The following is a 461,373-nucleotide window of genomic DNA, read 5'->3' on the forward strand; positions in this document are numbered from 1 at the left end:
CGGAGCAGGTCTGGTTGGTCTTGGCCAGGAGGGCACAGAACGGATTTTCGTTGGGATCCGTGTGGTGCGGCAGGTCAAAGGCCTCGATGGGCCGCAGATTGATCGGCAAACCCGTCGTTTCGCGGAAGGCCTTCTCGTAATCCTTGTAAATCTCCGAATCGTGGAGCTGGCGGACCAGTTCCCGGCTTTGTCGGACATTGTCGGATGGGGTTACCACGGACGCACTCAAACGTCCTATCCGGCCATGTGCAAATAAGATATTACCCCACCGCACCGTCACCAGTGCGGCTAAGCAGGCCCAATAGCGGCGTTTCTAGCCCCGGCGGGCTTGGCGCCGGCTCACGGGGGGGACCACGAGGACTGGACAGGGTGCCTGCATGAGGACCCCATGGGTGGTACTGCCGACGAGCAGGTCATAAATCGCCCCGTGGCCGTGTGAGCCCATCACAATGTAGGCCGCCCGGGCCGAGACCGCCTTGGCCAGGATCGCCGCCACGGGTGCCCCGCTCCGCTGCACGGTCGTGGCGCGGACCCCGCGCTTGCCGCAATGCCGGTCCAGCGCCCGCAGGCTGCGCGCGGCGGTTTTGCCCGCCACCTCGGTGAGTTCGGTCAACTGGCCGGCGTCAAAGGCGTACACATCGCTCAGCATGACCGGCGGCGGGGGTACGACATGCATCAGGATCAACCGCCCATCCACCCGCCGCGCCAGCTCACAGGCCGCGTTGCACACCTGCACCGCCGCCGGGGAAAGATCGAGGGGTACCAGGATCGTCTTCATGCCCCCACTATACTCCCTTGGCCCGCGGATGCCGGGCGGATCTTGCGACGGTTTCCGCGCCGGTTGCGGGCGTTACAATCAGCCGGCGATGCGGGCCAGCGCCCGCGGGAACAGGACGTTGTTCTCCTTGTGCACATGGTGGTGCAGGTCGGCCTCGAGTTGGGCCAGCCCGGCGAGCATCGCGCGGTGCGTGTTGCAGGCGTCGGCGTCGGGCGCAAAGCCGTCGGTGAGCTCGCGCAGCCGCTCGAGCGCGCGGCCGGCGTCGGCATGCTCGGCCTCCATGCAAGCGATGGGCTCGGCAATGCTCGCGTGGAACCCGCCGCGCACCCCGGCGTCAATCTGCCGCACGAGGGGGAACAGCACGACCTCCTCCTTCTGCATATGGGCGAGCATGTCGCTCGCGAGGTCCTGCACCGTGGCGGCCAGCTCCGCGAGGCGCGCGTCGCGCCAGCCGTGCTTGGTGGCCACGCGGGCGGACATCTCCACCAGGCGCGGCAGCTCGGCCTTGAGGTAGCGGTGGTGGGACTGCTCGATGTGGTCGGCGAGCTGGCTGAGGGAAAGGGTGGCGGCGTTGACCTCGGCCGGGCCGGCGGCAAGCGCGGCGGTCGCCGCCTCCAGCAGGCCGATGACGGTCAGCACGGAAAGCCCGCGCGAGTCGCTGGCGGCGGCGAGGCTCTGCTTGCCGCCGCAGCAATAGTCGAGGCGCAGTTCTTCAAAGACGCGGGCGAGCGAGGGGCACGCGGCAACGAGGTCGCCGATGCGTGATTCCGGGGTGATGGCAGGCAGGGTCGTGGTGGGCATGGCGTCCACTCTACCCCGCCCCCGCCGTCCCGGCCTTGAGCTGGGTCAAGCATCCTTCGATCCGCTGGTTTGATTGGTGGGTCAGCGCGCTCGCGGCGGGTCGAAATACATCGGACGGCCTTGGGGTAGGAGCCTGCTTGCAGGCGAATCACGGCCTCAACCGCGGGTGCAGGCCCGGAATCGCCTGCAAGCAGGCTCCTACAGGCATACGCTGGGCCCCCGCCAACCTCTCCGCACCCTGAGCCCGACGGCCCTCAACCTTCGCCGAGGTTCCGGCGCAGCATGGCGACCAGGCGGGCGGGCTCGTGCACCGTGATGGTCTTGGCGGCGACCGTGATGAGGGCGCCGTCGCGCAGGCGCGCCAGGGTGCGGGACAGGGTCTCGCTGCTCGTGCCGAGCTCGGCGGCCAGCACCCGCTTGGTGCCCGGCAGCTGGATCACGCCGGCCCGGGCGCCGCGGTGGTGCTTCACCAGCCAGTTGAGCAGGCGGGATTCCACATCCTTCAGCGTGAGGTCGTCGAGGGCGCCGACCAACACCCGCAGGTGCGCGCTCATCGAGCCGAGCATGCGCAGCGCGAGGTCGGGGCGTCGGCCGATGAGCTCGAGGATCGGCGCCTTGGGGATGAGCAGGACCGCCGACGGCTCGACCGCGCGCGCATTGGCCGGGTAGCCCGTGGGCGCGGCCAAGGCGGCCTCGGCGAACGACTCGCCCATCCGGAAAACATGGATCACCTGCTCCTTGCCCGCCGCGCTGACCCGGTGCACGTTGATCGCCCCGGCCTGCACGACGTAGAAGCCGCGCGAGGCCTCGCCCTCGTGGAACAGGTAATCGTCCTTCGCCAGCCGCAGCACCTGGGTGAAGCCCGCGATGGCGGTCAGATCCTCGGGGGAAAGTCCGGTGAAGAGCTGGCAGCAACGCAACGAGCTGACCAAGCCGGTGAGCTTGAGTTCGACGGAGCGGGGTGCGGTCGGCATTGTTGGGAACCTGCCCGGCCTTCCCCGCCAAGTCGCGCTGAAAATGAGCCCCCATCCAAAGCAGGAGGGCCACAAATGGCGCAAAATACTTTCGCCCTGCAGAGGGTATCGCGCGAGTTTCCAAAGCGGCGGCCAGGATGACACTTGCTCCGGCCAATCGCCGCCATGCCATACCGAAGGGTCGTTTCCATCTCCGCGGCGAAGGTGGAGCCCGACCTTCAGCCGTCGCCAAGCCTAGGGCTGACAGGCCGGGCGGGCTTCGGGCGAACGCGGCCTCAATCAACCTGCCCGGAGGTCAGGTTCCACCAGTCAGATCTTCCGCCGGCGATCGCCCGTCTTGACCAGATAACGCCCGCTGCGGCATCAAGGCCCCCATGCAGGGCCATGAACTCCTCGCCACCCTCAACTCCCTGACCGCGCACCGGGCGGTCGCGGCCGTGCTGCGGCATGCCGCGCGGCACCCGATCATCGATCCCCGCGAACCGCTCGCGGCGGAGCTGACCGCGGAGGGTCTCCAGGACGCGGAAGCCTTCGGGGCGAGGATCACCGGCTTTGACCGGCTGCGGGTCTTCCACAGTCCCGTGAAGCGCTGCCAGCAGACCGCCGAGCGCATCGCCGCGGGCGCGGGCCGGGCCGGTCTGGCGGTCGAGCTCGTCGGCCCGCAACCGGAGCTGGGCGTCGCCTATATCCTCGACCAGGTCGAGACCGGGCGCCTGAGCGGCGTGCACGGCGAACATTTCGTGCGCCTGTGGTTCACCAACCAGGTGCCGGTCGCATTCATCGAGCGAGGGCCGGATGTGGCCCGGCGCAAACTGGCCTATTTGCAGTCACGTTTGCGCGATCCGTCTGATTCCGGCCGGCGGCTTGACCTGCACATTTCGCACGATTGGAACGTGATCATCCTGCGCGAGCTCCTGCTCGGCGTGCGCCACGAGGAGGCGGGCTGGGCCCCGTTCCTCGACGGCGTGGCCTTCACCCTCGAGGCGGAAAAGCTCCGCGCCTTCTATCGGGAGAGGAAAGCGGTGGTGCCGTGACTTAACCAACGAAGCCGGATGGTTTGCCCAATCCTGTAGCGGCGGTCTATGACCGCCGAAACGAGGGTGGCGCGGCGCCCGACGGCGGTCATAGACCGCCGCTACACCAAGCTTGGATTTGCTCCGTCCTTTGGGTCTCTGTGTCTTTGTGGTCAAGCGACAGGCTTGGCCGGCGGCGTCGCCTGCGTGATCAGGATGGTCAGGTCCTCGAGCGCGCGCACGGCGTGCGGCAGTTTCGGCGGCATATGCAGGAGATCTCCGGCGTTCATGACCTGCTTGCGATCGGGAAAGGTAAACTCACAGGCGCCGGCCAGCACCTGGACGAGGGCCCGGGCGGGCGTGGTGTGCTCCGACAGCTCCTGCCCCGCGGCGAAGCGGAACAGCGTGACGCGCAGGCCCGGCGCGGTGAGCACGGCCTGGCTGACGATGCCGTGGGCGACATTCTGCGCTGGCGCCTGCAGGGAGCAGACGGCGGCTTGATCGGGGGCGAGGAGGGCGGAGGAAGACATGGTGGGATGAGGGGGCGGTGTCCTCCACCCTACCCCATCCGCGCGGGCGGCGCCTTGATGCAGGTCATGGTTTGGGCGGATGGATCGTCTTCCCCGTCTTCCCCTGTAGGGTCGCTGCTTGCGGCGACCTCGTGGGCGAGGTCGGCGCAAGCGCCGACCCTACAAAGGCCGCCTTCCCCTGGAGCCGGGGTGCCCTCACCCCGGTGGCGGGCCATGGGCCGGTCGGAGACCGGCCCTACTTCAACGCCCCGGTGCCGGCGGCGGTGGCGGGCCTCGTGTCGCGGCCGACGGCGAGCTCGCCCTGGCGGGCATAGTCGATGGCCTCGGCGAGGATGCGCGCGGCCTCCTGCGGGGCGTGGAAACCCATGGAGTTCTCCGCGGAGATGAAGTCGAGGCGCCACTGCGCCTTGCGGTGCAGATCGCGCGCGGCCTTGAGCTGCTCATCGGTCGCGCCGGCCCGATTCGCGGCGGCGATGGCATCCAGCAGGCCGATGACGGCGGTCTCGCCCCGGTTGAGGAGCGCGACGTTGCGGTCCTGCACCTGCAGGGCGCGGGACTTGATCTCCTGCTCGGGGATGCGGTGACAGACCTGGCAGGACTGGGCGATGTTGAGGAGCGGCGAGCGGACATGGTGGTTGCTGACCTTGATCGCGCCCTCGCGCACGTAGGGCATGTGACAGTCGGCGCAGGAGACGCCGCTGCGGGCGTGGATGCCCTGGCTCCACAGCTCGAACTCGGGATGCTGGGCCTTGAGGATCGGCGCGCCGCTCTCGGTGTTCTTGAAATCCACGTGCTTCACCTCGTCGTAATAGGCCTCGATCTGCTCGACCTTGAGGCCCTTGTCCCACGGGTAGGTGACGAGCTTGCCCTCGCCCTTGAAGTAATACTCGACGTGGCATTGGGCGCAGACCATCGAGCGCATCTCCTGGCGCGTGGCGTCGGTGTTGGGCTCGTAGCGGCCCTCGCGGCCGTCGCGGCGCCAGCGCTCGATGCTGGGCAGGTGGGGCGTCGGGTAGTCGGAGTTGGCCAGCGCGCGGATGCCGTTGAGGAAACCGGGGCGGTTGACGCGGAGGCTCATCGTGTCGGCGTCGTGGCAGTCCACGCAGGACACGGGATGGGCCACGAGCTTGGTCGCCTCGGTGTAGGGCATGGCACAGACGACCTCGAAACCCTTCTGGATCTGCTCCTCCCAATGCTCCTTGCCCGCGGGCACGCCGGCCTTGATGCCCTCGCTGATGTAGGCGTTGAGCGTCGAGGCGTGGCACTGGAGGCAGGCGCCGGGCTGCTTGAAGTTCTTCACGCGCTCGGTCTCGCGCTGGTCGAGCAGCATGTAGGCGTGGCCGCGCTCCTCGCGGTAATCCACCCCGAAGGCGTAGCCGGCGAACAGGCGGCGCCACACCGGGTCCTCGTCGAGATGCTGGAAGGCTTCGCTGCCGCCGTGGTTCGTGCGCTCGGTGTCAACCGTGCGCTTGTAGCTGTCGTACTGGCGCGGGTAGTTCTTGCCCCAGACGGCGGGGTCCTCCGTCTGGTCGCTGACCTCGACGACGCGGAAGACGTCCTTGGTGGCCTCGGCCTTCCGGGTGACGACGTTCTGATAGAGCATCAGGATCAGGAAGGCGGCGCCGGCCGAGGCGGCGAGGAGGACGACGTAGACCCAGGTGGCGAGGCCGCGCTGGCGGGAGGCGGGGGAGGTATTCATGGCGGGAGGGGAGAGAATCGAGGTTAGTGCAGCACGGTTGAACGCGAAGATGGCCCGAACTTAGCCACACCCCGCACCGTTATCCTGGGCCGTGCGCAGGATCCAAGACCGGGGAAGTGGGCGGTGAGCTTGCTCACGCCACGAATACCTTGTTGTGCTCGTGGCGCCAGCCCCTCGACAGGCTCGGGGCCCTGAGCCTGTCGAACGGGCAAGCTGGCCGCCCACCCGCCGGATCCTTCGCACGGCCCAGGATGACGCGCGCGTTGGTGTGGTTCTGATTCGGGTGTCTTCGGGTTCATTCGTGGTTGTTGAATGAAAGAGTTACTTCAGCGGGCCGTGGCCGACCTCGCGGTGGCAGTGGAGGCAGTCGAGCATCTTCTGCGGGTCGCCCGGGTGGGTGTTGATGCCGTCCACGATCTGCTCGTGGCAGCCGACGCAGTTGGCCTGGAGCACGGCGACGTTGTGGCGGCGGATCATGATCGGCTCGTGAAAGTCCTGGAGCGTGAACCCCTTCGAGTGCCAGAAGCCGTTCTCCGCCTTGCTGAGGTATTTTGGGATGAAGCCGTGCGGGGTGTGGCAGTCGTTGCAGGTGGCGACGGTGTGGTGCGGGCCCTTCAGCCAGCCGTCGAACTGCTCGCGCATGATGTGGCAGTTCACGCAGGCGGTCGGGTCGTTGGAGAAATACGACAGCCCGTGCGCGTAGGTGAACGTGTAGGTGCCGAGGCCCGCGAACAGCCCCAGCGTGGCCGTGATGGCCAGCAGGAAGAGCGTGCGGGAGCGGGGCGTGGGCAACGTCATGGGACGCGGGGGTGCCGGGCAGCCTGACGCGGCGCCGGTCGCCGCCAAGCCTGCAGATCGGCCGTTGCCGTTATGTCACGCATCGTCATTCCTTCCAGAAATTCACGGCCCACGCGCCGTCGGCCCGTCGTTCCATGGTCGAGCCGAAGCCCTCGCTCTTGAGCAGCTCGATGAGGGGCGCGGGCATGAAGGGCGCGATGATCGTGACCCCCTGCCCCGCCCCGAGCCCGTCCACGCGGGCGCGGATGAGGGCGAAGGGTTCCTCGCCGCGCGCGAGCAGCGGCCGGACGTCGAAGGTTTTGAAATGGTGCGGTTTCATGGGCGCGAGGGAGGCGGAGGATCCAAGCCAACCCTACCGCCTTCCGGGATGCAACGCCTTGACGCAAGTCATGCCGCGGCCCGATTCGCGTTCAAGGCTCGAGTCGGTATCCCGTGGCGGAATCGAACGACAGCACCACCAGCTTTCCCTCCACGGCGAGGACTTCCCCGGTCCATTCCTGGCGGGGCGCGCCCGGGGCCGCGCCGCGCGCCACGCTGACGGCGATACGATGCCCCCCGGGGGCCAGCGGCACGCGCCATTCGCCCACGGAGGCCCCGTCGGACTTCACGCCTTTGGGCCGGTAAACCTGCTGCTGGACGAGACCGTCCACGTCCACGCTGACGACCACCACCGTGCGCCCGCGACCGGCGGGCGCGGTGGCCCGCATGTGGACCGGCCGGTCATCCTGCTCCGGGGCGGCTCCGCCCTGTTCCACCCGGCCGCCCAGGGCCCGGAAGGTAAAGATGAATTCCGCCCCCGCCGGGGCCGGATTGCGAAAAGGGGCGTCGCTTGCCGCCAGCAACGCGGCCAGCGCCACCGCCGTCAGGACGGTCGCCGCCAGCACCGCCCGGAGCCGGCCCCCGCCTGAACCGGCGCGACCGGTTGGCGTTCGCGCAGGCGTTGCGCGGCCGTCGTGAGCAGGTGCGACCGCAGCGGGTCAAAATTGACGTGGGCGGTCCTGCGCGGATCGGCGCGGTTGGGCCGGAAGGCCGGTTCGCGCGTACCGTCGAGGCGGGCGGGCATCCAGCGGTTGCCCTCGCGGGCGAAGGCCTCGGCCGACCCGCAGCCCACGATCAGGACCGCCGCCGCCCCCTTGCTGATGAGGCGCTCCAGCAGCTTGGGTTCGACCCAGCCCGAGCACGGGACGGGGCGCACCGCATAGCCCGGCAGGCGCCGGGCCCACGCCACGTGGTCAAACAACTCCCAGCCGCCGCCGGTCTGCGCGCAAACGAGCGCGAGCGCCGGCGGCGTACCGCGCTCCACGCCCGCGACCACGAGCCCCTCCAGTTCCCTCGCCACCTGCTGGGCGTCAAACCACGCCAGGCCGATGCCCTGTGTGTCGCAGGAACCCGCACAGATGCCGCAGCCCACGCAGCGGTCGGGATCGACCTGCGCCTGGGAGGGAAACGGCTTGCCGTCGGTGCGGGGCACCATGGTGATCGCGCCGAAGGGGCAATCGTGCGAGCAGAGCGTGCAGGCAAAACACCGGGAGACATTGACCGTGGCCTGGAAGACCGCGCGCGGCCGGCGCCGGGCCAGCCACGCCGGCACCGTGAGCAGCCCGGCCGCCGCCAGCGCGGTCGCCAGCCACAGCCCCCCGCCGGAGAGGCGCGCGGTGATCGCGAGCGGCCAGAGATACCACCAGTCCATGGTCAGCGCCACGGGCTTCACCGCCATCTGCGCCACCGGGGCGTTGGCCGCGGGATAGACCGCCGCGGCGAGCAGCACCGCGCCCGCGAGCCAGGCAATGAGCCGCCAGTCCGGCAGCCACTGCGCCCGGCTCAGGCGCGCCACATGCAGCACCAGCCCCGCCGCGACCCCCAGCGGCAGCGCCATGTGCAGGAAGAAGACGACGAAGAACAACAGCGATGGCACCGTCCGGTCCGAGGTGAACAGACGCTGCAGCGGCTCGCCGAAGACCGGCAGCACGTCGAGGACCTTCATCGTGTCCAGCGCCAGCAACTGGGCCCGCTGGTCCCAGACCAGCCAGTAGCCCGTCCAGCCGATGAACCAGACCAGGGCGATCAGCCCCAGACCGCTCACCCACGCAAGCCAGCGCGCGTCGGCGAACTTCCGCGCCAGCAGCGCACGCCCCGCATGCGCCAGCACCAGCAACATCGTGAGGTCCGAGGAGTAGCGGTGCACACTGCGCACGATGCCGCCAAGGGAACGCGGCCCGAGGTCGGCCAACGAGTGCCAGGCCGACTGCACGCTCGCCGAATACCAGACCAGCATCAGCACCCCGGAGAGCGTGGCCAGCAGCAGCATGACGTTGGCCGCGGGCCCGAGGTGGGCCAGCGGGTTCACTTCCCGCGGCAGCCATCGCTCAAGCAGCGTGTCGGTCCTCGTCAGCAACCCGTCACCCGCGGCGAGCACGCGGGCGCCGCGCACGGGCGGCGGTGGCGGCGAGGAACCCGGTGGTTGCGGCGAAGTCCCCACCGCATCGGCCAGGGCCTCGCAGTCCGGCTCAGGATGCGCGTGCCTGCTCATGCGCCCCTCCCTCCGGACGACCCGATCCCCAGGTAGTTCAACAGACTACTTGATGCCCGGGGACGGGACCGGTGTGGGCGGGAGGGGTTATTGGGCAGGAATGGGGGCATGGGATTCAAGCAGGAGTTGCCGCAGGCCGGCGCGGAGCCACGCCCGGTGGCGCGGATCCAGCGTGAAGCGGTAGGCGATCCGGCCGGAGCGGTCGACGAGCAGGAACAGGTTGGCGTGGTCGAGTACCCCGGTCTCGGGATTGCGGGTGACGGAGAACTGGAGCCGCTTCAACACGTCGCGCATCCCGGCGGGATCACGGCCGTTGACGTAGCGGAACTCCGGGTAGGTGAAGCCGCGGCCCTCCGCCATCGCGGCCATGATCTCGGTGGTCTCGTATTCCGGGTTCAGCGAGAGGGCGACGACGCGCAGGTCCGCGCGCTCGGCGGCAGTGAACTCAGTCAGCAGGGCCTGGACTTCCTTGAATATCTCCGGGCAAGTCGTGGAGCAGGCGGCATAGACGCCGGTGACCAGCACCACCTGCCCGCGCAGGTCAGCCAGGCGGAAGTCCATGCCGCGCTGGTCGAGCAGCGGCGCATCGGGCACGGCGAGGTTCACGCGGATGCGGGCGCCGGGGAACGGGGGCAGTTCCTGGGCGCGGGCCGCATCGAGCCGGGCGTAATAGACCAGCCCGGCCACGCAGATGGCGATCACACCAAACCCGGCCGCGGCGGCTCGGGTATGCGCGAGCCAGAGCCGCGGATCGCGGAGCGGCACGATGACCTGGCGCCACAGCACCACCGCCGCACCGACAATGAAGCAGGGCTCCAACATCATCACCGACACGGCCAGCCACGAGATGCCGCCGGTGCGCGGGTCGCCCCGGTAACACCAGAGTTGGAAGTCGCGCACAAAATCCCCCAGCAAGCCGCCCTCGGTCGGCCCGAAGATCGTCAGCAGCAGGAACCCCTCGTAGGCCGCCAGTGCCGTGAACAGGAACACCAGCAGGCCCGGCCCGGTGAGAAACCGCTCGCCGGGCGAGTCAACGTGGGCCGGCGCCGGGATGATGGCCGGCCCGGGTGCGTGGGTGGGGGTGAGCATGGGAGCGGGTGAATTTGTAGGGCGGGGTCTCCGAACCCCGCCTTCGTTCGATCGCGATATCTCGTTCGTGGCGGGGTTCGGAGACCCCGCCCTACCGTTCCGGCCTCAGCGCACCGGCCAGACGTCGGCCAGGGCCTTCCAGTTCGCGAAGTAATACACCGCGAAGCAGGCGAGGAAGAGGATGGTCAGGACGATGGTGCCCTTGGTGGCGTAATGGTCCTGGGCCAGCGAACCGGCCGCACTGCCCGCCAAGGCCGGCGGCGTGCCCCAGTCCGACATGGCTGTGCCCGCGCCGATCTTCCGGCCGAAGAACAGCGTGCCCACGCAGAGCAGCACGAAGGTGAGCAGGCCGAGGAAGGCGAGCACACCGCCGATGCCAAGCACGCCGAGCCAGAGATGCGCGGCGGGGCCGTAGATACCCTGCGCGTCGATATCCCAGCTGCGCCGCGAGACGCCCATGGAACCGGCAAACGACATGCCAAAGGACATCAGCGTGATGCCGAGACCGAACAGCCACGGCTGCCAGCGGGCGACCCCGCGCAGGATGAAATCGCGCTGGAAGATCAGCGGGATCACGTAGTAGGCCAGGCCCATGAAGGCCAGCGAGGTGCCGCCGACCACCGTGACATGAAAATGCCCGGGGATGCGCAGCGTGTTGTGCGCGATGATGTTGATCTGCTGCGTGCCGAGCGTGACCCCCGTGATGCCGCCGAGGAAACCGAAGATGATGACCGACAGGACGGTGGCGGAAAGCGCGGGATTTTTCCACGGGAGGGCGGTGACCCAGCCGAAGATGCCGCGCGTGTAGCCCTTCTCGCGCATGGCGATCTCGATGCCGGCCGGCACGGTGAAGCCGTGGATCATCGAGGCCAGCACGGCGAGATACATGGCGTAGGACGTGTTCCAAATCTTCCACGTGGCCCCGACGCCCGGGTCGACCAGCAGATGGTGGGCCGAGGCGAGGTTGATGAAGAGGATGTAGAGCACGAAGGCGGTGCGGCACACAGCCTCGTTGACCGGGCGTGCGCCCAGGATGACGTGCGAGAGCAGATACCACACGCTCACCATCGCGCAGACATTGACCTGCTGCGACTGGTGGCCGAGGCCCCACCAGATGAGGCGATACCAGGCCGGGTCGGGCTGGGGCGTCCAACCCATCGAATAGGTGAAGGTCGGGATCATCACGATGGCGCCATGGAGCAGCGTGACGACGGCGATGATGGCCGCGGCGGTGGCGCCAAAGGTGACGATCGGCACCGAGCCGGTATAGGCCTGGTCCCGCTTGGCCACGTAGAGCGTGGCAAAGAAGTTGAACACGCCGATGAGCGTGCCCACCGCGACGAGGATGATGCCGAGGTAGAACAGCGGGTGCGCCAGCAACGGCAGGTAGGAGGTCATCATCACGTCGGCCTGCCCCGCGAGGATGATGTAGTCCACCATCACGCCGCCGGTGAGCATCATGCCGAACGAGACCCACGCGACCTTCCTGGAAAAGAGCCGGGCGTTGAGCGGCGTGGTGCAGGCGAAGTAGAGGATGGCGACCTCGAAAAAGAGGATCCACAGGATCAGCATGTTGATGCCGTGGAAGGTGAGGATGCGGTAGAACCAGTCCGCCGGCAGAAGGTGCACGGTCTGCCAGCGGGTGAGGGCCAGCAGGAGCGCGGCGATGCCGCCGAGCAGGAGGAAGACGATGCCGACGACGGCATTGAGCTTGATGAAGCGCTGGGCGTCGAGGCAGACGCTCAGGCCGGTCGTGCCGCAGACGCGGCCGGGGACGCCGGGCGCGGTGAGCGCGTGGGAGGAGGAAGCAGGGGCGGTGGTCATGGCGGGGAGACGGTTACTCGACGAAGATTTTCCCGGTCATGGCATGGTGGCCGATGCCGCAGAATTCGTTGCAGACGATGGTGAACTCGCCCTTGGACGTCGGCGTGATGGTCAGCACGTGGTCGTAGCCGGGGAGAACCTGGAAGTTCATGTTGAGCGGCTGGAGCGAAAAGCCGTGCTGGAGGTCGAGCGCGGAGAGGTGCAGCCGGTAGGTCTCGCCCACGCGCAGGCGGAGGGCGGGCCACCACTGCCACATCCGGCCGGTGATGTAGGCGTCGCCGCCCGGGGGCGGCTCGGCGATGGGCAGCTCCGGCACGAGCGCGTTGGCCTCGACGGTGTTCCTGAACGTGCCGACGCGGTTGGCCTCGACGAACTTCTCCGTGCGGGCGAGGAAGTCGGCGGGCGTCACGGCATAGGCCTCGCCGGTGCTGTTCTGTTTGCCGCGGAAATGCCAGTAGGGCATCATCAGCGACATCACGAAGCACCAGAGAAGGGCAAGGCCGAGCCAAAGCTTCTCGTGGCCGGCCGGGGCATGGAACCAAGGGGTGGTAAGGGGACGCAGGCTCATAAAGGGGGACTCCGGTCAGGGCAGCAGCGCCGGTTTGGTGAGCATCAGTTCGATCCAGCCCCACGCGGTGTAGGACAGGAAGGGGATGAGGACGCCGAGCACGAGCAGCAGCCACGGGTTGTCGAGGAGCCGCTGCCACGGATGGATCTTGGGTTCGTTGTTCATGAATTCAGACGGGTTGGGGTGAGCGGTGCCGCCACGTGCCGATGCAGCGCAACATGACCGCGAGGAAAAGGAGGCCGCCGGCCACCGCCACGAGGCCGCCGAGGCCCATGACGCCGAGGCCGAGGTATTCGCCGACGGAGCGCACGTGCTGCTCCGCGCCGTATTGCTTGCGGCCGAGCCCGTAGGCTCCGGCGAGCGCGAAGCCGAGGCCGAAGACCGCCTGGCCGCAGCCGAAGCACAGGAGCTGGACCCGGCGCCAGCGCATCGCGGGCGGGGCCCCCGCCGACGTCGCGGCGCAGAAATCATAGGCGGCCGTCATCAGCGCCAGCGTCACCGCGCCGATGGCGCAGTGATAGTGACCGGGCACGAGCGTGCTGGAGCCGCGGATAAGCGAGCCGAGGATGAAGCCGAGCACGGTCAGCGTGGCACTGCCGGCCAGACCGACCAGGCGCCAGTTGCCGGCGGCGGCGCGCTGCGCCCAGTGCCGCCCCACGTGCCGGAGGCCGAGGCCCAGCACGATCAGGACGACCGGGAAGATCGTCCACCGCATCAACTGCGTCGCTGTCTCGGTGTAGGCCGGACGGGAGGTGCCGGCGAGCGCGAGCAACGGCAGCACGCCCTGCGGCAGCACGAGCGCGGCCAGCAGCCAGCGGATGGCCGCGGGTGAAATCACGGTGTGCCCCGACCAGCGGTGCAGAAGCATCAGCCAAAGCCCCAGCATCATCGCGACGTTGGCGACCTGCAGAACATGGCCCCCACCCCAGGCCAGCAGCTCGTAATAACCGATGGCCGGCAGGCCGGGCAGCGTCGTGCGCCAGGCGGCGATGAAGGTGGCAAGCGCCACCAGGTTGGCCAGCGCGGAGGCGCGGAGCGCGACGAGCGCATCATCGGGCAGGATGCGGGGGCACGCGGCCGGGGCCGCGAGGGCCCCGGCGAAAAACACCCCCGTGCCGGCGAACCAGCAGACGAGGCCGCCGATGAAGACCGGGTGATCGATCACCGGCACGTAATTGGCCAGGACCGGCTGGGCGCCGGGCATCACCGCGCCGGCGAGCAAGCCGATCACGCCGGCGAAGGCCAGCGCGCCGGCGACGACCTTGCCGACCCGCGGGATCGCCGCGCCCAGCGCGAGGGCGAGGAAGGTCGCGGCTCCGGCCTGGAACCAGACGACCATGGCGAGATCCACATGCACCACGAGCGCGCGCTTGAAGAAAAGCGGGTCGGTGAACAACCAGCCCATGAACGGCAGCCGACCCACGACAAGGGTCAAGGACAGCAGCCCGGCCAGCACGAGGCTGCCCACCGCCAGGAGAAACCAGAAACGCGCGCCCGTGGCCGCCAGCCGGGACCCGACGACGCGATCAGGCGGTTCGTTGGCGAGGGCGGGCGAAAACCCGGCAGGGACATGGACCGTGGGCATGGAAGGGGTTTACCCGAAATCGCGCCCGGCCGCCTTGATGCGAATCAAGGGACCGGAGCTTTGGGCGTCATTCTCCTTCGCGTTCCGGATGAGACGAACCCGCCACCTTGCCGGAGCCTGCTGGCGGACGATCCGGGACCGTCTCAACCGGCGAGCGCCGCGCATCGCCTGCAAGCAGGCTCCTCGCGCCAGCCCCCCCATCCCAGCTTGAACGCGACCAGGACTCATGGGCGGACGATGAGCTTGCCCTTCATCAACGCGGCGTGGCCGGGGAACGTGCAGAGGAAGGGATACTCGCCGGGTTGGGCAGGCACCGTGAATTCGATGGTATCGCTCTCGCCGCCGCCGAGGATCCGGGTGTGCGCCAACACGGCGGACTTATCGTCGGGGAGATAGTCGGGCATCCTCGCGGCGGCGGAAGCGGCGAAGGCGAGCACGGCCGCGTCGTCGCGGGGCGTGAGCAGGACCCAATTGTGCCCCATCGCCTGTTTGGGCATCCGGCCCAGGTTGGTGAGGGCGACGCGCAGCTTCTCGCCGGGCTGGGCGCGGATTTCCGTCAGGTTGAATTTCATCGTGTCATTCGCGGTGATCTCGATGGTCCGCACCCCGTCGGCGGGGGCCGCGCTGGGAGCGGGGGCTTCGGACTTGCCGCAGCCGGTGAACAGGAGGGAGGCGCCGGCGACGAGCGCCAGCAGAATTCGGGTTGGGTGGTTCATCGCCCGCAGCCTACCGGCGCGGACCGCCGGCCGCCTTGACGCGGGTCAAACCTCCGGCACTTCCGCGGGCATTGCGGGGCAGAGGCGGTCGAACAGACCGATCTCGCGGCGAGCCACCCGCCGCAACTGCTGGCAGAGCTCCCCGACGCTGGCGACCTTGTCCGTCGGGGTGAGCGCGGGGTCTTCGCTCTGGGCCCAGATCAGGGCCTCGAGCAGGGACTGCTCCAGCGCGGCGAAATAATAACGGAAGGGGTTGCCCTCGCTGCGACATTCGGGGCGTTCGCCGACCCGCTCAGGGCGCGCCCCGCGGCCGGGCTCCGGGGAGAGAACCTCGGCCAGCGTGTGGTCGAAGAGATAGACCAGCGTATCGGGCCGGGCCAGGGCGGTCGGCGCCTTTTCCAGACGCAGCAGCGCCTCCCAACGCGCCCGGATTTCCGGCCGCCGCCGCTCCAGGGCGTGCCGCAGTTCCGGTTTCATCGGGGCAGGTCAGCGGGCGGCGGCCAGGGCCCGCACCGTCTCGTCGAGCCCGCCCTGCAGGCCGGTGCGCTGGTGCACGACCTCGCCGGCGGGATTGAGGATCGTGATGAGATTCGAGTGGGCGAACATGCCGTCGGCCTCCTGCCGGTACTTCACGCCCAGCAGCGCGGCGAGTTCCCGGACCGCGCCGTCGTCGCCGTGCAGGAGCGTCCACGAGGCGTCGAGCTGGCGCTGGCCGCGGTAGAGGGCGAGCGCGGCCGGGGTGTCGCGCACGGTGTCGAAGGACACGAGCACGAACGCCGCCCGGTCCCGGATCGCCGCGGGGAGCTTCGCCCGGATGGCCTGCATGTCCGTGAGCAAAAGCGGGCACGCGTAGCCGCAGGAGGCGAAGAACATCGTGAGCACGACGGGCCGCCCGCGCAGCGCGCCGAGGGCGAACGGCTGGCCGCGGTCGTCGGTGAAGGTGGCGTCGAGCTGGTAGAGGGAGGCGGGGGAGAAATTTTGGATTTGTGAGTCTCGATTTTCGATTTCTGTCACTGAGCAGCACGCGTCTTTCTTCTCGGGTTCGGTCGGACAACACGCGGCCGATTTGGGTGCGGGCTCGGCGGCGCAGCAGGCGGCGGGTTTGTCTTCTTGTAGGAGCGTGCTGGCACGCGACGGGCTCAAGGCATCGCCTGCAAGCAGGCTCCTACAAATGGCCAGGGCCAGGCAGAGGGTGATTTTCGTTTTCATGGGAGGGATGACGCGCAGCGGAAGCCGAGCGAGGTCGTGGTATTGTTGGCCTGGAGGGAGGAGCGCAGGGCCGAGCGCATGAAGGCGGCGTAGTCGCTGGTGTCCTTCGCCCCGGCGGCGCCGGCGCCGCAGAAGAGGTCGCGCTCGAGGCCGGTGTCGGCGCGCGATTCCCCGGTGACCATGGCGGTGTTGAAGTCGTCCACCCACTCCCACACGAGGCCGTGCAGGCCGCGCACGCCGTGCAGCGTGGCCCGGGCGGTGGCGACGGACGGCAGGATGTCCGGCACGGGCCGGGCGAGCCAGGCGTAGAGGTCGCGGTTGAAGGCGGGTTCGTTTTTCCCCGCGGGCGTGGTGTAACCGGCCGCCGCCGCGAGTTCCCACTCGGCGGTGGTGGGCAGGCGCTTGCCGGCCCAGCGGGCGTAGGCGCGCGCGGCGAACCACGAGACCCGCACCACCGGGGCATCGGCCGGCGCCCGCGCGCCGGGCTCGAGGTCACCCGCCCAGTGCCCGAGGTAGGAGGCGTCGGCGAAGAGCGGGCTCACGGCGGAGCGGCGCCACTTCGGGACGGCGGTGACGAAGGCGAGGAAGTCGGCGTTGGTCACGGGCCGCTCGTCGAGCCGGAAGGCCGCCACGGGCACCGACTCCGGATCCTGGGTGGAACGTTGCACGGGCACGTAGGCTCCCGTCGGGATGGACTGCATCCCGACGGAAGCATCTACGGCTTCACACCTACCCGCCACCGCGCTGGCGAGCGCCAGGGCAATCCGTAAGCTGCGGGTGATGGAATTCATGAGGAGGGTTTGGTTGTAGGGCGGGGTCGCCGACGAAGGCTTGGCGGAGATGGCGAAGCAACCCCGCCGCGAACGTGATAGCGCGCTCGGACGAAGGCGGGGTTCGGCGACCCCGCCCTACAGTTTTTAATGCGCCTCGTTCTTCACGCGGCGGACGTCGTCCACGGTGTAGGGCTCGCCGGCGTTGCCCCAGCTGTTGGTGACGAAGGTGAGGACATCGGCGACCTGCTCGTCGGTGAGCGGCTGCGGCGGCATGGCGCTGTTGTAGGCCACGCCGTTGACGGTGACCGGCCCGGTGAGGCCCTTGAGCACGATGCGGATCGCGCGGTCGCGGTCGGCCTTGAGGAAGTCGGAACCGGCGAGCGGCGGGAAGACGTTGGCCATGCCCTTGCCGTCGGGCAGATGGCAGGCGAAGCAGCTCGCCATGTAGGTCTGCTTGCCGCGCTCGAACTGCACCTCCTTGGTGAGGCCGGCAATGGCGGGGTTGGCGCGCATCTCGGCGGCGATCTTTTCCTTGAGCTCGGCCTCGCGCTTGGAGGAATCGGTGCCGGCCTCGGCCTGCGAGCCGAAGTAGACGGCGTCGATCTCCTTGCCGGAGTAGATGACGCGGTCCTCGGGCCCGGAGGCCTTGAGCATGCCGAGGGCGCCCTTGTTGAAGGCGCGGCTCAGCGAGTGGTCCACGAGCACGTAGGTGCCGGGCACATCCAGCTTGAACTCGACGATGGCGGCGCCGCCGGACGGGATCATCGTGGTCTGCACGTGCTCCTGCACGTATCTCATGCCGCCCTCGGGCCAGACCTTGTCGAAGATCTCGCCGATGACGTGGAAGGACGACGTGAGGTTGGGGCCGCCGACGCCGAAGTAGATGCGCACGCGCTCGCCGACCGCGGCGGCGAGGGCCTTGTCGCCGACGAGGGAGCCGACGGCGCCGTTGAACAGGACGTAGGTCGGGTGCTCGTCGATGGACTTGGCCATGTCGAAGTTCTGCAGGCCGGGGGCGCCGAAGGTACCCTGGGTGTAGAACTCGCCCTGCATCACGTAGAATTCCTTGTCCACCGGCGGCAGGCCGTCCTTCGGCTCGACGAGGATCAGGCCGTACATGCCGTTGCCGATGTGCATGGGCACGGGGGCGGTGGCGCAGTGATAGACGTAGAGGCCGGGGTTGAGGGCCTTGAAGGTGAATTTCGAGCCGTGGCCGGGCGCGGTGAACGTGGACGCCGCGCCGCCGCCGGGCCCGGTCACGGCGTGCAGGTCGATGTTGTGCGGAAGTTTCGAGGAGGGGTGGTTGTTCAGCGTGAACTCGACGATGTCGCCCTCGCGGATGCGGATGAACGAGCCGGGCACGCTGCCGCCGTAGGTCCAGAAGGTGTACTCGGCGCCGTCGGCGATCTTCATGACCACCTCGCGCACCTCGAGGTTCACCACGACGCGGGCGTTGTGCTTGCGCGCGATCGGCGGCGGCACGTGCGGCGGGGAGGTGAGGATGGCCTGCTCGACGGGCAGGGCCTGGACGGCGGCCGGGAGGACGACCGGGCCCTGGACGCCGGTGGGGCCCTCGGAGGCAAAAGCGGAGGCGGTCAGGGTCAGACCAAGGAGGGCGGCGGGTAACACGTGGATTTTTTTCATGGCGGGTGGGATTCTGGGGGTAAGCTTACAAGAGAGGGCGGTGCGGTGCCTTGATGCGGATCAAGCCTTCCGGGATTGCGGGGTTCAGAGGGAAGGCCAGAGGCTGGAAATCATGACCACGTAAAGGAGGCCCAGTGCCGCCTCCATTTGCCCGATCCGGCGGGCCGGCCAGGCGGGGCGCCACGGACCGGTGAGCCACAGCGTCCGGGTGAACAACACGGCCCCGCACCCGGCGGCGACCGCCGGCGACAGCTTGGCCGTGACCAGCGCCACCAAGACCAGCAGCGCGACCCCGGCGGACCAGACGGACAGGCCGGCCCCGGCCGGTTCCCCCTTGGCGCTGCGCAGGCAGCTGCGGACCGTGAGAATGGCCGGGAGACTCCGGGCCGCCGCGACGGTCGCGAGGGCCAGCGCGACGGCCGGTCCCGCTCCGGCGAGCGTGGCGACGGCGGCGGGCACAAAGGCAAAGGCCGCGCAGCCCGCGAGCTCAGCCGCGGCGGCCCGGGAATTGTTCCGGCCGTCATACCAGACGAACAATCCGCCAAACGGAACCGCCAGCAGGAGTGGCCACAATGCCGGCCCTCCGCCAAGCACCCCCGCCTCGAACAGACCCGCGCCCGCCAGCGCGGTCCACATGAACAGCGTCTCGCGCGCGGTCACCCGGCGTGCACCGTTCACCGGGTCGAAGGCCGCCTTCAGGGGACGCCGTGCAAAAAAGCCCGCGAGCACCGCGGCCGCCAGCGCGCCGCCGGCCCAGGACGGCGCCACGAGCAAACCGAGCGCCAGCGGCTCAAGGGCCAGCGACCACGAGCCATGCTCCTTCGGCAAGAACACGGAGCTGGCCGGCCGGGCCGCGATCCCGGCGGGGATCGGTGGGGGAGCGGGGCTGATGTATCCAAGGGTGGCGTCCATGCCTCCAGTATCGGCCAATACCGCCCGGAACACCTTGATGCACATCAAGACCCGGCGCTTTCGCGGATCGGCCGTCCCTGTAGCGGCGGTCTATGACCGCCGGGCGAGAGCGCCATCCGACCCGTCGGCGGTCATAGACCGCCGCTACAGAAAACCGCCGAGCCGGCCTGCCGGACCGCCCAAGTTTCGGTTGGACAAAGCCCCGCCGGCTCCTTGAGTTGCGGGCATGTCATCGTCCGAGAAAAAGCCGTTCAATGTCGTCAGCCTGGTCATCGACCTGGTGCTCACCGGCATCGCCTTTGTGATCTTCTACTCGCTCGTGCACGTCCACGTGCCCTCCCATGATCCGGCGATGATCAAGCTCTGGGGCGGCCTGACCGCCGGCTGCATGGCCGGCGTGTTCTGGATCGCCTGGAACATGTTCAAGGTCGTCTTCAAGTTCCAGCGCGCCTCGCGGAAGTAAGCGGGGAGTCAGTTCGGTTCACCCACCAGCCCGGTCTTCACCGGGCTTTTTTATTATCCTGAGTTCCCCGTGACCATGGCCTCAGGCCGGTCCGCCGGTGATTCCCCACCGAGACCCCTGAGACCCGAAGCCAATTCCTGCCTCCGTGTCTTCGTGTCTCTGTAGTTCAACTCTTACCCTCACTCCTTCCCCACCCGCCGGCCGATGAAGGCCGAGACCCAGATCGAGAGCTCATAGAGCACGATCAGCGGGAGGGCGAAGAGGCACTGGTTGAGCGGGTCGGGCGTCGGCGTGACGATCGCGGCGATCACGAACATCACGATGATGGCGTGGCGCCGGTACGTGCGCAGCGTCTTCACCTCGATCAGGCCCATGTACACGGCCAGCACCACCAGCAGCGGGAACTCGAAGGCCGCGCCCATGCCGAGCGTCATCCACATCAGCAGGCTGTAATACTTGTCGGCCGTCCACATGATGGTGTAGCCGAGCAGCTCGTTGAGCTCAAAGGCCACGCGGATCGTGCTCGGCGTGAGCAGAAAATACCCGAAGGCCGCGCCGGCCAGGAACAGCAGGAAGGCCGCGAGCCCGGTCGGAACGATGACCCGCAGCTCCTTCTTCGTCAGGGCCGGGGCCACGAACTGCCCGAGAAAGAACAGCCAGAGCGGCAGGGACAGGATCACCCCGCCCATCAGACAGATGTTGATGATGACCGTGAACACGCCCATCGGGGTGTTGGTCACCAGGTCGGTCTTCATGGCGGGATACTCCGCCTGGATCTGCTCCAGCGGCCAGTTCAGCAGCACCGCGGCATCCTTCATCTGGTAGGCGATGAGCGTGACAAAGAGGGCGAAGACCACCGCACACTTGATCAGGGTGCCGCGCAGCTCCTCCAGGTGCCCGAGAAAACCCATGGGCTTGCCGCCGGCCACGGCCGGGGGGCTGCTCTCATCGTATTCATCCACTGGGGGTTGCTGGCTCAAGGAAGGACCTGACAAACACCTTTCCCCGCATCTCGCAACACCTGTGTTTGCCGTCGGATCGACCCCGGGCCCGGTCCGCGCCCCCCGGCGGATTTTGCTCGGTCCGGCCGCCTCCGCCGTTGACACCCCCCCGGCGGACCGCTCCGATGGCCGTTCCCCATTCTTTTCCACAACCATGGCCAAAAAAACCTCCGCCAAGAAGCCCGCCAAAAAAGCGGCCCCGTCCAAATCGAAACCCGCCGCCAAGGCCCTCAAATACGTCTACACGTGGGGCGCCGGCAAAGCTGATGGCAACGGCTCCATGAAAGCCCTGCTCGGCGGCAAGGGCGCCAACCTCGCCGAGATGACCCGCATCGGCCTGCCCGTGCCTCCCGGCTTCACCATCACCACGGAGGTCTGCACCTATTACTACGCCAACAAGCGCACCTACCCGGCCGCGCTCCAGGCCCAGATGGAGGCCGGCGTTGCCAACATGGAGAAGATCATGGGCACGAAGTTCGGCGCCACCAACGGCATGCCGCTCCTCGTCGCCGTCCGCTCGGGCGCCCGCGACTCGATGCCCGGCATGATGGACACCATCCTCAACCTCGGCCTCAACGACCAGACCGTCGTCGCCCTCGAGAATTCCACCAACAACCCCCGCTTCGCCTGGGATTGCTACCGCCGCTTCATCCAGATGTACGGCGACGTCGTCATGGGCGTCCAGAAGAAGGAAGGCGAGGACCACGAGCCGTTCGAGACGGTCATCGAGGGTTTCAAGCACGAGAAGTACCACGCCGACATCGAGGACTCCAAGCTCACCGCCGAGGACAACAAGGAGCTCGTCAAGCGCTTCAAGGCCCTCGTCGCCGAGCGCACGGGCAAGCAATTCCCGAACAGCCCCTGGGACCAGCTCCGCGGCGCCGCCGGTGCCGTGTTCGGTTCCTGGATGAACGACCGCGCCAAGGTTTACCGCGCCAAGTACAACATCCCCTCCGAGTGGGGCACCGCCGTCAACGTCCAGGCCATGGTGTTCGGCAACACCGGTGAGACCTCCGGCTCCGGCGTCGCCTTCACCCGCAACCCCGCCAACGGCGTCAACGAGTTCTACGGCGAGTTCCTCATCAACGCCCAGGGCGAGGACGTCGTCGCCGGCGTCCGCACCCCGGAGCCCGTCCTCGAGCTCAAGAAGCAGATGCCCAAGTCCTACGCCGAGCTGCTCAAGGTCCGCGCGACCCTCGAGAAGCACTTCAAGGATGTGCAGGACGTCGAGTTCACCATCCAGGACGGCAAGCTGTTCATGCTCCAGACCCGCAACGGCAAGCGCACCGCCGCCGCCGCGCTGAAGTTCTCCATCGATATGGTGAAGGAGAAGCTCATCGACTGGAAGACGGCCGTCATGCGCAACCCGGCCGACCAGCTGGAGCAGCTCCTCGCCCCGATCTTCGACCTCGCCGAGGTCAAGAAGGCCGCGGTCATCGCCACCGGCCTCCCCGCCGGCCCCGGCGCCGCCACCGGCAAGATCTACTTCAACGCCGAGCGTTCCGTCCAGGCCGCCGAGAAGGGCGAGAAGGTCCTCCTCGTCCGCGTCGAGACCTCCCCCGAGGATCTCCGCGGCATGATCGCCGCCGAGGGCATCCTCACCGCCCGCGGTGGTGTCTCCTCCCACGCGGCGCTCGTCGCCCGCCAGATGGGCAAGGTCTGCGTCTGCGGCGCCGCCGCCCTCCAGATCGACTACGACAAGAAGACGGTCACCGTCTCGGGTCACACCTACCACGAGGGCGACTTCCTCTCGATCGACGGCACCTCCGGCACCGTGTACGCGGGCCAGATCAAGACCGCCCCGTCCGAGATCATCGCCGGCCTCGTGAACAACGACGCCGCCGCCAAGGCCACCGAGAAGTTCAAGAGCTTCACCCAGCTCATGAAGTGGTGCGCCCAGGCCACCAAGCTCAGCGTCCGCACCAACGCCGACACCCCGGAGCAGGCGCGCATCGCCGTCGCCTTCGGCGCCGTCGGCATCGGCCTCACCCGCACGGAACACATGTTCTTCGAGGGCGACCGCATCGACGCCATGCGCGAGATGATCCTCGCCGACTCCCTCGGTGGCCGCGAGGCCGCCCTGGCCAAGCTCCTCCCCTACCAGCGCGAGGACTTCGTCGGGATCTTCAAAGCCCTCAAGGGCTTCCCGGCGACCATCCGCTTCCTCGATCCCCCGCTGCACGAGTTCCTGCCCCACTCCAAGGAGCAGCAGATGGACCTCGCCCGGAAGCTCAACATCCCGGTCGAGAAGATCATGCACCGCGTCCACGAGCTGCATGAGTTCAACCCGATGCTTGGCTTCCGCGGCTGCCGCCTTGGCATCAAGTTCCCGGAGATCACCGCGATGCAGGCCCGCGCCGTCATCGAGGCCGCCGTCGAGGCCAAGAAGCAGGGCTTCAAGGCCAACCCCGAGATCATGATCCCGCTGGTCGGCTTCAAGAAGGAGCTCGATCTGCAGGTCGCCGTGGTCCACGAGGTCGCCGCCAAGGTGTTCGCCGAGCAGAAGACCAAGGTCGCCTACTCCGTCGGCACCATGATCGAGGTCCCCCGCGGCGCGCTCACCGCCGACGAGATCGCCAAGACCGCCGAGTTCTTCAGCTTCGGCACCAACGATCTCACGCAGACCTGCCTCGGCATGTCCCGCGATGACTCCGGTTCCTTCCTCGCCCCCTACCAGGAGGCCGAGGTCTTCAAGAAGAACCCGTTCGCCTCGGTCGACCAGACCGGCGTCGGCCAGCTCATGAAGATCGCGATCGAGAAGGGCAACCAGACCCGCCCCGGCATCAAGCTCGGCATCTGCGGCGAGCACGGCGGCGACCCGGACTCCGTGAAGTTCTGTCACCAGATCGGCCTCACGTACGTGTCCTGCAGCCCGTATCGCGTCCCCGTGGCGCGCCTCGCGGCCGCCCAGGCCGCCATCGCCGACGCCAAGAAGTAAGCCCGTTCTTGTAGGAGCCTGCTTGCAGGCGATTCCTTTCAAGCCCCGGTCCTGACGGACCGGGGCTTTTTTATTTCGGCCCGGGAGCCACCCTGCATCCGGCCCTGTCGGGTGGGCGGCGAGCTTGCTCGCCACCCACGGCCTGGCAGCCCTGCTTCCGAAACCGGCTCGACGCCCTGCGCCGCGCCCCGTAGGCTGGCCGGTCATGAAACTCCGCCTCTTCCTCGCGGCGCTCGCCGCTTCCCTCACCCTTTTCTCCGCCGCCCCGGCCCAAGACGCCGCCCCGGCCCCCAGCCCGGCCCTGACCGAGCTCCAGGCCCTGGTCGAGAAGATCACCACCAAGCTGCGCGCCGGCAGCCGCACGGCCGAGGCCCTCGCGCCCGAGCTCGCCGAGTTCGACGGCCTCCGCGCCAAGTACACCGAGAAGAACGAGGACACCGCGCAGATCGCCATCATGCACGCCATGCTCTACGCGCAGGTGCTCAATGATGAGGACAAGGCCCGCACCCTCCTCGCCGCCCTTGTGGCCGACTACCCCGGCACGAAACCCGCCGAGATGGCCGCACGCGTGCTCGAGCAGATGAGCCCCGAGGCCCGCGCCGCCGCCGAGGCCGCCCAGGCCGAACGTGAGGCCAAGCTCAACGCCCTCGTCGGCCAGCCCGCCCCCGCCCTCACCTTCAAGTGGTCGTCCAAGGAAGGCCTCAAGACCCTCGCCGACCTCAAGGGCCAGGTCGTGGTCCTCGACTTCTGGGCCACCTGGTGCGGCCCCTGCATCTCCTCCTTCCCGCAGGTCCGCGAGCACGTCACCCACTTCGCGGGCGCGCCCGTCACCTTCCTCGGCGTCACCAGCATCCAGGGTTTCGTGGCCAACATGGGCCCGCGCATCGACACCAAGGGTGACGAGGCCAAGGAAATGGCGCTCATGACTGATTTCATGAAGGCCAAGGAAATGACCTGGGACGTGGTCATCAGCGACCAGGAGGTCTTCAACCCCGACTACGGCATCGAGGGCATCCCCTTCGTGGCGATCATCGCCCCGGACGGCACCGTGCGCCACACCGGCCTGCACCCCGGCGACCCGGAGTCCGATATCACCGCCAAGGTCGTGGCCCTGTTGAAGGAATTCAACCTCCCGCTGCCCGCGAAGTCCTGAGGGTGGAACCCGCGCTCCACGCGGGTTGACCGCCCCCGCTGCAAGCCCCGCTCCTCCCGGACCGGGGCTTTTTCTTTCGCGGTGGCGCCGACTGGCCCGGCGCAACCGAACGCCGATCCCGTCACACCCCGAGTTGCGCCTGCATCCGGGCGGTGCACTCCGGACAGATGGTGTGCGCCAGCCGTGGCAACGGCGTTGCCCGCAGCAAATCCGTCGACTGCACCGCCGCTTCCATGGAGTGCCAGAATCCGTCAGGCAGGAGCACCCGTTGGCACCAGCTGCACATGCCCAGCTCGCGTGCTTCATCCCGGGGGGCTTCACATTCCAACAAGCTGACCGACGGTCGGGCCTCCTCCGCCACCGGCACGGAGCTGAACTCCACTTCGCCGTCCGGCAGCAGGGCGATGCTCATGCGGAAGGTCCGCCGCTTCGTCGCCGTGTCGCAGCGGTAGAGGAAGTGCACTGGCCTTCCCGCTCTCACGTGGGACACCAGACAACTGTAGATTTCCCGCACCATGGCGTCGTGGACGAAATCCCACAGTTTCCGGCCCAGCACTCGCTCGGGGAGAAGTTCATCGGCCTTCTGCTCCTTCGCATGCATCATCCAGGTGAAATTCACGACGGTCAGGCAGTCGGCCGCATCAATGCGGTAGAGCAAAGCCGACCGGGGCAGCCCAGCCGTACCTGACGGACGCAGGACGGGGATCACCCCACCACAATACATTCCGTAGAACGCTAGGCAAGACCGGCCACGCTTCCAGCTTCTGCAGGCCAGGGTGGAGTGCGCCGCGATTCCTGAATCGCCCCCACGCTCGGGCCGGACCCCGGATCGTGCGCCCGTTTCGCCGCCGACACCGTCCGGCATAGGTAGAAACACGTAGCGAATGCGCTGACCCCAACTTCACACCTTTGGCCATCCCCGCACCCGCTTGCATGCTACCGGCTTGGTCGGAATGGTGCAGTCAATGGGGGATCAGCGCGCGGGCGCGCGTTACCGAGCGCCCACGGAAGGCCGGCTCCACCCCCGCACCCGCCCTCCCGCCTTCGGGTGAAGTCGAGTCCATTTCGTGGTTAAACCGGATCGCGTTAAAGCGTCCGCTCAAACCACGCCACCGTCAGTGCCCGCGCGCGCGCCGCGTGGCCGAGCTCGGGCTGGAACACATTGAAGATGTGGTCCGCCCCGCCGATCAGCACGGCCTCCGCGGGGGAGCCGGGCAGGACGGAGGCGGGCCGCGCGGCAAGGATCTTCATCAGCTCGTCCTCGCGGTGCGCCAGGTAATCGGCCGAACCCCGGACCGCGAGCAAGGCGCCGGGATACTTCGCCAGCGCCTCGTCGAAATTGAAACCGCGGAAACTCTCATAGAACTCGCGCTTGGTTGTGAGCGTTTTCCAGCCCGGGATCTCCTGCGTCGCCTCGCCGTCGCGCAACGCGCGTTGCGCCGTCTCGTCATTCGCCCACAACGCAAACAGATCGCCGCTCGGGGCCGACCACACGGCGATCGACTTGAACCAACCCGGGTGCCGCGCGCCGGTCACGACGGCCGTCGGCGCGCCGAGACTGAAGCCGAACGCCCCGACGCGCCCGGTCGCCACGCCGGCTTGCTGCAGCAGCCAGGCGTGGGCCGCGGCGGCATCCTCCAGCCGCGTGATGAAGGTGGACTCGATCTTCGTGCGGGCCTGATCGCCTTCGCCCCGAAAATTGATCCGCAACGAGGCGATGCCGCGTTCGGCCAGCCCCTGCGCCAGCAGCTTCAGGCTGCCGCCCGCATCGTCCATGTCCGAGGCCATGCCGTGAAACAGCAGCACCGTGCGCCCGTCCCACACGCCCTCGGGCGTGACCCAGGCGCCCCGCACTTCCGGTGCGATCTCGACGAAAGTCTCGCCGGCCCGCCCCACCAACCCGGTGAGCACCACCAGCAGCCCGATCCTGAACCAGTTCGAGATTGTCATGACCCTGCCATGCCGGATCCCACCCGGGCGGGCGAGGAAAACCCGCTCTCACGCTGACACCCGGCGTTCGTTTCACCTCGGACACCGCGACGTGAGGATTAGCCCGGCCGGATGACGACTCCATCGGTCTCGGCCGGCCGCATCGACGTCATCCGGGGCGCGGTGGCTTGCACGCGTTCGGCGGACTCCCGCAGTTGCCGTCCGACCCGCAGCACCACGAGGCACACGTTCTCCCGCACCACGCAATCATCCGTGCCCACCCAGCAGCCCCGTCGCTCCGCCTCCAACCACGCCTCGTCGCAGATGATCTGCCGGTTCGCCGGCAGTTGGATGAAAAGAATGGACGCAGACTGGCTCATGACGATCGGGGTACTTCGAGGGCGAACCCGGCCACTTTAACCCTTCCCAACCCGCGGCACACTGGGGTGTAGCCCTAAGGGCCGGGCGGGACCTTTGTCGCCAACCCGGGTCTGAACAGCACGAGCATGCAACTTCCACCCTACAAGGCCCCCCACCCCACCGGTCCGGCCCGGCGCCTCCCCGACACCCTCCACCTCCTGAAAATCCAACTGCGCGACTACGTGCCGTTGCTGGCCCTGCTCGCCGTCACCGTGCTCGCCGCCTCGGCCAAGGACGCCTCCTACGGCCCCGACGGCCGGCCGCTGCGCTGGATGCACGACTTCATGGGTTTCTTCCTGCTCGTCTTCGCGCTGCTGAAGCTCTTCGACCTGCCGGGCTTTGCCGACGGTTTCCAGAAATACGACCTGCTCGCCAAACACTCGCGCCGCTACGCGCTCGCCTATCCCTTCATCGAACTGGCGCTCGGTCTGGGCTACCTGTCGTTCTGGCGCCCGCCCACCGTCTACCTCGCCACCATGATCGTCCTCGGCTTCGGCGCGCTCGGCGTCATCACCGCCCTGGCACGGGGCCTCGACCTCAAGTGCGCGTGCATGGGCAGCGCCCTCAAGGTCCCGCTCTCGACCGTGGCGCTGGTCGAGGACATCGCCATGTTCGCGATGGCCGCCGGCCTTTGGCTGCGCCTGCACTAGGCGATGGCCCGCGTTGTAGCCGGGGTCGCTGACCCCGGTGATCGTGGCCTCACCGCGGCGCCCGCGCGCCCGCCTTGACCCCTGCCGTGCGAAGGGGGCCGTGGATTTCCTCGAGGTCAAACGGGATGCCCGACTCGCGCGGCTCGGTCGACGCCGAGAGCCAGGCCCGGGCGTGCAGTTCGCCCGCAAAGCGCCGGTGCAACAGCTTTCCCCCGAGCCGCATCGCGGCTTCCCAATACACGCTCATCCGTCCGGGCAGGGCCACCCGATAGAGCCGCGTGCCCCGCAAACCGGTCGACAGCCGCTGCCAGCCCGCCGGCAGACCCCCGCCGACACCGCTGCCGCCCGCCGCTTCCTCTCCTCCGTTCGCCGGCCGGCTGACAATGAAAGCCGCATCCAGCGTATCCTGGCGCAGCCGATAACCGCCGGCGAAAAACTCAGATGGGGCGGTGAGAAGGGGGGAAGCCATGACGCGGGAATCGTGCAATCCCCCTTATACCACTTCCGCATCCCCCGGCCTATAGGGTGCCCACCTACGTTACCCGTAATGTGAACAACTTTTTCCCGCCCGACGGTGTTTACCGCCGGTCCGGATGCTCGATCCACGGCAGATGCATCCGGCCCGTGCGCACCCGGAAGAATTCACGGCCACCCACCCGGGCCTTCTGGTATTGCTCGAAACGCACGGGATACGCGTAGGTAAACGCGGGCGCACCGGGGGTCATCGGTTCCAGGTGCAACACATACGTGGTCGAGCGTCCGCCCCGGCGCCGCCGGTGGGTGCGCTCCTCTTTCGCCGTTACCCGATACTCATGCACCGCCACGGGCGCCGCGTCGCGACTGCGGTTGTAATCATCCACAACCTGGATGCCGGACAACGGCAGGCCGATCAACAGGACCAAACCACATTCGGCCATCACGCGGCGTCCGCGGGAGGAACCGCGCAGCAGCCCCACCACCACCCCAAGAAGCGCGACGAACGCCCCGACCGCCACCCGCAGCCCGGGTTCGACCAGCGCCCACGGGTCAAAATACATCCGGCCGTGGCCCAGCGCGATCTCCCGGTGGAGCACCTCGACCAGTCCGGGTACACCGTACAAGGCGACCGACCACACCAGCGCCTCGACACCGATCGCCGTCCACAGGAAACGGTCGAAGCGGCGTGGCCCGGCCTCCCTCTCGGCCCGCCGGAGGACGCCGACGATGCGGTGGAGCGTCTGCAGGTCCTCGCGGGCGGCGTGCTCCAACTTGGCCGATTCGACCCAGAGGTGACGTCCATCACTGAAGATCCGCGCGGCATCCCGCGCCATGAGCGTGGAGACCGCCGTCCGGAACCCAGTGTCTTCCTCGAGCAATCGCTGCAACGTGGGATGATCACCCTCCACAAAGACCCGGCGGTCGAACGCCTCGTCGCCCGTCTCCACCTCCATGGTCAGCCCCATGGCCTTGAGGAAGCGGTCCACGCCGGACTCGGTTCGCAGCGAAAACACGAGCGTCGTCGGGCATTCGAGCCCCCAATAGAGTTTCACCAGCTCCTTGTGCCGGTTGCGACCCCGCCCGACGGTCTTGCTTTTCGTGAACAACACCTGCCGCGTATCGGCAAAAACCGAGGATTGCTCCACCCCTTGCCGCCGCCAAAGCAGGCGCGTCACGAAGACCACGGCGGCAAAGGCGAATCGGATCAGGACCCACATGGCGAGGCCGGCAACCTGCGGAAACGGCCGCGCCAGGGCAACCGGATTATCGCCGCCGCGCCCCGAGGGTCATTCCCAATTCCTCCTTCGTACTTCTTCCTTCTTACTTCTCCACGTCCCGGAACATCCAGCGCAGCATCTCCGGCAACAGCGCGCCGCCGTGCGAATCGTTGTGCGCGCCATCACCCCACTCGTGCCTCACGTCATAGCGCGGGCCCTCGAGCTTGCGGCGGTCCGCGCTGGTGTTGGCAAAGAGCAACGCGGCCAACATCTGCTGGTTTGCCAGGAACCAGCTGCCGTGCGGATTATCGAGGTCGTTCGAGCCATCCTGCAGGAAGATGCGGATGTTCTTCGGCGGGGTCTTGCGAATCAGCGTCGGGTAGAGGTCGCCGCCGGGGATCATGGGCTGGTTGCCGCGCGCCGGCTGAAATCCGATGGAGGTGTAGCTCCCGATCATGCTCAGGACCTTCCGAAACTGGTCGGGCCGCTCCCACGCCGTCGTCCACGCACAGATGGCACCGCTGCTCGTGCCGCCGATCACGCGCTTCTCCACGTCGTCACTGAGGTTGTAGGTCTTCTTCAGTTCCGGGATGAACTCCTCGGCGAGCATCCGGGCGTAGGCGTCGGTGAGCACATCGTACTCCTGGGCGCGGTTGTTCGGGTTGCTCATCGCGAGGTCATCGGGATAACGCTCACTCAGGTTGCCGGGCGTGATGAACAGGCCGATCATCACGGGAATCTCCTTCTTGTGGATGAGGTTTTCCATCACCTGGTCCACGCGCAGCGGTCCCTTGGGATTCAGCGCGCGCTGGCCGTCATGGAACACCAGCAACCCCGCCGGCTTCGCGGCGTCGTACTGCGCCGGCACATAGATCCAGTAGCGGCGCACCGTGCCGCGGATGATCTGGCTCTTCCATTCCAGCGGCCCGATCAGCTGGCCCTTGGGCACGCCCTCCTGCGGCAGCGAATCGGCGGTGAGCGGGTAGTCGCCCGGCTTCCGCGCGGGCGCCGCATCCTGGGCCAAAGCCAGGGAACCGAGGAACGAAAACAGGACACAGGTCAGGAGGTATTTCATGGGGTAAACGAGGGGGTGATTTGCGACAAAAGGCCTAGTCGGCACAAAACTACTCTTTGCGCTTTTTGGGCTTTTTGTGGCCAAACAGATTGGGGCCGGGGCGTGGGGTAGAAGCCATGACACGATTGCCGCGGTGGCCGCGACATCAAAGCGACAACTGCTCTCTTTGTAGAACGCCCCCTCACTCTGCCTGCCTGCCCCGCGTCCGCCCCATCGTCCACCACACCACCCCGCTGGCAAACGCACAGGCCGCCATCATCCCGGTCATCGGCCGCGCCGTGCCGTCGTGCAACCACCCCACCACCGCCCCGGCTCCCGCGCCGACGCCAAACTGGATCGTGCCCAGCAGCGCCGAGGCGCTGCCCGCCACCTCGCCGAAGGGCGCCATCACGATCGCCGCGATGTTGGGCGAGATCAATCCGCCCGCCGACAGATTCAGGAACAACAACACCAACAACAGCGGCAACCCACCCCACCCCGTCACCCCGGTGACCAGCAGGGCCAGGCCGACCAAGGCCAAACCCACCAGCGTCCCGTTCAGGATGGCCCGCAGCGCAAACCGCCGCAGCAGCAGACGGTTAAGCTGCGAGGCGAAGATGAGCGCCAGGCCCACAAAACCGAAGGCCAGCGCGTATTGTTTCGGACTGAGGCCGTGCAACTCGATCAGCACAAACGCCGAGCCCGCCAGGTAACAGAAGACCGCGCCGACCATGAAGCCCGCCACCAAGGCGGGGCCGATGAACCGCCGGTCACGCAACAGCCGGCCATACGTCCGGAACGCCTGGCCGATGCCCCCGGACGCGGGCGGCGTCCGCCGCGCGGTCTCAGGCAACGACCAGAAAACCGCCGCCGCGCAGGCGAGTCCGAGCCCGACGAGCATCCAGAAAATCCCCCGCCAGCCCGTCCAGTCGAGGAACAGCCCGCCAACCGAGGGCGCGAAGACCGGTGACACCGAGAGGATCACCATCAGCAGTGAGTACATCTTCGCCGAGTCCGTTTCGTTGAAATGATCCCGCACGACCGCCCGCGGCACCACCATGCTCGCCGCCGCCCCCAGCGCCATGACCAGCCGCCACGCCAGCAGCGCCGCCATCGACTCTGCCAACGCGCAGCCGACGCTCGCCAGCACGAAAAAAGCCAGGCCAACGAGCAGCGGTCCCCGCCGCCCCCAGCGGTCCACGATCGGGCCGAGGCAGGCCTGCCCCGCCGCCAGCCCAAGCAGGTAGATGGACAAGGTCTGCTGCACCGCACCCACATCCGTGCCCAGATCCAAGCCGATCGCCGGCAGGGCCGGCAGGTACATGTCGACCGCAAAGGGCCCGATCACCGTCAGCGCCCCGAGGATGAACACCAGTCCCCGGCCCGGTTGCCGCAGCGGCGGGACAGGCTGCGGAGCGGACGCGGAGGGATTGGTTTCGGCCATGAAGCGCCCCAAAGAGCAAGTCCGCGGCCAATTCGCAAACGGAACCACACGAACAGATGAATTAGAACCGCGAAGAACGCGGAGGAGCGAGAAGCCCCGACCAAACCCACCCTCCACCCCAGTTTGCCCTTCGCGAATCTTCGCGTCCTTCGCGGTTAATGCCTGGGTGACTTCAAACGCTCAATCGTAGGACTTGAGCAGCGCCTCGAGCTCGGTCTTTCGCGGCAGTAACTTCCGTTGATGATGGAACCAGCTCCAAATCAGCATGCCCACCACATAGGCGGGATAAATCACCAGTGCCGGGATCACGATCTCACGGCCGGCTTTGCCAACCTCCATCAGTTGGTAAACGATGATCGGTAGCATCAACACGCTGGTAACCAGCAGTCCCGCGATGAACTTGTAACGCGCGCGCTCCGCCCGGTTCTCGTCGAGCAATGCCGCCACACTCGCGCTGATCGATGCATCGCTGTGCGGGTGCCTGACGTGGTGCCGCCAGTGCAGTCGCACCATGAGCAGCCAGCCGATCCACGGCAGCGCGAAGAACGGGATGATCGCCCACTCCCGGGCCAGGTCCACGCGGTTCAGCGCCGGGTCGGACCAGATGACCTGAAGCACGACCTTGCCGGTCATGAACAGCAGCAGGCTGAGGATCAGCCCGAGAAAGATAAGATTGCCGCGGCGGCGGCGGCGCAGGTCGGCGACGAATTCCATTTTTTGTTTCTCCAGTTGGGCCGCAGGCGGCCGGTTGTGTGGCGAACGCCACGTGTTTTCGATGTCAGCGAAGTTCATGGGACATTTCCTCCATTGCGTCGGTCAGTTTCTGTTTCAGGCGGTTCAGCTTCACCCCGACGTTGCTTTCGGTGAGGCCGTGAATCTCCGCCATGCCGGCGTAACTGACGCCGTCGAGGTGGAGCAAGATGAGGGACCGGTCCACCGGCGGGAGCCGGCGGATCTGCGCGTAAAGCAGTTCGAGCGCCTCGCGTTCCCGGATCCCTGCGGCTGGCTCGGCGTGCGTGGCGCGCCAGGCATCGGCCTCGAATCGGTCCACCTGCCGGCGGTAGTTCCGCTCGGTGCGCTTCCAGGTCAGCGCGGTGTTGTGGGCCACCCGATAGATGAAGGTCGAGGGTTGCGCCCCGCCGCGGTAAGCCGGCACCGCCCGCCACACCGCGAGCAACAGCTCCTGCATCAGGTCGTGCCGGTCCGTCCCCTCGGCGAATCCGTTCACCACGTGGTGCAACACCGCCGCGTGTTCCGCCAGCCAGCGCTCAAAGAGGAGATGTTGTTCGGCGGCCTGCATGGGTGGTGCGCCCTGTTAGATGCCGCCCGCCGCGATTACTTACAGGCAATCGTGCTATTCGGGTCGAATCTCCCGCCCATCCTGCCAGCGCCACCCATGGTACAGGCCCAGCGCGATCACCATGGCGATGATCAGGAGGTCAAAGGCCGAGAGATACCGCAGGCCCGGCTGGCCGCCGCGCGTCAGCTTGACCAGCAAGGCGTGCCCAAAGACCGCGACGGCCGACACCGGCAGGGCCAGCCGGATCGACTTCAGTTTCAGTTGTTCGACGCGCTCGTCCTGTTCCTTTTCCCGGGAGAAGAAGACCACCATCAGGCAGGTGGCGACCATGACCGAGGCACCGGACCACCGGAAATCCGGGTTATACAGGCTGCCTGCGGCCGTGGTCGCGGCCAGGGTCAGGTAGAGATATTTGAGTGAGTGGTTTTCCATAAGAATCGGGGGTTGGGGGTGGCGACGCGTCAGCCGCGGTCGGTGAAGATGTCCTCAATCGGACACTTGAAGAGTTTCGCGATCTTGAAGGCCAGCGGCAGGCTCGGGTCGTATTTTTCGGTCTCGATCGCGTTGATCGTCTGGCGTGACACGGCCAACTTCTCGGCGAGGTCGCCCTGCGACCACTCGCGCGCAGCCCGGAGTTCCTTGAGGCGATTTTTCATGATGATTCAGCGATAGCGTCGCACTGACCATACCCAGCCGGCGCCGAGGGAAATCAACATCGCTTTCTCCCACACCCCGGGGGTCCAGGCGAAATCCGCCAGTATCCCACCCGAGCGTAACATGCCGGCGATAGTGAGCATGAGGAAGAGTACGAAGAAACCGGCCGCGGCCGCGTCGCTGACAATGCGCTGTTCAAGCTCATCGCGGCGGCCGCGTGTCGCAGAATGATAGCAGTACACGCCGTAGGCAAAAGGGAGCAACGGAGTCAGGGCGAGGGGGACCCTTAGCCAGCCCATGATATCGTAATGTCTGAGCATGCCCCGCGCGCCGACCGCACAGAACGCGTTTAGCAGCACACTCCACAAAAGAAACTTGAAGAAGGGTCGCATCTTTGGCGCGGGAACATCGGGGGTATTGGAGGCGGTGTGCATTCGCTCGATGTAAAGCATCCTTGTCATCTGTCAAGCATGCTTGTCATGCCGATTTGAACCACCCAGGCACGAAGACACAAAGAGTACCCGAACCCTTCGGGCCTTTGTGGTTACTTGGCTCGCTCAGATATGAGGCCCCATCCACCCCTGCGCCTTCAGCCACGCCGTCAGCTCCGCCGCCATCACCCGGTGGTCACGCACCCGCGGGTGCTGCTCCGTCCAATGCTGGAAAACGAAATGGCTGATCGCGGGGTCGGCGGCCTCGAGCTCCCCCACCGCCGCCGCCCACGCTGCGCGCAGTTCCGGGTTCGTCGCGCCGCCCGCCATGCCGCCGCGTAACAGGACGATGTGCGCCGCCGGATAAGCCGCGCGCACGGCCTTGATCAGCGCGACATAAGCTGTCGTGAACCCCGCCGGGAACGGCCGCCCGTTCGCCTGAGTGAAGGCCGCGTCGTTCTCGCCGAGGTTCACGCAAACGACCTCCGGCACCCACACGGATAGATCCGCACGGCGCGGATTGTCCCGCGGGTAGACCTTGTCCCACGCCTCGCCGGCCACCATCGGCACAAAACCCTCGCACAACCCCATCCCGCTCACCGCCATCGCCCGGTGATCCGCCCCGAACGCTTGCGAAGTGAGATAGCCGTAACTCAACGCGTGGTTGTGCGTCCGCCGGTCTTCCCACTGGTCCACGGCACCATCCTCGTTGTTGGCCCCGGCCGTGATCGAGTCTCCGATAAACTCCATGCGAAATCGGTACGCCCGCGGCTCCGGTGCCCAGGCCTGCGCACCGGCCGCCAATTCCACGCCGTGGAAGGCCACCTGCCCGGCGTCGGCTTCCGAGCGCTTGAGGAGTTCCAGCCGGTGCCTCCCCGTCCCGAGTCCGTGCGGGCAGACATACCGGCCGGCCGAACCCGCCACCACCTCGGTCACCCCGTCCACCGTAAGGTCAAAATAGCTCTGCCCCGTGGCCGTCCCGAAAACCACCGCCAGTACGGGGCCCTCAAAATCCACCCTAACCCGGCTCCCGGCCCAGATCAGGACCGGTTGCGACGGATTGGCACGGTCGAGGCGACCTTCGTACTGAAAGGCGGTGGCGGAGGCGGCAAGGGGGGTCATGGCAGGGGCGCCCAGGGCGCTGGCCGCGAAAAAACACATCCCAAGGCCCGGCAAGAGGTGTCGCAGCATCCCGGAGGCGTAGCGGCCCGGCCTCCTGCGGCAAGCTTCGGGTTATGCGGCCTTTATCGGGCTCAAGCCCCCCGTTCCCGGACCGATAAAGGGATGGTACCCTCTCTTCATCCGCATGGCCACCGCCGTCTCCACCATTTCCGACTCCCTCATCCAGGACTCCATCGTGCGCGCCGTCCGCAACGTCTGCGTGACCATGCTCAAGCAGGAGGCCGGGCTGGTGGAGAAATCCACCGTGACCGGCTACGACGGCTTCAAGGAAAAGCCCCATGTCTTCGGCAGCGTGGGGTTCGCCGGGGTGATCGACGGGATCGTGTACCTCTGCATCCCCGACGATTTCGCCCAGGACGCCGCCGCCCGCGTGCTGGGCATGAGCCTGGCCGAGGTCGAGATGACCGGCGACGAGGCCGTCAAGGACGTGGTCGGCGAGATCACCAACATGACCGTCGGCGGCTTCAAGAACGCCCTCTGCAACGTCGGCTTCCCCTGCAAGCTCACGCTCCCCACGATCGTGCGCGGCGACAGCCTCTCCGTGGCCGGCCTCAAGGGCGCCATCCGCCATGTCTTCCACTTCGACTGCTCCGGCCACCGCCTGATCGCGGACATACAACTACGGCAGGATTAACCCGATCTGCCCTCGGAATCAGCCATTCCTATCGCGCCGTAGCCTCGCGAAGGCGGATCGCGGACATCCAGTTACGCCAAGACTAGCCTGATCTGCCCGCGAACACCTCACCCCCTATCGCGCCGTAGCCTGGGCGAAGGCGGATCGCGGATATCCAACTGCGGCAGGACTGAGCGGAAGTAAGAATTAAGAAGTAAGAAGGAAGAAAACGAGCCCGCGCGGCCCCTTTCTTAATTCTTCCTTCTTCCTTCTTACTTCTTACTTCTTACTTCATTTTCTCCAGCTCTTCCCAGCGCGCAAACGCCGTGGAGTGCTCGCGCTCGACCGTCTCCAGACGCGCCTTCACCTCGGCGAACTTCGCCGCCTGCGCCTTGTAGAACGCCGGATCCGCGAGCTTCGCCGCCAGCTCCGTCTGCTCCTTTTCGAGCACTTCGATCTTCGCCGGCAGGGTCTCGAGTTCCTTCTGCTCCTTGCCCGTGAGCTTGCGCGTCGGCTTGGGGGGAACCTCGTCCAAACCCGCGCTCCGTGCGGGCTCCACCTTCGTCAACGCCAGCGCCCGCGCCGCCTGCTTCGCCTTGTCCTGCACCCAGTCCGTGTAACCACCGGCGTAGTCGCCGATGCGGCCGTCGCCTTCGAACACGAGCGTGCTCGTGACGACCTCGTCCAGAAATTCGCGATCATGGCTCACCAGCAGCAGCGTGCCCTGGAACTCCACCAGCAGGTCCTCCAACAGGTCCAGCGTCTCGGCGTCGAGATCGTTGGTCGGCTCGTCCAGCACCAGCACGTTGGCCGGCTTGGTGAAGAGGCGCGCGAGCAGGAGGCGGTTGCGCTCGCCGCCCGACAGCACCCGGGCCGGCGTGCGCGCGCGGGTCGGGTCGAACAGGAAGTCCTGCAGGTAGCTGATCACGGCCCGCGAGCGGCCGTCGATCGTGACCGTGGCGTTGCCGTTCGCGATGTTGTCGGCGACGGTCTTGTCGTCGTCGATCTGCGCGCGCAACTGGTCGAAATAGACGATCTCCATGTTGGTGCCGTGCTTCAGGCTGCCGCCGGTGGGCGTGAGTTGGCCCAACAGGAGCTTGATCAGGGTGGTCTTGCCCGCGCCGTTGGGCCCGAGGATGCCGATCTTCTCGCCGCGGCGGATGATGGTGGAGAAATCGCGGATCACCGGCGGGCCGCCGGCCGTGTAGGCGTAGCTGACGTTCTCCGCCTCGACGACCTTCACGCCGGAGCGCTCGGCCTCGGCCAGCTTGATCGTGGCGGTGCCGGTGCGGTCGCGGCGGGCGCGGGCCTGGGCGCGCATGTCCTTGAGCGCGTTGATGCGGGCCGTCGCGCGCGAGCGCTGGGCCTTCACGCCGCGGCGGATCCATTCCTCCTCCTGGGCGAGTTTCTTGTCGAACAACGCGCGCTGGCGCTCCTCGGCCTCCAGCACCTCCTGCTTGCGCACCAGGTACGTGTCGTAGTCACAGGCCCACCCGGCCAGCCGGCCGCGGTCGAGTTCCACGATGCGCGTGGAGATCCGGCGCAGGAAGGCGCGATCATGGGTGATGAAGAGCAGCGTCGGCTTCTTCTCGAGCAGGAACTCCTCCAGCCAGAGGATGGACTCGAGGTCGAGGTGGTTGGTCGGCTCGTCCAGCAACAGCAGGTCCGGCTGGCCGGCCAGCGCCCGCGCCAGCAACGCGCGGCGCTTGAGGCCGCCCGACAGCGCGGCAAAATCCTGCGTCGCGGGCAAACGGATCGCCGCAATCAGATCCTCCACGCGCACGTCGCGTTCCCAGTCCTCCTCATGATGGTCGTCGTTGGGTCGCAGGCCGCCGTAGACGATGTCATGAACCGTACCGGCGAGATCGGACGGGATTTCCTGCGTGAGCCGGCGGTAGACCGCGCCGGACGGACGGAACACATCCCCGGTGTCGGGCTTCATCTCGCCGACGATCACCTTCATGAGCGTCGATTTGCCCGCCCCGTTGCGCCCGATCAGACAGATGCGCTCGCCCGGATCGACCTGGAAGTTGACCTTTTCCAGGATGGCGGGACCGCCAAAGTGGAGGGTGACGTCGAGCAAAGTGAGGAGAGCAGCCATGGGAACGGGCCAACTTGGGCACCGCCCCCGCCGGGTGCAACCCTAAGCTCAGAGACAAAACCCAATACATTATTGGCCGCAAAAAGGCGCAGAATCCGTCAGTGGATTAAGCTCCCCAAGCGCCTATCAGCGCACGGAAGACTTTCGGGACCAAATAAAAGCATTATTGCGCCTTTTTGCGGCAATCCCGCTTGGTTCGTATCACCCCCGGCGCTCGCCCCGGATCATCGGCCGGTGGCGGGTGCCCTCCGGGGGACCGGAGGATCGTCAGGGCGCTGATCCGAGGGCGGCGATGGGGCGCGTCGTCGCAACCAGGTCGCAACGGCGTGGACGCGTCCCTTATCGACGCAAACCGGTCCGCGATTAAGCGTTGTTCGCCGCCACCGGCGGCCGCGGCCCGAGGATCTCCGCCACCAGCTTCAGCAGGCTCTGCGGGACAAAGGGCTTGGGCAGCACGCGGTCCGCCCCGAGCTGCTGCGCGGATTTCAGAAAATCGAGACCGATCTTCGAGGGGTTGCCCGACATCGCGATGATCCGCGGCCGGAACGGACTTTCCCGCAGCTTCATGATCAGCTCATAACCGTCCAACTGCGGCATCTGGATGTCGGTGACCACCACCGCGACGGCCCGGCGGTGCAGGATCTTCAGGGCGACTTCGCCGTCCGCGGCACTCTCCACCTGGTAGCCGCTGCGCCGCAGATACTCACTCATCACCGAGGCGATTTCCCGGTCATCATCCACGAACAATACGTCCAGGGGCGTGACGGGCAAGCCGGCGCGGCCGGCAGGGGCAGGGCTGAAATCCATGGTCGGCGGGACTGGGAACCACCGTGTTTCGCGCCGGGCGTTTCACCAGTGATAAAAGCGGCCGGGAGATTTTTTGCGTTTTTTTCCCATTCCCCCACCCTGTGGCCATGACCGCTCCCCGTCCCCTCGCCGCCGGTGTCCGCATCGGCCACGTCCACCTGAAGGTCGCCGACCTCGCCCGCGCGCTCGATTTCTACTGCGGCGTGCTGGGCTTCACCCTCACGCAGCGCTACGGCACGCAGGCGGCCTTCATCTCGGCCGGCGGCTACCACCACCACCTCGGGCTCAACACGTGGGAGAGCTTGGGCGGCCGGCCGCCGCCGCCCGGCAGCACCGGCCTGTTTCACACCGCCATCCTCTACCCCACCCGCGCGGACCTCGCGGACGCCCTGCGCCGGCTCGTCGCCGCGGGCGTGCCGCTTGACGGGGCCAGCGATCACGGTGTGAGCGAGGCCCTTTATCTGCGCGATCCGGATCAGAACGGCGTCGAGCTGTACTGGGACCGTCCGGAAAACGCCTGGCCCCGCACCCCCGCCGGGGAACTGGCCATGGTCACGGCGCCGTTGGACTTGGCCTCGCTGCTGGCGACCCGCGCCTGACCTCCGCCCCGACGAGTTGCCCGACGGTGGACAAAAATTCCGCCGGGGTGAAGGGCTTGCTCAGTGTCCGGGTCGCCCCGAGGGCAACGGCAACTTTCAGCATGCCCCCGATCCGGGCCGTGCTGCTGCCGGACATCGCCAACACCGGGGGTCGCATCGGCAGCCGGCGGATATGGTCCAGCAATTCCAAGCCGTCGCTGTCGGGCATGAAGATGTCGCTGATGACGAGCGCGAACGGCTCGCGCGCCAGCCGCTCGATGGCTTCACGCCCCTGCTTGGCCAGCGCGACTTCATAGTCGGAGCGCTGCAGGAGCTCCACGAGCGTCCGGGCGAGCATGGCATCATCTTCCACCAGGAGGATCCGGGACCGGACCATGGCGTCAGGCGGAGTCATCGGCGTGGCGGGAGTTTCCGGCCAGCGCCGGCGCGGGCTGGTCCGCAAAGAAATCGTTGGTCGTACTCCCGCGGCGGAAGACCGCCGGCGCCGGGCGCATGACCTCCGGCGCGGAGACCGCACCCGCGGCGCCGGCGCCATTGACGACCTGCAGCAGGTCGTTGACGCACCCGCGCAGGGTGACGGCCTGGGCGTTGAGCTCCTCCGCGGCGGCCGAGTTTTCCTCGGCGCCGGCGGCGTTGCCCTGGGTGACCTTGTCCATCTGGCCAACCGCGGCGTTGATCTGGACGATGCCCTCGCTCTGCTCCTGACAGGCGTGGGCGATGTCAGCCACGAGGCCGTCCAGCCGGCGGGTGCGCTCGACGATCCCGCCGAAGCCGGTCGCGACCTTGCCGCTGATGCCGACGCCGAGTTCGCTCATGCGCACGGCCTCGCTGATCGTGGCGGCGGTCTCCTTGGCGGCGCTGGCGCTGCGCTGCGCGAGGTTGCGCACCTCTTCGGCGACGACCGCGAAACCGGCCCCGGCCTCGCCGGCGCGCGCGGCCTCGACCGCCGCGTTAAGCGCGAGGATGTTCGTCTGGAACGCGATCTCGTCGATCGTCTTCACGATCTGCGCCACGCTCTTGCTGGTTTTCTGCAGGTCGGCCATGGCCGTGGCCATCTTCTCCATATCGGTGGTCCCGGCGTCCGCGGCCGCGCGGGTCTCCGCCGCCAGGGCCTTGGCCGTGGCCGCATGCTCGGCGTTGCGCTTCGTCATGCTGGAAAGTTCCACCAGGGAGGAACTGGTCTCCTCGAGGGAGGCCGCCTGCTCGCTGGCGCCGGCGGCGAGGCTCTGGCCCGCGCTGGACACCTGGCCGGAGGCGGCGGTGATCTCATCCGCGCCGGCCCCGAGCTGCTGGGCAATGTCGCGCACCGGGCGCGAAATCCCGCGGGCGATCCACCAGACGACGACCAACACCCCCGCGAGGACGAGCCCGCCCGTCAGCACGATCGTGTTGCGCAGCCGCCGGGCCGCGGCCAGCACCTCGCTCTCGCGCAGGGTGATGCTCACGGCCCACGGGGTGTCCGCCGTCCCGATCCGGACCGGCGCACCAAAACGGAAGGTGTTGTCATCGAGCGTGCGGGAAAAACTCTCGGTGGCGAAGGCCTCGCCCCGCTGCACGTGGCCAAGGAAGGGCTGCACCCAGGCGTCGGTGTCGACCATGGGCTTGCCCAGGCGCTCGCTCTTCGGGTGCGCCGCATAAAGGCCGCGGTTGGAGATCAGCGCGGCATAACCCGTCTCACCTACCTTCACCTGGGCGATCTCGGCCCCGAGCTTTTCGAGCGGCAGATCCACGCCGACCACGCCGGCGAAGGCCCCGTCGGGCCCCTGCACGGGGACGACCAGGCTGGTCATGAGCACGTCCTTCCCGGCGACTTTGTAGAGGTAGGGCTCGAGGATGGTTTCGCGGTTGGTGCGCTTGGCGATCAGGTAGTAATCGCCGGCCCCCTCGACGGTGTAATCCACCAGCGGCTCAACCTGGATCTGGCCGCTGCCGCGGTTCCAGTAGGAGATAAAGCGGCCGGTGCCGTCATGCCCGGGTTGGCCGGCGTGCTCGGCGTCGCGACCGTCAAAGGCGCCGGGCTCCCACAGGGTCCACACGCCGATGTAGTCCGCGTTCGCGGCGAGGCTGCCGCGCAGCATGGCATTGGCCTGCGCGCGAGACGGATGCCCCTCGGCGTGCAGACCTTCCAGGGCCTCGCCCAGCGTGCGGGCCGTGCCCAGCGCAAAGCCGAGCCGGTTCCCCATGTCCGCACCGATGCGGGCGGCGGTGGCCTGACTGAGGGCAAAGGCGTCCCGCCGCGCGCTCTGCACGACGCGCAGCGTGGTGAGGCTGATGAGCACGGTGAGCCCGGCGAAAACCGCCAGGCCGATCGAGACGAGCATGCGGGCATTGAGCCCGCGTTGGGTGATGAATTTCATGGTGGAGCGTGGAGGAAGGAAGGCGGCAACCCTCCCGGCAGGAAGGAACGGGCCCAAAGCAAAAGGCACAGGCGCACCGGGTCCCCGAGAGGACATGGTGTGACTGTGCCTTCGACTGACAGGCCCGTATGTCCTGCCGGAGAAAGCTGCCTGCAACCGGGTTGCGGGCCTGCTGTGCCCCCTAACGGCACATCCGCCCGGCGCTTGAGCAAAAATTTACCTCGCCCACCCCCACGCCTTGTTGTCGGGCGGGATTGCCAAATCCGGGCTCGCTTCAACCGCCTCGCCCCGACCGTCCCTTCAAATCCCGTCGCCCGATCCCGGTTCGCGTTCCAGCAGCTGCTCCAGCTGGCGGCGCAGGTCGGCAAGATCCTTGCTCTTGAAATTCTGCCGGGTGCGCTCAAGCACCTCCACGGTGCGCCGCAACGCCGCCACATGGTCCACCTCGCGCAACCGGCTCGAGGCCCGCCGGTCCAGCGATTGCGTGGCCCGCTCCAGGTCCGCCAGCAGCAGGATGGCCTGCCGCAGCGACACCCGGATGAAATCCTCCATCCGCCCGCCGCCGTCAACCGGCGCCTGCCGGGAAAGCTGCTCGATCTGCGCCAGCTCCCGCTCCCAGTCGCGCAACCGCTGCCGGCCCTCCCGGATCAGGACGAGATCCCGGTAATCCGCCACGGCCTGGTCCAGCACGCTGGTCATCTCGGCGAGATCGGGCGGCTTCGTGAGATACGCGGTGACCGGCAGCCGCACCGACCGGGCGGCGGTGTCCACCGACGGACGTCCGGTCAGCAGGATCACCGGCAGCCCGGGCACCGCCTGCACCGCCGCTTCTACCAGCTCGAGCGCCGTGTTGCCCGGCATGTGGATGTCGGAAATCAGCACGTCATACGGCGCGGCCCGGAGTTGTTGCAACGCATCCGCCGCCGACACGGCGCACTCGCAGGTGTACCCCAGCCGGCGCAACATCTCGGCCAGCCCCTCGCGCGCGGCCCGGTCGTCGTCCGCGAAAAGCACCCGGCCGCGATGAGGGAGAGGAGTCAGCATGTCAGGGATGGGGGGTGAGATCGAGGGCGCGCCGCACCGTGCGGGAAAGCTCGGCGATATCAATCGGTTTTTCCACCAACCCGTAGCCGGCTTCCGCCTCCGCCCCGTCCGGCGGGTTGGACCCGCTCATGCCGCTCATCAGCAGGACCGGCAGGTCCGGCCGGACGGTGCGGGCCAGCTGGATCAGCTCCGGTCCTGACAGGTGCGGCATCGTCCGGTCGGTCAGCAACAGGCTGAACTGCCCGGGTCGCGCCTGGACACAGGCCAGCGCCTCCCGGGGATCCTCGTAAATCTCCACGTGGTAGCCGATCCGCCGCAGCATGGCGCCGACGGCCTGGCCGATCGCTTCCTCGTCATCCACCAGCAGCACGGACTCGCCCTGCCCGGGCACCAGGCCCGCCACCGGCTCACGCACGGCGCTATCCGTCGCCGGAGCCGCGGGAAAATAAAGCTCAAACGTGGTGCCCTCCCCCGGTTGGCTTTGCACGAAGATGGCCCCGTCGTGGCTCTTCATGATGCCATGCACCATGGGCAGCCCGAGGCCGGTCCCCTCGCCCGGGCCCTTGGTCGTGAAAAAGGGTTCGAAGATCCGCGCCAGCACCGTGGCGTCCATGCCGTGTCCGGTGTCGGCAATCGTCAGCCGCGCGTGGGGTCCCGGCTGCAAGCCCGGCCGGGGGACACAGTCGGCCGGCTCCAGCCGGCACAGGGCCAGCCGCACGGTCAGCCGGCCGGGCCGGTCGCGCATGGCGTGGGCGGCATTGGTGCACAGGTTCATCACCACCTGGTGGACCTGGCCGGCATCGGCGAGCACGGGCGGCGCGTCGGGGGCCATGTCCTGACTGATCTCGATCGTCGCCGGCAACGAGGCGCGCAGCAGGCCCAGGGCCTCCCGGATGATCATCTGCAACGGCTGCCGCAACCGCTCATGCTGCTGCTGGCGGCTGAAGGTCAGGATCTGGCGCACCAGTTCTTTCGCGCGGTTGCTCGCCAGGCCGATCTCATCCAGCCGCCGGCGCAGGTCCGCCGGCTGGTCCAGATCCATCAGCGCCAGCTCCTGGTTGATGATGATGGCCGTGAGGATGTTGTTGAAATCGTGCGCGATGCCGCCGGCCAGGGTGCCCAGCGCCTCGAGCTTCTGGTTCTGCTGCAGTTGGGCCTCGAGCGACGCCTTCTGCGTCTCGGCCTGGCGCTGCTCCGTGATGTCGGTGATCGTGCTCAGCATGCACCGGACGCCGGCCAGCTCGATCGTCTCAAAGGAGCAGCGCGTGACCAACCGACCGCCATCCTTCCGGCGGAAATTGAGCTCCATGTCGCGCACGCGGCCCTCCTCCTGTAACCGGGCGAACAGGGCCTGCCGGTCCGCCAGGTTCTCCCAGATGCCGGTCTCCAGCGAGGATCGTCCGATGACATCCGCCCGGCTGTACCCGCTGACACGCTCGAAACCCAGGTTCACGTCGATGTAGCGCCCCGTGGCGATTTCCGAGATGATCAGCGGCTGCGGGCTGGACCGGAAGGCCTTGGCGAATTTCTCCTCCGACTCCCGCAGGGCCTGCTCCGCGGCCAGGCGGTCGGTGATGTCGCGCAGCACCGAGACGTTGTGCGGCCGCCCGTCGATCTCAATGCGCTCGGCCGAGAGCTCGCACCGGCGCTGGCGGCCGCCCTTCATCCCGATGATCACGGGATGGCCGCGCACGGAACCCTCGACCCGCAGCTGCTCGACAAAACCCTGGCGCTCCAGGCTCTCCGACCACAGGCCCAGCTCCAACGGCGTGCGGCCGATCACTGTCTCGCGCCGGCAGTCGAACAGCCGGAGGAAACCCTCGTTGACGTCGACGTAGCGCCCGGTGTCCAGCTCATGCACCGACATCGCATCCGGGCTGGCCCGGAAGATCCGGGCGAACTTCTCCTCCGACTCGCGCAGCGCCTGCTCGGCCCGCCGGCTCTCGGTAATGTCCCGCCCTTCGGGGATGATCGCCACCACCGCACCCTGCTCGTCGCGCACGGGCTTGAGGGAAAAATCCATGGTCAGCAGCCGCCCGTCCGCCGCCGGATGCGTGGTCTCGTAGCGCACAAATTCCCCGCGGGCCGCCCGGCCGATCGCCGCGCGCAGCCGCGCCTGCTCGGCCGGGTCGTGGCTCCACCAGGGGGTGTCCCAGAAATAATTCCCCACCACCTGCTCCTGCCTCACCCCCACCGCATCCAGCGAGGTCTGGTTGGCGCGCAGCAGCCGGCCCGCCGGGTCGAGCAGACCGATGAACTGGAAACTGTGGTCCAGGATGGCGCGCAACATCTGCTCGCTCCGGGCCCGCTCCTGCTCCGCCTGTTTCCAGGCGGTCACATCCTGCGAGGAATAGAGCACATGCGTGCAGGCGCCGGCCGCGTCCAGGATCGGCGTCAGGGTGGTGCGGCCATGGAACACCCCCGTCGGCGCCCGCGTGACCTCCTCGAATTCCAGCAGCTGCCCGCTCCGGATCACCTGCTCGTAACGCTCCCGCATCCGCCCAACCGTCTCGGCGTCAAAACCGAACTGCGCCTGCACGTCCGCGAAGCTGCGACCCTCAAAATCCTGCGCCGAGAGGGCATAGCCGGCGGCGCGGACGGTCTCGAGGTAGGGGCGGTTGACCGTGACCACCCGGATCAGGTCCGTCGCGTCCACCTCCGCCAGCAGCATCATGTCGCGCGCGCTGTTGAAGATCAGCTCGAGCTGGAGCTTTTGCGTCCGCAGGGCGGCCGTGGCAGTGGATGGCTTAGTGGCCATGGGGACAATGCCTGTCCGTTGCACCTCTCCGGGGAGGTGCCGACACGGGGACATGCGGTGGAAGATTCACGCAGCGTAGGCAGACCGGCCTGAAGCCACCCTGCCTATCGACCCCGGTCCGGGCAAGTTAACACTCAAAATCAGCCCGTATAAACGAAGGACGCCGGCCCGCTAAGCGGGCCGGCGTCCGGCACTGGCACACACGACAGCGGGGCAACCGGCCCCCGCCGCCAAATTCGGGCTCACTTGGGAGGATCAACCCCGCCCCGCTGGCGATCCCTTCGTTCTAAGGTGGATTTTTCCCCAGTTGGCGCGCCTTTGCCCCAAGGCGCGAGGGGTTGCTCCCTGGATGGCCCGCGCCCCTGCGGCCGGGCCTTGGGGTTCTTTTGCCTCATCCGTGTCCATGCGTGGTTGCACCGAATCGTTGCTCACCGCCCGCCGCCGAAATCAAATTCCTGCACCGCCGCGACGAGCACCGGCCGGCCGCGGCTGGTGGGGGGCGCGAACTTCCAGTCGCGCACCGCCCGCACGGCCTGTTCCATCAGGTAGGGATGGGTGCCGGCGGCGGGCTGCGCCGCGGCCATCCGCACGGCCCCGCGTTCATCGATGTAGAAGTGGACCTGCACCCGGCCGTGGACGCCCGCCTTCCCGGCGTCGAGGGCGTACCGCGGTGCGTCGCCCGCGAGGCGCTGCGGCGCGCGGTCGAGTTGGTTCGCGGGACAGAGCTGGCGCGAGGCGCTCAGATCGCCGGCATTCTCAAAACCGTCGAAGAAGAAGTGGTTGACCGCGTTCGACGTGATCACGGCCCCCTCGAGCGTGAAATCGATCCGCATCTCCGTCTGCACCGGCACGGGCAGGCCGTCGAGGCGCGCGGGCAGGAACTGCCACTCGCGCAGGGCGGCCAGGGCCGTCTCGGCAATCCGCGGATGCGTGTGGGCCAGCGGCAGCGCCTCCTGCACTTTGCCCTCGGGATCGATGCTGACGGCGACGACCGCGTAGCCGCGGGTGATGCCGGACATCTGCAGGGCGGCCGGGAACGGCGGCATGGCATTGTCGGGAGCCAACCGGGCGGACTCGAACTGAGCCAGGACCGGAACCGCGGGGACGAGCAGCGCGGCGAGCAGAAGTGCATGGGGAATTTTCATGGGAGGAGTGATTCGTCCCGCATAACCCCGCCCCCGCGCCATCCCTTCACAACCTCCTCCCCCGCCTCAATTCCCTTCCCGTGGGCCGCGAGCTTGCTCGCGCTCCGATTACCCAATCCTCTTCCGCCACAAAAAGTCACAAAAAATCGACAGCGTATGCAGCTCTCAACGCGCCTAACGGCGCGCGTATCAGCTCCACCCACCGGACCCTCGCTCTTCGTGTCCACCCCTGCATTGGTCCTCACTGACACACTCCGCGCTCGCCACCCCGCTTTGCGCCCGGCTCACTCGGCGGCCATGTCGCGCGTGCTCACCCTGCTCACGAACGCCTTCCCCGTCTGGGTCGTGGTCCTGGCCGCGCTCGCGTTGGTCGAACCCACGTGGTTCACTTGGTTCGGCGGCCCGTGGATCACCTGGGGCCTCGCCGTCATCATGCTGGGCATGGGGCTCACGCTGACCTTCGACGATTTCCGCAGTGTCACCCGCCTGCCCAAGGCCGTGGCCCTGGGCTTCGTCGCCCAATTCACGATCATGCCCTTCCTCGGCTGGAGCCTCGGCCGGCTCTTCGCCCTCGAGACCCCGTACGCCGTCGGCCTCATCCTCGTTGCCTGTTGCCCGGGTGGCACCGCCTCGAACGTCGTCACCTACCTGGCCCGGGCCAACGTCTGCCTCTCCGTCGTCATGACGATGTGCTCGACCTTTGCCGCCGTGGCGCTGACGCCCCTCCTCACCTCGTGGCTGGCCGGCGCGCTCGTCGAGGTGGATGCGTGGGGCATGTTCCGCTCCACCGTGCAGATCGTGATCGCGCCCGTCGTGATCGGCGTGCTCGTGAACCGCTTCGCCCCGCGCCTCGTGCAGCGCGTGCAGGTCGGCCTGCCGCTGGTGTCGGTCGTCGTCATCGCCCTGATCTGCGCCAGCATCATCGGCGGCAGCGCCGCCGCGGTGCAGGGTGCCGCGTGGCGGTTGCTCGGCGCGGTCTTCGGCCTCCATGCCGGCGGCTTCGCCCTCGGCTACCTCGCCGCGCGGGTGCTGCGCTTCGACCAGACCATCGCGCGCACCGTCTCCATCGAAGTCGGCATGCAGAACTCCGGCCTCGGCGTCGCCCTCGCCCGCAAGCATTTCGCCGACCCGCTGACCGCCGTCCCCTGCGCCATCTCGAGCGTCTTCCACTCCGTGATCGGCAGCATCCTCGCCGGCTGGTGGCGCTGGCGCAGCCGGAGCTGAGTCTCCCTGATGGGGTTGTTGGAGTCGGTGGCGGTTTTGCGCGCTTTGCGCCGTTTGGCGGCCAAAGGCATTGGCCGAATGAGGGCGAAGGGCTGCGGGAAATCGCCTGCAAGGAGGCTCCTACAACTGGCGTTCAGACCTGGCCATTGTACTGCAACCAATTGCCAGGCATAATTAAACACAACTAAGCCAGCGGGGACTCTCGCGCCGATCCACCCGCGCACTTCTTCCATCGTTAGTGCCTCCTTGGTCTGCCTCCTGCTTAGTTGGTGCATCCCTCATGGCCATTCACGTCGCGCTTAACCACCGGACCAGCTACAAATACGACCGCCCTGTCACCCTCGGGCCCCAAGTCATCCGGTTGCGCCCCGCCCCGCACTGCCGCACGCCCATCCTCAGCTACTCGCTGAAACTCAAGCCGGCCAAGGGCCACTTCCTCAACTGGCAGCAGGACGCCTTCGGCAACTACCTCGCCCGCGTCGTCTACCCGGAAAAGGTCACCGAGTTCTCCGTTGAGGTCGACGTTGTCGCCGAGATGTCGGTCTACAATCCCTTCGATTTCTTCCTCGAGCCCTACGCGGAAAAATTCCCGTTCACCTACGAGAAGAAACTCGCCACCGAGCTCGCCCCCTTCCTCCGCAAGAACGCCCGCAAGCCGAAGTTCGGCGCCTTCGTCGCCGGCATCGACCTCAAGCCCCAGCGCACGATCGATTTCCTCGTCGCCCTCAACAGCGCGGTCAACCGCCTCGTGAGCTACGTCATCCGCCTCGAGCCGGGCGTGCAGACCCCCGAGAAAACGCTCACCCTCGGCAGCGGCTCCTGCCGCGACTCCGCCTGGCTCCTCGTCAACGCCCTCCGCCACTGCGGCCTCGCGGCGCGCTTCGTCTCCGGCTACCTCATTCAGCTCAAGGCCGATCAGAAATCCCTCGACGGCCCCAGCGGCGCCGAAACCGACTTCACCGACCTCCACGCCTGGTGCGAGGTCTACCTCCCCGGCGCCGGCTGGATCGGCCTCGACCCGACGTCCGGCCTCCTCGCCGGCGAGGGCCACATTCCCCTCGCCTGCTCGCCCGAACCCTCCAGCGCCGCGGCCATCAGCGGCGGCGTGGACGAGTGCGAAACCGAGTTCGACTTCGCCATGGCCGTCACGCGCGTCCACGAGTCCCCGCGCGTCACCAAGCCCTACACCGAGGAACAGTGGACGAAGATCGAGGCCCTCGGCCACCAGATCGACGCCGAGCTCACCAAGAACGACGTGCGCCTCACCATGGGCGGCGAGCCGACGTTCATCTCCCTCGACGATCCCGACGGCCCCGAGTGGAACTTCGTCGCCGCCTCCCACCGCAAGCGCGTCCTCTCCGGCCAGCTCATCAAGCGCCTCCGCACCAAGTTCGCCCCCGGCGCCCTCCTCCACTACGGCCAGGGCAAGTGGTATCCCGGCGAACAGCTCCCGCGCTGGGCCCTCTCCGCCTACTGGCGCAAGGACGGCGTCCCGATCTGGCACGACGACTCGCTCATCGCCGACGAATCCAAGAACTACGGCCACGGCCCCAAGGAGGCCAAGGAACTCGCCTCCCGCCTCGCCCGCACGCTCGGCGTCAATCCCGCCCATCTCATTCCGGGTTACGAGGACGCCTTCTACTACACCTGGAAGGAGCGCCGCCTGCCCTCCAATGTCACGCCCGAGAAAACCAACCTCAAGGACAAGCTCGAGCGCGAACGCATCGCCCGCATTTTCCAGGAAGGCCTCGGCACCGTCGTCGGCTACGCCCTGCCCATCAAGCGCGCCACCGTGGGCAACCAGACGGGCTGGATGTCCGGCTCGTGGTTCCTGCGCGACGACGAGACGCTTTGGCTGATCCCCGGTGACTCGTGCATGGGCCTGCGCCTGCCGCTCGATTCCGTACCGTGGGTCGCCGACAAGGACTACCCTTGGAATTGGCAGCAGGATCCCTCCGCCACCCTCGGCGCCCTACCCAAGGAAACGCCCCACGACCGCCGCCGCCTCGCCGCGCTCCGCGCCGGCCAGCGCATCCTCAGCGGCGGCGGCGCGGCCCTGCCCGCCGGCTACGGCCCCGGCCAGCGCGCCCAGGATCCCGAAAATCTCCCGCCCCTGCCGCCCCCCAACCTCGACCCGAATCGCCGCCCGCAGCCGGGCGAGAGCGCGCCGTGGATCATCCGCACCGCTCTCTGCGTGCAGCCGCGCGACGGCCGCCTCCACGTCTTCATGCCGCCGGTCAGCACGACCGAGGATTACCTCGACCTGATCTCCGGCATCGAGGCCACTGTCACCGAGATGGGCGTGCCCGTCATCATCGAGGGCGAGACCCCGCCGAAGGACCCGCGCCTCAACAAGCTCGCCGTCACCCCCGACCCCGGCGTCATTGAGGTCAACATGCACCCGAGCAAGACTTGGGACGAACTCGTTGAGCGCACCACCGTGCTCTACGAAGAGGCGCGGCAGACGCGTCTTGGCACCGAGAAGTTCATGCTCGACGGCCGCCACTCCGGCACCGGCGGCGGCAACCACATCATCATCGGCGGCGAGACTCCCGGCGACTCGCCTGTCCTGCGCCGCCCCGACCTGCTGCGCTCGCTCCTCGCGTACTGGCAGAATCACCCGTCGCTCAGCTGGCTGTTCTCCGGCCTGTTCATCGGCCCGACCTCGCAGGCCCCGCGCATCGACGAAGCGCGCAACGACGCCCTCTACGAACTGGAGGTCGCGTTCAAGGAGATGGACCGCCAGCTCGGCACCTTCAACAGCGTGCCGCCGTGGATGGTCGACCGCCTCTTCCGCAACCTCCTCACCGACGCCACCGGCAACACCCACCGCAGCGAGTTCAGCATCGACAAGCTCTACGCCCCCGAGGGCCCGACCGGCCGCCTCGGTCTGGTCGAGATGCGCGCCTTCGAGATGCCGCCGCATGCCCGCATGAGCCTCGCCCAGCACCTCCTGCTGCGCGGCCTCGTGAACAAGTTCTGGAAGGAGCCGTACAAGAACGGCCTCGTCCGCTGGGGCACCGACATCCACGACCGCTGGATGCTGCCGCACTTCAACAAGACGGACTTCAACGAGGTCATCCGCGACCTGCGCCTCGACGGCCAGCCCTTCGAGGCCGGCTGGTTCGACCCCCACTTCGAGTTCCGTTTCCCGCGCGTCGGTGAGTTCAGTGTGCGCGACGTCAAGGTCGAGCTCCGCGCCGCCCTCGAGCCGTGGCATGTGCTCGGCGAGGAACCTGGCCCCGGCGGCACCGTGCGTTACGTCGACAGCTCCCTCGAGCGCCTGCAGGTCAAGGCCACCGGCCTCACCGGCGACCGCTTCGTGCTCACAGCCAACGGCCACCGCGTCCCGCTCCACCCGACCGGCGTCAACGGCGAGGGCGTGGCCGGCGTGCGTTACCGCGCCTGGCAGCCGCCCGAGTGCCTGCACCCCACGATTCCCTCGCATGCGCCCGTGGTGTTCGACCTCGTGGATACCTGGAACAAGCGCTCGCTCGGCGGCTGCACTTACTATGTCGCCCACCCCGGCGGCCGCAGCTACGAGACTTTCCCGGTGAACTCCTACGAGGCCGAGAGCCGCCGCCTCGCCCGCTTCCAGGGCATCGGCCACACCCCCGGCGGCATGCGCCCCGCGATCCCGGCATCCACCTCGCGCGAGTTGCCCTTCACCCTCGACCTGCGGAATCCGTAGGCCGGGGTTCTTTATAGGACCTATAGGCCCCATAAGCCCTATAGGACCTATAAGGTGCCAGCCCCACCACCCCACCCCGCGCTTGCCACCCCGCGCCGCTTCCGAAAGCTTTTGCCATGCCCGCGCCCGCCTCCAGCGCCCGTTCCGTCCTGCACGGTTATGCCCCCAAGGGCAGCCGGTACGACGAATGCGTTGATGCGGCCGGCCACCTGCGCCCGGCCTGGGCGCAGTTTTTCAGCCACCTCTCCGGCAACCCCACCGCCGCCCTCCAGGCCGCCCATGAGGCCGGCCACCGCGCCATCGTCGAGCAGGACGTGAACATGAACGTCTACCGCGGCGAACGCGCGGGCAGCCAGCTCTGGCCCCTCGACGTGCTCCCGCTGCTCATCGGCGCCGGCGAGTGGGAAACCCTCACCCGCGGCCTCCGCCAGCGCGCCCACCTCTTCAACGAACTGCTGCTCGATCTCTACGGCGACCAGAAGCTCCTCCGCGGCGGCCTCATCCCGCCCGCCGTGGCGATGCACAACCCGCACTTCCTCCGTCCCTGCGTCGGCCTCGGTCGCGGCTCGCCGACCTACCTCCACACCCTCGCCGTCGACGTCGCCCGCTCCTCCGACGGCCGCTGGTGGGTGATTGAGGACCGCCTCGACGCGCCCTCCGGCCTCGGCTACTCGCTGCAGAACCGCATCATCACGCGCCAGGCCCTGGCCGACGTCTTCCACCGCGCGCCCGTCCAGCGGCTCTACCGCTTCTTCCACGACTACCGCCAGTCCCTCGAGCACCTCGCCCCCCAGAGCGCCGACCCGCGCATCGTCCTCCTCTCGCCCGGCCCGGCCAACGAGACATACTTCGAGCAGGCCTACCTCTCCAGCTACCTCGGCTACACGCTGGTCGAGGGCGAGGACCTCACCACCCGCAACCGCAAGGTCTACCTCCGTACCGTCGGCGGCCTGCAGCAGGTCGACGTCGTGTTGCGCCGCCTCGACTCCGAGTTCTGCGACCCGCTCGAGCTCGACCCTCATTCCCTGCTCGGCGTCCCCGGCCTCATCCACGCCGCCCACCACCGCAACGTCGCGCTGGCCAACCAGCCCGGCTGCCGCGCCCTCGAGACCCCCGCGCTGCTGGGTTTCCTCGCACCGCTGTGCCGCCACGTCCTCGGCGAGGAACTGCAGCTCCCCAACGCCGCCACCTGGTGGTGCGGCCAGGACAAGCCCCGCGACTACGTCCTCAACCACCTCGCCGACCTCGTCGTCAAACCCACTTTCCGCACCCGCGACTCCGCCCCGCCCCGCTACGGCGCGTGGATGGGCAAGTCCGCCCGCGCCACGCTGGCCGACGAGATCCGCGCCAACCCCGCCGGCTGGTGCGCCCAGGAACGCGTCTTCCACAGCACCACCCCAGGCTGGCACGAGGGCGCCCTCCGCCCGATGCCGTTCATCACCCGCCTCTATGTTTCGTGGCACGACGGCGACTACACCGTGATGCCCGGCGGCCTCACCCGCTGCAACCCGCGCGGCGAGGACATGATCGTCTCCCTCCAGCAGGGCAGCGTGAGCAAGGACACCTGGATCCTCCACGAGGGCCTGCCGCACGACCCGCCGATTTTGCTCAGCCCGCGCCCGACGGAGACACTGCGCCACCCCGCGACCACCCCGAGCCGCACCGCCAACAACTTTTTCTGGCTCGGCCGCTACCTCGAGCGCGCCGGCGCCCTCGCCCGCCGCCTGGAAAAGATCGACGCTCTCCTCCACGACGAGATCGCCCTCCTCGACCCGGCCGTGCCCCGCGACACGCTCGCCCTCATCTTCCGCATGCAGGACCTGCCGGCGGCCGGCGACGGCCGCCCGCTCGACCAACTCGCGACCGCCGCCCGCCAGGCCGCCGACGACCCGAACCGGCCCTCCAGCCTCGCCGCCACCGTCGCCAACCTCGTGCGCCTGCTGGAGACCCTCAAGGTCCGCCTGCCCCACGAGGCCTGGCAGATGATCCGCCACCTGCGCCAGCGCCGCAAGGCGGGCGACACCGTCGCCTGCGCCTGGCTCCGGCAGCACCTCACGGCCCTTGAGGGCCTCACCCTCGAGTCCATGCCGCACGACACCGGCTGGCACTTCCTCCAGCTCGGCCGCCGCCTCGAGCGTTCCCGCCAACTGCTCGACCTGCTGCAGGCCCTGCTCCCCGTCGCCGCCGACAAGACCCCGACCGAGTTCCGCCTGCAGACCCTGCTGCACCTCGCCGACGCCCTCTTCACCTACCGTCACGCCTACCACGGCGCCGTGGACTCCGCGGCCGTCATCGACTGGCTGGTCGTCTCCCCCGACAACCCGCGCAGCCTCCGCTATCAGGCCGACGAGATCAACCGCCACCTCGGCGTCCTGCCCACCGATCTCGCCCCGCGCAGCGTCGCCGCCCTGCGCCTCCAGTCGATGCGCGTGCTCGGCCAGGTCCGCCTCAACGATGCCGCCCACCTCGCCGCCCACCCGGACGAGGCCCTGCAGCTCTTCCGCGAGCAACAGTCGCACCTCGCCACCGTGAGCGACGAGCTGAGCCACATCTACTTCTCCCACGCGGAGAGCCGGTGATGCCGACAAGCCACCCGCACGCCTGAAGGCCCCATGCCTGAATACCGCATCACGCACCAGACCGTCTACCAGCACGGCGCCCCGGCCGGCGCGGCCTGGCAGACGCTCCAGCTCCAGCCGCGGCAGGAGCCGGCGCAGGAGTGCCTCGACTTCCAGCTGGAGCTGCACCCCGCCGCGCCCGACCTCTCGACGCGCACGGACTTCTTCGGCAACACCCGGCACTTCTTCGCCGTGCGCGAGCCGCACCGCGAACTCTCGATCACCAGCCACGCCACGGTGCGCCGCGAGGCTCCCGCCCTGCCCCTGCCCGGCCTCAGCCCTTCGCTGAGCGAGACGCGCGACCGCACCCGCCAGTCCATCCAGTCCGGCGAGGGATTTCTGCTCGAGCAATACCTCTGCGCCACGCCGCAGGTGCCGTTGCTGCCCGCCACCGCGTCGCTGGCCGACGGCCTCGACCCGAACCTGCCCGTGCTGGCGTGGCTCGAGCAGTTGGGCCGGCGCTTCGATGAGGCCTTCACCTTCGATCCCACCGCGACCACCGTCAGCACCCCTCTCGCTGACGTTTGGGCGAGCAAGCGCGGCGTCTGCCAGGATTTCACGCACGTCCTGCTGAGCTGCCTGCGCCAGCACGGCCTGCCTGCGGCCTATGTCAGCGGTTACCTGCTGACCCAGCCGCCCCCCGGCCAGCCGCGCCTGCGCGGGGCCGACGCCATGCATGCGTGGGCCTCGATCCACGTGCCCGAGCTCGGCTGGGTGGACTACGATCCCACCAACACCTGCTTCGCCGCCGACGGCCACATCGTCGTCGCCCGCGGGCGCGACTACTCCGACGTCAGCCCCACGCACGGTTATTTCACCGGCAGCTATTCCCCGCGCCTCCGCGTCGCCGTGACGGTCGAGCCGGTGGCCTGATTTGCATGTTGTAGGGCGGCATCTCCGAATGCCGCCTCAAACGCGACATCATGATCGCACGAAGGCGGGATTTGGAAATCCCGCCCTACATCAATCGCTCACGCCACCGCCAGCTCCGGATGCAGCTGCGCTGGCAATTCCCGCAGGCCCGTCAGCAGCGCCTCGAACAACCTTTCATAATGCTCGTCCGTCAGGCCCGCGGTTTGCCGGCACGCGGCATGGACCAGCGCGCCGCCCTCGCCATCCGAGCGCACGCGCAGCGGGATCACGAGGCTCCAGCCCGAGACATGGCGCAGGCTGAGGTCGATCACGCCGGCGATGTCGTCGACCTTGGTCTCGACCGCCAGCTCGCCCAGCGCGGTGTAGGCCCACCAGCCCTCGCGGTGCAGCTCGACCCACTCGCACAGGCCGCCGGTCCAGGCGGGCAGGTTCTCGATGTCGGCCAGAAAATTGAATGCCGTCGCGCGCGGCGCGGCCAGGGTGAGGGTCAGGAGGCGGGTTTGCATGGGGGCGTTGGGTCAGGCCTTGCGGCGGTGGAAAATCAGGGAGTTGCCGTCTGGATCGGCCACGATCGCCATCTCGCAGACGCCGGTGTCCATCGGCTCAATGATGAACTTCACCCCGCCCGCGCGCAGCACTGTCATGGCGGCGGCGAAGTCCGCGACTTCAAACGCCAGCGCCGGGCCGTCGGGCGAGGGCTTCCACTTGTCGGCCGACATGTTGGAGATACCGAGCGTGCCGGCGCCGATGTCGTATTCGATCCACTGCTTGCCCTCGTGATCGAAGACCGTGGCGACCTGCAGTCCAAGCAGCCCCTCGTAGAAACCGCGGGCGCGCGACATGTCGGTGACGGGGTATCCGGTGTAAGCGATGGCGGTGATCTTCATCATGCCGCCATCCTACCACCCCGCCCTGACAGCCCTATGTCAGGAGCCGGAAACCAATCCCTTTTCCGCGGATTTCACGGATGCGACGGATCCAATTCCCCCAGCTCTTCATCCTGAGCAAAGCGAAGGATGACAGGTTGCTTGGATTGTATCCGCGTCCATCCGCGCCATCCGCGGAAACCTGCCTTGGCTCTTTTACCCGTGCTTCGCCGCCACTTTCTCCGCGGCGCTGCGGACCAGCGTCCGCAGCTTCTTCGGCGCCATCGCCTCGGCCCGGTCACCAAAGGACAGCAACCACTGCGCGGTCCACTCGAGGGAATAGGAATACAGCGTGAACTCCGCGCCGCCGTCGCGCTTCTCCTCCTCGATGAGGGTGGCGTAGCTTTCCCGCTGCGCCCGCTCCTGCGCGTGCTGGTGGAACCAGACGCGCACCGGCTCGGTGGCCCCGGCCCCGCGGTCGCGCTCCATGTGCTCCGCCAGCGAGAAATCATCGCGCGGCGTGAACACCACCGGCAGCAGCTCCAACCGCCGGATGCGGTCCACCCGGAAATGACGGATGCCCGTGCGGAGCCGGCACCACGCCACCAGGTACCACGCGCCGCCGTAAAACACCACGCCCAACGGCTCGACGTCGCGCTGCGTCTCCTCCTCCCGGTCGAGCCCGCGGTAGGCCATCCGCAGCACCCGCCGGAGGACGACGCCCTGCTGCACCGTCACCATCCAGCGCTGCCCGGCGATGTCGGGCGCGGCGCGCCCCACCCGGCCGCGCACGATCGTGCGGCTGACGAGCTTCGCCACATGGTCCTGCTTGTCGCGCGGCAACACCGCCCGGAGCTTGTCGAGCGCCGAAGCCATCGGGCCGTGCAGCGATGCGTCGGTAAACTGTTTCACCATCTCGCCGCCCACGAAGAGGGCCGAGGCCTCCTCGGCCGTGAACATGACGGGCGGCAGCTGGTAACCCTTCATCAGGCAGTACCCCACGCCGGCCTCGCCGCTGATCGGCACCCCGCCCTCGCCCAGGGCCGCGATGTCGCGGTAGATCGTGCGCTCGGTCACCTCGAAGTGCGCCGCCATCTCCGAGGCGCGCACGACCCGCCTGCCTTGCAGGAACAACACCATCGCCACGAGCCGGTCGGTCCGATTCATGTCGCCAGCACAAGCGGACACCCGGACCGCGGCGAGTTTTTCCTGCAAATTCCGGTAACCCCGACCCACCGGCCCCTGTCAGCAACCGGGATGAAACCCACCCCGCGCCTCCTCCGGGCCCGCCAGCGCGTGAACACCCTTGTGGCCGCGCTCCGCTCCGTGCCCCACGGCCGCTATGTGCTGGGTCTGGCGGCCCTGCTCGGGCTGGTACTGCTGGCCTCCGCGTGGGGTGCCCGGGCGACGGGTACCTGGTTGCTGGAAAACACCCCGGTCGCCCTGGGCCTCCTCTTCCTCTGGACCACCTACCGGCTCATGCCGCTCTCGCGGGTGAGCTACACCCTGGTCTTCCTATTCCTGGCCCTGCATGAAATCGGCGCACACTGGACCTACGCCCATGTCCCCTACGATGAGTGGTGGCACACCGTCTTTGCCACCACCCTGAACACCCAGCTGGGTTTCGAGCGCAACCACTTCGACCGGCTCGTGCATTTTTCCTACGGCCTCCTGATCGCCTATCCCATCCGCGAGATCTTCCTCCGGCTCGTCAAGGTGGACGGCTTCTGGGGCTACTTCCTGCCCCTGGACGTCACCCTCAGCACCTCGGCTTTCTACGAGCTCCTCGAGTGGATCACGGCCGCGGTCGTCGGCAGCGACGCCAGCAACGACTTCCTCGGCTCGCAGGGCGACATCTGGGACGCCCAGAAGGACATGGCCATGGCCGGCCTCGGGGCGGTGTTCGCCATGACCCTCAGCGCGCTCATCGCCTGGCGCTACGACCGCGACTTCGCGCGGGAGTTTGGCGAGAGCCTCAAGCTCAAGCGCACCGCCCCGCTCGGCGAGGAGGAGATCGCCCGCATCCAGCTGGGCCGGCCGCCGGATTAGCAACCCGCCTACTCGGTCCCATCATCCACGCTCCCACCGGGCCGGGCGCCGGGCTTTTGGTTGCACGCCGGGGCGACCCGGGTAGCGTGCCGCTCCACCCTCCCTCCGCCGTGAATCCCGTCCACGCCCCTGGTTCCCGAGCCTCGACCGCCCCCGGCGGTCGCCCCGTCTTCCACGTGCGCGGCCTCACCAAAATCTACGGCGAGGGCACCGCGCAGGTCCGGGCCCTGGACGGGGTCGACCTCGATCTGGCGGAGGGCGAGCTGGTCGTGCTGCTGGGCCCCTCCGGCTCGGGCAAGACCACCCTGCTCAACCAGCTCGGCGGCCTCGACATCCCGACGGCCGGCACCCTGCGTTACCGCGACACCGACCTCACCCACGCCAACGAGGAACAGCTCACGCTCTACCGCCGCCAGTCGGTCGGATTCATCTTCCAGTTCTACAATCTCATCCCGAGCCTCACCGCCCGCGAGAACGTCGGCCTGATCACCGAGATCGCGAGCAACCCGCTGGCCCCCGAGGCCGCGCTGGAGATGGTTGGCCTCGGCGCGCGCCTCGACCACTTCCCCGCCCAGCTCTCCGGCGGCGAACAGCAACGCGTGGCCATCGCCCGCGCCATCGCCAAGCGCCCCGAGGTGCTCCTCTGCGACGAACCCACCGGCGCCCTCGACGTGAAGACCGGCATCGTCGTCCTCGAGGCCCTCGAGCGCGCCAACCGCGAGCTCGGCACCCTCACCGTCATCATCACCCACAACGCCGTCATGGCCGACATGGCCGACCGCGTCATCCGCTTCATGGACGGCAAAGTCCTCTCAGAGCACCGCAACGCCACGCGCGCGGCCCCGGCCACGCTGCGCTGGTAGCCAACAATTATGAAGTAAGAATTAAGAAGGAAGAAACCAAACCACTCCGCAGTCCTATTTCTTACTTCCTCCTTCTTACTTCTTCCTTTCCCGTGCTTCCCCACCTCGACCGCAAGCTCCTCCGCGACCTCAAGCGCCTCAAGGGCCAGGTCGCCGCGGTCTCGATCGTGATGGCCTGCGGCCTGGCGATGATGATCACTACGCGCAGCCTCATCGCCTCCCTCGACGGCACGCGGGCCGATTACTACGAGAGCAACCGCTTCGCCGACGTCTTCGGCTCGGTCAAGCGCGCGCCCAACCACCTCGCCGCCCGCCTCGCCGCCCTGCCGGGGGTCGCCGGCGTGCAAACCGACATCGCCGGCCAGGTGACCCTCGACCTGCCCGGCGTCGACGAGCCCGCCAGCGGCCTCGTGCGCTCCCTCCCCGACTTCGGCGAACCCGAGCTCAACCGTCCCTACCTGCGTCGCGGCCGCTGGCTCTCGGCCGGCTCCCGCCGCGAGCTGCTCGTCGGCGAGGCCTTCGCCGAGGCGAACCAGCTGAACCCCGGCGACACCCTCGCCCTCATCATGAACGGCCGGCGCCAGGACTTCCGCGTCGCGGGCATCGTCCTCTCGCCCGAATACATCTTCGAGTCGCGCCCCGGCGCGGCCCTGCCCGACAACCGGACCTACGGCATTTTCTGGATGACCTACAAGGAGGTCGCCACCGCCTGGGACCTCTACGGCGCGTTCAATTCCTTCTCCCTGAAACTCGCCCCCGGGGCGGAGGTCGCCCCCGTGCTCGCCGCCGCCGATGAGCTGCTGAAACCCTACGGCGGCGCCGGCACCTACGGCCGCAAGGACCACCCCTCCCACATCCGCGTCACCGATGAGATCCGCGTGCTCACAACCCTCTCCATCGGGTTCCCCGCGATCTTCCTCGGCGTGGCCGCGTTCATGACCAACGCCGTGCTCTCGCGCCTCCTCGCCCTCCAGCGCGAACAGATCGCCATCCTCAAGGCCTTCGGGTTCAGCAACGGCCAGATCGTCGGTCATTATTTGAAATTCGCCGGCGTGATCGGGCTCGTGGGCATCGGGCTCGGCGGCTTGGGCGGCCTCCTCCTCGGCCGGTGGATGGTGCGGCTCTACGACCTCTTCTTCCGCTTCCCCGAGCTGGCCTTCCGCCTCGACCACCAGGCCGTCGTGCTGGCCTTCGGCGTCGGCCTGCTCGCCGTGGTGGCCGGCGTGCTCGGCTCCGTCCGCCGCGCCGCCCGCCTGCCCCCCGCCGAGGCCATGCGCCCCGAGCCCCCCGCCAGCTTCCGCCCCTCCTTCATCGAGCACCCCTCGCTCGCACGCCTGTTCTCCCACTCCTTCCGCATCGCCGTGCGCAATCTCGAGCGCCGGCCCGTGCAGGCGCTGTTCACCATCGCCGGCCTCGCCCTCGCCACCGCCCTCCTGATCCTGCCCAACACCCTCAAGGCCGGCATCGCCAACATCCTCGATTACCAGTGGGACCTCGTGCAGCGGCAGGACATCAACCTCGGTTTCTCCGAGCCCGCCGCAATCCGCACCCTCCACGAGCTGGAGCGCCTGCCCGGCGTGATGCACGTCGAGCCTGCGCGCTCCACCGCGGTCAAAATCCACTTCCAGGGCCGCGACCGCCAGATCGGCCTGCGCAGCCTCGACCCCGGCTCCGCCCACAGCCGGGCCGTCGACCACGACGGCCGCGAGATCACCCCGGGCACGGAAGGCCTCATCGTGTCCGCCAAGCTCGCCGAGGTGCTCGGCGCCCGCATCGGCGACGAACTCGTCCTCGAGGCCCTGATGGGCAAGCGCACCGTGCAGCCCGTGCGCCTCGCCGGCCTGGCCGACGACTTCACCGGCATCGCCGCCTACATGGACCGGCGGGCCATCAATCGCTTCATGGGCGAGGGCGACATCATCACCGGGGCCAGCTTCACCCTCGACATGGCCCGGCGCGCGGAATTCCTCGCCGCCGTCAAGGAGGTGCCGCGCATCAGCTGGATCGCGATCAAGGAAACCATGCGCGCCAGCTTCCGCCAGACCACCGCCCAGATGATGGGCATGCTCACCACGATGTATCTGGGCATGGCCGTGGTCGTGGCCTTCGGCGTGATCTACAACAACGCCCGCATTTCCCTCGCGGAGCGCGCCCGCGAGCTGGCCACGCTGCGGGTCATCGGCATGACCCAGCGCGAGGTCGGCGCCGTCATCGTGACCGAGCTCACCCTCCTCGCTCTCCTGGCCGTGCCCACCGGCCTATTGCTCGGTACCGGCATTGCCGCCGCCATCATCGCCTCCGTCAACACCGAGACCGTCCGCCTGCCGCTGGTGTTTACCCCCTACACCTACACCTTCGCCCTGATCGTCGTCGCCGCCGCCTCGACCGTCTCGGCGATGGTCGTCCTCCGCAAACTAAAGCACCTCGACCTCATCGGCGCCCTGAAGGCCCCGGAGTGAGCCCATGCGGAAACCGCTAATTGACGCTAATGAACGCTCATCCCTATCCTTCGCACCGCAGGCCGCTTCTTCCATTAGCGGGAATTAGCGTCAATTAGCGGTAACTGCCTTTCCTCATGGCCACTCCTTCCAAATCCAAACCCACCCGCTGGATTCCCTACATTCTCGGCGCCGGGCTAGTCGTCCTCATCGTCATCGGCCTGCGCCCGCAGCCCGTGACTGTCGAGACCGCCCGGGTCGTCACCGGGCCGCTGCGCGCCACCGTCAGCGAGGAGGGCAAGACCCGCATCAAGCAGCGTTACGTCGTCGCCGCGCCGGTGAGCGGCCAGCTCCGTCGCATCGCCTTCAAGCCCGGGGCCGAGGTCGAGGCCGGCGTCACCATCGTGGCCGTGATCGACCCGCTCCCGGCCTCGCCGCTCGACGAGCGCAACCGCGCCCTCGCGGAGGCCCGCCGCGACTCCACCGCCGCCGTGCTGGAACGAAGCCGCACCTCCCAAGAGCTCGCCCGCAAGGAGCTCGGCCGCATCGAGCAGATGTTCAACGCCGGCACCATTTCGCCGCAGGAACTCGAAAGCGCCAAGATGCGCGAGAACATCGCCGCCCGCGACGTCGCCTCCGCCGAGGGCGCCCTGAAACAGGTCGAGGCCGAGCTGGCCGTCACCGGCACCGCCGGCGCCTCCGCGTCCGCCCCGGTCGAGGTCCGCGCCAACGCCACCGGCCGCGTTCTGCATGTCTTCCAGGAAAGCGCCCGCGCCGTCATGCAGGGCACGCCCCTGCTGGAGATCGGCGACCCGTCCGACCTCGAGGTCATCGTCGAGATGCTCTCGCGCGACGGCGCCGCCATCGCCGCCGGCGCGCCGGTGGCGCTCGAGCAATGGGGCGGCCCCGCCGCGCTCGAGGGCCGCGTGCGCCTCGTCGAGCCCGCCGCCTTCACCAAGTATTCCGCCCTCGGCGTCGAGGAACAACGCGTGAACGTCGTCGTCGACATCACCAGCCCGCGCGAAACGTGGCGCTCGCTGGGCGACAACTTCCGCGTCGAGGCCCGCGTGATCACCTGGGAAAGCGACCGCGCCCTCAAGGTGCCGGTGTCCGGGATCTTCCGCTCCGGCCGCGACTGGGCCGCCTTCGTCGTGCGCGGCGGCGCCGCGAAACTCGTCCCCGTCCAGGCCGGCAAATCCAGCGGCGCCGAGATCCAGGTGACCGAGGGCCTCCAGGAAGGCGACGAGGTCATCCTCTACCCCGGCGACCGCATCAAGGACGGCCAGCGCGTGAAGCCCGCGAAGGTGTGACGGATCCGGGCTTTTCGCCACGGATCGCACGGAAAGGCACGGATGCCCCTGGAGCCGCGGCGACCCCGCCGCGGGGGATCTCCACCGGAGGAGCAAACCGTCCAAACCAGTTTAGCCGCAAAGAGGCACAAAAATTATCCGTCCTGCAAACTAAGTCCCCCGCGCGCCTGTAGGCGCCTTGTGAACTTCGCCCGCGGCCGGGCTATGCGACTTTTTGCGGCCAGCCCTGCCTTGGGCGTTGGATCAAATGGATCATCCGGATGAAACTGCAGGAAGCAGTCGCAGAAATCAGGGAGCCCGTCGTTCTGGCATTGTCGGGCGCCGGCCTTCGGTTATGACACGGGCATGATTATCCCCCCGTTGTCCCGTGGCGTCCTGCTGGCGGCGCTGTTCACCGCCGCCACCCTCCTCCCCGCCGCTGACCGCAGCCCCGTGCAGGATCGCGCCGACCGCTTCCTCGTCCTCGTCAACGCCTCCTACCAGGCCCTCTCCTACGTCGAGCAGGAGGCCCAGTGGGCCGCGTCCACCGACGTGAGCGACCTGCACGACGCGGCCTACGCCACCGCCAGTAAGGCCAGCGCCGCCTTCATGGGCAACCCCGCCCTCATCAGCGAGACCAAGGCCCTCCTCCTCCAGCGCCACGAGCTCGATGACCTCAGCGTGCGCCAGCTCGAGAAACTCCTGCTCCTCGCCGCCGAGCAGCCCATGACCAACCCGACGCTCACCCAGGCCCGCATCGAGGCCGAGACCAAGCAGGCCTCCACCCTCAACGGCTTCGAATTCCAGCTGAACGGAAAACCGGTCTCGGTGAACGAGATCGACAACCTCCTCCAGTCGAGCACCGACCTCGCCGAGCGCCAGGCCGTGTGGCTTGCCTCCAAGGAATCCGGCCGCGCCCTCAAGGACGGCCTCATCCAGCTCCGCGGCCTGCGCAACGGCGTGGCCCAGGAACTGGGTTACTCCGACTACTTCGCCCTTCAGGTCGCGAGCTACGGCATGACCACCGAGGAGATGGTCAAGCTGAACGACGGTTTCATGGAGGTGCTGCGTCCGCTCTACCTGCAGCTCCACACCTGGGCCAAATACAAGCTGGCCGAAAAATACGGCCAGCCCGTGCCGAAGCGCATCCCCGCGCACTGGATCGCCAACCGCTGGGGCCAGGAGTGGGACGGCCTCGCCGACGGCGCCGACCTCACCGCCTATTTCAAAAAATACACCCCCGAGTGGGTCGCGCGCTCCTCCGAGGAATTCTACGTCGGCCTCGGCTTCCCGGCGCTGCCGAAATCCTTCTGGGAAAAATCCGACCTCTACCCCGTGCCCGCCGGCTCGACCCGCAAGAAGAACACCCACGCCTCGGCCTGGCACCTCGACATCGGCACCGACCTCCGCTCGCTCCAAAGCATCGAGGCCAACCCGTGGTGGTTCACGACCAACCACCACGAATTCGGCCACATCTACTACTTCATGGCCTACACGCGTCCCGAGGTACCGGTGCTGCTGCGTGACGGCGCGAACCCGGCCTTCCATGAGGGCTTCGGCGAACTCACCGCGCTCGCGGCCGGCCAGGTGCCCTACCTGAAATCCCTCGGCGTGCTGCCGGCGGATTTCCAGGCCGACGAGACGGCCTTCCTCCTCGGCAACGCCCTCGCCCCCGGCATCCCCTTCATCTACTGGTCCTCCGGCGTGATGACCCACTGGGAAGCCGACATCTACGCGCACAACCTCCCCGCCGACCAGTGGAATGCCCGCTGGTGGCAATACGTCCGCGACTTCCAAGGCATCGAGCCGCCCGTCGAGCGCGGCGAGGAATGGTGCGACGCGGCGACCAAGACCCACATCAACGACACCCCCGCCTACTACTACACCTACGCCATCGCCCAGGTCTTCAAGCACCAACTCCACGACCACATCGCCCGCAAGATCCTCAAGCAGCCCCCGCAGAACTGCAATTACGCCGGCAACAAGGAAGTCGGCGACTTCCTGCGCGGCGTGATGGAGAAGGGCCAGACCGAGGACTGGCGCAAGGTCCTCAAGGAAGCCACCGGCGAGGATTTTAGCACCCGCGCCATGCTCGACTACTACGCCCCGCTGATGGACTGGCTCGTCGAACAAAACAAAGGCCGCCCGATCGGCTGGGAGTGATCCGGTAGGGGCGGTTGCCCCCAACCGCCCGGGCCAGTCATCTTGTAGGGGCGCACCAAGCGTGCGCCCTCGAACGCGTCATCACGGGCGTAGGGTGCACGCAAGGTGCGCCCCTACACCAATCAACTCCTCCCCCGCACCCGCCCCAGCGCCGCCGCGAGATCCACCGACTTGATCGGCTTGCCGAGATAATCATCCATGCCGGCCGCCAGACACTTCTCGCGGTCGCCCTCCATGGCGTTGGCCGTGAGCGCGATGATCCAGGGCATGGGCCGGCCCGCGATCGGCGTCGCCTTGATGCGGCCCGCCGCCTCCATGCCGTCCATCTCCGGCATCTGCACGTCCATCAGAATGACGTCGTAGGGCTGACGCTCCACCGCCTGCAACACCTCGAGGCCGTTCGCCGCGATGTCAGCACGGTAACCCAGCCGCGCGAGCATGTGCAGCGCAACCTTCTGGTTCACGGTGTTGTCCTCCGCGAGCAGGATGCGCCCCAACCCGGCCGCGGGCACGGCCACGGGAGCAGCCACGACTTCCACTGGCGCCTCGGGTTTCGCGTCGCTGATAATACCGGCCAAGGTGTCGAATAGCTGCGACGGCTTGACCGGCTTGGTGAGACAGGCCGCAAACAGCCCCTGATGCTCCTTCGGCTGCTGCCGCCCGATGGATGAGAATAGCACGAACGGAATTGTCCCGCACCCGGGCAAACCCCGGATCGCCAGTGCTAGCATGATGCCGTCCATGACCGGCATCTGCATGTCGAGGATCGCGAGGTCAAAGCGCTCGCCGCGCCGCAGGATCTCGAGCGCCGCCTCCGGCCCCTCGGCCAGCGTGGTCTGCAGGCCCCACTTGGCCGTGAGGCCGGCGAGGATGCGGCGGTTGGTGGAGTTGTCGTCCACGGCCAGCACGCGCCGCCCGCGCAACTGCACCTGCGCGGGCGCAACGAAGGGCCGGGCCTCCTTGTGCAGCCACTCCGCCCGCAGCGTGAAGAAGAAAGTCGAGCCGCGGCCGGGCTCGCTCTCGACCCACATGCGTCCTCCCATCAGTTCGGCCAGCCGCTTGCTGATGGCGAGGCCCAGGCCCGTGCCGCCGTATTTGCGCGTGGTCGAGGCGTCCACCTGCGTGAAGGAATTGAAGAGCCGCCCTTGCGCCTCAAGCGGAATGCCGATGCCCGTGTCGCGCACGGCAAACACCAGCTCGCGGCGCGGGTCCGGATCACCGGCCACCGGATCCGCCGGACGCACGCTCAGCTCCACCTCGCCGTGCTCGGTGAACTTCAGCGCGTTGCTGATCAGGTTGACGAGGATCTGCCGCAGGCGCGTGACATCGCCGCGCACCTCGGTCGGCACGCCGTCGGCCACGTCGTAAAGCAGGTCCAGCCCCTTCTCGCCCGCCTTGGCCGCGAGCAGGTTGAGCGCGCTCTCCAGGCACTCCCGGACATTGAAGGCCTCGTTCTCCAGGTCGAAGCGCCCGGCCTCGATCTTGGAGAAATCCAGAATGTCGTTGATCAGCGTGAGCAGGCTCTCGCCGCTGTAGCGGATGACCTCGGCAAACTCCTTCTGCTCGGACGTGAGCGGCGTGTCCATCAGCAGCGAGGTCATGCCGATCACGCCGTTCATCGGCGTGCGGATCTCGTGGCTCATCGTCGCGAGGAACTGACTCTTCGCCACGTTGGCCTGCTCGGCGCTCCGCCGGGCCTCCTGCAGTTCCGAGATGTCCGCCAGCACGCCGAACCACACCCGCACGCCGTCCGGCCGGCGGCCGACCGCCGACTGCGCATGGATCCACCGCGCACTGGCATCGGGCCGGACGATGCGGAAACTCAGCTCCCACGGCGCACTGTCCGCGATGGCCTTCTCCAGACTGTTGCGCACCGCACGCCGATCGTCGGGGTGCACGGTCATCAGCAGCACGGCGGAGCGCCGCAGCACCTCCCCCGGCTCCCGGCCGAACAGCGCTCGGTAGCCTGCACTCAAGAAGGAGAACCGGCGCGCGTGTTCCGGCGTGACCTCAAACTGAAAGATCACCCCCGGGGCCTGCGCAGTGAGATCCACGAGGCGCTGCTCGTTGTCCTTGGCCACCTGGGCAAGCCGGCGGGCCTCGGCCTCACTGGCGCGCAGTCCCTCTGTCATCTGGCCGGCGACCGCCAAGGCCCGGCCGCGAGCCGTCATGAGCACCCACACCAGCGCCGCCACCAGGATGCCGAGCACCGAGCCTCCGCCCGCGACGACCCAGGGGACCACGAGGTTGTTGCTGCTCGCGTCGAATTCCGGCGACGTGCTCGTCCATATAGTCCACCGGCGCCCAAGCACGTCGAGCACCCGCGCCTCATTGAAGGACCGCCCGGCGTAGTCATCCGGGCTCACCACCCGGCCCGCTTCGCCCAGCGTCAGGGCGCGGTCGGCGTCGTAGAGCAGCGCGCCCACCGTAGGCTTGTCCCCCTCGAACAGGTCGAAATCCAGCTGCACCGTCGCGGACTCGGTCATGTGCGCCATGAGCCGGTCGATCCGGATCGAGGCATACACCCATCCTTGGAGATGTTGCTCCCTCTCCGCCACCGTCCCGAGCGGGACACCCTTGGCATAGACCGGCAAAAAGAGCAGACACCCGGCGACCTCCCCGCCGTCATAGTTCAGGCGGATCCGGCGCGACAACTCCATCCGCCCGGAAGTCGCCGCCGACTCCGCCGCGGAGCGACGCGTCGTGCCGCTGGCAATATCGATGCCCAGCACGCTGGTGTTCAGCTCCTGCGGCTCAAACGCCACCACCACGTAGGCCCATTCATCCGTGCCGTTTTGGTGCACGCGGAATTCCGGTTCACCTTCCTGCCGGACCCTCGCCTCGAACCCCGCCAGCTGGCTGCGCTTCACCCGCTCGATATAGCCGAGCCCCAGCAACCCCTCGGTAAAGCTGCCCTGCAACGACCGGAAATAGTCCCGCCACTCGCTCGCGATCACCCGATCCGAGGCCGCCGGCAAGGCCCGCGCCCCATTCAGTAACTCCGATACCGTCGAAAACCGGCCCTGGATTGCCGAACCCAGCCGCTCCGTCTGGACCCTGAAGCGCCCCTCGTTCACCCGCAGCGCCTCCTGGTTCAACCGCCAGCCGGTAAAAGTCGACAACCCGACGCAAACCACCAACACCGTCCACGGCAGCAGTTTCTCCAGTCGGTTGGCAGGTGATTGATCCGCGCGCAAGCCCATCACTGGAGTACATTTAACCTCCCTCGTTAGGCGAATTCAATCATTAGCCTCTGATAGTTTTTTCCAACCATCACGCGGCATCGCCTTGCCGGTTTGCTTGCGACGTAGGACCCGACCTTGGCCGCTCCTCCGCTGATTCAGCGGTATCCCACCCCCATTAGACCGACAAATCCACTCTCAACCGGCCTAATGCCTCGGCTAATACGCAGGATTCGCAGACTGTTTGCTTTCCAACCCGTTCTTTACGAAACGCCCGCATAGGCACATAGTGAAAACAATCTACCCCCCTATGGTCAGCCCGAATACCCCCGCGGCGACTGACGCTTCTGCGTCGTCCGCCACCACCATCCCCGACGTTGTCATCCGCCTCGCCGGCAATTCGCAGGACGGCATCCAAGCCGTCGGCGGCTTCCTCGCCCGCCTCGCCGGGCGCTCCGACCAGGAGGTCATGACCTACATGACCATCCCGTCCACCATCTCCGGTGGTCCTTCCATCTTCCAGGTCCGCATGGGCTCCGGCGAGATCCTCTCGTCCGGCGACCGCGCCGACGTGCTCGTGGCCTTCTACCAGCACAGCTACGAAAACCACCGCTCCTCGCTCCGCCCGGGCGGCGTGCTCCTTTACGACAGCGACCACGTGGTCCCCAACCCCGACGACAAGGAGGTCACCGCCGTCGGCGTCCCGATGACCAGCGCCACGGTCGAGGCCGTCGGCGGCTCCTCCAAGGAGAAGGGCAAGAACATCTACGTGCTCGGCCTGATCGCCCGCATGTTCGACCTCGACGTGCCGAAGCTGACCCAGCTCATCCGCGAGCGCTTCACCGGCAAGAACGAGGACATCGTGCGCAATGCCCTCCTCGCCTTCGACGCCGGCTACGCCTACCCCGCCGAGAATCTCCGCTCCTGCCTCTACCGCCTCGAGAAATCCACCGCGCCCGGCGGCCGCCCCCAGGTGACCGGTGACGGCAACACCGTCCTCACCTACGGCCTCCTTGCCGCGGGTGTGCGCTACGGCGCCGGCTACCCCATCACCCCCTGGTCCTCCATCATGGAGACCCTCCGCACCGAGCTGCCGAAATACGGCGGGCTTTTCGTGCAGTGCGAGGACGAGATCGCCGCCGCCTCCACCGCCCTCGGTTTCGCCTACGCCGGCCACCTCTCCATCACCGGCAGCTCCGGCCCCGGACTCTCCCTCAAGATGGAGGCCCTCGGCTGGGCCACCATGGCCGAGATGCCGCTCATCGTCATCAACGTCCAGCGCGGCGGCCCCTCCACCGGCCTGCCCACCAACATCGAGCAGAGCGACCTCCTGCAGGCCATCTACGGCTCGCACGGCGATTGCCCGCGCGTCGTGCTCGCCCCGAAGAATGTCGAGGACTGCTTCCACATCGCTCTCGAGGCCGGCCGCATCGCCCGCGAATTCAGCACCCCGGTTATCATTCTCACCGACCAGGCCATCGCCACTCGCATCGAGGCCTTCGACGAGCCCGACCTGGCCAAGCTCATGGTCGAGGTGAAGCCCGACACCAGCACCCGTGACGCCGCCTTCAAGCCCTACCCGCTTGGCGGCATGACCCGCCACGCGCCCCCGGGCTCCGTGATGGCCTCCGGCAAATACCCGACGGTCACCGGCCTCGAGCACGACGAGCACGGTCACCCCACCGCGAGCCCGGCGTTGCACACCAAGATGACCGAGAAGCGCCGCGAGAAGATCAAGGCGGTCGCGAATTCCCTCCCCGCCCCCGAGCTGGTCGGCGATGAGTCGGGCGAGGTCCTGCTCATCGGCTGGGGCTGCACCTACGGCCCGATCCGCGAGGCCATGGGCCGCCTGCGTCACGCCGGCGTCAAGGCCGCCCACATGCAGATGCGCCACCTGCACCCGCTCGCCCCCGGCCTCGAGGCAACCTTCGCCCGCTACAAGCACGTCCTCGTGGTCGAGATCAACGACGAGGGCCTCTACGGCCACGGCCAGCTCGCCACGCTGCTCCGCGCGCTCACCTGCAACCCGGCGATCACCAGCATCACGAAGACCGACGGCCTCACCTACAAGGTTAGCGAGATCGTCGAGCGCGTCGCCCGGAAGATCGACCTGCCCGACAGCACCATCGGCATGCGCAAGCAGAGCATCCTCGCCGTCACCCCGCGCTGACCGCGCGATTTCAAATCTCGAATTTTAAATCTTTAATTCCCCGCCCCCATGTCCACCCCCGCCCCCGCCGCTCCCGTCGCCCCCGCCGCTGACGGCACCCGCGCCCCGCTGACCAAGAAGATCCTCACCGCCGACCACCCCACATGGTGCCCCGGCTGCGGCGATTTCGCCGTGCTCGCCTCCTTCTACAAGGTCCTCGAGAAACTGAACTACCCGCAGGAGAAGATCGTCACCTTCGCGGGCATCGGTTGCTCCTCGCGCTTCCCTTATTTCGTCAACACCCACGGCGGCCACTACATCCACGGCCGCGCCCTGCCCTTCGCCGCCGGCATCTCGCTCGGCCGCGACGACCTCCATGTCTTCGTCTTCGGCGGCGACGGCGACGGTTTCTCCATCGGCGGCAACCACCTCGTCCACACCGCGCGCAAGAACCCGCGCCTCACCTACGTCATCATGGACAATTCCGTCTATGGCCTGACGAAGAAGCAGACCTCCCCCACCTCCCCGATCGGCTTCAAGTCCAAGACGGACCCCTGGGGCGCGATGGACCAGCCCATCAACCCGATGCGCACGCTGCTCAACAGCGGCGCCACCTTCATCGCCCGCTCGCACGCCACGCAGGTCAACCACATGGTCGAGATGATGCTCAAGGCCGCGCAGCATGACGGCTTCTCCGTCGTCGAGATCCTGTCGGAGTGCGTCGAATTCTTCGAGGGCGCCTTCGACGGCGCCGTGCCCCGCAAGGGCGGTAGCTGGCAGGCCATCGAGCTGAAGAAGAATGACGGCACGCCGGAGGACGAACTCCGCCACGACCCGACCGACAAACTCGCCGCCATGAAGCTGGCCTCCGAGCCCTGGCCCGGGAAGTTCGGCATCTATTACGAGGACAAGGTGCGCCCCACCAAGAACGCCCTCGAGCAGAAGCTCATCGCCACCACCCGCGAGAAGACGAAGAACGCGACCGATCTCGAACTGCTTTCCAAGACGTTCGCGCGGATGCGCTGAGGCGAAACCCGCGTTTCAAGCGGGCTGGTTCGATTGTAGGGCGGGGTCGTCAACCGCGTCAGCCATAGCCTTGGCGACGGCTGAACCCCGCCTTCCTTCGTTTTGAGCATGGCCTGGCCAGCAACGCCCGGATTGTTAGCCGCAAAAGGCGCAAACATCCGTCCGCGAGTGCAGCGCACAAGGCGCCTATAGGCGTGCGGGAGAGCTGAGACGGCATGACAAAATGCCTTTTGCGCCTTTTCGCGGCCAACCTGCCTTGATGGCGAGCCCGGCCTCCGCCGGGCCGCTGTCCCCTCACGCCGCGTGCGGCGAGTGATCGTGCAGCGCGATCTTCTGCGGCGCGTTGGCGGTTTCCTCGGCCAGCGCGGCGCGCAGGGTCGCACCAATACGCAGGATGACCTGACATACGTTCTCGCGCACGGCCGGATCATCCGGCGGCACCGGGCAACCCCGGCGCTCCGACTCCAGCCAGGTCTCGTCGGCAATCACTTGCTGGATCACGGGCAGCTGGCGGAACATGACAGGGTCGTGCATGGAAGGGGGAAGCTGTCCCCTCTATCGGCACAGACTTGGCACAGATTAGTTCCCACCCAAGCCCGCCGTGTATTTTACAGTTCCGAGCGCGGCCGGGGTTGTTCGGCCCGCCAAGGGGCCACGGGCTGACCTTTTGGTTGGCCAGCCCCGGTCCCAACCGCTTGGCTGCCCCGGCATGTCGAAGGTCTATTTTTACTACTCGGCGATGAACGCCGGCAAATCGACGGTCCTGCTTCAGGCCAGCCACAACTACCACGAGCGCGGCATGCGCACGCTGTGCTTCATCCCGGCGATCGACACGCGCGCCGGCGCCGGGGTCATCAAGTCTCGCATCGGCCTCGAGGTGCAGGCCCTCCCCTTGCAGCCCGAGGAGAACCTCTTCGCCCACACCCAGGCCGCCCACGCCACCCAGCCCGTGGCCTGCGTGCTCATCGACGAGGCGCAGTTCCTCACGCGCCTCCAGGTCGAGCAGTGCACCGACATCGCCGACCAACTCCGCATCCCCGTACTCTGCTACGGCCTCCGCACGGATTTTCAGGCCCAGCTGTTTCCCGGCAGCGCCGCGCTGCTAGCCCTGGCCGACGATCTTATCGAGCTGAAGAACATCTGTCACTGCGGCCGCAAGGCCACGATGAACCTCCGCATCACGGCCGACGGCCACGGCGTGAAGGAAGGCGCCCAGGTGGAGATCGGCGGCAACGACCGCTACGTCGCGATGTGCCGCCGCCACTACAAGGAAGCCCTGGCCCGGGCGTGAGGGTGTCCGCGCGGCCTGCCTGATGTAGGGCGGAATTTCCAAATCCCGCCTTCGTTCAAACGCCCTGCCGCGGGCAAGGCGGGGTTCGGAGACCCCGCCCTACAACAGCACGGCATCGGGCGCCGGACCGAACATGACTGTCTTTACTCCTTCCAGACCACCTTGCGCATGTCCCCCTGCTCGAGGAAGGCCAGGTGCATGCCAAAGGCGTTGTGGAGGGTCTGCGGCACGTGGCCCTTGGCCGAGGCGCGCAGGTAGGCGCGCAGCGGCTCGCGGTACTCCGGGTGCACGCACTTCGCGATCATCAGCATGGCGCGTTCCTGCGGGGACTTGCCGCGCAGGTCGGCGACGCCGTGCTCCGTCACCACGATCTGCACGGAGTGCTCGCTGTGGTCCAGGTGGGTCACGAAGGGCACGATCGTGCTGATCTTGCCCCCCTTGGCCACGGAAGGACAGGTGTAGATCGAGACGTGGGCGTTGCGCGTGAAATCGCCGGAGCCGCCGATGCCGTTCATCAGGTCGCGCCCCATGACGTGCGTGCTGTTCACATTGCCGAAGAGATCGACCTCGATGGCGGTGTTGATGGTGATGAGGCCGAGCCGGCGGACGATTTCCGGGCTGTTGGAAATCTCCTGCGGCCGCAGCACGACGCGGGAGCGGAAGTACTCGAGGTTGGCGTAGAACTCCTTGAGCCGGGGCGGGCTGAGGGTCAGCGAACAGCTGCTGGCGAAGGCGCACTTGCCGGTCTGCAGCAGGTTGATGACGGAATCCTGCAGGACCTCCGTGTACATCATGAAGGGCGGGATCCCGGGATTGGCGCCGAGGGCGCCGATGACGGCATTGGCGATGTTGCCCACGCCGGATTGGAGCGGGAGGAACGAGGCCGGCAGGCGGCCGGCCTTGATCTCGCCCGCCAGGAACCCGGCGACATTTTCGCCGATCCGGTTGGTGACGTCGTCCGGCGCATCGAAGCCGCCGGACTCGTCGGGCAGGTTGGTCATCACGATGCCCGCGATCTTCTTCGGGTTCACCTTGATGAAGGAGGTGCCGATGCGGTCGGTCGGCGCATAGAGCGGGATTTCGCGGCGCCGCGGCGGATCGGCCGGCTCGTAGAGATCATGGAAACCCATCAGGTCGCCCGGGTGGTGGGCATTGAGCTCGATGAGGATCTTGTCCGCGACGCGGGCAAAGGTGTTGGCGCAACCCACGGCGGCGGAGAGCACGATCTCGCCCTGGGCCGTGACGTGGCTGGCTTCGAGGATGGCCCAGTCGACCTTGCCCAGCACGCCGCTGCGGACGGCCGGTTGGACGGCGGACAGGTGCAGGTCGAAGAAATGCGTTTTACCCTCGTTGATGGACTTCCGCAGCGTGGGGTCCGACTGGTAGGGCGTGCGCCAGGCGATGGCCTCGGCCTCAGCCAGGGCGCCGTCAAGCGACTTGCCGGTCGAGGCCCCGGTGATCACGCCGAGCTTGAAGGGCCGGCCAACCGCATGTTCGGCCTTGGCCTTGGCGGCGATGGCCAGCGGGATGACCTTGCAGGCGCCGGCCGCGGTGAAGCCACCGAAACCGATGGTCTGTTTATCTTGCACCAGGGCAGCAGCTTCCTCTGGTGTGAGCGTGGGAAAAGGATAGTGGATCATTAGGTTTTAAGGTGGCCGCCGGACGTGAAGGCAGCCGGTCCCCAGTCTGGCAAAGAACGCTCCCGGCGGCTGCGCACCCCTTGTCACACGTGGGGCGCATCTTGACTCCGCCGCATCCAGCCGGTCCGACCCCGGGGCAACCCATAGGAAGAACCCGCCAAGCCATGCACATTTTCAGGGCTTCGCCTCCCGCGCCCGATCTGCCATGCCAGAGGCTCCACGCTATGCCCTCCTCCTCCCCCGCTTGGTCCACCCGCGCGGTTTCGGCCGCCGAAGCCGTCTCTGTCATCTGCAGCGGCACGAATCTCTTCATCCACGGCGCCGCCGCGACCCCCACCCCGCTCGTCGAGGCCCTCGCCGCCCGCCACGACCTGGAGGGTGTCCGCCTCTGGCACCTGCACACCAACGGCCCCGCCCCCTTCGCCGAGCCCGGCCGCGAACGGGAATTCCGCTCCGTCTCCCTGTTCACCGGCTCGCCCCTGCGCGCCGCCGTCAAGGAGGGCCGCGCCGACTTCATCCCCATCTTCCTTTCCGACATCCCCGGCCTCTTCCTCTCCGGCCAGGTGAAGCTCGACGTCGCGCTCCTGCAGCTCTCCCCGCCCGACCACAACGGGCTTTGCTCGCTCGGCACGTCCTGTGACGCCGCCAAGGCCGCCTTCGAGTCCGCCCGCGTCGTCATCGCCGAGATCAACGCCGCCATGCCGCGCACGCATGGCAACAACGTCATCCCGCTCAGCGAGGTCGACGCCTTCATTGCCACCGACCGCCCCCTGCACGGCCACGGCGTCAGCGCCGAGTCCCCGGTCGAGGCCAGCATCGGCGAGATCATCGCCAATCTCGTCGAGGACGGCTCCACCCTCCAGATGGGCATCGGCGGCATCCCCGACGCCGCCCTGAGCCGCATGAAGCACAAGCATGACCTCGGCATCCACACCGAGATGTTCTCCGACCGCATCGTCGAACTGGTCGAGGCCGGCGCCATCACCAACCGCTTCAAGAAGGTCGGCCAGGGCCGCATCATCACCAGCTTCATCAACGGCACGCAGAAGCTCTTCGACTTCGTCCACGACAACCCCCTCGTCCACTTTTACCCCTGCGACTGGACCAACGACACCTCGGTCATCCGCAAGAACCCCAAGGTCGTCGCCATCAACTCCGCCATCCAGATCGACCTCACCGGCCAGGTCTGCGCCGACTCGATCGGCGACCGCATCTACTCCGGCATCGGTGGCCAGATGGATTTCATCCGCGGCGCGGCGCTTTCGCCCGGCGGCAAACCCATCATCGCGCTGCCCTCCCGCGCGATGGGCGGCCAGGTCTCGCGCATCGCCCCGCAGCTCACCCCCGGCGCCGGCGTCGTCACCACGCGCGGCCACGTCCACTGGGTCATCACCGAGTACGGCGCCGTCAACCTCCACGGCAAGACGCTGCGCGAACGCGGCGAGGCCCTGATTTCCATCGCGCACCCCGACTTCCGCGCCGAGCTGCGCCACGATCTGAACGTACGCCGGCATTTCACGCTGGCTTGAAGCGGCGAGGGCCGCGGGGAAGGCGGGCGACAACGGCGGACCCGGCACTGTGGCCTTGCGCCCATTCACGGCCCGACCATGGTACCGCTGACGTCCGGGCGGCGGGCCGGTCTCACCGGCAACCGCGTCCGCCCGGCCGCCTCCTACCCCGATGCCCCTGTCCGCCGGTCTCCACACCCGCCTCGTCCTCGGTCTCCATTGCACCCTCCTCGCGGCGAGTGCCGCGGCCGTGGTGCCGGTGCCGGCGACCATCACGCCCGAGCGGATCCCCGGCGCCAAGCCGCGCAACGTCGTCCTCATTCTCGTCGATGATCACCGTTACGATGCGATGAGTTTCCTCGGCCATCCCCTGGCCGAAACCCCGCACATCGACTCGCTGGCCCGCAATGGCGTGCACATTAAGAACGCGCTCGTTACGACCTCACTCTGTTCCCCCAGCCGCGCCTCCATCCTCACCGGGCTCTACACCTTTCGCCACCGCGTCATCGACAACAACCGCGCGATTCCGCCGGGCACCGTCTATTTCCCGCAGTACCTCCAGCAGGCGGGCTACGCGACGGCATTCTTCGGCAAGTGGCACATGGGCGGCGAGGGCGACCAGCCGCAACCCGGTTTCGATCGCTGGGTAAGCTTCCGCGGCCAGGGCGAATACCTGCCGCCCAAACCGGGCTACACGCTCAACGTCGACGGCCGCCGCGTGCCGCAAAAGGGCTACATCACCGACGAGCTCACCGACTACGCCGTCGATTTCATCCGCCAGCAGGACCCGGCCAAAAAGCCGTTCTTCATCTACCTCTCCCACAAGGCGGTCCACGCCAACTTCACCCCCGCCGCGCGCCACGCGGGGAAATTCGTGGACAAACCCTACCGCCGCCCGGCCTCGGAAGCCGACACGCCGGAAAATTACCACCTCAAGCCGCGTTGGCTGCATGACCAGCGCAACTCCTGGCACGGCGTCGACTTCCCCTACCACAGCGACCTCGACGTCGAACAATACTACAAGCGCTACTGCGAAACCCTGTGCGCCGTCGACGACAGCGTGGGCCGTATCGTCGCCGAGCTGAAGGCCAAGGGCATCCACGATGACACGCTGATCCTCTACATGGGCGACAACGGGTTCATGTTCGGCGAACATGGCCTGATCGACAAGCGCGTCGCCTACGAGCCCTCCATCCGCGTGCCGATGATCATGCAGTGTCCGTCCCTCTTCCCGGGCGGCCAGGCCATCGAGCATGTGGTGGCCAACCTGGATGTCGCCCCCACCGTGATGGAAGCGATGGGCCTCGTCCGTCCGCCCCACATGGACGGGCAGAGCTTCCTGCCCCTGGCCCAGGGGCGCCCGGTGCCTTGGCGGGAAAACTTCCTCTACGTCTACTATTGGGAGAAGAACTTCCCCCAGTCGCCAACCGTCTTTGCCCTGCGCGGCGAGCGCTACAAGTACATCACCTATTACGGCCTCTGGGACGCCGACGAGCTGTATGACCTGCAAGCGGACCCCGGCGAGCAGAAGAACCTCCTCTATGACCCCGCCCACCGCGCCACGGGGCAGGCGATGGAGCAGAAACTTTACGCGATGATGGACGAGCTCGGCGGCATGGAAATTCCCCTGAATCCCCCGCTCGGCGGCTCGCAGAACAAGCGCTTGCGCAGTCGCGAGGGCGCCCGCGGCGCCGATTTCCCTGCCCCGCTCGTCGTGGACGAGCCCACCAACTCCAGCGCCCGCTAACGCGGACCGGGAAAAGGAATGGTCACCGGGTGGGCCCGCTACGCCCGCCCTTGCCAACCGGCGGCCCTTGCGACTTTGTCGGACCCATGCCCCTCGCCACGAGCCTCCTGATCTTTCTCGGCACCTACACCCCCGCTGGCGGCGAAAGCCGCGGCATCTACTCGGTCCGCCTCGACCCCGTCAGCGGCCACCTCAGCGAGCCCGTGCTCGTGGCCGCGACCCCGAACCCGACCTTCCTCGCCTGGCATCCGGACGGCCGCACCCTCTACGCCCTGAGTGAAAGCGGCACCGTGGACGGCAAGGCCGGCGGCGCCCTCGCCGCCTTCCGCTACGACGCCGCCACCGGCTCGCTCAGCCCGCTCAACACCGAGGCCACCGGCGGCATCGGGCTCGCCCACGTCGCGGTGGATGCCTCCGGCCGCACCGCCGCCGTCATCAGCTACAACGGCGGCTACACCGCCGCCTTCCCGCTCCTCGCCGACGGCCGGCTCGGCGCCCGCACCAGCCTCATTCCCCACACCGGCCCGCTCGGCCCCCACGCGCAGCGCCAGGACAAACCCCACCCGCACTCGATCACCTATTCCCCCGACAATCGGTTCGTCTACGTCTGCGATCTCGGCCTCGACCGCGTGTTCCATTACCGCCTCGATCCCGCCGCCGCCACGCTGACGCCGGCCGGGACCACGGCCACCGCGCCCGGCGCTGGCCCGCGGCACAGTAAGTTCTCCGCCGACGGCCGCTTCCTCTACGTGATCAACGAGCTCAACGGCACCATCGGGGTCTTCGCCGCTGAGCCCGCGAGCGGGGCCCTCACGCCCGTGCAAGCGATCGGCACCCTGCCCGCGGATTTCACCGGCACGAGCATCTGCGCCGAGATCCGTCTCAGCCCCGACGGGCGCTTCGTCTACGGGTCAAACCGCGGACACGACAGCCTCGTCGTCTTCGCCCGCGATGCGGCGGCCGGCACCCTCACCCTTGTCGAGATCGTGCCCACCGGCGGCAAGCATCCCCGCAATTTCAACCTGTCCCCCGATGGCCGCTGGCTGGTCTGCGGCAACCGCGACAGCAACAACGTCACGGTCTTCGCGGTCAATCCCGCCTCCGGCCGCCTGACCCGCACCGCCCAGACGCTGTCCGCCCCACAGGCCGTCTGCGTGCTCTTCGCCCCCTGATTCATCGACGGTGGGCTTGCCCGGCGGCAACGAAGTGTCCTTGATGCTGCGCCGTGCCGTCCCCTTTGCCCGCTCCATCGCCGAAGCGCCGCATTCTCTGGTGGCTCCTGGCCGGCGGCGTGCTGGGGGCCCTGCTCGTCGTCACGCTCCTGTTGCTGCCCCCGGTGCAGACCTGGTTGCTGCGCCGGATCCTGGCCAACCAGCCTGAAACCAGCGTGGAATTCAGCCGCGTGGCCCTCGGTCCCGGCGGGGCCGAGGCGGCGGATGTGCGCCTGCGCCTCCCCAACCTGACGGTCGAGGCCCGCGCCCTGCGCCTCGCGATCTCGCCCTGGCAGCTGCTCTCCCGCCAGCGCCTCGCCATCGACGATCTCCAGGCGCGCCAGCTCACGATCCGCGCCTCCACCGGTCCCGCGGCCGCTTCCCCCGCCCCGTTCACGGGTCTGTTGGAAAGCCTGCAGGCGCCGCTCGCCTGGGCCTGCGGCAACGCCCAGGCCGACGGCACCCTCACCTTGGAGCAGGCCGGCGCCCCGCCGATTCGCGTGGCCTTCGCCCTCGAGGGCACCGACCTGGACATCACCCGCCCGGGCCGGGTGAAATTCAATTTCACCACCGCCGGCGATCTCGTCGCGGGATTCCAAGGGGAATGGACTTTCGCCGGCACCCTTGACTTCACGCCCGCGGCCGACGGCCGCATCGACCGGCTGGTCCTCGATGGCCGGCTGACCCCCGGCACCAGCCCGGACTGGCTGCTGCCCGCCGCGACGGTGCAAGTCACCCTGGCCCGCACCCCGACCGGCGAATCCTTCGAGGCCACGATGCAGCCGATGGACGCGCCCGCCGCCGATTTCACCGCCCGGGCCGACTTCACTCGCGCGGACGGCCTCATCACGGGCACCTGGTCCGCCCACGGCGGTTCGGCCCTGGTCGCGCACGTGATGAAGCGCACGGATCTGCCGGTCATTGAGACGGCGAGCCAAGGTGGCTTCTCGCTCAACCCCGCCACCGGCGCGGCCACCGCCACCGCCGAGGGCGAATTCCACGGCGAACAATGGGAACGGTTCATGCCCGAACTCGCCCAAATCGGCCGGCTGCTCGGCCGCCACTCGGCCGGGCTCACGCGCCGCGACGGCCAGTGGATCCTCGACCGCCTCGACGCCACCGCCCGCAGCGAGGGCTCGGCGGCCGCCTTCCGTCTCGGCCTCACCCGCCCTGTGACCCTGCCCCCGGGCGGAGACGGCAACGGCTCGCCCTGGGGCCTCCTGGCCATCGAACAACTGCCGCTCGGCTGGACCGCCCCGGTGCTCGGCGTGGGCCGGATCAAGGATGGTCTCGCCGCGGGCACCTGGACGGTCTCGTCGCCCGATGCCGGCACCCTGCGCTTCACGCCGGTCGGACCCTTGGCGTCGACCGCCTTCACGGTGGAAGACGCCACGCTCCCCGTATGGCCGCCGCTGACCCTGCAAGGCGAAGCCCACCTTGACCTGACCGCAACAACCGCGCGCCTGCGCATCGCGCCGGCCGCGCTCCTGACCGCCAAGGGCGATCGCGTGGAGGGTGAGATCGAATCGGTGGCCGATCTGGAGCGTTTCACTGCCACGCTGCAGGCGCACGGCACCGCCCGCCTGCCCACCTGGCTCGGCACCGCCCAGGCGCCGGTGCTCCACGGCCGGCTCACCGCCGACCTCCGCGAGTTCGATGCCACCGTGCAAAGCCTGCACGTCGCCGCCCGCGACGAAGACGGCACCGATGACACCTTCGTCCTCGAGACGCTCGCGCCGTTTGAGATCAACTACGAGCAGCCCGAGGCCATCCGGACCGCCGAGGGTGACCTGCTGCGTTTCTCCGCGCGGGGCCTGCGCCTCGACTGGGCCGCCTCGCTGCTGCCCGGACTCTCGCTCTCGGGGCGGCTCGCCGGCGGCGAATCCACGCTGCGTCGCGAGGGTTCCGGGTTGGTCATCACCCCGGGCCGGCCCTGGGAGGTGCGTGACCTGGCCGTCATCCAGGGTGGCGTGCCGCTGCTGCGCGCCCCGGTGTTCACCCTCGAGCCCGCCGGCCGCGTGCAGGTCGGCGCCGACTGGTTGCCGGGCGATTTCATCGGCACGGTGAAGCTGGGCGGCCACCTCGACGAGATCTTCCGCCTGCGCGACCCCGCCGGGCCTTTTAGCGCCGACGGCGCCGCAACCCTCCTCCGCCGCGACGGAAAACTGGAACTGCGCTCGTTCACCCTCGCCGCCCGGCGCGGCGACGGCTCGTCGCTGCTCGACCTCGAGACCCTGCGCCCCCTCGCCCTCGGGGCGACGGCGCAGGACAACGACATTGACCGCGCCGCCGACTCGCTGCGCCTGCGCACCGCCGCCGTGCCGCTCCCCTGGCTGCAGCCGCTGCTGCCCACCGGCACGATCCTCGAGGGCACGCTCGAACCGACGGAGTTCGCGGCAAAGATCGACCTACCCAACCTGTTCCTGAATCCCGCGCGGCCCCTCACGTTCAATGTGACCCGGCTGGCCGACACCACCGGCGGTTACCTGCGCAACGCCCGGATCGAGCTCTCACCCTCCGTCATCGTCATGGGCACGATCGCCTCGCTGGTGGTGGAGAACGGCCGGGTGCTGATCGATGGACACGAGGCCGGCAACGCCGGCCTGGCCTTCATGTATTTCACGAACAACCTGCAAATCCCCGTCTCCGCGTCGCTGAATGTCCGCGCCGATCTGGCGCTGGTCCGGGGCCAGCCGCTCGCCGCAACCCTCCCGCTGCCGGCCGCGGGCACGGCGCAGCTCATCCTCGACCACGACCTGGTCGGCGGCAAGGACCCCACGGCGACCTTCCTGCTCTTCGACGTGCCCGACCCGGCCGGCGGCGGCATGCTGCCGCGCTTCGGTTCCCGCGTGACGCTGCTCAAGTCCCAAGGCGAGCGCCACCGCGCCCGGTTTGACTTCCAGTACCAGACCGCGCCCGTCTGGAGCCAGTTCACCACCGAGTTCGACTACGGGATGACGCGGGGCAAGGCCGAGATCAACGCAACCCTCACCGGCGACTTCTTCGACGCCGGCCGGTTCATGCAGCTGCTCGCGGCCTGCACCCCGGCCGAGGTGGCGCCGGTGGCCACCAGCCCGGTCGCGACCGCCGCAGATGCGGCCGCCACCGTCGCTACGAACGCGCCCGCGGGTGCGTTCTGGCAGACGCTGCTCGGCCGGTTCGAGCTCAAGTTCGGCGCAGTGGCCTACGATGCGTACCGCGTCGAGGACCTCACCGGGGAATTCCGGATCACCGAGGACGCCCTGCAACTGAGCCAACTCGCCGGCCGAATGTTCGACGGCCGGTGGCAAGGCAACTTCCGCTTCGCCTACGACCCGGCGCAACCCGCGACTCCCTACGGTTTGACCGGTGGCTTCAGCATCCAGGATTTCTCCGCCGAGCGCATCGTGCAGACCGCCACGCCCACCGACTTCGGCTCCTTCTCCGGCCGCCTGCACTTTGACGCCACGATCGAGGCCCGGGGTGCTAACCCGCGGCAGCTGCTGGACGGGAGCACATCGGCCTTCTCCTTCCGCGGCGAGGGCGGCCGGCTACAGCTCAAGGTGCCGCAGGCCAATCTCGCCTCCGCCGCACTGCTGGTGGGCGGCGCCATCACGTTTTCCCCCGAACTGCGCGCGATCGGCCGTCTCGTGAAGCAGTTCTCCGACCTGCCCGTCGACCAGCTCTCCGCCCGGGGCCGGCGCGAGGCGGGCGGCGCGATCCTGCTCGATGACCTCCGCATCCACACCCCGCAGCTGCGGCTCTCGGCCCGGGGCACCGTCGCGGCCAACCCGGACCTCGACCTGGCCGCCCTGCCCTTCGAGCTGCCAGTGACGCTCGCCGTCCGCGACGAGATGGCCGTGCTGCTGAAGGGCATGAAGCTGATCGGCCCGAAACCCGACGCCGACGGTTTTTTCACCATGACGCGGCAGCCGGTCCTGCGCGGCACGCTGGGCGCCCCCGACACGACCGCGCTTTATGATCTCCTCGCCCAAGCGGCGTCGGGCTCCTCCGGCACCTTCGGTTTCCTGATGAGGAAAGTGCAGCAGGAAGCGGCCAAGGCGCAGGCGGATGGGAAAAAGCCGTAGATATCACGGTACTCTCCTAACTGTAGGGCGGGGTCTCCGACGGAGGTTTGGCAGAGAGGGCGAAGCAACGCCGCTTTTAAGCCGGCATACTGTCCGAATGAAGGCGGGATTCGGCGATCCCGCCCTACATCAGAACACCTTCTCGCCGCCCGGCCGCGGCGGTCGCAGGGTTTGGGCCACGTAATATACGGCCACGGGGAACGCGGCGCACAGCAGCACGAACCAGTCGCCATGCTGCGTGTAGAAACGCTGCTGCCCGCGCCAGCACCAAACTCAACCACGAAGCCGGCGCCGTGGACGGCGAACCAGCTGGCGCCAATCCGGGGCGGCTCCTTGCGCCGGATCAAGCCGCCCCGCCAGACTGGGCGTAGACCCGGTTGCGGCCCTGCGCCTTGGCCTGGTAGAGCGCCAGGTCGGCCTGTTTGAACAGCAGCTCAAGGGTTTGCCCGTGATGGTATTCACTGACGCCGAAACTGGCGGTCACCCGATTTGGGTAACGGTCGATACGAAATTGAGCATTGTCGAGCAACTGGCGGAGCCGCTCAGCCTGCTCGACCGCTTCGGCTTCACCGGTATTCGGCAACAGCACCAGGAACTCCTCGCCGCCCCAACGCGCCACCACGTCCTGCTCCCGCACCGCTGCCTGCAATGCGCGCGCCACCGCTTTCAGCACATCGTCACCAATGTCGTGGCCAAACTGATCGTTGATGCGTTTGAAGTGATCGATATCGACCAACACCAGCGCACAGGCACCTCCGGCCTGACCGATTCGCTCCAGATCATTCTGAACGAGCTGGGCCATTGCCCGCCGGTTGATGAGCTGGGTCAGGAAATCGGTGCGGGCGTTGTGCTCGAGTAATTGCGCCATGCGTTCGCGTTCGGCAATTTCGCCCTGCAATCGCTGATTGCTGGTCTGCAGCTCCGCCGTGCGCCGCGCTACCCTTTGCTCCAGCTCGCTATGGTGACGCTGGATCCGGCCCAGCATGTCGTCAAAGGTGGCGGTCAGCTGCGACAGCTCGTCACCGCTTCCGATCGGACTGAGCTCGTCGCCCTGCGCCATGGCGACGCAACGCCGATGCAGCGCGTAGATACGCTTCAAAAAGTTGCGCGACAACATCTGCGCAAAGAGCAGCGCCAGCAGGATCGACAATGCGAGCGAAAGAATGCCGGTGCGGCGCAGCTCATACAGCTTGTTTTCGACTTCATCGGCGCGCATATCGATGCCAATGGCATAGCGGCCGTTGCTGTCGGCGATCGGTCCGTAACCGGACATGAAGGTGCCCCATTTGTCATGAATCAGTTCGCGATCACAGCTCGAGGTCGTGAAGCCGTTCCGCAATGCCGGGGCGCTGACCTGGTAGATTTCGCCCGGCTGGGCCGGATCGTCCGGGTCTGAGTCGAGCACGAACTGAACTTTGTCGCCGGTGCGACGCAGCACGTAAATGTAGGCAATATCAGGGTTCGAGCCAACCAGTTCACGCAGCCGTGTAATCCCCTCACGGTAGGCGGGGTTGTCCTTGTCGGCGACCGTCAACAGCTGATCAAGCTCCGTTGGACTGAACGTGCGTGAGAGCAATCCGGTGCTGTACTGCAACCGCGCCTGCAGGCTGCCGAGCAAGGTGTCGATCGCGCTTTGGTAGAAGTAACTGCCGATGCTGCCAGACACCAGCACGACGGCAAGAAAGTGACTGAAGAACAGTTTTTGTCGGGTCGAGAATGTCATGCGCGGGTCTTTGTCGCAGCGCAGGAACGCCGCCGCAAGCCCGTAGGCCCCGGGCCTAAAACACTTTCTCGCCGCCCGGCCGCGGCGGCGGCGGCCGCAGCGTCAGAGCCACGTAATACGCGCCCACGGTAAACGCGGCGCACAGCAGCACGAACCAGTCGCCATGCTGCGTGTAGAAACTCTGCTGCCCGCGCCACGCGAGGTCGCGGTTGACGGTCACGGTCTGGCCGCCGCGGAAATAAACGCTGTCCGCCGCGCTGCGCAGCGTGGCCCGGATGGTGCCGTACTCGTCGATCCAGCCGCTCCAGCCGCCGTTGCCGACGCGGATGACCGGCCGGCGGTTCTCCACCGCCCGCAGCACCGAATGGGCCGCGTGCTGGTAGGCCGCGCCGCCCTCGCCGAACCAGGCGTTGTTCGTCAGCACAGCCAGCACCTCGGCGCCCGCCTGCACGCTCTCCCGCGCCAGGTTGGGGAAAATGTCCTCATAACAGATCAGCACGCCCACCGGCACCCGGCCGGTGGTGCCGGGCAGGGACAGCGGCGCGGCGGAAAGACCCGGCGTGAAATCACCGCCAATGGGGGCCACTTTCTCCAGCCAGCCGAGCACCGGGCGCAGCGGGATGTATTCCCCGAAGGGCACGAGCTTCCGCTTGGTGTAGTGTTTGGCGGATAACCCGCCGACCGGATCCACGACAAAGGCGCCGTTGTGCCAGCTGTCCGGGTCCTCGCCCGGCATGGCCGCGGCCACCGAGCCGAACAACAGCGGCTTGCCGGTCTTGCGCGTCACCTGCTGCAACCAGTCCTGCACGTTCGCATCCTGATACAGTGCCCACGGCGTGACCGCCTCGGGCCAGAGGATGAAGTCGGGCGCCCCGCGGTCGTTGGCGGCCACCGTTACCTCGTCCAGCGTCGCCAGCACGCTGCTCGCGAAAGCCTCGTCCCACTTCTGGGTCTGCGGGATGTAGGGCTGCACCAGCGCCACCTTGGCGAGCTTGACCCGCTGGCCGCCCATCAGGCCAGTGAGGAACGGAAACGAACCGCCGATGAGCAGGAGCAGCGCGACCATGAACTCCGGGCTGCGCTTCCGCAGGCCAGTCATGCCCTCGAAGAAAATCCGGTGGGCGTAGGCCGCCACGCCGAGGCCGAAAAACACCAGCAGGAAGGACACGCCCCAGGCGCCCGTGATCGAGGCACTCTGCAGCACGAGCGGACGCTGCCACTGGCTCGCGGCGAGCGGCAGCCATGGAAACCCGCCGAAGAGCACGCTGCGCAGCCACTCCAGCATGACCCACAGGCCCGCCAGACCCAGCAGCACGATCACCCGCACGACCACCGGATGCCCGGCCAGCCGCGGCACCGCCCACCACGCGGCCAGGAACCAGACCCCGACCAGCAGCCCGACAAAGGGCCCGAGCATGAAGAGGCCGGCCCACGTCACATGGTGGAGCCAACCGAGCAACACGGTCCAAGCCACCACCTGGGAACCCAGGGTGGCCCAGGCAAAGTGGCGGAACGACGGCCGGCGGTAGGCCCACAGCACCGCGGGCACGACCAGCGCATAGGCGGCCTCGCCGGCGTTGACGGGGGGAAACGCGACGACCGTGAACAACAGCGTGGACGCAAACACGGCTAGGCCCCACGCGAGTTGCGGGTACCGTTCCCACAGGGTCGGGCGCGGCGCGTACGGGTCGGACAGGTCGATCGGGGCGGTCATGGTCACAATTGCGGCAACACGGCCGGCAAGTCGGCGAGACTCGTGATCTGGCGGAAACGCGGCAGCGCCGCGGGGTCGATCTCCACGTGCTCGTGCTGCCAGGTGACGTGATAGGGCACGTGCACGCCGGCGCCGCCGAGCTGGAGCACGGGCAGGATGTCGGACTTGAGTGAGTTGCCTACCATCGCGAACTCGTCCAGCGCCACGCCGTGGCGGCGCAGCACGCGCTCGTAGGCGGGGCCGTCCTTTTCGCTCAGGATCTCGATCGCGTGGAAATGGGCGGCCAGGCCCGAGGCGGCTACCTTGCGTTCCTGGTGGTGCAGGTCGCCCTTGGTGATCAGCAGCAGGCGATAGTCCCGCGCCAGCGCGGGCACCACTGCGGCGACGCCCGCCAGCAACTCGACCGGATGCGCGAGCATCTCCCGTCCCGTGGCCAGGATCTCCTCGATCTCGCCGGCCGTGACCTGGCCGCGCGTCAGGGTGATGGCCGTCTCGACGCAGCTGAGGGTGTAGCCCTTCACGCCGTAGCCATAAAGGCCGAGGTTCTTCATCTCGGTGGCGAAGAGCACGCGGTCCACCTCGGCCCGCGGGTGGTATTTCGCCAGCAGGGCCCGGTAGCGCTCATGGGCCTGCTCGAAGATATCCTCGTTGCGCCAGAGGGTGTCGTCGGCGTCGAAACCGATGATGCGGATCATGGGCGGGATGGTTTGGACTGGGTTTTGTAGCGACGTACCTGGCGGACGCCCGCGGGCGCCGACGAGCGACGCCCCGACACCATGACGTTAAGCCCCGTGGCAGTTCTTGAATTTCTTGCCGGAGCCGCAGGGGCACGGGTCGTTGCGGCCGACCTTGGGGGTCTCGCGACGGATCGTGACGGCCGGCAGCGTGATCTCCGGCGCGGCGGCGGCAGGCGCCTCGCCCGCGGGGGCGGCCGACGCGGCGGCGGCGCCGAGCGCGGTGGGCGCGGCAGCCGGGCCCTGCATGCGCGCGGAGCGCGAGAGGATGGCGAAGAGGTTCTCGAAGGCGTCGCGGTTGGTCGCCGAGCGGAAGAGGCTCGTGCAGATCTGCAGGCGCACGTTGTTCATCAGCTCCTCGAAGAAGCGGAAGGCCTCGCCCTTGTACTCGGACAGCGGGTCCTTCTGGCCGTAGCTGCGCAGGCCGATGGAGCGGCGCAGCTCCTCCATCTCGGTCAGGTGCTCCTGCCAGTGGTGGTCGATGGCGTTGATGACAATGTAGCGCTCGAGGCCGCCCAGGGCGGCCTGGTCCTCGACGGATTCCTTGAGGGCGTAGGCCTTGCGGATGCGCTCCACGAGGGCCTTGAGGAGCGTCTCGAGGTCGCCGGTGAGCTCGTCGACCTTGGCGCTGACGGGAAAGTGCGAGTTGAGCCAGCCGACGAGGGCCTCGAGGTTCGTGGCGTTGGCATCGCCCTTGCCGCCGTAGTTGGCGGCCTCGAGGCGGCTCGCGATCTCCTCCTCGATCATCTCGAAGATGATGTCCTTCGGGCGGTCGCTGTGCAGGGCGGCGTTGCGGATGCCGTAGATGACCTCGCGCTGCTTGTTGAGCACGTCGTCGTACTGGAGCAGGCGCTTGCGGATCGAGAAGTTCTGCTGCTCGACCTTCTTCTGCGCGGACTCGATGGAGTAGTTGAGCCACTTGTGCTCAAGCTCCTCGCCCTCCTGCATGGAGCCCTCCATGATCTTGGAGGCCAGGTTGCCCTGGAGGAAGAGGCGCATGAGGTCGTCCTCGAGCGAGAGGAAGAACTTGGTCTGGCCGGGGTCGCCCTGGCGCGAGCAGCGGCCGCGCAGCTGGCGGTCGATGCGGCGGGACTCGTGGCGCTCCGTGCCGACGACGAACAGGCCGCCGAGCTCGCGGACGCCCTCGCCCAGCTTGATGTCGGTGCCGCGGCCCGCCATGTTGGTGGCGATGGTGACGGCGCCGCGCTGGCCGGCGCGGGTGACGATCTCGGCCTCCTGCTGGTGGAACTTCGCGTTGAGGACGGTGTGGATGACGTTCGCGCGCTTCAGCATGCGGCTGAGCACCTCGGATTGCTCGACGGTGACGGTGCCGACGAGCACGGGCTGGCCGCGGGCCTGCGCCTCCTGGATCTGCTTCACGACCGCGTTGTACTTGTCGCGGCGGGTCTTGAAGATCGAGTCGTTCAGGTCGACGCGGATGCCCGGCTTGTTGGTCGGGATCTGGGTGACGGCAAGGCGGTAGATCTCGTTGAACTCGGTGGCCTCGGTCTCGGCGGTGCCGGTCATGCCCGCGAGCTTCTCGTACATGCGGAAGTAATTCTGGATCGTGACCGTGGCGTAGGTGCGCGTCTCGCGCTCGATCGTGACGTTTTCCTTGGCCTCGACCGCCTGGTGCAGGCCGTCGGACCAGCGGCGGCCCGACATGATGCGGCCGGTGTTCTCGTCGACGATGACGACCTTGCCTTCCTGCACGACGTATTCGACGTCGCGCTCGTAGATGGAATAGGCGCGGAGCAGCTGGGAAAGGGCGTGGATGTCCTCGGACACGACCTCGTAGCGGTTCTGGGCATCGCGCTTGGCCTGTTCCTTTTCCTCGGGCGACTTCGTGGTGTCCTTCTCGATGTCGATGAACAGGCTCGCCAGGTCGGGCAGCACGAAGGCGTCGGGATCGTCGGGGCGGAGCTTCTTGCGGCCCACCTCGGTGAGGTCGGCCTGGTGGTTCTTCTCGTCGATGACGAAGAAGAGCTCCTCCTTGTACTTGTAGAGCTCGGTCTTGTTGAAGTCGCTGTGCATCTCGACGTCGGTCTTGTCGAGGAGCTTGCGCCACTCCGGGTTTTCCTGGAGGCGGAGGAGCTGCTTGTTCTTGGGCATGCCCAGCTTGACCTGGAGCAGCTTCATCGCGGCGATCTGGCGCTCGTCGGGGGTGAGGGCCGGCTTCTCGAGCAGGTCGGAGGCGTCCTTGACGAGGTGGTTGATGAGCTTGAGCTGGGCGGCGACGAGCTGCTCGACGCCGGGCTTGAGCCGGGTGAAGGGCTGCTCGCGCTCGATCGGGGCCGGGCCGGAGATGATCAGCGGCGTGCGCGCCTCGTCGACGAGGATGGAGTCGATCTCGTCCACGATGCAGTAGAAGTGGTCGCGCTGCACCTGGTTCTCCTTGCGCGTGGCCATGCCGTTGTCGCGGAGGTAGTCGAAGCCGAACTCGGAGGCGGTGCCGTAGGTGATGTCGCGGCCGTACATCTCGCGGCGCTGCTCGGAATGCATCTGCTGCTGGATGCAGCCCACGGAGATGCCGAGGAAGTTGTAGAGGTGCCCCATCCACTCGGAGTCGCGGCGGGCGAGGTAGTCGTTGACCGTGACGAGCTGGGTGTTCTTGCCGGTGAGGGCGTTGAGGTAGAGGGGCAGCGTCGCGACGAGGGTCTTGCCCTCGCCCGTGGCCATCTCGGCGATGCGACCCTCGTGCAGGGTCATGCCGCCGATCAGCTGGACGTCGAAATGCACCATTTCCCAGACAAGCTCGTGGTCGCACACCGTGAACGAGCGGCCGCACATGCGGCGGGCGGCGTTCTTCACCGCGGCAAAGGCCTCGGGCAGGATCTGATCGAGGGTCTCGCCACCCTTCACGCGGGCGCGAAACTCCTCGGTCTTGGCCCGGAGCTGCTCCTCGGTGAGCTGCTGGTATTGCTGCTCAAACTCGTTGATCCGAGCGACGATGGGGCGGCACTTCTCGATGTATTTCCGGTGATGCCTGCCGGCGAACTTCTTAAGGATGAAACTGAGCATGGATAGGGGTTGAGTGAAACCCTCCCGCTGGGCCTTGGCAAACGGCAAATCCACTCCCTCGAAATGCATAAATCTCTGGCCGGCAGCAGTTGTGAGAAATTTCCTCCCAGTTTGCATGAAGCCTGCTAATCAAAGGCCTACCCTCCATGTCCTCCAGCAAGCCCGCCTCCCCCGCCGCCGCCCTGCCCGAACCTTTCCGCAACTACGAAACCGGGAACTTTTACGACGAGATGCTGGGCCCCGACGGCCGCGTCCGGCCCCATTACCAGCATTTCCTCAAGCATTTCGGCGAAGTGGGCCCCGAGGACTTCGCCGCCAAGCGCAACGCGGTGGACCTCGCCTTCCTCCGCCAGGGTGTGACCTTCAACGTCTACGGCGACTCCCAGGGCACGGAGCGCATCTTCCCCTTCGACCTCGTGCCGCGCATCATCCCGGCCAGCGAGTGGGAGCACCTCGAGGCCGGCCTCGTCCAGCGCATCACCGCCCTCAATCTCTTCCTGCACGACATCTACCACGAGCAGAACATCATCAAGGACGGCACCATCCCCGCCCACTACGTGATGTCGGCCAAGCATTTCCGCCGCGAGTTCATGCACGTGAAGGTGCCGCGTGACATCTACATCCACATCTGCGGCACCGACATTATCCGCGACGACAAGGGCCAGTACCTCGTCCTCGAGGACAACGCCCGCTGCCCCTCCGGGGTCAGCTACGTGCTGGAAAACCGCCGCGCCCTGAAGCGCACCTTCCCGGAGATCTTCGAGTCGGGCGGCGTCCGCCCGGTGGAGAACTATTCGCAGGAGCTGCTCAAGGTCCTGCAGCACACCGCCCCCGCCGGCGTCGCCGAGCCCACCGTCGCCCTGCTCACGCCCGGGCCCTACAATTCCGCCTACTTCGAGCACACCTACCTCGCCCGCCAGATGGGCATCGAGATCGTCGAGGGCCGCGACCTCGTGGTCCGCGACCAGCACGTGTACATGCGCACCACCAAGGGCCTCCAGCCGGTGCACGTCATCTACCGCCGCATCGACGACGACTTCCTCGACCCGACCGTCTTCCGCCGCGACTCCGCCCTCGGTGTGCCCGGCCTCGTCAACGCCTACCGCGCCGGCAAGGTCTCCCTCGCCAATTCCATCGGCACCGGCGTCGCCGACGACAAGGTGATGTATTATTTCGTCCCCCGCATCATCAAGTACTACCTCGACCAGGACCCGATCCTGCCGAACGTGCCGACCTACCTCGCCAGCGAGGAGGCCGACAAGCAGTACATGATCGAGAACCTGGACAAGCTCGTGGTGAAGGCGGCCAACGAGGCCGGCGGCTACGGCATGCTCATGGGCCCGCACGCCACCCAGGCCGAGCGCGACGAATTCCGCACCCGCATCCTCGCCGACCCCCGCAACTACATCGGCCAGCCGATGATCTCCCTCTCCCGCCATCCCACCTACTGCGGAGAGGCCGAGGGCTTCGCCGGCCGCCACATCGACCTGCGCCCCTTCATCCTCTACGGCGAAAAGACCGTCATCATCCCCGGCGGCCTCACCCGCGTCGCCCTCCGCAAGGGCTCGCTCGTCGTCAATTCCTCGCAAGGCGGCGGCAGCAAGGAATCCTGGGTCCTCTACGGCAACCACTAAGCCCCCCCTTTCCTCCCATGCTTTCCCGTGTCGCCAATTCCCTTTACTGGATGAGCCGCTACATCGAGCGCGCCGAGAGCATCGCGCGCCTCGTGGACGTGAACCTCCAGATGCTGCTCGATTTCCGCAATCTCGACGACGCCACCCTCAACGCCCACTGGATGCCCATCGTCCAGAGCTCCGGCGACGAGGAGCTCTTCCGGAAACTCTACCCAAAGACCACCGGCCAGACCGTGACCGACTTCATGGTCTTCAACCCGGCCAACCCCAACTCGATCTATTCCTCGATCGGGCAGGCCCGCGAAAATGCCCGCATGGTGCGCGACCAGATCGCCGTCGAGCTCTGGGAGGAGATCAACCGCATCTACCTGTTCCTCAATTCGCCCCGCGCGAAGAAGGAATGGCGGGAGAGCCCCTCGGACTTCTTCCACACCATCCGCAACGCCTCGCTCCTGCTCCAGGGCCTGACCGACGCCACCATCGTCCGCAACGAGGGCTGGTTCTTCATCCAGGTCGGCCGCTACCTCGAGCGCGCCGACAAGACCTCGCGCATTCTCGACGTGCGCCACGCCTCCCTCCCCCCGCGCGGTGCCCCCGACGCCCCCAGCCAGACCGACGCCCTCGGCTGGTCGGCCGTGCTCCGCTCCTGCAGCGCCTGGGATGCCTACAAGGCGCTCTACGGCGCTGAGGTCCAGCCGGCGCTCGTGGCTGAGTTCCTCCTGCTCACCGACGATTTCCCCCGCTCCGTCCGCTTCTCCGTCCGCCACCTCAACACCGTCCTCCGCCGCATCTCCGGCGTCCACGAGGGCCGTTTCAGCAATGAGGCCGAGAAACTCGCCGGCCGCCTGCTCGCCGAGCTCCAGTTCAGCACGGCCGACGACATCTTCGAGGTCGGCCTGCACAACTACATCGACATCCTGCAGGGCAAGCTCAACGCCATTGGCGAGGCCCTCTTCCAGGCCTACATCTTCCAGCCCTTCCAAACCCCCGATGAGAACGAGCTCCGCCAACAGGAGGAGCAGCAACAACAGCAGACCGGCCCCGCCGCCGACCTGTCCTGAGCCCTCCGCCGGGCTCATTTTCTCACCCCGCATGCACCCCGCATGAAACTTCACGTCCTTCACCGCACCCGTTTCAAGTACGGCGCGAACGTCCACGAAAGCTTCAACGAGGCCCGGCTGCAGCCCGTCACGGCCGGCGCGCAGGTCTGCCACAGCTTTGTCCTCAAGGTCCTGCCGACCTCCCGGCTGTCGCACTACCTCGATTTCCACCTCAACTACGTCCATCTCTTCGAGGTCAACCAGCCCCACACCGACCTGATGGTCGAGGCCAACTCCGTCGTCACCACGGGCGACGAGGCCACCCTGCCCGCCGGGCTCACGCCCGCGCCCATGTCCCGGCTCGCCGAGTGCGCCCGCCTGGAGCGCTGCTACGATTTCCTCCAGTCCAGCACCTACGTCGAGGTCTCCGCCGAGCTCTGGCGCCTGGCGATTGATGCCACCGACGGGCAGACGGATGTCTGGCAGGCCGCCCAGGCGGTCATGCGCTACATCAACCGCGAATTCCGCTACCAGCCCGCCGTCACCCACGCCCACACGCACATGCGCGAGGTGCTCGAGAAGCGTGCCGGCGTCTGCCAGGATTTCGCCCATGTCATGCTCGGCCTCTGCCGCGCGCTCAAGATCCCCGCCCGCTACGTCAGCGGCTACCTCTACAACGGTCCCGCCGACCAGCTGAAGGGCGCCCAGGCCAGCCACGCGTGGGTCGAGGTCTACGTGCTCGGCCACGGCTGGTGCGGCCTCGACCCCACCAACAACCGGGCCGCCGACAGTCACTATGTGAAGGTCGCCACCGGCCGCGACTTCGCCGACGTCTCCCCGCTGAAAGGCACCTACCGCGGCACCGCCAAGCGCGAGCTGACCGTGGACGTGCTCGTCTCACGCCTTGAGGAATCGGAAGCGACGCCGGCCGGCGCCGTCGCCGAACACGGCGGGGTTTGATCCCCGCGCGCCGCAGCCGCGACGACGCAACCTGGCTGGGCCGGACTATTTCTGCTCGGTGGGCGCCGGCCGGACCACAGCGCTTGCCTTGGGTGGCGACGGAGGGCAGGCCGGACACATGGCATCGAGCGCGCCCATGTATTTGTCCATGCAGACCGGGCACAGGCCGTGCGAGAAATCCGCGTCAGTCCGCTCGGCGATGTAGACCTCCACCTGCTGCCAGTACCCCTTCTCGTCGCGGATCTTCTTGCAGGAGGCGCAAATCGGGAGGATCCCGCGCAGCGTGTGGATTTCATCCAAGGCCTTCTGCAGCCGGTCGGCCCGGTCACGGGCTATCTCGTACAGCCGGATGTTTTCGATGACCAGCGGGTCAACCGTGCCGGGCTTCAGCGGCTCCCGTTCCACCACCACGTACTGTGATTCGACGACGCCGTTCTTGTTATCAAAGGACTTTTTTAACAGCCGCATCGACTTGCCATGCTTGTCGGCCAGATAATAGAGGCAGAGATTGAGCGGGCAGGCGAGAAACGGATTGTCGCTGATCTCGTGCAATTCCCGATAGGCGTCCACGCCGTAAAGATCGTGCCAGATGTAGTTGCTGCCGGTCTCAGCGGCTTGGACCTCGAGTTTGCCGACGAAGCCATTCCGGACGAATAAGTCGGTCAGCTTGGCCAGGTCGGCCACCTCGCCGGTTTCGGTGAACGCGAATCCGTGGCGGTTGAGGTAATCGATGATTTCCTTTCCGACATCCCGAAGGATGGAAGCCTGGGCGAACGCGTCGTATTTCGTCAGAATCTTACCGTACGAGACCAGCAGTGCCTCATACAACCGCTGCGAGAAAAGAGGCATGGCATCCGCGCCCGCCCCGCCGGGGTTAGGATCGTTGGTTGGCATGCCAGAAATATAAACCATCGGCCCCCATCGCCTTCAATCGTTAAAGCCGTAACGCCGGCCGGTGCCATCGCCGAACACGGCGGGGTTTGAACCGAGCGCAATCCCAGCGCCGGGTGGAGCGCGTTGCCCTCAACGCGCTTCCGGCGCGTGGCTACTTGCCCGGGATAACGTCCGCGTATTTCGCCCAGTCCTTGACGAGCGCGTGCACCACCGGGCTGCCCGTGCGGTATGCCGCCTCCAGGGCGGGCATCATGCCCTGGTACTCGGCCACCATGCTGTCGGCCGCGGTCTGGCCCGTGGGCGGCATCGAGAAATTGCTGCCCGTGCGCAGGAAGAGCACGCGCTGGAAATCCACTTTCTTGAGCGCAGCGAGCCGCTCGAGCGCGTTCGCGATGCCGTGGTCCTCCATGTTCGACATCGCGCAACTGCCCTTGCCGCCGGTGTAGAGCCGCGTCCAGTCGTCGGCCCATTTTTGCAGGGCCGCCCCGTGCCAGTAACGGCAGGAGCCGAAGCTATCGCCGTAGAGCACGCTGGGCGCCGCCTGCGCCGCGGGAAATCCCACATAGAGCGCCCGGTGCGCCTGGGCCTCGAGGGTGTCGTGGAGCTCCACGTTCTTCGTGAGTTCATAGGCCCATTCGACCAGGGCGGGATTGAGCGTCCAGGCCATCGGCTTCGGCGCCCAGCCAGGAATAACCGGCGGGGTCAGCGGCGTCTTGTTGCCCAGCGCCATGATGCCATAGGGCCAGTCCGCCGGGGCCTCGCGAGTGTCGATCTCGTAGGCGATGTCGCCGTCGATGACGTGCCGCGCCCACGCCGCGCTGCCCTCGGTGGCGACGTGCGGGCTGACGCCGGCGATGCCGTTCACCAGCCAGTAGGACTGCGACAGGTCGAAGCGCGGATCGAAGCCGAGCGCCTGGATCTGCAGGCTGGCGCGCACGGTGGTGCCGGACACGACGCCGTAGACCCCTTGGTCATTGAAGTGCACCGGATGATCCAGCCCGGGCACGGTCATGGTCTGCGTGAGTTTCTCGCGCTCAGCCCACAGCTGGAATTCACCCGGCTTGTCGCCCATGCTCATCCCGTACTCGAACGTGACGACGACGATGACCTTGGGGCGGATCAATTCAGCGGCGGACAGGGAAGTCATGACCAAGAGGAGAAGCGGCAGCAGCCGGGACAGGCGTGGGAGGGAGGTGAGCATGGGAAAGGCGAGCAATCGTTATGCCAGCTGTAGGGCGGGATCTCCGAATCCCGCCTCGAACGCGCCACCAGGTTCGAACGCTGGCGGGGTTCGGAGACCCCGCCCTACAACACCCTCACACCTTCGTCTTGAAGTAGGCGATGGTCTTCTTGAGGCCCTCGGCGAGCGGGACCTTGGGTTCCCACTTGAGGTGTTTCTTGGCGAGCGTGATGTCGGGCCGGCGCTGCTTTGGGTCGTCGGCGGGCAACGGTTTGTGGACGATCTTGGATTTGCTCTTCGTCAGCTTCAGCACCTGCTCGGCCAGCTCGAGCATCGTGAACTCGCCGGGGTTGCCGATGTTCACCGGACCGACGGTCTCGGTCTGGTTCATCAGGCGCACGAAGCCCTCGAGCAGGTCGTCAACGTAGCAGAAGGAGCGCGTCTGCGAGCCGTCGCCGTAGACCGTGAGGTCAATCCCTTTGAGCGCCTGGACGATGAAATTGGAAACGACGCGGCCGTCGTTCGGGTGCATGCGCGGGCCGTAGGTGTTGAAGATGCGCACGACGCGGATATCCACCTTGTTCTCGCGGTGGTAGTCGAAGAAGAGCGTCTCGGCGCAGCGCTTGCCCTCGTCGTAGCAGGAGCGGCGGCCGATGGGGTTGACGTTGCCCCAGTAGCTTTCCGGCTGCGGGTGCACCGACGGGTCGCCGTACACCTCGGACGTCGAAGCCTGGAAGACGCGCGCCTTGACCCGCTTGGCGAGGCCGAGACAGTTGATCGCCCCCATCACCGAGGTCTTCGTGGTCTTGATCGGGTTGAACTGGTAGTGCGGGGGCGAGGCCGGGCAGGCGAGGTTGTAGATCTGGTCCACCTCATACTTGAATGGGTCGGTGACATCGTGCCGGACGAACTCGAACTTCGGGTGCTTCAGCAGGTGGGCGATGTTGGACTTCGAGCCGGTGAAAAGATTGTCGAGACAGATGATCTCGTGATCTTGGGCGAGCAGCTTGTCGCACAGGTGGCTGCCCAGAAAGCCGGCCCCGCCGGTGATGAGAATGCGCATGGGAGTGGTGGAAATGAGAGGGAAAGAGATAGCAAGCAGGCAAGGCTTGGCGAGCTTCCAATCGGGGCATCCCCGATGCGGGCCGGGGGTAAACCCCGAGGATTTGCTCTGGCCACCGCGGGGGTCCGGCCCAACCCTGCCCCACCGTATGTCGCCCTTGTCCGGCCGCGTGCCGACCGCCTACCCCCCGCTCGGGCCTGCCGTTTTGTTGGTGCTGGGCGTGCTCTTCCTCCAAGCCGCGGGCGGCGTGCTGATCATGCTGCTGGCCGCCTGGGCCGGCGGGGCGATGGCGGCCGGGACCAGCGCGTTGTACAACCCTTGGAGCCTGGCCGTGATCAACACGCTGGCCATCGGCCTCATCCTCGCCGCGGGCCTCCGGGGCACGGGTGAATCCTTCGCGCGGTTTCTGATCATCCGTCCCTTCGCCCCCGGGCAGGTGCCGGCGGTCCTGCTGACCGCCGCGGGCCTGGCGGTGGTGCTCGGGGAAACGGACAACCTGATCCTGGAACTCTTACAGGCGCTGGGCTGGACGGACGGATTCTCGCCGGATCTGATCGACCTGCCGGGCCAGCCCGTGGGCAGTTTTCTCCTGCTCGTGATCGTGGCGCCCCTCACGGAGGAATACTTTTTTCGCGGCCTGCTCCTCCGCGGGCTGCTCAGCCGGCACCGGGCGCCGGTGGCGATCGGCGTCACGGCGCTGCTGTTCGGCCTCGTCCACGCCAATCTCCGACAGCTCTTCCTCGGCGCGGTCATCGGAGCCGTCTTTGGCTGGTGGTACCTGCGCAGCCGGTCCCTCGGTCCCTGCCTGATCGGCCACGCGGTCTTCAACGCCCTGGCCTGGTTCGCCCTGCTGTTTCCGTCCGAATGGGTGCCGTTCACCCATAATCAACCGGGGACCCTCATCGCGCATCAGCCAGTCTGGTTCACAGTCAGCGGGATCCTCGCCGTCGGGCTCGGGCTGGCCTGGTTTGCCCGGTATCCGGCCAGCCCGCCGCCCGCCCCCCCTACTCCGGACGCAGAGCCACTCCCGCCGCTGTTGGCCCCGCCCCCGGCTCCCTCGGCCTAGCTGCAATCCGGGCCAAACGCCTTGCCTGCGACCACCGCGTTACCTTTCCTCCGTCCACGCATGACTCCCGCCAGCGCACCCCGGGCGCCCGACGCCCTCCTGATCGTCCTGGTCGTGCTGCTGGCCGCGATCGGCCTGACCTGGGTGGTGCCAGCCGGAGAATTCGAGCGCGGCCAGTCCGGCAGCCGGACCGTCGTCGTGCCCGGGACCTACCGGAGCGTCGAGGCGCAGCCCGTGTCCTGGCACGCGGTGTTCACCGCTCCCATGAAGGGCTTCAGCGACAAAGACGCCGCCCAGATCATCGGCTTCGTGCTGCTTATCGGCGGCGCCTTCGCCGTGATCAACGCGACCGGGGCGATCTCGGCGGGCATCCACCGGCTGGTGCGGCTCGCGGGCGATTCGCCGGGCCGGCGGCGGCTGATCATCCCGATGCTCATGATCGCGTTTTCCATCGGCGGAAACACCTTCGGCATGAGTGAGGAGGTGCTGGTTTTCATCCTGATCACGATTCCGCTGGCCCGGCGGCTGGGCTGGGATGCGATCGTGGGCACGGCGATTCCCTTCGTCGGCGCCGGTGTCGGTTTCGCCGGGGCGGCCTTCAACCCCTTCACCGTCGGCATCGCCCAGGGCATCAGTGAACTCCCCCTCTTCAGCGGCTGGCCGCTGCGGATGGCGCTGTGGGCGGTCCTGACCGCCGTCGCGATCCTCTACGTGATGCGCTACGCCGCCCGGATTGAGGGCCGCCCGCCCGCGCCCTCAGCCGGGGATGCCTCCGTGGTGGCGGAAGAGCCCTTGACCGCCCGGCGCGCCGGCGTGCTCGCGCTGCTGGGGGCCGGCATCCTCCTGCTGGTCTGGGGCGTGACCAAATGGGACTGGTACATCGTCGAGATCGCGGGCCTGTTTCTCGCCATCGGCATCGGCGCCGCCTTCGTGGGCGGGCTGGGCGCCAATCCGGCCGCGCAGGCCTTCGCCTCCGGCGCCCGCGACATGGTGACCGCCGTGGTGGTGATCGGGTTGAGCCGCAGCGTGCTGCTCGTCATGCAGGAAGGCCGCATCGTGGACACCCTCCTGCACGCCGCCAGCCAGGCCGTGGGCGGGCTGCCGGCCGTGCTCTCGGTGCAGGTTATGTTCGCCGTCCAGTTCGGCCTGAACTTCGTGGTGCCCAGCGGCAGCGGCCAGGCCGCGTTGACCATGCCCATCATGGCCCCGCTTTCCGACCTCCTGCACATCCCGCGCCAGGCCGCCGTGCTGGCCTTCCAACTCGGCGACGGGTTTTCCAACTTCGTGATGCCCACCAGCGGGGTGACCATGGGGGTGCTCAGCATCGCCCGGATCCCCTTTGGGACTTGGTTGCGCTGGGTCGGCTGGCTCCTCGTCTGGCTGGTCGCGATCGGCATGGCGTTCCTTGCGCTCGGGGTCACGGTCGTGCGCTGGTAAACCCCGTAACACCATGTCGCCCCCCTCCCACTCGCCGCGCCGGGAAGTCTGCGTGAAGCTCAGCGGCCGCCTGGGCAACCAGATGTTCCAGTACGCCACCGGCCTGGCGCTCGCCCGCCGGATCGGCGCCACGCTCACGCTGGATGGGGCCCCGCTGGACTCGCCGGCCAAATCCCGTGTTCAGATCATCCGGAGTTTCGCGCTGACGGAGCCCTGCTATCACTCGGGCACGAGCGTCGCCGAGCGCCTCAGCCGGTTCCTGGCGCGCTCGTGCGGCGTGCCACGACCACCCTTCCGCAAACACGGCCTGCCCATCGTCCATGAGACCGGCCTGGCGTACGATCCCACGGTTTTTGAACACAACGAGGGCTGCCACCTGATGGGCCGCTGGCAGTCGGCCCGCTATTTCGAGTCCGTGGATGGCGAGATCAGGAAAACCTTCGATCTCGGCCGGCATGCTGGCGCCGGCGTCCAGGCCCACGCGGAGTCGATCCGTCGCGAAGTCCTGCCGGTGGCGGTGCATCTGCGCCGCGGGGACTACGCCACGAACCCGCGCACCCTGAGCCGCTTCGGCCTGTGCACGCGGCCGTATTACGATGCCGCCCGCCGCCACCTCGAATCGGTTGCCCAGCCGTCGCACTATTTCGTTTTTTCCGACGACCCCGCGGCCGCGCAGGCGGAACTCGCGGGCTGGACCAACACCACCTTCCTGTCCGGCCACACCGCCGAGGAAGACCTGTGGCTGATCGGCCAATGCCGGCAGGCCATCATCTCCAACAGCACCTTCGCGTGGTGGGGTGGCTGGCTGATCCCCCCCTCGCCCGGGAAGATCATCGTCGCCCCGAAACAATGGTTCGCCGCGGCGATGCAACAGCGCAAATCACCCCGGGATATCTACTGCCCCGACTGGGTGCAGGTCTGAGCCGGGATGCTCCGCGGATAAAGGCCGACTCGATCCGCGTTCATCTGCGTCATCCGCGGAACAGCCTTGGTGCTGCGTATGCCATCACGGCAACTGATTCCTAGCCGGGCCATGGGCCCTCGCCATCGACGTTTCCTAGCTTGCCAGCCTCGGGCCAACGACGATTTTCAACCGCAACACCCATGAAGAAGGCCCTCAGCCGGATCCGCGGCATCCCCCAATACCTCGCTGACTTCGTCACCCTCCGCGGACAGGCCGGTCGCAGTAAGCACGTCTTCCCCTTCGGCACCTTCAAGCCCAAGCCCGGTGATCGCTACGGCCTGAATGGCGACACGGCCCGCGGCCAGTATTTCCACCAGGACTTCCTCGTCGCCCGCCGCATCTTCCTGAACAACCCCAAGCGCCACCTCGACGTCGGCTCACGCGTGGCCGGCTTCATCGCCCACGTCGCTTCCTACCGCGAGATCGAGGCCATCGACATCCGGCCGATGAACAAGGTGCTGCCGAACATCAAATTCCTGCAGGCCGACCTGATGGCCGACCTGCCCCCCGAGTTCATCGCGTGCTGCGACTCGCTGTCCTGCCTGCACACGATCGAGCACTTCGGCCTCGGCCGCTACGGGGACCCGGTGAACTTCGAGGGCCACCTGCTCGGCCTGGAGAACCTGCGCAAGATTCTCAAGCCCGGCGGCAAATTCTATTTCTCCACGCCGATCGGCCCGCAACGCATCGAGTTCAACGCCCACCGCGTGTTCAGCGTGGCCTACCTCGCCGACCTGCTGGAGCGGGATTACACCATCGACCATTTCTCCTACGTGGATGACCGGGGCGACCTGCACGAGGACGTCGGCCTCACCCCGGCCCTCCGCGCGAACAGCTGCGGCTGCCGCCGCGGGTGCGGCATCTTCGAGCTGACGAAGAAGTGAGTGGAGTTTGATGCCTGGCCAGGGCTGCAACACCTGTGGCCGTAACTTACTTCCGCTGCGCGGCCGCCTCGCCCGCCTCAAACCGCTCGACCCAGGCGCGGTGCCACGGGCCGAAATCGCCCGCCTCGATGTGCGCGCGGGCCTGAGCCATGAGGTCGAGGTAGAAATGCAAATTGTGCAGCGTGAGCAGCGTGCAGGCCAGGATCTCGTTGGCCATGACCAGATGCCGGAGGTAGGCGCGGGTGAATTTCCGACAGGTGTAATTGTCCAGGCCCTCGACGAGCGGCGCCGGATCCGCGCGGTAGCGCTCATTGCGCAGGTTGATCAAGCCGTCCGGCGTGAAGGCCGCGCCGTTGCGCGCCACGCGCGTCGGGTGCACGCAGTCGAACATGTCCACGCCCAGCGCGATCATCTTCAGGATCTGCGGCGGCGTGCCGAGGCCCATCGTGTAGCGCGGCTTGTCCGCCGGCATGAACGGCGTGGTGGCGCCCACCTGCTTCAACATCTCCGGCTCGGGCTCGCCTACGCTCACACCGCCGACGGCATAACCCGGGAAATCCAGCGCGGCGAGCGACTCGGCCGCCTCACGCCGCAGGTCGTCAAAGGTCGAGCCCTGGGCGATGGCGAAGACGTGATGGCCGCCCGCCAGGAACCCGTTGTCGGTGGCGATCTGCTTGCACTGCTGCGCCCAGCGGTAGCTGCGGTCCACCGCGTCGCGACACGCCTCGCGGGTGCACGGCCAGGGCGGGCACTCATCGATGACCATCGCGATGTCCGATCCCAGGTTCGCCTGGATCGTCATGACCTCGCGCGGACCGAGGAACAGCTTCGACCCGTCCAAGTGCGAGGAGAACGCGATGCCGTCGTCCCGGATGTCGCGGAGCTTGGCCAAGCTGAACACCTGAAACCCACCGCTGTCTGTCAGGATCGGGCCGTCCCACCCCATGAATTGATGCAATCCGCCCAAATCCCGCACCAATTCCGACCCCGGGCGCAGGTTGAGGTGATAGGTGTTGCCGAGGATGATCTGGGCGCCGGTCTCCTTGATCTGCGCGGGGGTCAGCGACTTGACTGTGCCTTGGGTGCCAACCGGCATGAAAATCGGGGTCTCGATCGGGCCGTGCAAGGTCTGCAAACGGCCTCGCCGGGCGGCGGTCCCTGTATCGGTCTTTAACAATTGAAAGTGGCTGCTCATCGCGTCGCCCACCCTGCCCGCAGACTTGACCGGCTGTCAATGGCCGGGTATGGTCACCAAAAGTGCTGCTAGTCATAGACAACTACGATTCCTTCACCTTCAATCTGGTCCAGTATTTCGGCCAGCTGGGGGTAAGCATGCAGGTTTTTCGCAATGACGAGCTCACGCCCGCCGCTGCCGAACGCCTGAACCCCGACCGTGTGCTCATCTCGCCGGGTCCCTGCACGCCGTCCGATGCCGGTGTAAGTCTCGACATCATAAAAACTTTCGCCGGCAAGAAGCCCGTGCTCGGCGTGTGCCTCGGTCACCAGGCCATCGGCCAGATCTTCGGCGGCAACGTCATCCGCGCCCCGCGCCAGATGCACGGCAAACTCTCGCCCATCACGCATACCGGCCGCGGTGTGTTCCAAGGACTGCCCTCCCCCTTCACGGCCACGCGCTACCATTCCCTGATCGTGGAGCGGGCCAGCCTGCCCGACTGCCTGGAGATCACGGCGGAATCCTCCGACGGCGAAATCATGGGCCTGCAGCATAAACAATTTTCCGTGCACGGGGTCCAATTCCACCCTGAATCCATCGCCACCGAAGGCGGGATGCAGATCCTGAAAAACTTCCTCACCCTCAACTGACCCCATGCGCTGCCCCAAATGCACCTCGATTGAGGACAAGGTGATCGACTCCCGCATCGCCCGCGACGGCAACTCCATCCGCCGCCGCCGCGAGTGCCTCGAGTGCGGCCACCGCTACACCACCAACGAGGAGTTCGTCCGCGACACCCTCGTCGTCGTCAAGCGAGACGGCCGCCAGGAACCCTTCCTCCGCGAAAAGCTCCTCGGCGCCATCCGCGCCGCCTGCCACAAGCGCCCCATCGACAACGAGCAGATCACCATGCTGGTCGAGGATGTGATCGACGCGGTCGAGGCCCGCTACGACACCCAGGTCCCCACCCAGGCCATCGGCGAGCACGTCATGCAGCGTCTGCGCAAGATGGACCAGGTGGCCTACGTCCGCTTCGCCTCCGTCTACAAGGAATTCCGCGACGTCTCCGAATTCGTCCACGAAATCAGCAGCCTTGCGCCGGGCGGCGCCGGTGCTACACCGAAGACCAAGAAATGACGCGCTCCCCGCAACTGCGCCGGCTGCACTTCCTCAACGCCCTCTTCGCCCCGCTCACCGGGCACGATCTCTACCTGGCGCAACAGATCGACGACGCCATCGCCACCACCCTCGGCGAGGCGGAACAGCGGACGCCATCCGACCCGGCCTTCATCGCCGCCACCGCCCGCCTGTTTGAGAAGCTGTGTTCCACCCAGCCCCAGCACGGCTTCTTCCACTGGGATGCCGGCGCGGACGACACCGGCGCCAGCCCGCTCTTCACGCGCGCTGGCCTGATGACCGGTCTGAAGCTGCTGGCGCCCTTCGCCGAGTCCACGCTGCTGGTCACGAATCTCCGCACCGCCCACTGCCCGCCCGAGCGCCGCTGGACGGGCCGCCGCCAGCGCGACTACGACGACTCGCTCGCCCTCATCCGCGACCTCGCCGCCGCCCGCACCCGCCGCAGCGCGAACCTGAACCTCCTGTTCCTGTAAACCACAGAGACACGGAGGGCACAGAGCAAACCGGTTTGGTCTCCGTGCCCTCCGTGTCTCTGTGGTTCAAATCCAGATCATGAAAACCCTTTTCCAGAAGATTATCGACCGGGAGATCCCGGCCAAGCTGGCGCATGAGGACGAGCACTGCATCGCCATCCATGACATCAGCCCGCAGGCGCCGGTCCATGTGCTGGTGATACCCAAAAATCTGATCCCCCGGGTCGGCGAAGCCACCCCGGCCAACCAGGCGACGCTTGGCCATCTGCTGCTTACGGCCGCCGCCCTGGCCCGGAAACTGGGGATCGCCGATACCGGCTACCGGCTCGTGATCAACAACGGCCGGGATGGCGGGGAGTCCGTGCCCCACCTCCACGTCCATCTCCTGGGCGGGCGGCCCCTGGGCTGGCCGCCGGGCTGAAACCCGGGGGAACATTCGCCGTCTCCTGCCGGTCTGAGCCCCAGACCTGTATTTCCATGAATAACCATCGTCATTTCACCGCCCTGAGCGCCGGGTCCGCCCTGCTCTTCGGCGCCTTCTTCAACACCGGTTGCCAGACCGACAGTTCCAACACCGAGCGCGGCGCTCTTGGCGGGGCTGTGGCCGGCGCCATCGTCGGCGGCATCATCGGTCACCAGTCCGGTGACCGCGACAAGGGCGCCGCCGCCGGCGCCGCCGCCGGCGCCATCATCGGTGGCGTCGCGGGCAACCGCGAGGACCGCCGGGTCTCCGAGATCCAATACGAGCGCCGCATCGCCGAGGAAGCCCTCGCCAAGGAGCGCGCCCAGGAGGATGCCCGCCGCCAGCGCATGATCGCCCAGGGCAAGACGGTCGAGGACCAGGAAATCCTCGCCGCCCGCCAGCGCGCCGAGGCCGCCGAGGCCGAGGTGGCCCGGCTCAAGGCCGAGGAGGCCGACGCCCTCAAGCGCGCCAAGCAGCTCGAGGAATTCCGCGCCCGCGAAGCCGCCGCCAAGGCTGAGGCTGAGCGCATTCGCAACGGCGAGTAAGAACACGGTCTTCCCCTTGGCCTTCAGTCCCGGTTCGCCGGGACTTTTTTGTGCCTGCCGGCATCCACCAACGCACCCGGATTGGTGAATGCTAGTTCGGTTATGCCGCAGGGTCGTCGCTTGCGCCGAGCCTACGGAAAACACCAACCGAATTAAAACGCCTGGAGTCAGCTCCTCGACTCGAAGGTCCCGTCGGCCCGCTTCACCACCAGCTTCTTCAACTCGAGCATCATCAGGGCGGCCGAAACCTCGGCCGAGCCCAAGCCGGTGGCCGCGATCAGCGCATCAATCCCCTGCGTTGCCCCGCCCGCGAGCGCGCCCAGTACGCGGCCTTCCTTCTCGTCCAGTTGCGGCAACAACAACTCCAGCACCCGGGGTTCCCCCGCGGTCTCGATCGCCTTCGGCCGCAGTCCGTCGAGGTAGCTCAGTTCGGAAAGGATGTCGTCCACGCCGGTGAGCAGGGTGGCCCCGTCGCGGATCAGTTGATGACAACCCCGGCTCGTCGCCTGGTCGATCCGGCCTGGCACGGCGAAGATCAACCGGCCCTGTTCGCCGGCAAAACGCGCCGTGATCATGGCCCCGCCCGACTCGTCGCTCTCCACGACCACCACCGCCTCGCTGATGCCGGACACGATCCGGTTGCGCATGGCGAAGGATTGGCGGTCGGCCTTTCGCCCAAAGGGAAATTCCGCGAGCACGGCCCCGGTCTCGGCGATCTGCCGATAGAGCCCGAGGTTTTCCGAGGGATAGATGATGTCGATCCCGGTGCCCAGCACCGCGGCCGTCTTGCCGCCGACGGATAACGCGCCTTCGTGGGCGGCAGTGTCGATGCCGCGCGCCAGCCCGCTCACGACGCAAAAGCCGAGGCGCGCCAGGTCGGCGCCGAGTTTCTTGGCGACCGACTGCCCATAGAGCGTGGTGCGCCGGCTGCCGACGATGGCGATGCAAGGTTGCTCAAACAGGTAAGGTCCCTTCCGATAGAGACCGATCGGGGGATCATGGATCTCCCGCAGCATTTTGGGATAACCCTCATCCCGCGTGGTGATGAACACCGCCCCGGCCTGTGCCAGACGCTCTTCCTCGCGCGGCAGGTCGAAATGGGTGCGCCAGGCAAGGATGGCCGCGCTCGTCTCCGGACCAACTCCGCGCACGGACTCGAGGCGGCGTTTGTCCGCGGTCAGGATTTCCCGCGGGTCGCCCCCAAACTCCGCCAGCAACCGGTTGAGCGTGATGGGGCCGATGTTGGGCAGGTCGTTCATCACCATGAACGCCTGCCGCTCGGTAAGGGTGTCTGCCATTTCAGGGATGGAGCGCCGGCCCGAGCTGCTCGAGGGTTTCCGATAGCTCTATGGCGACCTGGCCCCGGGCGCGAGCCAACAAATCAGCCGCCCGTCCGTGCCAGACCACCCCGCGGCACGCCGCCAGCAGCGGGTCCGCTGGCGACTGCGCCAGCAACCCGCCGATCAGACCGGCGAGGATATCCCCGCTCCCGCCCCGCGCCAGCACCGGGCCGCCGAAAGGGGAGTAGTAAGTAGGGCCGGTCTCAGACCCGCCCGAGTTACTCACGATGCGGGTCAAAGGCCCCTTGAGCACGGTGACCACATCTCCGCTGCCCGAGGCCGGTCGAAGACCGGCCCTACCCCCGATCCGCTCATATTCGCCTGCGTGGGGCGTGCAGACCACAGAGCGGCCTTGCGCAGCCGCCAGCACTTCCGGCCGCAAGGCATCGGCATCGAGCACCAAGGGAATGGCCGACATGCGCCCAATCGCCACCATGGTCTCGATCACCTCCGGCTCTGCACTCATGCCCGGACCCATCAGCATGGCGGTGGCGCGCGACTGGCGGGCCTGGATCAGGTCCACTGTTCCCCCGGCCAGGCCGCCGGCGGCGGTTTCCGGGCAACCCACCCACATGGCCTCGGGGTGGCGGGCCGCGTATTCCGGAGCCAGTCGCTCGGGCACGAAAGCCGTCACCAATCCCGCCCCACTGCGCAGCGCCGCGCGCACGGCCAGCACCACCGCGCCCGGATAGCTGCGCGAGCCACCCACGACGAGTAGATGGCCGAAGGTACGCTTGTCCGTCTGGGACGAACGCAAGGCCGCCAACGGGGCCAGTATATCCTGAGTCAGCACGTAGTCTGTAGCCGGGCTCGCTGACCCCGGACAACCGGGCCCACCGAGCTTGGCTACAGGGTCGAAGAACCCCAAATCCAGATACCGCAACCTGCCCACGGACGCGGCCGCCGCCGACAGCAAAACCGGCTGTTTGACGATGCCGGTGGCATAGGTGAAATCCGCCCGGAAAACCGTCGGAGCGTTCGTCTCGCCCACCCCGCTGGGCAGATCCACGGCAGCCCGGAACCGGATGGCCGGGTGCGCGTTCACCGCGTGGATGAGATCTGCCGTCGCGTCATCCATCGGCGGGCGGAATTGGAAACCGAAGATGCCGTCCAGGCAGAGGGCGTAACCCGGGGCGAGCAGGCCCGGAGCCCCTTTAGCCACCAAGCGCGTTGCAGCACGCGGGCCCACACTCGACCGCAAATCAGCCAGAGCCCGTGCCGCCAGCGGCCGCAGGGTTGTTTCGCCGAAGCAGAACACCACTTCGGCGGTGGCCGCCGGGATGGCGGTCAACAACGCCCGCGCCGCGAGCAAAGCATCGCCGCCATTGTGGCCCTTTCCCACCAGCACCAGGATCCGCGCGTCCGCAGGCAAGCCGCCGATCTCCTTGAAATCCTCGGTGATCGCCGCCGCGAGGGCGAGTCCCGCCCGTTGCATGGCTTGCCATTCGGCGGCCTCGTCCGGCAACCGGCCGGCCTCCCACGCCTTGGCCGCGGCGCAACTCAGGACCGGGTGGGATGGCACGCGATCCATGGCTGGCCTTCAGTGCCGGACCAGTGCCGCGACCGCCATCGCGTGGGTGTCGATGTGCGAGAGGGTCAGCATCACGTGGGTGGCGCCGACCTCCGCCAGCAGGGCCGTGGCCTTGGCGTCGAGGCGCACGAGCGGTTCGTGGCGGCTGCCGTGATAAACAGAAACCGAGGTCCACTCGAGGTGCTCGCCAATGCCGGTGGTGAAGCACTTGGCCACCGCCTCCTTGGCGGCCCAGCGGGCGGCGTAATGCTTGTGGGGAAACTTGAGGCCGTTGCAGTACGCCTGCTCCTCCTCGGTGAACACGCGCTTGAGGAACCGGTCCCCGTGGCGCTTGAGCACGCTGTGGATGCGCTCGGTCTCAATGAGATCACAGCCCAGACCAATCAGAATGCCACCGGGAGGAAGGGAGATCATGGGGAAGTAGCGAGCAGTGAGTAGCGGGTAGAGAGTAGAAAGGCAACCCGAGTGGAAGTAGCGTGATGCTCGCTACTCACTACCCGCTACTCGCTACTCCTCAAGCGTTCATCAGCGCCTTCATCGTGCGCACGGCCTCGGCGATGCCGGTGAAGAGGGCGCGGCTGATGATGCTGTGGCCGATGTTGAGCTCATGCAGGTGCGGGATGGTCCGGACCTCGGTGATGTTGATATAATTGATGCCATGGCCGGCATTGACGACCAGGCCGAGGGCGTGGCCCTGCTCGGCGCCCGCGACGAGGCGGGCGAGTTCGGGGCCGCGCCCGGGCAAGTGGTAGGCGTTGGCGTAGGCGCCGGTGTGCAGCTCAATCCACGGCGCCCGCAATTGCGCGGACATCGCAATCTGCTCCGGGTCGGGGTCGATGAAGAGGCTGGTCTTGATGCCGGCGGCGTTCATGGCGTCGGTGACGCGGGCAACCTTGTCCCGGTGCTTCACCACATCGAGACCGCCCTCGGTGGTGATCTCCTCGCGGCTTTCCGGCACGAGGCAGACCGAATGGGGCCGCAACCGCAGGGCCAGTTCGGTCATGGCCGGGGTGCAGGCCATCTCGAGGTTCAGCCGGGTGGAGTGGGATGCGGCCAGCAGGCGCACGTCCTCGTCCTGGATGTGACGCCGGTCCTCGCGCAGGTGGACGGTGATGCCGTCGGCGCCCGCCTGCTCGCACAGGCCGGCGAGGGCCACCGGGTCGGGCTCCACGAGGCCGCCAAAGCCGGCGTCCACCTGCCGGTAGCGGGCCTGCCGGAGGGTGGCAGCATGATCGATGTTTACGCCGAGGAGGAGCATGAGGGGAAGGTTGACCAACATGGGCCCGGTGCTTCTCCTTGGCAAAAGCGAAATGCCCTCCCCCGCCGCCACACCGCCCCGCAAAGAAAACCTGCTGCTGAACCTCGCCTGCACCGTGGCGGCCCCGGCGATCATCCTGTCGAAGCTGAGCGACCGCCTGGGCGCCCGGAACGCCCTGCTGGTGGCCCTCGCCTTCCCCCTGGCTTACGGGATCTACGACCTGATCAAGCGCCGGAATTTCAATTTCATCGCCGCACTGGGCTTCACCAGCACGCTGGCGACCGGCGGCCTGGGCCTGCTCCGGCTCGACCCGTTTTGGTTTGCCGTCAAGGAGGCGGCGGTGCCGACGCTCATCGGGCTGACCGTGCTGGTGTCGCAATGGACCAAGAAGCCCCTCGTCCGCACCATGATGTTCAACGACCAGGTGATCAACGTGCCCAAGGTGGAGGAGGCCCTCGACCGCCGTGACCAGCGACCCGCCTTTCGCGAACTGCTCAAAACCTCCAGTTGGCTCCTGGCCGGCTCCTTCGCGCTGAGCGCGGTGCTGAACTTCGTGCTGGCGCGGATCATCATCACGGCCATGCCGGAGACCCCGCTGTTCAACGAGCAGCTGGGCCGGCTGACCTGGGTGAGCTACATCGTGATCATGGTGCCCAGCATGGCGGTCATGATCTATGCCCTCTGGCGGCTGTTTAAGGGCCTGCAGGTGCTGACCGGCCTCACGCTCGACGAGATTCTGCACCAGCCGGCGGAAAAGAAGTAGGGCAATTGCCATTTAGATCGAAACCGTAGGGGCGGACCTTGAGTCCGCCCACGAACGAAGGTCGTGGTCAAGCCACGCCCCTACAGAAGACACAAGGAAGGTCGAACAGCGGAGATCGGTCCGCCAAAAGAAAAAGGACGGGATCAGTGATCCCGCCCTTGCGACAGTAAAACGTCGGCTCGACGCTCAGGTGCGTTTACCGATCAGCACGTAGTCGCGCTTGACGGGGCCGACGTAGACCTGGCGGGGACGGTAGATACGGCCCTTCGGGTTGGAGGCGACTTCCTTCCAGTTGGCGATCCAGCCGGGGGAACGGCCGATGGCGAACATGGTGGTGAAGAGCTCCGTCGGGATGCCGAGCGCGCGCATGATGATGCCCGAGTAGAAATCGACGTTGGGGTACAGCTTGCGGGCGAGGAAGTACTCGTCGTTCAGCGCCGAGTGCTCGAGGCGCTTGGCGATGTCGAGGAGCGGGTCGGTCTTGCCGAGCTTGTTGAGCACGACATCGCAGGCGTGGCCGATGATGCGGGCGCGGGGGTCGTAATTGCGGTAGACGGCGTGGCCGAAGCCCATGAGGCGGTTGCCCTTCGCGCCGGACTTGGCGGCGGCGATGAAGCGCGTGCCGTCGTCGCCCTCGTCGTGGATGGACTGGAGCATCTGCATCACGGCCGAGTTGGCGCCGCCGTGGAGCGGGCCGGAGAGCGCGCAGATACCGGCGGCCAGCGAGGTGAAGAGATTGGCGCCGCTGGAGCCGACCATGCGGACGGTCGACGTGCTGCAGTTCTGCTCGTGGTCGGCATGGAGCAGCAGGATGAGGTTGAGCGCGCGGGTGACCTCGGGGATCAGGGCGTATTCCTGATACGGCTCCGAGAACATCAGGTGCAGGAAATTGTCGCAGAACGGGATGTCCTTCGGGTAGTTGAAGGGCAGGCCGTGGCGGTAGCGGTAGATGCCGGCGACGATCGTGCGGATCTTCGAGATGGCCATGGCGGCCGTGAGGTCGAAGTTCGCGAGATCCTTCTCGAAATTATTGGTGGCGAGGTGCGGGTAATACGCCGCCATCGAGCTCACGATGGAGGTGAGCATGCCCATCGGCGGGGCCTCGCGCGGGAAACCCTCGAAGATGCGCAGCATCTGGGTGTCGATGGCTGCGTTCTGGCGCAGGAGCCGGCCAATGCTGAGGCGCTGCTTCTGGTTGGGGAGTTCGCCGTAGATGATGAGGTAGGCCGTCTCGACGAAATCGGACTGCTCGGCCAGCTGCTCGATGGGGTAACCGCGGTGGCGCAGGATGCCGTTGTCGCCGTCGAGGTAGGTGATCGCGCTCTCGCAGGAGCCGGTGTTGCCGTAGCCCTGGTCGTAGGCGATGTAGCCGGTGTCGGCCCGGAGCTTGCGCAGGTCGATGGCCTTCTCCCCTTCGGAGCCGGTGATGATGGGGTAGCTGATTTCCTTGCCGTCTAGTTTGATTTGGGCGTCGTTGGGCATACGGGGGTGGTAAAAACAGAGCAGAAAACGGGCCCATTGCAAAGCAAAGCAGCCGGCTCAAACCGCCGCGGGACAATCATTAGCCCGCCCCCTTGGTCCCGGTAGGAAATGTAACGCCCGGGCCGGGCCGTCCGGGTCAGTTGGTCTGCAGCGAGGGGACGCTGAAGGTGTCGGCGGCGAAGACCTCGTTGACCTTCACCTGCTCGAAAACGATGGCGGTCACGCTGCCGTTGGGCGCCTTGTTGATCACGCGCCGGGGAAAGCGGATGCCGTTCACGAACAGCTCCCCTTCCTCGCGGATCTCGCCGCCGTTCTCCGTCTCGGTCTTGACGAGCTGGCCGGTGGCCTTGTCGAAGGAGCGGATGAAGACGATGGCGGCGCCGTGGCGGAAGGTGAGCTGCACGCAGGCCCGGCCGTCGATCGTCGACTCACCCGTGACCGCGACCTCGCAACCGGGCATGTCCCGGATCGCGTAAAAGCTGAGATTCTCGAGCGTGTTCGCCCGCAGCCGTTTCACCTGCGTCGCGTCCAGCAAGGTGACCTGCCATTGGAGCGGGTTGGCGGGATTGGTGCGCTTTTGCCACGCATCGTAGCCATCCAGGGCCGTGGCCTCGATCACCTGCGGACCGCTGACCGTGATCTTCTGCTGGTAGGGTTTTTGAAAAATGATGTCCGTGGGCAGCTTCTTGCCGTCGGCCAGCTCCAGCGTGCCCGTGAAATGCACGCTTTTGACGGCATTCAGGGCCTGGTCACCGCCCAGGAAGGTCCGGGCCTTGGCAATCCAGGCATCCGCCGTCTGCGCGCCCAGGGGGGCGGTGGCAAACGCGAGCAGGCCGGCCAGGAGGGTGAGGTGACGGGTGTTCATACGGGGGTTAGGACCGCCAAATTTGGGGCGGGTGCCGGGGTTCGCAACGGCAATTTACTCCCATTCGATGGTCGCGGGGGGCTTGGAGCTGATATCGAGCACGACCCGGCTGACCCCACGGACCTCGTTGGTGATGCGGCTGGAGATCTTCTGCAGGATGTCGTGCGGGATCTTCGCCCAGTCGGCGGTCATGGCGTCGATGCTTTCCACGATCCGGAGGGCGATCACGTAGTCGTAGGTGCGCTCGTCGCCGAACACGCCCACGGTCTTGACCGGAAGGAACACGGCGAAGGACTGCCAGACCTTCCAGTAGTGGCCGGACTTCATCATCTCGTCCTGCAGGACGGCGTCGGCCTCGCGCAGGATCGCGAGCTTGTCGGCGGTGATGTCGCCCATCACGCGCACGCCCAGGCCGGGGCCGGGGAACGGCTGGCGCCAGACGACCTCGCGGGGCAGGCCGAGCGCGGCACCAACCTGGCGAACCTCGTCCTTGAAGAGCTCGCGAAGCGGCTCGATGAGCTTCAGCTTCATGCGCTCGGGCAGGCCGCCGACGTTATGGTGGGTCTTGATGAGCGAGGCGGGGTTGCCCTGGATGGAGACGGACTCGATGACATCCGGGTAGAGCGTCCCCTGCCCCAGGAACTGGGCGCCGCCGATGGAGCGGAGGGATTTCTCGAAGACCTCGACGAAGGTGCGGCCGATGATTTTCCGCTTGGTCTCGGGCTCGGAGACGCCCTTGAGTCGTTTGAGGAACAGCTTCGACGCATCCACCACTCGCAGGTCGATCTTGAAATTCCGCTTATACAGCGCCTCGACGTATTCGCGCTCGTCCTTGCGGAGGAGGCCGTTGTCCACGAAGACGCAGGTGAGCTGCTTGCCGATGGCCTTGTGCAGGAGGGCGGCGGCCACGGAGGAGTCCACGCCGCCGGAGAGGCCGAGGAGCACGCGGTCCTTCCCCACCTTGGCGCGGATGTCAGCCACGGCGTGGGCGATGAAATCCTTGGTGGTCCAATCCTGCTGCGCGCCGCAGACCTTCACGAGGAAGTTGCGGATCATGTCCACGCCGCGCTCGGTGTGGAAAACCTCGGGGTGAAACTGGATGCCGTAGAAACGGCGCTTCGGGTCCTCGATGCCCGAGAACGGCGAATTGTCCGAGACCGCGGTGGCAGTGAAGCCGGGCGGGAGCTTGGTCAGCTTGTCGCCGTGGGAATTCCAGATGCGCAGCTTCTTCGGCAGGCCGGCGAAGAGCTTGCCCGGCCGCTTGATCGTGAGCTGCCCGAGGCCGTATTCCCGGGCCTGGCTGAGGGCGACCTTGCCGCCGAGAAAGTAGCCCATGAGCTGCACGCCGTAGCAGATGCCCAGGACGGGCACGCCGAGCTTGAAAATCTCGGGATCGGGGTGCGGGGCGGTCTTGGCGTAGACGCTCTGGGGGCCACCCGAGAGGATGATGCCGACGACGCCATCCGCGCGGAGCTGGGCGGCCGGCGTGCTGAAGTGGTAGATCTTCGAGTAGACCTGACACTCGCGGATGCGGCGGGCGATGACTTGCGTCAGTTGCGAACCAAAATCGAGAACGGCGATGGTCTGTGCCATGCGAAGTTATGGGGCGCGGGGCGCGGGCGAATCAATCCGAAAGGCGGGATAGGGCCTTATCTTCTGTAGGGCGGGGTCGCCGAACCCCGCCTTCAGGTCCGATGTAGGGTCGGCGCTTGTGGCGACCCTACCCAAGCCGGCGGGATTCGGCGATCCCGCCCTACAGTTATGAAGCTAGAACTTCAGCCGCGTGTTCACGTGGCCGCACTTCGGGCAGGGAACGGGGTCGGCGCCCTTTTTCTCGGTGTAGAGGTGGTCGCAGCGGATGCAGTGGAAGGTGATCTTACGGCGTTCCGCGTCGTAAAACGCGCGGTCCCGGCGGTCGTAATAGACCCACAGAAAGCCGAAACCGCCCAGCACCAGGAGACCGTAAAGGATGACGTCGAGGGTGTAGCCAGGGGACATGGGAAGGCGAAGGAGGAGGGTCAGGCAAAGGCGGCCCGGCGCCAAGGGGAAATAAAAAACGCGCCGACCCGGAGGTCGGCGCGTGGAGAGTGGCCGGGAAGGTCGGACCGGGGTCCGACCCACCATCAGGCTTTCGGGGCCTCGGGAGCGGCTTCCGCGGCGGGAGCGGCGGCGGCCGGCTTGGCCTTCTTGGCGCCCTTCTTCTTGCCCTTGGACTTGGAGTAACCCGTGTCCTCGGCACCGACGAACTCGATCAGGGCCATCTCGGCGGCATCGCCGATGCGCTGCGGGCCGAGCTTGTAGATGCGGGTGTAGCCGCCGGTGCGCTTCTCGAACTGCTTCACCTTCTCGTTGAAGAGAATGGTGACGGCCGCCTCGTCGCGGATGTCGGTGAGGGCGATGCGGCGCAGGTGGATGGCGTCCTTCTTCTCGGTGGCGGCCGCGGCCTTCTTGGCCTTGGTGATGACCTTCTCGATGAAGGGACGGAGGGCCTTGGCCTTGGTCAGCGTGGTCTGGATGCGACCGTGGCGGATGAGGCTGGCGCCCATGTTGGAGAGCATCGCTTTGCGGTGCTCGCGGGTGACGCCGAGGGAGGCGTGGTGTTTATTGTGACGCATGGTGTTGTTTTAGATTTGGTCCCCGATCGGCAATCCGGTCGCAGCGTTGGGCGGCAGCGGACGGCGCGAGGACCTGGATTCAGTAGTGAGTAGTGAGTAGCGGGTAGCGAGTAGAAGAACAGCGGGCGGAGCGTGATGCTCCCTACCCGCTACTCGATGCTCGCTACTTCCGATTAGGCTTCCTTCTTCGTGTCGAGGAGGCGCTCGTCGAACTTCATGCCGAGGGACAGGCCGAGGGCTTCGAGCTTTTCCTTGATCTCGTTGAGGGACTTCTTGCCGAAGTTGCGGTACTTGAGCATCTCCTGCTCGGTCTTCATGGCGAGTTCGCCGACCGTGGTGATGTTCGCGTTGTTCAAGCAGTTCGCCGCGCGGACGGACAGCTCGATCTCGTTGACCGACATGTTGAGGAGCTTGCGGAGCTTGTTCTGCTCCTCGGAGACCTCGGCGGCGACGCTCTCGAACTCGTAGGCTTCCTGCGAGACGCGGTCGAACACGTCGAGGTGGTGCTTGAGGATCGAGGCGGACTGCTTGAGGGCGTCGTCCGGGGTGATGCGGCCGTCGGTCCAGACCTCGAGGACGAGCTTGTCGTAGTCGGTGATCTGGCCCACGCGGGTGTTCTCGACCGCGTAGCGGACGAGGCGAACCGGGGAGAAGAGGGAGTCGATCGGGATGACGCCGATGGCCTGCTCTTCCTTCTTGTTGTTCTCGCCGGGGCAGTAGCCGCGGCCGGTCTTGATCTCGATCTCGGCCTCGAAGGCCTGCTTCTTGTCGAGGGTGCAGATGACCTGGTCGGGGTTGACGATCTTGATGTTGGCGTCGGCCTGGATGTCGGCGGCGGTGACCGGGCCTTCCTTGTTCACCTTGAGGCTCAGGCGCACGGGCTCGCGCTTCTCGGAGACGATGAGGACCTTCTTGAGGTTGAGGACGATGTCGGTGACATCCTCGACCACGCCGTCGACGGACTGGAACTCGTGGTTCACGCCCTCGATCTTGATGGAGCTGATGGCGCTGCCCTCGATGGAGCTGAGGAGGATGCGGCGCAGGGAGTTGCCAATGGTGTGGCCATAACCGGCCTCAAAGGGCTCGGCGATGAACTTGGCGTAGGTGGACGTGGCGCCCTCCTCGATCTTGGTGAGCTTGGAGGGAATTTCGAATTTTCCGAGACGCTTGGGCATGGGATGGGAGATTTGAGTTGGAGAAGTGGGATGAAGCGACCGGCACAAACAGCTTAGAAGCGGGAATAGTACTCGACGATGAGCTGCTCGTTGATGGAGGGCTCCATCTCGTCGCGGGTGGGCAGGCGGGTGATGGTGCCCTTGAGGGCCTCATCGTTGCGCACGAGCCAGCCGGGGACCACGCGGGCGCGGTTCTCTTCGATCGCGCGGGTGGCGAGCTGGCGGGAGGAGTTGGAACCGCGGATCTCGACCTCGTCGCCCTGGACGACGTTGTAGCTCGAGATGTCGACCTTGCGGCCGTTGACGCGGACGTGGCCGTGGTTGACCAGCTGGCGGGCGGCGGCGCGGCTCTTGGCGAAACCCAGGAGGTAGACGACGCTGTCGAGACGGGTCTCGAGGAGCTGGAGGAAGCGCTCGCCGGTGACGCCGCGCTCGCGCTTGGCGATGGCGAACACGCGGCGGAACTGGCGCTCGAGGAGGCCGTAGATGAAGCGGAGCTTCTGCTTCTCGTTGAGGCCGACGGCGTACTCGGAGAGCTTGCGGCGCGATTTCGGGCCGTGCTGGCCGGGCGGGAAATTGCGGCGCTCAAGCACCTTGGCCGAGCCAACGATGTATTGGCCGAAGCGGCGACTGATGCGGGTGGTGGGTCCAGTGTAACGAGCCATGGTGGGATCCTAGATTTTAAATGGGTGGGAGGAGGGCTGAGGCGGGCTCAGACGCGACGCTTCTTGCGGGGGCGGCAGCCGTTGTGGGGCACCGGGGTGACGTCGATGATGGAGGAGATCTCGAGGCCGATGGCCTGAAGACCGCGGATGGCGGAGTCACGACCGAGGCCGGGACCGCTCACGCGGATCTGAACCTCCTTGAGGCCGTGGGCCATGGCGTTGCGGGCGGCGTCCTGGGCCACGACCTGGGCGGCGTAGGCGGTGGACTTGCGCGAGCCGCGGAAGTTGCACTTGCCGGCGGACGACCAGGAGATGACGTTGCCCTTCGCGTCCGTGATGGAGACGATGGTGTTGTTGAACGTCGCGGCGATGTTCGCGATGCCGGAGGTGATGTTCTTGGAACCCTTGGCCTTGCGGACCTTGATGGTCGCCAGTTCTTCCTTGAGGAGATCCTCGGCGGTGGCGGCCTTCGGCACGCCGCCCACGAGTTCAACGGGCTTCTCGGCGACGGGCGCGACGGCCTCGCCGTCAGCGGCCTTGGGGGCCTTCGGGGCCTTGGCGGGCTTGGCCTCGGCGGCCGGAGCGGCGGCGGCGCCTTCAGCGGCGGGGGCGGCCTTCTTGACCTTTTCCTTCTTGGGAGCGGATTTGTCTTCGGACATGTAAGTGTGGTTTTAAGATTAGACTTCCTTGGCCTTCGTGACGCCGACGGTCTTGCGCGGGCCCTTGCGGGTGCGGGCGTTGGTGCTGGTGCGCTGGCCGCGGACGGGCAGGCTGCGGCGGTGACGGATGCCGCGGTAGCAATTGATGGCCTGGAGGCGCTTCAGGTTGCTGGCGATGTCACGGCGGAGATCGCCCTCCACCACCCACTTGTTGTCGGTGATGATGTGGAGAATCTTGTTGAGCTGCTCCTCGGAGAGGTCCGAGGCGCGCATGTTGGCATCCAGACCGGCGGTCTCGATGATGAGATCAGCCCGGGCAGGGCCGATGCCGTAGATATACCGGAGGGAATATCCAATTTTCTTTTTGGCGGGGAGTTCGACGCCGAGGAGACGAGGCATGGTGTTGGTGGTTGAGAGTTAGTTGTTGAGAGTGAGGAAAGGGAAAAGTTCAGGTGGCGCGCGGGATCGTGAGGATCTCGGGGCCGGAATCAGTGGTGAGCACGGTGTGTTCGAAGTGGGCGGAGGGCGAACCGTCGGCGGTGACGACCGTCCAGCCGTCGGCGAGGGTGCGGACCCGGTAGCTGCCGAGGTTGACCATGGGCTCGATGGCGAGGGTCATGCCGGCCTTGATCTTCTCGCCGGAGTTCTTCCGGCCGAAGTTCGGGATCTGCGGTTCCTCGTGCATCTCGCGGCCGACCCCGTGGCCGACCATCTCGCGGACGACGCCGAAGCCGCGGGCCTCGACGAAGGTCTGGATGGCGTGGGAGATGTCGCCGATGCGGTTCCCGACCTGGGCCTGCCGGATGCCGATGGCGAGGGCTTCCTCGGTGGCGGCCAGCAGCTCGGCGGTGCGGGGGGCGATGGCGCCGACCGCGACCGTGGTGGCGTTGTCGCCGACGTAGCCGTCGTATTCGACGACCACGTCCAGGGCGATGACATCGCCGTCGCGCAGGATGCGCTTCAGGGAGCCGATGCCGTGGACCACCTCTTCATTGACCGAGAGGCAGGTGTAGGCGGGATAACGTCGGGAATGCAACTGGTAGCCGTGGCAGGCGCTGCGGGCGCCGAACGAGGCGATGAGATCGCGGCCGATTTGATCCAAGTCGTAGGTCGTGATACCGGGGCGAACCTGGGCCTTCAGCCGCGCCAGAACGGTGGCGGCGATGGCACAGGATTCACGCATCCGCTTGATGGCGTCCGAGTTTTTGATCGGGATCATCAGGCGGCGGCGTGGAGGGCCTCACAGAGGAGACCCTGGGTGCGGTAATGGGTGACGATGTCCGCCGGGGCGGCGGGGGCGACGAGGCAGGCGGTGAGAGTCTCATCGCGGGCCTCGAGCCATTCATCGAACACCAACGCTTGGAGCAGCGTAGCCGGGAAGCCTTCGAGAAGGAATCCCGCATCGGGTTTGCGCGCCCAGAACCATTTGCGCAGAAGCGCGAGATGGATCCGTTCCGGCACGGCGGAGCCGTGCGAGAGCGCCGACCCGGCCTGCTGGCCGAGGGGCGTGCGTCGCGAAATCTCCTGTTGCACAAGTAACGCAGGAGAGACGTGCTCAAGATTCAAAGAACGACCCGGGAGAACCAGCCCCGCGGGAAGCGGGGCGGATGGACCAAGGAGAAGGAACTTCGCTCGCGCCGGGGCGAGAGCGGAAAAGGCGCTGGAGTGTTCAGCCCCTATCACTGAAGTAAAGTATTAAAGAGCCCACTGGCGGAAGGCCCAGGCGGCCAGACCGATCAGTAGCATAACCACCATAAAGGCAGTAATTTGCAGCACAGCCTTGTCGCTGGCGGCTTCGCCCAGCTGGACGCTGGCGGAGGCGCTGCGACCGCGAATGCGACCTTTTTTGAGGAAGCCGTCGTAGTGGCGCTGGAGGAGGAAGGTCTCGATCTGACGCATCGTGTCGAGGATGACGCCCACGGTGATCAGCATGCCGGTGCCGCCGAAGAAGTAGGCGATGCGGGAAGGCACCTTCAGTTCGAACAGCAGCAGGTCGGGGATGATGGCGATGATCGTGAGGAAGATGGCGCCGGCGAGGGTCAGGCGCGTCATGATGAAGTCGAGGAAGCCGGCCGTCGGCTCACCGGGACGCACGCCGGGGATGTAGCCGCCGTACTTCTTCAGGTCGTCGGCGATCTGGATCGGCTTGAACATGACGGAGACCCAGAAATAGCTGAAGAACAGGATGAGGAGGGTCATGCCGATGTAGTAGATCGGATGGCCGCGGAGCAGGTCGTTGGAGAACTCGACGAGGAACTTGATGTTAAACGCCGCGCCGGCCTGCGACATGATCTGCTGCGGGAACAGGAGGATGGCGCTGGCGAAGATCACGGGCATGACGCCCGAGTAGTTGACCTTGAGCGGCAGGAAGGAGCTCTGGCCGCCGTAGACCTTCTGGCCGACGACGCGCTTGGCGTACTGGACCGGGATCTTGCGCTGGCCCTGGGTGACGGCAATGATGCCGACCGTGACGATGATGAACAGGGCGAGCATCATGACGCCCTCGATGGCGCCGAGCTTGGCCACGCCGACGGGGGCGAAGAACAGCTGGTAGGTGGCGACGGCCGCGCCGGGGATGTCCTGGAGGATGCCGACGGTGATGAGCAGGGAGACACCATTGCCGATGCCGCGCTGGGTGATCTGCTCACCGAGCCACATGAGGAGCATGGTGCCCGCGGTCATGAAGATCGTGGACTGGACCATGAACCAGAATTTGCTGACGACGACGATCTGGCCGTAGGTGTTGATGTCGTAGCCGGGGAAGAGGCGCGCGGGATTCTCGAGCGCCATGATCAGCAGCACGCCCTGGATGAGACAGATGAGGACCGTCGCATAGCGGGTGTATTGCGTGAGCTTCTGGCGGCCGACATCGCCCTCCTGCTGGAGGCGGCTGAGAGCCGGCACGACGGCGGTCATCAGCTGGAAGATGATGGACGCGCTGATGTAGGGCATGATGCCCAGGGCGCAGACGGCGCCCTTCACGAGCGCGCCGCCGGTGAACATGTTGTAGAGCCCCACGAGGCCGCCGCCGCCGCCGGCCGTCTGGTCGGCGAAGAACCGCGTGAGTGGCGCGGGGTCGATGCCCGGCAGCGGGATGTGAGCCCCGACGCGAGCCACGAAGAGCAGACCCAGGGTGTAGAGGATCCGCGAGCGGAGCTCGGGGATCTTCATGGAGTTCGTGAAGGCGGAAAACATGAGGAGGGAGACGGGGAGGGTTGCGGGTGGCGGGCCCGGGGGCCCCCTGCCCTGCTTAGGCGACGGTCGCCGAGCCGCCGGCCTTCTCGAGCTTGGCCTTGGCGGAACCGGTGAACTTGTGGGCCGTGACCTTGAGCGCGCGGCTGATTTCGCCGTCGCCGAGGACCTTGAGCAGCTTGACGCCCGGGCGGATGAGGCCGGCGGTGGCGAGCACCTCGGCGTTCACCTCGGTGATCTTGGCGTCGAGGCGGGCGAGGTCGCCCACGTTCACGACGGCGTAGCTGGTGCGGTACTCGTAGTTGTTGAAGCCGCGGTGCGGGAGCTTGCGGTAAAGGGGCATCTGGCCGCCTTCGAAGCCGGGGCGGATGGAGCCGCCGGAGCGGGCCGTCTGGCCCTTGCCACCCTTGCCGGAGGTCTTGCCGTGGCCGCTGCCTTCGCCGCAGCCGACGCGCTTCTTACGGTGCACCGCACCCTTGACGTTAACGAGATTGTGGAGACGCATTTTCTTGATTCCTAATTTGGTCGCCGCGCCCGCGGAGGCGGGCACGACTCGGATTTATAATAAGGGGGATGATCAGGCGCGGAGCGCCTTGAAGTCTTCCTCGAGGCGCAGCTTGCGCAGGCCGTTGAGGGTCGCGTGCACGACGGCGATGTGGTTCTTGGAACCCATCGACTTCGTGAGCACGTTGTGGACGCCGGCCGCCTCGAGGACGGCGCGGACGCCGCCGCCGGCGATGAGGCCGGTACCGTTGGAGGCGGGGCGGAGGAACACCTTGCCGCCGTCGAACTCGCCGAGGACCTCGTGCGGGATGGTGGTGCCCTTGAGCTTCACGGAGACCATGCGCTTCTTGGCGGACTCGGTGGACTTCTTGATGGCGTCGGGGACCTCGTTGGCCTTGCCGTAGCCGATGCCCACGCTGCCCTTGCCGTCGCCGACGACGGACAGGGCGGAGAAGCTGAAGCGACGACCGCCCTTCACGACCTTGGCGCAGCGGTTGATGAAGACGACCTTCTCGAACATGCCGGGCTCGCCCGAATCATTGCCGGGGCCGGAAAAAGACCTGTTATTGTTTGCCATGGGAGGTGATTAGAATTGAAGACCGCCTTCGCGCGCGGCGTCGGCAAAGGTTTTGACGCGCCCGTGGAACAGGCGGCCGTTGCGATCGAAGACGACGGCGGTGATGCCGGCGGCCTTGGCCTTGGCGGCAAAGGCGACACCGAGCGTCTTGGCGCCGGAGACGTTGCCCTTCGCGCCGCCCTTCTTCACCTCGGGATCGAGGGTGGAGAGGAACACGAGGGTCGCGCCGGCGTCGTCGTTGACGGCCTGGGCGTAGATGTGCTTGCCGGAGAACTTGACGCTGAGGCGCGGGCGAACGGCGGTGCCGGTCACCTTCTTGCGGATGCGCCATTTGCGCTTCTGGAGGAGCTGGGCCTTGTAAACAGTTTTCATGGTTATGGTCTCGGTTAGGCGACGGTCTTGCCTTCCTTGCGACGGACGCGCTCGGCGTGCTCGCCGACGATACGGACACCCTTGCCCTTGTAGGGCTCCGGCGGGTAGTAGGCGCGGATCTCGGAAGTCACCTGACCGACGAGCTGCTTGTCCACGCCCTCGATCTTGAGCTTGGTCTGGTCGGTGACCGTGACCTTGATGCCCGCGGGGATGGTGTGGAGGATGGGATGGGAATAGCCGAGGGCCAGGTCGAGCTTGTCGCCCTTGAGCGCGGCCTTGAAGCCGACGCCCTGGATCTCGAGCTCCTTGAGGTAGCCGACGCTCACGCCCTTGACCATGCCGGCGATCACGGAGCGAACCGTGCCGTACATGGCCTTGGAAAAGCGGGTGTCCTCGGTCTTGGTGACGACGATGGCCTTGTCCTTCTGCTCAATCTTGACGACGGGCGCGAAGGTCTTGGAGACCTTGCCCTTGGGGCCTTCGACGGACACGGTGGTGCCGTTGATGGCGACCTTGACCTTGTCGGGAATCTGAACGGGTTGTTTGCCGATTCTGCTCATGGTGGTGGTGTCCTGGTTACCAGACGGTGCAGACGAGTTCACCGCCGAGTTTCTGGCGGCGGGCGTCCTGGTCCTTCATGAGACCCTTGGAGGTGGAAATGATGGAGATACCGAGGCCGTTGAGGACGCGGGGGATCTCGGAATAGCCGGAGTAGAGGCGGCGGCCGGGGGTGGAGGTGCGCTTGATGCCGGTGATGACCGGGGCGCTGTCCACGTACTTCATCGTAACGATGACGGTCTTGTGGCCGCGCTCGTCGGCGCCGGTGGCGACGTCACGGACGAAGCCCTCGTTCTTGAGGATGTGGGCGAGGCTCTCCTTGAGCTTCGAGTGCGGGGAAACGCACTGGGCGAGACCGGCCTTCGACGCATTGCGAAGGTGGGTCAGGAAATCACTGATCGGGTCTGTCATGGCTGGATGTGGTGGAGGTTGCCCGTCGGATCATATCCGACTTCCGGCGGGAAAGGGAAATTACCAGGAGGACTTGGTCACGCCCGGGATCTTGCCGGCGAGCGCGAGCTCGCGGAGCGTGATGCGGGAGACGCCGAAGCGGCGGTGGAAGCCGCGCGGGCGGCCGCTGAGCGAGCAGCGGTTGCGGATGCGGACCTTGGAGGAATTGCGGGGGAGCTTCGCGAGCTTCTTCTGGGCGGCGAAGAATTCCTCGTCGGTGGTGGCCGGGTTGGCGAGGATGGCCTTCAGCTCGGCGCGCTTGGCGGCGTGCTTCTCGACGAGGCGGATGCGCTTCTTGTTACGTTCGATGGCGGAAGTTTTCGGCATGGTCGGAAGGAGTTAGGCGGCGGAAGACTTGGCGGGAGTGGCGGGCACCGGGTCGGTGCGACGGAAGGGCATGCCGAGGAGCTTCAGGAGCTCGCGGGCCTCGTCGTCGGTCTCGGCGGAGGTCACGAAGGTGATGTCCAGGCCCATGGAGCGCTTGTTGTTCTCGACGACGATCTCGGGGAAGATGGTGAAGTCGGTGATGCCGATGGTGTAGTTGCCCTGACCGTCGAGCTTGTTGGGCACGCCGCGGAAATCGCGGATGGTCGGGAGGGCGACGGCCAGCAGGCGCATCAGGAAGTGCCACATGGCCTCGCCGCGGAGGGTGACGTGGCAGCCGGTGACCTGGTTGGGCTTCAGCTTGAAGTTGGCGATGGCGCGCTTGGTGCGGTTGAGCACGGGCTTCTGGCCGGCGATGAGGCCGATGTCGCGCGCGGTGTCGGCGATCTGGTTCTTGTCGGCCTCGGCGCCGATGCCGGTGTTGAGGACGATCTTCGTCAGCTTCGGGACCTGGTGCTTGTTCTTGTAGCCACGCGAGGTGACCAAGGCCGGGGCGACGGTCTCGTGGTAGAATTTCTGGAGGGGGGTGAGTTGTTTGCTCATGGTGCGAACCGGATTTCCGACCCGGATGCTTTAGGTTGGTGAGGAGTGCTTAGGCCTTGGCGGCGGCCGGGGCGACCTTGGCGCGCTTGGTCTGGTCGTAGCGGGACTGGAGCATGAGGTTGGACACGTGGACCGTGCCCTCGCGCTCGGCGATCTTGCCCTGCGGGTTTTCCTGGGACTTCTTGAGGTGGCGCTTGATCATGGCCACGCCCTCGACGACGGCGCGGTTCTTGGCGGCGCGGACCTCGAGGACCTTGCCCGACTTGCCCTTGTGGGCGCCGGCGATGACAACGACCTGGTCGTTGCGTTTGATGTGGAATTTCTGGGCCATGTTAGAGGACCTCCGGGGCGAGCGAGATGATCTTGGTGTAGTTCTTGGCGCGGAGCTCGCGGGCGACAGGTCCGAAGATGCGGGTGCCCTTCGGGTTGCCATCCTCGCCAATGATGACGACGGCGTTGGAGTCGAAACGGAGGTAGCTGCCGTCCGGGCGGCGCAGGGCCGCCTTGGTGCGGACGATGACGGCCTTGACGACCTCGCCCTTCTTGACGGTGGCGTCGGTGCTGCTCTCCTTGATGTTGATGGTGATGATATCACCGACGTGGGCGTAGCGGGAGGGGTGGCCGATCTTGCCGATCATGGACGCGCGGCGCGCGCCCGTGTTGTCGGCAATATCGAGGATGGAACGCATCTGGATCATGGTGGTATCTCCGGGGGCCGGGTTAGGCCTTGTTGGCCTTGGTGGTCTTGGTCGGGACAGCCTCGGCGACGTCCTTCTCGGACACGGCGACGAGATCAAGGCCGACGGCGGCCTCGATGACGCGGATGACGCGCCAGCGCTTGAGGCGGCTGATGGGGCGGGTCTCCATGACCTCGATCTTGTCCCCGAGCTTGGCCTCGTTCTTCTCGTCGTGGACGTGAAGGACGGTCTTGCGGTTGATGACCTTGTGGTAGAGCGGGTGCGGCGTCTTGTAGGGGACGGTGACCTTGACGGACTTGTCGCCCATCTTGGAGGTGACGAAGCCGATGACGGTCTTGCGGGCGTTGTGGCGGACGTGAGTGGACATGGGATTGTGCGGTTAGCGCCGGCGGCCTCAGGCGGCCTTCGTCGTTTTCTTCTGCTTGAGGATGGTCTCCAGGCGGGCGATGTCCTTGCGGTACTCGCGGAGGAGATGGGGCTTCTCGACCTGGCCGGAATTCTTGCGCAGGCGGAGCTGGAGGAGGAGCTCGCGGGTCTCGCGGAGCTTGGTGGTGATCTCGGCGGGAGCGAGTTCGCGGATTTCTTTGGAAGTCATGTTCGTCGGTCTCCTGAGGGTTAGACGGCGGCGCCTTCGCGCACGATGAAGCGGCAGCGGAAGGGGAGCTTGGCGTCGGCGAGGCGGAAGGCCTCCTTGGCGATGCTGTGGGGGACGCCGGCGAGTTCGAAGAGCACGGCGCCAGGCTTGATGACGGCGACGTAGAACTCGACCGGGCCCTTGCCCTGGCCCATGCGCACCTCGGCGGGCTTCTTGGTCACGGGCTTGTGCGGGAAGATGCGGATCCAGAGCTTGCCCTTGCGCTTGAGGTGGCGGGCGATGGTGACGCGGGCGGCCTCGATCTGCTGGCCGGTCATGGGGCCGCGGGAGAGCGACTGGAGGCCGAATTCGCCGAAGGCGAGAGTGTTGCCGCGCTTGGCATTGCCAGCGCGGGAGCCTTTCATCGACTTGCGGTATTTGGTGCGGGCGGGAGCTAGAGCCATGGGAAAAGGGCCTGAGGGTTAAGCTGCAGGCGAAATGGTGTCTGAGTTAGTTGGATTCGTCTTTCTTGCAGATCCAGCACTTGACGCCGATCTTGCCCCAGAGGGTCTGGGCCTCGGCGAAGCCGTAATCGATGTTCTCGCGCAGGGTGTGGAGGGGAATGCGGCCCTGGCGCTGCCACTCGCGGCGGGCGATGTCGGTGCCGCCGAGACGGCCGGAGCACTGGATCTTGATGCCGTCGATGCCAAGGGACATGGCGGTCTGGATGGACTTCTTGATGGCGCGGCGGAAGGCGATGCGGCGCTCGAGCTGGAGCGCGACGCTCTCGGCGACGAGCTGGGCCTCGATCTCGGGCTTCTTGACCTCCTGGATGTCGAGGAGGACCTCCTTGCCGGTGAGCTTGCCGAGGGCGACCTTCATGTTCTCGACCTCCTGGCCCTTCTTGCCGATGACGATGCCGGGGCGGGCGGTGAAGATCTTGACGCGCACGCGGTTGCCGGCGCGCTCGATGAAGATGCGCGGCACGGAGGCCTGCTTGAGCTTCTCCATCAGCATGGAGCGGATGATCTGGTCCTCATGGAGGAGCTTGGCGAAATCCTTCTTGCGCGCGAACCAGCGTGACTGCCAGTTGCGGCGGACGGCGAGGCGGAAGCCTGTGGGGTTGGTCTTTTGTCCCATGGAAGTGGTTAGTTGGATTTGCCGTCGGTGAGGACGATGCGGAGGTGCGACATGCGCTTGACGCGCGGCTTGGCGGAGCCCTTGGCGCCGGCCTTGAAACGCTTCAGGACGGGGCCGGGTTCGACGAGGGCGCGGTGCACGGTGAGGGTGCTGGCCACGAGGCTGTTGTTGTTCTCCGCGTTGGCCACGGCGCTCTTAAGCGTCTTGGCCAGCAGGCGCGCGGACTTGCGCGGGATGAGCGTGAGAAAGTCGATGGCCTCGGGGACGGGGCGGCCCTGGATCTGGTTCGCGATTTCGCGGACCTTGCGCGGGGACATGCGCGCATTGCGGGTGAGAGCTTGGATTTCCATGGTAGTATTCCGGTTGGGCGGTGGCCTCAGATTTCCTTGCGGGTCATGCCGCCGTGCGCCTTGAAGATGCGGGTCGGGGCGAACTCGCCGAGCTTGTGCCCGACCATGTTCTCCGTGACGTAGACGGCGATGTGCGCCTTGCCGTTGTGAACGCTGATGGTGTGGCCCACGAACTCGGGCGTGATGGTGGAGCGACGGGACCAGGTCTGGATGGGCTTGCGGGCGCCACCGGCCTTGGCCGCCTTCTGGATTTTTTCCAGGAGGTGGTAGTCGACGAAGAAACCTTTCTTGATGGAACGTGCCATGGTGCGGGGTCGTTGAGATTACTTCTTGCCGCGCGGCGGACGGCCGTTGGCGCGAACGAGGATGAAGTTGCTGGAGAGCTTGGTGCGCTTGCGCGTCGGGAAGCCCTTGGCGAGCTGGCCCCACGGGGACACGAGGTGCTGGCGACCGCCGCCGCCCTTGGACTTGCCCTGACCGCCACCGTTGGGGTGGTCGACCGGGTTCATGGCGACGCCGCGGACGCGGGGGCGCTTGCCGAGCCAGCGATTGCGGCCGGCCTTGCCGAGGGAGCGTTTGCTGTGGTCGGCGTTGGAAACCTCGCCGATGGTGGCGCGGCACTGGGCGTTGACCAGGCGGGTCTCGCCGGAGGACATGCGGATCTGGGCGTAGCCGTTTTCGATGGCCACGAGCTCGACGGAGGTGCCGGCGGAGCGGGCGATCTGGGCGCCGCGGCCGGGCAGCAGCTCGACGGCGTGCAGCTTGGTGGCGGGCGGGATCACGGAGAGCGGGAACGAATTGCCGGGACGGAAGTCGTTCGTGTCGGTCTTCATCGCGTTGTAGACGGTGTCACCGGCCTTGAGCCCCGCGGGCGCGAGGACATAGGTCTTGGTGCCGTCGGCATAGGCGAGGAGCGCGAGCAGGGCCGTGCGATTGGGATCGTACTCGATCGACTGCACCTTGGCGGGCATGTCGAGCTTGGCGCGCTTGAAGTCGATGATGCGGTAGAGCTTCTTGTGCCCGCCGCCGCGACGGCGGGAGGTGATGCGACCGTAGGTGTTGCGGCCGCCGGTCTTGCTCTTCGACTCGACGAGGGAGCGCTCCGGGCGGTTCTTGGACAGGCCGGCCGGGCGGTTCAGGGTGGTGAACCGGAGGGACGCGGTGTGGGGACGGAAGGATTTGAGGGCCATGGTGGTGGTGTCTCCGGGTGGCTCAGGAAGTGAGCTCGATCTTGTCGCCCTGCTTGAGGGTAACGATGGCGCGCTTGCTGTCGGACTTCGTGATCGGACGGCCGGCGCGGGACTTCTTCGGCTTGCCCTTGCGATTCTGGATGTTCACGCGGGTGACGGTGACCTTGAAGGTCTGCTCGACGGCCTCGCGCACGGTGAATTTCGTGGCGGAGGGGAACACCTCGAAGGTGTACTGCCCGAAGTTCGAGGAGAGCTTGTTGGACTTTTCCGTCAGGCGGATGGTTTTGAGGACTTTATCGGCGCTAATCATGACTGGCCTCCATTGGTGCGGGCGATGATCGTCTCGAGGGCCTTGCTGGACACGACGATCTTGGCGTACTGCACGAGATCGAGGGTGTTGAGCTTGGAGGCTTCCTGGAGGGTGACACGGGCGAGGTTGCGCGCGGCGCGGCTGGCCTCGGTGGTGAAGGGAGCGTCGACGATGAGCACCTTGCCCTTGGGGGCGATGCGGCCGAGGACGGTGTTGATGGCCTTGGTCTTGTTGGCCTTGGCGGTGAACGTCTCGATGACGGCGACGTCACCGGCGGTGGCGCGGTCGAAGAGGGCGCGGTTGAAGGCGAGGGCCTTGACCTTGCCGTTGATCTTCTTGGAGAAGTCGCGGGGCTTGGGGCCGAAGACGACGCCGCCGCCGGACCACAGGGGGGAGCGGGAGGAACCGGCGCGGGCGCGGCCCGTGCCCTTCTGGTTCCACGGCTTTTTGCCGCCGCCGCGCACTTCGCCGCGGGTCTTGGTGGAACGCGTGCCCTGGCGGGCGTTGGCCCGGTGAGCAACGACGACTTCCTTGACGGCCTGCAGGCCCTTGGACCCTTCAAAGGTCGGCAGGGCGAACTCCTGTTCGGAGCTCTTCGAGGCATCGGATGTGAAAACGGTAAGTTTCATTTTGATCGGTCTCCGTTTGGTTAGGCTTTCTTGGCCTTCTTGCCCGCCCGGATGATGACATCGTCGCCGTTGGCGCCAGGAATGGAGCCGTTGACGAGGATGAGGTTCTTGTCGGCGATGATCTTCACGACGCGCAGGTTCTGCACGGTGCGGAACAGGCTGCCCATGTGGCCGGGCATGCGCTGGTTCTTCCAGGTGCGGCCGGGCGTCTGGCGCATGCCGATGGAGCCGATGCGGCGGTGGAACATGGAGCCGTGGGCGGCGGGGCCGCCGCCGACGCGGAAGCGCTTGACGACGCCCTGGAAGCCCTTGCCCTTCGACACGCCGAGCACGTCGATGACCTGGCCTTCGGTGAAGGCGGCCACCGTGATGACGTCGCCGGCCTTGCCGGTGAACGCCTCGGTGAGGCGGACCTCGTTCAGCACGCGGGGCGTGCTGCCGAGACCGGCCTTCTTGGCGTGATTGGTCTCGGCCTTGGAGGCGTTCTTCGCCTTCTGGGCACCGAAACCGAGCTGCACGGCATTGTAGCCGTCGGACTCGATGGTCTTGACTTGAACGACCGGGCACGGGCCGGCTTCAACCACGGTGACCGGGACCAGGACGTTTTGAGCGTCGTAGACCTGGGTCATGCCGATTTTTTTTCCTAATAGTGTAGCGATCATGGGCTAAGTGGTAGGTGGCGGGTGAGCGCCGTTTGTTTAGACCTACTTTAGCAAGGGCCGGGGTGAGCCGGCTGGCTTGGCTAAGATGGTGTGGGTTGGGAAATTTTAAACGTTGATGGTAATATCGACGCCGGACGGAAGGTTGAGCTTCTTGAGTTCGTCGACGGTCTGGGCGGTGGGCTCCAGGATGTCGATGAGGCGCTTGTGCGTGCGGGATTCGAACTGCTCCATGGACTTCTTGTCGACGTGCGGGGAGCGGTTGACCGAAAGCTTCACGATGTGGGTGGGCAGCGGGATGGGACCCGAGACGCGGGCGCCGGAGCGCTTGGCGGTTTCCACGATTTCCGAGGCGGACTGGTCGATGACGCGATAGTCGAAGCCCTGGAGTTTGATGCGAATGCGTTGGCCTTTCATGGCGGGATAAAGAACGGAGGTTAAAGTTAGGTACGGGCGGGGCCCTTGGCGTTGGTCTCGACAATCTTCGCAAGCTGCGAGTTCGGAACCTGCGCGAAGTGGGACGGAGTGATGGACGCGCTGGCGCGGCCCTTCGAAAGCGAGCGGATGTCGGTGACGTAGCCGAACAGGAGCTCGAGCGGGACGTGCGCCGAGATGATGCACGCGCCGGTCTTGTTCTCCATGCCCTGGATCTGGCCGCGGCGGCGGTTGATGTCACCCATCAGGTCGCCCTGATATTCCTCGGGGGTGGTGACCTCGACGCCCATGATGGGCTCGAGCAGGATCGGGCCGGCCTGCTTCATCGCTTCCTTGAAGGCGAAGATGCCGGCCATCTTGAAGGCCATTTCGGACGAGTCGACCTCGTGGAAGGAGCCGTCAGTGATGCGGATGATGGCATCGACCACGGGGAAGCCGGCGATGACGCCGTTGTTGGCGCCCTCGAGCAGGCCGTCGGTGGCGGGCTTGATGAATTCCTTCGGGATGGAGCCGCCGACGGTCTCGTTGATGACCTCGACGCCCTTGCCCTTCTCGTTGGGTTCCATCTTGACGACGACGTGGCCGTACTGGCCCTTGCCGCCGGACTGACGGATGAACTTGCCCTCGCCCTCGGCCGCCTTGGTGATGGTCTCACGGTAGGCGATCTGGGGCTTGCCGGAAGTGGCCTCGACCTTGAACTCGCGCTTCATGCGGTCGATGATGATCTCGAGGTGCAGCTCGCCCATGCCGGCGAGGATGGTCTGACCCGTGTCCTGGTCGGTCTTGACGCGCAGGGTCGGATCCTCGGCCACGAGGCGCTGGAGCGCCACGCCGAGCTTTTCCTGGTCGCCCTTGGAGTTCGGCTCGATGGACATCGAGATGACGGGCTCGGGGAAGGACGGCGGCTCGAGACGGATGTCGAAATCCTCGTCGCACAGGGTGTCGCCGGTGATGACTTCCTTGATGCCGACGACGGCGCAGATGTCACCCGCGTAGGCGACCTCGATTTCCTCGCGCTCGATGGCGCGCATGAGGACGAGGCGGGAGACGCGCTCGCTGCGGCGGGTGCGGGGATTGTAGAGGGACATGCCGCGCGGCAGCTGGCCGGTGTAGACGCGGAAGAACACGAGGCGGCCCACGAAGGGATCGTTCCAGAGCTTGAACGCGAGACCGGCCATCTTGGCCTTGTCGTCGACGACGGCCTCGACGACCTTGCCGTCGCTGTCCTGGCCCTGCATGGGGGGGACGTCGATGGGGCTCGGGAGGTAGTTGACGACGCAGTCGAGCAGGCGCTGGACACCCTTCTTCTTGAAGGCGGAGCCCGGGATGACGCCGGTGAACTGGAGGGAGATGGTGGCCTTGCGGACGCCGAGCATCAGCTCTTCGACGCTGATCTCCTCGCCGTTGAGGTACTTCTCGGCGATGACGTCATCAAAGTCGCACACGGCCTCGATGAGCTTCTCGCGGTATTCCTTGGCCTGGGCGGCCATCTCCGCGGGGATCGGCATCGTCTTGGGCTTCATGCCCAGCTGGTCGGCCGGATCCTCCTCGAAGGAGTAGGCGACGTTCTGCACGAGATCGACGAGACCGGAGAAGTTCTCCTCCTTGCCGATCGGGATGAAGATGGGATGGGCGTTGGCCTTGAGCTTCTCGCGCATCTCGGAGACGGCGCGGAAGAAGTCGGCGCCGGTGCGGTCCATCTTGTTGATGAACGCCACGCGCGGCACCTTGTACTTGTTGGCCTGGCGCCAGACGGTCTCGGACTGGGGCTGCACGCCGGCGACGGCGCAGAACACGGCGACGGCGCCGTCGAGCACGCGGAGCGAGCGCTCGACCTCGGCGGTGAAGTCCACGTGACCGGGGGTGTCGATGATATTGATGCGCTGCTTAATGCCCTTCCAGGGACCCCAGGAAGCGTTCCAGGCGCAGGAAATGGCGGCGGCGGTGATCGTGATGCCGCGCTCGCGCTCCTGCTCCATCCAGTCGGTGACGGTGGAGCCCTCGTGCACCTCGCCCATCTTGTGGACGGCGCCGGAGTAGAAGAGGATGCGCTCGGTCGTGGTCGTCTTGCCGGCGTCGATGTGCGCGGCAATACCGATGTTACGCGTCCATTCCAGCGGGAACGGACGGTCCTTCGAGTTGACCGACGAGGTTTTCGCCTTGTCGGTGACGACAGTGATCTTGATGGGAGAAGCGACGGACATGATCGGGTGATTCCTTACCAGCGGAGATGGGCGAAGGCGCGGTTGGCCTGGGCCATCTTGTGCATTTCTTCCTTCTTCTTCACCACGGAGCCGGTGTTGTTGTAGGCGTCCACGATCTCGGCGGCGATGGCCTCGCGCATCGGGATGCCCTTGCGGCCGTTGGCGGCGTCGACAATCCAGCGGAGGGCCAGGGATTCCTGGCGCTCAAAGGTGATTTCCACGGGAACCTGGTAGGTGGCGCCACCGACGCGGCGGCTCTTGACCTCCAGCTTCGGGCGGGCGTTTTCCATCGCGCCCATCAGCAGGTCGACCGGGTCGCCCTTCTGGAGCTTCTCGCTCACCTTCTCGAAGGCACCGTAGACGATGCGCTCGGCGAGCGTGCGCTTGCCGCTCTTCATGATGACGTTGATCAGGTGGGTCACCAGGGCGCTGTTATAGCGGACATCCGGGACGGTGGGGCGATGAGTGGCTCTGCGGCGACGTGACATGGTGGCGGAAAAAGAACGGGTTTACTTGGCGGCCTTCGGGCGCTTGACGCCGTATTTGGAACGGGAACGACGGCGCTTCTCGACACCGGTGGCGTCGAGGGTGCCGCGGACAATGTGGTAACGCACGCCGGGGAGATCCTTCACGCGGCCACCGCGCACGAGCACAATGGAGTGCTCCTGGAGGTTGTGGCCCTCGTCGGGGATATAGGAGATGACCTCGGTGCCGTTCGTGAGGCGGACCTTCGCGACTTTGCGGATGGCCGAGTTCGGCTTTTTCGGCGTGCGGGTCATGACCTGCACACAAACGCCGCGGCGGAAGGGATTACCCTGCAACGCCGGAGCCTTGGACTTCGCAACGACTTTGCGGCGTCCTTTTCTCACGAGTTGGTTGATGGTTGGCATGTGTTTGGATGAAAGGTTGGGAAAAGTGGAAAAGGCGCGGAACCTACCGGAGCAAGGGCCCCCGGCAAGAACTATTTCGCGCTTTATGGGAAACACGACTTCAGGCGGGGGATTCCCACTCGAAATCGCGGCGTCTCAGGTGCCTCTACAGTTTGGCTGCAGTGGCTGTAAGTGACGATAGGGAGGGTCAGAAAAGCAGGGGGCCTGACCCTACTTCAAGAGTTAAATCGAAAAAACAGCGGAAAAGTTATTCACAAGGGCTGAAACTGGCCTGGCGGAGGCCTACTCCCCTGCCCTGTCGGCCGCCACACGCGGGTCGAGTGACGCGACCCGGGAGCCTGCATGGAACCAAATTGCGGCTGGGGCCCGAACCGTGGACAAAAAGAACGCCCGACCCCAGAGGGGCCGGGCGAGAAGACATCCGGAGCAAGGCTCAACAGACATCTTTTTGGCGGGAGGACCTGCAGAATCCCCATTCTCCTCTCAAAAACAACGTCAATTTTTGCTTTAGCCGGGGGCGGCGACGGCCTAAACAAACGCCCGCGGCCCGGCCTGCTCAGGCGTGACTTCCGCCCCCCACCCTGTCTACCTCCCCATCCATGCGTTCGCTGAGGTCCATCGGTATTTCCGAAGAAAAATTCCAGCCCTGGCTGCGCCGGGAGATACTGCAGGCGCTAAAATGGGGGGCGGGCCTCCTCCTCGGTGGCTTGGCGCTGGCCGGGGGGCTGACTGCGGTTTCCCCAAGCTTTGCCGGCACCTGGACCACGTTTAACTATCAACTCTCCAGTGTGGCGCTGGACCAGCACCCGGTCGCCCTGGTGCGGACCTTCGCCGCCCGCCTGCGCGAGAGCGAGTATGGGTGGGCCCCACTGGGACTGGGTGCCCCCTTTAACATCACCGAGGCCCGCCAGCGCCTGAAGAGCGACTTCCCCGAGGTCGCGAGCGTGGTGGACGGCGTGCCCCAGGTCCCCCGCGCCCTGAGTCTGAAACGGGCCAATCCCGCCCGTTACGAACAACGTCTGGCCGAGTACGTGGCCCGTCATCAGCGGATCGAATCCGTGCGCTTCACCAGCCTGTACGACCGGGACGACCTGTTCTCCCCGCCCAACGCCAATGTGAAGCTCGGGTTGTTCGCGACCAAGGTTTTTGGCCTGCTGGATGCCCTGCTTTACACGCTCAGCACGATTGTCGGCGGCGGGCTCCCCGGGGTATTGCTCTTTGGCACGGTCCTGAGCCTCTCCGCCCCGGCCCTCTGGCGCTCCCGGCGTCCGGCGCGGATCTGGCTCAAGCTGCTCGCGTGGCCCACCCTCGCCAGCGCCCTCATTTGGGGGGCAATTTTCTTCATGGCGGTGGCCTCGGCGATGCTCGGCGGGTTCACACCTAACACGTCGGCCGTGACGCTGCTGGCCACCCTGCCCCTGCTCTTTACCCTGGCCAAGGCCCCGTTGCATCTGGCGGAGACTCTTGTTACCCCGGCCAAAAAATGGGACGGCATCGATCGGCGCAAACCGCGTCCGCCCGAGGCGCCCCCGGGCATGACAACGCCGCCGATTGGCGGGGCTTAAGAGCGAGGGCACCCACGTCACCCGCAAGGGGCCGGGCCGGGCGATTCCTCCCCGGCGTTCCTCGCGCTTTCACCGACCGGCCGCGCCCCTCGGCAGAGGCGCAAAAAAAGCCGCCCGGTCTTGCGACCAGGCGGCTTGAAAGGTGTGGAGTTCCGTCGGCTTAGCTCGCCTCGGCCGTGGCCTTGGGGGCCTCGTCCATCGGGATCTCGCCGCCGAGGGGCAGCGTGACCTTGAGCTTCTTGTAGGCCGGGAGTCCGGTGCCCGCAGGGATCAGGTGACCCATGATGACGTTTTCCTTGAAGCCCTTGAGCGTATCGACCTTGCCCAGCGTCGAGGCGTCGGTGAGGACGCGGGTCGTCTCCTGGAAGGAGGCGGCCGAGATGAAGCTCTCGGTCTCGAGCGAGGCCTTGGTGATGCCCAGCAGGATCGGCTCGGCCTCGGCCGGCTTGCCGCCGGCGGTCTCCATGCGCTTGTTTTCGCGCAGGAAGGCGATGCGGTCGATCTGCTCGCCCCAGAACCACTCGGTGTCACCCGGATCGCTGATGCGGACCTTGCGGAGCATCTGGCGGATGATGACCTCGATGTGCTTGTCGTTGATCGACACGCCCTGGAGACGATAGACTTCCTGCACCTGGCCGATGAGGAACTCATACAGCGCGGTCGGCCCGAGGATTTCCAGAATCTCATGCGGATCGGCGGAGCCTTCCGTGAGATGCTGGCCCTTGTGGACGACGTCGCCGGCCTGCACGATGATGTGCTTGCCGTGCGGGATGAGGTGTTCCTCTTCCGCGCCGGACTCTTCCTGGCGGACGACGAGCTTGCGCTTGCCGCGGATGGAGCCCTCGAAGGAGACGACACCCTCGATGCGGGCCATCTCGGCGGCTTCCTTCGGGCGGCGGGCTTCGAAAAGCTCGGCCACGCGGGGGAGACCACCGGTGATGTCCTTGGTGACGGACGCCTGACGCGGGGTCTTGGCGAGCAGCGCACCGGGCTGGATGATGTCACCCTCGGCGACCGCGACCTGCGCGCCCGTCGGGATGGAGTAAGCGGCGACCGGCTTGCCGTGATCGTCGCGAACTTCGATCTGCGGGTTGAGGTCTTCCTTGTGCTCGATGACCACGGTCGCGATGCGGCCGGTGGATTCGTCGAGCTCGCGCTTCACGGTCACACCCGGGATCATGTCCTTGAAGTGGAGCGTGCCGGCCTTCTCGGAGAGGACCGGGATGTTGTACGGATCCCACTGGGCGATGGTCTGGCCCTTGGTGACCTTGTCGGCGTCGGAGACGGAGAGGAAGGTGCCGACCACGATCGGGTAGGACTCCAGCTCGCGGTCGTTGTCGTCGAGGATCTGCAGCGAACCGGTCTTGTTGAGGACGATGTTGAAGCCCTCGGCGGTCTGCACGAGACGGAGGCCGCGGTATTTGACGATACCGGAATTGCGGACCTTGATCTCGGGGTTCTTCGAGCCGGCGGAAGCGACGCCACCGATGTGGAAGGTACGCATGGTGAGCTGCGTGCCGGGCTCGCCGATGGACTGGGCGGCGATGATGCCGACGGAGTCACCGATCTTCGCGACCTTGTTGGTGGCGGGATTGATGCCGTAGGACTTCGCGTCGATGCCGTGCTCGCTGGTGGAGGTGAGCGGCGAGAGCACCTTGATGCGCTCGATGCCGGAGTCGTCGATCCGCTTGCCCAGCTCCTCGGTGATGAGTTCGCCGGCGCCGACGATGGTCTTCGTCGGGTTGAGGGGATCGTAGACGTCGTCGGCCGAGAACCGGCCCACGATGCGTTCCGCGAGGGAGACCAGCATGGTTTCGCCTTCGAAGATCGCCTTCTTCCAGATGCCGTCGCGGGTGCCGCAGTCTTCCTCGGTGATGACCACGTCCATGGCCACGTCGCACAGCTTGCGCGTCATGTAGCCGGCGTCGGCGGTCTTGAGGGCGGTGTCGGCGAGACCCTTGCGGGCGCCGTGGGTCGAGATGAAGTACTCGAGCACCGTGAGGCCCTCGCGGAAGGAGGACAGGATGGGGCGCTCGATGATCTCGCCGGAGGGCTTGGCCATGAGGCCGCGGAGACCGCACAGCTGGCGAACCTGCTGCTTGTTACCGCGGGCGCCGGAATCCATCATGATGTAAACCGGATTCACCTCGGTGCGGCCGTCGTTGTTCTCGAGCTTGGCGAAGACCGCCTTGGCGATGCGGTCGGTGGCGCCGGTCCAGATGTCGATGATCTTGTTGTAGCGCTCGCCGGAGGTGATGATGCCCTTCTTGTACTGGGACTCGACCTCGTCGACCTTCTTGCGTGCGTCGGCCACGATCTCCTTCTTGTTCTCGGGGATGATCATGTCGTCGATACCGATAGAGATACCGGCCTGCATGGCGGTCTGGAAGCCCAGCTCCTTCAGCTTGTCGAGGGTCTCGACCGTGACGCGGTCACCCGCCACCTTGTAGGTGTTGAGGATGAGGTCGCCCAGCTTGCCCTTCGGCACCGGGAAGTTGATGAAACCGAGACCGGCGGGCCAGATCTGGTTGAAGATCACGCGGCCGACGGTGGTGAGAAGCACCTTGCGCTCCTTGTTGCCGTAGACGGTGTCCTTGCCGAAATCGGGGTTCGGGACGTGGATCCAATCGTGCACCTTGAGGGCGCCGTCCATCTTGACGTACTGGACTTCCTGGAGGCCGGAGAGCAGCGGCACGCGGACGCCCTTGGCGGGCTTGGCGCGCGGCTCGACGGACAGGTAGTAGGCGCCGAGGACGATGTCCTGCGACGGCGTGAGGATCGGCTTGCCGGAGGACGGCGAGAAGATGTTGTTCGTGGACATCATCAGGAGTTTGCACTCCAGGATGGCCTCGAGGGACAGCGGCACGTGGACGGCCATCTGGTCACCGTCGAAGTCCGCGTTGTAGGCGGTACAGACGAGGGGGTGGACGCGGATGGAGGAACCCTCGATGAGCACGGGCTCGAAAGCCTGGATCGAGAGACGGTGCAGGGTCGGCGCGCGGTTGAGCAGCACCGGGTGGCCCTTGGTGACCTCCTCGAGGATGTCCCAGACTTCCGGGGACTTCTTCTCGATCATCTTGCGGGCACCGCGGACGGTGTGCACGAAGCCGAGTTCCTTGAGGCGGCGGATGATGAACGGCTCGAAGAGCACGAGCGCCATCTTCTTGGGCAGACCGCACTGGTTGAGCTTGAGCTCGGGACCGATGACGATGACGGAGCGGCCGGAGTAGTCGACGCGCTTGCCGAGCAAGTTCTGGCGGAAGCGGCCCTGCTTGCCCTTGAGCATGTCGGAGAGCGACTTCAGGGCGCGATTGCCGGCGCCCGTGACGGGGCGGCCGTGGCGGCCGTTGTCGAACAGAGCGTCGACGGCCTCCTGGAGCATGCGCTTTTCGTTGTGGATGATGACGTCGGGCGTCTTCAGCTGCATCAGGTTCCGCAGACGGTTGTTGCGGTTGATGACGCGGCGATAGAGATCGTTGAGGTCGGAGGTCGCGAAGCGGCCACCCTCGAGCGGGACGAGGGGGCGCAGGTCCGGCGGGATGACCGGGAGGACTTCCATGACCATCCACTCGGGACGGGACTTGGAGCTGATGAAACCGCCGATGACCTTGAGACGCTTCGAGAGCTTCTTCTTGATCTGCTTCGAGCGGGTGGCGCGCATCGTCTCGTGGAGCTCGGCGACGACGGCCTCCATGTCGATCTGGGTGAGCACGTCGCGGACGGCCTCGGCGCCCATCTTGGCGGTGAAGGCATCGGCGCCGTACTCATCGACGGCCTGCTGGTACTCGGTCTCGGTGAGGAGCTGCTTGAGCTCGAGCGGCGTCTTGCCCGCGTTGGTCACCATGTAGTTCTCGTAGTAGATGACGCGCTCGAGCGAACGGGCGGTCATGTCGAGCAGGAGGCCAAGGCGGCTCGGCATGCTCTTGAGGAACCAGATGTGGGCGACGGGGACGGCGAGCTCGATATGGCCCATGCGCTCGCGACGGACGCGGGCGATGGTCACCTCGACGCCGCAGCGATCGCACACGACATCCTTGTACTTGATGCGCTTGTACTTGCCGCAAGCGCACTCGTAGTCACGCACCGGGCCGAAGATCTTTTGACAGAAAAGACCACCCGGCTCGGGCTTGAAGGTGCGGTAGTTGATGGTCTCGGGGTTCTTGACCTCACCCTTGGACCAGGCGCGGATGGTTTCCGGCGCGGCGACGGTGATCGAAACGTTGTCGAACTGATTCTCGTCCGAACCGAGGACGGAACGGACTTCTTCGCGGGCGTGTTCGGTGCTCATTATGATTGTGCTCCCAGTATTGTGTTAAGTGTTAGCGGGTGCCCGTGCCACCGAGGGCCTCGCCCAGCGCGGTGCGCTTGGCGAGTTTGATGTCGAGACCGAGGGCCTGCATTTCCTTGACCAGGACGTTGAACGATTCCGGCGTGCCGGCGCTCAGCGTGTTGTCGCCCTTGACGAGCGACTCGTAGATCTTGGTGCGGCCGTTGACGTCGTCGGACTTGACCGTGAGGAGCTCCTGCAGCGTGTGCGCCGCGCCGTAGGCCTCGAGCGCCCAGACCTCCATCTCGCCGAAGCGCTGGCCGCCGTACTGGGCCTTGCCGCCCAGCGGCTGCTGGGTGACGAGGGAGTAAGGACCGACCGCGCGGGCGTGGATCTTGTGCGACACGAGATGGTTCAGCTTCATCATGTAGATGTAGCCGACGACGACCTCCTGATCGAGTTTCTCGCCGGTGCGACCGTCGAAGAGCGAGGACTTGCCGGTGGAAGGCAGCTTGGCCTCCTTGAGGTAGCCGCGCACCTTGCTCTCGGGGATGCCGTCGAACACGGGGGTGGCCACCTTGATGCCGAGCTTTTTGCAAGCCCAGCCGAGGTGGGTCTCGAGCACCTGACCCACGTTCATGCGCGAAGGCACGCCGAGGGGGTTGAGACAGATTTCGATCGGGGTGCCGTCGGGCAGGAAGGGCATGTCCTCTTCCGGCACGATCTTGGCGACGACGCCCTTGTTACCGTGGCGGCCGGCCATCTTGTCACCGACCTCGAGCTTCTGCTTTGTGGCGATGTAGACCTTGACCTGCTTGATGACGCCGGGACCGCCGTCCTCGCCGGTCTCGATGCTGGCGATCTTGCGTTCGCGGTCGCCTTCCAACTCGTCGAACTTCGACTGGAAGGAGGCGATGATCTCCATGATCTTGATGCGGACCGGGGAGGGATCGATCTCGATGTGCTTCGCGACGGCCGCGAGCTTGCGCAGGAGCGTCTTCGTGATCTTGCGGTTGGCCGGGATGATGATTTCGCCGGACTGGCCGTTGATGACGTCGAGGGGGATCTTCTCGCCGAGGAGGATGTTGGAGAGCGCCTCGGTCAGCTGCTCGCGCAGCTTGTCCATTTGCGTCTTATAATCTTCCTGGATCTGCTTCACCTGGCGGCGGCGGTCGGACGGGGACATGCGGTCGCGCTCCGCGTCGAGGCGGCTGGTCGAGACCTTCACGTCCATGATGATGCCGTTCACACCGGAGGGAACGATGAGGGAGGTGTCCTTCACGTCGGCGGCCTTCTCGCCGAAGATGGCGCGAAGGAGCTTCTCTTCGGGAGCGAGCTCGGTCTCGGACTTCGGGGTGATCTTGCCGACGAGGATGTCGCCGGGCTTCACCTCGGCACCGACGCGGATGACGCCGTTGTGGTCGAGGTTCTTGAGGGCTTCCTCGCCGATGTTCGGGATGTCGCGGGTGATCTCCTCAGGCCCGAGCTTCGTGTCACGCGCGGTGACCTCGAATTCCTGGACGTGGATGGAGGTGAAGATGTCTTCCTTCAGCACCTTTTCGGAGATGAGGATGGCGTCTTCGAAGTTGTAGCCGTTCCACGGCATGAAGCCGACGAGCACGTTGCGGCCGAGTGCGAGCTCGCCGTGGTCGGTCGAGGGACCGTCCGCGATGCACTCGCCCTTCTTGACCTTCTGGCCCTTCTTGACGATCGGGCGCTGGGAGAAGCAGGTGCCGGCGTTCGAGCGCATGAACTTGCGGAGTTCATACACGAAGACGTGGTCCTTCGGGTTGTGCTTCGGGTGGCGGGGCAGCTCGCCGTCCTTGGTGACGATGATCTGCTTGGCGTCGACGGAGGCGACGATGCCGGGTTCCTCGGCGATGACGACGGTCTTGGAGTCGCTCGCGAGACGGGCCTCGAGGCCGGTGCCGACGAACGGCGCCTCGGTCTGGAGGAGCGGCACGCCCTGGCGTTGCATGTTCGAGCCCATCAGCGCGCGGTTGGCGTCGTCGTGCTCAAGGAACGGGATCAAGCCGGCGGCGACGGACACCACCTGCTTGGGGGAGACGTCCATCAGGTCGACCTCGTCGGCGGCGACTTCGAGGAAGTTGCCGGAGTTACGGGCGGTGACCTTGCCGATGAAGTTACCCTTGTCATCGACCTCGGCGTTGGCCTGGGCGATGGTCTTGCCTTCCTCCTGGTCGGCGGTGAGGTAGACGACCTTGTCGGTGACGCGGCCCTTCTCCTTCTCGACGACCCGGTAGGGCGCCTCGATGAAGCCGAACTCGTTCACGCGGGCATAGGTGGACAGGGAATTGATGAGGCCGATGTTCGGACCTTCCGGGGTCTCGATCGGGCAGATGCGGCCGTAGTGCGACGGGTGCACGTCGCGGACTTCGAAGCCGGCGCGCTCGCGGTTGAGGCCGCCCGGTCCAAGGGCCGACAGGCGGCGCTTGTGGGTGAGCTCGGCGAGCGGGTTGATCTGGTCCATGAACTGCGACAGCTGGGAGCGCGCGAAGAAATCGCGGATCACGGTCGTCAGGGCCTTCGGGTTGATCAGCTTCTGGGGCGTGATCGAGTCGACGCTCTGGTCATAGAGGGTCATGCGCTCGCGAACGAGACGCTCCGTGCGGCTGAGGCCGACGCGGCACTGGTTGGCGAGGAGCTCGCCCACGGTGCGGACGCGGCGGGAACCGAGGTGATCGATATCGTCGACGATGCCGTCGCTCTTCTTGAGGCGGACGAGATACTTGGTGGCGGCGACGACGTCGGCGCTCTCGAGGATGCGGTTTTCCAGGTCGATCTTGAGGTCGAGCTTCTGGTTGATCTTGTAGCGGCCGACGCGGCCGAGGTCGTAGCGCTTGGGATCGAAGAAGAGGCGCTTGAGCAGGGCCTTGGCGTTCGCCGTGGTCGGGGGCTCGCCCGGACGCAGCTTCTTGTAGATTTCCTTGAGGGCCTCCTCCTCGTTGCGGGTCGGGTCCTTCTTGAGCGCGCGGATGATGGCGCCCTCGTCGCTGGTGGTGTCGATGACGCGCATCGACTTGATGTCGTGCTTCTCGAAGGTGCGGATGATGGCCTTGGTGAGCGGCTCGTAGGCGCGCGCGAGGACCACGCCCTTCTGGGCGTCGATCACGTCGTCGACCAGCACGAGGGTGGAGACGTTTTCGAGGTCGAGCGCCTTGCTGACCTTGAGGTCCTGAAGCTCGTAGAAGAGGCCGAGGATGTCCACGTCCTGGCTGAAGCCGATGGAGCGGAGGAGGGTCGTGATGAGGAATTTGCGGCGGCGGCGGCGGCGGTCGAGGTAGACGTAGAGGAGGTCGTTATTGTCGAACTGGACCTCGAGCCAGGTGCCGCGGTCGGGGATGATGCGGAAGGAGTGCAGCAGCTTGCCGTTCGGGTGGGTGGCCACCTCGAAGCAGATGCCGGGCGAACGGTGGAGCTGGGAGACGACGACGCGCTCGGCGCCGTTGATGATGAACGAGCCGCGCTCGGTGACCATGGGGATGTCGCCCATGAAGATCTCCTCGTCCTTGATGAAGTCTTCCTCGCGGAGGCGGAGCTTCACGTAGAGCGGAACGGCGTAGGTGGTGCCCTCGCGGAGGCACTCGATCTCGGAGCTCTTGGGCTCGCCGATCGTGTAGGAAACGTACTCGAGCGTCAGGCGCTCGTCGTAGGAATTGATCGGGAACACCTCACGGAAGACGGCCTCGAGGCCGTAGGGCTTGCGCTGCTTCTCAGGCGTATCCTTCTGGAGATACTCGAGGTAGGAGCTGATCTGCAGCTCGATGAGGTTCGGCGGCTGGATGACTTCGCGGAGTTTGCCGAAGTTAATGCGTTCGGTGTGAGTGCGGTCGGCCATGGAATTTCCCGTGTAGATGTGAACTGAAAAAAGGAGCGGAACTCACTCGCCGACGCCAAGACTGCGGCGCGGCAAGGTAGCAAAACGGCGCCCGGACGCGGGGTCCTGGGACGCGGAAAGAACAAAAGAACGAAAGCCGAAAGACAGGCCGCGGTTGGACGCGGCCTGTCTCGTAGAATCGAGCGGGTTGAAGCGGGTAAACGCCAAGCGGTTACTTGAGCTCCACCTTGGCGCCGGCGGCCTCGAGCTTCTTCTTGATGTCCTCGGCCTCGGCCTTGTTGACGCCTTCCTTGACGGGCTTCGGCGCGCCTTCCACCAGGTCCTTGGCTTCCTTGAGGCCCAGGCCGGTGATGGCGCGGACTTCCTTGATGGCGCCGATCTTGTTCGCGCCGGCCTCGACGAGGACGACGGTGAACTCGGTCTTCTCCTCGGCGGCGGCCGCGGGGGCGGCACCGGCGGCGGGGCCGGCGGCGACAGCCGCGGCGGCGGAAACGCCCCACTTCGCCTCGAGATCCTTCACGAGGGTGGCGAGTTCGAGGATCGGCTGGGCGGACAGCCATTCAATGACTTGGTCTTTGGTGATGTTGCTCATGGTATGTTCTCCTGAAGCGGCTAGCGGTCTCGAATGAGACGCGTTTAAGGGACGTATCCCCTAGCCTCTTCCTTGGATAGTTGCTTCCGGCCGGAGCCGGAAAATTTGGGTTGGATGGGTTAGGCGGCCGGAGCAGCGGGCTGCTCCTTCTTGACCTTGGCGTCGAGGACGCGGACGAAGGCGGCACCCTGCATGGTGAGGAGGCCGAGGAACATCGAGCGCAGCGCGTCGAAGGAAGGCAGATCGGCGAGCTTCGCCAGATCGGCGGCCGTCATCAGCTTCTTGTCGAGCACGCCGACCTTGACCTCGAGTTTCTGCTTTTCCTCGATGAACTTTTTCAGGGTCTTGGCGACGCCGGCGGGGTTCTTGCCGCCGACCACGACGGCCGTCTGGCCGGAGAGGGAGCCCTCGAGGTCGGGCAGGCCCATGGCCTTGGCCGCGACGCGGAAGGAGCTGTTCTTCACGACGTGGAACTCGGCCTTCTCGGGGGCCAGGCGCTTGCGCAGCTCGGCCGCGTCGGCGACGGTGAGTTTCGTGAAATTGGTCAGGATGACGTAGTCGGACTTCTTGAGGTGCCCGCTGACTTCATCGATCAGGTATTGTTTTTCTGCTCTCATGGTGCGGGGCTCCTTAGAATTTGTTGAACTCGGTGGACGCCAGCTTGACGCCGGGGCTCATGGACGAGGAGAGCGTGACGCTCTTGATGTAGTGGCCCTTGAACGCGGCCGGCTTGGCCTTGCCGATGGCCTCGAGGACCGCGGCGACGTTCTCGGAGATCTGGGCGGTGGTGAAGGAGCGCTTGCCGACGCCGACGCCGATGTTGGCGGTCTTGTCGACCTTGAACTCCACGCGGCCGGCCTTGACGGCCTTGATGCCGGCGGGGATGTCGTCGGTGACGGTGCCGGACTTCGGGTTGGGCATGAGGCCCTTGGGACCGAGGACGCGGGCGAGGGTGCGGACCTGCTTCATGGCCTCGGTGGTCGCGATCGCGACGTCGAAGTCGAGCCAGCCGGCGTTGATCTTGGTCATCAGCTCGGCGAGGCCGGCGTGATCGGCACCGGCGGCGAGGGCCTTGTCGGCATCGTCGGTGAAGACGATGACGCGGACCTTCTTGCCGGAACCGTTGGGCAGCGGCGTGGTGCCGCGGACCATCTGGTCGCCCTGGGCGGGATCAACCCCGAGGCGGAAGGACAGCTCGATGGTCTCATCGAACTTGGCCTTGGGGAACTTGGCGAGGATCTCCACCGCTTCGTTCAGGGGATACTCCTTGGTGAGGTCAGCGGCCTTGGCGGCGCTGTTGTAGCGTTTGCTGTGTTTGACGGGCATGTTGGACTCCTTGCGGTGCGAACGTCCGTGAGGACTCCCGCGGTGAGTTGCTGGGCTGGGTGAAAATTAGTCGACGACTTCGATGCCCATGTTGCGGGCGGTGCCGGCGATCATGCGGATGGCGGCCTCTTCGCTGTTGGCGTTGAGGTCGGCCTTCTTGAGTTTGATGATCTCGAGGATCTGCTTCTTCGTGACCTTGCCGACCTTGTCCATGTTGGGCTTGGCGGAACCGGAGGCGATGCCGGCGGCCTTCTTCAGGAGGACGGAAGCCGGGGGCGACTTCAGGATGAAGGTGAAGGATTTGTCGCTGTAGACGGTGATCACGACCGGGATGATCATGCCGTTCTGGTCCTTGGTCTTCGCGTTGAACTCCTTGCAGAAGCCCATGATGTTGACGCCTTGGGCGCCGAGGGCGGGACCGACCGGGGGCGCCGGATTGGCGGCACCGGCGGGGAGCTGGAGACGGACGTAACCTTGAATTTTCTTGGCCATGGTAAGGGAGGGTGGACTGGTTGGTGGTGAGGGCGGCTGGATCAGCTTTCAGAGGCGCGCTGGACCTGCCAGTATTCGAGTTCGACGGGCGTAAACCGACCGAAAATGGAGACGGAAATCTTGAGCTTGCCACGGGCGGGGTCGACCTCGTCGACGCGGCCGGTGAGGTTGGCGAAGGCGCCGTCCGTGATCTTGAGCTCCTCGCCCACCTCGAAGGTGACCTTGGGCACTTCCTTGCCGGTGGCGGCCTCGACGCGGGCCTTGATCTCGTCGATCTCGTTCTGCCGGAGCGCGGCGGGATGATCGCCGCCGACAAAGCCGATGACGCCCGAGGCGTCCTTCACGAAGTAGAAGGGCTTGATCATGACCTTCTTTTCCTCGTCGTAGAGGCACATGTTGATGAACACGTAGCCCGGGTAGAGCTTGCGCACCTTGGTGGACTTCTTGCCGTTCTTGACCTCGGAAACGATCTCGGTCGGCAGGAGCACCTCGTGCACCTGGTCGTCGAGCTCCTCGGCCTTCTTGAACTTCTCGATGTAGTTCTTCACCTTGTTCTCCTGGCCGGAGAGCGTGTGCAGGGCGAACCACTGGGCATTGGAAGTCTGGGTGGACATCGGGAACGAAGGGAAGGTTAACGGCTGACCCACTCAGTGACGGCGTTCACGACATTCAGCAGCGCGAAGTCGCTGACGCTCGTGAACAGGCCGAGCAGAAGGCACGCGACGATCACGACGATGGTCGAATCCTTGAGTTCGGACTTGGTCGGCCAGCTGGCTTTCTGCAACTCGCCAACGAGTTCGCTGAAGAAGAGGCGGGCGGAGCGGAAGGGATTGGCCATGTGATTTGTCGGGCGAAGGTGGCAGGGGCGGAGGGAATCGAACCCCCAACCAACGGTTTTGGAGACCGCTACTCTACCAATTGAGCTACACCCCTGTGGTTATTTCTTTTAGACGACACAGCCGGGACCCCCAAAGGGAGCCCCGGCAGCGTCGGTCTGAAGCTGGTTGAGGACGCTTATTCGGTGATCTCGGTGACACGACCGGCACCGATGGTGCGGCCGCCTTCCCGGATCGCGAACTTCTGGAGTTTCTCCATCGCGATGGGGGCGATGAGCTCGATGTCCACGGCGATGTTGTCGCCGGGCATGATCATCTCGACACCCTTCGGGAGGTTGACGACGCCCGTCACGTCCGTCGTGCGGAAGTAGAACTGGGGGCGGTAACCGTTGAAGAACGGCGTGTGGCGGCCACCCTCGTCCTTGGAGAGGACGTAGATTTCGGCCTTGGCCTTCTTGTGCGGGAGAATGGACTTCGGGGCGGCGATGACCTGGCCGCGCTCGATGCCTTCCTTGTCGATACCGCGGAGCAGGATGCCGACGTTGTCGCCCGCCTGGCCCTGATCGAGGAGCTTGCGGAACATCTCGATGCCGGTGACGACGGTGGTCGTCGTGTCCTTGAGGCCGACGATCTCAACGTTTTCGTTGAGCTTGACGATGCCACGCTCGATACGGCCCGTCGCGACGGTGCCGCGGCCGGTGATCGAGAAGACGTCCTCGACGGACATCAGGAAGGGCTTGTCGAGCTCGCGAGCGGGCTCGGCGATCTCGGAATCAAGGGCCTCCATGAGGGCCTGGATGGCGGCCTCGCCCTCCGGCTTGCCCTCGAGGGCGGCCGTGGCGGAACCGCGGATGATCTTGGCGGCCTTGCCGTCAAACTGGTACTTGGTGAGGAGATCGCGGATTTCCTCTTCGACGAGCTCGAGGAGGTCCGGGTCGTCGATGAGGTCGACCTTGTTAAGGAAGACGACCAGCTTCGGCACGCCGACCTGGCGGGCCAGGAGGATGTGCTCGCGGGTCTGGGGCATCGGGCCGTCAGCGGCGGAGACCACGAGGATGCCACCGTCCATCTGGGCGGCGCCGGTGATCATGTTCTTGACGAAGTCGGCGTGGCCGGGGCAGTCGACGTGCGCGTAGTGGCGCTTGTCGGACTCGTACTCCACGTGGGCGACCGAGATCGTGACGATCTTGGAGGCGTCACGGACGGTGCCACCCTTGGCGATGTCGGCGTAGGTCTTGACCTCGGCCAGACCCTTGCGGGCCTGGACGGCGAGAATCGAGGTGGTCAGCGTGGTCTTGCCGTGATCGACGTGACCGATCGTGCCGACGTTGACGTGCGGCTTCTTGCGTTCGAATGTTCCTTTAGCCATGTGGAGTAGTGGTTTTGGTTAGGTATTGAAGTGGTTGATCTTGATTAACGTCGGAGATCACCGACGTCGCCCTGGAGCCCAGAACCGGATTCGAACCGGCGACCTCGTCCTTACCAAGAACGTGCTCTACCAACTGAGCTATCTGGGCAGACCAAGTCACTGGCAAAAAACAAAGAGAACGACGAAGAAACGATTCCGGAAAAGGACCGTCAACTAGATTTTGTGCGAATTGGCAGATTTCTATGCCCCCACCACCACGCGATACCGTCCGGGAGGCAGTCTTTCGCCCAAATGGTAAGACCGGACCAGGTAATTCCGGAAAAAGCCATCCACCTCATCCCACCCCGAACCACCGGTCAGAATGAGGTCACCAATCAAACCGGCATTGCCTACCACCACGAGAAATTCCACAGGGGCGTAATCCGAGCGCGGTGGCTGAATTCCTGTAAGTGATTGTAAAAGAATAGCTTTACCACTTTTCAATTCACGTATCTCGAGAAATCCAGACCGGACAGCCAGCGTGGACTGCGGCCGGTCTATCTGGCCCATGCCGGCAAATGGCGCCTCATTCCCCTGCACCAGGACATCCGCCAGCTTCTCCGGTACCGGCGCCAGCTCCAAACCGTAGGGCGCGATGGCCTGCTCGCTGACGGTCAGTTTGGGATCAAAGCTCCCAAAAACCTCCCCGGGCAGTCTTTGGCGCGCCTGACTGAGTGGGGTTTGGCCATAATTCCACTGGGTCGGGAAAAACAACGGCGTCGGATCGAGCAGTTCCGCCCGCTCCTGCAATATGCGATCGTCACTGGTGGTGCCCGCGCCCGCCAACTGCACGAAGGGCGACGCCGTCGTCGCACGCACGGGCGGCGGGACCGGCTTGCTCTGCAGCCACCAGCCCCAGGCCCCCACCCCAGCCAAACCCGTGATGAGGCCGACCCATACCCGCCGCTTGATGCTGAACCGGGACTGCGTCATCGCGGCAGCCCCCTCAACGGGGAGCGGTCACAGGGGTCTGCTCAGCGGCGAGGAGCACATTGGCAAAGCCTACGGCCCGCGCCATCTCGCACAGGTCCAGAATGGCCTGCATGGAAACCTGCGCATCGGATCGCACGAGCATCACCGCCCCCGGGTGCTTCTCCGCATAAGCGGCCATGTGCGTCCGCAATTCCTTCAGATCGTACATGCCACCCTCGAACAGGATCACCTTGTCGCGGCGGTAACTCACCACCACCGAAGCCGGGCCCGCCCCGGCCTCGGCCCCGCTGATCTGGGGCAGCGCCAGCGTGCCTTCGTTGCCGAGCCCGACCGCCAGCCCGGGCGCCAGCACGAAGCGGGAGCCGAGCAGGCCGAAAAACAGCGCGATCAGCCCCACGTTCACCCACGCAAAAAAATCCAGGTCGCGCGGCGCCGGACTGAGTCGCGACTGCAGCTCCAGCGGTTGCGTGATCATGGCGCCCGCCCCCCGTCCTTGCGGTGATCGAGGGAGAGATACCGCAGCAGTTCGTTCCCGACCCATTCCATGTCCTGCACCAGGGCCCGGACGCGGCCCGCCAGAAAATGCCGCCCCAAATGGGCGGGGATCGCCACCACCAACCCCGCCGCGGCGGTGAGCAAGGCCTCCCACATGCCGCCAGCCAGCGCCTGCGGGGTAGCGTAGCTTCCGCCTTGGTTAAAGTACCAGAAGGTCTGGATCATGCCGAGCAGCGTGCCCAACAGGCCGAGGAGCGGGGCGATCTGCGCGATCGCTGCGAGCGAACTGATCCGCCTTTCCAGCACCGGCAGCTCGGCCAGCGCCGCTTCCTGCACGGCAAAGCGCATCGCCGGCTCGTCGTCCTGGGCATGGCGCAGGCCGGCCTTCACCAGCTTGGCCACGGGGCCGGGCGTTTCCTCGCACAGCGTGAGCGCCTCCATCAGTCGGTCCTTCTGCAGGAGATTCTTGATGCCGTTGAGGAATTCCGTCGAGCGGATCTGCCCGCGGTGCAGGAAGAGCGCACGCTCCACGAACACCACGAGCGCGGTCACCCCGAGCGCCACCAGCAGCCACATCACCGGGCCGCCGCGGACAAACACACTGTAACTGAAGGCTGTCATGCGAGTGCGCGCATCATGCGAGGGCGCTTCCGGTCGTCCATGCCAAAGCTCATGGCCCCGTCCCTCCGGTCGCCCGGAAACGGGCCAGCTTGGCCTGCGCCATCGCGGCGCCGCCCAGCTTGTTGTCCACGACCAGCTGGTAGGCGCGCTGCGCCTCGTCGAGCCGCCCCGCCTCCTCATGGATCTGCGCCAGCTCGATCAGGGACTTCGACAGCCAGTAGCGCCCCTTGGCCCCGAGCGTCGCGGCGGCGGTGGGCTCCAGCAGAAAGCCTTGCACCACCCCCCAGAACACGGTCTGCGCCCGGTCCGGCTGGCCGCGTTTGGCCAAGGCATAACCCCACTTGAAACCCGCCTCCATCCGCAGGTCCGGCGGCGCCGAGGGCAGGTCGCGCAACCGCTCGTAGATGGCCACGGCGCTCGCATGGTTCGAGACGTTGTTCGCCCCCTGGGCCAGCAGGCTGTCGGCCAGCGCCAGCTGGGCCAGCAATTCATCGGGGTGGCCCGCGTAATTGTTCAGCAGATATTCGTAGACAAGGCGCGCATTCGGAAAATCGTTCAGCTTGCGGAACAGGTCGCCCTGTTTCAGCCGGGCTTGGAAGACCAGGTCATCCGTGGGATAGCTCGTGATCAGCCGCTCCAACAGTTTGCTGGCTTCCTCGAGCTGTCGGTTCAGCCCCTGGCGCTCGAGGATCAGCGCCGCCTGGTAGAGCGCGAGCGGCGCGTACTCGCTTTTGGCGTAATCCTTCGTGTCGACGAAATCGATCAGCACACGCTGGGCGGCCGCCAGATCGCCCCGCTCCGAGAGGTGCCCGGCCTGCACCAGGTAGGAATACTGCGCGGCCAGAGTGTCCCGGAAATCCGCGCGCAGTCCGTCCAGCACCGCGAGTCCCTCCGGATCGCGGCCCAGGGTCAGCAGCGCCTGGGCCTTCAGCAACCGGGTGGTGCTGGTCACGTTGTCACGCAGGGCGACCTCCAGCCCGGTGGCCGACTGCAACGCCGTCAGCAACTCGTCGGTCAGGCGCAACGCCGTCTCGGCCTCGAGGTTGTCGTACGCGAGCCGCGCGCGGAGCCACTGCAACCGGATGCGCAGCTCCGGCGGCACGCCTTCCGCCCCGGTCGCCAGCAGACGTTCCACCCGGGCATAGGCGGCCGGCGCCTGGCCGCGCACTTGCATTTCCCGCACCAGGTTCCACTCGGCCTGCCAGCGGCTCACCGCGTCGAAGGCCGGCTCCGCCGCGGCTTCGTCCAGCTGGCTGGCGGCGGCTTCGAGCCGGTCGGCGCGGATCTCCGCCAGCACGCGCTGGAAGATCAGGATGCCCGCGGGCGCGGCCAGCGGCGCCTCCCGCAGCGCCGCGTCATAGGCGTCGGCCGCATTGCGATAATCCTCGGCGCGGAAAAACGCCTCCGCCAGCAACACCGCCAGCTCGGCGCGCTCCCGGCCCGGCGGCAACACCGCGCGCAGTTGCGCAATCACGTCGGCCGCCGTGCGATAGCGTTTCAGGTCCCACGCCACCGCCAGCCGCACGCCCAGCGCCTGGGCCTTCAGCGTCGTGGCGGGATAATTCTCCAGCAACCGCCGCGCGTCGTCCTCGGCGGGCGTGTATTCCTTGTCCTCCAGCGCCGACTGCGCGCGCACCAGCAGCAGGTCCTCGATGATCGGGCTGGTCGGGAGGGCGGCGATGCGCTCGCTCAGGTCGCGGCGCAGCTGCTCGCGCTCCGCCGGCGTCTTCGCGCCGCGGACCAGCAATTGCAGCGCCAGCCGGCGCGTCTCGGGCCGCTGCGCGTCGCGCAGCAGTTGGCGGAAGGCGTTCCGGCCCTCCTCGCTGCCCTCCCCAGCGATCAGGCCGAGCATGAGGCGCAGCTGGTCCCCGGCGTCGCGTTCGGTGGCGGGCAGCACGTTGAGCTGGCGCTTGAGCTCGGCTTGCGCCTCAGCCGAACGGCCCAGTTCCGCGAGAGCGGCCGCATAGGTCCGCACCGCCGTGTAGCCGGTGCGCGTGCCTTGAAAACGTTCCATGTTGCCGCGCAGCGTCGCCAGCTGCGCCTCGTTGGCCTGGCCCGAACCCAGGCGCGCCTGCTCCTGGCCCAGCACGAAACGGGCGCGCTGCAGGTCCGACACCGCGGCGCTGACCGCCTGCGCATAGAGGCCGTTCGCGCGCACGATGTCTCCCTCGGCATCGGTCACACTCGCTTCCAGGAAATACCACCAGCCGCGATCGGCCGCCGGCAGCTCTTCCACCTTGCCCGCGGCCAGCGCGGCGCGGGCCTGGGCCGGGCGGCGCGTCGTGATGGCCAGCAGCCCCACGCGCAACTGGTAGGCGCTGTTGAAGGGACCCGGGTAGGCTTGCAACACCTCGGCCGCCGGCGCGAGTTCCCCCGCGTCCAGCAGGGCCGTGACCAACGCCAGCATCACCCGCGGCCGGGTTTCGGCCGGCAGGCCCGGATCCGCGAGCAACTCGCGATAAAGAACTGTCGCCGTGGCGGGAAAGCCGGACTGCAAGGCCCGGTCCGCCCGGTTCTCCGTCACGATCCAGCCGCCCGGCACCGTTTGCGCGGCCACGCTCGCCGTCACCAGCGGACTCGTATCCGCCACCTGGGCCGTGAGCCGGCCGGCGGACAGGACCAGCGACAGGAAAATAAGGGTGCGCACCGGCATCATCATGAAGCACCTCATCGTGCGTCCGCTCCCACCCGCTGGCAAGCGCCGCCTGCTCCAAAGTTGCCGGAGCCGTGTAAGAGGAAATTACTCGCACCATTCTCGGCCTTGCGTCAGAAAAACCGCCGTTCGGTTCAACCCATCCCTCCTCCATGAGTATCGTCCTCATCCTGCTTGTTGTCCTCGGTGGCACCGCCCTGCTTGTCGGTTTCTGGCTGATCGGCGCCTACAACGGCCTCGTCACCCTTCGCAACCGCTTCAAAAACGCCTTCGCCCAGATCGATGTGCAGCTGAAGCGCCGCTATGATCTGATCCCGAACCTCGTCGAGGTTGCCAAGGGCTACCTGAAGCACGAGAGCGGCACGCTCGAGGCCGTCATCGCCGCCCGCAACACCGCCTATGCCGCCTCCAAGGCCGCCGCCGCCAACCCGGCCGATGCCACCGCCATGCAGGGCCTGCTCGCCGCCGAGTCCGGTTTGGGCGGCGCGCTCTCCCGCCTGATGGTCGTCTCCGAGGCCTACCCCGACCTCAAGGCCAACCAGAACATGATGCAGCTCACCGAGGAGATGACCTCGACCGAGAACAAGATCTCCTTCGCCCGCCAAGCCTACAACGACGCCGTCACCAGCTACAACACGAAGCGCGAACTCTTCCCCACCAGCCTGATCGCCGGGATCTTCAACTTTGCCGAGGCCGCCCTCTTCCAGATCGAGAACGCCACCGAGCGCGAGGCGCCGAAGGTGAAGTTCACCTGAGCAGCCGGCCTCGGCCGCGCAGCGTTACATGAAGTGGGAATACAAGACCATCAAGCTCCGGGCCACCGGCTTCATCGGCGGAAAACTCGATGAGGTCCAGTTTGACCGCATGATGAACGATCTCGGCCTGCAGGGATGGGAACTGACCGCCGCCTTCGACACCAACGAAGCCTATGGCAACACCCGGGACGTGGTAGCCATCTTCAAACGGCCCATGGGCTGAGCTGTCGAAAAGCCGGCACGTAACCCGGTTCCTCTTGTTCATGGAAATTCCCCACCACCCTCTGCCCGTCGCCGCCGGCGAGCGGGCTTGAGCCCGAACATGGACTTCTTTGAAGCCCAGGACCGCGCCCGCCGCCGCTCTAAGCGGCTCGTCCTCCTGTTCGCCCTCGCGCTGCTCGGCACCATCTTCGCCAGCTACGCGGCCGCCCTCGGGGTCATCAACCTCTCGGGCCGGGCCCAGGCGGCGCAACGGGAATACCAGCGCAATGGGCCCGCCGCCCGCTGGCCCACGGGCGGATTCCCGCACCCGTGGTGGGACCTGCGGCTCTTTCTCGCCGTCGCCGGCGGCACGCTCGGGGTGGTGGGCGTGGCCTCACTCTACAAGTGGTCTCAGATGCGCCACGGCGGTGCCGCCGTGGCCGAGATGGTCGGCGGCCGTGCCGTGGCCCCCACCTCCACCGACCTGCGCGAACGCCGCCTCCTCAACGTCGTCGAGGAAATGGCCATCGCCTCGGGCATCCCGATGCCCGCCGTGTATATCCTCGATGACGAACCCGGCCTCAACGCCTTCGCCGCCGGCCTCACCACGGCCGACGCCGCCGTCGCCGTCACGCGCGGCACGCTCGACAAGCTCACCCGCGACGAGCTGCAGGGGGTCATCGCGCACGAATTCAGCCACATCCTCAACGGTGACATGCGGCTCAACGTCCGCATCACCGCCATCATCTTTGGCATCCTCGTCATCGGCCTGCTCGGCCGCGGCATCCTCAGCGGCCTGTTCCGGGGCCGCGTGCGCACGGGCGGCGGCGACAAGAACAAGGGCGGCGGGCTCGCGCTGCTCCTCGCGGTCGGTCTGGCTCTGCTGATCATCGGCTACATCGGCTACTTCTTCGGCCGCCTGATCCAAGCCGCCGTCTCGCGGCAGCGCGAATTTCTCGCCGACGCCTCCGCGGTGCAGTTCACCCGCAACCCGCTCGGCCTCGGCGGCGCCCTCAAGAAGATCGGCGGCTACGCGCTCGGCGGCACGATGCTCAACAACCACGCCGGCGAGATCGGCCACTTCTTCATCGCGCAGGCTTTCCGCTCGAACTTCGGCGGCCTGTGGGCCACCCACCCGCCCCTCGATGAGCGCATCCGCGCCGTCGAACCCGGCTGGGACGGCCAGCTGTTCGACCCGCCCGCGGTCGTGGACATCCAGCGCGAATCCTTCGCCACCGCGGGTTTCGGCGGCGGCACCCGCTACTCAGCCGAGGAAACGCTGCAACGCATCCACGAAGCCCCGGTGGAACTGCCCCCGCCGGCGCCGACCCAGCGCATCGCCTTTCAACCCGCCAAGGCCGTGGCCGACATCGGCTCGCTCACCGACGCCCATTTCCGCCACGCCGTCCTCCTCCTTGAGAACATCCCCGCGCGGCTGCGCGACGCCGTGCGTGATCCGGCCGCGGCCCAGATCGTCGTCTACGGCTTGCTGCTCAACGGCGACAAGGCCGCGCGCGATACCCAGCAGGCCCTCGTCGCGCAACACGCGGGCCCGGCGGCGGCCACCCAGCTCGCCGGCTACCGCTCGGCCCTGAGCGTGCTCGATCCCGCCGCGCGTCTGCCACTCCTTCAGCTCGCCCTGCCCGCGCTGCGCTCGCTGGATGCCGCGGGCCTCGACCGGTTTGCCACGGTGCTCGACGAACTGGTCCACGCCGACGCCCAGGTCACCCCCTTCGAATACGCCCTGCAGAAAATGCTGCTCAGCCAGCTCCGGCTCGCGCAAGCCCCGAGCCAGTCCGTGCAGTTCGACTCCTTCCCGGCGGTCGCGCGTGAGATCGCCGTCGTGCTCTCCGCCCTGGCCCATTTTTCCCCCACGGCCTCCGCCGCCGCGTTTGCGGCCGGCGCCACCCAGCTGCCGCTGCTCGCGGGCCGGCTCACCCTGCTGGAACCGGCCGCCTGCGGCCTCGAGCAAGTCGACGCCGCGCTGGACAAACTCGCCGTCTGCTCCCTCCCGATCAAAAAACGCCTCGTCGTCGCCGCGGCCCATGTCATCGGCAGCGACGGCACGATCAGCGCCGAGGAGGGCGAACTCTACCGCGCGCTCGCCGCCACCCTCGACCTGCCGATGCCGCACCTCGGTGCGGCCGCCTGAGCGGGCTCAGTGCTTGATCTGGTTGATCACGACCGCCAGCACCAGCGAACCCACGATCAGGCCGCGCGCCCAGGCCTTCCGCTTCGCCTCGTCCGGCACGATGCGATCCTCGCGCTTCGCGAGCGCCATGAAAAAAAATCCCGGTACCACCAGCACGTAAAGCCAGTGCACCCCCAGCCAGGTCAGCAGCCGGCCGAATTCCTCCGACAACGGCCAGCCCAGCACGAAGGTGGCGAACAGCAGCGCGAAGGTGACGCTGTTGCCCTTGAACCCCCGCCAGAGCCAGGAAATCGCGAACGGATTGTCCATTCGCCAGTGGAGCAAAACCGCCCCGCGCTTGCAAGCCGCCCGCAGTCTCGCACCCTCGGCCGGGTGACCCTCGCCGAAAAACAGCAGCAGATGATCGAGGACCTCGCCCTGATCGAGGACCCGCAGGAACGCCTCTCCGCCATCGTGGACCGCGCCCGGAAACGTCCCGCGCTGCCGGAGGCCGAACGCACCGAGGCCCACCGCGTCCAGGGCTGTATCTCGCAGGCCTGGGTCGTGGGCGAGATGCGCGACGGCACCTGCCACTTCCGCTCCGACGCCGATTCCCCGCTCGTGCGCGGCCTCCTGGCCCTGCTGTGCGATTTCTACAGCGCGGCCGCGCCGGCCGACGTGGCCGCCACCGAGCCCGAGCTTTTCGAGAAACTGGGCCTCGCCCGCAACCTCACCCCCACGCGCCTCAACGGCCTGCGCAGCGTGCGCGCCCGGATCCGCGACTACGCCGCCGCCCAGGGGCGTTGACCGATCCTACTCCCCGCATACCCAGTCCGGCCAGGTCGCCTGTGCGTAGGCCCGCACGCTGTCGATCGCGGCCTGCACCAACGGCGACGGCTCGCCCCGCCACAACGCGCCCATCGTCACGGGCGCAAAGCCCGCGAGGGGCAGGAGGCGCACCTCGCGCGACTTCGCCTTGGGGTTCACCAACACATTGAGGCCGATGCCATCGCCATTGGCCACATACCGGGTCACGAGATCGAGCGAGGTCACCTCGATGACGTTGCGCCAAGTGACCCCCCGCTTCTGCAGCGTGGCGAAAAAGTCCCTGGTGATGCCCGTGCTCGCCGGCAGGCAGATCAGTGGCTCGGTGATCTTCTTCCGGGCCCACAGCTCCGCGGCCGACTTGAGCGGCGACTTCAGCGGCACCTGCAACATCAGCGGCACGCTGGCGAATCGTGTCTGCTTCAGCCCCGCCGGGGCCTTGGCATAGACCGGCGCGAACACCACGTCGGCGTGGCCGTTGCGCAGCCACGTCTCGGCCTCCGCCTGGAAGCCGAGGGTGCGCAGGCTGAGTTTCAACTTCGGGAAACGCGTGCGGAGCCGCCGCATCACACCGGGCAGATGGTCGCGCAGGACCATCTCGGCCCCGCCGATCCGCAGTTCGGGACCCGCCGCCTCCTGCAGCTCCGCCGCCAGCGGGGCCAGGCCCTCGAAGAACGGCTGCACGTGGTCGAAGAGCCGCTCGCCCGCCGCCGTTAGCCGGAACGGGCTCCGCTCAAACAGCCGCACCCCCAGGTCCTTCTCCAGCTTGCCCACCTGGCCGCTGACTGCCGGCTGCTGGATGCCATACGGGATCTTCCGCACCGCCGCACTGATGCCGCCATGCTTCGCCACGTAGTAGAACAGCTCGAGGTGATGGACGTTCATGCCGGGCCCGAGGAAGCCCGGAACCCCGGCGCCGCGCCACATCAAAAAAACCGATGCCCCGCATCAGACTTATCAACTCACGCCCCGGCCGGCCTTCGGTTATTCTCACGGCGCTCCGGTTCAAACCGGGGCCACTCAACCCGAAATCCCATGCACCTCCTTCTCCAAATCCTGCTGGTCGCCGCACAGGTTGTCCTGATCGTCGGCCTCGCCGACTTCGTCGCCGGTCTCGTCCATTGGGCCGAAGACGCCTACTTCACCGAGGAAACCCCGGTGATCGGCCCGCACGTCATCGTGCCCAACATCGTGCATCATCACCTGCCGCGCTATTTCACGCGCCTGTCGTGGTGGGAAAGCTCCCGCCTGCTGGTGCTGGCCGGCCTGGTCCTCCTCGCGCTCGCCTGGCCGCTCGGCCTCGTCACGTGGCAGCTCCTGCTGTTCATCGCCGTCAGCGTGAACGCCAATGAAATCCACAAGATGGCCCACCGCACCCGCGCCGAGAACGGCTGGTTCATCTCGAAATTGCAGGACTGGCGCATCCTGCAGACCGCCCGCCATCACGGTTTGCACCATGCCGACCCGAAGAACACCTACTACTGCCCCGTCACCAACTTCGTAAACCCCCTGCTTGAGCGCATCGAGTTCTGGCCGCGCCTGGAGGCGTTCATCGCCCTCCGCACCGGCGTCACCCACCGCCATGACACCGCCGTGCGCGGCCAGGGTCCCGGCCCGGCCTGGCTGGAACAATTTCGTCCCCAGCCCGCGGCGCGCCCCTGTGGCCGGACCTGCCCCAACTGCCCGTGCGGCCAAACTCCGGCCGTCAACGAGCGCAGGGCGGCTTGAGTGACTCAAGTCGCCCTGGCTACACACCTGCATCCGACTGCTATGGACCCAAATATCGCGGCCCCTGGCCGGCATCGTCTTCCGCCGGGTACTCATCCAGCTGGCCGAAAATCACGGGATCACTCGCCTCGAGGAAGCGCCGGCCATGCTCGTAATCCCACAGCCAGCACGAGCCGTCGTGGCTGTCGTTGACGAGCATGAACTCCGGCTCCCCGCCCTCGGTGGCGCTGGCGATGTTGAACCGGCGGTCCGTGATCTTCTCCACGGTGTGCCGCAGGCGCCGCAGCAGCTCCGCGTCATCGACGAGCACGGTCCACAGGCCGGCGACCACCACCGCCCGTTGCCCCGTGTAATAGTAACCAAAGAAACGCGGCACCTTGAAGCGGCCGGAGATCCCCAGCCGACGGGCGTGATCCTCCACCGCTTCGATGAATTTGATCCGCCACGCCATATCGCGGGGCAGGCGTAGTTCGGGTATGTCGATGATCATGTTGTCCGTCATGGACGGTGTTCCTTCCGTGGTTTCCACCTCTAACGGCCACTTTCCGCTCCAACTTGAGGCCGATTGCTGCCACCTTGCCCCCGTTCCCGTGCTCCCACTCTACGACGCCCACCAGCATTTCCATTTCGACCCGCTGCCCCCCCACCGGGCCGCCTTGCTGGCCGATCTGCAGGCCGTGGGTCTCCGCCGCGCCGTCGTCAACGCCACCAACGAGGAGGAATGGCCCGTCGTCGCCGCCCTCGCCCGCACCCACGCCTGCCTCCTCCCCAGCCACGGCATCCACCCCTGGGACTGCGGCCAGCGTTCCCCCCACTGGCTCACCGGCCTGCGCGCCGCCCTGCTCGCTGACCCCTCCGCCGGGGTCGGCGAGATCGGCCTGGACCGCTGGATCATCGACGGCGTGCGCCCTGACGACCCCCGCATCGCCGGCCTGCGGGTCGCGCCCCTGGACGAACAGGCCGAGGTCTGCGCCGCCCAACTGACCCTCGCCGCCGAACTCAACCGCGCCGCCTCGATCCACTGCGTGCAGGCCTATGGCGCCCTGCTTGACCTGCTCCGGCAGACCCCCCGGCCCGCCCGCGGCTTTCTCCTACACGGCTACGGCGGGCCGGCGGAAATGGTCCGGAGCTTCGCCGATCTCGGCGCCTATTTCTCCTTCAACATCGAGCTGCTCCAGCCCCGCCTCGCCGCCCGGCTGGAGAACTTCCGGACCATCCCGGCCGACCGCCTGCTCGTCGAGACCGACGCCCCCACCAAGCCGCCCCCGCCCGAACTCAACCGCTTCCCCCTCCCCGGTGGCGACGGCACCGAGCTGAACCACCCGGCCAATATCCGCGTGGCGTACGAGCAACTCGCCACCCTGCGCGGCATGCCCCTCGAGACCCTGGCGACCCTGGTGGAAACCAACTTCCACCAACTGTTTCTGTAAGGATCGGGGTCCGGCTTTCACCCCGTACCGGCTCGACTGCGCGTAATTTGCCATTTGCTGCCCCCGACGCACTCCCGCCTTCCCTCCGCGCCCACCCGGGCGGATGATCGCCCCACGTCAGCCTAGCTTCCACTGCAAGGCCGTCGTCATCTGTATGACCATGGCAAATCCAACGATCATCCAAGGCGGCATGGGCGTCGGCGTCTCCGGCTGGCGCCTCGCCCGCGCGGTCGCCCAAACCGGCCAACTCGGCGTCGTCTCCGGCACCGCCCTGCCCCTCGTGCTCGCCCGGCAACTCCAGCTCGGTGACCCCGACGGCGACCTCGCCCGCGTGCTCGCCCACTTCCCCCGGCCCGACCTCGTCGACCGCATCTGGTCCGCCTACCATGTCCCCGGCGGCAAACCCACCGACGCCCCCTTCAAGGCCATCCCGATGCCCGGCCTGCGACCCAGCGAGGCCTACCTCGATCTGGCCGTCCTCTCCGCCTTCGCCGAGGTCAGCCTCGCCAAGGAAGGCCATGACGGCCGCGTGGGCATCAATCTCCTGGAAAAGATCCAGTTCCCCACCCTCCCCACCCTCCTCGGCGCCATGCTCGCCGGCGTGGACTATGTGCTGATGGGCGCCGGCATCCCGCGGACCATCCCCGGCGTCCTCGACGCCCTCGCCCGCGGGGAACCGGCGGAACTCAAGATCGACATCGCCGACGCGACCGACGCCAACGACGGCCTCACCCGTTTCGACCCCCGTCCCTACCTCGGCAACCCGCCGTGCACGCTCTTGCGCCCGCAGTTCCTTGCCATCATTTCCTCGGCCACCCTCGCCCTCACCCTCGCCCGCAAGTCCAACGGCCGGGTCGACGGCTTCATCGTGGAAGGCCCGCTCGCCGGGGGCCACAACGCCCCGCCCCGCGGGCCGATGGTGCTGAGCGCGAGCGGCGAACCCGTCTACGGTCCGCGCGACGTCCCCGAACTCCCCAAGATCCGCGACCTCGGGCTCCCCTTCTGGCTCGCCGGCTCGGTCGCCCAGCCGGACAAGCTCGCCGAGGCCCGCGCCGCCGGCGCGGCCGGCATCCAGGTCGGCACCGCCTTCGCGTTCTGCGCGGAATCCGGCCTGCTCCCCGACCTCAAGCGCCGCGTTTGCGAACTCAGCCGCACGATCGGCGCCCTCCGCGTCCGCACCGACCCGCTCGCCTCGCCCACCGGTTTCCCGTTCAAGGTCCTCCAGCTGCTCGGCACCCTTTCGGAAGAGACCCGCGTCTTCGCCCGCCAGCGCATCTGCGATCTCGGCTACCTCCGCCAGGCCTACCAGCGCCCCGACGGCACCATCGGCTACCGCTGCGCCAGCGAGCCGGTCGAGGACTACGTCCGCAAGGGCGGCACAATCGAGGACACCAAGGGCCGGCTCTGTCTCTGCAACGGTCTCATGGCCAACATCGGCCTCGGCCAGCTCCGGCCCGAGGGCCCGGAGGACGCCCTGATCACCGCCGGTGACGATGTTGCGCATCTCGCGCGTTTCCTCCCCGAGGGCGCCGACTCCTACCACGCCGCCGACGTCATCCGCTGGCTGCTCGGCACCCCCGCGACCGCGTAAGGCCGGTCTCTGACCGGCCCGGATTGTCGCGCCACTTGGTCCAGTCCCAGACTGGACCTACCCACCCGCCACCCGCCGCACCACCTCGCCGGCGGCCGCAAACCCGAACGCCGCGGTCACGAACACCGCCGTGCCGAATCCCGACGCGCAATCCAGCCGCAGGTTCGAGCCCGCCTCCGGTTCGCTCGCACACGTGCCATCCGCCCACGGAAACACCGGCCGCTCCTGCGATGAAACGCAGGGGATGCCATAGTCATTCCCCTCGCCTTTCGCGAAGCCGTGGTCGCGCCGCAGTTTCCGCCGCACCATCTTCAGCAGATCGTCGCCATGCGCGCCCCCCAGGTCACCGACGCGGATGCGCGTTGCGTCGCGCTTGCCGCCCGCCCCGCCGACGGTGACGACGCGCTGCCCGCGCTTGCCGCACTCGGCGAGCACGTGCGCCTTGTTGGTCACCGCATCAATGCAGTCAACCACCCACGCGTACCGGGATTCCAGCAACCGGGGCGCCGACTCCACCGTGAAAAATTCCGCGACCGCCGTCACGCGGCACGCCGGGTTGATGAGCCGCACGCGCTCGGCCAGCGCCGTGACCTTCGGCCGCCCGATGTTGCCGTCCAAGGCCGGCAGCTGCCGGTTCACGTTGGTCACGCACACATCGTCCAAATCGATCAGGGTGATCGCCCCGATGCCGGATCGCGCCAAGCCCTCGACCACCCACGAGCCCACCCCGCCCACGCCGATCACGGCCACATGCGCCGCCTGCAGCCGCGGCAGGGCCGCCGTGCCATAAAGCCGGCCCAGCCCACCGAACCGCTGCAGATAATCTTCGGTTAATTCCATTTCCTGTAGCGGCGGTCTATGACCGCCGAACCCCTCGCTCGTCAATCCCCGGCCTAATCCGGGTCCGGCCCGTGCATTCCGCGCCGATTGCTGCGCGTATCTTGTCCCCGGACCGGTAATAAGTGGCCGGACCGGCGCGTCCGTGCGATGAATTCCTCTGTGCCGGCGCCATCCCCCGACGCCGGCCCGGCGCCCCTGGGGCGCCCACCCCCCGAAGCGATCCTCTACCCCGATGAAAAACTATCGACATGGCAAACGCGGCGTGGACCTGTTGCACGACCCCCTCCTCAACAAGGGCACCGCCTTCTCCGACCACGAGCGCACGGTCCTCGGCCTGCGCGGCCTCCTGCCCCCCCGCATCCACACCCAGGCGGAACAGGTCACCCGGGTGCTCGGCAGCCTCCGCCGTAAGACTTCGGACCTCGAGAAATACATCTACCTCATCGCCCTCCAGGAGCGGAACGAGGCCCTCTTCTACCGCGTCGTCACCGACCACCTCGACGAGATGATGCCCATCATCTACACTCCGACGGTCGGCCAGGCCTGCCAGCGCTGGGGCCATATCTTCCGCCGCTCGCGCGGGCTCTACATCACCGCGGCCGACCGCGGCCGGATCATGACCCTCCTCCGCAACTGGCCCTACTCCGATGTGCGCATGATCGTCGCAACCGACGGCGAGCGCATCCTCGGCCTCGGTGACCTCGGCGCCAACGGCATGGGCATCCCCGTGGGCAAACTCTCGCTCTACACCGCCTGCGCCGGCATCCACCCCGCCCAGTGCCTGCCCATCATGCTCGATGTCGGCACCAACACCCAGAGCCTGCTGGACGACCCGCTCTACATCGGCACCCCGCAAAAGCGCCTCCGCGGACCCGAATACGACGACCTCGTCGAGGAACTCGTCCGCGCCGTGCAACAGATGTACCCGGCGGCCTGCTTCCAGTTCGAGGACTTCGGCAACGCCAACGCCTTCGCCCTGCTCCAGCGTTACCAGGACCGCATCTGCTGCTTCAACGACGACATCCAGGGCACCGCGAGCGTCACGCTCGCCGGGCTCTACTCCGCCGCCCGCCTCTCCGGCGTCCGGCTGGCCGACCTGCGCATCCTCTTCTACGGCGCGGGCGAGGCCGGCATCGGCATCGGCGACCTGATCGTCGAGGCCCTCGCCGCCGAGGGCGTCGGCGAGGCCGCCGCCCGCCGCCAATGCTGGTTCTTCGACTCCAAGGGCCTCGTCGTCCGGTCCCGCACCGACCTCGTGGCGCACAAGCAGCGCTTCGCCCACGACCATGCCCCCGCCACCGACCTCACGGCCGCGATCACCGAGCTCAAGCCCCACGCCCTCATCGGCGTCTCCGGCATGGCCGGCGCCTTCACCGAGCCCGCGGTCCGGGCCATGGCCGCCCTCAACCCGCGCCCGATCATCTTCGCCCTCTCCAACCCGACCTCCAAATCCGAGTGCACCGCGGAGCAGGCTTACACTTGGACCAACGGCGCCGCGATCTACGCCAGCGGCAGCCCGTTCGCCCCGGTCACCCTGGACGGACGCACGCATGTCCCCGGCCAGGGCAACAACGCCTACATCTTCCCGGGCGTCGGCCTCGGCGTGATCGCCAGCCAGGCCACCCGCGTCACCGACGAAATGTTCCTCAGTGCCGCCCGCACGCTCGCCAGTCTCGCCACGGATCGCGACCTGGCCCAGGGCCGGGTGTATCCCGAACTGGCGCGCATCCGCGAGGTCTCCTCCGCCATCGCCCTCGCCGTGGCCGGGATCGCCTTCGACCGCGGCCTCACGCGCCAGATGCGCCCCGCCGACCTCCCCGCCCTCATCAAGGCGCACATGTATCAACCCGACTACGAGGAATACATCTGAGCCACGTTCCCCGCCGGCACTACCTGATCCCGTTGATCGCGGCGATGGCCGCGCGCTCCCGCTCGGCCCAATCCCCGCGGATCAACGTATAAGGCAGGCCGCGCCTCTCCAGCGCCCCGCGCCACACCCGCATCGCCTTCTCCCGGTCCGCCGGGTCGGGAAAACACCGCTGCGGGTCGGGCGCAAAGGGCACGTCGATGTCGAGCAGCAGGTAGTGTGCATACTGCCGGCACCGCTGCTCCGCCCCGCGCCTGACCTCCTCCGGCGTCGTGCCGTACAGCAAATCGCTCCACAGCATGGTGGTCAGCGCATCCGTGTCGCAAATCACCCGCGGCGGCCGTTGCCCTTCGGCGGCCTGGCCCAGGACGTTCCGTACCGCCTCGTCCTCCCGCCGCCACTGCTCGCGGGCCACCGGCAGCATGTCCTCCAGCGTCAACACCCCCTGCACGTCGCAGCGCTCCCGGGCATATTCGGCCACGAGCGGTGCGCCAAAATACGCCGCCAGCCGCGCGGCCAGCTCGGTCTTGCCCGTGGATTCGGGCCCGTAAACGGCGATGCGTTGCACGCGGATTGGGATTTCAGTTTCCATGGGTGGTGCGTCGGTCTAGGTCGGGCCGGTCGCGGCCGGGCCTCCGGCGGCCCGCCGCCACTCCCGCCAGCCCCAGAGGGCCATCGCCCAGAAGATCACATACAGCCCGGCCGTCAGCCGCAGGTCCTTCGCCCAATACACTCCGATCGCCACCGTGTTGACGCCCAGCCACAGCGCCCAGTTCTCCAGCTTCTTGCGTGCCTGCAGGCCCTGCGCGATCAGGCTGAACACCAGGATGCCCGCATCCCAATACGGCAACGCCGCATCGGTGGTGCGGTGCATGTAGGCGCCCCAGCCGGCGGTCGCCACGGCCCCGAGCCCGAGCCCGCTCAGCATGCCCGCGGCACTCAACCGCGTCACCGGCAGGGAGGGCGGCGCCGCGACCTCGCCGCGTTGGTCCGATGCCGGCGAGTTTGCCCGCGCGCCATCGCCTCTGACCCAATGCCACCACCCGTAGCCCTGGATCACAAAAAAACAGCCCTGCAGGATCACGTCAGAGTAGAGCTTCGCCCCGTAAAACACCCAGGCATACACCGCCACTTGCACCAGCCCGACCGGCCAGCCCCAGATGTTCTGGCGGATCATCAGCGCCACGCCAATCACCCCCAGCACCGTGCCGATGATTTCCGCGGGGCTCATGGATGATGGGTTGGGCGCATTGATTTGGAGGAGCCTGCTTGCAGGCGATCACGACGCAGCCTGCGGGTTAGCCCCTCGCCTGCAAGCCGGCTCCTGCCTCAGACCGACGCCGGCCCTGCCAGCCAGGCCTCCATCGCCTCGCGCGTGATGGCATAGCCGGCGGCGCAACGCGGACACTGCACCTGAATGACCTCCTCCTCGCCAAAGAGCCCGTCCAGGCCGCCCCGGGCGACGGGCGCCAGTGCGGCGAGGATCTTGCGTTGGTTGCACCCGCAGTTCCACCGGTAGAGCCGGTGCTCGATCCGCGTCAGGGTCTCCGTCCCCGCCAGGGCGTTCAGCCCGGCAAGGTCGACCGACCGCAACCACGCCTCGTCGCAATCGGGCAACGCCAGCAACAAGGCATGCCGGTCATCCCCGCGGTCAAAAAATCGTGCCGGCCGCTGCTCGCTCGTCGCATAGAAGGTCTCGGCCGCGCGAACGAGGTCGGTGCCCTCGAAGTTCACCACGCTGCGCCGCTTCTCGGCGCCCCGCCCGGGCATCACCTCGCTGTAGAACACGTTCGCCGGCGCCTCGCGCACGTTCTCGGTGAACAGGCGGCCCGTCACCGTGCAGTCCTCGTTGTCGCCGGCCAGAAACAGATTCAGTCGCGGTTCCTGCAGCCCCACCGTCCAGGCCAGGTGCTCGTTGCGCGGCCGGGCCGCACAATGGAGCGTGAACACCGCCAGCGCCTGCCGCAGCAGGGCGTCGTGAGCGGGCTCCGGCCGCAACCGGTGATCCGCCTGGTGCAGGAAATAATCCACCAGCAGCGGGCCGGTGTCGGCCTGCACGAGCATGACGTTGCGGTGGCGGACGAAATCCGTCGTCACCACCGCACCGCACGGTTCCTGGGTCTGGTCATCGGGCATGCGGTCAGTGTAGCCAAAACCACGGGAAGTCGAGCGGGCAGCCGGGACCAAGCTGCGGCCTTACGCCCCCATCAGGAAATCCCGCCCTTCACGGTAGCCCCGCTGGGTGAGGGCTGCCCGGGTCGTTTCGCGCGCCCCCCGTTTCCCCACGTAACCCAGCACGAAGATCGACCCAGGCGGCGGCAGCGCCTCCGGCCCGATCACCGGCACGCCGCCCACCCGGTTCCCCGTCTTGCGTGGATCAATATCCACGTAGCCCACAATCCTGACCCCGTGCTCCGTAAGCATTGCCGCGCGCTTCCGGGTCGGCCGCCCGGCGCCCCAGATCCAGACCTCCGGATCCGGGCCCCGGAGTCGCCCCACCTCCCGCGCCACATACCCGGCCTTCACCCGGAAAAACGCCTCCGGGCCGTAACGCGGATCCGTGCGCGACAAGCGTCCGGCCGGATCGTGCCACGTGAGCAACTCGCGCGGGACCTTCGCCATCGCCACCCCAGCCTCCAGCCAGCGCAACCAAAGCTCATAATCCTCGGGCCAATCCCCGTCCCGATACCCGCCGTGTCGTTCCACCACCTCGCGCCGGAACATGACGCTCGGATGCGCCAGCGGCGATTCCACGAACCGGTTCAGCGCGATCTGGTCCGGCGTCACCAACCCGTTCTGCCAGTCCACATGATGCGCATACCCGGCCTGGACCGACCGGTCGCCGCCGTAACCCACCCGGCAGGCCACCAACCCGATCGTCGGATGGTCCGCCAGAAAAGCCGTCTGCACCGCAAGGCGCTCGGGGTGACACTCATCATCCGCATCCATCCGCGCGATAAACCGGCCCCGGGCCGCTGCGAGGCCTGCATTGAGGGCCGCCACGATGCCTTGCGCCGGTTGTTCGATCAGCCGCAACCGCGGCTCGGCCCGGGCCGCCGCCCGCAGCCACGCCCGCGTGCCGTCGGTCGACCCGTCGTCCACCACCACCAGCTCCCAGTCCGTCCATGTCTGCGCCTGCACGGATGCCACCGCGCGGGCGATGGTCGTGACCGCATTGCGCACGGGCAGGAGGACGGAGAGGGCGCTCACGGGACTAGGAAAAGCCCTGAGGCCCCCGGGAGAAAGTCATTTTCCACGATTGCGTTGCCGGGAAAAATCTTACGAAGTCGGCCATATGTCAGACCGTATCTCGACCAAACCCGTCGTTGAGGAGGAATTCTCCCTGCCCCTGTTCCTGGCCGTCGTCGCCGCGTCCTTCTCGGGCGTGCTGGGCCTCGTCTGGTGGCTGGCCCCCGCGCCGGTCTGGGCCGCCCAGACCCAGTCCGCCTGGTGGCAGTACCTTGCGCTGTTTCTCGGCATCTCGATGTTCAACTGCTTCATGGAGTTCTTCTTCCACCGCTACGTCCTGCACAAGCCGGTGCTCCCGTTCCTCAGCTACTTCTACCGCCAGCACACCCACCACCACAGCCTCACGCGCATCACGCGTCGCCGCACGCCCGGCGGCCTCGACGTCAACTTCGTCGAAAACTACTACCCGATCGTGAAGGAGGAGCAAAAGGAGGCCTCGTTCTTCCCCTGGTACACCTACCTCGCGTTCGCCGCCTGCATGACGCCTTTCCTGGTCGTGCTACAGTGGTTCGTGCCTTCCCTTCCCTGGTTCGTCGCCGGTTATAGCGCCATCGCCTCGTCCCTGCTGATCTACGAGCTCTTCCACGCCATCGAGCACTGGTCCTTTGAGCGCTGGGCCCCGCTCATCGAGCACCCGACGTTTGGCGCGTTCTGGCGCAAGGTCTACAGCTTCCACCTCCGCCACCACGCCGTCATCGACTGTAACGAGGCGATCTCCGGCTTCTTCATCATGCCTGTCGCGGACTGGGTCTTCGGCACCTGCATCATCCCCGGCGTGCTCTACAAGCACGGCCAGACCGTGGCCGAGGAGAAGGAATTCCTCAGCCCGAAGCCCGTCGCCCTCATCCGCTGGCTCGACCGCCTGACCGACGGCCTGGTCAAGGCCCGCCGCCAGCGCGCCCAGGGCGCGGCCTGAAGCTCACGCCATCGTCCGTTTCCCTGTCGGGGCGCACCTCGTGTGCGCCCTTTCCGTTGCTGGAGGGCCCGCGTCCCTGCGGACCGGACCTCACTTCCCGATCACGCCCTTCTTGAGCAGCTTTGACACCTTCGGCTTGATCACGAACGTGCAATAGCCCTGCGAGGGGTTGTTCTTGAAATAGTCCTGGTGGTACTTCTCCGCGGGATAGAACAACGGCAGCGGGCTGATCTCCGTGACGATCGGGTCGTCGAACAATTTCTGCGCCGCCGCCTTGCCCGCCTCCGCGGCCACCCGCTGCTCCTCGTTGTGCGTGAAGATCACCGAGCGGTACTGCGTGCCTTCGTCCGCCCCCTGCCGGTTCAGCGTGGTCGGATCGTGCGCCTCGAAGAACACCTCGACGAGCTTCTCGTAGCTCACGTCGTGCGGCCAGTACTCCACCCGGATGACCTCGGCATGGCCCGTCCGGCCGGTGCAGATTTCCTCATAGGTCGGGTTGGCCTTCGTGCCGCCCGCGTAGCCGCTGACCACGGCCTTCACGCCCGGCAGCAGCTCGAACACCGCCTCCGTGCACCAGAAGCAGCCGCCCCCGAAGGTGGCGAACTCGGTTTTCAACGCAGGTTTGGTTTCGGCCGTGGCAGTCATGACAAGGGAGAGAAAGAGGAGGGATAGAAAAGGGCGCACGTGCATGGACGTGGGAGCAGGTAAGCCCGATTTTATTCCAGCGCAAGGCACCAAGCCATTCTCCGCGGATGGCGCGGATCAATTCCGGATAAAACCCATCCGCGTCAATCCGCGCCATCCGCGGAGAATTCCGTCCCTTGTCTTTTCGCGGCAGAATAATTTGCTCAGCCCATGGACGATCCCCGTCTCGACAAATGGCTCTGGTGCGTGCGGGTCTACAAGACCCGCCCCGAGGCCACGGCCGCCTGCCGCGCCGGCAAGGTCTTCCTCGGCGAGCTCGAGGCCAAGCCCGGCCGCGATCTCCACGTGGGCGAGGTCGTCACCGTCCGTCTCGGCGCCCTCACCCGCACCCTGCAGGTCGTCGCCCACCCCAAGTCGCGCGTCGCCGCCAAACTGTTGCCGGCCTTCATGGCCGACCTCACGCCGCCCGCCGAGTACGAGCGCGCCAAACAGGCCGGCATCGAGCACCTCCTCGCCCGCCAACGCGGCGAGGGCCGCCCCACCAAAAAGGACCGCCGCGACATGGGCCGGCTCTTCGGCTACGAGTGACGGGAGGGCAAAAAAGGTAGCCGCGTTTGAACGCAGTGAAAGCGTGGCCGCCTACCGTGTCAGCTTGCGGTACTTGATCCGATGCGGCTGATCCGCGTCCTTTGCCTCGGTTTCGCCTAGCGAGAACCGCGGACAAACACCGGGCGGCCAGCAGGCCGCAACGGTGTTCCCCGTAAGCCGCGCCTGAGGACTTACCGCGTCAGCTTTCGATACTTAATCCGGTGGGGCTGGTCCGCGTCCTTCCCCTTCCGCTTCTTGAAATCCTCGAGATAAGACGAGTAGTTACCCGCGAACCAGTGCACGTAGCTGTCGCCCTCGAAGGCCATGATGTGCGTCGCCGTGCGGTCCAGGAACCAGCGGTCGTGCGAGATGATCACGGCGCAGCCCGCGAAGGTCTCGAGCGCCTCTTCCAACGCGCGGATTGAATTCACGTCCAGGTCGTTCGTCGGTTCGTCCAGCAGGAGCAGGTTCGCCTCGCTCTTGAGCACGCGCGCCAGCAGCACGCGGTTGCGCTCACCGCCGGAAAGCACGCCGACCTTCTTCGACTGGTCCGCGCCGGTGAAGCCGAACTGCGCGCAGTACGCGCGGCTGTTCACCGACCGCTTGCCCAGCTGCATGATCTCCTGCCCGCCGCTGATGACCTCCCAGATCGTCTTGTCCCCCTCCAGTGAGTCGCGGGACTGCTCGACGTAGGCGGTCTTCACGGTGTCCCCCATCTTGAAGGTGCCCGCGTCCGGCTGCTCCAGGCCGGTGATCAGCTTGAACAGCGTCGTCTTGCCCGCGCCGTTCGGCCCGATGATGCCTACGATGCCGCCGGGCGGCAGCGAGAACTCCAGCTTGTCGTAAAGCAGTTTGTCGCCGTAGGCCTTGGCCACTTGCTGCGCCTGCACGACCAGGTTGCCCAGGCGCGGCCCGGGCGGGATGATGATTTCGAATTTCTTCTCCTGCTCCGCCACGTCCTGCTTGAGCATGGCCTCGTAGGCGCTGATGCGCGCCTGCGATTTCGCCACCCGCGCCTTCGCGCTCTGCCGGATCCACTCCAGCTCGCGCGCCATCGCTTTCTGGCGCTTGCTCTCCGTGCGCTCGGCCACGCTCGCCATCGCCTGCTTCTGCTCCAGCCACGACGAATAGTTGCCCTTGAACGGCAGGCCGTGCCCGTGGTCCAGTTCGAGGATCCAGCCGGCGACGTTGTCGAGGAAGTAGCGGTCGTGCGTCACCGCGATCACGGTGCCCTCGTAACGCGAGAGGTGCTGCTCCAGCCAGTTGACCGAATCGGCGTCCAAATGATTGGTCGGCTCGTCGAGCAGCAGGATCGAGGGTTTCTGCAACAGCAGCCGCGCCAGCGCCACGCGGCGGCGCTCGCCGCCGGACAGCGTGTCCACGATCGCCTCGCCGGGCGGACACCGCAGCGCGTCCATCGCCTGCTCCACCATCGGGGCCACGTCCCACGCGCCCAGGTGCTCGATCTTCTCCTGCAGCTTCGCCTGCTTCTCGCTGATGGCGTCGCGCGCAGCGTCATCCGCCGCCTCGGACAGCTCGTCCCAGCTGGCGTCGTACGCCGCCGTCAAATCGGTGAGGTGCTTCACGCCCTCCTCGACGCAGGCGCGCACCGTGGCGCCGGCGGTGAGCTGCGGTTCCTGCGGCAGGAAACCCACCGGGTAACCCGGCTCGAAATGCACGCGCCCGTCGATCTCGGTGTCGATGCCCGCGAGGATGCGCATGAGCGAGGACTTGCCGGAGCCGTTCAGGCCGAGCACGCCGATCTTGGCGCCGTAGTAGAACGACAGGGAGATGTCGCGGAGGATTTCCTTGCGCTCGATCTTCTTCGAGACGCCGAGCATCGAGAAAATGATCTTGGGGGCTTCGGGCTGGGCCATGAGGCGTCAAAAAGGCATATCCCCCGGCCAAGGCAAGCGCGGCGCGGAAACCCCGGGGCAAAAAAAGAACGCCGGGCGCGGGCCCGGCGTTCTGTGGAGCGAACCGTAATTCGCTCAGAACTCGTAGCGCACGCCCGCGGCGTACAGCCAGGGATCGAGCCGGGCCTCGGTCAGACGGGCCGCGCCGGCATACACGCCCGAGCGGATGTAAGCGCGCTTCAGGTCGAGGTTGAAGGACCAGCGCTCGTCGAGCTTCCAGTCCACACCCGCCTGCAAAGCCAGGCCGGTGCTGTTGTTTTCCAGACGCAGGGGCACGCCGGCCACGACGAGCCGGTCATCCCAGATCAGCGTGAAATTCACGCCCGCCGCCACGTAGGGACGGATCGCCGCACCCGGCAGGGCCCGGTATTGGAACAGCAGCGTGGGGGGTAGGTGCTTGAAGGAACCGAGCCGGCCGACGCCGGCGAGCGAGACGGAGTGTTCCTGGGGGATGGTCAACACCAGCTCGGCGGAGAGCGTGTCGGTGAAGGCATAGGCGACGTCGATCTCAGGAATCAGCTTGTCGCTGACCGACACGGCGTTCGGGGCGAAGGCGATGCCGAGGGCGGAGAAGGCGTCGGACTTGTCGACGGTCTCGAGGTAGGTGGCCCGGAGGCGGACCGACCACGGGCTGGCCGCCGGCAGGGCGGTCGTGGCGACCAGGAGGAGCAGACAGGGCAGGACTTTACGGAGGGTTTTGTTCATGGGTAGGGTTGCGCCGCGTTGGAAAAATGCCAACGGAGACACAGCCTAGCCTAACCGGCGGCCGGCGGCCGGGCTCGGCATCCCTTGACCAGCCCTACGCGGGAATTGAACGATCTTAAACCTCGTGCAGCCGCAGCGGCACCGGGTCAATGACCTTGGCCTTGGGCAACTGCTCGGCGAGCTGGGTCTTGAACCAGTCGCGCGCATCCGGGTCGCCGTGCGTCAGCACGATGCTCCGGGCCTTGGTCTGCACCGCAAACTCCAGCAGCTCGCCGCGCTCGGCGTGCCCGCTCAGTTCGAACCGGTCGACGCGCGCCTTCACCTTGGTCCGCACATCCAGCGCATCGAAGGCAAAGGTCGCGCCGGGCTTGGTCGCCAGCAGCTTGCCACCCGGGGTGTCCGGATCGCAGTAGCCCACGAAACCGATCGTGTTGCGCGCGTGCCCGAGCAGGCCCGAGGCCAGCGCGTAGCTCGGCGTCTTCTCGACCAGCATGCCGGAACTGACGATATAAAGGCCCTTCTGCGCCGGCTCCTGGCCGGGCATGATCTTCTTCGGCAGCTTGCGCAGGCCGAGATCCTTCAGGATGCGCATGTCGAACTGCACGTCCTTGGTCTTGCGCGAGACCTCATCAAAGAGCTCCGACAGGCCGATGCCCAGGCCGCCCGCGTAGATCGGGCACTCGATGAGCCGGCCGAAGCGGCGGGCGTCATGGAAGACCGCCAGCAGCTCCTGCATGCGCCCGAGAGCGAACACCGGCAGCAGGAACGAGCCGCCCTTGGCGATCGTGTCGTTGATCGAGTCGATCAGGCGGGCGATCTCGTGCACCCGCTCCTTGCCGTAGGCGCGCTCGGTCATGCCGCGCGTCGTCTCGATGATCAGCGTGTCGAAATGACCGATCGGGAAATGCGCCCCCTTCAGCGTGCGCAGGTGCTCGAACAACACGTCGCCCGTCAGGAAAATCTTCCGCATGCCGTGGTGGATCTCGACCGCCGTCGCCCCGGCCACGTGGCCCGAGGGATGGAACATCAGCTCGATCTCGCCGCGCTTGCCCTTGATCTTTTTGACCTTCTTGAAGGGCAGGCCCACGAACCGCTTGGTCAGGCCCTCGATCTCCTTGTGCGTGAACAGCGGGTAGCCGGGGACCCCGTCCTCCTCCTTCTGCTTCTGCATCACGTTGGCGGAATTGTGCAGCATCTTCTCGATCAGCATGCGGCTCGACTGCGTGAGTAGCACCGGGGTCTTCGGGTGCTGGCGCATCACCACCGGCAGGCCGCCGATATGGTCGAGGTGACAGTGCGTGATGATGATGAGGTCCAATTCGATGTCGCGGAGCAGCGAGAGGTCCGGCAGGGCGCCGACCCCCGGGGTCTTGGGGTTGAGCCCGCAATCCACGAGGATGTTCAGATCACCGATCATCAGAAGGAGGGAATTGGCGCCGATACCGCCTTGGCGGTTGAGATCGATGAGTTTCATTTGTGTAAGGGATCAGGGAGACGCCCCCCGCCCCCTCTAGCAAGCCCGGGTTTCGGGGCTCGGGGTGGCGGGATTTCCAAAGCCGGCCGGCCCGGCGCCCGACGCGGGATGTCCGGGCCCCTCACCGCCCACCCGGCTCGTCCGGCACCTTCGTGGCCTCCACGTCGATCACCTCACCAGCCGGCATCCGCGTCCGCCGACCCGAGGCCGCGGCCGGACCCGAGCGCACCGGCCGGGGTTTGCCCCGGAATAACTGCGTCACCCAACCCAGCAGACCCGCGAAAATCACGACGGCGGCGGTGAAAGCCACCGCGAGCATCGCGAAGAGGGCGACGAATCCGGCAAACAGCAGGCGCAGCAAGGGCATGGTCGGAAGACTCGCACACCTGCCGCGAAGTTGCACGGAAGATTCACCGCCCGGCCCCCGGCCGTCTCCCCTCGGCGGTTCCCGCCCCACCCCCGAGTCCAGCCTTGCCAACCATCCTCTCCTGCAGAGGATTCCGCCACTCCCCGGCATGAACAACGAGACCCTCTGGCTCATCCGCCTCGGCCTGAACGCGAAGTTGTTCACCCGCGACCAGGCCCTCGCCACCCTCCGGGCCGCCGGCCGCGACGCCGACCTCGTCACCTATGCCCAGCGGCTGATCGACGACGGGATCGTCAGCGACGTCGAGAAACTCGAGGAGCTCGCCGGCAACGCCGCCGCCCGCGCCGGGGTCGGCCCGCCCGAACCCAATCCCCTGCTCGCAGACCAGGACGACCACGCTGATGCCCCGGCGCCGACAGGCAATGCCGGGACCAAGGCCAAAGCCACCGCCGGCGACGGCCCCGCCCCCCAGTTTCCCTTTGATCGCATCGGTACGATGGACGACACCGCCCTCGCCGCCGCCCTGCGCAAGCTTCTCATCGATGCCGGTCTCTACGGCGCGAGCGACCTCCATCTCTCCGCCGGCTCCAAGCCCTTCGTCCGCCGCCTGCGCGCCCTCTCCCCCATCACCGAGCACATCCTCACCGACGAGGAATCCCTCCGCCTCAACACCGTCCTCCTCGCCGAGCACCAGAAGAATATCTTCCTCGAGCGCCGCGACTACGACCTCGCCCTCGCGCTCGACGCCGAGCACCGCTACCGCGTCAACCTGATGTTCCACAAGTGGGGCCCCTCCGGCTCCTACCGCATGGTGCCCGCCGGCGTCCCCAAGCTCGACGAGCTCGGCCTGCGCAACCTCGACGCCATCCGCAAGCTCCTCTCCTACCACAACGGCCTCATCCTCATCACGGGCCCTGTCGGCGCCGGCAAGACCACCACCCTCGCCGCCATGGTCGCCGAGCTCAACGAGCAGCGCGAGGACCACATCATCACCGTCGAGGACCCGATCGAGGTCGTCCAGCTCCCCAAGGGCTGCAACGTCACCCAGCGCGAGGTCGGCCCGCACACCAAGTCCTTCTTCTCCGCGCTCAAGGGCGCCCTCCGCGAGGACCCCGATGTCATCGTCATCGGCGAGCTCCGCGATCTCGAGACCATCGAGATGGCCATCAGCGCCTCCGAGACCGGTCACCTCGTGATCGGCACCATGCACACGAGCGACGCCTCCACCACGCTCAACCGCCTCCTCGACGTCTTCCCCCCCGCGCAGCAGACCCAGATCCGCGCCTCCGTCGCCGAGTCCCTCCGCGGCGTCGTCTGCCAGCGCCTCCTCCCCTCCACCGAAGGCGGGCTCGTGGTCGCCTGCGAGATCATGGTCTCCAACACCGCCATCCAGGCCCTCATCCGCGAGGGCAAGACCTCCGGCCTCCGCAACACCATGGAGACCGGCGTCAAGGAGGGCATGTGCATCATGGAAAACGTCGTCCTCGAGCTCTACCAGCAGCGCAAGATCACGAAGGAGACCGCCCTCAACAACATCAGCACCCGCAACGTCCGCGCCAAGGTCACCTGACCCGCGCGACCGCCGCCTTCGTCCCCTGTCCTCCGCCCTCTGACCATGGCCGCCATCGACTCCCTCCTCCGCACGATGCTTGAGAAAGGCGGTTCCGACCTGCACCTCACCGTCGGCCTGCCCCCGAAGTCCCGCATCTCCGGCTCGCTCCAGGTCATCCGCGAGGGCGCGGTCACAGCCAAGGAAATGGAAGCACTCCTCAAGGAGATCACCCCCGAGAAACGGTGGCATGAATTTCTCGAGAAGAAGGACCTCGACCTCGCCCACGAGGTGGAGGGCCTCGCCCGCTTCCGCGCCAACTTCCTCTACAACCACTGGGGTCAGGCCGCCGTCATGCGCCAGATCCCGGCGAAGATCCTCTCCTTCAGCACGCTCAACCTCCCCGAGGCGCTGAAGAAGCTCTGCCACCTTGACCAGGGCCTCGTCGTCGTCACCGGCCCCACCGGCTCCGGCAAGTCGACCACGCTCGCGGCGATGATCGACTACATCAACGACAACCTCGCCCGCCACATCATCACGATCGAGGACCCCATCGAGTTCGTCCACCCCTGCAAGAAGTCGACCATCGTCCACCGTGAGGTCGGCGAGCACACCGAGACCTTCGGCGCCGCGCTCAAGGGCGCCATGCGCCACGACCCCGACATCCTCCTCCTCGGCGAAATGCGCGAGATGGAAACCATCAAGCTCGCCCTCTCCTGTGCCTCGATGGGCATGCTCGTCTTCGGTACGCTGCACACCAACAACGCCCCGAAGACCGTCGACCGCATCATCAACACCTTCCCCGCCGAGGAACAGAACCAGGTGCGCGTCATGCTCGCCGGCTGCCTCGCCGGCGTCGTCGCCCAGCTCCTCTGCAAGAAAGTGCCCAAGGGCCGCGTCGCCGTGCACGAGATTTTGCTCCAGCACGAGGCGCTCCCCAACACCATCCGCTCCGGCCAGATCGCCAACATCCGCGGCATCATCGAGAGCGGCAAGGAGGAGGGCATGATCACGATGGACAACAGCCTCATGGCCCGCGTGAAGGACGGCACCGTCGAGCCGAAGGAAGCCTACATGAAGGGCAGCAACAAGGCCCTCTTCGCCCCGCTCCTCAAGCCCGGCGACCTCGACGGCGGCCACTAGCCCGGCGCCGCGCCGGGCATCTCAAATCTCAAATGTGAGATTTCAAATCGCCTGGGTGGAACCCGGCCTCCGGATGGGTTGGCCTATCTGGAGGGCCCACGTCCCTGTGGGCCGCGATTAACTCGCCGGTCGCGTCGCCAATTCCAGGCCGCGCAGGTAATCCAGCGCTTCATCCCGGCTCACCCCGCACATGTCTTCCCTCGGCTGAAGCCCGACGCACACCGCCGGCCGCTCCGGCCGCCCGAAGAGCGCACACCGCATGTCCGGCAGCAACTGCACGCACGGGATCCCCGCCGGCTTCCCGTGCGGCATGCCGGGGATCGGCGAGGTGATCGAGGGCGCGATACAACACGCGCCACAGCCGGTACGGCAGTCCATGCCGGAGTATTAACCATGGATATCACGGATCGCCACCGATAAATTCCTTCTGTGTCCATCCGCGCCATCAGTGATAAAAATACTCCGGCTGTATTCCGCTTCTGTGCCTTGGGTGGCCAACTCCCTCCTGTGTCTTTCCCGATTTCCATGGTAGCTTCCTGACCATGAATCCCCACCGCCCGAAAGCGCGGCCTGCCCTCCCACCCCGGACCCCGGCGGCATGAAACCGGCACTTCTGTCCGCGGTCATCCTCCTGCTCGCCGGCCTTCCCGGGCTGGCCACCGAACCGGATCTGTTGCCGGACCGCGCACGGGTGTCCAATCCGCACGACCCGCTGATCCTTCCCCCGGTCGTGGTGACCGGCGACTTCCCCACCAAGGGCTGGCTCTACGCGCGCAGCGGCCGCACGGAAATCCTCAGCCAGCTCCGGGCGCGGGAAACGCGGGACCTCCTCGACGATTTCCTCGTCTTCCAGGATTTCGTGCACGCGCACTTCCCCGAGGCGGCCCTGCCGGCCGACCAACCCGTGACCGTGGTCCTCTGCGAAAACACCAAGACTTTCCGGCTGTTCGGCGGTGAAGCGGACCGCACCTCCAGCGCCCGGTCGGGAACTCGTCCGGTCATCCTCATCGACGCCGCCGAAGCGCGCCACGTCGAGCGCTCCCTCCGCCGCCGCTCCGTCGCCCTCGCCTTCGAACGGTCGCCCCTCGGCCGTTACCCCCTCTGGCGCCAATACGGTACCCGCGAGATCCTCGCCCGCGTCGTCATCGGACGCCAGCGCCTCGAACTCGGCCTTTCCCACGCCCATTCCTTCGGCCCCCAACGCGGCCCGGACCTCGCCAGACTGCTGGCCCTCACTCCGGCCGCGCTGGCCGCCGCCGAGCGCAACGGCGAGCCCGTCCTCGACGCCTACCACCACGCCACGCTCTTCATGCACATGTGCCTCTTCGGCTCCACCCGGCCGTACCGCGACCTGCGTGACCCCTACCAAACCTTTATCCGTCGCCTGGAAACAGAACCCCTCTCGGAGGAACTGTTCCGCGCGTGCTTCGGCCGGGACTTCGCCGAAATGAACACCCTGCTCCAAACCTACAGCACCGGTGGCGCGAAAGTGAAATTCGAATCCCGCCACTACCGCTTCCCGCCGGGCCCACCGCTTGAAATCCGCCCGGCCCGAGCCGCCGATCTCTCAAGCCTCTTCGCGTCCACCCACGCTCGGCCGCAGACAGGCCCCGCCAGCGAAGCGATCCCGCCCTGACGAGTGCCTGAGCCAGTGGCATTCCACTTCACTCCGTGACCTCGCGCCCTTCCTTTCCCCGCGCCATCCGTCTTCATCCGCTTTATCCGCAGCAAAAGTTTAGCTGATCGAATGTAGGGTCGGACCTTGGTCCGACCTCGAGCGCGAAGCTTGAGCGACCACCGCCCACCTCACTCCGACACCGGCATCACCTGCCGCACCTCGACCGAGCCGCCGTCGGCCAAGCCGGGACAATCCCGGGCGATCGCCTCCGCCTCGACCAGGCTGGCCGCGCGGATCACCATGTAACCGCCGATGACTTCCTTCGCCTCGGCGTAAGGACCGTCCGTGACCGCCACCACCGGCGCCCCGCGCAACACGCGGCCCGGTGTCGGTTCGAGCGGTTCGCCCGCCACGTACTGGCCCTTGGCCCGCATGGCGGCGACCCAGTCGAGCCAGCGCTGAAAGGACTGCTGCATCTGGTCGGGCGCCAGCTCGGGCGGGCTGAGCGGCTCGCGGAAAAGGAACATGTAGTTGGGAACGGTAGCTGAGGTGCTCATGGTGGGATGGATGTGGGGAAGTTTGGGTGCTGCGGGATACGAGGTTCAGCCCGGGGACAGGAGACGCAACCGCCCGCGGGCAGACCGGCGTGGGAAATGTTTGGCGGAGTGGCGGCGGCTCATGGCTTGAAGGCTCATCCCTACAACGAGCGAGCTGGCTCGTTCCGGACACTTTGCGTGATTTTTCCGACAGAATCCAGCCGGAGCGTGACCCGCACTTCCTGCAGGCAAACCAATCAGGCGACGTGCCCTGGCTCTGTCTCACTCCGCCCCGCCTCATTTCCGTCGCGGCTCACCGCTGCGCTTGCTCCCCCGGCGACCGCCTTCCATCTTTCGCCCCGCATGAGCGACTCCGTCCCCGCCAGCATGGCCCCGACCCGGCTGGAGCAATTCCTCCACGCCAAGATCCCCCTCACCGCCGCCATGGGCATCCGCGTGATCCAGACCGGCCCGGAACTCCTCATCCTCGAGGCCCCGCTCGCCCCCAATATCAACCACCTCGGCACGGTCTTCGGCGGCGCCCTCCACACCCTGCCCACCCTCGCCTGCTACGCCGCGCTCTGGACCCTCCTCGTCGAGGGCGGCCTCGACGGCCACGTCGTCGTGAAAGAAAGCCACGCCCACTACCGCGCCCCCGTGCGCGGCACCTTTCGCGCCACCTGCGCCCGCCCCTCCCCGGAACTCACCGCGACGTTCTTCGACGAACTCCGCCGCTTCAAGAAAGCCCGCATGGATTTGCACTCCGTTGTCCCGGGCGCATCCGGCAAACCCGCCGTCGAGTTCTCCGGCAGCTTCGTCGCTGTGGTCTGAGCGCTTGGGAGGATGCCGGCGCCACGACCTGACAGCCGTGGTGCGGGTCCGTGCCCGCCGCGAAGTCTCCGCGGCTTCACTCACCCCCAACCCGGCTCTTCCCCTTCAATCCAGGTTTGCACCCCGCACCCCACTGAGAGCATCATGCGTCCATCGGAGTCATTATGAATACCCCCCTACCCCACCTCCCGACCGGGCTACCGCGCTCCCCCCGCGCCCTGCCCCGTTACAGCCTCGCGCTCCTGACCTTCGCCGCCGCCTGTTTCGTCTGGGCCCCGGCCCGCGCTTCCGTGCCCACGGTGACGGGCACCTACGAGAGCGAGGGCTCGATCGTCGAAACCGATTCCGACTACTCCGGCCCGGTCTCCCTGCGCGCCCTGTTCGGCCTCAATCTGGACCTCGCCGCCGGCTCCATCGAGCACGCCGCGATCACCCGCGTGGAAATCGAGCAACGCGACCGCACCTTCACCGTCCGCACCAAGGACGCCCGCGGCGCTACCGAATGGTCCGGCACCTGGGAACGCAACGGCGGCTACGAGCCCACCCCCGATGGCGTGAAAATTCTCCTCCGCCACGCCCGCTTCGGTGACGACTTCTTCATGTTCATCCTCTCGCCCCTGAAGGACGGAGAGGTCCTACTCGTCGACGTGCAACGCATCCAGGCCGGCAAGTTCGGCCCGACCGGCAAGCCGGTGGGCAAGTTCCTGTTTCTGCGCGCGACCACGGGCGGTTAAGCCCGCGGCGTAAAACAACCAGGGCCAAGATCCCCGGCCGTGGGATACTTGGTCCTTGAGCCTTGGAACTTGTTAGTTGAGCGAAGCGCCCCGCGCTTCCGCTCAAATGTGCTTCGAGTCCGCCTCGTCCTTCTTCACGTAACCGCTGTCCTGCCGCTGGTGGTTCACGGCGTTCTTCTTGAGATAGGCCTGGTAAACATCATCCGGCGTCATGCCGAGGGTCTGCGCCAGCGACACCAGAAAGTGGAAAAGGTCCACGACCTCGACCTTCGCGTTCTGCTCGTCGAACTTCTGGTATTTGGCCCACCATTTCCACGGCACGCTGTCGATCAGCTCAGCCGTTTCCTGCTGCATGGCCCGCGTATAATTGAGGATCCACTTGGCTTTTTCCTCGTCGGTCGGCGGGGGCAATTCCACTCCAATGCGCTTATTCAGCGCATCTTGCATACGGAAGATCTCCTCGAGTTTGTCCATGGCCGGGGAGCTTGGGAGCCCCCTTTCCCTCTGGCAAGCCCCGCGCCGGGGAAAAATAACGTTGCCCTCCCAGAGGGGGTGGGCGACGTTGTCCGCGTTATTGCCGCCGTCTGCCCCGAGCGAAATCGAAGGGCCGAGCACGTTACCACGAGCTCCGGCTGGCATCCCATACCGCGCCGCCCAATGGGCAGGCGCTTTCACAACCAACAACATAGACATGTCCTCCACAGAATCGTCCGGTGCTCCTGCCGAAGCCACCGCGACCACCCCGGCGCCCGACGCCGCTTTCCCGACCTTCGGCACCACCCGCGGCTCCGGCCTGGCCCGCGGGAAGGCTAAGCGTCCCAGCACCCCGGCCGCCTCCGCGTCCACCCCCGCCAGCGACTACAAGCCCACGGCCATCGAAGTCGTCACTGCCCCCCGCGAGTATACCAACCCGTTCGCCCCGGTGGAAACACCGGTGGCTGCAGCCGCTCCCGCGGCTCCCGTCATCCCGACCCCCGCGCCCGTCGCTTACGTCGCCCCCGCCGTCGCTGCTCCCGCCCCCGTGGCGGAAGTCGCCCCGGCCGCCATCGACGAGACGCCCGCCGAACTCAACATCCTGCCCCCCGCCGAGCAGAAAACCTCGACCGCCCAGACTTGGGAGAGCGAAGGTTTCCGCCCCGCCCGCGAACGCGCCGAGCGTCCGCGTCGTGAGGAGCAGCCGCGCGCCGAGCGCGCCGAGGCCCCGGCCGACGAACCCGTCGACATCGACTCGATCCCGCCCCAGTTCCTCTACGTGCGCCCCGGCGTGACGTTCGTGCCCACGCCCCGTAACTGGGGTGGCGCTCCCCGCGAGCGCCGCGAGCGTGACGAGTCCGCCCCGCGCAGCGCCGAGTCGCCCCGCGCGACCACGGCGCCTTCCGCCGAGGCCCCCGCCAAGTCCGGCGGCTTCCTCGGCTGGCTCAAGGGCCTCTTCGGCGGCTCCCCCGCCAGCGAGCCCGTCACCGCCGGCCCTTCCGCCGGTGGTGAACTTCGTCGCGACGGCGGCGAACAGCGTCGTCACCGTGGCGGCCGCAATCGCGGCGGCCCGGGCGGCGGTGAAGGTGGCGGCCAGCGCCGCAACCGCGGCGGCCGCGGCCGCAGCGGTGGTGGTGGCGGCGGCGGTGGCTACCGGGGCGAACGCTCCGAGGGCACCCGCTCCAGCGGCAGCCTCTGAGCTCACCCTCCTGACCTGATCAAGGCGCCCCTCACCGGGCGCCTTTTTTTGTTCGCGGCTCCCCCGCGCTTTGAGGAGCCTGCTTGCCAGCGGCCTCCCGCGCCGACAAGCAGACACCACCCTTTAAGCGACATGGCCGATCTCATCATCCACGGCGGTAAACCCCTCAGCGGCACCATCACGCCGTCAGGCAACAAGAACTCCGTCCTGCCCATCCTCTGCGCGACGCTCCTGACCGACGCCCGGGTCACGCTCCGCAACGTGCCGCTGATCACCGACGTCGAGAAACTCGTCGCCTTCTTCACCGAGCAGGGCTCCGCCGTCACCTGGGACCGCGCCGCCGGCACCATGACGCTCGACCACTCGACGTTCGACGCCCGCCGCCTCAACGGCGAACTGCCCGCCGGCATGCGCTCCGCCGTCCTCCTCTTCGCGCCGCTCCTGCAGCGCATGAAGAAATTCGCGCTCCCCGCCAACGCCAAGGGCTGCTCCCTCGGCATCCGCGAGCTCGATCCCCACCTCGAGATTTTGGAAAAACTCGGCGCCAAGGTCGCCACGCACCGCGATGACCTGACCCTCACGCTGAAGGGCCGCTTCCAGGGCGCGCGCCACTGGCCCGACTACATGTCGGTCACCGCCACCGAGAACTTCGTCATGGCCGCCGTCCTCGCCGAGGGCCAGTCCGTCCTCCTCAACGCCGCCAGCGAGCCCCACGTGCAGGATATGTGCGCCGTCCTCGCCGCCATGGGCGCCAAGATCGCCGGCCTCGGCACCAGCCAGCTCACCGTCACCGGCGTGGCGAAACTCAAGGGCGGCACGTTCACGATCAACTCCGACCACCACGAGATCGTCACCTTCCTCGCCCTCGGCGCCATCACCGGCGGCGAGATCCGCGTCAAAAATTCCCTCCCGCATCACTTCGACCTCATCACCCGCTCCTTCGCGAAGCTCGGCGTGAAGATCGAGCACGACGGCGACACCGCCATCGTCCGCAAACGGCAGAAGCTCGTCGTCGAGGAGCCCTTCACCTCCAACCTCCTCCCCAAGATCGAGGCCGCGCCCTGGCCCTATTTTCCCGTCGACCTCCTCCCCTGCATGATCGCCCTCGGCGTCCGCTCGGAAGGGGCGGTCATGTTCTGGAACAAGGTCTACGAGGGCGGCTTCACCTGGATGTCGGAGCTCGCCAAGTTCGGCGCTCATGTCGTCGTCAGCGACCCGCACCGCATCACCGTCTTCGGCGCCAAGCCCCTCCGCCCGTCCACCGTCGAGGCCCCCTACATCATTCGCGCCGCCGTCGCCCTCTACATGGTCGCCGCCAGCATCCCGGGCAAATCCGTGGTGAAGAACGCCGACACCATCAAGCGCGCCCACCCCAACTTCGTCGAAAACCTCCGCTCCCTCGGCGCCGACGTGGAGTGGAAATGATTCGTGTGAACCACAAAGACCCAGAGGCACAAAGAGTCCGTCTGCCTCGACCCTTTGTGTCTTCGTGCCTTTGTGGTTAAAAATCTGATTCATGCCTTCTCCTGAAAAATCCGCCAAGGGCACCGACTTCCTCACCACGGCCCTGACCGCCCCGGTCTCCCCCGCCGAGGCCGCCCTGCGTCCGCTCTCCTTCGCCGACTTCGCCGGCCAGCCCAAGACCGTCGAGCGCCTCCAGGTCATGGTCGGCGCCGCCAAGCGCCGCGGCGAGGCCCTCAACCACATCCTCCTCTCCGGCCCGCCAGGCCTCGGCAAGACCACCCTCGCCTTCATCCTCGGCCACGAGCTCGGCCGCAACGTCCGCGTCACCTCCGGCCCCGTCATCGAGAAGGCCGGCGACCTCGCCGGCCTGCTCACCAACCTCGAGGAGGGCGACATCCTCTTCATCGACGAGATCCACCGCATCCCCAAGACCGTCGAGGAATACCTCTATAGCGCGATGGAGGACTTCCGCCTCGACATCATGATCGACCAGGGCCCCAACGCCCGCAGCGTGCGCCTCTCCATCCCGCGCTTCACCCTCATCGGCGCCACCACCCGCTCCGGCCTGCTCACCGCGCCCCTCCGCTCCCGCTTCACCCTCAACACCCGCCTCGACTACTACGAGCGCGCCACGCTCGAGGGCATTGTCACCCGCAGCTGCGGCCTGCTGCAGGTCGACCTCGACGCCGGCGGCGCCCGCGAGATCGCCAGCCGCGCCCGCGGCACGCCCCGCATCGCCAACAACCTCGTCAACTTCTGCCGCGACTACGCCTCCGAGAAGGCCAAGGGCCGTATCACCCAGCCCGTCGCCGCCGCCGCCCTCGAACTCCTCGAGATCGACGCCGCCGGCCTCGACGAGATGGACAAGCGCGTCCTCCGCCTCATGGCCGAGCACTACGCGGGCGGCCCCGTCGGCCTCGGCACCATCGCCATTGCCGTCGGCGAGGAGGCCGAGACCCTCGAGGAAGTCCACGAGCCCTTCCTCATCCAGGAAGGCTACCTCGCCCGCACCGCCCAGGGCCGCATCCTCACCGCCAAGGGCTACGGCGCCATCGGCCTCAAGGCCGCCACCGGTAACCAACAGGACTTGCTGTAGTCCGGCTCGGATTCTCGCGCTCCTGGTGCTTCTTGCGGCCAATCCTCCGGGTTTCCCCATGAAGCGCTCCGCCCTCAACCAGATTTGCCGCGAAGCCCAGGCCTGTTTCACGCGGCATCATTGGGCGCTGCCCCCGAGCCCCCACTGGGACGTGACCGACTTCGGCCTCGGCGACTTCGACCGTTACGGCCTGGTGCTCGTGAATCTCGCGACCGAACCCGAATACTGCGAGAAGCTCATGTATGCGCGCCGCGGCCAGACCACGCCCTGCCACACCCATGCCCGCAAGAAAGAGGACATCATCTGCCGCCACGGCGAACTCGGCCTGCGGCTGTGGCCGGCCCGCCCCGATACCACCCAGGCCCAGCCCGTCACCTTCGCCGTGCCTCTCAACGGCGTTCCCCTATCCGTCCGCGGCGGTGAATTGTTTCCCCTCGCCGCCGGCTCGCGGGTGACGCTCGTGCCCGGCGTGTGGCACGAATTCGCGCCGCTCAGCGACGACTGCATCATCGGCGAGGTGTCGACCGCCAACGACGACCAGCACGACAACTTCTTCCTCAACCCCGCCGTCGGCCGTTTTCCTCGCCTCGAGGAGGACGAGCCCGCTCTTATCCGCCTGCTTTCCGAATCATGAATCCGCTCCGCCTGCTGCTTTGCCTTCTGCTCACCGTCGGTTGCGCGCTGCGCGCCACACAAATTCGCCTCCACACCGACCTCGGCGTGATCGAGGCCGAGCTCGACGCCGCCCACGCCCCGGCCACCGTCGCCAACTTCCTGAAATACGTCGACGCCGGCCGCTACACCGGCGGGGTTTTCCACCGCACGGTCACGCTCCAGCCCGACAACCAGCCGAACAACACAGTGAAGATCGAGGTCATCCAAGGCGGCGTGAATCCGGAATATTCTGAAAAAGACTGGCCCGCCCTCGCCCTCGAGCGCACCCGCGACACCGGCCTCTCTCACCTCGACGGCACCCTCTCCATGGCCCGCGCCGGCCCCGACACCGCCACCTCGGATTTCTTCATCTGCGTCGGCGCCCAGCCCGAGCTCGACTTCGGCGGCAAACGCAACCCCGATGGCCAGGGCTTCGCCGCCTTCGGCCGCGTCACGCAAGGCATGGACATCGTGAAGAAAATCCAGACAGCCCCCGCCGACGGCCAGAAACTCACTCCCCCGGTCAAAATCTTGAAGATCGAGCGTCTGCCCTGATTCCGATCCACCACCCGAATCTCCCGAAGGTCGTTTCGATTTGCCTGAAGGGGAACCCGGCCTCCTGACGGGTTGTTCGAGCCATCCCCTTACCTGCCCCTCAGCTCGAAGATCGTCACCTCCGGCCGCACGTTGAACCGCACCCGCGTCAGATGCCCGAGCCCGCGGTTGATATAAAGCTTCCGGCCTCCGCTCAGCGCAAACTCCCCCGCCGTGTACCGGCGGTTCTTCACCGGCAACAGCGGGGGCGGCAGAAACGGCGGGCGACACTGCCCGCCGTGCGTATGCCCCGCCAGGATCCACCCGGAAAATCCGTCCCAACCGGATTGATCGCACGCATCGGGATTGTGGCACAACACCAGCGCAGGCGCGTTCGCTCCGGTCAGCCAGTCCCCGCCATGCGCGCGCCCCGCCCACAAGTCATCCATCCCGCCGATGCGCAAGCCCTGCACCGCGACCGCCGTGTTGCGCAGGACCACGACGCCCACCTCCGCCAGGATTAGCGCGACGGCGTCGGCCACCTCCCCCTCTCGCCACGCCGCTCCGTAATCGTGGTTCCCCAGCACCGCCACCGTGCCACTTCGGCCCCGCGGCAACCGGTCAGCCAGCCGCCGGAACTGCTCCAGCGTCCGCGGGCCCGCATACGAGATGAAGTCCCCCGTGTACGCCACCAGGTCCGGCCGCAGCCGCGCCACCGTCGCAAACACCCTCACCAGGTAATCATCCGATACCCGGTCCCCCACATGCAGGTCGCTCAACTGGAGCAGCGTGCGCCCGGCCCACGCCAGCGGCAGGCCGCGTATCGGCATCTGCCGGCGGACATACTCCTCCCACGTCGGTTCGATCCGCCACGAGTAGAGCCCGGCCAGCGCGGGCACCGCCAGCAGGCCGCAGAATTGCCGACGCGTGATCACGCCGGCTGCAGTAGCCTATTCGAACTCGTGCGCGCTCGGTTCATGGGCCGGTCTTGACCCCCGCTTCCTGTGCGAACCAATCCACGTGGCGGGTGAAGAACATCACCGCCGCCATCACGACAAACAGCGCGGCCGTCCCTGCGAGCAGCGCATAATCCTCCATGCGCAACACCACATAGAGCACCCCGTGCTCCGCCGCGAGCAGTGCCGCGATCGAGCCCGCCCGGGCGTAGCTGTGCAGGATCGAAACGCTGTACCCCACGATGAGCAGCGACGACGCCACCGCCGCCCCGATATAAGCCAGCCCCGGCGTCAGCACCTCGCCGAGGGCCAGCAGCGCCAGGTAGAACAGGCACAGCGCGCCGCCCACCAGCCCGTAGTGGACCGCGTGCAGCCTCAGCCCGGCCAGAGTCTCGAATAGGAAAAATGCCGCGAACACCAGCGTCAGCACCAGCACGCTGTGCTTCAACGACCGCTCCACCATCCGGTAACCCTCCGCCGCCGCCACGGCCGGCGTCGGGATCCGCGCCGCTTCTGCCGGCGCGTCCGCCAGCTCGGCCCGCTGCCGCGTGTGCGCCGCTTCCCGGTTGCCGCTGCGCTCTTGCCTGAGCCCGTTGATCAGGGCCAACGGCACGTGGAGCACGAGCACCAGCACGGCGATGAAGAGCAGTTTCAGGGTGACGGTATGCCGGCGACGCGGGGTCGGCGGCGGAATCAGGGGCGGCAGGGTGTTTTCCATGCCCCCACCCTGCCAGACTCCCGTGAAGTCCGTGTGAAGGCCCGATGAATTCGGGGCTAAATCCCCCAGATCAAGCCGGGTGAAGCGCCTTGCCCCCAAGGCGCTGGCCCGGGGCATTTCCCCGCCGGCCTTGCCTCAGTTCAGATCCTTGTCCTGCCAGTATTTCGTGCCTTGCAGCGTCGCCTGCAGGGCGAGGCCGTTCTTCGTGATCTGATAAACCTCCACGCCCTCGACAATATTTCCGGCTCCGGCGGCGGCGCCGCCTTTCTCGCCGGACTTGGCGGCGGCGTCCGCCTGGCCGCTGAAATCCCAGCCCTTCTCCACGAAGGCCGTGAGCTTCGCCTTGTCGTTGAACACAAACACCGCGCGAAAATCCTTCACGCCCAGCCCGATCCCGATGCCGGCCGACCCCATCTTCATGAAGGTCTCCGTATCCTTGATCCGGCCCTTTGCCACCACCACGCCATGCCCTCCGGCGAAACTGGCGAACACGAGGTTCACCCCGACATTCGAAAACACCGCATAGCCGGCCGCTTTCTTGATCTTCGCCTTGGTCCCGGGATTCAGCGCGTACAGCTCCTTGAGGACCTCGTCCCGGGTCTCCCGGATCTTGGCCCGCTGCTCGTCGGGCGAGTCTTTCGCGATCGCCAAGGGACCGGAGATCAGGAGTCCACACAGCAACCCGACACGAAGGAGGAAAGGCAGGAGCGTTTTCATGGGAGTGCCGCCCAGTTTGCGCGCCGGGCCCCGCGCGGCAATCCACAAACCGGCGCCGGTTCAGGCCGCCGGCAATTCCAGGCTCGCCCGAGCCCCACCCTCCGGCCGGTTCTCGAGCCCGGCCTCGCCGCCATGCAGGTGCGCGATCTCCCGGACCAGGGCCAGCCCGAGGCCGGTGCTCTTCCGTTCGGTTCCCGGACGCGGCAGCGAGTAGAAACGCTCGAACACCCGCGCCTGCGCAAAATCCGGCACCCCGGGCCCCTGGTCCTCGACCGTGAACAACACCCGGCCCGCCTCGCCGCGCGCCGCCAGCGTCACGGCGCCGCCGGACGGGGAAAAATCGAGCGCGTTCTGCAACAGGTTCACCAGCGCCTCCCGCAACAACACGGCCTCACCGCGCACCTGGGCCCCCTCGCCCCCGTGCACCGACACGCGGATCCCCCGGGGCTCCCCCGCCGACCGCACCGTGTCCGCCGCCGCCCGCATGAGCCCCTCGACCGGCAGCATTTCCACCTGGCGCAGCTGCTTGCGTGCCTCAAGCGAGGACAGTTCCAGCAGGCGATCGATGATCCGCTGGATGCGGGCGGACTCCGTGCGAATGTTGGCCAGAAATTTCTGCCGCTGCTCGACCGGCATCGTTTCATCCAGCAATTCGGCGGCGCCCCGGATGGCGGACAACGGCGCCTTCACCTCGTGTGCCAGCGTCTGCGTGTACCGCTCGACATGCTGCCGCCCCTCCAGCGCCTCGCGCATCTCCTCGAAAGCCCGGCCCAGTTCGGCGATCTCCCGCGCCCGCGAAACGGGCGGGGCCGCGGGCCGGCCGTCGCGCACGCGGTGTGCGTAATCGGTCAGTTTTTCCAGGGACCGGGTCAGCCGCGCGGCAATCCACCACCCCAGCACCACCATCACCCCCGCGATCGCCCCGATCAACGCGACGAGCCGCCAGCGCGCCGCGCGCACGCCCTCCTCCACGGCCGCGAGCGGCCGGCCGACCCCGACCCACCCCAGATGCTCTCCTGCCGCCAGCACCCGCGCCACCACCCGGAGTTCCCCCTCGACCACCGCGACGTTCGAAACCGTGTAACCTTCGGAGGCGTTGTAGCCACCGCCGCGCATCGGCCACTGGTAGACTTGGTTCAGATCCTTGTCCGCGGAGTCGAAGATCACCTTTCCCTCCCGGTCGCAGGCAAACACCCGCAGCAGGTCCGTCTGCTTCGGGAGGGTCGCGAGTTTCGCCGTCCAGTCCTCCCCATCCGTCGCCGGCGCGGCAAATGCTGCCATGTAGGCCGCCGTGTCACCGAGCGTGCGGCGCATCGACTCGACATAGCGCAGCCGCACATCCCGCAACACCAACCCCGTTACCGCCACAAGCCCGAGCGCCGAGGCGCCCACATACACGACGAAGATGGCCGTGCGGATTCTCATTGCTCCCGCAGCGCGTAGCCCAGCCCGCGGTGCGTCACGATCGGATCCGCCTCCGGCGCCACCTCCCGCAGCTTGGCGCGGAGGGTCTTGATGTGCGCATCCACCGTGCGATCCAGGGCGGAGCCCGGGTCGTCCCACGCCGCGACCATCAGCTGGTCGCGGCTGAAGACCCGGCCGGGCGCGGCGAGCAACGCGCCCAGCAGCCGGTATTCGTTGCGCGTGAGGTCGAGCGCCTGCCCGTGAAAACTAATGCGGCACCGGCCCTCGTCATGGGACCAGCCCGTCGCCGCCGCGGCCACCGGCGGCGCGGCCCCGCTCGTACCCGCGCGGCGCAGGATCGCCCGCACCCGCGCCGTCAGCTCCCGCGGGCTGAAGGGTTTCGCCAGGTAATCATCCGCCCCCAGCTCCAGGCCCACGATGCGGTCAACCTCGTTGCTCCGCGCGGTCAGAAAAATGATTGGCGGTGCCCCCTGCTTCTGCAGCTCCCGGCACACGTCGAAGCCGCTCATGTCCGGCAGCCCCACATCGAGCACCACCAGCGCCACCGGCTGCTGCCGCACCCACGTCAGCGCCTCCCGCCCGCTGGTTTTCCAAATCGGGTGGAAACCCTCCGTCTGCAGTGCATAGACGATGGTCTCGGCGATCGCCGCCTCATCCTCCACCACGAGCACGGTCTGACGGGTTGCGGACATGTCCCTTGCTTGTGCCGGGCGCCCCCGGCGCTGACAAGCCGGCTCTGCACCCGATCCGTCGCGCCGCCCGCCGGCCCGCTCAGCTCGTCACGGCCACGAGGTCCAGTTCCGGCTCCCGCTCCATCACGGTCTGCCACGCTCCGGCCAGTTGCCAGAGCGGGCGAATTTCATTCAGAAAGAGCGCGTGCAATCCCACGGCCACCTGCACCGGGCCCATGCACTTAAGCCACAGGGCCTGCGTGCTGTCGCCCGTCAGACCGTTGGGCGCAAAGACCTGCGGCCAAAGCTCCGGCAACAAAAACAGGGTCACTCCCAGCAGCAGGAAGGCGAAGGCGTTGGCGGTGTTCATGCCCCCCATGGACCCGGTGTTCCCCGCCGGGTGCCGGTCCCGGTTTTTTATTTCAGCAAGCGGGGCCCGCCGCGGAACATTCCCCGCTCGTTGTCACCGACCGGCCTCGGGGTTTATACGTCCCCGCGTTGGGGACGGAGCACGATCTCCTCCAGCACCGTGCGGCGGCTGAGCCGGTGGGCGTCGACGATCGCCTGCGCGATGTCCTCGGCCGGCATGATGCGTTCCGGCTTCACGCCGCTCTGCGCCCAAGAGGGCGACCACGTCGCCCCCGGGTGCACGCAACACACGCGGATGCCCTGCTCCTTGGTCTCCGCCCGCAACACCTGGGCCAGGCCCGTGACGCCAAACTTCGCCGCGCAATAGGCCGCCGCATTCGGGTAGGCCCCGAGCCCGGCGATCGAGCTCATGAAGAAGATATCGCCCTGCCGGCGCTGCACCATCACCGGCAGGAATGCCTGCGTCACCAGAAACGCACTGCGCAAATTCACCGCGATCATGCGGTCAAACGCCTCCAGCGTCGTCTCCGCAAAGGGCGCCATGGCAAACGCCCCGGCGTTGTTGACCAGCACATCCACCGCCTTGAACCGGCGCCGGACCGCGGCGGCCATGAGGGTGACCGACGCCTCGTTGCTGACATCACACTCGAAGGCCTCGGCCTTGGCGCCCGCTTTCTGACAGGCCTGCGCCACGCGCTGCAGGTTCTTCACGTTCCGCGCCACCAGCACCAGCCGCACCCCGCGGATTTGCCGGGCAAAGGCCAGGGCCACGGCCTCACCGATTCCCTGTGAAGCACCACTAATAAGCACGATGGGAGCACGCATAGGGGTACCTTCCGATTTCACGCCAATAGTTCGAGTGAAATCTTTCCCTCCCAGCCAGTTCCCTTACCCGGGTGGACTCCGGAAGGCATACCATCAGGCGCCGCTACCAGGGGCCAATCAGCTGAGATGCCTCAAGCGCGGTGTCCGGAAGCCGATACCTGACCTATGCCCCCTTCGCGTTTACATTATTTTACCGGTATCCTTGGCCTGCTCGGTTTGATGGCGCTGCCCCTGCGGGCGGCTCCCACGGTCGAAGAGCGTCTGGCCGCCCTCGAGGACAAACTCGCCGCCCTCAGCGCCGAAAATTCGAGCCTGCGCGAAAAACTGGCGGCCAAGCCCGGCGCCCTGCCCGTCACCATCGCCGGCAAGGAAACCAAGCTGGCCCTCGGCGGCTTCCTCCACCTCAACGCCGAGAGCGGCGACGCCCCCGACAGCCGCTATGCCGGCATCCACGAGCGCTTTCTCGTCCGCCGCGCCCGCCTGAATCTCAAGGGCAGCTTCGGCTCGGACTGGAGTTTCAAGCTCGAGTCCGACTTCGGCGCCAACACCACCGGCACCACCAGCGCCTACCGCGCCCAACTCACCGATGTCTATGTCGATTGGACGCCCAACCCTGCCGCGCAGGTCCGCGTCGGCCAGTTCAAGACGCCCTTCGGCTGGGAGCAGCTGATGCCCGACACCCAGAATCCCTTCGCCGAACGCCCGCTCGCCAACGACCGCCTCACCCTCAGCCGCCAAATCGGTGCCGCTCTGTCCGGCACTCTCGCCGGCGGCCGCGCCGACTACTCCGTGGGCGCCTTCAATGGCAACGGCGTCAACAACGCCGGCAACGACAACAATGCCTTCCTGACCGTCGCCCGCGTCTCCGCCAAGGCCTGGACCGGCAAGATCCACGAGCAGGCCGCCACGTGGTCGGTCGGCGCCAATGCCTTCACCACCCGCGACACCGGCACCTTCACCGGTCGCCGCGAAGGCTTCGGGCTCGACACCCAGTTCAACGCCGGTCCCGCCATCCTCCGCGCCGAGTGGCTCACCTCCACCTCCGACCCGGCCGCCGCCGCCGCTACCGAGGCCGACGGCTGGTATCTCACCGCGCTCTACGATCTCACCAAGACCTGGCAGTTCGCCGCCCGGTACGAGACGTACGACGCGAACACCGCGACGGCCCGCAACGAGACTGATACCCTCGTGCTCGGCGTCAACCACCGCATCCGGGGCAACGACCTCGTCCTCACCCTCAACTACCTCGCCGGCAACGCCGACCTCGGCGGCAACGACGACCGCCTGATCGCCCGCCTGCAGGTGGTGTTCTGATCCCCGCCTCCTCCTCTCCCCATGAAATCCTTTTCCCGCCTCCTCCCGCTCTGCACCCTGCTCACCCTCCCGCTCGCCGCCGCGGAACTCCCGGCCCGCGTCCCCGAACTCGCGCAGGGCGAAATCTCCGCCCTCGCGGCCGATCCGGTCATCGTCAGCGCGGTGACCGCCCAAAACGACCGCGGCGCCACCCTCGCCGATGTCACCGCCGCCGACAAGGTCTGGCTGGCCACCCCGGGGACCGCCGACTTCATGAAGCTCGTCATCGACTCGCCGGCCGGTGAACACCTGCGCACCTGGCGCAAGTCCCGTCCCTATGTGTCGGAGATCATCGTCATGGACCGGCTCGGCGCCAACGTCGCCATCACGGAAAAGACCTCCGACTACTGGCAGGGGGACGAGCCCAAATTCTCCGCGTCCTTCAAGGACGCCGGCCTCGTCTTCATCGACCGCATGAAATTCGACGACAGCACCCAGACCTACTCCGTCCAGGTCTCTGTTCCCGTCCGCGACCCCGCCGGCACGCTTATCGGCGTGCTCTGCTGCGGCCTCGACCTCGAGCACCTCTGAAGCATCCCGCCCCCATGGCCCAGCTTTCCGTCAGTACCAAGCTCATCACCGGCTTCAGCGTGCTCGTGCTCCTCGTGGCGGTCACCGGCTTCGTCGGCTATCGCGCCGGCGCCGGCATCAACACGCACCTGATCAAGGCCAGCGACCACACGCTGCCCTCGGTTTCCCTCCTCCTCGAGGCCGACCGCGACCTGCACCAGGCCCTCGTGGCCGAGCGCACGATGATCTTCGTCAACCCCGAGTCTGACCAGTTCAAGAGCCTCCTGCAGGACCACGCGGACAACATCAAGCAGGCCACCACCCGCTGGGAGAAATTCAAGGCCGTCAACCGCCTGCCCGCCGCCGCCCGCGCCATCGAGGCCGACTATGAGACGAAGATCGCCGCCTGGATCGCCACCACCGAGCGCATCCGCGAGGCCCGTCGCGCCAACACCCCCGAGGGGCGGCGCGAAGCCATCGATCTCGCCAACACCACCGCCGTCGCCCAGTTCAACTCCGCCCGGGAGTGCATCAACCAGCTCACCGAGCTGCTCGCCGCCTCCTCCGCGGCCGATCAGGCTCTCGCCGCCGCCACTCACCGGCGCGCCACCTGGGGCAGCCTCGGCGTCACCGCGCTCAGCGTCGCCGTCGGCGCCGGCCTCACCTGGTTCGTCGGCATCCGCCTCGCCCGCACGCTTCGGACTGTCGTCCAGACCCTCTCCGTCAACGCCGGCGAAACCTCGTCGGCCGCCGGCCAGATCAGCAACTCCAGCCAGCAGCTCGCGTCGGGCGCCAGCACCCAGGCCGCCTCCCTCGAGGAAATCAGCGCCTCGCTCACCGAGGTCTCCAGCATGGTCCAGCGCAACGCCGAACACACGGGCAAGGCGCGCACCCTCACCCAGCAGACCCGCCAGGCCGCCGACCACGGCAGCGAGGAGATGCGCCACATGGCCGAGGCCGTGCAGGCGATCGACGGCTCCAGCCGCAACATCAGCGCCATCATCAAGACCATCGACGAAATCGCCTTCCAGACCAACATCCTCGCCCTCAACGCCGCCGTCGAGGCCGCCCGCGCCGGCGAGGCCGGCGCCGGCTTCAGCGTCGTCGCCGAGGAGGTCCGCGCCCTCGCCCACCGCAGCGCCGCCGCCGCCAAGGAGACCGCCGAGAAGATCGAAGACTCCCTCGCGAAGAGCCGCCACGGGGTCGAGCTCAGCGCCCGCGTCGCCACCTCCCTCGAGGAGATCAACACCCGCGCCCGCGAGGTCGACGGCGTCGTGCAGGAGATCGCCAGCGCCTCCCAGCAGCAGTCCCAGGGTATCAGCCAGATCACCAGCGCCGTCGCCGGCATGGACCGCATCACCCAGACCAACGCCGCCACGGCCGAGGAATCCGCCGCCGCCGCCGAGGAACTGAACGCCCAGACCCACTGCCTCCACGACGCCATCAACCAGCTCAACCAGCTCGTCGGCGCCGACCTCGCCGCCGCGGACCACTGCACGATCCGCCCCACCCCCCGCACCCGCCACGCCGAGCCGCACCTGGCCGCCGTTTCCTGACAACTTCCCGCGGATGACCGCGGATGGGGCAATCCGGTAGGCGCGGGCCCCGTTCCCGGCCCGCTCAAATTTCGTTCGGAGCTAAGATCGTCCCTCTATCCGCGTTGCTCCGCGCCATCCGCGGAGAGTTCCGCTTCTTTCAGCAGACCAACATGCCGAAATCCATGAAGTCCGCGCTGAAGCCGCCCTTCACGCCCTTGCAGATCACGCTCACGGCGTCGTGCGAGTGCAGCGACTCCAGGTGCGAGCAGGCGATCCGGAAATCGGCGATCCGCTTGTCGCGGTCGAACTCCCGGTAGAGCAGCCGCGCGGCATCCTCCACGAATTTCAGGTAGGCCCCGTTGAGCTCGGCAAAGGCCTGCTCGTCCTCCCGCTTCACCATGACCTGCGTCTCGGTCTGCAGCGCCTTGAGGCAGAGGGCATGCACGTCCTCGATCCAGATCTTCTTTCCGTCCACCTCCTCCAGCGTGATGCGGGCCTTGCTCCGCTGCGAATGCGGCACGCCGTAGGCCCCGCGCTTGGCGCGGGCGTGTTCGGTGAGTTCGGCCGAGCAGGGGCAGGCCGACGAATACACAAAGTCAAAGTGGATGAACCGGCGGTAACGCCCGTCGCGGGTCATCACGCCCTCGAACGCCACGGTGTAGAACTGGTAGCCTTCCAGCCCCGTGCGCAGGCTCGTCCGCACCATCGGGTACGAGAAGGCGATCTTCAGCCGCGCGTCCTTCGTCTCCACCTTGCGCAGGTAACCCTTCAGGATCTTGCCCATCCACTCGCCGGTGGTGACGCCATTCTTGTGCTCGTAGAACGTCCGCATGATGCGGCTCATGTTGATGCCCTTGAGCTCCGCCTCGAGCGACACCGTGCCGGTGACGCTGGTCTCCAGTGTGAGAGTCTTGCCGGCCTTGGTGCGGTACTTCAGCGGCAGCTTGAAATTGTGGATGCCCACCTGCTGGATCGGCACGTTCGCCCCTTGGATCGCCTCATGGGCGACATCCATCATGTCGGGCAGCGTGGCCCGGTAGGCGGGGCTGGATTTGAACTTACGGTCGTAGCCCCGCTGGACGAGCGGCGGCTGCCCGCAGTCCGAGCGGTGGAGATACATCTGTTTCATGGGCGATCGTTTTTGGTTGGGGCGGGTGACGTAACCGCCCGGAAATCAGTGGTGGGCCGGGCCGAAGAACTCGGCGAAGTTGCGGGGCGTCTCGTACAGCCGCACGCAGTGCAGCCGGGCCGGCAGGTGGATGCGGGGCGCGATCTCGTGCCAGAACGCGATCACCAGGTTCTCCGTCGAGGGGATGATCCCGCGCAGAAAGTCGACCTCGTCGTTCAGGTTGCGGTGGTCGCACTTGTCCACCACCGCCGTGTGCAGGACCTTCTTCAGCCGGGCCAGATCCATAATGTACCCGGTGACCGGATCAGGCTGGCCCTTCAACGTCACCTCCAGCACATAGTTGTGGCCGTGCCAGTGCGGGTTGGTGCACATGCCGTATTGCTTCTGGTTCCAGGCGAGGCTCTTGGTGGGATTGTACAGCCGGTGCGCGGAGTTGAAATGCACCTGCCGCGTAATAAACACCGTGCCGGCCAGGGCCCGCACGGAAGGTTCGCGGCTTTTTTGAGGGGAGGACTTCTTCGGCATGGAGGGTTCATCGAAGCGAGATTGCGGCTTGCGTCAACCCCCGGCCGCGCCGCTCAATCCGCCGCGATGGCCCTGCGTTTCCGCATCCTGGGCAGCGGCAGCTCCGGCAACGCCGCCCTCCTCTCCTCCGACGACACCCGCGTGCTCGTGGACGCGGGCTTTTCCGCCCGCAAACTCGGCGAACTCCTCGCCGCGGCCGACGAATCATGGTCGCGCATCGACGCCATCTTCCTCACCCACGAGCACGGCGATCACGCGGCCGCCCTCGGCGGGCTGGCCCGCCACCCCCACATCAAGGTCTTCGCCAACCGCCGCACCGCCGAGACCCTCCAGGCCGGCCTCAAGCACCGCATCAACTGGCAGCTCTTCGAGACGGGCAGCGCCTTCCGCTTCCGCGACTTCGAGGTGCAAAGCTTCACCGTGCCCCACGACGCCCAGGACCCCGTCGGCTTCCTCATCGCCCACGGCCACGACGACCTCCTCTCCCCCCGCCGCCGCCTCGCCTGGCTCACCGACCTCGGCCACGCCCCCGCCAGCGTCCGCGAGCACATCCGCGAGGCCGATGTCCTCGTCGTCGAGGCCAACCACTGCTCCACCATGCTCCAGGCCGACACCAAGCGCCCCTGGTCCACCAAGCAGCGCATCAGCGGCCGCCACGGCCACCTCTCCAACGCCGCCGCCCGCGAACTGCTCGAGAGCACCACCGGCGCCCGCTGGCGCCACGTCTTCCTCACCCACCTCAGCCGCGACTGCAATTCCCTGGCCGCCGTCGAGGCCGCCTGCGGCGCCGTCCTCACCGCCCGCCAATGCGGCTTCTCCGTCGTTGCCCCCGGCGGCGGAACCCCTTTCTTTGAGTTCTGACCATGCCGCTCCCTTCCTACCGCCGCACCAAGATCATCGCCACCCTCGGGCCCGCCACCGAGAGCGAACCCGCCCTCACCCGCCTGATCGAGTGCGGCGTCGATGTCATCCGCCTCAACATGGCGCACGCCAAGCACGACTGGACGCGCACCGTCATCCGCCGCATCCGCGCCATTTCCAAGAAAGTCGGCCGCGAAGTGGCTATCATGATGGATATCAAGGGCCCGGAGATCCGGACCGGCGACGTCGACGTGCCGATCGAGCTGCGCCCCGGCGAGATTTTTGACTTTACCGTCAAACCCGGCGCCGAACGCGACAACTCCGAGGAAATCCGCTCCGTCGACGTCAACTACCAGAACCTCGTCAACGACATCAAGGTCGGCGACATCGTCCTCGTCGACAACGGCATCATCCGCCTCGAGGTCCGCCAGAAATACGACGCCCACATCCGCTGCTGCGTCCTCACCCCCGGCTCCCTCACCTCCCGCCGCCACATCAACCTGCCGGGCGTCCGCGTCAACCTCCCCTCCTTCACCGAAAAGGACCGCGGCGACACCCTCGTCGGCCTGGAAGAGGGCATCGACTTCGTCGCCCTCTCCTTCGTCCGCGAGGCCGCCGACATCGTCCAGCTCCGCGGCTTCCTCAAGCAGCAGAATTCCACCGCCCGCATCGTCGCCAAGATCGAGGACCAGCAAGCCATCTCCAACCTCGACGAGATCATCCGCGCCACCGACGTCCTGATGGTCGCCCGCGGCGACCTCGGCATCGAGGTTCCCTTTGAGGACCTCCCCATCATCCAGCACCGCGCCGTCCGCACCTGCCTCTCCGTCGGCCGCCCCGTCATCGTCGCCACCCACATGCTGGAATCGATGATCAGCCAACCGGTCCCCACCCGCGCCGAGATCACCGACGTCGCCAACGCCGTCTACGAGCAGGCCGACTGCGTCATGCTCTCCGGCGAGACCACCATCGGTAAATACCCCTTCGAGTGCATCCGCGTGATGGACTCCATCGCCCGCCGCGTGGAGGAGGAACTCGCCGCCGACTTCCCCGAACCCGCCGTGTTCATCGAGCCCCGCATGAAGTTCATGCGCGCCGCCGTCGTCATGGCCAACGAGTTCCCCGGCTCACGCATCGTCATCTTCACCCGCCGCGGCCTGAGCGCCGCCGGCCTCGCCGCCCACCGCCCCGCCCGCGCCCCGATCCTCGCCCTCACCGACAATGTCGCCGCGGTCCGCCAGCTCCGCATCGTCCGCTCGGTCGAGCCCTACCTCATCGGGCCCTTCGGCGATCCCGAGAAGACCCTCACCCGCGCCCTCGACATGCTCCGCGACGCCGGCCGCGTGAAGGCCGGCGACAAGCTCGTGATCATTTCCGACGTCCTCGCCGAAAACGGCGACCGGGTGGACAGCATCCAGATGCGCTCGGTCAGCTGAGCCCCCGCCAGGCTGTAGGGCGGGATCCCCTGCCCCGAGTCCGTCGCAGGGGCCGAATCCCGCCGCGGGCGCGGCATCGGCTGGAGGAACCGTGAGAACGCCCCTCCCACGCTCCACCCCGCCTCCGTGCGGCTCGTCGCGCATTTTTATCCACTCGCCCTGTAACCTTTGCAGGCCACCCCCGGTTAAGCCACATCGACGCCCCTCCGGCGCCCGCATGCCCATTTCTTCCCGCCTCCTCCTCTGCACCCTCCTGCTCGGCGCCCGTCTCGCGGCCGCTCCCTTTCTGGAGGTCCGTCCCGCCGACGCCCCCCCGGTCATCGACGGCGTGATCACCCCGGGCGAATGGGCCATGGCCACGCCCACCGATGCCTTCCGCCAGGTCGAGCCGGTCGAAGACGGCGCGGTGACCGAACGCACTGAGTTCTGGGTCACCTACGACCGACACCACCTCTACGTCGCGATCCGCTGCCACGACACCGGCGGCCGCGCCGGCGTCCGCGCCTACTCCATGCAGCGCGACCAGGACAACGGCTCTGACGATCTCGTCCGCATCGTCCTCGACACCTTCCACCGGCAGAGCGACGGGTATTACTTCGCCCTCACCGCCGCGGGCGGCCGCCACGACGGCTTGGTCCAGAACAAGGAGGAGGCCAACGACCAATGGGACGCCCTCTGGCACGGCCGCACCAGCATCGACGACGGCGGCTGGAGCGCCGAGTTCGCCATCCCGTTCAAGTCCCTCTCCTTCGACGCGGCCAACGACACCTGGGGCTTCAACGTCGCCCGCGCCGTCCGCCGCAAGCAGGAGGTCATGCGCTGGAGCGGCATCGTGCGCAACAAACCCACCGTCTCCCTCCCCCTGCTCGGCGAACTCCGCGGCCTTCGCGGCCTGGAGCAGGGCCGCGGTCTCGACCTCAAGCCCTTCGCCAGCGCCACCACCCGCCACGACCCGCGACCCGGGACGAAGCGCACCGAGTTCAAGCCCGGCCTCGACCTCGTCTGGAATGTCACGCCCTCCCTCGCCGCCACCCTCACCGTGAACACCGACTTCGCCGACGCCGAGGTGGACGAGCGCCAGGTCAACCTCGGGCGCTTCCCCCTCTTCTTCCCGGAGAAACGCGGCTTCTTCACCCAGGACGCCTCGCTCTTCACCTTCGCCGGCATCCGCCAGGATCCCCTGCCCTTCTTCTCCCGCCGCATCGGCCTGGCCGGGGACGGCACCAAGGTCGATGTGCTCGGCGGCCTCAAGCTCACCGGCCGCGCCGGTCCGTGGACGCTCGGCCTCCTCGATGTGCAGATCGACGAACACGCCGGGGTGGATTCCCGCAACCTGCTCGCCGGCCGCGTCGCCCGCCAGGTCGGCGCCGAATCGAGCGCGGGCCTGATCTTCACGCACGGCGATCCACGCGGGGGCGACAACACCCTTGTCGGGACCGATTTCAACTACGTCAATAACCAGCTGCCAGGCGGCAAGTCGGTCACGATCCGCACCGCCCTGCAGGCCACCGACTCCGATCTCGCGGGCGGTCAGGGCACCGCCGCCACCTTGTCGGTCGACTACCCCAACGAGCCCTTCGGCTACTACGCCTCCCTCAGCCGCATCAGCGACCGCTACGATCCCGCCCTCGGCTTCGTCTCCCGGACCGGCACGGGCAATCTGTTCTTCTCCCCCTACTATGTTTTCCGCCGCCCCGCCGGCTGGATCCGCCAGACCCAGCTCTTCCTCGAGACCGAGCGCACGACCACGCTCGGCGCCGACCTGCTCGACAGCGGCACCTGGCTGGGCGTCTACTCCGAAAACGAGCACGGCGACTACGCCAACCTCTGGTTCAACGAATCCCGCGAGACCTACGACGCCCCCTTCGCCATCCGGCCCGGCATCGTGATCCCGACCGGCGTGCACCGCTGGCACCAGGGCCAGTTCCAAATCGGCACGGCCCGCAACCGCCCCGTCGATGTCTTCCTGCGCTGGCGCCACGGCGGCTTTCTCACCGGCCAAGCCGATGACTACCAGGTCAACCTCGGCTGGCGCCCCAGCTCCCGCCTGCAATTCAGCCTGCGCCAGACCTACCGGGACATCCGCCTGCCTTCGGGTGACTTTGTCGTCCGCACCGGCTCGGCCCGCGTCTCCTACACCTTCACCCCCGACCTGCAGCTCAGCCTGCTCGGCCAGTTCGACAACATCTCCGATTCCCTCGGCGTGAATTTCCGGATCAAGTGGACACCCCAGCCCGGCAACGACCTCTACCTCGTCGTCAACCAGGGCTACGACACCACCGAGGACCACTTCCGCCCCACCGGCAACGAAACCTCCCTCAAGGGCGCCTGGACCTACCGGTTCTAAAACGCGGCGCTTTCGCTCACCGGCCCCCGCCCCATGCTCGGGCGCTTCAGCCCGCGATGACCGATCGCGATCAGCATCCCTGGGCGGCACGCGGTAGCCTGAATGCGCCCGGCCTTGGGATTTGTCGGCGTCGCGTTTGCTTGCCGCGGCTTCTACAGCTTCTTTGGTGAAGGGGACGGACCCACCCTCCCCCTCGCCATGAGCTCCCTCTTCCTCGAACTCCTCATCATCTTTGTCCTCCTCCTGGCCAACGGCGTGTTTTCCATGGCCGAGATCGCGATCGTGTCCGCCCGCAAGAACCGCCTCCGCCAGCTCGCGGACCATGGCGACCCTGCCGCCCTGCGCGCCCTGCAACTGGCCGAGTCCCCCAACACCTTCCTCGCCACCGTCCAGATCGGCATCACCCTGGTCGGGGTCCTGGCCGCGGCCTTCGGCGGTGCCGCCCTCGGCGATAAACTCGCGGTTCCGCTGGCCCAGATCGCCTGGCTCGCGCCCTACGCGGACCAGCTCGCCCTCGGCCTCGTCGTCGTGGTGCTGACCTACTTCACCCTGGTCATCGGCGAACTCGTGCCCAAACGCATCGGCCTCGGCCACCCGGAAGGCGTCGCCCGCGCCCTCGCCGGCCCGATGTATTTTCTCTCCCGCCTCGGCTCGCCCCTCGTGAGTCTGCTCGGCACGTCCACCGACGCCCTGCTCGCCCTCTGCCGCATCAAGCCCGAACCCGAGGTCAAGGTCACCGAGGAAGACGTCCGCCTGCTCGTCCGCGAGGGCATGCGCGTCGGCGTGTTTCACGCCCAGGAGCCCGCCATGATTGAAAGCGTCATGGCCTTCGACCGCCTGCCCGTCCACGACCTGATGACCCCTCGCGCCAAGATCATCTGGATCAACGCCCATGATTCCCACGAAACCATCTGGCATCGCATCGTCGTCAGCGCCCACACGACCTTTCCTGTCTACGAGGACCGGCGCGACAACGTGATCGGCACCGTCACCGTGAAGGCCATCTACGCCAACCTCGCCGCCGGGGTCCCGGTCAACGTGCGCGACCTCATCACCCCCGCCCTCGTCGTCCCCGCGTCCCAACCTGTCTCCTCCCTGCTCGAGAAATTCAAGGCCACCGGCAAACATGTCGCCCTCGTCAGCGACGAGTTCGGAGCCATCGCGGGCCTGGTCACCCTGCACGACATCATGGAGGCCATCGTCGGCGAGCTACCCTCGCCGGAGGACCGCCTGAAACCCAAGGCCGTGCGCCGCGACGACGGCTCCTGGCTCGTGGACGGCCTGATCGCGGCCGAAGACTTTGTCCAGGCCGTGACCGACTTCCCGCTGCCACCCGCCGCCCAGCGTGACTACCAGACCCTCGCCGGTTTCATCGTCAAACACCTCGGCCACGTGCCCGCCGAGGGCGAGACTTTCCAACTCCACGGCTACACGGTCGAGATCATCGACATGGACGGCCTCCGCGTGGACAAGGTGCTGCTCCTGCCCTTGAGAAATCCGCCGACGCCCGGACCGGCCTAGTCGCCCGTCCGCGCAAACCGAGGCACGCGCCGACCGCCGACCTCGACCATCTCGACGAACATCGCCGCCGGTCGCACAAACATCCCGCCGCCGCCATACAGCGCCTCATAGACCACCATCCACTCGTTGGTCTCCGTGTGCAGGGCCAGCCCCGTCACCCGGTAGGGGTTGTCCTTGTAGTGGCGATAAAGGCCGGGCCGGGGCTCGGTCGGTTGGGGCGGGGCGTCACGCATGCCCCCAAACAGCGCATTCTCCCGGACGTCCGCAAGTCCGGACCCAACCATCCGGGTGGAGCGACTTGCCCCCAAGGCGCTGGTTCGGGCCGTCGAAGGAAACGAGATCCTCCGTCCGCCTCCCCCGCGCGCCCGGCCCCGGTTTGCGTATTAACGCGTATGGCGTGTTTCGGCCTGCTCCGCTAGAGTGATGAGTCCGCCCAGCCCATGATCGTCTGCTGCCTCATTCTCGCCCTGCTCTGCCTTATCGTCGGCACCGACCAACCGCCGGCGCCCACCGGGCAGCCCGTAGCCGAGGCGAAGCCCGTCCGTCGCCCCTAGGCCGTTCCCGGTCCGCGCCTCGAAAAGCGCCCGCCCCCCGCCGGCGGAGCGCCGGGTTGCAATCCGCGTTTCGTCAGCTTTGCTCTCCCTCCCCGCTTGCCGCGCCGTAGCCTCGGCGTAGGCGGGTCCTTCCGATGTCCCTCCCCCCCATCCCCGTCACCGTCCTCACCGGCTTCCTCGGCGCCGGCAAAACCACCCTGCTCAACCGCATCCTCACCGAGCAGCACGGCAAAAAGATCGCCGTCATCGAGAACGAGTTCGGCGAGGTCGGCGTGGACAACCAGCTCGTCATTCAGTCCGACGAGGAGATCTTCGAGATGAACAACGGCTGCATCTGCTGCACCGTCCGCGGCGACCTCCTCCGCATCCTCGGCCGGCTCATGAAGCGCAAGGACCGCCTCGACGCCATTCTCATCGAGACCACCGGCCTGGCCAACCCCGCCCCCGTCGCCCAGACGTTCTTCACCGATCCGGAGATGAAGGAACAGTTCGCCCTCGACGCCATCGTCACGCTCGTCGACGCCAAGCACATCCTCCTCCACCTCGACGACTCCCCCGAGGCCATGAAGCAGATCGGCTTCGCCGATGTCATCATCCTCAACAAGACCGACCTCGTCGCCCCCGCCGAGCTCGACGCGCTGGAAAAACGCCTCCGCTTGGTCAACGCCGTCGCCAAGATCCACCGCACGAAGAACGCCGAACTCCCGATCGACAAGGTGCTCAACGTCGGCGGCTTCAACCTCGAGCGTGCCGTCGACGTCGACCCGCAGTTCCTCGAGATGGAATATCCCTTTGAATGGGCCGGTGCCTACGAGCTGCCTGCCGGGGATTACGAATTGGAAATCGGCCACGCCCACGGGGACCACCACCACGGCCATGATCACGGACACGACCACGATCACGAGTGCGGCCCCGACTGCGGCCACAACCACAACGAACTCGATGTGGTGGTCATGCCGCTGAAGAGCCTCGCCGAGAAGGATCTCGCCGCCTGCATCAACGCCACCGTCCTCCTCTTCTCCGACTGGGAGAAGATCGTCCTCCCCGGCGAGACCATCACCGCCGGCGCCACCCTCCACCGCCTGAAACTCAAGGACGAGCACGGCAAGTTCAAGGTCACCCTCCCCGCCACCGGCCGCTACCTTCTCTTCACGGGTCACGACGTGCCGACGCACCTGCGGGACGCCACGGGCTCCGTCGTGCGCTACGGCTGGGACAAAACCTTCCGCCACGAGCATTCACACGACGAGGCCGTCTCCTCCGTCGGCATCAGCGTCGCGGGCGAGCTCGACGGCAAGAAACTCAACGAGTGGATCAGCGAGCTCCTCAAGACCAAGGGCGGCGACATCTTCCGCATGAAGGGCGTGCTCGTCGTCAAGGGCACGAAGAAGCGCCTCGTCTTCCAGGGCGTACACATGCTCTTCGACGCCAAGTTCGACCGCGAGTGGAAGGACGGCGAGAACCGCACCAACACCCTCGTCTTCATCGGCAAGAACCTCGACCGCGCCGCCCTCACCGAGGGTTTCAAAGCCTGCCTGGCCTGAGCCTGTCGATGGCCCTGACCTGAGCCCGTCAAAGGTTCTAGCCTGAGCTCGTCGATGGTCCTGACCTGAGCCTGTCGAAAGTCCTGGCCTGAGCTGATCAGGTGGAACCTGCCCTTCACTCAGCCCGCCCCCTCGGCTTTGTTTTGACCAGTCGCACCGGCGCATGCAGCCTGACCGGCGTTCTTCGTCGTCGGCCCCTTTCGTTTCACCCCACCCCATGAACCGCCGCACCTTCGTCTCCTCCGCCCTCGCCGCCACCGGCGCCGCACTCTTGGCCGGCTCCTCGCGCCTCGCCGCCCAGGCCTTCGCGCCCAAGGGTAATCCCCGCTTCCGCCTCGGCTACGGCCCGCACCCGGGCATGTTCTCGACCTCCGCCCCCGGCGGCGTCCTCGACGAGATCAAGTTCGCCGCCGACCAGGGCTTCACTGCCTGGGAGGACAACGGCATCTCCGGCCGCCCCGCCGCCGAACAGGAGGCGATCGGCTCCCTGCTGCGCGACCGCCAGATGCAGATGGGCGTGTTCGTAGCCCATGCGAGTTTCGACGAACCAACCTTCGCCGTGGCCAAGCCGGCCTACCGCGAACAGGTCCTCGCCAGCATCCGGAACGCCGTCGAGGTCGCCGGCCGCTGCGGCGCGAAATGGTTCACCGTCGTGCCCGGCTCCGTCGACCAACAATCGGACAAGACCGAACGCTGGAACCGCTACGGCGGCCCCCGCCTCGCCGAGGGTTACCAGACGGCCAATGTCATCGCCCTGCTGCGCGAGTGTTCCGCCCTCCTCGAACCCCACGGGCTCATCATGGTCCTCGAGCCGCTCAACTGGTATCGCGACCACGGCGGGGTCTTCCTCCAGAAATCCGACCAGGCCTACGCGCTCTGCAAGGCCGTCAACAGCCCGTCGTGCAAGATCCTCTTCGATATCTACCACCAGCAGATCACCGAGGGAAACCTGATTCCCAACATCGACCGCTGCTGGGACGAGATCGCCTACTTCCAGGCCGGCGACAACCCCGGCCGCAAGGAACCCGGCACTGGCGAGATCAATTACCGCAACGTTTTCCGTCACCTCCACCGCCGGGGCTTCACCGGCGTCGTCGGCATGGAACACGGCAACTCCCTCCCCGGCGCCGACGGCGAGACCGCTGTCATCCGCGCCTATCGCGACGCGGATGCATTCTGACGCCCGCCCAGCGGGCGAGCAGTTGGTAGTTGGTAATCAGTAATTGGGCCCAAGGCAGAGAGACCCCGGCCTCTCCTCCTAAATACCAATTACTAACTACCGGGTACTCCTCAAAGTCCTTTGAGGTATGCCACCACGTCCGCCACCCCCTGGGCGTCCAGCCCGAGCTGCTCGCCGTTGAGCATCAGCGAGCGGTTCAGGCGCTGCTTCCTCTCCACGCGGTCGGCCGGGATCAGTTGCGTGACCCCACCCATGCTCATGACCACGAGCGGATCGCTGTCGGACACCACCATGCCCTGCACCACCTTGCCGTCCTTGAGGGTCACCGCCGTACCCTCGTAACCATGGGCGATGTCACCCGACGGGTTCACGATGGCGCCGATCACGACCTCGGTCGTCTGGAACTTGGCGAACGACGTGATATTCGGACCGTAATCCACGCCTTGCTCGCCGATACGGTGACACAGGTAACAGGCCACCACCCGGGCCGCCCCGCGCGACGCATCGCCGACCAGCGCCGCGATCTCTGCCACCGACGGCAATTGGCTCGGCTCGGGCACGGGCACGACACTCTCGGTGACCACCACCGTCGCCGGATCATACAGACCGCGGGCCTTCAGCTCCGCGTCGAGACCGTGGCCGGCCCAACGCGTGTTCTTGTAATTCAGCAGCCACCAGAATGCCTGTCGCTGCACGAGCCCGTCACCCTTCTGGGCGAGATCCACCAGGGCCATGGCCGCTTCCTTCGATGACATGAAACCCAGCGCCGTGACGGCCGCGAGGCGGTCCTTCTCCATCAGGGAGGCTGCCGCCGCCCGCGCGGCAAACTGCGGCGCGGCCGCCGCCGGTGTGAGCCGCCAGAGCAATCCCGTGTAGGCCGGCGTCCATTGGAGCGGGTCGACGCCCGCGTGCGCGGCCAGCATCGCGGCGGCGATTTCCGTTACCTTGCCGGTGCAGCCGATGCCCCACGCTTCAAGATAGGTGCGGTCGGAGCCATCGTAACCCTTGGCCAGCGCCAGCAGGATGTCCCGGGCGGCGGCCAGCGGCACGTCACGCATCGCCACGGCCACCTCGCGGCGAACCACCGGTGAAGGATCCGCGGCCAGCGTCGCGGCGTGCACCAAGACCCGGTGATCCTGACGGCGCAGCGCCCGGAACGCCGTCAGCCGGGTCGCCGCATCGGCGTGGCCCAGCAATGCCTCGACCTGCGCGAGGCCGTCGGCCCCGAGCTCGGCCAGCAGCCAGATGGCGCGGGCCCGGATATAGGGATTGGTCTCCTGCAGCAATGAGGCCACCGGCCCGATGGCCGCGGCCCCCTGCGCCTTCAGGGCGTTGAAGCCAAGCGCGCGCACGTTCACCGCCGGGCTGCGCAGCGCCGTGAGCTGCCCCGCCGTCGTGGCGAGGTCGAACGTCGGCACGACGGATTTGAAACCCTTCGGCGCCACGCGGTAGATCGCCCCGGCGGTCAGGTTGTCGAAATCCTGGTGCCCGCCCACGCGCGGGTCGAACCAGTCGGCAATGTAAACGGCCCCGTCCGGCCCGACCATCACATCCGACGGACGGAAGAAGGTGTTGATCTCGCTGCTGGTCTTGCCCCGCAGGGCATCGGTGCCGGCCAGATCCTGCCCGGGATTGCTCGTGGCGAAATGCATGCGCTCCAGCTTGAAGCCCGCGCCGGCCGCCTGCGGCTTGTAACCGAAGATCGTGTTGCGCGCCGCCTCGGCGCTCAGGAGCAGGCCGCGCCACTCGGGCCCGAACGCATCACCCTCGTAGAACGCGATGCCGGTCGGCGCCCCCGCGCCATAGACATCGCCCGAGGGCATCACGCCCGGGTCTTCCTGGCGCCACTCCGCGGTCGGAATGTCCTGGCCCGGCCGGCGGTCGGCATTCCACATGCGCTTGCCGTCCTTGGAGAAGAATCCGGCGTTGCCGTACTCGAGCACAAAGGAGGTGCGGCTCGCCGGCGGGTCGTCGTTGTCATTCTGAAACACGTCGCCATAGGAGGTGACGGTCTGCTCGTAGCTGTTGCGGTAATTGTAGCCGATGATCTCGGTGCCCGTGGCGTCCGGCTTCATGCGGACGGTAAAGCCGCCGACATAGACGTGACCGTCGTCGCTCTTGGCGCCGGCGAGCTGGGTGGGCTTCCAGCTGTAGATCTGCGGCGCGGCCTTGCCCCAGGTGGGCTCGTAGGAACTGCCGACGCGGAAGGTCTTGCCCGCGCGGTCGGTGAAATGCGCGCTGTTGTTGCCCTGCGAAAAATACCAGCGGCCGTCCGGACCGACCGTCACGGAGTGGAGCGAGTGGTCGTGGTTGCGGCCGTTGAAGCCGGTGAGCAGCACCTCGCGCTTGTCGATGGCGGCATCCCAGCGCGCATTGCGGTCCACGTCGGTGTAGACGATCAGGTCGGGGGCGTTGGAGACAATGATGCGGTTGTCGATCACCGCGATGCCCAACGGGGCGCCGAGCGCCGGCTCCTGGATGAACACATGGCTGGAGTCGGCCGTGCCGTCGCCGTCGGTGTCCTCCAGCACCACGATGCGGTCGCCGGCCTTGTCCCGGTCGTCGTGACTGCGGTAGTTCACGCCCTCGGTCACCCAGATGCGGCCCCGGTAGTCCACGTCCATGTTCGTCGGGTTCCGCAGCTGCGGCGCCTGGGCCCACAGCGTGATTTCAAACCCCTCCGGCACCGCGAACCCCGCGACCGGCACGAGCGCGGGCGCCGGCGGGGTCTCGGCGCCGGGCGCCACCGCTTGGGCGCAAAGCGCAACGGGCAGCAACGAAAACAGGATCAGGGCAACAAGCGGACGCGTGGACAGGGGCATGACGCAGGGGGATCGGGGTTGTCGGGCGGACAGAACCAAACCAGCAAAGTGTCGCCCCCGGTCGAGGCAAGGCCGGCGTTGTGCAAATACCACCATCGTAATGGACATTCTTGGCCCGCCGCCGGGATTTTCTGCTCTACTCACTCCCCGCTACCCGCTACTCGCTACAGGGTATGAATTTTGCCAAGCACTGGGCCGCGACTCTCGACGACTACGCCATCGACCTCGCCTGGTCCCCCGACGGCACGCTCCTGGCCGCCGCCTCCGCCGCCGGCGGCATCACCCTCTTTGACGCCGCCACCGGCGCCGTGCGACACCAGCTCCCTGGCCACGCCGATGGCGCTAACTGCCTCGCCTGGTCACCCGCCCCAGCCCCCACCTCCCTGCTCGCCACCGGCGGCCAGGACGGCTGCGTGCGCTTCTGGGACGCACTCACCGGCCGCCAGACCGCCGAGGTGAAAATCGGCCCCGCCTGGGTCGAACACCTGTGCTGGTTCCCTGTGGGCAGCCCGCTCGCGGGCGCTGCATCGGACGCGGGCCAGCCCGCGTCCGCCCCCCGCCTCTTCGCCGCCGCCGGCAAAAAACTTGTCGCCCTCCATCCGGACGGCTCCAGCGCCCACGCCTTCCCCGACGCGCCGAAGACCATCTCCGCCCTGTCGGTCTCTCCGTCCTCCGTCCTCGCCGCCGCCTACTTCGGCGGGGTCTGCACCTGGGACGCGACCACGTTCACCGCCTGCAAGGAATTCCCTTACGGCAACGCCATCTACGCGCTCACCTGGTCGCCCGACAGCCGCTGGCTCGTCGCCGGCTGCCACGACAACGCCGTCCACCTCTGGGCCCCGGCCGAAGCCGACCTCGAGTTGCACATGAGCGGCTATGAGACCCGCCTCAAGGAACTCTCCTTCAGCCACGATTCGAAGTGGCTCGCCACCGGCGGCGGCCGCGACGCCTGCGTCTGGGATTGCGCCGGCGCCGGCCCCGAAGGCCGCGAGCCGCTGCTCCTGCCCCATGACGCCCGCGTCTGCGCCGTGGCCTTTCAACACGCCCATAGCCTCCTCGCCACCGGCTCGGCCAACGGCCAGTTCACCCTCTGGATGCCCTCGCGCAAGAACCCGCTGGTCGCCGAGGTGACCATGCCTTCCTCCGCGACGAAATTCGCCTGGCGCGCCGACGACGCCGGCCTCGCCGTCGGCACGGAGAAAGGCCAGGTCTTCGTGTTCAAGACCACCTGAGCCACGCCCTCCGATAAAAGCTCGCTCCGAACCCGCAGCGCGGAGCTATTCCAGCTTGCACGGCCACCCCTGCCTGTCAGTGGTTGGGCGGGCCAGTCGCCAGTATTAATCACCCTGCGATCATGTCTTCACGTCTCTCCGCCCGACCGGCCGACGACCACCGCCGGCGCCTCCCCGCGCCGCCCACATCGACGCTGTTTTCCCTGTGAGCCTCACGCCGCCATCCCCGGTCCCCGGCCGCACCCCGCCCGACGATACCCCCGCCCTCCTCGCGGCCATCGTCAACTCGGCCGAGGACGCCATCATCGGCAAGTCGCTCGACGGGATGGTGACGTACTGGAACCGCGGCGCGGAGCGAATCTTCGGCTACACCGCCGCCGAGATGCTCGGCCGGCCCATCACCGAGCTCTTTCCCGTCGACCGGTTCAATGAGGAAAGCCTCATCCTCACCCGCATCCGCGCCGGCGAGACCGTCCGTCATTTTGAAACCATCCGCCGGCGGAAGGACGGCACCCTGATCGACATCTCCGCCACCATCTCCCCGATCCGCGCCGCCGACGGTCGCATCGTGGGCGCCTCCAAGATCGCCCGCGACATCACCGAGCACCGGCGCAACGAGACCCGGATCGAGAACCTCGCCACCAATCTCGACCGCATCTACCGGCAGGTGCCGGGGGTGATCTACCAGTTCATGCTCCGGCCTGACGGCACGGCCTGCATGCCTTTCGCCAGCGAGGGCGCGCGCCAGGTTTTTGAAGTCGCGCCGGACGACCTCCGCGAGAGCGTCACCGCCCTGTTCGACAAGATCATCCCCGAGGACCTCGTGGTGCTCAACGCCGACATCCAGGCATCCGCCCGCACCCTCTCGCCCCACCACCACGAGTTCCGGATCCGCCGCGCCAGCGGCGCCATCGCCTGGCTCCGCGGCGACTCCATGCCCGAGCGGCTTCCGGACGGCAGTGTCGTCTGGCACGGCTTCGTCAGCGACATCACCGCGACCCGCCTGCTCGAGAACAAGCTGGTCGAGAGCGCCAAGCTCGAGAGCCTCGGCGTGCTTGCCGGCGGCATCGCCCACGACTTCAACAACCTGCTCACCGGCATCCTCGGCAACGCCTCCCTTGCCCGCCAGGAACTGCCCCCCTCCTCCCTCGGCCAGCCCATGCTCGACCAGATCGAGACCGCCGCCCGCCGCGCCGCCGACCTCTGCAAGCAGATGCTCGCCTACTCCGGCAAGGGCCGCTTCGTCGTCCAGAACCTCGACCTCAACAAGCTCATCGAGGACACCACCCACCTGCTCCAGATCTCCATCGCGAAGAACTGCGTCCTGCGCTTCAACCTCGCCCGCAGCCTCCCGGTGATCAAGGCCGACGCCACCCAGCTGCGCCAGGTCATCATGAACCTGGTCATCAACGGCTCGGAGGCGATCGGCAGCCGCAGCGGCGTGCTCGCCCTCTCCACCGGCATCGCCCGGGTCGACGACGAATACATCAAGGGCTTCCGGCCCGACGCCTCCCCGCCGCTCGGCGACTACGTCTTCATCGAGGTCAGCGACAACGGCTGCGGCATGGACACCGCCACCCTCGCCAAGATCTTCGATCCCTTCTTCACCACAAAATTCACCGGCCGCGGCCTCGGCCTCGCCGCCGTGCTTGGCATCGTCCGCGGCCACAAGGGCGGCCTGAAGGTCTACTCCGAGCCCGGCAAGGGCACCACGTTCAAGCTCTTCTTCCCCGTCTCCACCGGCCGGGCGCAGGACAGCGCCACACCCTTCGCCGATACCGCGCCCTTCCAGGGCTCCGGCGTCGTGCTCGTGGTCGATGATGAGGAGACGGTCCGCACCGTCGCCGCCCGCATGATGGAGCGCCTCGGTTTCACCGTCGTGACGGCCGTCGATGGCCGCGACGGCATGGAAAAATTCCGCGCCGAGCCCGGTCGCTTCACCCTCGTCCTGCTCGATCTCACCATGCCCCACCTCGACGGCGAGGAGACCTTCCGCCAGATGCGCATCCTCAATCCCGGGGTCCGCGTCATCCTCACCAGCGGTTTCAACCAGCAGGAAGCCGTCAATCGCTTCATCGGCAAGGGCCTCGCCGGCTTCATCCAGAAACCCTTCGAGCTCGCCAGCCTCGTCCAGGTCATCCGCAGCGTGCTCCCCCACAACTGAGGTCCGGCCGGCACGGCCAATGCTGGATTGCACCGGTAAGCCCGCCCGGCTTTACCCGACTGCGCATGCCGCCCGAACCTCCGCCTTTGCCTCCGTCCCCCTCGGTCTTCCTGAGCTACGCCTCAGCCGACCGGGCCGTGGCGCGCGCCCTGCGCGACACCCTCGCTGCGGCCGGTCTCGATGTCTGGCTCGACGAGGAGGAACTCGCCGGGGGCGAGGCCTGGGACGCCAAGATCCGCCACCAGATCCGCACCTGCACCTATTTCATGCCGGTCATCTCCGCCACGACGGAGCAACGCCGCGAGGGCTACTTCCGCCGCGAATGGCGCCTGGCCGTCGAGCGCACCCTCGACCAGGCGGACGATGTCCTCTTCCTGGTGCCCGTCGTAATCGACGACACCCCCGACCATGGCGCGCGGGTGCCGGAACGCTTCCTGTCCGTCCAATGGCTGCGCGCCCCCGGCGGCACGGCCACGCCGGCCCTGCGCGAACTGGCCGCCCGCCTGGCCACCGGCGAGACCCACACTCCCGCGGCCGCCGGCCGACCCGCGGTCGCGGCACCGGCCCCCGCTCCGGCCCGCGAGAACCGCCGCCGCGGCACCCCGCCGCCGCTCCCCCGCTTCCCCGCCTACCCGCAGCCCGGCCAGCAAAACCGCTTTGTGTACGATGTCTTGCTCTGGGCCGGTCACCTGATCCACGCCCTCTGGCTCCGCTTGCCGCGCGTCCTCCAGCTCTTCGGCGCCGCCCTGCTCATCATCAAGCTCATCGGCTGGATCTTCTCGGATCCCAGCCCGGCCGAAGAGTCCCCGGCCCAGGACCAACCCACCGCCGCCACCTCGCCCGCCGCCACCACCCCTCGCATGGAGCCGGTGACCCTCGACCGCACCGAGGCCGCCCTCAAAAACCTGGTCGGCGCCGCCGCCCACACCTTCCAAATCGGCCGGCCGCTGGCGGTCATCAGCTTCGGCGGTGACGACCCCGCCGCCCAACGGTACGCCGCCGCCGTCTTCGACGCCACCTACGACCCCTTGCGTGAGCCCGCCCCGGACCAGGTCGCGCTCAGCCCTCTGCCGCTGGAGCCAGACGAGGACGCGGACGATGCCCTCGCCCGCGGCACCCAGCTGCACAGCCGCTTCCTGCTCACCGGCGTGGCCCGCCGGCCGTCGGCCGAGGGCGCCGTCGTCTTCACCGCCAGCCTCTACGCCGTGGAAACCCGGAGCGTGTTGTGGACGGAAAACTTCGATGCCAGCAAGGTCGACGCCCCGACGGCCGCCGCGCAACTGGTCGCCGCCGTCCGCCGCCACACCGCGCCGCCCGCCGACCCGGCGCCGCTCGCTGCAAACACGCCGCTGCCGGGCTCGCCCCCGGCACCGTAAAAAAATCAGACTGCGCCCGGGCGCCTGCTCCCGTGGCCCCGACCGCTCCCCGCCAACTCCTCTCGCCCGCGCGGGTGCACATAAGATCGGTTGCGGTGCCTAACAGCGCGGGCGATGACCATCGGACCACGCATTTTTTGTTTTGCTTCAACCAGCGGGATGGGGAGTGTGCCGCCGTGCGCCGCACGCTTTCCACGACCGCCCTCCTCCTCGCCTGGCTCTGTGCCAACGGCGCGGCCTGGAACGTCGTGCAGGTCGTCGCTTGGGCCAAGATGTTCTCCGAATACTCCCAGGTCATGCCGGTGGCCGACGCCCTCGAGCTGACTTTCGACGGCAGCGCGCCCTGCGACCTCTGCACCCTCGCCCAGAGCGGGCAGGATGGCGCCCGCTCGCAACTGCCGGCCGACGCCGCGCTCGGCGGCGGCACCGAGAAAATCCTTCTGATCGCCGACTGGTCGCCCGCCCCCGTGCTGGTCGCCCCTGAATTTTCCTGGCCGGGCCTCGTCGCCGAGGCCGGCCTGATTCGCCCCGAGTCGGTCCCCGTCCCGCCCCCGCGCGCCTGACGCCCCGGCGTTGGTTCGGATGTGGGAGGGGCTTTATGCCCCGACATGATCGCGGCCTGGCCCGCTCCCGCCCTGATTGACGCCCTCCCCCGTGGCGCGCCGTCCGCGCCGCGTTGCCCTGATCCACGCCCTCGTCGGGCCGCGTCCGTGCGCACGCCTCAACGCGCACACCCACCCATTCCCATGCATTTCCGCACCTTCCTCACCGTATCCACCCTGGCCTCCGCCACGCTCCTGCGTGCGCAGACGGCCACCGCCACCGTCGAGCTCGACAAGCTCGAGATCAACGCCGGCAAGGAGGCCGTCTTCTCCCTGCCCCTCGACTCCGCCCCGGCCTCCGGCTCCCGCCTCGGCCTCGCCAACCGCGACCTCCCCGTCTCCGTCTCCGTCATCACCCAGGAGGTCATGCAACTCCGCGGCCTCCGCACCGCCGTCGAGGCCGTCGAGGCCGCCGTCGGCATGACCGGCGGCACCCAATTCGGCTCCATCCCCACCTACTCCACCCGCGGCTTCGGCTCCAACAGCGTCAGCGTCATGCGCGACGGCATCCGCCAGAACACCGCGTCACAATCCTCCCGCACCGTCGACTCCTTCCTCCTCGATCGCGTCGAGGTCCTCAAGGGCCCTGCCTCCCTCATGTTCGGCGAGGGCGCCGTCGGCGGCGCCGTCAACTACCTCTCCAAGGCCCCCTCCCCCGTCGCCCGCGGCGAGGCCTTCGTCAGCGCCGGCTCCTGGGACAGCTACCGGCTCGGCCTCGGCTGGGGCGGCCCGCTCCCGCTCGGGACCAAGGAGCACCCCGTCACCGCCCGCGTCGACTACAGCCACAACGAGACCGCGGGCTACGTCGACCGCAACGCCCAACGCTACGACGCCGTCGCCGGCGCCCTCGCCTGGCAGGCCACCGACCGCCTCAAGCTCTCCTTCAACACCACCCTGCTCAAGGACTGGAACGAAAGCTACTATGGCAACCCCGTCGTCTACGACGGCGTGATCAACACCACGATCCCGGGCAATACCAACGTCGAGGTCCGCACCTTCAACAACGCCACCGACCGCATGGTGAACCCGCGCGTCGTCGCCGCCGCCCGCACCACCAACTACAACATCCTCGATAACTACGCCAAAACCGAGAACACCTTCTCCCGCCTGCGCGCCGAGCTCCGCCTCACCCCCGACCTCGAGCTCCGCAACGAGGCCTACGTCGCCACCCAGCTCCTCAAGTGGCGCAACCTCGAGACCAACACCTGGAATCCGGTCACGAAACTCGTCGCCCGCTCCTCCTTCCTGCACATCTACCGCGACGACGTGCTCGCCGGCAACCGCCTCGACCTTATCCACCGCGGCACGATCGCCGGCCGCCCCAACCGCCTCATCGTCGGCGGCTTCTTCGAGCGCAACGACCTCACCCGCGGCGGCACGCCCTTCGGCCTGCCCACCACCGCCAGCAGCGTCAGCCTGCTCAATCCCGCCGAAACCTCCGGCCCGGGCGACCCGGATTATTTCATGAAGACCTCCAAGGTCCTCATCGAGACCGCCGCCTTCTACGTGGAAAACGCCCTCGACCTGACCAACTCGGTTAAGCTTATCGCCGGCCTGCGCCACGATAGCATCGATCTGCGGCGCGATACCCTCGTCACCCCGGCCAACCCGACCTTCGCGCGCTATCGCAAAAGCTATTCCCCGCTGACCGGCCGCGCCGGCGTCGTGTGGTCCGCCACCAAGGCCGTCAACCTTTACGCCAGCTACAGCCGCGCCGCCGAGCCCACCACCCAACTCGTCAGCTTCACCGCCACGTCCAACGACTTCGCCCTCCAGACCGGCCGCCAGTTCGAGGTCGGCGCCAAGGGCTCCCTCGCAGACGGCAAGGTCGACTTCACCCTCGCCCTCTTCGACATCGAGAAGAACAACATCCTCGCCTCCACCCTCGACCCCGTCACCGGCCTGCGCGTCAGCCAGCAAATCGGCGCCCAGAATTCCCGCGGTGTCGAACTCGCCGCCGGCTTCTCCCCCGCCGACGGCTGGCGCCTCGAGGGCAACGTCGCCTGGACCGACGCCTGGTACGGCAAGTTCGCCGAGAACCTCGGCACCGGCGTGATCTCCCGCACCGGCAACACCCCGTCCAACGTCCCCGAGTGGGTGGCCAGCGCCTTCGTCGTGAAACGCTTCCCCGGCGGCTTCGCCCTCAACGGCGGCGTGCGCTATGTCAGCGACCGCTTCGCCAACAACAACAACTCCGTCATCGCCGAGGGCTACGTCACCGTCGACGCCGGCGCCAGCTACACCTGGCACGACGTCACTTTCACCCTGCGCGGCCGCAACCTCCTCGACGAGGAATACCAGCCCGTCGCCGGCACCACGATGTGGCGCCTCGCCGACCCGCGTAACCTCGAGCTCAGCGCCCGCTACACGTTCTGAGCCCCCGCCGCCCGCCGCCCGATGAACTTCGACTTGGAGCCACTCCTGCAAAATGGGACTGCCCGTGGATCCCATTCATGGTGCGGGGGTGGCTCCTTCCGCTGATGCACCCGCCGGCCCCGCTCTCTGCCGCCCTCCCACCGCTGCTGGCCACTGCCGTTCTCCTCCTGGCTACTGCCAGCAGCTGGCGGGCCCGGCGCGTCTGGGTCGAGTCGGTCGGGCTAGCGGCCGGCGTGGCCGGCCTTGCGCTGGCCCTGGCCGGCCTGCCTCGCCCCGTCTCCGCTTCCCTCCTGCCGTCCGCCAGCCTCCTCCTGATCTGGGTTGTGTTCGCCGCCAGCGAATGGCGCTTCGCCCCCGACCTGGGACAGACCGGCTTCAGCTGGACCTTCCAAGCCGCCCTCCGCCCGACTCTCGGCACCGGCATCGGCGCGACGCCCGGCTTCCTCGCGCTCCTGTTTTGGCATGACAACCCCTGGCTGCCGCTGCTGCAGCCGCTGGCCCTTGTCTCCGGCCTGCTCGCCGCCCACCGGCTCGATCTGGCTTTCCACCAACTCACCTGCTCCACCCCGGTCCGCCGCCCGTCCGATGACGACGAAAGCGACGGCCCGAACCTTCCTCTGCCCGAAAACACCCACGTATGAACCTCCCCCCACGTCTCCTCACTCTCGCCCTGTCCCTTCTCACGCTCGCCCTGACCGGCTGCGGTCCGGCGGAAAAAACCACCGTCGCGTCGACGGCGGCTCCCGCTTCTGCGGCGCCGGGGGCCCCGGCTGCTCCCGCCGCGGCCCCCGCCCCGGCAACCGAGGCCGAGCTCGCCGCCGGCAAGGCCGTCTACCAGCGCGTTTGCATCGTCTGCCACATGGCCGACGGCAAGGGCGTGCCCGCCGCCTTCCCCCCGCTCAACGGCTCGGAGGTCATCGCCGGCGATCCCGACCGTCTCATCCGCATCGTCCTCCACGGTCTGCAGGGCCCGATCGAGGTCGCGGGCAAGACCTTCAACTCGGTCATGCCACCCCAGGGCCCGATCCTGAAGGACCATGAGATCGCCAAGGTCCTCACCTACGTCCGCCACACCTGGGGCAACGGTGCCTCCCCCGTTTCAGACCAGGCCGTCACCACGGTCCGCAAAAATGTCCAGCGCCCCACCCCGTGGACCTGGGCCGAACTCAACCAGAAGTAACCTTTACCACCACGTACCATGCAACTCCCCCGCCCCGTCATCGTCGCCCTGCTGGCCCTCGCGCCGGCCGCCCTCTCCGCCCAGACCGCCGCCCCTGCCACCGGCCCGGTCCTCAAGCTCGAACCTTACTCCGTCACCGGCTCCCGGCCAGATGACCTCTCCTCCCTCGCCGACAAGACCGGCGTGGACCCCCGGCTCGCCGCCCAGTCCTTCGCCGTCGTGCCCCGCGCCGTCCTCGACGACCAAAAGGTCCTCACCCTCGCCGAGGCCACCCGCAACGTCTCCGGCACCGCCACCGACTTCGGGTTCAACGGCAGCAGCGCTCCCCTCCTCATCCTCCGCGGCTTCCAGACCACCTCCATGACCGCGATGGGCATGATGTCCGGCATGTCGAGCTACTACCTCAACGGCACCAAGGTCCAGGGCATCCCGGTCAACATGGCCAACGTCGAGAGCGTCCAGGTCGTCAAGGGCCCCGACTCCGTCCTCTTCGGCCGCGGCGAGCCCGGCGGCCTCGTCAACGTCGTCTCCCGCCCCGTTAGCGAGACCACCCGCTTCAGCCTCGAAGGCACCGCCGCCGATACCGGCGCCTACCGCGTCATCGCCGAGGGCAGCGGCCCGCTCGGCACCGGCCGCGCCCTCTTCGGCCGCCTCGCCGCCTCGACCACCCGCGTCGAGAGCGACCGCGACTTCGTCGTCGAAAACATCCTCGGCCTCAGCGCCGGCGCCGTGTGGGCGCCCGACGCGAAAACGCGCGTCAGCCTCACCGTCGACCGCGTCGAGCAGGAATACCGCAACGACTATGGCGTGCCCGCCCTTGGCAACCGTCCGGCCAACCTGCCCGACTCGCGCCAGTTCAACGACGCCCCCGAGCTGTCCACCATCGACACCACCTCCGCCCTCCTCGAGTTCCGCCGCCAGCTCAACGACGCCTGGTCGCTCAAAGCCCGCGCGCTCACCCTCGAAGCCGACACCCACGAGATGGACATTTCCCCATGGCGTTCTGACCTAACGACCGGCGAGGACCGCATCGCCGTCGCCAACGAGCTCGCCCGCTACTACTATTACATCCGCCCCGACGGCCGCTACCGCCTCGACCAGTTCACCCTCGACCTCACCGGCAAGTTCGAGACCGGATCCCTCGGCCACACCCTTCTCGCCGGCTTCGACACCTACTACGGCCGCAAGACCGGCACGACTTACTTCCAGCAGCTCAACTCGGTCAACATCTTCAACCCCGACTTCAGCCAGACGCCCCGCTTCGACCCGGCGATGGCCATGCCGGTGGAATACGACGACCATAACCGCTGGACCAGCGTATACGTCAACGACCAGGTCGCCCTCGGCCACGGGGTGCACCTCGTCGGCGCCCTGCGCTACGACCGGACCAGCGCGATCTTCGCCGCGCCCGGCACGCAGGCGAACAAGGAATCCTTCGTCACGCCGCGCGCCGGCCTCGTCTGGGAGGTCCGTCCGGGCCACGTGCTCTTCGCCCAATACCAGGACGCCGTCGCCGCCAACAACGGCCGCAACGTCGACGGCACCCCGCTCGACGCCGAGACGGCCCGCCAGGTCGAGGCCGGCTGGCGCTACACCGCGCCCGACCAGCGCCTCACCACGACCCTCTCGGTCTACGAGCTGACCAAGAGCAACCGCACCGACTACTCGCTCTACCCGGTCACCATCCAGACCATCGGCGAGGCCCGCTCGCGCGGCGTCGAGTGGGACTTCCTCGGCCGCGTCACCGACGAGCTCTCCGTCATCGCCTCCGCCGCCTACACCGAGGCGGAAGTCACGAAGGATCCGTTCTACCAGGGTACCCGCCTGGCCAACGTGCCGCGCACCTCCGGCAGCCTCTGGACCCGCTACCAGCTCGCCGGCGGGTGGGCCGTCGGCGCCGGCGTCTTCGCCCAGGGCCAGCGCCAGGGCGACCAGGCCAACACCTTCCAGCTCCCCGGCTATGCCCGCACCGACGCGATGCTCTCCTACGACTTCACCGCCGGCATCGCCCGCGTCACCCTCCAGCTCAACGTGGACAACGTCCTCGACCGCCGCTTCTACACCGGCAGCCACCAGTTCGTGAAGGACTGGATCGCCCCCGGCAAGCCGCGCACGTTCACGTTCAGCGCGCGCGTCGAATATTAACCGGATCCACCCATGAAATCCCGGCCTGCTGTTCGGCTCCTGCTTCCCATCGTCGCCTGGCTGGCGCTGGCCGGTCTTGTTGCTTCCGCCGCGCCTTCCCCCGACGCTGACGCCGTGCCGGATGCCCGGCTCACCGCCCCACTCGCGGTCCCCGCGAACGGTGAAATCCGCGTCGCTTTCCTCCTCTCGCCCGGAGCGGAAGTGGTCGATTTCGCCGGCCCATGGGGGGTGTTCGAATACGTGTTTGTCGGCCAGGATTACCGGAGACCCTTCAAGCTCTACACCGTCGCCGCGGCGAAGGAGCCGGTCACCGTCTCAGGCGGCCTGACCGTGATGCCCAACCACGCCTTCGCCGACGCTCCCGCGCCCGATGTCATCGTGGTACCGGCCATAGACCTGGAAAAGCTCGCCCCCTCCGCGCTCGAGTGGTTGCGCGCGGCGCAAGCAGACACCGCTGTCACGATGTCTGTTTGCAACGGGTCCCTTGTTCTCGGCCAGGCTGGCCTGCTCGACGGCAAAACCGCCACCGCCCACCATGGCGGCTATACCACCCTGCGCGCGGAGTTCCCGAAGGTGAACGTGGTCCGCGGCGTCCGTTACGTCGAGGATGGCAAGATCGCCACCGCCGGCGGCCTGACTTCGGGCGTCGATCTCGCCCTGCGCGTGGTCGAACGCTACTACGGCCGAGAGGCGACGCTGCAAACCGCGCGGTATCTCGAATACCAAGGCACTGGCTGGATGCATCCGCAGAGCAATGCCGAATTCGCCCGGAAGCCCGCTCAAGTTCCAGGATATTCGCTCTGCCCGGTCTGCGAAATGGGAGTCAGTGAAACAACCGCGCTGAAGACCGAATTTGAAAGGAAGACCCACTACTTCTGTAGCCAGTGGTGCCAAGATCACTTCGCGGCGAATCCCCAACGCTACCTCGACGCGAATTGAGCCCCGCCCTCTGCCGCCATTCACCCCATGAACTCCTGGAAATTCTCCCTCAAGCAGACGGCCGTCACCGTCTACATTTTCTTCCTCATCATTGCGCTCGGCTACGCCGTCGGCTTCGCCGCCCACGGCCAGATGCTGGTCAAGATCGCGCTGCCGCTCGGCCTCGCCGTCATCCTCGCCGTGTTCTGGCTCGGCCGCACTGCCGAGCTGCTGGCCTGGGCCGGTCTCACCACCTGGTTGGGCATGACCTACGCCCACACCGGCCCGCCGGTCGAGATCGCCGTGTTTTTCGGCTACGTCGCTTGCGCCGCCCTCGGCGTCTTCCGCTCGCCGTGGTTCCTTGCCATTCCGTGGCTGGCTCACATCGGGTGGGACTTTCTGCCGCGCTCCCTGCCCAAGATGTATGAGGAACTGCCCCACGCCTGCGCCCTCTTCGACGGCCCGATCGGCCTCTACCTCGCCTGGGGCGCCTGGCGGCGCCGCTGGCCGCAACTTTCGCCCACGCCAAATCCGCAACCGACAACCGATCCGCATCCATGAAAACGTCCGCCCGTGTCCTCCTGGCGCTGCTGGCCCAAGCCTCCACCGCTCTCCTCGCCCAAACCACCGCCCCGGCCCCCGCCGCGGGCGAATCCGACCCGATCCGGCTCGAGCCAGTGGTTATCACCGCGGCCCAGACCCAACAGCCGCTCGTCATCACCGCCGACCCGAAGGCCCCCGCCCAGCCCGTGCCCGCCCACGACGGCGCGGACGTCCTCAAGAACATCCCGGGCTTCGCCGTCATCCGCAAGGGCGGCACCGACGGCGACCCCGTCCTCCGCGGCCTCGCCGGCTCCCGCCTCGGCATCCAGGTCGACGGCGAGTGCATCTTCGGCGGCTGCGGCTCCCGCATGGACCCGCCCACCGCCTACGTCTTCCCCACGGCCTACGACCGCATCACCGTCATCAAGGGCCCGCAGACCGTCCTCCACGGACCGGGCAACACCGCCGGCGTCGTGCTTTTCGAGCGCGACCTGCGCCGCCTCGACCAGCCGTATAACGGCTTCCTGGCCTCCGCCACCGCCGCCAGCTTCGGCCGCGTCGACGGCGTCGTGGATGCCCGCAGCGGCACCGCCACCGTGCAGGCCCGCGCCACCGGCACCTTCACCCGCGCCGACGATTACGAGGACGGCGCGGGCCGCGCCGTGCACTCCGCCTACGAACGTTGGAGCACCAACGCCACCCTCGCCTGGACCCCCGACGCCCACACCGTCGTCGAGTTCACCGGCGCCCGCAGCGACGGCGAGGCCGCCTACGCCGACCGCATGATGGACGGTGTCCTCTTCGACCGCACCAACTATGCCGTCCAGGTCCGGCGCGAGAACCTCTCGTCCCTCGTCACCCGCGCCGAGGCCCGCTGGTTCCACAACTACGTGGACCACGTGATGGACAACTACACCCTGCGCCCCTTCGTCGCCTCCATGATGATGCCCGGCCGGTCCGTCTCGAACCCCGATCGCCTCACCACCGGCGGCCTCGCCCAGCTCACGCTCGCCCCGGCCGCCGCCGTCACCGTCACCGCCGGCCTCGACACCCAGCGCAACGTGCACGCCCTCCGCTCCACCATGAACCAAGGCATGATGCCCTACGAAGCCCGGGCCCGGGTGCGCGACGCGAAATTCACCCAGGCCGGCGCCTTTGCCGAGGGCAACTGGCTCGCCGCCCCGGGCCACCGCGTCATCGCCGGCGCACGTCTCGACCGCTGGGAGGCCCAGGATCCCCGCGCCACGGTCGCGCTTTCCATGATGAGCACCGCCGCCAACCCCAGCGCCGGGCGCACCCGCACCTCCGACCTGGCCAGCGGCTTCGCGCGCTACGAGCACGACCTCGACGGCGGGACCCCGGTCACACTCTACGCCGGCCTCGGCCGCGTGCAGCGCTTCCCCGACTACTGGGAACTGATCAAGAACGAGAGCGCCGCCACCGTCTCCGCCTTCGGCACCAAGCCCGAGACTACGACCCAGTTCGACGCCGGCGCGCTCTACCGCGCGGGTCCGGTCGAGTTCTCCCTCTCGGTCTTCGCCGCGGACCTCGCCGACTACATCCTCGTGCAGAGCAACGTCGCCAAACCCTCCGGCATGATGGGCAGCCGGATGGCCGTCATCACCCGCAACATCGACGCCTCCACCTTCGGCGGTGAGGCCGCGCTCGCCTGGCGCTTCGCCGAACACTGGAAGGCCGACGCCTCGCTCGCCTACGTGCGCGGCGAGAACGACACCGACTCCCGCCCCCTCGCGCAGCTGCCGCCGCTTGAGGGCCGCCTCGCTCTCGCCTACGCCACGACGGACTGGTCGGCCGGCGGCCTCGTCCGGCTCGTGTCCGCCCAGGACCGCGTCGCCGTCAACCAGGGCAACATCGTCGGCCAGGACATCGGCCGCTCGTCCGGCTTCGCCATCCTCTCCCTCAACGCCAGCCGCCGCTTCGGCCAGCACTTCCGCCTCTCCGCCGGAATCGACAATCTCCTCGACCGGACGTATGCTGAACATATCAGCCGCGCCGGCGGCATGGTGTCCGGCTTCATCCAGACCACCCGCGTCAACGAACCCGGCCGCACCCTGTGGCTGAAGCTCGATGCGTCCTACTAAACCACCCTTCCCATGAAATCATCCCTCCGCCTCCTCCTCGCGCTGCTTGCCCTCCCGGCCGCGACGCTCTGGGCCAACGAAAAAACCGACGCCCCGTCCAAGAACTGCGGCTGCGCCTGCTGCAAGGGCAAGGCCACCTGCTGCTGTAACGAGGAAACGTCCGCTGAACCCGCCCCACCCGACCAGGCGAAGCGGTACCCCCTCAAGGGCGTGATCATGGACATCCTCGCCGACCAGACCGCCCTCCTCGTCAAACACGAGGCGATCCCCGGCTACATGAAGGCCATGACGATGCTGCTCAAGGTCGACGCCGCCACCCTCGCCGCCGCCACCAAGGGCCAGGCCATCACCGCCACCCTCGTCGAGCGCGCGGACGGTTTCTGGCTCGAGGACGTCCAGTCGGCCAAGTAACCCTCGCATGCGCCCGCTGCTCCTCGTCCTCGCTCTCACGCTGGCCGGCTGTTCCCGCCAGGAACCGCCGGCCGCGCCCGCCCCCGCCGGCCCGAAGGAATACGCCCTGACCGGCGAGGTCGTGGCGCTCACCCCGGAGCGCAACGCCATCATCGCGAAGCATGACGAGATCCCGGGTTACATGCCACCGATGACGATGGAGTTCATCGTCGAGGCGCCGGAACGCGCGAAGCTCGCCGAGGGCACGCGCTTCCGCGCCCGGCTGGTCGACGACGACTCGGGCACCTTGCGCCTGCTCGACGTCGTGCCGCTCGACCCGGTCAAGGAGGCCGCCGTGGCCGCCGCCGCCAACCAACTGCGGCAGGACACCTCCATGCGCGGCAACTCCGCCTACCGCGAGATCGGCGAAACCGTGCCGTCGTTCACCCTGTACGACCAGTACGGCGAGATTTTCTCCCCCAGCCGCGTCCGCGGAAAATGGGTCGTGATGAACTTCATCTACACCCGCTGCCCCATCGCCACGATGTGCCCCGCCGCCACCGCCCGCATGTATGACCTGCAACGAACCGCCCGCGAGCAGGGCCGCGACGACTTGGAGCTGATCTCCGTCACCCTCGATCCGGCCTACGACACGCCCCCCGTGCTGAAGAGCTACGCCGAAACCCGCGGCCTCGACGGAAGAAATTTCCACCTCCTCACCGGTCCCGAGGGCGCCGTGCGCGACCTGCTCGTCCAATTCGGCGTCATCGTCGAGCCCGGCGAAAATTTCCTGAAACACACCCTCGCCACGCTCCTTATCAACCCGCAGGGCAAGATCGTACACCGCGTGGACGGCACCTCCTGGAAACCGCAGGTCTTCCTCGACCGGTTGCCCGCGGTGAAACCCGCCCCCGCCGTCACGCCGCTCACCTCCGCCGTGCCCGCCGACTCCGGCGAGTCGAGCCTCGTCCGCGGCCCCGACGGCACGGTCTACCTGACCTATTCCGGCGCTGGGCGCTTGACCGAGGAGCGCGGCCTCTGGCTCGCCACCCTCGCCCCCGGGGCCGCCGCGTGGACCGCGCCGCGTCTCATCACGAGCACCCCGCTGCTCATGGAAAATTGGGCCGACTTCGCCACGCTCACCGTGGCGACCGACGGCACGCTCTGGGCCCAATGGTACCAGCGCCCGTCCGGCGACGAGCCCCGCGGCTACGATGGCTGGTTCGCCCGCTCGACCGACGGCGGTGATTCCTGGTCCGACCCCGCCCCGCTCGGCCACGAGTTCGTCAGCCTCGCCCCGCTCTCCGGCGGCCGCGTCCTCGCCGTGTGGCTCGAAAGCACCCGCGTGCGCGACCCAAACGCCCCGCGCGTGAAACGCGATCCCAACGCCCCGCGTCCGGCCCCGGACCCGAACGCCCCCTACGCGCCCTCGATGCGCCTGAAATCCCGCCTCCTCGCCCCCGACGGCGCCGCCCTCCAGGAGTGGATCGTGGACCCCGACGTCTGCACCTGCTGCCAGACCACCCTCGCCTCCCTTCCCGACGACCACGTCCTCGTCTCCTACCGCGGCCACCTGCCCGACGAGACCCGCGACAACCAGCTCGCCCGCTTCGATGGCACCGCCTGGGACACTCCCCGCACCCTGCACGACGACGGCTGGAAGATCCCCGCCTGCCCCGTCAACGGCCCCGCCGCCGATGCCCTGCACGAGCATACCGCCGTGGCGTGGTTCACCGCTGCGGAGGGTGTGGCGAGGGTGCAGGCCAAACTCTCCCCCGACGGCGGTCGCACCTTCGGCCCCGCCCTGCCCATCGACCTCGGCCGCCCCATCGGGCGGCTCGACCTCGTGTCCCTCGCCGACGGCTCGTCCGTCATTTCCTGGCTCGAGGCCCGGAGCGAGAACAACGCCGCCGGCCTCTACGTGCGCCGCCTCTTCCCCGACGGCCGGCTCTCCGCCCCCCTGCAGGTCGCCGCCACCAGCGCCGTCCGCGCCAGCGGCTTTCCACGCCTGGCCGCCCAACCGGGCGACCACTTGCCCGTGGTCATCAGCTGGACCGACGCCACCCCCTCCGACCCGGCCGACCCGAAATCGCCGGCCGCGACGCGCGTCCTCACCGCCCGCTTCGACGCCGCGCGCCTGGCCAAGGCCGCGCCCACCGCCGCCGTGCCCGGCTCCGTCCGGCCGATCGCCGTCGTGCGCGGCCAGAACCTCGAACTCCTCGAGGTTTGCGCCGTGCCGGAAATCGGCCACTGATTGCCCCATCATGTTGCCCCGCGTTGCCCGCTTCCTCCTGCTCACCTGCCCGGTCCTGCTCGCCGCTCACGAATGCTGGCTCCAGCCCTCACGTTTTGACCCCGTCCCCGGTCAGGAGCTGGGGCTGCGCCTGAATGTCGGCATGAATTTCCAAGGCGAGGCGCGGCCTTTCAACCCGCAGCGTGCCGCGCGCCTGGCCTACTACTCTGCCGCCGGTGCCGCCGACTGGACCGGAAAGACCTCGGGCCAGACCGAACTGGATTTCTCGCTCCCCACTCCCGGCACCCACGTCCTCGCCCTCGATAGCGGCGCGAACCTCATCACCCTCGAGGCGGAAAAATTCAACGCCTACCTCAAGGAGGAAGGCCTCACCTCGGTTCTCGCCCAGCGCGAGCAGGCCGGGGAGACCAACACGCCCGGCAAGGAACGCTACATCCGCCATATCAAGACCCTCCTGCAGGCCGGCGGCCGCAGTGACGACACCTGGCAGATACGCACCGGCCAGCGCCTTGAACTCGTGCCGCTCAACAACCCGGCGACCGTGCACCCCGGCGGCACGCAGCGCGTCCAATTGCTCTTCGCCGGCCAGCCGCTCGCCGACAACCTCGTCCGCGCCTGGCACCGGGCCGGCGACAAGCTAACGGTGATCGACGTTCGCACGAGCGCCTCCGGTGAAGCCGCCTTCACCTTGCCCGCCGCCGGAGCGTGGATGCTGAGTACGGTGCACATGGCCCGTGTCACCGGCGACGCGCAGGCCGACTGGGAAAGCCTCTGGGGCAACCTCACCTTCGCGATCACCGAGCCCGCACCCGCCCACCCGGTGAAGGGCGTGATCATGGGCATCATGACGGAGAAGACTGCGCTGCTCGTGAAGCACGAGGAGGTCCCTGGCGTGATGCGCGCCATGACGATGATGTTCAAGGTCGACCCCGCCGTGCTGACGCGCGTGAAACGCACCGACGCGATTCGCGGCAAGATGCAACGCCGCCCCGACGGCTGGTGGCTCCTCGACGTCGAGGTCCTCCCCCCGGCGAAATAACCCGACTCCCTCCCCGCCGTGTACCGTCATGCACAAGTAACCTAATGGGTTACTCGTGCATCGGGCGCCGGACCGGCGGGTGACTCCGGTGCCTTGCTTCCCAGCGGCGGAGAATTTCAGTGCCATCATGCCCCGCCTGTTTGTTGCCCTTATCCCTCCCGCAACCGTGCGGTCCGAACTGGCGGCCGCCGCCACGCCGCTCGCGGGCGTGCGCTGGACGCCGGCCGCGAACCTCCATCTGACGATGCGCTTCATCGGCGAAACCGACGACGCGCACATGGAACGCTATGCCGCTGCGCTCGCGCGCGTCCGGGTGGAGTCGTTCCTCCTGCCCGTCGGGGGCGTAGGCGTCTTCCCGTCGCGCGGTCCCGCCAAGGTGCTCTGGGCCGGCGCGGGCTCCGGTCACACCCGGCTCTACCAGCTCCGCAAGCAGGTGGATGAGGCACTGCTCACGGTCGATACCGGGCTCACGCTGCCGGGTTTCCACCCGCACTTCACCCTCGGCCGGATCGGGGAGGGCTCCGACCGCAAGGAACTCACGCGCTTCCTGGAAAAGCAGGCCGACTTCGAGGCCCCACCGTTCCGCGTCGCGGAATTCCACCTGCTGGCCAGCGAGCTGAGCGCCGGGCGCCCGCCAACTTATCGCCCGGTGGAATCGTTTCCATTGGCCTGACCCGGTGGAGGGCCCGCGTCCCGGCGGGCCGGCTCGCAGAGACGCGAGCCCTCCTCATCGCCCCCTTTCGTTACAAAGAAAGGCGTGCAGCGGACGACAGGCTTCATTTGCTGGACCCCATGCCGCCCCGTCCGTCCGTGCTGGAAATCTTCCTGGTCGCATTGCGACTCGGCTGCACGTCGTTCGGCGGACCGGTGGCGCACCTGGCATTTTTCCGCAAGGAATACGTGGAGAAACGCCGCTGGCTCGACGAGGTCCACTACGCCGACCTCGTGGCGCTCTGCCAGTTCCTGCCCGGACCCGCCAGCAGCCAGACCAGCTTCGGCATCGGCTACCTGCAGCGAGGCCTCGCGGGCGGTCTGGCGGCGTGGCTCGGGTTCACGCTGCCCTCGGCACTGCTGATGATCGCCTTCGCCCTCGGCGTCACGGCTCTCGGCGACCTCGGTGCCGCCGGCTGGCTGAAGGGACTGAAGGCCGCGGCGGTGGCGGTGGTGGCCCAGGCGGTGTGGGCCATGAGCAAGACGCTCTGCCCCGACTGGCCGCGCCGCGTCCTGACCCTGGCCGCCGCGGCCCTGCTGCTTTGGCTCCCCTTCGCCTGGAGCCAGATCGCGGTGATCGGGGCGGGGGCCATCGCGGGGCTGGCCTTTCTGCGCAATCCCGCCGCCCATCGCGAAAACGCGGAAGAGCGGAAACACGGAAAATCCGATTCCGCGCTTCCGTCCTTCCGCGTATCCGCGATTTGCCTCGTTCTTTTCTTCGGGCTGCTGCTCGGACTGCCGGTGCTGGCCGGCCTGTCCAACCGTCCCGCCCTCGACCTCTTCGACCGCTTCTATCGCGCCGGCTCGCTCGTCTTCGGTGGCGGCCATGTGGTGCTGCCGTTGCTGGAACGCGAGGTGGTGGCGCCCGGCTGGGTGACGCCGAACCAGTTCCTCGCCGGCTACGGCGCAGCTCAGGCCGTGCCCGGCCCGCTCTTCTCGCTCGCGGCCTATCTCGGCGCGGTGACGACCCACGGACCGGGCGGAATCTCCGGCGGATGCTGGGCGCTGCTGGCGGTTTTTTTGCCGGCTCTGCTGCTGGTGGCGGGCGCGCTGCCCTTCTGGCAAACCCTGCGCGGCCGGCCGGCGGCGCAGGCCGCGATGCGCGGCGCCAACGCCGCGGTCGTGGGCGTGCTGCTCGCCGCGCTCATCCACCCGGTCGGCACGCTGGGGTTGGTCGACGCCCGCAGCACCGCGCTCGCCGTGGCCACCTTCGTCCTCCTGCAACGGACGCGCGTGCCGGTCTGGGCCGTGATCGGCGGCGCCGCCTTGGCGGGCGCCGCCTTCATGTAGGGGCACCGCTGACCCCGTTCGACAAGCTCAGGGCCCCCGAGGGGCGGCGACCTCACCCGCGCGGGCGGCAGCGAGGGCTAACCCTGCGGTCCGATCCCCATCGAACCCGTAAGACGCGCCTTGTGCTTGGCAGGACCACTTCGCCCCCCATTGTCGCGGCTGCTACCCCTGATGTCTGAAGCCTCCGTCCACGCGGCTGCGCCCATTCCCAGCCTCCTGATCGCCGTCACCGGCGGACCGGGGGCCAGCAAGACCAGTGTTCTCGCGGAGCTGGCCGCGGGTCAGCTGGCCCGCGGGCTCCGCGTCGAGGGCATCCTGGCCCTCGCCGGCCGCCGCCGCCAGCCCGGCCAGGGCGCCGAGGAATACTGGCTCCGCCTGATCGGCACCGACCAGGAACTGAGCTGGGCGATCCGCGACGAATCGCTCATTCCGCCGTACTACTTCGAGCCCGAGACCGAGCGGAAGCTCCATGCCTGGGCGGAGCGGCTCGCGGCCCTGCCGCCCACCCCGCTCTTGATTCTCGACGAATTTGGCAAACTCGAGCTCATGGGCCGCGGGCTCCTGCCCGTGTGGAAAAAACTGGCCGGGGCCCGGCCGCAAATCGTGGTGATCGCGCTGCGCGCGGATCTCGTCAGGCCGATCGAGGACCTGCTGGGCCGGAAATTCGACCTGTGCCTCGCCGCGGCCGCACCCGACACCCTGCCGCGCCTGCTGCGCACGACCGAGGACTTCGGCGAGTGGACGCGGCTCGGCCTGGTCGGCGGCGCGGCCGGCGGCCTCGAGATGACCGTGGGCGCGATGCTCCATGCGGCCCGGATCCCCGCCCGCGGCCTGGTGATGAGCAGCCTGCAGGGGGCGATGATGACCTTCGCCGGCTTCGGCCTGACGCAACCGGGCCGCGTGATCTGGGTCCCGTTCATCTCCGCCGGCCTGAAGGCGCTCTCGCCGGCCGGCAGCCGCGTGCGACCCATGATCGCGATCTGTGCCCAGGGTCTGCTCTATGGCGGGACCGTGCAGCTGCTGGGCTGGAATGCTCTCGCCGTGACGCTCGGCGGCGCGCTGATCGGCGCGTGGTCCGCCCTGCAGGGCTTGCTCCTCCAATACCTTTTTCTTGGTGAGGAACTCATCCGCGCCTACGACTCCACCGTGCTATGGCTGGCCGGCGAGTGGGGCGTGACCGCCCCGAGTCTGCCCTGGGTCATGGGTGCATGGGCGGGCTTGTGCGCCCTCTGCGCCGGTGGGGTCGCCGCCACCGCCTGGAAACTGCGCGCTCCGCCCGCGGCGCTGCGCCGGATCATCGAACGCGAGAAGGCCGGAGCCGCCGCCGGCACCCGCCGCGTGGGCGGGCGCTGGCGCGAATTCACCCACTGGCAGTTCTGGCTGCCGTTGCTGCTGGTCAGCGGCATTCTGCTCGCTGCCGGACGCTCCTGGGAAAGCATCGCCTGGCTGGCGCTGCGCTTCGTCGCCGTGGGGTTCCTGCTGATGACGCTGGTCTCGTGTCTGCGCCCGGCCCGCTGGGCGGACTACCTGCGCAAGCTGGGCTGGTGGGGCCCGGCGCTCGCGCTGGGTGGCGCTTTGCGCCGGCGCGAGGCGCCCAAGGAATAGGATCCGGCCGGCGCGGAACGCGCGGGGCTATTCTCAGCGCCAGCTCAGGATCAGGCTCGTCAGGTAGGTGGTGTCGAGCTTCTCGGTGTTGCCCTTCGGCCGGCTCAGGTACTCGTTGGTCATGCCGACCTTGAGTTTCCACAGCGCCGCGGTGAGGGGCAGCTCCAGACTCGCTTCGTGCCGCAGGCGGTAATTGGAGAACTCCTCGAAGGCCGGCGTGTAGGTCAGCGTGCTGTTGAGCCGCGCCTTCTCGAAGCTGTACGTGCTGAGGAAAGCCAGGTCCAGGCCGGGTGAGTCGAAATCGGCATTGGACGCGTATTGCTCATACAGGTAGCTCGCGCCAAAACGGAACTGCAGGTCGAGCGGCCCCTTCCGCACGAGCTTGCGGCTGAAGCCGAAGGCCGTGTTCGAGCGCAGGTCGATCGACCGGATCTGGTCCTTCTCCAGCGAGGTCCGCACGTACCAGCCGTAGTCCGGGGAGAAAAACACCGAGTAATCCACCCCGCCAAAGTCGCGGTCCGCGGTGGTCACGCCGCGGTCATTGGCCCGCTCGGCGGCGAGGGACAGGATCAGGCGGTCCCGGGAACTGGCGAGCGTGGCCTTGAAGCCGAAGGCGGCGTTGAATTTCTCGCGCACGCCGGTGCGGCCGGACGCGGCGACGGAGGCCTCGAAGGACCACTTGCGCCGGGCCTTCTCCGCCATCTCACGCGACAACCGCCCGGCGGGGCTCTCCGCGCCCTGCCGCCACGCCGCTGCAATGTCCGCCGGAGTGGCCGGGGTGCCGTCCAGCCGGGCGAGGGCGGTGGTGCCGTCGGCGCGGTTGATGTTCAGCGGCTCCTCCGTGGCCAGCGCCGTCACCTCCGCCTGGGCGATCGTGATGACCCCGGCAAACCGGGTCTCCACCTTGAGCTTGCCCCCTTCGATCGAGACCAACCGGCCTTGGACGACCGACCCGTCCGCCAGCTCGACCCGGTCCGCCCGGCCCGCCGGCGCGAGGCCCATGAGAAGGAACAGGGCGGCCAGGACGGAAGGAACGGTAGGCTTCATGTCGAAGGATAAGAAAGTCTGCATGGTGGTCATATCAACCCGAATTCCTTCGTTTCGTTCCCTCGGGCAGGCACAAAAAAAGCAGGGCCCGTCGGGGCCCCGCTGCAAGGGTGTGGTCCGCGGACCGATTATTTCCAGTTCAGGATCAGGCTCGTGAAGTAGAGCGTATCGAGCCGCTCCACGCCGGGCTGCGGGATGCTGGTGTAATCGTTGATGATGCCCGTGCGCAGCTTCCACAGCGAGGCCGTGAGCGGCAGCTCGTAGGTCGTCTCGTGGCGCAGGCGGTAGTTGGCAAAATCCTTGAAGGTCGGGGTGTAGCTCAGCGAGTTGTTCATCAGGCCGTTCTCGAACTTGTAGCTGTGGATGAACGCCACATCGAGACCGGGGGAGTCAAACTTGGACCCGTTCGCGTAGGTCTCGTACAGGTAGCTCAAACCGAAGCGCAGCTCGAGATCCTGCTGCTCCTTCTTGATCAGCTTGCGGCCCAGACCGAAAGCCGTGGAGGAGCGGAGGTCGAGGGCCTTGATGGAGTCCTTCTCGACGGAGGTGCGGGCGTACCAGACGTTCGACGCGGAGAAGAACGACGAATAATCGGCGCCGGCCAGCTGGCGATTGGCCGTCTCGACCCCGTTGTCCTCGGCCTTCTCGGCCTGGATCACGAAGATCAGCTTGTCCTGGGCGCTCTCCAGGGTGGCCTTCAGGCCCACAGCGCCGGCGAACTTCTCGCTGGCCCCCGTGCGGCCGTTGATCGCGACCGCGGCCTCGTAGGCCCACTTGCGCTGCGCCTTGGCCACCTCTTCCTTGAGCAGGCGGGTCTCCGGGCTGTCCGCACCGGGGCGCCAGAGCGCCGCGACCGTGGCGGTGCCGGCGCTCATCTGGCCGTCATTGGCCACAACGGCGATGCCCGCGTCGGCGGCCTGCACCGTGCCGAGCACCGTGCTGCCCCCGGCAAGCTGGACGTGCACGGCCTCGGTGGTCGTGAAGGTCCGGATCTTCTGCTGCGCGATGACGATCGTGCCGGCGAAATCAGTTTCGACGTTGAACTTGCCGGCCTCGGCCGAGACCACCTTGCCCAGGACGACGGAGCCGTCGACGAGCTCGATACGGTCGGCGCAAGCGGTGCCCACCAGAAGGACACCGGTCAGGAGGCCGATAAGTTTACGGAATGATGATGTGTGCATAGGATCAGCCATTCAACGGGGGTCAGGGCCGGCTTCAATCTGAAATCTGCACCCGCGGGGAGGGCGGCGGCTTCCGGGTTGCGGTTTCGTCCCGATTTTACAGGCTGACCCGATGCCGACCCGCGCCTGGTTCCCCACCCTGATTTATCACCAACCCCTGCTGTCCGCGGGGCTCGACCGGTTCAACACCGCCCTGGCCGACGAATGCCGCAGCCTGCGGGACTACGATGCCGCGGGCCGGCGCTGGTCGGAAAAAAATTACCCGGGCGGCTACACCTCCTACGCCTCCCTCAATCAGTTGCACAAGTTCTCCTCCACCTTCGCCGGGCTGGAACGCAAGCTCACCGCCCACGTGCGGAAGTACGCCGCCCAACTCGACATGGACCTGCGCGGCCGGACCGTGGCGATGACCGATTTCTGGGTGAACATCATGCCGGAACATGCCGCGCACAGCCTGCACCTGCACCCGTTGTCGTTCATCAGCGGCACCTACTATGTGGCCACCCCGCGCGGTTGCCCCGGCTTGAAGTTCGAGGATCCGCGCCTGAGCCGGTTCATGGCCGCGCCCCCCAAGACCGCCACCGCGCGGCCCGCCAACCGGCCGCACATCACCTATCCGGCCAAAGCCGGCCACGTCATTCTCTTCGAAAGCTGGTTGCGGCACGAGGTCGCCGCGAACCGCACCTCCGCGGAACGCATTAGCGTCAGTTTCAACTACAACTGGAGCTGACCAGGGTCAGGGCCCGAAACCACCGAGATCCTCGATCTCGTCCGAGGGAAAAACCAGCAACCCCTGGGCTCCGCGGCCGAAGGAACAACGCAGCATCGCCCGCGCGACCGCCTCCGTCCGGATCGCACGGTAGGGCCGGAACCGGCCCACCAACAGCGGCTCGGCCAGCCACAGGACCGCGGCCAGCACCTTTTCCCCAAGACGAAATTCACGCCGCCGGGCGAGCAGCAGGCTCGGCTGGAAAATCGCCAGCGTGTCAAAACCCAGCACCGCCAGCGCCGCCTCGGTCTCCCCCTTCACCCGGAGGTAGAAGTTCCGCGACGCCGGATCCGCCCCGAGCGCCGTGACCACGAAAAACCGCCGCGCGCCCTGCCGCTGCGCCGCCCACGCGAAGGCCAGCACGGCCGCGTGATCGACGGCGCGAAACGCCTCGCGCGAACCCGCCTGCCGGATCGTCGTACCCAGGCAGCAAAACGCGTCCTCCCCCCGCCAGTCCTCCAGGACCCCCTCGAGGGCGGCGAAATCCGCCGACACCTGCACCAGCTTCGGGTGGGTCACCGCCAGCGGGCGCCGCCCGAGCGAGACGACGCGGTCATATTCCGGCGCGGCGAGCAGCTGGTCCAGCAGCCGGCGACCAACCTGGCCGCTGGCCCCGGCGATAAAGGCAGTGGGCATGGCGCCACCATGACGCCTCCGCGTCTTCCCGAAAGCGGGAAATCCGGTCAAGGGTTACAAAGAGCCAGCGGGTCGCAGCGTTGCCCGGCCCCGCCGACCGGCTACGCTGGTGACATGGAAAAGCGGGCCACCTCCCTCGCGATCGACGGGCGTCCGCCCCTGGCCGGCGACCGCCTCCTCCTCCATCTCGCCGGCGCGGAGTTCACCTCCCTGGCCGATCCGACGGACCGCTACCTCGCCCTGCTGGCTTGGTGCGCGCAGGTTGACGCCACCGACTTCGCCGACTTCATCGCCCACCAGGAAAGCGGGCGCCGTTACCTCGCCTGGAGCCGCGACGAGATCAACGAGGCCCGCGCCCGCAACCAGGCCCGCCCGATCGCCGGCACGCCTTTCTGGGCCGTGATGACGATCGACGATTCCACCCGGCGGCACTTCGTGTGCCGCCTGCTCGAGTACATCGGCTGCCACGACGAGACGGTGTCCGCCGCCTGCCACGCCCTGGGTTTCGCTACGCCGGGCACACCTCGCTTTCGCCTGCTGAGCGCGTAAGCGCCGTTCGGGCACGGAGGGGTTCTATCAGGATTCACCGCCGAGCATATCCGCTTGCCCGCATGGCTGAATGTTGGTTTGTTGGGAGCCGAACGGGCCGCCAGACAGTCAATCTTATCCCCATCTCGATGAATACCCTTCGTTGCGGTTCGTATGCTTTGTGCCTGCTCATCCACGTAAACCTGTCCGCTCAGTGGAGCGCGACCGTGTTGAACCCTGAGGGGACTAACTTCTCCTCCGCCAACGGGGTCAATGCCGGATACCAGGCAGGTTATATCACCGTGGAGGGCGCCAATCATGCCGCGATCTGGACCGGGACCGCCGGGTCGGTGGTGGATATCCATCCCACGAGCGGCGCCATCCTCTCATATGTGAATGCCGTCAGCTCAAACCAACAGGGCGGATCCATCAATGCCACCACGGGGCCTTCAGTCCAGGCCTCGCTTTGGTCCGGCACCGCGGGTAGTCATGTCAGCCTCAGCCCGGCAGGATATGACGGATGGTCCATAGTGCGTGCGATGAGCGAAACGCAGCAAGGCGGCTACGTTTCCTATGCTGCCAGCCTGGGATTTCAGTACGCCGCACTTTGGACAGGCACCGCAGGCAGTTTTGTGAATCTTCACCCGGGAGACATCTACACCACCGGTTCGTCCGTCTACGCCATGTCCTCCTCCCAGCAGGCGGGCATCGGCCGGGTGAGCGGTGGTTGGCGCCGCGCCGTTCTGTGGTCAGGGAGCGCGGAGAGCGTGGTGTATCTACACGCCTCCGGCCCGACATCCCTGGCAGAGTCCGGCGTCTATGCCATGACCGATTCGGCCCAGGGTGGCTTTGTGAATCTTACTGGTGGTGACTCGCAAAACCACGCGGCGATCTGGTTTGGCGATCCCGACAGCCGGGTCGACCTGCACCCAACCGGGGCTACCCGATCAGAAATTCTTGCGATGGCTGGCGGTTTCCAAGCGGGCTTTGTGGACAATCAAGCCGCGGTCTGGACTGGCAGCGAAGCGAGCTACCTGAATCTGCACAGTTACGTGACCTCCCTCCTGGGTTCGGATTTCACCCAATCCAGTATCAAAGGGGCCTATCTTGACGCCGGCACCCTTAATCTCGTGGGATCCGCCTCGGATCCCACACACTCGCTGACTTATGCCATGCTGTGGACGATGGCGATCCCGGAGCCCTCGACTTATGGCCTCGCCATCGGGCTGGTAACCCTGGGCCTGGTCCTGTGGCGCAAGCGGCACGGGCCAGCAGCTCAGGGGCGCGGAAATTGATTTGAGGGTGGCCGTGGGGTGCGCTCCACTTCCCCCGTGAGCGAGCCAATCCCCCCGCCCGAGGCCAAGCGTCGCGACTTCCGAAATTTCTTCCAGTCGGTCGGCTACGCCCTGGAGGGATTCCGCGCCGCGCTCAAGCACGAGCCCTCGTTCCGCGAGGACCTGCTCTTCATGGCGGTCCTCACCCCGCTGGCCGTCATTCTGCCGGTCAACGCCGTCTCCACGGCAGTGATGATCTTCTCACTCTTCCTCATCGTCATCGCCGAGCTGCTGAACTCAGCCATCGAGTGGACGATCGACGATATCTCCCTCGCCAAGCGCCCGTTCGCCAAGCGCGCCAAGGACATGGGCAGCGCGGCGGTCTTCCTCGCCTACATCAACTGCATCGTGGTGTGGGGCGTTATTCTCTACTCCAACTGGAATCGCATCGCGACCCTCGAGTTCCTGAAGTGGCCGCCGCCATTCCTGCCCTAACGCCCATGAAATCGCTCGTCCTTGCCGCGGCGCTCCTCGCGACCTGCCCGGGCGGGGCGGCCGACCTGCCCGATCCCCTGCCCGCCATGGAGACCCGTCCCTACAAACACGTGGCCGGCCGCGATCTGTCGGTCGATATCTTCCGGCCCGGTCCCGCCCACCCCGCGGCCGGGCGGCCCGCCATCGCCTTCTTCCACGGCGGGGGCTGGGTCTTCGGCCAGCCGGCCGAGTTCCACGCCGCCTGCCGGCGCTATGCCCGCCTGGGCTTCGTCACCTTCGCCTTCTCCTACCGCCTGTCGATCAAGCCGGACGGCACCTATCCCCATCCCGACATCACCCTCGTCGAGTCGGTCAAGGACGCCCGCTCTGCCGTCCGCTGGCTCCGGACCAACGCCGCGGACCTCGGCATCGACCCGGCCCGGATCGTCGTCGCCGGCCAGTCCGCCGGCGGCGAACTCGCCTGGGCCACCGCGCTATGCGACGCCGTCAACGAGGCCACGGACGATCCCGCCGTCAGCCCGCGGCCCGACGCCCTGCTGCTGTATTCGAGCAACTACAACACCATGGAGGTCTGGGCCGACCTGATCATGGACCGGCGCCGCGCGGAAATCTGGTCCGTCTCGCCCTACCACAACCTGAAAGCCGGCCTGCCGCCCGCCCTGGCGTTTCACGGGACCAAGGACTCGCAGGTCCCTTATTTCAGCGTGCAGCTCTTCGCCACCAGGACGCGCGAGCTCGGCAACGCCTTCGAACTGGTGACCTTTGAAGGGCGCGACCACTACCTAGGGGAAGGCCACGCGGAATACGCCCGGTATTTCGATGACGCGATCCTGGAACGGACCGATGCGTTCCTGCGGCAGCTCGGCTTCATGCCCGGGCCCCGCTGATCGCCCCGCCTACCGCATCCGCCCGAAGAACCACGCGGCAATCCCGATCATCGCGAGGTTGGGCATGGCCGCCGCCCAAACCGGCTCGACCAGCCCCTTGCCGCCGAGGATCGTGGCGAGGCTGCTGAGCAGGTAATAGACGAAAAACAGGCCGATCGACTTCGACACCCCGACCGCCGGACTCACGCGCACCCCCGAAACCGCGAAGGGCACCGCGATCGCGATCACGATGAGCGGCCCCAGCGTCGAAAACATCACGCTGTAGTAACGCACCTCGTAGCGCAGGACCTTGGGGTTGTGCTCGGCGTGGAAATAATCCGTGATGCGCTGGAGCTCGTTGAAGGAGAGGTCCTGCGGCCGGCGGTCGATCAGCAGCATCAGCGCGGGGTCTTCCCGGAAGTGCGGCACCGTCTTCTCGGCAAAGGACACCGAGCGCAGCAGCTCCCCCAGCTCCGGGTCGAACCACAGTTCCCGTCCGTCGCGAAAGGTCCAGGCGCGCTGCCCGGCATCATAGGTGGCCTCGCGGGCCATCAGGCGCGTCTTCTCGCGGCGTTGCGGATCGAGCTCCGACACGGTCACGCCGAAGGATTTGCCCGAGTAGCGGCTGTAGCGGTTGATGAACCACATGCGGTTCTGCGGCCGGTTGTCGAACGCCACGCTGGAGACGAGCCCGAGGGTATCGCCGCCCTTCTGCTCCGCCTCGGCCCGGAACTCGAAGCGCTCGAGCAGGCTGCGCGAGGTCTCCACCGACCAGGGCACGACGCTGGAATTGAGCAGGAGCGATACGCCGCAAAAAAACAGCCCGGCCAGCCAAAGCGAGCGCGTGGTGGCGAAGATGTTGAGCCCGGCGGCGCGGATGGCGGTCAGCTCATTGTTGCGGTGCAGCTTGCCCAGCACGAACAGCAGCGACAACAGCATCGAGAGCGGCAGCACCAGCGTCAGGTAGCTGGGCATGAGGGTGGCAAAATAAAGCAGGATGTCGCCCGCCCCGGCCCCGACGTCGATCAATTCGCGCAGTTTGTCCGACAGCGCCGTGATCAGCAGCAGGCCGATCGTGGCCGCCAGCAGCAGCCCGAGCATTTTCAGCCATTCGGCGAGGAGGTAGCGGTCCAGGAGTTTCAACGTCGGCCTCAGACAACCGATCCGCCCCCGGGTGGCAAAGCCGAATCCGTCGCTCGTCGCCGGGAATCGCACGGCGGCCAGTTGGGGTTTGCACGAGGGGCGGTTTCCCCTTTCATCCGCGCATGGTAAAAACCCAAGAAGCCTGGAGTTCTCGTCTGGGCGTGATTCTGGCCGTGGCCGGCAGCGCGGTCGGCCTCGGCAACTTCCTCCGCTTTCCCGGCCTGGCCGCCCAGTATGGCGGGGCCTCGTTCATGATCGCCTACTTCATCTCGCTGGTGCTGCTCGGCATCCCGATCGGCTGGGCGGAATGGACGATGGGCCGCAAGGGTGGCATCGCCGGCTACCACTCCTCCCCCGGCATCTTCCACGCCATCGTCAAGCACCCGTGCGGCAAATACCTCGGCCTGCTCGGCTTCATCATCCCCGTCATGGTCTATATGTACTACGTGTACATCGAGGCCTGGTGCCTGGGCTACGCCCTGAACGCCGCCACCGGCGTCCTCAGCCAGCCCGGCATGAACTACAGCTCGTTCTTCGCCACCTTCACCGGGGCGGGCCAGGACGGCGCCTCGATTCATTTCGGCCTGCATGACGTCGGCATCTTCGTCGTCATTGTCTACGCCCTGAATTTCTTCTTCATCTACCGCGGCATCTCCAAGGGCGTGGAATTCGTCTGCAAATGGGGCATGCCCGTGCTGATCGTGATCGCCCTCATCATCCTCGCGCGCGTGCTCACGCTCGGCACCCCCGATCCCGCGAAACCCGACCAGAATGTGCTCAACGGCCTCGGCTTCATGTGGAACCCCAAGGAGATCGTCAGCGGACTCAAGAACCCCCAGCTCTGGCTCGCCGCCGCCGGCCAGATCTTCTTCTCCCTCTCCGTCGGCTTCGGCGCCATCATCACCTACGCCAGCTACCTGAAGAAAAAAGACGACGTCGTGCTCAGCGGTCTCACCGCCGCCTCGGCCAACGAGTTCTGCGAGGTCGCTCTCGGCGGGCTCATCACCGTCCCCGCCGCCTTCGTCTTCCTCGGCGCGGCCGGCATCGTCGGCATGGGGACCTTCGGCCTCGGGTTCAACGTCTTGCCCCACGTCTTCGCCCAGATGGCCTTCGGCCAGTTCTTCGCCACCATCTTCTACCTGCTGCTCTTCCTCGCGGCCATCACCAGCTCCCTCTCGATGCTCCAGCCCGGCATTGCCTTCTTCGAGGAGGGCCTCGGCCTGGGCCGCAAATCCGCGATGGGCGTCCTCGGCCTCCTCACCGCCCTCGGCACCGCCCTGGTGTGGTGGTTCTCCAAGGACCTCAAGGCCCTCGACACAATCGATTTTTGGATCGGCACCGTCGGCATCTTCATCTGCGGCACCATCCTGATCATCGTCTTCGGCTGGGTCATCGGCATCGACGAGGGCGTGGCCGAGGCCCACCAGGGCGCCGAGATGCGCATCCCGGCCTTCTACAAGCCGGTCATGAAATACATCACGCCGCTCTACCTGCTGGCCATCTTCGTGATGTTCATCCTCGCGAATGTCTTCGGCTGGAACTTCACCTTCGGCGCCGGGGCGGAATTCAAGCCCACCGGCTACATCACCGACCTCGTCGGCGAAAATCCCAGTGCCCCGGCCCGCATCGCCTTCGGCTTTATCATCATCACCATCATCTTCGTCACCCTGCTCGTCGCCCAAGCCGGCAAACGCTGGGAAGCGGCGGACAAGAACAAACTCGGAGGCACCAAGTCATGACCACCGGCGGCTGGCTCACCATGATCTTCTCGGTCGGTTTCGTCACCGTCCTCTTCGTCTATTGCGTCTGGCGCGTCCTCACCGGCCACCAGCCCGACCACGATCTCGGCCACATCGAGCCCGTGCACGACGACCAGGTGGACGAACGCTGACCCCGGGGTCACCCATTCTCCCGCTTGATTTTTCCGGGAGCCCGCTACAATGGCGGGCTCTTTTCATTTTCCAACCACCCTCCCTCCTCCTCCCATGTCCACCACCCCCGCTCCGCAGAAGTTCGAGTTCCAGGCTGAGATCAAGCAGCTCCTCGATATCGTCATCCATTCGCTCTACACCGAGAAGGAAATCTTCGTCCGCGAGCTCGTCTCCAACGCCTCCGATGCCCTCGAGAAACTCCGCCACCTCCAGCTGACCGAGAAGGACATCCAGGACGGCGACGCCCCGCTCGAGATCACGATCTCCACCGACGAAACCGCCAAGACCATCACGATCCAGGACTCCGGCCTCGGCATGACCCGCGCCGAGCTGATCGAGAACCTCGGCACCATCGCCCACTCCGGCTCCAAGCAGTTCCTCAAGGCCCTCGGCGAGGGCGGTGCCAAGAATTCCAGCCTCATCGGCCAGTTCGGCGTCGGTTTCTACTCCGCCTTCATGGTCGCCAAGTCCGTCAAGGTCTACAGCCGCTCCTGGCGCACGGCCGAGCCCGGCCACGTCTGGACCAGCGACGGCTCCGGCTCCTACGAGGTCGAGGAGGCCGCCGACCTCCGCCGCGGCAGCAAGATCGTCGTCGAGCTCAAGGACGAGTGCGACGAGTTCGCCAAGGACTGGCGCATCAAGGAAATCCTCACCCGCTACAGCGCCTTCGTCGGTTTCCCCGTCACCCTCAACGCCAAGAAGTTCGAGACCGTCCAGGCTCTCTGGCTCCGCTCCAAGAACGAGATCAAGGACGAGGAATACACCGAGTTCTACAAGTTCCAGGCCAACGCCCACGACGCCCCGCGCTACCGCCTGCACTTCTCCGCCGACGCCCCGCTGGCGATCAACGCCCTTGTCTTCGTCCCGCAGGACAACACCGAGAAGCTCGGCTTCGCCCGCCTCGAGCCCTCTGTGGCCCTTTACTGCCGCAAGGTCCTGATCGACGCCGCACCGAAGAACCTCCTGCCCGAGTGGCTCCGCTTCATGAAGGGCGTGATCGACAGCGAGGACCTCCCGCTGAACATCTCGCGCGAGACCATGCAGGACAAGGCCCTGCTCGACAAACTCGGCAAGGTCATCACCAAGAAATTCCTGAAGCTGCTCGAGGACGAGGCCGGCGCGCGCGCCGACACCTACAACGAGTTCTACCAGGAATTCGGCATCTTCCTGAAGGAGGGCGCCGCCCTCGACTTCACCCACAAGGACCAGATCGTGAAGCTCCTCCGCTTCGAATCCTCCCTGACCGAGCCGGGCAAGACCACCTCGCTGGCCGACTACGTGTCGCGCATGAAGGACGGCCAGAAGGAAATCTATTTCCTCATCGCGCCCAACCGCGCCGCCATCGAGTCCGGCCCCTACCTCGAGGGCTTCAAGGCCCGCAACCTCGAGGTGCTCTTCTGCCACGAGCCGGTGGACGAGTACGTCTTCAACAACGTCCGCGAATTCGACGGCAAGAAGTTCCTCGCCGCCGACCACGCCGACGTGAAGCTCGACGACGTCCCGCAGACCGGCGAGGCCCTCTCCGAGGCCGACGCCAAGGATCTCGCGAAATGGCTCCAGGACACGCTCGGCACCCAGGTCGCCGAGGTGAAGACGTCCGACCGCCTCGTCGGCTCCCCCGCCCTCGCGACCAACGCCGACAAATTCATGACCGCCCAGATGCGCCGCATGATGAAGGCCATGAAGAAGGACGGCGGCCCCGACGAGCCGGTGAAGGTCAACCTCGAGATCAACCCGCGCCACGCCGTGATCAAGAAACTCGCCGCCCTGCGCACGACCGACGCCGACAAGGCCGAGCTCATCGCTGAGCAACTCCTCGACAACTCCCTCATCACCGCGGGCCTGATGGAAGATCCCTCCCGGATGATCGCGCGCCTGAACAAACTCCTCGAGAGCGTCTGAGCCGTCACACCCTGCCAAGGATCGGTAGGCCCCGCCTGCCATGGAACCTGCCCCGACCAAGCCTGCGTTTCCCCTCGCCCTGCCGGCGCCCAGCACGGCTGTGACCGTTCTCAGCCAGGATCTGCTGCAGGCCGCCATCACCGGGTCGCGCCAAAGTCCTCGCCGCCGAATCATCCTACCCCTGCACCAGGCGGCGGGCGACAGCCTCCACCGGATGCTGAATGCGATCCAACCGCGCAGCTACATCCCGCCCCACCGCCACCTCAACCCGCCCAAGGCGGAGAGCATTGTCGTGCTGCGGGGCGCCATCCTCTACCTGACCTTCACCGCGGCGGGCGCCGTCGAACAAACGCACCGGCTGGGCGCGGACCTGCCCACGTTCGGTGTGGATATCCAACCGGGCGTCTACCACACCTTCCTCGCCCTGGCCGAGGACACCGTGCTGTTTGAGGTCAAACCCGGGCCCTACGAGAAAGCTTCCGACAAGGACTTCGCCCCCTGGGCTCCGGCGGAAGCGAGCGCCGAGGCGGAAGCCTATCTGGATCAGCTCTACCGGTTCTGCGGGAAAAAGGATTAAGCCCCCCGCCGCCGCCACGCGACCAGCCCCAACGCCGCCAGGCCGGCAAACATGGCGTAGGTCGCGGGCTCGGGGATGGCGTTGGTGGTGATCCAGTCACCCGTGGAGGCAACCGTGACCCCGGCCAGGGGAGTATTTCCGAGATCCACGACCTCGTTGATGCCGAGCCAGTGCAGGTTGAAGGTCGACGCGGCCGACAACGCCTCGGTCATGCCGCGCGGCTGCACCAAACTTTCGGCCCGGCCGGTGATGGTCAGGGTGAAGGCGCTGCCGAACGTGAAAGGGATCGAGAGATCATAGACCTGGAAGTTGGCACTCCCGCTCAACTCGCTCACATCGCCCGCCACAATATCCAGTCGGCTCACCCCGCCCACCTGACCCTCATCACCGAACAGGTAATTGGGACTGGCGGCAAGACTCCACGACACGTTGACCGGCTGGGCCCCGGTGAAGGTCGAGCTGACCGAGCCGGGCAGGCTCAGGCTGCCGCCCGCCTGAAACTGCGCGTGCAACCGCCCCTGCGTCCCCGCCAGCCCGGCGGCCGTGACGAGGATCGAATCCGTCCAGACGGCGCGCGCCATGGCGTGAGTCGTGACCTCATCGCCATCGCCTCCCATCGGATCAGCGGCGGAGGAGGCAAACAGCTGCATCACGCCAAACGTGGATGTGGCCTGCGCCTGACCATAAGCCGTTGACACATTGGCCGTGCCCGCGGCGCTGGAGGGCCCGTAATTCTGATCGGCCACCGTGTACAAGGCCGGGACATACGTCGACGTCTCCAGGGTCAGCGTGACCTGGGCCGTCGCCGGTCGCGCCGCGGCGAGCGCCAGCATCAGGCTCGCGGAGAAACGCAGGACACCGGAAACGAACGGTCTGTTGTTCATGAGGTTTTCTTCCGGCGCCACAGCGCCAGACCCAACGCCGCCAGACCGGCCAGCCCGGCATAGGTCGACGGCTCCGGGATCGGCGCCATGTCCGTGACGGAAATCACGCCGGTGGTGGCCAGCAGGCTGGTGTCCCAAAACAATCCGGGCGTGAGGGTCGGGGTATCAAAATACTGGAAGGTGACGCTGCCGGTGTTGCCCCAATCGAGCAGGTTGAAGCTGTCCCCCGCACCGGGCATGAAGCCGTTGATCAAAGCCAGACGGATGGTACCTTCGCTGCCAAAGGTCCCACCAAGATTGATGGCATCGTATTCGGTGCCGCGGACCAGGCCGCCAAGGTCGAACCTCAGCGACCCGGTGAGGCCCAGGGTGAGATTCCCACTCACGCTGACCAAGGCCAGGCTGTCTCCCGGCTCGAAGGTGCCATCAACGTTCAGGTCGCCCGTGACGTCGCCACTACCCGTGAGGGTCCCCGCCAGGCCGATCGCCACTGAACCGGTCCCCAGCGCGCCAGAACCCGAGATGCGCAGGGTGCCCGTATCGATGCGCGTGCCACCCGTGAAGGTGTTGGGCGTCCCGATGGCCAGCACGCCCGCCCCGTCCTTCGCCAGGGTGCCGCCCCCGCTGATCAGCCCGGCCAGGGTCAGGGTCGTCGCCCCGTTGGTCACGTCGATGGTGCCCGCCCCGCCTTCCAGCTGGATCGTGCGGGTGACCGTGGCCGTGCCGCCGGTGTAACGCAGCGCGCCGTCCACCGGTCCTTCCGACTGATAACCCAGCGCAATGCCCGTGCCGGCCCCGAGCGGGCCGGCCACGCCGTCCGCGTTGATCACCGCCACCGTCACGCCCTCGCCGCCCGTGGTGATGCGGCCCGTGAATGTGTTGGCCCCGGCCAGCGTGGCGCCGTCGACAAACAGGTCGCGCGGCCCGTCGGCCTCGGTGATTACGCCGTTCACCGTCAGGGTGGAGTTTTGGCTGCGGTTGGCGCCGTAGAGATAGCCCGTGGTCTCGAGCCGGATCCCGCCGTTGAACACCACCGTCCGCCCCTCCGCCGACTGCATGCCGAGGTCGAAATACCCGCCGCGCATGATGAAATCCTCGTTGCTGACGAGGCTGGCCACGGCCGTGACCCGGCCGCCCTCGAGGACTGTCTCGTTGCCCGTGCCGGTGGCGCCGAGCGCCTGGTCGTGGCTGATCTCGATGTCGCCGGTGCTGACCCGGGTCTGCCCGGTGTAGGTGTTGGCGGCACCCAGGTGCAGCGTGCCGCTCCCGGTCTTCCAGAGGCCGGCACTGCCGGCGAGTTCGGTGTTCAGGGTGAACCGGCTCTGGCTCCCCTCGGTGTTGACAAAGGCTTGGCCCGTGAAGGTCAGGGTCTCAGTCCCCGCCGGGGTCACGGTCACGTTCGCGTTGTTGGACAGGATCGCACCCTCGAGCGAGAGGCTGTCCGTGAGCGTGATCGCGGCGCTCGCGCTGGAACTGGTCTGGAAATGGGCGATGGCGCCGTTGGTCCAGGTGCCGCGGTTGTTGCCCGCCGGATCGGTCGCCCAGACTCCGGCGCTCGTGCTCCAGTCGGCCGCGCCCAGCTCCAGCCCCGCCCCAGCCCCGGCATCGAGATAGAGGAACGGCGCGATCGGGGTGAGCAGGAAGGCGCGCGTCTGGCCGCCGGTCGTGGTGCCATAACCGACAATCTGCCCGTTGTCCGAGATGCCCATGGCCTCGTTCAGGTAGTCGAAGCCCGCGGCCGAAATGTCGGTCAGCGAATTCAGCAGCTTGTAGCCACCGAGGTTGCTGTCGTAGAGGTAGGCCTGCGGGGTGTAGTAGGCGTCGAAGTAGCCGATAGCGCCGACGACCAGGTTGCCGTTGTTGATGTCGCGCGCGGTACTGCCCCCCACGTAGCTGTTGAACAGGTAGTCGATCGCCGGGCCGCTGGCGGGGTTGGCGGTGCCGAACAACGCCGAATAGGTGGCGCCGAAGCCGGGCTGGGAGTTGGTGCCGGCGACCCGGCCGGCATCGTTCACCCGCAGGAAGTCGAACGCCGAGTTGTTGCCGGTCGGCCAGTAGTTGTAGAGCGTGCCGCCGATGACGGCGAACTGCGAGCCGGTGTAGGGCGAGAATACCCCCGGCGGATCATAATACTTGCCGCCGCCGACCACGGTGCCGCTGTTGTTGATGCCGGTGCCGAAGTAACTGTCCTCCGGCGCATGCTTGGGCAGCAAGGTCAGGCTGCCGCCAGTCTGGAGGTAGGCCGAATTGCCCGCGGCGCCGGTGATCTGGCCGGCGTTGTTGATTGCATAAGCGTTGTTCGTCCCCGCCAGCACGCTGAGGGAGCCGCCCGAGTAGAGAAACCCGAGGCTGCCGGCCTCCGACACGTCCGATCCGTAACCCACGATCTGGCCGGAGGCGTTAATGTCGGTGGCCTGGCTGTAGGCGCCCCCCGGTGTGCCCAGGTTGGTCAGGCCATTGGCCACGGTGAACACAAAGGCCTGGTAACTGCCGTTGCCCGTCACATCCGAGTAACCAACAACCTGGCCGGCGTCATTCACGGCCGTGGCCCGGCTGTTGGTCCCGCCCAGCGTGCCGACCTGGGTGGTCGTGTAGAGCATCTGCGCCCGTAGCATGCCGGGGCCGAAGACCAGCGTGAGCAGGAGCGAGATGTACCCTAAGCGGTAATTTTTCATAGGCGGTGCGTGGAATCACCGCGCGCATGACGCGCGTGGTTACTGCAAGTTATTGACTCCGCGGGGAGGAATTTCCGAAAAAGATGCCCGATGCCCTCATCGCCGCCGGATCCGACTCCCGCACCCGCCGGCGGTCCCGGCCACCAGCCCGGGGTTTTTGTCACGACGGATTGGAGCATCATCCTGGATGCGGCGACCGACGGATCGCGCAAAAGGCTGGCGTTGGAAAAGTTATGCCGCAGCTACTGGCGACCGGTCTACACCTTCATCCGCCGCCTCGGCCACGATGGGGAGTCGGCCAAGGACCTGACCCAGGCCTTTTTCGCCCACCTGCTGGAAAACGATTTTTTTGCCACCGCCGACCGCGAGCGCGGGCGCTTCCGCGGCTACCTCCGCCAGACCTGCCGGCATTTCCTCAGCAATGACTGGCAGAAACGCACCGCGGAGAAACGCGGCGGCGGCCAGGCCGCCATCCCTTGGGAAAACCTGACCGCGGCCGAAGAGCAACAATTCGCCTCGCCGGCGGATCCCAGCATGGAATTCGACCGCCAGTGGGCGATCACGCTGCTGCGCCATGCGCTTGAGCACCTTGAGGCCGAGTCCGTGCACGCCGGGGAGCAGCGCACGTTCGAACTGCTCCGACCCTACCTCACGCTGCGCCCCGAGCCCGGTGACTACGCCCGCCTCGCGGCCAGCCTCGGTGTCTCGCGCGGCTCGGTGCCCGTGCTGGTCCACCGCCTCAGCCGCCGCTATCAGGAACTGATCCGCGCCCAGGTCGCTGCGACCGTCGCCGACCGCACCGAGATCGACGATGAGCTGCGCTACTGCCTGAAGGCGCTGGGCTGACCACATTCGTCGAAAGCGGCGCGGGAATTTCCACTATCCCTGTAGTTGCCCCGGATCACGATGGCCACCTGCCCCACCTGCTCGCTCCACTACGATGCCGCCGCCACCGGCGGGCCTTGCCCGCGCTGTGCGCTGGCCGGGGCGCTCACCGCCGCCAATCCGGCCGGGACCGCAGACTACGAGTTCTTGGGCGAGCTGGGCCGCGGCGGCATGGGCGTGGTCTCGCTGGTCCGCCAGCGCAGCCTCGACCGCCTCGTGGCTCTCAAGGTCATCGCCGCCACCGGCGATGCCACCGGCCCCGCCCGCCTGCTGCGCGAGGCCCGCGCCGCCGCCGCCATCACTCACCCCCACGTCGTGGCCGTGCACGAGGTCGGTCAGGGCGAGTCAGGCGCCTTTATCGCCATGGAATATTGCGAGGGGGGCGACCTGCGCGCCCGGCTCAAGCAGGGTCCGCTCGCCCCGCGCGCCGCCGCCACCCTGGGCCTCAAGCTCGCGGCCGCCGTCGCCCGGGCCCACGCCCTCGGCGTCCTCCACCGCGACCTCAAGCCCTCGAACGTGCTGCTCACCGGCACCGGCGAACCCAAGCTCTGCGACTTCGGCCTCAGCGGCTCCGTCGCTGGCACCGCCTCGGAGCACACCCGCACCGGGATCCTGGCCGGCTCGCCCTCCTACCTCGCCCCGGAAGTGCTGTCTGGTGCCGATCCCACCCCCGCCCTCGACCTCTACGGCCTCGGGGCGATCCTCTATGAATCCGTGACCGGCCGGCCGCCTTTCACCGGCGACTCGCCCGCCGCCGTCCTCGCCCAAATCGGCACCACCGAGCCGGTGGCCCCGCGTCGGCTGAGCCCCGCCGTGCCGGCCGACCTCGAGACCATCATCCTCACCTGCCTCGCGAAGGACCCCGCCGCCCGCTACGCCAGCGCCCACGCCCTGTGGGCGGACTTGGAAAATTTCCTCGCCGGCCGGCCCATCCACGCCCGGCCGCCCTCGCCCGCCGGCCGCCTCGGGCGCTGGGCGCGGCGCAACCCCGCCCTGGCCGCCGCCCTCGCCATCATCGCCACCGGGACCGTCGCCGCGACCACGCTGCTCGTCGAGCGCAACCACCAGCTCCACGCGGCGCTCGCCCGCTCGGAAATCGCCGAGGCCGATGCCCGCCTCGCCCTCCGCGACTCGCTTTTCGCCCAAGCCCGGGGCGTCCGCCAAAGCGGCCGCACCGGTCAGCGTCATGAAGCTCTCCGCCTGCTCCGCGCTTCCGCCGCGCTCGCCGGACCCACCGCCGCGATCCGCGCGGAGGCGCTGGCCGCCCTGGCACTCGATGACTGGCAGTGGGGGAAACCCCAGGCCGTGCCGCACCTGCGTTTCAGCCAGCTGGTTGGCTTCGACTCGGCCCTGGAGCACGCCGCCGTGCCCGCCGCAGACGGCACGACCATCGAGGTCCGGCGCATGCGCGACGGTCAGGTGCTGCGCCACCTGCAAACCGCCTCCGCCAGCCGCGTCCGTGAAACCCGTTACGCCCCCTCCGATGCCTGGATCCTCGCCGAATCCGAGGACGGCACCCAGGCTGTCTGGGCTGCCGGCGCAACGGTGCCGCACTGGATCCACCAGCCCGCCGGGATCCAATACGTGGGACTCGATTTCGCCTCCGACGACAGCGGCTGGTGGTACACCACTACCGGCAACCAGCTCATGTGGTGCGACGCCCGCACCGGGACCGGGCATCCGGTCGGCGACCCGGGCACCACCATCTACGGCATCAAACCCTCGCCCGATGGCACCCGGCTCGCCGTGCTGCGCGATGATGGCTTGGAGCTGTGGCAGCTGCGCGATCGGCAGCTGCTCTGGCGGATCGACGGCGACGTCGGCTCGGCGGCCCCGGCCTGGACGCCAGACGGCCACCATCTGATCACGGAAGCTTACAACGGCTCGCCCCAGATCGCGGTCTGGGACGCAGCCGACAAGCGGCAGGTCCTGACCCTGCGGCCGGGCAACATGCGGGCCAGCCGCTTCGCCATGCTGCCGGATGGCCGGCGGCTGCTGTCGCTGGATACGGATTCGGTCCTGCGACTCTGGGACATCACCGCCGGCCGCGAATTGCTGCGCGGGCAGGCCGGCCCCCACGGCCTGCGGCTCAGCGCCGATGGGCGGCAGGCCGCCGGATCCTCCTCATTCCAACAGCTTGCCCGCCTGGATCTGGCCCCCCTCGACGTCGTACAACCCCTGGGGTTTGCCCTGGGCCAAAACTCTGGCCTCTGGCGGCAAGCCGCCGTCAGCCCCGATGGACGCTGGCTCGTCGGACAAAGCACCACCTTCCTTCGCGCCTACGATCTGCCGCAGCATCGGGAAACGGCGCGATACCGGTATGCCGCCGGCAAGACCAAGGCCCTGGCCTTCCTGCCCGATGGCGGGCTGCTCTACAGTTCGCCCACCCTTGGCATCCGCCGCACCCGGCTGGTGGACACCCCCGCCGGGCCGGGGTGGGAGGATCACGCGGAACTCGCCGCGCCCGGCCTCGCCCAGCTGCAGTCTATCGACCGCGCGGGCCGGCACTGGCTCATCGACCGGCCGGATACCAACGGCGTATGGCTCTGGCCAGACGGTGATGCCACCCGCGCGACCGCCCTCGGTTCCGCCGATTCCACCATCATCCAACGCCTCAGCGCGGATGGCCGCTGGGCCGCCCTGCTGACGACCCTCCCCGCAACCGAAGCCCGGCTGTATGCCCTGCCCGGCGGCGAACGGCAGGCCGCCCTGCCGGTCAGCGGCGCCACGCTGGCGGAGTTTTCCCCCGACGGCGAATGGCTCGTGCTGGGCACCGCCGAGGGGTTTTCGATCCACCGCACAAGTGCCCCGACCCAACCCGCGCATCAGTTCAAATGCCCGGTGCCCGGCGCCCTCTATGGCTACAGCACGTTTTCGCCCGATGGCCGCCGCTTCGCTTACATGCACGAGTTGAGCGCCGTGGCTTTCGCTCAGCCCGGCGAATGGCAGCCGGATCTCATTCTCACCCTGCCTCACGAGGTCCAGCGCACGGCCTGGGCCTGGGCGCCCGATGGCGAGACCCTGTATATTCTATCCGGCCGCAACGAGGGCTACGCACTGCGCCCCGCCGCCGCCGCCGCCGCGCTCGACCAGCTCGGCTTCACGCCGCCTACCCCCTGACGTCGCGCGACCGTCACTTATCACTTGCGACAGCGCCGACGGATTTTACACCTTCCCCATGCCGATCTCATCGATCTCTCCGCGCGGCCTGGTCTTCACTTTCACCCTGTTGGCCGCGGCGCTCGCCCCTGCCGCCGACCTGGCCACCACCACGCAACGGGTGCAGGCCCACACGACTTTTCTCGCCGACGACCTGCTCGAAGGCCGCGGCACGGGCACGCGCGGTTACGACCTCGCGGCCCGCTACGTCGCCAGCCAGTTCGCGCGCCTCGGCCTCGAACCGGGCGCGGACGGCGGCCAGTACCTGCAGCCGATGAAATTCCGCGAGGCGACGCACCAGATCGAGGCCGGGCGCCTGGTCGTCCGCCATAACGGCGCGGAAGATGCCCTGACCCCGATCAATGACATGGTCGTCACCGCCGGCTTCAGCCGGACCGCCGACACCATCACCGCCCCCGCCGTGTTCGTCGGCTACGGCGTGCACGCACCGGAACTCGGCTACGATGACTACGCCGGCGTCGATCTCACGGGCAAGATCGCGGTCGTGCTCAGTGGCGCGCCGAAACAGTTCCCGAGCACCCAGCGCGCCCACCATTCCTCCAGTAGCCAGAAGCGCGAGCTCGCCGAGCAACACGGCGCGATCGGCATGGTCGCGATCATGACCCCGGCCGACGAGGCCCGCTACCCCTGGGCCGTCGTGACGGCCCAGTCCCGGTTCCCCTCCATGCGCCTGCTCGATGCCGCGGGCAACCCCGTCAACGACTTCCCCGCCTTGCGTGTCTCCGGCACCACCAGCCGTGCGGCCGCGGCCCGCCTCTTCGTCGGCAGCGGCCGCACCACCGAGGAGGTCTTTGCCCGCGCAGAAGCCGACGAGGCCCAGAACTTCCCGCTCAACGTCGAGCTGACCCTCGCGGGGGCCAACACCCAGCGCGAGGTCGTGTCGGCCAACGTGCTCGGCTGGCTGCCCGGCACGGATCCCGCGCTGGCCGACCAGCCGCTGGTCGTCACCGGCCACCTCGATCACCTCGGCATCGGCACGGCGATCAACGGCGACAGCATCTACAACGGGGCGATCGACAACGCCGTCGGCATCGCCCTGATCCTCGCCGCGGCCGAGGAAATCGCCGCCGGCCCGCGGCCGGCCCGCCCGGTCCTCTTCGCCGCCCTTACCGGCGAGGAAAAGGGGTTGCTAGGCGCCTTCCACCTCGCGGCCAATCCGCCGGCCCGCGTCCGGCGCTTTGCGGCCAATCTCAACGTGGACATGCCCTTGTTTCCCGTCCCCGTGCGCAGCCTCATCGCCTGGGGCGCCGAACACACCACCCTGGGTGCGCTCGCCGCCACCCGCGCCACCCAGGCGGGGTTCACCGTCACGCCCGACCCCATGCCCGCGGAAACCATTTTCGTGCGCAGCGACCAATATGCCTTCGTGAAAATCGGCGTGCCCGCCCTCTACCTGAGCAGCGGCCAGCAGGCGGTCGACCCGGCGGTGGATCTCGCCGGGCTCTGGCGCAAACACCTGCAGGAGCGCTACCACAAGCCCTCCGACGATCTGAACCAGCCCATCGACTGGCCCTCCGCCGGCGCCTTCGGGCTCCTGGTGGCTGACCTGATGAGGGACATCGCCAACGCGCCCCAGGCCCCGGCCTGGCTGCCCGGCGACTTCTTCGGCGGACTTTACGGAACGAAAAAGTGAAGGGCGGCCGCGCTTAGCGGCTGCTCACCTTTATCGGCGAAGTTTCACCCGCCACTGCCGGGTAGTCCGGTTGGAACGTAAACACGTGCCGGACGAAAAGGACCGCCACGACGGCAACGATGGCTGCGATGATGAAAGCCACCGCGGCCGGTCCGGCGCTACCGCTTGATCCCCACGTAGTCGAGGTAAGCCGCCTGCGAGCGCGCCCGCCCGAGGAACTTCTCGACCGATTCGGCCACCTCGCGGGTGTTGCCCGCGGCGTAGATCTCGTCACGCAGGCGGTGCCCGACCGTCTCGTCGAAGAATCCACCGGGGGCCGCCCTGAAGATGCTGGCCATGTCGATGGCCATGACCTTCGACCAGAGATAGCCATAGTAGCCCGCATCGTAGCCGGCGAGATGGCCGAAATTCGCGACGAACGCGGTGTCCGCCGCCGGCTCCAGGTAAACGCGGGCCGCTACCGCGTCACTCAACGCCACGACATCGGCGGTCCACGCGTCATCGACGCTGAGCGTGTGCAGGCCGAGATCGATCAGGCCGAGGGAAAGCTGGCGGCGGGTCGCGAACCCTTCCGTTGCCTCGCGGGCCCGCACCATCGCCGCGATGGTCTCGGCCGGGATTTTATTCGCGGGGTCGCGATAGTCGGCGGCGAAGGTGTCGAGCACGGCCTTGTCCCACACCCAGTTTTCCAGCATCTGCGAGGGCGCCTCGACGAAGTCGCGCGGCACGCCCGAGTAGGTCTGGCTCTGGTACCGGGCGCGGCCGAGCAGGTTGTGCAGGACGTGGCCGAACTCGTGGAAGAGCGTCGTGACGTTGCCGTGCGAGAGCAGCGACGGCCGGTCGGCCGAGGGCGGCGGGAAATTGCAGAGCAGCACCGACACCGGCAGCTCGTAGCGCCCGTCGGACAGGTAACGGGCTGTCTTTTGCCGGAAATGCGCGAAGTGGTTGTATTTCCCCTCGCGCGGAAACATATCGAGGTAGAACGCGCCCTGCGGCTCGCCGGTGGTCGCGTCCGCGACGACATAAAGCTGCACGCCCGGTGCCCAGACGTAGGGCGCGCCCACCTCGGTGAACTTCAAGCCGAAGATGCGCTCGTAGATGGCCAGCATGCCCTGCAGCGTCGCCTCATAGGGGAAGAAGACCTTCAGCGACTCGGTGTCCACCGCATAGCGCTCCTTCAACAGCCGGTTGGTGTAGAAGCTCACGTCCCACGGGTCGAGTTTCGCTTCCGCCAGCCCGGTGTGCGCCGCCTTGAGTTCGCGCAGGGTTTCCTTCTCGGCATCGAACTTGGGCTGCAGGCCCGCCGTGAGTTCCTCCTCGAACTTCAGGGCGGTCGCGGCGTTACCCGACATGCGGGTCTCGGTGCGGAAGTCAGCCCAGTTAGCGTAGCCGAGGCGCTGGGCGATCTCGGCGCGCAGGGCGACGAGTTTGGCGAGCACCGGGATGTTCTTCTCCCGTGCGAGGCGGCTGCGCGCCAGGTGGACGGCACGGCGCGTCTCCGGGTTCGCGGCATTCTCGGCGATGGCCACGGTGTGGAAGGTGATCTGCGGCTGCACGCGGTAACGTCCGTCGGCCTGCCTCACGCCGGGGCTGTCGAGGAAGGTCTGCGGCACGCCCGCGAGCTCCTCCGCCGAGAAATCAAGCGGGGCGCGCGCCTGGTTGATGTTGAGCGAGAATTGCTGCTCCAACTCGCCCAGCCGCTTGCGCAGCTGCTCGACGCGGGTGCGCTCCACCGGCGGCAAAGCCAGGCCGGCGCGGCGGTAATCGCGCAGGGTATGGTCCATCAGCCGCTGCTGCTGCGCATCGAGCGCGGGCTTGGTGTCGGCCACGGCCTTGAGCGCGAGGTAGATGTCTTCGCGGTATTCGAGGGCGATGCCCCAGTTCTCGAGGCTGACTTCGGCCGCGCGGGCGGCGTCACGCAGGGCGGCATCGGGATTTGACTCGGCGATGGTCGAGATCTGGTTGGCGCAGGTCGCCACCGCGCTGGTGATGGTGTCCGCCGCCGCGAAGGTGCTGGCAAAGGTGGCCCGGGCTGGATCCTGCGCCACGAGCTTCGCAAAGGCGGCGTCCGCCTCCCGGATCGCGGCCTCGGTACGGGCCTTGATGGCGTCGGCCGTCAGCGGATAATCAGGCAGGCTCAGGATGTGGCCGGCCTTGGCGGCCCGCGCTTGGAAGTCGGCGAGCGGGGCGGGAGCGGCGAAAGCGACCGGAGGAGTAATGGCGGCCAGCAGCAGGGAGGACAGGAGCAAACGGAATGGAGTCGTCATACGATGATCGATCTCGCTTATGACCTGACCCCACCGAACAGCCAGCCCCGAAACCGCGCCCTCAGGCGGCCATTTCCTTCAGTTCCCGCTCCAGGACGGCTTGCAGCCGCTTCGCCGACACGCGCAGCCGGAGCACGGTGCGCAAGAATCCGCGGTTATGCGGGTGGTAGTGATACTCGATCGCCTCGTTGCGGTACTCCTTCCATACTCGCAGGTCGCCCACGCACCGCACAAATTCGTAATCGGGCGAGGTGTACGCGCGATTCATGCCCAGCAACCAATAGAACGGCCGGGCCTGCCAATGCAGGCTGCGGTGGACGAGCTCATGCTCGAAGGCGTGGGTGGAAATCCCGCGGCGCTCGCAATACAGTTCGCGAAAAGTTTTCATGGCCCGATCACGTGGAGGAGCAGACACCCTGCCATTTTGCCCAATCTGTTGGCAAGAATGGAGAATGGGCCGCCCTCATGCCGGGTTTTGCATCAATGCGGCCCGCGGAAAAAAGCTCGAACGGCGGAAGGATCTTGCGCGGCATCGCAAGTGGCGGAGGGGGAGGGATTCGAACCCCCGGGACCTTGCGGCCCACCTGATTTCGAGTCAGGCGCGATCGACCACTCTGCCACCCCTCCGGAACAAGAGGGGCGAACGTAGGCCCCCGCCCCCAAAACGGAAGCCGAAATTTTCACCGGCACCCGCGTAAAAATCAGACGTTCTCGTCCTCGGTGGCATCCAGCGGGCGCCGGTTGGCCGGCAGGTGCTGCGGGAAGAAGCTGTAATAAAGCATCAACTGCCAACTCCGGGAGGACCGGTAGAGCAACATCGGCACGACCAGCGAGCCGCCGATGGCCAGACCCACGGCCAGCCGGCCACCCAGCCACCCGGCATACCAGGCGAGCAACACCGGGATCAGAAATCCCACCAGGGTGACTCCATAGTTGAGCGACATCGCGCCGAGAAAAAAGCCGTCGTCCTTCTCGAATTTCAACCGACAGTCCGGACACTCGCGGTTGAGCTCGAACAACGTGCCCGCCTTGAAGAGCTGCCGCCCGCCGCAATTGGGGCAGCGGTGGGTGAGCCCGCGGGTGATGATCAGGCCGTGCGTGACTTTCATGGAGGCAGGTTAGCGCCTCGGCCGGAAAGCGAAAGCCTGCTCTGGAACTTAGACCGATATCCCATAGGCCCTATAAGTCCTATAGGCCCCATAAAAAAGGCGCCCCGTTGCCGGGGCGCCTGAAGGTGATGATGCCGTCGTCGCCTTAGGCGCCGAGCTGGAAGCGGACAAACCGGCGGATCGAGATGTTCTCGCCGAGCTTGCCGACCTTCTCGGACAGGATGTCCTTGATGGTCTTCTTGCCTTCGGGATCCTTCACGAACGGCTGGTCGAGCAGGCAGACCTGCGAGTAGTACTTCTCGAGCTTGCCCTCGACGATCTTCTGCACGGCGGCCGGCGGCTTGCCCGCCATCTGCGCCGTGGCGATTTCACGCTCCTTGGCCAGATCGGCCTCGGGCACGTCCTCGCGGCGCACCACGGTGGGGGCGGCGGCGGCGATCTGCAGGCTCACGTCCTGGCAGAGCGCCTTGAAGTCATCGTTGCGGGCCACGAAGTCGGTCTCGCAGTTGATCTCGACGAGCACGCCGACCTTGCCGCCGACGTGGATGTAGGAATGGACGAGTCCTTCCTTGGTCGCACGGCTGGCGAGCTTGTCGATCTTGTTGCCCAGCTTCTTGCGGAGGATCGTGGTGGCCTCCTCAATGTTGCCCTGGGCCTCATCGAGGGCCTTCTTGACGTCGAGCAGACCGGCTCCGGTTTTCTCCCGGAGCTCGCTGATCATGGAGGTGGTGACAGTAGCCATAGTGGGTGATGCTTCGGCGATCAGACCTCGTCGGTGGTGACGGCGGCCTTGTTGGCGCCGCTGGTGCGGGCCGGGCGCTTCTTGGCGACGGGCTTCTCCTCCACGACGTCCTTCAGGCCGGCGGGGATGACCACCTTGTCGAGGTCAACTTCGCCGGTGGCGCTGGCCGCGGCGGTCTCGGCCGGGGTGGCGCGGCGGGTCTCGCGGTGGGCGAGGCCGGCCTGGATGGCGGCGACGATCGTCTCGATGATGATGCGCACCGACTTGGCGGCGTCATCGTTGCCCGGGATCGGGTGCGTGAGCTGGGTCGGGTCGGAATTCGTGTCCACCAGGCCGATGGAGGGGATGCCGACGCGCTTGGCCTCGGCCACCGCGATCTCCTCGTAGTTGGTGTCGATCACGAACATCGCGCGCGGCAGGGCGGTGAGGCCGATGATGCCGTCGAAATTGCGGGTCATGCGGGCCATCTCGCGGCGGATGGCGGACTCCTCCTTGGAGGAGAACTTGCCGAGCTCGCCGCTGGCATCCATCGCCTGGTACTTCTTGTACTTGGCGAGGGACTTCTTGATGGTCTCGAAATTGGTGAGCGTGCCGCCCATCCAGCGGGTGGTGACGTAGGGCATGCCGGTCGCGGCGGCGGCCTCGCGGATCATCTCCTGGGCCTGGCGCTTCGTGCCGACCAGCAGGATGTCGTCACCGTGGGCGACGAGGTTCTCGACGAACACGCAGGCTTTTTCCAGCGCGGCGTGCGTCTTCTCGAGGTCGATGATGGAAATGCCCTGACGGTGGTCGAAGATGTAGGGCTTGGAGCGCGGATTCCAACGCTTGGTCTGGTGACCGAGGTGGACGCCGGCATCGAGGAGGTCTTTGGGAGTTACGTTCATGTGGATCTATGTCGTGACGAGACACAGGTCGGCCAACTGGGCCGCCTTGCGATCGTTACTGTCGTTTAGGTTGATGGATTAAGGTACAGGAAGGGCTGAAAACAGAGATAGGCCGGGCCCTTGGCAAGGCGATTCTCGGGGGCCGGGCGCCGGCTGGCTAAATGGCATGCCGACTGGCATTTAGACTGTCCTAGACCGTGTAATGGTTTGACGCGACGCGGCCCAACCGGTGAATTCCCGCTGGTCCCCGGCTCCTACCCCCATGTTATCGCCCCTGCGCACTCTCTTCCGTTTCCAAGAAAGCGGCCTGCTGCTGGTCATTGTGGCGCTGGGCGTGTTGCTCACGGCCTTCAGCGGCACGGTCCGCACCCCCGTTTTCGAACTCGGCCCCGATGGCGCCCGGCAGCGGGTCTTCACCACCAATGACGCCGGCGAACGCCTGCCGGCCTTCATCGAGAAAAACAAGTTCCTCAACGCCCAGAACCTCGCCCAGCTCGCCAAGGACACCAGCTTCATCGCCATCATGGCGGTCGGCATGTCCATCGTGATCATCGCCGGCGGCATCGACCTCTCCGTCGGTTCCATCTACGCCCTCGCCTCGGTCCTCGGCGCCCTCGCCTTCCAGCACTTCGGCCCCACCGGCGCGGCGGCCGGCACCGCCCCTTGGCTGGCCGTCTCCCTCGGGGCCCTCGCCTGCGTGGGCACCGCCTCGGCCTGCGGCCTGATCAATGGCAGCCTCATCGTCGCCCTGCGCGTCCACCCCTTCATCATTACCCTCGGGGCCATGGCCATCCTCCGTGGCATCGCCTTCGTCGTTACCAAGGGCCAGTCGGTCGGCGGATTTCCGCCCCTCTTCCGCGAGATGGTCCGCTGGGAAACCGCCGGCGGCCTCAGTCTCGTGCCCCTCGGCGTCATGATCGTGGTGCTCATCCTCGGCTGGATCTTCCTCTCCCGCCTCGCCGCCGGCCGCCGCGTGTACGCCGTCGGCGGCAACGAGCTCGCCTCCCGCTTCAGCGGCATCCGCGTCGAACGCGTGAAGCTCGGGGTCTACCTGCTCTCCGGCCTCACCGCCGGCATCGCCGCCCTCATCGCCCTCGGCTACTATGGCAGCGCCAGCTCGGGTGACGGCCAGGGCTACGAGCTCAATGTCATCGCCGCCGCCGTCGTCGGCGGCGCCAGCCTCACCGGCGGCCGCGGCACCGCCCTCGGCGCCGTGCTCGGGGCGCTCATCATCCAGATGATCTCCAGCGGCATCGTCATCCTCGGCATCGACCAGAACTACAGCCAGATCATCATCGGCACCGTCGTCATCGCCGCCGTGGTCCTCGACAACTTCAACACCTGGCTCGCCAAGCGCCGCCTCACCGCCAAGGCCGGGTGATCTTAACCGCGAAGGACGTAAATTCACGCCCAGGATCCGAACCCAGCCCGCCGCGCCCTGTCCCCCTTTCTGCTTCGCACTCCTTCGCCCCCTTCGCCGTTAACCTCCCCACCCTCTTCCACAACCCCCCATACCTCATGAAACGCCTGCTCCTCCTCACCGCCTCCCTGGCCCTCGCCCTCACCGGCAGCGCCGCCCCCCGCGAACTCGTGATCGGCCTCGTCGCCAAGTCCCAGGGCAACCCCGTCTTCCAGGCCGCCCGCGTCGGCGCCGAGGACGCCGCCAAGGAACTCAGCGCCAAGCACAAGATGAACATCCGCATCGACTGGCGCACCCCCAACGAGGAGGACGCCCAGAAGCAGGCCGAGGCCATCGAGCAACTCGTGCTCGCCGGCGCCGAGGGTATCGCCGTCTCCTGCTCCGACGCCAACAAGCTCACCGACGCCATCAACCGCGCCGTCGACAACGGCGTCCCCGTCGCGACTTTCGACTCCGACGCCCCCGCCTCCAAGCGCTTCGTCACCTACGGGGTCGATGACATCGATTGCGGCCGGCAGACCATGGAGGAACTCGCCAAGGTCATGGGCGGCAAGGGCATCATCGCCGTCCTCGCCGGCAACCAGAACGCCCCCAACCTCCAGCAGCGCGTGCAGGGCGTCCGCGAGGTCGCCGCCAAGTTCCCCGGCATCACCATCCGCGACGTCTACTACCACAAGGAAACCCCGCAGGACGCCGCCGCCAAGGTCGAGCAGGTCATGCAAGCCAACCCCGACATCACCGGCTGGGCCATGATCGGCGGCTGGCCGCTCTTCACCGAGAACGCCCTGAAATGGCAGCCCGGCACCGTGCAGTGCGTCTCCGTCGACGCCCTCCCCGCGCAGCTCGCCTACATCCGCAGCGGCCACGTCCCCGTCCTCCTCGCCCAGCAGTGCTACGCCTGGGGCCACCGCTCCGTCGAGCTCCTCATCGAGAAGATCGTCGAGAAGAAGAATCCCCCCGCCGTGAAGGAGGTCAGCGCCCTGATCCCCGTCACCAAGGACACCGTCGACGAATTCGCCAAGAACTGGACCAAGTGGCTGCCGAACTGATTTCCGAAGTAGCGAGTAGCGAGCATCGAGGAGTGAGCATTACGCTGCGCTGACTCTTCTGCTCGCTCCTCACTACCCGCTACTCGCTCCTTCCTCCGTGCCCTTCCTCGAATTCAGCGGGATTACCAAGCGCTTCCCCGGCGTGCTCGCGCTCGACGGGGTCGGCTTCACCGTGGAAAAGGGCACCTGCCACGCCCTCATCGGCGAGAACGGCGCGGGCAAGAGCACGCTCGGCAAGATCCTCGCCGGCGTGCACACCGCCGACGGCGGCGAGATCCGTCTCGACGGCCGCGCCATCGCCCCGACCGACCCGCTCGACGCCCGCGGGCTCGGCATCGCGATGGTGCACCAGGAACTCGCGTTCTGCCCCAACCTGAGCGTCGCCGAGAACCTCTGCCTCGGCGACCTGCCCCGCCGCGCCGGCTTCGTGCAGCGCGGCGAGCTCCGCGCCCGCGCCGCGGCCATGCTCGCCACCATCGGCGCCGACATCGACCCCGCCGCCATCATCGGCACCCTCTCCACCGGCCGCGAACAGCTCGTGCAGATCGCCGCCGCCGTCGGCACCGGCGCCAAGGTCATCGTCATGGACGAGCCCACCAGCTCCCTCTCCGCCGCCGAGACCGCCGACCTCTTCAAGCTCGTGCGCGACCTGAAAGCCCGCGGCATCACGCTCATCTACGTCTCCCACCGTATTGAGGAACTCTTTGCCCTCTGTGACAACATCACCGTCCTGCGCGACGGCAAACACGTCGCCACCGAGAAGATCGCTGAAACCACCCCGCACCGCGTCGTCACCCAGATGATCGGCCGCGAGCTGCTCATCGCCACGCCGAATCACCTCGCCCGCGAACCCGGCGCCGAGCGCCTGCGCGTGGAGTCCCTTTCCTCCCCCGGACAATTTTCAGATATCAACCTCACCGTCCGCGCGGGCGAGATCGTCGGCCTCGCCGGCATCGTCGGCGCCGGCCGCAGCGAGACGGTGCAGGCCATCATGGGCCTCGACCCCGCGGCCACCGGTACGATCACCGTCGATGGCAAGCTCCTCCGCCCCGGCTCGATCGACGCCGCGCTCGCCGTCGGCGTCGGCCTCGTGCCCGAGGACCGCAAGCGCCAGGGCCTCGTGCTCGGCCTCAACTGCCGCGAGAACACCGCCCTCGCCACCCTGCCCGCCCTGTCGCGCTTCGGCTGGGTCAACCGCGGCGCCGAGCACACGCTCACCCAGCGCTACAGCCAGCGCCTGCGGGTGAAGGCTCCTTCCCTCGAATCCATCACCGCCGGCCTCAGCGGCGGCAACCAGCAGAAGATCGCCCTCGCGAAGTGGCTGGCCCGCTCCTGCGACGTCCTCCTGATCGACGAGCCCACGCGCGGCGTCGATGTCGGCGCCAAGGCCGAGATCTACCAGCTCCTCGACGAACTCGCCTGCGAGGGCAAGGCCCTGCTCGTCGTCTCCTCCGAGCTGCCCGAGCTCATCGGCCTCTGCCGCCGCATCCTCGTGATGCGCAACGGCAGCCTCGCCGGCGAAGTCGCCCGCGCCGACTTCAGCGAAGCCGCCCTCATGCGCCTGATGGCCGGCGTCGCCGCCGCCTGATTTCCTGCTCCTCGCCATGTCTTCCCTCCCGTCCATCACCTCTGCCCCCTTCGGCCCGCTCGCCGATGGTCGCGCCACCACGCTCTACACGCTCGTCAACGCCCGCGGGGCGCGCGCCGACATCACCGACTACGGCGCCATCGTCGTGCGCCTGTTCATGCCGGATCGCGCCGGCCGGCTGGACGACATCGTGCTGGGCTACAATTCCGTGACGGACTATGTCCGCAGCAGCCCCTACTTCGGCGCCATCGTCGGCCGCTTCGGCAACCGCATCGCCCACGGCCGCTTCACCCTCGATGGCCAGACCTACCCGCTCGCCACCAACAACACCCCCGGCAACCTGCCCTGCCATCTTCACGGCGGCAACGTTGGCTTCGACAAGGTGCTCTGGTCCGCCACCCCCGCCGTCGTCGACGGCGCCCCCACCCTCACGCTGCAGTACCGCAGCCCCGACGGCGAGGAAGGCTACCCGGGCAACCTCGACGTCACGGCCGTCTACACGCTCGGCCATGACAACTCGCTGCGCGTCGACTACCGGGCCACGACCGACCGCGCCACCCCGGTCAACCTCACGCAGCACTCCTATTTCAATCTCCAGGGCGAAGGCCGCGGCGACATCCTCGATCACCAGCTCCAACTCCACGCGAGCCACGTCACGCCGGTCAACGCCGGCCTGATCCCCACCGGCCGGATCGCCCCCGTCGCCGGCACCCCGTTTGATTTCACCACCCCGCAGCGCATCGGCGATCGCGTGGACGCGCCGGACGAGCAGCTGCAATTCGCCGGCGGCTACGACCACAACTGGGTCCTCGACAGCCAATCCGGCCAGCTCGCCCTCGCTGCCACCGCCTCGGAACCCACCTCCGGCCGCACGATGCAGGTCTGGACGCAGGAGCCCGGCGTCCAGTTCTACGGCGGCAACTTTCTCGACGGCTCCGCCGTCGGCAAAAGCGGCCAGCCCTACGGTCGGCGCTCCGGCTTCTGCCTCGAGACGCAGCATTACCCCGACTCGCCCAACCAGCCCGCCTTCCCCAGCACGATCCTGCGTCCCGGCCAGACGTACCGGACGAGCACCGTCTTCAAATTCTCGGCCCGTTGAGACCGGGACCCGCCGTGAAAATGGCCGCTTGACAGTGTCCGTCCCGGTTCGCACGTTGGCCCTCCCCTTGTTGCAGGGTGGAGCAGCCTGGTAGCTCGTCAGGCTCATAACCTGAAGGTCGTTGGTTCAAATCCAACCCCTGCACCCAATTTATCCCTCGTGACCGCAAGGTCGCGGGGGATTGTTGTTTTAACGGGTTGGAACGGCGGACCCACCAATCATGGCCCCGGCCCGGCCGTGGGGGTGATTTCACCCGCCCAAACGAAAGGCCCGCAGATTGCTCCGCGGGCCTCACGTTTTCATGCCGCCCCGTGGCGCCGGACCGATGGAGCTTCCACGCAAACCCTCGGCCCGCGCCACGAGACGGATGAAATTGTTGAACTGCCGTCCCGCGGCACCGGCATCGGATGGGCTTCCACGCAAACCGCCCGAACCGTGCCGCAGGGCGGCAGAAATGGTTTTATTCGCGCCAGAGTTGCATGCTCCTTAGGTAGTTGCCCCGCTCGTAGGCCTCGGGGTCGGCGCACCGCTTCAGGCTGAGCGCGCCGCGCATCTTGGTGACGGAATCGTACTCATGCTCCTCCATCCACTGGCGGAGGCCGGCGAGCAACCGGGCGAATTCGCCCGGGCCGTGCCGCAGGAGGGCCGCGACGGTCTGCACGGTGTCGGCGCCGGCGAGGATCGCCTTCACCACATCGTCGGACCGCTGCACCCCGCCGCTGCAGGAAAGGTTCAGCTTCACCTGGTCGCGCAACAGGCCCAGCCAGCGCAGGCGCAGGCGCAGGTCCTCGGCGGTCGACAGGTCGAGATGCGGCCGGACCTCGAGGGTCTCGGTGTCGATCTCAGGCTGGAAAAACCGGTTGAACAGCACGAGGCCGTCCACCTTCTCCTTCTCCAGCCCGCCGGCGAGATGCGCGACCGAGGTGTAGAAGGAGGAGAGTTTCACCGCGATGGGGATGCGGACGTTGCTGCGGACGGCGCGCACGATGTCCATGAGGCGCTGTTCCAAGTCGGGCCCGCTGACGCTCATCTGCGTCGCGAGGAAGTACGTGTTGAGCTCGATCGCGTCGGCGCCGGCCTGTTCCATCAGCTTCGCGTAGTCGGTCCACGAGCCGGGTTGGTTGCCGTTGAGCGAGGCGATGACCGGCAGTCCGGTCACGCGCTTGATGCAGCCGAGCCGCTCGAGATACTCGTCCGGGCCCAGGCGGTAGTCGCCGGTCTCGGGGAACATCGTCGTGGCCTCGGCGAAGCTGTCCTGCCAGCGGCCCAGGTGGCGGTCAAAGGCCACCGCGTTGCCCTCCAGCTGCTCTGCGTAGAGCGAGTGCATCACGATGGCGGGCGCGCCGGCATCCTGCAGCCGGCGCACGCTGTCCATGTTGTCCACCAGCGGCGAGGCGCCGGGGAGGAGCGGGTTGGCCAGCTTGAGCCCGAGATAGGTGGTCGTCAGGTTCATGCGGCGGGCGTTGAGGGTTTGGCGGCGGGCGGCACCACGGCGGCCGGAGTCGCGGGTGGTGTCGGGGGTGCAGCCCCCTCACCGGCGAGATGCTGGTAGTGGGCGAAGCGGCGCGTGACCGCCTCCTGTGCGCGGCCGGCGAGTTCGCGGGCGCGCTCGGGGTCGGACTGGTGCAGCGCCTGGAAGCGGAGCTCGTTGCGCGTGTAGGTGCTCAGCGGGTGCTTCGGCGGCGCGGAATCGAGGACGGTGACCGGCTTGCCCTCGGCGGCCCGCGAGGGGTTGTGCCGGAAGAGCGGCCAGCAGCCGGTCTCGACGGCCAGCTTCTGCTGGTCGAGGCCGTTGGCCATCGAGTACCCGTGCGCGATGCAGTGCGAGTAGGCGATGATCAGCGAGGGGCCGGGGTGCGCCTCGGCCTCGATAAAGGCCTGGACGGTCTGGCTGTCCTTCGCACCGAAGGCGACGCGGGCGACATAAACCCCGCCGTAGCTGGCGGCGATCAGGGCCAGGTCCTTCTTCTCGGTGTCCTTGCCCGCGGCGCTGAACTTGGCGATGGCGCCGAGCGGGGTGGACTTCGAGCGCTGGCCACCGGTGTTGGAGTACACCTCCGTGTCGAGCACGAGGATGTTCACCTTGCGGCCGCTCGCCAGGACGTGGTCGAGGCCGCCGAAGCCGATGTCGTAGGCCCAGCCGTCCCCGCCGACGATCCACACGGATTTCCGGACGAGGTAGGCGGCGAGCTGCGCCAGCAGGCGGGCGCGGCTGTCGTTGATCGTGGCGAGCGCGGCCTCGAGGTCCACGAGCAGGCCTCGAGCGACGGCGATGCCGGTCTCCTTGGACTGGTCGGCGGCCTTCAGGCCCGCGACGACGGCGGGGGGCAGCGACGGCGCGAGTTCGTCAAGCAAGCGCCAGGCCTGGGCGACGAGCTGGTCGACGCCGGCGCGCATGCCGAGGCCGTATTCGGCGTTGTCCTCGAAGAGCGAGTTGGACCAGGCCGGGCCGCGACCCTGCGCGTTGACGCTGTAGGGGGTCGTCGGGAGGTTGCCGCCGTAGATGGAGGAGCAGCCGGTGGCGTTGGCGATGTAGAGCCGGTCGCCGTAAAGCTGGGTGAGCAGCTTCAGGTAGGGCGTCTCGCCGCAGCCGGCGCAGGCGCCGGAGAACTCGATGAGCGGCTCGCGGAACTGCGTGCCCTTCACGGTATCCTGCAGCAGTGCGGCCGGGGCCGGCGGCAGCTTCAGGAAGAAGTCGAAGTTGTCGCGTTCGGCGTCGCGGATCGGCGCGGCCGGGGCCATCATCAGGGCCTTGCGGCCGAGGTCGGACTTGTCGCGTGCCGGGCAGACCTTGGCGCAGAGCGTGCAGCCGGTGCAGTCCTCGCCCGCCACCTGGATGGTGTAGGCGTAGCCGGGCAAGTCGTTCGAGCGGAGTTTCGCGTGCTTGTAGGTCGCGGGCGCGCTCGCCATGTCGGCGATCGGGCATACACCGGCCCGGATCGCCGCATGGGGACACACCAAGACACACTTGTTACACTGGATGCAAAGGTCCGCGTCCCACACCGGCAGCTCCTGCGCGATGCCGCGCTTCTCCCAGCGGGCCGTGGCCACCGGCCAGGTGCCGTTGGGCGGGAAGGCGCTGACGGGCAGGCTGTCGCCGTCGCCGGCCAGCATGACGGCCGTGACGCGTTGGACAAAATCAGGGGCGCCAGCGGGCACGATGGGCGGGCGGCCGAGGGTGGCCGTGACCGCCGCGGGGATCGCGATCCGGTGCAGGGAGGCCAGCGCGGCGTCGACCGCGGCCTCGTTCTTGGCCACGACCGCCTCGCCCTTGCGGCCGTAGGTCTTGCGGATGGCGTACTTGATGGCGGCGATGGCCTCGTCCCGCGGCAGGACGCCGGAGAGGGCGAAGAAACAGGTCTGCATCACCGTGTTGATCTGCCCGCCCATGCCGGCGGCGCGGGCCACGGCGTAGGCGTCGATCGAGTGGAGCTCGAGCTTGAGCGCGATCACCTTCTCCTGCACCTCGCGCGGGAGGCGATCCCAGACCTTGTCCGGCGGGGTGGCCACGTTGAGCAGCAGGGTGGCGCCGGGCGCGGCCTGCTTGAGCACGTCGAGTTTCTCGATGAAGGGGAAGTGGTGCACCGCGACGAATTCGGCGCGGTCAATCAGGTAGGGCGCGCGGATCGCACCGGGGCCGAAGCGTAGGTGCGAGACGGTCATGGCGCCGCTCTTCTTCGAATCATAGACGAAGTAGCCCTGGGCGTTGAGCGCGGTGCCCTCGCCGATGATCTTGATGGAATTCTTGTTCGCCCCGACGGTGCCGTCGGCGCCGAGCCCGTAGAAGACCGCGCGGCGCGTGCCGGCGGGCTCGATGTCGATCTCGGCCCCGTAGGTCAGCGAGAGACGGGTGACATCGTCGTTGATGCCGACGGTGAAGCGGCGCCGCGGGTTCTCCACCTTCAGCTCGTCGAACACCGCGCGGACCATCGCCGGCGTGAATTCCTTCGAGCCCAGGCCATAGCGGCCGCCGATCAGGGTGATGTCGGTGCGGCCGGCCTCGAGGAGCGCGGTCGCGACGTCGAGATGCAGCGGCTCGGCGAGCGCACCCGGTTCCTTGGTGCGGTCGAGCACGGCGATGCGGCGCACGGTGCGCGGCAGCGCGGCCAGCAGGGCGGTGGCATCGAAGGGCCGGTAGAGCCGCACGCGCAGCACGCCGGTGCGGCGGCCGTGGGTGTTGAGCCAGGCGGCGGTCTCGGCGGCGGTCTCGCCGCCGGAGCCCATGACGATGATCACCTGCTCGGCCTCGGGGTGGCCCTCGTAGTCGAACAGCTTGTAGGCGCGGCCGGTGCGCACGGCGAACTCGTCGAAGAGGTCCTGCACCGTCGCGGCCACGCGGTCATGGAAGGGGTTGCAGGCCTCTCGGGCCTGGAAGAACACGTCGGGATTCTGCGCCGTGCCGCGGATCGAGGGACGATCGGGGGTGAGCGCGTTCTCGCGGAACGCCGCGATGTGCCGCTCATCCAGGAGCGCGCGCAGGTCGTCGTCCGAGAGCAGCGCGATCTTGCCCACCTCATGCGAGGTGCGGAAGCCGTCGAAGAAATGGATGAAAGGCACGCGGGTCGCCAGGGTCGCGGCGTGCGTGATCAGGGCGAAGTCCTGCGCCTCCTGCACCGAGCCGGAGCAGAGCATGGCACAGCCGGTCCCGCGGCAGGCCATCACGTCGGAATGGTCGCCGAAGATCGAGAGCGCATGCGTGGCCAGCGCGCGGGCCGTGACATGTAGGGCGAAGGGGTGCAGTTCACCCGCGATCTTGTACAGATTCGGGATCATCAGCAGGAGGCCCTGCGACGCGGTGAACGAGCTGGCGAGCGCGCCCGATTGCAGCGCGCCGTGGAGCGCGCCGGCGGCGCCGCCCTCCGACTGCATTTCCACCACTTCGGGCACATGGCCCCAGAGGTTGGTTTTGTGCTTTGCGGCCCACTCATCGACCCACTCGCCCATGGGCGAGGACGGGGTGATGGGATAGATCGCAAACAGCTCGCTTAGACGGTAAGCCACGGACGCGACGGCTTCGTTCGCATCAAGCGTGGCAGTGGTGACGGGGCGTGGACTGATCACCCGGTCAGCATAGCGGAGATGCGGGCGCTTGCCCCCGCAGCAGTTGCCGAGAGCCATGCATATCTTGGCTGATCCCGCGGCCCGGCCCTGCATTGACCCGATCCGCATTAGCTGTCTGCGTATCCGCCTGCCCCCCATCCCCATGCCCCAACGCCTGCTTTGCCTGCTCCTGCTCGTGACGGCCCTGCGCGCCGCCGACACCCCGATCAGCCCCGTCCCTTCGCCCGCCGATTTCCGCGTGGCCACCATCCAGGTGCGCATCGCACCCGATCACCGCGATTGGACCTACCGGCTGGGTGAACCGGCCAAGTTCCGCATCATGGTCACCGCGGACAACACCCCGGTGGACCAGGCCACGGTCACCTACTCGGTTGGGCCGGAAATGATGCCGGTGGCCACGCAGACCGCCCTGGTGCCGCTCGACGGTCTGGTGGTGGACGGCGGCACCCTGCACACGGGCGGCTTCATCCGCTGCAAGGCCTCGGTGGAGTTCGCCGGCCGCACCTACCAGGGCGTAGGCACGGCCGCCTTCGCGCCGGAGACCATCCGGCCCGTGCAAACCGACCCGGCCGACTTCGATGCCTTCTGGCAGAAGGGCAAGGACGAGCTCGCGCAGATCCCGGTCGAGGCCAAGGTGACGCTCCTGCCCGACGCCTGCACCGACACCGTGAACGTGTATCACGTCGGCATCCGCACCGTGGGCCGTTCCTGGGCGGCCGCCGGCCGCGTCTACGGCATCCTCACCGAGCCGAAGGCCCCGGGTCGCTACCCGGCCGTCCTGATGGTGCCCGGCGCCGGGGTGCGCCCTTACCCCGGCAACACCGACCTGGCCGCCCGCGGCGTGATCGTGCTCGAGATCGGCATCCACGGCCTGCCCGTCAACCTCGCTAAGGAAGTCTACGACCAGCTGCACGCCGGCGCCTTGAACGGCTACCAGACTTTCAACCTCGATGACCGCGACACTTACTACTATCGCCGGGTCTACCTGAATTGCATCCGCGCCAATGATTTTCTGGTCGCGCGCCCGATGTGGAACGGCCGGGACCTCCTCGTGACCGGCGCCAGCCAGGGCGGCCTGCTCTCCATCGTGACCGCCGCGCTCGACCCGCGCGTCACGGGCCTGGCCGCGATCCATCCCGCGCTCTGCGACGTCGCCGGCCCGCTCCACGGCCGCGCCGGCGGCTGGCCCCACCCCTTCAAACCGGCGGACGACGGCACGCCCTCGGCCCTGGCCACGCCGGCCAAGATCGCCACGCTCACCTACTACGACGCGGTGAACTTCGCCCGCCGCCTGAAGGTGCCCGGCTTCTACATCTGGGGCTACAACGATGAGGTCTGCCCGCCGACCTCCACGTTCGCCGCCTATAACATCATCACCGCGCCCAAGACCCTCGCTGTCCAGCCGGAGCAGGCCCACACCTACCCGGCGGAACAGGGGGAGGCGGTCAACCGCTGGCTGCTGCGCACGCTGAAGTTAAACTAAACCCCTCCCCCGTCCGAGTCTCAATTTCGCAACAAGGATTCTCATTACCTTGCGGCAGGCCCGCCGCTAAGATGACGATTCCCGGTCTTCAACCGCCTCCCCTACCCCCGTCCTCCTGATGTCCTTCTCCACCGATTTCACCTGGGGCGCCGCCGCCGCCGCCTACCAAATTGAAGGCGCCGTCGCCGAAGACGGCCGCGCGCCCTCCATTTGGGACATCCACACCCACCAGCCCGGCCGCATCTTCGAAGGTCACACCGGTGACACCGCGTGCGACCACTACCATCGGTATGCGGAGGATGTCGCCCTCCTGAAGAATCTCGGCGTCAAGGCCTACCGCCTGTCCATCGCCTGGCCCCGCGTCATCCCGCAGGGCACCGGCAAGCCGAACCCCAAGGGCCTGGCCTTCTACGACAAGCTCTTCGACGAACTCCTCGCCGCCGGCATCACGCCCTGGGTCACGCTCTTCCACTGGGACCTGCCCAACGCGCTCCAACGCCGCGGCGGTTTCTCGAACCGCGACATGGTCGAGTGGTTCGGCGACTACGCCGCCCTCATGGCGGATCGCTACGGCGACCGGGTGAAGAACTGGATCACCTTCAACGAGCCGCCCTGCACCGTCGGCCTCGGCTTGCTCGACGGCGTCTTCGCCCCTGGTTACAAGCTCCCGCACAGCGAGTGCCTGCTCGCCGCCCACCACCTGCTGATGGCCCACGGCCGCGGCGTCCAGGCCCTCCGCGCCGGCTGCGACGGCAAGATCAAGGTCTCGATCGCCCACACCGCCCGCGAACGCATCCCCGCCACCGGCAGCAAGCGCGACATCGAGGCCGCCCGCCGCGACTACTTCGCCAGCACCAACCGCGACATGTGGAACCTCTCCTGGTGGGCCGACCCCATCATGTTCGGGCGCTACCCCGAGGACGGCCTCAAGGCCTTCGGCGCCGAGGTGCCCGAGATCCGCACCGGTGACATGAAGCTGATCTCCCAGAAGGTCGACCTGCTCAGCTACAATTGCTACACCGGCAACCGCTACCGCGCCGCCGCGGGCGGCACGACCGAAAAGGTCCCCGACAGCTGGGGCATCGGCAACCCCCGCGGCACGCTCCCGTGGCTGCAGGTCGCCCCCGACGCCCTCTACTGGGCCGCCAAGTTCCAGACCGAGCGTTACGGCCTGCCGATCGCCTTTTCGGAAAACGGTTTTTGCAACACCGACTTCGTCCACCTCGACGGCAAGGTGCACGACTCGCAACGCATCGACTTCCTCAGCCGCTACCTCGCGGGCCTCAAGCGCGCCGCCGCCGAGGGCGTGCCGGTCGCCGGCTACTTCTACTGGTCCATCCTCGACAACTTCGAGTGGTGCGAGGGCTACAAGGACCGCTTCGGCCTCATCCACGTCGACTACCAGACCCAGAAACGCACGCCCAAGGATTCCTACTACTGGTACCGCGACGTCATCCGCCGCAACGGCGCCACCCTCTGACGGCCCACCCGCCACTTTCCCCCGCCTCCCCGTCCATGAAACTGAAGATCCACGCCCCCGCGCTTCCGAACATCCCCTGGCAGCCCCGCCCGAAGGGCAACACCGACCTGCTCTGGCGTTACAGCAAGAACCCCGTCGTCGGCCGCCGCCCGCTCCCGCACGTCACCGGCATCTACAACAGCGCCGTCGTTCCGTGGAAGAAGGGCTTCATCGGCGTGTTCCGCACCGAGGGCATGTCCCGCGTCCCGCACCTGCACGTCGGCCGCAGCCCCGACGGCCTCAAGTTCACCTTCGAGCCCAAACCGATCGTCCTCACGAACGCCGACCCCGAGGTCACCCGCTTCGAATACGCCTACGACCCGCGCGTGACGCTCATCGACGGCGTCTACTACGTCACCTGGTGCAACGGCTACCACGGTCCGACCATCGGCATCGCCAAGACCACGGACTTCGTGAACTTCGAGCAGGTCGAGAACGCCTTCCTGCCCTACAACCGCAACGGCGTGCTCTTCCCCCGCAAGGTCAACGGCAAGTACCTCATGCTCAGCCGGCCCTCCGACACCGGCCACACGCCCTTCGGCGACATCTTCACCAGCGAGAGCCCCGACCTCGTCCACTGGGGCAAACACCGCCACGTCCTCGGCAAGGGTTGGCCCTGGTTCCAGGGCACGAAGATCGGCGCCGGTCCTTCGCCCATCGAGACCAGCGAGGGCTGGCTGCTCATCTATCACGCCGTCACGGGCACCTGCAACGGCTTCGTCTACTCCATCAGCGCCATGCTGCTCGACCTCGACCAGCCGTGGAAGGTCATCGCGTCGGCCAACCAGGCCCTGCTCTGCCCCGAGGCGGAGTATGAGCTCTCCGGTTTCGTCCCCGGCGTGTGTTTCCCGGTCGGTGCCCTCTGCGACGCCGCCACCGGCCGCCTGGCGCTCTATTATGGCGCCGCCGACACCTTCACCGCGCTCTGCTTCGGCAACGTCGAGGACATCGTCCGGTTCGTGAAGGAAAATCCCCTCCAGAAATGAGCCCCGGGGCGGTCATCACGACCGCCCTTTGTTTTATGCCGCCGAGGAGAATCTCCACCCCAGGTTCGCCCACGTGGGAGGGACTTTGTATCCCGACCAGCACCACGCTGCGTTCACGCCCCGTCGCGGCGTAAAGCCGCTCCCACCCTCCCCTTTCTGGCCGACGCCCCGTGTCCACCCTCTCCCTCGCCTCCGCCCGCTGGCAGTTCCGCGATGCGACAGAGCAAACGCCCTGGCGCGCCGCCACCGTGCCGGGCTGCGTGCACACCGACCTGCGCCGGCACCGGCTGATCCCCGACCCGTTCTGGGGCACCAATGAGCTGGAGCTCCAGTGGATCGAGGAGCATGACTGGGAATACCGCACGACCTTCCGCGTTTCCGCCGCCCTGCTCGCCGAGGAAAATCTCGACCTCGTGGCCGACGGTCTCGACACCGTCGCCACCGTACGCCTCAACGGCCGCCTCGTCGCCCGCACGGAGAACATGTTCCTCGGCCACCGCTGGGCCGTGCGCCCGCTGCTCCGGCCCGGCGCCAACGAGCTCGTGATCCGTTTCGGCAGCGCGATGAAATACATCCGCACGCACCGGCCCGCGCACACCCCGCGCGAGTTCAACGATCCCGTCGGCCGCAGCCAGGTCATCCGCAAGCAACCCTGCCAGTTCGGCTGGGACTGGGGCCCGCGTCTCGTCACCGCCGGCATCTGGCGTGACCTCCGCCTGGAGGCCTGGAGCGGCAACCGCCTGGAAACCGTCCGCATCACGCAAAAGCACCGCAAGGACGGCAGCGTGCTCCTGACCTTCGAGCCCGAGCTGGCCCGGAAGGAAGCAAAGATCGACATCCTCGGCACCGTTTCGCTCAACGGCAAAGTCGTCAGCCAAATCGCCAATCTTAAATCTCTCGTCGTCAATCCTGCCCTTTGGTGGCCCAACGGCCACGGCGCCCAGCCGCTTTACCAGATCGAACTTGCGGTCACCGACCGTCACGGCGGGCTCATCGGTCGTTGGTCGAAACGGATCGGCCTGCGCACGCTCGTCCTCGACCGCCACCCCGACGCGGCCGGCGAGACCTTCCAGTTCGTGGTCAATGGCCGCGCGATCTTCGCCAAGGGTGCGAACTGGATCCCCGCCCACAGCTTCGTCGCCGGCCTGACCCGGGCCGACTATGCCCGCGACCTCACCAGCGCTGCCGCGGCCCACATGAACATGCTGCGCGTCTGGGGCGGCGGCATCTACGAGAGCACGGATTTCTACGACCTCTGCGACGAGCTCGGCCTCATGATCTGGCAGGACTTCATGTTCTCCTGTTCGATCTACCCGGGCGACGCCGCGTTCCGGGCCAGCGTGCGGGCCGAGGCGGTCCACCAGGTGAAGCGCCTGCGCCACCACGCCTGCCTCGCGCTCTGGTGCGGCAACAACGAGATTGCCCAGCTCAACACTTACGGCGGCGGGATCAACAAGGGCGACCTGATCGATCAGCCGAAGCTGCGTCGCGACTACGAGGCCATCTTCCACCAGCTCCTGCCCGCCGCGGTCGCGGCGCACGACGGCGTCACGGCCTACTGGCCCTCCTCCCAATGGCGCAACACCTTCGCGGACTCGGTTTCCAAAACCGCGACGCACCCGGCCGGTGAACAGCGCGGCGACACCCACTACTGGGATGTCTGGCACGCCCGCCACCCGGTGAAGGACTACGAGAAATGGCGATTCCGCTTCTGCTCGGAATTCGGCATGCAGAGCTACTGCTCCCCCGCCACCACGGCCACGTTTACGCCCCCGGACCGCCGCAACGTCTTCGGCCCACTGATGGAGAACCACCAGAAGAATCGCGCCGGCAACCAGATCATCCTCGATTACGTCTCGCGCCGCTACCGTTTCCCCAAGTCGCAGGAGGCGCTCATCTACCTCTCCCAGCTCAACCAGGCCCATTGCATGCAGGTCGGCGTCGAGCACTACCGCCGCCACATGCCGCACTGCATGGGCGCGCTCTACTGGCAGCTCAACGACTGCTGGCCCGTCGCCTCGTGGAGCTCGCTCGAGTTCACCGGCCGCTGGAAGGCCCTGCACCACGCCGCCCGCCGCTTCTTCGCCCCGGCCCTGGTCAGCGCCCACGTGCCCGGCGACGAGGACACGATCATCGGCAACTACCGCACCACGACCGTCGACGCGGTCCATCTCCACACCGTCTACGACGCCCCCGCGCCGGCCCGCGGCGAACTCCGCTGGGAACTCTTCCACCTCGACGAGCACATCATCACCCGCGGGCGGAAGAAAGTCATCCTGCGCCCAGGCGAGAGCGTCCGCCAGCAGACCCTGCGCTTCGGCAAACTCATGGCGGCGCACGGCCGCGACAACCTCCACCTGCGCATCGCCCTCGTCATCGGCCGCCGCCGCGTGAGCGAGGAGACGGTGTTCTTCGCCCCGCCCCGTTTCCTCAATCTGCAGCGGCCCAAAACCAAGGTTGCGATCCGCGCCGTGGGCCCGGCGGCCTTCGATCTCACGTTCCGCACCTCGGCCTTCCAACACCGCTTCGCCTTCGACCTGCCCGGACTGGCGCACCGCAGCGACGACAACTGGTTCGAGCTCTACCCCGACGAGCCCAAGACCGTGCGGGTCTTGTGCAATCAACCGCAATCCTTGGCGCGCGTGCGAAAAAGCCTCGTGCACCAATCACTGGTCGACAGCTACTAGCCGGACCTTCCGCCCAACCCATGAAACCATCCCCGGCCCCTGACGCCACCGCCCCTGAAGATCGCGTGCCCCTCAAGACCAAGGTCTCCTACGGCCTGGGCGGCTCCGTGGACATGTGGGGCCACTGGCTCTACCCCAATCTGGCCTACCCGGTCTTCAACATCTTCCTCGGGCTCTCGCCCCAGCTCGTGGGCACGGCGCTGATGCTGATCCGGCTCGTGGACGCGCTCTCCGACCCGCTCTTCGGCTGGCTCTCGGACAACGCGCGCACCCGCTACGGCCGGCGCCGGCCGTTCATCCTCGTCGGCGGCATCTGCTCGGCGGTCGGGCTGCCGCTGCTGTTCTTCATCCCGGCGGACTGGCGCGGCGACATTGTCTTCTGGTGGATGCTGGGCACCAGCCTGCTGTTCATCCCCTTCGTCAGCTGCTTCAACATGCCCTACCAGAGCCTCGGCAACGAGCTCACGCCGGACTACCACGAACGCACCAGCGTGATGGCCGTGAAAGGCATGATCCAAAAGATCTTCGAGGTCGCGTTCTTCGTCGGCCTGCCGTTCACCAACCTCGCGATGTTCACGATGGCCGACGGCAAGCAGAACGTCCTCTTCGGCGTCCAGGTTTTCTGCGCCGGCCTCGGCGTGCTGATGCTCTTCAACACGCTGATGGTGTTCTTCAACGTCAAGGAGCGCTACTACGCCGGCGTCGCCGCCCGGAAGCAGGAGAAGGTCGGCTTCAAGGAATCCATCTACGAGACCATGAAGTGTCGGCCCTTCCGGCTGAAGATGTTCGCCGTGCTCAGTTTTTCGCTCGGGACGAGCATGATCGGCTCCCTCGGCTACTACGCCACGCTCTACTACGTCGCCGGCGGCGACACCAAGTCCGGCAACAACTGGAACGGCCTGATGGGCCTCTCCTACATGCTCGGCGGCTTCGTCGGTGCCCCGGCCCTCGCCTGGGTGTGCCGCCGGCTGGGCAAGAAGCCCACCGTGCTCTTCATCTGCGGCCTCGGCTCCGCAATCTACGGCGCGACCTGGTTCCTCTACACGCCGTCCCTGCCGTGGCTGCAGGTCTTTGCCTCCGCCTCGATCGCGTTCACCGCCGCCGGCTACTACATGATGGATCAGACCATCGGCGCCGACATCATGGACTACGACGAGCTCAACACCGGCAAGCGCCGCGAGGGCGCCTTCTCCGCCTGCGGTTCCTGGATGAGCAAGGCGGGCAACGCTTTTGGCTACTTCATCTCGGGCCAGGTGCTCGGTCTCACGGGTTTCGCCGCCGACAAGGCCGTGCAGAGCCCCGAGACGATCTTCTGGATCCGCGCCATGCTCGCCGGCATCCCCATCCTCGGCCTGATTTTGGTCGCAATCTTCATGGCGCAGTATCCGCTCACGCAGCAGAAGATGGCCGAGATCCGCGCGCAGCTCGAGGCCCGCCGCGGCAAGGTCTGAACGCTTTCGTCCCCCTACCCCCCGTCCCCATGACCCAGAATCAAGAAACCAAACTTCCGTTCCGCGAGATGCTCGCCTTTGGCTGCGGCGATTTCGCCTCCGTCCTCTACTGGCAGACGTTCATGCGTTACCTGCCGTATTATTACACCGAGGTCTTTGGCATCACCGCGGGCGCCCTGGCCACGATGCTGCTCATCAGCCGCATCTGGGACGGCGTGAACGACCCCATCATCGGCATGCTGGCCGACCGCACGGAGTCCCGCTGGGGCAAGTTCCGGCCCTTCATCCTCTTCGGCTGCGTGCCGTTCGCCATCTTCGGCGTGCTCACCTTCACCACCCCCGATCTCGGCATGACGGGCAAGCTCATCTGGGCCTACCTCACCTACAACGGCCTCATGATGCTCTACACCACGGTCAACATCCCCTACACCGCGCTGATGGGCGTGATGACCAGCAACCCCGTCGAGCGCACGCGCCTCTCCTCGATCAAGTTCGTCTTCGCCTTCTCCGCCGGCATGGTGATCTCCGCCACGCTCCTGCCCATGGTCTCGGCCCTCGGCGGTGACCTCAACCCCCAGCGCGGCTGGCAGCTGGCCTTCGCCGTGGTCGGCATCGCCGCCATCGGCTTCTTCCTCATCACGGTCTTCGGCACCAAGGAGCGCATCAAGCCCGCCCCCGAGGCCAACACCTCCGTGGTCCGCGACCTGAAGTTCCTCGTCACCAACAATGCCTGGGTGCTGCTCCTCTGCACCACCCTGACCTGGATCCTCTTCATCGCCCTGCGCAGCTCGGTCTCGGCCCACTACTTCAAATACTACCTGTACAACGGCTCGCCGGAGACGCCGCTGCCCTTCCTCGGCCGGGAATTCACCCTCGATGTGCTGCTCTCGTCCTTCAACACCCTCGGCCAGGCCGCCTCGGTGGGCGGCGTGCTGATGGTCAGCGTCATCGCCTCCCGCTTCCCCAAGAAGGGCCTCTTCATCAGCCTCTTCGTGCTGCAGATCGTGAACTATGTCGCCTTCTACTTCCTGCAGCCGGGCCAGCTCGGGGCCATCTTCATCCTCGAGATCGTGGGCAGCTTCTTCGGTGCCCCGCTGCCCGTCCTGATGTGGGCCATGTACGCCGACACCGCCGACTACGGCGAGTGGAAGAGCGGCCGCCGCACCACCGCACTGGTGTTCTCCGCCTCGACCATGAGCCAGAAATTCGGCTGGGCCCTCGCGGCGTTCCTCGCCTTCCAGCTCCTCCAGTTTGTCGGCTTCCAGGCCAACGTCATCCCCTCCGACGCCGTCAAGGGCAGCCTCGTCAGCCTGATGAGCATCTACCCCGCCCTGCTCGGCGTGGTCTCGATCGTGATCTTCCTGTTCTATCCGCTCACGGAAAAGCGGATGATCGAGATCAACACCGAACTTAGCGCCCGCCGCCAGAAAGCCGGCCCCGCCCCGGCCTGATCCGGCCCGCGCCCGGCGCGCCGCGCCGGTTCCCTCAGGCCGCCCGACCGGGCGGCCTTTTTTTGCCACCGCAAGACTGCACGACATGATGCTGGCGTCGCCGCTCCACGCGGGCTTGCGCCGCATGGCGGCGAAGCTAGCGTGCGCCTCATGCGGCCGCAGGTGCTCCTGATTTTCCAGACCCGTTTCGAAGAGTGCACCGCCATGCTCAAGGGCATCGCGCACTTCGAGCGCAGCCACCAGCTCTGGATCGGTTTTCTCGACGACGAGGCCCGCGCCGAGCAGGACCCGCAGTGGTTGCGCAGCAAGCGCTGGGACGGTGTGATCAGCCGCCACACCACCGCCGGGCTCGCGCAGATGTGCGCCGAGCTGAAGCTCCCGCTCGTCGACCTCAACGACTCTGAGCCGTTTGCCGGCGTGCCGAAGATCCGGCCCGATAACGTCGGTCTCGGCCATCTCGGCGCCGAGCACTTCATCGAGCGCGGCTACCAGCACTTCGGCTTCGCCGGCTTCGCCAACAACGGCTGGTCGCGCGAACGCCGCGACGGCTTCACCGAGGCCCTGCGCCTCGCCGGCAAGACCTGCGATGTGTTCGACGTCAACTACCCCGGGGACTACACGCCGTTCTGGGACACCCAGCAGATCGACGCCCTGGTCCGCTGGCTCACCGGGCTGCCCCGGCCGGTGGGCATCATGGCGTGCAATGATATGCGCGCCCAGCAGGTCATCAGCGCCGCCCACGCCTGCGACATCCTCGTGCCGGAAGAGGTCGCCGTGCTCGGCGCCAACAACGAGCCCATCCGCTGCGAACTCGCCTACCCGCCGCTTTCCAGCGTCAGCCCCAACGCCTTTCAGTCCGGCTACAAGGCCGCCGAGGTCCTCGCCGGGTTGATGAACCAGCAGCCCCCCGACTCCTTTGACCTGCGGATCGAGCCCGTCGGCGTCGCCGTTCGTCCCTCCACCGATGTGCTGGCCATCGACGATCGCAGCGTGACGACCGCCCTGAGTTATATCCGGCAAAAGGCCTGCAGCGGCCTGAGCGTCGACACAGTTGTAAAAATCGCCCACGCCTCTCGCAGCCAGCTGGAGAAGAAATTCCGCCGTTATCTCGGCCGTTCCCCCCAGGCCGAAATTCGCCGGGTCCAAGTCGCCAAAATCAAACAGCTGCTCATGGAGACCGACTACCCCTTGAAGAGAATCGCGGATATGACTGGCTTTGAACATGTTGAATACATGTCCGTCGTTTTCAAGCGCCTCACGGGCGACTCGCCCGGCGGTTTTCGCAAGCGGACCCAGATCAATCGCGGCTAATTTCCGGTCTTCCCGGGGTCCGTCCCGCGGTCAGGGGGTATTTTGGAGAATTTTGAACGTGGGAATATGTCTTAATATCGCGGCAACGAATCTCATTTGAAGTACGCGCAAGCCCCGGTATAGTCCTCCCGCTGCAATGCTGTGTCCTAATGGCCTGCAGTGACGGTTATTATTAACCGTGTTTCACCCCTAACCCAAAATATGACCATGAATCGCCTGACCGTGCGGTCACGTGCCCTTGTTGGCGCGTCCGCACTTTGTCTTGCTACCGTGTTGCGCCTTAACGCGCAAACTACTGCCCCCACACAGGGCCAAAACCCCGCGGAGCTCGAAGAAACCCTCGTGCTCTCCCCGTTCGTGGTGGACGCGTCGGAAGACGCCGACAGCTACGCCGCCAAGAGCACCCTGGCCGGCACGCGCGTGCGTACCGAGCTCAAGGACGTCGCGTCCGCGATCTCCGTCGTCACGAAGCAGTTCATGCGTGACACCGGTGCGACCGACAGCGCCTCCCTGCTGCAGTACACGACGAACACCGAAGTCGGTGGTCTCGGCGGTAACTTCTCCGGCAACGCCGGCGGCCTGCAGTTCAACGAGGACAGCTCCCTCCGCCGCCCGAACACCAACACCCGCGTGCGCGGTTTGGATTCGGCCGACAACACCCGCGACTATTTCCTGACGGAAATTCCGTGGGACGGCTACAACGTCGACCGCGTCGACCTGCAGCGCGGACCCAACTCCATCCTGTTCGGCGTCGGCAGCCCGGCCGGTATCATCAATACCTCGGTCAACAGCGCGACGTTCAAGAACAAGAACTCGTTCGAGAACCGCATCGACAAGTTCGGCTCCATGCGTTTCACGGCCGACTTCAACTACGTGCTCCTGCCGAATGAGCTGGCCGTCCGCGTGGCCGCCCTCGACGACAAGAGCCAGTACCGCCAGGAACCGGCCTACAACCACGACAAGCGCGTCTTCGGCGCCATTCGTTACACGCCGCAGCTGTTCGGCGAAGGTGCCAACACCTCGATCCGCGCCAACTTCGAGAGCGGCAAGGTCAACGCCAACCGCCCCCGCACGCTGCCCCCGGTCGACTCCATCACGCCGTGGTTCTACACCGGCACGGACGGCCAGGGCAACCTGATGCTCAACAAGTTCACCTACGATGCGAGCAAGGTCAACCCGGGCAACGCCCCCTTCAACCGCGACAATCGCGGCGCCTATCCCTTCGCCTACCTGAACAACGGTGCGGTCGGCCGCCAGTTCTGGACCAGCATCGTGGGCTTCTATGGCAACAACGAGGACTCCAATGCCACCTTCATCATGCAGCCGGGTGGCGGCTCCGGCCGCAACGGCATCGGGCCGAACGGTCAGCCTGACCTCGGCATCGGTGGTCTCCCCAGCGCCCGCGCCGTGGGTATCACCAGCTTCTCCAGCTACATGATCGCCTCCGGCCTCCCCGGCGGCGCGAACTATGCCGACCGCTCCCTGAGCGACCCGACGATCTTCGACTTCTACAACAACCTGATCGACGGTAACAACAAGTTCGAGTGGCAGAACTGGAACTCGGGCAATGTCGCCATCGCCCAGACCTTCCTCAACGACCGCGTCGGCTTCGAGGCGGTCCTCGACTACCAGCGCTACAAGGACGGCGCCCGCGTCTTCCTCGGCAACTCCGACACGTACAAGATCGGCATCGACCTGATGTCGCACTTCCATGACGGCACCGCGAACCCCAACGTGGGCCGCGCGTATGTCGCCAACTCCACGGAGCGCGCCAACAACATGGCCGACATCGAGCGCGACGGTCTGCGCTTCACCGGTTACGCGGAACTCCGCGCCGATGACTTCCTCGATAAGTCCTCCAAGCTCGCGAAGATCCTCGGCCGCCACGTCCTCACCGGCCTGGTTAGCCAGGACGAGAAGCGCGTGTTCGACCGCAGCTGGGCGACCTCGGCCGCCACCGCTGACTACACGGCGTTCACGGGTGAGAGCAACAACCTCAGCTCCCACTTCCGCTCGTACGACTTCGTCTCCTACATCAGCGAAACCAGCCTCGCCAGCCGCACGTCGGCTTCGGGCGCCTTCCTGAGCCGGGTGAACAACATCGTCCGCGCCCCCAACCAGGCCCTCGTCCGCGTGTTCGACAACCACTGGGCCCGTTCCACGACGCCCGGCGACGCGAACTACGTCGATCCGGCCGCTGCCTACTCCTGGTGGGGCCTCAACTCCCAGCTGCCCTTCATGCCCGCCAACAACGGCCTGATCAGCACCGGCACCCAGTCCGAGAACCCCGCCAACTACGTCGGCTGGCGCAACATGGTGGTGGACATGCTCGACGCCGACAACGGCGACATCGACGCCCTCACCACCGGTTCCAACCGCTCGCTCGGCATCAACCGCTCCCAGGGTCTCACCTGGCAGGGTTACATGTTCGGCGATGTCCTCGTCCCGGTCTTCGGCTGGCGCAAGGATCGCATCGAGAACTCGAACTACAGCGGCACCCCCGACGCCCTCGGCGTCGTGAGCACCGACTTCAACATCCCGGAATCCCGCAAGAACTTCGCCACCGGCGAGAGCAAGAGCTGGGGCGCCGTCCTGCACGTGCCGGCCAAGTGGACCTCGTTCCTCCCGGCCAGCACGACCGTCAGCGGTTTCTTCAATCGTTCCGAGAACTTCAAGGCTGACGCCATCCGTGGCGACGTCTTCGGCAACGCCATCCCGAACCCCCTCGGCAAGACCAAGGAATACGGCGTGGTGATCAGCACCCTCGACGACAAGCTGACCCTCAAGGTCACGAAGTATGAGACCACCGTCGCCAATGCCACCCTGCCGGGCAGCAATCCCCTCGGCCAGAACAGCTACTTCCTGTGGGCGGTCCCCGTCTGGGGCACGGCCTTCGTGACGAACGCTGACCAGGGCATCAAGGGCAACAACGACAACAACTCGTGGGCCTGGAACTACGCGGCGAACGATGACTCCGCCGCCCCGCAGTTCCGTAATCCTGACCAGTCCCTCAACCAGGCCTGGCAGAACCACCCCAGCACGATCCGCGAGAAGGCGGCCATCGATGCCTGGCGCCAGCTGCCCCTCGAGCAGAGCTTCTTCGGCGCCTACGGTGGCGAAGTGGCCCTGATCAACGTCGAAGCCATGCGCGCCGGCAACTGGCCCGCGGCCGACCCGATCTGGCAGCAGAAGTTCGACAACCAGCCGGGCCCCGGCGGCACCGGCTTCGGCACGGGCACGTTCACCGTCGACACCGTCTCCAAGGGTTACGAGATCGAGCTGCTCGCGCAGCCCACCAAGAACTGGAATGTCTCCGTCAACGCCTCCAAGACCTTCGCCTCCCGCGCCGCCCTGGCGCCGACGATCGTCACGCTGATGGAAGAGATGACCACGTTCCTCGCGGGTCCCGCCGGTGACATCCGCCTCTGGGGCGGTGGCGCCTCCAACGCCCTGCGCCTCCAGTGGCAGAACAACATCGTGAATCCGTACAACACGTTCAAGTCGCAGGAAGGCAGCAATGCCCCTGAGATCGCTCCCTGGCGCTTCAACGCCGTCACCACCTACAACTTCAGCGAAGGTCGCCTGAAGGGTTCGTGGATCGGTGGTGCGTACCGCTGGGAAGACAAGCGCGTGCTGGGCTACCAGTTCGACCCCACCATCGGCAACACCGGTGGCGCCCTCGACATCACCAAGCCCTGGAAGAGCGACACGGATGCTCACCTCGACATGTGGATCGGTCACTCCCGCAAGATCTCCGAAAAGATCAACTGGCGCGTGCAGCTCAACCTGCGCAGCGTCGGCGAGAGCACCGGCCTGGTCCCGGTCAGCTTGAATCCGGACGGCACCGTCGCCTTCTCCCGCATTCAGGAAGGTATGGTCTGGCAGCTGACCAACACCTTCGAGTTCTAAGCCGGGTTTCAAACCCTGCTAGTTCTGGACACTTCAGTCCGGCGGCCCAAAGCCGCCGGACTTTTTCTTGCCCAAATCCCAGCCGGCACCGCCGCAGTTCATGCCGATAGCCCCCACCACGTGGAGCCGGGGTCGCTGACCCTGGACAACGTCAACCCGCGCCCGCTCCCCGACCAGATTCACCGACGCCGCCCACAGCTCGCGGCCCTTGCCAATGCCATGGTGAAGCGCCTTGCCCCAAGGCGCTCGATCGAAGCGCCCCGCCGCAACGCGCCGGCCTCTTTCATCTTGAAGAGCTGCTCGCGAGCACGACCGCACGCGCTCGCGCGGCGGAGCTGCCAGATCGCCTGCGAGCCAGCACCTTCATTACCACCAGTCAGTGCGCGGCTCTTGCCGGCCCTTTATACCAGCGTCCCGGCGCTTTTTGACCTTTGGGCTATTCGAAGTTGTAGGGCGGGGTCGCCGAACCCCGCCTCGGTGCGATCACTTTGCCGCGTGCGAGGCGGGGTTCGGCGACCCCGCCCTACACTCCGAAATCTTGGGCCGTTTGGTATTACTTCCGCCCCTGGTTCCGAAACGCCAGCGTGCTCCCGTGATTCCGGCTCACTAGGAAATCCGGCCAGCCATCCCGATCAAGATCCAGCACCACGACGGCCTTCGCCTCGCCCGGCACCACCAGACCGCTCTCCACCGGAGCCACGGCTTGAAAACCCCCGCGACCATCGCCGCGTAACAGCTGGCTGAGCCCGCCGTCGAAACGCCCCACCACCGGCGTGGGCGCATGGGAATTTTGCACGGCATAAAGGTCGGCGTGACCGTCACGATCAAAGTCTCCGGTCACGCTTGCGGTCAGCGGCGCAAGCTGGGCGACCCGCGGCAGCGCCTCGAAACGGTAGCGCCCGTCCGGCTGGCTCAGGAACACGCCGCTCCGCAATTCCGTCGCCGCGAAGCGCTGCGCCTGCGCCAGCTTCGGCTCCCCCACGATCTCGCCCAGCGTGGCCCGGGCGTAGAAGTCATTCCGCGGATAACGCTGCAGGATCGACGGAATCGCCGCCCCCAGGTCCCGGCGGGTGCGCCGCGGATAGACTTTGCCCCCCTCGTAATACGCCTCGATCAGGAGCGGGCCGGAGCCCTCGCGGAATACGCCGTTATATAACAGGGTCGGCGCCTCGGCGGACGCGTGATACGGCGTGTTCAGGCCGACGTTGCCCGCGACGAAATCCGGCCGGCCATCCCCGTTGAAATCGGCCGCCGCCAGCGACTGCCACCAGCCCGTGCCGGCCGCGGCAAACCCCGCCGCCTCCGTCCGGTCCTCCAAACCCCGACCCTGCCGGTTGTGGAAGTATTTCACGTGACCCCATTCCAGCGTCAGCAACAGATCCGGCCACTCATCGCCATCCACATCACTCCAGAGCGCCGCCGTCACCAGGCCCACCTCCCCCAGTCCCGGCGCGAGCTCGGCCGTGACATCGACAAAGCCGCCCGCCCGGTTGGCGAGCAGGACGCTGCGCGGGGTGTCCGGGTATTGGTTGGGCACCAGCCGCGCGCCGAGGAAAAGATCCGGGCGGCCGTCGCGGTCAAAATCCGCCGCTCCCGCCGCGCCGGCGCTCATCGACAATGTCGGCATGACTCCGGGGCCGGCCGGCTGCAGGCCGCTGCCGGAATTCATCAGCAACCGCGGTTGGTAATCCGCGGCTCCCGCCGGCTGGCTGTTGCCCCCCTTGGTGATCAACAAATCGTTCCGCCCGTCGCCATCCGCATCGAAAATCAGGACCGGGCCGTCATTGACCGTGCCGCCGGTCAGCGTCGGCGGCAGCTTCAATTCCGCATACGGACCCGCCGCCGTGCCGAACAGGATCCGGGTCTCGTCGCGCGTCGTGCCCCCCATCAGAATGTCGTCCTGACCGTCGCCGTTGACGTCGCCCACCGCCAGCGCGGGTCCCCGGCGGTTGAACCGGAGCGGCAGCAGCCGCTGCTGCGCGATCTCATCGATCGAGTCTTCGCGCGCGGTCCAGGCCAGATTGCTCGCGCGGCTCACCTCCGCGAATTGCGCCACCGGCGGCGCGGCCGGCTCCATCCGGGGCGCCGCCCCAGCGGGCTCGGTGAGGGTGTATCGCTGGTCGGCCGCCAGGTTCTCGAACACCTGCCGGTGCCCACTCGGCCAGGTGACTTCCACCCGTTTCGCCACCGCGTCCGCGCCGAGCCCGAAATGCACCACCGGCTCGCTGGTGGACATGTAGCCGCGCGCCAGCACGAGCTGCCGGACTTGCCCGCCCGCGGCGCTTTCCACCCGCACCGTGGCGCCAACCCCCAGCCGATTCGAGGTCGTGCCCCGCAAGCCGAGGACCAGGCGGTGGCCGTCCGGCGCATCATTGCGCAGGACCGTCGGCCCGGCCTCGAAGTTGGTATAAACCAGATCGAGGTCACCGTCGCCATCCAGGTCACCGAAGGCCGTGCCAAAACTCACGCCCCGCTGATCCAGCCCCCACGCCGCCGCGACCGGCTCGAACCGCAGGTCGCCGAGATTGCGATACGCCAGGTTGGCCTCCTTCAACACCGGACCGCTGCGGGCGATGCGGATGCGCTCCACCGCGCTCTCCGCCGTCATCATCTTGGTCAACAGATCCGTGTTGTGGATCTCGCGGTGCATGCCGTTGGTGATGTGGACGTCCAGCCGGCCGTCATTGTCGAGATCCTCGAACCGCACCGACCAGGTCCAATCCGTGGCCGCCAGGCCGGTGAGGTGGGCCGCCTCCTGCATGCGGCCCGTGCCGGTGTTCAGGTACAGGGCGTTCCGCAGGTAGTTGGGCGCCGCCGGGTCATCATCCCGCGGATCCCGGGTCCGCGCCCGGGTGTCCGCCATCGTCCGCTGGTCCTTCTGGTGCGTGCTCGCCGCCATGTCGGCGACGAGGAAATCGATCCGGCCGTCGTTGTTCAGGTCGCCCTGGTCCGCGCCCATCGAGGAGTAGGTCGTGTGCGGTACGACCTGGTCGATCACGTTCGTGAACGTGCCGTCGCGATTGTTCCGGTACAGGAAGTCAGGCACCGCAAAATCGTTCGCCACGTACAGATCCGGCCAGCCGTCGTGGTCGTAGTCCCACCACGTGGCGGAATTTCCCTGCGTTTCCAGCCGGCTCATCCCGGCCGCATCGGTCACGTTGCGGAAGGTGCCATCGCCGTTGTTGCGGAACAGGTAGTCCCGCTGCCCGCCGGGGCTCCGCGAATTGTCGAGGAGGTTGGTGAGCAGGTAGACATCGAGCCAGCCGTCGCGGTCATAATCGCAGAACGCCGCCATGGTGGTGGCATCGCTCACCGCCAAGCCGTGGGCGGCGGCGGCTTCCTTGAAGGTCCCGTCGCCCTGGTTGACGTAGAGGAGGTTCGGCGCGCCGAAGCGGCAGACGTAGATATCGAGCCACCCATCATTGTTGATGTCGGCCATGGCCGCGCCCTGTTTCCAGGCCCCGCTCGCCTCACCCGGGTCGCCCACCCCGGCCCGTACGGTCACGTCTTCAAATTTGAATCCGCCCAGATTCCGGAACAACCGGGCACTCTCAATCTTGCTCACCACGAAGACATCCGGCCGGCCGTCCTGGTCGACGTCGCCGATCGCCACGCCACACCCGATCGCCCCGATCTCAAACTCGTGGTAAAGCTCGTTCCACATCCGCGGATCGCCATAGGCGTTCGCGGTCACCAACCCGGTCTGCTCGGGCGCCAGCGCCGTGAACATCGTGGGGCCGGCCGGAGCCGAGCGCCCTGCCAGGGGCCGGGCCTCGATCCCGCCGGGCTGCGCCCCTGCGGCTGGCGCGAGCCCCAGGCTCAAGGCCAGCAGACCCCACCGGTAAAGCGGGTGGCGGCGGAGGGATCGCCCCACCCAGTGGAAGGCATGCACGACGCTCGAAATCATCGGTCTCCAGTGGACAATTCTCCCTCGGCGGAGTCAAGGGAACGGGGCCCGCGGCCGCCTAATTCCGGGCTTTGCTTTGGAGGTGTTTCCGCGTGTCATTCCGGCTTGTCCGCCACCCCCGTTTTCCTCTCCCCATGAGCCCCTTTTTTCCGCCCTCCGCCCGTGTCTGGCTGGGGGCGTTGCTGGTGGCGCTCGGCTTCACGATCTGGGTCGATGCCCGTCGCATCGAGCGCCTCGACCACATCGCGGCCCTCACCCGCAGCGAAGCCGTGCCCAGCCCGGCTTCCCCCACCGGTTACACCGGCCAACTCCGGGAATGGGTGCTGCCCGATCACGAGGGTCGGAGCTCTGAGTGGATCACCCAGGCCCAGCACCTGCTCGCGGGTGGCGATTGGCGCGTGCGCCACGTCACCGCGGAGAACGCCCCCCACGGCCGCCCGAGCCATGCAACCGCGCCCTACCGCGCGTGGCTCGCGCTCGTGGCCCGGGGCCACCAGCTTCTGACCGGCCAGCCAGCCGGCATCGCGGTGGAACGCGCCGCCCGCTATGCCGACCCGCTGCTGCACCTGCTGTTGCTCACCGGGGTCACCTTGTTCGCCGCCCGCCATTTTGGCCCGGGACCGGCTGTCGTCGCGGCCCTCGCCGGGGCCACCCTGTTTCCCTTCGCCGCCTCGTTCGCGCCCGGCGTGCCCGACGATTCCTCGCTGGGTCTGCTCTGCGCCGTGGGGTCGTTGCTGCCCTTGATCGCGGGACTGTGTGCCACCGCGCGGGTGGCCTCGACCCCGCGTGGCTTTGCGGTGGCCGGCGTTTTCGGCGGACTCGGCTGCTGGATCAATCCCGCGGCGCAGATCCCGCTCCTGCTCGGCCTCGCCGGCGGCGCCCTCCTCGCCGCCTGGCTGCGGCGGACGGGCGCACCGTTGGCCCCGCTCCCCTGGCGGATCTGGTCGATCAGCGGCGCGATCACGGTGCTGCTCGCCAGCTTGATCGAATTTTTCCCGGATCATCTCGGCGCCTGGGAAATGCGCGCCGTCCACCCGCTCTACGGCCTGGCCTGGCTCGGCGGGGGCGAGCTCCTCGCCCGCGCCTCGCGCTGGATCGAAGGCGGACGCGCGTCATGGCACCCGCGCGAGCTCGGCCCCGCCGTCCTGGCGCTGGCCGCCTTGCTCAGTGTGCCGGGCGTGATGATCATCACCGGCAACCCCGGCTTCCTCGCCGCCGACCTGCTCTCCTTGCGCCTGACGCGGCTGCCGGACGCGCCGCTCGCCGCCAACCTCGACGCCTGGCTGCGGGAGGACGGATTCAACGCCGCCCTGTTCGCGACGTTGGCCCCGCTGCTGGTGACCGTCGCGGCGCTCGCGCTGGTGGCGCGACGCGGCCCCGGATCCAACCCGCGTCCGGCGCTGGCCGTTCTGCTGGGCGCGGGATTGGTCACGTTCGCCCTGGCCACCCTGCAGCTCAAGTCGTGGGCCTTGTTCGATGTCACGGTGCTGGCGTTGCTGCTCCCCTTGGTCGCCAGCGCGGCCGGGCTCAGCCGCGGGCTTCGCCTGATCGGGTCCGCCCTGCTTCTGGCCGTCTGCCTGTCCGGGGCCTGGCAACTCCTCCCGCCACGCCACGCCGCCACCGACAACAGTCTCACCGTGGCCGAGGCCCTCGGCCTCGCTGAGCGGGATCTCGCGCACTGGCTCGCGCAGCGGCGCCCGGCGCCGGAACCGGTGGTCGTCCTCGCCCCGCCGAACCTGACCACCACCCTGAACTATTATGGCAACCTCCAAGGCCTGGGCACGTTGTCGTGGGAAAACCAGACCGGCTTGGATTTCGCCGTCCGCATCGCGATCTCCACCTCGCGCGCCGAGACCATCGCCCTGCTGCGCCAGCGCGGCGTGACCCACATCGTGCTGCCTTCCTGGGACCTGTTCTTCGATCCGTACCTGCAGGCCGCCTCGATTCAGACCGGGGAACTGTTCTACCGGAGCCTGAACCGTTGGGCGCTGCCGCCGTGGCTCCGGCCGGTGCCCTACCAGCTGCCGGCCATCCCGGGATTTGAAAAGCAATACGTCCGGATCTTTGCGGTCGGGGAGGACCAGGAGGCTCCTGTCGCGGCCAGCCGCGTGACCGAGTACTTCATCGAGCAGGGCGAGTGGGACAACGCCCGGGCCTCGCACCAGACCCTGCTCAAGTATCCCGCGGACTTCGGCGTCCTCGTGGCCCGCGCGCGGCTTTGGGCCGCGCTCAACGACGCCGCCAATTTCACGCCCGTGTTCGAACCGCTGCTGCAACGCCTGGCCGCCGGGGCTGATCGCTACCTCCCCTGGGACCGGCGCGTCAGCCTCGCGCTGGTGTTGGCCCGCGGCAACCAGCTGCCGCTGGCCCGCGTGCAGGCGGAACGCTGCCTCGCGGAAATCAGCGAGGATCACCTGCGGACCCTCCCCACGAATGTGCTCTACCAGCTCCTTTATCTGAACCGGAGCTTCGGCCTGGAAATCGCCGATCCCCGCCTGCGCGCGCTCGCGCTGGAACTCCTGCCCGCCAAGCTGCGGGCCGGTCTCTGACCGCGGCGAGGCCGTGTTGCCTTCTCCCCTTGCCACCCTTTCCGCCCCCGCGAAAATCCGCCCGACCCGCATGAGCCCGCCTGCCTCTTCCTCCGCCCGCGCTTGGCTGGCCGTGCCCTTGCTGGCTTTCGGGTTTTTGCTCTGGACGCAGTCGGCCCACCGGGCGCGCGTGGTTCATGTCACCCAAGCCGTCCCCAGCGAGGCCGTGGTCCAGGCGGCCTCACCGACCGGCTATGCCGGCGGCATCCGGAATCTGGTCCTGCCGGAACAGAACCAGGACAGTGCGCACTGGATCGCCCAAACCCAACAGATGCTCGCAACGGGCGAGGGCCGCATCCGGCGGATTGACTACGAAAACGCTCCGTTCGGCCGCGAGGTGGCCGCGGCCTCACCCTACCGGTGGTGGCTCGGGCTCGTCGCTCGCTTCGACCGCTCGTTCTCCGACCGGCCGGCCGGGCAGGCAGTCGAATACGCCGCCCTGCTGGCCGATCCGTGGTGGCATCTGCTGCTGCTCGTCGCGGCCACGGGTTTCACGGGCTGGCGCTTCGGCCTCCGCGCCGCCACTCTGGTCTCCCTCGGGCTCGCGTTTCTCTTTCCGCTGGCCGCAGGGTTTCCCCCGGGCCTGCCTGGTGACCAGGGTCTCGCCCTCACCTGCTCCCTCGCGGGTGGGTTGATTCTCCTCGCCGGCCTCCGCCCGACGCCGGGCGCCGCCCGCTGGTTCTTCGCGGCAGGCGTCGCGGGCGGTTGCGGCCTTTGGGTGAGCGTGAGCGAAACCGTGCCGGTCATTTTGGGCCTCGCCGGCGGAGCGGTACTCGCGGCCTGGTTCACCCGGCGCGATCCCGGGGCGGCGCCCTTGCCGGGTCACTGGCTCGCGTGGTCGCTGGGCGGCGCCACCAGCAGCCTGCTGTTCTACCTCATCGAATATGCCCCGGACCATCTTGGGTCGTGGCAGCTCCGCTCCAACCATCCGCTCTACAGCCTGGCGTGGATCGGGCTGGGCATCGCGGTCTTTTTGGTCACGGGCTGGCTGCGCGGCGAAATCATCCCGGGGCGGGCCCGACTCGCGGGTGCGATTGGCGTCGCCGTCGCCGCCCTCGCCTCCCTGCCCTGGCAGATGCTCCGTGCCTCCGACCCTGGCTTCCTCGCCGTGGAGGCCTGGACCTTCCGCCTCACGCGCCTCCCGGGAAGCCCGGAGGCCGGCAGCATCTGGGCCTGGCTGAGCCGCGACGGCTTCTCAGCGGCCTCGGCAGCCACGCTGCTGCCCATGCTGCTCGTCCTCCCCGCGCTCTGGCTGCTCCGACGCCCGGACACAAACACCGCCGCCCGCGCCATCCTCGCCGTGACCCTCGGGCCGGTCTTGGTGGGACTGGGTTTCGCCGCCGCGCATCTCGGCCGGTGGAGCAATGTCGACGTCCTGCTCCTCACGCTGTTGGTGGCCGTCACCGTGGTCGTGGGCAACGCCACCCGGTCCCCGCTCACCCCCGGCCGTTGGCTTGCGGTGGTGGTACTGCTCCTCGCGCCCGGGGCCATCCCCCTCTGGCCTCCGACCAAGGCCCCGGCCGATGTCCCGCTCAACGAGGTCGAGGTCTCCGGCCTGATCGCGCGCGATCTCGCGCACTGGCTCGCCAAGCATGTCCCGTCCGGCCAGGCCGTCGTGCTGGCCCCGCCCAACGAGACCGTCGCGTTGCATTATTACGGCGGCTTGCGCGGGATCGCGACCCTCTCCTGGGAAAATCAGGCCGGGATCACCGCCGCCGTCCGCCTCTTCAGCGCCTCCAGCCCGCAGGAAGCCCTGGCCCTGGTCCAGAACCGCGGGGTGACTCACCTCGTCCTCCCGTCCTGGGATCGTACCCTCGACGAATTTGTCCGCCTCGGCGGCGGCCCCGCGGATCAGGCCTTCCTCGGCAGCCTCCGCCGGTGGGCGCAGCCCGGCTGGCTGCGCCCGGTCGCCTACCGGCTGCCCGCCGTGCCCGGGTACGAGGACCAGTCCGTGACGATCTTTGCCGTGGTCGAGGAACAGGAGGAGGTCGTCGCCCTCAGCCGGCTCGCCGAATACTTCGTGGAAATGGGCCGGCTCGACCTGGCCGCGCAGGTCAGCATGACGCTGCAAAAAATCCCCGCGGACCTCGGCGCCGGCATCGCCTGCGCCCACGTGGCCATGGCCCGGCGCGACGGCGCCGCCGTGAACGCGGCCCTTGCCCGCATCCTGCCCCAGTTGACCGCCGGGGCGGACCGCTGGCTGCCGTGGGACCAGCGCGTGAGTCTCGCCGTGGTGCTCGCCACCGGTGGTCACGCGGACCTCGCGCGCGGGCAGGTGCAACGCTGCCTCACGGACGCGGATGAGACCCGGCTGCGCTCCGCCTCGACCGGCGCCCTGTACCGGCTCGTGGTCCTCGCCCGACGGTTTGGTTTGTCCTTCCCGGATCCCCGGCTCCGCGCCACCGCCCTCGAACTCCTGCCACCCGAAACGCGGGCGCAACTCTAGGCACCAGGCCGGTCACCCGATGCGTATTTGCCTTTGCCTCCCGACTAGCTTGGCTCGGCGTGGTTGTTTGCGTCCCCTTTCGCCCGTGCTCCCTTCCCCTGTATCCCTCTCTCCCGCCCGGCGGGCCAACCTGCTGATAGCGCTCGCCAGCGCCCTGCTCGCCGGCTGCGGTCCCGCCCCGGCCCCTGCCCCGGCACGCCCCGCCGGCCAGGTTCCGGTCGTCGTCGATACCGCGCGCTTCACCAAGGAATCCATCGGCCTGCCCTTTGAGGGCAAACCCTGGATCTCCCATGTCGTCATCGCCGATCTCGACCGCGACGGCCGCAACGATGTCCTCGCCTGCGACGACAAGCTCAACGGCATCGTGTGGCTCCGCCAGGCCGCGCCCGGAAAATTCACCGAGTCCACGCTCATGGCCGGCCTGCCCTCGCCCGTCCACGTCGAGGCGGTGGACATGGACGGTGACCGCGACCTCGACCTGCTGGTGTCGTGCATGGGCGAGGTCTTCCCCAACAACGACAAGATCGGCTCCGTCGTCATCCTCGAGAACGACGGCGCGCAGCAGTTCACCAAGCACGTCATCGCCGACCGCATCGCCCGGGTGACGGACATCCGCGCCGGCGACTTCGACGGCGATGGCCGCCTCGACCTCGCGGTCGGCCAGTTCGGCTACGACCAGGGCGAGATCCGTTGGATGCGCAACCTCGGGAACTGGCAGTTCGAGAGCAAGATCCTCCTCAACCTCTCCGGCACCATCAACGTCTGCGTGGCCGACCTGAACGGCGACCGCACCCTCGACATCGTCGCGCTCGTCTCGCAGCAGTGGGAGGAAATCCACCTCTTCGAGAACGACGGGAAGGGCAACTTCACCGGCAAGATCATCTTCGGCTCCACCAACGAGGACTACGGCAGCAGCGGTCTCACCCTCGGCGACCTCAACCGCGACGGCCGCCCCGACCTGGTCTACACCAATGGCGACGGCTTCGCCTACGCCGATCCCGGCAAGCGCCCGTGGCACGGGGTGCAATGGCTCGAGAATGTCGGCAACGGCAACTTCCGCTACCACCGCATCGCGGATCTCCCGGGCGCCTACGCCCCGGTCGTGGTCGACCTCGAGGGCCGGGGCGTCATGGACATCGTCTGCACCAGCGGCTTCAACGATTGGCAGAACCCGGCGTCCGTCGCCCTGGTCGCCTTCCGCAATGACGGCCAGATGAACTTCACGATGCACGTGCTGGCCCACGCCCCGATCCAGCTCATCACCTGCGCCGCCGGCGATCTCGACGGCACGGGTCGGACTTCGATCGTGACCGCAGGTTTCTACTCGTACCCGCCCTTCGACCGCATGGACCGCTTCACGCTCTGGCGGCCGGCGGCCCGGCCCTGACCCATGCGACGTGGTCCCCGGTTTCTGCTCCTCGCCCTCGTGGCCCTGCTCGGCCTCGCTGCCTGGTTGGGCTACGGCCTCTGGCACCGGCACCGGATCGTGGCGCAGCACCTGCCCGCGACTCCTACCCTGGCCGGTGCCCCCGCGACGTTGAGCGATCAGATCGGCGACGCCACGCTGCAGGCCCGCCACTGGCGCCACGCGCCCCGCGGCCTCGCGCAGCTCAGCCGGTTGTACCACGCGAACGGTTTCTACCCGGAGGCGCTCCAGTGCTACCAGGGACTCAGCGCGCTCGAGCCGCGCAACGCCCGCTGGCCGCACCTCACCGCCAGCATCATCACCAACTACGGCCGCATGGACGAGGCGCTGCCGCTCCGCCGGCAGGCGGTGGCCCTGGCCCCCGACTACCTTCCCGCCCACCTCCGTCTCGGCGACGTCCTCCTGAAAGGCAACCAGGCCACCGAGGCCTCCGCCGCCTACGCCGAGGCCCTGCGCCGCGCTCCCGGCAATCCCTTCGCGCTGCTCGGCCTGGCCCGCTGCGATCTCGCCGCCGGCGACTGGTCCCGGGCCCGCACGCGCCTCCAGGAGGCCGTCGCGCGCAACCCGGACTTTATCGGGGCGCTCTCGCTGCTGGTCACCGTCAGCGAACATTTCGGCGATCGCGCCACCGCTGACGCCCTCCGCCTCACGATCGGCCGCCGGGAGTTCAGCGACCTGCCCGACCCGTGGGTCGATGAGCTCACCGAGGTCTGCTTCGACGCCTATCGCCTCAGCGTCGCCGCCGCCGTGGCCAACGCGGCCGGGGACCGCGCCACAGCCCTCGCGCTACTCGAGCGGGCCATCATCCTCGCGCCTCAGGCCAGCACCTATCACCGCCAGGCCGGCCAGCTGCGGCTGGACGAGAACAATTTCGCCGCCGCCCGCGACCACCTGGAAAAGGCCGTGGCGCTCAACCCCACCGACTCCGACGCCTGGCTGCGCCTGATGGATGCGTATCGCGGCATGGGCCAGACCCAGCCCGCCGTGCGCGCGATGCTCACCGGCCTGACCCACTGTCCGCAATCGCCCAGCCTGCACCTGGAACACGCCCGCTGGCTCCGCGCCAACAACCGCCTGGACGAGGCCATCGCCGAGTTTCGCGTCAGCCACCTCCTGCGGCCGAGCGAGGCCTCGACCTTGGTCGAGCTCGCCACGAGTTATGTCACCGCCGGCCGCACCGCCGAGGCCGTGGTGACGCTGAACCAGGCCCTCGAGCGGCAGCCCGACCACCCGATCGCCCTCGCCACGCTGGCCTTGCTCGCGGTGAACAGCCGCGATGAACCCGAAGCGCTGCGCCTCTGGGCCTTGATCCGCCTGCAGCCCAAGACCCCGCCGGCGGTGGTGAGCCGCCTGCAGCAGACCTTCTCGGCCCAGTTCGGGCGCCCGTTGCCTTAGCCCGCGAGGATCTGGTCCACCCGGGTGATCTCGGCCGCGGTGAGCGGCGGGAATTTCAGGCCCGCGTGGATGTCATCGATCTGCGCCACCTTGCTGGCCCCGATCAGGACTGTGGTGATTTCCGGACGGCGCAGCAGCCAGAGCACGGCGAATTGAGCGAGCGTGGCGCCGCGCTGCTGTGCGACTTCGTGCAACCCGCGGATCTTCGCGAGCACCGCCGGGGTGATCGCGCCGGCCTTGAGGAAACCCGTGGGCCGGCCCGCGCGCGAATCCTCGGGAATGCCCTGGAGGTAGCGGTTCGTGAGCAGCCCTTGCGCGAGCGGGGAAAAGGGAATGCACCCCGCGCCGACCTCGGTCAGCGCCGGCAGGAGCTCCGGCTCCACCCAGCGGTTGAACATGTTGTAGACCGGCTGGTGGATCAGCAGCGGCACCCCGAGGCTGCGCAGGATCGCCGCCGCGGCGCGCGTCTGCACGGCGTTGTAGTTGGACACACCGGCGTAGAGGGCGCGGCCGGACTTCACGGCATCGGCCAGCGCGGTCATCGACTCCTCCAGCGGGGTCTCGGGATCGGGCCGGTGGTGATAAAAAATATCCACGTAGGGAATCCCCATCCGCTGCAGGCTCTGGTCCAGCGAGGCCAGGATGTACTTGCGCGAACCCCAGTCCCCGTAGGGCCCCGCCCACATGCCGTAGCCGGCCTTGGTGGAAATGATCAGCTCGTCGCGATGCGCGGCGAAATCCTGCCGCAGCAGGCGGCCGAAATTCTCCTCCGCCGAGCCCGGGGGCGGGCCGTAGTTGTTGGCCAGGTCGAAGTGCGTGATGCCGAGGTCAAAGGCGCGGCGCAGCAGGGCGCGCTGGTTTTCCAGCACGTCGACGCCGCCGAAATTGTGCCACAGGCCCAGCGAGAGCCGGGGCAGTTTGAGACCGCTGCGCCCGCAGCGGGCGTAGGCGATGGATTCGTATCGTTGCTCAGCGGGCAGGTAGGAGCTCATGGGGAGAGGGAAAGTGCGTTCCTTCAGGTCCGGCGCTTGCGGAGGCTGGCCCCGGACACTTCGAGGACCGGACGGTCCGGGGCCGGAATCGGGCAGCTCGCGCCGTTGTGCCACGTGCCTTCGACATAGGTCGTGGTCGGGATCTCGGGCACGCCGTATTTGTTATGCTGCAACTGCCCGGCGAGAATCTCCACCGCCAGGGCACCCACCGTCGTGTGGTTCTGTTTCACGCCGGCCGTCTTGCCGGAGAAATCGTCGAGGAACACATCCACGAAGGCCACGTCCCGCGGGACGGACAACCCCATCTTCTTGAGCAGGGGCAGCACGAACGACGCCTTGCTGATGATGACCTCGGGCTGGTATTTCTCGTACCACTCGGCGAAGGCCTCGGGTTCGGGCATCACCTCGGACTTGCTCTCGTTCAGCCAGCGCTCGACCGGTTCCGGCTCGGGAAAGAGATGGGCCGGCATGCGCTCCCGGGCGCCCAAGACCTGCTGCTCGCACAGGTAGCCCGCGGTCCAGAGGTGGTCCACGCCGTGGTCCCAGCCGCGGTGCATCACGAAACCGATCCGGCGGTAGCCCGCGCCGATCACCTTCTGCATGGCCAGGCGCGCGATGTCGCACTGGTTGTTGGTCACGTTGTGCAGCGCCGGCTGGTGCGGGAAGTAGTCGATCTTCACCGCGCTGAAATTCTCCCACTTGAACTGCAGGGCGTCGCCCATCTCGCGGCCGTGCGAGGCGATGATCAGGCCGTTGATGCCGCGCGAATACAGGATCTGGCCGAGGCGCTCCTGGCTCATGCCCTCCTCGCGCATCCAGAAATGCTCGAGGATGTACCCCAGCTCCTTCGCCTTCGCCAGGGCGCCCTCGTAGAAATCCGGGTGCGCCGTCACGTTCTTCCAGCCCCAGCGCGTCGCCCAGTTCGTCACGTAGGCCAGCGTCGGCGTGTTGCGCCGCTCGATCACGCCGCCGCGGTACGCCACCAGCGCGCGCAGCAGCGGGTCGGGCGTGTAGCCCATCTCCTGCGCCAGCGCCTGGATGCGCTGCCGCGTCGGCTCGGGCAGACGGGGGTGGTTGCGCATGGCCAACGACACGGTCGTGACATGGACTCCCGCCTTCTTGGCAATATCGGACAGCGTGACGCGGCGTTCACTCATAGGGGTAGCGCGTTACCAAAGCCATGTGCGGCCATTCGACAAGTCTATTGTTAGTATGGGTCACCCCTTGGAGCGGAATAACCCATCCCCGAAACTCGCTCTTGCTACCCCCAGAGACGGTCACTGACTTGGTGATCCCCGTCTCCCCTGTCCCATGAAATCACTGAACACTCACTTCCCGAAGATCGGCAAAATCGCCTACGAAGGCCCGCGTTCCGCGAACGCCCTTTCCTTCAAGCACTACAATCCCGCCGAGGTCGTCGACGGCAAGACGATGAAGGAGCACATGCGCTTCTCCATCGCCTACTGGCACGCCTTCCGCGGCGTCGGCTCCGATCCGTTCGGTCCCGGCACCATCGTCCGCCCGTGGGAGTCCGGCAAGGACCCGGTGTCCGTCGCCAAGGTGCGCCTCGACGCCGCCTTCGAGTTCTTCCAGAAGATCGAGTCCCCGTTCTGGTGCTGGCATGACCGCGACATCGCGCCCGAGGGCAAGTCGCTCGCCGAGTCCAACAAGCACCTCGACAAGATCGTCGCCCACGCCAAGGGCCTGCAGAAGGCCACCGGCGTCAAGCTCCTCTGGGGCACGGCCAACCTCTTCAGCAACCCGCGCTTCATGTGCGGCGCCTCGACCAACCCCGACGCCCACGTCTTCGCCTACGCCGCCGCGCAGGTGAAGAAGGCCATGGAGTGCACCGTCGAGCTCGGCGGCGAAAACTACGTGTTCTGGGGCGGCCGCGAGGGCTACGAGACCCTCCTCAACACCAACCTCAAGCGCGAGCAGGACCACCTCGCCCGCTTCCTGCACCTGGCCGTCGATTACGCCAAGCAGATCGGCTTCAAGGGCCAGTTCCTCATCGAGCCCAAGCCGAAGGAGCCCACCAAGCACCAGTACGACTTCGACGTCGCCTCCGGCATCGCCTTCCTCCGTACCTACGGTCTGGAGAAGTACTTCAAGTTCAACATCGAGACCAACCACGCCACCCTCGCCGGCCACACCTTCCAGCACGAGATCGAGGTGGCCGCCGCCGCCGGCGCCCTCGGCTCGATCGACGCCAACTGCGGCGACCAGCTCCTGGGCTGGGACACCGACCAGTTCAACACCGACGTGCGCGAGCTCACCCTCGCCATGATCTCCATCCTCAAGGCCGGCGGCCTCGGCTCCGGCGGCTTCAACTTCGACGCCAAGCTCCGCCGCCCCTCGATCGACGTGGACGACCTCTTCCACGCCCACATCGGCGGCATGGACGCCTACGCCCTCGCCTTCAAGATCGCCCGTCGCATCCTCGCCGAGGGCAAGTTCGAGTCGTTCGTGGCCGACCGCTACAGCTCCTTCGACTCCGGCTACGGCAAGGACATCGAGACGGGCAAGGCCACCTTCAAGTCCCTCGAGAAACTCGTCCTCACCAAGCTCGGCGAGCCCACCCCCAAGTCCGGCAAGCAGGAGTACCTCGAGAACCTCCTCATGCAGTACCTTCACGGCTGAGCGCCGGCGCCGGGGTGGCCCGCGCGGCCGCCCCGGGTTGGCCGCGCGGATTCCTGAGATTTACCCCACCCCTGATGAACAGCCCGCAAGCGCCGGTGGCGGAAAGCTATCACGCGCAGCATTCCCCGTTCGGCGCCTTCGCCAGTTTCACCGCCGGCCTGGTCGACGCCCCGGGCGGCTTCGGCCAGTCCCTCCGCCGCGCCGCCAACCAGAACCTCTACGTCGGCTTCCGGAAGTCCGCCGGTCAGGACTGGCAGCTCCTGCCCTTCCTGACCCCGCCCAAGTCCCAGGAAACCGCCTTCACCGGCGACGACACCATCGTCCAGCCCCCGCGCGGTTTCCAATCGCTCCGCCCGGAGAACTACCGGCGCACCCTCGGCTGGGCTAGCGACACCTGGCGCGCCGATGACACCCGCTTCGGCTTTTCCCTGCTCTCCCCCTTCGGCCCGATGGCCGACCCGGCGAAGCTGAAAAAAGCCGCCGCCCGTTTCCACCTCGCGCCGGCCATCACCGGCTGGATCGAGTATGACAACCGCACCGGCACCACGCCGGTCGAACTCATCTTCGGCGTGGGCAACGGCGAGGACACCCTGCGCCCGCTCGGCGACGCGCACCCGGCCCTCGCCGGTTTCGCCGGCGGCGGCCGCTTCGGCTACGCCACGAAGTCCGCCCGCGATGTCGCCGTCCGCCAGGGCTTCGACGTCCTGAACCCCCGCTTCCGCGACTATCACGGCCTGCACGTCATCGCCGGTGAGACCGGCCTCGTCTTCACCGTGCCCGCCGGGCGCAAGAAACGCTTCCCGCTCGTCCTCGGCTTCTATGCCGCCGGTCCTGTCACCAGCGGGATCGACACGACCTACGCCTACACCCGCTGGTTCGACGGCCTGGAGGATGTCCTGGTCCACGGCCTCGCCGGGTACCGCGCCTACGAAAAGCTCGCCGCCCAACGCGACCGCGAGTTGGCCCGCAGCCGCCTCGACGCCGACCAGCAGTTCCTCCTCGCCCAGGCCACGCACAGCTACCTCGGCAGCAGCCAGCTGCTCTGGCACAAGAACCAGCCGCTCTGGGTCGTCAACGAGGGCGAATACCGGATGATCAACACCTTTGATCTCACGGTGGACCACCTCTTCTTCGAGCTGGCCTGGCATCCCTGGGCGGTGCGCAACACCCTCGACCTCTTCGTCCGCCGCTACAGCTACCGCGACCAGCACGGCCTCTCCTTCACCCACGACATGGGCGTGAACGACTATTTCACCCCCGCCGGCCGCTCCAGCTACGAGTGCGACGGCCTCGAGGGCTGCTTCTCGCACATGACCATGGAGCAGCTGCTCAACTGGGTCCTCTGCGCCACCACCTACGCCGCCCACACCGGCGACCGCGCCTGGCTCCGCGCCAACCAAAAGACCCTGCTCGCCTGCGCCACCAGCCTCCGGAACCGCGACCACCCCGACCCGGCGCAACGCGACGGCCTCCTCAAGCACGACACCGCCCGCGTCGGTGCCGGCGCCGAGATCACGACCTACGACAGCCTCGACGTCAGCCTCGGCCAGGCCCGCAACAATCTCTACCTCGCCGTCAAAACCCTCGGCGCCTGGGTCCTGCTCGAGCGCGCCTTCGCCGACCTCGGCCTGAAAAAGGACGCCGCCGCGGCCACCGCCACCGCTGATCTCCTCGCGCGCACGCTCACGACGAAGTTCGAGGCCGACACCGGCTTCTTCCCCGCCGTATTCGAAAAGGACAATCGCTCGCGCATCCTCCCCGCCGTCGAGGGCTTCGTCTACCCGCTCTTCCTCGGCTACACCGACGCCACCGACCCGGCGGGCCGCTTCGCCCCGCTCTTCGGCCAGCTCCGCCAGCACATCGGCCAGGCCCTGCGTCCCGGGGTCTGCCTCGATGCCGCCTCCGGCGGCTGGAAGATGAGCAGCACGAGCACCAACACCTGGTTCTCCAAGATCGCGATCGCCCAACACGTGGTTCGCCAGCTCTTCCCCGAGGTCATGAACGCCGCCGCCCGCGCCGGCGACCGCGTGCACGCCGACTGGCAGCGCACCCCCGGCTGCGGCCTTGATGCCATGTGCGACCAGATCCGCAGCGACAGCGGCGTCGCCTGCGGCAGCCGCTATTATCCCCGCGGTGTCACTGCCTGCCTCTGGCTCCTCGAGTAACTTCTTTCCCGGATCCGCCCCACCCCCCATCCCCATGAGCGTCCCCGCCCAACCCAACCACAAACTCTCCTTCATCGAGAAGGCCGGCTTCAGCGCCGGTGATGCCGCCGCGAACTTCGTGTTCATGTCGATGGTGCTCTTTCAAACGAGCTTCTACACCGACGTCTTCGGCCTCTCCGCCAGCGCCGCCGCCGCCATCCTGCTGTGGCCCCGCCTCTGGGACGCCGCCTTTGATCCCATCATGGGCATCATCGCCGACCGCACCAACACCCGCTGGGGCAAGTTCCGCCCCTGGGTGCTCTGGACCTCCCTGCCCTGGGCCGTGGTCATGATCCTGGCCTATTCCACCCCGGATGGCTGGAGCATGGGCGCCATGATCGCCTACGCCGGCATCACGAACACCATCCTGATGACGCTCTACTCGATGAACAACATGCCGTACTCCGCCCTCGGCGGCGTCATGACGGCCGATCTCAACGAGCGCACCAAACTCAACTCGTACCGCTTCGTCTCCGCCAACATTGCGCAGTTCATCGTCGGCGGCCTCACGCTCCCGCTGGTCGCCAAATTCGCCGCCGGCCACGACAAGCAGTACGGCTGGCAGATGACCATGACGATCTGGGCCGTCCTCTGCTTCATCCTCTTCCTTGTCACCTTCTTCACCACCAAGGAACGCATCCAGCCCGTCGTCGCGACCCAGTCCTCCCCCAAGCAGGACTTCCTCGACCTGCTGAAAAACAAGCCCTGGATCGCCCTGTTCATCTACACGGGCTTCCACTTCGCGATGCTCACGTTCCGCGGCGGCGCCCACTACAATTATTACCATCACTACGCCGACAAGGGCGCGATGTTCGACTGGGTCGCCATGCTCGGCCTCACGACGCCGGAAATGGGCTCCACCGGCAGCCTCGCCGACTGGCTGGGTTATGTGGTCCACGGCACCCGCGAGACCGCCACCAATTCCGCCGACGTCTTCAACAGCATCGTCAACATGCTCGGTACCGGCACCACCATCGTCTTCATCATGCTATCCGCGGGCCTGTCCGGGAAATTCGGCCGCAAGAACGTCGCCCTCGTCTGCTTCTCGCTCGCCGCCCTGAACGCTTTCGCGATGTACCTGCTGCCCCCCGACGGCACCTGGGGCATGGTCATCCTCGCCATGACCGGCTCCGTGGTCTACGCCCCGACCTGCGCCATCATGTGGGCGATGTACGCCGACGCCGCCGACTTCTCCGAGTGGCAGACCGGCCGCCGTTTCACCGGCATGGTATTTGCGACCATCGGCTTCTCCCTGAAGTCCGGCCTCGCCCTCGGCTCCGCCTGCTTGCTCTGGATCCTCGCCGGCTTCTGGGGTTATGAAACCAGCAACCCCACCGCACCCAACGCCATCGCCGGCTTCCGCGCCTGCTCCAGCATCGTCGTCGGCCTCCTGTTCGTGGGCTGCGTGGTCTCCGTCGCGTTCTGCGGCCTGAACAAGAGCACCACCCTGCAGATGTCCGCCGAACTGGCCGAACGCCGCCGCAAGGCCGGCCAGGCCACCTGACCCGGCCGCGGGCTCACCCCGCTTCCCATGACTATCCTCCGCCTGCTGCCCGTCCTCCTCGGTCTGGCGGTGGTGGGTTGCGCCACGACCCAACCCGCCTCCGCCCGCAACCTCTTCGCCGACCTCCTCGGCCAGGACGAGGCGGCGCTCGACGCGAAGCTGGACGCCGCCTGGCGGCACTTCTTCGCCGGGGATGAAGGCAGCCAGAGGCTCTATTATCCCGTCGGCGACGACCTCGCCTATATCGCCGACACTGGCAACCAAGACGTCCGCTCCGAGGGCATGTCCTACGGCATGATGATCGCCGTGCAGCTCGACAAAAAGGCGGAGTTCGACCGGCTCTGGCGCTGGGCGAACAAATTCATGCGCCACGCCGACGGCCCCCGCACGGGCTACTTCGCCTGGCAATGCCGCTTCGACGGCACCGTCATCGATCCCGGCTCGGCCAGCGACGGCGAGGCCTGGTTTGCGACCGCCCTCTTTTTCGCCTCCCACCGCTGGGGCGACGGCGAGGGCCTGCTCAACTACGGCGCCGAGGCCCGCCGCCTGCTCCGTGACATGCGGCACAAACCCGCCGCCGGCGGAATCACCCCGATCTTCCACGCCACCGAAAAACAGATCGTCTTCGCCCCGACCGATTTTGCCTACCGGTTCACCGATCCTTCCTATCACCTGCCCGCCTTCTACGAACTCTGGCCCGTTGGGACACCGCCCCCGCCGACCGCGTGTTCTGGGCCGAGGCCGCGACCGTGAGCCGCGCCTTTTTCCCGCGCGCCGCCCACCCGCAGACTGGGCTCATGCCCGAATACTCGCAGTTCGACGGCACCCCCTACACCGGCCTGGAATTCGGCCCCGGCAAAAACGACTTCCGTTTCGACGCCTGGCGCACCCTCGCCAACGTCGCCGTCGACCACGCCTGGTGGCGCGCCGACCCCTGGCAGGTGGAACAGTCCAACCGCGTGCTCCGCTTCCTCGGCGACCACCTGCCCGCCGTGCCCAACCAATTCACCCTCGATGGCCGGCCCCTGTCCACCGACACCTCCCCCGGCCTCATCGCCATGGCCGCCGTCGCCGGCCACGCCGCCGACCCCGCCCTCGCCCGGACCTTCGTCCGCCAGCTCTGGGACCTCCCGCCCCCCGCCGGCCGTTGGCGTTATTACGACGGCTTGTTATATTTCCTCGGCCTTCTCCAGACCGGCGGACGTTTCCACGTCCACGCGCCGGTGTCGCCGTAATCTTTCTCGTTCTCTTAATCTTTCTCTCAATCCCTTCCGAGACACCGCGAGAACGAGAAGGATTACGATAAAGAGAACGATTTAGTATCCAGCAACGCCCCAGCCCATGAAACGCCTCCTCTTTTTCTTAATTCTTAATTCCTCCTTCTTCCTTTCCGGCGTGGCTGCCACGCCGGAGCCCGCCGGCGCCGCCGCCACCGGCCAGTACCGCAACCTCTTCAAGGAATACCTCGGCAAGTCTGATGCCGAGATCGCCGCCCGCGTTCAGGGCGCCTGGCAACAGCTCTTTGCCGGCGACCCCAACGCGGAGGCGCTGTATTACCCCGTCCCCGGCGGCATGGCCTACGTGCCCGACATCAACAACCACGACGTCCGCTCCGAGGGTCTTTCCTACGGCATGATGATCGCCGTGCAGATGGACCAACGGGAGCATTTCAACGCCCTCTGGAAATTCGCCCGCCACTACATGTATTACGATGCCGGCCCGCTGCGCGGCTACTTCGCCTGGCACACCGCCTACGACGGTCGCCGCCTCAGCGCCGGCCCCGCCCCCGATGGCGAGGCCTGGTTCGTCATGGCCCTCTTCTTCGCCTCGCACCGCTGGGGCGACGGCGAGGGCATCTTCGCCTACTCCACCGAGGCCCAGGCCCTCCTCCGCACGATGCTCCACAAGGACCAGGAACCCGGCCGCGGCGCCATCACGCCGATGTTCGACCGGGTCGAGAAACAGATCGTGTTCACCCCCCACCCCCCCGGCAGCACCTTCACCGATCCATCCTACCACCTGCCCGCTTTCACCGCGCTCTGGGCGCGCTGGGCCGCCGATCCCGCCGACCGCGCCTTCCTTGCCGAGGTCACGCAGGTCAGCCGCGGACTCTTCAAGAAAGCGGCCCACCCGCGAACCGGCCTGATGCCCGATTACTCCGCCTTCGACGGCTCACCCCGCACCATGCCGTGGGGTAACCACGATGAATTCCGCTACGACGCCTGGCGCACCCTCGGCAACCCCGCCCTCGACTGGTCCTGGTGGCAGGCCGACCCCTGGCAGGTGGAGCAGTCCAACCGCGTCCTCACCTTCCTCGCCTCCCACGGCGCCCAGCTCCCGGATCGTTTCAAGATCGACGGCACGCCCGTCTCCACCGACTACAACACCGAGGGCCTGATGGCCCAGGCCGCGGTCGCCGCCCTCGCCGCCGACCGCCCCATCGGCCAGCCATGGGTCCAGTATCTCTGGGACATGCCCATGCCCAAGGGCCGCCAGCGCTACTACGACGGCCTCCTCACGATGCTCGCCCTCCTCCAAGTCAGCGGCAACTACCGCATCTACGGCCCGGTGAATCCCTAAAACCATAGGCCCTATACGCCCCATGAAATCCCTCGGCCTTTTCTTCCTTCTTACTTCTTCCTTCTTACTTTCCTCCGCCCTCCGCGCGGACGACGGCTACCGCCTCTGGCTGCGCTACGATCCGATCGCCGACGCCTCCCTGCGCACCGCCTACGCCGGGGCCTTCTCCGAGATCGTCATCCCGGAAAACGCCCGCCCCCCCGTCACCTCCGCCCGCGACGAACTCGTCACCGGCCTCCGCGGCCTGCTCGGCGTCGACCTACCGGTCGTGACGAAAGCCACGCGCGACCACGCCCTGATCCTCGGCACGCCGCGCGACCCGTGGATCGCCTCCGTCATCAGCGAGGCAGACCTCCGCACCGCCAGCGTCGAGGGCTACATCGTCCGCCGCGTCGCCCATGAAGGCGGCCACCGCACGCTCATCGTCGCCAACCGCGAAGCCGGACTCCTTTACGGTGCCTTCGCCCTGCTGCGCCACCTCCAGACCCACGAACCCCTCGACGGACTGAACTTGATTAGCGCGCCCAAGATCCAGCGCCGCCTGCTGAACCACTGGGACGACCTCAACCGCCACGTCGAGCGCGGCTACGCCGGCTTCTCCCTCTGGGAATGGTTCTACCTCCCCGAGATCCGCGACCCGCGCTACCGCGACTACGCCCGCGCCCTCGCCTCCCTCGGCCTCAACGGCACCGTCCTCACCAACGTCAACGCCAACGCCCAGATCCTCACCGCCCCCTACCTCGCCAAGGTCGCGGCCCTCGCCCAGGAATTCCGTCCCTGGGGCGTGCGGATCTACCTCACCGCCCGCTTCAGCGCCCCGATCGAGATCGGCGGCCTCCCGACCGCCGACCCGCTCGACCCCGCCGTCGCCGCCTGGTGGCAGGCCAAGGTCGCCGAGATCTACCGCGCCATCCCCGACTTCGGCGGCTTCCTCGTGAAGGCCAACTCCGAGGGCCAGCCCGGCCCGCAGGACTACGGCCGCACCCACGCCGACGGCGCCAATATGCTCGCCGACGCCGTCCAGCCCTTCAACGGCATCGTGATGTGGCGCGCCTTCGTCTACTCGCCGGACAACAACGACGACCGCGTGAAGCAGGCCGTCAGCGAGTTCGGCCCGCTCGACGGGAAATTCCGCCAGAACGTCATCGTCCAGATCAAGAACGGCCCGCTCGATTTCATGCCGCGCGAGCCCTTCTCCCCGCTGTTCGGCGCCATGCCGAACACCCGCCTCGCCGCCGAGCTCCAGATCACCCAGGAATACCTCGGCCAGTCCATCGACCTCGCCTACCTCGCGCCGCTGTGGAAGGAGGTCCTCGACACCGACACCTACGCCCGCCGTGAGCCTGTCGAATCGGCGAATGGCAAAGGCACCACGATCGCCTCCATCGTGGACGGCAGCGCCAAGCTCCAGCACCCGTCCGTCATCGCCGGCGTCGCCAACACCGGCACCGACCGCAACTGGACCGGCCACCTCCTCGCCCAGTCCAACTGGTACGCCTTCGGCCGCCTCGCCTGGGATCATCAACTCTCGTCCGAACAGATTGCCGACGAGTGGACGCGCCAGACCTTCGGCCACGACGCCACCGTCGTCGCCACCATCAATAAAATGCTTCTCGGTTCGCGCGAGACCGTGGTGAATTACTCGATGCCGCTCGGCCTCACCCACATCATGGCCGAGGGCCACCACTACGGCCCCGGCCCCTGGGTGGACAAACTCGGCCGCGCCGACTGGACCTCGGTCTATTACCACCGCGCTGACGAAAAAGGCCTCGGCTTCGACCGCACCGCCACCGGCTCCAACGCTCTCGCGCAATACGCCCCCGAGTGGCAGAAACTCTGGGGCGACCCGGCGACCTGTCCCGAGAACCTCCTCCTTTGGTTCCATCACGTGTCATGGGATCACCCGATGAAGTCCGGCCGCCCGCTCTGGGACGAACTCTGCCTTCGCTACCAACAGGGCGTGGACGAGGTGCGCACCCTCCAGCGCGACTGGGCCTCCCTCCAGGGCAAGATCGATGCCGAACGCTTCACCCACGTCCAACAGCGCCTCGCCCGCCAGAAAAAGGAAGCCGTCAACTGGCGCGACGCCTGCCTGCTCTACTTCCAGCAGTTCTCGAAGCGCCCGTTCCCCGCCGGGGTCGAGCCCGCGGCGCACCCCCTCGAACACTACCAGCAGATCCTCCGCAACATGCCGGGCCACCGGTAGTTTTTAGCTAGGCCCTATACGCCCGATAGGGCCCATAAGGCCTATAATAAACCCCCACCCTTCCCATGAAACTCCTGCTCCTCCCCACCCTCATGCTCGCCGCGGCCGCCTTCGCCGCCGAGCCCGTCGCCTTCGAGTCGTTCACCTACACCGGCCGCGACACGATCTTCGAGACTCCGCTGCCCGCGGGCCACTACCGCAATCCCATCCTCGCCGGCTACTACCCCGACCCGAGCATCTGCCGCGTCGGCGAGGATTACTACCTCATCAACTCCTCGTTCGCCCACTTTCCCGGCATCCCGGTTTTCCACAGCAAGGATATGGTGAATTGGAAACAGCTCGGCCACGTCATCGACCGCCCGACCCAGCTCAACTACGACAACCTCGGCATCACCCGCGGCATCTTCGCCCCGGCCATCAGCCACCACGACGGCACGTTCTACGTGATCTGCACGATGGTGGATTCCGGCGGCAACTTCATCATGACCGCGTCGGACCCCGCCGGCCCCTGGTCCGATCCGATCTGGCTGGAATTCGACGGCATCGACCCGTCCATCTTCTTCGACGACGACGGCCGCGCCTGGATCGTGAACAACGGCAACCCGCCCGAGAACAAGCCGCTCTACTCCGGCCACCGCGCCATCTGGGTCCAGGAATTCGACTTCAAGAACAAGAAGATGATCGGACCCCGCAGCATCATCGTGAACGGCGGCGTGGATCTTTCCACCAAGCCGGTCTGGATCGAGGGTCCGCATATCTACAAGCGCAACGGCTGGTACTACCTCTGCTGCGCCGAGGGCGGCACATCCAACCACCACTCTCAGGTCATCCTGCGCAGCCAGGCCCCCACTGGTCCCTTTGTCCCGTGGGACAAGAATCCCATCCTCACCCAGCGCAACCTCGACAACAACGCGCCGCATGCCGTCACCTGCACCGGTCACGCCGACCTCGAGATCGGGCCCGACGGAAACTGGTGGTCGATCTTCCTCGCCTGCCGCCCCTACGCGCCGGATCGCTGGGCCACCGGCCGCGAAACGTTCCTGCTCCCGGTCACCTGGACCGAGGACGGCTGGCCCCTGATCCTGCCCCCGGGCGAACGCGTGCCGTATATCGTGAAGGCCCCCGTCCCCACTGCCCCGATCGCCCAGGCTCCGCTCAGCGGCAATTTCACCTGGACCGACGAGTTCGACCAAGCCGCCCTCTCCCCGTTCTGGATCATGATCCGCACGCCGAAGGAAACCTGGTGGAAACTCGCCGACGGCAAACTGAACCTTATCCCGCGCGCCGACCGCCTATCCGGCAAGGGCAACCCGTCCTTCTATGGCCGCCGCCTGCAGCACTCAAAATTCGACGCCACCACGAAGCTGGCCATTCCCGCCACCGCCGGCACCTCCGCCGGTCTCGCCATCAGCCAGCGCGAACAAAACACCTACACCTTCGCCGTCCAACGCGGCCAAGGCGGCCTGAGTGTCTTCGTCGAGGTCCAGAACGGACCCAAGCCCCAGACCCTCATCACCGGCCTGCTCCCCGCCGACGCGAAGGAAATCGAGCTCCGCATCACCGGCGAGGAAAAGACCCTCACCTTCTCCTACGCCCTCAACGGCGTGTGGAAGGAATTCCTCCCGAAGGCCGACTCCTACCCCATCAGCGTCCAAGCCGCCGGCGGCGGCGGCCACTTCACCGGCGCCCTCATCGGCCCCTTCGCCCGCGCGGAGTAATACCAGCCTCGGCTGGCGAGGCCTTGTTGTAGGGCGGGGTCTCCGAACCCCGCCTCGGACGCGGCAATGTGATCGAACGAAGGCGGGGTTCGGAGACCCCGCCCTACAGTCCGGAAGCTTGGGGCATTAGAAGCCATTTACGGTTCTGTGTAGGGGCGTGCCTTGTGCACGCCCGATCGGCCGCTTTGCAATGCAGGGCGTGGTCAAGCCACGCCCCTACACTCCTGGAGTGGCGGTGCCCCACTCGCTTCACCTGCCTTTCTTGTCGCACTCGCACCCGCCCGCCTCGAACAACCCCAGGTCAATCGATCCGGCGATAATCTTGTATCCCTCCGCCGACAAATGCAGGTGATCCCCGCCGTCCGTCGCGGCGGATAACCTCGCCGGATTCGCCGGATCGCGCGCCACGGCATCAAAGTCGATCACGGCATCAAAGCGTCCACCGGTGCGGATCCACGCGTTCACGGTCTGCCGCGCCGCCTCGCGCTCCGGGACATCATACATCGTGAATCCGCCCAACGGCATGATCGTGGCCCCATAGACCTTGAGGCCATGGTCATGCGCCCGGGTGATCATCTGGTCGTAGGCGGCAATCAAGTCCTGCGCGGTCTGCGCGGCATTTTCCGGTGCCGCCGTGCCGAGATCGTTCACTCCCTCAAGGATGACCAGCCACTTCACCCCGGGTTGGGCGAGGACGTCGCGGTCAAAGCGGCGCAGCGCACTCACCCCCAGGCCGTCCCGCAACACCCGGCCGCCACCCACCCCGTGGTTGAGCACCGCGACCTGCGCCGTGGCCGGATTCGCCCGCAGGCGCTGCGAAAGGATGTCGGGCCAGCGGTCGTTGCCATTCGTCGTCGAGCCACGGCCGTCGGTGATAGAATCCCCCAGGATCGCCACCGCCGCAGCCGGCTGGGACGTCAACACGTCGATACTGGCAACGAAATACCAGTGGTCCGTCCGCACGGCGTCGGACAGGTCCTCCGCCCCGGGCGCCACCTGGCCATAAGCGAAATACGAGGTCGTGCGCGAACCGGGATGTCCCGTGACATCGCTGGGCGCGCCCTTCGTCACCAACGTGATCGCCAGATCCGCCATTGGCGCGAGCGGCGCGTCCACCGGATCGGAAATCACATTGGCCCCGGGCGGCAGCGTCACGGCCGTCGCCCCGCGAAACGTCAGCGCCCGGCTCGTCCCCGCCTGAATCTTGGCGTCTGCGAAGCCGTCGGCCAGCGCCACGTGGACGGACTCGAACGTGACCGGCCCATTGCCAAATTCATTGGAGAAGCGCACGCGGAACTGCTCCCCGCCGATGGACACCCGCAGTTTCTGGCGCACCGTGGCCTCGGCAAAGCCCGGTGCCGGCGGCAGGTTGTGCGGCTCCGTGAGCTGCTGGCTGGTGGCCCAGGTCGCCACCCAGCGTCCCGAAGTTTCGCCAGCTTGGACCAGCGCCGACGCGAGCAGGCAGCCCGTGATGATCAGGAATCGTTTCATGAGGAGGGATAAGGTGACCGTGCCCCGGCGGAGGAACCGCCGATTCACTCTTGTTGGGATAGTCGCATCGGTTAATTTGACCACCGCAACCCCATTCATACATGAGAACCACGCTCCTCACCCTGCTTCTGTCCCTCACCGTCCTGACCGGCCTGCGCGCCCAGGATCTTTCCGCCGACGATCGCGCCGCCGGCCTCGCCTACCTCGAGAAAACCCGCGCCGGCGTCTACGCCGCCGCTGCGGGCCTGTCCGAGGCCCAGCTGACTTTCAAAGCCGCCCCCGACAAGTGGTCGGTGGCCCAGGTGCTGGAACACATCGCTTCCGCCGAGGACATGCTCCTGGGTATGGTCACGGAACAGGCGCTGAAGGCCCCGCCCCGGAGCGACGGTGAGGACGTGAAAGCCATCGACGCCCTGATCCTCACCGCGATCCCCGACCGCAGCCAGAAACGCTCGGCCCCGGAGCCGCTGATTCCCTCCAACCGCTACGGTTCGTCCGCGGAGGCCCTCAAGCACTTCGGCGAAAGCCGCACCAAGACCCTCGCCCTGATGGCGGACGTGCCGGACCTCCGGGGCCACGCCATGGACAGCCCCCTCGGCAAGAAACTCGACCCCTACCAGTGGCTCCTCTTCATCTCCGCCCACACCGAGCGCCACACGAAGCAGATGCTCGAGGTGAAGGCCGACCCGGGGTTTCCGAAGCAGTAAGTTCAGCCTGTAGGGCGGGGTCGCCGAACCCCGCCTGCTTGTGTAGGGTCGCCGCTTGCGGCGAGCTCGCGGCTGAGGTCGGCGCAAGCGCCGACCCTACATCGAATCTCAAGGCGGGATTCGGAGATCCCGCCCTACACTCAATCCTCTCTTACGCCGGGCCCGAACCTCACGCCTTGGCCGCCAGGCGCAGCGCCCCATAACCCGCCCGCTCGGGCCGCGTGAGCAGGGCATCCGCGGCAGCGTCGTTCACGAAACGGCCGGCCCCGGCATCCCACGTCAGCGGGCGGGCCGTCTTCATCGCGATCCAGCTGAGGATGCACGCCGTGTTGCTGTGGTGCGCCATGGCGGCGGGCGACAGCGGCTTGGCGCGCGACTGGACGCACTCCAGCCAGTTCTTGTGGTGCGACAGGCTCTCGGGGAACTTCACCGTCACTCCCTCGGGATCCAGCAGCTTCGGGTCGCTGGCGGCGAGCCAGTGCAGCTTTCCCGGGGTGTTGCTCTTCGGGTCGCTGGCCGTCGCCCCCTCGTCGCGGGCCACGAAGATCCAGCCCTCGTCACCGATGAATTTGATACCGTTCTGCAACTCGTCGGACACGCGCATCCGCACGCCGCCGGGGTATGTCAGCTGGACGTTGTATTTGCCGTGTACATTCCAGATCGCATTCGTCGGAAACTCACCCGTGCCCTCGAGTTGGAGCGGCCCACCGTATTCCTGATCCAGGCCCCAGTGGGCCACGTCGAAGTGGTGCGAACCCCACCCCGTGATCATGCCGAGGCAATACGCCTCGTGGCGCAGCCAACCCGGGCGCGATCCGATGTCGAGGGCGCCCTCGGCGTTGAGTCGTTGGGAATGTACGCGTTGCTCGGTGTAATAAACCTCGGGCGTCGGCCCGAGCCAGCGGTCGTAGTTGAGGTGTTCCGGCACCGGCTGGGGCGGGTCGTCGCGTCGGGTCGGGTCGATGGGCAGGCCGATTTCGACCGCCGTGATGCGGCCGACCCGCCCGCTGCGCACGAATTCACAAGCCCGCCGGAACTGCTGGTGCGGTCCCCACGACCGCTGCTGACTGCCGATCTGCATGATGCAGCCGCTCCGGGCCACGGCATCCCGCAACACCACACTCTCGGCGTAGGTCATGGTGAACGGTTTCTGCAGGTAGATATCCTTGCCCGCTCGGACGGCCCGGAGCGCCACCTCGGCGTGCTGGTGGTCGGGCAGGCTGAGGACCACGGCGTCGATATCCTTCCGGGCGAGCAGTTCCTGGTAATCGGCATACGCCGCGACCTCCGGCGCCATCCGGGTGCCGCCCTGATAAAACCGCTGCACCCACGCCTGACCGTGCGCGAGGCGTTTGGTGTCGAGGTCGCAGACCGCCACGACGTCGGCCAGGCCCGACTTGAGCACTCCGGGCAGGTCATGCCCGAGGGCGATGCGCCCGCACCCGATCTGGCCCACGCGGATCCGGTTGCTCGGCGCGGCCGCCCCGAACAGCCGGGACGGCACGATCAGCGGAGCCGTGAACAGGGCGGCGGCCCCGGCGGCGGTGCGGACAAACTGACGGCGGGAGACGGGGGAGGTTTTCATGGGGTAAACGTATTTTGTAGGGTCGGTGCTCGCGCCGACCCTAAAAGGGGGAAGTGGAGATTAGCATCACCCCGATCTTAGTATCTTCCACGTCCGCCCCTGCGGACAGTTCACTTGATATTGTCCGTGTTGCTCACGAAGGCCACGCGCGTGCTGTCGGGGGACCAGGAAGGCACGTTGATCGTGCCCTGGCCACCGAAGACGTAGGCGATGACGCGCGGCTTGCCGCCCTCGATGGGCATGAGGCGCAGGTAACAGTGCTTGTAGTAGGGGTGATCCGCCGGCGCCACATCCTGGCCATAGGAAATGAAGGCAATCCACTTGCCGTCGGGCGAGATGTGCGGGAACCAGTTGTTGAACTCGTCGTTCGTCACCTGCTCCTGGCCGGAACCATCGGGCCGCATGCGCCAGAGCTGCATCAGGCCGGTGCGGGTGGAATTGAAATAGATCCACCGGCCGTCTGGCGTAAACTCCGGGCCGTCGCTCAGGCCGGTCGAGTTCGTGAGCCGGATCTCCTCACCGCCCTCGGCGGGAATCTTGTAGATGTCGTACTTGTCGCTGGTCGCGTCCGGCGTCTCCTTGCGGCCGCCGGTGTAGACCAGCCACTTGGCGTCGGGAGACCAGCCGTGGAAATAGGACGGGGACTTGGGCGTGACCCGCACCGGCGCGCCGCCAGTGGCCGGCAGCTTGTAGATGACCGAGCGACCGCCATCGGCCGGCGTGTGGATGCTCACGCCGAGCATCTTGCCGTCGAAGGTCAGCACATGGTCGTTGTTGTTGCGGCCGATGGTGCCGGTGTCGAGCGGGCCGATCTGCTTCGTGACCAGATCGAAGGTCTGGAGCTGGCCCTTGTCGGCTCCGGGGCCGCTGACGTTGACGATGAGGGTCCGGCCGTCGGGCTTCCAATTAGGCGCCTCGAATTGCACGGGCGAGCTGTGCACGACCTCGAGCTTGCCGGTGTGGACGTTGAGGATCTCGAGATGGGCGCCGATGTAGTCGCGGTAGGGCTGGTAGCCGGCCTTTGGCGGCTGGATGATGCGCACATCCTTGAAGATGATCTCCTCCTTCACCTTTGCGTCGTGTGAGCAAAGGAACAGGCCGACCAAAGCCTCCTCGCCGAGGTCAAGGCCCGTGAGGGTCTGCGACACGAACGGCTCGCCATAGCGGGCCGAGGAAAAGATCCAGGTGTCGCCGCGGCGCTCGAGCTGGACGACATCGCCGCCGGTGAGCGGCAGCACGACCTGCTCGGTGATGGCACCGGCGGTGCGGCGGTATTGCAGCGAGGTGAGGCCGTCACCGCCGTGGACGCAGGCGTCTACGTAGGCCGAGTCGGCGTCGAGGCTCTTCCGCGCGATCCAGCCGGCCTTGCGGTGCGGGTCCACGCCCTGCCCGACCCACTCGAGGCGGGCGCGGACGATGAAGTCACCCTTCAGCTTGTTCCAGGCGAACTGGTGCTGGTCAGTCGTGCCCCACATATTGATACCGGCGGCGCTCATGCGGTAGTGCTGGATCGAGGGGTCGTAGGTGGTGGCACCGGCGATGGCGGGCGCGCCGACGTCAGCGGATTCCGCAAATTGACCGACCGGCGAGCCGGCGGACAGATTGAGACCAAGGACGAGCAAGCCGGCCAGCAGGCCGGTGAGACGGGGTAATTTCATGTCGGGGGGGTTGGGGTAAAAGCACCGGGAACCAGGACTAAATACCACCCGCGGACCGTTTGCCAACGTTATGGCACGGTTTTTTCCTTCCACCCCCGCCGACAGATTACAGGTCAGAATCCCATGCTGACGCCGCCGTCGACAGGCATGATCGTGCCGGTGATGAACTTGGCGGCCGGGGATGCGATGTAGACCGCGGCCCAGCCCACATCGGACGGTTCACCCAGCCGGGCCATGGGCGTGCGGCTCACGATCTTGGTCTTGCGGCCCGGGTCGCCCTCGAAGGCCTTGCGCGACATCGCGGTATCGATCCAGCCCGGGGCGATGGCGTTCACACGCACCCCATGCGGGGAGAGCTCCGTGGCCATGGTGCGGATCATGCCCATCATCGCCGACTTGGCCGCGGCGTAGGCCACCACGAGCGGGATGCCAAACAACGAGGCCATTGAGGCCATGAAGATAATGTTGCCCTGCTTGCGCTCGATCATGCCCGGGAGCACCGCCCGGGAGAGGGCGTGGGCCCCGAAAATATGCGTGCTCATAACCTCCTGCAGTTCCTCCGGGGTGGTGTCGACGGCCGGCTTCTTGAGGTGCTTGCCCGCGTTGTTGACCAAGCAGGTGATGGGACCGTGCTCCTGCGTGATCCGCGCGATCAAGGCCGGGGCCTGGTCGTATTTGGTGATGTCGTGGACCGCATACGACGCCCGCTCCCCCAGCCCCTGCACGGCGGCGGCGAGCTCCGCCTCGCGGCGGCCGACGAGGACGACGCGCGCCCCGGCCGCATGCATGGCCTGCGCCACGGCGAGACCAATGCCGGTGCCACCCCCGGTGATGAGGACGTGCTCGCCGGCCAGCGAGAATGCTTCGGGAAAATTCAGGGATTTGGATGGAGGCATAAAATCAGGCTTTCACCACGGATGGGGACAGAGGGGAAACCAAGGCCGCCCTGTCCGTCATCCTGAACACCGTGAAGGATCCCGCCGCATGCGCGCCCGCGGGCGCGACACTGGACCCTTCGCTCCGCTCAGGCTGCCTGGAATCGAATCTAATCTCCGGGTACATCCGCGTAATCCGTGGTTAAAACAGGTTTGGTCAATGCGACCGATTGAAACCGTCCACAACCTGCCGGATTGCCCGCGTATGGTCCGGCGTGCTGCCGCAGCAGGAGCCGATGATGCCGACACCGATGTCGAGCACTTCGGGGACGTCCTTGGCCATGTCGGCCGGGAGTTGCTTGTAGACGGCCTTGAGGTTCTCGAGCACGGGCAAGCCGGCGTTGGGCTGCACCATGACGGGCAGGCCGCAGGCCTCCCGGTAAAGGCGGCCGACCATCGCGGCACCCTTCATGTCCATGCCGGTCCCGCAGTTGAGCGCCACGATGTGCGCGCCGCGCTCCGCCACGAACTCGGCGGCCTGCTCCGGGGAGATGCCCATCATCGTCTTGTAGAAGGTGCCGTCCAGGGACAGGTCGTAGGCCAGCGAGGCGATGATGCAGGGGGCCTTCGCCGCCCGGGCGGCATCGATGGCCAGGCCCAGTTCCTCGAGCCCGGTCTGGGTCTCGATGATGAGCGCATCCGCCCCGGCCTGCACGAGCGCGACCGCCTGCTCTTCCAGCGCGGCGCGGGCCTCGGCCTCGGACAACTCGCCGTAGGGCTCGAGCAACGCGCCGAGCGGACCGATGTCGCCCAGGACATAACCCGGGCGGCCGCCGAAGGCCTCGCGCGTGATCCGCACGGCCGCGGCGTTGAGCGCCGCCAGCTCGGCCTCGTGGCCATGACGGCGCAGCATGATCCGGCTGCCGCCGAAGGTGTTCGTGATGATGCAATCGGCCCCGGCATCGGCATAACGACGCTGGATGGCGAGCACGCGATCGGGATGCGTGAGGTTCCAGGCCTCGCCGCAGGCGCCCGATTCGAGGCCGGCGAGCATGAGTTGCGTGCCCATGGCCCCGTCGCACACGAGGCGGCGGGTGGTGAGGGCTTCAAGGAGCGGGGGTTGGTTCATGGGGTAAGGCCTTCGGGGTTGGGCGCGTGGTGAGGTGCGTGACAGGCAGGGCAGGCTCAGTTCGGGCGGTCGAGTTCGAGCGCGAGGGCCCGGGCCACTTCATCCGGGCTGCCGGGGCGGGTCTGCTCCTCGCCCCACTTGAGCTCGGCGGTGTAGGCGTCGCCGGAGGTCAACCCCAGCTTCTGCGCCTCGCGGTCGATGCGCTCGGCGAACTTGACGGGCAGGTCCTGCTTCACCTCGCCGAAGTCGTCCCACACCTTCACGGCGGACGGCAGATCGCGCCAATAGAGGATCTGGTAATGCACGAGGTTGCCGGGCGGGCGCTCGGCGGCCACGGCCACGGCCTTCACCCCGGCACGCCCGGCGGGCACCGGGGCGGCCCCCTTGCCCACCAAATAGAGGAACAGGTCCACGGCGTTCGAAGCGTCGGATCCGTAGCCGTCGGCGCCGATCTCGTCGGCGAACATCTGGCTGATCGGCGCGCCGCCGATCGCCATCTTGATGTGGTCATAGCCCGGCTGGTCGAAGCCGTCGACGACGGTCTTCATGTAGGTCATCGTGGTCGTGAGCAGCGCGCTCATCCCGATGATGTCGGGTTTGAACTCGTCCGCGGCGGCCTTGAATTTCTCCACGCTCTGGTCCACGCCGATGTCCTTCACCTCGAAGCCGGCGCCCTCGGCCATCATGCACACCAGGTTCTTGCCGATGTCATGCAGGTCGCCGCGCACGGTGCCCATGAGCAGGCGGCCGACGGAACTGTCGACCGCGCCCTTGGCACTGAGCAGCGGCTTGAGCACGCCCATGCCGGCCTTCATCGCGCGGGCGGCGATGAGGACCTCGGGGACGTAGAGGATGTTGTGTTTGAAATCCTCGCCGACGACGCTCATCCCGGCGATGAGGCCGTCCGACAGGATCTCCTGCGCGGTGCGGCCCTCGGCGAGGGCGGCCTGGGTCAGCTGCTCGACCTCCTTGGCTTTGCCCTCGTAGATGCACTGGTTCATCAAGGCGTAGTCTGGCATGGGGGAAATGGGGTTCGGAGAGGGTTAGGTGGTGGGCGGCGAGCTTGCTCGCGCAGGGAGGGTGGCGTCTGCAAGCAGACCGCCCACGGGGTACATAGGTTCAGGCGCTGCCGAAGTGGGCCTTGTTGAATTCGTCGAGCGCGGCCTTCATCGCCACGATGTTCTCGCGGGGCATGCCGGGACTGGTGCCACCGCCGACAGAGAGCACAAGGCCCTTGCCGTTGTTGGCGCCCTTCTCGAGCACGTCAAGCGTCGCGGCGCGGACCTCCGCAGGGGTGCCGCGGACGCCGACCTCGAGGGGATTGACGTTGCCCATGAGACAGATCCGGTCACCGACCCGCGCCTTCACGTCGGCGATGTCGGTCTGCTTGCCCCAGTTGAGCATGTTGAATCCGCAATCAGGCAGGTGCTCGAGGCAGGCCTCGATCGAGGCGTCGTTATGGTACAGCTTCACCCAATCCTTCGGGAACGCGTCGCAGATGCGCTTCAGGTAGGGGTGGCAGAACTCCTGGTAGTGGTCCTCGTTCACGAAGCCGACGATGTCATCGAGCAGAAAGATGCCCTCGACCGTCGGGCCCATGACTTTCACCTGCGCCTTGAGCCAGTCGATGATCAGGCGCGTGCAGAGGTCGAGGAGCTTGTGGGCCCACTCGGGCTTCTCGACCAGGTCGATCATGAAGTCGCTGGTGTTGCGGGCGAAGCCGGCGGTGCACATCGGGCCGCGGGCCGTGGCCATCGTGAAGATCTCGCCGGTGTCGAGCACCTGCTGGCGCTGCATACGCAGGCGGTGGAGCGTCATGGCCATGAAGGCGTCAGCCTCCACCTCGTACTCGGGCAGCTTGTCCACGTCCTCGATGTTGAAGAGCATGTGGTACTCGCTCGGCGTGTTGTCCTGCCAGAACTTGATCTTCGAGCCGAGGACGGACGGCTCGGCCGCCATGCCGTACTCAAGCCAGTAGCCGGGGACAAAGATGATGTCGGGAAACTCCGCGTGAATCTTCCGGTGCGACTCGAACCACACCTGCGGGTCGAGGAAGAAGTCCATGTGCTTCACGCCGACGTAACCGGGGATCCAGGGGCTGTCGATGATCATGGCCATCGGCACCTTGTTCAGTTTTTCCATGCGCGCGGCGCGTTTGAAGATATCCCATTGGGCGGGTGTCATGAGGAAGGGGAAGTTGAGGGTTTAAGTTTGGGTTCTGGGGCTGGGGTTCTTGCTACTTGAAAATTGGCACGCGTTACCTCGCGCCCTCACGGCGCAATCAGGATTTCCGTGTCGGTCACCTGCAGTTGCACCCCGGCGGCCGTGGCGGCCTCGGCGAGACAGGCCTGCAGCATGACCACCGGGTCCGGGCTCACCTGCAGCCGGCGCAGCAGGCCGTCGCCCTTCTTGGCCAGACCGACCTTGAGCGTGACCTTCAGGCCGCGGCGCTTGCAGGTGACGCGGGTGCCGTCGGGCAGCGCGGCGTTCATCGGCTTGATGAAGGCGTCGACGTAATGCACGCCGACACCGGACTTGTCCGGGAAGACGGTGGGCAGCTTGGCGGCGGCAGTCGGGGCGAGGTCGCAGAGTTTGATCATGAGCGGGACGGGTAAGGGGTTAGGCCACGGGCTGGGGTACGCGTGCCTGGGACAGCGCAAAATGGATTGCCTCAAGGGCCAGGCCCCACTTGTGCGCGCGGCTCGCCGCGGCGCAGTGACAGCCGGCGGGCGCGGGCTCCCGGGCCCAGCCGAAGACGGCCTCAAGCGGCTGGCCCTGCAGCGGGCACTCGGCGGCGATCACGCGAAGGTGGTCGGCCCCGTCGGCCAGGTAGGAACAAGTGAGCGAGTGCCCCTCATCCTCCGGGGCCGGGGTGCAGGCCGCTTCGAGAATGACCGGCTGCTCCCCCGCCCCACTGAGCCGCAGGTGGTAGTCGAAGGCCAGCGGTTGATTCGAACAGGTGGTGCCGTCGAACCGGAAGCGTGCCGCAAGCGTGCCGTCCGGTTGCGGGATGAGGTGGACGCGCTCGGCGGCCCATTTGCGCAGAGCCCGGGCGTTGACCGTGTAGCGGATAGTCGCTCGGCCAGGCTCCGACTGGCCCAGGGTCCGGTTGGAGACCAGAGCTGCGTGCTGCCGATACGGCGCCCGCCGGTAACGACACGGGGAGAACGAACATCCCTCGCACGGGGTGGCCAGTGCGGCCGGCCGCCCTGCGGCCACCGGGGCGAGCCCGAATACCGCCAGCATGGATTTTTTCGGATTCAACATCCCGCTGGAGAGCACCTGCAGCGGACCGGGCAGCGGGTGCCCGAGGCCTTGGGTGAGGAGATCAAAGAGCCGGTTCTGCTCAGCCACGTCCCACCCCGCATAACCCGGGCTGTAATGGGGCACGGCCATCAAGCCGTCGTGGCCGGCCGCGTCACACAGGCGGCCGCTCGTGCGGGCGATGAGGTCCTCGACGACGGCCGAGCCGTAGGTCTCGAGGAAGAAATACTCATCGGGCTTGCCCTCCTGCCAGAGCTGCCGCGCCTGCGTCTCGCATTCTGCGCCGGCACTCACGGCGACCAGGACGGCCCCGACGGCCCCGTGCGCCCGGAGATGGTCGAGCAGGCGGGCCGAGGGAAATTCCACCCCGTCGAGTTGCAGGGTAGCGCCGGCGGATTGGAGTTCCACCCGGCGATGATAAGTCCAGGGCCGGCCGTGCCGCGCATACCAATCACGCGCCCCCGCCATGAGGTCGCGCACCCGCCCGTCCGGTTCGTGGCTGGGCGGATACCCGAGCAGCCGCCGGAATTCGGCATCCTGCACCTGATAGTCGGGTTGGGCGTCGTGGGTTTCCATGGCTTCAGCTTTCGGCCACCGGGGTGCCGCCCACCGGGGCGAACTGGCAACCCTCCACGAAATAATCGAAGAAGCCCGGGTGCGTCTCGAGGCGGCAGTGCTGCACCCGTGAGACGAGCGCCTCCAGCTCGGCGCGCTTCGCCCGGGAAAGCAGCGCGATGCAGGCTCCCTCGACGGACGCGTTGCCCACCTGCACGATCTTGTCCGCGGGCAGATTCGGGATGAGCCCGATGCGCTTTGACGATTCCAGGTTCAGGTGCCGGCCGAAACCGCCGGCGAGGTAGAACACGTCGAGCTGCGGGTAATCGATGCCGTATTCGGCGAAGGCGATCTGCAGGCCGGCCACGTTCGCGCCTTTGGCCTGGGCGAGCACGTTCACATCGCTCTCGTTGAAGGTCACGGGCCGGTCGCCGTCGCTCGCGACCACAAAATCCTGGCCGGCTTCCTCAAAACGCCCGAGCTCGTTCATGCGGCCGGTGCGCCGCAACTCGCTGAGCAGGTCCACGAGGCCGGAGCCGCAGAGCCCCTCGGCCGGGACGTCGCCGATCACGCCGGTTTCCACGCGGCCGTCGTCATGGAGTCGCACCTTCTCGATCGCCCCCGGCAGGCCGGGCATGCCGCAGGTGATCTGGCCGCCCTCGAAGGCGGGGCCGGCCGGGCAGGAGGCGGCGAGGACCTTGTGCCGGTTGCCGACGATGAGCTCGGTGTTGGTGCCGATATCCATCACCGCGACAACGCGCTCCTCATGAGCCAGGTCGATGGCGAGCATGCAGGCGGCCGCATCGGCGCCGACGTGCCCGCTGATGATCGGCAGACCCAGCACGCGGGCCTGCGGGTGGATCGGCAGGCCGAGCCGGCGGGCCGTGTCGGTGAGCGTGGTGGTCGTGCGGGTGCCCGCCGCGATCTCGAGCTCGGTCAGCGACTGGTAGGGACTCTGGCCGATCGAGTGAACGGAGAGCCGGAAAAAAAGGTCCCGCATCGTCGAGTTGCCGGCGAGGACGACCTCATAGATCGAGCGCGGATCGACGGGGAACTCCGTGATGGCCCGGCTGAGGTAGCCGGTGAGCGTGCGCTGCAGCGTCTTGGTGCGGTCCTCCGTGTCGTATTGGATGCGCGCCATCACGTCGGAACCACCGAAACGCTGGGGATTTTCAAACGAGGAATCGGCGATGACCTCGCCGGTCTCGAGATTCAGCAGCCGGATCACGATCGTCGTCGTGCCGAGGTCGATGGCGAGGCCATGCAGCGGGCCGGTGCCCCGGTCGATCTCGACGCCGTCGAGCAGGATGCGCTCGCCGTCGCGCGTGACGGCGGGATCAAGCTGCCAGGTGCGCGGCCCGGTGGGCAGGGCGAAGGCGTGTTTCTCGATCTTCATCGTGCCCCGGCGCATGGTGGCGCAACGCACGGTCCCGGCCTCGGCGGCGATCCGGGTGCAGCACGAGAGACGGAAGTTGCCCTTGAGGTGCTTCTCCTCCGGGCCGGGCGGCGAGAGGCGGTCCATGCCCGCGGTCACCTCGACGACGCACTCCTTGCACTTGCCCTGTTTTTTGCAGGAGGTGGGCACCGGGATGCCGAGGCGCTCGCCGCAGGCGAACAACGTCTCGCCCGGCGCAGCCGGGGCGACGAGGCCATTGAAATGCAACTCGACGCTCATGGAGTCGGTTGTAGGGCGGGGTCGCCGACGGAGGCTTGGCGGAGATGGCGAAGCAACCCCGCCTTTGTGCGAGCATGATATCGCGTACGAGGCGGGGTTCGGCGACCCCGCCCTACAACAAATCCTGCACAACCCCACCTCACCGCTTCCCCTCCAGCGCCATGATCCCGGCCTTCATGAAACCCAGGGCGTAGGCCATGCCCGCGTGCCAGGGGGCGGCGCAGCTCATCTGCGGCGCGTGGTCGGGAATGATCACGCCCGCGAATCCGTTCTTCTTCAGAATCGCGAGCACGCGCAGCACGTCGACCTCGCCGTCGTCGATGAAGGTCTCCTTGTAGTGTGGGACCTTGTCCCGGACGTTGCGCAGGTGCACGTAACCGAGCCGGTTTTGCCGGGCGTATTGGTCGACCACGTCGTAGATGTCGCCCTCCGTCATCTCGGCGAGCGAGCCGACGCAAAACTCAAGCTGGTTGGCCGGGCTCGGGTTGAGGTCGATGACCTTCTGGTAGAGCGACGGCTGGTAGACGAGTCGCGGCTGGCCGCGGATGAAGGGCAGCGGCGGGTCGTCGGGATGCAGGGCCAGGCGCACGCCGGCTTCCTCGGCCACGGGCAACACCTCATCGAGAAATCGCTGCAGCCGGGACCAGAGCTGCGCGTGAGTCGCGGACGGAATCGTGCCGGTCTCGCGTCCCGGCGCGGTGGGATCGACGACCATGTTCCAGACGAGACCGTTGGGCATGGGCAGATCGTACGGACCTTCCATGCCGACGGAGGGCGCGTCGCCGCGCGCGTAGTTGCCCTTGGTGCGGCCGGCCACGCCCGCGATGGAAAAATTGTAGCCCATGATCGGGATACCGGCGCGACCCATCCGGCGCAGGATCGTCTTCACGTTCTCGATGTGCTGCGTGCGTTTCGGACCATCGAGCAGGATGTCGCCCCAGTGCGCGGGGTCGAAATTCTCGATCGCCTCCAGCGTGAGCCCGGCGGCCTCGACGCGCTGGCGCAACTCCGTGAGTTCCTCTTGGGTCCAGAGTTGGTCGGGGTCGCCCGCTTGGCCCCAGCCCCAGTCGGTGCCGAGCGGCTGGTCGTCGGTCGCCGAGTGTCCCGCCCCACCCCGGAAATAGTCCACGAGATGCGCGATGATGTGGGTGGCGCCGGCCTGCTTCGCAAAGGCGAAGTTCTCCGGCGTGAGCATGTGGCGGTAAAGGCCGAGACCGAGCTTCATGGGGGTAGGCGGGGCAGCCTACCGGCGCCCCCACCCCAAGCGACCCCGCCTTTGGTCAACGGTTGATTCGCGCTAACGCTTCCTAAGCGAGGCTCCCTCAATCCATTTGCTCTCAACCATTTCCGTTCGTGGATTGACCGGAATACCCAGGTCGCGGTTGGCGATGCGGGCGGCGAGCAATTCCACCGCCCACGAGCCCATCACCTGCTGGTTTTGCTGCAGCCCGGCGAAGCCCGACCCCTCCACTTCGTGACTCAGCACCACGACCCCGAGACTCTTGGGAATGCTGATCTGCAACCGCTTCAACACGGCCCGGAACCGGGCGATCATATCAGGCAGGTGGACAAACACGATGACGTCGGGCCGGTGGTCGACCAGCCAGCGCGTCAGGGCCGGCTCCTCAACCTCGCGCAGGCGCAACATCGGCAGCGCGGCATCGGCCCCCAGCCGGTGCTCACACCAGGCGAGGTAAGCCCCGGAGTGCGCATAGGCGCTGCGGGTGTCCTCGTTCATTCCCAAGACGAGGCCGGGGCGGCGGTAGCCCAGGGCGTGCACGCGATTGAGGGCGTGCAGGGTGTCGTTGTAGAAATGGCTCGTCACCCGGTGGAGCGGGGTGCGGATGCTCAGGCCGACGGTGACGACCGCCTGCCCGCCCAGTTCGTCGGGAAACTCCTCGTCGAAATCGGGACTGCCGAAACACAGTAACCCGTCGACTCCCCGGGTCTCCAAGATGGCGGAGAAGCGCCGGTTGGTCATGCCCGGCGCCCGCAACCAGAATGGCTCGAGCCGGTAGCCCAGCTCGCGCGCGCGCCGCAGCATGCCGTCGTGGATGGCGGCCAGATGCTTGGACTGCTCCCACGGCCGGGCGCTGTCGTAGAACGAAATCACGCCGAAACAGGCAAGTTGGCGCACATCCCGCGGCTTCCGCAGGTGGCGCATCAGGTCGACGATCCGCGCGTCGGGTTCGTAATGAAGCTCGCGGGCCAGCGCCAGCACGCGCGCCTTCGTCGCGGCCGAGATGCGCGGGCTGTCGCGCAACGCCAGCGAGACCGCCGAGGGCGACACCCCGGCCAGTTTCGCGATGTGGCGGACGTTCATGGGTTCAACAGTTAACCTCGGTGGCGCGCGGGGCGAGCGGGAAGCACGGACGGAACCGGCCGGTTCAGTGACCCGCGGGCCGCAGCAGCCGGTTGGCCCAGGCGAGGAAGTGGCTCATATTGGAGCGGTCCTCGTGGCCGCCGTCGTGCTGGCGCCAGGCCAGCTCGCCGTCGAGCAAGCCGGTGTTGACCGGCGGCATCCGCGCGGCGCGGTAATCCTCGGTCACCCCCAGATCCTTCGCGCCAAGCAGCCGGTACGCGGGCCCGGCGGCCACCGTGGCCATGTAGCTGCCCGGCTGGTCGAGCCACAGGGCGTCACCCCGTTCCGGGATGCCATAGCTGACGAAGGCCGGACGCGGCGCACACAGCGCGAGCAACTGATGCGACTCGACCGGAATGTCGTTCGCTGTCTTCGCCCCAAACGTGGATTCAGCCGCGGCATATTTCAGGAAATTGCCCGCCATCCAGTGGTAGGCGCCGGAGCTGGCCAGATTCTCCACCGACTCGCCGAAGTCACGGCGATGTGGTTTCATCCCGCCCTCGCCCGAGGAGCCGATCAGCACGACCGCGAAGCGCGGCTCCAGCGCCATCGCGACGAGCGCGGCCTTGCCGTAGCGGGAAACGCCCTCGATGCCGACGCGCTTGGCGTCCACCGCGGGCAGGGTCTCCAGGTAGTCGAGCGCACGCGATGCGCCCCAGGCCCAGGCCCGCAACGCGCCCCATTGCTCGGGCGTGCGCCGCTGGCCCTGGTTCACCAAACCGATGATGCCAGCCGTGAGGCCGGCACCATGGTCGGCCTGGATGCTCGTGGGGCTGAGCCAGACGTACCCCCAGCCGGCGGCGATGAGCTGGTCGGGGGACGGCGGGACGGGCGGTTCGTACATCCCCGGGAAACTGAAACCCGGCTCATCCGGCATGCTGCCGGAACCGAACATGATCAGCATCGGCACCGGGCCGCGCGCCTCGGCGGGCAGCACCACGGCCATCTTGATGGCCACGGCGACGTCGGGATGAGCAGTATTGTCCACTCGCCCGATCACCTGCTGCGCCACCACCGGACGGCCACCCACGGCGGTTTCGACCGTGCGAGCCACTTCCCATTTAACGCCCGGCATCTGGGTCGGCACGCGTCCGACGATTTCCCGTTCCAGATCCTCGACGATCTCCGGACGGCGCTCGCGCCACCACTGTTCCGCGGTGGTGATCTTGGCACCGTCCTTGAGCGTCAGCAGTTCCGGCCAGTCCGGGTACGGGTTGGCCCGGGCCTCGTCATAATTGGGCGGCGTGGTCGAGCCGGGGTTGGGATTGCGGCCGGGCCGCAGCTGCGTGATCCCGAGCTGGCGGAGCATGTCGGCATGATCCTCCTGCGTCAGCCGGCCAAGACGCGCACGCTCCTCCGGGCTCACTTGCCAGAACGGCACCGGCTGGCCGGCACGCGGGCTCTCGGGCGGGCCGAGGTGGCTCGGACGGACCCCCGGCGCCGGGCGCGGGCCGCGGGCCGGTGCAGTCGCGGGCACCGGCGCCGTGTCGATGACGATGCGCTCGAGCACGACCCCGGGCGTGACGAGCCAGAACTTGAGGGTGTGTTTTCCGGGGACCGCGAGCCGGTGCGTGGTCGCGACGCGGCGCACGCTGTCGGCCACCGCGGCCTCCCAATTGGACTGGGGCGCCCAGGTGCCGACCTTCACGACCTGCGGCGGCTCGTCGTCGATCGAGATACCGTAACGCAAGCCCTCGCCCGATTGGAAATCCAGCGAGGGAGCCAGGTGGACCTCGACCTTGATCTCGCCGGCCGAGAACGTGTGCAGGTCATACTCGAGGCGGGGCGAGTTGCCGCTGGGCACAACCGCGGGTTGCGTCACCGGCATCGTGGTGACTCCGCCGAGGGTGCGACCGAAGCCCGGCAACACCTTCCATTGCGTGTCCCCGGTCTGAATGAACCGGTCATAGTGCGGGGCATCGATGGCGAGGTGCCGGTCCTGCTCGACGAAGCCGGCCACCTCGCCGGTGGGCCGGTGCACGGGCAGCTGCACGGCAAAGCTGCCGGCTGCGCCGGCATCGATCGTGACGGTGGCCGTTGCGCGCCCGGCGGGCACCGCCGCCCAGTCGGCGCCGAGCTCCAGGCGCACCGAGCGGTCGGTCACCCGTCCGCCGGTGGCGGAGAGCTTCACCCACGGCTGGTCGGCCGTGACCGTGAAATCGAAAGGTGCCGCGCCGCGGTTGAAGACTTCCACCCAGCGGGTCGCGGCCGGCGCCAGCGCGAGGAGCTCCGGCAACACCGGACGCGGCGCACCGTAGACCGGCCAACCGAATTCCGCGCCCTCGATGGCTGCGCCAAGCGAGGCACCGGCACGGGGCAATACCTCATGCACCGCGGGCATGACCTCCATCTCGGGCGACTGCCAGTACGTGTAGCCAAACTTAATCTGACTCGCCATATGGTTCCACTTGCCGCCACCCAGCTGGTGATACTGATCCGCGAGCGCGCGGTCGGCGGCGAACAACTCGCGCGCGCGGGCCGCGTGGACGTTGGCGTCGGTGCGCCCCTGGCGGGCGTGCAGCCGGTTGAGGCCGGTCGCGACATAAAGCTCGTGCACCCCGGCGCCGGCCTGGACGGGATAAAGCACGAGTTGGAAGAAGGCGTCGTGATACTCCGGCGCGAGGGCGGCCCGAACCTTCTCCGCGCGGGCCACGAGATCTTGCCACTCGGCCAGCACGCGCTCGGCCTCGCGGTGGTTGGTCAGGCTGTAGGTGTCGGGCGTCAGCAACTCGGGCGTGCGGCGGCGGTTGAGCTTCGAATAGCCGTTGATCAGGGCCGCGATCTCGGTCGCATGCTTCGCGCCGAACTCGCGCTCCGCCCACTGGCGGGAATAGTCGGAAAGTTTCTCGTAGGGCCAGCGGGCCGGATCCCACGCGTAGCGGAGGAAGAACTCGAGGGGGAACTCCATCGGCTTGAGGTCGCCGACGTTGACGATCCAGATGCGGTTGGCCTCGAGCTGCCACGCGAGGTGCATCTGCTCCCAGACCTTGGTGATAGGCGTGACGTTGGTCCACTTGTAGTTCCGCGGCCCGCCGACGTAGTCGAAGTGATAGTAGACGCCCGCGCCGCCTTTCCGCTTCCGCTCCTCCGGTGTGGGCAGACGGCGGATATTGCCCCAGTTGTCATCGCACCACAGCAGGATGACGTCGTCGGGCACGCGCATGCCGGCCTCGTAATAATCCTGCACCTCCTTGTAGAGGGCCCAGAGCTGCGGGGTCTGCTCCGCCGGTTTGCCGGAGACTTCGGCAATGATCTGGCGTTGGTCGGCGACGATGCGTTCGAGGAGGTGGGTGTTGGTCTCCGCGGTCATGGCCTCGTCGCCGTCGCCCCGCATGCCGAGGGAGTGGATGCTCTCGTAATCCTTCACGCGCTCGACGCCGCCACGCCAGAAGTCACGGAGCACGGCGTCGTTGCTCGTGTAATTCCATGCCCCTTTCCCATATTTGCCCCACTCGGCGTGGGCGCGCATCAGCGGCTCGTGGTGCGAGGTGCCCATGACGATGCCATACTCGTCAGCGAGGCGCGGGTTGGCCGGGTCGTCATCGTTGAAGGCCCGCGGCAGCCACATGGCCGGCCAGAGGTAGTTGGCGCGCAGACGCAGCATGAGCTCGAACAGGCGCGTATAAAAGGTGTGGTCGAATTTCCCGAATTTCTCATGCACCCAGCCGGTGAGCGCTGGCGCCTCGTCGTTGAGGAAGAGGCCGCGGTATTGGACCACCGGGCTATCGACCACCGTGCGACCGGGGGCGAGGAAGAGCTCCGCGCTTTTTTTCACCGGGACATCGGCCCACCAATACCAGGGGGACACGCCGATCTGCTCGGAAATCTCGTAGATGCCGTAGATGGTGCCCCGCTTGTCGCTGCCGGCGATGACCAGCGCGCGCTCGACGCCGGGAAAGGGCTGTTCGACGGTCTCGATCACAAAGGCCTCCCATTTTCCCCGGATGGCGGTGACATCCAGTTTCCCGGCGGCCACCAGCCCGTCGATCAGGCTGCTCCGCCCCACGGTGCCGATGAGCACGGCGACGGACGCCGCCCCGGGCTGGCCGGATTGGAGTTCCGGTTTCCGGCCGGTCACGCGCTCGATGTCCGCTTGCAAGTCGCCTGCCGCCCGTCGGACACCCGGCCAGTCCTCCTCCGCCGCATAGAGCGAAGCGGTCCGGTCCCCGCGACCAAGGCTAGCGCCCCGGGCGTGGCGGCGGTCGCCCGCAGGGGACGGTCACCGGGGGCGGCCCGCAAGGCCAGGGACCCAACCGACAACAGGAGAAACAGGAGCGCTTTCAGGATGGATCTGCTCATGGGAAAAGGACCAAGGGGTGGACGCGGCCGGCGCCCGCGGGGAAAGGCGGGCCGTCAACCGCGACCATCCGGGAAGCGAGCGGGAAGGCAATCCCCCGGCAAACTTTGTCGCGCTAAGATAAGACCGCCCACCCGGCTCGGGCGCAAAAAAACCTGCCACCGGTGAGGATGGCAGGTTTTAAGAAAGAGTCCCTAACCCAAGGAACTTTCCCCTATGCCCTGAGCAAAAACGATGCGGGCGGTCTGAGGCAAAACGCCCTGTAGTCTAACAGTAGCGTAACGGCCCCGGGCCGGAGGTTTTTACTCCGCGCGCCAATCGCCCCGCGTGATAGGTGCCATTAGCCCGGGTGTCATTGCGTCCGCATTCTTCCCGCCGGTCACGGACCGGTTTGCCTTTGACCGGAATCAGGTCCATTTCCTTCCGACCTTTCGCGATGCTTGCCCCGCTCCACCCCCTGCCCGGCCGTCCCCTCGGCTTTGATGCGGCCATTTCACCGCGCCGGTGGGTGTCCCTGTTGGGCGCCGGCCTGCTGCTCGCCGCCGGGTGCGCCCGGCAGGAACCGCCGGCGACGACCGCTGCCCCGGCCCCGGTGCTGCCCGGAATCCGCGATGACTCGACGCGTTTCACCGCGCAATCCGTCGGCGGGGCCATCGGCCGGCCGCCATGGATCGCCCACGTGCTCTCGGTCGACCTCGACCAAGACCGCCGCACCGATCTGCTGTTTTGCGAGGCCCAGGACAACGAGGTCCGCTGGCTGCGCCAGACGGCCCCCGGCGTCTTCGAGGAAAAGCTGCTCGCCGGGGGTCTCAAGGCCCCGGTCCACGTCGAGACCGCCGACATGGACGGCGACGGCGACCTCGACGTGCTGGTCGCCAGCATGGGCGCGGTGTTTCCCAACAACGACCTCATCGGCACCATCTACATCCTGGAAAATGACGGCCGCCAGAATTTCACCCCGCACGCGGTCTTGGAGAACACGACCCGCGCCGTGGACGTGCGCGCCGCGGACCTCAACGGCGACGGCCGCCTCGACCTGGTGCTCGGCCAGTTCGGCTACGACCAGGGCGAGATCGCGTGGCTGGAACGCACCGGCCCCTGGGAATTCAAGCGCCACGTCCTGCTCGAGCTCTCCGGCGCGATCAACGTCGTCGTCGCCGACTTCAACGGCGACTCCCTCCCCGATATCGTGGCCCAGATCTCGCAGCAGTGGGAGGAAATCCATCTCTTCGAAAACCAGGGCGGCGGCCGCTTCACCGCGCGCCGGCTCTGGGGTTCCACCAACGAGGACTACGGCAGCAGCGGCCTGACCGTGGCGGACATGAACCGCGACGGCCGGCCCGACATCGTCTTCACCAACGGCGACGGCTTCGGCCCGGCCGCCACGCCCGGGCCGCGCCCGTGGCATGGCGTGCAATGGCTCGAAAACACGGGCGGCGGCTCCTACCGCTACCACCGCATCGCCTCCCTCCCGGGCGCCTACGGGCCGCAGGTCGCGGACGTCGATGCGGACGGCGAGCCGGACATCGTCGTCACGACGGCCTATGCCGACTGGAACAACAAGAACCGGAATGTCATCACGTTGATGTGGTATCGGAATGACGGCCGCGCCCGCTTTGAACCGCACCTGATCGCCCGCACCCCGAAGGACCAGATCACAGTCGCCACGGGGGATTTTGACGGCAGCGGCCGGGTGTCCCTCGCGACCGGCGGCTTTTATATCTATCCGCCCTACGACGCCATGAGCCGCATCACGGTCTGGCGGCAGCAGCCCAAGCCATGAACCAGCGCCGACTCTTCGTGATCCTCGCGGTGGTCGCCGGTGCCCTCCTCCTGGGTGGGGCAGCCTGGGCGTGGCAGGCCGGAGGCACCCAGCGCGCCGTCGCCGCCGCCCTCCCCGCCCCGCCGGACCTCACTGCCGCCCCCGCCGCGGTGCGTGATCGCATCCTCGCCGCCGACGCACGGGCCCGCGGCCGGTTCACCGCGGGGGCGGGTCTGCGCGAATTGAGTCGGCTCTACCACGCCAACGGCTATCCCGACGAGGCACTCCGCTGCTACTTCGGGCTGCGGCAGCTCGAACCCACCGAGGCCCGCTGGTACCATCTCGCGGCGCTCCTCACCGCCGGCTACGGCGAGCTCGAGCCGGCCGTGGAACTGTGGCGCCGCGCAACCACCCTCGACCCGACCTATGCGCCCGCCTGGCTGCGCCTCGGCGAGACCACCTTCAAGGCCAACCAACCGGCCGAGGCCGAGGCCGCCTTCAATGCCGCGCTGCGTCAGGCGCCGGATGATGCCTACGCGCTCTTCGGGCTCGCGCGCCTCGACTTCGAGGCCGGCCGCTGGGAACCCGCGCGGCAGAAACTCGAGACCGTCGTGAGCCGGACCAATTACACCCTCGGCTATGATCTCATCGTCAGCCTCTACGAACGGCTCGGCCAGGCCGACCGGGCCAAGGCGATCCGCGCCAGCGCCAAGGCCTCCGGCGCCTACCGCGATCCGGCCGACCCGTGGGTTGACGCCCTCATCGAGGACTGCTTCGAGCCCTACCGGCTCGGCATCGCCGCCGGCAACCTTGCCCGCAGCGGCGATCCCGCCGGCGCCGTCCGGCTGCTCCGCCGCGCCGTCGAGGTCACGCCGGACGATGTGTCCGCGATCTTCCAGCTCGGCACCCTGCTCATCCAGCAGCGTGACATCCCCGGGGCCATCGAACAGCTGCGCCGCTGCACGGAATTGTCGCCGGACTTCTCCGACGGGTGGGCCAACCTGAGCGCGCTGCAGGCCAGCATCGGCGAGACCGCTGCCGCCGCCCGCACCCTGGCGGAAGGCCTTCGCCAATGCCCGGACTCGCCGGGCCTCCACCTCCAGTTGGCGCGCAACCTCCAGCAGGCCGGCCGCATCGCCGAGGCCATCCCGGAGTTCCAGACCTCGATCCGCCTGCGCCCCAACGAACCCGAGGCCTACCTCGAACTCGGCAACCTGCTCATCCGACAGGGCCGCAACGCCGAGGGCCTGGCCGTGGTCGAGCAGGCCCTGGTGGCCGAACCCGGCAACCCGATGGCGCTGAGCATCCTCGCCTTCAGTGCCATCCACTCCGGGGACGAGGCCGAGGCCCGGCGCCGGCTGGCCACCGTGCGGGAGCAACCGCGCGTGCCGGCGGCCCAGACCGCGCAGCTCAACAACGCGTTCCGCGAGAAGTTCGGCCGCGCGCCCTGAACCCGCTCAGCGCCGCGTGCGCAACGCGACGAAGATCACCTGCATGGGCCGTTGGGTCGTCCAGTCCCCCTGCAAATGCCAGCGCACCACCTGGGTCCAGTCCATCTGCGAATCCCGGCCGGGCTCGATGCCATTGAGTTGAAATTTCTCGCGCCGGGCGCGCAGCCAGACGGGCTGACCCGGCACGAGCTGATCCACCGGCACCCGGGCGCTGACCTGTGTGCCATCGGCATCGTTCAGGGCGATCGTGATCTCCGGGACCTCGTTGCCCGGCAGGGTCCCGAGCGCCACCTCGACAAATACCACCCCACTCAGATCCATCGCCGGCACGATTTCGCGGCCCAAGCCGCCGTTGCCCTGGGCCCCCTTGCCCCCGAGGATGGCGTGGCCACTCGCGGTGACAGTGTATTTACCCTCCCACGTGGAATAGGAAAAGAGGCCCGGCAGTTCCGCCCGCAAATCCACCATCATCTTCGTGCCCCCGCCTCCCGCCGGAGGCAGGGGTGCATCCTCGGCCCGGAGGAAGGCAGTTGCGGACAACAGTAGCAGACACAGGGATAAACCGGATTTTTTCATAGAAAGGGGCAGAAAGGTTTTAGCCGGCTCATCGCGGATGGACCAGGGTGTGCATGATACCGCCATTCGGCTCGATCGCGTGCGTGGAACTCGTGCCATCAGACCAGGTGACGGTGAAGGCACGTGCGGGCGTGGCGCTGGGATAGCTGAAGAACACAGCCGGGGAAGACTGGGAGTAGTAGCCGGAACCGGCGGTGATCGCGGCCGTGCGGGTCGAGCCGTCGGCGAGGGTGAGCGTTACCGTTGCGCCGATCGCCGTCGGATTGCCCGCCGGGCCCTGCAGCACCACGCGCAGCGGTTGCTGGCCGGCGACTCCCCGGTGCAGGAAAGCCAGCGCAGACTCGTCATTGCGGCTGGCGACCAGGTCCGGCCAGCCGTCGGCATTGCGATCAGTCACGACCAGCGCCTTCGCGTCGCCGGGCACCAGCAGACCGCTCGTTTGCGGATCGAGCGCCCGGAAGCCGCCGCGGCCGTCACCGGCCAGCAGCAGACCCACCCCGCCACTGAAGCGTCCGAGCGAGGGCGCCGGTGCGTGGGAGTTTTGCACCAATGCAAGATCCACGTGGCCATCGCCGGTAACATCGAGTGCCACCATGCCCTGTACCGGGGCGAGTTGGACTTCCCACGGCAAAGCCACGAAGCGATGCGGGCCGACCGGTTGGCTCAGATAGAGCCCGCTGCGCAGCTCCGTCGCGTCGAAGCGCCGGGCCTTGGCCAGGCGCTCGGCGCCGAGGACCTCGGTCAGCGTAGCCTTCGCGTAGTCGTTATGCCGGGGGAAGCGGCGCAGCAGGCCCGCGACGCGCGGCCCGAGCTCATTGCGGGTGCGACGTGGATAGAGCTGGTTGTTCTCCTGCACCGCCTCGATGACCTGCGGCGGACCGCCGTCCCCGAAGCGACCGTGGAAGAGATAGGCCGGACCTTCGCGGTAGGGTGTGTTCAATCCCGCGTTGCCCACCGCGTAGTCGGGCCGGCCATCGCCGTTGAAATCGGCGGCGACGATCGAAGCCCAAAAGCCAGAGGCAGAAAAACCCTGCGCGGCACTGCGATCAGTAAATCCCAGACCTTGCTCGTTGTGGAGGTAAACGACCGGGCCCCACTCGGTGGCGAGCAAGAGATCCGGCCAGCCGTCGGCGTCGAGATCGCTGAAGCTTGCCGAGGTGATCAGGCCCAGTTCGCCGTTCTGGGGCAGGGGCATCTCGGAGAAGCGTCCACCGTCGTTGCGCAGGAGCACGCTGCGGGGCGGGAGCGGGTATTTGCCCGGCAGCACGCGGGCGCCGAGGAAGACGTCGAGGTCCCCATCGCGATCGAAGTCGGCCGCGGTGACGGCTCCGGTGCTCTGCGGCAGGGCCGGCAACGGCGCGGACGTGAAGCCCGTGGCGGTGCCGAGGTGCAGCTTCGGCTGATAGTCGGCCCCCATCGGCCGGCTCGTGCCCGCCTTGGTTTGCAGCAAATCAGGCAGGCCGTCGCCGTTGGCTTCGAAGACAAGCAGGGGGCCGTCATCCAAGGCGTCGGCGAGCGCGAAGCCTGTGAGGGGATCCTTCGTCGTACCGCCAAGCAGGAGCTGTTCGCGGCCGTCCTTCGGTAATACCGCGAGGGCGGGTCCGCGCCGGTCAAAGCGGAACGGCAGCAGCGCCTGCGGGTTGCTGTCGGTCTCGGGTTGCTCGCGCGCCTGCAACTCGAGCGTCTGCGCGGTGAAGAGCGCGGACGGTTGAACCGGGGCTTCCGGCCGGGCCGGGCCCGCCGGTTCCGTAATCGTGAGTTTTTGGTCCGCGCTGAGGTTCGTGAAACGCTGCCGGTGGCCGCTGGGCCACTCGACCGTGAGCGTTTTGATGACCTCATCTTTCCCCAAACCAAAGTGCAGCACCGGCTCGCTCGTCGAGAGGTAACCGCGCGCCAGCACCAACGTGCGCACCTGCCGGCCCAACGCACTCTCGACTCGCACCGTCGCGCCCACGCCAAAGCGGTTTGAGGTGGTGCCCCGCAACGCCACCACCAACCGGTGCCCCGTGTCGCTGTCGTTGCGCAACACCGTCGGCCCCGCCTCGTAGTTGCCGTACACCAGGTCCAGGTCCCCGTCCCCGTCAAAGTCTCCCGTCGCCGACCCAAAACTCACTCCCACCTGCCCCAGCCCCCACGCCACCCCCACCTCCTCAAACGCCAAGCCACCTTGGTTCCGGTACGCCAGGTTCCGCTCCGCAAACACCGGCGCCGCTTTTTCGAGGCGCATCCCCGCCTCCAGACTCTCGCTCGCCGAGATATCCTGCACCAAGTCGGCGTTATGCAACTCACGCACCATGCCGTTGGTGACATGCAGGTCGAGTCGACCGTCGTTGTCGAAATCCTCGAATCGCGGCGACCAGGTCCAGTCCGTGCCGGCCATTCCCGCCAGCCAGGCCCCTTCGCGCAGCCGGGCGGTGCCGGTACCGAGGTAGAGCATGCTGCGCATGTACTGAAAAACACCCGGCGGATGCACGGCCGTGTCCAGCATGGCGCGGATCTTCGCCGTGCCGCGCTGGTCCTTCTCGCGCGTGCTCGTGGCCATGTCCGCGACCAGCAGGTCGGCCCGGCCATCGTTGTCCACGTCACCCAGGTCGGCGCCCATCGAGGAATGCGGGGTCTGGTCGACCGCCCGGCCGATGACGTCGGTGAAGGTGCCGTCGCGGTTGTTGCGGTAGAGAAAATCCGGCACGGCGTAGTCGTTGGCGACATAGAGATCCGGCCACCCATCCTCATCGTGATCCCACCACGTTGCCGAGTGCCCCGCCGTTTCGCCTCCGGCCATGCCCGCCGTCATCGTGACATTCTCGAAGGTGCCGTCGCCGCGATTGCGGAACAGGTAGTCCGGCTGGCCTTGCGGCGCCTTGACCGTGTCGAGCAGGTTCGTCTGCACATACACGTCGAGGTCGCCATCGCGGTCGTAGTCGCAGAAGGCGGCCTGCCCGCTCGCATCCACGACCGCCAGCCCGCGCGCCGCCGCTTCCTCGCGGAAGGTGCCGTCCCCGCGATTCATGAACAACAGGTTCGGTACGCCAAAACGGGAGAGATACAGGTCCAGCCGGCCGTCATTATCGACGTCGGCAAACGCCGCGCCTTGCGTCCAACCCGCTGGCTTGCCCGGCTCGCTGATCCCGGCCTGCACCGTCACCTCCTCAAACTTCCAGCCGCCCAGGTTGCGGAACAGCCGGCTCGCCTCCGTCTTGCTTACCACAAACAGGTCCACGCGGCCGTCCCCGTCAAAATCCCCCACCGCCACCCCCGTGCCCATCGCGCCGAATTTGAATTCCTGGAATTTCTCCTTCCACATCCGCGGGTCGGCGTAGCGGTTTTCCGCCACGATGCCGGTCTGGGCCGCGGGCATCGTCGCAAACAAAGTCGCCCCGCGTGGCGCACTCCGCACCGCCAGCGGCTCGGCCACCACGCCGGTGCTGGGCAGGGCCCACGGGGCGAGGCCAAACCAGCCGAGGATCAGGCCGCTGAATCGCAAGATGCGCCGCGCTCTGCCACCGGACCGGTCGCAGATTGGCCCTACCCCGGACGTACACTTATCTGAAAGATCAGCGCGTGGCATGATTGAGTACGACCGTGCCCGTCGCATCGGCCGATAACGGATGGGCCGAGGTCGCGCCATCGGGCCAGGTGATGGTGATGGAGCGCGGCGGCGTGGCGGCGGGAAAACTGAAGAACACCGCCGGGGTGGACTGGGAGTAGTAGCCGGAGCCGGCCGAGACCATGGCCGTGCGGGTCGACCCGTCGGCAAGGATGAGCGTTACATTGGCGCCGATCGCCGACGGGTTGCCCGCCGGACCTTGCAACGCCACCCGCAGCGGGCGATGCCCGTCGAGCCCACGATGCACAAATGCCAGCGCGGACTCGTCGTTGCGGCTGGCGACCAGGTCCGGCCAGCCGTCGGCATTGCGATCAGTCACAACCAGCGCCTTCGCGTCGCCGGGCACCAGCAGACCGCTTGTCTGCGGATCGAGCGCCCGGAAGCCGCCGCGGCCGTCGCCGGCCAACATCACGCCTACCCCGCCGCTGAAGCGTCCGAGCGAGGAAGCCGGCGCGTGGGAGTTTTGCACGAGCGCAAGATCCACGTGGCCATCGCCGGTAACATCAAGGGCGACCATGCCCTGCACGGGGGCGAGCTGGACTTCCCACGGCAAAGCCACGAAGCGGTGCGGGCCGACCGGCTGGCTGAGGTAGACGCCGCTGCGCAGCTCCGTCGCGTCGAAGCGCCGCGCCTTGGCCAGGCGCTCGGCGCCGAGGACCTCCGTGAGGGTAGCTTTCGCGTAATCGTTTTGCCGCGGGAAACGGCGCAGCAGGCCGGCGACACGGGGACCGAGTTCATTCCTAGTGCGACGCGGGTAGAGCTGGGTGTTTTCCTCCATTGCCTCGATCACCTGTGGCGGGCCACCGTCCCCGAAACGGCCGTGGAAGAGGATGGCCGGGCCGTCGCGATACGCTGTGTTCAATCCTGCGTTGCCCACCGCGTAGTCGGAGCGGCCGTCGCCGTTAAAGTCGCCGGCGACGATCGACGACCAGAAGCCCGTCGCGGCAAAACCCTGCGCGACCGAGCGATCAGTGAAGCCTTGGCCTTGCTCGTTGTGGAGGTAAACGACCGGGCCCCACTCGGTGGCGAGCAAGAGATCCGGCCAGCCATCGGCGTCGAGATCGCTCCAGACCGCGGAGGTGATCAGGCCCAGTTCCCCGTTCTGGGGCAGCGGCATCTCGGTGAATCGCCCGCCGTCGTTGCGCAGGAGCACGCTGCGGGGCGAAAGCGGGTATTTGCCCGGCAGCACGCGGGCGCCGAGGAAGACGTCGAGGTCCCCATCGCGATCGAAGTCGGCCGCGGTGACGGCTCCGGTGCTTTGCGGCAGGGCCGGCAACGGCGCGGACGTGAAGCCCGTGGCGGTGCCGAGGTGCAGCTTCGGCTGATAGTCGGCCCCTATCGGCCGGCTCGTGCCCGCCTTGGTTTGCAGCAAATCAGGCAGGCCGTCGCCGTTGGCTTCGAAGACAAGCAGGGGGCCGTCATCCAAGGCGTCCGCGAGCGCGAAGCCCGTGAGCGGATCCTTCGTCGTACCGCCAAGCAGGAGCTGTTCGCGGCCGTCCTTCGGTAATACCGCAAGGGCGGGTCCGCGCCGGTCAAAGCGGAACGGCAGCAAGGCCTGCGGGTTGCTGTCGGTCTCGGGCTGTTCGCGCGTGACCAGGTCGAGCGTCTGCGCGGTGAACAGCGCGGACGGTTGAAGTGCGGCTTCCGGCCGGGCCGGGCCCGCCGGTTCCGTGATCGTGAGTTTTTGGTCCGCGCTGAGGTTCGTGAAACGCTGCCGGTGCCCGCTGGGCCACTCGACCGTGAGCGTTTTGATGATCTCGTCTTTACCCAAACCAAAGTGCAGCACCGGCTCGCTCGTCGAGAGGTAACCGCGCGCCAGCACCAAGGTGCGAACTTGCCGGCCCAGCGTGCTCTCCACCCGCACCGTCGCGCCCACGCCAAAGCGGTTTGAGGTGGTGCCCTGCAACGCCACCACCAACCGGTGGCCCGTGTCGCTGTCGTTGCGCAACACCGTCGGTCCGGCTTCGTAGTTGCCGTACACCAAGTCCAGGTCCCCGTCCCCGTCAAAGTCTCCCGTCGCCGACCCAAAGCTCACTCCCACCTGCCCCAGCCCCCACGCCACCCCCACCTCCTCAAACGCCAAGCCACCTTGGTTCCGGTACGCCAGGTTCCGCTCGGCAAACACCGGCGCCGCCTGCATCGCCCGGCGGGAGTCGGCGGGATTTTCCAGCGCCATGAGGCGCTCGAGCAAATCCGCGTTGTGATACTCGCGGATCATGCCGTTCGTCAGGTGCAGGTCGACGCGGCCGTCGAGGTCGAAGTCCTCCCAGCGCGGCGACCAGGTCCAGTCCGTGGCGGCCATGCCCGCCTGCAGCGCCCCCTCGCGGAACCGCGCCCCGCCGGTGTTCAAGTAGAGCGCGCTATGCATCAGCGGCGGCGCGATCACGGGGTCGTCCGTCTGATCCTGCGTGCGGGCCCGCGACCCGGCCATGCCCCGCTGGTCTTTTTCGCGGGTGCTCGCCGCCATATCCGCCACCAGCAGGTCCAGCCGGCCGTCATTGTCCACGTCGCCGAGGTCGGAACCCATGGAGTAGTAGGGCGTGCGCGGCACGACGCGGTTGATGACGTTGGCGAAAGTGCCGTCGCGGTTGTTGTGATAAAGGACGTCGGGCGAGGCGTAATCGTTGGCCACATAAAGGTCCGGCCAGCCGTCGCCATCGTAGTCCCACCACACGGCCGAGTGACCCATTGCTTCGCCCGCGATGCCCGCGGTCACGGTCACGTCATCGAAGGTGCCGTCGCCGCGATTGCGGAACAGGAAGTCCTTCTGCCCGCCCGGCGCCTTGACGGCATCGAACAGGTTGGTCTGCACAAAGACATCCAGGTCCCCGTCGCGATCATAGTCGCCGAAGGCCGCCATGCCGCTGGCGTCCACCACCGCCAGACCGCGCGCCGCCGCTTCCTCGCGGAAGGTGCCGTCCCCGCGATTCATGAACAACTGGTTGGGCACGCCGAATCGGCAGAGGTAGAGATCGAGCCGGCCGTCGTTGTCCACGTCGGCAAACGCCGCGCCCTGCGTCCAACCCGCCGGCTTGCCCGGCTCGCTGATCCCGGCTTGCACCGTCACCTCCTCAAACTTCCAGCCGCCCAGGTTCCGGAACAGCCGGCTCGCCTCCGTCTTGCTCACCACAAACAGGTCCACGCGGCCGTCCCCGTCAAAATCCCCCACCGCCACCCCCGTGCCCATCGCGCCGTAGACCAACTCCTGATAATGGTCGGTCCACATGAGCGGGTCGGCGTAGCGGTTCTCGGCCACGATGCCGGTCTGGGCCGCGGGCATCGTCGCAAACAAAGTCGCCCCGCGCGGTGCACTCCGCGCCGCCAGCGGCTCCGCCACCAGCGCCTCCGCCCCCGACGCGGGTAGCGCGACCAGCGCCAGCACCGCAAGCACCGCCAGGGCCCGACCGGGTTGGGTCAGACAAGATGAGGAAGCCGGGGACCGGGGGCGGGCGGGAAGGGCGGGCTGCAACGCCGGAAATGAGACTGGTGGAACCGCCGTTGGTCAAGGCAGGCCCGAGTGGATTAACCGCACTTGCCAGCCTCGCCGGGTTGGGCGTATTTTCCGCCGTTTCATACCCCGACCGATGAACCGATTTTTCCGCCCCCCTTCACTCGCTTGGCTGGCTTTGGTGGTGATGGCAGCGGCTTCGATCCTCCTGATGAGCAGTCGGCGCATCCGGGTGATTGAGCAGACCAGCAGGCAGGCTCCGACCGCCGCGGCGGATGCCACGACTTCCACCGGCTACGTGCACGGTACCCGGGGGCTGCTGCTCCCGGTGGGTAGCAGCACGAGCCAGCCCTGGATCATGGATGTCCAACAGATGCTCGCGACGGGCACCTGGCGCGCCGCCCCGGCCGCCTACGACAACGCGCCCGAGGGCCGGCCCGCCCACGGCGCCGCCCCGTACCGATGGTGGCTCCGGCTGGGCGCCGGCTGGTCCGGCGCATCCGGCGGCATGGCGGTCGAGCGCGCGGCCTTGCAGGCCGATCCCACCCTGCATGCCCTGCTCTGCCTCGGGGCGGGCCTGTTCGTGGCCTGGCGCTTCGGCGTCGTGGCGGGCGGTTTCGTCGCGCTCGGCATCGCCGCCCTGTTGGCCCACGCGCAGGTTTTTTCTCCCGGCCAGCCCAACGACCACGGGCTGTTTCTCGCCGCCAATCTCGTTGGGCTGCTCCTCTTGCTCGCCGGCTGCCAACCCGCGCAAACCCGCACGGCCCGGCTCTGGCTGGCGGCGGCCGGAGCCGCGGGTGGCTTGGGCCTGTGGCTCGATGCCGGCAGCCAGCTTGCCGTCCTGGGTGCCTGGGCGGTGGGTGCCGTGGCGGCGACCTGGTCCACCTCACCGGCGGCGCAGGTGACCTTGCCTTGGCGCCACTGGGCGGCGGGCGGGGCGGCGGTGGCTGTGACCGGCTGGTTGATTGAGGGCCGGCCGGGCGGGGTTGCCGGCCTGACGCTCGATGCGAATCATCCTTGGCTGGCGCTCGCCTGGTTCGGCGCCGCAGAGGTCCTCATGCGCCTGCAGGCCTGGCGGCGCGGCGCGGCGCGGCGGGCGGACTGGATCGCGCTCGCGGCCGGCGCCCTGCTGCTGGTGGCGCCGCTGGCCTGGGTCTTTTTCCGGGGGGCGCCGGCGGGATCAATCTCGGCCCGGACCACCCGGCACTGGTGGGACGCGGCGGCCTGATCGGTTGGTTCCGCTCCGGTGGGGTCAGCCTCGGCCTGGTGGCCGCCTTGCTGCCGGTTCTGCTGATCCCGGCTGCGTGGGTCCTGCTGACCCGCCACCCGGCCTGGCGCCCGGCCCTCGCGTTCGCTCTCGGCAGCCTGGCCGTGTTGCTGGCGCTCGGCACGTGGCAGCTGCGCTGGTGGGGTCTGGTCGATGTCACGTTGCTCGGTGTGCTCGCCGGGGTGGCGGCCGCCGCGCCCGGCGGTTTCGCCGGCCTCGGCTGGCGCAGCGGATTGGTGGTGCTGCTCCTGCCCGGGCTGGTGGCGGCCTGGCCCCAGGTAAACGCGGATGCCGCGCTCGCCCCCGCCGAGGCCCGCGCCCTGGTCGAGCGCGACCTCGCGCAGTGGCTGGCGGCGCGCAGCGAACCCGGTGCAATCGCCCTGGCCCCGCCCGCCCTCTCCGGCGCGTTGTGCTATTACGGCGGCCTGCGGGTCGTGGCGTCGCCCTATCCCGGCAATGAGGACGGTCTCGCGCTCGCCGCCCGCATCGCCGGCACCGCCTCGGTCGACGAGGTGCAGGCCCTCTTCCAGCGCCGCGGCATCCAATACATCGTGATCCCGTCCTGGGACGATGCGCTGGACCGGCTGGCCCAGGCTGGGGCGGAGAAACCTGAGCGCTCGTTCGCAGTCTTGCTGCGCCAGTGGTTGCCGCCGCGCTGGCTGCGCCCCGTCGCCTACCAGCTGCCGGTGATCCCGGGCCTCGAGCGGGATTCGCTCGCCGTGTTCGAGGTCGTCGAGCCGCAGGAAAACGCCGTCGCGCTCAGCCGGTTGGCGGAATATTTCGTGGAAACCGGCCGGCTGGACCTCGCGGCGGCAGTCGGTGATTCCCTCGAGCAAGCCTTCGCCGCCGATGCCGGGGCGATGATCGCGCGCGCCCAGGTCGCCCTGGCCCGCGGGGAAACCCGCACGCTCGCCCGCATCATGCCGGAACTGCTGCCGGCGATCGCCGACGGCCGCGACGAGGACCTGCCCTGGGAACGCCGGGCCAACCTCGCCATCGTCCTGGCGCAGACCAAGCATTCCGCACCGGCCCGCGCGCAGGTCGAGTTCTGCCTCACGGAGGCCGACGCGGAACGCCTGCGCTCCCTCGGCCCGGTCACGCTTTACCGCCTGCTGACCCTCGCCCGCGCCTTCCGCGTGGATTTTTCCGATCCGGCCCTGCGGGCCCAGGCGCTCGCCCTGCTGCCGGAGGAATTCCAGGCGCAATTGCAGCGCTAGCCCCGCGACCGATGAACTCCACCGTGTCCAAAGGGTTGCTCGGGGCCGCCGTGCTGCTGCTCGGCGGCGGGGCGCTCTGGCTGGCCAAACGCCAGCTGGAACAACCCCCGGCACGGGTGGCGGTGCTTCCGGCCAAAGCGACGCCTTTCCCGCCGCTCGCCTACGATCCAACGTCGATCGGGAGCCCAGTCGGCCCGGATGACCGGCCGATCGTCACCAACCTGCAGATTGCGGATCTCGATCAGGACGCCCTGCCGGACGTCATTTACAGCGAAGCCCGCCACAACACCGTGCGCTGGATCCGCCAATACCCCCGCGGCGTGTTCACCGAGCAGGTCATCGCCGCCGATCTGCCCGCGCCCGCCAATGTCTGGGCGGCCGACGTGCAGGGCAGCGGACGGCTCGACGTGCTCGTCGCCTGCATGGGCCAGATCATGCCGAACAACGACCGCATCGGCTCCGTCGTAATTCTCGAGAATCTCGACAACCGCACCTTTCGCCCGCACTCGGTCCTCGAAAACACCGCCCGCGTGACTGACGTCCGCGCCGCTAACCTCGCCGGGCACACCGACGGGCGGCTCGACCTGGTCGTCGGCCAGTTCGGCTACGCCCAGGGCGAGACCCGCTGGATGCGCAACCTCGGTGGCTGGCAATTTGAGAGCCAGGTGGTCAACCGCCAGTCCGGCACGGTGCACACCCCCGTGGCGGATTTCGACGGCGACAGCCGCCCGGATTTTGCCGCGCTCGTCTCCCAGGAATGGGAGGAGATCCACCTCTTCCGGCAAGCGGTCCCCGGGGGCGAGTTCAAGGACGAGCTCGCCTGGGGCTCGACCAACGAGGACTACGGCAGCAGCGGCCTCGCCACAGCGGACGTCAATCGCGACGGCCGGCCCGATCTTATCTACACCAACGGCGACGGCTTCGACTACGCCGTGCGGGGGCATCGGCCGTGGCACGGCCTGCAGTGGTTGGAAAATACGGGCCAGGGCAGCTTTCGTTATCACCGCGTCGGCGACCTGCCCGGCGCCTACGCGCCCTGCGCCGCCGACCTGAACGGTGACGGCTTCACCGACCTCGTCGCCGTGAGCGGTTTCGCGGATTGGGACAAACCGTCGGCCGTCGCACTGATGGCGTGGCTGAATGACGGCCAGCAAGGTTTCACCCCCGTGCCGCTGGCCTCCAGCCCGATCAAGCTCATGACCGCCGCCGTCGGCGACCTCGACGGCGACGGGGTGCCGGAGATCGTGACCGGCGCGCTCCACGCGTTCCCGCCCTACGAGAAGCTGAGCAACATCACGCTCTGGCGCCGCCGGTGAGCAAGTCCTCCCCCCCCTCTGCCGCCCCTCGTCCGCCCGCCCGGCGTTTCGCCCCGATGGTAGGCGCGGTCCTCTTGCTCGTCGCGCTCGGCGGCGCCGGCGGATACTTGTGGCAGCGCGCGGCCCGGAACGCGCGCGTGCGAGCCGACCTGCCCGCCCTCCCCGCCACCGGGACCAACGCCACGCTGCGGGACCTGCTGGCACAGGCGCGAGCCGCGGCCGAGACCGGCCGGCTCGAGGCCGTGGCCGAACTCGGCCGCCTCTGCCACGCCAATGAGTTCCGTCCCGAGGCCGAGGCCTGCTGGCGGCTGCTCATCCGGGAACAACCCGGCGAGGCCCGCTGGCACTACTACCTGGCCGACCTGCGGCGCATGGCGGGCGATCAGGCGGAAACGGAGGCGGCACTCGAGCGCACCGTGGCCGCCGACGGCACCGCCGCCACCGCCTGGCTGCAACTCGCCGAGATGAAGTTCAAGAGCGGGCGCCCCGACGCGGCCGAGACCGCCTACCGGCGCCGCCTGGCCCTCCTGCCCGGCGATCCTTACGCGGAACTGGGCCTGGCCCGCATCGCCCAGCTGCGCGGGCAGGCAGACGACACGTCGCGCCGGCTGGAGCTCATCCTGGCGCAACACCCGAAGTTCTCCGCCGCGCACAACCTCTACGCGGAGCTGCAATCCGCCGCCGGCCGGGAGGATCTCGCCGATCTGCACCGCTGGCTCGGCCGGGAGGCGGGCCGGTTTCGCGAAGCCGAAGACCCGTGGCTCGAGGATCTGAATGAGCGCTGCTACGATCCGCGACGCCTGTGCCATCTCGGCGTCATCGCCTACCAAACCAATCATGGCGACCGCGGCCGCGCCCGCTTTGAGCGGGCCCTCGCCCTGGCGCCCAGCGATCCCTTGCCCTACGAGATGCTCGGCTCATTGCTGCTGGAACTCGGATCCGCCGAAGCCGCGCGCGCGCTCCTCGCCGACGGCATCGCGCGCGCGGAGCGCACGGCACCCTCGCCGCAGCACTACCTGCGGCTCAGCGAGGCCTGCCGCACGCTCCAGCAACCTGAGCCGGCGCGCCAGGCGCTGGTGGACGGCCTGCGCCGTCATCCCGATTCACCCGAACTCCTCCACGCCCGGGGCAACCAGCTGAAAGCCGACGGCCAGACCGCCGAGGCCGCCGCCGCCTATCGCCGGGCCCTGGAGCTGAACCCGGCCTTTGTGGAGGCCGACTTCGCCCTCGCCCTGCTGCTCTTGGAAACCGGCCGCCCCGCCGAGGCCGTGGCGGCCCTGGACCACGCCCTCAGCATGCAGCCGACCTTCCCCAAGGCCCGGCTGCTGCTCGCCCGCCTGGAGATGGAGGTTGGCCGCTTCGACGCTGCCGGCCACCACCTGCTGCCGCTGCTCAAGGCCAATCCCGGTTCCCCCGAGATCCGCCAGATAGTCGCGAGCTGGCGCCTGCAGGCCGGCCGCGCCGCCGAAAAATCCGACCCGGCGGCGGCCGAGCAACATTACCGCGCCGGCCTCGCCCTCGTCCCGGACCAAGCCGACCTGAACGCCGGCCTCGGCGTGCGGTTGCTCGTTACCGACCGCGTGCCCGAGGCCGTGCCCCTGCTGGAGACGTTTTACCGGCTGCAGCCAGCCAACCCGCAGGCCGCGCTCTTCCTCGGCCAGGCTTACGCCCGCAGCGGCCGGATGCCGGATGCCCGTCGCGTGCTGGCGGCCGGGCTGGACCAGGCCGAGCGGGCCGGCCAGACGGCCACCGCCCGCAATTTCCGCGAAATCCTCTCCATGCTGCCGCGCTGAGCCGGACGAATTCAGCCCGCAGAGAAGGTGGAACCCGGCCTCCGGACGGGTTGCTCAGGTCCACCTCACGGCGCGGCCACATCCAACCGGGCACCGGGCAACTCGGTCAGCGCCTGCTCGGAGATCGTGCCGTCGGGCCAGCGGACGGTGAGCCGGCGCGGCGGATTGCCCTGGCTCCAGCCGAAGAAAGCGCCGGTATCGCTCTGACTGTAATAACCTCCGCCGGCTGAGATCTCCGCGAATTGCGTGGTGCCGTCGGTCAGTGCCAGCTGGAGGCGGGCGCCGATGGCGGTCGCGTTGCCCGGCCGGCCGCGCAGTCGCACTTGGAAGGAATGCCGGCCTGGGATCCCTTCGTTGCGCCAGGCCAGGGTCGTGGCGTTGTTCCGGCTCAAGAGGAAATCCGGCCAACCGTCGGCGTCGAGATCGAGCACGACCAGGGCCTTGGCATCGCCCGGCACGACCAGACCGCTCTGGGCCGGTTCCACGGCGGTGAAGGTGCCGCGACCGTCGCCGCGCAGCAACTGGCTGAGGCCGCCATCAAACCGGCCGACCCCCGGATTCGGGGCAAAGGAGTTCTGCACGGCATAGAGGTCCGCGAGGCCATCGCCGTCAAAGTCGCCGGCCACCATGCCTTGGATCGGCGCAATCTGGGCGATGCGGGGGAGCGGGCTGAAGCGATAGCTGCCACCCGGCTGGCTCAGGAAGACACCGCTTTGGAGCTCGGTGGCCGCGAAGCGCCGCGCGGCGGCCAGCCGGTCGGCGCCGAGCAAGTCGGGCAGCGTGGCCCGGGCATAGGGATCGTTGCGCGGGAAACGCTGCAGAATGGCCGGAATCTGGCCGCCGAGTTCCTTCCGGGTGCGCCGGGGGTAAAGCTTGTCGCCCTCCTGATAGGCCTCGACGAGTTGAAGGGCGTTTCCGCCCTTGAAATTACCCAGGAAAATCAGCGCGGGCGGCTGGGTGAGGGTGTTGAGACCGGTGTTGCCGGCGGCGTAATCGAGCCGGCCGTCGCCGTTGAAATCGGCCGCGGCCAGGGAGGTCCACGCGCCGTCACCGGCGGCAGCGAAACCCGCGGCGGCAGACTGGTCCGAGAAGCCCCGGCCCGCGTCATTGCGGAAGTAACGCACCCCACCCCACTCCAGTGCCAGGAGGAGGTCCACCCAGCCGTCGCCGTCGACATCGCTCCACAGGGCGGACCGGACCAGGCCGGCCTCGCGCAGGGCCGGGGCCAGGGTATCGGTCACATCCTCGAAACGGCCGCCGGTGTTGCGCAGGAGGGCGCTGCGCGGTGGCTGCGGGTAGCGGCCCGGCAGCACGCGGCCCCCGAGAAACACATCGAGGCGGCCGTCCCGGTCGAAATCCGCGGCGACCGCGGCACCGACGCTGAGCGGCAGCGTCGGCAAGGCGTCGGGCACCGGGGTGAACCCGGCGCCGCTGTTGTGATGGAGCACCGGCTGAAAATAGGGCGAGTTCGCCGCACGGTTGACCCCCGCCTTGGTCTGGAGCAAGTCAGGCAAACCGTCGCCGTCGGCATCCAGCAGCAGGAGCGGGCCGTCGTCGACCGGCGAGGCCGGCAGATTGCCCGCAGTGGCGAAACGTTCGGCGGCTCGCAGCACGATCTGCGCAGGGCTTCGGCCCGTGCCCCCCAAGACCAGGTCGGTCTGGCCATCCTGGTTGAGGTCACCCAGCGCCAGCGCGGGCCCGAGCCGGTCGAAGCGGACGGGGACCAAGGGCTGGCTTTCCTGGTCGAAGCTTTCCTCTGCCTTCAGGTCAAGACCGGTGGCGGCCTTGACCGCAGTGAACTGGGTCGGGGATGCGACCGGTGGCGCGGCGGGCCGCGCCAGTCCGGCCGGCTCCGTGATCGTGAGCTTCCGCTCGGCGCGGATATCGGTGAAGCGCTGCGTGTGGCCGCTCGGCCACTCGACCGTCAGGCGGGTGATGATCGTCTCCTCGCCCAGGCCGAAGTGGAGGATGGGTTCGCTGGAGGAGAGGTAACCGCGGGCCAGGGTGAGGGTGCGCACCTGCGAGCCGGTCGCGGTCTCGATCCGGACGGTGCCACCGACGCCGTAGCGGTTGGAAACCGTCCCCCGCAGCGCGATCACCAGCCGGTGGCCGGTCGGGCTGTCGTTGCGCAGCACCGTGGGGTGGTCCTCATGGTTGGCGTAGATCACATCCAGATCGCCGTCGCCGTCGAAGTCGCCGTAGGCCGCGCCGAAGCTCACCCCCGTCTGGTTCAAGCCCCACGCCGCGCCGACCTCCTCGAAGCGGAGGTCGCCCAGGTTGCGGTAGGCGAGATTGGCTTCCGCCAGCTTGGGACTGCCGCGCATCAGGCCCACGCGCTCGGGGAAGGTCTCGGCCATCACCATGCGGTCGAGCAAGTCGACATTCTGGTATTCGCGGATCATGCCGTTGGTCACGTGCAGGTCGACGCGGCCGTCGTTGTCGAGGTCCTCGAACCGGACCGACCAGGTCCAGTCCGTCGCGTCGAGCCCGGCCAGGTGCGCGGCCTCGAGGACGCGGCCCGTCCCGGTGTTGAGAAAAAGCGTGTTGCGCGAGGTTTGCAGCGCTTCCCCGGCCGCCGGTTCCGGCGTGCCGGTCTTCAGGGTCCGCGAGTAGGCCATGCCACGGTGATCCTTCTCGTGGCTGGTCGCGGCCATGTCCGCCACCAACAGGTCGGGCCGGCCGTCGTTGTTGAGGTCGCCCTGGTCCGCGCCCATCGAGGAATACGGCATGACGGGCACCACGCGGTGGATGACGTCGGTGAAGGTGCCGTCGCGGTTGTTGCGGTAAAGCTTGTCCGGCGCGGTGAAATCGTTGGCGACGTAGAGGTCGGGCCAGCCGTCGCCGTCGTGGTCCCACACGGCGGTGCCGTGCGCGAGGTTTTCGTCGGTGATGCCGGCGCGGACCGTGACGTCCTCGAAGGTGCCGTCGCCGCGATTATGGAACAGATAATCGCGCTGCCCGTTCGGGGCCTTGACCGTGTCGAGCAGGTTGGTCTGCACATAGACATCGAGCCAGCCGTCGCGATCGTAGTCGAAGAAGGTCCCGAGACCGCTCGCATCCGTCACCGCCAGGCCGCGGCGCTGCGCCTCCTCCTGGAAGGTGCCGTCGCCGCGGCTGATGTAGAGGAGGTTCGGCGCGGCGAAGCGGCAGACGTAGAGGTCGAGCCAGCCGTCGTTGTTCACATCGGCCCACGCGGCGCCTTGCGTCCACTCGGGCCGGTCGGTCCGGAGCAGGTCCGCGGGCGCAGCCAAGCCCGCCGTGACGGTGACGTCGGCGAATTTCCAGTCGCCCAGATTGCGGAAAAGCCGGCCGGGACCGGTCTTGCTGACGACGAAGACATCCGGTCGGCCATCCCGGTCAAAATCGGCGACGGCGACGCCGGTGCCGAGCGAGCCGTTCATCAACTCGGTGTAGTGTTTGCCCCACATCTGGGGATCACCGTAGTGATTCATGGCCTTGATACCGGTTGCTTCGGGCGACAGCGCCGTGAACAGGGTCCGGCCGGCCGGAGCCGAGCGTGCGGCGAACGGAGCTTCACTGAGCCCGGGATCGGCGGCCCGTAGGACCGTGATGAGCGCCGATAAACCGATCAGCGCGACCGCCCCGTGCAGGCCGGCCAAGCGCGGCCCGCGGCAGACTACAGATTTTTTCCAGGCGGGCTGCGCGGTGGCCATCGGCGGTGGGGAAAAGGCAGGGCGAACGGGAGAAAGGGGTGGGCGGGAACCTAGGAAGCCGGGTGCGGTGGTTGCTCGGCAAGACCATAGTTTTATCCATTGCCGGGCGGCCTCGTCGAATCCGGTCCGGCCACCTCTCGTGGCCAGAGTCATTGCGGCCGGGGCAAAAAAAAGCGCCTCTCCCGAGGGAGAGGCGCGAAGTGCTAAATCAGGTCGGATCGCTTAGAACCGGAAGTTGTTCGACAGCGACCAGTACTGACGGGGCGCGATGCGATAACCGGCCGGCGAACCATCAGGCTGGACCGTGATCGGGATCAGGCTGTTGCCCTTGCCGACGCTGCGGACGTTGAGCTGGATGCGCCAGTCAACCTTGTTGAACAGCTTGCGGCCATAACCCACCCAGAGATCCACATCGGTCTCGGCCGGCCCCTTGTAGGGGTTGGCGATGTCGAAGTTGATCTTGGACGGATTGGTGGGATTCGGGATCGGAGCATAACCGATCACGACGTCGCTCTGCCAGCGCAGGGCGCCACCGACGTTCACGCCCTTCAAACGACCCTCGGAGAAGTCGTAGTTCGAGATGGCGTTGACGCGCCACTCGCGCATTTCCGGCACGTTGGTGCCTTCCTGCAGCGCGCGGGCGGCATACTCGGAGCCGACGTTCTGGTTCCACTGGAACAGGGCGGTCTCGTTGCCGGCGCCACCCCACCAGATGCGGAGATCACCACCCGGACGGAAGGTCGCGCCGTTGATGTCGGTCGCGGTCTTGTTCAGGAAGGTGTCGTACGCAGCGACGAACTCGGCGAGGTTGGCACCACCGATGTTCTTGCGGCTGGCGAAGGTCTTGCTCGCATTGAGCGTCAGACGCCAGTTGCGGGTCGGCTGGGCATTGAACTCAACCTCGTAACCCTCGGAGAAGCTGTCCTCCGTGAGCGCGAAGCCGGTCGGCGTGGTGTTGGAAACCATGCCGGTGCGGGTCGCCGGATTGATGCCCCAGGCGGCATACATCTTCTTGGCGATCGGGTCCTGCTGCCAGGCGCGCCAGGCGGCGATGGACGCGGCCTCGCGGTCGGGCGCATCGGTCCAGTTGGCGCGGGAGTAGGTCGGGTCGGTGCTGATACCGGCGGAGTCACCGAAGCCGGTCCAGTTGTACTCGAAGACGTTGACCCAGTCACCGGACCAGGCCTGCGAGGCACCGAGGAACCACGTGCCGCCGAGGCCGGAGCTGCTGGCGTCGGTGACGGCGGTCTCGTACTTGTTGACCTTCAGGGAGTACTTGCCGTCCTTGGTCTCGAGCAGGATGCCGAGATCCTTCGTGGTACCGGCGGGCAGCGGGATCTCCTGATTGTAGATGTCAACGCGACCGGCGAAGGGCTGGAAGTTCTCGGCCTTGTTGTAGAAGAACGAGACACGGACCGGGAGCTTCTCGGCGAGGTTCTTGACCACCGGGAGTTCATCCAAGTGGGCCACGATCGAGTAGCTGCGGGAGGTGCCGTCGAGTTCGTTCCACTTGGCAGCGTCGAGGCTGTAGTTCGAACCCCACTTCAGGTAAGCCATCGCGTTGCCCGGGGCCGACGCATTGATGCCGCTGGCGTTCTGCGAGTATTCCGCGGAACCGGCGGTGTCTTCACGATAGCCATAGGTACCAACGAGGCCGCCGTTGAACAGGTGGGCCTGCCACACGAAGGCCTTGGACTCAGTCTTGTTACGACGGAGACGGGCGCTGTTGGTGAGGAGGTCGCGGTTCTGCTGCGAGGTCTCGGAGTCCGTGATCGTGAACGGCTTGTTGGACCAGCCGACGTAGTTGGCGTGGTTCTCCGACTGCGTGCTGTTGCGGTTCGTGCTGCCGACCGGGTAGTACTGGTTCTCGAAGAAGGCACCCGGGTCGACGCCCGGAGCGTTCCAGGTCGAGTCGAAGAAGCGGATCGTGCCGCTCGTCGCATTGTTCAGGTTCTGGAGGCGGGGCAGGTAGGCACCGGAGGCCGTGGAGGCACCGGCGAGCGAGCCGCCGAGGTAGATCACGCGGTTGACCGCGAAACCGTTGTCGGTGAAACGGATGCCGTTACCGCCATCGAACAGGGTCCGATAGCCGTCGTCGAGCACCGCATAACGCTGCCAGCTGCGATCCTCGCGCTCGAGGGTGTCTTCGGCATACAGACCGGTGAAGGTGTGGCGGCCGAGGAAGTTGGCGATCATGCTGTCCGAAGACTTCTTGGTGAAGTCGTGGGTGAAGAAGGCCGTCGCCCGCATGGATTCACGGGAGGACTCGTAGCTGCGATTGCCGCCCTGACCGCTGTCGGTCACGAAGGGGCGACCGACGTTCGGGTTGGGCGTACCGTTCTGGAACGGGATGCCGTCCTTGCCGGCGGCGGTGCCGTCGGAGTAGACGCTCATGATGTCGATGTAGATGGCCTGGCGTTCGCCATCGAGCAGGGCCAGCTGACCGTTGTCGTAATTCTGCTGGTTATAAACCACCTCGAAGCCGAACTTGTCGTCCATGAAGGTCTGGGCGATGGAGGCCGAGAAGGAGTCGAAGCCGGACCACTCCGACTTGTTCGGGCCGTCCAGGAGGTTGTTGTAGAAGTCGAACACGCTGGCGTCGGCCAGCTGGATGTTCTTGTAGATACCGAACTCCGAGTAGGGCAGGCCGGCCGCGCGAGCGAAGCTCGAGGCGGTGGCGATGCCAACCGGGCGGTGGAAGGCGGATTCGCCCACGCCGCCGTCGACGCCGCCGGAGGAGTTGAGGCCGCGGGTCTCGCGGGTCTCCCAGATCCAGTAGCTCGGGGTGCCGCCGTCGGTGGCGAAGAACGCGTTCGGGCCGCCGAACTGCTGGCCGTAGTTACCGAGCCAGGGCTGGTAGTAGGGGCTCAGCTGGCCGGAGTTGGCGCCGCCGTTGATCTTCTGACGGGCCTGGCCGTGGTTGTCGCGGCCGGAGTTGTCATCCATCACGACGTGCGGGTTGAACGTCTGCTTGTTCAGGTTCTGGATGACGCGGAGGTCGCCCTTCGAAACGTTGCGGACCACGCCCGTGGCCGGGTCGCGGATGCGGCCGTTCTCAATGAACGTGCCGTTGGTGCTGCCGGTCTTGAACCACGGCGTGATGAGATCGAGCGGGGGCAGCGTGCGGGGACGGTTGCTGCTGATGTCACCCTTCTCGAAGCTGGCCTTCACGATGGTGCGGGCCGAACCCTTGCGCAGGAACTTGGGTTCCCAGCGGACGGCGCCCATGTAGCGCTTGTCGTCTTCAAAGGCCGGATCCTGCTGGAATTTTTCCTGCTCGTTGACCGCCATCAGGCGGACCGCCAGCTCATCCTTGAGGATGACCCGGTTGAAGTCCACGGTGACGCGGGCGCTGCCGTACTGGTCGGTCTGGAAGCCGACCTCGTTGGCGTTGCGGTAGGAGGCCTGCTTGAGGCCGACGTTGATGATACCGGCCGGCGAGCCCTGGCCGAACAGGATGGAGTTCGGTCCGCGCTGCAGGTCGACGCGATCAACGTTGAACCCGTCCCACGGAATGTCGGACAGGAAGTAATCACGGGTGTTGTCCGCGGCCGCCAGACCGCGCACGCGCGTGTTCTGGTTGGGATTCACGAAGCGGGAGGACTCGTCGAGGAACGAACCGTCGCCGGTGCCGGCGAAGTTACCCGAGAGATTGCCGACTTCCGTGCCGACGGTGTACTGCAGCAACGATTCGTTGCTGGTCGCACCGATGTCACGGAGGAACTGGCTGTTGATGACCGTGACCGCGTTGCCGATGTCGCGCAGTTCCGTGTTCAAACGGTTGCCGGCGAGGGTGGTGGCGGTGGAGTAGCCGGTGTCATCATCAGCTGAGACTTCGAACGGTGAGAGCACCAGCACATCTTCTTCAGATGCCTGGGCCACCGGTTGTGCTGTCGTCTGTGCAAATCCCCACGTGGAGGAAAGCACGATGGTGCCGAGCATGGATAGCCCGCACCGCAGTGTGCGATTCTTGGTGTTCATACGAGGTAACGAGGTAAGGTTCGGGGTGTAGTGACCTGGGGAGGTCGAGAACCTAGGGTGCGACACGACAAACGAACAGGGGGGTGGTTACAAAGACACGCTTAGTCTAACTGTAGCGCGATTTCGGGATAGCCTCCCCCCGGGGGTACGGGGTTAATTTATTTCCCCCACCCTACACCGGATCCGGCATTCTGCATCCTCAAACTTACTCCCCATGTCCCTTTTCATCGGCATCGACAGCGGCACCCAGAGCACCAAGGCGGTCGTCCTCGACCTCACCACCGGCAAAATCATCGCCGAGGCCCGCGCGCCGCACACGCTCATCGCCGGCCTGCCCGCCGGCCACATGGAGCAGCACCCGCAGGAATGGACCGCGGCCCTCGACTCCGTGATCCAGCAGGTCGCCGCCCGGATCGACGGCTCCCGCGTGCGCGGGATCGGCGTCTCCGGCCAACAGCACGGCTTCGTGCCCCTCGACGCCCAGGGCGCGGTCATCCGCCCCGCCAAACTCTGGTGCGACACCAGCACCATCCAGGAATGCGCGATTCTCACGAAGAAGCTCGGGGGCACCAAGGCGGCGATCCGCACCGCCGGCCTTGCCTTTCTCCCCGGCTTCACCGCCCCGAAGATCCTCTGGCTGAAGCGCCATGAGCCCACGAATTACAAGCGCCTGCGCCACGTCCTGCTCCCGCACGACTACCTGAATTACCACCTCACCGGGAACTACTTCATGGAGCATGGCGACGCCTCGGGCACCGCACTCATGGATGTGCGCCGCCGCACCTGGTCGCAGCCCGTGATCAAGGCCATCGACAAAAATCTGGCCGACTGGCTGCCCCCGCTCTCCGCCTCGCACCAGTCCGCCGGCACGCTCCGCCCCGCCCTCGCCCAGCAATACGGCTTCTCGTCGGATGTCATCGTGAGCGCCGGCGGCGGTGACAACATGATGGGCGCCATCGGCACCGGCAACGTCGCCCCGGGCGTCGTCTCCGCCAGCCTCGGCACCAGCGGCACGATCTACGCCTACAGCGCGAAGCCCGTGGTCGACCCCGCCGGCGAGATCGCCGCCTTCTGCTCGTCGACCGGCGGCTGGCTGCCCCTGCTCTGCACGATGAACGTCACCCTCGTGACCGAGCAGTTCCGCGCCCTCTTCAACTGGGACCACGCCCAGCTCGAGCAGGCGGTCAGCAGCGCCCCCGCCGGCGCCGGCGGGCTCGCCCTCCTCCCCTACTTCACCGGCGAACGCACCCCCAACCTGCCGACCGCCACGGGCGTGTTTACCGGACTGAGCCTCGCCACGCTGAACCCCGGCCACCTCGCCCGCGCTGCCATGGAGGGCGTGACCATGAACATGAATTATGGCCTCCGCCGCCTCACCGCCCTCGGCATCAAGCCGAAGGAGATCCGCGTGACCGGCGGTGGCTCCCGCTCCGCCTACTGGCGCCAGATGATGGCCGACATCTTCGGCGTGCCCGTCGTGGCCATGGTTGAGGACGAGGGTGCCGCCCTCGGCGGCGCCCTGCAGGCCGCCTGGTGCGAGGCTCTCGCCCAGGGCAAGAAGGCCAAGCTCACCGACTTCACCACCGGCATCGTCGCCCTCAACGAGGCGACCCGCTGCGTGCCCGACGCCAAGCGCAAGGCTCTCTACCGCAAGCTGCAGGACCGCCACGACGCCCTCAGCCGGGATCTGCGCCCCCTGTTTCAGTAAAACGCCAGGTCGAGAAAAGAGGGTTGATTCGCGGTACCGGACCCGCAACCTTCGCCCCTCGTCTTGGACGCTTAGCTCAGTTGGTTAGAGCACCTGCTTCACACGCAGGGGGTCACTGGTTCGAGTCCAGTAGCGTCCACCAGCCTTCGCTCTTCGAGCTACGGCTCGGCGAGCCAGCCGGGGAAGACGTGAACTTGATTGGTGTCCCCGCAGCGCTTGGCGAAGGCTGCCGCGCCGCAGCCCGTAGGGCGTAGGCGGGCACATCACTGCCCCCCCAACAAACAGCGCCTGCCAACCCAGCCTTCGCTCTGCGAGCTACGGCTCGGCAAGCCAGCCGGGGAAGACGTCGATTTAACAACGCATCTGCGCTGCGATACGCTGGGGGAAGGCTGCCGCCGCGGACGCGAGGCCCTCAGGGCTTCACCACCTTCACCGCCCGCCGGCGCGGAAACAGCGTGGTGCAGATCCCGCAGACCGTGCCATCGCAGCCGCGCGCCGTGCAGTGCTCGCGGCCGTAGAAGATGATCCGCAGGTGCAGCGCGTTCCAGTGCGCCTCGGGAAAACATTTTTTCAGGTCGCGCTCCGTCTGCTCGACGCTGCGGCCTGAGCTCAGCTTCCAGCGCTGCGCCAGGCGGTGGATGTGCGTGTCCACCGGAAAGGCTGGCACGCCCCACACCTGGCTCATGACGACCGACGCCGTTTTGTGCCCCACCCCGGGCAGCGCCTCCAGTTCCGCGAAGGTCCGCGGCACCGCCCCACCGTGCCGCTCCACCAGCAGCCGTGAGAGCCCGTGGACGGCCCGCGCCTTCTGCGGCGACAACCCGCACGGCCGGATCACCGCCTGGATCTCCGGCACCGGCACCTTGGCCATGGCGGCCGGATGGTCCGCCAGGGCCCAGAGGTGCGGCGTCACTTCGTTCACGCGCTTGTCCGTGCACTGGGCCGAGAGAACCACGGCCACCAGCAGCGTGTACGGATCCCGGTGATCGAGCGGGATCGGCGTCGCCGGGTAAAGCTCCGCCAGCCGGCGATCGACGTAAGCGGCGCGCTCGGCCCGCGTCATTTCCGAGCGCCGGCCAGCAGCGCGTCGAGCAGCGGCTGGTCGGGTTGCCAGGTCGTCTGCTTCGGCCCGTGCCACTCGTAGACGCCGAAGTCGCCCTTGTACTCCCAGTTGGCCCAGGCCATGCCGCTGGCCTCCATCACCCCGACGATGTCGCGGTAGTAAGCCAGCCGGTCGGCGCGCGGCACGGTCGGCAGGCAGCCGAACTCGCCGCAATAAAGCTGCAAACCCAGCTCCCGCGCCCGGCGAATGGCCGGTTCAAATTCCTGGGCGAGGCGGGCCGGACCCCAGTCATCGCGGGCCGTCGCGATCAAATCGGTGAACTCCCCCTGCTTGTTCATGGCCTGAAGCACCGCGAACTGCTCCGGCGTCACCACCGGGCCGGGGTACTGCACGGGACCGGTGTAGGCCTTCGTCGGCACCCACGCGGCCGTGTAGTGGGTGAACAGGAACGGGGAATACGTGTGCGTGCTGAGGATGATGTTCCGGTCCCCGGCTGGCACCTGGAGGAAGGGCAGGGTCGACGGGATCTGCCAGCGGTTGGAACCGATGATGAGCACCCGGTCCGGCTCGAGCGCGCGGATCGCCGCGTGCGCGGCCGCCACGAGGCGGTTCCAGTCCTGATGATCGTCCGCCACGGGCTCGTTCATGATCTCATAGGCCACCGCGCTGACTGGCTGGTCGCGCAGCTGCGCCGAGAGCTGGCGCCAGAGCCCAAGGAAGGCCGCCTGCGCCTTGGGGTCGGTGAACAGCGTGTTATGTCCGCCCTCGTTGGCCGCGTTGAAATGGTGCGTGCGGACTGTGTGCAGGTCCACGATCACGCGCAGGTGTTGCGCCCGGGCCCAGCCGATCGCCTGGCGCATCAGCGCGAAGGCCTCGGCGTTCTGCGTCCCGTCCTCGTGCCACAGCTCCTTCTCGTCAATCGGCAGCCGCACGTGGTCGAAACCCGCCTGCGCAATGAAGCGGAAATCCGCCTCCGTGATCCACTGCGACCGGGGCTGCCAGCCGAAATCCTGCGACAGCCAGTGGCTGAGATTCGTGCCCCGGCGGATGACAAAGCCGGCGGGATTGGCGGGAACGGCGGGATTGGCGGGAACGGCGGGGATCGCAGGGGCGGCGGGGGCGAGGGCCGGCAACAGGGCCAGCACGACCAGACACAAGGATGACAAGCCAGGGGTTAGCTTCATGGCGGCAGGCTACCCGCTTCCGACAGCAACGCAACGGTGGAGCCCTCCACCGGCCGGCGCGACGACGGGTATAACCGGACAAACCAAGGCCAAGAACCCCGGGTAATGGGCGCGTTGCGGGACAAAACTCAGTTGCGCGACCACCGCCCCCGCCTAAGGTCCGCCCATGGTTCCGACCCGCGATCTGCTCGCTCCCCTTGACACCTTTGAACGCCGCCACACCGGCTCCGCCGCCGCCGAGGTCGCCGCCATGCTGCAGGCCATCGGCCAACCTTCCGTCGCGGCCCTGGCCGACGCCGCCGTGCCGGCCGACATCCGCCTGCCCCGCCCCCTGAACCTGCCCGCCGCGAGCGGAGAATCCGCCGCCCTCGCCGAGCTGCGCAGCATCGCCGGGCTGAACCAAGTCTACCGCAGCTTCATCGGCCAGGGCTACTACGACTGCGCCACCCCGGGCGTCATCCAGCGCACCATCCTCGAGAACCCCGGCTGGTACACCGCCTACACCCCCTACCAGGCCGAGATCTCCCAAGGCCGCCTCGAGGCGCTGCTCAACTTCCAGACCGTCGTCACCGACCTCACCGGCATGCAGATCGCCAACGCCTCGATGCTCGACGAGGGCACCGCCGCCGCCGAGGCCATGATGCTCGCCCACCGCGTCAAGCTCGGCGACAGCCACGAGGCCTCCGTCTTCTTCGTCTCCGACCGCTGCCACCCGCAGACGATCGATATCGTCCGCACCCGTGCCCAGCCGCTCGGCGTCACCGTGGTGACCGGCGACCACCGCACCTACACCTTCGCCGGCCGCGTCTTCGGCGTACTCGTGCAGTACCCCGACACCACCGGTAGCATCCACGACTTCGCGGCCTTCTTCGAGCAGGCCCACGCCGCCGGTGCGCTCTGCGTCGTCGCCACCGACCTGCTCGCCCTCACCCTGCTCCGCGCCCCCGGCGAGTTCGGGGCCGACGTCGCCGTCGGCTCCGCCCAGCGCTTCGGCGTGCCCATGGGTTTCGGCGGGCCCCACGCCGGCTTCCTCGCCACCAAGGACGAGTTCAAGCGCCAGATGCCGGGCCGCCTCGTCGGCGTCTCCAAGGACGTCCACGGCAACCCCGCCATGCGCCTCGCCCTCGGCACCCGCGAGCAACACATCCGCCGCGACAAGGCCACGTCCAACATCTGTACCGCCCAGGTCCTGCTCGCCGTCATGGCCTCCATGTACGCCGTGTACCACGGACCGGAAGGACTGAAGCGCATCGCGGAGCGCACCCGCCGCCTCACCTCGCTGCTCGCCACCGCCCTCCGGTCCGCCGGCGCCACGATCAACGCCGAGCCGGTCTTCGACACCCTCACCGTCGGCAACGTCGCCGCCGTCCGCGTCCATGCCGCCGCCGCCGCCAAGCGCATCAACCTGCGCGTGGTCGACGACTACACCGTCGCCCTCTCGCTCGACGAGGTCACCACCCTCGAGGAGGTGCAGACGCTCCTCGCCTGCTTCAGCGAGTCCGCGGCGCTGGATCTGTCCTCCGACCTCCGTCCTCTGTCCGCGGAATTCGGGCGGAGCACACCGTTCCTGACCGCCAGCGTCTTCAACCGCTACCACACCGAGCACGAGATGCTCCGTTACATCAAGCGGCTCGAGGCGAAGGACCTGTCGCTCTGCCACTCGATGATCTCCCTCGGCTCGTGCACGATGAAGCTGAACGCCACGAGCGAGATGCTGCCCGTCACCTGGGCCGAGTTCGGCAAACTCCATCCCTTCGCCCCCGCCGAGCAGACCCGCGGCTACGCCCGCCTCTTTGCCGATCTCGAGACCTGGCTGTCCGAGATCACCGGCTTCGCCGCCGTCTCCCTCCAGCCGAACGCCGGCTCGCAGGGCGAATACGCCGGCCTGCTGGTCATCCGCGCCTACCACCAGTCGCGCGGCGAGGGCCACCGCCACATCTGCCTCATCCCGACCTCCGCCCACGGCACCAACCCGGCCAGCGCCGCGATGTGCAACTTCAAGGTCGTCCCCGTCGCCTGCGACGCCCGCGGCAACATCGACGTCGCCGACCTCAAGGCCAAGGCCGCCGAGCACAGCGCCAATCTCGCCGCCCTCATGGTCACCTATCCGTCCACCCACGGCGTGTTCGAGACGGCCATCCGCGAGATCTGCGCCACGATCCACGCCCACGGCGGCCAGGTCTACATGGACGGCGCCAACATGAACGCCCAGGTCGGCCTCACCTCCCCCGGCCACATCGGCGCCGACGTCTGCCACCTGAACCTGCACAAGACCTTCTGCATCCCCCACGGCGGCGGCGGCCCCGGCATGGGCCCGATCGGCGTGGCCCCGCAGCTCGTGCCGTTCCTCCCGGGACACCCGGTCGTACCCACCCGGGCGGCCTCGCCAATTTCAGATTTGAAATCCCAGATTGGCGCCGTCTCCGCGGCGCCGTTCGGCTCCGCCTCCATCCTCGTCATCTCCTGGATGTACATCCGCATGATGGGCCCCGACGGCCTGACCCGCGCCACCCAGTTCGCGCTGCTCAACGCCAACTACGTCGCCCAGCGCCTGGAGAAATACTTCCCCGTCCTCTACCGCGGCGGCCACGGCCTCGTGGCCCACGAGTGCATCCTCGAGTTCCGCCCGTGGAAGAAGCACGGCCTCGAGGTCGAGGACGTCGCCAAGCGCCTGATGGATTACGGCTACCACGCGCCCACGATGTCCTTCCCCGTCCCCGGCACGCTCATGATCGAGCCGACCGAGAGCGAGACCAAGGCCGAGCTCGACCGTTTCTGCGACGCCCTGATCAGCATCCACGGCGAGATGGCGGCCGTCGCCAGCGGCGAGAGCGACAAGCTCAACAACCCTCTCAAGCACGCCCCGCACACCGCCGCCGCCGTCTGCGCCACCGACTGGCCGCACCCGTATTCACGCGAGACCGCCGCCTTCCCCGACGCGCCCACGCGCGCCGCGAAGTTCTGGCCCGCCGTCGGCCGCGTCGACAACGTCTACGGCGACCGCAACCTCGTGTGTTCCTGCGTCGGCATGGAGGCCTACGCGGAAGCCCCCAAGGCCTGAACCGGGCCGCGCGGAGCGTTTGTCCAGGACATGCACCGGGTCCACCTTGCCGCCGTGCCCGAGGTCGAGCAGCGCTCGCCCGGCGGCAAATTCCAATCCTGGTGCCGGAACCTCTCGCTGGCGCTGGGCGGTTTGCGCCACGCCGGCACCTGGGGCGGCGGCCATCCCTTCGACCTGCAGATCCGCCGCATCCCGCCCGGCGCGTCGGTCTGCCCGTTTCACGCTCACTTCGCGCAGTGGGAACTGTTCGTCGTCCTGCGCGGCACCGCCACCGTCCGCGCCGGTCCCGAGACCCACACCGCGGCCGCGGGTGAAGTCTTCATCCACCCGCCCGGCGAGCCGCACCAGCTGGGCAACCCCGGTCCGGAAGATCTCGAGGTGCTGATCATCACCGACAACCCGCCGTGGGACGCCTTTCACTATCCCGACTCGAACAAGTGGGGTCTGCGTCCACTCGGGAAATATTTCCGCCTCACCGAGACCGACTATTTCGACGGCGAGGAAGCGCCGACACCGGACGCCCCGCCCTATCAGCCGGTGCCCGCGCCCCCCGGCCCGGCGCTGGCGCCCTTCGCCTCCCGCAAGCTCCACCCCGATGCGTTGCCGTGGGTCCCGTGGGCCTCGCCGATGGGCAAATTCCGCGGCACCGGCAAGTCGCTCTCGATCGCGCTCGGGGCCCAGCCCAACACGCCCACCGGTCTCGGCGGCCACCCCTTCGACCTCGAGCTTGGCAAACTTGCGCCGGGTGAATGCGGCTGTCCGTTCCATGTCCACGCCGCGCAATGGGAGTGTTTTCTTTTCCTGAGCGGCGCCGGTACCGTGCGCACCGCGGCGGGCCTCACCCCCGTGGGCGCCGGCGATGTCGTGCTGCATCCCCCGGGCGAGGCCCACCAGCTCACCAACACCGGGACCTCGGACCTGCTTTATTACCTCGTGGCCGACAATCCGCCGCTCGACATCTGCCATTACCCCGACTCCGGCAAATGGAACCACTCGTCGCCGCGGAAAATCTTCCGGGCCACGGACGCGGAATACTGGGACGGCGAGGAGTGAGCCCACTAGCCAGCTGAAGCCACGGCGCCCTCGCCGTGGATCCCAGGATCCGCGGCGGCCGGTCGCACCCGGCGGGCTGCCCCGCGGCCCGGGTCAGCCGGCGCTGGTCCGACGGGCGGCACGGTAGAGCAGCCCGATCCCGCCGGCGAAGAGCAGCACCCCGATCCATTTCGCCGGGTGTTCGAAATCCGGGCCGACGACGGCCAGCGGCGCATCGCTGCCGGTGAGCGCAACCACGCCGGCAAACGCCACCCCGAGCAGGCTCTCGCCCACGATCAGGCCGGTCGCGGCGAGGACGCCCATCCGCTTGGCGAATTCGGGACTCGCCTGCCGGTCCGCCCAGCGGTCGTAGAGCCAGCCGAGCAGCGCCCCGATGGGGATGAGGAGCGTCAGCGCCATCGGCAGGTAAATGCCCATGCCCACGCACAGCGGCGGCAGGCGCAGCTTCCGGCCCGCCCGCAGCGCCTCGTCGACCCCGATGAGGGCCACACCGAGCACCGCGCCCCAGCCGATCAGGCTCCACTGGATGTCGCCACCGAGGACCCCCTTGGCCAGCGACGAGATGAGCGCGGCCTGCGGGGCGGCGAGGGCGTTGTCCCCCGCCCCGGGCGCCCCGGCAAAACCGAAGGCCTTGTTGAGCAGGTCCAGCACGGGCGGGATCACGAGCGAACCGAAGATCACGCCGTAGATCAGCGCGAGCTGCTGCCGCCAGGGCGTCGCCCCGACGAGCTGGCCGGTCTTCAGGTCCTGCAGGTTGTCGTTGGAGATCGTGGCGATGGAAAAAACGATGCCGGTGGTGAACAGCGCGTAGGCCACCAGGGCCTTCGTCTGCTCGGGGTCGCCGCCGTGCCCGTACACCAGGACCAGCAGCACCGAGGCGCCGAGGACGGCGAGGATGCCGACGCCGGACACCGGGCTGTTCGAGGCGCCGATCAGGCCGGCCATGTAACCGCACACGCAGGCGATGATGGCGCCGATGACGACGACATAGACCAGGCTCCCGATGATCGTGGGCCCGATGCCCGCCGCGAGCACCGTGCCCGAGCTGAAATACCAGAGCAGGCCCGCAATGGGCAGGAGGAGCGCCACGATGGTGCCGCCCACGATGCCGATGGGGATATCGCGCTCGGTCAACGGCAGCTCCGTGCCGGCCTGGCGGGCCTGCGAAGCCGCCAACGCCGCCCGGATGCCCTTGATGATCGGACCGATGATCCGGAAGAGGCTCCACAGCGCCGCGACCGCGATGACGCCCGCGCCGATGAAGCGCACCTCGCTGCGGAAGGTCGCGTTCACGACCCCCGCGACGTTATCCCCCACCTCGCCCCAGGTGAGCAGCGGCACCAAGCCGGCCCAGGCGATCAGCATGCCGACAAACATCGCGACGCCGACCGACACCCCCACGAGGTGGCCAACGCCGATGAGGGCCATGGCCAGGCTGGTCGAGGCCGCGGTCGCCCCGGCCCCGACTCGGAAGGGCACGGCCAGGGCCTCGGCCGCCACCTTAAGGTAGGTGAGCAGCTGGTAACCCGCCGCGACGAGCGAGCCGACCACGATCATCCGCAGACCCTTGGCATTCTCCGCCGAGCCCGCGGAGGAACCGAAGCCGACCTTCAGCACCTCGCCCGCGGCGACGCCCTCGGGATAAGGCAGGTCGGAACCCGTCACCAGCGCGCGCCGCAATGGCACGGAAAACATGACCCCCAGGATGCCGCCGAGCGCGCAGACCGCCGCCGTCACCCAATAAGGAAAACCCTGCCACCAGCCGACCATCACCAGACCGGGGAGCACGAAGATGATGGCGGACAGCGTGCCCGCCGCGGAGGCGATCGTCTGGACGATGTTGTTCTCGAGGATGTTCGAGTTCCCGAGCAGCCGCAGCAACGCCATCGAGATGACCGCCGCCGGGATCGAGGTGGCGAAGGTCAGGCCGACCTTCAACCCGAGATACACATTGGCGGCAGTGAACAGCAGCGTGATGACGCCGCCCAGGATGACGCTCCGGACCGTGAGCTCGCGCAGACCTTGGGGATTTTGCATGGCCCGAACTTGGGCTGGGCACGCCGGGGCATCAAGCCCGGGATGAGATGAGCTCAACCGGTCTCATCCCGTGGCGCCGATTCCACCCGGACGGCCCTCGTCGGCCCAATCGCCTGGTCCGCCTCAGCGCCGGGGCGCCAGCAGCTTCTCCTTCGCAACAAAGTACAGGAAGCCGCACAGCAGCGCGTACGGGATCAGCGACAGCAGGTCCGCGTGCGGGCCGTTGTAGAAGGGATTGTGCTCCGTCGCCCACCGGCCCACCGCGGCGTCGAATTCCTCCGTCACGCCGGCCAGAAAGGCGATGATGATGCCGGCGATGGCGCCACCCGCGATGTAGCCCGAGGCCAGCAACACGCCCGGGCTCTTGTCGCACTCGGCGTTGAAGGTCTCCGGGTCCATGCCGGCGTACACCGGCTTGCGCTTCATCCAGCGGTCCACCAGCAGGCGGATCATGCCACCGACAAAGATCGGCAGCGACGAAGAGAGCGGCAGATACACGCCGACCGCAAAGGCCAGCGCGGGCACGAACGACATCTGCATCGTGACCGTGATCATGGCCCCGAAGAGCACGAGCGCCCAGGGCAGCTGTTGGTCGAGGATGCCCTTGATGATGTAGGAGACGAGTGTCGCCTTCGGGGCGTCGAACTTGCGCACCGTGGTGCCGTCGGGCCGCGTCGTGTGCGTGCCGTTGATGCCGGGATCCACCAGCCAGACGGCAGCACCCTGGTCGTTGACCAGGTACTTGCCCGCCGGGCCGCCCACTTCGTCGGTCTTGTGCCAGCTGTAATAGCTCCCCGCGTCATCCCGCGCCTGCGGGCCGTGGAGCGACTCGCGCTTCTCGAGCCGGGTCACATCAGTCTGGAGCCCCGCGGGTGCGACCTCCGCCACCGGCACGTAGACCACCGCCGAGTCGTTCAAGCGCATCAGGATCGGCCCGAGCAGCAGGGCCGAGGACAGGGCGCCGATCAGAATGGAATATTGCTGCAGCTTCGGCGTCGCCCCGATGAGGAACCCCGTCTTCAGGTCCTGCGAGGTGGTGCCGCCGTTCGAGGACGCGATGCAGACGATGCCGCCGATCGACAGCGCCATCACGTAGTACGTCCCGCCCGTCCAGCCGACGACGAGGAAGATCAGGCAGGTGAACAGCAGCGTCGCCACCGTCATGCCCGAGATGGGGTTGGAGGTGGAGCCGATCTCGCCGGTCAGGCGCGAGGACACCGTCACGAACAAAAATCCGAAGGCCACGATGAGCAGCGCCCCGAGGAAATTCATGTGCAGCGAGGGCGCGAGCATGATGCCCGCCATCAGCACAAGGATGCCGATGCCGACGAACTTGAGGGACAGGTCCCGGTCCGTGCGCGGGGTCTGCTCCTCCGACTTCGCCGCCCCGCCGCGGGCTAGACCGATGTCGTGCATGCCGCCCTTGAGGCCGTGCCAGATGGTCGGCATCGCCTGCACCAGGCTGATCAGGCCACCGGCCGCGACGCAACCGGCGCCGATGTAAAGGATGTAGGCGCCGCGGATCGCGCTCGGCCCCATCTCGGAAATCGGGATCGTGCCGGGGGCCAGCGGTCCGAGCAGGCCCTCGCCGAAGAACTTGATGAGCGGGATCAGCACCAGGTACGACAACACGCCACCGGCCGCCATCAGGCCGCCGATGTAGGGCCCGATGATGTAGCCGACGCCGACCAGCTCCGGCGACACCTCGGCGCTGACGGAACCCGACTTGAGCGGGGCGCCGAAGACTTTCTCCGGCGCGTCCTTCCAGCCCTTGAAGGCGATGTTCAGGGTCTTGTAGACCAGCCCGATGCCGAAGCCCGTGAAGATCACGCGGGCGCCGGGCGACTTGCCCAAGCCGGCCGCCTCGGCGGCGGCCATCTCGGCCTTGGCCGAGGGCGAGGCCGCGGCGCGCGACACCTCGTCCACGCCGGCCTTGAGCACCGCCGCACAGGCCGTGCCCTCGGGGTATTTCAACACGCCGTGCTCCTTCACGATCAGGGCACGGCGCAACGGGATCATCATCAGGATGCCCAGCAACCCGCCAAGGACCGCCACCAGCATCACGCGCGTCAGCTCCAGGTCGAAGCCGAGGATCAAAATCGCCGGCATCGTCACGCCCACGCCGAACGCGATGGATTCGCCCGCCGAGCCGCCGGTCTGCGTGATGTTGTTCTCCAGGATCGTGGCGTCGCGGCCGCCGGCCTTCGACCAGGCGCGGAACAGCGCGAGGGAAATGACCGCCACCGGGATCGAGGCGCTCACCGTGATGCCGACCTTCAGCACCAGGTAGAGCGACGAGGCGCCGAAGATGATGCCCAGCAGCGCCCCGGTCAGGACGGCGCGGAAGGTGAATTCAGGAATCTTGGCCGAGTCCGGGATGAACGGCTCGAATTTGGAGGAGGGCTCGGCGGGCATCAGGTGGTGTTTCGCGCACGCTAGCCCGCCGTATGACACGGGGGCAACCGCGAATCCGTAATTGTGAACTGCCCCTTATGTTTGGTGGGCGGTGAGCTTGCTCACGCCACGAACCAGCCGCCGCTCCTCAGCGCTTGCGCGCCTTCGCCTTCAGCTGCGCGTTGCGCTGGGCGATGCGCTGCTTGATCAGCCAGTACAGCATCTCCATGCGCGGCACGGCGGCGCCGACGGACTTCGCCCGGCGCACGGGCTCACCCCAGATCTCCTCGATCTCCAGGTCACGGCCCTCCTCAAAATCGATCAGGCTGGACGGCCGGTAAGCGGCCATCTTGGCGGTGCGCTCGAATTGCAGGTCCACGAACGAACGCGGGATCTCATGGCCGAACTTGGCGGCGGCCTCGACCACCTCCTCCATGATGCGCCGCGCCAGCAGGCGCAGGCCCTCGTCGGCCAGCAGCACGTCGGTCGTCACGCCGGCCACGATCGCCAGGCCGTTGAAGGGCACGTTCCAGACCAGCTTGTGCCAGCGCTGGAGTTCCAGATTGTCCTGCGCGGTGCATTTCACGCCGGCCCGCCGCCACAACGCCGCGACCGCGTGGGTCCGCTCGCCGGCGGGCTTGCCGAACTTGCCGATCGTCATCAGCCCGGGAAAGGAACAGGCCACCACGCCGGGCGCCGTGCGCACGCAGCCGATGTAGCAGATCGCGCCGATCACGCGGTCGGGGCCGGCGACTTCCGCCACCGGTTCCTCCACGCCAAGGCCGTTCTGCAGGGTCAGCACGACCGTGTCGGGCTTGAGCAGCGGCGGCAGCACCTGCCGCAGCGCCTCGTTGGCCGTCGCCTTGGTGGCAATAATCACCAAATCGCACGGCCCGATCTCGGCACTGCTGCCGTAGATGTGCACCTTCCGCGCCGTGATGCGCTCCGTCGGCGTTTTCACCTTCAGACCCTGCGCCGTGAGGGCGGCCCGGCCGCTACGGGCGAGAATATGGACATCCTCGCCGGCCTTCACCAGGCGCGCGCCGTAATAGCAGCCGAGGGCTCCGGCGCCGATGATCGCAATGCGGGGGGTTTCGGGGAAAGAGGCGCTCACAACACCTCAGTCGTCACAAAGATAGCGCGAAAATACAACCCCGCAGTCGCCCGTCGCCCCGGGCGAAAACGCTTTCTTCTTCACAGCCGCGATTCACACGATCGTCACGCCGCCTTTTCGCCGTACCCGGACGTCTTTTACATCCCTGGGACCTCGGCCCTCATGTTCGCCACCAGGGGAAAATCAGGTCCTTCACCCGCCGCCCGCCGAGGAGTAGTCCCTACCCCGGGCAGTAGTCAGCTCACTTGTAGACAGTATTTTATGAAATACCCACTCACCCCTCATTAGCCCGTTTCATCCGGCGCCTCCCGCTAGGCAGCAGGGTGCCGCAGAGGCGGATTCGCCCCGCGCCGCACTCATCCCCAGACTGTTCACAGTTGCCGGCCACCCCGGTTTTCCGAGGGAAGGCCAACACCCGCTGACAAGTTATTCACAGCCCCTTTGCCGGGCTAAAGCGGCATGTTGTCCGTGAGCCGCACCTCGTCGACCCAGTAGGAGACCGCCATCAGGCACTGGCCGGTCACAATCTCGCGCACCGGCTCCATCGTGCGCGGGTCGACCACGGAGATATAAATGACGCGCAACCGGCGTTTCTGGCCGATGATGTGCGTGGCCTCGGCCACGAGGCGGTCGGAGATTTTCACCCCGGAATCGACCATCTCCTTGGCCTTGCGCAGCGCCCGGACGACCGCGAGCGCCTCCTCGCGTTGCGTCGGGGTCAGGTAATTGTTGCGGGCGCTCACCGCCAGGCCGTCGGCGTCGCGCACCAACGGACCCGTCATGATCGCCAGCGGCAGCAGGAGGTCGGCCGCCGCTTTCTTGACCACGGCCAGTTGCTGCACGTCCTTTTCGCCCAGCACCAGGAGGTCGGGTTGGATGATATTCAGGAACTTCAGCCAGCAGGTGAGCGTGCCGCGGAACAGCGCCGCCCGCGTCACCCCGCAGAGGGGTTTGCTGACCGCTTCCTCCTGCACCGAGGTGGAAAAGCCCTTGGGAAACATCTCCTCGGCCGTCGGCGTGAACAGGATCTCGACGCCCTCCTTCTCCGCCAGCATCCCGTCGGCCGCCGGCGTGCGGGGATATTTCTGGTAATCCTCGCTCGGCCCGAACTGCAGCGGGTTCACGAAGGTCGACACGACCACGGCCGCCCCTTCCGCCCGCGCCAGGCGGATCAGGCTGGCATGCCCGGCATGCAGGGCCCCCGAGGTGGGAATGAACGCGATTTTGCGCCCCGCCGCGCGCAGCGCCAGCGCGGCCTCGCGCATGGCGGTGATGGATTCGATTTTCTGCATGGGGGAACGGACTTGAATAACCCGACCCCGTTCCCTTTATCAAGCCTCCTCGTCCCGGCCCGCCGGGACGAGCCGCGCCGAAGTTCCGCATCCCGCGGAACGTAGGCGGGGTCCCGCACCTCTCCCCCGTCACTTTCAGACTCATCCTCCCCTCTTCCACCATGATCCGCCTCAACGAAAACTACTCGAAGCTCAAGGCCAGCTACCTCTTTGCCGACATCGCCAAGCGCGTGAACGCCTATGTCGCCGCCCACCCGGACAAGCCCGTCATCCGCCTTGGCATCGGCGACGTCACCGAGCCCCTCCCGCCCGTGTGCGTCGAGGCCCTCCACGCCGCCACCGATGAGATGGCCAACCGCGCCACCTTCAAGGGTTACGGCCCCGAGCAGGGTTACGCCTTCCTCCGCGAGGCCATCGCCCAGCACGACTACGCCGCCCGCGGCTGCGAGATCTCGGCCGACGAGATTTTCATCTCCGACGGCTCGAAGTGCGACTGCGGCAACATCCAGGAAATCTTCGCCACCGACGTCCGCCTCGCGATCCCCGATCCCGTCTACCCGGTCTACGTCGACACCAACGTCATGGCCGGCCGCACCGGCGCCAATGTCGATGGCCGTTACCAGGGCATCACCTACCTCGATTGCACCCCGGCCAATGGCTACGTGCCCGCCATCCCCGGCGTGGCCACGGACCTGATCTACCTCTGCTTCCCCAACAATCCCACCGGCGCTGTCGCCACCCGCGAGCAGCTCGCCGCCTGGGTCGCCTACGCCAAGGCGAACAAGGCGATCATCCTCTTCGACTCCGCCTACGAGGCCTACATCCGCGACCCGCAGATCCCGCGCTCGATCTTTGAGATCCCCGGCGCGCGCGAGGTCGCCATCGAGTTCCGCAGCTTCTCCAAGACCGCCGGCTTCACCGGCACCCGCTGCGCCTACACCGTCGTCCCGAAGAGCCTCATGGCCTACGACGCCGCCGGCGCCGCCCACCCGGTCCACGCCCTCTGGAACCGCCGCCACACGACGAAGTTCAACGGCGTCGCCTACCCGATCCAGAAGGCCGCCGCCGCCATCTACACCCCGGCCGGCAAGCAGCAGACGGGCGACCTCATCAACTTCTACCTGGCCAACGCCAAGCTCATCCGCGAGGCCATGACCAAGCTCGGCTTCACCTGCATCGGTGGCGACAACGCCCCCTACATCTGGGTGAACACCGGCCGTGACTCCTGGGAGTTCTTCGACCTGTTGCTGAACAAAGCGCAAGTCGTCTGCACCCCCGGCGCCGGCTTCGGCAAGTGCGGCGAGGGCCATGTCCGCATCAGCGCCTTCAATTCCCGCGCCAACGTCGAGACCGCCCTCGCCCGCATCGCCGCCGCGCTGAAGTAAGCCCTTTCCTTGTCGGAGCGCCTGGGTCAGGCCGAGGCGCTCGCTTATCGACCCGAGCAAATCGAGCCCTTTCCCGGGCCTGACTCACTCGGCGCTCCGTCGGATGTTCAGGTGAAAGTGGTCGTAGCGATCGCTCCGACCATGCTCTTTCATTTTCAAAATTATCGGACGATTCCGTCGATCCACCGGCGCCAGCTCAATCGCGGCCTCCATCCCCAACGCTTCGGCAGTTCCATCAAACAGCCCGACCGCGACCAACTGGGACTTCGGTACGGAGTCAATTCCTGCACCCGGTGAATTGCTTCCTCCGATCATGGCGAAAAGACCGCTGATGTTCCGCCTTCCCAATCCCTCGAGCAATGTCTGCGGAAATATCAGCGCTGAAAGCCGTCCTCCCAAAAACTTCATGCGAAAGTCAAAGTCGCCGCTGGATCCGTCGGGGCCGTTTACCCGGCGGTAACGCAGCACCGCATTTTCCGCATCAATCACCTCCGGGTAGATGCCGATCGCATTTAAGTCCTCCAACGAGAGAAGGGGCTCGCGAAAGAGCAATGCTCCCTCCGCCGTTTCATCCCAAGCCGTGAATTTGGAAATGGCCCGCATCTGACCTCGAAAGGCGAGGAACGTGGTCCAGTTGCATGCGGTCAGCAGGCTGACGCTCACCGCAATCAACGCGAACGGTCGGCAAGGTTGTCTCATTTTTTTCGGGACGCAGGCGACCGTTGGAAGCGGTCGCCTGCGGGTTTTCTAGACAGTCACCGTCGTTTTTGAACTGCCGTCGGCATTCTCTTCACGCGTGCACTGGAATCCCGGCGCGATGGTCAATCCCACCAGCGCCACCAAGAAGGCCAAAATCATGGCCTTCGACCGCGTACTGCTTTTTTCCGTGTTCATGCTACCCTCTTTGGTTGTGGTTGATTGCGTCTCGAAGGCTTTGAATACCCCCGGGCGAACAGAAAAATCAGGCTGCGTCTTGGGGCTGAAGGAAACGCTCGGGATTACGTAAATTTACGTACCGCGTTTCGCCCATTCCGGCCAGCGGTCTCCCCCTTCATGCACGCCGTTCGACCACGGCTCCGCGGGCTCATACCGGAAATCCACGAACCCCTTCTTCATCGCCCAGCGCATCAGTTCCTCCCGGCTGTGCAGTCCCAGCTTCTCCAGGATGTGCTGGTGATGCGTGCGCACCGTGGCCGGCGTGATCCGCGTGTACTGTGCGATCCGGTCGTGCGACCAGCCGAACCCGAAATACGGCATCAGCTCGGTCTCGCGGTCGGACAGGATTTTCGAGAAATGCCCCGGCTCCTGCCGGGCCGCCGCCACCGCCGCCAGCACCTCGCCGGAAAAGTAGGCCCGGCCCGCCGCCAATTCCCGCAGCGCATGCACCAGCTCGATCCCCCGCGCGGACGACTTCAGCAGGCAACCCTGCACGCGGCTGTGCAACATCCGGCTCGCGGCCGTCTCCGTCAGGTTGCCGCTCACCATCAAAATCCGGCAGGCCTCCGTGGTCGCCGCCAGCTCCATCGCCACGGTGAAGCCACTCATGTCCGGCAGCCCCAGGTCGATGATGGCCAGGTCCGGCCGGAATTTCAGCGCGCAATCCAAGCCCTCCGCGCCCGTGGTGGCCCGCAGGATCGTCGTCCCCGCCGGCATGATCAGCTCCACTTGCGCCACGAGAAAATCCAGTAACAGGGTGTCGTCATCAATGCACAGGATCATGGGCGGCGGCATCACGGCCCCAGCCTAGCCGGTCCCGCGGCCCTGTGACCTCCCGCGACAGCCTATTTTCAGGGTTACGTGATTCCGCAGACGCGAGCCCGACCTGACCGGAATGAGGTCATCTCCTCGCGCGCGAGGTAACCCTGCCCTCGGCCAAAAGGCCAGCTAAGCCCCCGGGATCACCGCCGGGGCCGTGTCGTGCACCCAGAAGCGCGAGACCACTTGGTGGTCCTTCTTCAATTCGTAGCCCCACTCCGTGTCCTTGATCTTGATCTCGACCACACGGCCGGGCGCCGTGCTCAGCTCGGGCTGGTTCACCGCATCCTGCCACTCCCGCAGGGCTTCCATGCGGGCGGTGTCAAAGGCGGCCTCCACGTCGGCAAATTCGCCGCAGCGCCGGACTTCCTGGGTCAGCCGTCCGTCGGACGTCTGCTTGAGCACAAAGCGCAAAACCGAAAAGCCGGATTTCTTCATGAGTTGTGGGTTTCCCCTCTTGAGCCGGAACCGTGCCACGCCCCTACCCCGGGAGAAAGGAAATTCCGCGTCCGGCGCGAGATTCTGCCGGCCCGGGCTGCCGCCGACCGAACGCCGTCAGGCGCCGGCCCCGGTTTCGGGGCCTTTTACTTCGCCGTGGCCGCGGCGGCGATGGCTTCCGCCAGGTCGTCGGCCGCCTGCCGCAGCAACCCAACCAGCGCCCCGGTGTCGCCCCCAGACCAGACCCGCCGCTCCGCCGTGAACTCGCCCGGCCGCGGCTCGCCCCCCGGCGGGGTGATCGCGTAGGTCGCCACCAGCTGCACGGTGTTGCCGGCCGACCGCACCAGCTCGAACCGCTGGATCTGAACCGTCACGGTCCCGCCGCCGGCAATCTGCCGCAGGCGGCTGCGCAACACCTGCGTGAGCGCCTCGTCCACCGGCTCGGCCCAGCGGATGTCGTCCAGGTAAATCACTTCGTTCTCCGACACCCGCACCGCCATGCTGCGGTTGCGCAGGTGCCCGGCCAGCCGCACCGGCCGCACCCCCAGGGACTCGGGCACCGGCGTACCCGCCGGGATCCCGCTCAAGGTGAAATACCGCGTCGTGTCCGCCTGCGGCTCGGGCAGCAGGCTGCAGCCGGACGTGAAACCGAGGACGGAGGACAAAAGACCGAGGACGGCGAGGCGGGGATTCATTTTCGGTGTGGTAAGGGTTTCGCGGGATTGTCGCGCCGAAGCCTTGGGCGCCGGCGGATCGTTACTCCGATTTCTTCTTCTTGCCCACGAGCAGCGAGCTGGGGTTGCGTTCCAGGGCGTTGGCGAGGGTCTCGAGGGCGCCGGCGGCGTCGGCCACCTGCCGGAGCGCGGTGGTCAGCTCGTCGCCCACGTCACCCTGCCGCTGCACGAAGCGCCGGGTCGTGGCCGCGGTGGACTCCAGGGTCTTCAGGGCGGTCTGCGCCGCCGCCAGGGTCTGCTTCAACTCGTCGCTCACCGGGCCGACCTGCGTGTCGATCCGCTCGATCGCCGCCTTCGTGGCGGCCAGGGTCTCGTTGAGCTGGGCGAAGGCCTGCTGCGCGGCGGGCGATTCCACGAAGGCCGTGACGGAATCCGCCGCCCGGCCCACCTTGTCGGCCAGGCCCTTCACGTCGGCCTCGCCGACTTTCTGGTTGGCCGTGGTCAGGAGGGTCTTGGCCTCGCGGGAAATGCCGGCGAAATCCACCTTCTTCAGGTCCGCCAGGATCTCACTCAGGCTCTCCTGGTATTCGGAAATGGCCGAGGGCATGGCCGGGATAACGACATACCGGGCCGGCGCCCGGAGCTTGGGCGGGGGGTAAAGGGCGGGGTCCTCGAAATCCAGCTCCACGAACAGCAGGCCCGTGGCGAGGCCCAGCACGCCGAGCTGCGCCCGCAGACCGTCGTCCACCATCTGCTGGATGTCGGCCTCGCCGGCGATCTTCAGGTCGGCGCCCTTCTCGTCGGTGATGACGTTGCGGTTGAGCTCGCACACGACGACCACGACGGAGTGCTTCACCACGTCGTCGTAATGCACCGCCAGGTCCACCACCCGGCCCACCCGCACGCCGCGCAGCTTCACCGGCGAGCCGAGGTCGAGGCCGTGGATGGACTCGTCGAAATAGACCGTGAAGCGGTGCGGCTTGCTGAACAGGCTCATGCCGCCAAACGACAGGAGCGCGATCAGGCCGAGCGCGAACGCCCCGAGCACAAATACACCGACGGCGGCTGGACTGACCTTGGTCTTCACGGGAAGGAGGGGTTAAACGTTATGGCGGGAAATGGACAGGATTTTCAAACGGCCGGCGTGCCGGGCACGCGCACGCGGTCCCGCCGGAGCAGGAACTCCGTGACCCGGGGGTCGCGGCTGGACTCGGCCAGGGTGGCCGGCGCGCCCTCGGCGATGATGCCCTGGGCACCGCGATCGAGCATGATCACCCGGTCGGCGATGCCGAAGATCGACGCCAGCTCGTGCGAGACGACGACCAACGTCGTGCCGAAACTGTCGCGCACCTGCAGCACCAGCTCGTCCAGCTTGCGCGAGGTGATCGGGTCGAGCCCGGCCGAGGGCTCGTCGAGGAACACGATGTCCGGGTCGAGCGCCAGCGCCCGGGCCAGGCCGGCGCGCTTCCGCATGCCGCCGCTGATCTCGGCGGGGTAATAGTCCTCAAAGCCCGTGAGCCCCACCTGCGCCAGTTTGAGGCAGGTCAGCTCCGCGATCTCACGGGGCGACAGCGCCGTGTGTTCCTCCATGGGCAGCGCCACGTTCTGCCGCAGGGTCAGCGAACTCCAGAGGGCGCCGCCCTGGTAGAGCACGCCGAAGGTCTTGAGCAGCGTCCGCCGGGTCGAGAGGTCCGAGGCGGTGAAGGATTTGCCGAAGAACTTCACGTCCCCCGCCCGCGGGGCATGCAGGCCGACCAGGTTGCGCAGGAGCGTGCTCTTGCCGCAGCCGCTGCCGCCGATGATGAAGAACACCTCGCCGCGCTTCACCGTGAAATTGACGTCCTTCAGCACGGTCTGCCCGTCGTAGCCGCACTCGAGGCCGGTCACCTCGATCACGGAATTGGAGTTATCGGGCATGGTTGGCCTTGTTGTAGGGCGGGGTCGCCGAACCCCGCCGGTTTGCCGGCCGCATCAGGGGAAACACCCGATCCGGCGTTCCAACGCTCGCGTCACCCCTCGGATAATTGATTGCGCACCTCATGCTTCAGAGTCCGAGAATGTCGAAGACCACGGCGAACAGCGCGTTGGCCACGATGATTAGCAAAATGGAGGTGACCACCGCCGAGGTCGCGGCCCGGCCCACGCCGGCGGCGCTGCGCTCCGCCTCCATGCCACGCAGGCAGCCCGACAAACCGATGATCAGACCGAAGGTGCCGCCCTTCGCCACGCCCACGAACAGGTCCGAGAAGTCGACGATCGTCAGCATCTCCACCCAGTAGGCCGCCGGGGGGATCGACAGCACGGAGCTGGCCACCGCCATGCCGCCGACGATGCCCAGGGCGTTGGCGTAGAGGGTCAGCAGCGGCATCATGACGGCGAGCGCCAGCAACCGGGGCAGGACCAGGAAATCGATCGCGGGGATGCCCAGCGTCTCCAGGGCGTCGATCTCCTCGTTGGCCTTCATGTTGCCCAGCGTCGCCGCGTAGGCCGCGCCGGTGCGCCCGGCCAGCACCACGCCGGTCATGAGCGCGCCCATCTCCCGCACCATCGACAGGCCGACCAGGTCCGCCACATAGATGTCCCCGCCGTACTGGCGCAGGACGAGCGCGCCGATGTAGGCCAGGGTCACGCCCACGAGAAAGCTCACCAGGCTCACGATCGGCAGGGCCATCGCGCCGCATTGCTGCATCTCCTCCACGAAATCCGCCCAGCGGAAACGCCGCGGGGCCTTGAACACCCGCCCGATGCCGATGACGCACTCGCCGAAGAAATGGGTGAAGGACCGCGCCTTGTGCCAGGCGTCGAAGGTGGCGTCGCCCACCGCGGTGAAGAAGTTCTCCGACCGGTCGAAGGGCACGCTCGTCTCGTGCGAGACCGTCATCTGCCGCAGCAGCAGGTGCACGCGCTCCGGCAGTGCCGCGGTGTTGCAAAACGCGCCCGTGACCCGGCACCACTGCTGCACCTCGAAGACAAACAGCAGCAGCGCGCTATCCCAGTGCCCCAGCCCCGCGGCCTCCAGCACCACCTGCTTGGGCATCCGCCCGGCCAGCAGGGCCGTCCAACCCGGACGCGGCCCGGCAATGGACCAGTCGCCCGCAATCGCCACCTTGAGCGCCGTCCCCTCAAGGACGGCATCGGCACGGGCGGCGGTCTGGAGCAAAGCAGGCATGGACGGGATCAGTGTGTGCGCCATCGCCGGTCGCGCCAGACTGATTTTCCCGTACCCTTATCGGGGCTTTCTCCGACCTTCAGGGGCCGCGAAGCTACCCCCGCGGCTTGCGCAACACCGCCAGCTTGGTCTCGACCAGCTCGTAACCGATCCCGTGCTGCGCACAAAATTCCTCCACCGCCTGCCGTGAGCCGTCATAGACGTGGTCCGCCTGGCAGTCATCGACCACCACCAGACCGCCCGGGGCGAGCCGGGGCCAGAGCTTCGCCAGCCCGGCGACCGTCGGCAGGTAAAGGTCCACGTCGAGCAGGGCGAAACACAGGCGGGTGTCCGCGGGAAAATCAAAATCCTGGACGGCCGCCGCGTGGGTGCGGACCCGCGTGATGCCGTTGGCCCGCAGGTTGGCCTCGAACCAGGCCCGCGAGTTGACGGTGAACTTGTCCAGCGCGCGCCGTTCCTCCCGGCCGGACTTGCCCCGCACCGCCTGCTCGTGGGTGACATCGGCCGCCACGAATCCCCCGAAGGTGTCGATCGCCCAGTAACGCTTGGCCGGGGCGATGGCGTCGAGGTGCCGGTTCAGGAACACCGTCGTGTAACCCCGGTAGCAACCGATCTCGCAGAAATCCCCGTCCGCCGCCGCCGCCTCGGTGGCCAGCAGCGTCAGCCGGGCGAGCTGCCCGGGCGTGAAGGCGTACCGGTACTTGTAGAGCAGGTAGGACCGCAGCGGCGACCAGAACAGCGCCCGCTTCACCAGCCCGTCGAGCAGGATCTCCCAACGCGAGTTCGTCATGACCGGCCGTCCGATTTTCCCGGCCAGGGGGCCTGCGTGGCTGGCCGCGCGCGGGCCCGGTCCACCTGCAGCCGCAGGGCGTGCAGGGACACGAAGATGTCGCGCAGGAAATCCACCAGCGAGGCCGTGAGCAGCAGGATGCTCGCGGCGAACAGCGCGAGGATGACACCCTTCATCGACCAGCCGAACAAGGCGGCCCCGAAGAGCGCCACCACCTGCAGGCAGGACAGGAGCATGCTCAGCCCGTTGGAGGTCACCGCCCGGCGGATCAGCAGCGCCCGGCTCCACATGATGTCGAGCTGGCTCTCGAGGTGCTTCCGCTCGGCCGCATCGGCGGCCGGCATCAGCTCGGCCACCACCCGCGTGCGGTCCACGATGCGGGCCATGCGGTTGGTGAGCGTGATCATGAGCGCGCCCATGCCCGAGATCAGGATGACCGGCGTGATCGCCAGCTGGATGATCGGCAGGAGGGAGTTGAGCGATTCCATGGTCCCGACAGGTTTGCGGTTCCCCGCCGCCAGCGCAACCCTGAGCTCAAAGGCCGGCCAACCGGTTTAAAAATGCCTTTGGTCCGACGCCTTTTTGCCAAGGGATGCAATGGCTTTTGCCTCGCCCGCCGGCGGTGGCCCACGCGATGCTTGTGACCCTGTCATGCTCCCCGCTTGCGCCCTCTTTGACCTCGACGGTACCCTGATCGACCACTTCCGGGCGATCCACCGCTGCCACACGCACGCGATGACCACCCTCGGCCTGCCCCCCCCGACCATGGCCCAGGTGCGTGCGGCCGTCGGCGGCGGCGTCGAACTGGCCGCCGAACGCCTGGTCGGGCGCGAACTCAAGGCGGCCGCGCTGGCCGTCTACCGGCCCTATTGGGACGCCACGATGCTCCAGGATGTCGATCTCCTGCCCGGCGTCCTCGAGCTGCTCCGCGCCCTCCGGCAACACGGCACCCGCACCGCCGTCTTCACCAACAAACACGGCCCCTCCTCCCGCCTGACCTGTGACCACCTCGGCATCACGCCCCTGCTCGACGGGAATTTCGGCGCCACCGACACTCCCTGGCTGAAACCCGATCCCGCCTGGACCCGGCAAGTGCTGGCCCAGCTCGGCGCCCAGCCCGGCACGACCTTGCTGGTCGGCGACTCCCCCTTCGACGTCCAGACCGCCCAACACGCCGGCCTGGCCTTCATCGGCGTCACGACCGGCACGCACGACGCCGCGGAACTCCGCGCCGCCGGCGCCACCCGCGTCTGCGCCAACCTGCCCGAGGTCGCCCGCGAACTCGGGCTGTAGGTGGAGCGCGTTGCCCCAACGCGCTGCTGGTCCTCCTCTCCGCCACAGCTACCGCCCTAAGGGCAGTGCATTCCACCTCACGCCGCACACCCCAGCGCCACCGCCAGCGCGGCCGGCAGCGCCTGCACATAAAGGATCTTCCGTCCGACTGTGGCCGCACCGAAGATTCCCGCGATGATCACGCAGCCCAGGAAGAACAACCGGATCGCATAACCGTCCGCGCCGAGCGAAAGCCCCCATGCCAGCCCTGCCGCGAGAAACCCGTTGTACAGCCCCTGGTTCGCCGCGAGCGCCTTCGTCGCCTGCGCCTTTTCCTCCGTCAGCTTGAACACGCGGCGCCCGTACGGCTTCGTCCACAGGAACATCTCGAGCACCAGGAAATAGACGTGCAGCAGGGCGACGAGGCCCGTGACGATGAGTGCGGCGGTTTGCATAAAGTCAGGCGGGCCGCCGCGCCACCAGCAGGTTGGCCGTCATCTCCTGAACGGCCTTGCCGTCCTGGTTGAGGGTGCGGCACGACAGCCGCAGCTGCCCGAACGCCGCGCGCACCGGATGCGGCTCGAGTCCGGCCACCTCCATCACGACGCGGAGGCGATCCCCCGGCTTGACCGGGCGGGGCCAGCGCAACCCCTCGATTCCCTGGCCGATCACCCCGCCGTCGAGCCCCATCTCGCCGCGCACCATCAACCCCATGCTGACCGCCGCCGTGTGCCAGCCGCTGGCGACGAGCTGGCCGAAGAGCGTCCCCTTCGCGGCCTCGGCATCCGTGTGAAACGGCTGCGGATCGTATTGCCGGCCGAACGCGATGATCTCCTCCGCCGTCACGGTGTGCTCCGCCGTATTAAATTTCTCCCCGACCTTCAGATCTTCGAAATGCAGCATGGCGTTCAGGGTTGGAAGGCCAGCGCATGCAGCCCCGCGCCGAGCATGAACAGACAGATGAACGCCGCGTTCGTCCCCTTCGACGCCGTGCGCCAGAAGAGCGGTTGCAGGATCGCCCGCAGCACCCAGAGCGCCGCCAACCCGGCCACCAGCAGGCGTCCCAGCGGCGTGCTCGTGAGCTCCGCCGCATTCAACACCTGCACCGCCGCCATCAAGAGCAGGAAGGCCATCAGCATGAGGTTCAGCACCTGCATGACACCGCGGTTCACCGGGTGCAACTTGGGCAGCTCCTCCGACCACCGAAACATCCGCCAGAAGCCCAGGTGAAACAAGGCCAGCGCCACGTTGTACCCCGCCGCCGCATAGACCCAGACCTGCGTTTTCATCGCGGGAACCTGCCGGGCTCCGCCGCTCCGGTCAACCCGTCCTGCACCGCCCGGCCCGGCCCCCTTTGGACCGACCACCTGTTTTTTTGTGATTTTTGCCTGCCAGCCATAGGCTCGGCGACGGCTGGTGCGGGGCTGGCCACGTTCCGCGCTTCCCTTCCCCCCATCCGTGCTTATCCGTTTTATCCGTGGCCGCTCCCTCCTCCACCGTCTCCCTGACCGGCGTCCTCGAGCGCATCATCTTCTTCAACGAGGAGAACCACTACACCATCGCGGAGTTGAAACCCGACGGCGTGAAGGGGGCTGATGCCACCGTCACCATCACCGGCCCGCTCCCCGGCGTCCAATGCGGCGAGACGCTCCAGCTCACCGGCGAATGGACCAAGCACGCCCAGCACGGCGCCCAGTTCAAGGTCGCCACTTTCCAGAGCGAACTCCCCTCCTCCGTCTACGGCATCCGCAAATACCTCGGCAGCGGCCTCGTTCCCGGCATCGGCAAGGTCTACGCCAACAAGATCGTCGACGCCTTCGGCACCGACACCTTCCGCATCCTCAGCGAGGAATCCGGCAAGCTCCGCAAGGTCGAGGGCATCGGCAAGGTCCGCGCCACCTCCATCAAGAAGGCCTGGGACGAGCAGAAAACCCTGCGCGAGGTCCACATCTTCCTCCAGACCTACGGCGTCACCACTTCGCAGTGCGTGCGCATCGTCAAGAAATGGGACGCCACCGCCCAAAAGATCATCCAGGCCGAGCCCTACAAGCTCGCCCGCGAGATCGACGGCATTGGTTTCAAGACCGCCGACCGCCTCGCCATCAACCTCGGTTTCGCCAACGACGCCCCGCCCCGCCTCGACGCGGGCCTGATCTACGCGCTCCAGACCCTCGAGGAAGAGGGCCACACCGCCTACCCCCGCGGCGAACTCGTCACCTACACCGCCAACCTCCTCGAAACCTCCTCCGACCGCATCGAGGCCCGCATCGACGCGCTGATCAAAGCCAAGGATTTGGTGCAGCATCTGCCCGCTGTAGCCGGGGTCGCTGACCCCGGACCGGGCTCACCGAGCCCGGCTACAAAAAACGCCGCCTTCCTCCAACTCCCCCACAACGACCGCTTCGAACGCAAGATCGCCGAGGTCGTGCATCGCCTCACCGCCGTCAACTCCGGCCTGCCGGCCATCAAGATCGACGCCGCCGTGAAATGGGCGCAGGACAAGGCCGGCTTCGAATTCCACCCGCTGCAATCCACGGCTATCTCCCACGCCCTCGCGCACAAGGCCACGATCCTCACCGGCGGACCCGGCACCGGCAAAACCACGATCCTGCGCGCCCTCGTCGATATCCTGAAGGCCAAGAAGGTGCGGGTCACCCTCGCCGCCCCCACCGGCCGCGCGGCCCAGCGCCTCGCCGAGACCACCGGCGGTTTCGCCTCCACGATCCACCGCCTGCTCGCCTTCGATCCGGCGCGCGGCGGCTTCCTGCACAACGAGTCCAAGCCCCTCGCCACCGACTTCCTCATCGTCGACGAGTCCTCGATGCTCGACACGCGCCTCGCCGCCGCGCTGCTCCAGGCCGTGCCCGTCCGCGCCCACCTCCTCCTCGTCGGCGACATCGACCAGCTCCCCAGCGTCGGCGCCGGCAACGTGCTCAAGGACCTGATCGCCATTGGAGGCGGGGTGCCCTCACCCCGCGAGGCCTCCCTCCCGCGGGGTGAGGGCACCCCGCCTCCATTAATTCCCGTCACGCGCCTCCAATTCGTCTACCGCCAGGGCAAGGAGAGCGCCATCGTCACGACCGCCCACGCCATCAACGAGGGCGTCAACTCCCCGCCCCCCGTCGTCAGCGAGGTCGCCAAGGCCCAGGCCTGGAGCGACCTCAACTTCATCGCCGCCTCCAGCGCCGAGGACTGCCTCGCCAAGGTCATCGAGCTGTGCACGACCTTCATCCCGCAGCATTTCAAGTGGTTCAATCCGATCACCGACGTGCAGGTCCTCGCCCCGATGCACAAGGGCGTGGCCGGCGTGGCCAACCTCAACACGCAGCTCCAAGCCGCCCTCAATCCCGCGGCCCCGGTCGCCCGTCCTTCCTACGGCCGGTCCGCGGGGAGCGAGACCCGCGCCGCGACGGGCATCAAGACGATCAGCGGCGAGTACCGCGCCGGCGACAAGGTCATCCAGCTGCGCAACAACTACGACAAAAACCTCTTCAACGGCGACATCGGCACCGTGGTCAGCGTCGACCTGGCCAAGGGCACGCTCCTCGCCGACTTCGACGGCGAGCGTCACGTCTTCGAGCGCGGCGAGCTTGGCGACACCGCCCTCGCCTACGCCATCAGCATCCACAAGTCCCAGGGCAGTGAGTACCCCGTCGTCATCATCCCGCTGCTCAAGGGCCATTTCATGATGCTGCAGCGCAACCTGGTCTACACGGCGATCACGCGCGGCCGGAAGAAGGTCTTCGTGGTCGGCGAACCCGCCGCCTACGGCATGGCCGTGCGCAATGCGGAGTCGAAGACCCGCTGCACGCACCTGCGCGAGAAGATCATGGGGGCCGCTTCATAGAGCGGAGACCTTGCAGCCGTAGGCCAATCGACAAACGCTTCGGCCTACGCGAGTGGCCTCCTCCGGATGTAACATTCCGCCGTGTTAGCCGCATATTAAGTGTTTGTGCATCCAATGTCTGGTGCTAATCGTATCAACGACTTACAAACTATCGGCGCTTCTCCCACCGCATCCACCCACCTGTTTCATTCGCACCAGAACGCATTCCACGCATGCGCCACATGGTCACTTATTCAGCATGCATCCCATTCGTTTCGCGGCGCTCAGCGGTCTGGTCATAGCTGTCCTCGCGGCGGCTGAAACTTCCCCGGGCCCCGCGCAGGTAGTCTCGGTGGAAAACGGCACCGACCCGACCAAATTGCTGCACACGCTTGAGGCGAAGTACGAATACATCGACCTGAACCGGGGCGTCAGCAGCGGTACGCTGCGCATAAACTTCACCCAGCCGCTGGGCCCGAGGCACAGCTACAAGCTGCGCTATCAGGTGCCGGTCGCCACCCTGGGTGGCCAAGGCAACTCCAGCCACGGGATCGGGGATGCCTCCCTGCAACTGGGCCATGTCTTCGGCCTGACCAAGGCCGGCGGTTATGTGGCGATGGGCGAAATGATCTTCGACACCGCGTCCCGGCGCGAACTCGGCACCGGTCAGAACGTCTTCAAAGGTACCTTGATCATGGCCCGCTTCCTCCCCGGCGGCATCTTTGCCCCGGCCATCGTCCAGAGCAACCGCCTCTGGGGCGACGCCCTGCGCGCCAAGGTCAACGCCACCACCTTTGATTTCTACTACGTGCCTAAGTTCGCCGATCCCCGGAACCTGGTGACGTTCGATCCGGCGCTGAATGTCGATTGGCAGGCCAACAAGGAATACCTCAGCCTGGCGGTCACCTACGGTCGCGTGGTCGGAAAGGCGTTTGGCGGCAATGCGATCCTCTTCGTCAAGCCCACGGTTTTCGCCGGGCGCGACCGCCCCGGCTCCTGGGGCCTCGAGGCCGGCTACAAGCTAGTCGGGTTTTGACCCGCCGCTTGCTTTCACTTTCTTCCCTCCACCCAGCCATGAACAAATCCCCCCTGCTCGGACTCACCGTGCTGTTATTCAGTGCCGTGGCCCACGCCACCACCGCGCCCGTTCCCTCCATCAACCGGACGGTGCTCCCCATCGCCCCGGAACCAAACCAAAGCGTGGTGGGCCTGCGCTCCAAGGACTCCAAGGGGGTGTTCCCGCGCCCGGTCACCGCTCCGGCAGGGGCCCCGAACGTGTTCCTGATCATGCTCGACGACGTGGGCTTCGGCGCCTCCAGCAGCTTCGGCGGGGCCATCAGCACGCCCAACATCCAAAAGCTGGCCGACAACGGGCTGCGCTATAACCGCTTTCACACCACCGCGGTCTGCAGCCCGACGCGCGCGGCGCTGATCACCGGGCGCAACCACCACACGGCGCACACCGGCGTCGTGATGGAAATGGCCACGGGCTACGATGGCTACAACAGCCTGGTCGGAAAAGACATGGCCACCATCGGCGAGATGCTGAAACTCAATGGCTACAACACGGCCTGGTTCGGCAAGAACCACAACGTGGCGGACTGGGAGTCCACCCAGGCGGGCCCCTTCGACCGCTGGCCCACCGGCATGGGCTTCGAGAAATTCTACGGCTTCCTCGGCGGCGTGGCGAACAACTGGCGGCCCGCGCTCTATGACGGCACGACGCCGATCGAGCCCCATGTCGGCAAACCCAACTACAACCTGGACTATGACCTGGCCGACCAGGCGATCAGCTGGATCCAGATGCAGAAAACCGTGGCGCCCGAGAAACCCTTTCTCTGCTACATCGCCCCGGGCGCCATCCATGCCCCGCAGCATGCGACGCCGGAGTGGATCGCCAAGTACAAGGGCAAGTTTGACCAGGGCTGGGATAAGCTGCGCGAGGAAACCTTCGCCCGCCAGAAACAGATGGGCATCATCCCGGCCGATGCCAAGCTGACGCCGCGGCCGCCTGAGATGCCGAGCTGGGATTCGATGAGCGACCGGCAGAAGCGGGTGATGGCGCGCATGATGGAAGTCGCCGCCGGCCAGCTTTCCCAGGTGGACTACAACATCGGCCGCGTGCTCCAGGCCATCGACGATCTCGGCCAGACCGAAAACACGCTGGTAATCTTCATCATTGGTGACAACGGCGGCAGCGGCGAAGGCACCCTCCAGGGCGTCTTCAACGACATGAACATCGTTTCCCAGAGCACCGAGACCCTCGATTATCTCGAGAAGAACATGGACGACATGGGCGGCTGGAAGTCCTCGAATCTCTACGGTGTGCCCTGGGCCTGGGCGACCAACACCCCGTTCCAGTGGACCAAACAGGTGGCCAGCCACTTCGGCGGCACGCGCAACGGCTTGGTCATTTCCTGGCCGAAGGGCATCAAGGCCCGGGGCGAGATCCGCTCGCAGTTCTCCCATGTCATCGACATTGTCCCCACGATTCTGGAGGCGGCCGGTCTGCCCCAGCCGACCTCGGTGAATGGCACGGACCAGCACCCGATCGAGGGCACCAGCATGGTTTACACCTTCGACAACGCCAAGGCAGAGGACCGCCGCAAGACCCAGTATTTTGAGATCTTCGGCAACTCGGGCATCTACCACGACGGCTGGTTTGCGGGCACCCACCCGTTCCGGCTGCCGTGGAGCGGCGTCGGCACCGACGTCGATGTGCTCACGACCAAGTGGGAGCTCTACCACATCGACCAGGACTTCTCCCAGGCGGAGAACCTGGCTGAACAAATGCCGGAAAAGCTGCGCGAGATGCAGGTGCGGTTTTATGCCGAAGCCGCCAAGTATAACGTGCTGCCGATCCAGACTTCGGCGGCCGAGCGTTTCGGCGAAGGCATCCGCCCCAGCATGACCGGCGACCGCAAGACTTTCTCCTACATGGCGGGCCTGAAGCGCATCCCTGAGGGCACGGCGCCACCGATCAAGAACCGCTCGTGGAGCATCACCACCGACGTCACCCTGAAGGGCAACGAGTCGGGGGTAATCGCCACCCAGGGCGGCATCCTGGCTGGGTACGCTTTCTACTTCGAACAAGGCAAACCGGTGTTCAGCTACAGCTTCACCAATGGTGAACGGTGGCGCTTCATCTCCCCGGATCCGCTCCCCGCGGGGAAGCACAAGCTGGTCATGAGCTTCACCTACGACGGTGGCGGCATGGGCAAGGGTGGCAAGGTAGCCATCACGGCCGATGGCAAGGTGGTCGCAGAGGGCCATATCGGCAGGACCGTACCCTTCCGCTTCTCGACGGAAGAGACCTTGGACATCGGCGAAGACACCGGCACGCCGGTGGACTTGTCCTACGACGTCCCGGCTCGCTTCACCGGCGAACTCGGCAAGGTCGTCTTTGACCTGCAGTAAACGCGGCGAACTGGGCGGGATCCACGTTCCGACCAGCTGCACCACCGCCGTATGTTCCCCCCTCCCACCCACTGCAGGACCCTTGGCCTGACAGTGGGTGTTTTGCTTATCGCCGGCGGCTGCAGTCGGCCGGCGGTCCGTCCGGCGACGGTGGCGTCTGCGGTGGCCCAGACCTCGGCTTCCTGTCGCGAATGCCACGCCGAAATCTTCCAAGCCTGGTCGACCACCGACCATGCCCTGGCCAACCGGCCGGTGGATCCGCCGGCGGATGCCGCCGCCTTCGCGTCGTTTCACCCGCCTGCGGGCGTGGGCCCGGGCACGGCACCCGAGTTCATCCTGGGCCACAAGCCGCTTTGGCAGCCGTTGCTGCCGGCCCCGGGCGGACGCTGGCAGCCGCACGAACTGGCCTACGATCCGGTGAAGCACGAATGGTTCAACGTCTTCGGCCCGGAGAACCGGCAGGCCGGGGAGTGGGGCCATTGGACCGGACGCGGGATGAACTGGAATTCCATGTGCGCCCAATGCCACATGACGGGCTATCGCAAGAACTACACCGCGGCCACCGACAGCTACCGCTCCACCTGGGTCGAGCACGGCGTGGGGTGCATCCAGTGCCACGGCCCGACTCTGGGCGACCACGGCCAGGGACCCAAGCGAACGGGGCCGGCCCAGCCGCAACCGCCATTCTTCGGCGACCGCCAGAAGATGATGCAGACCTGTGCTCCCTGCCACGCGCGCAACCAGCTTCTGACCGACCAATTCCAGCCGGGGGACGACTACGCCCAACACCACCGCATGGTGCTGCCGGTGGATCCGGCCACCTATTACCCCGACGGCCAGCAGCGCGACGAGGTCTTCAACTGGACCTCCGTGCAACTCAGCCGCATGGCCCACGCCGGCGTGACGTGCCTCGACTGCCACGATCCGCACACCAACCGGACCATCCTGCCGGTGCAGGACAACCAGCTCTGCCTGCAATGCCACGCCGCGCCCGGGCGCGTCCAACCGAACGGCACCAAGGCGATCGCTATCGACCCCACCGCGCATTCGCACCACGCCGCCGGCAGCACCGGCAACTCCTGCGTCGCCTGCCACATGCCGACAACCCGTTACATGCAGCGCGCTGCGCGCCATGATCACGGCTGGCTCAAGCCCGATCCGCTGCTGACGCAGGAACTCGGCATTCCCAATGCCTGCAGCACGTGCCACACGGACCAGACCCTGGAATGGAACATCGCCAAGGCCGATGAATGGTATGGCGACAAGCTGAACTCGCGGCAACGGGCCCGGGCCCGGGCCGTGGCCGGGGCCCAATCGGTCCGGCCCGGCGCCGCCCGGGCGCTGCACGCGTTGCTCCGGTTTGAGGATATTCCGGCTTGGCGGGCCACCTACCTTTCCCTCCTGGTCGATCTGCCGGAGCGTGGTGACCACGACGGCCAGGCGGCCGCGCTGCAATCCAGCCGGGCCGCCGACCCGCTCGAGCGCGCGGCCGCCGTGCGCCTGCTGGCCACCCTCCCTGGCACCGCCGAGCAGGTGCGACCCCTCCTGCAGGATCCGGTCCGCCTGGTGCGGCTCGACGCCGCCTGGGCCTTGTCGCCGGAACTCGCCCCCGATGCCCCGGCCCGGCGGGAACTGGACGCCCACCTGGCCCTGGATCTCGACCAGCCGCTCGGGCGTTATCGGCTCGGTACCGATTGGGCGGACCGCGGCCAGCGCGCCGAGGCCGGGAAGGAAATCTCGCTCGCGATCCAGTGGGATCCCTATTCGGCGGGTTTTCACGACGCGCTCGGCCTGCTCCTCTCCGCCGACGGCAAAACCGCGGAAGCGGCCGCCCGCATCCAGCGCGCCGCGGAACTGGCGGCGACCGACGGCGCCCAGGCGATGCGCGCCGGCCTGGCGTGGGCGGAGGCCGGCCAGCCGGACCGGGCCGCCGGATGGCTGGAACAGGCTGTGAACCGGGAACCGCAGCTGGACCAGGCGTGGTACAACCTGGGGCTCTTGCTCGCCAGCCAGGAGAAACTCCCCGAGGCAACCGAGGCGCTGGCCCGGGCGGAAAAGCTCCAGCCCCAATCCGCCGACTACGCTTTTGCCCAGGCCACCGTGCTCGCCCGGCGCGGGGATCGCGCCGGAGCGCGGAACGCCGCGCTGCGCGCGCTGCAGCTGGATCCGCAGCACCGGGAGGCCGCCGGTTTGCTGCGGGCAACCGAATCACGAGACCCCGCCACTCCCTTGCCATGACAATCCACCTCCCCCGCACCGTCCTCGTGGTCCTGACCCTGGGTTTTTTGCCTTGCGCTACCGACGCCCGGGCGGCGCCGGCCCAGCTCACGCAGGCGCTGCAGTCCCCAGCCGGGCCGGTGGTCGCCGGCACGATGCTGGAGATCGACCTGCTCATCACCAACAGCGGCAGCAGTCCGGCCACCGTGGACACCCCCGCGCGGCTGCCCTTGGTGGCGGCCACACCGCTCGGCGCGCGGGCCTTCGCGCTCACCCGCGCCGCCGCTGAGTCAGGAGCCGTGATGGTCCCGGCCGGCGGCTTTGCCCGGATGCGCTACGCGATGCTGGTGCCGCTCCAAGCCAAAGGCCTGGGCATCCTCGCCGCGGAAGACGACACTTACGGCCGGATCGCGGTCGAGGTGCTGCCGGCCCCCGATCTTTCGTCCCCCGCGCCGGCACCCGCCGCGCCGGCCATCGCGCAGGCCCCCGGTGACGCGGTCACACCCGCGGCCATCACCAAGCGCCGGCCATTGGGCGTGCTCCCGTACGAGCCGGTTTATTTTTCCCTGGGTTTCCACAAGATCGTGAACGCCCGGTTTCAGCTGAGCCTGAAATTCCGGCCCTTCGGCCCCCCGGACGAAGGGATCGACCTGCCCGGGTCCTTCCTCGGGAACCTCTATGGCGGTTTCACCCAGACTTCGCTCTGGGACCTCGAGTCCGACTCGAAGCCCTTCTACGACACGAGCTACAAGCCGACTCTGCTCTATCAGCGCCACGACACCGGCCGGACCCTGTTTGGCGCCCGGCTGGGCTACGCCGCCGGCATCGAGCACGAATCCAACGGCCAGGGCGGGACGGCCAGCCGCAGCATGAACCTGCTGGTGTTCCGGCCGACCCTGCAGTGGGCCCTGGCCGACGGCTGGACGGCGGTGTTCTCGCCCAAGCTCTACGCCTACATCGAGAAATCCGAGGACCAGGATCTCCCCGACTATCGCGGTTACGGCGACTACCTCTTCTATGTGGAGAACCCTGACTCCTGGAAACTGGCGACGACCGTCCGGCTCGGCAGCTCCGGCCGCGGCAGCATCCTGGTGGATGGCTCGTATCCGCTGCGCCGGATCCTCGGCGATCACCCGCCGACGGGGTGGGCCCAGGGCTTCATTCACCTGCAGTATTTCAACGGCTACACGGAGTCCCTCCGCACCTACAACCTGCACACGCCCTGGCAACTCCGCCTGGGCTACATGCTGATCCGCTGAACCCGCCGCCGGTGGACAGTTTTCCCGTTCTTCCTCTCCCCGCCCAACCATGAACCTCACCCAGCCAACCGCCCTCGGCCGGATCCTGCTCGGATTCTGCCTTTTCGCCGCCGCTTCGCTCAGCCAGGCCAAAGATTCGCCCGACGAACAGCGGGCCAAAATTCACCAAACAAAAGACGAAGTGCTCGCTGAACTCTACAAGCTGAATCCCGGCGCCGAGGCCAAGATCAAGCAGTCGGTGGGCTACGCCGTGTTCTCCAATGTCGGCGTCAATCTGGTGCTGGCCAGCTTTGCCGGCGGCCATGGAATCGTGGTGCAGAAGGGTCTGCTCAAGGATACCGAGACCTACATGAAAATGGGCTCGGCGGGCCTCGGGATCGGTCTCGGCGTAAAGGATTTTCGCGCCGTGTTTGTCTTCAATGACAAGGACAAGTTGCAGGCCTTTTTGGAGCAGGGCTGGGATTTCAGCGCCCAGGCCGATGCCGCGGCCCAATCCGGGGAAAAGGGTGGCTCGGCCGCCGGCGCCGGCAACCTGGCGGAGGGCGTCGAGGTGTTCCAGATCACGAAGAACGGTCTGGCGCTGCAGGCCACCCTGCAGGGCACGAAATACTGGCAGGACAAGGACCTGAACTGATCTTCACCCATGAAACCCATGTACGACCGGTTTGCCTCTGCCTTTGGTTCATGGGCCCGGTCCGGCATACTGGCTGGCGCCTGCCTCGTCATGCCGTTGCTGGCCGCGGCCGAAAAGCCGCCCGGAGCGGCGCCGGTCGCACCAGGATTTTTGGACCGGTTCCAGCAGGGCTTCGCCCACACGCTGGACCAATCGTCGCGCTGGGTGGACGGCCTGTTCGGCGAGGAACGTTACACCAATGCAGGCAAGGGCGCGAACGGTCAGCTGCAGGTGCGCACCCTCTGGCAGGAATATCAGGGCATCCGGGTGCGCACCCAACTCCGGGCCAACCTGCCGCTGGCGCAACTCAGCCACCGGCTCAACGCTTTCATCGGGAAGGGCGGCACGGATGACATCGTGCAGGACAAGAACCAGAGCCCCACGGGATCGTCGGACCCCAAGGATAACTCCTGGTTGGTCGGATTGGGCTACACCCCGCCTTGGTCCCATGCCCAGCGCGTCACGCTCCAAGCGGGGGCGATCCTGCGCTGGCCGCCCGATGCCTATGTCCGGGCCAACTACCACTACCAACACGCCTTCGCCCCCGGCCAGACCGTGACCTTCAGCGAAAGCGTCTTCTGGAAGGAGAGCGAACAGTTCGGCTGCTCCAGCTCGCTCGACTTCGCCTGGCAGTTGCGGGATGACCTCGTGTTACGTTTTCCCAACTGGGCGAAGATTTCGGACGCCACCTCGGGTGTGCAATACGACTCCCGGGCCCACCTCTACCAGAAGCTCGGCAACCACCGGGCCCTCCTGTATGGCGTCGGCCTGCAGGGCGACACCCGGGATGCTGTCCCGGTCCGGCAATATGGCGCCTACGTGGTGTATCGGCAGCGCATGTTTCGGGACTGGCTCACGGGGGAGCTGATCGCCGGCGCCACCATGCTGCGCGAGAACGGCTGGAGCCGGAGAAAACTATCCACGATCGTCGGCGTGGGTTTCGAAATGGCTTTCGAGGAAAAACACGACGCGACCGGTTCGGTCTTGTCCGACCGCCTCTTGCGCTCGCCGCAGTAACGCTGCCCCTAAGCCCGTCCGGAAAATTCGTTACATGGCCTCCGCTTCATCGTTATGACCCACGACCAAATCTCCCTGTTCATCATCGCCGGCATTCTCCTCGTCGGTCTGCTCGGCGAGTGGCTCTTTGCGCGCACCGGTGTCCCCGATGCGGTCTGGCTCATCGCCGTCGGGGCCGTCCTGGGGCCGGTGGCCGGCCTCGTGCAGGCCGCGGAGCTGCAGCTCGTCGCGCCGCTGCTGGGCGCGCTGACGATCATCATCGTCCTGTTTCATGGCGGGCTGGGCCTGCCGCTCGACCAGCTGGTCACCCACGCCTGGAAGGCCTCGAAGCTGGCCGTGCTGACCTTCCTCGGGTCGGTGGGCGGCGTCGCGCTGCTCATCCTCGGCCTCGTCCGCGGCGGCGTGCTCCCGGCGGAGTGGACCTGGCAACTCGCCGTGCTGACCGGCCTGATCCTGGGCGGATCCAGCTCGGTGGTGGTCATGGCCACCCTCGGTTTTGCCAAGGTGGAGAATGCCGTGGCCCAACCGCTCAACGTGGAATCTGCCCTCACGGATGTGCTGGTGGTCGTGTGCACGGGTGTGATGGTGGACCTGCTCCTCGCCGGCCATGTTTCGGCCACCGCCCCCCTGCTCAGCGTCAGCCGGAGCTTCGGGGTGGGCCTCCTCGGCGGGACGCTCTGCGGTCTGCTCCTCGTGCTATTCATCCAGCCGCTGATGCGCAGCCGCCACGCGTACATCTTCCTGCTCGCCATCATGCTTGGCCTCTACGCTGCAACGAGCCACTTTGGTGGCAGTCCCGCGCTCGCCGTGCTGGCGGCAGCGGTGACCCTGGGCAACGCCACGATGGTGCTGCGATTGCTCGGCCTGAGCACGGGCGAGCGCAAGCTGGAGTTGAGCAACACGTCGATGCGTCTGTCGGACTTTGCCCTCTTCATCGTGAAGTCGCTGTTTTTCACCTTCATCGGGGCCAGCCTGCCGCTGGCTCCGGGTCCGCTGGCCCTGGGAGCCGCGCTGGGGCTGGTACTGCTTCTCGTGCGCTGGCCCGCCGCCCGGCTCGCCCTAGCCGATGCGAATCTTTCCGCCGCCCAAAGGAACGTGGCCTGGGTCGCGCTGCCGCGGGGTCTGGCGGCGGGCGTCATGGCGCTCACCCCGGTCGCGGCGGGCATCCCCCACGCCGACTTGCTGCCCGCGCCCATCTTTGCCGCCATCGTGGCGACCATCCTGATCTTCGCCGTGGGCTTCCCCCTCGCCCGGCGGCAAGGCGCCTGAGAAATCACGCCCCGCACCTTTCCTCTGCTTTCGTGCCCACCACCCGCCACCTCCTCCTGCTTTTCCCGCTCGCGTTGGGCCTGGTCCGCGCCGATCCGCGCACGGACGCCGTCCAGCTGGCCCGGGTGGGCGACTTTGGCCGCGCCCTGCCGGTCCTCGAGCAACTGGCCGCCGGTGGCGATGCCACCGCCCAGGCCGACCTCGTAGCCGTCTACACCTGGGCCGGCCGGCCCGCGGACGCCCTCGCGGCCTGGTCCGCGCTGCCACCGGACGCTCGTCCGGGCTGGGTGCAGACGGACGTGGCGCGCGCCCTGGCGGACTTGGGCGGGGGCCTGGGGGCCCGCGCTGTGGCCGGGGCCGGCGATCCCGCGCTCGACGCGGCGGCCGGCGCCTCGCTGACCCGCCTCACGACCGTCGGGGACCGCGACCCGGCGCAGCGTTTCGCAACCGCCGACCGCGCCCTCGCCGACCTCGGCCGTCAGCTGGTCGCCGCCCGCGCCCGGCCGGAACCCGACGGTGGCATCATCCGCCGCCTGACCCTCGACCGCTGGGTTGCCCTGCGCGCCCGCGTCCGCATGGCGGAGATCGCCGCCGAGTTTTCCCGCTGGCCCGAGCCCGCGACAGCGCTGCCGCCGTACGCGCTCGCCGCCGTCGGCGACGCCCTGCTCTACCTCGAAAAGCCGGAGCAGGCGCGCGAACTTTACCGGGAGGCCCGGCGCCGCGACCCGGACAACCTCGAGCTGGCCCAGTCCCTCTTCTACGCCGAGGTCGAGTGCGAGGACTTCGCCGCCGCCTACGCCTTGGTCGACGCCCTCGACGCGGCCCAGCCCGCGGGCTTCACCTACACGACCGAAGCCGCCCCCCGCGACAACCCCGACAAGCTCGGCCTCGCCGTCACCGCCGCCCTGGCCCGCTACTACGCCGACGAGTTGGCCTCAGCCTGGCGGCGGATCGAACCGCTGGCTCGCGCCGCGCCCGGCAACGGGTATGTGCGCCGCGAATCCGCCGCGGTCATGGCCGCCCGCGGCTGGCCCCGCCGCGCCCTCACCGAGCTCGCCCGCGTCGAGACCCTCGATCCCGGCGAAACCGCCACGCACCTCGCCCGCACTGAGCTGCTCTTTGCCACGCGCCAGTACGCCGCGACCGACGACGCAATCACAGCCCTCGGCGCCGCGTACCCTGAGAATAAGGCCGTGCAGCGCCTGCTCCGCAACCGGGAGCTGCTGGGCCGCCCGGAATTTTATCTGAGCTACGAGCACGAAAACGGCGGCGGCCCTGACCTCAGCGGCGGCTCGTGGGGGGCCCAGGCGGAACTCTGGGCCCCGCCCCTCGCCCACGAGTGGCGGCTGATGGCCGGCTACACGGCCGCGCAGGCCGCCATCCCGGAGGGCGAGGTGGATCTCGCCGTGCCCGTCGCGGGCCTCGAATGGCGCCGCGGCTTCGTCGACTTGCTGGCGCAGGCCGGCCGGCTGGAATCCACGCGCGACTCGACCCACGCCCGGCTGCGTGGCCGCTGGCAGGCGACCGACACCTGGTCGGCCGAGGTGACCGCCGCCGCCCACACCCCGGACCTGCCGTTGCGGGCCCTGCATTACGGGCTCACGGCTGACTCCCTGGCCGCCTCGCTCGGCTGGGCCCCGCACGAGAGCCGCCGGCTGACTGTGGGCGGACAGGCGACCCGGTTTTCCAGCGGCAACCGCCGCACCGAGGGTTCGGCCACTTGGCGCGAGCGCCTTTATGAGCGGCCGCACCTGGACCTCGACCTGCTGCTGGACGCCTCCGTGCAAACCAACTCCCGCTCGGGCGAACCGTATTACGCCCCGGCCCGGGCCTGGGACGGCGGCGTCGGTCTGGAGGCCAACCATGTCATCCACCGCCGCTACCGCACCGCCTGGGTTCAGGAGGCTTCGCTGCACCTCGGCCGCCGCGCCGAGCGCGGCTTCGGCGCCGGCACCGGGTGGAGCGCGGGCTACGGACTCCGCCGCGATTTCTCGGACGCGCTGGCCGGCCACGTAACCATTACCACCGGCTCGGCGCGCTATGACGGCGCCAACGAGCGGTTCACCCGCTGGGAACTCTCCCTCCATGGCCGCTTTTAACCTTCTCCGCCGCGCCGGTGCCGGCCTGATCATCGCGCTCCTCCTGGGCGCGGCCGTCCAGGCCGGCCAGCCCTTCACCGTCCTGTGTTACCACGATGTCGAGGACGAGGGCAGCCGCCAGGCGGCCGACACCATCACGGTGCGCCGGCTGGTGGAGCACTTCGAGTGGCTGAAGGCCGAGGGCTACGCCGTGGTCAGCGTCGAGGATGTGCTCGCCGCCCGCGCCGGCGTCCGTCCGCTGCCGCCCCGCGCCGTGCTGCTGACCTTCGACGACGGCTACGCCAGCTTCGCCACGCGGGTGCTGCCGCTGCTCGAGGCCTACCGTTACCCCGCGGTCTTCGCCTTTGTCTCGAGCTGGCTGGAGGTCCCGGCGGGCCAGGAAGTGGACTACGGCGGCACCGCGGTCCCGCGCGAGCGCTTCGTCACCCCCGACCAGCTCCGCCGCATCGCGGCCTCGCCCTGGGTGGAGATCGCCTCGCACAGCCATGGGCTGCACCGCGGCCTGCGCGCCAACCGGGAAGGCAACGAGCTGCCCGCCGCCATCGCCCGCAGCTACGATCCGGACACGGGCGCGCGGGAGGACCGCGCCGCCTTCACCGCCCGGGTTCGCACCGACCTGGAGCGCAGCGCCGACAGCTTGGCGACGTTCACCGGACGCCGCCCGCGGGTCCTCGTCTGGCCCTTCGGCCGCTACAACGAGGATGGCATCGCCGCCGCGCGGGCCGCCGGCTACTCCGTGCTGTTCGGCCTCGACCCCGGCGCGGGCGACACCGACCGGCTCGACCGCATCCCCCGCTACTACCCGTCGCGTGATCCGGACGCGGCGACGATGGAGCGCATGCTCCGCCCGCCGGCCCGGTCCCCGCTCCACCGCTTCGCGCGCGTGGACCCCGCCGCCATCGCCACCGCCCCCACTGCGGCGGAGCAGGACGCGCGGTTGGGCGCCCTGATCGAGGCCACGCGCGGCCTTGGTCTCACCGCGCTGCACCTCGACGCTTTTTCCGACCGCGACGCGGACGGCCGGCCCGACACGGCGTTCTTTGCCGGCAGCCGCTTCACCGCCGGCCCCGACTACCTGAACCGCCTGGCCTGGCAGACCCGCACCCGGGCCGGGGTGGATGTCGTCCTGCGCCTCCCGCTGGCGGGGACAGACGAGGCGGAATGGCAGGCGCTCGGAGCGGCCGTGCCCTTCGACGGGGTGCTGTTCACGGATTTTGTCAGCGGGCGGGACGACCCCGCCCGGCTGGTCGCGGCACTCGCGGTGCTGCGGCGCTACCAACCCGCCGCGCGGCTCCACCTGCGTGTCCCCGCTCGGCCGGACGAGGCGGGCAACTGGGCGGCCCTGCAACCCGATCTGCTCTGGCCCGACCGCGCGCCCGGGCCGAGGGAGCTGGCCGGCTGGCTCGAGCTCCCCGCAGCGCGCAGCCGGCTGGTGCTCGCGCTGGACGCCACCGAGGCCGCCGGCGCCGACTGGCTCGCCCGCGGGGTCGCCCACTACGGTCTCGATGGACCACCGCCGGCGAATCCGCCGCCCGGCCTTCGCCCCGCGCTTTCCGCGCGCGTCGACCCCTTCGCCTCGCCATGAACCCGCTCCTGGAATCCGTCCAGAACTTCACGTTCATGTACCCGTTCGTGATGGCCTTCGTCTGGGTGCTCGGCGGCTGCCTGTACTACTGGCGCCGGGAGCGGCTGCTGCCCCCGCCCCACACCGAGCCGGAGCTGCCCGCGTTGCCCATGGTCAGTGTGCTGGTGCCCTGCTACAACGAGGAGGTCCTCGTCGCCGAGACCATCGCGGGCCTCTCCGCCCTGCGCTACCCGAACCTCGAGATCATCGCCATCAACGACGGCAGCAAGGACCGCACCGGCGAGCTGCTCGAGCAGCTCCGCGCCCAACACCCGCGGCTCCGCGTGGTCCACCTGGCGGAGAACCGCGGCAAGGCCCTGGCCCTGCGCACGGGCGCCCTCGCCGCCCGCAGCGAGTACCTCGTCTGCATCGACGGCGACGCCATTCTCGACCCGTGGTGCGTGCACTGGATGATGCGCGAGTTCCTTCTGCGCGGGAATGTCGGCGCCGTCACCGGCAACCCCCGCATCCGCAACCGCGCCACCCTGCTCGGCCGCCTCCAGGTCGGCGAGTTCTCCTCCATCGTCGGCCTCCTCAAGCGGGCCCAGATGGGCTACGGCCGGATCTTCACCGTCTCGGGCGTCGTCTGCGGCTTCCGCAAGCGCGCCCTGGCCGACGTCGGCTACTGGGACCCGGGGCAGCAGACCGAGGACATCGACATCAGCTGGGCGATGCAGACCAACGGCTGGCGCGTGCGTTTCGCCCCGAACGCCCTGTGCTGGATCCTGATGCCGGAGTCGCTGCACGGCCTCTGGAAGCAGCGGCTGCGCTGGGCGGTCGGCGGCGCCCAGGTGTTCTACAAATATCTGCCGCGCCTGTTCAGTCGCGACGTGCTGCCGATGTGGGGCATCTTGATCGACTACTGCCTCAGCGTCGTCTGGGCGCTGGCCTTCGGGATGCTGATCGCGCTGTGGGTCCTGCAAATCTCGACGGGCCCGGAGATCGATTTCGGCCTGCCCAGCCCGCTCCCCACCCTCGCCGGCCTGCTGCTCAGCCTGGTGTTCCTGGTCCAATCGTCCGTCAGCCTCGCCATCGACCGCCGGATCGAGCCGGGCATCTTCCGGCACTTCATCTGGCTCATCTGGTACCCGCTGGCCTACTGGCTCCTGAGCGCGGCGACCACGTTTGTGGGTTTCCTCAAGGTGACCTTCGGCGCCAAGCGGCGCTCCGGCACCTGGGTCAGCCCTGACCGGGGGGTGGGCCTATGAAGAGCACCGGCCGCCCTCTCATCCTCACCGCCGAGACCGAACGCCTGCCGCGCCGGGTGCTCGTCCGCGACACGATCCTCACCATGCTGCTCTGGGCCGGGTGCGGCGCGATGTGGCTGCAGTTGTTTCCCGAGATCCGGGACTGGTTCGCCGCCCGTGCGCGGGAAGACCTGCATTATGAACTGCCCTCGGTCGTGCAACTGCTCCGCCAGGGCCTCGTGTTCACCGCAGGGCTAATGGTGGCCTACTTTTTCTGGAGCTACCGCACGTGGCGGGGGGCAAACCGCGATCTGCTGCGCCCGTTGCCCGCCGCCCTCGATCCCCAGGAAGAGGCCGCCGCCTACGGCCTGCCGCCCGAGCAGGCCGGGGAAATCCGCGCTCAGGCCAGCGTGACCATCCTCACCGCGCGCGATGGCCGCATCGAGTCCTGGTCCCCGGGGCCCCGGTCGACGGAACGCAGCTGATCTACTGGCCGCTCACCCACAACACCGGCTCGCGAATCGGAAAATTCCGCCGGACCTCCTCCACCTGTGGGTCGGGCTCGAGTCTTTTCCACGTCGCCAGCCACAACTCGTCGCCCGTCGCGAGCGCGCCGAACAACAGGCAGGGCTGACGCACCGGCCACTCGTCCCAGTACATCACATCCGCCGCGATCGGATCCTCGGTGCGGATCGCCCCGGCGGGCGTCTGCTGATGCCGCTTCACTTCCCGCACCCAGCGTGACTTGTCGGCGAGATAGGGCGCGAGCCAGGCCACGCCCTTCGCCAGGCTGCGGCCGTCGGGCAGCGACCAGGTCATCAGATTTTCGTCCGGCGTCGACAGCACCACCGCGAGCGCCGTCATCACGTCGAGGTTGAAGATCGCGTAGCCGTAGGGCTTCGTGCGCCGCAGTTCCAGGGGGAAACTGCCGTCGGTCGCCATCTGGTTCGGCAGGTGCTCCTCCTTCAGGCGCCGCCGGCACTCGGCCAGCACCGCCTCGTCCCCGACCAGCCGCGCGAAGCAGGCGGCCTGCAGCGTCCAACAGGTGCCATGGTTGTTCAATGCCTTGCTCTCCTCCACGCCGTAGGGGTGCGTGCGCATCCAGTGCAGGTAATCGCGAAACCAGCCCGTGAGCGCGGCGTCCGCCGCCGGCGTCAGGGCCGCCGAGCCCCGCAACGCCTCCACCGCCAGCGCGACCTCGGCCAGGTGCAGGGTGTCGATCACGCCGATGCTGCGGCCGGTGCTGCGGCCCTTGATCGCCTGCGCGTAAAGCAGGTGCGGACTCATCCGCGTGTCGGGGTGAACGAACCACGCGAGCAGGTGCTGCACCGCCGCGTTGGCATACCGCTCCTCGCGCGTCACCTTCCACGCTGCGGCCAGGGCGCCGGCATCGCGCGCCATGTCCAGCATGAGCCGGCGGTGCGCCACGAAATTGTCCGGGTTGCTCAGCCCGTCGCGCTGGACGTAGGGCGCAGCGGGATTCTGCGGATCCGGCCACCAGTAATCGCCCTCCGACGAGAAATCATGCGGCCCGCCGGCGCTGCGCGGGTTGACGGCCATCGTGACCGAGCGCGGGTCCGCCGCCAGCGCCGCGGCGGCGACATGCTCGATGCGCGGTTGCTCGTAAACGGCCAGATCGAAGTCGGGGAAGAACAACATGGGGGGCAAGCCGGAGCCTGTCGCCCCTCCCCCGGTCACGGCAAGCCGCGCGTTACCGCGGCCAACCCGGCTTTCAGCGGCTGGGCTGAAGCGTCTTTGCGGTCGGCGCGCGCGGGGCACGGCCTTCCAACATCAGGAACAGCTCGTAGCCCGAGCTCAAGGCGTACAAGGGCCGGCCGAGATCGTTGACGAGAGTCTGCGCCTCATAGTTGCGGTAGACGACGCTGTAATGGAGTCCGACCAGCTCGGCCTCGCGCGCCACCCCCGGTAGCGGCAGCACAAACAGGCCGGCGACCGGGCGATCGGTGGCTTGGGTGTTCGATCCCGTGTTCACGACCGTGACGATTTCCCCGGTCTGCGTGGGGCCGACCTGCGTGGGTCCCACCTCGCCCGGTTGACCGATGACCACGGTGCCCGTGTTGCCGGGCGGCAGGCCCGGGCCGGTCGGTCCCTGATTCGGCCGCGCGGGACCGTTCGTCTGATCCGGGGGGATCGTGACGCCGGGTCCAACCCCGCCCTGCGGGGGCCCGACGACCGTCGTGGTCTGCGTGATCACGGTCGTGACCACCGGACCTTGGACGGCTCCCGGATGGGTCGGTTCCAGCTGGGATAGAATCGGCACGGCCTGGTTGGTCACCACGGTGGGCGGCGGCGTGACCGTCGTCGGCAACATCGGCACGGCAAGCACCACCGGCTGATTGATCGTCGTCGCGACGGTCGGGCCCTGTAATGCCGGCGGATTGGTCTGCGGGCCGGAGATCACCGGCAAGGTCGGGACCGCGGTGATCACGGTCGGGCCGGTCTGCTGGACCGGCGGCTGCACCACCGGCTGATTCGGCGTGACCGTAACAGGGAGCGTAGGTACCGCCACGACGGTGGGCTGCGTGGCGATGACCGTTGGTGTGCCGGGACCCTGGAGCGCGGGTGCATTATTCTGCGGACCGGAGACCACGGGGAGTTGCGGCACCGCCTGCACCACGACCGGACCCGCTTGCACCGGCGGGGGCGTGGTGACCGGGGGATTGTTCACGACCACAGGCAAAGTCGGCACGGCCACAACGGTCGGCTGCGTGGCTACGACGATCGGCAGATTTGGACCCTGTAGCGCGGGCGCGTTGTTCTGCGGACCGCTGACGGTCGGGATCTGCGGGACTGGCGTGATGACGACCGGGCCCGATTGTTGCACCGGCGGTTGCACCACCGGCTGGTTCGGCGTGACCGTCACCGGCAGCGCGGGGACCGCCACGATTGTCGCCTGCGTGGCGATGACCGTCGGTGTACCCGGGCCCTGCAACGCAGGCAGGTTGTTTTGCGGGCCGTTCACGACCGGCAGCTGCGGCACCGGCTGCAGCACCACCGTCGCGGCCTGCGTGGGCGGCTGCGCGATGACCGGGGGATTGTTCACCACCACCGGCAACGTCGGCACGGCGACCGCCGTGGGTTGCGTGGTTACGACAGTCGCGAGATTGGGACCTTGCAAGGCCGGCGCGTTGTTCTGCGGGCCGTTAACCGACGGAACCTGCGGCACCGCCGTGATGACAACCGGGCCTGATTGCTGGACCGGCGGCTGCACCACCGGCTGGTTCGGTGTGACCGTCACCGTTAGAGTCGGCACCGCCACAATCGTGGGCTGCGTGGCGATAATCGTCGGCGTACCCGGGCCCTGGAGCGCGGGCGCGTTGTTTTGCGGACCGCTCACGACCGGCAGCTGGGGCACCGGCTGAATGACCACCTGCGTGGGCTGTGCGGGCGGCTGCGCGATGACCGGAGGATTGTTCACGACCACCGGCAGCGTCGGCACGGCAATCGCCGTGGGTTGAGTGGCCACGACCGTCGGGAGAGCCGGCCCTTGCAGCGCGGGCGGATTGTTCTGCGGGGCGGTTACGATCGGCACCTGCGGCACCGCCGTGATGACAACCGGGCCGGATTGCGCAATCGGTGGCTGTGCCACCGGCTGGTTCGGCGTGACCGTCACCGGCAGAGTCGGCACCGCGACAATCGTGGGCTGGGTGGCGATGACCGTCGGCGTACCCGGGCCCTGGAGCGCGGGCATGTTGTTTTGCGGACCGCTCACGACCGGCACCTGCGGCACCGGCTGCAGCACCACCGTGACTGGCTGGCCGGACGGAGGCGTGAGCACCGGCGGGTTGTTCACGACGACGGGCAAGGACGGCACGGCGACCGGCTGGGGTTGGTTGGCCACGACCGTGGGGAGGTTCGGACCCTGCAAGGCAGGCGGATTGTTCTGCGGGCCGGTGACCGTCGGGACCTGCGGGATAGGGGTGATGACGACTGGGCCGGATTGCGGGAGCGGCGGCTGCACCACCGGCTGGTTCGGCGTGACGATCACCGGCAGCGTGGGTACCGCCATGATCGCCGGCTGCGTGGCAATGACCGTCGGCATGCCCGGGCCCTGCAACGCAGGCGCATTCGTTTGCGGACCGTTTACGACGGGCAGCTGCGGCACGGACTGCACCACGACCGGAATCGACTGGGCCGGCGGCAGCGCGATCACCGGTGGGTTGTTCACCACCACCGGCAACGTTGGCACGGCGACGGCGCTGGGCTGGGTGGCGACGAGCGTCGGGAGAGACGGACCCTGCAACGCGGGCATATTGTTCTGCGGGCCGCTCACGGTCGGAACCTGCGGGACCGCCGTGATCACGGTCGGCCCCGGCACCTGGGCGGGCGGCTGGATGATCACGGGGGGATTGCTCACCACCACGGGTAGGGACGGCACGGCGACCACCGTGGGCTGCGTCGCCACCACGGACGGCAGGTTCGGGCCCTGCAGGGCGGGGGTGTTGTTTTGCGGGCCGGTCACCACCGGCACCTGCGGGATGGCGGTCGCAACGATGGGGCCGGTCTGTTGCGCCGGCGGCTGGACCACCGCCGGAGGATTGCTGACCACCACCGGCAGCGTGGGCACGGCGATGGGCTGCGGTTGCGGACCGGTGACCGCCGGTTGGATGATGGGATCAGGCGTCCCCGCTACCTGCACCGGCAGGGTGGGTACCGCCACCGGCTGCGGCGGGGTCACCACCGCGGTCGGGGGCTGTGGCACCGGCACATCCGCCGGCGGCGTGACGGTCACGGTCAGGGACGGTACGGCGATCGGCTGCGGCACCGGGCCTTGGTTGGATGCGCCGGGCCCCGTCTGGGCCGGAGGCGGCTGGGCCTGGGTGATCACCAGCACCGGCGGCTGGAGGACCTGCGGCGGGTTCGCCTGATTGACGCTGGAATCGGTGGCCCCCGGTCCGGCCGTGACCACCACCGGCTGGCCGGTGGCCGATGTGCCGCCCCCCGTCGGGGGCCGGGGCGGAAAATCCATGTAACTGTCGTCGATCGGCGGGCGCTGGCCGTTCGGCGTGGGCGTTTGGGTGGTGACGCCTGGCTGGGGACGCCAGGGAAAATCCATGTAACTGTCGTCGATTGGGGGACGCGAAGGATTGCCATTATTCGGGTTCGTGCCGCCGGTCTGCGGCCGCGGCGGGAAATCCATGTAACTGTCATCGATGGGCGGTCGGCCCCCGCCGGTACCCGTAGGCGGATTGTTCTGCGCCCAGAACGGCGTGTTGGGCACCGTGATGTCCATATAGCTGTCGTCGATCCCCCCCGGCGGACGCACGGGCCCGAAGTTGCCGGAGCTGACCTGCGATCCCGGGCCCTGCACCGGGGCCTGCTTGAAGCCCATCCACGCCACGGTCGTGAAGCCGGGCGGATTATTCACGCGGCGGAGCTGGCGGCGCTTCACCAGCTTGCCGGCTTCCGTGCCGAGGGTCGCCGCGGGCGTCTGCGTGGGATTCGACAGCAGGGCGGAGATCGAAGAGTAGAGGTTGCGCGGCCCGAGGTCGGTCAACCGAAGGATGGCGTTGCGCTGCACGTCCGAGCTCAGCGACGACATCAGGATGTCTCCGCCCTGTGAGCTGAGGTCGAGGCCGTCCGTGTTGGCGAGCCGCAGGTCGCCGGCGAAGATGATCTTGCCACCGCCCGACATGATGGAGAGGTCCGCATTGCCGGTCGTCACCACGTCCTCCTGGAACGTCACCGTGCCGCCCAGCGTGACCAGGTTTCCGCCCAGGATCACCTTGCCCGAGCCGTTCGCGTCGAAGTCGGCGTTGAAATCCAGGCCGAGCGAATCGCTGGCCGCGGTGATGTCGCGGTTCACATAAATGTCGTTCGCGGCGTTGAACGTCAGCTGCGCGCTGCCGATCCCCTGGTAGATGATCGGGGCGTCGATGATGATGTTGCCGACATCATTGCCGGCCGTACCGGTATCGAGGATCACCTGCCCCTGCGACGCGAGCGCCTGCTCCAGCACGCGCACGTCGACGCGGGATTCGCTGGCAGTGGGTCGGCCGATCACGGGATTGGTGCCGGAGAAGGAGAAGCCGGAGGAGGGCCCGTCGACAATGCGGATGTTGTAGGGATCGAGGAGCCAGCGCCCGCCGGGCCCGGTCTCGACCCGGCCGAAGGCGTCCAGCCAGGCGGCGGAGGTCTCGACGAATCCGCCGGACCCGCCGCCGGCGCCGCGGGCGGAAATCGCGCCGTAGAAACCGAGCGCCTCGTCGCCCCAGAGGACGACCCGGCCGCCGGCCCCGGCGGTGGTGGCATCGGCCGAGATCTGCGCGCCGGTCTCGGCGAGCGTCTGCCGCGCGTTGGGCAGGGTGCCGGGGCGTCCCTGCTCGGCGCCGCCAAGCTGGATCAGGCCCCCGCCGCCGGGCCCGTCGGCGCGCGTCTGCGAGCCCGCGGCGAGCAGCAACCGCCCGCCCGTGCCGAAAATCGCGCCGCCCGTGCCGTCGGCGTCGGTTGCGGCGATCACGCCGCGCTGCGCGACGAGGGCGTCCCCGCCGCCGACCAGCCACACCTCGCCGTTGCGCCCGGCCACACCGGTGGCGCGGACCAGGCCCTCCTGGTTGATGGCCAGCGCCGAGGGATTGTTGCCGGCCGCCTGCAGCCGCACCTGCGCGGCCGCGATGGCGGCCGCGGGCGTGTTGGCCACCGTGCCCTCGGCGGAGCCGGCGCGGATCAGGGCCGGGGAATCCGCCGTCGCCAGCAGGACCTCCGTCCCGCCCACGAGTTGCACCGTCCCGCCGGGGGCGGACAACGTGCCGCGATTCTCGACGTGCCTCGCGATGAAGAGGACCGGGCCGCCCACGGCGTTGACGGTGCCTTGATTGACGATCGCGGCATCGGTGCCGGCGGTGAATGCCAGCGGCATGCCGCGCAAAAAATCCGCGTTGTCCAGCCGGCTGGTCGCCGCGATAAAGCCGGCCGTGTCCACGCGGCCGTTCGGCCCGATCAGCACGCCGTGGGGGTTGAGCAGGTAGACCTGGCCGTTGGCGCGCAGCGTGCCAAGCAGCACCGAGGCCTCGGGGCCGGTCACCCGGTTCAACACGGCGGCCAGCGCGCCGGGCTGGGCGAAGTCCACCGTCGTCCCGGCCGGGATCGAAAACGAACCCCAGTCGATGACCATCCGGTCGCTGGCCTGCGTAATCCGGGTCAGGTTGCCCGCGGCGCTGATCTCGCCGGCGCCGGCCGCGATGCGCCCGTCGGTCGGCTGCGCCCGCAGTGCGGCCGGAGCCAGGATCGCCGACAGCAGGAGGGAACGGAGTCGTTTCACGGGGTGGAGCTCAGAAGTTCAGCACGGCGGAGACATGCCCGCGCGAGGAGCGACCCACGCCGGGAGCGGGCGGTCGCAGCTGCCAGCCGTAGGTGAAGGCCACCTGCAGGTGGCGGGAAAATTCATAGTTCACGCCGAGGCCGATGGATTCCAGCTGGCGCTGCTCCCGCAGGCCCTGCGCCGCCTCCACCGGCGTGCGGTCCGTGAGCCAGACCCGGCCCAGATTGTAGCTGGCCGAGAAACGGACCGCATCCGCCGAAGCTTGCTCCTGCCGGCGAAAAACATGCCAGACCGGCGTCTGTAGCTTGGCCTGCGCCCAGACCGCGCTGTCGCCGAGCACGGTGGCCTCACTGTAGCCCGGCATCGTGTTGGCGCCCCCGAGGGCGAACTCGCTCGAGGGCGGGAGCCGGTCGCCGGTGAGGCGCGCGCTGGCGGCGAGACTGAGGGCATACGCGCGCGGCAAGGCCACGCGATGGCTGGCCCCGAGGTCGAGGTAGGCGTAGCGCGCCCCGATACGCGAACGTCCGCCCGCCGACAGGTCGGCGCTGGCGTTGCGCGGGCCGATCCCGCCCGGGCTGAGATAGACCGCGGCCTTGAGCGTTGACTCGCCCGCCGGGCCGGGACGGCGGGCGGCGATCTCGGCCAGGAATTCGTGGGTCTGGTACGCACTCGAAAACACGCTGGTGCCGCCGAAGAGGATGTCGTTGTCGCTGCTCCGGATCTCGTACCCCGCGGCCCAGTCGATCTCCCAGAGGCGCGTGCGCGGCAGCTCGCCCGCATAACGCAAGCCGAGCCGCCAGGAGCGGCCCGCGCTGTCGAAGGTCGGGCCGTCCACGTTCGGCTCCGCGAAGGCAGCGTTGACCGTGACCAGGTGCCGCCAGCGCAGCGGCACGGTGTAGTCGGCCGCGATGCCTCGGTATTCCGCGGCATCCCGGCCCTGGGTGTAAAGGAGGTTGAGCTGGTGCTCCGCGCCCCAAAGGTTGCCCGCGCGCACGCCGGCAAACCAGCGGTCACGACCCAGCGCCGCGACGTTCTCGTTGTCGTAGCCGGCGAAGGCCTGCCACGGCCGCCGCTCCGTCACGCGCAGCACGACGTCGGTGGTCCCGAGGTCCCGACCGCGCTCGTAGACCAAGTCGACGCGCCGGAACGGATTCTTGTTCAACCAGTCGAGGTCGCTGAACAGCGTGCCGGCGTACAGCGGTTCCCCGGGCTGCGTGCGCAGTGCGGCCTGGATGCGCTCCGCGGAAAAATACCGCGCGCCCTCGACCTTCACGGTGCCGAGGTGCGCCTCGAGGATGATGACCTGCACGGTACCGGTGCTGATGTTCTGTTCGGGCACGGCGGCGTCGGCCAGCGGCCTACCGGCGCGTCGGTAGGCCAGCACGACCTCCGCCGTCAGCTCGTGCAGCAGAGCCAACGTGATGGGCTGGCCGAGCAGCGCGGTCGCTTTGGTCTGGAACGCGGCATCCGCCGCGACCACGGGGGCGGCCGCGAGATCCAGGCCCGGCGTCTCCACCCCGGCCGGCACGAAGTCCTGCAGCGCCTGCCGCAACACCACGCCGCGCAGGGGCATTTCGGTCGCAACATCAGGCTGCGCCCCGGCGCCCAATGCGGCGATCAGGCCGGCGCCGGCGGCAAGCCAGCGCCGGAGCCCGGCCCACGGCGGCAGGCCCGGCGGGCGGGTGTTGGAGGCGGCATTCATGGGACGCGGGGGATCTTCGCGGTCGCCGGGTCGTTCTCGTAATGGGGCGACATGATCTGCACGCCCGCGGCGTGGAAACGGTTTTGGATGGCCTCGTGCAACACGGAGAAGGTCCGGCTGCGCTGCGTCGGGTCCACGGCCGCGAAGACCAGCTCATACCGCACATAGAAGTCCTCGAGGGCCGCCTGCCGCACCCAGGGGGCCGGATCGGGCCGGATCGCCGGCACATCGCGCGCCGCCGCCAGCAGGAGGTCGCGCACCTGCGTCCAGGGCGCATCGTAGCCGATGGTGACCGTGGTGAAAAAACAGGCGGGCGCGCCGGGCTGGCCGCGGGAGAAATTCCTGATCTCCTGCGCGAGCGTGCTGTTCGGCAGTGTGATCACCACCCCGTCCCCCGTGCGCAGCGTGCAGGAAAACAGGCCGATCCGCTCCACCGTGCCGTCGCCCTGCGGGGTCTGGACAAAGTCGCCCGGACGGACCGCGCGCGTGTAGATCAGCACCAGCCCGTTCACCAGCTGGCCGACCAGGTTGGTGGATCCCAGCGAGACCATCAGGCCGGCGAGAATGGTGACCCCCTTGAAGGCCGCCGTTTCGCTGCCCGGGATGTAGGGATACGCGATGATCACGGCTGCCACCCACAGCCCGACGCCCGCCAGACGGCGGGTCACCTCCGCGGTCACGGCGTCGAAGCGCTCGCTGGCGATCTCGCCGTCCTCGATCGAACGGAAATAGTTGTTCAACACATCGTGGACCACGCGCGTGAGGAAATAAAGGATGGCCACGACCCCGAGGCCGGGGAGCGCAGTCACCACCTTGCCGGCGATCAGGCGCAGCTCGCCCAATACGCCTTGGATCAGATGGTCGCCCCAGGCTCGGGTGCCATCAAAGAGCTCGAGCACGAACGCCACCCACAGGAAAACCCCGACCATCACCAGGGCGAGGCTCAGCAGCCGCACCAGGATGCGGGCGTTCAACCGGATCTGCCGCACGCCCAGCAACCGCAGCCGGTGCGAACCGATCTCCCGCGTCCAATCCAGGGCGCGTCGTTCGATCCAGGCCAGCAACCGGCGCCGCCCGGACCAAACCAGGGCGATCCCCAGCACCAGCAGCGCGGTCGCGACCACCAGCCAGGCGATCAGGCTGAACAGGCCGCCGGGGATGGTGAGGACCGCCACGCAGGAGTCGAAGGGAAGGACAAGGGTGTGCATGAGGTCGGGTCGCGATTTTCCGGGGACTAAGACAGCACGCGCGGAAAAATCTGCAAGCTCGCACCGGAGAACCGGAGTGAGCGGCGGTTTGACAGGCCGGCCCGGCGTCCTTGTGCTGCCGCGGTGCACACCTTCCCTGGATCCGGGGGCACCCGGGCGGTCACGGGCCGTTCGCCGGCGGCGCTGGCTTGGAGCCTCACCGGACTGATCCTGCTGCTGGTGTCGCTGCAGCTTCCCTTCGTGGCGGCGGCCAAATTCGGCCGGACCAACGAGGGCCGCATGTTCTCCGGGATCGCGAGCCTCTGGCACCAGGGCCACGTGCTGCTCGCGGCGCTGGTCGCGTTTTGCGGGCTGGTCGCCCCGCTCCTGCTACTGGGCAGCCTCACGTGGCTGGCGCTGCGCCCCGGGGGGGCCGGCGGTCATCCGCTGCGCCGGTTCGCGCGGTGGCTCGAGCCGTGGTCGATGCCGGACGTGCGCCTGCTGGCCATCCTGGTCGCGTTCGTGAAACTCTCGGCCCTGGTCGAGGCCGCGCCCGCTGCGGGCCTGTGGTGCTACGGCGCCACCGCCGTCTGCACCTTGCTCGCGCTGCGCGCCCTGCCGTCTGCGCCGGCCGAGACCAACGACCGCCCGGCCAACGTCCCGGCCGCCGCGGCCTGCGGGCTGGGCGCGCTCTGCCTGCTGGTGCCGGCCTATTCCCTTCCCGTCATGAGCTTCACGCGCCTCGGCCACGAGCATGCCGACACCCTGCTGACCAGCGTGCTCAAACTCTGGCACGGCGGCCTGTGGGGCATCGCGCTTATCGTGTTCACGGCCAGCCTGCTGGTGCCGGTGCTGAAACTGCTCGCCCTGGGCGTGCTGCTCGCCGCCGCGCGCTGGCCCGGGCTGCTGGACCCGGCGCACGCCGGTCGCCTGCAGCGCCTCGTGCACGGCATCGGCCGGTGGTCCATGCTCGATGTCTTTCTCGTCGCGTTCCTCTGCGGCCTCGTGCAATTCGGCAGCCTCGCCCGGATCGAGGCGCGCCCCGGCGTGGTGGCCTTCGCGGGCGCGGTCATCCTCACCATGCTCGCCACCAGCGCCCTGGAATCCACCCGGCGCCCCCTCCCTTCCCACCCATGAGTGACTCCCCCGCCCCCTCCTCCCGGTTCGCCGGCTTCCTCGTCTGGCTCGTGCCCCTGACCGCCCTGGTCGTGAGCGGCTGGCTGCTCGTCCGCCAGCACCGCGACCGCGGTCCGGTGATCGAGATCGCTTTCGCCAACGGCGCCGGCCTCGAGGCCGGCAAGACCCCGCTCGTGCACAAGGGCGTGGTGGTCGGCACCGTCATGGAGGTCGGCCTCAACCCGCGGCTGGACGGCGTCACCGTCCGCGTGCAGCTCGACGGCACCGCCCGGCCGCTGGCGGTCGAGGGCTCGGAATTCTGGCTGCTGCGGCCCGAGATCGGGCTGTCCGGCGTCCACGGTTTGGAAACCCTGCTCAGCGGCGCGCGCCTCAGCGTCCGCGCCGGCGTCGGCCGGCCGGCCATGCGTTTCCAAGGCCTCGACCGCGCGCCCGCCGGCGAGGGGCTGCAGCCCGGCCACAAAATCGTGCTCCGCACCGACAAGCTGAACAGCCTGCAGCCCGGCTCGCCCGTGCTCTTCCGCGAGGTCAAGGTCGGCGTGGTCGAGGACCACCGGCTGGCCGACGACGCCACCCACGTCCTCGTCACGCTGCGGATCTTCCGGCCCTACGACCGCCTCGTGCGGAGCGACACGCATTTCTGGAACTCCGGCGGCCTGTCTATGAAGCTCGGCCTGCTCGGCGCCCAGGTGCACACGAATTCACTGGAATCCCTCATCACCGGCGGCGTCGCCTTCGCCACGCCGGACAACACCACCAGCGACCCCGTGCCGGAGGGCACCGTCTTCCCGCTCTACGACGACGCGGAAAAGGCCTGGCTCAAGTGGGCGCCCAAGCTCCCTCTCGGCCCCGACCCGCGCTGAGTCCGCTCACGGCTCGAGCACGACCGCCTCGCCGCGGGCCAGACAGACAAACAGCGCCCGGCTGGCGAGGTCGCGGGTCAGGAAGGAATTCCGACCCTCCGCCTCATGGAACGATGCGACCACGTTCTCCCCGAGCGGATACCGGCGCACGAGCAAGGGCAGGTGCGCGGCCAGTCCGGGGTCCACAGCGTCCATGTCGCCCGAGATCCGCACCAGCAGGCGACGGTCCAGCCAGAACACCCAAACATCGGTCGTCACGTCGGTGCGGGCGGCGATGAAAAGCTGCTGCGGTCCCTTGACGTCCCCGGCCCGGGCGAACTCGCGCCGCATCGCCGCGACCGCCAGTGCCTGGGTCGCCGGGCGCGGCGCATGGAGGTTGCCCCGCGTGGACCGGAGTTCCTCGAACAAGGCCGCCCGGTCGAATGCCACCCGCTGCCACGCCGCCGGATCGCCCGGCGGTGTCTCCTCGTGGCTGCCACGGATGACCCGGTAGCCGGCGCTCTTCACCGGCAGGTCGAGCTCCGGGATGTGATAATCCGCCTGCTTCAGGCCCAGCAGCACCTTCGCCTGCGGCAGCCATAGCTCGGCGAACCGGCTGCGGTCCTCCGGATCGCGTTGGTGCGGCTCGACGCCGCGCACCCAGACGTCGATCGTCGTGTCCGCCTGCGTCGCCCCGAAGAACGCGTCGTCCAGATACCAGTAATAAGTGTAGCGGATCACCTCGCGCAGCCAGTCGCGGTCCGCCAACGCCGGGTCGATCTCCGCCCGGGCCACCGGGGTCAGCGGGGCGAGGACAAGCATCAGGACGGCCAGCAGCCGCGCGCTCACCGGAGCCTCCTCAGGGTGAAGAACCGGTTACCCCCCAGGCCGCCCCGCCACTGGTCGCCGATCCGCACGAAATTTCCGCCCGGGCGGAAAATTTCGCGGTCGGTCATCCAGCCGTAGGCCGAGCCGGTCACCGGCACGCGGTCGATCTCGCGCAACGCCGCGAAGCGATCCCCCGGGGCGTTCGCCACGAAGTCGTCGGCCAGCTCCTGCGCATGGTTCATCAGCCGCGCGAAGCGGCCGGGCACACCTCGCCCGGCGATCACCGCCAGGTGGTTGATGCGCTCCTGCACGTGGTCGCTCAGCGCCGGCCGGCCGGACGCATCGCGATAAAAGCCCTCCACCTGGCCGTGCACCCCGCCCGCCGTGAGGAGGTCCATGACATCCCACGTGGTCACCGCCGCCACCTGGCGCTGCGTGTAGCCGGGTGGAATATGGCGCAGTCGGTTGCGCAGGACCCACAGGATGGCCGCCTGCGCCGCCATGGAATCCTCCTCGCTCACCCACCCGCGCTCACCCGGGAAGGGCACCTCGTTGATCAGCAACCGGGCGACATATCCGCCCGCGGTATCCGCGGGCGCCAGCGTCACATTGTTTGCCGGCGCCGCCGCTTCCGTCGGCCGCGTGGCCAGAGCGCAGGCCAGTAAAACAAAAATGAATGTCCGGCGACGATGCATCTGGTTCCGGACAACCCATGCGCCGTCCGGGAACGCGCCGCAAGTCCGCAACGGCATATCGTAACGATTTCGCGGTTGATCGCCCCGCGCCAAAAACTAGGCTGGTCGAAACAATGCAATCCCGGTCCCTGCTCCTGCGTGTGGCACTGATCATGGCCGGGGGCTTCGTTCTCACCGGCTGCATCAGCCGCGGCCCCGCCTCCATCGCGCAACAGCGCGGCCCCTACTCCGAGGTGCTCGCCCTCACCGACAAGGAGGAGCTGCTCACCAACATCGTGCGCCTCGCCTACCTCGATGCGCCGGTGTTCCTGCAGGTCGCCAGCGTGACCGCCTCGCCCTCCATCGAATACGGCACCGAGTCCGAGCTCCGCCTCGGCGACGGCTCCAGCCCCAACCCGCTCGCCCTCGGCAAGCCGAAGGTGATCATCAAGGACTCGCCCACCATCGTCTACCGCCCGCTCCTCGGGAAGGAATTCTCCAGCGAGCTGCTCATGCCCTTCGACATCCGCGCGGTGTTCCTGATGATCGACAACGGCTTCGATTTCTCCGTGCTCGCCCAGCTGCTCTTCAAGCAGTTCAACCACCTCAGCAACGCCCGCAGCGCCACCACGGCGGAGCGTGCGGAATTCCGCCGGGTCACGGACGCCATCGCACGCCTGCTCCAAAGCGGCGCGCTGCGCCTGGGCACCGGCACCGAGGGACTCCGTTCGGCGGACGGCAAGGTCGTCGCCGAGCTCAAGGATGAGGCCGTCGACACCCCGGACGGCCGGCTGCTCATCAGCGCGCTGGGGCTCGATCCCGGGCTGCGCACCTACGAGCTGAAGACCGGGCTCCAGGGCTCGAATGCGAGCATCGCCCTCAGCACCCGCTCGCTGCAGGCCCTGTTGAGCTACATGTCCAACTACGTCCAGCCGCCCCCGGAACACGCCGCGCTGGTCTGGCCGACCGACGCCCGCAGCGAGCCCGACCCCCTCATGCGAATCCTGTCGAGCCGCACGCGCCCCGACAACGCCGACCCCGCTGTCTTCTACAAGGGCTACTGGTTTTACGTGCGCGCCGACGACCTGCGTTCCCGCAACACCCTGTTCCTGATCCGCCTCCTCTTCAATCTCCAGGCCCAGGCCAGCAGCGGGGACAACACCGTCCAACTCACCTTGCCGGTGAAATAACCCGTAACGTCCATGAGTTCCCAAACTCCCGCCGGGTCCCTCGCGCCCGACCGCGCGCTCCCGCGCTCCTGGCCCGGCACGCTCGTCGTGCTCGCCCTCGCCGCCTTCTACGGCTTCGGCCTGACCGCCCTGAGTAACCGCCTTCCAGGCACCAAGCCGGAGCCCGCCGGCGTGACCGTCGATCTCGGCCATGGCCTGAGCGCGGTCACCCCCGCCGGCTGGTCCGCGGACCTCACCCGGATCGTGCCCGGCGACACGCTGGCCTTGACCCAGCCCACGAGCTCGCTGGTCGCAACCGCGTTCGCGTGGAACGGCACGGAACCCGAACTCATTGAGCGCACCCGCCGCCTGTTCGAAGGCACCCACCGCATCCACGTGCGCGGCACGCCGGCTCCCTTCCGCACCGCGGACGGACTGGAGGGCCAGACCTACGTGATCTACGGCGAGCAAATTGACGGCCGCGTTTGGATCGGCCGGCTGCCGGATGGCGAGTCCGGCTTTGCCGTCCGCGTGCGCAGCATCGCCGGCCAGGGCGAAGCGGCGCTGCGCGATGCCGAGGCCCTGGTCGAGAGCCTGCACTTCAAGGTGGTGTCGCCATGAACGCTCCCCAACCCCACCCGGCTCCGCTGCCACTGTTCCAACCGCGCCGCGCGGCGTTCTGGCTGTTCCTCCTGCTGGTCGTCGCCGGCCTGTCTACCGTCGGCCAGACGCTGCTCAGCGGCTTGCGCGTCATGCCTGTCTCCGCGCTGGCGGGCGCCGCGGCCTGGGCCCTCTATACCCTGCCCCTGCTGTGGATTTTCCGTCGCCTCGGGGTGTTCCGCGGCCAGACGGCCGCGCCGTTCGTGCTGGCCTTCGCGTGGGGCGGACTGGGCGCGGTCTTCCTGGCACTGCCGGCCAACCAGGCGATGTTCGGTATTCTCTCCAAGCTCGTCAGCCCGGAATTCTGCCACACCTGGGGACCGGCCATCGCCGGCCCGACGGATGAGGAGCCGCTCAAGCTGATCGGCGTCATCCTGCTGTTGCTGATCGCGCCGGGCCGTTTTCGCACCATCTCCTCGGTCATGGCCCTCGGCTTCGTGGTCGGGCTCGGCTTCCAAGTGGTGGAGGATTATTTCTACACCGTTTCCACGGCGCTGAACCACCCCAACGCCCACCAGCTGGAGCCGGTCGTGCAGATACTCGTCCTCCGCGGCGGCTTCTGCGGACCGTGGAGCCACGCGGCCTACACCGCCATCGCCTCCTTCGGCGTGGGTTACTTCGTCGCCCGGCGCGATCTCCCGACCGGACGCCGCCTCGGCGTTGCCGCCCTCGCCCTCCTCACCGCCTGGGCCCTGCACGGGTTCTGGAACTCCCCGGCGCTCGGCTCGCTGATGGAAGGCCTGACGATCTTGCTCTATTTCCCCCTGAAGGGTCTGCCCGTGCTCCTCGCCGCCCTGCTCCTCTGGCGGGTGGCCCGGCACGAAAAGACCGCCGTCTGACGACACCACCATGCGTCCACCTCTGCCAGGTACTGCCCGCCGGCTCCGACGCTTTGCCTTCACCGCCTGGTTGTCGGCCTGCACTTTGGCCATCGCCGGGGCGACAACGGAACCGCTCTGGCTGCGATACCCGGCCGTCTCCCCGGATGGGACGACGATCGCCTTCAGCTACGCCGGCCGGCTCTGGCGCGTGGCCGCGACCGGCGGCGAGGCCAGCCCGCTCACGGACGCGGGCGACTACGCCACCCACCCGGTCTGGTCCCCCGACGGCACGCAGCTGGCCGTCGCGCTCAAGCGCCGGGGCAACACCGACGTCCACCTGCTCCCCGCCGCCGGGGGCGAAAGCCGGCGACTGACCCACCACGCGGCGGCGGACCTGCCGGCCGCCTTCAGCCCCGACGGCGCCACGATCTACTTCGCCTCGCCCCGGCTCGGCACCCCGCACTCGGTCCTGGCGGGCACCGCCGCCCACACCGACCAGCTTTACGCCGTGCCCGCCACCGGCGGCCGCAACCGTCTCGTCCTGCCCACCCCCGCGCTCAATGTTTCGGTCGATGCAACCGGCGGACGCTTCCTCTACGAAAGCCGGCCGATCTACGAAAACGAGTGGCGCAAGGGCGCCGTGTCCGACGGCACCCACGACGTCTGGCTGTTTGACCGCGCGACCGCCACGCACCGTCGGCTGACCTCGTTCCGCGGCGAAGACCGTGAACCAGTCTGGGATCCCGCCAGCATTGGCTACTATTACCTCAGCGAGCGCAACCGCGCGACCAACCTCTGGCACGCGGGCCTCGAACCGGGGGCCACGCCCACGGAGGTCACTCACCACACCGGTGGCACGGTGCGCTTCCCGTCCGTCGCGCGCGACGGCTCGCTCGTTTACGGTCATGAAGGCGAGGTCTGGCGCCTCGCCGCCGGCGCGACCGAGCCCACGCGGGTTGCCATCACCCTGCCCGCCGGCGTCATCACCTCCCAACCCGCCCCGGTTGACGCCGGGAAATATCTCTCCGAGATCACTGCCTCCGCCGACGGGCGGCGCGTCGCCCTCGTCGCCCGCGGCGAAGTGTTTGTCCTCGCGACCGACACCGGGCGCCTGACCCGCATCACCCGCACCGCCGGACACGAGCAGCACGTCCGCTTCAGCCCGGATGGAACCACGCTGTACTACGCCTCCGAGCGCGACGGCGACATGGACCTCTTCGCCGCCGACCTCGGCCAGAGCGACGAAATCAAACCGGTGGAGCGCAAGCTCGTCGATACGACGGGCGACCTCCTTTACCCCCGGCCCTCACCCGACGGCCGGTCCCTCGCCTACCTGGCTGACCGCTCCACCCTCCGCGTGCGCGACCTGGCCACGGGCGCCACCGTCGATGCCATGCCCGCCGGCGGCCTTTACTCCTATGTGGACGAGGATGTCACCTTCACCTGGTCGCCGGACAGCCGGTTTCTCGCCGCCAGTGGCGGCTCCATCGTCGCCAACCAGGACATCGTCCTGCTCGACGCCACCGGTCGCAGCGCTCCGCGCGACGTCACACGCAGCGGTTTTCCCGACAGTGATCCGCAGTTCAGCTCCGACGGCCAGTCCGTGTTCTGGGTGTCCGAGCGCGCGGGCCTGCGGCAGGCCGATGCCCATGGCGGCCAGGGGGACGTCTTCCGCGCGTACCTCACCCGCGAGGCCTTCGACGCCACCCGCCATGCCGCGCCCGCGGCGCCCCCGGTTGCCGGCTGGCAGCCGCAGCTCGCCGGCATCGAGCGCCGCACGCAGCGCATCACCCCGGCGTCCAGCCTGCTGGTGTTCCATGCCCCCGCCAGCGGCGACGAGGTGTTGTTCACCATCGAGACCGATATGGCCGGCCGGATCACCGGGCGCACGGTCGCCAGGGAAGGTGGTAAGCTCCGGGAGGTCTTCACCCGGCCGGCCCCGGCCGACGGCTACGCGGTGGACGCCGGCTCCCGCCACGTCTACCTGCTCGGCGACGGGCGCGTTGACCGCATCGAACTCGCCACCGGGGAGACCAAGGCCTTCGCGCTCGACCTTTCCCTGGAAGTGGATTCCCGCGCCGAGCTCACCGCCTGGTTCGAACGCTTCTGGCGTTTGACGAAATTCAAGTTCTACGAGCCCACCCTCCACGGCCGCGACTGGGATGCCCTGCGCCGGCACTACGCGCGGTTCCTTCCGCACGTGGACGCCTGGGAGGATTTCGCCGAGATGATGTCCGAACTGGCCGGCGAGCTCAACGCCTCGCACATGGGCTGCTACTATCTGAAGGAGGACCCCGCCGCCGACAAGACCGCCTCGCTCGGCCTCTACTTTGATGACACCTACACCGGCGCGGGTGCTCGGGTGACCGCGATCCTCCCCGGCGGCCCCGCCGACCTCGCCGCCAACCCGTGCCCGCCCGGCACGCTGCTGCTGGCGATCAACGACCAGCCCATCACGGCGGAGACCGATCTCGAGGCCCTGCTCAACGGCCTGGTCGACCAGCCCGTCCGCCTGCGCCTGCAGACGGCGGTCGGCGCCCCGGAGACCGAGGCCACGATCGTGGCCATCGCCCAGAACGCCGCGCAGGATCTGGCCTACGATCGCTGGATCGACGAGCGCCGCGCCATGGTCGATCGCCTCTCCGGTGGCCGCCTGGGCTACGTGCATATCAGCGCCATGGACCTGCCCAACTACCAGCAGGTCTACAGCGATGTCGTGGGGGACTTGGGCCGCAAGGAAGCCCTCATCGTCGACATCCGCTACAACAAGGGCGGGAATATCCATGACGAGCTCGTCGCGCTCTTCACCGGCCGGGACATTGCCTCCTTCACCACCCGGGCCGGTGAGAACATCGCCCGCATCCCGACCGCGCGCTGGACCAAACCCACCGCGCTGCTGCAGAACGCGGCCGCCTACTCCGACGGCTCCATCTTCCCCCACCTCTACCAGCGCCTCCAGCTCGGCCCCCTCGTGGGCGATCGGGTCCCGGGCACCGGCACCGCCGTCTGGTGGATGTATGTGATGAATGGCTCCCTCAAGTGGGGCGTGCCGCAGCTCGGGGCCAAGGACAACCTTTCCGGCTGGTTCGAGAATGACGAAATCGTCCCCGACGTTCTCGTCACCAACGACCCCGCCGCTCTCGCCGCCGGCCGCGACCCCCAGCTGGAGGCCACCGTCGCCGCGTTGCTGCAAAAACTCCCGCAACCCTGACCCTTCCCCCCGCTCCGGCCGCGGCCACCTCCACCCTTCTCACTATGAAATCACACCTCCCTCGTTTGCTTCTCGCCCTCGGTGCGCTGGTCGCCCTGGGGCTTCCCCTGGCCCGCGCTGATGGCCTGACCGACATCTTCGAGCGCAAGACCCTGCGCGTCGGCGTCGCCGACTTCGCCCCGTGGACCTTCGTCAATCCCGAAGGCAAGCCCGAGGGCTTCGAAATCGATCTGGGCACCCAGCTCGCCCACGACCTCGGCGCCCAAGCCGAATTCAAGCTCGCGCCCCTCGCCGATCTCTTTGCCGCCCTCGACCGCGGCGAGATCGACCTGATCGCCGCCGGCCTCGCCATCACCCCGGCCCGCGCCCGCCAGGTGGAGTTCAGCATGCCCTACTTCGAGTCCGGCACCACGCTCGTGGCGCGGCGCTCCCCGGCTCCGTCCGGCCGCGCGATCGGCGCCTACAACCAGCCGGCCTCCGTCATCGTGGTGGTGGCCGACACCTACTCCGCCGGCATCGCCGCCGAGCTCCTCGACGCGGCCGAGGTCCGCATCGTCCCCGACCGCCCGGCCGCCGAGGCCGAGCTGCTCGCCGGCCGCGCCCTGGCCTGGCTCACCAACGTCCCCGATGCCCGCCTCCTCGCCCGGGCCCACCCCGAGGAGCTCATCCTCCCGCTCGACGCCCCGATCATCCGCTCCGTCTCCGGCCTCGCGGTCAAACGCGGCAACCAGGCCGTCCTCAACTACCTCAACGCCTGGATCGTCTCCCGCTTTGCCGACAACTTCCTCCCCAACCTCACCGACCACTGGTTCGGCGACTACGACTGGACCCGCCGCCTGCCGGCCCCGGCCACCCCGTAAGCCGAAAGCCTCAACGCTCATCACCATGAATGCCTCCTCGCTTCCCCGTTTTCTGGTCCTCGTGTTCGCCCTCCTGGCGTGCTTTTCGCTCCCCCTCCGCGCCGAGGAGGAAGCCTTCAAGCTCTCCCTCACCTTCACCGGCTCCGGCACCGTCGTCTCCAACCAGACCCACCTCGAAAACCGCTACAACTTCCGGACGAAGAAAAACGAGAGCGCCATCGTCACCGACAGCGGCCGCAAGTCCTTCAACGGCTCCGGCCTCATCGAGATCATCGGCAGCAACGCCCGCATCAAGCTCCCCAGCGCCCTGGTGCCGCTGCTCAACAGCGGCAACGGCGGCTGGTTCGTGGTCAACGACCTCTGGGTCAATGACGACGAGATCACCGGCATCGTCCGCATCAACGGCCTAAACCGGCCGAAGCTCCGCATCGACCGGAACTCAGGCACCATCGCGATCAGCGGCGGCTTCGGCGAGTTCAACGGCCAGTGCGACGTGGTGCGTCCCGGCGCCCCGGTCCGGAAATTCTGATCTACCGCCCCATGCCGCTAAGTCCGCATCTTCGCCGGCCGATTTCTTGGCTGATGCTGGGCCTGGCCCTGCCCGTGGCCGTCAGCCTCGGCGCGGAGGACGACTTCATTCCGCCCAGCGGGGTGAAGTTCGAGACCCTCAAGTTCAAGCCGATCCCCGCCTATCGTCCGGGCCGCGGGCCCGACGGGAACTACGAAACCCTTCGCCGTGCCGAGCTGGTCGCCGAGCTGCGGCTGCTCACCGGCGTGAAGCTGAATGAGCGGGGCACCGACCTGCTGCCCGCGCCCGTGCCCCGCATCTCCTGCCGGTTTGAGCTCTACAGCGCCGTGGACGATGCCTGGTTCGCGGAATTCAACGAGTGGTTCCACCGCGAGCTGTGGGACCTGGGCCTGACCTACCGCAAAGAAGACTGGGACTGCGACGACTTCAGCCTCGCCCTCAACGCCCTGGCCGACCTTGCCCTGCTGCAGGCGGGAGAGCACCCGGCACCCCAGCTCATCGGCCGGCTCATCGTTCGCCAGGTGAAACCGTGGGGCGGCACGCCGGCCGGCGGCGTGCACGAGATCACCCTCTACCGGTCCGGCTCCGGCTGGTACGTCGCCGAACCCCAGACCCGCGCCATCATCGCGCTCCGCGACTACCCGAACCGGCAGCACATCCAGGAAATCCTGTTCAACTGATGCGCCCGCCGTACCTTCTCCTCTGCGCCGCCCTGCTGGCCGCCACCCCGCTGCCCCAGTCCGCCGCCACGCTGAAACTGCCGCGCATGCCCAGCCCGGAGTTCGTTCCGTCGGTCAGCGCGGGCGTCCCCCTTTCCGGCGCCGAAATCCGGATCCAGCTCCAATCGCTCCTGCCCGCCGGCACCGTGCTCGTGCGTGACGTCGAGGCCCCGACGGCCGGGACCGAAGCCGGCACCGAGACCGGTAGCGAGGCCACCCGCGGCGAACCCCACACCGTGGCCGCCACGCTGGGCCGCCACCCGGTGATCGACCTCGCCGACAGCCACTACGCGCCCCTGCGCCAGGAGTTCATCCCCGTGCTGGTCGACTGGTTCGAGGCGCTCGCCACCAGCCTCGACACCACGCCGGCACAGATGCGCGCGGCCGGTTTTCGCACCAACAAGGTCGCGCGGCTGATGCGCGTCTTCACCGCCGTGCGACTCCATCGCGACCACGGCCAGGACCCGGGCATGGAACCCGCCATCGGCTGGTGCCGGATCCTGCTCCAGCAGGACTGGGGCCGCTGCCTTCAAGGCGAAACCCACACCTTCGTCCTCGTCGCCACCGACCGCGGCTGGTTCATCATCGACCCCTTCACCCGCCGCATGCAGCGCCTCGAAAAGGACGATCCCCGCTGGCTCGTGGAATTTGTCGTGATCTGACGCGGCCGGAGAGCAGCTGATCCGGGGCTCAACCTTCGAACTCGATCGGCGTCTGGGCCTCGATCTCATCGATGGTGGTCATGCCCTGCAGCACTTTCTTCAGACCGTCATAGCGTAGCGGACGGTAGCCCAGGCGGGCAGCCTGTTCGGTCAACTCGGCCAGACCGGCCCGGGCGTTGATCTTGGAGCGGATGGTCCGGTTGACGAGGAAGAGCTCGTGGAACGCCACCCGCCCCTTGTAGCCGGTCTTGTTGCACACATGGCAACCGCGGCCGCGGTAGAAGGTGATCTCGGGAAAATCCTTGTCGTTGAAATAGCGCCGCAGGACCTCGTCGGCGGGACGATAGGGTTCTTTGCAGTGTTCGCAGATCCGCGCCGCCAACCGCTGCCCCAGCACGGCCACCACCGAGGGGGCGATCATGTAGGGATCGACACCGATCTCCGCCAGCCGGGTGATGGCCTCGGGCGCCGAGTTGGTGTGCATGGTCGCCAGGACGAGGTGGCCGGTCAGCGCCGCCTCGGTGGCGATCTTGGCCGTCTCCAGGTCACGGATCTCGCCCACCAGCATGATGTCGGGGTCCTGCCGCAACAGGGCGCGGAGCATCTTGGCGAACGACATGTCGATCTTGTGCTGCACCTGCGTCTGGGTGATGCCCTCCAGCTTCATCTCGATGGGATCCTCGATCGTGGAGATGTTCACGCCGCTGTCATTGAGCTCGGCCAGCGCGGCATACAGTGTGGTGGTCTTGCCGGAGCCGGTCGGACCGGTGACGAAAATGATGCCCGAGGGGTTGCGCATGATCCGGCGCAGCGGGGTGAGGATCGGGCGCGAGATCTTCATCTTGTCCAGGCTGAGCAGCGCCTTGCGGCTGGTGCTGCCCAGGATGCGGGCCACGGCCTTCTCCCCGTACTGGGAGGGGATGGACGAGAACCGGAAATCAATGTTGGTGGAACCCATCGGCAGCGAGAAGCGACCGTCCTGGGGGAAACGGGTCTCGGCGATGTCGAGCTGGCACAGGATCTTCAGGCGCGTGACCACCGAGGCGTGGAGCTTGCGGGAAAACACCAGCACCTCGCGCAGGATGCCGTCGATGCGGTAGCGCACATGGGATTCCTTCTCCCGGGGCTCGATATGGATGTCGCTGGCCTCGCGCCGGATGGCGAAATAGACCATGGCGTTGACGAACTGCACGACCTGTTCCGTCTCGGCGATGTGGGCGATTTCCTTGCCGCCCGCGGAAAGATCGATCCCGGCCGTGAACTGGTCAAATTGCTCCGCCGACTGCCGGGCCGCATCGAGCGCCTCCTCGTTGGTGTAATGGAGCTTGAGCAGGTCGCGGATGTCGGCCGGGAAGGCGAAGACCGGGCTCACCGGCAGCTGCACGATCTTGCTGAGACTCGCGAGGTGCTTCGGGTTCGGTCGCGCCATGGCGACCGTCAGGGTGCCACCGACCCGGTAGAGCGGGAGCGCCTGGGTCTTGCCGGCGATTTCCGCCGGGAGGAGCGCGATGGCGTCCTCGGTGATGGCCAGCGTGATCGGATCCACGTAGGCCAGCCCGGTCAGGCCGCTCCAGTGGCGACCGGCCTCCTCCTTCAAAAGGTGTCCGGCCGTCACCAGGTGCTCGAGCAGTTCGAGGGGATCCTCCAGGGTGGCGGCGAGCGCATCCAGGTCACAGCCGTGGGAAAAGGTGCGGAGACGCCGGATCGCCGCGATGAAGGCGGCATCAATTTTTGGCGCCACGGGAACGGGTGGTTCGGGTCCGGAAAAGCTTCCGGATGTCGGGTTGGTGCAGCTTCTCGGTACCCAGGGAACCGGCCTGCGTCTCCAGGGCCACCTCGGCGAGCATGGCGCGCAGGGAATAACGCTCCTCGGTGAGTTCCGGCTGGGCGGGGCTCGCGGGCGGTTTATTTCCCGGGTTCATGGCTGGCGCGGCGCCTCGGCGCGATCGTTGTCAGCCTCGAGAATCTCGCGCAGCGTGTCGGCCATCTCCTCCTCACTGGCCTCCTTCAGGATGTAGCCGTTGGCGCCCCGCGCCATGGCCTCCTCGATCACCTGGCGGACGTTGACCGCGGTCAGCATGACCACCACGACCTCCGGGTCGACCTGGCGGATCTGCGTGAGCACATCCAAGCCGGAGCTGCCGATCAGATTGATGTCCAGCAGCACCAGGTCAGGTCGCGTGGCGTGGAACTGCGCCATCGCCGTGGCTTCGTCCCCCGCCGCCACGACGCTCACCTCCGTGAGGGTGGTCCTGACCAGCAGGGTCATGAAGACCTGCAGGTGCGGCTCATCGTCCACGACAAGGACTTTGGTCGGATTGGCCATCTGGGTCGGGAGTGTGAATGGGCGGCCGGTCACGGCGAGCCCGATTTCAGGCCGTCGGCGGGACCAGCGGGAGGCGCAGCCAGAAACGCGACCCGCGGCCCGGCGCGCTGTCGCAGCCGACCTGCCCGTGGTGCAGGCCGGCGATGGCCTTGACGATGGACAGGCCGAGGCCGGTGGATGATTCGCCGCCCGTCGGACGCGGGGTCAGTTTGCGGAATTTCTCGAAGAGCCTGGCCTGGTCCTCGGCGGACAGCCCCGGCCCTTCGTCGCGGACGGCGAATTCCCATTCCCCGGCCGCGGGCCCGGCGCTGAGGCTGATGGTGATGCTTCGTCCCGGCGGAGAATACTTGATGGCGTTGCTCACGTAGTTGTCGAACGCCTCGCGCAACAGCTTCGCGTCCGCCGTCGCGACCAGGCCGGCCGTGATCTCCTCGTGGATCGCGAGGTTCTTCCGTTGTGCCGCCGGGGCGTTGAAGCGCAGCACGTCGCCCACCAGCTTCGCCACGTCGGTCGCGGCCGGCTGGAAGGGCACGCCGCCCTGCTCGAGGCCCTCGTTGGTCAGGATGCCGCGGACAATTTCCGACATGTGCCGCGCGGAGCCGTGGATGGTGTCCAACACCTCGACTTCGTCCTTCACCGCCGTCTGGTCCGGCCGGGCCCGCAGCATCTTGAGGAGGAGGCCGGACATGCCGGCAATCGCCGCGAGGGGATTCTTGAGGTCGTGCGAGGCGATGCGCAGCAACTCGCCCTTGGCCGCATTCGCCTTGGCCGCGGCATCACGCTGCGCCCGCATCTCGGCTTCGGCCCGCTCCACGTGCGCCAGATGGGCGAAGGTCTGGCGCCGCATCTCCGCCATGACCTGCGTCACCAGAATGCTCGTCACCAGCGCCAGCAGCACGGTGATGAGTCCGGCCCGGCGCACCTTTCGGATCCTGCTGTCGTAGCTGTCCTTGGCGAAATCAACCCCCACGTACCCGATCAAATTTCCCGCCTGATCCTGGAGCGGGGCCCGCGCCTCGACGTAGGCCCCCGTGCTGTCGGTGTAGAGCAGGCTGTCGAAAGTGTAGACCTTGCCCGCCCGGAGCGCGGGGATCGACTTGGCGCTGGTCGCCGTCAGATCGAAGACCGCCAGCGCCGGGAAAGACTGCTGCTTGCGACCCAATTGTTCCTGCCGCATCCGGATCGTGTCGTCCATGACGGTTTCCAGCACAAGCTGCTGCTGCCGGTCGCCGGCGAGGATGCGTGCCGTCCACAGGTACTGGATGGAGGAATGGCGCCGGTGGAAGGCCACCAGCGGACGCAGCAACCGTTGGTAGTTCTCCGTCGCGATCTGCTCGGGTTTCTGGATCGACTCGTGGAGTTCAACATCGACCAATCCCGCCGCCGCTTCCGCCAGGTTACGGACATGCACGCGAATGGCCGCCTCCTCCTGCTGCTCCGCCTGGCGGTATAGATAGGTCGTGGAGACGAAGGAGCCGCCCAGGATCATGACGAAGAAAACCAGCGCGAGCATCCTCGGGCTGAGTCTGGACAGGTATTTCGACAGTGTCATGAGGCGGTTTGCGCGTCGGAAAAATCCATGGGCAGCGTGCTCGCCGCCCGGTGGCCTTCAAGCCGTTTCAGCCCGGCAAGCCTGAAAGCGCGCCTGCGCGTGTCCCGTCCGGGTGCTCAGGCCACACCCAGGCCCCCACCTCGTGTACGCGGTGAAAATCCGGCGACCACTCCGGGATCGGGGCGAGGTCCCAGCGCCAGGTGCGGTCGGGCTTCGGCAGGCCGAAGCGCTCGTGCAGCGTTTCCTTTTTCAACTGCCGCCCGTCGGGGCCGAGATCGAGGCGCGCGGCATCCGCCAGCAGCAACCGTACCCCGGGCTGCTGCGCCAGCCACGCCAGATGCCGTTTCGCCGCGGCGCGGGCGCAGCGCTCCGGCAGACCCGTGTCCTGCTCATACGCCGGGAGGGAATGGCCCGGCACCAACCCGAGCTGGGAGATGCAGTTGGCCGACACGATGAAATCCGCCAGCCCGCCCGGCGGCGGCCCCGGGTCGGCCCGGGCGAAAAAATCTGGCGCCACGGTGGCCGTCACCGTCTCGCGCACCGCGGCCAGCGCGGCGAGCGCGCCGCTGGCGTCCCAGACCTCACCCCGCACCCGGCCGGGCATTTTCCTCACCCACCGCCGCACCTCGGCACTCAGCACGATGTCCGCGAGCACGACTTCATCGAAACGCTCCGCCAATTCCGCCACGGGCACATCAAGGCAGTCACCGGCGCCGATGACCAGCGCGCGGCGGCGTTGCGGACAACGTGCCGCCGTCTCGAGCACGACCTTCCGGCACTCCGCCAGATGCGGCGCCCACGCGGCGCGCACCCGCGTGTGACGCTCCGCGATGGCCTCGTGTTCGCGCAGCAACCCCAGCTGACGCCCGGCGGGGGGACAGCGGGTGAACAGGCGACGAAGGAATCCGGACAGCATCAGCCCCGAGGGAGATCCAATTCCGCTCCCACGGCAAGGCCTCGCGCGGACCGTGCCGTCAGCCGAGATAGCCGGGGAATTTTCCCGCCCCGGCGGCGTGCGCCGGGAACACCTGCGCGAGTTCCGCCGCGGGCACCCCCATGTGCCGCACGCAGGCCTCGGCGAAGAAGTCGCGGTAATCGGTCGTGATGGCGAGATCACGTCCCTCGAACAACCGGTCAGGTGCCAGCCCCGGCCAGCGACCGAGCACGCGGCCGCCCTTCACGCCGCCACCCAGCGCGAAGAACGCCGTGCCATGACCATGGTCCGTACCGCGGTTTCCATTTTGACGGGCCGTGCGGCCGAACTCGCTCATCGTGAGCACCAAAACCTCGGACATCCGCGAACCCAGGTCGCGATGCAGCGCCGTCAGTCCCGCCCCCAACTCGCCCAGACGGTTCGCCAGCGCCCCGGCGGCGGCGCCTTGGTTGGCATGCGTGTCCCAGCCGCCGATCTCGACAAACGCCACCTCGAGCCCGACGTCCGCCTTGATGAGCTGCGCAACCTGGCGCATCCCGCGGCCGAAGGTGCCATTGGGATACTGCGCCCCGTGCGCGGGTCGGTAGTCGGCCGGCACGGCTTTTCTCAAGAGGTCCATCGCCGCGAAACCCTCCTGTCCGGCGCTGTGCAGGGCGTCACCCACGGCGGATTCGTAGAGTTGTTCAAAGCCCCGGGTCGCCCCGCCCATGCCGCCCGCGGCCGTCACCCCTACGCCGCCGACCTTGAATCGCGTGAGATCCGCGATGGCCAGGGCCTCCTCCGGGCCCTGCAGGCTGCGGGGCATCTGGCCGGTGAGCGCCACCGCCGCCAGCGCCGAGCGCCGGGCCTGGTCCTCGGGACAACAGCCGATCATGCGGTTGAGCCAGCCAGTGGCGACATGACGGTCGTCACCCGTGCCCGACTCCATCAGGTCCTGCGCCTCGAAGTGCGAGCGCGAGGCCAGCGGGTTGCCGCACGCATGCAGGACCGCCAGCTCCCCCGCGCCGTAGAGTTCGTGCAGGCCACGCAGCGCCGGGTGCAGACCGAAGTGACCGTCCAAATCCAGCACGCCGGCGGCGCCCGCCGCCCGGGCGGGCGCGGCGAGCGCAATCTCGCCGCGCAGGCGGTAATAATCGCGATCACCGTAAGGCACGACCATGGAGAGGCCGTCGGCCGCGCCACGCTGAAAGACACAGACCAGGGTGCGCCGGCCCCCCGCCGACTTCCGTCCCTCGGCGCTCAGCGCGGCGGCGCGGACGAAGGCCGGGCCGAGCAACGCCCCCGCCCCAAGCGAGGCGAAGGCGAGAGCGCCTTGCTTGACGAAAAAACGACGGGAGATGGGCGGATGAAAAGAGGAGGACATGGAAGAATTCACCGGCGCTGGAATTCGGGGGCACCCAGGAGCAGCGCGAGCGCCTTGCGGCTGTTGATGGGGGTGGCTTCGCCGCCGGCCGACTCCTCGAGCTGGGCGAGCACGATGCGCCGGGTGTTCTCGCCCGGCTCCTTGCCGAGCACGGTGCGACCGAGCGTGGTGATGACGGAGGCTGGTTCGTCGGTGTCGGCGCCCCGCAGCAGCGGGCCCGGCTCGACCCGGCAATCGGCCACCTGCCCACCCGTGAGGGCGAGGGCGAAATTCAGCCGGGCCACCAACGCGCCGGCGTTGACCCAGTGCGAGGAATCCTCGGGAAAACCCGTCGGCGGGCCCCACGCGTAGAGCGGCTGGCCCATCTCGACGAGGTGCATCAGGGCCGTGCGCCGCGGCAGCGCCGCGATGCGCTCGGCGCCGCGGCCGAAGACCAGCCCGGCCTCGACGGCATGGACCGGCGGGCGTCCGGCCCGCGGCGGCACCTCGACCAGGGTGGCACCGGTCGCCCGCAGCGCCGAGGCCAGGAACTCGAACGGCGACTTCGTCTTCGCGCCGCGATATTCCGGTCCCAGGAATTCCGGCGAGGCGAACAGCGCCGCGTAGGTGCGGCGCAGGTCGCCGTCACTGGCCCGGAACTCCGCGGCCACGCGCTCAACCAAGGCCGCGGGCGGTGTGTCCGCCACGAAACGCTGGCACAACTTGGTAGCGAGGTGGCGCGCGGTGGCCGGATGCGTGGCGAGCAGGTCGAGCACGCGCTCCCCCTCCGCCTGGCCGCCGCCCTTGATCTTCGTCCCCAACACGGTCTTCGGCTTGGGGTCGTGCATCCGCTCGCGAAACACAAAGCGGCCGTCGCGCGGGTCGACGGTCCAGCCGGTGAAGACCCGCGCCACTTCCTGCACGTCGCGTTGCGTGTAACCGCCGTCCACCCCGAGCGTGTGCAGCTCGAGCAGCTCGCGCCCGTAATTTTCATTCAGGCCGCCCTTCCGCGGCCGCGCGGCCGGAGCGGCGGCCTCTCCGTCCGGACCCATCGTTTTCGCCCCGGCCTGCCGCTGCCGCGCCCGCTCGCGATCGGTCAACTCCCGCTCCCGCGAGCTGCGGGCGTTGTCGAGGTACACGAGCATGGCAGGGCTTTGCGCGGTCGCCCCCAGCAGGTCGCGGAAGCGGCCAAAGACATGCGGCCGGATCGTATCCTGCTCATACGTGACCACGGTGGCGCGGACCGCCTGCTTGCGGACATCGACGTTGAAATGGTTGAACCAGAAATCCACCAGCACCTCCTCGAGCTGGCGCTCGGAGCGCACGGCGCGGGTGAGTTTGGCGTATTGGAGTTCACCGAGGGCCTGCGCGACCACCGACCGTAAGGGATCGTCCTGGGCGGTCCGTGGGCGGGTGGCTTGCATCGGTTCGCCCTCGGTGGCCTTGGCTGCGTTGGCCTTCTGTGCCTGGTTGCGTTGCTCGTGGTAGGCCGTGACCAGGGCCGCAGGCGTAAGCTGGAGGTGGGTCAACTTCGCCACCGCGGCCTGCGCGGCCGCATCGGGCAGGCCCTCGGGCTGCAGTTGCGCCCGAATCCAGGACGGCACGCCCTGGGCGGCGACCCGCTCGACCTCGCCGGGACGCGGGCCGTAGCCCAGGCGGTTCAGCACGTGGGCCGCCGTGGCCTGCTCCGCTTCGGTCACGGCCGCCGCCGCGATCCCGCCCGAAAGCAGTAGAAAAACGAGGGGCAGGGCCAACCAGCGGACGCGATCCATGCCCCGGAGACGTTGTCACCCCGGGGCCCGGTTACAACCTTTGGCGGGAAGCCGCCCTACTTCTGCAAATACTCCGCCAGCCAGTCGAAGACCGTCGTGTGCCAGAGCTCGCTGTTGGCGGGCTTGAGCACCCAGTGGCCCTCGTCGGGAAAATAGAGGAGCTTCGACGGCACGCCCTGGCGCTGGAGCGTGGTGAAGAGGCTCAGGCCCTGGTTGAGCGGGACGCGGAAATCGAGCTCGTTGTGGATGATCAGATTCGGCGTCCTGAATTTGGCCGCATGCCGGTGCGGCGAGAATTTCTCGAAATCCGGGTTCTGCCACGGGATGCCGTGGTCCCACTCGTCGAACCAGGTCTCCTCCGTCGTGCCGTACATCGAGGTGAATTCATAGACGCCGCAATGCGTGACGAGGGTCTTGAACTTGTCGGTGTGGCCCTGGAACCAGTTCATCATGTAGCCGCCGTAGCTGGCGCCCGCCGCCGCCATGCGGTCGGTATCGATCCACGGCTGCTTTTCCAGGTGCGCGAGCGCGGCCATCAAATCCTCGAACACCTTGCCGCCCCAGTCGTGCGAGATCTCGTCGGTGAACTGCTGGCCGAAGCCGGTCGAGCCCCGCGGATTCGGCATTGCGAGCACATAGCCCTGCGCGGCCCAGAGCTGGGGGTTCCAGCGCGTCGACCAGGAATCCAGGAAGGCGCTCTGCGGCCCGCCATGGACCCAGAACACCAGCGGATACTTTTTCGCGGCGTCAAACCCGGGTGGCTTCAGGATATACATCTGCACAGGCGTGCCACCCGCGCCCGGGACCGTGACCGTTTCGGCCGCCGGCAGCTCGAGCTCCGCCAGCAAGGTTTCGTTGGTCCGGGTCACCGGCATCGGCGCCCGGCGCGTGACCAGGTCCGCGCGCCACACCTCGGGGGGCTGGGTGTAGCTTGAGTGCAGGAAATAGATCTGCCGGCCATCGGCGGAGCGACTGACATCCCCGTTGACGCCGCCACCGTGCAGCTTGCGCGGCGTACCGCCGGCCACCGGCACCTCGAACACCGGTTCGGTCCCGGCCTCCTGGGCGGGAAACACGAGGCTCTGGCTGTCGGCCGCCCAATCAAGCGCGCCGACCGACACATCCCAATCCGCGGTCAGGCTCCAATCCTCGCCGCTATTACGCGAGTGCAAGCGCACCTGCCAGCGGTCGGCCTCAAACCCGGCCCGGGCCTGCGCGCGATACGCGAGGTATTTGCCATCGGGCGAGTACCGCGGGTGCGTGTCGGCCGCGGGACTCGTGGTGACCTTGCGACGCTCGCCGGTGGAGAGGTCCACCGTCCAGATATCATGGTTCGTGGACCAGGCCTGCTCGCGCGTCACGTGGTGCGGGGCGGCAAAGGCCAGCTCCCGGCCGTCGGGCGAAAAATCAAATTCATCGCCTTCCTCAAAGGTGGCGGAGGTCGGCACGGCGTCGTTCTCGCCGGGCGTGACGTTGCGCGGCTCACCGGTGGCGGCGCCGGCCTTCATCGGCAGCACGAAGAGATGCTTGCGCTTGCCGTCCACCCACGAATCCCAATGCCGGTAGAGGAGCTGCGTGATGACCCGGGCCTTCACCGGGGACGCTGCCCGGGCGGCCAGCTTTTCCTTGTTCAAGCGGTCGGCCTCGGCAAAGGGCCGGTCAGAAAATTCCGGGAACACCTCCGAGACGAAGGCGAGTTGATCCCCCGTGGGCGCCCACACGGCCTGACCGGCCTCCGTGGAGAGGTCCGTGAGCTGGCGCGCCTCCCCGCCGGAAGCTGGCACGATCCAGAGCTGCGTGCTGCCGCCGCGGTTCGACTCAAAGGCGATCCACTGCCCGTCCGGCGACCAGCGGGGGTGGCGGTCATGCTTGGGTGAACCCGCCAGCAAGCGGGCCTCGCCGCCCTCGGCCGGGATCACCCAGATGTCGCTCTGGGTGCGGTTCTCGGCCTTCAGCACCTCGGTGACCACGTAGGCGACCGTGCGACCGTCGGGCGAAAGCTGGGGATCGGACACCCGCTTGAGCCGGAAGAGGTCCTCCAGTTCGAGGGGCCGGGCGACCGCGGACGCGAGGCCCGCGAACAAAAGGAGGGAGCAACCGAAGGCCTGACGGAGTGAAGCAGGTGACATGGGATGATTTTTGCCCAGTTAGGCTGATTTCCGCCCGCATGCAAAGCCCGGCTTCGTCCGGCCCGCCCCGTCCATCCCGCGAAATGGGCCTTTTGTCCTATTGGCATCCGCAAACGAGCCGTGCTAGTCTCGGCTCAAATCCAACCGCTCCTTCCCATGCTGCCACGATTCCCCTCCCTGGGCCGTTCTCCCCGGCTCGCGCTTGTTCCCCTGCTGGTCCTGGCCCTCGCGCCCCTGGTGCGCGCCGCCCTGCCCGCCGACATCCCGCCCCGCCCGCAGGCCCCCAACGATGAGGCGGAATACCGCCGCTTCACCCTGGACAACGGCCTCAAGGTCATCCTGCTCTCCGACCCGAAGCTCAACAAGTCCTCCGCGTCGCTCGCTGTCGCCGCCGGTTCCTACAGCGACCCGGCCAACCGCCAGGGCCTGGCCCACTTCCTCGAGCACATGCTCTTCCTCGGCACGGAAAAATACCCCGACGAGGCCGACTACGGCAATTACCTCAAGATCAACGGCGGCTACAACAACGCCTACACCGCCGGCGACCACACCAATTACCTCCTCGAAATCCGCCATGAGGCCTTCGAGGGCGCGCTCGACCGCCTGTCCCAGTTCTTCATCGCCCCGCTCTTCACGCCGGAGTTCACCGAGCGCGAGATGAACGCCGTCAATTCCGAGAACCAGAAGAACCTCGAGAACGACCTCTGGCGCCAGTACCAGCTCACCAACACCCTCTACCGGCCCGGCCACCCGGCCAACCATTTCAGCACGGGCAACCGCGACACCCTCGGCGGCACCACCCGCGAGGAGCTCCTCGCCTTCTACCACGCCCACTACAGCGCCAACACCATGACCCTCGCCCTCGTGGGCAAGGCCAGCCTCGACGAACTCGAGCAGTGGGCGCGCACGTACTTCACCCCGATCAAGAACCAGCAGCTCAAGCCCATCGACTACCCGGCCGACTACCTGCCGCCCAAGGCCGCCCTGCGCATCGCCCGCATGGAGCCGATCAAGGATGTCCGCCAGCTCACCCTCGAGTTCCCCCTCGGCGCCACCCGCCCGTTCTGGCCGAGCAAACCCGACCGCCTCCTCGGCTTCATCCTCGGCCACGAGGGCGAGGGCAGCCTGCTCTCCGCGCTGAAGGCCGAGGGCCTCGCCACCGGCATGGGCGCCAGCGCCGACGCCAACACCAAGGATTTCGGCTCCTTCAACGCCACTATCTCCCTCACCCCCGCCGGTCTGGAAAAATACCCGCGCGTGCTCGAGCTGTTCTTCGCCGCCATCTCGCGCCTCCGCAGCGCCGGCTACCCCGCCTACCTCTTCCAGGAACGCGCCGCCATGGCCCGCCTCGACGAGACCTTCCAGGACAAGGGCGAGGGCGCCGACCGTGCGGTCGCGCTCGCCAACCAGATCCGCGACTTCCCGCTCGAGATCGCCGAGCGCGAGCCCTACCTCTGGCTCCAGGAGGACCCGGCCGCCTACGCCACGGTCCTGAACCAGATCCGGCCCGACAACATGCTCGTGGTCCTCACCGCCAAGGGCGTCCCGACCGACAAGTCCGAGCCCGTCTACGGCACGAAGTACAGCTACACCGAGGAGACCGGCCCGGCCTACACCGCCCTGCTCACCCCGCCCGAAGTCGCCGCCATCCAGCTGCCCAAGGCCAACCCCTTCATCCCCGCCAGCGCCACTGTCCTGCCCACCCAGCCCATCCAGCTCCTCGACGAGCCCGCGCTGAGCCTGCTCTATGCCCAGGACACCGAGTTCCAGCGCCCGATGGTCGCCGAGGTCTACCGCTTCCGCCTGCCCCGCGCGCTGGCCTCCCTCGAGACCTCCGTCCTGCTGCGCTTCTACGAGGCCTGCATCCGCGAGTCGCTCAACGAGGTCGCCTACACCGCCGGTCAGGCCGGCCTGAACTTCTCGTTCAACGCCGCCCTCGAGGGCGTCGAGATCGCGGTTGAGGGCTACGACGCCTCCGCCCCGCGCCTGCTCGACACCATCGCCGCCAACCTCGTGGACTTCTCCCTCCCCGACGAGCGCTTCGCCGCCATCAAGGACCGCCTCCTGCGCGAACTCGGCAACTTCCCGCGCGCCGACGCCTACCAGATCCTGCTGGAAACGCGCCGCGCCACCGTCCGCGAGTTTCACTTCCGCCCCGACGAGCAGCTCCCCGTCGCCCAGGGCGTGACCCTCGCCGCCGTCCGCGACTTCGCCCGGAAACTCTACACCCGCGGCAAGCTCGAGGCCCTCGTGCACGGCAACGTCACCGCCGCCGACGCCATCGCGCACGCCCGCCGCTTCGGCGCCGCGCTCGCCAGCCAGCCCGTGGCCGACGCCGACCTCCTGCGCCGCCGCCTGCTGGCCCAACCGGCCGGCGAGGCCCTGCGCACCAACGAGCAGCTCGTGGTGAACAACTCCGCCTTCCGCCGCGAGTACGTGCTCGGCGACGACTCGCCCGAGATCCGCGCCGCCACGCTCGTGCTCGGCAACTTCATCAGCGAGCCGTTCTTCTCGGAGCTCCGCACCCGCCAGCAGCTCGGCTACATCGTCGGCGCCAACGCCGGCGGCGAGGAGAACACGAACTTCGCCTACTTCATCATCCAGTCGGGCGAATATCCGGCCGACGAGGTCGAGAAGCGCGCCGACGACTTCATCGTCAAGCTGCCCCTGATGCTCAGCGGCCTGCCCGACGATGCCTGGGCCTCCATCATCGGCGGCGTCCGGGCCCAGCTCGAGGAGAAGGACAAGGCCATCGCCGACCGCGCCAAGCGCCTCTTCGCCCTCGGCTACGACCGCGCCGGCGACTGGAACCGCCGTGAGGAAACCCTGGCCGCTCTCGACCGCCTGACCAAGGCCCGCACCGGCGAGATCCTCGACCACGCCCTCGGCCTCTCCACCCGCCAGATGCGCACCTACCTCGGCTTCGCCCGCCAGCACGAGGCCAAGGCCCCGCAGACCCCCACCTACACCGACCGCCCCGCCTGGAAACAGACGCGGCAGTTCAAATAAGTCCGGGGCCGTTGGGCCAAGGCACTCTCCACGCCCGCCACCCGGCGGGCGTTTGTTTTTTGTAGGGCGGGGTCGCCGAACCCCGCCTCGCCCGCCGCCACTTGTGCCTTGTCTCCGCGCCGCGCCCTTGTGTCATAACCGGATGCCCAAATCCCTCCGTCGGCTTGCCACCCTCCTGAGTCTGTTCGTTGCCGGTGGCGCCCTCGCCGCCAGCCAGCCCGTCGATCCGCTGCGCCTCACCCGGGAGGTCGAGCCCGTCGCCCAGAGCGTCGAGCTCACCCTCGACCCGGCCAAGGACGACTTCTCCGGCCGCGTCATCATCGACCTGCTGGCCAACCAGCCCTTCACGTCGTTCCGCCTGAACGCCGAGGGCCCGACCTTTTCGACCGCCACGCTCACCAGCGCCGACGGCGAGGTCACCACGCTGCAGGCCGAGGTCACCAACGCCAAGTTCGCCATCGTCACCCTGACCGCGCCCAAGTCCCTGGGCATCGGCAACTACAAGCTCGTGATCGATTTCACCGCCAAATACCCGCGTGACGGCCTCGGTCTCTACAAGACCGTCAGCCGCGACGAGCCGTATCTTTTCACCCAGTTCGAGGACAAGCACGCCCGCAAGGCCTTCCCCTGCTGGGACGAACCCGAGTTCAAGATCAACTGGCAGCTCACCCTGAAGATCCCCGCCACGCTGGAGGCCGTGACCAACGCCGCCGTGGCCTACGAATCCCGCGACGGCGACTGGAAGACCATCGTCTTCGGCCGCACGCCGCCCATGCCCAGCTACATCGTGGCCCTCGCCGTCGGCCCGTTCGAATACGTGCCCGTCCCCGGCTGGACCGTGCCCGGCCGCATCATCACCCCCAAGGGCCAGTCCGCGCTCGCGGCCGAGGCCGTGCGGCTCACCCCGCGCATCATGGCCCGCCTCGAGGAGTATTTCGGCATCCCCTACCCCTACGCCAAGTACGACCAGATCGCCGTGCCCGAGTATGTCTACGGCGCGATGGAAAACGCCGGCCTCGTCACCTTCACCGACCGGCTCCTGCTGATGGACCCGGAGAAACCCTCCTTCTCCCAGCGCCGCAGCCTCGCCAGCGTGATCGCCCACGAGGGCGCCCACATGTGGTTCGGCGACCTCGTGACCATGAAATGGTGGGACGACCTCTGGCTCAACGAGTCCTTCGCCGACTGGATGGCCGGCCGCATCATCGGGCACGAATTCCCGGAGTTCCGCATCCAGGTGGCGGAAAGCCGCGGCATCAAGGGCGCCATGCGCAGCGACGCCCTCCCCTCCATCACCGCCATCCGCCGCCCGGTCACGGCCGAGTCCGACCTCGCGCAGCTCGTGGACGAACTCACCTACAACAAGGGCAAGGGCGTGCTCAACATGGTCGAGAACTGGATCGGGCCGGCGCAGTTCCGCGCCGCCATGCGCACCTACTTCCTGAAGCACCGCTGGGGCAACACCGTCAGCGACGACCTCTGGGCCGCCTTCAGCGCCACCTCCGGCGATGACATCACCGGCCTGCTCGCGGCCTTCATCAACAAGCCCGGCGTGCCGCTCGTCACCCTCGCCCTTGATCCGGATGGGAAGCTCCGCCTCTCGCAGCGCCGTTTCCACAACCTCGGCGATCCCCAGCTGGAAGGCCAGTGGCAGATCCCCGTCGTGCTCGCCTGGGGCAAGGGCGGCGAAGTCCACCGCGAGCGCATCCTCCTGAAGGACCTCGAGCAGGTCGTCGCGATCCCCGGCCTGGCGGACGCCGACTGGATCTACCCCAACGCCGGCGAATCCGGTTATTTCCGCTGGAACCTCTCGCCCGAGCTCAACGCCCGGCTCGCCCGCCGGTCGGCGGCGCTCGCCCCCATTGAACGCGTGGGCCTGCTGGACAACACCTCCGCCCTCTTCAACGCCGGTCTGATCAACGGCACCGACTACCTCGCCTACGTCACCGCGTTCGGCGGCGACCTCGACCCCGACGTCAACACCAGCGTCATCGCCAGCGTGGGCGGTCTGCGCAACACCTTCATCACGCCCCCCTCGCGCCCGGCCTACAATTCCTACCGCACCGCGATCCTGCGGCCGATCCTCGATCGCATCGGCCTCCAGCCCGTCGCCGGCGAACCGGTCTACCACGGGCCGCTGCGCAACGCCCTCTACGGGGCACTGGGCTACGAAGCCGCCGATCCCGTCGTGATCGCGGAGTGCCGCCGCCTCGCCGCGCTCTTCCTCGAGAACCCCCGGCAGGTGGACGCCGCCCTGCGGACCACCGCCCTGTCCGTCGCCGCCTACCATGGCGATGCGGCGTTCTTCGCGACGATCCAGGCGGCGTTTGAAAAGGCCCCGTCCCCCATCGTGCGCTCGGCCACCCTCGATGCGCTCGGCAGTTTCCATGACCCGGTCCTGGCCGGGCAGGCCCTCGCCTTCTCCCTCACCCCCGCGGTCAACTCCACCGAGTTCCTCGGCGTGCTCTTCGACATCAGCGGCGACCCGGATCTGCGCGAGCTGGCCGTGGACTGGACGATCGCGCACTACGACGCCATCGCCGCCAAGGCCCCCGCCGAGTACGTCGCCGGGCTCATCGGCGTGGCCGGCGGCGCCGAGCCCGAGCTGTTCAACCGGCTGCGGGATTTCCTCCTGGCCCCGGAGCGCAAGACCGAGTTCGCCCAGATCAACATCACCAAGTCCGCCGAACGCCTCGCCGTCCGCCAGCGCCTCCGCGAGAAGGAACAGGCCAACGTCGTGAAGTTCCTGGAGACCTACCAGGGCAAGACGCCCCGGGACTGACCGGACCGAGGGAACTAGGGACTAAGCTGGAACCCGGCCTCCGGACGGGTTGATCCGACATGCGTGGTCAAAACCGGTCCGGAGGCCCGGTTCCACCTGCCGGAGAGCCTGTTTGCAGGCGATGTCTGTCCCCCTGTGGGCAGCTCGCTCGCGAGCGCGGATTGAAAGGACCCGTTGTAGGGGCGTGGCTCGTCCACGCCCGGGTTCGCCGCGCAAAAGGCGGACGCGGACAAGCCGCGCCCCTACATCATTCGAAGGCCCCCGCCCCTTACGGCCGCGGCGCAACCTCCGCGGAGATCCCCCACTGGTCGAACAGGAAGGCGTAGCTCTCGGCCACTTCGCGGAACCGCTGGAAGCGACCCGAAGCGCCGCCGTGCCCGGCCGACATGTTCATGTTCAGCAGGAGCGGATTGTTGTCCGTCTTGCGCGCGCGCAGGCGCGCCACCCACTTGGCGGGCTCGAAATACTGCACCTGGCTGTCCCACAGGCCGGCCGTCACGAGCGTGGCGGGATAAGCCTTCGCCGCGACCTGGTCGTACGGCGAATACGCCAGCATGTAATCATAGTAAGCCTTGTCCGCCGGGTTGCCCCACTCGTCATACTCGTTCGTCGTGAGCGGGATCGTCTCGTCGAGCATCGTGGTCACCACGTCGACAAACGGCACGTGCGCGACCACGGCGCGGTATTTCTCGCCGGCCAGGTTCATGATCGCGCCCATCAGCAGGCCGCCGGCGCTGCCGCCCTCGGCCGCCACCCGGTCCTTGGCCGCGTAGCCCTGTTTCACCAGGTAGTCCGTGACATCGATGAAATCCGTGAAGGTATTCTGCTTCCGCAGCAGCTTGCCCGACTCATACCAGTCGCGACCCATCTCCTGTCCGCCGCGAATATGGGCGATGGCCACCACCGCGCCGCGGTCCAGCAACGAGAGTCTCGCGCTGGAAAAAGTCGGATCCGAGGAGATGCCGTAGGACCCGTAGGCGTATTGCAGCAGGGCGGCGGTGCCGTCGCGGCGGAAACCCTTCCGGTAGACGATCGAAACCGGGATCAGGGTGCCATCCCGCGCCGGAGCCCGCAGGAATTCGCTCTGGTAGTTGGCCGGATCAAAGGTCCCCAACACGGGCGTGCGCTTGAGCAGGGTCTGCGTGCGCGTCCCCATGTCGTAGTCATAGGTCGTGGACGGGGTCACCAGCGAGGTGTAGGTGTAACGCACCACCGGGGTGTCGGTCTCGGCGTTCTGCGCGAGCGCCATGGTGTAGGCCGGTTCCGTCGCGCCGATCACATGCTCGGCGCCGTCCGCCCAGGCCTTGATGCGGATCTGGCGCAGGCCGCCGGCCCGCTCACCCACCGCGAGGAAATCCTTGAAGACGGCGAAATTCTGCACGAAGCCGTCCGTCCGGTGCGGGATCACATCCTGCCAGGCCGTGCGGTCGGCCACCCGGGCCATCGGTACACGGATCACGCGGAAATTCTTGGCCTGCCAGTTCGTGCGGATGATCCAGTCGTCGCCGGCATCCTCGACGGTGTAGTCATGGCCGCGCTCGCGCGGCAGCACGGGCCGGAATACCAGCGCGGGGTCCGACGCATCGGCCACGAGCGTCTCGGTGGTCAGCGTCTGGTCGAGCACGATCTCGATGAAGCGGTCGCTGCGGCTCTTGCCGACGGACAGGTAGAAGGTGTTGTCCTTCTCCTCGTAGACGACGGCGTCCGTCGCCGGCGCGGTGCCGAGCACGTGCTTGCGGACGCGGACGCCGAGCAGCGTCACGGGATCCTTCTCCACGTAGAGGACCGTCCGATTGTCGTTGGCCCACGCAATTTCACCCGTGGTATTTTCGAGACGATCGGGCAGCACCTCGCCGGTGGTAAGGTCCTTGAAATGCAGCGTCCACTGGCGCCGGCCCACGTTGTCCTGGGACCAGGCGAGGATTCGTGCGTCGGGGGAGACGACACTTTGCTGGATCTGGAAAAACTTCTGCCCCGCCGCGAGCGTATTGCCGTCGAGCAGCACCTCTTCGGCGGCCGTGAGGGTCTCCCGCTTGCGCGCGTGGATCGGGTATTCCTTCCCCGCGTCGAAGCGCGTGTAGTACCACCAACCGGCCTTGCGGTAGGGCACGCTGGCGTCGTCCTGCTTGATGCGCGCCACGATCTCCGTGTACAGCGCCTCCTCGGTGGCCTGCGTGTGGGCCGTCATCGCCTCACGGTAGGCGTTCTCCGCCTCCAGGTAGGCGAGCACGGCCGGGTCCTTGCGGGTGTCGTCGCGCAGCCAGTAATACTCGTCGGTGCGTCCGCCGTGCGGCGACGGCACGACGTAGGGTCGCTTCTCGGCCACAGGCGGAACCGGCGCGGCACGCGAAACCAGGGGAAGCGAGGTCATGAGCAGGAGAGCAGGAAGCAGACGTTGCAGGGAGGAAACGGCGAAGGACATGGCCGGACCGTAGCACGCTTGTCCGCCGAGACAAGCCCCCGCCGGCCGAAACGGCCGCACACGAAGATAAACGGTCGGTTGCAACCTGTAGCCGGGGTCGCTGACCCGGTCCGACTCGACGCGCGTCGCCCAAAGCGGAAGGGACGTCCTTCAGTCCTGGATTTTCAGGTCTCAGGTCTCGGCGCTGAACGCTACGCGGGCTATTCGCCCGTCCTCGGCTCCGCCAGGATCGCCCGGATCTCCGGGTCGTCGCGCCACGGAGCCATGCGCGGGTCGAGCTGCATCCGCACCCGGATCGCCGTCCGCCCTTCGGGCCAAGTGACGACACCCTCACGCAGAAACTCCAGCGCCGTGTCCCGCTCCCCGATCAGCAGCGCCCCCGGGATCAGCGTGAACCACCAGCCGGTGACCAGGCTCTGCGCATAGGGCCGCCGCTGGGCCTCCACCAAGCGGCCAAAGGCCACCTTCGCCTCGGTTTTTCGACCCAGTCCCAGCAGGGTCCAGAATTCGGCGTAATTCAGCCAGATGCGGGCCGGTTCGGTCGTGCGCATCCGCTGGATTTCCAGCCAGGCCGCCTCGTATTGCTGGCGGGCCAGCTCGGCTTTGCCCTGGCGCACCAGCAGGTCGGCGTTCAGCAGGGCGGTTGGCCCGGCATACTCAAAATCCGTGAACCACTTCTGGGTGAAGGCGCGCAGCGCATCCAGGCCCGCCTCCACGTCGCCCCCGAACGCCGCATAAAGGAAGTAGCCGAACACCGCCCGCTCGGTTCCACGCACCCGTTCCGGGACCTGATCCAACCAACGCTTCATCCCCGGGAAGTCGTTGTGCAGGCCGAACTGGAGGCGCGCCTTCCACGCAATGGCGTTGGGCAGCGGGGTCAACGCCAGCGTGGCATCCAACTCCCGGTCGAATTCCTCGTAGCGGCCCTGGTCCTTGTAATGGCGGGCCAGGTCGTAGCGTGAGAGCGCGTCCCGCGGGAAGCGCCGCACGTTCTCCTGCGACTGCGCGAGGGCCTCCGCCTGCCGCCCGGGCTGGACGTTCAACAGGTCAGCCAGCATCCGGCCGTGGCGGGGATTGCCGGGATCTCGCTCCATGGCCTGGCGCAACAGGCGTTCGGCGCGGGTCACGTTCGTCGCCCGGGCAAACAGGTAGGTCGCGACGGCCAGCATCGCCTCGGGCTCGTTGGGATCGAGCTGCAGGGCGCGTTCCCCATAGAGCCGTGCCTGGGCCGAGCGCTCGTCACTTCGGTCGAAACCCCGCCGCATGAATTGTGACTGGACGCGCGCCATGACCGTCACGGCCTCCAGGTCGGCGGGGGACCGCTCGAGGATCGGTTTCACGAGCTGCTCGGCGAGGGCGAGATCATCGGGGATCGATTCCAAGCCCTCAATCAGGTCGATCGCCTTCTTCAAGTCCGGGTGCTTCGGCCAGTCCCGGGCGACCACCGGCGCGGCCGGCTCTTCACCCAATTTCCCGGCCAGCAGGTCACCGCCGCGCGCCGCGACCGGAGCGGACTTCAGCGGGGCGGCCGGCGGCGGGGGACCGGAATTAAGCGCGATGGGCGACGGCCGCAGCAGCCACCAGGTCGCGCCGCCCGCCAGCGCGAAGATCGCGACGCCCAGCCCGGCATAGACTTTCCAGCCCGGCGCCGGCGAGGAACCTGGCAGGGGCGCGCCGCGGGCGCGCCCGTCGGCGTTCCCGCCTTCGCGGGACGACGCTCCGACATCGGCCTGATGTTTCAGCACCCCCGCCCGGTGCGACCAGAGCTTCACGAACTTGGCCTTGGCCTCGGGCGTCATCTCGCCGCCGCGGACACGCGTCCATTGCACGGTGCGGAACCGGTCGGGCACGAGCGCGTCCGGCTCACGCGTGTCATCGATCACGATGGGCAGGATGAAGGCCACGCCACTCGCAATCCCGAGCGCCCGCTGGGCCGCCAGCTCCCACTCGATGCGAAAATACCCCTCCTCGCGCGCCTGCGTGTTGGCCGAGATGATCGGGAGGAAGAGCACGCACTCCTTGATCTGCCGCCGGATCTTCGCATCCCACTCGTCGCCGGTCTCCAAACCGCCCTCGACATCGAACCACACCTCGACGCCACTCGCGCGCAGGGATTCGGCAATACGGCGTGCGGCCTCCGCGTCCTGGGAGGCGTAGGATAAAAAGACGGCTTTACCGGGATCGCTCATTTCTACTGGCCGTCAGCTAGGCCGACTTTGCGCATCAACTCCTGCCAGCGTGGATCGGAGAAAAGGGGCGTCAATTCCGTGTTTTCGCGCAGCCACGCGATGCTAGGGTCGCGGCTGATCCGGGCTTTCTCCAGCGCGGCGAACGCGCGGTCCTTGTCCCCGAGTCCGGCATACAGCCACGCGGTGCAGGTCTGCAGGTCGGCGCGGTCGGGTTCGGTGCGGGCCAGCTGCTCCAAGCGGGCGAGCATCTCGCGGACCATCGCCAGGTCGCCGCGCGCCAGGCCCAGCAACCCCCGGGTGCCGCTCTGCTGGACCACATCCAGATCGAGCGCGAGCGACGCCTCGGCCTCGGCATAGCGCCCCTGGTTGATCAGGGGCCAGGCCAGCACGCTATGGTAACTCGTGCCCCCGGGGGCCAATTGCAGCGCCCGGCGCGCCGCCCGCTCCGATTCGACCCAGTTCTTGCTTTCGAAAAACATGATGCTCAGGTCAATCTGGGTGCTGGGGTTGAGCGGGTCGAGTTGGACCGCCAGCCGGGCCAGCCGGAAGGCCTCTTCGGTCTGGCCGATGTTGAAGAGCAGCACCGCCGTGCCGGCGAGGATCTCGGGATTGTTGGGCTGCAGGGCCAGCGCCCGCCGGAACGACCGCTCGGCGCCCCGCCAGTCCCATTCGGCGGTGCGCAAGATCCAGCCCTGCGCCAGCAGCACGTCGGGTGATTCCGGTTCCAGCGCCAGCGCCTGATCAATGGCCGCGCGGGCCGCCGCCCAAGAGGCCAGCGTCGGCGCCCCACCCCAGCGGCCGAGCCGGGTGTGGATGCTCGCCAGTTGCACCCAGGCCGCCGTGTACTTCGGCTCCAGCGCCACCGCCCGCTCGAAATGACCGACCGCTTCGCGCAGCTCCACCACGCTCGCCTTGGCCGCTGCGGACCGGCCGAGGAGGAAGGCCTGATAGGCGTCGGGCCGCACCGCCTGCCGCGGGACCGACTCGCCCATGCTCATCTTGAGCTCGAGGTTCTTCGCGATCAGCCCCGCGATTTCATCCTGGACGGCGAAGATGTCCTTCAGGTCGCGGGTGAAGGTGTCGCTCCAGACGCGGAAGCCATCCGCCGCCTTGATCAGCTGCGCGGTGATGCGAACCTTGTCGCCCTGCTTGCGCACACTGCCCTCCAGCACGTAGGCCACGCCGAGTTGGCGCGCAATTTCCGGTATCGGCACCTCCTTGCCCTTGAAATAGAATGCCGAGGTCCGCGCCGCGACCTTCAGCCCGGGCACCTTGGCCAGCACGTTGAGCAGCTCCTCACTGATGCCGTCGGAGAAATACTCGTTGGCCTTGTCGTCGGAGAGGTTGGCGAACGCCAGCACGGCGACGGATTTGGCGTCCGCAGCGGAGGACGCGGTCGTCGGTTCCTTGGCGGGCGCGGAGCGGGTTTGTTGCTCCTTGAGAACATGCAGCTCCGCCTCGTCCTCCTTGAGGATACGCTGCAAGCGCGGATCCCCCCGGATCACCGCATAGGCGGGATGGTAGCGGATGACGGGCAGGGCCCGGACCCGGCCCATGGGTTTGCGCCGGGACCATTCGCGCTCGATGGCGGCCAGCGCGGCCTCCGGTTCATTGAGGGCCACGAGGACTTGGGTCTCCGCCTCCAAGCCGACCGGATTCTGCTCCCCGCCCAGCTCGACCCGGAGCTGCCACGCTTCCCGCGCGGCTTCGCGCTGGCCCGTCAAGGCCAGCAAGAGGGCGCGTTGATTCAACAGGGACGGGTTTCGGGCATCGGTCTTCAGCCGCTCATCAACCAGGGTGAGCGCAGCGCGCCACTCGGCCTGCGCGGCCGCCGGCCGCTTGGCGATGGCATGCGCCCAACCCGTGAGGTATCCCTTGGGTTCGCGGGCGGCGTATTCCTCGAAATAATCCTGCGGCACCTGGGCGAGGGCTTGCAGGGCTTTCTCCGGCTCCGCACGCCAGAGCCAGTAATACGCGATCGCGGAGCCGAAGGCCGGCTCCTGCCGGAAGCGGGCCGGAATTTTTTCGATGAACGGAGCGGCCGCCGCCAGGTCGTGCCAGCTCCGCATGAGCAGGTTGAGTTTCTCGTAATAGGCCCCGCGCAGCACCCCGGGATCCGCGAGCATTTCGTCCAGCATGGCCTCCGCCTCGGCATAGCGGCCCAGCGTGCGCAACCGCAGCTCCTCAAACCACAACGCGAGCGGAAACAGGCCTGTGCGCGGCAGGGCGCGGAATTTCCGGATGAGGTCCTGCACGGCGGTTTCATTTCCCATCCCCCCCTCGGCCCGCACGAGGCTGAAGAGCACCTGCTGGTCGGCGGGGGCCCGGCGATGCAGCTCCTGCAGTATCCGCAGCAATTCCCCGTCATTGCCGGTGCCTTCCAAACAACGGGCGACCGCGAGCGCCGCCCGCACCGACTGCGGGTCAACCTGGCTGGCACGCGCCGCCTGCGAGCGCGCCTTCTCGCGCCGGCCCGCGCTGGTATCGTAGGTGTTGGAAAAGAGATTGTGGGACGCGAACGCCGCCACCGCCCAGACCTCCGCATCGCCCGCGTCCAGCGCCAAAGCCCGCTGGCAGAGTTCATCGGCGAGCCACGAGGTCTCCCGCGTGAAGTTCGGATCCTCGAGCAGCTGCATCGCCTGGTTCGCCAGCTTGCGGGCCTCGGAAACGGGCTGGGTCATCGTGGGCGCCGGCCCATTCGATGAGCTCGGGGCCGGCTCCTTGCGTGCCTCTTTCATGACGAGCACCATCGCCATCGTCACGCCGAAGATCGGCAGCACCCACCACCATTTGGACGCCCCGCGGCGGGGTGGCACCGGTCTTGATGTAGCCGGGCTCGTTGAGCCCGGAAGGCCGGGATCAACGACCCCGGCTGCAGTTCCATCCAATAACTTCCTCACCCGCACACAAAAGGCCGGCGTGGCCTCGCCCGCCGGCAACTTGGTCCACTGCACGGCGCGGAATTCCGCCGGCACCCTGGCCTCGGCGTCGCGCGTGCCGTCGATCAGCACGGGCAACAGGAAGGTCATCTCGTCGGCCATGGTGTGCGTGCGCTGCGCGGCGAGTTTCCACTCCAGCCGGAAATACCCCTCCAGCCGCGCCTGCGTGTTCGCCGAGATGAGCGGCACGAACAGCGCGCACGACGAAATCTGCCCGCGGATCTTCCCATCCCACTGGTCCCCGCCCACCAGCTCGTTCTGGTCGAACCACACCTCGACGCCGGCGGCGCGGAGCGCGTCACAAATGCGCTTCGCCGCCTCGGCATCCTGCGAAGCGTAACTGAGGAAAACGGCTTTGCCGGGATCACTCATGCCTGGATGAAAATCCACCCGCGTGCCCAGGCGCGATGGCCCGACCCCGGGGTCACGACCCTTCCCTGCGTTGCTTCGTGCCTCTGTGGTGAAATTCCGGACATTGAACGGGGGGCGTTGGGCCTTGCTCCGCCTCAGAGCGTTTTCGCGGACCGCAGGATTTCCTCGAAGCGCGGGTCGTCCTTCAGCTGGGCGTAGCAGGGATCGGCGCGCAGTTCCCGCGGGGTATCGCTGGCCCCGCCCGCCACGGCGCGACGCAGGCAAACCAGCGCCTCCTCGGGATGTCCCGTGAGGGCGAGGACCCGCGCGCTCTCTGTCCAGACCAGGGCCGCCATCAGGCTGTCGTAGCGGGCCAGTTGCTCGGCCTGGCCCATGATCTCCGCCGGCTGCCCGTCGCCGAGATAGCACTTCGCCAGGGCAATATAGTGGTTAACCAGTCGTTGCTGGCGGGGGGACCAGGGGCCGGCCTCGAAGTGGGCCAGGGCTTCGCGGGCGGCGGCCTGCGAACCCGCCGTATCTCCCCGTAGCCAGGTGACCATCGCGCGCGGGAAAGAGGCCGGCATCGCCAGGACCCCGCTCGCGGAACTCACGAAGGTCACCATCCGGGGATCCGAAAGGGCTTTTTCCGCTGCGGCCAGATCCCCGGCGCGGAAGGCCTGCACGTAGGCCGCCTGCAAGGCGTGCTTGTCGGCCGGCAGCGGCGGCGTGTCCGCCAGCTTGCGCAGATAGGCGGCGCGGTTGCCGTCGAGCTCATACTGGCCCCGGATGAAATAGGACTGCAGCCAGCCATCCCCCGGAAAGAGCGCGAGGAACCGTTCGGCGAGCGGCGGGATGGCCGAGTAACGCCGCATCGTGAACAGGGTCTCGATCTGGGTCGTGACATAGCTCCGGTCCCGCGGATTCAGGACCACGGACCGCTCGATGTGTTCAAGCGCCTCCGGCCAGCGGCCCAGGCGCCGCAGGGAGATGCCGATCCGGTATTGGAGCTCGGCATCGTTGGGCAGGCCGGCTTCCGCCGCCTGGAAGGCCGCGAGCGCCTTGCCCCAGTCGTTCTCGCACGTGTAGGCGAAGGCGGCCTGGGCAATCCGCGTCTCCGGGGCATCGGGCGCAATCTTCTGCGCTGCTTCCATGGCGGCTTGGGCGAGGGCCCGGCGCGCGGGCGAAGGATCCACCCCGCCAAACCAATACATGGTGCCATGCAGGAGGGCCAGCTGGACGTAGGCGTCGACAAAGGCCGGGTCCCGGTCGATGGCGCGCTGGTAGAGGGCGATGATCGGCGCGTAGGCTTCCGGCGGGGCGGTCGCACTGAGTTCCTGTTTCAACACGCGGCCCTGCATGTACAAGTCGTAAGCCACGGAATCCTGCGTCGGCCGGCGTTCGATTAAGGCCCGCTCGCCCGCCGTGAGGTTGGCCTTGAGTGCGCCGGCAATTTCCCGCGCCAGCTCGCCCTGCAGGGCAAACACGTCGGTGAGGTCGCGGTCGTAGGTCTCCGCCCAGAGGTGCTCGTCGCTGCGGGCGTCGATCAGCTGGGCGGTGACGCGCACCTTCTGGCCCGCGCGGCGCACGCTGCCCTCGAGCACAAACGCGACGCCGAGGTCCGCGGCGATCTTCCGCAGGTTGCGCGAGGCGGCTTCGCGGTAGGCCAGCACCGAGGTGCGCGAGATGACCTTGAGGTCGCGGATCTTGGCGAGGCCCGTGATCACATCCTCGTGGATGCCGTCGGCGAAGAAGGCGTTCTCCGCCTCCGGGCTCATGTTGGCAAAGGGCAGGACGGCGATCGACTTGGCGCCCGCGGCGGGCGCCACCGGCGCCGCCACGGCAACCGCGGGGGCGGGGGCCGGCGCCTGTGGGCCGGGGACGTTCTCCGGCGCCGGCGCGGGCTTCCGCGCGACGCCAAATGCGATCGCGACGCCAACCACCACGGCGGTCAGCGCGCCCCAGGTCCAGCGGGGGAGACCTTTTTGTAGGGGCGCGCCTTGTGCGCGCCCGCGGGCGTCGTCGAGCGACGCCCCTACACCGGTGGGACGAGGGCGTCCGCCCTCCAGCGGCTTCCCCTCCAGCAACCGCTTCACCTGCTCGACAAAGGACGGCGTGGGCAGCGCGCCGGGCAGGCGCGACCACTGCACCCGCATGAACTCCGGCGGGACGACGGCGGCCGACTCCTTCGTGTCATCGATCACCACGGGGGCGATGAAGGGCACCCCCTCGGCGAGCAGGTGCGTCTGGTCCACCGCCAGTTTCCATTCGAGCCGGAAATAACCCTTGGTCCGCGTCTGGGTGTGAGTGGAGATGACCGGCACGAAGAGCGTGCAGGCATCGATCTGTTTCCGGATCTTCGCGTCCCACTGGTCGCCGCCGCGCAGCTCATTCTCGTCGAACCAGACCTCCAGGCCCGCGCTGCGCAGCGCCTCGGCGATGCGCCGCGCCGCCGCCGCGTCATCGCGGGCATAGCTGAGAAAAACGGCTTTGTTCGGCTCGGCCATTTAGAACAGCGGGGCGTAGTTCTTGGGGTCGGCAAGAAAGGCCTGGAAACGCGGGTCCTGCCGCAGCGCGGGACTGACGTACGTCTGCTCCAGCTTGAGACGCTCGAGGCTCATGGTGCCGGGGAGCCGCGCCAACCGGGTTAACTCGGCCAGGGCCACTTCCTGGTCGCCGGTCAGGCCGTAGAGGAAAGCGCGCTGCAGGGCCCAACGGGGACCATCGGAGGCATCCCGGGATTCCGGCATCAGCGCGACGCACTGGTCGGCCAGGCGCCGGGTCTCCTCCGGGCGCCCCAAAATCAATTCCGCCGCCGCCAGCGTTATCAGCAACCGGCCGTTCCGGGGCTCGGCTTCCAGCAGCCGGCGCAGCTCCGCGGGGTGTTCGGCCAACCGGGCCAGCGCCCCGGCCCGATCCCCGGCCTGAAAATAGTACAAGGCCGCGTAGACCGCCTGTTCGACGTGGGGACTGCCGTTGGCATCATAAAACGGTTGGAGGCGGTCCAGGCGGAAGATTTCCGCCGTGTTGCTGGTTAGCTTGGCCCAATTCGAGCGCAGCTCGATGCCCTCGGGCGAATTGAGCTGGTCCGGGGTCAACGCGGCGAAAAAGGCCTCCGTCTCGCGGCGCGAGCCTGTCGCCCAGAAATGAGACTGCGCCAGCATGTAGCCTTCCGTGAGGTTATCCGGCAACAGGGCCACGATCCGCCGCTGGGTCGCGATGACGTCGGGCCAGCGCCGGCCGGACTGGTAGGTGGCCAGGAGATTACGCAGGTAGCCGATGTTGGCCGGGTCGAGTTCGCAGGCCCGGCGCGTGTTGGCCAGGGACTCGGCCCAGCGGCCCTGCCGGCGCTGGATCAGGCCGAGGGAGTTGAACACGGTCGGGGCGTTGGGCTGCAGCCGCGCCAGCTTCAGGTATTGCTCCGTCGCGCGGTCATAGTCGCGGTAGCCGTAATAGTGATAGGTCCCGAGGCTGCTGATGACCTCGGGGTCCTCGGGGGCGAGCTGCACGGCGCGCTCGATCGCGGCCTTGGCCCGCGCCAGGTACTCCTCGCTGCCCACGAGGTTGCCGAAATAGGCGAAGGCGCAGGCGCTCGCGAGCTCGCCCCAGCCCTGCGCAAAGGCCGGATCCAGGTCCACGGCACTCTGCAGCAGGGCGATGCGCTTTTTGCGGGCGGCCGCCGTGGCGCCCTCGCGGTTGCTGATGTCACGGGAGCGCAGGAAGAAGTCGTAGGCGGCGGGATTCTCGGTCGGCTTGCGGGCGAGGAGCGCCTTCTCCTCCGGCGAGAGCGCGGCCTTGAGCGCACCGGCGATTTGCGACGAGAGCTCGGCTTGGATCGCGAACACGTCGGTGATGTCGCGGTCGAAGGACTGGGCCCACACGTGCTCGTCGGTCGCGGCGTGGATGAGCTGGCCGGTGACGCGCACCTTGTTGCCCGAGCGTCGCACGCTGCCCTCGAGAATGTAGGTGACGCCGAGCTCCTGCGCGATCTGCCGCATGGGTTTCGTCGTGGCGCGGTAAGCCATCACCGAGGTGCGGGACACGACCCGCAGTTCGCGGATCAGGGCGAGATTGGTGAGGATATCCTCGTGCATGCCGTCGGTGAAGAAGGCGCTGTCCTTCTCCTCGCTCATGTTGGTGAACGGGAGCACGGCCACGGACTTGTCGGCGACCGACGGCGGACGAACCGGTTCCGGCGTCTGGGGTTTGGGCTCCGGGAGGGCGGCGGGCTCGGGTTTGCGCCCGACGCCGAGCGCCACCGCGACGCCGACCACGACCGCGGTCAGCGCGCCCCAGGTCCAGCCGGGGATGGCTTTCTTCTTCTGGGGGGCGGGGTCTCCGAACCCCGCCGGATTGCCCGTCTGCGTCGGGGCAGGCGGGGTTCGGAGACCCCGCCCTCCATCCTTCTCTCCGCTCAAGAGCCGTTTCACCTGCTCGACAAACTGGGGCGTGGGTGCACCCGCGGGCAGCCGGGTCCATTGCGCCCGGCCAAAGGATTCGGGCACCGCCGCCCCGGCTTCCGGCGTGTCGTCAATCACCACCGGCACGATGAAGGCCTTGCCCGAGGCCATGAGGTGGGAGCGATCATCGGCGAGTTTCCATTCCAACCGGAAGTAGGCCTCGTCGCGCGCCTGCGTGGTCGCGGAAATCACCGGGATGAACAAGCCGCAGGCCTTGATCTGCCCGCGGATCTTCTGGTCCCACTGGTCGCCCCCGCGCAGCTCGCTCATGTCGAACCACACCTCCACCCCGAAACCCCGCAATGCCTCGGCAATGCGTTTGGCGGGTTCGGCATCTTCCCGAGCATAGCTCAAAAAGACAGCCCGAGCCGAAGGTGTGTGGTCCGGCATAAGTTTCGGCGTTGATGCCGGTTAAGCTTAGGCCTTGCCAGCCCAAACACACACTGGCACCCGTTGCCAACCTCGACTCCGGCCGCATGTCCTCCCCTGCTCTCACTGCCAGCCAACTGCCGCTGTTCCACGTCGTGGGCTTTTCCGGCCACCGGCAGCTCGACGACCCGGCGGGGGTGGGCCGCGCGATCGGCACCGTCCTCGGCGAACTGCAGCGCGAGGCCCCCGGCGAATGGATCGCCCTGTCCTCGGCCGCCGCCGGCGCCGACCTGCTCTTCGTCCGCACCGCCCTGGACCTGAAGCTGGGCTGGGAAGCCTTCCTGCCCCTGCCCCTGGTGGATTTCGAGCGGGATTTTCCCCCCGAGGAATGGACGGAGGTCAAAACCCTGCTCACCCGGGCCGAGCACACCGAGATCGCCGCCGAGCCGGGCTCGCGCGAGGAGGCCTACCTCACGGGCGGTTTCGAGATCGTGAACCGCTGCGACGTGCTCCTCGTCGTCTGGGATGGCCAACCCGCCCGCGGCAAGGGCGGCACGGCCGACGTCGTCGCCTACGCCCGCGCCATGGGCCGGCCGATCCTGATCATCAATCCCGACACCAAGGCCGTCCGCCGGGAGAACTTCGAGAAGGTGCGGTTGCACGACGAAAACCTGCGCTTCCTGAACGCCGTCCCTGGCGCGGCGGGCCCGGCGCCCGCCCACTCGCGGGCCCTGGTCGCCGCCTTCCAAAAAAAGGTGGATGACGCGGCCACGCACAGCTCGCCCCATTTCCGCAAGCTGATCGCGATCACGGTCTGGCTGCACGTCTCCGCCACCGGCCTGGCGACCGCCGCCCTCGCCTTCGACCTGCACTGGGGCGGCCTGCCCTGGGGCAAACTCCTGCTGCTGCTCGGCGCGCTCGGCGTGGCCATGGTCGTGCGCACGCAACGCACCCACCACCACTGGACCCGCTGCCGGCTCGCGGCGGAAATCACCCGCTCCGCCCTGGCCATCTGGGGCCTGCCCCGCGCGACGCGCCTTTTCGCGGATTTCGACTGGTCGGGCCTCGAGCCACTGCGCCGCTCGCTCGACGTACTGCACCGCCGCGCCGCGCGCGAGGCCGGGGCGGATTTCGACACCTTCCGCCAGCAATACATCACCGGGCGCATCGACGACCAGCTCGCCTACTTCGCCCGCCAGGAATCCCGGGCGATCCCGCTGCTGGCCCGGCTGCGCATGGGCTTCGCCGTCACCTCGGTGGCCGCCATCGTCTTCACCGCCCTCTACGCGCTGCACGGTACGTTCGGCTGGCCGGTTCTCCCCCACGTCCTGGAACAGGCGCTCTATTATTTCGCCCCGATCATGCTGCCCGTGCTCGCCGCCGCCTTCATCTCGCTCATCTCGATCAACGACCTGCACCGCCGCGTGGCCCGCTACCGCGAGATGTGCATCCGCCTCGAGACCGTGCGCAAGGAGATCGCCCACAGCCAGACCTGGGCCGGCCTCGAGCGCGCCATCGCCAAGGCCGAGCGCGTCCTCCTACAGGAGGTCTTCGAGTGGCACTCGATCACGAGCTTCACCGAATCGCACTGAGGCGCGCGGGGATCCGATCCAGGATTCACCACGAAGGGGGTTTCGCCCACCGCGAAAACCCTGAGCGGTCCGAATCCAGCGTTAACTGATTCCAAACCCGCCTTCGCTCTTGGCTCTCTGCGCCTTGCACCTAGCTTCAGGCGCATGCCAGCGATCCTCTACACCGTCCGGGCCACGTGCAAAGATATCCAGCAACGCGGTCGTTTCCTCTCCTGGCTTTCACCCAACCACGTCGCGGCCGTTTTGCGGGGCGGGGCCACGGCGGTGCGCATCGTGCTGCCCTTGCCGGACGACCGGTCCGGACCAACCCCGGCCGTGGTCGAGACCCAGTACACCTTCCCCTCCCGCAAGGCCTTCGACACCTACCTCCGCGACCACGCCCCCGCCCTGCGGGCCGACGCGCTGCAGCATTTTCCGCCCGAAAGCGGCGTCACCTTCGCGCGCCAGGTGGCGGAGATCGCCACGGAACTGCCCTGATCACCAGACTCGTTCGAGCGGCCGCGCCTCCAGCGCCGTCTCGGCCGGATCGGACAGCTCGCTGAGAAAATCCAACCCGGTGCGCCGCTCGAGGTCGTCGATGGTGGTGAGATAGTCATCCAGCGGCGCCTCCGCCGGCGTGTCTTGCGGGAACACGAACGCCGCCGCCCGCACCCGGCCGTCGCTTTCGTCCACGATGATCATGTAGCAGGCCTCCGGAACGGCCACCCGGCCGCGCAGCTTGTCCGGCCGGTCGCCGAACACCGGGCCGGCGATCACCCACACCTCGCCAAAGCGCCCCGGGTAATTCGTGGCGATGCGCTGCTCCAGCTGCTTCCAGGGGCCCGCGTTGAGGGCATGTTTTTGCGGGATGATGTTGGACATCAGGAAAGTCTCGGCCTGCGCCGCCGCGCCGTAGCGCGTGGCGATCGCATGATTCGGCGCCAGGTGCCCGCGGTCGTAGCCGCTGCGGGTGTAGAAACCGGGCTCGATGCGCGCGACCGTGCGCGGATCGACGGCGAAATTGTCCGGCCGCTCCGGCGCCGCCCCGGGCGCGGTGTCGCGCACCCGGTAGGCGGCCCAGCGCGGGTTGCCCAGCTCATCGCTGTAGCCGACGACGTAACCCGCATTGGCAAGCAGGCGCAGCGGCTTGGCCCCCAGCCGCGTCTGCGGCGCCCCGCCGTAGACGTGCGTCGTGTCGCCCGGGGCCACCGCGGCGACAAAATCCTCGCTGTAATAAAGCTGCCAGAGATCCCAGGCCACGTCGAAGGCCGTGATCTGCTTCCGCCCCTCGACCAGATTGCCCACCAGGCGCGCGACCTCCTCCTGGCGCGCCGGCGGTTGCAGCAGGTACCAGCCCCCGATTCCGCCCCACAGCATCAGGTTGGCCACGACGAAGGCCTTGGTCCGGCGGAAGGACCGGGATTTCGAACGGGCGACGGGTTTCGCGCGGGCCATGCCTTGCTATCAGGCCAAGCGCCGGGCGGTGGCGAACAGATTCCGCCCGGGACCGGACCGCAGCTATTTTTTCTTCTTCGCCTTGCCCTCGGCCGGGTCCGCCTCCTTCGCGGATTTCTCCTTCGGCGCCTCGAAATCGAACTGGATGTCCATGCTCACGTAGATCTTCCGGCCGTCGGCCATCACCTGCGGCGCAAAGCGCAGCTGCGTCGCCGTCGCCATGGCCGGCATGCCGAATTCGGGATAGGTGGCCTTCACCAGCCGCGGGTTGATCACCTTACCCTCCTTGTCGATCGTGACATTCACCACGGCCTTGCCGTATTTGCCCGTGCCGGCGAGCGAGGCCGGGTAGCGGGGCACGAAGAAGTCAACCGGCCGCGGCCACTGCGGCAACTGCTGCGCCGGGATGATGGTCTCGGTCACCTCCATGAAGACCGGGCGGCCGGCGACACTTGCGAGCATCTGGTCGCGCGAGAGCCGGAATTCAAACGGGATCACGATGCGCTGCGCCTTGGGGTGGCCGTCCAGCGTGGCGGGCTTGAATTCCCACTGCAGGAGCGCCTCCTCGGCGGCGGCGGCAAAACCGGGGTGCGTCTCCGAGACGACCTTGATGTCCCGCACCTCGCCATCGACGTCCACCAGACACTCCAGTACGGCATCACCGTTGGTCAGCGTCTTCAGCAACTCCGGGGGATGCTCCGGACTGACGGTGCGGACGGCCACCGGGGCCGTGGCCTTCGCCCGGGCGGCCGGCGCGGCATCCGCCACCGGCTGCGCCCGGGCGGCGGTGGACAACAACAGCAGCAACGCAAGGCCGGGCAGGAGCACGGCCCGGCGGCGCGCCGGGGTCGGAGTGGCAGGGAGCAGGGCGGGCCGAGGGGGGCGTGGTGACATGGGAAGGAGGGGTTACTTCACCAGCTGCGGGGCGCGGGTCTGGCCGCTCCGTTGATAAATCTCAAGCGCCTGGGGCATGAGATCCAGCAGCTGCAGGATGCGTTCGGGGTAGCTGGGGTGGGTGGACAGGAAAGCGGGAGGCGTGACCCGACCTGCGGAGGCCTGCTCGAGGTTCTCAATCACCTTGGGCGCCTCCTCCGGGTTGTAGCCGGCGCGGGCCATGTAAATGAGTCCGATGTGGTCGGCCTCCTTTTCCTTGCCGCGGTCGAAACCGGTAGCCGTGATCGAGCTGGAAAGACCGTAGGCATTGAGCACGGCGTTGGCCGGGATGGCGCCGGCCCCCGTCGTAGACATGACCCCGCCGACCAGCAGGCCGCCGCCCTGGATCGCCATGTCCTGCGAGAGCCGCTCGTTCACATGCTTGGCCGCGACGTGGGCGATCTCATGAGCGAGCACAGAGGCGAGTTGGTCGTCGTTGTGGCAGATCTGAAAGAGCCCGGAGTAGACCCCCACCTTGCCGCCGGCCATGGCGAAGGCGTTGATCTGCTGGGGTGAATCGAAGACGACAAACTCCCAGTCGGCGGCGGGTACGTCCCAAAACGCGACCTTCGCCAGGCGCTCGCCAATCTGCCGCACGCGGGCCTGGTCGGCCTGGTTGCGACTGAGCGGCGTCCGCTTCTTGAGGTCGGCGAAGGCCGTCTGGCTCATCTTCACCACCGCCTCGTCGGAAACCATGTTGACCGCCGCGCGGCCAGTCACCGGCACCTGGTAACAGCCGGACGAGACCAGCAGCACCCCGCAGAGGGCCAGGCCGGCGAGTCGGAGGGCGGGGCTCAGGCGGGGCGCGTGCATGGCTTTGCTGCGGCACTGACATAGGCAGCCGGCCACCGTTTGCAAGCGCCGCACCGGGCCGGCCGCGACGAAATGTGGGGTCAACCCCGACACTCGTTTGACATTTGCCCCATGAAATTTACCGTCCCGCCAGTCCCCTCGTCCCCAACCCAGCAGTCCACGCTAAACGCCACTGCCAACGTTCTTCCGCGTATGAGCGACTCATCGGATTCCACGCCCAACAAGAAACGCCGGGTGATCCATTGGGATCCGGAACATGGTCGTGACAACGGCGCCAAACGCTGGACCGTCCTCCGCCTCGCCGCCTGGATTCTCGGCGGCGGCCTGGCCCTGCTGATCGTGGCCGGTCTCGCGATCCGGGGCATCCGCCTCGTGGTCGGTCCGCAATTTCTCCGCCCGGATGCTGTCGCGACGAGCACCACCACGGACGACCCGAGTCTCGCCTTCGTCACCGAATCCAAGGCCACCCTCGCGCGCGAGAATGTCGCCAACGCGCTGAATGAAATGCGCCGCCTGCCGCAGGATCACCCGAGCCAGCTCCAGCAGCTCATTCTCATCGAGAAGGCGTTTCTCGGCGGCGAAATCCTGCTCGCCAACCGCAACTACGCCGCCGCCTACGCCCACTTCACCGCCCTCGGCCGCGAGATCGACGCCTTCAGCGAAAACGTGAAGCTCAAGCAGGTCACCCAAAAGGCGTACGACGAGGTCCTCGTTCGCATGCGCGATCTGGACCGCGCCCGCGACCTCGCGCCGGCGGAATTCGAGACCGCCTTCGCCGACGCCGGCACCGGCCGCCAGTTCTTTGTCGACGGGCGCTTCGCCACCGCGAAGAAGCAGTTCGACGCGGCCTTCGCCGCCCTCGACCGCGCCGAGGCCGCGCTTAAGGACTTTGTGGATGATAATCTCCGCCAGGCCCTGGAGGCGGTCGCCGCCGGCGACAAGCCCCGCGCCCTCGCCGCCTTCCAGGCCGCCCTGGAAAAGGATCCCGGCAACGAGATCGGCCTGCAAGGGCTCAAGCGGGCCGAGGTCGCGGACCGGGTCCGCGCGCTCATCATCCAAGGCGAAGGCCTGGAACAGAAGCAGGAGCACGCCGCTGCCGCCGAATCCTATGGCAAGGCCTTCGAACTCGACGCCTTCTCCGCCGTGGCCCAGCAGGGCAAATCCCGCAACGAGCGCCTGAAGAAGGAGACCGCGCTCAACGCCGCGCTCGCCGACGCCACCGCCCACCGCGAGGCCGCCGCGTGGGACCAGGCCATCGCCGCCTACGAGCGCGCGCTCAAGGTCGATCCCACGAACGAGAACGTGTCGAAGGCCCTCGCCGAAACCCGCGAGACCGCCCAGCGCGAGGCCGTGAAGAGCGCCCTCGCCAAGGCCCTCGCCTACGAGAACAAATACGAGTGGGAACAGGCCCGGGGCAGCTACCATGAGACCATGGAACTCGACCCGGCCAACACCGAGGCCAAGGAGGGCTACTTCCGTACGGGCAAAATGATCCGCACGCTCATGCAGTACAACAAGCTGGTGGACGTCGCCGAGTCCCACGCGCAGCGCGCCGAGTTCCAGTCCTCCATCCGCTCCTTCAACGAGGCCATGGCCATCAAGCCCGCCTACCTCGCCCTCACCGATCGCGTCAGCCAGCTGCGCGCCGTCCTCAATCTCCAGAGCAAGCCCGTCGACGTCACCTTCCGCTCCGACGGCAACTGCTGGGTCTCGATCAGCAATTTCCGCATGCTGGGAAAAATCTCCTCCCAGACCGTCAAGATGCTCCCCGGTGACTACGAGATCGTGAGCCGCCGCAAGGGTTACCAGGATGTCCTCCTGCTGCTGCAGGTGCGCAACGGCAGCACCCCGCCGATCGTCAGCGTCGCCTGCACCCTCCGCGCCAGCGGTTGATCCCATGAAATACCCCGTCCCCCTCCTGGCCGCCGTGTTGCTCCTCAACGCCGGCGCGCAGACGGCCGCTCCTGTGCCCGTCCCCGGCGCCCCCTCCGCCAACCGCCCCCGCCCGGCCACACCCGCCAAGGCTACCGCGGCCAAAGCCGCTTCCGGGGTGAAAGCCGTGCTCCCCGACCCCGACCTCCTCGACGGCTCCAAATACGAGCCGGAGAAGCGCCCGCTCTACGGCATGCTCTCCGAGATCGAGATGGGCGAGGAGGAGGGCGGCGAACAAGATCGCGTCAGCCCCAATTCCGGCCCTGCCGGCCAGCCCCCTCCGCCGGGCCAGGAAAACAAACCGGGCGGCGCCGGCCCGGAACAGGAAAAGCAAGGTTCCGCCGAAAAAATCGAGGAAGGCCCCGCCGCCAAGCCCGAGGGCGCGCAGGCGCAAAAGATCAATGCCCCCGAAGGCGCCCAGCAGCAGGCCGGCGGCCCCCAAGGCAGCGCCCGCGAGATGCAGATCGGCGACGCCACCCTCCAGATCCAGACGGAAGCCAAATCCCCCGACGTGGTCGGCCAGGAGGCCAGCAAGGCCCAGCAATACGAAAAGCCCACCCCGGCCGGCCAGCAGTCCAACACCCGCAACCAGGGCGTGGAGAAGGGCAAGGTCATCCCCAAGGGCCTCTGACCCCCGCGCCATGAAACGCCTTCTTCCCCTCCTGCTCCTGCTCGCCCTGGTGGCCCCCCGCACCTCGGCCAAGACCGTCATCTTCCCCGTCGAAGGCATTGCCGACCTCTGGCAGCTGGCCGAGGTCGAGTTCGCCCAAAAATACGCCGGCATCAACGTCACGGGCCTCGGCCCGAGCGATGAGGGCTGGTATGTGCGCTACCGCCACGAAAACCTCACCTACCTCTTTGGGCCGCTGACCGACGATGACGCCGCCCTCCGCGCCCGCTGGGAACTGGAGGCCGTGCGTGACGCCGCCATCCGCACCCGGCCCACCCTCGACACCAGCCAGATCGATGTCGTGAAATTCACCTTCAGTGGCGAGATGGGTCGGCGCGGCGACGGCTCCGGCGGCCCGGGCGGCCCCCGCCCCACCCACGACATCGACGGCAAACCGCTCGGGGGCGACGGGGACATCGATGGCGACGGCATTCCCGACCACAAGGATCCGGACATGGACGGCGACGGCATCCCCAACAAGGACGACGCCGATGTGGATGGCGATGGCGTGTCCAATACCCAGGACGGCGACATGGATGGCGACGGCATCCCCAACGAATCCGACGGCGACCTGGACGGCGATGGCATCGCGAACACCGCGGACAGCGACCTCGATGGCGACGGCCAGAGCAACGCGATCGACGGCGACGTGGACGGCGACGGCACACCCAACGAGCAGGACGGCGACATGGACGGCGACGGCACCGAGAACGGCCGGGATTCCCAACCCGGCCAGTACACCGCCGAGGGCCAGTCGGCCGCCGACGGTCAGGGGCAGCAGGGGCAGCAAGGTCGCCAAGGCCAGCGGCAGAGCCAGAGCCAAGGCCAGCAGCAAGGCCAACAGGGCCAGCAAGGGCAGCAAGGCCAGCAAGGGCAACAGGGCCAGCAGAGCCAGCAATCACGGCAGCAGCAAAGCCGCATGCAACGGCCCGGCTCCCAGTCCTCGCAGAGCAGCAGCCAGCAGCAATCGCAGCAGGAGCAGCAGGGCCTCCAGGTCATGAATCCCTCGTCCGGCCAGCCCGGGCAACCGTCCCAGTCGCAAAGCCAATCCCAACAGAATTCGCAGGGCCAGCAGGGGCAGCCTTCCTCGCAACAATCTCAGCAGCAAAGCTCCTCCTCGTCGTCCAGTTCTAGTTCCAGCGGCGGCCAGGGCCAGCCCTCCCAGCAGCAGCAACAGCAGCAGCAGAGCAGCCTGAACATCGTCCAGATGCTGCGGTGGATCCTGGGGATCTGAGTCGGATCACTCCCTACCGCTGGATTCAAACCCTCCTGCTGCAGCGGCGGCCTATGACCGCCGAACGCACAGGATATAACTCAGGACGGCGGCCATAGACCGCCGCCTAACGCTCGGGTCGCTCGCGGTCGCGCGGACGCTCCTCGCGTTCCTCGATCTCCTGCAGGGCGATGAAGGCCCCCCCGTGCTGAAAGGTCACCTCGCGCATCAGGTTCGCGTATTTGACGCCGGTGTTGCCCATGGAGAAACCCATCTTCACGGCGGTCGGGAACCCGATGGCATTGATCACCACCCGCCGCTTGCCCTGCTCGTTCCGTGGGTTCAGCTCATCCAGGCGGCGCAACACCGCGTCGGCCGTGCCGGTGAACTCGTCCCCGAGGATGAAGATCGTCATGCGCATCTCGGGGTCGTTCTCGTCCAGCAGCGTGCGCAACGCCCGGACAATGCCGGGCACGGGATTGCTGTTGCTGAAGATGTCGTAGTCAAAGAGCGCGGACTTGATCGCATTGCGCGTGGCGGCGTTGTCCGGGAGCCAGGTCTGCTCGGCCTGCCGGCCGCTGATGATGAAACGGCCGTCGGCGTCGAGAAACTGGATGCCCTTCACGTCGGGATAGGCGTTGAGCACCTCGTCAAACTTCTTGAGCACGATCGGCCAGATCCGCTCGCTGCTCGGATCGCGCATGCTGCCGGAGCTGTCGATGATGAAGGCGACATGGTTGCTCTCCGCCGGCAGGCCGATCGGGGCAGGGTCGACCGACAGGGCGATCTCCTTCGGCTTCTGTCGGGCCGCCAGGTCCGTTTTGACCTCCTCCACATCCACCAGCAGGCGGTCGCGCGCAGCCTTTTGGTCGGCGACCTGCTGCTCCAGGCGCGCCAGCAGCTGCTTCAGGCTTTCCTTCTCCTGCAACGCGATGGTCGAGACACTCGCGCGTGCCTGGGTGATCAAGATCTCATCCTGGCTGCGCCGCAGCTCGGCCAGCGTCACCAGCTGCTGCTCGACGATCCGCTGCAGGCGCTCGCGCAACTCCTGCACCACCTTGGTCTCCGAACCCATCGTCAGCACAAACAGCAGGATGATCGCCCCGAAACCGCAGCAGATGCAGTCGAGGAACGAGAGGCTGAAGATCGGAACGCTGGAGCGGCGGATCATGTGTCGGGCCAGTCGGCGGAGGGACTGACCAGGGCGCCGTTGGTGTAGCCGGCGAGTTCCCAATACAAGGCGGGCGCACCGGGATCGCCGCTGGTGGGAAACAAAATCGTGCTGACCGGAATGCGCGGCGGCAGCTGCCGGATGGCCTGGCGGAGGTAAGCCATGCGCGTGTCATCGTCGCTGCCTTCGGAAGACGGCGCGCTGTCGCTGGCGGTGGGCAGGCCGTCGGTCAGGAGCACGATGGAGTCCGGCAGGATGGGCAGGTAGCGCACGGTGTTGAAGGCCCGCTCCAGGTTGGCCGAGCCCTCGGGCACGACCTGCCGGAGCTTGGTCAGCGTCTGCTGCACGCCCGCTCGGTCGCCGCGCGAAACCCAGCCGTCCGACCGGTCCGGCAGCAGCGGCACGGTCTCGTCGTTGAAGAGCAGGATCTGGAAATTCGCATCGGTGCCGAGGCTCGCCACCAGCCACTCCAGCGCCTTGACCACCCGCTGCCACTTCGGCGCCGCCCGCTTTTTGAAGTCGGGCTCGTCGAGCCGGGCGATGGCGTCCTCCAGGGTGTCACCCAGCATGCTGCCGGAGGCCCGCACGATGAACAGCACGTGGCTGCCCTCCAGCTTCACGCCGGTCAGGTACTGCCGCCGGTCGATCTCGGGGATCGGCACCGGCTGCTGCTCCTCCTCGGGCATGTTTTTCAGGTCGGCCAGCAGCTTCGCCTCTTCGTCCCGCAGCGCCGCGATCTGGCGGAGCAGGCGCTTCAGCTCCTCCTCCTCCGCGTCGGCCTTGCTCTTCGTCTGGACGTTCTCCTCCTGCATGCTGGCCAGCTCGGCCTCGGTCAGGGTGGCCGGTCGGGCCAGCTTGCTCAGCGCGAGCTGTTCCTGCGTGATATCGCGGTCCAGCTGCGTCACCTGCTTCTTCAGCTGCTCCACCGTGTCCTTGCCGTAATCCGATTTCTGTCCGGTGGTGAGGATGAAGAGCAGCAGCACCGCGCCAAAGCCGCAGCAGATGCAGTCCATGAAGGACATGCTGAATATCTCCGTTTCGCGGCGCTTGCCTTTGAGCATGGCGGGCGGGCCGGCTAACCGTGATGGCGGATCAGCGCGGTGTCGGGACAGTAGGCGAACAGCACCTCGGTCTGGTGGACCCCGTGCTGGATGGTCAGGCGGTCACCGGCCTCGATCAGGGCGCGTTCGTTCGCCTGGCTTGCCAGCGAGCCCGGCAGCCACCACTGGCCGTCGGCCTGCTCCAGCAAGACCTGGCCGCCCGGACCGGAGGCATCAAATTCCTCGGGCAAAGTCAGGTCCGGGCTCAGGGCGGCCGGACCGATGGTGAAGACCCGCTGCCCGTCGAGCGCGTGGCCGAGCCCCTCGCACAACGCGTGGGAGGGCCGGCGGGCGGGTGACGGCCGGCGGGCTTTGACCAGGCGGACGATGCAGCGGTCGGCCGATTGCTGCGGCAGCAGGCTGGCCGGCGCCGAGAGTTCCACCGGCACATCGGCAATCTCATCGCGGGTTTCGCGCTGCGCCCCGAGGCGGGCGGCCCCGGCCGCCGCGGCGCCCGGGGGCAGGTGGAGCACCCGGGACAGGCCGGCAGCCTGCAGCACGCCCGCGAGCCCGGGCAGCAGGTCCGCGCGCGCGGTGAGCGCCACGGTGCAGCGGGGCGAACGACCGCCGCTCTTCTTGAAGATCGCCTGCGCGCCCTGCAGCACCGCCTGGTTGAAGCCGCTCAGGTCGGCGGCCAGCTGGTCGCGCGTGGCGATCAGCTCGTAGGTCCGCGTACCGGTGTTGATCTGGTAATGGAAACCCATCACGCCCGAGATCAGAAATTCCTTCGTCTGGTTGTAGAAGGCCTGGCCGGTCTTGCCGTCCTCCTGGATGTCAAACGTCGTGTGCCGCAGGAACCGGTTGGCCATGGTGCCGGTGATGTGGCGCAGCAGCTCGCCAAAGCCGATGTGCGCCACCTTCGCAAAATCGCGTCGCGTCAGGCGCCCGTCCGCCTCCGGCTGGAAGAGCGTGAGCTCCGCGCCGCGCAGGTGGATGTCGATCATCAGCAGCGGCAGACTGGAGTCGAAATAGTCGATGCGCGGGTCGCACAGGGAGGCGGCCGCCATGTCGACGATGCCGGCCAGGGGCAGCTTCAGCTCCGCCGCCATGCCCAGCAGCAGGCCGATGCGTTCCTCCTCCGTCGCGGCGTCGAGCAGGTAGTCCCCCGGCACCGCCAGCACCGCCTTCTGCGGCGTGCCCGTGACCGCGGTCACCCGCGCGCAGTATTCCTTCAGGAAAAAATAGGCCAGTTGCGAGTAAGGCAGCGGCCGGCCGGCCGGGCCGAGCGGCGAGGTCTCGTGCGAGAGGCGGCTCCACGCCTCGTGGGTCACCTGCTTGGGCCGGGCATACCAGAATTTCTCCGCCTCGGGCCCGTAGCAGCCCGTCTTGCCATCGTGGAAAGCCAGGCCGAGGCAGCCCAGCGGGCCGCCGCCCTCGATCAGCGGGTAGGTGCTGGCACCTTCCCGCGACAGGGCCGCTTCAAAGCCCGCATCACATAATTCCAGGCCAAGGACAGGCATCGTTTAATCCTCCCGGCGCTGCGCCTCACGCTGGGGCACGCGCATGATATGAACCAGTTTTTCGCGGCAGTAGTTCTGCAGCTCGAGGATCAGAGCCTCCTGGCGGGACTGCAACATGTGGAGCATGTACATCAGGATCATGCTGAGGATGAGCGCCACGAGCGTGGAATTGAAGGCCAGGCCGAGGGCGGAAACCACGCCGCTCAGGTCGCCCTTGATCGCCTCGTCGGCATGCGAGAGGGCGTCGCCGATGCCGCGCACCGTGCCGATGAAACCCACCGCCGGGATGGCCCAGGCGATGTAACGGATCAGGGAAAGCTCCGAATCCAGGTTGTCGGCCACAAGCTCCGCCCGTTCCTTCACCGCGCTCGCGGCGTCCTGCACGGAATTGGTGGCCTGAAAGCGGTGCAGGGCGGCCAGCAGGAAATCCGGCAGCAGCCGCTCCCGCCAGCGCGGGGTCGCCTCGACCGAGGTCTTCAGCTCCTTGTAGCGGTCCAGCGCGTCCTCGGGGATGATGCGTTCGCCCTGGCGCACCCCGATGAAGTCGTGCCGCAGCAGTCCGCGCTCCCGGCCGACCTCCACGAGTTTGTAGGTCAGGATGATGGTCGCCCAGAGCCAGAGCATCAGTTCGACCTCCTGCTCCGGATCCTTGATGATGATGTAGATCGAGCGGGGCGCGACCTTCGCCTCATCGTCCGACTGTTGCGCCGCGCTCAGCCGTTGGGTGATTTCCAGCTCGGCCACATGCGGCCTCACCACGAGGGAAAAATAGGCCTCCACGATGAGGATCGAGACCAGGAGACCCACGTTCGGAACCAGAAAATCCAGTGAAAAGATGCCCTTATTGCGGGAGAGGATGGCCATGGTGCAGTGCGGACGGATTGAGCCGGATCAAGGCAAGGCGGCGGGGAAACGGGTAATTCGCGGGACACTAAAAGGGGATTTGATAAAATAGCCAACACAACTACGCTGCAGCCCAGTCGGACCAACCGAATCCCCATCCATGAAATTCCAAGGTGCCCGCAACCGCCCCGCGTTACATCGGAGCCTGGTGTCTCTCGGCAGCGCCGCCGTCATCATTTCCCTGGTCGGTTGCCAAGTGGCCCCTTCCAAGACCGTCACGGGCGCCGGCACCGGCGCGGCGGCCGGCGCCGTGGTCGGCGGCCTCGCCGCCGGCGCGACGGGCGGCAACTCCAGCCAGGGCCTCCTGGCCGGCGCCGGCGCCGGCGCCATCATCGGCGGCATCGTCGGCCTCACGCAGGAAATGAAGGAGCGCAAGGAGCAGGACCGCCTCGCCCAGGAACGCGCCTACCAGCAGGAACTCGCCCGCAAACGCGCCGAGGAGGCGAAAAACCGCGCCCTGCTGGATGAGGAACTCGCCGTCGCGCAGGGTTTCCAGATTTCCGACCTCGAGCTCACCGAGGCCCAGAAGAAGGTCGACAGCGCCGCCGGCCGCCTGGCCAAGCTGCGCGAGGAACGCACCGCCGCCCTCTCCAAGAAAAAGGCCCTCGACGAGGCCAACGAAAAGCTCCTCTCCACCGAGGCCGAGATTGTCCGCCTCGAGGAAGAGCTGGCGCGGCTCAAAAACGCCCCGGTGGAAACCGTCACCGCCACCACGGATCCCACCGCCGCCCCCAGCCCGAATTGACCGGACGCCGTCTTCTCCTCTCCCTCCCGCCCCTGGCCCTTCCACCCACCGGTTGGCATGAACTCGAATAACCGCTCCCTCCTGACCGTGGCGGCCCTGCTCGGCGCCACCGCGGTGGTTTTCACCGGCTGCAACACCACCGAGACCTACACCGTGCAGGTCGATGCCATCGCCACCCCCACCGAGGTCGGCAAACCCGCCCCCGCGGCGGAATCCTACCACATCCGCACCCGCAATCCCCAGCTCGACGAGGGCAGCCTTCGCTACAAGGAGGTCACAGATTACGTCCGCACCGCCCTCTCCGGCAAAGGCATGTATGAGGCCCCGAACGCCGAGCAGGCTGACGTGGTGATCGATGTCGACTACGGCATGGATGCCCCGCGCATCAAGTACCAGACCATCAGCACGCCGATCATCCACCAGCAGCCCAGCCGCATGGTCAGCCAGACCCGGACGATCACCCGCGTGACCTCCACCGGCGAAACGATCACCTACTTGGTGACGGAACAGGTCCTCGTGCCCGGCTCCACCGAGTTTCTCGGTATCCAGGAGAGCATCCAGCCCGTGATCGTCTACGAGAAATTCCTCAAGCTCTCCGCCCGCACCAACCAGGAGGCCGACGAGGGTCGCCCCGCCCCCGAGGTCTGGAGCGTCAACGTCTCGGCCGAGGACGACAGCCAGGAGCTGCGCAAGTACATGCCCATTCTCGCCTCCGCCACTGCCGACTACATCGGCACCAACACCAAGGAATCGAAGCCCGTCAAGATCAAGGAGGGCGACGAGGTGGTGACGTTCATCAAGAAGGGCATGTAGGTGCCGCCCCCACCCGGGTTTCGCGTTGTGCCCGGGGGCGACCCCGCCATTTTCCCCTCCATGGCCCTCCGGCAACTTCTCCCTTGGTGCAGTCTGCTCGCGATGCTCGGTCTGGCCGGCTGCATGACCGTGCACAACGTCACGATCGATGCGATCAGCGATCGGACCAAGCCGCTCGGCGCCACCTATCACCTGGAGGTCAACGACCCCAGCGGTGGCGTGGATCCAACCGTCCACGGCGCGGCGGTCGAGACCATCATGGACGCCCTCGCCGCCCGCGGGCTGTATGAGGTCCCCGCCAGTGTGCGCCCCGACATGATGATCGAGGCCAGCTACGGCACCGGCCACGGCTACATCAAGATCATCAATGAAGCGAACACGCCGATCCTGCTCGGCTCGAGCCTGCCCACCAACAACTCCAAGGCCGTGGTGGTCTACGACAAGACCCTCGAGATCACCGCCCGGGCCCCCGCTCCACCGGGCGCGGCCAGCCGTCCCGGCCATCCCGCGAAACCGCTGGACGAACTCTGGAGCGTGAAGGCGAAGATCATGGACAACAAACAGGAGCTGATTCCCTACCTGCCCGCCCTCGCCTCCGCCTGCATCGACTACATCGGCGAGAATCCCGGCCGGGAGCTGACCCTCCCGGTGGAGGCCGGCCAGGCCAAGGTTCTCCTGCAGCAGCGCCCCGCGGCGCCCGCGCCCGCGGCGGCGCCAGCCCCGGTCGCGACCGCCCCGTAGCTTCCGCCGGCCTCAAAACCGCCACGCCGCGGTCACGCCCAACTGACGCGGATCCGCGCGATTCTCATAACGCGTTTCGAGGTAGTCGGGATCCTCGTTGCCGAAGAAATAAACCCGCCGGTCATAGACCTCATCGAGCAGGTTCTTCGCCCACAGCGTGACCGTCCAACGCTCCCACGCATAACCCAGCGTGGCGTTGACCACGCGGAAGGCGCGCCGCGCCTCGTTCTGGTTGTTGGAATCGAACTGCTCCGCGCGTCCCGCCAGCTCCGCCCCGCCGAAAAGCCCGCGCCCCGCGTCGTAACGCACCCCCCAAGTGTAGCCATAACGCGGCGTATTCGCGAGGACCCGGCCGCCACCCGCGTTGCCGTTGCCGAGGGTGAAAGGATCCAGCCGCGAGCGCATCAGCGCCAGCGAGCCCCGCACCGACCAGGCGCGCGTCAGCGCGTACGCGGCCGAGGCCTCCAGCCCGGTGACGCGCGCCCCGTCACCGTTGTCGGTGAAAAAGCGATAGCTGCCGCCAAAGCCCGCCGAGTCCCGCACCTGCGTGTCCCGTCGCCACAGCGCGAAGGCGGTGACCTCGCCGGTGAGCCGCTCGTCCAGCCAGTGGCCGCGCAGGCCGGCCTCCGCGTTCCACAGGGTCTCGGTGGCGTACGTCAGCGGATCGGTCGCCGGATCGATTCGCGCGTCCACGTTGACGCCGCCCGCCTTGTAGCCGCGCGTCAACGAGACGAAGAGCAGCTCGTGGCCGCTGAGGTCATGCTCCAACGCGACCTTGCCGCCGACCAGGGTGTCCTCGAACGTCGGCCGGATGACGACCACCGGGTCAAAGCTTCCGCTCGCGCCGCGGTAGCGGGTCTTGGTGCCCTCGCCCTCCA

Annotated in this window: 378 protein-coding genes and 5 tRNA genes (2 of these 383 only partly in view); 166 read left to right on the forward strand and 217 right to left on the reverse strand. The window is 67.5% G+C overall.

All coding sequences use genetic code 11. The features are described 5' to 3' along the window. The 4 genes from Verru16B_RS01730 to Verru16B_RS01745 form a co-directional block, all read right to left on the reverse strand. Nucleotides 1–217, reverse strand: partial view of a PocR ligand-binding domain-containing protein gene (locus tag Verru16B_RS01730; RefSeq protein ID WP_069960672.1) — the 5' end (the start) only. Its footprint begins 698 nt before the window's first position; only the first 217 of its 915 coding nucleotides appear in the window; the start codon lies at nt 215–217; its stop codon lies off the left edge, out of view. Nucleotides 218–313: 96 nt separating this feature from the next. Next, nucleotides 314–778 carry a universal stress protein gene (locus tag Verru16B_RS01735; RefSeq protein ID WP_069960673.1) on the reverse strand — a complete coding sequence of 155 codons (465 nt, stop codon included), beginning with the start codon at nt 776–778 and terminating at the stop codon, nt 314–316. Nucleotides 779–856: 78 nt separating this feature from the next. Continuing rightward, nucleotides 857–1,579, reverse strand: a complete 723-nt coding sequence (gene ric, locus Verru16B_RS01740) for an iron-sulfur cluster repair di-iron protein (RefSeq protein WP_069960674.1) — start codon at nt 1,577–1,579, stop codon at nt 857–859. 254 nt (nt 1,580–1,833) lie between these two features. Beyond that, the gene (locus Verru16B_RS01745; protein ID WP_069960675.1) at nt 1,834–2,553 is read right to left on the reverse strand and encodes a Crp/Fnr family transcriptional regulator; all 720 of its coding nucleotides are present in this window, start codon (nt 2,551–2,553) and stop codon (nt 1,834–1,836) included. A 374-nt stretch (nt 2,554–2,927) separates the two neighbouring features. Here Verru16B_RS01745 and Verru16B_RS01750 point away from each other — a divergent pair, with 374 nt between their 5' ends. Beyond that, complete coding sequence (locus Verru16B_RS01750; protein ID WP_069960676.1) at nt 2,928–3,587, forward strand: histidine phosphatase family protein; 660 nt, start codon at nt 2,928–2,930, stop codon at nt 3,585–3,587. 152 nt (nt 3,588–3,739) lie between these two features. Here Verru16B_RS01750 and Verru16B_RS01755 read toward each other — a convergent pair whose 3' ends face one another. From Verru16B_RS01755 to Verru16B_RS01830, 17 genes are all read right to left on the reverse strand, one after another. Further along, complete coding sequence (locus tag Verru16B_RS01755; protein WP_069960677.1) at nt 3,740–4,096, reverse strand: cupin domain-containing protein; 357 nt, start codon at nt 4,094–4,096, stop codon at nt 3,740–3,742. Between the two features lie 235 nt (nt 4,097–4,331). Then, nucleotides 4,332–5,795, reverse strand: coding sequence for an ammonia-forming cytochrome c nitrite reductase subunit c552 (locus tag Verru16B_RS01760; protein WP_069960678.1), 1,464 nt, complete (start codon nt 5,793–5,795; stop codon nt 4,332–4,334). Between the two features lie 321 nt (nt 5,796–6,116). Beyond that, the gene (gene nrfH, locus Verru16B_RS01765) at nt 6,117–6,593 is read right to left on the reverse strand and encodes a cytochrome c nitrite reductase small subunit (protein WP_069960679.1); all 477 of its coding nucleotides are present in this window, start codon (nt 6,591–6,593) and stop codon (nt 6,117–6,119) included. 85 nt (nt 6,594–6,678) lie between these two features. After that, nucleotides 6,679–6,912 carry a DUF2249 domain-containing protein gene (locus tag Verru16B_RS01770; protein WP_069960680.1) on the reverse strand — a complete coding sequence of 78 codons (234 nt, stop codon included), beginning with the start codon at nt 6,910–6,912 and terminating at the stop codon, nt 6,679–6,681. A 91-nt stretch (nt 6,913–7,003) separates the two neighbouring features. Further along, the gene (locus Verru16B_RS01775) at nt 7,004–7,477 is read right to left on the reverse strand and encodes a hypothetical protein (RefSeq protein WP_069960681.1); all 474 of its coding nucleotides are present in this window, start codon (nt 7,475–7,477) and stop codon (nt 7,004–7,006) included. Then, nucleotides 7,456–9,024 carry a cytochrome b N-terminal domain-containing protein gene (locus Verru16B_RS01780; protein ID WP_069960682.1) on the reverse strand — a complete coding sequence of 523 codons (1,569 nt, stop codon included), beginning with the start codon at nt 9,022–9,024 and terminating at the stop codon, nt 7,456–7,458. Before Verru16B_RS01780 ends, Verru16B_RS01775 begins: the two co-directional genes overlap by 22 nt. Before the next feature lie 186 nt (nt 9,025–9,210). Continuing rightward, nucleotides 9,211–10,212, reverse strand: a complete 1,002-nt coding sequence (locus Verru16B_RS01785; RefSeq protein ID WP_069960683.1) for an SCO family protein — start codon at nt 10,210–10,212, stop codon at nt 9,211–9,213. A gap of 105 nt (nt 10,213–10,317) precedes the next feature. After that, the gene (locus Verru16B_RS01790) at nt 10,318–12,036 is read right to left on the reverse strand and encodes a cbb3-type cytochrome c oxidase subunit I (protein ID WP_069960684.1); all 1,719 of its coding nucleotides are present in this window, start codon (nt 12,034–12,036) and stop codon (nt 10,318–10,320) included. 13 nt (nt 12,037–12,049) lie between these two features. After that, the gene (locus Verru16B_RS01795) at nt 12,050–12,604 is read right to left on the reverse strand and encodes a cupredoxin domain-containing protein (RefSeq protein WP_069960685.1); all 555 of its coding nucleotides are present in this window, start codon (nt 12,602–12,604) and stop codon (nt 12,050–12,052) included. A 15-nt stretch (nt 12,605–12,619) separates the two neighbouring features. Next, complete coding sequence (locus Verru16B_RS18515) at nt 12,620–12,769, reverse strand: hypothetical protein (protein ID WP_169829266.1); 150 nt, start codon at nt 12,767–12,769, stop codon at nt 12,620–12,622. Between the two features lie 4 nt (nt 12,770–12,773). Continuing rightward, nucleotides 12,774–14,189, reverse strand: a complete 1,416-nt coding sequence (locus tag Verru16B_RS01800) for a mechanosensitive ion channel family protein (RefSeq protein WP_069960686.1) — start codon at nt 14,187–14,189, stop codon at nt 12,774–12,776. Between the two features lie 224 nt (nt 14,190–14,413). Beyond that, the gene (locus Verru16B_RS01805; RefSeq protein ID WP_099093246.1) at nt 14,414–14,905 is read right to left on the reverse strand and encodes a plastocyanin/azurin family copper-binding protein; all 492 of its coding nucleotides are present in this window, start codon (nt 14,903–14,905) and stop codon (nt 14,414–14,416) included. Between the two features lie 45 nt (nt 14,906–14,950). Further along, nucleotides 14,951–15,382, reverse strand: a complete 432-nt coding sequence (locus tag Verru16B_RS01810; RefSeq protein ID WP_069960688.1) for a hypothetical protein — start codon at nt 15,380–15,382, stop codon at nt 14,951–14,953. A gap of 9 nt (nt 15,383–15,391) precedes the next feature. Further along, nucleotides 15,392–16,114: an SCO family protein gene (locus Verru16B_RS01815; RefSeq protein ID WP_083270025.1), complete on the reverse strand. Its 723-nt coding sequence runs from the start codon at nt 16,112–16,114 to the stop codon at nt 15,392–15,394. Further along, a complete protein-coding gene (locus tag Verru16B_RS01820) occupies nt 16,111–16,905 on the reverse strand; it encodes a formylglycine-generating enzyme family protein (RefSeq protein ID WP_083270026.1) in 795 nt (264 codons plus the stop codon). The genes Verru16B_RS01815 and Verru16B_RS01820 overlap by 4 nt, the downstream gene beginning before the upstream one ends. Nucleotides 16,906–17,031: 126 nt before the next feature. Further along, a complete protein-coding gene (nirK, locus tag Verru16B_RS01825) occupies nt 17,032–18,531 on the reverse strand; it encodes a copper-containing nitrite reductase (protein WP_083270027.1) in 1,500 nt (499 codons plus the stop codon). 84 nt (nt 18,532–18,615) lie between these two features. Further along, the gene (locus tag Verru16B_RS01830) at nt 18,616–19,443 is read right to left on the reverse strand and encodes a YwiC-like family protein (RefSeq protein ID WP_069960691.1); all 828 of its coding nucleotides are present in this window, start codon (nt 19,441–19,443) and stop codon (nt 18,616–18,618) included. Between the two features lie 226 nt (nt 19,444–19,669). On the opposite strand from Verru16B_RS01830, the gene Verru16B_RS01835 reads away from it, so the two are divergent. Beyond that, on the forward strand, nt 19,670–19,906 hold the full coding sequence (locus tag Verru16B_RS01835; RefSeq protein ID WP_069960692.1) for a hypothetical protein: 237 nt from the start codon (nt 19,670–19,672) through the stop codon (nt 19,904–19,906). A gap of 179 nt (nt 19,907–20,085) precedes the next feature. Here the strand turns inward: Verru16B_RS01835 and tatC are convergent, their stop codons facing one another. Next, complete coding sequence (gene tatC, locus Verru16B_RS01840; protein ID WP_157772124.1) at nt 20,086–20,886, reverse strand: twin-arginine translocase subunit TatC; 801 nt, start codon at nt 20,884–20,886, stop codon at nt 20,086–20,088. Nucleotides 20,887–21,061: 175 nt separating this feature from the next. Between tatC and ppdK the strand changes: the two genes are divergently transcribed. Continuing rightward, complete coding sequence (gene ppdK / locus Verru16B_RS01845) at nt 21,062–23,845, forward strand: pyruvate, phosphate dikinase (RefSeq protein ID WP_069963551.1); 2,784 nt, start codon at nt 21,062–21,064, stop codon at nt 23,843–23,845. 205 nt (nt 23,846–24,050) lie between these two features. Then, nucleotides 24,051–24,998, forward strand: a complete 948-nt coding sequence (locus Verru16B_RS01850) for a TlpA disulfide reductase family protein (RefSeq protein WP_069960694.1) — start codon at nt 24,051–24,053, stop codon at nt 24,996–24,998. Between the two features lie 121 nt (nt 24,999–25,119). Here Verru16B_RS01850 and Verru16B_RS01855 read toward each other — a convergent pair whose 3' ends face one another. From Verru16B_RS01855 to Verru16B_RS01865, 3 genes are all read right to left on the reverse strand, one after another. After that, entirely contained in the window at nt 25,120–25,707 is a 588-nt protein-coding gene (locus tag Verru16B_RS01855) for a hypothetical protein (protein WP_157772126.1), read from the reverse strand. 377 nt (nt 25,708–26,084) lie between these two features. Then, nucleotides 26,085–26,948 (reverse strand): alpha/beta hydrolase family protein, encoded by an 864-nt coding sequence (locus Verru16B_RS01860; protein ID WP_069960696.1) that lies wholly within the window; start codon nt 26,946–26,948, stop codon nt 26,085–26,087. Nucleotides 26,949–27,046: 98 nt separating this feature from the next. Further along, nucleotides 27,047–27,307, reverse strand: a complete 261-nt coding sequence (locus tag Verru16B_RS01865) for a hypothetical protein (RefSeq protein ID WP_069960697.1) — start codon at nt 27,305–27,307, stop codon at nt 27,047–27,049. A 126-nt stretch (nt 27,308–27,433) separates the two neighbouring features. Here Verru16B_RS01865 and Verru16B_RS01870 point away from each other — a divergent pair, with 126 nt between their 5' ends. After that, on the forward strand, nt 27,434–27,997 hold the full coding sequence (locus Verru16B_RS01870) for a MauE/DoxX family redox-associated membrane protein (protein WP_218918801.1): 564 nt from the start codon (nt 27,434–27,436) through the stop codon (nt 27,995–27,997). 49 nt (nt 27,998–28,046) lie between these two features. Here the strand turns inward: Verru16B_RS01870 and Verru16B_RS01875 are convergent, their stop codons facing one another. The 10 genes from Verru16B_RS01875 to Verru16B_RS01920 all read right to left on the reverse strand — a co-directional run bounded on the left by Verru16B_RS01875 (nt 28,047) and on the right by Verru16B_RS01920 (nt 35,696). Further along, nucleotides 28,047–28,466 (reverse strand): hypothetical protein, encoded by a 420-nt coding sequence (locus tag Verru16B_RS01875; protein WP_069960698.1) that lies wholly within the window; start codon nt 28,464–28,466, stop codon nt 28,047–28,049. 109 nt (nt 28,467–28,575) lie between these two features. Next, nucleotides 28,576–29,691 (reverse strand): hypothetical protein, encoded by a 1,116-nt coding sequence (locus tag Verru16B_RS01880; RefSeq protein ID WP_069960699.1) that lies wholly within the window; start codon nt 29,689–29,691, stop codon nt 28,576–28,578. Between the two features lie 103 nt (nt 29,692–29,794). Continuing rightward, complete coding sequence (locus Verru16B_RS01885) at nt 29,795–30,766, reverse strand: alpha/beta hydrolase (protein WP_069960700.1); 972 nt, start codon at nt 30,764–30,766, stop codon at nt 29,795–29,797. A 181-nt stretch (nt 30,767–30,947) separates the two neighbouring features. Next, nucleotides 30,948–32,189: a multidrug effflux MFS transporter gene (locus tag Verru16B_RS01890; protein WP_069960701.1), complete on the reverse strand. Its 1,242-nt coding sequence runs from the start codon at nt 32,187–32,189 to the stop codon at nt 30,948–30,950. A gap of 180 nt (nt 32,190–32,369) precedes the next feature. Then, the gene (locus tag Verru16B_RS01895; RefSeq protein WP_069960702.1) at nt 32,370–32,981 is read right to left on the reverse strand and encodes a hypothetical protein; all 612 of its coding nucleotides are present in this window, start codon (nt 32,979–32,981) and stop codon (nt 32,370–32,372) included. Next, entirely contained in the window at nt 32,968–33,489 is a 522-nt protein-coding gene (locus tag Verru16B_RS01900; protein ID WP_069960703.1) for an RNA polymerase sigma factor, read from the reverse strand. Before Verru16B_RS01900 ends, Verru16B_RS01895 begins: the two co-directional genes overlap by 14 nt. 54 nt (nt 33,490–33,543) lie before the next feature. Beyond that, a complete protein-coding gene (locus tag Verru16B_RS01905; RefSeq protein ID WP_069960704.1) occupies nt 33,544–33,921 on the reverse strand; it encodes a hypothetical protein in 378 nt (125 codons plus the stop codon). 29 nt (nt 33,922–33,950) lie between these two features. Then, a complete protein-coding gene (locus Verru16B_RS01910) occupies nt 33,951–34,145 on the reverse strand; it encodes a helix-turn-helix transcriptional regulator (RefSeq protein WP_069960705.1) in 195 nt (64 codons plus the stop codon). 6 nt (nt 34,146–34,151) lie between these two features. Next, nucleotides 34,152–34,577, reverse strand: a complete 426-nt coding sequence (locus Verru16B_RS01915; protein ID WP_157772128.1) for a hypothetical protein — start codon at nt 34,575–34,577, stop codon at nt 34,152–34,154. Nucleotides 34,578–34,700: 123 nt separating this feature from the next. Next, nucleotides 34,701–35,696 (reverse strand): SGNH/GDSL hydrolase family protein, encoded by a 996-nt coding sequence (locus tag Verru16B_RS01920; RefSeq protein WP_157772131.1) that lies wholly within the window; start codon nt 35,694–35,696, stop codon nt 34,701–34,703. 184 nt (nt 35,697–35,880) lie between these two features. Here Verru16B_RS01920 and Verru16B_RS01925 point away from each other — a divergent pair, with 184 nt between their 5' ends. Continuing rightward, the gene (locus Verru16B_RS01925; RefSeq protein ID WP_069960708.1) at nt 35,881–36,390 is read left to right on the forward strand and encodes a chemotaxis protein CheX; all 510 of its coding nucleotides are present in this window, start codon (nt 35,881–35,883) and stop codon (nt 36,388–36,390) included. Between the two features lie 265 nt (nt 36,391–36,655). On the opposite strand, the gene Verru16B_RS01930 is transcribed toward Verru16B_RS01925, so the two are convergent. After that, entirely contained in the window at nt 36,656–38,470 is a 1,815-nt protein-coding gene (locus Verru16B_RS01930) for an ATP-binding cassette domain-containing protein (protein ID WP_069960709.1), read from the reverse strand. A 363-nt stretch (nt 38,471–38,833) separates the two neighbouring features. After that, nucleotides 38,834–39,277: a response regulator gene (locus Verru16B_RS01935; RefSeq protein WP_069960710.1), complete on the reverse strand. Its 444-nt coding sequence runs from the start codon at nt 39,275–39,277 to the stop codon at nt 38,834–38,836. Between the two features lie 107 nt (nt 39,278–39,384). Here Verru16B_RS01935 and Verru16B_RS01940 point away from each other — a divergent pair, with 107 nt between their 5' ends. Further along, nucleotides 39,385–39,876 (forward strand): VOC family protein, encoded by a 492-nt coding sequence (locus Verru16B_RS01940; protein WP_069960711.1) that lies wholly within the window; start codon nt 39,385–39,387, stop codon nt 39,874–39,876. Here Verru16B_RS01940 and Verru16B_RS01945 read toward each other — a convergent pair. The 5 genes from Verru16B_RS01945 to Verru16B_RS01965 all read right to left on the reverse strand — a co-directional run bounded on the left by Verru16B_RS01945 (nt 39,830) and on the right by Verru16B_RS01965 (nt 47,180). Beyond that, nucleotides 39,830–40,270 (reverse strand): response regulator, encoded by a 441-nt coding sequence (locus tag Verru16B_RS01945; RefSeq protein ID WP_069960712.1) that lies wholly within the window; start codon nt 40,268–40,270, stop codon nt 39,830–39,832. The two genes, Verru16B_RS01940 and Verru16B_RS01945, sit on opposite strands and share 47 nt — an antisense overlap. Then, entirely contained in the window at nt 40,257–42,233 is a 1,977-nt protein-coding gene (locus tag Verru16B_RS18520) for a methyl-accepting chemotaxis protein (protein WP_069960713.1), read from the reverse strand. The genes Verru16B_RS01945 and Verru16B_RS18520 overlap by 14 nt, the downstream gene beginning before the upstream one ends. A gap of 300 nt (nt 42,234–42,533) precedes the next feature. Then, on the reverse strand, nt 42,534–43,277 hold the full coding sequence (locus Verru16B_RS01955; protein ID WP_069960714.1) for a response regulator: 744 nt from the start codon (nt 43,275–43,277) through the stop codon (nt 42,534–42,536). A 1-nt stretch (nt 43,278) separates the two neighbouring features. Next, nucleotides 43,279–46,035: a hybrid sensor histidine kinase/response regulator gene (locus Verru16B_RS01960; RefSeq protein ID WP_069960715.1), complete on the reverse strand. Its 2,757-nt coding sequence runs from the start codon at nt 46,033–46,035 to the stop codon at nt 43,279–43,281. Between the two features lie 428 nt (nt 46,036–46,463). Beyond that, nucleotides 46,464–47,180, reverse strand: a complete 717-nt coding sequence (locus Verru16B_RS01965; protein WP_069960716.1) for a TonB family protein — start codon at nt 47,178–47,180, stop codon at nt 46,464–46,466. A gap of 297 nt (nt 47,181–47,477) precedes the next feature. Between Verru16B_RS01965 and Verru16B_RS01970 the strand changes: the two genes are divergently transcribed. The 4 genes from Verru16B_RS01970 (at nt 47,478) to Verru16B_RS01985 (ending at nt 55,586) form a co-directional block, all read left to right on the forward strand. Further along, nucleotides 47,478–48,404 carry a bile acid:sodium symporter family protein gene (locus Verru16B_RS01970; protein WP_069960717.1) on the forward strand — a complete coding sequence of 309 codons (927 nt, stop codon included), beginning with the start codon at nt 47,478–47,480 and terminating at the stop codon, nt 48,402–48,404. Nucleotides 48,405–48,684: 280 nt separating this feature from the next. Continuing rightward, complete coding sequence (locus tag Verru16B_RS01975) at nt 48,685–52,095, forward strand: transglutaminase family protein (protein ID WP_069960718.1); 3,411 nt, start codon at nt 48,685–48,687, stop codon at nt 52,093–52,095. A 116-nt stretch (nt 52,096–52,211) separates the two neighbouring features. Continuing rightward, entirely contained in the window at nt 52,212–54,674 is a 2,463-nt protein-coding gene (locus Verru16B_RS01980; protein ID WP_069960719.1) for a circularly permuted type 2 ATP-grasp protein, read from the forward strand. Nucleotides 54,675–54,707: 33 nt separating this feature from the next. After that, nucleotides 54,708–55,586, forward strand: a complete 879-nt coding sequence (locus Verru16B_RS01985) for a transglutaminase family protein (protein WP_069960720.1) — start codon at nt 54,708–54,710, stop codon at nt 55,584–55,586. A 98-nt stretch (nt 55,587–55,684) separates the two neighbouring features. On the opposite strand, the gene Verru16B_RS01990 is transcribed toward Verru16B_RS01985, so the two are convergent. The 3 genes from Verru16B_RS01990 to Verru16B_RS02000 form a co-directional block, all read right to left on the reverse strand. Beyond that, nucleotides 55,685–56,092 carry an SRPBCC family protein gene (locus Verru16B_RS01990; RefSeq protein ID WP_069960721.1) on the reverse strand — a complete coding sequence of 136 codons (408 nt, stop codon included), beginning with the start codon at nt 56,090–56,092 and terminating at the stop codon, nt 55,685–55,687. Nucleotides 56,093–56,104: 12 nt separating this feature from the next. Then, a complete protein-coding gene (locus Verru16B_RS01995) occupies nt 56,105–56,476 on the reverse strand; it encodes a VOC family protein (RefSeq protein ID WP_069960722.1) in 372 nt (123 codons plus the stop codon). A gap of 192 nt (nt 56,477–56,668) precedes the next feature. Next, the gene (locus tag Verru16B_RS02000; RefSeq protein ID WP_069960723.1) at nt 56,669–57,619 is read right to left on the reverse strand and encodes a helix-turn-helix transcriptional regulator; all 951 of its coding nucleotides are present in this window, start codon (nt 57,617–57,619) and stop codon (nt 56,669–56,671) included. Between the two features lie 90 nt (nt 57,620–57,709). On the opposite strand from Verru16B_RS02000, the gene Verru16B_RS02005 reads away from it, so the two are divergent. From Verru16B_RS02005 to Verru16B_RS02025, 5 genes are all read left to right on the forward strand, one after another. Further along, nucleotides 57,710–58,501 (forward strand): DUF2238 domain-containing protein, encoded by a 792-nt coding sequence (locus Verru16B_RS02005; RefSeq protein WP_083270034.1) that lies wholly within the window; start codon nt 57,710–57,712, stop codon nt 58,499–58,501. A gap of 110 nt (nt 58,502–58,611) precedes the next feature. Continuing rightward, the gene (locus tag Verru16B_RS02010; protein WP_069963554.1) at nt 58,612–59,364 is read left to right on the forward strand and encodes an ABC transporter ATP-binding protein; all 753 of its coding nucleotides are present in this window, start codon (nt 58,612–58,614) and stop codon (nt 59,362–59,364) included. A gap of 92 nt (nt 59,365–59,456) precedes the next feature. Further along, the gene (locus Verru16B_RS02015; RefSeq protein ID WP_069960724.1) at nt 59,457–61,823 is read left to right on the forward strand and encodes an ABC transporter permease; all 2,367 of its coding nucleotides are present in this window, start codon (nt 59,457–59,459) and stop codon (nt 61,821–61,823) included. Nucleotides 61,824–61,939: 116 nt separating this feature from the next. Beyond that, on the forward strand, nt 61,940–63,112 hold the full coding sequence (locus Verru16B_RS02020) for an efflux RND transporter periplasmic adaptor subunit (RefSeq protein ID WP_069960725.1): 1,173 nt from the start codon (nt 61,940–61,942) through the stop codon (nt 63,110–63,112). Between the two features lie 345 nt (nt 63,113–63,457). Next, entirely contained in the window at nt 63,458–65,254 is a 1,797-nt protein-coding gene (locus Verru16B_RS02025; RefSeq protein WP_069960726.1) for a M2 family metallopeptidase, read from the forward strand. 122 nt (nt 65,255–65,376) lie between these two features. Here the strand turns inward: Verru16B_RS02025 and Verru16B_RS02030 are convergent, their stop codons facing one another. Then, on the reverse strand, nt 65,377–68,376 hold the full coding sequence (locus Verru16B_RS02030) for a CHASE domain-containing protein (RefSeq protein ID WP_169829267.1): 3,000 nt from the start codon (nt 68,374–68,376) through the stop codon (nt 65,377–65,379). Between the two features lie 370 nt (nt 68,377–68,746). Between Verru16B_RS02030 and Verru16B_RS02035 the strand changes: the two genes are divergently transcribed. Continuing rightward, a complete protein-coding gene (locus Verru16B_RS02035) occupies nt 68,747–70,606 on the forward strand; it encodes a 2-oxoacid:acceptor oxidoreductase subunit alpha (RefSeq protein WP_069960728.1) in 1,860 nt (619 codons plus the stop codon). A gap of 48 nt (nt 70,607–70,654) precedes the next feature. Further along, the gene (locus tag Verru16B_RS02040) at nt 70,655–71,611 is read left to right on the forward strand and encodes a thiamine pyrophosphate-dependent enzyme (protein WP_069960729.1); all 957 of its coding nucleotides are present in this window, start codon (nt 70,655–70,657) and stop codon (nt 71,609–71,611) included. 294 nt (nt 71,612–71,905) lie between these two features. On the opposite strand, the gene Verru16B_RS02045 is transcribed toward Verru16B_RS02040, so the two are convergent. Then, complete coding sequence (locus Verru16B_RS02045) at nt 71,906–72,145, reverse strand: hypothetical protein (protein ID WP_157772132.1); 240 nt, start codon at nt 72,143–72,145, stop codon at nt 71,906–71,908. Nucleotides 72,146–72,320: 175 nt separating this feature from the next. On the opposite strand from Verru16B_RS02045, the gene Verru16B_RS02050 reads away from it, so the two are divergent. Continuing rightward, a complete protein-coding gene (locus Verru16B_RS02050) occupies nt 72,321–72,902 on the forward strand; it encodes a thymidine kinase (RefSeq protein WP_069960731.1) in 582 nt (193 codons plus the stop codon). A 143-nt stretch (nt 72,903–73,045) separates the two neighbouring features. Here the strand turns inward: Verru16B_RS02050 and Verru16B_RS02055 are convergent, their stop codons facing one another. After that, nucleotides 73,046–74,542, reverse strand: a complete 1,497-nt coding sequence (locus Verru16B_RS02055; RefSeq protein WP_069960732.1) for a butyryl-CoA:acetate CoA transferase — start codon at nt 74,540–74,542, stop codon at nt 73,046–73,048. A gap of 224 nt (nt 74,543–74,766) precedes the next feature. On the opposite strand from Verru16B_RS02055, the gene Verru16B_RS02060 reads away from it, so the two are divergent. From Verru16B_RS02060 to Verru16B_RS02075, 4 genes are all read left to right on the forward strand, one after another. Next, nucleotides 74,767–76,071, forward strand: a complete 1,305-nt coding sequence (locus Verru16B_RS02060) for an acetyl-CoA hydrolase/transferase family protein (protein WP_069960733.1) — start codon at nt 74,767–74,769, stop codon at nt 76,069–76,071. A gap of 151 nt (nt 76,072–76,222) precedes the next feature. Next, the gene (locus Verru16B_RS02065; RefSeq protein ID WP_069960734.1) at nt 76,223–77,797 is read left to right on the forward strand and encodes a sulfatase family protein; all 1,575 of its coding nucleotides are present in this window, start codon (nt 76,223–76,225) and stop codon (nt 77,795–77,797) included. 86 nt (nt 77,798–77,883) lie between these two features. Beyond that, nucleotides 77,884–78,969: a lactonase family protein gene (locus Verru16B_RS02070; RefSeq protein ID WP_069960735.1), complete on the forward strand. Its 1,086-nt coding sequence runs from the start codon at nt 77,884–77,886 to the stop codon at nt 78,967–78,969. Nucleotides 78,970–79,022: 53 nt separating this feature from the next. Beyond that, on the forward strand, nt 79,023–83,075 hold the full coding sequence (locus Verru16B_RS02075) for a hypothetical protein (RefSeq protein WP_157772133.1): 4,053 nt from the start codon (nt 79,023–79,025) through the stop codon (nt 83,073–83,075). A gap of 343 nt (nt 83,076–83,418) precedes the next feature. Here Verru16B_RS02075 and Verru16B_RS02080 read toward each other — a convergent pair whose 3' ends face one another. From Verru16B_RS02080 to secA, 4 genes are all read right to left on the reverse strand, one after another. Continuing rightward, complete coding sequence (locus tag Verru16B_RS02080) at nt 83,419–84,798, reverse strand: GGDEF domain-containing protein (protein WP_069960737.1); 1,380 nt, start codon at nt 84,796–84,798, stop codon at nt 83,419–83,421. Nucleotides 84,799–84,853: 55 nt separating this feature from the next. Beyond that, on the reverse strand, nt 84,854–86,512 hold the full coding sequence (gene lnt / locus Verru16B_RS02085; RefSeq protein WP_069960738.1) for an apolipoprotein N-acyltransferase: 1,659 nt from the start codon (nt 86,510–86,512) through the stop codon (nt 84,854–84,856). Between the two features lie 2 nt (nt 86,513–86,514). Further along, nucleotides 86,515–87,207, reverse strand: a complete 693-nt coding sequence (locus Verru16B_RS02090) for an HAD family hydrolase (protein WP_069960739.1) — start codon at nt 87,205–87,207, stop codon at nt 86,515–86,517. A gap of 87 nt (nt 87,208–87,294) precedes the next feature. Then, a complete protein-coding gene (gene secA / locus Verru16B_RS02095) occupies nt 87,295–90,267 on the reverse strand; it encodes a preprotein translocase subunit SecA (RefSeq protein WP_069963555.1) in 2,973 nt (990 codons plus the stop codon). Nucleotides 90,268–90,413: 146 nt separating this feature from the next. Here secA and Verru16B_RS02100 point away from each other — a divergent pair, with 146 nt between their 5' ends. From Verru16B_RS02100 to Verru16B_RS02110, 3 genes are read left to right on the forward strand one after another with little or no spacing between them, the layout of a single operon-like run. Then, nucleotides 90,414–91,901 carry a circularly permuted type 2 ATP-grasp protein gene (locus tag Verru16B_RS02100; RefSeq protein WP_083270035.1) on the forward strand — a complete coding sequence of 496 codons (1,488 nt, stop codon included), beginning with the start codon at nt 90,414–90,416 and terminating at the stop codon, nt 91,899–91,901. 17 nt (nt 91,902–91,918) lie between these two features. Continuing rightward, nucleotides 91,919–92,962, forward strand: coding sequence for an alpha-E domain-containing protein (locus tag Verru16B_RS02105; RefSeq protein WP_069960740.1), 1,044 nt, complete (start codon nt 91,919–91,921; stop codon nt 92,960–92,962). A 42-nt stretch (nt 92,963–93,004) separates the two neighbouring features. Continuing rightward, a complete protein-coding gene (locus tag Verru16B_RS02110) occupies nt 93,005–93,901 on the forward strand; it encodes a transglutaminase family protein (protein WP_069960741.1) in 897 nt (298 codons plus the stop codon). A gap of 45 nt (nt 93,902–93,946) precedes the next feature. Here the strand turns inward: Verru16B_RS02110 and Verru16B_RS18580 are convergent, their stop codons facing one another. The 3 genes from Verru16B_RS18580 to Verru16B_RS02125 all read right to left on the reverse strand — a co-directional run bounded on the left by Verru16B_RS18580 (nt 93,947) and on the right by Verru16B_RS02125 (nt 97,038). Then, a complete protein-coding gene (locus Verru16B_RS18580) occupies nt 93,947–94,795 on the reverse strand; it encodes a hypothetical protein (RefSeq protein ID WP_179947403.1) in 849 nt (282 codons plus the stop codon). A 151-nt stretch (nt 94,796–94,946) separates the two neighbouring features. Next, complete coding sequence (locus tag Verru16B_RS02120) at nt 94,947–95,942, reverse strand: purine nucleoside permease (RefSeq protein ID WP_218918803.1); 996 nt, start codon at nt 95,940–95,942, stop codon at nt 94,947–94,949. 169 nt (nt 95,943–96,111) lie between these two features. Then, nucleotides 96,112–97,038, reverse strand: coding sequence for a UDP-glucuronic acid decarboxylase family protein (locus Verru16B_RS02125; protein ID WP_069960743.1), 927 nt, complete (start codon nt 97,036–97,038; stop codon nt 96,112–96,114). A 148-nt stretch (nt 97,039–97,186) separates the two neighbouring features. On the opposite strand from Verru16B_RS02125, the gene Verru16B_RS02130 reads away from it, so the two are divergent. The 4 genes from Verru16B_RS02130 to Verru16B_RS02145 all read left to right on the forward strand — a co-directional run bounded on the left by Verru16B_RS02130 (nt 97,187) and on the right by Verru16B_RS02145 (nt 101,389). After that, entirely contained in the window at nt 97,187–98,104 is a 918-nt protein-coding gene (locus Verru16B_RS02130; protein ID WP_069960744.1) for a CPBP family intramembrane glutamic endopeptidase, read from the forward strand. A gap of 60 nt (nt 98,105–98,164) precedes the next feature. Next, nucleotides 98,165–99,541, forward strand: coding sequence for a YfcC family protein (locus tag Verru16B_RS02135; RefSeq protein WP_069960745.1), 1,377 nt, complete (start codon nt 98,165–98,167; stop codon nt 99,539–99,541). 13 nt (nt 99,542–99,554) lie between these two features. Continuing rightward, nucleotides 99,555–100,463 carry an alpha-1,2-fucosyltransferase gene (locus Verru16B_RS02140; protein WP_069960746.1) on the forward strand — a complete coding sequence of 303 codons (909 nt, stop codon included), beginning with the start codon at nt 99,555–99,557 and terminating at the stop codon, nt 100,461–100,463. A gap of 182 nt (nt 100,464–100,645) precedes the next feature. After that, nucleotides 100,646–101,389, forward strand: a complete 744-nt coding sequence (locus Verru16B_RS02145) for a DUF268 domain-containing protein (protein WP_083270036.1) — start codon at nt 100,646–100,648, stop codon at nt 101,387–101,389. A 46-nt stretch (nt 101,390–101,435) separates the two neighbouring features. Here Verru16B_RS02145 and tgt read toward each other — a convergent pair whose 3' ends face one another. Then, nucleotides 101,436–102,584 (reverse strand): tRNA guanosine(34) transglycosylase Tgt, encoded by a 1,149-nt coding sequence (gene tgt, locus Verru16B_RS02150; RefSeq protein WP_069963559.1) that lies wholly within the window; start codon nt 102,582–102,584, stop codon nt 101,436–101,438. 62 nt (nt 102,585–102,646) lie between these two features. On the opposite strand from tgt, the gene Verru16B_RS02155 reads away from it, so the two are divergent. The 5 genes from Verru16B_RS02155 (at nt 102,647) to Verru16B_RS02175 (ending at nt 105,181) form a co-directional block, all read left to right on the forward strand. Next, nucleotides 102,647–103,213 (forward strand): anthranilate synthase component II, encoded by a 567-nt coding sequence (locus Verru16B_RS02155; protein ID WP_069960747.1) that lies wholly within the window; start codon nt 102,647–102,649, stop codon nt 103,211–103,213. Nucleotides 103,214–103,217: 4 nt separating this feature from the next. Further along, nucleotides 103,218–103,700 carry a transcriptional regulator NrdR gene (gene nrdR / locus Verru16B_RS02160; protein ID WP_069960748.1) on the forward strand — a complete coding sequence of 161 codons (483 nt, stop codon included), beginning with the start codon at nt 103,218–103,220 and terminating at the stop codon, nt 103,698–103,700. Continuing rightward, nucleotides 103,697–104,173 carry a hypothetical protein gene (locus Verru16B_RS02165; RefSeq protein ID WP_069960749.1) on the forward strand — a complete coding sequence of 159 codons (477 nt, stop codon included), beginning with the start codon at nt 103,697–103,699 and terminating at the stop codon, nt 104,171–104,173. Before nrdR ends, Verru16B_RS02165 begins: the two co-directional genes overlap by 4 nt. A gap of 79 nt (nt 104,174–104,252) precedes the next feature. Next, the gene (locus tag Verru16B_RS02170; protein WP_069960750.1) at nt 104,253–104,594 is read left to right on the forward strand and encodes a histidine triad nucleotide-binding protein; all 342 of its coding nucleotides are present in this window, start codon (nt 104,253–104,255) and stop codon (nt 104,592–104,594) included. A 56-nt stretch (nt 104,595–104,650) separates the two neighbouring features. Then, nucleotides 104,651–105,181 (forward strand): glycine zipper domain-containing protein, encoded by a 531-nt coding sequence (locus tag Verru16B_RS02175; RefSeq protein WP_069960751.1) that lies wholly within the window; start codon nt 104,651–104,653, stop codon nt 105,179–105,181. A gap of 167 nt (nt 105,182–105,348) precedes the next feature. Here Verru16B_RS02175 and dprA read toward each other — a convergent pair whose 3' ends face one another. From dprA to Verru16B_RS02195, 4 genes are all read right to left on the reverse strand, one after another. After that, complete coding sequence (gene dprA / locus Verru16B_RS02180) at nt 105,349–106,479, reverse strand: DNA-processing protein DprA (protein WP_069960752.1); 1,131 nt, start codon at nt 106,477–106,479, stop codon at nt 105,349–105,351. 1 nt (nt 106,480) lies between these two features. Beyond that, complete coding sequence (locus Verru16B_RS02185) at nt 106,481–108,052, reverse strand: NAD(P)H-hydrate dehydratase (protein WP_069960753.1); 1,572 nt, start codon at nt 108,050–108,052, stop codon at nt 106,481–106,483. A 9-nt stretch (nt 108,053–108,061) separates the two neighbouring features. Continuing rightward, the gene (gene acpS, locus Verru16B_RS02190) at nt 108,062–108,466 is read right to left on the reverse strand and encodes a holo-ACP synthase (protein WP_069960754.1); all 405 of its coding nucleotides are present in this window, start codon (nt 108,464–108,466) and stop codon (nt 108,062–108,064) included. Between the two features lie 100 nt (nt 108,467–108,566). Further along, on the reverse strand, nt 108,567–109,331 hold the full coding sequence (locus Verru16B_RS02195) for a pyridoxine 5'-phosphate synthase (RefSeq protein WP_069960755.1): 765 nt from the start codon (nt 109,329–109,331) through the stop codon (nt 108,567–108,569). A 31-nt stretch (nt 109,332–109,362) separates the two neighbouring features. Here Verru16B_RS02195 and Verru16B_RS02200 point away from each other — a divergent pair, with 31 nt between their 5' ends. Then, on the forward strand, nt 109,363–110,073 hold the full coding sequence (locus Verru16B_RS02200) for a VC0807 family protein (RefSeq protein WP_069963560.1): 711 nt from the start codon (nt 109,363–109,365) through the stop codon (nt 110,071–110,073). 186 nt (nt 110,074–110,259) lie between these two features. Here the strand turns inward: Verru16B_RS02200 and Verru16B_RS02205 are convergent, their stop codons facing one another. From Verru16B_RS02205 to rpsL, 35 genes are all read right to left on the reverse strand, one after another. Beyond that, nucleotides 110,260–111,555, reverse strand: coding sequence for a citrate synthase (locus Verru16B_RS02205; protein ID WP_069960756.1), 1,296 nt, complete (start codon nt 111,553–111,555; stop codon nt 110,260–110,262). A 136-nt stretch (nt 111,556–111,691) separates the two neighbouring features. After that, the gene (locus tag Verru16B_RS02210) at nt 111,692–112,420 is read right to left on the reverse strand and encodes a LolA family protein (protein WP_069960757.1); all 729 of its coding nucleotides are present in this window, start codon (nt 112,418–112,420) and stop codon (nt 111,692–111,694) included. Between the two features lie 54 nt (nt 112,421–112,474). Next, entirely contained in the window at nt 112,475–114,013 is a 1,539-nt protein-coding gene (gene guaA / locus Verru16B_RS02215; protein WP_069960758.1) for a glutamine-hydrolyzing GMP synthase, read from the reverse strand. A 174-nt stretch (nt 114,014–114,187) separates the two neighbouring features. Next, nucleotides 114,188–114,418 carry an FmdB family zinc ribbon protein gene (locus tag Verru16B_RS02220; protein ID WP_069960759.1) on the reverse strand — a complete coding sequence of 77 codons (231 nt, stop codon included), beginning with the start codon at nt 114,416–114,418 and terminating at the stop codon, nt 114,188–114,190. 125 nt (nt 114,419–114,543) lie between these two features. Beyond that, a complete protein-coding gene (gene rplQ / locus Verru16B_RS02225) occupies nt 114,544–115,035 on the reverse strand; it encodes a 50S ribosomal protein L17 (protein WP_069960760.1) in 492 nt (163 codons plus the stop codon). Between the two features lie 173 nt (nt 115,036–115,208). Then, the gene (locus tag Verru16B_RS02230) at nt 115,209–116,210 is read right to left on the reverse strand and encodes a DNA-directed RNA polymerase subunit alpha (RefSeq protein ID WP_069960761.1); all 1,002 of its coding nucleotides are present in this window, start codon (nt 116,208–116,210) and stop codon (nt 115,209–115,211) included. Between the two features lie 53 nt (nt 116,211–116,263). Then, entirely contained in the window at nt 116,264–116,875 is a 612-nt protein-coding gene (gene rpsD / locus Verru16B_RS02235) for a 30S ribosomal protein S4 (RefSeq protein ID WP_069960762.1), read from the reverse strand. A 47-nt stretch (nt 116,876–116,922) separates the two neighbouring features. Continuing rightward, the gene (rpsK, locus tag Verru16B_RS19215; protein ID WP_083270037.1) at nt 116,923–117,534 is read right to left on the reverse strand and encodes a 30S ribosomal protein S11; all 612 of its coding nucleotides are present in this window, start codon (nt 117,532–117,534) and stop codon (nt 116,923–116,925) included. Nucleotides 117,535–117,552: 18 nt separating this feature from the next. Further along, nucleotides 117,553–117,933: a 30S ribosomal protein S13 gene (gene rpsM / locus Verru16B_RS02245; protein WP_069960763.1), complete on the reverse strand. Its 381-nt coding sequence runs from the start codon at nt 117,931–117,933 to the stop codon at nt 117,553–117,555. Nucleotides 117,934–117,982: 49 nt separating this feature from the next. Further along, nucleotides 117,983–118,753, reverse strand: coding sequence for a type I methionyl aminopeptidase (map, locus tag Verru16B_RS02250; protein ID WP_069960764.1), 771 nt, complete (start codon nt 118,751–118,753; stop codon nt 117,983–117,985). Then, nucleotides 118,753–119,217 carry a nucleoside monophosphate kinase gene (locus Verru16B_RS02255; protein ID WP_257785152.1) on the reverse strand — a complete coding sequence of 155 codons (465 nt, stop codon included), beginning with the start codon at nt 119,215–119,217 and terminating at the stop codon, nt 118,753–118,755. Before Verru16B_RS02255 ends, map begins: the two co-directional genes overlap by 1 nt. Nucleotides 119,218–119,229: 12 nt before the next feature. Then, on the reverse strand, nt 119,230–120,729 hold the full coding sequence (gene secY, locus Verru16B_RS02260; protein ID WP_069960765.1) for a preprotein translocase subunit SecY: 1,500 nt from the start codon (nt 120,727–120,729) through the stop codon (nt 119,230–119,232). 55 nt (nt 120,730–120,784) lie between these two features. Continuing rightward, nucleotides 120,785–121,231, reverse strand: coding sequence for a 50S ribosomal protein L15 (rplO, locus tag Verru16B_RS02265; protein ID WP_069960766.1), 447 nt, complete (start codon nt 121,229–121,231; stop codon nt 120,785–120,787). 72 nt (nt 121,232–121,303) lie between these two features. Then, on the reverse strand, nt 121,304–121,750 hold the full coding sequence (rpsE, locus tag Verru16B_RS02270; protein ID WP_099093250.1) for a 30S ribosomal protein S5: 447 nt from the start codon (nt 121,748–121,750) through the stop codon (nt 121,304–121,306). A 66-nt stretch (nt 121,751–121,816) separates the two neighbouring features. Next, nucleotides 121,817–122,179 (reverse strand): 50S ribosomal protein L18, encoded by a 363-nt coding sequence (rplR, locus tag Verru16B_RS02275; protein ID WP_069960768.1) that lies wholly within the window; start codon nt 122,177–122,179, stop codon nt 121,817–121,819. A 14-nt stretch (nt 122,180–122,193) separates the two neighbouring features. Next, on the reverse strand, nt 122,194–122,739 hold the full coding sequence (rplF, locus tag Verru16B_RS02280) for a 50S ribosomal protein L6 (protein ID WP_069960769.1): 546 nt from the start codon (nt 122,737–122,739) through the stop codon (nt 122,194–122,196). A 16-nt stretch (nt 122,740–122,755) separates the two neighbouring features. After that, nucleotides 122,756–123,148, reverse strand: a complete 393-nt coding sequence (gene rpsH, locus Verru16B_RS02285; protein WP_069960770.1) for a 30S ribosomal protein S8 — start codon at nt 123,146–123,148, stop codon at nt 122,756–122,758. A gap of 60 nt (nt 123,149–123,208) precedes the next feature. Further along, a complete protein-coding gene (gene rpsN / locus Verru16B_RS02290) occupies nt 123,209–123,514 on the reverse strand; it encodes a 30S ribosomal protein S14 (protein ID WP_069960771.1) in 306 nt (101 codons plus the stop codon). Nucleotides 123,515–123,526: 12 nt separating this feature from the next. After that, complete coding sequence (gene rplE, locus Verru16B_RS02295; protein ID WP_069960772.1) at nt 123,527–124,114, reverse strand: 50S ribosomal protein L5; 588 nt, start codon at nt 124,112–124,114, stop codon at nt 123,527–123,529. A 49-nt stretch (nt 124,115–124,163) separates the two neighbouring features. Further along, nucleotides 124,164–124,445 carry a 50S ribosomal protein L24 gene (gene rplX / locus Verru16B_RS02300; RefSeq protein WP_069960773.1) on the reverse strand — a complete coding sequence of 94 codons (282 nt, stop codon included), beginning with the start codon at nt 124,443–124,445 and terminating at the stop codon, nt 124,164–124,166. 1 nt (nt 124,446) lies between these two features. Then, nucleotides 124,447–124,812 (reverse strand): 50S ribosomal protein L14, encoded by a 366-nt coding sequence (gene rplN, locus Verru16B_RS02305; RefSeq protein WP_069960774.1) that lies wholly within the window; start codon nt 124,810–124,812, stop codon nt 124,447–124,449. Between the two features lie 22 nt (nt 124,813–124,834). Then, a complete protein-coding gene (gene rpsQ / locus Verru16B_RS18735; RefSeq protein WP_069960775.1) occupies nt 124,835–125,179 on the reverse strand; it encodes a 30S ribosomal protein S17 in 345 nt (114 codons plus the stop codon). 27 nt (nt 125,180–125,206) lie between these two features. Next, the gene (gene rpmC / locus Verru16B_RS02315; RefSeq protein ID WP_069960776.1) at nt 125,207–125,407 is read right to left on the reverse strand and encodes a 50S ribosomal protein L29; all 201 of its coding nucleotides are present in this window, start codon (nt 125,405–125,407) and stop codon (nt 125,207–125,209) included. 20 nt (nt 125,408–125,427) lie between these two features. Then, the gene (gene rplP, locus Verru16B_RS02320) at nt 125,428–125,850 is read right to left on the reverse strand and encodes a 50S ribosomal protein L16 (protein ID WP_069960777.1); all 423 of its coding nucleotides are present in this window, start codon (nt 125,848–125,850) and stop codon (nt 125,428–125,430) included. 46 nt (nt 125,851–125,896) lie between these two features. After that, entirely contained in the window at nt 125,897–126,526 is a 630-nt protein-coding gene (gene rpsC, locus Verru16B_RS02325; protein ID WP_069960778.1) for a 30S ribosomal protein S3, read from the reverse strand. 8 nt (nt 126,527–126,534) lie between these two features. Then, complete coding sequence (gene rplV / locus Verru16B_RS02330; RefSeq protein ID WP_069960779.1) at nt 126,535–126,876, reverse strand: 50S ribosomal protein L22; 342 nt, start codon at nt 126,874–126,876, stop codon at nt 126,535–126,537. Nucleotides 126,877–126,902: 26 nt separating this feature from the next. Further along, entirely contained in the window at nt 126,903–127,181 is a 279-nt protein-coding gene (gene rpsS / locus Verru16B_RS02335; protein ID WP_069960780.1) for a 30S ribosomal protein S19, read from the reverse strand. 18 nt (nt 127,182–127,199) lie between these two features. Then, a complete protein-coding gene (gene rplB / locus Verru16B_RS02340; protein WP_069960781.1) occupies nt 127,200–128,066 on the reverse strand; it encodes a 50S ribosomal protein L2 in 867 nt (288 codons plus the stop codon). 22 nt (nt 128,067–128,088) lie between these two features. Next, entirely contained in the window at nt 128,089–128,376 is a 288-nt protein-coding gene (gene rplW, locus Verru16B_RS02345; RefSeq protein ID WP_069960782.1) for a 50S ribosomal protein L23, read from the reverse strand. Then, nucleotides 128,373–129,005, reverse strand: coding sequence for a 50S ribosomal protein L4 (gene rplD, locus Verru16B_RS02350; RefSeq protein WP_069960783.1), 633 nt, complete (start codon nt 129,003–129,005; stop codon nt 128,373–128,375). The genes rplW and rplD overlap by 4 nt, the downstream gene beginning before the upstream one ends. A 20-nt stretch (nt 129,006–129,025) precedes the next feature. After that, a complete protein-coding gene (gene rplC / locus Verru16B_RS02355; protein ID WP_069960784.1) occupies nt 129,026–129,667 on the reverse strand; it encodes a 50S ribosomal protein L3 in 642 nt (213 codons plus the stop codon). Nucleotides 129,668–129,772: 105 nt separating this feature from the next. After that, the gene (rpsJ, locus tag Verru16B_RS02360) at nt 129,773–130,081 is read right to left on the reverse strand and encodes a 30S ribosomal protein S10 (RefSeq protein WP_069960785.1); all 309 of its coding nucleotides are present in this window, start codon (nt 130,079–130,081) and stop codon (nt 129,773–129,775) included. A gap of 26 nt (nt 130,082–130,107) precedes the next feature. Then, complete coding sequence (gene fusA / locus Verru16B_RS02365; RefSeq protein ID WP_069960786.1) at nt 130,108–132,303, reverse strand: elongation factor G; 2,196 nt, start codon at nt 132,301–132,303, stop codon at nt 130,108–130,110. Between the two features lie 14 nt (nt 132,304–132,317). Further along, nucleotides 132,318–132,791, reverse strand: coding sequence for a 30S ribosomal protein S7 (rpsG, locus tag Verru16B_RS02370; RefSeq protein WP_069960787.1), 474 nt, complete (start codon nt 132,789–132,791; stop codon nt 132,318–132,320). 21 nt (nt 132,792–132,812) lie between these two features. Then, complete coding sequence (rpsL, locus tag Verru16B_RS02375) at nt 132,813–133,193, reverse strand: 30S ribosomal protein S12 (RefSeq protein WP_069960788.1); 381 nt, start codon at nt 133,191–133,193, stop codon at nt 132,813–132,815. A gap of 599 nt (nt 133,194–133,792) precedes the next feature. Between rpsL and Verru16B_RS02380 the strand changes: the two genes are divergently transcribed. Further along, on the forward strand, nt 133,793–134,758 hold the full coding sequence (locus Verru16B_RS02380; RefSeq protein ID WP_069960789.1) for a hypothetical protein: 966 nt from the start codon (nt 133,793–133,795) through the stop codon (nt 134,756–134,758). A gap of 160 nt (nt 134,759–134,918) precedes the next feature. On the opposite strand, the gene rpoC is transcribed toward Verru16B_RS02380, so the two are convergent. From rpoC to Verru16B_RS02455, 15 genes are all read right to left on the reverse strand, one after another. Beyond that, nucleotides 134,919–139,046, reverse strand: a complete 4,128-nt coding sequence (gene rpoC, locus Verru16B_RS02385) for a DNA-directed RNA polymerase subunit beta' (protein ID WP_069960790.1) — start codon at nt 139,044–139,046, stop codon at nt 134,919–134,921. Between the two features lie 31 nt (nt 139,047–139,077). Next, complete coding sequence (gene rpoB / locus Verru16B_RS02390; protein ID WP_069960791.1) at nt 139,078–142,884, reverse strand: DNA-directed RNA polymerase subunit beta; 3,807 nt, start codon at nt 142,882–142,884, stop codon at nt 139,078–139,080. 211 nt (nt 142,885–143,095) lie between these two features. Beyond that, nucleotides 143,096–143,476, reverse strand: coding sequence for a 50S ribosomal protein L7/L12 (gene rplL / locus Verru16B_RS02395; protein WP_069960792.1), 381 nt, complete (start codon nt 143,474–143,476; stop codon nt 143,096–143,098). Nucleotides 143,477–143,595: 119 nt separating this feature from the next. Further along, nucleotides 143,596–144,093, reverse strand: coding sequence for a 50S ribosomal protein L10 (gene rplJ, locus Verru16B_RS02400; RefSeq protein ID WP_069960793.1), 498 nt, complete (start codon nt 144,091–144,093; stop codon nt 143,596–143,598). Nucleotides 144,094–144,106: 13 nt separating this feature from the next. Next, nucleotides 144,107–144,802 (reverse strand): 50S ribosomal protein L1, encoded by a 696-nt coding sequence (rplA, locus tag Verru16B_RS02405; protein ID WP_069960794.1) that lies wholly within the window; start codon nt 144,800–144,802, stop codon nt 144,107–144,109. A gap of 66 nt (nt 144,803–144,868) precedes the next feature. After that, the gene (rplK, locus tag Verru16B_RS02410; RefSeq protein WP_069960795.1) at nt 144,869–145,294 is read right to left on the reverse strand and encodes a 50S ribosomal protein L11; all 426 of its coding nucleotides are present in this window, start codon (nt 145,292–145,294) and stop codon (nt 144,869–144,871) included. A 41-nt stretch (nt 145,295–145,335) separates the two neighbouring features. Continuing rightward, on the reverse strand, nt 145,336–145,908 hold the full coding sequence (gene nusG / locus Verru16B_RS02415) for a transcription termination/antitermination protein NusG (protein ID WP_069960796.1): 573 nt from the start codon (nt 145,906–145,908) through the stop codon (nt 145,336–145,338). A 17-nt stretch (nt 145,909–145,925) separates the two neighbouring features. Next, nucleotides 145,926–146,132: a preprotein translocase subunit SecE gene (secE, locus tag Verru16B_RS02420; protein ID WP_069960797.1), complete on the reverse strand. Its 207-nt coding sequence runs from the start codon at nt 146,130–146,132 to the stop codon at nt 145,926–145,928. A 19-nt stretch (nt 146,133–146,151) separates the two neighbouring features. Then, nucleotides 146,152–146,227, reverse strand: a tRNA-Trp gene (locus tag Verru16B_RS02425). Nucleotides 146,228–146,308: 81 nt separating this feature from the next. Continuing rightward, nucleotides 146,309–147,499 (reverse strand): elongation factor Tu, encoded by a 1,191-nt coding sequence (tuf, locus tag Verru16B_RS02430; RefSeq protein ID WP_069960798.1) that lies wholly within the window; start codon nt 147,497–147,499, stop codon nt 146,309–146,311. Nucleotides 147,500–147,571: 72 nt separating this feature from the next. Further along, nucleotides 147,572–147,647, reverse strand: a tRNA-Thr gene (locus Verru16B_RS02435). Nucleotides 147,648–147,739: 92 nt separating this feature from the next. Further along, nucleotides 147,740–148,471, reverse strand: coding sequence for a hypothetical protein (locus Verru16B_RS02440; RefSeq protein WP_069960799.1), 732 nt, complete (start codon nt 148,469–148,471; stop codon nt 147,740–147,742). A gap of 13 nt (nt 148,472–148,484) precedes the next feature. Beyond that, nucleotides 148,485–148,946, reverse strand: coding sequence for an ExbD/TolR family protein (locus Verru16B_RS02445; RefSeq protein ID WP_069960800.1), 462 nt, complete (start codon nt 148,944–148,946; stop codon nt 148,485–148,487). Continuing rightward, the gene (locus Verru16B_RS02450) at nt 148,943–149,587 is read right to left on the reverse strand and encodes a MotA/TolQ/ExbB proton channel family protein (protein WP_069960801.1); all 645 of its coding nucleotides are present in this window, start codon (nt 149,585–149,587) and stop codon (nt 148,943–148,945) included. Before Verru16B_RS02450 ends, Verru16B_RS02445 begins: the two co-directional genes overlap by 4 nt. Before the next feature lie 49 nt (nt 149,588–149,636). Beyond that, a complete protein-coding gene (locus Verru16B_RS02455) occupies nt 149,637–152,234 on the reverse strand; it encodes a tetratricopeptide repeat protein (protein ID WP_157772134.1) in 2,598 nt (865 codons plus the stop codon). Between the two features lie 158 nt (nt 152,235–152,392). Between Verru16B_RS02455 and Verru16B_RS02460 the strand changes: the two genes are divergently transcribed. From Verru16B_RS02460 to Verru16B_RS18620, 3 genes are all read left to right on the forward strand, one after another. Continuing rightward, nucleotides 152,393–152,995, forward strand: coding sequence for a LemA family protein (locus tag Verru16B_RS02460; protein WP_069960803.1), 603 nt, complete (start codon nt 152,393–152,395; stop codon nt 152,993–152,995). Between the two features lie 28 nt (nt 152,996–153,023). Next, nucleotides 153,024–153,218 (forward strand): DUF4177 domain-containing protein, encoded by a 195-nt coding sequence (locus Verru16B_RS02465; RefSeq protein WP_069960804.1) that lies wholly within the window; start codon nt 153,024–153,026, stop codon nt 153,216–153,218. A 99-nt stretch (nt 153,219–153,317) separates the two neighbouring features. Then, on the forward strand, nt 153,318–155,348 hold the full coding sequence (locus Verru16B_RS18620) for a M48 family metallopeptidase (RefSeq protein ID WP_069960805.1): 2,031 nt from the start codon (nt 153,318–153,320) through the stop codon (nt 155,346–155,348). Between the two features lie 6 nt (nt 155,349–155,354). On the opposite strand, the gene Verru16B_RS02475 is transcribed toward Verru16B_RS18620, so the two are convergent. After that, entirely contained in the window at nt 155,355–155,657 is a 303-nt protein-coding gene (locus tag Verru16B_RS02475; RefSeq protein ID WP_069960806.1) for a hypothetical protein, read from the reverse strand. Nucleotides 155,658–155,720: 63 nt separating this feature from the next. On the opposite strand from Verru16B_RS02475, the gene Verru16B_RS02480 reads away from it, so the two are divergent. Continuing rightward, nucleotides 155,721–156,134: a SufE family protein gene (locus tag Verru16B_RS02480; protein ID WP_069963563.1), complete on the forward strand. Its 414-nt coding sequence runs from the start codon at nt 155,721–155,723 to the stop codon at nt 156,132–156,134. Between the two features lie 6 nt (nt 156,135–156,140). Here the strand turns inward: Verru16B_RS02480 and Verru16B_RS02485 are convergent, their stop codons facing one another. Continuing rightward, nucleotides 156,141–157,037: a LysR family transcriptional regulator gene (locus tag Verru16B_RS02485; RefSeq protein WP_069963564.1), complete on the reverse strand. Its 897-nt coding sequence runs from the start codon at nt 157,035–157,037 to the stop codon at nt 156,141–156,143. 150 nt (nt 157,038–157,187) lie between these two features. Here Verru16B_RS02485 and Verru16B_RS02490 point away from each other — a divergent pair, with 150 nt between their 5' ends. Then, a complete protein-coding gene (locus Verru16B_RS02490; RefSeq protein ID WP_069960807.1) occupies nt 157,188–157,880 on the forward strand; it encodes a fatty acid desaturase CarF family protein in 693 nt (230 codons plus the stop codon). Nucleotides 157,881–157,920: 40 nt separating this feature from the next. Here the strand turns inward: Verru16B_RS02490 and Verru16B_RS02495 are convergent, their stop codons facing one another. Next, nucleotides 157,921–158,382 (reverse strand): hypothetical protein, encoded by a 462-nt coding sequence (locus tag Verru16B_RS02495; protein ID WP_069960808.1) that lies wholly within the window; start codon nt 158,380–158,382, stop codon nt 157,921–157,923. A 16-nt stretch (nt 158,383–158,398) separates the two neighbouring features. On the opposite strand from Verru16B_RS02495, the gene Verru16B_RS02500 reads away from it, so the two are divergent. Then, nucleotides 158,399–159,310, forward strand: a complete 912-nt coding sequence (locus Verru16B_RS02500; protein ID WP_237023459.1) for a TatD family hydrolase — start codon at nt 158,399–158,401, stop codon at nt 159,308–159,310. Nucleotides 159,311–159,470: 160 nt separating this feature from the next. Then, nucleotides 159,471–160,901 (forward strand): nitronate monooxygenase, encoded by a 1,431-nt coding sequence (locus tag Verru16B_RS02505; RefSeq protein WP_083270479.1) that lies wholly within the window; start codon nt 159,471–159,473, stop codon nt 160,899–160,901. A 57-nt stretch (nt 160,902–160,958) separates the two neighbouring features. Here Verru16B_RS02505 and Verru16B_RS02510 read toward each other — a convergent pair whose 3' ends face one another. Next, a complete protein-coding gene (locus Verru16B_RS02510; protein WP_069960810.1) occupies nt 160,959–161,741 on the reverse strand; it encodes a tRNA threonylcarbamoyladenosine dehydratase in 783 nt (260 codons plus the stop codon). 232 nt (nt 161,742–161,973) lie between these two features. Between Verru16B_RS02510 and Verru16B_RS02515 the strand changes: the two genes are divergently transcribed. Continuing rightward, a complete protein-coding gene (locus tag Verru16B_RS02515; RefSeq protein WP_069960811.1) occupies nt 161,974–163,611 on the forward strand; it encodes an NAD-dependent malic enzyme in 1,638 nt (545 codons plus the stop codon). A gap of 19 nt (nt 163,612–163,630) precedes the next feature. Here Verru16B_RS02515 and Verru16B_RS02520 read toward each other — a convergent pair whose 3' ends face one another. The 4 genes from Verru16B_RS02520 to Verru16B_RS02535 form a co-directional block, all read right to left on the reverse strand. Continuing rightward, nucleotides 163,631–164,200 (reverse strand): AAA family ATPase, encoded by a 570-nt coding sequence (locus tag Verru16B_RS02520; RefSeq protein ID WP_083270040.1) that lies wholly within the window; start codon nt 164,198–164,200, stop codon nt 163,631–163,633. A 15-nt stretch (nt 164,201–164,215) separates the two neighbouring features. Then, nucleotides 164,216–164,839, reverse strand: coding sequence for a nicotinamide riboside transporter PnuC (gene pnuC, locus Verru16B_RS02525; RefSeq protein WP_069960813.1), 624 nt, complete (start codon nt 164,837–164,839; stop codon nt 164,216–164,218). Nucleotides 164,840–164,937: 98 nt separating this feature from the next. Continuing rightward, nucleotides 164,938–165,744, reverse strand: a complete 807-nt coding sequence (locus tag Verru16B_RS02530) for an Hsp33 family molecular chaperone HslO (RefSeq protein ID WP_069960814.1) — start codon at nt 165,742–165,744, stop codon at nt 164,938–164,940. Nucleotides 165,745–165,804: 60 nt separating this feature from the next. Then, nucleotides 165,805–166,818 carry a glycosyltransferase family A protein gene (locus Verru16B_RS02535; RefSeq protein WP_069960815.1) on the reverse strand — a complete coding sequence of 338 codons (1,014 nt, stop codon included), beginning with the start codon at nt 166,816–166,818 and terminating at the stop codon, nt 165,805–165,807. 85 nt (nt 166,819–166,903) lie between these two features. Here Verru16B_RS02535 and Verru16B_RS02540 point away from each other — a divergent pair, with 85 nt between their 5' ends. Beyond that, nucleotides 166,904–167,773: a TrhA extension/companion domain-containing protein gene (locus tag Verru16B_RS02540; protein WP_069960816.1), complete on the forward strand. Its 870-nt coding sequence runs from the start codon at nt 166,904–166,906 to the stop codon at nt 167,771–167,773. A gap of 90 nt (nt 167,774–167,863) precedes the next feature. Here the strand turns inward: Verru16B_RS02540 and msrA are convergent, their stop codons facing one another. Continuing rightward, nucleotides 167,864–168,418 (reverse strand): peptide-methionine (S)-S-oxide reductase MsrA, encoded by a 555-nt coding sequence (gene msrA, locus Verru16B_RS02545; protein WP_069963566.1) that lies wholly within the window; start codon nt 168,416–168,418, stop codon nt 167,864–167,866. A 210-nt stretch (nt 168,419–168,628) separates the two neighbouring features. Between msrA and Verru16B_RS02550 the strand changes: the two genes are divergently transcribed. Next, nucleotides 168,629–169,006, forward strand: a complete 378-nt coding sequence (locus Verru16B_RS02550; RefSeq protein ID WP_069960817.1) for an RNA-binding S4 domain-containing protein — start codon at nt 168,629–168,631, stop codon at nt 169,004–169,006. A gap of 191 nt (nt 169,007–169,197) precedes the next feature. On the opposite strand, the gene ettA is transcribed toward Verru16B_RS02550, so the two are convergent. The 4 genes from ettA to Verru16B_RS02570 form a co-directional block, all read right to left on the reverse strand. Then, complete coding sequence (gene ettA, locus Verru16B_RS02555; protein ID WP_069960818.1) at nt 169,198–170,883, reverse strand: energy-dependent translational throttle protein EttA; 1,686 nt, start codon at nt 170,881–170,883, stop codon at nt 169,198–169,200. 114 nt (nt 170,884–170,997) lie between these two features. Beyond that, a complete protein-coding gene (locus Verru16B_RS02560) occupies nt 170,998–171,627 on the reverse strand; it encodes an OmpW/AlkL family protein (RefSeq protein ID WP_069960819.1) in 630 nt (209 codons plus the stop codon). Between the two features lie 115 nt (nt 171,628–171,742). Further along, nucleotides 171,743–173,101, reverse strand: a complete 1,359-nt coding sequence (locus Verru16B_RS02565) for an MBL fold metallo-hydrolase (RefSeq protein ID WP_069960820.1) — start codon at nt 173,099–173,101, stop codon at nt 171,743–171,745. A gap of 121 nt (nt 173,102–173,222) precedes the next feature. Continuing rightward, the gene (locus Verru16B_RS02570; protein WP_069960821.1) at nt 173,223–173,468 is read right to left on the reverse strand and encodes a hypothetical protein; all 246 of its coding nucleotides are present in this window, start codon (nt 173,466–173,468) and stop codon (nt 173,223–173,225) included. 148 nt (nt 173,469–173,616) lie between these two features. On the opposite strand from Verru16B_RS02570, the gene Verru16B_RS02575 reads away from it, so the two are divergent. Further along, nucleotides 173,617–175,038, forward strand: coding sequence for a type IV pilus twitching motility protein PilT (locus tag Verru16B_RS02575; protein WP_157772136.1), 1,422 nt, complete (start codon nt 173,617–173,619; stop codon nt 175,036–175,038). A gap of 45 nt (nt 175,039–175,083) precedes the next feature. After that, nucleotides 175,084–176,160 (forward strand): type IV pilus twitching motility protein PilT, encoded by a 1,077-nt coding sequence (locus tag Verru16B_RS02580; protein ID WP_069960822.1) that lies wholly within the window; start codon nt 175,084–175,086, stop codon nt 176,158–176,160. Nucleotides 176,161–176,277: 117 nt separating this feature from the next. Here Verru16B_RS02580 and Verru16B_RS19185 read toward each other — a convergent pair whose 3' ends face one another. Beyond that, a complete protein-coding gene (locus Verru16B_RS19185) occupies nt 176,278–176,538 on the reverse strand; it encodes a YkgJ family cysteine cluster protein (RefSeq protein ID WP_069960823.1) in 261 nt (86 codons plus the stop codon). Between the two features lie 220 nt (nt 176,539–176,758). Between Verru16B_RS19185 and Verru16B_RS02590 the strand changes: the two genes are divergently transcribed. Then, a complete protein-coding gene (locus tag Verru16B_RS02590; RefSeq protein WP_069960824.1) occupies nt 176,759–177,796 on the forward strand; it encodes a hypothetical protein in 1,038 nt (345 codons plus the stop codon). A gap of 170 nt (nt 177,797–177,966) precedes the next feature. Here Verru16B_RS02590 and Verru16B_RS02595 read toward each other — a convergent pair whose 3' ends face one another. After that, complete coding sequence (locus Verru16B_RS02595) at nt 177,967–178,335, reverse strand: YciI family protein (RefSeq protein ID WP_083270043.1); 369 nt, start codon at nt 178,333–178,335, stop codon at nt 177,967–177,969. 342 nt (nt 178,336–178,677) lie between these two features. Between Verru16B_RS02595 and Verru16B_RS18200 the strand changes: the two genes are divergently transcribed. After that, complete coding sequence (locus Verru16B_RS18200) at nt 178,678–179,145, forward strand: YiiD C-terminal domain-containing protein (protein WP_157772138.1); 468 nt, start codon at nt 178,678–178,680, stop codon at nt 179,143–179,145. Nucleotides 179,146–179,309: 164 nt separating this feature from the next. Beyond that, the gene (locus tag Verru16B_RS02605) at nt 179,310–179,879 is read left to right on the forward strand and encodes a hypothetical protein (RefSeq protein ID WP_069960826.1); all 570 of its coding nucleotides are present in this window, start codon (nt 179,310–179,312) and stop codon (nt 179,877–179,879) included. Between the two features lie 102 nt (nt 179,880–179,981). Here Verru16B_RS02605 and Verru16B_RS02610 read toward each other — a convergent pair whose 3' ends face one another. Continuing rightward, entirely contained in the window at nt 179,982–180,353 is a 372-nt protein-coding gene (locus tag Verru16B_RS02610) for a dUTPase (RefSeq protein WP_069960827.1), read from the reverse strand. Nucleotides 180,354–180,570: 217 nt separating this feature from the next. Between Verru16B_RS02610 and Verru16B_RS18095 the strand changes: the two genes are divergently transcribed. The 5 genes from Verru16B_RS18095 (at nt 180,571) to Verru16B_RS02635 (ending at nt 185,320) form a co-directional block, all read left to right on the forward strand. Next, entirely contained in the window at nt 180,571–181,551 is a 981-nt protein-coding gene (locus tag Verru16B_RS18095) for a hypothetical protein (RefSeq protein ID WP_069960828.1), read from the forward strand. Between the two features lie 132 nt (nt 181,552–181,683). Next, nucleotides 181,684–182,976 (forward strand): UDP-N-acetylglucosamine 1-carboxyvinyltransferase, encoded by a 1,293-nt coding sequence (locus Verru16B_RS02620; RefSeq protein ID WP_069960829.1) that lies wholly within the window; start codon nt 181,684–181,686, stop codon nt 182,974–182,976. A gap of 91 nt (nt 182,977–183,067) precedes the next feature. Then, nucleotides 183,068–184,111: a Holliday junction branch migration DNA helicase RuvB gene (ruvB, locus tag Verru16B_RS02625; RefSeq protein WP_069960830.1), complete on the forward strand. Its 1,044-nt coding sequence runs from the start codon at nt 183,068–183,070 to the stop codon at nt 184,109–184,111. Nucleotides 184,112–184,169: 58 nt separating this feature from the next. Beyond that, entirely contained in the window at nt 184,170–184,745 is a 576-nt protein-coding gene (locus Verru16B_RS02630; protein ID WP_069960831.1) for a D-lyxose/D-mannose family sugar isomerase, read from the forward strand. Beyond that, entirely contained in the window at nt 184,742–185,320 is a 579-nt protein-coding gene (locus Verru16B_RS02635; RefSeq protein WP_069960832.1) for a peptidylprolyl isomerase, read from the forward strand. Before Verru16B_RS02630 ends, Verru16B_RS02635 begins: the two co-directional genes overlap by 4 nt. A gap of 89 nt (nt 185,321–185,409) precedes the next feature. Here Verru16B_RS02635 and Verru16B_RS02640 read toward each other — a convergent pair whose 3' ends face one another. From Verru16B_RS02640 to Verru16B_RS02670, 7 genes are all read right to left on the reverse strand, one after another. After that, nucleotides 185,410–186,234: a metallophosphoesterase gene (locus Verru16B_RS02640; protein WP_218918804.1), complete on the reverse strand. Its 825-nt coding sequence runs from the start codon at nt 186,232–186,234 to the stop codon at nt 185,410–185,412. Between the two features lie 40 nt (nt 186,235–186,274). After that, entirely contained in the window at nt 186,275–186,973 is a 699-nt protein-coding gene (locus tag Verru16B_RS02645) for an inner membrane CreD family protein (protein WP_157772140.1), read from the reverse strand. Nucleotides 186,974–187,108: 135 nt separating this feature from the next. Continuing rightward, on the reverse strand, nt 187,109–187,690 hold the full coding sequence (locus Verru16B_RS02650) for a lipid-binding SYLF domain-containing protein (RefSeq protein WP_069963570.1): 582 nt from the start codon (nt 187,688–187,690) through the stop codon (nt 187,109–187,111). A gap of 60 nt (nt 187,691–187,750) precedes the next feature. Continuing rightward, nucleotides 187,751–189,115 (reverse strand): two-component system sensor histidine kinase CreC, encoded by a 1,365-nt coding sequence (gene creC, locus Verru16B_RS02655; RefSeq protein ID WP_069960834.1) that lies wholly within the window; start codon nt 189,113–189,115, stop codon nt 187,751–187,753. Continuing rightward, on the reverse strand, nt 189,112–189,807 hold the full coding sequence (creB, locus tag Verru16B_RS02660) for a two-component system response regulator CreB (protein WP_069960835.1): 696 nt from the start codon (nt 189,805–189,807) through the stop codon (nt 189,112–189,114). The genes creC and creB overlap by 4 nt, the downstream gene beginning before the upstream one ends. Nucleotides 189,808–189,886: 79 nt before the next feature. After that, nucleotides 189,887–190,156 carry a hypothetical protein gene (locus Verru16B_RS02665; RefSeq protein ID WP_157772142.1) on the reverse strand — a complete coding sequence of 90 codons (270 nt, stop codon included), beginning with the start codon at nt 190,154–190,156 and terminating at the stop codon, nt 189,887–189,889. A gap of 113 nt (nt 190,157–190,269) precedes the next feature. Continuing rightward, nucleotides 190,270–190,980 carry an SDR family oxidoreductase gene (locus tag Verru16B_RS02670; protein WP_069960837.1) on the reverse strand — a complete coding sequence of 237 codons (711 nt, stop codon included), beginning with the start codon at nt 190,978–190,980 and terminating at the stop codon, nt 190,270–190,272. Between the two features lie 165 nt (nt 190,981–191,145). On the opposite strand from Verru16B_RS02670, the gene Verru16B_RS02675 reads away from it, so the two are divergent. From Verru16B_RS02675 to Verru16B_RS02685, 3 genes are read left to right on the forward strand one after another with little or no spacing between them, the layout of a single operon-like run. Continuing rightward, the gene (locus tag Verru16B_RS02675; RefSeq protein WP_083270045.1) at nt 191,146–192,294 is read left to right on the forward strand and encodes a porin; all 1,149 of its coding nucleotides are present in this window, start codon (nt 191,146–191,148) and stop codon (nt 192,292–192,294) included. Between the two features lie 21 nt (nt 192,295–192,315). Further along, nucleotides 192,316–192,864, forward strand: coding sequence for a PDC sensor domain-containing protein (locus tag Verru16B_RS02680; RefSeq protein ID WP_069960839.1), 549 nt, complete (start codon nt 192,316–192,318; stop codon nt 192,862–192,864). Nucleotides 192,865–192,878: 14 nt separating this feature from the next. Further along, the gene (locus tag Verru16B_RS02685) at nt 192,879–194,399 is read left to right on the forward strand and encodes a HAMP domain-containing methyl-accepting chemotaxis protein (protein WP_069960840.1); all 1,521 of its coding nucleotides are present in this window, start codon (nt 192,879–192,881) and stop codon (nt 194,397–194,399) included. 139 nt (nt 194,400–194,538) lie between these two features. On the opposite strand, the gene folE2 is transcribed toward Verru16B_RS02685, so the two are convergent. Next, nucleotides 194,539–195,510: a GTP cyclohydrolase FolE2 gene (gene folE2, locus Verru16B_RS02690; RefSeq protein WP_069960841.1), complete on the reverse strand. Its 972-nt coding sequence runs from the start codon at nt 195,508–195,510 to the stop codon at nt 194,539–194,541. 45 nt (nt 195,511–195,555) lie between these two features. Next, entirely contained in the window at nt 195,556–196,035 is a 480-nt protein-coding gene (locus Verru16B_RS02695) for a 6-pyruvoyl trahydropterin synthase family protein (protein ID WP_069960842.1), read from the reverse strand. Between the two features lie 66 nt (nt 196,036–196,101). On the opposite strand from Verru16B_RS02695, the gene Verru16B_RS02700 reads away from it, so the two are divergent. From Verru16B_RS02700 to Verru16B_RS02715, 4 genes are all read left to right on the forward strand, one after another. After that, nucleotides 196,102–196,896: an MBL fold metallo-hydrolase gene (locus Verru16B_RS02700; protein WP_069960843.1), complete on the forward strand. Its 795-nt coding sequence runs from the start codon at nt 196,102–196,104 to the stop codon at nt 196,894–196,896. A 2-nt stretch (nt 196,897–196,898) separates the two neighbouring features. Next, a complete protein-coding gene (gene pyk, locus Verru16B_RS02705; RefSeq protein WP_069960844.1) occupies nt 196,899–198,332 on the forward strand; it encodes a pyruvate kinase in 1,434 nt (477 codons plus the stop codon). Nucleotides 198,333–198,549: 217 nt separating this feature from the next. Further along, entirely contained in the window at nt 198,550–200,679 is a 2,130-nt protein-coding gene (locus Verru16B_RS02710; protein ID WP_069960845.1) for a carbohydrate binding family 9 domain-containing protein, read from the forward strand. A gap of 198 nt (nt 200,680–200,877) precedes the next feature. Beyond that, entirely contained in the window at nt 200,878–202,200 is a 1,323-nt protein-coding gene (locus Verru16B_RS02715; RefSeq protein WP_069963571.1) for a hemolysin family protein, read from the forward strand. Here the strand turns inward: Verru16B_RS02715 and Verru16B_RS02720 are convergent. Continuing rightward, a complete protein-coding gene (locus Verru16B_RS02720) occupies nt 202,197–202,433 on the reverse strand; it encodes a DUF1653 domain-containing protein (protein WP_069963572.1) in 237 nt (78 codons plus the stop codon). The genes Verru16B_RS02715 and Verru16B_RS02720 overlap by 4 nt on opposite strands. Before the next feature lie 455 nt (nt 202,434–202,888). Between Verru16B_RS02720 and Verru16B_RS02725 the strand changes: the two genes are divergently transcribed. After that, nucleotides 202,889–204,298, forward strand: a complete 1,410-nt coding sequence (locus Verru16B_RS02725) for a CobW family GTP-binding protein (RefSeq protein WP_069960846.1) — start codon at nt 202,889–202,891, stop codon at nt 204,296–204,298. A gap of 217 nt (nt 204,299–204,515) precedes the next feature. Then, nucleotides 204,516–205,478 carry a hydroxypyruvate isomerase family protein gene (locus tag Verru16B_RS02730; RefSeq protein ID WP_069960847.1) on the forward strand — a complete coding sequence of 321 codons (963 nt, stop codon included), beginning with the start codon at nt 204,516–204,518 and terminating at the stop codon, nt 205,476–205,478. 110 nt (nt 205,479–205,588) lie between these two features. Here Verru16B_RS02730 and Verru16B_RS02735 read toward each other — a convergent pair whose 3' ends face one another. Next, on the reverse strand, nt 205,589–208,300 hold the full coding sequence (locus Verru16B_RS02735; RefSeq protein WP_218918805.1) for a PVC-type heme-binding CxxCH protein: 2,712 nt from the start codon (nt 208,298–208,300) through the stop codon (nt 205,589–205,591). Between the two features lie 173 nt (nt 208,301–208,473). Here Verru16B_RS02735 and Verru16B_RS02740 point away from each other — a divergent pair, with 173 nt between their 5' ends. From Verru16B_RS02740 to Verru16B_RS02820, 17 genes are all read left to right on the forward strand, one after another. Further along, nucleotides 208,474–209,532, forward strand: a complete 1,059-nt coding sequence (locus tag Verru16B_RS02740; protein ID WP_069960848.1) for a WD40 repeat domain-containing protein — start codon at nt 208,474–208,476, stop codon at nt 209,530–209,532. Nucleotides 209,533–209,737: 205 nt separating this feature from the next. Then, nucleotides 209,738–211,696 carry a PAS domain-containing hybrid sensor histidine kinase/response regulator gene (locus Verru16B_RS02745; protein ID WP_069960849.1) on the forward strand — a complete coding sequence of 653 codons (1,959 nt, stop codon included), beginning with the start codon at nt 209,738–209,740 and terminating at the stop codon, nt 211,694–211,696. Between the two features lie 86 nt (nt 211,697–211,782). Continuing rightward, nucleotides 211,783–213,072 carry a toll/interleukin-1 receptor domain-containing protein gene (locus Verru16B_RS02750; protein ID WP_169829268.1) on the forward strand — a complete coding sequence of 430 codons (1,290 nt, stop codon included), beginning with the start codon at nt 211,783–211,785 and terminating at the stop codon, nt 213,070–213,072. Nucleotides 213,073–213,248: 176 nt separating this feature from the next. Beyond that, complete coding sequence (locus Verru16B_RS02755) at nt 213,249–213,635, forward strand: hypothetical protein (RefSeq protein ID WP_157772144.1); 387 nt, start codon at nt 213,249–213,251, stop codon at nt 213,633–213,635. 183 nt (nt 213,636–213,818) lie between these two features. Next, on the forward strand, nt 213,819–216,050 hold the full coding sequence (locus tag Verru16B_RS02760) for a TonB-dependent receptor (protein ID WP_069960852.1): 2,232 nt from the start codon (nt 213,819–213,821) through the stop codon (nt 216,048–216,050). A 104-nt stretch (nt 216,051–216,154) separates the two neighbouring features. Then, complete coding sequence (locus Verru16B_RS02765; protein ID WP_157772146.1) at nt 216,155–216,691, forward strand: hypothetical protein; 537 nt, start codon at nt 216,155–216,157, stop codon at nt 216,689–216,691. Next, the gene (locus Verru16B_RS02770; protein WP_069960854.1) at nt 216,688–217,230 is read left to right on the forward strand and encodes a c-type cytochrome; all 543 of its coding nucleotides are present in this window, start codon (nt 216,688–216,690) and stop codon (nt 217,228–217,230) included. The genes Verru16B_RS02765 and Verru16B_RS02770 overlap by 4 nt, the downstream gene beginning before the upstream one ends. Before the next feature lie 18 nt (nt 217,231–217,248). After that, nucleotides 217,249–219,375: a TonB-dependent siderophore receptor gene (locus tag Verru16B_RS02775; RefSeq protein WP_069960855.1), complete on the forward strand. Its 2,127-nt coding sequence runs from the start codon at nt 217,249–217,251 to the stop codon at nt 219,373–219,375. 12 nt (nt 219,376–219,387) lie between these two features. Further along, nucleotides 219,388–220,314 carry a DJ-1/PfpI family protein gene (locus tag Verru16B_RS02780; RefSeq protein WP_069960856.1) on the forward strand — a complete coding sequence of 309 codons (927 nt, stop codon included), beginning with the start codon at nt 219,388–219,390 and terminating at the stop codon, nt 220,312–220,314. Between the two features lie 27 nt (nt 220,315–220,341). After that, the gene (locus tag Verru16B_RS02785) at nt 220,342–220,854 is read left to right on the forward strand and encodes a hypothetical protein (RefSeq protein WP_069960857.1); all 513 of its coding nucleotides are present in this window, start codon (nt 220,342–220,344) and stop codon (nt 220,852–220,854) included. Then, nucleotides 220,851–222,938, forward strand: a complete 2,088-nt coding sequence (locus tag Verru16B_RS02790; RefSeq protein ID WP_069960858.1) for a TonB-dependent copper receptor — start codon at nt 220,851–220,853, stop codon at nt 222,936–222,938. The genes Verru16B_RS02785 and Verru16B_RS02790 overlap by 4 nt, the downstream gene beginning before the upstream one ends. Nucleotides 222,939–222,950: 12 nt before the next feature. After that, complete coding sequence (locus tag Verru16B_RS02795) at nt 222,951–223,349, forward strand: copper-binding protein (protein ID WP_069960859.1); 399 nt, start codon at nt 222,951–222,953, stop codon at nt 223,347–223,349. A 7-nt stretch (nt 223,350–223,356) separates the two neighbouring features. After that, entirely contained in the window at nt 223,357–225,582 is a 2,226-nt protein-coding gene (locus tag Verru16B_RS18625) for an SCO family protein (protein ID WP_069960860.1), read from the forward strand. Nucleotides 225,583–225,592: 10 nt separating this feature from the next. After that, nucleotides 225,593–226,621: a DUF4198 domain-containing protein gene (locus tag Verru16B_RS18530; protein ID WP_069960861.1), complete on the forward strand. Its 1,029-nt coding sequence runs from the start codon at nt 225,593–225,595 to the stop codon at nt 226,619–226,621. Between the two features lie 127 nt (nt 226,622–226,748). Beyond that, a complete protein-coding gene (thpR, locus tag Verru16B_RS02810; RefSeq protein ID WP_069960862.1) occupies nt 226,749–227,294 on the forward strand; it encodes an RNA 2',3'-cyclic phosphodiesterase in 546 nt (181 codons plus the stop codon). Between the two features lie 119 nt (nt 227,295–227,413). Continuing rightward, nucleotides 227,414–228,622 carry a chromate efflux transporter gene (gene chrA, locus Verru16B_RS02815; protein ID WP_069960863.1) on the forward strand — a complete coding sequence of 403 codons (1,209 nt, stop codon included), beginning with the start codon at nt 227,414–227,416 and terminating at the stop codon, nt 228,620–228,622. A 171-nt stretch (nt 228,623–228,793) separates the two neighbouring features. After that, on the forward strand, nt 228,794–230,227 hold the full coding sequence (locus tag Verru16B_RS02820; RefSeq protein WP_069960864.1) for a DUF2478 domain-containing protein: 1,434 nt from the start codon (nt 228,794–228,796) through the stop codon (nt 230,225–230,227). A gap of 33 nt (nt 230,228–230,260) precedes the next feature. Here the strand turns inward: Verru16B_RS02820 and Verru16B_RS02825 are convergent, their stop codons facing one another. Next, complete coding sequence (locus Verru16B_RS02825) at nt 230,261–231,274, reverse strand: DUF481 domain-containing protein (RefSeq protein WP_157772148.1); 1,014 nt, start codon at nt 231,272–231,274, stop codon at nt 230,261–230,263. Nucleotides 231,275–231,402: 128 nt separating this feature from the next. Further along, nucleotides 231,403–232,455 carry a DUF481 domain-containing protein gene (locus tag Verru16B_RS02830; RefSeq protein ID WP_157772150.1) on the reverse strand — a complete coding sequence of 351 codons (1,053 nt, stop codon included), beginning with the start codon at nt 232,453–232,455 and terminating at the stop codon, nt 231,403–231,405. Between the two features lie 112 nt (nt 232,456–232,567). Between Verru16B_RS02830 and Verru16B_RS02835 the strand changes: the two genes are divergently transcribed. Continuing rightward, nucleotides 232,568–233,185: a TIGR02466 family protein gene (locus Verru16B_RS02835; protein ID WP_069960867.1), complete on the forward strand. Its 618-nt coding sequence runs from the start codon at nt 232,568–232,570 to the stop codon at nt 233,183–233,185. A gap of 6 nt (nt 233,186–233,191) precedes the next feature. Here Verru16B_RS02835 and Verru16B_RS02840 read toward each other — a convergent pair whose 3' ends face one another. After that, entirely contained in the window at nt 233,192–233,860 is a 669-nt protein-coding gene (locus Verru16B_RS02840) for an NAD(P)H-binding protein (protein WP_069960868.1), read from the reverse strand. Nucleotides 233,861–233,974: 114 nt separating this feature from the next. Here Verru16B_RS02840 and Verru16B_RS02845 point away from each other — a divergent pair, with 114 nt between their 5' ends. The 4 genes from Verru16B_RS02845 (at nt 233,975) to Verru16B_RS02860 (ending at nt 237,044) form a co-directional block, all read left to right on the forward strand. Then, nucleotides 233,975–234,409 carry a hypothetical protein gene (locus tag Verru16B_RS02845; protein ID WP_069960869.1) on the forward strand — a complete coding sequence of 145 codons (435 nt, stop codon included), beginning with the start codon at nt 233,975–233,977 and terminating at the stop codon, nt 234,407–234,409. A gap of 128 nt (nt 234,410–234,537) precedes the next feature. Then, nucleotides 234,538–235,683, forward strand: a complete 1,146-nt coding sequence (locus Verru16B_RS02850; RefSeq protein ID WP_157772152.1) for a PEP-CTERM sorting domain-containing protein — start codon at nt 234,538–234,540, stop codon at nt 235,681–235,683. Nucleotides 235,684–235,719: 36 nt separating this feature from the next. Continuing rightward, a complete protein-coding gene (locus Verru16B_RS02855; protein ID WP_218918807.1) occupies nt 235,720–236,157 on the forward strand; it encodes a diacylglycerol kinase in 438 nt (145 codons plus the stop codon). A 5-nt stretch (nt 236,158–236,162) separates the two neighbouring features. Next, nucleotides 236,163–237,044, forward strand: coding sequence for an alpha/beta hydrolase (locus Verru16B_RS02860; protein WP_069960871.1), 882 nt, complete (start codon nt 236,163–236,165; stop codon nt 237,042–237,044). 9 nt (nt 237,045–237,053) lie between these two features. On the opposite strand, the gene Verru16B_RS02865 is transcribed toward Verru16B_RS02860, so the two are convergent. After that, a complete protein-coding gene (locus Verru16B_RS02865) occupies nt 237,054–238,166 on the reverse strand; it encodes an LptF/LptG family permease (RefSeq protein WP_069960872.1) in 1,113 nt (370 codons plus the stop codon). A gap of 122 nt (nt 238,167–238,288) precedes the next feature. Between Verru16B_RS02865 and Verru16B_RS02870 the strand changes: the two genes are divergently transcribed. The 4 genes from Verru16B_RS02870 to Verru16B_RS02880 all read left to right on the forward strand — a co-directional run bounded on the left by Verru16B_RS02870 (nt 238,289) and on the right by Verru16B_RS02880 (nt 242,576). Beyond that, a complete protein-coding gene (locus Verru16B_RS02870; protein ID WP_069960873.1) occupies nt 238,289–239,905 on the forward strand; it encodes a sodium-dependent transporter in 1,617 nt (538 codons plus the stop codon). Then, nucleotides 239,902–240,057, forward strand: a complete 156-nt coding sequence (locus tag Verru16B_RS18205) for a hypothetical protein (RefSeq protein ID WP_157772154.1) — start codon at nt 239,902–239,904, stop codon at nt 240,055–240,057. The genes Verru16B_RS02870 and Verru16B_RS18205 overlap by 4 nt, the downstream gene beginning before the upstream one ends. Before the next feature lie 94 nt (nt 240,058–240,151). Next, nucleotides 240,152–241,999 carry a molecular chaperone HtpG gene (gene htpG / locus Verru16B_RS02875; protein WP_069960874.1) on the forward strand — a complete coding sequence of 616 codons (1,848 nt, stop codon included), beginning with the start codon at nt 240,152–240,154 and terminating at the stop codon, nt 241,997–241,999. Between the two features lie 40 nt (nt 242,000–242,039). Further along, nucleotides 242,040–242,576, forward strand: a complete 537-nt coding sequence (locus Verru16B_RS02880) for a WbuC family cupin fold metalloprotein (protein ID WP_069960875.1) — start codon at nt 242,040–242,042, stop codon at nt 242,574–242,576. Here Verru16B_RS02880 and Verru16B_RS18630 read toward each other — a convergent pair. Together Verru16B_RS18630 and Verru16B_RS02890 are read right to left on the reverse strand one after the other, a co-directional pair. Next, nucleotides 242,573–243,460 (reverse strand): PEP-CTERM sorting domain-containing protein, encoded by an 888-nt coding sequence (locus Verru16B_RS18630; protein ID WP_069960876.1) that lies wholly within the window; start codon nt 243,458–243,460, stop codon nt 242,573–242,575. The two genes, Verru16B_RS02880 and Verru16B_RS18630, sit on opposite strands and share 4 nt — an antisense overlap. After that, nucleotides 243,457–246,135, reverse strand: a complete 2,679-nt coding sequence (locus Verru16B_RS02890) for an autotransporter-associated beta strand repeat-containing protein (protein ID WP_069960877.1) — start codon at nt 246,133–246,135, stop codon at nt 243,457–243,459. The genes Verru16B_RS18630 and Verru16B_RS02890 overlap by 4 nt, the downstream gene beginning before the upstream one ends. Nucleotides 246,136–246,225: 90 nt before the next feature. Here Verru16B_RS02890 and Verru16B_RS02895 point away from each other — a divergent pair, with 90 nt between their 5' ends. Genes Verru16B_RS02895 through Verru16B_RS02905 form a run of 3 tightly spaced genes read left to right on the forward strand, consistent with a single transcriptional unit; the run spans nt 246,226 to nt 251,833 of the window. Continuing rightward, on the forward strand, nt 246,226–246,981 hold the full coding sequence (locus tag Verru16B_RS02895) for an RNA polymerase sigma factor (protein ID WP_083270050.1): 756 nt from the start codon (nt 246,226–246,228) through the stop codon (nt 246,979–246,981). 60 nt (nt 246,982–247,041) lie between these two features. Next, nucleotides 247,042–250,140, forward strand: coding sequence for a WD40 repeat domain-containing serine/threonine protein kinase (locus Verru16B_RS02900; RefSeq protein WP_069960878.1), 3,099 nt, complete (start codon nt 247,042–247,044; stop codon nt 250,138–250,140). Nucleotides 250,141–250,198: 58 nt separating this feature from the next. Continuing rightward, on the forward strand, nt 250,199–251,833 hold the full coding sequence (locus Verru16B_RS02905) for a M28 family metallopeptidase (RefSeq protein ID WP_069960879.1): 1,635 nt from the start codon (nt 250,199–250,201) through the stop codon (nt 251,831–251,833). 158 nt (nt 251,834–251,991) lie between these two features. Here the strand turns inward: Verru16B_RS02905 and Verru16B_RS02910 are convergent, their stop codons facing one another. The 6 genes from Verru16B_RS02910 to rpsB all read right to left on the reverse strand — a co-directional run bounded on the left by Verru16B_RS02910 (nt 251,992) and on the right by rpsB (nt 256,835). After that, nucleotides 251,992–254,100, reverse strand: coding sequence for a M3 family metallopeptidase (locus Verru16B_RS02910; protein ID WP_083270052.1), 2,109 nt, complete (start codon nt 254,098–254,100; stop codon nt 251,992–251,994). Between the two features lie 61 nt (nt 254,101–254,161). Continuing rightward, the gene (locus tag Verru16B_RS02915; RefSeq protein WP_069960881.1) at nt 254,162–254,488 is read right to left on the reverse strand and encodes a hypothetical protein; all 327 of its coding nucleotides are present in this window, start codon (nt 254,486–254,488) and stop codon (nt 254,162–254,164) included. Between the two features lie 151 nt (nt 254,489–254,639). Further along, nucleotides 254,640–254,727, reverse strand: a tRNA-Ser gene (locus Verru16B_RS02920). 74 nt (nt 254,728–254,801) lie between these two features. Beyond that, nucleotides 254,802–255,209, reverse strand: a complete 408-nt coding sequence (locus Verru16B_RS02925) for a DUF983 domain-containing protein (protein WP_069960882.1) — start codon at nt 255,207–255,209, stop codon at nt 254,802–254,804. Nucleotides 255,210–255,354: 145 nt separating this feature from the next. Next, nucleotides 255,355–255,951: a translation elongation factor Ts gene (locus Verru16B_RS02930; protein WP_069960883.1), complete on the reverse strand. Its 597-nt coding sequence runs from the start codon at nt 255,949–255,951 to the stop codon at nt 255,355–255,357. Nucleotides 255,952–255,971: 20 nt separating this feature from the next. Then, on the reverse strand, nt 255,972–256,835 hold the full coding sequence (rpsB, locus tag Verru16B_RS02935; protein WP_069960884.1) for a 30S ribosomal protein S2: 864 nt from the start codon (nt 256,833–256,835) through the stop codon (nt 255,972–255,974). A 262-nt stretch (nt 256,836–257,097) separates the two neighbouring features. On the opposite strand from rpsB, the gene Verru16B_RS02940 reads away from it, so the two are divergent. From Verru16B_RS02940 to Verru16B_RS02960, 5 genes are all read left to right on the forward strand, one after another. Next, nucleotides 257,098–258,216, forward strand: a complete 1,119-nt coding sequence (locus Verru16B_RS02940; RefSeq protein WP_069960885.1) for an ABC transporter permease — start codon at nt 257,098–257,100, stop codon at nt 258,214–258,216. A 137-nt stretch (nt 258,217–258,353) separates the two neighbouring features. Then, a complete protein-coding gene (locus Verru16B_RS02945; protein ID WP_069960886.1) occupies nt 258,354–259,304 on the forward strand; it encodes a substrate-binding domain-containing protein in 951 nt (316 codons plus the stop codon). A 97-nt stretch (nt 259,305–259,401) separates the two neighbouring features. Further along, nucleotides 259,402–260,892, forward strand: coding sequence for a sugar ABC transporter ATP-binding protein (locus Verru16B_RS02950; RefSeq protein ID WP_069960887.1), 1,491 nt, complete (start codon nt 259,402–259,404; stop codon nt 260,890–260,892). A 16-nt stretch (nt 260,893–260,908) separates the two neighbouring features. Continuing rightward, nucleotides 260,909–261,991 (forward strand): aldose epimerase family protein, encoded by a 1,083-nt coding sequence (locus tag Verru16B_RS02955; RefSeq protein ID WP_069960888.1) that lies wholly within the window; start codon nt 260,909–260,911, stop codon nt 261,989–261,991. A 71-nt stretch (nt 261,992–262,062) separates the two neighbouring features. Continuing rightward, nucleotides 262,063–262,139 (forward strand) — tRNA-Met (locus Verru16B_RS02960). Nucleotides 262,140–262,451: 312 nt separating this feature from the next. On the opposite strand, the gene Verru16B_RS02965 is transcribed toward Verru16B_RS02960, so the two are convergent. Together Verru16B_RS02965 and nifJ are read right to left on the reverse strand one after the other, a co-directional pair. After that, on the reverse strand, nt 262,452–263,444 hold the full coding sequence (locus tag Verru16B_RS02965) for a dihydroorotate dehydrogenase-like protein (RefSeq protein ID WP_069960889.1): 993 nt from the start codon (nt 263,442–263,444) through the stop codon (nt 262,452–262,454). Further along, complete coding sequence (gene nifJ / locus Verru16B_RS02970; protein WP_069960890.1) at nt 263,441–267,109, reverse strand: pyruvate:ferredoxin (flavodoxin) oxidoreductase; 3,669 nt, start codon at nt 267,107–267,109, stop codon at nt 263,441–263,443. The genes Verru16B_RS02965 and nifJ overlap by 4 nt, the downstream gene beginning before the upstream one ends. A gap of 85 nt (nt 267,110–267,194) precedes the next feature. On the opposite strand from nifJ, the gene Verru16B_RS02975 reads away from it, so the two are divergent. From Verru16B_RS02975 to Verru16B_RS03010, 8 genes are all read left to right on the forward strand, one after another. After that, complete coding sequence (locus tag Verru16B_RS02975) at nt 267,195–268,535, forward strand: acetylxylan esterase (RefSeq protein WP_069960891.1); 1,341 nt, start codon at nt 267,195–267,197, stop codon at nt 268,533–268,535. A gap of 118 nt (nt 268,536–268,653) precedes the next feature. Beyond that, complete coding sequence (locus tag Verru16B_RS02980) at nt 268,654–270,015, forward strand: GH1 family beta-glucosidase (protein ID WP_069960892.1); 1,362 nt, start codon at nt 268,654–268,656, stop codon at nt 270,013–270,015. A gap of 35 nt (nt 270,016–270,050) precedes the next feature. Continuing rightward, nucleotides 270,051–271,040 (forward strand): glycoside hydrolase family 130 protein, encoded by a 990-nt coding sequence (locus Verru16B_RS02985; RefSeq protein ID WP_069960893.1) that lies wholly within the window; start codon nt 270,051–270,053, stop codon nt 271,038–271,040. A 170-nt stretch (nt 271,041–271,210) separates the two neighbouring features. Next, entirely contained in the window at nt 271,211–273,727 is a 2,517-nt protein-coding gene (locus tag Verru16B_RS02990) for a glycoside hydrolase family 2 protein (RefSeq protein ID WP_069960894.1), read from the forward strand. A 20-nt stretch (nt 273,728–273,747) separates the two neighbouring features. Next, nucleotides 273,748–275,178: an MFS transporter gene (locus Verru16B_RS02995; protein WP_083270053.1), complete on the forward strand. Its 1,431-nt coding sequence runs from the start codon at nt 273,748–273,750 to the stop codon at nt 275,176–275,178. A gap of 29 nt (nt 275,179–275,207) precedes the next feature. Continuing rightward, entirely contained in the window at nt 275,208–276,629 is a 1,422-nt protein-coding gene (locus Verru16B_RS03000; RefSeq protein ID WP_069960896.1) for an MFS transporter, read from the forward strand. A gap of 150 nt (nt 276,630–276,779) precedes the next feature. Then, entirely contained in the window at nt 276,780–277,940 is a 1,161-nt protein-coding gene (locus Verru16B_RS03005) for a XylR family transcriptional regulator (RefSeq protein WP_069960897.1), read from the forward strand. Between the two features lie 342 nt (nt 277,941–278,282). Then, nucleotides 278,283–281,849, forward strand: coding sequence for a TonB-dependent receptor plug domain-containing protein (locus tag Verru16B_RS03010; protein ID WP_069960898.1), 3,567 nt, complete (start codon nt 278,283–278,285; stop codon nt 281,847–281,849). A gap of 553 nt (nt 281,850–282,402) precedes the next feature. On the opposite strand, the gene Verru16B_RS03015 is transcribed toward Verru16B_RS03010, so the two are convergent. Next, the gene (locus Verru16B_RS03015; protein ID WP_083270055.1) at nt 282,403–285,756 is read right to left on the reverse strand and encodes a VCBS repeat-containing protein; all 3,354 of its coding nucleotides are present in this window, start codon (nt 285,754–285,756) and stop codon (nt 282,403–282,405) included. Nucleotides 285,757–285,890: 134 nt separating this feature from the next. Between Verru16B_RS03015 and Verru16B_RS03020 the strand changes: the two genes are divergently transcribed. From Verru16B_RS03020 to Verru16B_RS03035, 4 genes are all read left to right on the forward strand, one after another. After that, nucleotides 285,891–288,305, forward strand: a complete 2,415-nt coding sequence (locus Verru16B_RS03020) for a hypothetical protein (RefSeq protein ID WP_069960899.1) — start codon at nt 285,891–285,893, stop codon at nt 288,303–288,305. A 70-nt stretch (nt 288,306–288,375) separates the two neighbouring features. Further along, nucleotides 288,376–290,790: a hypothetical protein gene (locus Verru16B_RS03025; protein ID WP_069960900.1), complete on the forward strand. Its 2,415-nt coding sequence runs from the start codon at nt 288,376–288,378 to the stop codon at nt 290,788–290,790. An 85-nt stretch (nt 290,791–290,875) separates the two neighbouring features. Continuing rightward, entirely contained in the window at nt 290,876–292,177 is a 1,302-nt protein-coding gene (locus Verru16B_RS03030; protein WP_069960901.1) for an FG-GAP repeat domain-containing protein, read from the forward strand. Nucleotides 292,178–292,180: 3 nt separating this feature from the next. Beyond that, nucleotides 292,181–293,611, forward strand: coding sequence for a tetratricopeptide repeat protein (locus tag Verru16B_RS03035; RefSeq protein WP_069960902.1), 1,431 nt, complete (start codon nt 292,181–292,183; stop codon nt 293,609–293,611). Here the strand turns inward: Verru16B_RS03035 and mgrA are convergent. Next, nucleotides 293,608–294,603: an L-glyceraldehyde 3-phosphate reductase gene (gene mgrA, locus Verru16B_RS03040; RefSeq protein WP_069960903.1), complete on the reverse strand. Its 996-nt coding sequence runs from the start codon at nt 294,601–294,603 to the stop codon at nt 293,608–293,610. The genes Verru16B_RS03035 and mgrA overlap by 4 nt on opposite strands. Nucleotides 294,604–294,626: 23 nt before the next feature. Beyond that, the gene (locus tag Verru16B_RS03045; RefSeq protein WP_069960904.1) at nt 294,627–295,760 is read right to left on the reverse strand and encodes a LacI family DNA-binding transcriptional regulator; all 1,134 of its coding nucleotides are present in this window, start codon (nt 295,758–295,760) and stop codon (nt 294,627–294,629) included. Nucleotides 295,761–295,914: 154 nt separating this feature from the next. On the opposite strand from Verru16B_RS03045, the gene xylA reads away from it, so the two are divergent. The 8 genes from xylA (at nt 295,915) to Verru16B_RS03080 (ending at nt 307,455) form a co-directional block, all read left to right on the forward strand. Then, nucleotides 295,915–297,243: a xylose isomerase gene (gene xylA, locus Verru16B_RS03050; protein ID WP_069960905.1), complete on the forward strand. Its 1,329-nt coding sequence runs from the start codon at nt 295,915–295,917 to the stop codon at nt 297,241–297,243. Between the two features lie 74 nt (nt 297,244–297,317). After that, complete coding sequence (locus Verru16B_RS03055; RefSeq protein ID WP_069960906.1) at nt 297,318–299,408, forward strand: glycoside hydrolase family 52 protein; 2,091 nt, start codon at nt 297,318–297,320, stop codon at nt 299,406–299,408. A 34-nt stretch (nt 299,409–299,442) separates the two neighbouring features. Beyond that, nucleotides 299,443–300,951 (forward strand): MFS transporter, encoded by a 1,509-nt coding sequence (locus Verru16B_RS03060; protein ID WP_069960907.1) that lies wholly within the window; start codon nt 299,443–299,445, stop codon nt 300,949–300,951. Between the two features lie 27 nt (nt 300,952–300,978). Further along, nucleotides 300,979–301,704, forward strand: coding sequence for a glycosyl hydrolase family 8 (locus Verru16B_RS18635; protein WP_218918808.1), 726 nt, complete (start codon nt 300,979–300,981; stop codon nt 301,702–301,704). 44 nt (nt 301,705–301,748) lie between these two features. Continuing rightward, nucleotides 301,749–302,186: a hypothetical protein gene (locus Verru16B_RS18640; protein WP_218918809.1), complete on the forward strand. Its 438-nt coding sequence runs from the start codon at nt 301,749–301,751 to the stop codon at nt 302,184–302,186. 106 nt (nt 302,187–302,292) lie between these two features. Beyond that, nucleotides 302,293–303,531, forward strand: a complete 1,239-nt coding sequence (locus Verru16B_RS03070) for a family 8 glycosyl hydrolase (protein ID WP_069960908.1) — start codon at nt 302,293–302,295, stop codon at nt 303,529–303,531. Between the two features lie 22 nt (nt 303,532–303,553). Beyond that, on the forward strand, nt 303,554–305,737 hold the full coding sequence (locus tag Verru16B_RS03075) for an alpha-glucuronidase family glycosyl hydrolase (RefSeq protein ID WP_069960909.1): 2,184 nt from the start codon (nt 303,554–303,556) through the stop codon (nt 305,735–305,737). 65 nt (nt 305,738–305,802) lie between these two features. After that, nucleotides 305,803–307,455: a glycoside hydrolase family 43 protein gene (locus Verru16B_RS03080; protein ID WP_069960910.1), complete on the forward strand. Its 1,653-nt coding sequence runs from the start codon at nt 305,803–305,805 to the stop codon at nt 307,453–307,455. Nucleotides 307,456–307,704: 249 nt separating this feature from the next. Here the strand turns inward: Verru16B_RS03080 and Verru16B_RS03085 are convergent, their stop codons facing one another. Then, nucleotides 307,705–308,946 carry an SGNH/GDSL hydrolase family protein gene (locus Verru16B_RS03085; RefSeq protein WP_069963577.1) on the reverse strand — a complete coding sequence of 414 codons (1,242 nt, stop codon included), beginning with the start codon at nt 308,944–308,946 and terminating at the stop codon, nt 307,705–307,707. Between the two features lie 101 nt (nt 308,947–309,047). On the opposite strand from Verru16B_RS03085, the gene Verru16B_RS03090 reads away from it, so the two are divergent. Next, nucleotides 309,048–309,653: a DinB family protein gene (locus Verru16B_RS03090; protein WP_069960911.1), complete on the forward strand. Its 606-nt coding sequence runs from the start codon at nt 309,048–309,050 to the stop codon at nt 309,651–309,653. Between the two features lie 169 nt (nt 309,654–309,822). On the opposite strand, the gene Verru16B_RS03095 is transcribed toward Verru16B_RS03090, so the two are convergent. The 12 genes from Verru16B_RS03095 to Verru16B_RS03150 form a co-directional block, all read right to left on the reverse strand. Continuing rightward, nucleotides 309,823–311,238 (reverse strand): Gfo/Idh/MocA family protein, encoded by a 1,416-nt coding sequence (locus Verru16B_RS03095; RefSeq protein WP_069960912.1) that lies wholly within the window; start codon nt 311,236–311,238, stop codon nt 309,823–309,825. Between the two features lie 110 nt (nt 311,239–311,348). Beyond that, a complete protein-coding gene (locus Verru16B_RS03100) occupies nt 311,349–312,896 on the reverse strand; it encodes a TolB family protein (protein WP_069960913.1) in 1,548 nt (515 codons plus the stop codon). 113 nt (nt 312,897–313,009) lie between these two features. Next, nucleotides 313,010–313,792 carry an SDR family NAD(P)-dependent oxidoreductase gene (locus Verru16B_RS03105; protein WP_069960914.1) on the reverse strand — a complete coding sequence of 261 codons (783 nt, stop codon included), beginning with the start codon at nt 313,790–313,792 and terminating at the stop codon, nt 313,010–313,012. Between the two features lie 196 nt (nt 313,793–313,988). Next, a complete protein-coding gene (locus Verru16B_RS03110; RefSeq protein ID WP_069960915.1) occupies nt 313,989–314,900 on the reverse strand; it encodes a homocysteine S-methyltransferase family protein in 912 nt (303 codons plus the stop codon). 56 nt (nt 314,901–314,956) lie between these two features. Continuing rightward, nucleotides 314,957–315,919 carry a virulence factor gene (locus Verru16B_RS03115; protein WP_083270057.1) on the reverse strand — a complete coding sequence of 321 codons (963 nt, stop codon included), beginning with the start codon at nt 315,917–315,919 and terminating at the stop codon, nt 314,957–314,959. Between the two features lie 100 nt (nt 315,920–316,019). Continuing rightward, nucleotides 316,020–317,084: a uroporphyrinogen decarboxylase family protein gene (locus tag Verru16B_RS03120; protein WP_069960916.1), complete on the reverse strand. Its 1,065-nt coding sequence runs from the start codon at nt 317,082–317,084 to the stop codon at nt 316,020–316,022. Between the two features lie 86 nt (nt 317,085–317,170). Further along, entirely contained in the window at nt 317,171–317,500 is a 330-nt protein-coding gene (locus Verru16B_RS03125; RefSeq protein ID WP_069960917.1) for a hypothetical protein, read from the reverse strand. Nucleotides 317,501–317,519: 19 nt separating this feature from the next. Next, nucleotides 317,520–318,740, reverse strand: coding sequence for a hypothetical protein (locus tag Verru16B_RS03130; RefSeq protein WP_069960918.1), 1,221 nt, complete (start codon nt 318,738–318,740; stop codon nt 317,520–317,522). A gap of 4 nt (nt 318,741–318,744) precedes the next feature. After that, nucleotides 318,745–320,394, reverse strand: coding sequence for an ASKHA domain-containing protein (locus Verru16B_RS03135; RefSeq protein ID WP_069960919.1), 1,650 nt, complete (start codon nt 320,392–320,394; stop codon nt 318,745–318,747). 139 nt (nt 320,395–320,533) lie between these two features. Next, nucleotides 320,534–321,619 (reverse strand): mannonate dehydratase, encoded by a 1,086-nt coding sequence (locus tag Verru16B_RS03140; RefSeq protein ID WP_069960920.1) that lies wholly within the window; start codon nt 321,617–321,619, stop codon nt 320,534–320,536. Between the two features lie 72 nt (nt 321,620–321,691). Next, nucleotides 321,692–322,717 carry a LacI family DNA-binding transcriptional regulator gene (locus Verru16B_RS03145; RefSeq protein WP_069960921.1) on the reverse strand — a complete coding sequence of 342 codons (1,026 nt, stop codon included), beginning with the start codon at nt 322,715–322,717 and terminating at the stop codon, nt 321,692–321,694. Nucleotides 322,718–322,781: 64 nt separating this feature from the next. Beyond that, nucleotides 322,782–326,834 carry a glycosyl hydrolase 115 family protein gene (locus Verru16B_RS03150; protein ID WP_069960922.1) on the reverse strand — a complete coding sequence of 1,351 codons (4,053 nt, stop codon included), beginning with the start codon at nt 326,832–326,834 and terminating at the stop codon, nt 322,782–322,784. 655 nt (nt 326,835–327,489) lie between these two features. Between Verru16B_RS03150 and Verru16B_RS03160 the strand changes: the two genes are divergently transcribed. Together Verru16B_RS03160 and Verru16B_RS03165 are read left to right on the forward strand one after the other, a co-directional pair. Continuing rightward, nucleotides 327,490–328,836: an FG-GAP repeat domain-containing protein gene (locus tag Verru16B_RS03160; protein ID WP_069960924.1), complete on the forward strand. Its 1,347-nt coding sequence runs from the start codon at nt 327,490–327,492 to the stop codon at nt 328,834–328,836. Continuing rightward, a complete protein-coding gene (locus Verru16B_RS03165; protein ID WP_069960925.1) occupies nt 328,833–330,266 on the forward strand; it encodes a tetratricopeptide repeat protein in 1,434 nt (477 codons plus the stop codon). Before Verru16B_RS03160 ends, Verru16B_RS03165 begins: the two co-directional genes overlap by 4 nt. Nucleotides 330,267–330,272: 6 nt before the next feature. Here Verru16B_RS03165 and Verru16B_RS03170 read toward each other — a convergent pair whose 3' ends face one another. The 3 genes from Verru16B_RS03170 to Verru16B_RS19090 all read right to left on the reverse strand — a co-directional run bounded on the left by Verru16B_RS03170 (nt 330,273) and on the right by Verru16B_RS19090 (nt 337,729). Beyond that, a complete protein-coding gene (locus tag Verru16B_RS03170; protein ID WP_157772156.1) occupies nt 330,273–330,806 on the reverse strand; it encodes a hypothetical protein in 534 nt (177 codons plus the stop codon). A gap of 64 nt (nt 330,807–330,870) precedes the next feature. Beyond that, nucleotides 330,871–334,200 carry a CRTAC1 family protein gene (locus Verru16B_RS03175; RefSeq protein WP_425483047.1) on the reverse strand — a complete coding sequence of 1,110 codons (3,330 nt, stop codon included), beginning with the start codon at nt 334,198–334,200 and terminating at the stop codon, nt 330,871–330,873. A gap of 196 nt (nt 334,201–334,396) precedes the next feature. After that, on the reverse strand, nt 334,397–337,729 hold the full coding sequence (locus Verru16B_RS19090; RefSeq protein ID WP_099093253.1) for a CRTAC1 family protein: 3,333 nt from the start codon (nt 337,727–337,729) through the stop codon (nt 334,397–334,399). 379 nt (nt 337,730–338,108) lie between these two features. Between Verru16B_RS19090 and Verru16B_RS03185 the strand changes: the two genes are divergently transcribed. The 4 genes from Verru16B_RS03185 to Verru16B_RS03200 are packed head-to-tail and all read left to right on the forward strand — an operon-like array spanning nt 338,109 to nt 343,490. Continuing rightward, complete coding sequence (locus Verru16B_RS03185) at nt 338,109–339,125, forward strand: hypothetical protein (protein WP_157772158.1); 1,017 nt, start codon at nt 338,109–338,111, stop codon at nt 339,123–339,125. After that, complete coding sequence (locus tag Verru16B_RS03190; RefSeq protein ID WP_069960928.1) at nt 339,107–340,381, forward strand: hypothetical protein; 1,275 nt, start codon at nt 339,107–339,109, stop codon at nt 340,379–340,381. The genes Verru16B_RS03185 and Verru16B_RS03190 overlap by 19 nt, the downstream gene beginning before the upstream one ends. A gap of 11 nt (nt 340,382–340,392) precedes the next feature. Further along, nucleotides 340,393–341,697: an FG-GAP repeat domain-containing protein gene (locus Verru16B_RS03195; RefSeq protein WP_083270060.1), complete on the forward strand. Its 1,305-nt coding sequence runs from the start codon at nt 340,393–340,395 to the stop codon at nt 341,695–341,697. Between the two features lie 56 nt (nt 341,698–341,753). Continuing rightward, complete coding sequence (locus Verru16B_RS03200; RefSeq protein ID WP_069960929.1) at nt 341,754–343,490, forward strand: tetratricopeptide repeat protein; 1,737 nt, start codon at nt 341,754–341,756, stop codon at nt 343,488–343,490. A gap of 65 nt (nt 343,491–343,555) precedes the next feature. On the opposite strand, the gene Verru16B_RS03205 is transcribed toward Verru16B_RS03200, so the two are convergent. Both Verru16B_RS03205 and Verru16B_RS03210 read right to left on the reverse strand, forming a co-directional pair. Continuing rightward, a complete protein-coding gene (locus tag Verru16B_RS03205; protein WP_083270061.1) occupies nt 343,556–347,164 on the reverse strand; it encodes a CRTAC1 family protein in 3,609 nt (1,202 codons plus the stop codon). 222 nt (nt 347,165–347,386) lie between these two features. Then, nucleotides 347,387–351,145, reverse strand: coding sequence for a TonB-dependent receptor plug domain-containing protein (locus Verru16B_RS03210; protein WP_083270062.1), 3,759 nt, complete (start codon nt 351,143–351,145; stop codon nt 347,387–347,389). Between the two features lie 214 nt (nt 351,146–351,359). Between Verru16B_RS03210 and xylB the strand changes: the two genes are divergently transcribed. Next, on the forward strand, nt 351,360–352,853 hold the full coding sequence (gene xylB / locus Verru16B_RS03215) for a xylulokinase (RefSeq protein WP_069960931.1): 1,494 nt from the start codon (nt 351,360–351,362) through the stop codon (nt 352,851–352,853). Nucleotides 352,854–352,918: 65 nt separating this feature from the next. Further along, a tRNA-Val gene (locus Verru16B_RS03220) sits at nt 352,919–352,995 on the forward strand. Nucleotides 352,996–353,265: 270 nt separating this feature from the next. Here Verru16B_RS03220 and Verru16B_RS03225 read toward each other — a convergent pair. Together Verru16B_RS03225 and Verru16B_RS03230 are read right to left on the reverse strand one after the other, a co-directional pair. Continuing rightward, nucleotides 353,266–353,916: an endonuclease III domain-containing protein gene (locus Verru16B_RS03225; protein WP_069960932.1), complete on the reverse strand. Its 651-nt coding sequence runs from the start codon at nt 353,914–353,916 to the stop codon at nt 353,266–353,268. Beyond that, nucleotides 353,913–355,100 (reverse strand): glycoside hydrolase family 5 protein, encoded by a 1,188-nt coding sequence (locus Verru16B_RS03230; RefSeq protein ID WP_083270063.1) that lies wholly within the window; start codon nt 355,098–355,100, stop codon nt 353,913–353,915. Before Verru16B_RS03230 ends, Verru16B_RS03225 begins: the two co-directional genes overlap by 4 nt. A gap of 166 nt (nt 355,101–355,266) precedes the next feature. On the opposite strand from Verru16B_RS03230, the gene gcvP reads away from it, so the two are divergent. Further along, a complete protein-coding gene (gcvP, locus tag Verru16B_RS03235; RefSeq protein ID WP_069960933.1) occupies nt 355,267–358,161 on the forward strand; it encodes an aminomethyl-transferring glycine dehydrogenase in 2,895 nt (964 codons plus the stop codon). Nucleotides 358,162–358,191: 30 nt separating this feature from the next. Then, on the forward strand, nt 358,192–359,214 hold the full coding sequence (locus Verru16B_RS17740) for a cupin domain-containing protein (RefSeq protein WP_083270064.1): 1,023 nt from the start codon (nt 358,192–358,194) through the stop codon (nt 359,212–359,214). 93 nt (nt 359,215–359,307) lie between these two features. Here Verru16B_RS17740 and Verru16B_RS03245 read toward each other — a convergent pair whose 3' ends face one another. The 4 genes from Verru16B_RS03245 to panC all read right to left on the reverse strand — a co-directional run bounded on the left by Verru16B_RS03245 (nt 359,308) and on the right by panC (nt 366,051). Then, nucleotides 359,308–361,251, reverse strand: a complete 1,944-nt coding sequence (locus Verru16B_RS03245; protein ID WP_069960934.1) for an OPT family oligopeptide transporter — start codon at nt 361,249–361,251, stop codon at nt 359,308–359,310. Nucleotides 361,252–361,374: 123 nt separating this feature from the next. After that, a complete protein-coding gene (locus Verru16B_RS03250; RefSeq protein WP_069960935.1) occupies nt 361,375–363,666 on the reverse strand; it encodes an OPT family oligopeptide transporter in 2,292 nt (763 codons plus the stop codon). A gap of 127 nt (nt 363,667–363,793) precedes the next feature. Next, nucleotides 363,794–364,759, reverse strand: a complete 966-nt coding sequence (locus Verru16B_RS03255) for a 2-dehydropantoate 2-reductase (RefSeq protein ID WP_069960936.1) — start codon at nt 364,757–364,759, stop codon at nt 363,794–363,796. A 449-nt stretch (nt 364,760–365,208) separates the two neighbouring features. Next, nucleotides 365,209–366,051: a pantoate--beta-alanine ligase gene (gene panC / locus Verru16B_RS03260; protein WP_069960937.1), complete on the reverse strand. Its 843-nt coding sequence runs from the start codon at nt 366,049–366,051 to the stop codon at nt 365,209–365,211. Nucleotides 366,052–366,212: 161 nt separating this feature from the next. On the opposite strand from panC, the gene Verru16B_RS03265 reads away from it, so the two are divergent. Beyond that, nucleotides 366,213–367,436: an LL-diaminopimelate aminotransferase gene (locus tag Verru16B_RS03265; RefSeq protein WP_069960938.1), complete on the forward strand. Its 1,224-nt coding sequence runs from the start codon at nt 366,213–366,215 to the stop codon at nt 367,434–367,436. An 84-nt stretch (nt 367,437–367,520) separates the two neighbouring features. On the opposite strand, the gene Verru16B_RS03270 is transcribed toward Verru16B_RS03265, so the two are convergent. Beyond that, a complete protein-coding gene (locus Verru16B_RS03270) occupies nt 367,521–368,099 on the reverse strand; it encodes a hypothetical protein (RefSeq protein ID WP_157772162.1) in 579 nt (192 codons plus the stop codon). Nucleotides 368,100–368,232: 133 nt separating this feature from the next. Here Verru16B_RS03270 and Verru16B_RS03275 point away from each other — a divergent pair, with 133 nt between their 5' ends. Next, a complete protein-coding gene (locus Verru16B_RS03275; protein WP_157772164.1) occupies nt 368,233–368,442 on the forward strand; it encodes a hypothetical protein in 210 nt (69 codons plus the stop codon). Between the two features lie 2 nt (nt 368,443–368,444). On the opposite strand, the gene Verru16B_RS03280 is transcribed toward Verru16B_RS03275, so the two are convergent. The 8 genes from Verru16B_RS03280 to Verru16B_RS03315 form a co-directional block, all read right to left on the reverse strand. Further along, nucleotides 368,445–369,155 carry a response regulator gene (locus Verru16B_RS03280; RefSeq protein ID WP_069960941.1) on the reverse strand — a complete coding sequence of 237 codons (711 nt, stop codon included), beginning with the start codon at nt 369,153–369,155 and terminating at the stop codon, nt 368,445–368,447. Nucleotides 369,156–369,320: 165 nt separating this feature from the next. Further along, a complete protein-coding gene (locus Verru16B_RS03285) occupies nt 369,321–369,629 on the reverse strand; it encodes a hypothetical protein (protein WP_069960942.1) in 309 nt (102 codons plus the stop codon). A gap of 146 nt (nt 369,630–369,775) precedes the next feature. Next, the gene (locus tag Verru16B_RS03290) at nt 369,776–370,324 is read right to left on the reverse strand and encodes a PqiC family protein (RefSeq protein WP_069960943.1); all 549 of its coding nucleotides are present in this window, start codon (nt 370,322–370,324) and stop codon (nt 369,776–369,778) included. Nucleotides 370,325–370,385: 61 nt separating this feature from the next. Further along, nucleotides 370,386–371,390, reverse strand: a complete 1,005-nt coding sequence (locus tag Verru16B_RS03295) for an MlaD family protein (protein ID WP_069960944.1) — start codon at nt 371,388–371,390, stop codon at nt 370,386–370,388. A gap of 44 nt (nt 371,391–371,434) precedes the next feature. Continuing rightward, entirely contained in the window at nt 371,435–372,220 is a 786-nt protein-coding gene (locus Verru16B_RS03300) for an ABC transporter ATP-binding protein (RefSeq protein WP_069960945.1), read from the reverse strand. Nucleotides 372,221–372,347: 127 nt separating this feature from the next. Then, nucleotides 372,348–373,472, reverse strand: a complete 1,125-nt coding sequence (locus Verru16B_RS03305) for an MlaE family ABC transporter permease (RefSeq protein ID WP_069963584.1) — start codon at nt 373,470–373,472, stop codon at nt 372,348–372,350. 94 nt (nt 373,473–373,566) lie between these two features. Then, entirely contained in the window at nt 373,567–374,262 is a 696-nt protein-coding gene (locus Verru16B_RS03310) for a TylF/MycF/NovP-related O-methyltransferase (protein ID WP_069960946.1), read from the reverse strand. Continuing rightward, complete coding sequence (locus Verru16B_RS03315) at nt 374,259–374,750, reverse strand: DUF2721 domain-containing protein (protein ID WP_069960947.1); 492 nt, start codon at nt 374,748–374,750, stop codon at nt 374,259–374,261. The genes Verru16B_RS03310 and Verru16B_RS03315 overlap by 4 nt, the downstream gene beginning before the upstream one ends. A gap of 163 nt (nt 374,751–374,913) precedes the next feature. Here Verru16B_RS03315 and Verru16B_RS03320 point away from each other — a divergent pair, with 163 nt between their 5' ends. After that, complete coding sequence (locus Verru16B_RS03320) at nt 374,914–375,555, forward strand: HAD family hydrolase (RefSeq protein ID WP_069960948.1); 642 nt, start codon at nt 374,914–374,916, stop codon at nt 375,553–375,555. A gap of 77 nt (nt 375,556–375,632) precedes the next feature. On the opposite strand, the gene Verru16B_RS03325 is transcribed toward Verru16B_RS03320, so the two are convergent. The 3 genes from Verru16B_RS03325 to Verru16B_RS03335 are packed head-to-tail and all read right to left on the reverse strand — an operon-like array spanning nt 375,633 to nt 376,823. Beyond that, a complete protein-coding gene (locus tag Verru16B_RS03325; RefSeq protein ID WP_069960949.1) occupies nt 375,633–375,989 on the reverse strand; it encodes a DUF1304 domain-containing protein in 357 nt (118 codons plus the stop codon). A 4-nt stretch (nt 375,990–375,993) separates the two neighbouring features. Then, nucleotides 375,994–376,437: a MaoC family dehydratase gene (locus Verru16B_RS03330; protein WP_069960950.1), complete on the reverse strand. Its 444-nt coding sequence runs from the start codon at nt 376,435–376,437 to the stop codon at nt 375,994–375,996. A 5-nt stretch (nt 376,438–376,442) separates the two neighbouring features. Continuing rightward, nucleotides 376,443–376,823, reverse strand: coding sequence for a hypothetical protein (locus Verru16B_RS03335; protein WP_069960951.1), 381 nt, complete (start codon nt 376,821–376,823; stop codon nt 376,443–376,445). A 188-nt stretch (nt 376,824–377,011) separates the two neighbouring features. Between Verru16B_RS03335 and recD2 the strand changes: the two genes are divergently transcribed. The 12 genes from recD2 (at nt 377,012) to Verru16B_RS03395 (ending at nt 394,607) form a co-directional block, all read left to right on the forward strand. After that, entirely contained in the window at nt 377,012–379,381 is a 2,370-nt protein-coding gene (gene recD2 / locus Verru16B_RS03340) for an SF1B family DNA helicase RecD2 (RefSeq protein WP_069960952.1), read from the forward strand. Nucleotides 379,382–379,619: 238 nt separating this feature from the next. Further along, nucleotides 379,620–380,396 carry a hypothetical protein gene (locus Verru16B_RS03345; protein WP_157772166.1) on the forward strand — a complete coding sequence of 259 codons (777 nt, stop codon included), beginning with the start codon at nt 379,620–379,622 and terminating at the stop codon, nt 380,394–380,396. A 38-nt stretch (nt 380,397–380,434) separates the two neighbouring features. Then, complete coding sequence (locus Verru16B_RS03350; protein WP_069960954.1) at nt 380,435–382,777, forward strand: arylsulfatase; 2,343 nt, start codon at nt 380,435–380,437, stop codon at nt 382,775–382,777. Nucleotides 382,778–382,828: 51 nt separating this feature from the next. Then, nucleotides 382,829–385,015, forward strand: a complete 2,187-nt coding sequence (locus Verru16B_RS03355) for a multiheme c-type cytochrome (protein WP_099093254.1) — start codon at nt 382,829–382,831, stop codon at nt 385,013–385,015. Further along, nucleotides 385,012–386,253, forward strand: coding sequence for a phospholipase A (locus Verru16B_RS03360; RefSeq protein ID WP_069960956.1), 1,242 nt, complete (start codon nt 385,012–385,014; stop codon nt 386,251–386,253). Before Verru16B_RS03355 ends, Verru16B_RS03360 begins: the two co-directional genes overlap by 4 nt. Nucleotides 386,254–386,302: 49 nt before the next feature. After that, nucleotides 386,303–386,887 carry a lipid-binding SYLF domain-containing protein gene (locus Verru16B_RS03365; RefSeq protein WP_069960957.1) on the forward strand — a complete coding sequence of 195 codons (585 nt, stop codon included), beginning with the start codon at nt 386,303–386,305 and terminating at the stop codon, nt 386,885–386,887. A 9-nt stretch (nt 386,888–386,896) separates the two neighbouring features. Next, a complete protein-coding gene (locus Verru16B_RS03370; RefSeq protein ID WP_157772168.1) occupies nt 386,897–387,943 on the forward strand; it encodes a hypothetical protein in 1,047 nt (348 codons plus the stop codon). Nucleotides 387,944–387,997: 54 nt separating this feature from the next. Then, the gene (locus Verru16B_RS03375) at nt 387,998–389,212 is read left to right on the forward strand and encodes a cation:proton antiporter domain-containing protein (RefSeq protein WP_069960959.1); all 1,215 of its coding nucleotides are present in this window, start codon (nt 387,998–388,000) and stop codon (nt 389,210–389,212) included. Nucleotides 389,213–389,244: 32 nt separating this feature from the next. Beyond that, nucleotides 389,245–391,311, forward strand: coding sequence for a poly-beta-1,6 N-acetyl-D-glucosamine export porin PgaA (pgaA, locus tag Verru16B_RS03380; RefSeq protein ID WP_069960960.1), 2,067 nt, complete (start codon nt 389,245–389,247; stop codon nt 391,309–391,311). Continuing rightward, a complete protein-coding gene (gene pgaB / locus Verru16B_RS03385) occupies nt 391,298–392,896 on the forward strand; it encodes a poly-beta-1,6-N-acetyl-D-glucosamine N-deacetylase PgaB (RefSeq protein WP_069960961.1) in 1,599 nt (532 codons plus the stop codon). The genes pgaA and pgaB overlap by 14 nt, the downstream gene beginning before the upstream one ends. Further along, nucleotides 392,893–394,143 carry a poly-beta-1,6-N-acetyl-D-glucosamine synthase gene (gene pgaC, locus Verru16B_RS03390; RefSeq protein WP_069960962.1) on the forward strand — a complete coding sequence of 417 codons (1,251 nt, stop codon included), beginning with the start codon at nt 392,893–392,895 and terminating at the stop codon, nt 394,141–394,143. Before pgaB ends, pgaC begins: the two co-directional genes overlap by 4 nt. Next, nucleotides 394,140–394,607 (forward strand): PgaD family protein, encoded by a 468-nt coding sequence (locus Verru16B_RS03395; protein ID WP_069960963.1) that lies wholly within the window; start codon nt 394,140–394,142, stop codon nt 394,605–394,607. The genes pgaC and Verru16B_RS03395 overlap by 4 nt, the downstream gene beginning before the upstream one ends. Before the next feature lies 1 nt (nt 394,608). Here the strand turns inward: Verru16B_RS03395 and Verru16B_RS03400 are convergent, their stop codons facing one another. The 4 genes from Verru16B_RS03400 to Verru16B_RS03415 all read right to left on the reverse strand — a co-directional run bounded on the left by Verru16B_RS03400 (nt 394,609) and on the right by Verru16B_RS03415 (nt 404,314). Beyond that, nucleotides 394,609–395,781 carry an alginate lyase family protein gene (locus Verru16B_RS03400; protein WP_069960964.1) on the reverse strand — a complete coding sequence of 391 codons (1,173 nt, stop codon included), beginning with the start codon at nt 395,779–395,781 and terminating at the stop codon, nt 394,609–394,611. A 73-nt stretch (nt 395,782–395,854) separates the two neighbouring features. Continuing rightward, nucleotides 395,855–401,404 (reverse strand): two-partner secretion domain-containing protein, encoded by a 5,550-nt coding sequence (locus Verru16B_RS03405; protein WP_069960965.1) that lies wholly within the window; start codon nt 401,402–401,404, stop codon nt 395,855–395,857. A gap of 10 nt (nt 401,405–401,414) precedes the next feature. Beyond that, nucleotides 401,415–403,106: a ShlB/FhaC/HecB family hemolysin secretion/activation protein gene (locus Verru16B_RS03410; protein ID WP_069960966.1), complete on the reverse strand. Its 1,692-nt coding sequence runs from the start codon at nt 403,104–403,106 to the stop codon at nt 401,415–401,417. Beyond that, nucleotides 403,103–404,314, reverse strand: a complete 1,212-nt coding sequence (locus tag Verru16B_RS03415; protein WP_069960967.1) for a mechanosensitive ion channel family protein — start codon at nt 404,312–404,314, stop codon at nt 403,103–403,105. The genes Verru16B_RS03410 and Verru16B_RS03415 overlap by 4 nt, the downstream gene beginning before the upstream one ends. 123 nt (nt 404,315–404,437) lie before the next feature. Here Verru16B_RS03415 and Verru16B_RS03420 point away from each other — a divergent pair, with 123 nt between their 5' ends. After that, nucleotides 404,438–405,430, forward strand: a complete 993-nt coding sequence (locus Verru16B_RS03420; RefSeq protein ID WP_069960968.1) for a paraquat-inducible protein A — start codon at nt 404,438–404,440, stop codon at nt 405,428–405,430. Next, nucleotides 405,427–406,290, forward strand: coding sequence for a PqiB family protein (locus tag Verru16B_RS03425; RefSeq protein WP_069960969.1), 864 nt, complete (start codon nt 405,427–405,429; stop codon nt 406,288–406,290). Before Verru16B_RS03420 ends, Verru16B_RS03425 begins: the two co-directional genes overlap by 4 nt. 6 nt (nt 406,291–406,296) lie before the next feature. Here the strand turns inward: Verru16B_RS03425 and Verru16B_RS03430 are convergent, their stop codons facing one another. Both Verru16B_RS03430 and Verru16B_RS03435 read right to left on the reverse strand, forming a co-directional pair. After that, entirely contained in the window at nt 406,297–407,118 is an 822-nt protein-coding gene (locus tag Verru16B_RS03430) for a hypothetical protein (RefSeq protein ID WP_069960970.1), read from the reverse strand. Continuing rightward, entirely contained in the window at nt 407,115–407,705 is a 591-nt protein-coding gene (locus Verru16B_RS03435) for a hypothetical protein (protein WP_069960971.1), read from the reverse strand. Before Verru16B_RS03435 ends, Verru16B_RS03430 begins: the two co-directional genes overlap by 4 nt. A 200-nt stretch (nt 407,706–407,905) precedes the next feature. On the opposite strand from Verru16B_RS03435, the gene Verru16B_RS03440 reads away from it, so the two are divergent. From Verru16B_RS03440 to Verru16B_RS03475, 8 genes are read left to right on the forward strand one after another with little or no spacing between them, the layout of a single operon-like run. Next, nucleotides 407,906–408,961: a hypothetical protein gene (locus tag Verru16B_RS03440; protein ID WP_069960972.1), complete on the forward strand. Its 1,056-nt coding sequence runs from the start codon at nt 407,906–407,908 to the stop codon at nt 408,959–408,961. Between the two features lie 12 nt (nt 408,962–408,973). After that, a complete protein-coding gene (locus tag Verru16B_RS03445; RefSeq protein ID WP_069960973.1) occupies nt 408,974–409,561 on the forward strand; it encodes a hypothetical protein in 588 nt (195 codons plus the stop codon). Continuing rightward, nucleotides 409,558–410,439, forward strand: a complete 882-nt coding sequence (locus tag Verru16B_RS03450; RefSeq protein ID WP_069960974.1) for a PrsW family glutamic-type intramembrane protease — start codon at nt 409,558–409,560, stop codon at nt 410,437–410,439. The genes Verru16B_RS03445 and Verru16B_RS03450 overlap by 4 nt, the downstream gene beginning before the upstream one ends. A 10-nt stretch (nt 410,440–410,449) precedes the next feature. After that, the gene (locus Verru16B_RS03455; RefSeq protein WP_157772170.1) at nt 410,450–413,632 is read left to right on the forward strand and encodes a S41 family peptidase; all 3,183 of its coding nucleotides are present in this window, start codon (nt 410,450–410,452) and stop codon (nt 413,630–413,632) included. 44 nt (nt 413,633–413,676) lie between these two features. Beyond that, on the forward strand, nt 413,677–414,492 hold the full coding sequence (locus Verru16B_RS03460; RefSeq protein ID WP_083270068.1) for an ABC transporter substrate-binding protein: 816 nt from the start codon (nt 413,677–413,679) through the stop codon (nt 414,490–414,492). Between the two features lie 25 nt (nt 414,493–414,517). After that, nucleotides 414,518–415,021, forward strand: a complete 504-nt coding sequence (locus tag Verru16B_RS03465) for a hypothetical protein (protein WP_069960977.1) — start codon at nt 414,518–414,520, stop codon at nt 415,019–415,021. A gap of 53 nt (nt 415,022–415,074) precedes the next feature. Then, nucleotides 415,075–415,701 carry a hypothetical protein gene (locus Verru16B_RS03470; protein ID WP_069960978.1) on the forward strand — a complete coding sequence of 209 codons (627 nt, stop codon included), beginning with the start codon at nt 415,075–415,077 and terminating at the stop codon, nt 415,699–415,701. Next, the gene (locus tag Verru16B_RS03475) at nt 415,701–416,402 is read left to right on the forward strand and encodes a hypothetical protein (RefSeq protein WP_069960979.1); all 702 of its coding nucleotides are present in this window, start codon (nt 415,701–415,703) and stop codon (nt 416,400–416,402) included. The genes Verru16B_RS03470 and Verru16B_RS03475 overlap by 1 nt, the downstream gene beginning before the upstream one ends. Nucleotides 416,403–416,430: 28 nt before the next feature. Here the strand turns inward: Verru16B_RS03475 and Verru16B_RS03480 are convergent, their stop codons facing one another. The 8 genes from Verru16B_RS03480 to Verru16B_RS03515 all read right to left on the reverse strand — a co-directional run bounded on the left by Verru16B_RS03480 (nt 416,431) and on the right by Verru16B_RS03515 (nt 426,457). Next, the gene (locus tag Verru16B_RS03480; protein ID WP_069960980.1) at nt 416,431–418,143 is read right to left on the reverse strand and encodes a GspE/PulE family protein; all 1,713 of its coding nucleotides are present in this window, start codon (nt 418,141–418,143) and stop codon (nt 416,431–416,433) included. Continuing rightward, nucleotides 418,127–418,324, reverse strand: a complete 198-nt coding sequence (locus Verru16B_RS03485; RefSeq protein ID WP_069960981.1) for a hypothetical protein — start codon at nt 418,322–418,324, stop codon at nt 418,127–418,129. Before Verru16B_RS03485 ends, Verru16B_RS03480 begins: the two co-directional genes overlap by 17 nt. Then, nucleotides 418,321–418,728: a response regulator gene (locus tag Verru16B_RS03490; RefSeq protein WP_069960982.1), complete on the reverse strand. Its 408-nt coding sequence runs from the start codon at nt 418,726–418,728 to the stop codon at nt 418,321–418,323. Before Verru16B_RS03490 ends, Verru16B_RS03485 begins: the two co-directional genes overlap by 4 nt. 46 nt (nt 418,729–418,774) lie before the next feature. Next, the gene (locus tag Verru16B_RS03495; protein WP_083270069.1) at nt 418,775–420,280 is read right to left on the reverse strand and encodes an ATP-binding protein; all 1,506 of its coding nucleotides are present in this window, start codon (nt 420,278–420,280) and stop codon (nt 418,775–418,777) included. Nucleotides 420,281–420,347: 67 nt separating this feature from the next. After that, nucleotides 420,348–421,196: a hypothetical protein gene (locus Verru16B_RS03500; protein WP_069960984.1), complete on the reverse strand. Its 849-nt coding sequence runs from the start codon at nt 421,194–421,196 to the stop codon at nt 420,348–420,350. A gap of 58 nt (nt 421,197–421,254) precedes the next feature. Then, the gene (locus Verru16B_RS03505; RefSeq protein ID WP_069960985.1) at nt 421,255–422,577 is read right to left on the reverse strand and encodes a DUF1501 domain-containing protein; all 1,323 of its coding nucleotides are present in this window, start codon (nt 422,575–422,577) and stop codon (nt 421,255–421,257) included. Nucleotides 422,578–422,585: 8 nt separating this feature from the next. Continuing rightward, entirely contained in the window at nt 422,586–424,328 is a 1,743-nt protein-coding gene (locus Verru16B_RS03510; protein WP_069960986.1) for a DUF1800 domain-containing protein, read from the reverse strand. 56 nt (nt 424,329–424,384) lie between these two features. After that, nucleotides 424,385–426,457: a dipeptidyl-peptidase 5 gene (locus Verru16B_RS03515; RefSeq protein WP_069960987.1), complete on the reverse strand. Its 2,073-nt coding sequence runs from the start codon at nt 426,455–426,457 to the stop codon at nt 424,385–424,387. A gap of 156 nt (nt 426,458–426,613) precedes the next feature. Between Verru16B_RS03515 and Verru16B_RS03520 the strand changes: the two genes are divergently transcribed. Next, nucleotides 426,614–429,466, forward strand: a complete 2,853-nt coding sequence (locus tag Verru16B_RS03520) for an insulinase family protein (RefSeq protein ID WP_069960988.1) — start codon at nt 426,614–426,616, stop codon at nt 429,464–429,466. 142 nt (nt 429,467–429,608) lie between these two features. Beyond that, on the forward strand, nt 429,609–432,248 hold the full coding sequence (locus Verru16B_RS03525) for a M1 family metallopeptidase (RefSeq protein WP_069960989.1): 2,640 nt from the start codon (nt 429,609–429,611) through the stop codon (nt 432,246–432,248). A gap of 268 nt (nt 432,249–432,516) precedes the next feature. Here Verru16B_RS03525 and Verru16B_RS03530 read toward each other — a convergent pair whose 3' ends face one another. From Verru16B_RS03530 to Verru16B_RS03550, 5 genes are all read right to left on the reverse strand, one after another. Further along, nucleotides 432,517–434,670: a S9 family peptidase gene (locus Verru16B_RS03530; RefSeq protein ID WP_083270070.1), complete on the reverse strand. Its 2,154-nt coding sequence runs from the start codon at nt 434,668–434,670 to the stop codon at nt 432,517–432,519. 200 nt (nt 434,671–434,870) lie between these two features. Beyond that, complete coding sequence (locus tag Verru16B_RS03535; protein ID WP_069960990.1) at nt 434,871–436,859, reverse strand: toll/interleukin-1 receptor domain-containing protein; 1,989 nt, start codon at nt 436,857–436,859, stop codon at nt 434,871–434,873. Nucleotides 436,860–436,861: 2 nt separating this feature from the next. Further along, on the reverse strand, nt 436,862–440,170 hold the full coding sequence (locus Verru16B_RS03540) for a TIR domain-containing protein (protein WP_069960991.1): 3,309 nt from the start codon (nt 440,168–440,170) through the stop codon (nt 436,862–436,864). A 134-nt stretch (nt 440,171–440,304) separates the two neighbouring features. Then, nucleotides 440,305–442,653, reverse strand: a complete 2,349-nt coding sequence (locus Verru16B_RS03545) for a TIR domain-containing protein (protein ID WP_069960992.1) — start codon at nt 442,651–442,653, stop codon at nt 440,305–440,307. Beyond that, nucleotides 442,654–444,996: a TIR domain-containing protein gene (locus Verru16B_RS03550; RefSeq protein ID WP_083270071.1), complete on the reverse strand. Its 2,343-nt coding sequence runs from the start codon at nt 444,994–444,996 to the stop codon at nt 442,654–442,656. Between the two features lie 86 nt (nt 444,997–445,082). Here Verru16B_RS03550 and Verru16B_RS03555 point away from each other — a divergent pair, with 86 nt between their 5' ends. After that, nucleotides 445,083–446,567 (forward strand): hypothetical protein, encoded by a 1,485-nt coding sequence (locus Verru16B_RS03555; protein WP_069960994.1) that lies wholly within the window; start codon nt 445,083–445,085, stop codon nt 446,565–446,567. 144 nt (nt 446,568–446,711) lie between these two features. After that, a complete protein-coding gene (locus tag Verru16B_RS03560) occupies nt 446,712–447,044 on the forward strand; it encodes a DUF4286 family protein (RefSeq protein WP_069960995.1) in 333 nt (110 codons plus the stop codon). Here the strand turns inward: Verru16B_RS03560 and Verru16B_RS03565 are convergent, their stop codons facing one another. From Verru16B_RS03565 to Verru16B_RS03575, 3 genes are all read right to left on the reverse strand, one after another. Further along, nucleotides 447,045–448,001 (reverse strand): DNA/RNA non-specific endonuclease, encoded by a 957-nt coding sequence (locus tag Verru16B_RS03565; RefSeq protein WP_069960996.1) that lies wholly within the window; start codon nt 447,999–448,001, stop codon nt 447,045–447,047. It abuts the gene before it with no gap. Between the two features lie 63 nt (nt 448,002–448,064). Next, nucleotides 448,065–448,895: a TonB family protein gene (locus Verru16B_RS03570; RefSeq protein ID WP_083270072.1), complete on the reverse strand. Its 831-nt coding sequence runs from the start codon at nt 448,893–448,895 to the stop codon at nt 448,065–448,067. Nucleotides 448,896–448,907: 12 nt separating this feature from the next. Further along, nucleotides 448,908–449,747 (reverse strand): M48 family metallopeptidase, encoded by an 840-nt coding sequence (locus Verru16B_RS03575; RefSeq protein ID WP_069960998.1) that lies wholly within the window; start codon nt 449,745–449,747, stop codon nt 448,908–448,910. 192 nt (nt 449,748–449,939) lie between these two features. Here Verru16B_RS03575 and Verru16B_RS03580 point away from each other — a divergent pair, with 192 nt between their 5' ends. The 3 genes from Verru16B_RS03580 to Verru16B_RS18215 are packed head-to-tail and all read left to right on the forward strand — an operon-like array spanning nt 449,940 to nt 453,583. Continuing rightward, nucleotides 449,940–451,640, forward strand: coding sequence for a tetratricopeptide repeat protein (locus tag Verru16B_RS03580; RefSeq protein ID WP_069960999.1), 1,701 nt, complete (start codon nt 449,940–449,942; stop codon nt 451,638–451,640). A gap of 4 nt (nt 451,641–451,644) precedes the next feature. Continuing rightward, complete coding sequence (locus Verru16B_RS03585; RefSeq protein WP_069961000.1) at nt 451,645–452,310, forward strand: hypothetical protein; 666 nt, start codon at nt 451,645–451,647, stop codon at nt 452,308–452,310. 10 nt (nt 452,311–452,320) lie between these two features. Continuing rightward, the gene (locus tag Verru16B_RS18215; protein ID WP_069961001.1) at nt 452,321–453,583 is read left to right on the forward strand and encodes a hypothetical protein; all 1,263 of its coding nucleotides are present in this window, start codon (nt 452,321–452,323) and stop codon (nt 453,581–453,583) included. A 106-nt stretch (nt 453,584–453,689) separates the two neighbouring features. Here Verru16B_RS18215 and Verru16B_RS03595 read toward each other — a convergent pair whose 3' ends face one another. The 4 genes from Verru16B_RS03595 to Verru16B_RS03610 are packed head-to-tail and all read right to left on the reverse strand — an operon-like array spanning nt 453,690 to nt 458,157. Then, nucleotides 453,690–454,733 carry a vWA domain-containing protein gene (locus Verru16B_RS03595; protein WP_069961002.1) on the reverse strand — a complete coding sequence of 348 codons (1,044 nt, stop codon included), beginning with the start codon at nt 454,731–454,733 and terminating at the stop codon, nt 453,690–453,692. Beyond that, a complete protein-coding gene (locus Verru16B_RS03600; protein ID WP_157772172.1) occupies nt 454,730–455,755 on the reverse strand; it encodes a hypothetical protein in 1,026 nt (341 codons plus the stop codon). The genes Verru16B_RS03595 and Verru16B_RS03600 overlap by 4 nt, the downstream gene beginning before the upstream one ends. Before the next feature lie 53 nt (nt 455,756–455,808). After that, nucleotides 455,809–457,293, reverse strand: coding sequence for a hypothetical protein (locus Verru16B_RS03605; protein WP_069961004.1), 1,485 nt, complete (start codon nt 457,291–457,293; stop codon nt 455,809–455,811). A 3-nt stretch (nt 457,294–457,296) separates the two neighbouring features. Beyond that, a complete protein-coding gene (locus tag Verru16B_RS03610) occupies nt 457,297–458,157 on the reverse strand; it encodes a MotA/TolQ/ExbB proton channel family protein (RefSeq protein WP_069961005.1) in 861 nt (286 codons plus the stop codon). Between the two features lie 139 nt (nt 458,158–458,296). On the opposite strand from Verru16B_RS03610, the gene Verru16B_RS03615 reads away from it, so the two are divergent. Genes Verru16B_RS03615 through Verru16B_RS03625 form a run of 3 tightly spaced genes read left to right on the forward strand, consistent with a single transcriptional unit; the run spans nt 458,297 to nt 460,495 of the window. Further along, a complete protein-coding gene (locus Verru16B_RS03615; protein WP_069961006.1) occupies nt 458,297–458,941 on the forward strand; it encodes a hypothetical protein in 645 nt (214 codons plus the stop codon). 57 nt (nt 458,942–458,998) lie between these two features. Beyond that, the gene (locus Verru16B_RS03620; protein ID WP_069961007.1) at nt 458,999–459,754 is read left to right on the forward strand and encodes a hypothetical protein; all 756 of its coding nucleotides are present in this window, start codon (nt 458,999–459,001) and stop codon (nt 459,752–459,754) included. A gap of 60 nt (nt 459,755–459,814) precedes the next feature. Further along, the gene (locus tag Verru16B_RS03625) at nt 459,815–460,495 is read left to right on the forward strand and encodes a hypothetical protein (RefSeq protein WP_157772174.1); all 681 of its coding nucleotides are present in this window, start codon (nt 459,815–459,817) and stop codon (nt 460,493–460,495) included. A gap of 12 nt (nt 460,496–460,507) precedes the next feature. Here the strand turns inward: Verru16B_RS03625 and Verru16B_RS03630 are convergent, their stop codons facing one another. Beyond that, a protein-coding gene (locus Verru16B_RS03630; protein ID WP_069961009.1) for a TonB-dependent receptor crosses the window boundary here: on the reverse strand, nt 460,508–461,373 show its 3' end. It continues 1,264 nt past the right edge of the window; the window shows 866 of its 2,130 coding nt (coding positions 1,265–2,130); its start codon lies off the right edge, out of view; the stop codon is at nt 460,508–460,510.

It is taken from the genome of Lacunisphaera limnophila (assembly GCF_001746835.1).
GTDB lineage: Bacteria > Verrucomicrobiota > Verrucomicrobiia > Opitutales > Opitutaceae > Lacunisphaera > Lacunisphaera limnophila.

Excerpts from the sequence above, each read along its gene's own strand:
- Verru16B_RS01735 (WP_069960673.1), bottom strand. The coding sequence starts at position 778 with ATGAAGACGATCCTGGTACCCCTCGATCTTTCCCCGGCGGCGGTGCAG.
- ric (WP_069960674.1), bottom strand. The coding sequence starts at position 1,579 with ATGCCCACCACGACCCTGCCTGCCATCACCCCGGAATCACGCATCGGC.
- Verru16B_RS01745 (WP_069960675.1), bottom strand. The coding sequence starts at position 2,553 with ATGCCGACCGCACCCCGCTCCGTCGAACTCAAGCTCACCGGCTTGGTC.
- Verru16B_RS01750 (WP_069960676.1), top strand. The coding sequence starts at position 2,928 with ATGCAGGGCCATGAACTCCTCGCCACCCTCAACTCCCTGACCGCGCAC.
- Verru16B_RS01755 (WP_069960677.1), bottom strand. The coding sequence starts at position 4,096 with ATGTCTTCCTCCGCCCTCCTCGCCCCCGATCAAGCCGCCGTCTGCTCC.
- Verru16B_RS01760 (WP_069960678.1), bottom strand. The coding sequence starts at position 5,795 with ATGAATACCTCCCCCGCCTCCCGCCAGCGCGGCCTCGCCACCTGGGTC.
- nrfH (WP_069960679.1), bottom strand. The coding sequence starts at position 6,593 with ATGACGTTGCCCACGCCCCGCTCCCGCACGCTCTTCCTGCTGGCCATC.
- Verru16B_RS01770 (WP_069960680.1), bottom strand. The coding sequence starts at position 6,912 with ATGAAACCGCACCATTTCAAAACCTTCGACGTCCGGCCGCTGCTCGCG.
- Verru16B_RS01785 (WP_069960683.1), bottom strand. The coding sequence starts at position 10,212 with ATGCTCACCCCCACCCACGCACCCGGGCCGGCCATCATCCCGGCGCCG.
- Verru16B_RS01790 (WP_069960684.1), bottom strand. The coding sequence starts at position 12,036 with ATGACCACCGCCCCTGCTTCCTCCTCCCACGCGCTCACCGCGCCCGGC.
- Verru16B_RS01795 (WP_069960685.1), bottom strand. The coding sequence starts at position 12,604 with ATGAGCCTGCGTCCCCTTACCACCCCTTGGTTCCATGCCCCGGCCGGC.
- Verru16B_RS18515 (WP_169829266.1), bottom strand. The coding sequence starts at position 12,769 with ATGAACAACGAACCCAAGATCCATCCGTGGCAGCGGCTCCTCGACAAC.
- Verru16B_RS01800 (WP_069960686.1), bottom strand. The coding sequence starts at position 14,189 with ATGCCCACGGTCCATGTCCCTGCCGGGTTTTCGCCCGCCCTCGCCAAC.
- Verru16B_RS01805 (WP_099093246.1), bottom strand. The coding sequence starts at position 14,905 with ATGAACCACCCAACCCGAATTCTGCTGGCGCTCGTCGCCGGCGCCTCC.
- Verru16B_RS01810 (WP_069960688.1), bottom strand. The coding sequence starts at position 15,382 with ATGAAACCGGAACTGCGGCACGCCCTGGAGCGGCGGCGGCCGGAAATC.
- Verru16B_RS01815 (WP_083270025.1), bottom strand. The coding sequence starts at position 16,114 with ATGAAAACGAAAATCACCCTCTGCCTGGCCCTGGCCATTTGTAGGAGC.
- Verru16B_RS01820 (WP_083270026.1), bottom strand. The coding sequence starts at position 16,905 with ATGAATTCCATCACCCGCAGCTTACGGATTGCCCTGGCGCTCGCCAGC.
- nirK (WP_083270027.1), bottom strand. The coding sequence starts at position 18,531 with ATGAAAAAAATCCACGTGTTACCCGCCGCCCTCCTTGGTCTGACCCTG.
- Verru16B_RS01830 (WP_069960691.1), bottom strand. The coding sequence starts at position 19,443 with ATGGACGCCACCCTTGGATACATCAGCCCCGCTCCCCCACCGATCCCC.
- Verru16B_RS01835 (WP_069960692.1), top strand. The coding sequence starts at position 19,670 with ATGTCATCGTCCGAGAAAAAGCCGTTCAATGTCGTCAGCCTGGTCATC.
- ppdK (WP_069963551.1), top strand. The coding sequence starts at position 21,062 with ATGGCCAAAAAAACCTCCGCCAAGAAGCCCGCCAAAAAAGCGGCCCCG.
- Verru16B_RS01850 (WP_069960694.1), top strand. The coding sequence starts at position 24,051 with ATGAAACTCCGCCTCTTCCTCGCGGCGCTCGCCGCTTCCCTCACCCTT.
- Verru16B_RS01860 (WP_069960696.1), bottom strand. The coding sequence starts at position 26,948 with ATGACAATCTCGAACTGGTTCAGGATCGGGCTGCTGGTGGTGCTCACC.
- Verru16B_RS01865 (WP_069960697.1), bottom strand. The coding sequence starts at position 27,307 with ATGAGCCAGTCTGCGTCCATTCTTTTCATCCAACTGCCGGCGAACCGG.
- Verru16B_RS01870 (WP_218918801.1), top strand. The coding sequence starts at position 27,434 with ATGCAACTTCCACCCTACAAGGCCCCCCACCCCACCGGTCCGGCCCGG.
- Verru16B_RS01875 (WP_069960698.1), bottom strand. The coding sequence starts at position 28,466 with ATGGCTTCCCCCCTTCTCACCGCCCCATCTGAGTTTTTCGCCGGCGGT.
- Verru16B_RS01880 (WP_069960699.1), bottom strand. The coding sequence starts at position 29,691 with ATGTGGGTCCTGATCCGATTCGCCTTTGCCGCCGTGGTCTTCGTGACG.
- Verru16B_RS01885 (WP_069960700.1), bottom strand. The coding sequence starts at position 30,766 with ATGAAATACCTCCTGACCTGTGTCCTGTTTTCGTTCCTCGGTTCCCTG.
- Verru16B_RS01890 (WP_069960701.1), bottom strand. The coding sequence starts at position 32,189 with ATGGCCGAAACCAATCCCTCCGCGTCCGCTCCGCAGCCTGTCCCGCCG.
- Verru16B_RS01895 (WP_069960702.1), bottom strand. The coding sequence starts at position 32,981 with ATGAACTTCGCTGACATCGAAAACACGTGGCGTTCGCCACACAACCGG.
- Verru16B_RS01900 (WP_069960703.1), bottom strand. The coding sequence starts at position 33,489 with ATGCAGGCCGCCGAACAACATCTCCTCTTTGAGCGCTGGCTGGCGGAA.
- Verru16B_RS01905 (WP_069960704.1), bottom strand. The coding sequence starts at position 33,921 with ATGGAAAACCACTCACTCAAATATCTCTACCTGACCCTGGCCGCGACC.
- Verru16B_RS01910 (WP_069960705.1), bottom strand. The coding sequence starts at position 34,145 with ATGAAAAATCGCCTCAAGGAACTCCGGGCTGCGCGCGAGTGGTCGCAG.
- Verru16B_RS01915 (WP_157772128.1), bottom strand. The coding sequence starts at position 34,577 with ATGCACACCGCCTCCAATACCCCCGATGTTCCCGCGCCAAAGATGCGA.
- Verru16B_RS01920 (WP_157772131.1), bottom strand. The coding sequence starts at position 35,696 with ATGACCCCCCTTGCCGCCTCCGCCACCGCCTTTCAGTACGAAGGTCGC.
- Verru16B_RS01925 (WP_069960708.1), top strand. The coding sequence starts at position 35,881 with ATGGCCACCGCCGTCTCCACCATTTCCGACTCCCTCATCCAGGACTCC.
- Verru16B_RS01930 (WP_069960709.1), bottom strand. The coding sequence starts at position 38,470 with ATGGCTGCTCTCCTCACTTTGCTCGACGTCACCCTCCACTTTGGCGGT.
- Verru16B_RS01935 (WP_069960710.1), bottom strand. The coding sequence starts at position 39,277 with ATGGATTTCAGCCCTGCCCCTGCCGGCCGCGCCGGCTTGCCCGTCACG.
- Verru16B_RS01940 (WP_069960711.1), top strand. The coding sequence starts at position 39,385 with ATGACCGCTCCCCGTCCCCTCGCCGCCGGTGTCCGCATCGGCCACGTC.
- Verru16B_RS01945 (WP_069960712.1), bottom strand. The coding sequence starts at position 40,270 with ATGACTCCGCCTGACGCCATGGTCCGGTCCCGGATCCTCCTGGTGGAA.
- Verru16B_RS18520 (WP_069960713.1), bottom strand. The coding sequence starts at position 42,233 with ATGAAATTCATCACCCAACGCGGGCTCAATGCCCGCATGCTCGTCTCG.
- Verru16B_RS01955 (WP_069960714.1), bottom strand. The coding sequence starts at position 43,277 with ATGCTGACTCCTCTCCCTCATCGCGGCCGGGTGCTTTTCGCGGACGAC.
- Verru16B_RS01960 (WP_069960715.1), bottom strand. The coding sequence starts at position 46,035 with ATGGCCACTAAGCCATCCACTGCCACGGCCGCCCTGCGGACGCAAAAG.
- Verru16B_RS01965 (WP_069960716.1), bottom strand. The coding sequence starts at position 47,180 with ATGAAAATTCCCCATGCACTTCTGCTCGCCGCGCTGCTCGTCCCCGCG.
- Verru16B_RS01970 (WP_069960717.1), top strand. The coding sequence starts at position 47,478 with ATGTCGCGCGTGCTCACCCTGCTCACGAACGCCTTCCCCGTCTGGGTC.
- Verru16B_RS01975 (WP_069960718.1), top strand. The coding sequence starts at position 48,685 with ATGGCCATTCACGTCGCGCTTAACCACCGGACCAGCTACAAATACGAC.
- Verru16B_RS01980 (WP_069960719.1), top strand. The coding sequence starts at position 52,212 with ATGCCCGCGCCCGCCTCCAGCGCCCGTTCCGTCCTGCACGGTTATGCC.
- Verru16B_RS01985 (WP_069960720.1), top strand. The coding sequence starts at position 54,708 with ATGCCTGAATACCGCATCACGCACCAGACCGTCTACCAGCACGGCGCC.
- Verru16B_RS01990 (WP_069960721.1), bottom strand. The coding sequence starts at position 56,092 with ATGCAAACCCGCCTCCTGACCCTCACCCTGGCCGCGCCGCGCGCGACG.
- Verru16B_RS01995 (WP_069960722.1), bottom strand. The coding sequence starts at position 56,476 with ATGATGAAGATCACCGCCATCGCTTACACCGGATACCCCGTCACCGAC.
- Verru16B_RS02000 (WP_069960723.1), bottom strand. The coding sequence starts at position 57,619 with ATGAATCGGACCGACCGGCTCGTGGCGATGGTGTTGTTCCTGCAAGGC.
- Verru16B_RS02005 (WP_083270034.1), top strand. The coding sequence starts at position 57,710 with ATGAAACCCACCCCGCGCCTCCTCCGGGCCCGCCAGCGCGTGAACACC.
- Verru16B_RS02020 (WP_069960725.1), top strand. The coding sequence starts at position 61,940 with ATGGCCACTCCTTCCAAATCCAAACCCACCCGCTGGATTCCCTACATT.
- Verru16B_RS02025 (WP_069960726.1), top strand. The coding sequence starts at position 63,458 with ATGATTATCCCCCCGTTGTCCCGTGGCGTCCTGCTGGCGGCGCTGTTC.
- Verru16B_RS02035 (WP_069960728.1), top strand. The coding sequence starts at position 68,747 with ATGGTCAGCCCGAATACCCCCGCGGCGACTGACGCTTCTGCGTCGTCC.
- Verru16B_RS02040 (WP_069960729.1), top strand. The coding sequence starts at position 70,655 with ATGTCCACCCCCGCCCCCGCCGCTCCCGTCGCCCCCGCCGCTGACGGC.
- Verru16B_RS02045 (WP_157772132.1), bottom strand. The coding sequence starts at position 72,145 with ATGCACGACCCTGTCATGTTCCGCCAGCTGCCCGTGATCCAGCAAGTG.
- Verru16B_RS02050 (WP_069960731.1), top strand. The coding sequence starts at position 72,321 with ATGTCGAAGGTCTATTTTTACTACTCGGCGATGAACGCCGGCAAATCG.
- Verru16B_RS02055 (WP_069960732.1), bottom strand. The coding sequence starts at position 74,542 with ATGATCCACTATCCTTTTCCCACGCTCACACCAGAGGAAGCTGCTGCC.
- Verru16B_RS02060 (WP_069960733.1), top strand. The coding sequence starts at position 74,767 with ATGCCCTCCTCCTCCCCCGCTTGGTCCACCCGCGCGGTTTCGGCCGCC.
- Verru16B_RS02065 (WP_069960734.1), top strand. The coding sequence starts at position 76,223 with ATGCCCCTGTCCGCCGGTCTCCACACCCGCCTCGTCCTCGGTCTCCAT.
- Verru16B_RS02070 (WP_069960735.1), top strand. The coding sequence starts at position 77,884 with ATGCCCCTCGCCACGAGCCTCCTGATCTTTCTCGGCACCTACACCCCC.
- Verru16B_RS02080 (WP_069960737.1), bottom strand. The coding sequence starts at position 84,798 with ATGACATTCTCGACCCGACAAAAACTGTTCTTCAGTCACTTTCTTGCC.
- lnt (WP_069960738.1), bottom strand. The coding sequence starts at position 86,512 with ATGACCGCCCCGATCGACCTGTCCGACCCGTACGCGCCGCGCCCGACC.
- Verru16B_RS02090 (WP_069960739.1), bottom strand. The coding sequence starts at position 87,207 with ATGATCCGCATCATCGGTTTCGACGCCGACGACACCCTCTGGCGCAAC.
- secA (WP_069963555.1), bottom strand. The coding sequence starts at position 90,267 with ATGCTCAGTTTCATCCTTAAGAAGTTCGCCGGCAGGCATCACCGGAAA.
- Verru16B_RS02100 (WP_083270035.1), top strand. The coding sequence starts at position 90,414 with ATGTCCTCCAGCAAGCCCGCCTCCCCCGCCGCCGCCCTGCCCGAACCT.
- Verru16B_RS02105 (WP_069960740.1), top strand. The coding sequence starts at position 91,919 with ATGCTTTCCCGTGTCGCCAATTCCCTTTACTGGATGAGCCGCTACATC.
- Verru16B_RS02110 (WP_069960741.1), top strand. The coding sequence starts at position 93,005 with ATGAAACTTCACGTCCTTCACCGCACCCGTTTCAAGTACGGCGCGAAC.
- Verru16B_RS18580 (WP_179947403.1), bottom strand. The coding sequence starts at position 94,795 with ATGCCAACCAACGATCCTAACCCCGGCGGGGCGGGCGCGGATGCCATG.
- Verru16B_RS02120 (WP_218918803.1), bottom strand. The coding sequence starts at position 95,942 with ATGACTTCCCTGTCCGCCGCTGAATTGATCCGCCCCAAGGTCATCGTC.
- Verru16B_RS02125 (WP_069960743.1), bottom strand. The coding sequence starts at position 97,038 with ATGCGCATTCTCATCACCGGCGGGGCCGGCTTTCTGGGCAGCCACCTG.
- Verru16B_RS02130 (WP_069960744.1), top strand. The coding sequence starts at position 97,187 with ATGTCGCCCTTGTCCGGCCGCGTGCCGACCGCCTACCCCCCGCTCGGG.
- Verru16B_RS02135 (WP_069960745.1), top strand. The coding sequence starts at position 98,165 with ATGACTCCCGCCAGCGCACCCCGGGCGCCCGACGCCCTCCTGATCGTC.
- Verru16B_RS02140 (WP_069960746.1), top strand. The coding sequence starts at position 99,555 with ATGTCGCCCCCCTCCCACTCGCCGCGCCGGGAAGTCTGCGTGAAGCTC.
- Verru16B_RS02145 (WP_083270036.1), top strand. The coding sequence starts at position 100,646 with ATGAAGAAGGCCCTCAGCCGGATCCGCGGCATCCCCCAATACCTCGCT.
- tgt (WP_069963559.1), bottom strand. The coding sequence starts at position 102,584 with ATGAGCAGCCACTTTCAATTGTTAAAGACCGATACAGGGACCGCCGCC.
- nrdR (WP_069960748.1), top strand. The coding sequence starts at position 103,218 with ATGCGCTGCCCCAAATGCACCTCGATTGAGGACAAGGTGATCGACTCC.
- Verru16B_RS02165 (WP_069960749.1), top strand. The coding sequence starts at position 103,697 with ATGACGCGCTCCCCGCAACTGCGCCGGCTGCACTTCCTCAACGCCCTC.
- Verru16B_RS02170 (WP_069960750.1), top strand. The coding sequence starts at position 104,253 with ATGAAAACCCTTTTCCAGAAGATTATCGACCGGGAGATCCCGGCCAAG.
- Verru16B_RS02175 (WP_069960751.1), top strand. The coding sequence starts at position 104,651 with ATGAATAACCATCGTCATTTCACCGCCCTGAGCGCCGGGTCCGCCCTG.
- dprA (WP_069960752.1), bottom strand. The coding sequence starts at position 106,479 with ATGGCAGACACCCTTACCGAGCGGCAGGCGTTCATGGTGATGAACGAC.
- Verru16B_RS02185 (WP_069960753.1), bottom strand. The coding sequence starts at position 108,052 with ATGGATCGCGTGCCATCCCACCCGGTCCTGAGTTGCGCCGCGGCCAAG.
- acpS (WP_069960754.1), bottom strand. The coding sequence starts at position 108,466 with ATGATCTCCCTTCCTCCCGGTGGCATTCTGATTGGTCTGGGCTGTGAT.
- Verru16B_RS02195 (WP_069960755.1), bottom strand. The coding sequence starts at position 109,331 with ATGTTGGTCAACCTTCCCCTCATGCTCCTCCTCGGCGTAAACATCGAT.
- Verru16B_RS02200 (WP_069963560.1), top strand. The coding sequence starts at position 109,363 with ATGCCCTCCCCCGCCGCCACACCGCCCCGCAAAGAAAACCTGCTGCTG.
- Verru16B_RS02205 (WP_069960756.1), bottom strand. The coding sequence starts at position 111,555 with ATGCCCAACGACGCCCAAATCAAACTAGACGGCAAGGAAATCAGCTAC.
- Verru16B_RS02210 (WP_069960757.1), bottom strand. The coding sequence starts at position 112,420 with ATGAACACCCGTCACCTCACCCTCCTGGCCGGCCTGCTCGCGTTTGCC.
- guaA (WP_069960758.1), bottom strand. The coding sequence starts at position 114,013 with ATGGCACAGACCATCGCCGTTCTCGATTTTGGTTCGCAACTGACGCAA.
- Verru16B_RS02220 (WP_069960759.1), bottom strand. The coding sequence starts at position 114,418 with ATGTCCCCTGGCTACACCCTCGACGTCATCCTTTACGGTCTCCTGGTG.
- rplQ (WP_069960760.1), bottom strand. The coding sequence starts at position 115,035 with ATGCGTCACAATAAACACCACGCCTCCCTCGGCGTCACCCGCGAGCAC.
- Verru16B_RS02230 (WP_069960761.1), bottom strand. The coding sequence starts at position 116,210 with ATGCCCAAGCGTCTCGGAAAATTCGAAATTCCCTCCAAGCTCACCAAG.
- rpsD (WP_069960762.1), bottom strand. The coding sequence starts at position 116,875 with ATGGCTCGTTACACTGGACCCACCACCCGCATCAGTCGCCGCTTCGGC.
- rpsK (WP_083270037.1), bottom strand. The coding sequence starts at position 117,534 with ATGTCCGAAGACAAATCCGCTCCCAAGAAGGAAAAGGTCAAGAAGGCC.
- rpsM (WP_069960763.1), bottom strand. The coding sequence starts at position 117,933 with ATGCCTCGTCTCCTCGGCGTCGAACTCCCCGCCAAAAAGAAAATTGGA.
- map (WP_069960764.1), bottom strand. The coding sequence starts at position 118,753 with ATGATCCCGATCAAAAACTCGGACGCCATCAAGCGGATGCGTGAATCC.
- secY (WP_069960765.1), bottom strand. The coding sequence starts at position 120,729 with ATGTTTTCCGCCTTCACGAACTCCATGAAGATCCCCGAGCTCCGCTCG.
- rplO (WP_069960766.1), bottom strand. The coding sequence starts at position 121,231 with ATGCGTCTCCACAATCTCGTTAACGTCAAGGGTGCGGTGCACCGTAAG.
- rpsE (WP_099093250.1), bottom strand. The coding sequence starts at position 121,750 with ATGTTCGAGAAGGTCGTCTTCATCAACCGCTGCGCCAAGGTCGTGAAG.
- rplR (WP_069960768.1), bottom strand. The coding sequence starts at position 122,179 with ATGAAAACTGTTTACAAGGCCCAGCTCCTCCAGAAGCGCAAATGGCGC.
- rplF (WP_069960769.1), bottom strand. The coding sequence starts at position 122,739 with ATGAGCAGAATCGGCAAACAACCCGTTCAGATTCCCGACAAGGTCAAG.
- rpsH (WP_069960770.1), bottom strand. The coding sequence starts at position 123,148 with ATGACAGACCCGATCAGTGATTTCCTGACCCACCTTCGCAATGCGTCG.
- rpsN (WP_069960771.1), bottom strand. The coding sequence starts at position 123,514 with ATGCCGAAAACTTCCGCCATCGAACGTAACAAGAAGCGCATCCGCCTC.
- rplE (WP_069960772.1), bottom strand. The coding sequence starts at position 124,114 with ATGAGCAAACAACTCACCCCCCTCCAGAAATTCTACCACGAGACCGTC.
- rplX (WP_069960773.1), bottom strand. The coding sequence starts at position 124,445 with ATGGCCCAGAAATTCCACATCAAACGCAACGACCAGGTCGTTGTCATC.
- rplN (WP_069960774.1), bottom strand. The coding sequence starts at position 124,812 with ATGATCCAGATGCGTTCCATCCTCGATATTGCCGACAACACGGGCGCG.
- rpsQ (WP_069960775.1), bottom strand. The coding sequence starts at position 125,179 with ATGTCCACTCACGTCCGCCACAACGCCCGCAAGACCGTCATCGGCTTC.
- rpmC (WP_069960776.1), bottom strand. The coding sequence starts at position 125,407 with ATGACTTCCAAAGAAATCCGCGAACTCGCTCCCGCCGAGATCACCACC.
- rplP (WP_069960777.1), bottom strand. The coding sequence starts at position 125,850 with ATGGCTCTAGCTCCCGCCCGCACCAAATACCGCAAGTCGATGAAAGGC.
- rpsC (WP_069960778.1), bottom strand. The coding sequence starts at position 126,526 with ATGGGACAAAAGACCAACCCCACAGGCTTCCGCCTCGCCGTCCGCCGC.
- rplV (WP_069960779.1), bottom strand. The coding sequence starts at position 126,876 with ATGGAAATCCAAGCTCTCACCCGCAATGCGCGCATGTCCCCGCGCAAG.
- rpsS (WP_069960780.1), bottom strand. The coding sequence starts at position 127,181 with ATGGCACGTTCCATCAAGAAAGGTTTCTTCGTCGACTACCACCTCCTG.
- rplB (WP_069960781.1), bottom strand. The coding sequence starts at position 128,066 with ATGGCCCTCAAATCCTTCCGTCCCCACACCGCGTCCCTCCGGTTCACC.
- rplW (WP_069960782.1), bottom strand. The coding sequence starts at position 128,376 with ATGATTAGCGCCGATAAAGTCCTCAAAACCATCCGCCTGACGGAAAAG.
- rplD (WP_069960783.1), bottom strand. The coding sequence starts at position 129,005 with ATGAAACTTACCGTTTTCACATCCGATGCCTCGAAGAGCTCCGAACAG.
- rplC (WP_069960784.1), bottom strand. The coding sequence starts at position 129,667 with ATGATCGCTACACTATTAGGAAAAAAAATCGGCATGACCCAGGTCTAC.
- rpsJ (WP_069960785.1), bottom strand. The coding sequence starts at position 130,081 with ATGAAAGGCCAACGCATTCGCATCAAACTCCAGGGCTTCGACTATCGC.
- fusA (WP_069960786.1), bottom strand. The coding sequence starts at position 132,303 with ATGTCCGTCGCTTCTCCCATCAAGATCACTGTCGTCACCGACAAGGCG.
- rpsG (WP_069960787.1), bottom strand. The coding sequence starts at position 132,791 with ATGTCACGTCGCCGCAGAGCCACTCATCGCCCCACCGTCCCGGATGTC.
- rpsL (WP_069960788.1), bottom strand. The coding sequence starts at position 133,193 with ATGCCAACCATCAACCAACTCGTGAGAAAAGGACGCCGCAAAGTCGTT.
- Verru16B_RS02380 (WP_069960789.1), top strand. The coding sequence starts at position 133,793 with ATGCGTTCGCTGAGGTCCATCGGTATTTCCGAAGAAAAATTCCAGCCC.
- rpoC (WP_069960790.1), bottom strand. The coding sequence starts at position 139,046 with ATGAGCACCGAACACGCCCGCGAAGAAGTCCGTTCCGTCCTCGGTTCG.
- rpoB (WP_069960791.1), bottom strand. The coding sequence starts at position 142,884 with ATGGCCGACCGCACTCACACCGAACGCATTAACTTCGGCAAACTCCGC.
- rplL (WP_069960792.1), bottom strand. The coding sequence starts at position 143,476 with ATGAGCAACATCACCAAAGACCAAGTCATTGAATGGCTGTCCGCCCAG.
- rplJ (WP_069960793.1), bottom strand. The coding sequence starts at position 144,093 with ATGAGAGCAGAAAAACAATACCTGATCGATGAAGTCAGCGGGCACCTC.
- rplA (WP_069960794.1), bottom strand. The coding sequence starts at position 144,802 with ATGCCCGTCAAACACAGCAAACGCTACAACAGCGCCGCCAAGGCCGCT.
- rplK (WP_069960795.1), bottom strand. The coding sequence starts at position 145,294 with ATGGCCAAGAAAATTCAAGGTTACGTCCGTCTCCAGCTCCCCGCCGGT.
- nusG (WP_069960796.1), bottom strand. The coding sequence starts at position 145,908 with ATGTCCACCCAGACTTCCAATGCCCAGTGGTTCGCCCTGCACACGCTC.
- secE (WP_069960797.1), bottom strand. The coding sequence starts at position 146,132 with ATGGCCAATCCCTTCCGCTCCGCCCGCCTCTTCTTCAGCGAACTCGTT.
- tuf (WP_069960798.1), bottom strand. The coding sequence starts at position 147,499 with ATGGCTAAAGGAACATTCGAACGCAAGAAGCCGCACGTCAACGTCGGC.
- Verru16B_RS02440 (WP_069960799.1), bottom strand. The coding sequence starts at position 148,471 with ATGACGCAGTCCCGGTTCAGCATCAAGCGGCGGGTATGGGTCGGCCTC.
- Verru16B_RS02445 (WP_069960800.1), bottom strand. The coding sequence starts at position 148,946 with ATGATCACGCAACCGCTGGAGCTGCAGTCGCGACTCAGTCCGGCGCCG.
- Verru16B_RS02450 (WP_069960801.1), bottom strand. The coding sequence starts at position 149,587 with ATGACAGCCTTCAGTTACAGTGTGTTTGTCCGCGGCGGCCCGGTGATG.
- Verru16B_RS02460 (WP_069960803.1), top strand. The coding sequence starts at position 152,393 with ATGAGTATCGTCCTCATCCTGCTTGTTGTCCTCGGTGGCACCGCCCTG.
- Verru16B_RS02465 (WP_069960804.1), top strand. The coding sequence starts at position 153,024 with ATGAAGTGGGAATACAAGACCATCAAGCTCCGGGCCACCGGCTTCATC.
- Verru16B_RS18620 (WP_069960805.1), top strand. The coding sequence starts at position 153,318 with ATGGACTTCTTTGAAGCCCAGGACCGCGCCCGCCGCCGCTCTAAGCGG.
- Verru16B_RS02475 (WP_069960806.1), bottom strand. The coding sequence starts at position 155,657 with ATGGACAATCCGTTCGCGATTTCCTGGCTCTGGCGGGGGTTCAAGGGC.
- Verru16B_RS02485 (WP_069963564.1), bottom strand. The coding sequence starts at position 157,037 with ATGAACGTCCATCACCTCGAGCTGTTCTACTACGTGGCGAAGCATGGC.
- Verru16B_RS02490 (WP_069960807.1), top strand. The coding sequence starts at position 157,188 with ATGCACCTCCTTCTCCAAATCCTGCTGGTCGCCGCACAGGTTGTCCTG.
- Verru16B_RS02495 (WP_069960808.1), bottom strand. The coding sequence starts at position 158,382 with ATGACGGACAACATGATCATCGACATACCCGAACTACGCCTGCCCCGC.
- Verru16B_RS02505 (WP_083270479.1), top strand. The coding sequence starts at position 159,471 with ATGGCAAATCCAACGATCATCCAAGGCGGCATGGGCGTCGGCGTCTCC.
- Verru16B_RS02510 (WP_069960810.1), bottom strand. The coding sequence starts at position 161,741 with ATGGAATTAACCGAAGATTATCTGCAGCGGTTCGGTGGGCTGGGCCGG.
- Verru16B_RS02515 (WP_069960811.1), top strand. The coding sequence starts at position 161,974 with ATGAAAAACTATCGACATGGCAAACGCGGCGTGGACCTGTTGCACGAC.
- Verru16B_RS02520 (WP_083270040.1), bottom strand. The coding sequence starts at position 164,200 with ATGGAAACTGAAATCCCAATCCGCGTGCAACGCATCGCCGTTTACGGG.
- pnuC (WP_069960813.1), bottom strand. The coding sequence starts at position 164,839 with ATGAGCCCCGCGGAAATCATCGGCACGGTGCTGGGGGTGATTGGCGTG.
- Verru16B_RS02530 (WP_069960814.1), bottom strand. The coding sequence starts at position 165,744 with ATGCCCGATGACCAGACCCAGGAACCGTGCGGTGCGGTGGTGACGACG.
- Verru16B_RS02540 (WP_069960816.1), top strand. The coding sequence starts at position 166,904 with ATGTCAGACCGTATCTCGACCAAACCCGTCGTTGAGGAGGAATTCTCC.
- msrA (WP_069963566.1), bottom strand. The coding sequence starts at position 168,418 with ATGACTGCCACGGCCGAAACCAAACCTGCGTTGAAAACCGAGTTCGCC.
- Verru16B_RS02550 (WP_069960817.1), top strand. The coding sequence starts at position 168,629 with ATGGACGATCCCCGTCTCGACAAATGGCTCTGGTGCGTGCGGGTCTAC.
- ettA (WP_069960818.1), bottom strand. The coding sequence starts at position 170,883 with ATGGCCCAGCCCGAAGCCCCCAAGATCATTTTCTCGATGCTCGGCGTC.
- Verru16B_RS02560 (WP_069960819.1), bottom strand. The coding sequence starts at position 171,627 with ATGAACAAAACCCTCCGTAAAGTCCTGCCCTGTCTGCTCCTCCTGGTC.
- Verru16B_RS02565 (WP_069960820.1), bottom strand. The coding sequence starts at position 173,101 with ATGAAACTCATCGATCTCAACCGCCAAGGCGGTATCGGCGCCAATTCC.
- Verru16B_RS02570 (WP_069960821.1), bottom strand. The coding sequence starts at position 173,468 with ATGCCCTTGCTGCGCCTGCTGTTTGCCGGATTCGTCGCCCTCTTCGCG.
- Verru16B_RS02575 (WP_157772136.1), top strand. The coding sequence starts at position 173,617 with ATGAACAACGAGACCCTCTGGCTCATCCGCCTCGGCCTGAACGCGAAG.
- Verru16B_RS02580 (WP_069960822.1), top strand. The coding sequence starts at position 175,084 with ATGGCCGCCATCGACTCCCTCCTCCGCACGATGCTTGAGAAAGGCGGT.
- Verru16B_RS19185 (WP_069960823.1), bottom strand. The coding sequence starts at position 176,538 with ATGGACTGCCGTACCGGCTGTGGCGCGTGTTGTATCGCGCCCTCGATC.
- Verru16B_RS02590 (WP_069960824.1), top strand. The coding sequence starts at position 176,759 with ATGAAACCGGCACTTCTGTCCGCGGTCATCCTCCTGCTCGCCGGCCTT.
- Verru16B_RS02595 (WP_083270043.1), bottom strand. The coding sequence starts at position 178,335 with ATGAGCACCTCAGCTACCGTTCCCAACTACATGTTCCTTTTCCGCGAG.
- Verru16B_RS18200 (WP_157772138.1), top strand. The coding sequence starts at position 178,678 with ATGAGCGACTCCGTCCCCGCCAGCATGGCCCCGACCCGGCTGGAGCAA.
- Verru16B_RS02605 (WP_069960826.1), top strand. The coding sequence starts at position 179,310 with ATGAATACCCCCCTACCCCACCTCCCGACCGGGCTACCGCGCTCCCCC.
- Verru16B_RS02610 (WP_069960827.1), bottom strand. The coding sequence starts at position 180,353 with ATGGACAAACTCGAGGAGATCTTCCGTATGCAAGATGCGCTGAATAAG.
- Verru16B_RS18095 (WP_069960828.1), top strand. The coding sequence starts at position 180,571 with ATGTCCTCCACAGAATCGTCCGGTGCTCCTGCCGAAGCCACCGCGACC.
- Verru16B_RS02620 (WP_069960829.1), top strand. The coding sequence starts at position 181,684 with ATGGCCGATCTCATCATCCACGGCGGTAAACCCCTCAGCGGCACCATC.
- ruvB (WP_069960830.1), top strand. The coding sequence starts at position 183,068 with ATGCCTTCTCCTGAAAAATCCGCCAAGGGCACCGACTTCCTCACCACG.
- Verru16B_RS02630 (WP_069960831.1), top strand. The coding sequence starts at position 184,170 with ATGAAGCGCTCCGCCCTCAACCAGATTTGCCGCGAAGCCCAGGCCTGT.
- Verru16B_RS02635 (WP_069960832.1), top strand. The coding sequence starts at position 184,742 with ATGAATCCGCTCCGCCTGCTGCTTTGCCTTCTGCTCACCGTCGGTTGC.
- Verru16B_RS02645 (WP_157772140.1), bottom strand. The coding sequence starts at position 186,973 with ATGGAAAACACCCTGCCGCCCCTGATTCCGCCGCCGACCCCGCGTCGC.
- Verru16B_RS02650 (WP_069963570.1), bottom strand. The coding sequence starts at position 187,690 with ATGAAAACGCTCCTGCCTTTCCTCCTTCGTGTCGGGTTGCTGTGTGGA.
- creC (WP_069960834.1), bottom strand. The coding sequence starts at position 189,115 with ATGAGAATCCGCACGGCCATCTTCGTCGTGTATGTGGGCGCCTCGGCG.
- creB (WP_069960835.1), bottom strand. The coding sequence starts at position 189,807 with ATGTCCGCAACCCGTCAGACCGTGCTCGTGGTGGAGGATGAGGCGGCG.
- Verru16B_RS02665 (WP_157772142.1), bottom strand. The coding sequence starts at position 190,156 with ATGAACACCGCCAACGCCTTCGCCTTCCTGCTGCTGGGAGTGACCCTG.
- Verru16B_RS02670 (WP_069960837.1), bottom strand. The coding sequence starts at position 190,980 with ATGCGTGCTCCCATCGTGCTTATTAGTGGTGCTTCACAGGGAATCGGT.
- Verru16B_RS02675 (WP_083270045.1), top strand. The coding sequence starts at position 191,146 with ATGCCCCCTTCGCGTTTACATTATTTTACCGGTATCCTTGGCCTGCTC.
- Verru16B_RS02680 (WP_069960839.1), top strand. The coding sequence starts at position 192,316 with ATGAAATCCTTTTCCCGCCTCCTCCCGCTCTGCACCCTGCTCACCCTC.
- Verru16B_RS02685 (WP_069960840.1), top strand. The coding sequence starts at position 192,879 with ATGGCCCAGCTTTCCGTCAGTACCAAGCTCATCACCGGCTTCAGCGTG.
- folE2 (WP_069960841.1), bottom strand. The coding sequence starts at position 195,510 with ATGAAACAGATGTATCTCCACCGCTCGGACTGCGGGCAGCCGCCGCTC.
- Verru16B_RS02695 (WP_069960842.1), bottom strand. The coding sequence starts at position 196,035 with ATGCCGAAGAAGTCCTCCCCTCAAAAAAGCCGCGAACCTTCCGTGCGG.
- Verru16B_RS02700 (WP_069960843.1), top strand. The coding sequence starts at position 196,102 with ATGGCCCTGCGTTTCCGCATCCTGGGCAGCGGCAGCTCCGGCAACGCC.
- pyk (WP_069960844.1), top strand. The coding sequence starts at position 196,899 with ATGCCGCTCCCTTCCTACCGCCGCACCAAGATCATCGCCACCCTCGGG.
- Verru16B_RS02710 (WP_069960845.1), top strand. The coding sequence starts at position 198,550 with ATGCCCATTTCTTCCCGCCTCCTCCTCTGCACCCTCCTGCTCGGCGCC.
- Verru16B_RS02715 (WP_069963571.1), top strand. The coding sequence starts at position 200,878 with ATGAGCTCCCTCTTCCTCGAACTCCTCATCATCTTTGTCCTCCTCCTG.
- Verru16B_RS02720 (WP_069963572.1), bottom strand. The coding sequence starts at position 202,433 with ATGCGTGACGCCCCGCCCCAACCGACCGAGCCCCGGCCCGGCCTTTAT.
- Verru16B_RS02725 (WP_069960846.1), top strand. The coding sequence starts at position 202,889 with ATGTCCCTCCCCCCCATCCCCGTCACCGTCCTCACCGGCTTCCTCGGC.
- Verru16B_RS02730 (WP_069960847.1), top strand. The coding sequence starts at position 204,516 with ATGAACCGCCGCACCTTCGTCTCCTCCGCCCTCGCCGCCACCGGCGCC.
- Verru16B_RS02735 (WP_218918805.1), bottom strand. The coding sequence starts at position 208,300 with ATGCCCCTGTCCACGCGTCCGCTTGTTGCCCTGATCCTGTTTTCGTTG.
- Verru16B_RS02740 (WP_069960848.1), top strand. The coding sequence starts at position 208,474 with ATGAATTTTGCCAAGCACTGGGCCGCGACTCTCGACGACTACGCCATC.
- Verru16B_RS02760 (WP_069960852.1), top strand. The coding sequence starts at position 213,819 with ATGCATTTCCGCACCTTCCTCACCGTATCCACCCTGGCCTCCGCCACG.
- Verru16B_RS02765 (WP_157772146.1), top strand. The coding sequence starts at position 216,155 with ATGCACCCGCCGGCCCCGCTCTCTGCCGCCCTCCCACCGCTGCTGGCC.
- Verru16B_RS02770 (WP_069960854.1), top strand. The coding sequence starts at position 216,688 with ATGAACCTCCCCCCACGTCTCCTCACTCTCGCCCTGTCCCTTCTCACG.
- Verru16B_RS02775 (WP_069960855.1), top strand. The coding sequence starts at position 217,249 with ATGCAACTCCCCCGCCCCGTCATCGTCGCCCTGCTGGCCCTCGCGCCG.
- Verru16B_RS02780 (WP_069960856.1), top strand. The coding sequence starts at position 219,388 with ATGAAATCCCGGCCTGCTGTTCGGCTCCTGCTTCCCATCGTCGCCTGG.
- Verru16B_RS02785 (WP_069960857.1), top strand. The coding sequence starts at position 220,342 with ATGAACTCCTGGAAATTCTCCCTCAAGCAGACGGCCGTCACCGTCTAC.
- Verru16B_RS02790 (WP_069960858.1), top strand. The coding sequence starts at position 220,851 with ATGAAAACGTCCGCCCGTGTCCTCCTGGCGCTGCTGGCCCAAGCCTCC.
- Verru16B_RS02795 (WP_069960859.1), top strand. The coding sequence starts at position 222,951 with ATGAAATCATCCCTCCGCCTCCTCCTCGCGCTGCTTGCCCTCCCGGCC.
- Verru16B_RS18625 (WP_069960860.1), top strand. The coding sequence starts at position 223,357 with ATGCGCCCGCTGCTCCTCGTCCTCGCTCTCACGCTGGCCGGCTGTTCC.
- Verru16B_RS18530 (WP_069960861.1), top strand. The coding sequence starts at position 225,593 with ATGTTGCCCCGCGTTGCCCGCTTCCTCCTGCTCACCTGCCCGGTCCTG.
- thpR (WP_069960862.1), top strand. The coding sequence starts at position 226,749 with ATGCCCCGCCTGTTTGTTGCCCTTATCCCTCCCGCAACCGTGCGGTCC.
- chrA (WP_069960863.1), top strand. The coding sequence starts at position 227,414 with ATGCCGCCCCGTCCGTCCGTGCTGGAAATCTTCCTGGTCGCATTGCGA.
- Verru16B_RS02820 (WP_069960864.1), top strand. The coding sequence starts at position 228,794 with ATGTCTGAAGCCTCCGTCCACGCGGCTGCGCCCATTCCCAGCCTCCTG.
- Verru16B_RS02825 (WP_157772148.1), bottom strand. The coding sequence starts at position 231,274 with ATGAAGCCTACCGTTCCTTCCGTCCTGGCCGCCCTGTTCCTTCTCATG.
- Verru16B_RS02830 (WP_157772150.1), bottom strand. The coding sequence starts at position 232,455 with ATGCACACATCATCATTCCGTAAACTTATCGGCCTCCTGACCGGTGTC.
- Verru16B_RS02835 (WP_069960867.1), top strand. The coding sequence starts at position 232,568 with ATGCCGACCCGCGCCTGGTTCCCCACCCTGATTTATCACCAACCCCTG.
- Verru16B_RS02840 (WP_069960868.1), bottom strand. The coding sequence starts at position 233,860 with ATGCCCACTGCCTTTATCGCCGGGGCCAGCGGCCAGGTTGGTCGCCGG.
- Verru16B_RS02845 (WP_069960869.1), top strand. The coding sequence starts at position 233,975 with ATGGAAAAGCGGGCCACCTCCCTCGCGATCGACGGGCGTCCGCCCCTG.
- Verru16B_RS02850 (WP_157772152.1), top strand. The coding sequence starts at position 234,538 with ATGAATACCCTTCGTTGCGGTTCGTATGCTTTGTGCCTGCTCATCCAC.
- Verru16B_RS02860 (WP_069960871.1), top strand. The coding sequence starts at position 236,163 with ATGAAATCGCTCGTCCTTGCCGCGGCGCTCCTCGCGACCTGCCCGGGC.
- Verru16B_RS02870 (WP_069960873.1), top strand. The coding sequence starts at position 238,289 with ATGGTAAAAACCCAAGAAGCCTGGAGTTCTCGTCTGGGCGTGATTCTG.
- Verru16B_RS18205 (WP_157772154.1), top strand. The coding sequence starts at position 239,902 with ATGACCACCGGCGGCTGGCTCACCATGATCTTCTCGGTCGGTTTCGTC.
- htpG (WP_069960874.1), top strand. The coding sequence starts at position 240,152 with ATGTCCACCACCCCCGCTCCGCAGAAGTTCGAGTTCCAGGCTGAGATC.
- Verru16B_RS02880 (WP_069960875.1), top strand. The coding sequence starts at position 242,040 with ATGGAACCTGCCCCGACCAAGCCTGCGTTTCCCCTCGCCCTGCCGGCG.
- Verru16B_RS18630 (WP_069960876.1), bottom strand. The coding sequence starts at position 243,460 with ATGAACAACAGACCGTTCGTTTCCGGTGTCCTGCGTTTCTCCGCGAGC.
- Verru16B_RS02890 (WP_069960877.1), bottom strand. The coding sequence starts at position 246,135 with ATGAAAAATTACCGCTTAGGGTACATCTCGCTCCTGCTCACGCTGGTC.
- Verru16B_RS02895 (WP_083270050.1), top strand. The coding sequence starts at position 246,226 with ATGCCCTCATCGCCGCCGGATCCGACTCCCGCACCCGCCGGCGGTCCC.
- Verru16B_RS02900 (WP_069960878.1), top strand. The coding sequence starts at position 247,042 with ATGGCCACCTGCCCCACCTGCTCGCTCCACTACGATGCCGCCGCCACC.
- Verru16B_RS02905 (WP_069960879.1), top strand. The coding sequence starts at position 250,199 with ATGCCGATCTCATCGATCTCTCCGCGCGGCCTGGTCTTCACTTTCACC.
- Verru16B_RS02910 (WP_083270052.1), bottom strand. The coding sequence starts at position 254,100 with ATGACGACTCCATTCCGTTTGCTCCTGTCCTCCCTGCTGCTGGCCGCC.
- Verru16B_RS02915 (WP_069960881.1), bottom strand. The coding sequence starts at position 254,488 with ATGAAAACTTTTCGCGAACTGTATTGCGAGCGCCGCGGGATTTCCACC.
- Verru16B_RS02925 (WP_069960882.1), bottom strand. The coding sequence starts at position 255,209 with ATGAAAGTCACGCACGGCCTGATCATCACCCGCGGGCTCACCCACCGC.
- Verru16B_RS02930 (WP_069960883.1), bottom strand. The coding sequence starts at position 255,951 with ATGGCTACTGTCACCACCTCCATGATCAGCGAGCTCCGGGAGAAAACC.
- rpsB (WP_069960884.1), bottom strand. The coding sequence starts at position 256,835 with ATGAACGTAACTCCCAAAGACCTCCTCGATGCCGGCGTCCACCTCGGT.
- Verru16B_RS02940 (WP_069960885.1), top strand. The coding sequence starts at position 257,098 with ATGTTATCGCCCCTGCGCACTCTCTTCCGTTTCCAAGAAAGCGGCCTG.
- Verru16B_RS02945 (WP_069960886.1), top strand. The coding sequence starts at position 258,354 with ATGAAACGCCTGCTCCTCCTCACCGCCTCCCTGGCCCTCGCCCTCACC.
- Verru16B_RS02955 (WP_069960888.1), top strand. The coding sequence starts at position 260,909 with ATGTCTTCCCTCCCGTCCATCACCTCTGCCCCCTTCGGCCCGCTCGCC.
- Verru16B_RS02965 (WP_069960889.1), bottom strand. The coding sequence starts at position 263,444 with ATGAACCTGACGACCACCTATCTCGGGCTCAAGCTGGCCAACCCGCTC.
- nifJ (WP_069960890.1), bottom strand. The coding sequence starts at position 267,109 with ATGGCTCTCGGCAACTGCTGCGGGGGCAAGCGCCCGCATCTCCGCTAT.
- Verru16B_RS02975 (WP_069960891.1), top strand. The coding sequence starts at position 267,195 with ATGCCCCAACGCCTGCTTTGCCTGCTCCTGCTCGTGACGGCCCTGCGC.
- Verru16B_RS02980 (WP_069960892.1), top strand. The coding sequence starts at position 268,654 with ATGTCCTTCTCCACCGATTTCACCTGGGGCGCCGCCGCCGCCGCCTAC.
- Verru16B_RS02985 (WP_069960893.1), top strand. The coding sequence starts at position 270,051 with ATGAAACTGAAGATCCACGCCCCCGCGCTTCCGAACATCCCCTGGCAG.
- Verru16B_RS02995 (WP_083270053.1), top strand. The coding sequence starts at position 273,748 with ATGAAACCATCCCCGGCCCCTGACGCCACCGCCCCTGAAGATCGCGTG.
- Verru16B_RS03000 (WP_069960896.1), top strand. The coding sequence starts at position 275,208 with ATGACCCAGAATCAAGAAACCAAACTTCCGTTCCGCGAGATGCTCGCC.
- Verru16B_RS03005 (WP_069960897.1), top strand. The coding sequence starts at position 276,780 with ATGCGGCCGCAGGTGCTCCTGATTTTCCAGACCCGTTTCGAAGAGTGC.
- Verru16B_RS03015 (WP_083270055.1), bottom strand. The coding sequence starts at position 285,756 with ATGATTTCGAGCGTCGTGCATGCCTTCCACTGGGTGGGGCGATCCCTC.
- Verru16B_RS03020 (WP_069960899.1), top strand. The coding sequence starts at position 285,891 with ATGAGCCCCTTTTTTCCGCCCTCCGCCCGTGTCTGGCTGGGGGCGTTG.
- Verru16B_RS03025 (WP_069960900.1), top strand. The coding sequence starts at position 288,376 with ATGAGCCCGCCTGCCTCTTCCTCCGCCCGCGCTTGGCTGGCCGTGCCC.
- Verru16B_RS03035 (WP_069960902.1), top strand. The coding sequence starts at position 292,181 with ATGCGACGTGGTCCCCGGTTTCTGCTCCTCGCCCTCGTGGCCCTGCTC.
- mgrA (WP_069960903.1), bottom strand. The coding sequence starts at position 294,603 with ATGAGCTCCTACCTGCCCGCTGAGCAACGATACGAATCCATCGCCTAC.
- Verru16B_RS03045 (WP_069960904.1), bottom strand. The coding sequence starts at position 295,760 with ATGAGTGAACGCCGCGTCACGCTGTCCGATATTGCCAAGAAGGCGGGA.
- xylA (WP_069960905.1), top strand. The coding sequence starts at position 295,915 with ATGAAATCACTGAACACTCACTTCCCGAAGATCGGCAAAATCGCCTAC.
- Verru16B_RS03055 (WP_069960906.1), top strand. The coding sequence starts at position 297,318 with ATGAACAGCCCGCAAGCGCCGGTGGCGGAAAGCTATCACGCGCAGCAT.
- Verru16B_RS03060 (WP_069960907.1), top strand. The coding sequence starts at position 299,443 with ATGAGCGTCCCCGCCCAACCCAACCACAAACTCTCCTTCATCGAGAAG.
- Verru16B_RS18635 (WP_218918808.1), top strand. The coding sequence starts at position 300,979 with ATGACTATCCTCCGCCTGCTGCCCGTCCTCCTCGGTCTGGCGGTGGTG.
- Verru16B_RS18640 (WP_218918809.1), top strand. The coding sequence starts at position 301,749 with ATGCCCGAATACTCGCAGTTCGACGGCACCCCCTACACCGGCCTGGAA.
- Verru16B_RS03070 (WP_069960908.1), top strand. The coding sequence starts at position 302,293 with ATGAAACGCCTCCTCTTTTTCTTAATTCTTAATTCCTCCTTCTTCCTT.
- Verru16B_RS03075 (WP_069960909.1), top strand. The coding sequence starts at position 303,554 with ATGAAATCCCTCGGCCTTTTCTTCCTTCTTACTTCTTCCTTCTTACTT.
- Verru16B_RS03080 (WP_069960910.1), top strand. The coding sequence starts at position 305,803 with ATGAAACTCCTGCTCCTCCCCACCCTCATGCTCGCCGCGGCCGCCTTC.
- Verru16B_RS03085 (WP_069963577.1), bottom strand. The coding sequence starts at position 308,946 with ATGAAACGATTCCTGATCATCACGGGCTGCCTGCTCGCGTCGGCGCTG.
- Verru16B_RS03090 (WP_069960911.1), top strand. The coding sequence starts at position 309,048 with ATGAGAACCACGCTCCTCACCCTGCTTCTGTCCCTCACCGTCCTGACC.
- Verru16B_RS03095 (WP_069960912.1), bottom strand. The coding sequence starts at position 311,238 with ATGAAAACCTCCCCCGTCTCCCGCCGTCAGTTTGTCCGCACCGCCGCC.
- Verru16B_RS03100 (WP_069960913.1), bottom strand. The coding sequence starts at position 312,896 with ATGAAATTACCCCGTCTCACCGGCCTGCTGGCCGGCTTGCTCGTCCTT.
- Verru16B_RS03105 (WP_069960914.1), bottom strand. The coding sequence starts at position 313,792 with ATGCCTCCATCCAAATCCCTGAATTTTCCCGAAGCATTCTCGCTGGCC.
- Verru16B_RS03110 (WP_069960915.1), bottom strand. The coding sequence starts at position 314,900 with ATGAACCAACCCCCGCTCCTTGAAGCCCTCACCACCCGCCGCCTCGTG.
- Verru16B_RS03115 (WP_083270057.1), bottom strand. The coding sequence starts at position 315,919 with ATGCCAGACTACGCCTTGATGAACCAGTGCATCTACGAGGGCAAAGCC.
- Verru16B_RS03120 (WP_069960916.1), bottom strand. The coding sequence starts at position 317,084 with ATGACACCCGCCCAATGGGATATCTTCAAACGCGCCGCGCGCATGGAA.
- Verru16B_RS03125 (WP_069960917.1), bottom strand. The coding sequence starts at position 317,500 with ATGATCAAACTCTGCGACCTCGCCCCGACTGCCGCCGCCAAGCTGCCC.
- Verru16B_RS03130 (WP_069960918.1), bottom strand. The coding sequence starts at position 318,740 with ATGGAAACCCACGACGCCCAACCCGACTATCAGGTGCAGGATGCCGAA.
- Verru16B_RS03135 (WP_069960919.1), bottom strand. The coding sequence starts at position 320,394 with ATGAGCGTCGAGTTGCATTTCAATGGCCTCGTCGCCCCGGCTGCGCCG.
- Verru16B_RS03140 (WP_069960920.1), bottom strand. The coding sequence starts at position 321,619 with ATGAAGCTCGGTCTCGGCCTTTACCGCCACATGCTCACGCCGGAGAAC.
- Verru16B_RS03145 (WP_069960921.1), bottom strand. The coding sequence starts at position 322,717 with ATGAACGTCCGCCACATCGCGAAACTGGCCGGGGTGTCGCCCTCGGCG.
- Verru16B_RS03160 (WP_069960924.1), top strand. The coding sequence starts at position 327,490 with ATGCTTGCCCCGCTCCACCCCCTGCCCGGCCGTCCCCTCGGCTTTGAT.
- Verru16B_RS03165 (WP_069960925.1), top strand. The coding sequence starts at position 328,833 with ATGAACCAGCGCCGACTCTTCGTGATCCTCGCGGTGGTCGCCGGTGCC.
- Verru16B_RS03175 (WP_425483047.1), bottom strand. The coding sequence starts at position 334,200 with ATGCCCGCGGCCCAGACCGGCATCGTGGCGGAAAACCGCTACGCCGAC.
- Verru16B_RS19090 (WP_099093253.1), bottom strand. The coding sequence starts at position 337,729 with ATGCCCGCGGCCCAGACCGGCATCGTGGCCGAGAACCGCTACGCCGAC.
- Verru16B_RS03185 (WP_157772158.1), top strand. The coding sequence starts at position 338,109 with ATGAGCAGTCGGCGCATCCGGGTGATTGAGCAGACCAGCAGGCAGGCT.
- Verru16B_RS03195 (WP_083270060.1), top strand. The coding sequence starts at position 340,393 with ATGAACTCCACCGTGTCCAAAGGGTTGCTCGGGGCCGCCGTGCTGCTG.
- Verru16B_RS03200 (WP_069960929.1), top strand. The coding sequence starts at position 341,754 with ATGGTAGGCGCGGTCCTCTTGCTCGTCGCGCTCGGCGGCGCCGGCGGA.
- Verru16B_RS03205 (WP_083270061.1), bottom strand. The coding sequence starts at position 347,164 with ATGGCCACCGCGCAGCCCGCCTGGAAAAAATCTGTAGTCTGCCGCGGG.
- Verru16B_RS03210 (WP_083270062.1), bottom strand. The coding sequence starts at position 351,145 with ATGAACACCAAGAATCGCACACTGCGGTGCGGGCTATCCATGCTCGGC.
- xylB (WP_069960931.1), top strand. The coding sequence starts at position 351,360 with ATGTCCCTTTTCATCGGCATCGACAGCGGCACCCAGAGCACCAAGGCG.
- Verru16B_RS03225 (WP_069960932.1), bottom strand. The coding sequence starts at position 353,916 with ATGACGCGGGCCGAGCGCGCCGCTTACGTCGATCGCCGGCTGGCGGAG.
- Verru16B_RS03230 (WP_083270063.1), bottom strand. The coding sequence starts at position 355,100 with ATGAAGCTAACCCCTGGCTTGTCATCCTTGTGTCTGGTCGTGCTGGCC.
- gcvP (WP_069960933.1), top strand. The coding sequence starts at position 355,267 with ATGGTTCCGACCCGCGATCTGCTCGCTCCCCTTGACACCTTTGAACGC.
- Verru16B_RS17740 (WP_083270064.1), top strand. The coding sequence starts at position 358,192 with ATGCACCGGGTCCACCTTGCCGCCGTGCCCGAGGTCGAGCAGCGCTCG.
- Verru16B_RS03245 (WP_069960934.1), bottom strand. The coding sequence starts at position 361,251 with ATGCAAAATCCCCAAGGTCTGCGCGAGCTCACGGTCCGGAGCGTCATC.
- Verru16B_RS03250 (WP_069960935.1), bottom strand. The coding sequence starts at position 363,666 with ATGCCCGCCGAGCCCTCCTCCAAATTCGAGCCGTTCATCCCGGACTCG.
- panC (WP_069960937.1), bottom strand. The coding sequence starts at position 366,051 with ATGCAGAAAATCGAATCCATCACCGCCATGCGCGAGGCCGCGCTGGCG.
- Verru16B_RS03265 (WP_069960938.1), top strand. The coding sequence starts at position 366,213 with ATGATCCGCCTCAACGAAAACTACTCGAAGCTCAAGGCCAGCTACCTC.
- Verru16B_RS03280 (WP_069960941.1), bottom strand. The coding sequence starts at position 369,155 with ATGATCCTGTGCATTGATGACGACACCCTGTTACTGGATTTTCTCGTG.
- Verru16B_RS03285 (WP_069960942.1), bottom strand. The coding sequence starts at position 369,629 with ATGAAGAAATCCGGCTTTTCGGTTTTGCGCTTTGTGCTCAAGCAGACG.
- Verru16B_RS03290 (WP_069960943.1), bottom strand. The coding sequence starts at position 370,324 with ATGAATCCCCGCCTCGCCGTCCTCGGTCTTTTGTCCTCCGTCCTCGGT.
- Verru16B_RS03300 (WP_069960945.1), bottom strand. The coding sequence starts at position 372,220 with ATGCCCGATAACTCCAATTCCGTGATCGAGGTGACCGGCCTCGAGTGC.
- Verru16B_RS03305 (WP_069963584.1), bottom strand. The coding sequence starts at position 373,472 with ATGCCTGCTTTGCTCCAGACCGCCGCCCGTGCCGATGCCGTCCTTGAG.
- Verru16B_RS03310 (WP_069960946.1), bottom strand. The coding sequence starts at position 374,262 with ATGACGAACTCGCGTTGGGAGATCCTGCTCGACGGGCTGGTGAAGCGG.
- Verru16B_RS03315 (WP_069960947.1), bottom strand. The coding sequence starts at position 374,750 with ATGGAATCGCTCAACTCCCTCCTGCCGATCATCCAGCTGGCGATCACG.
- Verru16B_RS03320 (WP_069960948.1), top strand. The coding sequence starts at position 374,914 with ATGCTCCCCGCTTGCGCCCTCTTTGACCTCGACGGTACCCTGATCGAC.
- Verru16B_RS03325 (WP_069960949.1), bottom strand. The coding sequence starts at position 375,989 with ATGCAAACCGCCGCACTCATCGTCACGGGCCTCGTCGCCCTGCTGCAC.
- Verru16B_RS03330 (WP_069960950.1), bottom strand. The coding sequence starts at position 376,437 with ATGCTGCATTTCGAAGATCTGAAGGTCGGGGAGAAATTTAATACGGCG.
- Verru16B_RS03335 (WP_069960951.1), bottom strand. The coding sequence starts at position 376,823 with ATGAAAACGCAGGTCTGGGTCTATGCGGCGGCGGGGTACAACGTGGCG.
- Verru16B_RS03345 (WP_157772166.1), top strand. The coding sequence starts at position 379,620 with ATGCATCCCATTCGTTTCGCGGCGCTCAGCGGTCTGGTCATAGCTGTC.
- Verru16B_RS03350 (WP_069960954.1), top strand. The coding sequence starts at position 380,435 with ATGAACAAATCCCCCCTGCTCGGACTCACCGTGCTGTTATTCAGTGCC.
- Verru16B_RS03355 (WP_099093254.1), top strand. The coding sequence starts at position 382,829 with ATGTTCCCCCCTCCCACCCACTGCAGGACCCTTGGCCTGACAGTGGGT.
- Verru16B_RS03360 (WP_069960956.1), top strand. The coding sequence starts at position 385,012 with ATGACAATCCACCTCCCCCGCACCGTCCTCGTGGTCCTGACCCTGGGT.
- Verru16B_RS03365 (WP_069960957.1), top strand. The coding sequence starts at position 386,303 with ATGAACCTCACCCAGCCAACCGCCCTCGGCCGGATCCTGCTCGGATTC.
- Verru16B_RS03370 (WP_157772168.1), top strand. The coding sequence starts at position 386,897 with ATGAAACCCATGTACGACCGGTTTGCCTCTGCCTTTGGTTCATGGGCC.
- Verru16B_RS03375 (WP_069960959.1), top strand. The coding sequence starts at position 387,998 with ATGACCCACGACCAAATCTCCCTGTTCATCATCGCCGGCATTCTCCTC.
- pgaB (WP_069960961.1), top strand. The coding sequence starts at position 391,298 with ATGGCCGCTTTTAACCTTCTCCGCCGCGCCGGTGCCGGCCTGATCATC.
- pgaC (WP_069960962.1), top strand. The coding sequence starts at position 392,893 with ATGAACCCGCTCCTGGAATCCGTCCAGAACTTCACGTTCATGTACCCG.
- Verru16B_RS03395 (WP_069960963.1), top strand. The coding sequence starts at position 394,140 with ATGAAGAGCACCGGCCGCCCTCTCATCCTCACCGCCGAGACCGAACGC.
- Verru16B_RS03400 (WP_069960964.1), bottom strand. The coding sequence starts at position 395,781 with ATGTTGTTCTTCCCCGACTTCGATCTGGCCGTTTACGAGCAACCGCGC.
- Verru16B_RS03410 (WP_069960966.1), bottom strand. The coding sequence starts at position 403,106 with ATGAATGCCGCCTCCAACACCCGCCCGCCGGGCCTGCCGCCGTGGGCC.
- Verru16B_RS03415 (WP_069960967.1), bottom strand. The coding sequence starts at position 404,314 with ATGCACACCCTTGTCCTTCCCTTCGACTCCTGCGTGGCGGTCCTCACC.
- Verru16B_RS03425 (WP_069960969.1), top strand. The coding sequence starts at position 405,427 with ATGAGTGACTCCCCCGCCCCCTCCTCCCGGTTCGCCGGCTTCCTCGTC.
- Verru16B_RS03440 (WP_069960972.1), top strand. The coding sequence starts at position 407,906 with ATGCAATCCCGGTCCCTGCTCCTGCGTGTGGCACTGATCATGGCCGGG.
- Verru16B_RS03445 (WP_069960973.1), top strand. The coding sequence starts at position 408,974 with ATGAGTTCCCAAACTCCCGCCGGGTCCCTCGCGCCCGACCGCGCGCTC.
- Verru16B_RS03450 (WP_069960974.1), top strand. The coding sequence starts at position 409,558 with ATGAACGCTCCCCAACCCCACCCGGCTCCGCTGCCACTGTTCCAACCG.
- Verru16B_RS03455 (WP_157772170.1), top strand. The coding sequence starts at position 410,450 with ATGCGTCCACCTCTGCCAGGTACTGCCCGCCGGCTCCGACGCTTTGCC.
- Verru16B_RS03460 (WP_083270068.1), top strand. The coding sequence starts at position 413,677 with ATGAAATCACACCTCCCTCGTTTGCTTCTCGCCCTCGGTGCGCTGGTC.
- Verru16B_RS03465 (WP_069960977.1), top strand. The coding sequence starts at position 414,518 with ATGAATGCCTCCTCGCTTCCCCGTTTTCTGGTCCTCGTGTTCGCCCTC.
- Verru16B_RS03470 (WP_069960978.1), top strand. The coding sequence starts at position 415,075 with ATGCTGGGCCTGGCCCTGCCCGTGGCCGTCAGCCTCGGCGCGGAGGAC.
- Verru16B_RS03475 (WP_069960979.1), top strand. The coding sequence starts at position 415,701 with ATGCGCCCGCCGTACCTTCTCCTCTGCGCCGCCCTGCTGGCCGCCACC.
- Verru16B_RS03485 (WP_069960981.1), bottom strand. The coding sequence starts at position 418,324 with ATGAACCCGGGAAATAAACCGCCCGCGAGCCCCGCCCAGCCGGAACTC.
- Verru16B_RS03490 (WP_069960982.1), bottom strand. The coding sequence starts at position 418,728 with ATGGCCAATCCGACCAAAGTCCTTGTCGTGGACGATGAGCCGCACCTG.
- Verru16B_RS03495 (WP_083270069.1), bottom strand. The coding sequence starts at position 420,280 with ATGACACTGTCGAAATACCTGTCCAGACTCAGCCCGAGGATGCTCGCG.
- Verru16B_RS03500 (WP_069960984.1), bottom strand. The coding sequence starts at position 421,196 with ATGCTGTCCGGATTCCTTCGTCGCCTGTTCACCCGCTGTCCCCCCGCC.
- Verru16B_RS03505 (WP_069960985.1), bottom strand. The coding sequence starts at position 422,577 with ATGTCCTCCTCTTTTCATCCGCCCATCTCCCGTCGTTTTTTCGTCAAG.
- Verru16B_RS03510 (WP_069960986.1), bottom strand. The coding sequence starts at position 424,328 with ATGGATCGCGTCCGCTGGTTGGCCCTGCCCCTCGTTTTTCTACTGCTT.
- Verru16B_RS03515 (WP_069960987.1), bottom strand. The coding sequence starts at position 426,457 with ATGTCACCTGCTTCACTCCGTCAGGCCTTCGGTTGCTCCCTCCTTTTG.
- Verru16B_RS03520 (WP_069960988.1), top strand. The coding sequence starts at position 426,614 with ATGCTGCCACGATTCCCCTCCCTGGGCCGTTCTCCCCGGCTCGCGCTT.
- Verru16B_RS03525 (WP_069960989.1), top strand. The coding sequence starts at position 429,609 with ATGCCCAAATCCCTCCGTCGGCTTGCCACCCTCCTGAGTCTGTTCGTT.
- Verru16B_RS03530 (WP_083270070.1), bottom strand. The coding sequence starts at position 434,670 with ATGTCCTTCGCCGTTTCCTCCCTGCAACGTCTGCTTCCTGCTCTCCTG.
- Verru16B_RS03535 (WP_069960990.1), bottom strand. The coding sequence starts at position 436,859 with ATGAGCGATCCCGGTAAAGCCGTCTTTTTATCCTACGCCTCCCAGGAC.
- Verru16B_RS03540 (WP_069960991.1), bottom strand. The coding sequence starts at position 440,170 with ATGAGTGATCCCGGCAAAGCCGTTTTCCTCAGTTACGCTTCGCAGGAT.
- Verru16B_RS03545 (WP_069960992.1), bottom strand. The coding sequence starts at position 442,653 with ATGGCCGAGCCGAACAAAGCCGTTTTTCTCAGCTATGCCCGCGATGAC.
- Verru16B_RS03550 (WP_083270071.1), bottom strand. The coding sequence starts at position 444,996 with ATGCCGGACCACACACCTTCGGCTCGGGCTGTCTTTTTGAGCTATGCT.
- Verru16B_RS03555 (WP_069960994.1), top strand. The coding sequence starts at position 445,083 with ATGTCCTCCCCTGCTCTCACTGCCAGCCAACTGCCGCTGTTCCACGTC.
- Verru16B_RS03560 (WP_069960995.1), top strand. The coding sequence starts at position 446,712 with ATGCCAGCGATCCTCTACACCGTCCGGGCCACGTGCAAAGATATCCAG.
- Verru16B_RS03565 (WP_069960996.1), bottom strand. The coding sequence starts at position 448,001 with ATGGCCCGCGCGAAACCCGTCGCCCGTTCGAAATCCCGGTCCTTCCGC.
- Verru16B_RS03570 (WP_083270072.1), bottom strand. The coding sequence starts at position 448,895 with ATGTCACCACGCCCCCCTCGGCCCGCCCTGCTCCCTGCCACTCCGACC.
- Verru16B_RS03575 (WP_069960998.1), bottom strand. The coding sequence starts at position 449,747 with ATGCACGCGCCCCGCCTGAGCCCCGCCCTCCGACTCGCCGGCCTGGCC.
- Verru16B_RS03580 (WP_069960999.1), top strand. The coding sequence starts at position 449,940 with ATGAGCGACTCATCGGATTCCACGCCCAACAAGAAACGCCGGGTGATC.
- Verru16B_RS03585 (WP_069961000.1), top strand. The coding sequence starts at position 451,645 with ATGAAATACCCCGTCCCCCTCCTGGCCGCCGTGTTGCTCCTCAACGCC.
- Verru16B_RS18215 (WP_069961001.1), top strand. The coding sequence starts at position 452,321 with ATGAAACGCCTTCTTCCCCTCCTGCTCCTGCTCGCCCTGGTGGCCCCC.
- Verru16B_RS03595 (WP_069961002.1), bottom strand. The coding sequence starts at position 454,733 with ATGATCCGCCGCTCCAGCGTTCCGATCTTCAGCCTCTCGTTCCTCGAC.
- Verru16B_RS03600 (WP_157772172.1), bottom strand. The coding sequence starts at position 455,755 with ATGTCCTTCATGGACTGCATCTGCTGCGGCTTTGGCGCGGTGCTGCTG.
- Verru16B_RS03605 (WP_069961004.1), bottom strand. The coding sequence starts at position 457,293 with ATGCCTGTCCTTGGCCTGGAATTATGTGATGCGGGCTTTGAAGCGGCC.
- Verru16B_RS03610 (WP_069961005.1), bottom strand. The coding sequence starts at position 458,157 with ATGGCCATCCTCTCCCGCAATAAGGGCATCTTTTCACTGGATTTTCTG.
- Verru16B_RS03615 (WP_069961006.1), top strand. The coding sequence starts at position 458,297 with ATGAAATTCCAAGGTGCCCGCAACCGCCCCGCGTTACATCGGAGCCTG.
- Verru16B_RS03620 (WP_069961007.1), top strand. The coding sequence starts at position 458,999 with ATGAACTCGAATAACCGCTCCCTCCTGACCGTGGCGGCCCTGCTCGGC.
- Verru16B_RS03625 (WP_157772174.1), top strand. The coding sequence starts at position 459,815 with ATGGCCCTCCGGCAACTTCTCCCTTGGTGCAGTCTGCTCGCGATGCTC.